Origin of the sequence: Bradyrhizobium sp. CCGB01, from assembly GCF_024199795.1 — a bacterium.
Lineage (GTDB): Bacteria > Pseudomonadota > Alphaproteobacteria > Rhizobiales > Xanthobacteraceae > Bradyrhizobium.
In genome coordinates this window covers 8085845-8540379 of sequence record NZ_JANADK010000001.1, presented here as the reverse complement: position 1 = coordinate 8540379, position 454535 = coordinate 8085845, and the positions used below count along the sequence as shown (strand labels likewise).

At 63.9% G+C, this 454535-nt stretch carries 431 protein-coding genes, 2 tRNA genes, 7 pseudogenes and 1 riboswitch (2 of these 441 running past the window's edge); of the genes and pseudogenes, 235 read left to right on the top strand and 205 right to left on the bottom strand.

The genetic code is table 11. The annotated features are described in order from the left end of the window. Positions 1 to 444 carry the final stretch of a glycoside hydrolase family 3 N-terminal domain-containing protein gene (locus NLM25_RS40210; RefSeq protein ID WP_254140583.1) on the top strand. 900 nt of this gene lie to the left of the window's left edge, so 444 of the gene's 1344 nt are visible here — the last part of the coding sequence; its start codon lies off the left edge, out of view; its stop codon occupies positions 442 to 444. A gap of 19 nt (positions 445 to 463) precedes the next feature. On the opposite strand, the gene NLM25_RS40205 is transcribed toward NLM25_RS40210, so the two are convergent. Beyond that, the gene (locus NLM25_RS40205) at positions 464 to 1345 is read right to left on the bottom strand and encodes a LysR family transcriptional regulator (protein WP_254140582.1); all 882 of its coding nucleotides are present in this window, start codon (positions 1343 to 1345) and stop codon (positions 464 to 466) included. Positions 1346 to 1443: 98 nt separating this feature from the next. Between NLM25_RS40205 and NLM25_RS40200 the strand changes: the two genes are divergently transcribed. Then, entirely contained in the window at positions 1444 to 2121 is a 678-nt protein-coding gene (locus tag NLM25_RS40200; protein WP_254140581.1) for a peroxiredoxin-like family protein, read from the top strand. A gap of 49 nt (positions 2122 to 2170) precedes the next feature. Here NLM25_RS40200 and NLM25_RS40195 read toward each other — a convergent pair whose 3' ends face one another. Further along, positions 2171 to 2779 (bottom strand): TetR/AcrR family transcriptional regulator, encoded by a 609-nt coding sequence (locus NLM25_RS40195; RefSeq protein WP_254140580.1) that lies wholly within the window; start codon positions 2777 to 2779, stop codon positions 2171 to 2173. 103 nt (positions 2780 to 2882) lie between these two features. On the opposite strand from NLM25_RS40195, the gene NLM25_RS40190 reads away from it, so the two are divergent. From NLM25_RS40190 to NLM25_RS40165, 6 genes are all read left to right on the top strand, one after another. Further along, positions 2883 to 3578, top strand: a complete 696-nt coding sequence (locus NLM25_RS40190; RefSeq protein WP_254140579.1) for a PspA/IM30 family protein — start codon at positions 2883 to 2885, stop codon at positions 3576 to 3578. Positions 3579 to 3617: 39 nt separating this feature from the next. Continuing rightward, a complete protein-coding gene (locus tag NLM25_RS40185; RefSeq protein ID WP_254123410.1) occupies positions 3618 to 3893 on the top strand; it encodes a YiaA/YiaB family inner membrane protein in 276 nt (91 codons plus the stop codon). Between the two features lie 264 nt (positions 3894 to 4157). Then, positions 4158 to 5219: an amidohydrolase family protein gene (locus tag NLM25_RS40180; protein ID WP_254140578.1), complete on the top strand. Its 1062-nt coding sequence runs from the start codon at positions 4158 to 4160 to the stop codon at positions 5217 to 5219. A 13-nt stretch (positions 5220 to 5232) separates the two neighbouring features. After that, positions 5233 to 6345, top strand: coding sequence for an amidohydrolase family protein (locus tag NLM25_RS40175; RefSeq protein ID WP_254140577.1), 1113 nt, complete (start codon positions 5233 to 5235; stop codon positions 6343 to 6345). Positions 6346 to 6356: 11 nt separating this feature from the next. Beyond that, positions 6357 to 6770, top strand: coding sequence for a Rieske (2Fe-2S) protein (locus tag NLM25_RS40170; RefSeq protein WP_254140576.1), 414 nt, complete (start codon positions 6357 to 6359; stop codon positions 6768 to 6770). Positions 6771 to 6842: 72 nt separating this feature from the next. Next, the gene (locus NLM25_RS40165; protein WP_195800657.1) at positions 6843 to 7049 is read left to right on the top strand and encodes a hypothetical protein; all 207 of its coding nucleotides are present in this window, start codon (positions 6843 to 6845) and stop codon (positions 7047 to 7049) included. 165 nt (positions 7050 to 7214) lie between these two features. On the opposite strand, the gene NLM25_RS40160 is transcribed toward NLM25_RS40165, so the two are convergent. Next, positions 7215 to 8060: an SDR family NAD(P)-dependent oxidoreductase gene (locus NLM25_RS40160; RefSeq protein ID WP_254140575.1), complete on the bottom strand. Its 846-nt coding sequence runs from the start codon at positions 8058 to 8060 to the stop codon at positions 7215 to 7217. Between the two features lie 183 nt (positions 8061 to 8243). Here NLM25_RS40160 and NLM25_RS40155 point away from each other — a divergent pair, with 183 nt between their 5' ends. The 4 genes from NLM25_RS40155 to NLM25_RS40140 all read left to right on the top strand — a co-directional run bounded on the left by NLM25_RS40155 (position 8244) and on the right by NLM25_RS40140 (position 13476). Continuing rightward, positions 8244 to 9740 carry an aldehyde dehydrogenase family protein gene (locus NLM25_RS40155; RefSeq protein ID WP_254123405.1) on the top strand — a complete coding sequence of 499 codons (1497 nt, stop codon included), beginning with the start codon at positions 8244 to 8246 and terminating at the stop codon, positions 9738 to 9740. A gap of 118 nt (positions 9741 to 9858) precedes the next feature. Continuing rightward, positions 9859 to 10986, top strand: coding sequence for an alkene reductase (locus tag NLM25_RS40150; RefSeq protein WP_254140574.1), 1128 nt, complete (start codon positions 9859 to 9861; stop codon positions 10984 to 10986). A 218-nt stretch (positions 10987 to 11204) separates the two neighbouring features. Beyond that, complete coding sequence (locus tag NLM25_RS40145; RefSeq protein ID WP_254140573.1) at positions 11205 to 11708, top strand: GFA family protein; 504 nt, start codon at positions 11205 to 11207, stop codon at positions 11706 to 11708. A gap of 106 nt (positions 11709 to 11814) precedes the next feature. Continuing rightward, on the top strand, positions 11815 to 13476 hold the full coding sequence (locus tag NLM25_RS40140) for a thiamine pyrophosphate-binding protein (RefSeq protein WP_254140572.1): 1662 nt from the start codon (positions 11815 to 11817) through the stop codon (positions 13474 to 13476). A gap of 151 nt (positions 13477 to 13627) precedes the next feature. Here NLM25_RS40140 and NLM25_RS40135 read toward each other — a convergent pair whose 3' ends face one another. Then, positions 13628 to 15007, bottom strand: coding sequence for an LLM class flavin-dependent oxidoreductase (locus NLM25_RS40135; RefSeq protein ID WP_254123401.1), 1380 nt, complete (start codon positions 15005 to 15007; stop codon positions 13628 to 13630). A 284-nt stretch (positions 15008 to 15291) separates the two neighbouring features. Here NLM25_RS40135 and NLM25_RS40130 point away from each other — a divergent pair, with 284 nt between their 5' ends. The 6 genes from NLM25_RS40130 (at position 15292) to NLM25_RS40105 (ending at position 21007) form a co-directional block, all read left to right on the top strand. Further along, on the top strand, positions 15292 to 16689 hold the full coding sequence (locus NLM25_RS40130) for a M20 family metallopeptidase (protein WP_254140571.1): 1398 nt from the start codon (positions 15292 to 15294) through the stop codon (positions 16687 to 16689). 98 nt (positions 16690 to 16787) lie between these two features. Beyond that, a complete protein-coding gene (locus NLM25_RS40125) occupies positions 16788 to 17699 on the top strand; it encodes an amino acid ABC transporter substrate-binding protein (RefSeq protein WP_254123399.1) in 912 nt (303 codons plus the stop codon). A gap of 111 nt (positions 17700 to 17810) precedes the next feature. Then, positions 17811 to 18542 (top strand): amino acid ABC transporter permease, encoded by a 732-nt coding sequence (locus tag NLM25_RS40120; protein WP_254123398.1) that lies wholly within the window; start codon positions 17811 to 17813, stop codon positions 18540 to 18542. Positions 18543 to 18545: 3 nt separating this feature from the next. Next, entirely contained in the window at positions 18546 to 19238 is a 693-nt protein-coding gene (locus tag NLM25_RS40115; protein ID WP_254140570.1) for an amino acid ABC transporter permease, read from the top strand. A 12-nt stretch (positions 19239 to 19250) separates the two neighbouring features. Further along, positions 19251 to 19982, top strand: coding sequence for an amino acid ABC transporter ATP-binding protein (locus NLM25_RS40110; RefSeq protein ID WP_254140569.1), 732 nt, complete (start codon positions 19251 to 19253; stop codon positions 19980 to 19982). 164 nt (positions 19983 to 20146) lie between these two features. After that, a complete protein-coding gene (locus NLM25_RS40105; RefSeq protein WP_254140568.1) occupies positions 20147 to 21007 on the top strand; it encodes a D-amino-acid transaminase in 861 nt (286 codons plus the stop codon). Between the two features lie 143 nt (positions 21008 to 21150). Here the strand turns inward: NLM25_RS40105 and NLM25_RS40100 are convergent, their stop codons facing one another. The 3 genes from NLM25_RS40100 to NLM25_RS40090 form a co-directional block, all read right to left on the bottom strand. Beyond that, positions 21151 to 21612 carry a carboxymuconolactone decarboxylase family protein gene (locus tag NLM25_RS40100; protein ID WP_254123394.1) on the bottom strand — a complete coding sequence of 154 codons (462 nt, stop codon included), beginning with the start codon at positions 21610 to 21612 and terminating at the stop codon, positions 21151 to 21153. Positions 21613 to 21641: 29 nt separating this feature from the next. Beyond that, positions 21642 to 23258, bottom strand: a complete 1617-nt coding sequence (locus NLM25_RS40095) for an MDR family MFS transporter (protein ID WP_254140567.1) — start codon at positions 23256 to 23258, stop codon at positions 21642 to 21644. 116 nt (positions 23259 to 23374) lie between these two features. Next, positions 23375 to 24556, bottom strand: coding sequence for an HlyD family secretion protein (locus tag NLM25_RS40090; protein ID WP_254140566.1), 1182 nt, complete (start codon positions 24554 to 24556; stop codon positions 23375 to 23377). A gap of 277 nt (positions 24557 to 24833) precedes the next feature. Between NLM25_RS40090 and NLM25_RS40085 the strand changes: the two genes are divergently transcribed. Continuing rightward, complete coding sequence (locus NLM25_RS40085; protein WP_254123391.1) at positions 24834 to 25742, top strand: LysR family transcriptional regulator; 909 nt, start codon at positions 24834 to 24836, stop codon at positions 25740 to 25742. Between the two features lie 113 nt (positions 25743 to 25855). Here the strand turns inward: NLM25_RS40085 and iaaH are convergent, their stop codons facing one another. Next, entirely contained in the window at positions 25856 to 27274 is a 1419-nt protein-coding gene (gene iaaH / locus NLM25_RS40080; protein ID WP_254141349.1) for an indoleacetamide hydrolase, read from the bottom strand. 73 nt (positions 27275 to 27347) lie between these two features. Further along, positions 27348 to 30797, bottom strand: a complete 3450-nt coding sequence (locus tag NLM25_RS40075) for an indolepyruvate ferredoxin oxidoreductase family protein (protein ID WP_254140565.1) — start codon at positions 30795 to 30797, stop codon at positions 27348 to 27350. Positions 30798 to 30951: 154 nt separating this feature from the next. Here NLM25_RS40075 and NLM25_RS40070 point away from each other — a divergent pair, with 154 nt between their 5' ends. Then, entirely contained in the window at positions 30952 to 31407 is a 456-nt protein-coding gene (locus NLM25_RS40070) for an Lrp/AsnC family transcriptional regulator (RefSeq protein WP_254140564.1), read from the top strand. A gap of 117 nt (positions 31408 to 31524) precedes the next feature. On the opposite strand, the gene NLM25_RS40065 is transcribed toward NLM25_RS40070, so the two are convergent. From NLM25_RS40065 to NLM25_RS40055, 3 genes are read right to left on the bottom strand one after another with little or no spacing between them, the layout of a single operon-like run. Next, positions 31525 to 32310 (bottom strand): fumarylacetoacetate hydrolase family protein, encoded by a 786-nt coding sequence (locus NLM25_RS40065; RefSeq protein WP_254140563.1) that lies wholly within the window; start codon positions 32308 to 32310, stop codon positions 31525 to 31527. A gap of 14 nt (positions 32311 to 32324) precedes the next feature. Continuing rightward, complete coding sequence (locus tag NLM25_RS40060; protein WP_254140562.1) at positions 32325 to 33692, bottom strand: LLM class flavin-dependent oxidoreductase; 1368 nt, start codon at positions 33690 to 33692, stop codon at positions 32325 to 32327. A 22-nt stretch (positions 33693 to 33714) separates the two neighbouring features. Then, the gene (locus tag NLM25_RS40055) at positions 33715 to 34767 is read right to left on the bottom strand and encodes an Ldh family oxidoreductase (RefSeq protein WP_254140561.1); all 1053 of its coding nucleotides are present in this window, start codon (positions 34765 to 34767) and stop codon (positions 33715 to 33717) included. 294 nt (positions 34768 to 35061) lie between these two features. Here NLM25_RS40055 and NLM25_RS40050 point away from each other — a divergent pair, with 294 nt between their 5' ends. After that, the gene (locus NLM25_RS40050; RefSeq protein WP_254140560.1) at positions 35062 to 39177 is read left to right on the top strand and encodes a GAF domain-containing protein; all 4116 of its coding nucleotides are present in this window, start codon (positions 35062 to 35064) and stop codon (positions 39175 to 39177) included. Here NLM25_RS40050 and NLM25_RS40045 read toward each other — a convergent pair. The 5 genes from NLM25_RS40045 to NLM25_RS44080 all read right to left on the bottom strand — a co-directional run bounded on the left by NLM25_RS40045 (position 39151) and on the right by NLM25_RS44080 (position 44928). Further along, the gene (locus tag NLM25_RS40045) at positions 39151 to 39492 is read right to left on the bottom strand and encodes a hypothetical protein (RefSeq protein ID WP_254140559.1); all 342 of its coding nucleotides are present in this window, start codon (positions 39490 to 39492) and stop codon (positions 39151 to 39153) included. The genes NLM25_RS40050 and NLM25_RS40045 overlap by 27 nt on opposite strands. Before the next feature lie 227 nt (positions 39493 to 39719). Further along, positions 39720 to 40712: a UDP-glucose 4-epimerase GalE gene (galE, locus tag NLM25_RS40040; RefSeq protein ID WP_254140558.1), complete on the bottom strand. Its 993-nt coding sequence runs from the start codon at positions 40710 to 40712 to the stop codon at positions 39720 to 39722. A 19-nt stretch (positions 40713 to 40731) separates the two neighbouring features. Then, positions 40732 to 41538, bottom strand: coding sequence for a WecB/TagA/CpsF family glycosyltransferase (locus NLM25_RS40035; RefSeq protein WP_254140557.1), 807 nt, complete (start codon positions 41536 to 41538; stop codon positions 40732 to 40734). Then, complete coding sequence (locus tag NLM25_RS40030; protein ID WP_254140556.1) at positions 41531 to 43897, bottom strand: exopolysaccharide transport family protein; 2367 nt, start codon at positions 43895 to 43897, stop codon at positions 41531 to 41533. The genes NLM25_RS40035 and NLM25_RS40030 overlap by 8 nt, the downstream gene beginning before the upstream one ends. Before the next feature lie 470 nt (positions 43898 to 44367). Then, a complete protein-coding gene (locus NLM25_RS44080) occupies positions 44368 to 44928 on the bottom strand; it encodes an acyltransferase (protein ID WP_309143641.1) in 561 nt (186 codons plus the stop codon). Positions 44929 to 45267: 339 nt separating this feature from the next. On the opposite strand from NLM25_RS44080, the gene NLM25_RS40020 reads away from it, so the two are divergent. Further along, positions 45268 to 46296 (top strand): glycosyltransferase family 2 protein, encoded by a 1029-nt coding sequence (locus NLM25_RS40020; RefSeq protein ID WP_254140555.1) that lies wholly within the window; start codon positions 45268 to 45270, stop codon positions 46294 to 46296. Positions 46297 to 46300: 4 nt separating this feature from the next. Here the strand turns inward: NLM25_RS40020 and NLM25_RS40015 are convergent, their stop codons facing one another. Then, the gene (locus tag NLM25_RS40015) at positions 46301 to 47287 is read right to left on the bottom strand and encodes a glycosyltransferase (RefSeq protein ID WP_254141348.1); all 987 of its coding nucleotides are present in this window, start codon (positions 47285 to 47287) and stop codon (positions 46301 to 46303) included. 240 nt (positions 47288 to 47527) lie between these two features. Between NLM25_RS40015 and NLM25_RS40010 the strand changes: the two are divergent. The 3 genes and pseudogenes from NLM25_RS40010 to NLM25_RS40000 all read left to right on the top strand — a co-directional run bounded on the left by NLM25_RS40010 (position 47528) and on the right by NLM25_RS40000 (position 51254). Then, a pseudogene (locus NLM25_RS40010) lies at positions 47528 to 48599 on the top strand (glycosyltransferase). Between the two features lie 38 nt (positions 48600 to 48637). Next, positions 48638 to 49990, top strand: a complete 1353-nt coding sequence (locus tag NLM25_RS40005) for an O-antigen ligase (protein ID WP_254140553.1) — start codon at positions 48638 to 48640, stop codon at positions 49988 to 49990. A gap of 121 nt (positions 49991 to 50111) precedes the next feature. Next, positions 50112 to 51254, top strand: coding sequence for a GNAT family N-acetyltransferase (locus tag NLM25_RS40000; RefSeq protein WP_254140552.1), 1143 nt, complete (start codon positions 50112 to 50114; stop codon positions 51252 to 51254). Positions 51255 to 51270: 16 nt separating this feature from the next. Here the strand turns inward: NLM25_RS40000 and NLM25_RS39995 are convergent, their stop codons facing one another. Then, positions 51271 to 51810 carry an alpha/beta hydrolase gene (locus tag NLM25_RS39995; protein ID WP_254140551.1) on the bottom strand — a complete coding sequence of 180 codons (540 nt, stop codon included), beginning with the start codon at positions 51808 to 51810 and terminating at the stop codon, positions 51271 to 51273. A gap of 122 nt (positions 51811 to 51932) precedes the next feature. Between NLM25_RS39995 and NLM25_RS39990 the strand changes: the two genes are divergently transcribed. Both NLM25_RS39990 and NLM25_RS39985 read left to right on the top strand, forming a co-directional pair. Beyond that, positions 51933 to 52409 (top strand): Lrp/AsnC family transcriptional regulator, encoded by a 477-nt coding sequence (locus NLM25_RS39990; RefSeq protein WP_254140550.1) that lies wholly within the window; start codon positions 51933 to 51935, stop codon positions 52407 to 52409. 111 nt (positions 52410 to 52520) lie between these two features. Continuing rightward, a complete protein-coding gene (locus tag NLM25_RS39985) occupies positions 52521 to 53405 on the top strand; it encodes a protein-L-isoaspartate O-methyltransferase (RefSeq protein ID WP_254140549.1) in 885 nt (294 codons plus the stop codon). A gap of 201 nt (positions 53406 to 53606) precedes the next feature. Here the strand turns inward: NLM25_RS39985 and wrbA are convergent, their stop codons facing one another. The 3 genes from wrbA to NLM25_RS39970 all read right to left on the bottom strand — a co-directional run bounded on the left by wrbA (position 53607) and on the right by NLM25_RS39970 (position 55831). Further along, entirely contained in the window at positions 53607 to 54206 is a 600-nt protein-coding gene (wrbA, locus tag NLM25_RS39980) for an NAD(P)H:quinone oxidoreductase (RefSeq protein WP_254140548.1), read from the bottom strand. A 138-nt stretch (positions 54207 to 54344) separates the two neighbouring features. Further along, positions 54345 to 55043, bottom strand: coding sequence for a pirin family protein (locus NLM25_RS39975; protein WP_254123372.1), 699 nt, complete (start codon positions 55041 to 55043; stop codon positions 54345 to 54347). A gap of 35 nt (positions 55044 to 55078) precedes the next feature. Continuing rightward, positions 55079 to 55831 carry an SDR family NAD(P)-dependent oxidoreductase gene (locus tag NLM25_RS39970; protein ID WP_254140547.1) on the bottom strand — a complete coding sequence of 251 codons (753 nt, stop codon included), beginning with the start codon at positions 55829 to 55831 and terminating at the stop codon, positions 55079 to 55081. 117 nt (positions 55832 to 55948) lie between these two features. On the opposite strand from NLM25_RS39970, the gene NLM25_RS39965 reads away from it, so the two are divergent. Both NLM25_RS39965 and NLM25_RS39960 read left to right on the top strand, forming a co-directional pair. Then, positions 55949 to 56884, top strand: a complete 936-nt coding sequence (locus NLM25_RS39965) for a LysR family transcriptional regulator (protein ID WP_254140546.1) — start codon at positions 55949 to 55951, stop codon at positions 56882 to 56884. Positions 56885 to 57015: 131 nt separating this feature from the next. Further along, the gene (locus NLM25_RS39960; RefSeq protein WP_254140545.1) at positions 57016 to 57537 is read left to right on the top strand and encodes a transposase; all 522 of its coding nucleotides are present in this window, start codon (positions 57016 to 57018) and stop codon (positions 57535 to 57537) included. A gap of 116 nt (positions 57538 to 57653) precedes the next feature. Here the strand turns inward: NLM25_RS39960 and NLM25_RS39955 are convergent, their stop codons facing one another. Continuing rightward, positions 57654 to 57911, bottom strand: a complete 258-nt coding sequence (locus NLM25_RS39955; protein ID WP_254140544.1) for a hypothetical protein — start codon at positions 57909 to 57911, stop codon at positions 57654 to 57656. 147 nt (positions 57912 to 58058) lie between these two features. On the opposite strand from NLM25_RS39955, the gene NLM25_RS39950 reads away from it, so the two are divergent. Next, positions 58059 to 59045: a tripartite tricarboxylate transporter substrate binding protein gene (locus tag NLM25_RS39950; protein ID WP_254141347.1), complete on the top strand. Its 987-nt coding sequence runs from the start codon at positions 58059 to 58061 to the stop codon at positions 59043 to 59045. Between the two features lie 7 nt (positions 59046 to 59052). On the opposite strand, the gene NLM25_RS39945 is transcribed toward NLM25_RS39950, so the two are convergent. Then, on the bottom strand, positions 59053 to 61671 hold the full coding sequence (locus NLM25_RS39945; RefSeq protein WP_254140543.1) for an autotransporter domain-containing protein: 2619 nt from the start codon (positions 61669 to 61671) through the stop codon (positions 59053 to 59055). A 260-nt stretch (positions 61672 to 61931) separates the two neighbouring features. Between NLM25_RS39945 and NLM25_RS39940 the strand changes: the two genes are divergently transcribed. Then, on the top strand, positions 61932 to 62903 hold the full coding sequence (locus NLM25_RS39940) for an AraC family transcriptional regulator (RefSeq protein ID WP_254141346.1): 972 nt from the start codon (positions 61932 to 61934) through the stop codon (positions 62901 to 62903). A 99-nt stretch (positions 62904 to 63002) separates the two neighbouring features. Continuing rightward, entirely contained in the window at positions 63003 to 63356 is a 354-nt protein-coding gene (locus tag NLM25_RS39935; protein ID WP_254123366.1) for a hypothetical protein, read from the top strand. Between the two features lie 58 nt (positions 63357 to 63414). On the opposite strand, the gene NLM25_RS39930 is transcribed toward NLM25_RS39935, so the two are convergent. From NLM25_RS39930 to NLM25_RS39920, 3 genes are all read right to left on the bottom strand, one after another. After that, on the bottom strand, positions 63415 to 64245 hold the full coding sequence (locus tag NLM25_RS39930; protein WP_256571106.1) for an adenylate/guanylate cyclase domain-containing protein: 831 nt from the start codon (positions 64243 to 64245) through the stop codon (positions 63415 to 63417). Between the two features lie 254 nt (positions 64246 to 64499). After that, positions 64500 to 64967, bottom strand: a complete 468-nt coding sequence (locus NLM25_RS39925; protein ID WP_254123364.1) for a YbaK/EbsC family protein — start codon at positions 64965 to 64967, stop codon at positions 64500 to 64502. A 40-nt stretch (positions 64968 to 65007) separates the two neighbouring features. Next, positions 65008 to 65739: a haloacid dehalogenase type II gene (locus tag NLM25_RS39920; protein WP_254140541.1), complete on the bottom strand. Its 732-nt coding sequence runs from the start codon at positions 65737 to 65739 to the stop codon at positions 65008 to 65010. 272 nt (positions 65740 to 66011) lie between these two features. On the opposite strand from NLM25_RS39920, the gene NLM25_RS39915 reads away from it, so the two are divergent. Further along, positions 66012 to 67712 carry an arylsulfatase gene (locus NLM25_RS39915; protein ID WP_254123362.1) on the top strand — a complete coding sequence of 567 codons (1701 nt, stop codon included), beginning with the start codon at positions 66012 to 66014 and terminating at the stop codon, positions 67710 to 67712. A 57-nt stretch (positions 67713 to 67769) separates the two neighbouring features. Here NLM25_RS39915 and NLM25_RS39910 read toward each other — a convergent pair whose 3' ends face one another. After that, a complete protein-coding gene (locus NLM25_RS39910; protein ID WP_234685498.1) occupies positions 67770 to 68654 on the bottom strand; it encodes an amidohydrolase family protein in 885 nt (294 codons plus the stop codon). 341 nt (positions 68655 to 68995) lie between these two features. Between NLM25_RS39910 and ykgO the strand changes: the two genes are divergently transcribed. The 3 genes from ykgO to NLM25_RS39895 all read left to right on the top strand — a co-directional run bounded on the left by ykgO (position 68996) and on the right by NLM25_RS39895 (position 70274). Next, entirely contained in the window at positions 68996 to 69121 is a 126-nt protein-coding gene (gene ykgO / locus NLM25_RS39905) for a type B 50S ribosomal protein L36 (RefSeq protein WP_006611362.1), read from the top strand. Positions 69122 to 69246: 125 nt separating this feature from the next. Continuing rightward, positions 69247 to 69888, top strand: coding sequence for a tetratricopeptide repeat protein (locus NLM25_RS39900; protein WP_254140540.1), 642 nt, complete (start codon positions 69247 to 69249; stop codon positions 69886 to 69888). 125 nt (positions 69889 to 70013) lie between these two features. Next, positions 70014 to 70274, top strand: coding sequence for a hypothetical protein (locus NLM25_RS39895; RefSeq protein ID WP_254123360.1), 261 nt, complete (start codon positions 70014 to 70016; stop codon positions 70272 to 70274). Between the two features lie 7 nt (positions 70275 to 70281). Here the strand turns inward: NLM25_RS39895 and NLM25_RS39890 are convergent, their stop codons facing one another. After that, entirely contained in the window at positions 70282 to 70464 is a 183-nt protein-coding gene (locus NLM25_RS39890) for a hypothetical protein (RefSeq protein WP_254123359.1), read from the bottom strand. A 327-nt stretch (positions 70465 to 70791) separates the two neighbouring features. On the opposite strand from NLM25_RS39890, the gene NLM25_RS39885 reads away from it, so the two are divergent. Continuing rightward, positions 70792 to 71748: an alpha/beta fold hydrolase gene (locus tag NLM25_RS39885; RefSeq protein WP_254140539.1), complete on the top strand. Its 957-nt coding sequence runs from the start codon at positions 70792 to 70794 to the stop codon at positions 71746 to 71748. A 119-nt stretch (positions 71749 to 71867) separates the two neighbouring features. Here NLM25_RS39885 and cycA read toward each other — a convergent pair whose 3' ends face one another. After that, positions 71868 to 72263 (bottom strand): cytochrome c-550 CycA, encoded by a 396-nt coding sequence (gene cycA, locus NLM25_RS39880; protein WP_254123357.1) that lies wholly within the window; start codon positions 72261 to 72263, stop codon positions 71868 to 71870. A gap of 267 nt (positions 72264 to 72530) precedes the next feature. Between cycA and NLM25_RS39875 the strand changes: the two genes are divergently transcribed. Continuing rightward, entirely contained in the window at positions 72531 to 74024 is a 1494-nt protein-coding gene (locus tag NLM25_RS39875) for an FAD-linked oxidase C-terminal domain-containing protein (RefSeq protein WP_254140538.1), read from the top strand. Between the two features lie 61 nt (positions 74025 to 74085). Here NLM25_RS39875 and NLM25_RS39870 read toward each other — a convergent pair whose 3' ends face one another. Then, positions 74086 to 74421 (bottom strand): putative quinol monooxygenase, encoded by a 336-nt coding sequence (locus NLM25_RS39870; protein WP_254140537.1) that lies wholly within the window; start codon positions 74419 to 74421, stop codon positions 74086 to 74088. A 377-nt stretch (positions 74422 to 74798) separates the two neighbouring features. Here NLM25_RS39870 and NLM25_RS39865 point away from each other — a divergent pair, with 377 nt between their 5' ends. From NLM25_RS39865 to NLM25_RS39850, 4 genes are all read left to right on the top strand, one after another. Then, a complete protein-coding gene (locus tag NLM25_RS39865; protein ID WP_254140536.1) occupies positions 74799 to 76037 on the top strand; it encodes an FAD-binding protein in 1239 nt (412 codons plus the stop codon). Continuing rightward, a complete protein-coding gene (gene glcF, locus NLM25_RS39860; protein ID WP_254140535.1) occupies positions 76034 to 77356 on the top strand; it encodes a glycolate oxidase subunit GlcF in 1323 nt (440 codons plus the stop codon). The genes NLM25_RS39865 and glcF overlap by 4 nt, the downstream gene beginning before the upstream one ends. Before the next feature lie 69 nt (positions 77357 to 77425). Further along, positions 77426 to 77797: a histone gene (locus NLM25_RS39855; RefSeq protein WP_254140534.1), complete on the top strand. Its 372-nt coding sequence runs from the start codon at positions 77426 to 77428 to the stop codon at positions 77795 to 77797. Between the two features lie 438 nt (positions 77798 to 78235). Beyond that, on the top strand, positions 78236 to 79246 hold the full coding sequence (locus tag NLM25_RS39850) for a TorF family putative porin (protein WP_254140533.1): 1011 nt from the start codon (positions 78236 to 78238) through the stop codon (positions 79244 to 79246). Between the two features lie 214 nt (positions 79247 to 79460). Here the strand turns inward: NLM25_RS39850 and NLM25_RS39845 are convergent, their stop codons facing one another. Next, positions 79461 to 81224: an ABC transporter ATP-binding protein/permease gene (locus NLM25_RS39845; RefSeq protein WP_254140532.1), complete on the bottom strand. Its 1764-nt coding sequence runs from the start codon at positions 81222 to 81224 to the stop codon at positions 79461 to 79463. 311 nt (positions 81225 to 81535) lie between these two features. Here NLM25_RS39845 and NLM25_RS39840 point away from each other — a divergent pair, with 311 nt between their 5' ends. The 3 genes from NLM25_RS39840 (at position 81536) to NLM25_RS39830 (ending at position 84303) form a co-directional block, all read left to right on the top strand. Next, positions 81536 to 83200, top strand: a complete 1665-nt coding sequence (locus NLM25_RS39840) for an L-lactate permease (protein WP_254123349.1) — start codon at positions 81536 to 81538, stop codon at positions 83198 to 83200. A gap of 140 nt (positions 83201 to 83340) precedes the next feature. Next, positions 83341 to 83739, top strand: a complete 399-nt coding sequence (locus NLM25_RS39835; RefSeq protein WP_254123348.1) for an META domain-containing protein — start codon at positions 83341 to 83343, stop codon at positions 83737 to 83739. Positions 83740 to 83781: 42 nt separating this feature from the next. Then, complete coding sequence (locus NLM25_RS39830) at positions 83782 to 84303, top strand: AAA family ATPase (protein ID WP_254140531.1); 522 nt, start codon at positions 83782 to 83784, stop codon at positions 84301 to 84303. An 842-nt stretch (positions 84304 to 85145) separates the two neighbouring features. Here the strand turns inward: NLM25_RS39830 and NLM25_RS39825 are convergent. The 3 genes from NLM25_RS39825 to groES form a co-directional block, all read right to left on the bottom strand. Further along, positions 85146 to 86357 carry a hypothetical protein gene (locus tag NLM25_RS39825; RefSeq protein ID WP_254140530.1) on the bottom strand — a complete coding sequence of 404 codons (1212 nt, stop codon included), beginning with the start codon at positions 86355 to 86357 and terminating at the stop codon, positions 85146 to 85148. A 145-nt stretch (positions 86358 to 86502) separates the two neighbouring features. After that, a complete protein-coding gene (gene groL / locus NLM25_RS39820) occupies positions 86503 to 88134 on the bottom strand; it encodes a chaperonin GroEL (protein ID WP_254123345.1) in 1632 nt (543 codons plus the stop codon). 146 nt (positions 88135 to 88280) lie between these two features. Beyond that, positions 88281 to 88577 carry a co-chaperone GroES gene (groES, locus tag NLM25_RS39815; RefSeq protein ID WP_254123344.1) on the bottom strand — a complete coding sequence of 99 codons (297 nt, stop codon included), beginning with the start codon at positions 88575 to 88577 and terminating at the stop codon, positions 88281 to 88283. Between the two features lie 329 nt (positions 88578 to 88906). On the opposite strand from groES, the gene NLM25_RS39810 reads away from it, so the two are divergent. Continuing rightward, the gene (locus tag NLM25_RS39810) at positions 88907 to 89428 is read left to right on the top strand and encodes a hypothetical protein (RefSeq protein WP_063687171.1); all 522 of its coding nucleotides are present in this window, start codon (positions 88907 to 88909) and stop codon (positions 89426 to 89428) included. A 162-nt stretch (positions 89429 to 89590) separates the two neighbouring features. Here the strand turns inward: NLM25_RS39810 and NLM25_RS39805 are convergent, their stop codons facing one another. Continuing rightward, on the bottom strand, positions 89591 to 90370 hold the full coding sequence (locus NLM25_RS39805; protein WP_254140529.1) for a protein phosphatase CheZ: 780 nt from the start codon (positions 90368 to 90370) through the stop codon (positions 89591 to 89593). A 315-nt stretch (positions 90371 to 90685) separates the two neighbouring features. Here NLM25_RS39805 and NLM25_RS39800 point away from each other — a divergent pair, with 315 nt between their 5' ends. Further along, on the top strand, positions 90686 to 91498 hold the full coding sequence (locus NLM25_RS39800; RefSeq protein WP_254140528.1) for a L,D-transpeptidase: 813 nt from the start codon (positions 90686 to 90688) through the stop codon (positions 91496 to 91498). 73 nt (positions 91499 to 91571) lie between these two features. Here the strand turns inward: NLM25_RS39800 and NLM25_RS39795 are convergent, their stop codons facing one another. The 6 genes from NLM25_RS39795 to NLM25_RS39770 form a co-directional block, all read right to left on the bottom strand. Next, a complete protein-coding gene (locus tag NLM25_RS39795; RefSeq protein ID WP_254140527.1) occupies positions 91572 to 92399 on the bottom strand; it encodes a DUF2076 domain-containing protein in 828 nt (275 codons plus the stop codon). Positions 92400 to 92526: 127 nt separating this feature from the next. Continuing rightward, the gene (locus tag NLM25_RS39790; protein ID WP_254140526.1) at positions 92527 to 93372 is read right to left on the bottom strand and encodes a ChbG/HpnK family deacetylase; all 846 of its coding nucleotides are present in this window, start codon (positions 93370 to 93372) and stop codon (positions 92527 to 92529) included. Beyond that, positions 93369 to 94430, bottom strand: a complete 1062-nt coding sequence (locus tag NLM25_RS39785; RefSeq protein WP_254140525.1) for a glycosyltransferase family 2 protein — start codon at positions 94428 to 94430, stop codon at positions 93369 to 93371. Before NLM25_RS39785 ends, NLM25_RS39790 begins: the two co-directional genes overlap by 4 nt. A gap of 86 nt (positions 94431 to 94516) precedes the next feature. Further along, positions 94517 to 95494 (bottom strand): ATP phosphoribosyltransferase, encoded by a 978-nt coding sequence (hisG, locus tag NLM25_RS39780; protein ID WP_254140524.1) that lies wholly within the window; start codon positions 95492 to 95494, stop codon positions 94517 to 94519. A gap of 3 nt (positions 95495 to 95497) precedes the next feature. After that, positions 95498 to 96649, bottom strand: coding sequence for an ATP phosphoribosyltransferase regulatory subunit (locus NLM25_RS39775; RefSeq protein WP_254140523.1), 1152 nt, complete (start codon positions 96647 to 96649; stop codon positions 95498 to 95500). A 130-nt stretch (positions 96650 to 96779) separates the two neighbouring features. Beyond that, positions 96780 to 97535 (bottom strand): 16S rRNA (uracil(1498)-N(3))-methyltransferase, encoded by a 756-nt coding sequence (locus NLM25_RS39770; protein WP_254140522.1) that lies wholly within the window; start codon positions 97533 to 97535, stop codon positions 96780 to 96782. A 211-nt stretch (positions 97536 to 97746) separates the two neighbouring features. Between NLM25_RS39770 and NLM25_RS39765 the strand changes: the two genes are divergently transcribed. Beyond that, positions 97747 to 98406 (top strand): hypothetical protein, encoded by a 660-nt coding sequence (locus tag NLM25_RS39765; protein WP_254140521.1) that lies wholly within the window; start codon positions 97747 to 97749, stop codon positions 98404 to 98406. Further along, on the top strand, positions 98403 to 99332 hold the full coding sequence (gene ubiA, locus NLM25_RS39760; RefSeq protein ID WP_254140520.1) for a 4-hydroxybenzoate octaprenyltransferase: 930 nt from the start codon (positions 98403 to 98405) through the stop codon (positions 99330 to 99332). Before NLM25_RS39765 ends, ubiA begins: the two co-directional genes overlap by 4 nt. A 116-nt stretch (positions 99333 to 99448) precedes the next feature. Here the strand turns inward: ubiA and NLM25_RS39755 are convergent, their stop codons facing one another. Then, positions 99449 to 99967 carry a DUF6101 family protein gene (locus tag NLM25_RS39755; RefSeq protein WP_254123333.1) on the bottom strand — a complete coding sequence of 173 codons (519 nt, stop codon included), beginning with the start codon at positions 99965 to 99967 and terminating at the stop codon, positions 99449 to 99451. A gap of 275 nt (positions 99968 to 100242) precedes the next feature. On the opposite strand from NLM25_RS39755, the gene NLM25_RS39750 reads away from it, so the two are divergent. The 7 genes from NLM25_RS39750 to NLM25_RS39720 all read left to right on the top strand — a co-directional run bounded on the left by NLM25_RS39750 (position 100243) and on the right by NLM25_RS39720 (position 106453). After that, entirely contained in the window at positions 100243 to 101634 is a 1392-nt protein-coding gene (locus tag NLM25_RS39750; protein ID WP_254140519.1) for a TldD/PmbA family protein, read from the top strand. Beyond that, a complete protein-coding gene (locus tag NLM25_RS39745; protein ID WP_254140518.1) occupies positions 101621 to 102439 on the top strand; it encodes a 3'(2'),5'-bisphosphate nucleotidase CysQ in 819 nt (272 codons plus the stop codon). Before NLM25_RS39750 ends, NLM25_RS39745 begins: the two co-directional genes overlap by 14 nt. A gap of 59 nt (positions 102440 to 102498) precedes the next feature. Beyond that, positions 102499 to 102741: a DUF4170 domain-containing protein gene (locus tag NLM25_RS39740; protein WP_254123330.1), complete on the top strand. Its 243-nt coding sequence runs from the start codon at positions 102499 to 102501 to the stop codon at positions 102739 to 102741. After that, positions 102738 to 103451, top strand: coding sequence for a lysophospholipid acyltransferase family protein (locus tag NLM25_RS39735; protein ID WP_254140517.1), 714 nt, complete (start codon positions 102738 to 102740; stop codon positions 103449 to 103451). The genes NLM25_RS39740 and NLM25_RS39735 overlap by 4 nt, the downstream gene beginning before the upstream one ends. Continuing rightward, positions 103414 to 104760, top strand: coding sequence for a 3-deoxy-D-manno-octulosonic acid transferase (locus NLM25_RS39730; protein WP_254140516.1), 1347 nt, complete (start codon positions 103414 to 103416; stop codon positions 104758 to 104760). The genes NLM25_RS39735 and NLM25_RS39730 overlap by 38 nt, the downstream gene beginning before the upstream one ends. Beyond that, positions 104753 to 105769 carry a tetraacyldisaccharide 4'-kinase gene (gene lpxK / locus NLM25_RS39725; protein ID WP_254140515.1) on the top strand — a complete coding sequence of 339 codons (1017 nt, stop codon included), beginning with the start codon at positions 104753 to 104755 and terminating at the stop codon, positions 105767 to 105769. Before NLM25_RS39730 ends, lpxK begins: the two co-directional genes overlap by 8 nt. Positions 105770 to 106117: 348 nt before the next feature. Next, a complete protein-coding gene (locus NLM25_RS39720; RefSeq protein WP_254123326.1) occupies positions 106118 to 106453 on the top strand; it encodes a GYD domain-containing protein in 336 nt (111 codons plus the stop codon). A 387-nt stretch (positions 106454 to 106840) separates the two neighbouring features. Here the strand turns inward: NLM25_RS39720 and NLM25_RS39715 are convergent, their stop codons facing one another. Continuing rightward, complete coding sequence (locus tag NLM25_RS39715) at positions 106841 to 107026, bottom strand: hypothetical protein (protein ID WP_254140514.1); 186 nt, start codon at positions 107024 to 107026, stop codon at positions 106841 to 106843. 575 nt (positions 107027 to 107601) lie between these two features. Here NLM25_RS39715 and NLM25_RS39710 point away from each other — a divergent pair. Further along, on the top strand, positions 107602 to 107916 hold the full coding sequence (locus tag NLM25_RS39710) for a hypothetical protein (protein WP_254140513.1): 315 nt from the start codon (positions 107602 to 107604) through the stop codon (positions 107914 to 107916). Positions 107917 to 108046: 130 nt separating this feature from the next. On the opposite strand, the gene NLM25_RS39705 is transcribed toward NLM25_RS39710, so the two are convergent. Further along, entirely contained in the window at positions 108047 to 108274 is a 228-nt protein-coding gene (locus NLM25_RS39705; RefSeq protein ID WP_028181257.1) for a DUF2093 domain-containing protein, read from the bottom strand. A 176-nt stretch (positions 108275 to 108450) separates the two neighbouring features. Between NLM25_RS39705 and NLM25_RS39700 the strand changes: the two genes are divergently transcribed. Together NLM25_RS39700 and NLM25_RS39695 are read left to right on the top strand one after the other, a co-directional pair. Further along, the gene (locus NLM25_RS39700) at positions 108451 to 109275 is read left to right on the top strand and encodes a dienelactone hydrolase family protein (protein ID WP_254140512.1); all 825 of its coding nucleotides are present in this window, start codon (positions 108451 to 108453) and stop codon (positions 109273 to 109275) included. A 249-nt stretch (positions 109276 to 109524) separates the two neighbouring features. Then, the gene (locus tag NLM25_RS39695; protein WP_254123322.1) at positions 109525 to 109674 is read left to right on the top strand and encodes a hypothetical protein; all 150 of its coding nucleotides are present in this window, start codon (positions 109525 to 109527) and stop codon (positions 109672 to 109674) included. 341 nt (positions 109675 to 110015) lie between these two features. On the opposite strand, the gene xseA is transcribed toward NLM25_RS39695, so the two are convergent. Next, positions 110016 to 111638, bottom strand: a complete 1623-nt coding sequence (xseA, locus tag NLM25_RS39690; RefSeq protein ID WP_254141345.1) for an exodeoxyribonuclease VII large subunit — start codon at positions 111636 to 111638, stop codon at positions 110016 to 110018. A gap of 136 nt (positions 111639 to 111774) precedes the next feature. Here xseA and NLM25_RS39685 point away from each other — a divergent pair, with 136 nt between their 5' ends. From NLM25_RS39685 to NLM25_RS39660, 6 genes are all read left to right on the top strand, one after another. After that, positions 111775 to 112785: an alpha/beta hydrolase gene (locus NLM25_RS39685; RefSeq protein ID WP_254140511.1), complete on the top strand. Its 1011-nt coding sequence runs from the start codon at positions 111775 to 111777 to the stop codon at positions 112783 to 112785. Beyond that, the gene (locus tag NLM25_RS39680; RefSeq protein WP_254140510.1) at positions 112782 to 113336 is read left to right on the top strand and encodes a hypothetical protein; all 555 of its coding nucleotides are present in this window, start codon (positions 112782 to 112784) and stop codon (positions 113334 to 113336) included. Before NLM25_RS39685 ends, NLM25_RS39680 begins: the two co-directional genes overlap by 4 nt. A 2-nt stretch (positions 113337 to 113338) precedes the next feature. Next, a complete protein-coding gene (locus NLM25_RS39675) occupies positions 113339 to 113638 on the top strand; it encodes a transcriptional regulator (protein WP_254140509.1) in 300 nt (99 codons plus the stop codon). 483 nt (positions 113639 to 114121) lie between these two features. Beyond that, a complete protein-coding gene (locus NLM25_RS39670; RefSeq protein WP_254140508.1) occupies positions 114122 to 114976 on the top strand; it encodes a ParA family protein in 855 nt (284 codons plus the stop codon). Further along, on the top strand, positions 114973 to 115350 hold the full coding sequence (locus NLM25_RS39665) for a hypothetical protein (protein WP_254140507.1): 378 nt from the start codon (positions 114973 to 114975) through the stop codon (positions 115348 to 115350). The genes NLM25_RS39670 and NLM25_RS39665 overlap by 4 nt, the downstream gene beginning before the upstream one ends. Beyond that, entirely contained in the window at positions 115350 to 116096 is a 747-nt protein-coding gene (locus NLM25_RS39660) for a hypothetical protein (protein ID WP_254140506.1), read from the top strand. Before NLM25_RS39665 ends, NLM25_RS39660 begins: the two co-directional genes overlap by 1 nt. An 87-nt stretch (positions 116097 to 116183) precedes the next feature. On the opposite strand, the gene NLM25_RS39655 is transcribed toward NLM25_RS39660, so the two are convergent. Together NLM25_RS39655 and NLM25_RS39650 are read right to left on the bottom strand one after the other, a co-directional pair. Further along, positions 116184 to 116990, bottom strand: coding sequence for a GYF domain-containing protein (locus NLM25_RS39655; protein WP_254140505.1), 807 nt, complete (start codon positions 116988 to 116990; stop codon positions 116184 to 116186). A 49-nt stretch (positions 116991 to 117039) separates the two neighbouring features. Beyond that, on the bottom strand, positions 117040 to 117777 hold the full coding sequence (locus NLM25_RS39650) for a hypothetical protein (RefSeq protein WP_254140504.1): 738 nt from the start codon (positions 117775 to 117777) through the stop codon (positions 117040 to 117042). Positions 117778 to 117938: 161 nt separating this feature from the next. Between NLM25_RS39650 and NLM25_RS39645 the strand changes: the two genes are divergently transcribed. The 4 genes from NLM25_RS39645 (at position 117939) to NLM25_RS39630 (ending at position 122661) form a co-directional block, all read left to right on the top strand. Beyond that, positions 117939 to 118646 (top strand): recombinase family protein, encoded by a 708-nt coding sequence (locus tag NLM25_RS39645; protein WP_254140503.1) that lies wholly within the window; start codon positions 117939 to 117941, stop codon positions 118644 to 118646. A gap of 398 nt (positions 118647 to 119044) precedes the next feature. Then, positions 119045 to 119437 (top strand): hypothetical protein, encoded by a 393-nt coding sequence (locus tag NLM25_RS39640; protein ID WP_254140502.1) that lies wholly within the window; start codon positions 119045 to 119047, stop codon positions 119435 to 119437. Positions 119438 to 120284: 847 nt separating this feature from the next. Continuing rightward, the gene (gene purD, locus NLM25_RS39635) at positions 120285 to 121568 is read left to right on the top strand and encodes a phosphoribosylamine--glycine ligase (protein ID WP_254140501.1); all 1284 of its coding nucleotides are present in this window, start codon (positions 120285 to 120287) and stop codon (positions 121566 to 121568) included. Positions 121569 to 121755: 187 nt separating this feature from the next. Further along, the gene (locus NLM25_RS39630) at positions 121756 to 122661 is read left to right on the top strand and encodes an alpha/beta fold hydrolase (RefSeq protein ID WP_254140500.1); all 906 of its coding nucleotides are present in this window, start codon (positions 121756 to 121758) and stop codon (positions 122659 to 122661) included. On the opposite strand, the gene NLM25_RS39625 is transcribed toward NLM25_RS39630, so the two are convergent. After that, positions 122658 to 123116: a nucleoside deaminase gene (locus tag NLM25_RS39625; RefSeq protein ID WP_254124653.1), complete on the bottom strand. Its 459-nt coding sequence runs from the start codon at positions 123114 to 123116 to the stop codon at positions 122658 to 122660. The genes NLM25_RS39630 and NLM25_RS39625 overlap by 4 nt on opposite strands. 119 nt (positions 123117 to 123235) lie before the next feature. Between NLM25_RS39625 and NLM25_RS39620 the strand changes: the two genes are divergently transcribed. After that, the gene (locus tag NLM25_RS39620; RefSeq protein ID WP_254140499.1) at positions 123236 to 125287 is read left to right on the top strand and encodes a pseudouridine synthase; all 2052 of its coding nucleotides are present in this window, start codon (positions 123236 to 123238) and stop codon (positions 125285 to 125287) included. Between the two features lie 2 nt (positions 125288 to 125289). Beyond that, a complete protein-coding gene (gene rsmD / locus NLM25_RS39615) occupies positions 125290 to 125844 on the top strand; it encodes a 16S rRNA (guanine(966)-N(2))-methyltransferase RsmD (RefSeq protein ID WP_254123312.1) in 555 nt (184 codons plus the stop codon). Between the two features lie 90 nt (positions 125845 to 125934). On the opposite strand, the gene mutL is transcribed toward rsmD, so the two are convergent. Further along, a complete protein-coding gene (mutL, locus tag NLM25_RS39610) occupies positions 125935 to 127746 on the bottom strand; it encodes a DNA mismatch repair endonuclease MutL (protein ID WP_254140498.1) in 1812 nt (603 codons plus the stop codon). Positions 127747 to 127977: 231 nt separating this feature from the next. Here mutL and NLM25_RS39605 point away from each other — a divergent pair, with 231 nt between their 5' ends. After that, positions 127978 to 128295, top strand: a complete 318-nt coding sequence (locus NLM25_RS39605; RefSeq protein ID WP_254123310.1) for a ribbon-helix-helix domain-containing protein — start codon at positions 127978 to 127980, stop codon at positions 128293 to 128295. A gap of 127 nt (positions 128296 to 128422) precedes the next feature. On the opposite strand, the gene NLM25_RS39600 is transcribed toward NLM25_RS39605, so the two are convergent. The 4 genes from NLM25_RS39600 to NLM25_RS39585 are packed head-to-tail and all read right to left on the bottom strand — an operon-like array spanning position 128423 to position 131398. Next, positions 128423 to 129991, bottom strand: a complete 1569-nt coding sequence (locus tag NLM25_RS39600; protein WP_254140497.1) for a GMC family oxidoreductase — start codon at positions 129989 to 129991, stop codon at positions 128423 to 128425. Positions 129992 to 130020: 29 nt separating this feature from the next. Beyond that, the gene (locus tag NLM25_RS39595) at positions 130021 to 130569 is read right to left on the bottom strand and encodes a gluconate 2-dehydrogenase subunit 3 family protein (protein WP_254123308.1); all 549 of its coding nucleotides are present in this window, start codon (positions 130567 to 130569) and stop codon (positions 130021 to 130023) included. A gap of 46 nt (positions 130570 to 130615) precedes the next feature. Further along, positions 130616 to 131011 (bottom strand): VOC family protein, encoded by a 396-nt coding sequence (locus NLM25_RS39590; RefSeq protein ID WP_254140496.1) that lies wholly within the window; start codon positions 131009 to 131011, stop codon positions 130616 to 130618. Further along, positions 131012 to 131398: a cytochrome c family protein gene (locus NLM25_RS39585; RefSeq protein ID WP_254123306.1), complete on the bottom strand. Its 387-nt coding sequence runs from the start codon at positions 131396 to 131398 to the stop codon at positions 131012 to 131014. A gap of 200 nt (positions 131399 to 131598) precedes the next feature. On the opposite strand from NLM25_RS39585, the gene NLM25_RS39580 reads away from it, so the two are divergent. Further along, positions 131599 to 132012 (top strand): hypothetical protein, encoded by a 414-nt coding sequence (locus tag NLM25_RS39580; RefSeq protein WP_254140495.1) that lies wholly within the window; start codon positions 131599 to 131601, stop codon positions 132010 to 132012. Positions 132013 to 132066: 54 nt separating this feature from the next. On the opposite strand, the gene arfB is transcribed toward NLM25_RS39580, so the two are convergent. The 7 genes from arfB to NLM25_RS39545 form a co-directional block, all read right to left on the bottom strand. After that, positions 132067 to 132483: an alternative ribosome rescue aminoacyl-tRNA hydrolase ArfB gene (gene arfB, locus NLM25_RS39575; protein ID WP_254123304.1), complete on the bottom strand. Its 417-nt coding sequence runs from the start codon at positions 132481 to 132483 to the stop codon at positions 132067 to 132069. 115 nt (positions 132484 to 132598) lie between these two features. Then, positions 132599 to 133966, bottom strand: coding sequence for a pitrilysin family protein (locus NLM25_RS39570; RefSeq protein ID WP_254123303.1), 1368 nt, complete (start codon positions 133964 to 133966; stop codon positions 132599 to 132601). Next, entirely contained in the window at positions 133963 to 135360 is a 1398-nt protein-coding gene (locus tag NLM25_RS39565) for a M16 family metallopeptidase (protein WP_375167867.1), read from the bottom strand. The genes NLM25_RS39570 and NLM25_RS39565 overlap by 4 nt, the downstream gene beginning before the upstream one ends. 204 nt (positions 135361 to 135564) lie before the next feature. Next, positions 135565 to 136287, bottom strand: a complete 723-nt coding sequence (locus tag NLM25_RS39560) for a hypothetical protein (protein ID WP_254140493.1) — start codon at positions 136285 to 136287, stop codon at positions 135565 to 135567. A 96-nt stretch (positions 136288 to 136383) separates the two neighbouring features. Further along, positions 136384 to 136878: a signal peptidase II gene (lspA, locus tag NLM25_RS39555; protein WP_254140492.1), complete on the bottom strand. Its 495-nt coding sequence runs from the start codon at positions 136876 to 136878 to the stop codon at positions 136384 to 136386. A 10-nt stretch (positions 136879 to 136888) separates the two neighbouring features. Continuing rightward, entirely contained in the window at positions 136889 to 139888 is a 3000-nt protein-coding gene (ileS, locus tag NLM25_RS39550) for an isoleucine--tRNA ligase (protein WP_254140491.1), read from the bottom strand. Positions 139889 to 140092: 204 nt separating this feature from the next. Continuing rightward, on the bottom strand, positions 140093 to 141064 hold the full coding sequence (locus tag NLM25_RS39545; RefSeq protein WP_254140490.1) for a bifunctional riboflavin kinase/FAD synthetase: 972 nt from the start codon (positions 141062 to 141064) through the stop codon (positions 140093 to 140095). A 231-nt stretch (positions 141065 to 141295) separates the two neighbouring features. On the opposite strand from NLM25_RS39545, the gene NLM25_RS39540 reads away from it, so the two are divergent. Beyond that, positions 141296 to 141691 (top strand): response regulator, encoded by a 396-nt coding sequence (locus NLM25_RS39540; protein WP_007596883.1) that lies wholly within the window; start codon positions 141296 to 141298, stop codon positions 141689 to 141691. A gap of 217 nt (positions 141692 to 141908) precedes the next feature. Here NLM25_RS39540 and NLM25_RS39535 read toward each other — a convergent pair whose 3' ends face one another. The 3 genes from NLM25_RS39535 to NLM25_RS39525 all read right to left on the bottom strand — a co-directional run bounded on the left by NLM25_RS39535 (position 141909) and on the right by NLM25_RS39525 (position 145971). Next, a complete protein-coding gene (locus NLM25_RS39535; protein WP_254140489.1) occupies positions 141909 to 142763 on the bottom strand; it encodes a TIGR01459 family HAD-type hydrolase in 855 nt (284 codons plus the stop codon). Positions 142764 to 142778: 15 nt separating this feature from the next. After that, positions 142779 to 144263 carry an EAL domain-containing protein gene (locus NLM25_RS39530; protein WP_254140488.1) on the bottom strand — a complete coding sequence of 495 codons (1485 nt, stop codon included), beginning with the start codon at positions 144261 to 144263 and terminating at the stop codon, positions 142779 to 142781. A 145-nt stretch (positions 144264 to 144408) separates the two neighbouring features. Next, positions 144409 to 145971 carry a winged helix-turn-helix domain-containing protein gene (locus NLM25_RS39525; RefSeq protein WP_254140487.1) on the bottom strand — a complete coding sequence of 521 codons (1563 nt, stop codon included), beginning with the start codon at positions 145969 to 145971 and terminating at the stop codon, positions 144409 to 144411. A 120-nt stretch (positions 145972 to 146091) separates the two neighbouring features. Between NLM25_RS39525 and NLM25_RS39520 the strand changes: the two genes are divergently transcribed. Beyond that, positions 146092 to 146931: a class I SAM-dependent methyltransferase gene (locus NLM25_RS39520; RefSeq protein WP_254140486.1), complete on the top strand. Its 840-nt coding sequence runs from the start codon at positions 146092 to 146094 to the stop codon at positions 146929 to 146931. A gap of 48 nt (positions 146932 to 146979) precedes the next feature. On the opposite strand, the gene NLM25_RS39515 is transcribed toward NLM25_RS39520, so the two are convergent. The 7 genes from NLM25_RS39515 to uvrC all read right to left on the bottom strand — a co-directional run bounded on the left by NLM25_RS39515 (position 146980) and on the right by uvrC (position 153261). Beyond that, positions 146980 to 148110: a YihY/virulence factor BrkB family protein gene (locus NLM25_RS39515; RefSeq protein WP_254140485.1), complete on the bottom strand. Its 1131-nt coding sequence runs from the start codon at positions 148108 to 148110 to the stop codon at positions 146980 to 146982. A gap of 1 nt (position 148111) precedes the next feature. Then, complete coding sequence (locus tag NLM25_RS39510) at positions 148112 to 148699, bottom strand: phage holin family protein (protein ID WP_254140484.1); 588 nt, start codon at positions 148697 to 148699, stop codon at positions 148112 to 148114. 90 nt (positions 148700 to 148789) lie between these two features. Next, positions 148790 to 149749 (bottom strand): 50S ribosomal protein L3 N(5)-glutamine methyltransferase, encoded by a 960-nt coding sequence (gene prmB / locus NLM25_RS39505; protein WP_254140483.1) that lies wholly within the window; start codon positions 149747 to 149749, stop codon positions 148790 to 148792. Continuing rightward, the gene (locus NLM25_RS39500; RefSeq protein WP_254140482.1) at positions 149749 to 150231 is read right to left on the bottom strand and encodes a molybdenum cofactor biosynthesis protein MoaE; all 483 of its coding nucleotides are present in this window, start codon (positions 150229 to 150231) and stop codon (positions 149749 to 149751) included. Before NLM25_RS39500 ends, prmB begins: the two co-directional genes overlap by 1 nt. Positions 150232 to 150234: 3 nt before the next feature. Next, on the bottom strand, positions 150235 to 150486 hold the full coding sequence (gene moaD, locus NLM25_RS39495) for a molybdopterin converting factor subunit 1 (protein WP_254123289.1): 252 nt from the start codon (positions 150484 to 150486) through the stop codon (positions 150235 to 150237). After that, positions 150483 to 151100: a CDP-diacylglycerol--glycerol-3-phosphate 3-phosphatidyltransferase gene (pgsA, locus tag NLM25_RS39490; RefSeq protein ID WP_254140481.1), complete on the bottom strand. Its 618-nt coding sequence runs from the start codon at positions 151098 to 151100 to the stop codon at positions 150483 to 150485. Before pgsA ends, moaD begins: the two co-directional genes overlap by 4 nt. A gap of 97 nt (positions 151101 to 151197) precedes the next feature. Beyond that, entirely contained in the window at positions 151198 to 153261 is a 2064-nt protein-coding gene (uvrC, locus tag NLM25_RS39485; RefSeq protein ID WP_254140480.1) for an excinuclease ABC subunit UvrC, read from the bottom strand. A 252-nt stretch (positions 153262 to 153513) separates the two neighbouring features. On the opposite strand from uvrC, the gene NLM25_RS39480 reads away from it, so the two are divergent. After that, positions 153514 to 154134 (top strand): outer membrane protein, encoded by a 621-nt coding sequence (locus NLM25_RS39480; RefSeq protein ID WP_254140479.1) that lies wholly within the window; start codon positions 153514 to 153516, stop codon positions 154132 to 154134. A gap of 86 nt (positions 154135 to 154220) precedes the next feature. Here the strand turns inward: NLM25_RS39480 and NLM25_RS39475 are convergent, their stop codons facing one another. From NLM25_RS39475 to NLM25_RS39460, 4 genes are all read right to left on the bottom strand, one after another. After that, positions 154221 to 154436, bottom strand: coding sequence for a cold-shock protein (locus tag NLM25_RS39475; RefSeq protein ID WP_028176631.1), 216 nt, complete (start codon positions 154434 to 154436; stop codon positions 154221 to 154223). Between the two features lie 250 nt (positions 154437 to 154686). Further along, positions 154687 to 155547: a 23S rRNA (adenine(2030)-N(6))-methyltransferase RlmJ gene (locus NLM25_RS39470; protein WP_254140478.1), complete on the bottom strand. Its 861-nt coding sequence runs from the start codon at positions 155545 to 155547 to the stop codon at positions 154687 to 154689. 159 nt (positions 155548 to 155706) lie between these two features. Continuing rightward, positions 155707 to 156402, bottom strand: a complete 696-nt coding sequence (locus NLM25_RS39465; RefSeq protein WP_254140477.1) for a ribonuclease T2 — start codon at positions 156400 to 156402, stop codon at positions 155707 to 155709. 129 nt (positions 156403 to 156531) lie between these two features. Next, entirely contained in the window at positions 156532 to 156942 is a 411-nt protein-coding gene (locus NLM25_RS39460) for a hypothetical protein (RefSeq protein WP_375166957.1), read from the bottom strand. 233 nt (positions 156943 to 157175) lie between these two features. Between NLM25_RS39460 and NLM25_RS39455 the strand changes: the two genes are divergently transcribed. After that, a complete protein-coding gene (locus NLM25_RS39455) occupies positions 157176 to 157481 on the top strand; it encodes a hypothetical protein (RefSeq protein ID WP_254123282.1) in 306 nt (101 codons plus the stop codon). A gap of 41 nt (positions 157482 to 157522) precedes the next feature. Next, entirely contained in the window at positions 157523 to 158053 is a 531-nt protein-coding gene (locus NLM25_RS39450; RefSeq protein ID WP_254140476.1) for a DUF3617 family protein, read from the top strand. 190 nt (positions 158054 to 158243) lie between these two features. Here NLM25_RS39450 and NLM25_RS39445 read toward each other — a convergent pair whose 3' ends face one another. The 3 genes from NLM25_RS39445 to NLM25_RS39435 are packed head-to-tail and all read right to left on the bottom strand — an operon-like array spanning position 158244 to position 160921. Beyond that, positions 158244 to 159632 (bottom strand): ATP-binding protein, encoded by a 1389-nt coding sequence (locus tag NLM25_RS39445; protein WP_254123280.1) that lies wholly within the window; start codon positions 159630 to 159632, stop codon positions 158244 to 158246. An 18-nt stretch (positions 159633 to 159650) separates the two neighbouring features. Next, the gene (locus tag NLM25_RS39440; protein WP_254123279.1) at positions 159651 to 160382 is read right to left on the bottom strand and encodes a response regulator; all 732 of its coding nucleotides are present in this window, start codon (positions 160380 to 160382) and stop codon (positions 159651 to 159653) included. Further along, on the bottom strand, positions 160379 to 160921 hold the full coding sequence (locus NLM25_RS39435) for a MarR family winged helix-turn-helix transcriptional regulator (protein ID WP_254123278.1): 543 nt from the start codon (positions 160919 to 160921) through the stop codon (positions 160379 to 160381). The genes NLM25_RS39440 and NLM25_RS39435 overlap by 4 nt, the downstream gene beginning before the upstream one ends. A 339-nt stretch (positions 160922 to 161260) precedes the next feature. Between NLM25_RS39435 and NLM25_RS39430 the strand changes: the two genes are divergently transcribed. From NLM25_RS39430 to NLM25_RS39410, 5 genes are all read left to right on the top strand, one after another. After that, a complete protein-coding gene (locus NLM25_RS39430) occupies positions 161261 to 162343 on the top strand; it encodes a branched-chain amino acid aminotransferase (RefSeq protein WP_254140475.1) in 1083 nt (360 codons plus the stop codon). Between the two features lie 138 nt (positions 162344 to 162481). Beyond that, positions 162482 to 163006 (top strand): YegJ family protein, encoded by a 525-nt coding sequence (locus tag NLM25_RS39425; protein WP_254141344.1) that lies wholly within the window; start codon positions 162482 to 162484, stop codon positions 163004 to 163006. A 203-nt stretch (positions 163007 to 163209) separates the two neighbouring features. Then, positions 163210 to 164730: a histidine--tRNA ligase gene (gene hisS, locus NLM25_RS39420; protein ID WP_254140474.1), complete on the top strand. Its 1521-nt coding sequence runs from the start codon at positions 163210 to 163212 to the stop codon at positions 164728 to 164730. A 55-nt stretch (positions 164731 to 164785) separates the two neighbouring features. Further along, positions 164786 to 165034 (top strand): tautomerase family protein, encoded by a 249-nt coding sequence (locus NLM25_RS39415; protein WP_256565552.1) that lies wholly within the window; start codon positions 164786 to 164788, stop codon positions 165032 to 165034. Between the two features lie 178 nt (positions 165035 to 165212). Then, entirely contained in the window at positions 165213 to 165617 is a 405-nt protein-coding gene (locus tag NLM25_RS39410; RefSeq protein WP_254123275.1) for a thioesterase family protein, read from the top strand. Positions 165618 to 165722: 105 nt separating this feature from the next. Here NLM25_RS39410 and proC read toward each other — a convergent pair whose 3' ends face one another. Then, positions 165723 to 166550, bottom strand: a complete 828-nt coding sequence (proC, locus tag NLM25_RS39405) for a pyrroline-5-carboxylate reductase (protein ID WP_254140473.1) — start codon at positions 166548 to 166550, stop codon at positions 165723 to 165725. A gap of 197 nt (positions 166551 to 166747) precedes the next feature. Further along, entirely contained in the window at positions 166748 to 167248 is a 501-nt protein-coding gene (locus tag NLM25_RS39400) for a YbjN domain-containing protein (RefSeq protein WP_254140472.1), read from the bottom strand. Between the two features lie 421 nt (positions 167249 to 167669). Beyond that, a riboswitch (FMN riboswitch) is annotated at positions 167670 to 167844 on the top strand. 74 nt (positions 167845 to 167918) lie between these two features. Between NLM25_RS39400 and NLM25_RS39395 the strand changes: the two genes are divergently transcribed. From NLM25_RS39395 to NLM25_RS39355, 9 genes are all read left to right on the top strand, one after another. Then, positions 167919 to 168488: a 6,7-dimethyl-8-ribityllumazine synthase gene (locus NLM25_RS39395; RefSeq protein WP_254140471.1), complete on the top strand. Its 570-nt coding sequence runs from the start codon at positions 167919 to 167921 to the stop codon at positions 168486 to 168488. 100 nt (positions 168489 to 168588) lie between these two features. After that, positions 168589 to 169785 (top strand): MHYT domain-containing protein, encoded by a 1197-nt coding sequence (locus NLM25_RS39390; protein ID WP_254141343.1) that lies wholly within the window; start codon positions 168589 to 168591, stop codon positions 169783 to 169785. A gap of 219 nt (positions 169786 to 170004) precedes the next feature. Continuing rightward, the gene (locus NLM25_RS39385) at positions 170005 to 170868 is read left to right on the top strand and encodes a xanthine dehydrogenase family protein subunit M (RefSeq protein ID WP_254140470.1); all 864 of its coding nucleotides are present in this window, start codon (positions 170005 to 170007) and stop codon (positions 170866 to 170868) included. Between the two features lie 13 nt (positions 170869 to 170881). Next, complete coding sequence (locus NLM25_RS39380; RefSeq protein ID WP_254140469.1) at positions 170882 to 171382, top strand: (2Fe-2S)-binding protein; 501 nt, start codon at positions 170882 to 170884, stop codon at positions 171380 to 171382. Next, positions 171379 to 173799 (top strand): aerobic carbon-monoxide dehydrogenase large subunit, encoded by a 2421-nt coding sequence (locus NLM25_RS39375; RefSeq protein ID WP_254140468.1) that lies wholly within the window; start codon positions 171379 to 171381, stop codon positions 173797 to 173799. The genes NLM25_RS39380 and NLM25_RS39375 overlap by 4 nt, the downstream gene beginning before the upstream one ends. 99 nt (positions 173800 to 173898) lie before the next feature. Next, positions 173899 to 174765, top strand: coding sequence for a MoxR family ATPase (locus NLM25_RS39370; RefSeq protein WP_254140467.1), 867 nt, complete (start codon positions 173899 to 173901; stop codon positions 174763 to 174765). Continuing rightward, on the top strand, positions 174762 to 175970 hold the full coding sequence (locus NLM25_RS39365) for a VWA domain-containing protein (protein ID WP_254140466.1): 1209 nt from the start codon (positions 174762 to 174764) through the stop codon (positions 175968 to 175970). Before NLM25_RS39370 ends, NLM25_RS39365 begins: the two co-directional genes overlap by 4 nt. Positions 175971 to 175981: 11 nt before the next feature. Continuing rightward, entirely contained in the window at positions 175982 to 176821 is an 840-nt protein-coding gene (locus NLM25_RS39360; RefSeq protein WP_254140465.1) for an XdhC family protein, read from the top strand. Between the two features lie 9 nt (positions 176822 to 176830). Beyond that, positions 176831 to 177289, top strand: coding sequence for a carbon monoxide dehydrogenase subunit G (locus NLM25_RS39355; protein WP_254140464.1), 459 nt, complete (start codon positions 176831 to 176833; stop codon positions 177287 to 177289). A gap of 60 nt (positions 177290 to 177349) precedes the next feature. Here NLM25_RS39355 and NLM25_RS39350 read toward each other — a convergent pair whose 3' ends face one another. Then, on the bottom strand, positions 177350 to 177922 hold the full coding sequence (locus NLM25_RS39350) for a DUF1700 domain-containing protein (RefSeq protein ID WP_254140463.1): 573 nt from the start codon (positions 177920 to 177922) through the stop codon (positions 177350 to 177352). Further along, positions 177919 to 178248 carry a PadR family transcriptional regulator gene (locus tag NLM25_RS39345; RefSeq protein ID WP_254123263.1) on the bottom strand — a complete coding sequence of 110 codons (330 nt, stop codon included), beginning with the start codon at positions 178246 to 178248 and terminating at the stop codon, positions 177919 to 177921. The genes NLM25_RS39350 and NLM25_RS39345 overlap by 4 nt, the downstream gene beginning before the upstream one ends. Before the next feature lie 97 nt (positions 178249 to 178345). Here NLM25_RS39345 and NLM25_RS39340 point away from each other — a divergent pair, with 97 nt between their 5' ends. Beyond that, on the top strand, positions 178346 to 179431 hold the full coding sequence (locus NLM25_RS39340; RefSeq protein WP_254140462.1) for a serine hydrolase: 1086 nt from the start codon (positions 178346 to 178348) through the stop codon (positions 179429 to 179431). 8 nt (positions 179432 to 179439) lie between these two features. Here NLM25_RS39340 and NLM25_RS39335 read toward each other — a convergent pair whose 3' ends face one another. The 8 genes from NLM25_RS39335 to NLM25_RS39300 form a co-directional block, all read right to left on the bottom strand. Then, a complete protein-coding gene (locus NLM25_RS39335; protein WP_254140461.1) occupies positions 179440 to 180474 on the bottom strand; it encodes an ATP-grasp domain-containing protein in 1035 nt (344 codons plus the stop codon). Beyond that, complete coding sequence (locus NLM25_RS39330; protein WP_254140460.1) at positions 180471 to 181499, bottom strand: putative zinc-binding metallopeptidase; 1029 nt, start codon at positions 181497 to 181499, stop codon at positions 180471 to 180473. Before NLM25_RS39330 ends, NLM25_RS39335 begins: the two co-directional genes overlap by 4 nt. A gap of 221 nt (positions 181500 to 181720) precedes the next feature. After that, complete coding sequence (locus NLM25_RS39325) at positions 181721 to 182674, bottom strand: ribose-phosphate pyrophosphokinase (protein ID WP_014492003.1); 954 nt, start codon at positions 182672 to 182674, stop codon at positions 181721 to 181723. A 204-nt stretch (positions 182675 to 182878) separates the two neighbouring features. Then, a complete protein-coding gene (locus NLM25_RS39320) occupies positions 182879 to 183481 on the bottom strand; it encodes a hypothetical protein (protein WP_254140459.1) in 603 nt (200 codons plus the stop codon). A 113-nt stretch (positions 183482 to 183594) separates the two neighbouring features. Beyond that, positions 183595 to 184362, bottom strand: coding sequence for a peptidoglycan editing factor PgeF (gene pgeF, locus NLM25_RS39315; RefSeq protein WP_254140458.1), 768 nt, complete (start codon positions 184360 to 184362; stop codon positions 183595 to 183597). Then, positions 184359 to 185477, bottom strand: a complete 1119-nt coding sequence (locus NLM25_RS39310; RefSeq protein ID WP_254140457.1) for an SAM-dependent methyltransferase — start codon at positions 185475 to 185477, stop codon at positions 184359 to 184361. The genes pgeF and NLM25_RS39310 overlap by 4 nt, the downstream gene beginning before the upstream one ends. Before the next feature lie 20 nt (positions 185478 to 185497). Beyond that, a complete protein-coding gene (gene lgt, locus NLM25_RS39305) occupies positions 185498 to 186340 on the bottom strand; it encodes a prolipoprotein diacylglyceryl transferase (RefSeq protein ID WP_254140456.1) in 843 nt (280 codons plus the stop codon). Positions 186341 to 186354: 14 nt separating this feature from the next. Further along, positions 186355 to 187086, bottom strand: coding sequence for a dienelactone hydrolase family protein (locus tag NLM25_RS39300; RefSeq protein ID WP_254140455.1), 732 nt, complete (start codon positions 187084 to 187086; stop codon positions 186355 to 186357). A gap of 167 nt (positions 187087 to 187253) precedes the next feature. Here NLM25_RS39300 and NLM25_RS39295 point away from each other — a divergent pair, with 167 nt between their 5' ends. From NLM25_RS39295 to ychF, 4 genes are all read left to right on the top strand, one after another. Then, the gene (locus NLM25_RS39295; RefSeq protein ID WP_011090176.1) at positions 187254 to 187505 is read left to right on the top strand and encodes an accessory factor UbiK family protein; all 252 of its coding nucleotides are present in this window, start codon (positions 187254 to 187256) and stop codon (positions 187503 to 187505) included. A gap of 188 nt (positions 187506 to 187693) precedes the next feature. Next, positions 187694 to 188410 carry a 50S ribosomal protein L25/general stress protein Ctc gene (locus NLM25_RS39290; protein ID WP_254140454.1) on the top strand — a complete coding sequence of 239 codons (717 nt, stop codon included), beginning with the start codon at positions 187694 to 187696 and terminating at the stop codon, positions 188408 to 188410. A gap of 61 nt (positions 188411 to 188471) precedes the next feature. After that, on the top strand, positions 188472 to 189077 hold the full coding sequence (pth, locus tag NLM25_RS39285; RefSeq protein ID WP_254123253.1) for an aminoacyl-tRNA hydrolase: 606 nt from the start codon (positions 188472 to 188474) through the stop codon (positions 189075 to 189077). A 5-nt stretch (positions 189078 to 189082) separates the two neighbouring features. Further along, complete coding sequence (gene ychF, locus NLM25_RS39280; protein ID WP_254123252.1) at positions 189083 to 190180, top strand: redox-regulated ATPase YchF; 1098 nt, start codon at positions 189083 to 189085, stop codon at positions 190178 to 190180. A gap of 121 nt (positions 190181 to 190301) precedes the next feature. Here ychF and NLM25_RS39275 read toward each other — a convergent pair whose 3' ends face one another. Continuing rightward, complete coding sequence (locus NLM25_RS39275) at positions 190302 to 190598, bottom strand: DUF4282 domain-containing protein (protein ID WP_254140453.1); 297 nt, start codon at positions 190596 to 190598, stop codon at positions 190302 to 190304. A gap of 194 nt (positions 190599 to 190792) precedes the next feature. On the opposite strand from NLM25_RS39275, the gene NLM25_RS39270 reads away from it, so the two are divergent. The 3 genes from NLM25_RS39270 to NLM25_RS39260 all read left to right on the top strand — a co-directional run bounded on the left by NLM25_RS39270 (position 190793) and on the right by NLM25_RS39260 (position 192074). After that, a complete protein-coding gene (locus NLM25_RS39270; protein ID WP_254140452.1) occupies positions 190793 to 191245 on the top strand; it encodes a MaoC family dehydratase in 453 nt (150 codons plus the stop codon). Beyond that, positions 191245 to 191727 carry a MaoC family dehydratase gene (locus NLM25_RS39265; RefSeq protein ID WP_254140451.1) on the top strand — a complete coding sequence of 161 codons (483 nt, stop codon included), beginning with the start codon at positions 191245 to 191247 and terminating at the stop codon, positions 191725 to 191727. Before NLM25_RS39270 ends, NLM25_RS39265 begins: the two co-directional genes overlap by 1 nt. Positions 191728 to 191927: 200 nt before the next feature. Further along, a complete protein-coding gene (locus NLM25_RS39260) occupies positions 191928 to 192074 on the top strand; it encodes a hypothetical protein (RefSeq protein WP_166103493.1) in 147 nt (48 codons plus the stop codon). Between the two features lie 42 nt (positions 192075 to 192116). Here the strand turns inward: NLM25_RS39260 and NLM25_RS39255 are convergent, their stop codons facing one another. The 5 genes from NLM25_RS39255 to NLM25_RS39235 form a co-directional block, all read right to left on the bottom strand. Further along, complete coding sequence (locus NLM25_RS39255; RefSeq protein ID WP_014492018.1) at positions 192117 to 192254, bottom strand: hypothetical protein; 138 nt, start codon at positions 192252 to 192254, stop codon at positions 192117 to 192119. A 183-nt stretch (positions 192255 to 192437) separates the two neighbouring features. Continuing rightward, positions 192438 to 192860 carry a hypothetical protein gene (locus tag NLM25_RS39250; protein WP_254123248.1) on the bottom strand — a complete coding sequence of 141 codons (423 nt, stop codon included), beginning with the start codon at positions 192858 to 192860 and terminating at the stop codon, positions 192438 to 192440. A gap of 336 nt (positions 192861 to 193196) precedes the next feature. Further along, entirely contained in the window at positions 193197 to 194126 is a 930-nt protein-coding gene (locus NLM25_RS39245) for a hypothetical protein (RefSeq protein WP_254124647.1), read from the bottom strand. A 269-nt stretch (positions 194127 to 194395) separates the two neighbouring features. Then, the gene (locus tag NLM25_RS39240; RefSeq protein WP_254123247.1) at positions 194396 to 194836 is read right to left on the bottom strand and encodes a nuclear transport factor 2 family protein; all 441 of its coding nucleotides are present in this window, start codon (positions 194834 to 194836) and stop codon (positions 194396 to 194398) included. Between the two features lie 218 nt (positions 194837 to 195054). Continuing rightward, a complete protein-coding gene (locus tag NLM25_RS39235; protein WP_254140450.1) occupies positions 195055 to 195507 on the bottom strand; it encodes a nuclear transport factor 2 family protein in 453 nt (150 codons plus the stop codon). Positions 195508 to 195804: 297 nt separating this feature from the next. On the opposite strand from NLM25_RS39235, the gene NLM25_RS39230 reads away from it, so the two are divergent. From NLM25_RS39230 to NLM25_RS39215, 4 genes are all read left to right on the top strand, one after another. Beyond that, positions 195805 to 196053: a hypothetical protein gene (locus NLM25_RS39230; protein WP_254140449.1), complete on the top strand. Its 249-nt coding sequence runs from the start codon at positions 195805 to 195807 to the stop codon at positions 196051 to 196053. Between the two features lie 287 nt (positions 196054 to 196340). Further along, complete coding sequence (locus NLM25_RS39225) at positions 196341 to 196727, top strand: hypothetical protein (RefSeq protein WP_254140448.1); 387 nt, start codon at positions 196341 to 196343, stop codon at positions 196725 to 196727. After that, positions 196724 to 197098 (top strand): hypothetical protein, encoded by a 375-nt coding sequence (locus tag NLM25_RS39220; protein WP_254140447.1) that lies wholly within the window; start codon positions 196724 to 196726, stop codon positions 197096 to 197098. The genes NLM25_RS39225 and NLM25_RS39220 overlap by 4 nt, the downstream gene beginning before the upstream one ends. 172 nt (positions 197099 to 197270) lie before the next feature. Further along, positions 197271 to 198272, top strand: a complete 1002-nt coding sequence (locus NLM25_RS39215) for a hypothetical protein (RefSeq protein WP_254140446.1) — start codon at positions 197271 to 197273, stop codon at positions 198270 to 198272. Between the two features lie 16 nt (positions 198273 to 198288). On the opposite strand, the gene uvrB is transcribed toward NLM25_RS39215, so the two are convergent. Then, the gene (gene uvrB, locus NLM25_RS39210; protein WP_305887588.1) at positions 198289 to 201246 is read right to left on the bottom strand and encodes an excinuclease ABC subunit UvrB; all 2958 of its coding nucleotides are present in this window, start codon (positions 201244 to 201246) and stop codon (positions 198289 to 198291) included. A 188-nt stretch (positions 201247 to 201434) separates the two neighbouring features. On the opposite strand from uvrB, the gene NLM25_RS39205 reads away from it, so the two are divergent. Next, on the top strand, positions 201435 to 203312 hold the full coding sequence (locus tag NLM25_RS39205; RefSeq protein WP_254140445.1) for a lysophospholipase: 1878 nt from the start codon (positions 201435 to 201437) through the stop codon (positions 203310 to 203312). 32 nt (positions 203313 to 203344) lie between these two features. Here NLM25_RS39205 and NLM25_RS39200 read toward each other — a convergent pair whose 3' ends face one another. The 3 genes from NLM25_RS39200 to NLM25_RS39190 form a co-directional block, all read right to left on the bottom strand. Next, entirely contained in the window at positions 203345 to 203575 is a 231-nt protein-coding gene (locus NLM25_RS39200) for a hypothetical protein (protein WP_254140444.1), read from the bottom strand. Positions 203576 to 203632: 57 nt separating this feature from the next. Next, entirely contained in the window at positions 203633 to 203860 is a 228-nt protein-coding gene (locus NLM25_RS39195; protein WP_254140443.1) for a hypothetical protein, read from the bottom strand. Between the two features lie 140 nt (positions 203861 to 204000). Beyond that, positions 204001 to 204918 carry a LysR substrate-binding domain-containing protein gene (locus NLM25_RS39190; RefSeq protein WP_254140442.1) on the bottom strand — a complete coding sequence of 306 codons (918 nt, stop codon included), beginning with the start codon at positions 204916 to 204918 and terminating at the stop codon, positions 204001 to 204003. 203 nt (positions 204919 to 205121) lie between these two features. Here NLM25_RS39190 and NLM25_RS39185 point away from each other — a divergent pair, with 203 nt between their 5' ends. The 3 genes from NLM25_RS39185 (at position 205122) to NLM25_RS39175 (ending at position 207012) form a co-directional block, all read left to right on the top strand. Then, entirely contained in the window at positions 205122 to 205901 is a 780-nt protein-coding gene (locus tag NLM25_RS39185; RefSeq protein WP_254123239.1) for a TSUP family transporter, read from the top strand. After that, positions 205898 to 206128 (top strand): hypothetical protein, encoded by a 231-nt coding sequence (locus NLM25_RS39180; RefSeq protein ID WP_254140441.1) that lies wholly within the window; start codon positions 205898 to 205900, stop codon positions 206126 to 206128. Before NLM25_RS39185 ends, NLM25_RS39180 begins: the two co-directional genes overlap by 4 nt. Before the next feature lie 185 nt (positions 206129 to 206313). Beyond that, entirely contained in the window at positions 206314 to 207012 is a 699-nt protein-coding gene (locus NLM25_RS39175) for a glutathione S-transferase family protein (RefSeq protein ID WP_254140440.1), read from the top strand. 15 nt (positions 207013 to 207027) lie between these two features. On the opposite strand, the gene NLM25_RS39170 is transcribed toward NLM25_RS39175, so the two are convergent. From NLM25_RS39170 to NLM25_RS39160, 3 genes are all read right to left on the bottom strand, one after another. Continuing rightward, entirely contained in the window at positions 207028 to 207510 is a 483-nt protein-coding gene (locus tag NLM25_RS39170) for a hypothetical protein (RefSeq protein WP_254140439.1), read from the bottom strand. Then, complete coding sequence (locus tag NLM25_RS39165) at positions 207507 to 208076, bottom strand: hypothetical protein (RefSeq protein ID WP_254140438.1); 570 nt, start codon at positions 208074 to 208076, stop codon at positions 207507 to 207509. The genes NLM25_RS39170 and NLM25_RS39165 overlap by 4 nt, the downstream gene beginning before the upstream one ends. Before the next feature lie 287 nt (positions 208077 to 208363). Beyond that, positions 208364 to 208564 carry a cysteine-rich CWC family protein gene (locus NLM25_RS39160; protein ID WP_254140437.1) on the bottom strand — a complete coding sequence of 67 codons (201 nt, stop codon included), beginning with the start codon at positions 208562 to 208564 and terminating at the stop codon, positions 208364 to 208366. 114 nt (positions 208565 to 208678) lie between these two features. On the opposite strand from NLM25_RS39160, the gene NLM25_RS39155 reads away from it, so the two are divergent. The 3 genes from NLM25_RS39155 (at position 208679) to NLM25_RS39145 (ending at position 211853) form a co-directional block, all read left to right on the top strand. Beyond that, a complete protein-coding gene (locus NLM25_RS39155; protein ID WP_254140436.1) occupies positions 208679 to 210223 on the top strand; it encodes a DUF1800 domain-containing protein in 1545 nt (514 codons plus the stop codon). A 2-nt stretch (positions 210224 to 210225) separates the two neighbouring features. After that, a complete protein-coding gene (locus tag NLM25_RS39150; RefSeq protein WP_254140435.1) occupies positions 210226 to 211443 on the top strand; it encodes a DUF1501 domain-containing protein in 1218 nt (405 codons plus the stop codon). An 86-nt stretch (positions 211444 to 211529) separates the two neighbouring features. Then, positions 211530 to 211853, top strand: a complete 324-nt coding sequence (locus NLM25_RS39145; RefSeq protein WP_254123233.1) for an antibiotic biosynthesis monooxygenase — start codon at positions 211530 to 211532, stop codon at positions 211851 to 211853. Between the two features lie 16 nt (positions 211854 to 211869). Here NLM25_RS39145 and NLM25_RS39140 read toward each other — a convergent pair whose 3' ends face one another. The 6 genes from NLM25_RS39140 to NLM25_RS39115 form a co-directional block, all read right to left on the bottom strand. Beyond that, positions 211870 to 212811 (bottom strand): aldo/keto reductase, encoded by a 942-nt coding sequence (locus NLM25_RS39140; protein WP_254140434.1) that lies wholly within the window; start codon positions 212809 to 212811, stop codon positions 211870 to 211872. 252 nt (positions 212812 to 213063) lie between these two features. Further along, on the bottom strand, positions 213064 to 213552 hold the full coding sequence (locus NLM25_RS39135; protein ID WP_254140433.1) for a GNAT family N-acetyltransferase: 489 nt from the start codon (positions 213550 to 213552) through the stop codon (positions 213064 to 213066). A gap of 31 nt (positions 213553 to 213583) precedes the next feature. After that, positions 213584 to 214396, bottom strand: a complete 813-nt coding sequence (locus tag NLM25_RS39130; protein WP_254140432.1) for a PAS-domain containing protein — start codon at positions 214394 to 214396, stop codon at positions 213584 to 213586. A 129-nt stretch (positions 214397 to 214525) separates the two neighbouring features. Then, positions 214526 to 214672: a hypothetical protein gene (locus NLM25_RS39125; RefSeq protein ID WP_254124769.1), complete on the bottom strand. Its 147-nt coding sequence runs from the start codon at positions 214670 to 214672 to the stop codon at positions 214526 to 214528. A gap of 85 nt (positions 214673 to 214757) precedes the next feature. After that, on the bottom strand, positions 214758 to 214934 hold the full coding sequence (locus tag NLM25_RS39120; RefSeq protein ID WP_254123229.1) for a hypothetical protein: 177 nt from the start codon (positions 214932 to 214934) through the stop codon (positions 214758 to 214760). 155 nt (positions 214935 to 215089) lie between these two features. Next, the gene (locus NLM25_RS39115) at positions 215090 to 215740 is read right to left on the bottom strand and encodes a glutathione S-transferase family protein (RefSeq protein ID WP_254123228.1); all 651 of its coding nucleotides are present in this window, start codon (positions 215738 to 215740) and stop codon (positions 215090 to 215092) included. Between the two features lie 585 nt (positions 215741 to 216325). Here NLM25_RS39115 and NLM25_RS39110 point away from each other — a divergent pair. The 8 genes from NLM25_RS39110 (at position 216326) to NLM25_RS39075 (ending at position 225252) form a co-directional block, all read left to right on the top strand. Further along, positions 216326 to 217528, top strand: a complete 1203-nt coding sequence (locus tag NLM25_RS39110) for a pyridoxal phosphate-dependent aminotransferase (protein WP_254123227.1) — start codon at positions 216326 to 216328, stop codon at positions 217526 to 217528. Between the two features lie 298 nt (positions 217529 to 217826). After that, entirely contained in the window at positions 217827 to 218306 is a 480-nt protein-coding gene (locus NLM25_RS39105; RefSeq protein WP_254140431.1) for a DUF992 domain-containing protein, read from the top strand. Positions 218307 to 218459: 153 nt separating this feature from the next. Continuing rightward, complete coding sequence (locus NLM25_RS39100; RefSeq protein ID WP_254140430.1) at positions 218460 to 220508, top strand: elongation factor G; 2049 nt, start codon at positions 218460 to 218462, stop codon at positions 220506 to 220508. 326 nt (positions 220509 to 220834) lie between these two features. Then, the gene (locus tag NLM25_RS39095; protein ID WP_008566993.1) at positions 220835 to 221107 is read left to right on the top strand and encodes a helix-turn-helix domain-containing protein; all 273 of its coding nucleotides are present in this window, start codon (positions 220835 to 220837) and stop codon (positions 221105 to 221107) included. A gap of 98 nt (positions 221108 to 221205) precedes the next feature. Beyond that, entirely contained in the window at positions 221206 to 222963 is a 1758-nt protein-coding gene (locus tag NLM25_RS39090; RefSeq protein ID WP_254140429.1) for a SulP family inorganic anion transporter, read from the top strand. Positions 222964 to 223016: 53 nt separating this feature from the next. Further along, entirely contained in the window at positions 223017 to 223856 is an 840-nt protein-coding gene (locus tag NLM25_RS39085) for a shikimate dehydrogenase (RefSeq protein WP_254123223.1), read from the top strand. A 66-nt stretch (positions 223857 to 223922) separates the two neighbouring features. Beyond that, positions 223923 to 224549, top strand: coding sequence for a hypothetical protein (locus tag NLM25_RS39080; RefSeq protein ID WP_254140428.1), 627 nt, complete (start codon positions 223923 to 223925; stop codon positions 224547 to 224549). A 76-nt stretch (positions 224550 to 224625) separates the two neighbouring features. After that, complete coding sequence (locus tag NLM25_RS39075; RefSeq protein ID WP_254140427.1) at positions 224626 to 225252, top strand: hypothetical protein; 627 nt, start codon at positions 224626 to 224628, stop codon at positions 225250 to 225252. Positions 225253 to 225380: 128 nt separating this feature from the next. On the opposite strand, the gene NLM25_RS39070 is transcribed toward NLM25_RS39075, so the two are convergent. After that, positions 225381 to 226517 carry an alpha-hydroxy acid oxidase gene (locus NLM25_RS39070; protein ID WP_254123220.1) on the bottom strand — a complete coding sequence of 379 codons (1137 nt, stop codon included), beginning with the start codon at positions 226515 to 226517 and terminating at the stop codon, positions 225381 to 225383. Positions 226518 to 226623: 106 nt separating this feature from the next. Between NLM25_RS39070 and NLM25_RS39065 the strand changes: the two genes are divergently transcribed. The 12 genes from NLM25_RS39065 to NLM25_RS39010 all read left to right on the top strand — a co-directional run bounded on the left by NLM25_RS39065 (position 226624) and on the right by NLM25_RS39010 (position 239686). Further along, positions 226624 to 226791, top strand: coding sequence for a hypothetical protein (locus tag NLM25_RS39065; RefSeq protein ID WP_254123219.1), 168 nt, complete (start codon positions 226624 to 226626; stop codon positions 226789 to 226791). A gap of 216 nt (positions 226792 to 227007) precedes the next feature. Then, complete coding sequence (gene glmM, locus NLM25_RS39060; protein WP_254123218.1) at positions 227008 to 228351, top strand: phosphoglucosamine mutase; 1344 nt, start codon at positions 227008 to 227010, stop codon at positions 228349 to 228351. 245 nt (positions 228352 to 228596) lie between these two features. Then, on the top strand, positions 228597 to 229847 hold the full coding sequence (locus tag NLM25_RS39055) for an MFS transporter (protein WP_305887587.1): 1251 nt from the start codon (positions 228597 to 228599) through the stop codon (positions 229845 to 229847). A gap of 238 nt (positions 229848 to 230085) precedes the next feature. Beyond that, positions 230086 to 230916 carry an outer membrane protein gene (locus tag NLM25_RS39050; RefSeq protein ID WP_254123217.1) on the top strand — a complete coding sequence of 277 codons (831 nt, stop codon included), beginning with the start codon at positions 230086 to 230088 and terminating at the stop codon, positions 230914 to 230916. A 186-nt stretch (positions 230917 to 231102) separates the two neighbouring features. Continuing rightward, positions 231103 to 231930, top strand: coding sequence for an outer membrane protein (locus NLM25_RS39045; protein ID WP_254140426.1), 828 nt, complete (start codon positions 231103 to 231105; stop codon positions 231928 to 231930). Between the two features lie 73 nt (positions 231931 to 232003). After that, positions 232004 to 232594, top strand: a complete 591-nt coding sequence (locus NLM25_RS39040; protein WP_254140425.1) for a glutathione S-transferase family protein — start codon at positions 232004 to 232006, stop codon at positions 232592 to 232594. Between the two features lie 18 nt (positions 232595 to 232612). After that, on the top strand, positions 232613 to 233077 hold the full coding sequence (locus tag NLM25_RS39035) for a GNAT family N-acetyltransferase (protein ID WP_254140424.1): 465 nt from the start codon (positions 232613 to 232615) through the stop codon (positions 233075 to 233077). Positions 233078 to 233265: 188 nt separating this feature from the next. Further along, entirely contained in the window at positions 233266 to 233457 is a 192-nt protein-coding gene (locus tag NLM25_RS39030) for a hypothetical protein (RefSeq protein ID WP_254123213.1), read from the top strand. A gap of 79 nt (positions 233458 to 233536) precedes the next feature. After that, a complete protein-coding gene (locus tag NLM25_RS39025; protein WP_254140423.1) occupies positions 233537 to 234709 on the top strand; it encodes a phosphoserine transaminase in 1173 nt (390 codons plus the stop codon). 217 nt (positions 234710 to 234926) lie between these two features. Further along, positions 234927 to 236516: a phosphoglycerate dehydrogenase gene (gene serA, locus NLM25_RS39020; protein WP_254140422.1), complete on the top strand. Its 1590-nt coding sequence runs from the start codon at positions 234927 to 234929 to the stop codon at positions 236514 to 236516. A gap of 153 nt (positions 236517 to 236669) precedes the next feature. Beyond that, complete coding sequence (locus tag NLM25_RS39015; protein ID WP_063687393.1) at positions 236670 to 237842, top strand: thiolase family protein; 1173 nt, start codon at positions 236670 to 236672, stop codon at positions 237840 to 237842. 275 nt (positions 237843 to 238117) lie between these two features. Further along, entirely contained in the window at positions 238118 to 239686 is a 1569-nt protein-coding gene (locus tag NLM25_RS39010; RefSeq protein ID WP_254140421.1) for an FAD-dependent oxidoreductase, read from the top strand. A 30-nt stretch (positions 239687 to 239716) separates the two neighbouring features. Here NLM25_RS39010 and NLM25_RS39005 read toward each other — a convergent pair whose 3' ends face one another. Continuing rightward, complete coding sequence (locus tag NLM25_RS39005; RefSeq protein WP_254140420.1) at positions 239717 to 243073, bottom strand: PAS domain-containing protein; 3357 nt, start codon at positions 243071 to 243073, stop codon at positions 239717 to 239719. A 691-nt stretch (positions 243074 to 243764) separates the two neighbouring features. On the opposite strand from NLM25_RS39005, the gene NLM25_RS39000 reads away from it, so the two are divergent. The 7 genes from NLM25_RS39000 to NLM25_RS38975 all read left to right on the top strand — a co-directional run bounded on the left by NLM25_RS39000 (position 243765) and on the right by NLM25_RS38975 (position 250829). Then, positions 243765 to 244199: a phasin gene (locus NLM25_RS39000; protein WP_254140419.1), complete on the top strand. Its 435-nt coding sequence runs from the start codon at positions 243765 to 243767 to the stop codon at positions 244197 to 244199. A 193-nt stretch (positions 244200 to 244392) separates the two neighbouring features. After that, positions 244393 to 244469: transfer RNA gene (locus tag NLM25_RS38995), tRNA-His, on the top strand. A gap of 146 nt (positions 244470 to 244615) precedes the next feature. After that, on the top strand, positions 244616 to 246178 hold the full coding sequence (locus NLM25_RS44210; protein WP_254140418.1) for a tyrosine-type recombinase/integrase: 1563 nt from the start codon (positions 244616 to 244618) through the stop codon (positions 246176 to 246178). Between the two features lie 536 nt (positions 246179 to 246714). Then, positions 246715 to 247746: an outer membrane protein gene (locus NLM25_RS44605; RefSeq protein WP_375167866.1), complete on the top strand. Its 1032-nt coding sequence runs from the start codon at positions 246715 to 246717 to the stop codon at positions 247744 to 247746. A 545-nt stretch (positions 247747 to 248291) separates the two neighbouring features. Then, positions 248292 to 248699, top strand: a complete 408-nt coding sequence (locus NLM25_RS38985) for a hypothetical protein (RefSeq protein WP_254140417.1) — start codon at positions 248292 to 248294, stop codon at positions 248697 to 248699. 253 nt (positions 248700 to 248952) lie between these two features. Then, positions 248953 to 249138 (top strand): hypothetical protein, encoded by a 186-nt coding sequence (locus tag NLM25_RS38980; protein ID WP_254140416.1) that lies wholly within the window; start codon positions 248953 to 248955, stop codon positions 249136 to 249138. Between the two features lie 35 nt (positions 249139 to 249173). Further along, entirely contained in the window at positions 249174 to 250829 is a 1656-nt protein-coding gene (locus NLM25_RS38975; protein ID WP_254140415.1) for a recombinase family protein, read from the top strand. A gap of 903 nt (positions 250830 to 251732) precedes the next feature. On the opposite strand, the gene NLM25_RS38970 is transcribed toward NLM25_RS38975, so the two are convergent. From NLM25_RS38970 to NLM25_RS38960, 3 genes are all read right to left on the bottom strand, one after another. Then, positions 251733 to 253682, bottom strand: a complete 1950-nt coding sequence (locus tag NLM25_RS38970; protein ID WP_254140414.1) for a hypothetical protein — start codon at positions 253680 to 253682, stop codon at positions 251733 to 251735. Positions 253683 to 254653: 971 nt separating this feature from the next. After that, positions 254654 to 255637: a phage tail protein gene (locus NLM25_RS38965; protein WP_254140413.1), complete on the bottom strand. Its 984-nt coding sequence runs from the start codon at positions 255635 to 255637 to the stop codon at positions 254654 to 254656. Positions 255638 to 256158: 521 nt separating this feature from the next. Next, positions 256159 to 256428, bottom strand: coding sequence for a hypothetical protein (locus NLM25_RS38960; protein ID WP_254140412.1), 270 nt, complete (start codon positions 256426 to 256428; stop codon positions 256159 to 256161). On the opposite strand from NLM25_RS38960, the gene NLM25_RS44600 reads away from it, so the two are divergent. Further along, a complete protein-coding gene (locus NLM25_RS44600; protein ID WP_375167895.1) occupies positions 256348 to 257022 on the top strand; it encodes a hypothetical protein in 675 nt (224 codons plus the stop codon). The two genes, NLM25_RS38960 and NLM25_RS44600, sit on opposite strands and share 81 nt — an antisense overlap. A gap of 171 nt (positions 257023 to 257193) precedes the next feature. On the opposite strand, the gene NLM25_RS38955 is transcribed toward NLM25_RS44600, so the two are convergent. Both NLM25_RS38955 and NLM25_RS38950 read right to left on the bottom strand, forming a co-directional pair. Then, complete coding sequence (locus NLM25_RS38955) at positions 257194 to 257649, bottom strand: hypothetical protein (RefSeq protein WP_254140411.1); 456 nt, start codon at positions 257647 to 257649, stop codon at positions 257194 to 257196. A 397-nt stretch (positions 257650 to 258046) separates the two neighbouring features. After that, entirely contained in the window at positions 258047 to 258733 is a 687-nt protein-coding gene (locus NLM25_RS38950; RefSeq protein ID WP_256570800.1) for a recombinase family protein, read from the bottom strand. Positions 258734 to 258857: 124 nt separating this feature from the next. Here NLM25_RS38950 and NLM25_RS38945 point away from each other — a divergent pair, with 124 nt between their 5' ends. The 5 genes from NLM25_RS38945 (at position 258858) to tenA (ending at position 264749) form a co-directional block, all read left to right on the top strand. Then, positions 258858 to 260243, top strand: coding sequence for an ATP-binding protein (locus tag NLM25_RS38945; RefSeq protein ID WP_254140410.1), 1386 nt, complete (start codon positions 258858 to 258860; stop codon positions 260241 to 260243). Positions 260244 to 260389: 146 nt separating this feature from the next. Next, positions 260390 to 261145: a TIR domain-containing protein gene (locus NLM25_RS38940; protein WP_254140409.1), complete on the top strand. Its 756-nt coding sequence runs from the start codon at positions 260390 to 260392 to the stop codon at positions 261143 to 261145. Between the two features lie 248 nt (positions 261146 to 261393). Continuing rightward, the gene (locus NLM25_RS38935) at positions 261394 to 263286 is read left to right on the top strand and encodes a caspase family protein (protein WP_254140408.1); all 1893 of its coding nucleotides are present in this window, start codon (positions 261394 to 261396) and stop codon (positions 263284 to 263286) included. A 140-nt stretch (positions 263287 to 263426) separates the two neighbouring features. Beyond that, entirely contained in the window at positions 263427 to 263876 is a 450-nt protein-coding gene (locus NLM25_RS38930; RefSeq protein ID WP_254140407.1) for a GNAT family N-acetyltransferase, read from the top strand. A 198-nt stretch (positions 263877 to 264074) separates the two neighbouring features. After that, complete coding sequence (gene tenA, locus NLM25_RS38925) at positions 264075 to 264749, top strand: thiaminase II (protein ID WP_254140406.1); 675 nt, start codon at positions 264075 to 264077, stop codon at positions 264747 to 264749. 23 nt (positions 264750 to 264772) lie between these two features. Here tenA and NLM25_RS38920 read toward each other — a convergent pair whose 3' ends face one another. After that, entirely contained in the window at positions 264773 to 265708 is a 936-nt protein-coding gene (locus NLM25_RS38920; RefSeq protein WP_254140405.1) for an AEC family transporter, read from the bottom strand. Between the two features lie 321 nt (positions 265709 to 266029). Between NLM25_RS38920 and NLM25_RS38915 the strand changes: the two genes are divergently transcribed. The 3 genes from NLM25_RS38915 (at position 266030) to NLM25_RS38905 (ending at position 267653) form a co-directional block, all read left to right on the top strand. Next, complete coding sequence (locus tag NLM25_RS38915) at positions 266030 to 266170, top strand: hypothetical protein (RefSeq protein ID WP_254140404.1); 141 nt, start codon at positions 266030 to 266032, stop codon at positions 266168 to 266170. 20 nt (positions 266171 to 266190) lie between these two features. Then, positions 266191 to 266565, top strand: a complete 375-nt coding sequence (locus NLM25_RS38910; RefSeq protein WP_254140403.1) for a hypothetical protein — start codon at positions 266191 to 266193, stop codon at positions 266563 to 266565. 410 nt (positions 266566 to 266975) lie between these two features. Beyond that, a complete protein-coding gene (locus NLM25_RS38905) occupies positions 266976 to 267653 on the top strand; it encodes a ParA family protein (protein ID WP_025032179.1) in 678 nt (225 codons plus the stop codon). 75 nt (positions 267654 to 267728) lie between these two features. On the opposite strand, the gene NLM25_RS38900 is transcribed toward NLM25_RS38905, so the two are convergent. The 5 genes from NLM25_RS38900 to trxB form a co-directional block, all read right to left on the bottom strand. Beyond that, on the bottom strand, positions 267729 to 267875 hold the full coding sequence (locus tag NLM25_RS38900) for a hypothetical protein (RefSeq protein ID WP_254123201.1): 147 nt from the start codon (positions 267873 to 267875) through the stop codon (positions 267729 to 267731). Positions 267876 to 268007: 132 nt separating this feature from the next. Continuing rightward, a complete protein-coding gene (locus NLM25_RS38895; protein ID WP_254140402.1) occupies positions 268008 to 268157 on the bottom strand; it encodes a hypothetical protein in 150 nt (49 codons plus the stop codon). A gap of 337 nt (positions 268158 to 268494) precedes the next feature. Next, positions 268495 to 269403 carry a 4-hydroxy-tetrahydrodipicolinate synthase gene (locus tag NLM25_RS38890; RefSeq protein WP_254140401.1) on the bottom strand — a complete coding sequence of 303 codons (909 nt, stop codon included), beginning with the start codon at positions 269401 to 269403 and terminating at the stop codon, positions 268495 to 268497. Between the two features lie 449 nt (positions 269404 to 269852). Then, positions 269853 to 270776 (bottom strand): LysR family transcriptional regulator, encoded by a 924-nt coding sequence (locus NLM25_RS38885; RefSeq protein ID WP_254123197.1) that lies wholly within the window; start codon positions 270774 to 270776, stop codon positions 269853 to 269855. 4 nt (positions 270777 to 270780) lie between these two features. After that, positions 270781 to 271746, bottom strand: coding sequence for a thioredoxin-disulfide reductase (gene trxB / locus NLM25_RS38880; protein ID WP_254140400.1), 966 nt, complete (start codon positions 271744 to 271746; stop codon positions 270781 to 270783). A 265-nt stretch (positions 271747 to 272011) separates the two neighbouring features. Here trxB and NLM25_RS38875 point away from each other — a divergent pair, with 265 nt between their 5' ends. Then, on the top strand, positions 272012 to 272491 hold the full coding sequence (locus tag NLM25_RS38875; protein WP_027547667.1) for an Lrp/AsnC family transcriptional regulator: 480 nt from the start codon (positions 272012 to 272014) through the stop codon (positions 272489 to 272491). A 134-nt stretch (positions 272492 to 272625) separates the two neighbouring features. Here the strand turns inward: NLM25_RS38875 and greA (NLM25_RS38870) are convergent, their stop codons facing one another. The 3 genes from greA (NLM25_RS38870) to NLM25_RS38860 form a co-directional block, all read right to left on the bottom strand. Then, positions 272626 to 273099: a transcription elongation factor GreA gene (gene greA / locus NLM25_RS38870; RefSeq protein WP_027547666.1), complete on the bottom strand. Its 474-nt coding sequence runs from the start codon at positions 273097 to 273099 to the stop codon at positions 272626 to 272628. 213 nt (positions 273100 to 273312) lie between these two features. Beyond that, positions 273313 to 276777, bottom strand: a complete 3465-nt coding sequence (carB, locus tag NLM25_RS38865; protein WP_254140399.1) for a carbamoyl-phosphate synthase large subunit — start codon at positions 276775 to 276777, stop codon at positions 273313 to 273315. Positions 276778 to 276918: 141 nt separating this feature from the next. Next, a complete protein-coding gene (locus NLM25_RS38860) occupies positions 276919 to 278088 on the bottom strand; it encodes an MFS transporter (protein WP_254140398.1) in 1170 nt (389 codons plus the stop codon). 113 nt (positions 278089 to 278201) lie between these two features. On the opposite strand from NLM25_RS38860, the gene NLM25_RS38855 reads away from it, so the two are divergent. Next, a complete protein-coding gene (locus NLM25_RS38855) occupies positions 278202 to 278573 on the top strand; it encodes a helix-turn-helix transcriptional regulator (RefSeq protein WP_254140397.1) in 372 nt (123 codons plus the stop codon). A gap of 246 nt (positions 278574 to 278819) precedes the next feature. Here the strand turns inward: NLM25_RS38855 and NLM25_RS38850 are convergent, their stop codons facing one another. Next, positions 278820 to 279521, bottom strand: coding sequence for a class I SAM-dependent methyltransferase (locus tag NLM25_RS38850; protein WP_254140396.1), 702 nt, complete (start codon positions 279519 to 279521; stop codon positions 278820 to 278822). Between the two features lie 113 nt (positions 279522 to 279634). Here NLM25_RS38850 and NLM25_RS38845 point away from each other — a divergent pair, with 113 nt between their 5' ends. Continuing rightward, positions 279635 to 280159 carry a Dps family protein gene (locus NLM25_RS38845; RefSeq protein WP_254123191.1) on the top strand — a complete coding sequence of 175 codons (525 nt, stop codon included), beginning with the start codon at positions 279635 to 279637 and terminating at the stop codon, positions 280157 to 280159. Between the two features lie 109 nt (positions 280160 to 280268). Here NLM25_RS38845 and NLM25_RS38840 read toward each other — a convergent pair whose 3' ends face one another. Both NLM25_RS38840 and carA read right to left on the bottom strand, forming a co-directional pair. Continuing rightward, a complete protein-coding gene (locus tag NLM25_RS38840; RefSeq protein WP_254140395.1) occupies positions 280269 to 280790 on the bottom strand; it encodes a cupin domain-containing protein in 522 nt (173 codons plus the stop codon). A 122-nt stretch (positions 280791 to 280912) separates the two neighbouring features. Further along, complete coding sequence (gene carA, locus NLM25_RS38835; protein WP_254123189.1) at positions 280913 to 282103, bottom strand: glutamine-hydrolyzing carbamoyl-phosphate synthase small subunit; 1191 nt, start codon at positions 282101 to 282103, stop codon at positions 280913 to 280915. Between the two features lie 146 nt (positions 282104 to 282249). Between carA and NLM25_RS38830 the strand changes: the two genes are divergently transcribed. The 7 genes from NLM25_RS38830 (at position 282250) to NLM25_RS38800 (ending at position 287968) form a co-directional block, all read left to right on the top strand. Next, positions 282250 to 282978: an alpha/beta fold hydrolase gene (locus tag NLM25_RS38830; RefSeq protein ID WP_254140394.1), complete on the top strand. Its 729-nt coding sequence runs from the start codon at positions 282250 to 282252 to the stop codon at positions 282976 to 282978. Between the two features lie 33 nt (positions 282979 to 283011). Further along, positions 283012 to 283467 (top strand): GatB/YqeY domain-containing protein, encoded by a 456-nt coding sequence (locus NLM25_RS38825; protein WP_254140393.1) that lies wholly within the window; start codon positions 283012 to 283014, stop codon positions 283465 to 283467. A 227-nt stretch (positions 283468 to 283694) separates the two neighbouring features. Beyond that, positions 283695 to 284834 carry an epoxide hydrolase family protein gene (locus NLM25_RS38820; RefSeq protein WP_254140392.1) on the top strand — a complete coding sequence of 380 codons (1140 nt, stop codon included), beginning with the start codon at positions 283695 to 283697 and terminating at the stop codon, positions 284832 to 284834. Positions 284835 to 284965: 131 nt separating this feature from the next. Further along, positions 284966 to 286576 carry an acyl-CoA synthetase gene (locus NLM25_RS38815; RefSeq protein WP_254140391.1) on the top strand — a complete coding sequence of 537 codons (1611 nt, stop codon included), beginning with the start codon at positions 284966 to 284968 and terminating at the stop codon, positions 286574 to 286576. Positions 286577 to 286603: 27 nt separating this feature from the next. Then, on the top strand, positions 286604 to 287071 hold the full coding sequence (locus NLM25_RS38810) for a MarR family winged helix-turn-helix transcriptional regulator (RefSeq protein WP_254123184.1): 468 nt from the start codon (positions 286604 to 286606) through the stop codon (positions 287069 to 287071). 82 nt (positions 287072 to 287153) lie between these two features. Further along, positions 287154 to 287522: a nuclear transport factor 2 family protein gene (locus NLM25_RS38805; RefSeq protein WP_254123183.1), complete on the top strand. Its 369-nt coding sequence runs from the start codon at positions 287154 to 287156 to the stop codon at positions 287520 to 287522. A gap of 2 nt (positions 287523 to 287524) precedes the next feature. Beyond that, entirely contained in the window at positions 287525 to 287968 is a 444-nt protein-coding gene (locus NLM25_RS38800) for a hypothetical protein (protein ID WP_254140390.1), read from the top strand. Positions 287969 to 287992: 24 nt separating this feature from the next. On the opposite strand, the gene NLM25_RS38795 is transcribed toward NLM25_RS38800, so the two are convergent. Next, on the bottom strand, positions 287993 to 290221 hold the full coding sequence (locus NLM25_RS38795; RefSeq protein WP_254140389.1) for an ATP-binding protein: 2229 nt from the start codon (positions 290219 to 290221) through the stop codon (positions 287993 to 287995). Positions 290222 to 290516: 295 nt separating this feature from the next. Here NLM25_RS38795 and NLM25_RS38790 point away from each other — a divergent pair, with 295 nt between their 5' ends. Next, complete coding sequence (locus tag NLM25_RS38790) at positions 290517 to 291290, top strand: DUF2189 domain-containing protein (protein ID WP_254123180.1); 774 nt, start codon at positions 290517 to 290519, stop codon at positions 291288 to 291290. 127 nt (positions 291291 to 291417) lie between these two features. On the opposite strand, the gene NLM25_RS38785 is transcribed toward NLM25_RS38790, so the two are convergent. Genes NLM25_RS38785 through NLM25_RS38775 form a run of 3 tightly spaced genes read right to left on the bottom strand, consistent with a single transcriptional unit; the run spans position 291418 to position 292704 of the window. Beyond that, positions 291418 to 291930 carry an SRPBCC family protein gene (locus NLM25_RS38785; protein ID WP_254123179.1) on the bottom strand — a complete coding sequence of 171 codons (513 nt, stop codon included), beginning with the start codon at positions 291928 to 291930 and terminating at the stop codon, positions 291418 to 291420. Then, positions 291927 to 292397, bottom strand: coding sequence for an SRPBCC family protein (locus tag NLM25_RS38780; protein ID WP_254123178.1), 471 nt, complete (start codon positions 292395 to 292397; stop codon positions 291927 to 291929). Before NLM25_RS38780 ends, NLM25_RS38785 begins: the two co-directional genes overlap by 4 nt. Further along, a complete protein-coding gene (locus NLM25_RS38775; protein WP_254123177.1) occupies positions 292390 to 292704 on the bottom strand; it encodes a helix-turn-helix transcriptional regulator in 315 nt (104 codons plus the stop codon). The genes NLM25_RS38780 and NLM25_RS38775 overlap by 8 nt, the downstream gene beginning before the upstream one ends. A 114-nt stretch (positions 292705 to 292818) precedes the next feature. On the opposite strand from NLM25_RS38775, the gene NLM25_RS38770 reads away from it, so the two are divergent. The 4 genes from NLM25_RS38770 (at position 292819) to NLM25_RS38755 (ending at position 296544) form a co-directional block, all read left to right on the top strand. Further along, on the top strand, positions 292819 to 294264 hold the full coding sequence (locus tag NLM25_RS38770; RefSeq protein WP_254123176.1) for an LVIVD repeat-containing protein: 1446 nt from the start codon (positions 292819 to 292821) through the stop codon (positions 294262 to 294264). A gap of 2 nt (positions 294265 to 294266) precedes the next feature. Then, entirely contained in the window at positions 294267 to 294809 is a 543-nt protein-coding gene (locus NLM25_RS38765; RefSeq protein WP_254123175.1) for a hypothetical protein, read from the top strand. A 46-nt stretch (positions 294810 to 294855) separates the two neighbouring features. Then, the gene (locus NLM25_RS38760; RefSeq protein WP_254123174.1) at positions 294856 to 295476 is read left to right on the top strand and encodes a LysE family translocator; all 621 of its coding nucleotides are present in this window, start codon (positions 294856 to 294858) and stop codon (positions 295474 to 295476) included. Between the two features lie 84 nt (positions 295477 to 295560). After that, on the top strand, positions 295561 to 296544 hold the full coding sequence (locus NLM25_RS38755) for a DUF3592 domain-containing protein (protein ID WP_254123173.1): 984 nt from the start codon (positions 295561 to 295563) through the stop codon (positions 296542 to 296544). Here the strand turns inward: NLM25_RS38755 and NLM25_RS38750 are convergent. After that, complete coding sequence (locus NLM25_RS38750; protein WP_254123172.1) at positions 296541 to 297347, bottom strand: N-formylglutamate amidohydrolase; 807 nt, start codon at positions 297345 to 297347, stop codon at positions 296541 to 296543. The two genes, NLM25_RS38755 and NLM25_RS38750, sit on opposite strands and share 4 nt — an antisense overlap. A gap of 207 nt (positions 297348 to 297554) precedes the next feature. On the opposite strand from NLM25_RS38750, the gene NLM25_RS38745 reads away from it, so the two are divergent. Beyond that, the gene (locus NLM25_RS38745) at positions 297555 to 297956 is read left to right on the top strand and encodes a gamma-glutamylcyclotransferase (protein WP_254140388.1); all 402 of its coding nucleotides are present in this window, start codon (positions 297555 to 297557) and stop codon (positions 297954 to 297956) included. Between the two features lie 191 nt (positions 297957 to 298147). Here NLM25_RS38745 and NLM25_RS38740 read toward each other — a convergent pair whose 3' ends face one another. Next, a complete protein-coding gene (locus tag NLM25_RS38740) occupies positions 298148 to 298711 on the bottom strand; it encodes a chlorite dismutase family protein (RefSeq protein ID WP_254123170.1) in 564 nt (187 codons plus the stop codon). A 253-nt stretch (positions 298712 to 298964) separates the two neighbouring features. Between NLM25_RS38740 and dnaG the strand changes: the two genes are divergently transcribed. Beyond that, positions 298965 to 300989: a DNA primase gene (dnaG, locus tag NLM25_RS38735; protein ID WP_254140387.1), complete on the top strand. Its 2025-nt coding sequence runs from the start codon at positions 298965 to 298967 to the stop codon at positions 300987 to 300989. Between the two features lie 375 nt (positions 300990 to 301364). Next, a complete protein-coding gene (gene rpoD / locus NLM25_RS38730; protein WP_254123168.1) occupies positions 301365 to 303527 on the top strand; it encodes an RNA polymerase sigma factor RpoD in 2163 nt (720 codons plus the stop codon). Between the two features lie 108 nt (positions 303528 to 303635). Here rpoD and NLM25_RS38725 read toward each other — a convergent pair whose 3' ends face one another. Together NLM25_RS38725 and NLM25_RS38720 are read right to left on the bottom strand one after the other, a co-directional pair. Beyond that, on the bottom strand, positions 303636 to 303872 hold the full coding sequence (locus tag NLM25_RS38725; protein WP_014492112.1) for a hypothetical protein: 237 nt from the start codon (positions 303870 to 303872) through the stop codon (positions 303636 to 303638). Positions 303873 to 304438: 566 nt separating this feature from the next. Further along, complete coding sequence (locus NLM25_RS38720) at positions 304439 to 305371, bottom strand: OmpA family protein (RefSeq protein ID WP_375167865.1); 933 nt, start codon at positions 305369 to 305371, stop codon at positions 304439 to 304441. A gap of 153 nt (positions 305372 to 305524) precedes the next feature. Here NLM25_RS38720 and NLM25_RS38715 point away from each other — a divergent pair, with 153 nt between their 5' ends. Beyond that, positions 305525 to 306331 (top strand): lytic murein transglycosylase, encoded by an 807-nt coding sequence (locus NLM25_RS38715; RefSeq protein ID WP_254140385.1) that lies wholly within the window; start codon positions 305525 to 305527, stop codon positions 306329 to 306331. A gap of 149 nt (positions 306332 to 306480) precedes the next feature. Here the strand turns inward: NLM25_RS38715 and NLM25_RS38710 are convergent, their stop codons facing one another. Beyond that, positions 306481 to 307311, bottom strand: a complete 831-nt coding sequence (locus tag NLM25_RS38710; protein ID WP_254140384.1) for an SDR family oxidoreductase — start codon at positions 307309 to 307311, stop codon at positions 306481 to 306483. A gap of 122 nt (positions 307312 to 307433) precedes the next feature. Here NLM25_RS38710 and NLM25_RS38705 point away from each other — a divergent pair, with 122 nt between their 5' ends. The 4 genes from NLM25_RS38705 to NLM25_RS38690 all read left to right on the top strand — a co-directional run bounded on the left by NLM25_RS38705 (position 307434) and on the right by NLM25_RS38690 (position 310994). Then, positions 307434 to 307808, top strand: a complete 375-nt coding sequence (locus NLM25_RS38705) for a response regulator (protein WP_254123165.1) — start codon at positions 307434 to 307436, stop codon at positions 307806 to 307808. Positions 307809 to 307863: 55 nt separating this feature from the next. Then, positions 307864 to 308475, top strand: a complete 612-nt coding sequence (locus tag NLM25_RS38700; protein ID WP_254140383.1) for a LysE family translocator — start codon at positions 307864 to 307866, stop codon at positions 308473 to 308475. A 645-nt stretch (positions 308476 to 309120) separates the two neighbouring features. Beyond that, on the top strand, positions 309121 to 310332 hold the full coding sequence (locus NLM25_RS38695) for a GGDEF domain-containing protein (RefSeq protein ID WP_254141339.1): 1212 nt from the start codon (positions 309121 to 309123) through the stop codon (positions 310330 to 310332). A 35-nt stretch (positions 310333 to 310367) separates the two neighbouring features. Continuing rightward, positions 310368 to 310994 carry an N-acetylmuramoyl-L-alanine amidase gene (locus tag NLM25_RS38690; RefSeq protein WP_254140382.1) on the top strand — a complete coding sequence of 209 codons (627 nt, stop codon included), beginning with the start codon at positions 310368 to 310370 and terminating at the stop codon, positions 310992 to 310994. Between the two features lie 55 nt (positions 310995 to 311049). On the opposite strand, the gene NLM25_RS38685 is transcribed toward NLM25_RS38690, so the two are convergent. The 3 genes from NLM25_RS38685 to NLM25_RS38675 all read right to left on the bottom strand — a co-directional run bounded on the left by NLM25_RS38685 (position 311050) and on the right by NLM25_RS38675 (position 313694). Further along, positions 311050 to 311391: a hypothetical protein gene (locus NLM25_RS38685; protein WP_254140381.1), complete on the bottom strand. Its 342-nt coding sequence runs from the start codon at positions 311389 to 311391 to the stop codon at positions 311050 to 311052. A gap of 180 nt (positions 311392 to 311571) precedes the next feature. After that, on the bottom strand, positions 311572 to 312471 hold the full coding sequence (gene rpoH, locus NLM25_RS38680; protein ID WP_254140380.1) for an RNA polymerase sigma factor RpoH: 900 nt from the start codon (positions 312469 to 312471) through the stop codon (positions 311572 to 311574). Between the two features lie 215 nt (positions 312472 to 312686). Beyond that, positions 312687 to 313694 carry an RluA family pseudouridine synthase gene (locus NLM25_RS38675; RefSeq protein WP_254140379.1) on the bottom strand — a complete coding sequence of 336 codons (1008 nt, stop codon included), beginning with the start codon at positions 313692 to 313694 and terminating at the stop codon, positions 312687 to 312689. Between NLM25_RS38675 and NLM25_RS38670 the strand changes: the two genes are divergently transcribed. Together NLM25_RS38670 and NLM25_RS38665 are read left to right on the top strand one after the other, a co-directional pair. Then, positions 313693 to 314037 carry a hypothetical protein gene (locus NLM25_RS38670; RefSeq protein ID WP_254140378.1) on the top strand — a complete coding sequence of 115 codons (345 nt, stop codon included), beginning with the start codon at positions 313693 to 313695 and terminating at the stop codon, positions 314035 to 314037. The genes NLM25_RS38675 and NLM25_RS38670 overlap by 2 nt on opposite strands. Positions 314038 to 314093: 56 nt before the next feature. Beyond that, a tRNA-Glu gene (locus NLM25_RS38665) sits at positions 314094 to 314168 on the top strand. Between the two features lie 159 nt (positions 314169 to 314327). On the opposite strand, the gene NLM25_RS38660 is transcribed toward NLM25_RS38665, so the two are convergent. Further along, positions 314328 to 314825, bottom strand: coding sequence for a YkgB family protein (locus NLM25_RS38660; RefSeq protein WP_375167894.1), 498 nt, complete (start codon positions 314823 to 314825; stop codon positions 314328 to 314330). Positions 314826 to 314875: 50 nt separating this feature from the next. Next, the gene (locus tag NLM25_RS38655) at positions 314876 to 315412 is read right to left on the bottom strand and encodes a carboxymuconolactone decarboxylase family protein (RefSeq protein WP_254140376.1); all 537 of its coding nucleotides are present in this window, start codon (positions 315410 to 315412) and stop codon (positions 314876 to 314878) included. A 132-nt stretch (positions 315413 to 315544) separates the two neighbouring features. Between NLM25_RS38655 and NLM25_RS38650 the strand changes: the two genes are divergently transcribed. From NLM25_RS38650 to NLM25_RS38640, 3 genes are all read left to right on the top strand, one after another. Beyond that, entirely contained in the window at positions 315545 to 316522 is a 978-nt protein-coding gene (locus tag NLM25_RS38650; RefSeq protein WP_254140375.1) for an AraC family transcriptional regulator, read from the top strand. A gap of 819 nt (positions 316523 to 317341) precedes the next feature. Continuing rightward, positions 317342 to 318832, top strand: coding sequence for an amidohydrolase family protein (locus tag NLM25_RS38645; protein ID WP_254140374.1), 1491 nt, complete (start codon positions 317342 to 317344; stop codon positions 318830 to 318832). A gap of 3 nt (positions 318833 to 318835) precedes the next feature. After that, the gene (locus tag NLM25_RS38640; RefSeq protein WP_254140373.1) at positions 318836 to 319759 is read left to right on the top strand and encodes a GTP-binding protein; all 924 of its coding nucleotides are present in this window, start codon (positions 318836 to 318838) and stop codon (positions 319757 to 319759) included. Positions 319760 to 319772: 13 nt separating this feature from the next. Here NLM25_RS38640 and NLM25_RS38635 read toward each other — a convergent pair whose 3' ends face one another. Beyond that, positions 319773 to 320150 carry a tautomerase family protein gene (locus tag NLM25_RS38635; RefSeq protein WP_254140372.1) on the bottom strand — a complete coding sequence of 126 codons (378 nt, stop codon included), beginning with the start codon at positions 320148 to 320150 and terminating at the stop codon, positions 319773 to 319775. Positions 320151 to 320332: 182 nt separating this feature from the next. On the opposite strand from NLM25_RS38635, the gene NLM25_RS38630 reads away from it, so the two are divergent. Then, positions 320333 to 320932 carry a TetR/AcrR family transcriptional regulator gene (locus NLM25_RS38630; protein WP_254123151.1) on the top strand — a complete coding sequence of 200 codons (600 nt, stop codon included), beginning with the start codon at positions 320333 to 320335 and terminating at the stop codon, positions 320930 to 320932. Between the two features lie 142 nt (positions 320933 to 321074). Here NLM25_RS38630 and NLM25_RS38625 read toward each other — a convergent pair whose 3' ends face one another. Both NLM25_RS38625 and NLM25_RS38620 read right to left on the bottom strand, forming a co-directional pair. Beyond that, complete coding sequence (locus NLM25_RS38625) at positions 321075 to 321548, bottom strand: hypothetical protein (RefSeq protein ID WP_254140371.1); 474 nt, start codon at positions 321546 to 321548, stop codon at positions 321075 to 321077. An 11-nt stretch (positions 321549 to 321559) separates the two neighbouring features. Then, positions 321560 to 322060 carry a hypothetical protein gene (locus NLM25_RS38620; protein WP_254140370.1) on the bottom strand — a complete coding sequence of 167 codons (501 nt, stop codon included), beginning with the start codon at positions 322058 to 322060 and terminating at the stop codon, positions 321560 to 321562. 297 nt (positions 322061 to 322357) lie between these two features. Here NLM25_RS38620 and NLM25_RS38615 point away from each other — a divergent pair, with 297 nt between their 5' ends. From NLM25_RS38615 to NLM25_RS38595, 5 genes are all read left to right on the top strand, one after another. Next, a complete protein-coding gene (locus tag NLM25_RS38615) occupies positions 322358 to 324040 on the top strand; it encodes a methyl-accepting chemotaxis protein (RefSeq protein WP_254140369.1) in 1683 nt (560 codons plus the stop codon). Between the two features lie 194 nt (positions 324041 to 324234). Then, positions 324235 to 327540 (top strand): carboxyl transferase domain-containing protein, encoded by a 3306-nt coding sequence (locus tag NLM25_RS38610; RefSeq protein ID WP_254140368.1) that lies wholly within the window; start codon positions 324235 to 324237, stop codon positions 327538 to 327540. A gap of 95 nt (positions 327541 to 327635) precedes the next feature. Beyond that, on the top strand, positions 327636 to 329486 hold the full coding sequence (locus NLM25_RS38605; RefSeq protein ID WP_254140367.1) for a sigma-54-dependent Fis family transcriptional regulator: 1851 nt from the start codon (positions 327636 to 327638) through the stop codon (positions 329484 to 329486). A gap of 123 nt (positions 329487 to 329609) precedes the next feature. Further along, positions 329610 to 330497, top strand: coding sequence for a LysR family transcriptional regulator (locus tag NLM25_RS38600; RefSeq protein ID WP_254140366.1), 888 nt, complete (start codon positions 329610 to 329612; stop codon positions 330495 to 330497). 172 nt (positions 330498 to 330669) lie between these two features. After that, the gene (locus NLM25_RS38595; protein ID WP_254140365.1) at positions 330670 to 332070 is read left to right on the top strand and encodes an FAD-binding protein; all 1401 of its coding nucleotides are present in this window, start codon (positions 330670 to 330672) and stop codon (positions 332068 to 332070) included. A gap of 1 nt (position 332071) precedes the next feature. Here NLM25_RS38595 and NLM25_RS38590 read toward each other — a convergent pair whose 3' ends face one another. After that, positions 332072 to 332626, bottom strand: a complete 555-nt coding sequence (locus NLM25_RS38590) for a flavin reductase family protein (RefSeq protein ID WP_254140364.1) — start codon at positions 332624 to 332626, stop codon at positions 332072 to 332074. Between the two features lie 57 nt (positions 332627 to 332683). Beyond that, positions 332684 to 333781: an LLM class flavin-dependent oxidoreductase gene (locus tag NLM25_RS38585; RefSeq protein ID WP_254123142.1), complete on the bottom strand. Its 1098-nt coding sequence runs from the start codon at positions 333779 to 333781 to the stop codon at positions 332684 to 332686. A gap of 240 nt (positions 333782 to 334021) precedes the next feature. Between NLM25_RS38585 and NLM25_RS38580 the strand changes: the two genes are divergently transcribed. The 6 genes from NLM25_RS38580 to NLM25_RS38555 all read left to right on the top strand — a co-directional run bounded on the left by NLM25_RS38580 (position 334022) and on the right by NLM25_RS38555 (position 340828). After that, positions 334022 to 334936 (top strand): 2-dehydro-3-deoxygalactonokinase, encoded by a 915-nt coding sequence (locus tag NLM25_RS38580; protein ID WP_254140363.1) that lies wholly within the window; start codon positions 334022 to 334024, stop codon positions 334934 to 334936. Positions 334937 to 334949: 13 nt separating this feature from the next. Beyond that, positions 334950 to 335582, top strand: a complete 633-nt coding sequence (locus NLM25_RS38575) for a 2-dehydro-3-deoxy-6-phosphogalactonate aldolase (protein ID WP_254140362.1) — start codon at positions 334950 to 334952, stop codon at positions 335580 to 335582. An 81-nt stretch (positions 335583 to 335663) separates the two neighbouring features. Continuing rightward, positions 335664 to 337400, top strand: a complete 1737-nt coding sequence (poxB, locus tag NLM25_RS38570) for a ubiquinone-dependent pyruvate dehydrogenase (RefSeq protein WP_254140361.1) — start codon at positions 335664 to 335666, stop codon at positions 337398 to 337400. Between the two features lie 196 nt (positions 337401 to 337596). Then, positions 337597 to 338826, top strand: a complete 1230-nt coding sequence (locus NLM25_RS38565; RefSeq protein WP_254140360.1) for a tyrosinase family protein — start codon at positions 337597 to 337599, stop codon at positions 338824 to 338826. Positions 338827 to 338850: 24 nt separating this feature from the next. Then, entirely contained in the window at positions 338851 to 339666 is an 816-nt protein-coding gene (locus NLM25_RS38560; protein WP_254140359.1) for a HEAT repeat domain-containing protein, read from the top strand. 1 nt (position 339667) lies between these two features. Then, positions 339668 to 340828 (top strand): SCO family protein, encoded by a 1161-nt coding sequence (locus NLM25_RS38555; RefSeq protein WP_254140358.1) that lies wholly within the window; start codon positions 339668 to 339670, stop codon positions 340826 to 340828. On the opposite strand, the gene NLM25_RS38550 is transcribed toward NLM25_RS38555, so the two are convergent. Further along, complete coding sequence (locus NLM25_RS38550; RefSeq protein WP_254123138.1) at positions 340829 to 341194, bottom strand: hypothetical protein; 366 nt, start codon at positions 341192 to 341194, stop codon at positions 340829 to 340831. A 68-nt stretch (positions 341195 to 341262) separates the two neighbouring features. After that, entirely contained in the window at positions 341263 to 342171 is a 909-nt protein-coding gene (locus NLM25_RS38545) for a PaaI family thioesterase (protein WP_254140357.1), read from the bottom strand. 126 nt (positions 342172 to 342297) lie between these two features. Here NLM25_RS38545 and NLM25_RS38540 point away from each other — a divergent pair, with 126 nt between their 5' ends. Next, positions 342298 to 342615, top strand: a complete 318-nt coding sequence (locus NLM25_RS38540) for a hypothetical protein (RefSeq protein ID WP_254123136.1) — start codon at positions 342298 to 342300, stop codon at positions 342613 to 342615. A gap of 190 nt (positions 342616 to 342805) precedes the next feature. Here the strand turns inward: NLM25_RS38540 and NLM25_RS38535 are convergent, their stop codons facing one another. Then, positions 342806 to 344275 carry an amidase gene (locus NLM25_RS38535; RefSeq protein WP_254140356.1) on the bottom strand — a complete coding sequence of 490 codons (1470 nt, stop codon included), beginning with the start codon at positions 344273 to 344275 and terminating at the stop codon, positions 342806 to 342808. A 112-nt stretch (positions 344276 to 344387) separates the two neighbouring features. Continuing rightward, positions 344388 to 345497, bottom strand: coding sequence for a ring-opening amidohydrolase (locus tag NLM25_RS38530; RefSeq protein ID WP_254140355.1), 1110 nt, complete (start codon positions 345495 to 345497; stop codon positions 344388 to 344390). Between the two features lie 246 nt (positions 345498 to 345743). Here NLM25_RS38530 and NLM25_RS38525 point away from each other — a divergent pair, with 246 nt between their 5' ends. The 4 genes from NLM25_RS38525 to NLM25_RS38510 all read left to right on the top strand — a co-directional run bounded on the left by NLM25_RS38525 (position 345744) and on the right by NLM25_RS38510 (position 350686). After that, positions 345744 to 348083 (top strand): Tex family protein, encoded by a 2340-nt coding sequence (locus NLM25_RS38525; RefSeq protein ID WP_254123132.1) that lies wholly within the window; start codon positions 345744 to 345746, stop codon positions 348081 to 348083. Between the two features lie 171 nt (positions 348084 to 348254). Continuing rightward, positions 348255 to 348830: a hypothetical protein gene (locus NLM25_RS38520; RefSeq protein ID WP_254140354.1), complete on the top strand. Its 576-nt coding sequence runs from the start codon at positions 348255 to 348257 to the stop codon at positions 348828 to 348830. Positions 348831 to 348930: 100 nt separating this feature from the next. Beyond that, a complete protein-coding gene (locus NLM25_RS38515) occupies positions 348931 to 349623 on the top strand; it encodes a response regulator transcription factor (protein WP_254140353.1) in 693 nt (230 codons plus the stop codon). Next, complete coding sequence (locus NLM25_RS38510) at positions 349610 to 350686, top strand: HAMP domain-containing sensor histidine kinase (RefSeq protein WP_254140352.1); 1077 nt, start codon at positions 349610 to 349612, stop codon at positions 350684 to 350686. The genes NLM25_RS38515 and NLM25_RS38510 overlap by 14 nt, the downstream gene beginning before the upstream one ends. 8 nt (positions 350687 to 350694) lie before the next feature. On the opposite strand, the gene NLM25_RS38505 is transcribed toward NLM25_RS38510, so the two are convergent. Together NLM25_RS38505 and NLM25_RS38500 are read right to left on the bottom strand one after the other, a co-directional pair. After that, on the bottom strand, positions 350695 to 351066 hold the full coding sequence (locus tag NLM25_RS38505; RefSeq protein WP_254140351.1) for a response regulator transcription factor: 372 nt from the start codon (positions 351064 to 351066) through the stop codon (positions 350695 to 350697). Beyond that, on the bottom strand, positions 351063 to 351929 hold the full coding sequence (locus NLM25_RS38500; RefSeq protein WP_254140350.1) for a S1C family serine protease: 867 nt from the start codon (positions 351927 to 351929) through the stop codon (positions 351063 to 351065). The genes NLM25_RS38505 and NLM25_RS38500 overlap by 4 nt, the downstream gene beginning before the upstream one ends. Positions 351930 to 352126: 197 nt before the next feature. Here NLM25_RS38500 and NLM25_RS38495 point away from each other — a divergent pair, with 197 nt between their 5' ends. The 3 genes from NLM25_RS38495 (at position 352127) to NLM25_RS38485 (ending at position 356605) form a co-directional block, all read left to right on the top strand. Beyond that, entirely contained in the window at positions 352127 to 353092 is a 966-nt protein-coding gene (locus NLM25_RS38495; protein ID WP_254140349.1) for a VOC family protein, read from the top strand. Between the two features lie 65 nt (positions 353093 to 353157). Continuing rightward, the gene (locus tag NLM25_RS38490; RefSeq protein ID WP_254140348.1) at positions 353158 to 354033 is read left to right on the top strand and encodes a dihydrodipicolinate synthase family protein; all 876 of its coding nucleotides are present in this window, start codon (positions 353158 to 353160) and stop codon (positions 354031 to 354033) included. A gap of 247 nt (positions 354034 to 354280) precedes the next feature. Further along, positions 354281 to 356605 carry a xanthine dehydrogenase family protein molybdopterin-binding subunit gene (locus NLM25_RS38485; protein ID WP_254140347.1) on the top strand — a complete coding sequence of 775 codons (2325 nt, stop codon included), beginning with the start codon at positions 354281 to 354283 and terminating at the stop codon, positions 356603 to 356605. 211 nt (positions 356606 to 356816) lie between these two features. On the opposite strand, the gene NLM25_RS38480 is transcribed toward NLM25_RS38485, so the two are convergent. Genes NLM25_RS38480 through NLM25_RS38470 form a run of 3 tightly spaced genes read right to left on the bottom strand, consistent with a single transcriptional unit; the run spans position 356817 to position 360036 of the window. After that, positions 356817 to 358013 (bottom strand): acyl-CoA dehydrogenase family protein, encoded by a 1197-nt coding sequence (locus NLM25_RS38480; RefSeq protein WP_254140346.1) that lies wholly within the window; start codon positions 358011 to 358013, stop codon positions 356817 to 356819. Positions 358014 to 358028: 15 nt separating this feature from the next. Then, positions 358029 to 359177: an acyl-CoA dehydrogenase family protein gene (locus tag NLM25_RS38475; RefSeq protein ID WP_254140345.1), complete on the bottom strand. Its 1149-nt coding sequence runs from the start codon at positions 359175 to 359177 to the stop codon at positions 358029 to 358031. A 4-nt stretch (positions 359178 to 359181) separates the two neighbouring features. Then, positions 359182 to 360036 (bottom strand): enoyl-CoA hydratase, encoded by an 855-nt coding sequence (locus tag NLM25_RS38470; protein WP_254140344.1) that lies wholly within the window; start codon positions 360034 to 360036, stop codon positions 359182 to 359184. Positions 360037 to 360195: 159 nt separating this feature from the next. On the opposite strand from NLM25_RS38470, the gene NLM25_RS38465 reads away from it, so the two are divergent. From NLM25_RS38465 to NLM25_RS38455, 3 genes are all read left to right on the top strand, one after another. Then, positions 360196 to 360804, top strand: a complete 609-nt coding sequence (locus tag NLM25_RS38465) for a LemA family protein (protein ID WP_254140343.1) — start codon at positions 360196 to 360198, stop codon at positions 360802 to 360804. A gap of 150 nt (positions 360805 to 360954) precedes the next feature. After that, positions 360955 to 361839 (top strand): YgcG family protein, encoded by an 885-nt coding sequence (locus NLM25_RS38460; RefSeq protein ID WP_254123120.1) that lies wholly within the window; start codon positions 360955 to 360957, stop codon positions 361837 to 361839. A gap of 5 nt (positions 361840 to 361844) precedes the next feature. Beyond that, positions 361845 to 362342, top strand: coding sequence for a TPM domain-containing protein (locus tag NLM25_RS38455; protein WP_254123119.1), 498 nt, complete (start codon positions 361845 to 361847; stop codon positions 362340 to 362342). 37 nt (positions 362343 to 362379) lie between these two features. On the opposite strand, the gene NLM25_RS38450 is transcribed toward NLM25_RS38455, so the two are convergent. Both NLM25_RS38450 and NLM25_RS38445 read right to left on the bottom strand, forming a co-directional pair. After that, positions 362380 to 363399, bottom strand: a complete 1020-nt coding sequence (locus tag NLM25_RS38450) for a substrate-binding domain-containing protein (protein ID WP_254123118.1) — start codon at positions 363397 to 363399, stop codon at positions 362380 to 362382. 124 nt (positions 363400 to 363523) lie between these two features. Next, entirely contained in the window at positions 363524 to 364780 is a 1257-nt protein-coding gene (locus tag NLM25_RS38445) for an ArgE/DapE family deacylase (RefSeq protein ID WP_254140342.1), read from the bottom strand. A 136-nt stretch (positions 364781 to 364916) separates the two neighbouring features. Between NLM25_RS38445 and NLM25_RS38440 the strand changes: the two genes are divergently transcribed. Genes NLM25_RS38440 through NLM25_RS38430 form a run of 3 tightly spaced genes read left to right on the top strand, consistent with a single transcriptional unit; the run spans position 364917 to position 367443 of the window. Then, entirely contained in the window at positions 364917 to 365813 is an 897-nt protein-coding gene (locus tag NLM25_RS38440; protein WP_375167864.1) for an amino acid ABC transporter permease, read from the top strand. Between the two features lie 2 nt (positions 365814 to 365815). Beyond that, the gene (locus tag NLM25_RS38435) at positions 365816 to 366580 is read left to right on the top strand and encodes an amino acid ABC transporter ATP-binding protein (protein ID WP_309143640.1); all 765 of its coding nucleotides are present in this window, start codon (positions 365816 to 365818) and stop codon (positions 366578 to 366580) included. Positions 366581 to 366615: 35 nt separating this feature from the next. Continuing rightward, entirely contained in the window at positions 366616 to 367443 is an 828-nt protein-coding gene (locus tag NLM25_RS38430) for an ABC transporter substrate-binding protein (protein ID WP_254140341.1), read from the top strand. 55 nt (positions 367444 to 367498) lie between these two features. Here NLM25_RS38430 and NLM25_RS38425 read toward each other — a convergent pair whose 3' ends face one another. After that, complete coding sequence (locus tag NLM25_RS38425; protein WP_254140340.1) at positions 367499 to 367699, bottom strand: hypothetical protein; 201 nt, start codon at positions 367697 to 367699, stop codon at positions 367499 to 367501. A 232-nt stretch (positions 367700 to 367931) separates the two neighbouring features. On the opposite strand from NLM25_RS38425, the gene NLM25_RS38420 reads away from it, so the two are divergent. The 3 genes from NLM25_RS38420 (at position 367932) to NLM25_RS38410 (ending at position 370752) form a co-directional block, all read left to right on the top strand. Next, complete coding sequence (locus tag NLM25_RS38420) at positions 367932 to 368915, top strand: hypothetical protein (protein ID WP_254140339.1); 984 nt, start codon at positions 367932 to 367934, stop codon at positions 368913 to 368915. A gap of 109 nt (positions 368916 to 369024) precedes the next feature. Continuing rightward, a complete protein-coding gene (locus NLM25_RS38415; RefSeq protein ID WP_254140338.1) occupies positions 369025 to 370560 on the top strand; it encodes a hypothetical protein in 1536 nt (511 codons plus the stop codon). 27 nt (positions 370561 to 370587) lie between these two features. Continuing rightward, the gene (locus tag NLM25_RS38410) at positions 370588 to 370752 is read left to right on the top strand and encodes a hypothetical protein (protein ID WP_200469919.1); all 165 of its coding nucleotides are present in this window, start codon (positions 370588 to 370590) and stop codon (positions 370750 to 370752) included. 124 nt (positions 370753 to 370876) lie between these two features. On the opposite strand, the gene NLM25_RS38405 is transcribed toward NLM25_RS38410, so the two are convergent. From NLM25_RS38405 to putA, 3 genes are all read right to left on the bottom strand, one after another. Beyond that, the gene (locus NLM25_RS38405; protein ID WP_254140337.1) at positions 370877 to 371524 is read right to left on the bottom strand and encodes a glutathione S-transferase family protein; all 648 of its coding nucleotides are present in this window, start codon (positions 371522 to 371524) and stop codon (positions 370877 to 370879) included. Positions 371525 to 371803: 279 nt separating this feature from the next. Further along, the gene (locus NLM25_RS38400) at positions 371804 to 373009 is read right to left on the bottom strand and encodes a CaiB/BaiF CoA-transferase family protein (RefSeq protein WP_254140336.1); all 1206 of its coding nucleotides are present in this window, start codon (positions 373007 to 373009) and stop codon (positions 371804 to 371806) included. Positions 373010 to 373122: 113 nt separating this feature from the next. Then, positions 373123 to 376122 carry a bifunctional proline dehydrogenase/L-glutamate gamma-semialdehyde dehydrogenase PutA gene (gene putA / locus NLM25_RS38395; protein WP_254140335.1) on the bottom strand — a complete coding sequence of 1000 codons (3000 nt, stop codon included), beginning with the start codon at positions 376120 to 376122 and terminating at the stop codon, positions 373123 to 373125. 114 nt (positions 376123 to 376236) lie between these two features. On the opposite strand from putA, the gene NLM25_RS38390 reads away from it, so the two are divergent. Continuing rightward, positions 376237 to 376698: an Lrp/AsnC ligand binding domain-containing protein gene (locus NLM25_RS38390; RefSeq protein WP_212484417.1), complete on the top strand. Its 462-nt coding sequence runs from the start codon at positions 376237 to 376239 to the stop codon at positions 376696 to 376698. Between the two features lie 170 nt (positions 376699 to 376868). Here the strand turns inward: NLM25_RS38390 and NLM25_RS38385 are convergent, their stop codons facing one another. From NLM25_RS38385 to NLM25_RS38370, 4 genes are all read right to left on the bottom strand, one after another. After that, complete coding sequence (locus tag NLM25_RS38385) at positions 376869 to 377069, bottom strand: cold-shock protein (RefSeq protein ID WP_008134691.1); 201 nt, start codon at positions 377067 to 377069, stop codon at positions 376869 to 376871. 208 nt (positions 377070 to 377277) lie between these two features. After that, a complete protein-coding gene (locus NLM25_RS38380; RefSeq protein ID WP_254123109.1) occupies positions 377278 to 377586 on the bottom strand; it encodes a cytochrome c in 309 nt (102 codons plus the stop codon). 12 nt (positions 377587 to 377598) lie between these two features. Further along, the gene (locus tag NLM25_RS38375; protein ID WP_254140334.1) at positions 377599 to 378798 is read right to left on the bottom strand and encodes a molybdopterin-dependent oxidoreductase; all 1200 of its coding nucleotides are present in this window, start codon (positions 378796 to 378798) and stop codon (positions 377599 to 377601) included. A gap of 208 nt (positions 378799 to 379006) precedes the next feature. Continuing rightward, positions 379007 to 380740 carry an adenylate/guanylate cyclase domain-containing protein gene (locus NLM25_RS38370; RefSeq protein ID WP_254140333.1) on the bottom strand — a complete coding sequence of 578 codons (1734 nt, stop codon included), beginning with the start codon at positions 380738 to 380740 and terminating at the stop codon, positions 379007 to 379009. A gap of 266 nt (positions 380741 to 381006) precedes the next feature. Between NLM25_RS38370 and NLM25_RS38365 the strand changes: the two genes are divergently transcribed. Then, positions 381007 to 382599: a glycosyltransferase family 39 protein gene (locus NLM25_RS38365; protein WP_375167863.1), complete on the top strand. Its 1593-nt coding sequence runs from the start codon at positions 381007 to 381009 to the stop codon at positions 382597 to 382599. A 190-nt stretch (positions 382600 to 382789) separates the two neighbouring features. Here NLM25_RS38365 and NLM25_RS38360 read toward each other — a convergent pair whose 3' ends face one another. Continuing rightward, entirely contained in the window at positions 382790 to 383818 is a 1029-nt protein-coding gene (locus tag NLM25_RS38360) for a YcjF family protein (protein WP_254140332.1), read from the bottom strand. Further along, entirely contained in the window at positions 383815 to 385284 is a 1470-nt protein-coding gene (locus tag NLM25_RS38355) for a YcjX family protein (protein WP_254140331.1), read from the bottom strand. Before NLM25_RS38355 ends, NLM25_RS38360 begins: the two co-directional genes overlap by 4 nt. A 181-nt stretch (positions 385285 to 385465) precedes the next feature. Here NLM25_RS38355 and NLM25_RS38350 point away from each other — a divergent pair, with 181 nt between their 5' ends. Continuing rightward, positions 385466 to 386161 carry a hemolysin III family protein gene (locus NLM25_RS38350; protein ID WP_254140330.1) on the top strand — a complete coding sequence of 232 codons (696 nt, stop codon included), beginning with the start codon at positions 385466 to 385468 and terminating at the stop codon, positions 386159 to 386161. A gap of 74 nt (positions 386162 to 386235) precedes the next feature. After that, positions 386236 to 387030 (top strand): SDR family oxidoreductase, encoded by a 795-nt coding sequence (locus tag NLM25_RS38345; protein WP_254140329.1) that lies wholly within the window; start codon positions 386236 to 386238, stop codon positions 387028 to 387030. Positions 387031 to 387194: 164 nt separating this feature from the next. Here NLM25_RS38345 and NLM25_RS38340 read toward each other — a convergent pair whose 3' ends face one another. Then, positions 387195 to 387656: a MarR family winged helix-turn-helix transcriptional regulator gene (locus NLM25_RS38340; protein ID WP_254140328.1), complete on the bottom strand. Its 462-nt coding sequence runs from the start codon at positions 387654 to 387656 to the stop codon at positions 387195 to 387197. 77 nt (positions 387657 to 387733) lie between these two features. Here NLM25_RS38340 and NLM25_RS38335 point away from each other — a divergent pair, with 77 nt between their 5' ends. Then, on the top strand, positions 387734 to 388510 hold the full coding sequence (locus NLM25_RS38335) for an SDR family NAD(P)-dependent oxidoreductase (protein ID WP_254140327.1): 777 nt from the start codon (positions 387734 to 387736) through the stop codon (positions 388508 to 388510). Between the two features lie 93 nt (positions 388511 to 388603). Here NLM25_RS38335 and mdlC read toward each other — a convergent pair whose 3' ends face one another. The 4 genes from mdlC to NLM25_RS38315 form a co-directional block, all read right to left on the bottom strand. Beyond that, complete coding sequence (gene mdlC, locus NLM25_RS38330; protein ID WP_254140326.1) at positions 388604 to 390226, bottom strand: benzoylformate decarboxylase; 1623 nt, start codon at positions 390224 to 390226, stop codon at positions 388604 to 388606. A gap of 164 nt (positions 390227 to 390390) precedes the next feature. Beyond that, a complete protein-coding gene (locus NLM25_RS38325) occupies positions 390391 to 391242 on the bottom strand; it encodes a MaoC family dehydratase N-terminal domain-containing protein (protein ID WP_254140325.1) in 852 nt (283 codons plus the stop codon). A 14-nt stretch (positions 391243 to 391256) separates the two neighbouring features. Then, complete coding sequence (locus tag NLM25_RS38320) at positions 391257 to 392360, bottom strand: CaiB/BaiF CoA-transferase family protein (RefSeq protein WP_254140324.1); 1104 nt, start codon at positions 392358 to 392360, stop codon at positions 391257 to 391259. Between the two features lie 10 nt (positions 392361 to 392370). Then, positions 392371 to 393540, bottom strand: coding sequence for an acyl-CoA dehydrogenase family protein (locus tag NLM25_RS38315; protein WP_254140323.1), 1170 nt, complete (start codon positions 393538 to 393540; stop codon positions 392371 to 392373). A gap of 125 nt (positions 393541 to 393665) precedes the next feature. Between NLM25_RS38315 and NLM25_RS38310 the strand changes: the two genes are divergently transcribed. Beyond that, positions 393666 to 394586, top strand: a complete 921-nt coding sequence (locus tag NLM25_RS38310; RefSeq protein WP_254140322.1) for a LysR substrate-binding domain-containing protein — start codon at positions 393666 to 393668, stop codon at positions 394584 to 394586. 292 nt (positions 394587 to 394878) lie between these two features. On the opposite strand, the gene NLM25_RS38305 is transcribed toward NLM25_RS38310, so the two are convergent. Beyond that, positions 394879 to 396153: a cytochrome P450 gene (locus NLM25_RS38305; RefSeq protein ID WP_254140321.1), complete on the bottom strand. Its 1275-nt coding sequence runs from the start codon at positions 396151 to 396153 to the stop codon at positions 394879 to 394881. 96 nt (positions 396154 to 396249) lie between these two features. Then, positions 396250 to 397515, bottom strand: a complete 1266-nt coding sequence (locus NLM25_RS38300; RefSeq protein ID WP_254140320.1) for a cytochrome P450 — start codon at positions 397513 to 397515, stop codon at positions 396250 to 396252. A 425-nt stretch (positions 397516 to 397940) separates the two neighbouring features. Between NLM25_RS38300 and NLM25_RS38295 the strand changes: the two genes are divergently transcribed. Then, positions 397941 to 399086 carry a YjgN family protein gene (locus NLM25_RS38295; RefSeq protein WP_256571093.1) on the top strand — a complete coding sequence of 382 codons (1146 nt, stop codon included), beginning with the start codon at positions 397941 to 397943 and terminating at the stop codon, positions 399084 to 399086. A gap of 3 nt (positions 399087 to 399089) precedes the next feature. Further along, entirely contained in the window at positions 399090 to 400202 is a 1113-nt protein-coding gene (locus NLM25_RS38290; RefSeq protein ID WP_254140318.1) for a M48 family metallopeptidase, read from the top strand. Positions 400203 to 400441: 239 nt separating this feature from the next. Here the strand turns inward: NLM25_RS38290 and upp are convergent, their stop codons facing one another. The 3 genes from upp to NLM25_RS38275 form a co-directional block, all read right to left on the bottom strand. Further along, complete coding sequence (gene upp / locus NLM25_RS38285; protein ID WP_254140317.1) at positions 400442 to 401071, bottom strand: uracil phosphoribosyltransferase; 630 nt, start codon at positions 401069 to 401071, stop codon at positions 400442 to 400444. Positions 401072 to 401272: 201 nt separating this feature from the next. Continuing rightward, positions 401273 to 402511, bottom strand: a complete 1239-nt coding sequence (locus NLM25_RS38280) for a URC4/urg3 family protein (RefSeq protein WP_254140316.1) — start codon at positions 402509 to 402511, stop codon at positions 401273 to 401275. 7 nt (positions 402512 to 402518) lie between these two features. Then, positions 402519 to 403775: a GTP cyclohydrolase II gene (locus NLM25_RS38275; RefSeq protein ID WP_254140315.1), complete on the bottom strand. Its 1257-nt coding sequence runs from the start codon at positions 403773 to 403775 to the stop codon at positions 402519 to 402521. A 381-nt stretch (positions 403776 to 404156) separates the two neighbouring features. Between NLM25_RS38275 and NLM25_RS38270 the strand changes: the two genes are divergently transcribed. Next, complete coding sequence (locus NLM25_RS38270; RefSeq protein ID WP_254140314.1) at positions 404157 to 405284, top strand: threonine synthase; 1128 nt, start codon at positions 404157 to 404159, stop codon at positions 405282 to 405284. 192 nt (positions 405285 to 405476) lie between these two features. Here the strand turns inward: NLM25_RS38270 and NLM25_RS38265 are convergent, their stop codons facing one another. Next, a complete protein-coding gene (locus tag NLM25_RS38265; RefSeq protein WP_254123088.1) occupies positions 405477 to 406292 on the bottom strand; it encodes a DUF2927 domain-containing protein in 816 nt (271 codons plus the stop codon). A gap of 84 nt (positions 406293 to 406376) precedes the next feature. Next, complete coding sequence (locus tag NLM25_RS38260; RefSeq protein ID WP_254140313.1) at positions 406377 to 406955, bottom strand: L,D-transpeptidase; 579 nt, start codon at positions 406953 to 406955, stop codon at positions 406377 to 406379. An 86-nt stretch (positions 406956 to 407041) separates the two neighbouring features. On the opposite strand from NLM25_RS38260, the gene NLM25_RS38255 reads away from it, so the two are divergent. The 4 genes from NLM25_RS38255 to NLM25_RS38240 all read left to right on the top strand — a co-directional run bounded on the left by NLM25_RS38255 (position 407042) and on the right by NLM25_RS38240 (position 410560). Next, the gene (locus NLM25_RS38255) at positions 407042 to 407272 is read left to right on the top strand and encodes a hypothetical protein (RefSeq protein ID WP_254140312.1); all 231 of its coding nucleotides are present in this window, start codon (positions 407042 to 407044) and stop codon (positions 407270 to 407272) included. A gap of 46 nt (positions 407273 to 407318) precedes the next feature. Further along, positions 407319 to 408866, top strand: coding sequence for an acetolactate synthase large subunit (locus tag NLM25_RS38250; RefSeq protein WP_254140311.1), 1548 nt, complete (start codon positions 407319 to 407321; stop codon positions 408864 to 408866). A 182-nt stretch (positions 408867 to 409048) separates the two neighbouring features. Further along, positions 409049 to 409567, top strand: a complete 519-nt coding sequence (locus tag NLM25_RS38245) for a hypothetical protein (protein WP_254140310.1) — start codon at positions 409049 to 409051, stop codon at positions 409565 to 409567. A 126-nt stretch (positions 409568 to 409693) separates the two neighbouring features. Further along, positions 409694 to 410560 (top strand): L,D-transpeptidase, encoded by an 867-nt coding sequence (locus NLM25_RS38240; protein ID WP_254140309.1) that lies wholly within the window; start codon positions 409694 to 409696, stop codon positions 410558 to 410560. Positions 410561 to 410730: 170 nt separating this feature from the next. Here NLM25_RS38240 and NLM25_RS38235 read toward each other — a convergent pair whose 3' ends face one another. Beyond that, complete coding sequence (locus NLM25_RS38235; RefSeq protein WP_254123083.1) at positions 410731 to 410964, bottom strand: DUF3551 domain-containing protein; 234 nt, start codon at positions 410962 to 410964, stop codon at positions 410731 to 410733. Positions 410965 to 411216: 252 nt separating this feature from the next. Here NLM25_RS38235 and NLM25_RS38230 point away from each other — a divergent pair, with 252 nt between their 5' ends. The 3 genes from NLM25_RS38230 (at position 411217) to greA (NLM25_RS38220) (ending at position 412745) form a co-directional block, all read left to right on the top strand. After that, the gene (locus NLM25_RS38230; RefSeq protein ID WP_254123082.1) at positions 411217 to 411534 is read left to right on the top strand and encodes a hypothetical protein; all 318 of its coding nucleotides are present in this window, start codon (positions 411217 to 411219) and stop codon (positions 411532 to 411534) included. Positions 411535 to 411679: 145 nt separating this feature from the next. Next, positions 411680 to 412165 (top strand): hypothetical protein, encoded by a 486-nt coding sequence (locus tag NLM25_RS38225; protein WP_254140308.1) that lies wholly within the window; start codon positions 411680 to 411682, stop codon positions 412163 to 412165. A gap of 97 nt (positions 412166 to 412262) precedes the next feature. Further along, positions 412263 to 412745, top strand: a complete 483-nt coding sequence (gene greA / locus NLM25_RS38220; RefSeq protein ID WP_254123080.1) for a transcription elongation factor GreA — start codon at positions 412263 to 412265, stop codon at positions 412743 to 412745. A 219-nt stretch (positions 412746 to 412964) separates the two neighbouring features. Here greA (NLM25_RS38220) and NLM25_RS38215 read toward each other — a convergent pair whose 3' ends face one another. Beyond that, positions 412965 to 413441, bottom strand: a complete 477-nt coding sequence (locus NLM25_RS38215; RefSeq protein ID WP_254140307.1) for a DUF3224 domain-containing protein — start codon at positions 413439 to 413441, stop codon at positions 412965 to 412967. 402 nt (positions 413442 to 413843) lie between these two features. Between NLM25_RS38215 and NLM25_RS38210 the strand changes: the two genes are divergently transcribed. Continuing rightward, the gene (locus tag NLM25_RS38210) at positions 413844 to 414521 is read left to right on the top strand and encodes a hypothetical protein (protein ID WP_254140306.1); all 678 of its coding nucleotides are present in this window, start codon (positions 413844 to 413846) and stop codon (positions 414519 to 414521) included. Positions 414522 to 414552: 31 nt separating this feature from the next. Here NLM25_RS38210 and NLM25_RS38205 read toward each other — a convergent pair whose 3' ends face one another. From NLM25_RS38205 to NLM25_RS38195, 3 genes are all read right to left on the bottom strand, one after another. Then, entirely contained in the window at positions 414553 to 414918 is a 366-nt protein-coding gene (locus NLM25_RS38205; protein WP_254140305.1) for a hypothetical protein, read from the bottom strand. Further along, on the bottom strand, positions 414915 to 415349 hold the full coding sequence (locus tag NLM25_RS38200) for a hypothetical protein (protein WP_254140304.1): 435 nt from the start codon (positions 415347 to 415349) through the stop codon (positions 414915 to 414917). Before NLM25_RS38200 ends, NLM25_RS38205 begins: the two co-directional genes overlap by 4 nt. Positions 415350 to 415411: 62 nt before the next feature. Beyond that, entirely contained in the window at positions 415412 to 416677 is a 1266-nt protein-coding gene (locus tag NLM25_RS38195) for a metallophosphoesterase (protein WP_254140303.1), read from the bottom strand. Between the two features lie 227 nt (positions 416678 to 416904). On the opposite strand from NLM25_RS38195, the gene NLM25_RS38190 reads away from it, so the two are divergent. The 3 genes from NLM25_RS38190 (at position 416905) to NLM25_RS38180 (ending at position 421087) form a co-directional block, all read left to right on the top strand. Then, on the top strand, positions 416905 to 418227 hold the full coding sequence (locus NLM25_RS38190) for a TAXI family TRAP transporter solute-binding subunit (RefSeq protein ID WP_254141335.1): 1323 nt from the start codon (positions 416905 to 416907) through the stop codon (positions 418225 to 418227). Between the two features lie 520 nt (positions 418228 to 418747). Next, on the top strand, positions 418748 to 419167 hold the full coding sequence (locus NLM25_RS38185) for a hypothetical protein (RefSeq protein WP_254140302.1): 420 nt from the start codon (positions 418748 to 418750) through the stop codon (positions 419165 to 419167). Positions 419168 to 419308: 141 nt separating this feature from the next. Next, a complete protein-coding gene (locus NLM25_RS38180) occupies positions 419309 to 421087 on the top strand; it encodes an adenylate/guanylate cyclase domain-containing protein (protein ID WP_254140301.1) in 1779 nt (592 codons plus the stop codon). A gap of 4 nt (positions 421088 to 421091) precedes the next feature. Here NLM25_RS38180 and NLM25_RS38175 read toward each other — a convergent pair whose 3' ends face one another. Then, positions 421092 to 421703: a 2-hydroxychromene-2-carboxylate isomerase gene (locus NLM25_RS38175; RefSeq protein ID WP_254140300.1), complete on the bottom strand. Its 612-nt coding sequence runs from the start codon at positions 421701 to 421703 to the stop codon at positions 421092 to 421094. An 827-nt stretch (positions 421704 to 422530) separates the two neighbouring features. Between NLM25_RS38175 and NLM25_RS38170 the strand changes: the two genes are divergently transcribed. Then, positions 422531 to 423889, top strand: coding sequence for an integrase arm-type DNA-binding domain-containing protein (locus tag NLM25_RS38170; RefSeq protein WP_254123071.1), 1359 nt, complete (start codon positions 422531 to 422533; stop codon positions 423887 to 423889). 2032 nt (positions 423890 to 425921) lie between these two features. Here the strand turns inward: NLM25_RS38170 and NLM25_RS38165 are convergent. Both NLM25_RS38165 and NLM25_RS38160 read right to left on the bottom strand, forming a co-directional pair. Further along, complete coding sequence (locus NLM25_RS38165; RefSeq protein ID WP_254124622.1) at positions 425922 to 426026, bottom strand: transposase; 105 nt, start codon at positions 426024 to 426026, stop codon at positions 425922 to 425924. A 781-nt stretch (positions 426027 to 426807) separates the two neighbouring features. Then, the gene (locus NLM25_RS38160; protein WP_254140299.1) at positions 426808 to 427041 is read right to left on the bottom strand and encodes a hypothetical protein; all 234 of its coding nucleotides are present in this window, start codon (positions 427039 to 427041) and stop codon (positions 426808 to 426810) included. A 195-nt stretch (positions 427042 to 427236) separates the two neighbouring features. Here NLM25_RS38160 and NLM25_RS38155 point away from each other — a divergent pair, with 195 nt between their 5' ends. From NLM25_RS38155 to NLM25_RS38135, 5 genes are all read left to right on the top strand, one after another. Beyond that, entirely contained in the window at positions 427237 to 428502 is a 1266-nt protein-coding gene (locus NLM25_RS38155) for a cytochrome P450 (protein WP_375167862.1), read from the top strand. 736 nt (positions 428503 to 429238) lie between these two features. Then, a complete protein-coding gene (locus NLM25_RS38150; RefSeq protein ID WP_254140298.1) occupies positions 429239 to 429583 on the top strand; it encodes a hypothetical protein in 345 nt (114 codons plus the stop codon). Then, entirely contained in the window at positions 429576 to 429839 is a 264-nt protein-coding gene (locus NLM25_RS38145) for a hypothetical protein (protein WP_254140297.1), read from the top strand. The genes NLM25_RS38150 and NLM25_RS38145 overlap by 8 nt, the downstream gene beginning before the upstream one ends. Positions 429840 to 430349: 510 nt before the next feature. After that, positions 430350 to 430694 (top strand): hypothetical protein, encoded by a 345-nt coding sequence (locus NLM25_RS38140; RefSeq protein ID WP_254123066.1) that lies wholly within the window; start codon positions 430350 to 430352, stop codon positions 430692 to 430694. 696 nt (positions 430695 to 431390) lie between these two features. Further along, positions 431391 to 431894, top strand: a complete 504-nt coding sequence (locus NLM25_RS38135) for an endonuclease domain-containing protein (RefSeq protein WP_254140296.1) — start codon at positions 431391 to 431393, stop codon at positions 431892 to 431894. Between the two features lie 241 nt (positions 431895 to 432135). On the opposite strand, the pseudogene NLM25_RS38130 reads toward NLM25_RS38135, so the two are convergent. Then, positions 432136 to 432563: pseudogene (locus NLM25_RS38130) on the bottom strand (transposase); the annotation flags it as partial. A 325-nt stretch (positions 432564 to 432888) separates the two neighbouring features. Beyond that, complete coding sequence (gene nolL, locus NLM25_RS38125) at positions 432889 to 434013, bottom strand: nodulation factor fucose acetyltransferase NolL (RefSeq protein ID WP_256565546.1); 1125 nt, start codon at positions 434011 to 434013, stop codon at positions 432889 to 432891. A gap of 818 nt (positions 434014 to 434831) precedes the next feature. Between nolL and NLM25_RS38120 the strand changes: the two are divergent. After that, a pseudogene (locus NLM25_RS38120) lies at positions 434832 to 435408 on the top strand (IS256 family transposase); the annotation flags it as partial. A gap of 422 nt (positions 435409 to 435830) precedes the next feature. On the opposite strand, the gene NLM25_RS38115 reads toward NLM25_RS38120, so the two are convergent. The 5 genes and pseudogenes from NLM25_RS38115 to NLM25_RS44595 all read right to left on the bottom strand — a co-directional run bounded on the left by NLM25_RS38115 (position 435831) and on the right by NLM25_RS44595 (position 438551). Then, complete coding sequence (locus NLM25_RS38115) at positions 435831 to 436025, bottom strand: hypothetical protein (RefSeq protein ID WP_254123063.1); 195 nt, start codon at positions 436023 to 436025, stop codon at positions 435831 to 435833. A 20-nt stretch (positions 436026 to 436045) separates the two neighbouring features. Next, positions 436046 to 436470: pseudogene (locus tag NLM25_RS38110) on the bottom strand (IS66 family transposase); the annotation flags it as partial. Positions 436471 to 436513: 43 nt separating this feature from the next. Beyond that, a pseudogene (locus NLM25_RS38105) lies at positions 436514 to 437615 on the bottom strand (AAA family ATPase). A gap of 249 nt (positions 437616 to 437864) precedes the next feature. After that, complete coding sequence (locus NLM25_RS38100) at positions 437865 to 438041, bottom strand: hypothetical protein (RefSeq protein WP_254123061.1); 177 nt, start codon at positions 438039 to 438041, stop codon at positions 437865 to 437867. Positions 438042 to 438131: 90 nt separating this feature from the next. Next, positions 438132 to 438551 carry a 4-fold beta flower protein gene (locus tag NLM25_RS44595; protein ID WP_375167893.1) on the bottom strand — a complete coding sequence of 140 codons (420 nt, stop codon included), beginning with the start codon at positions 438549 to 438551 and terminating at the stop codon, positions 438132 to 438134. A gap of 1102 nt (positions 438552 to 439653) precedes the next feature. Between NLM25_RS44595 and NLM25_RS44590 the strand changes: the two genes are divergently transcribed. Continuing rightward, positions 439654 to 439869 carry a cold-shock protein gene (locus NLM25_RS44590; RefSeq protein WP_375167861.1) on the top strand — a complete coding sequence of 72 codons (216 nt, stop codon included), beginning with the start codon at positions 439654 to 439656 and terminating at the stop codon, positions 439867 to 439869. A gap of 346 nt (positions 439870 to 440215) precedes the next feature. Here the strand turns inward: NLM25_RS44590 and NLM25_RS38095 are convergent. Then, positions 440216 to 440565, bottom strand: a pseudogene (locus NLM25_RS38095) (helix-turn-helix domain-containing protein); the annotation flags it as partial. A 113-nt stretch (positions 440566 to 440678) separates the two neighbouring features. On the opposite strand from NLM25_RS38095, the gene NLM25_RS38090 reads away from it, so the two are divergent. Continuing rightward, positions 440679 to 440885 carry a helix-turn-helix domain-containing protein gene (locus NLM25_RS38090; RefSeq protein ID WP_309143639.1) on the top strand — a complete coding sequence of 69 codons (207 nt, stop codon included), beginning with the start codon at positions 440679 to 440681 and terminating at the stop codon, positions 440883 to 440885. Between the two features lie 32 nt (positions 440886 to 440917). Here NLM25_RS38090 and NLM25_RS38085 read toward each other — a convergent pair whose 3' ends face one another. Further along, entirely contained in the window at positions 440918 to 442567 is a 1650-nt protein-coding gene (locus NLM25_RS38085; protein WP_254140295.1) for an ABC transporter ATP-binding protein, read from the bottom strand. 533 nt (positions 442568 to 443100) lie between these two features. Here NLM25_RS38085 and NLM25_RS38080 point away from each other — a divergent pair. Further along, the gene (locus tag NLM25_RS38080; RefSeq protein ID WP_254140294.1) at positions 443101 to 444687 is read left to right on the top strand and encodes a hypothetical protein; all 1587 of its coding nucleotides are present in this window, start codon (positions 443101 to 443103) and stop codon (positions 444685 to 444687) included. Between the two features lie 410 nt (positions 444688 to 445097). Here NLM25_RS38080 and NLM25_RS38075 read toward each other — a convergent pair whose 3' ends face one another. The 8 genes and pseudogenes from NLM25_RS38075 to NLM25_RS38045 form a co-directional block, all read right to left on the bottom strand. Next, positions 445098 to 445268, bottom strand: a complete 171-nt coding sequence (locus NLM25_RS38075; RefSeq protein WP_254140293.1) for a hypothetical protein — start codon at positions 445266 to 445268, stop codon at positions 445098 to 445100. Between the two features lie 237 nt (positions 445269 to 445505). Beyond that, positions 445506 to 446594, bottom strand: a complete 1089-nt coding sequence (locus tag NLM25_RS38070; RefSeq protein WP_254123057.1) for a hypothetical protein — start codon at positions 446592 to 446594, stop codon at positions 445506 to 445508. A 64-nt stretch (positions 446595 to 446658) separates the two neighbouring features. After that, on the bottom strand, positions 446659 to 447003 hold the full coding sequence (locus NLM25_RS38065; protein WP_254123056.1) for a hypothetical protein: 345 nt from the start codon (positions 447001 to 447003) through the stop codon (positions 446659 to 446661). Next, on the bottom strand, positions 447000 to 448394 hold the full coding sequence (locus tag NLM25_RS38060; protein ID WP_254140292.1) for a coproporphyrinogen-III oxidase family protein: 1395 nt from the start codon (positions 448392 to 448394) through the stop codon (positions 447000 to 447002). The genes NLM25_RS38065 and NLM25_RS38060 overlap by 4 nt, the downstream gene beginning before the upstream one ends. Before the next feature lie 23 nt (positions 448395 to 448417). Further along, the gene (locus tag NLM25_RS38055) at positions 448418 to 448744 is read right to left on the bottom strand and encodes a hypothetical protein (protein ID WP_254123054.1); all 327 of its coding nucleotides are present in this window, start codon (positions 448742 to 448744) and stop codon (positions 448418 to 448420) included. Positions 448745 to 449045: 301 nt separating this feature from the next. Further along, positions 449046 to 449807, bottom strand: a pseudogene (locus tag NLM25_RS44585) (radical SAM protein); the annotation flags it as partial. 867 nt (positions 449808 to 450674) lie between these two features. Beyond that, complete coding sequence (locus tag NLM25_RS44580) at positions 450675 to 450824, bottom strand: CopG family ribbon-helix-helix protein (RefSeq protein ID WP_375167892.1); 150 nt, start codon at positions 450822 to 450824, stop codon at positions 450675 to 450677. Between the two features lie 1502 nt (positions 450825 to 452326). After that, complete coding sequence (locus NLM25_RS38045) at positions 452327 to 453079, bottom strand: prephenate dehydrogenase (RefSeq protein WP_254123052.1); 753 nt, start codon at positions 453077 to 453079, stop codon at positions 452327 to 452329. A gap of 780 nt (positions 453080 to 453859) precedes the next feature. Between NLM25_RS38045 and NLM25_RS38040 the strand changes: the two genes are divergently transcribed. Continuing rightward, positions 453860 to 454535: the start of a pyridoxal-dependent decarboxylase gene (locus NLM25_RS38040; protein WP_254123051.1), read on the top strand. 1004 nt of this gene lie beyond the right edge of the window; 676 of the gene's 1680 nt are visible here — the first part of the coding sequence; it begins with the start codon at positions 453860 to 453862; its stop codon lies beyond the right edge, outside the window.

Here is a 454535-nt window from a genome sequence, read left to right as displayed (position 1 = left end):
GAGCTGGAGGTGACCGACTGGCTTCCGTTCCGCGAGGTGCTGTCGCATTCGCGCAGTGCGCTCATGGTTGGACACGTCACGCTCACGACCGTCGACCCCGATCGCGCGGCCTCGCATTCGAAACGCGTCGTCGAGGGGATCATCCGCGGCAAATGGGGTTATCAGGGCATGGTGATGACCGACGACCTGGTGATGGGTGCGATCTACCAGCACGACGTCTGCAAAGCCGTCGTCGAGGCGATCAACGCCGGTGTCGATGTGCTGCTGGTCGCCTATGACGGCGCGCAATTCTACCGCGTCTTCGCCTGCGCCCTGGAGGGATCGCGGCAGGGCAAGCTGGATGCGGCGATGCTGCAAGCGAGCGCGGCTCGGCTGGAGCGGGGCTTTCCGACCGAGCAGGCGCGAGCAGCTTCACGCGCCATTCGCGTCGTTGACAAGGATTAGCCCTTTGCGTCCCCGCGATCTATCTCAACTCCTCGGCCAGGAAATCGAGCAGCGCGCGGACCTTGGTCGAGGGGCGGGGGCCCGCCGGAAACACGGCGTAGACGTCGACCGGCGCGAGCTTGTAGCTCTTCAGCAGCGGGACCAGTGCGCCCGACGCGATCTCGGGGCCGGCCATCACCGGCGAGGTCATGGCAATGCCGAGCCCCGCCAGCACACTCGCGAACACGCCGGGGCCGGAATCGGTGGTGATGCGGCCGTGGACATCGACCGACGTCTCGGCGCCATTGCGGGTGAATGACCAAGTGGTGCGGCCGAACAGGCCGGGACCGAAGATGCAATCATGCGAGGCGAGATCGGCCGGCGTCTTCGGGGTGCCGCGCTCGGCGAGATAGGAGGGCGCGGCGACGAGAAAGCGCGGCAGCGTCGCAAGCTTGCGCGCGCCAAAGCCGGAGTCGCTCAGCGGGCCCAGGCGGATCGCGACGTCGGTGCCTTCCGCAACGAGGTTGTGCCGTTCGTCGGCGACGGACAGCTCGACACGCAAAATGGGATGGGCGCGTAGGAATTTCGGCAGGCGCGGGATGATGTGCCTTGTGCCGTAGACGATGGGCATCGTGATGCGCAGCGTTCCGCGCAATGAATCGACGCCGCGCGCGGCGTCCTCGGCGTCCTCGATGTCGGCCAGCACGTCGCGCGCGCGGATGAGAAGCAGTGCGCCGGCGTCCGTCACCGTGATGCGGCGCGTGGTCCGCAGCAGCAGCTTGACCCCGAGCCGGCTCTCCAGTTCGCCGATGATGCGCGACACCGAGGGCTGCGACAGGCCGAGCTCGCGCGCGGTCTTTGAAAAGCTGCCGCTTTCTGCCGCCCGGACGAAGACGGTCAATTCCTGGAGCCGATCACTCATTCGTCTTCCAAATAAATATTGTCCGTGACGGCCATATACCCCTTCATTTCCAAATGATCCAGATAGGCCGGGCCAACGACAACCGATGGAGTTTCCTCATGGCCCTGCAAGACAAACTCGACGCCTTCAAAGTCGACTTCGAAGCCGGTCGATTTCCGCTCAAGCCGAGCAAGGAGGCGCTGGACACCATGCACCGCGCCACCGCCGAACTGATCGCCAGCGGCCAGGCGCAGCGCGCGAAGAAGGCCGGCGACGTCGCGCCCGAATTCACCCTGAGGGATCCCGACGGCAAGCCCGTCTCCTCGCGCGACCTGCTCGCGAAGGGACCACTGGTCATCTCGTTCTATCGCGGTGTCTGGTGTCCCTATTGTAACCTCGAGCTGCAGGCGCTTCAGGACGCTCTGCCCGAGATCGCCGCGCGCGGTGCGAGCCTCGTTGCGATTTCGCCGCAGACCGCGCCGAACAGCCGCAAGTCGCAGCGCGACAACAAGCTCTCATTCCCGATCCTGAGCGATGTCCGGAGCGAGGTCGCCGACGCCTTCGGCATCCGCTTCGTTTTGCAGGACGATCTCGTCGCGCTCTACAAATCGTTCAAGAACGATCTGCCGACGTTCAACGACGATCCGTCCTGGGTGCTGCCGATGCCGGCGCGTTACGTCATCGGCCGCGACGGCGTCATCGCCTATGCGGAGGTCAATCCGGACTACACGCACCGCCCCGATCCGTCTGAGCTGTTGCCGGTGCTCGACCGGTTGCGGGCCGGCAAGGCGGCCTGAGCGTTAGGGGCACCGCTTCGCGTGCCGTCGCGCGCGGGGCGGTGAACCGCTAGCGCTCGCGCGCGATCAATCCGTCGATCATCGCACGCACCAGGCCGGCGATTTCCTTGCGCAGCGCGGGCAACGGCACGGCGACCAGCCTCTGCTCGAGTCCCAGCACCACCATGCCATGCACGGCCGAGAACAGGCTGCGTGCGGTGATGCCGAGCTCGTCCGCGCCTCGTTCTGGAAACAGCGTGGCGAGCGGCACGTAGATGTGGCGGAACAGCTGCATCTGGTCTTTGGCGGACCAGTCGGGGACGTCCTTGTCGGCCTCCATGCGGTGCTCGAACATCGCGCGCCAGAGTTCGAGATTTTCCGCGGCGAAATCGCAATAGGCGATCGCGATGCAGACCAGCGTCTCCTGCGGCGATGGATTGCCAGCGCGTACCGCCGCGCTGAGCGCCTCGTCGAGCCGGTGCAGCGTGCGCGACCCGACGCGCAGGACCAGCTCGTCGACATCGGCAACGAGATTGTAGACCGCACCATTGGCGCAGCCGATCTCGCGGGCCAGATCGCGGGTCTTCAGGCCGGCCAACCCACGCTGAGCGATCATCCGCTCCGCCGCGAGGATAAGGTCGGCTCGAAGTTTCTCTCGACGTTCCAAGGCTTTAGTCATCTGTCAACCAAATTCTTGAGCGTCGCTCAAATATTTATTGAACGATGTTCAAGGTCTCTGCTACAAACCATCTGTGAGCAACGCTCATAACAGGGAGCAGCAAATGTTCAAGACCGTAGTGACACTCTTCCGCGGCAGTGTTGCCGCCGCAGGCGAGGAACTGGAGGACCGGACGGCCCTTCTGATCCTCGACCAGCAGATGCGCGACGCGGCCGCCGCCGTCGAGCGCAGCAAGCGGACGCTGGCGCTGGCCATCGCCCAGGACCAGCAGGAAGGCCGCAAGCTCGAGGCGACCGTCGCCCGTATTGCCGATCTCGAAACCCGCGCCGTTGCGGCGCTCGACGGCGGCCGCGAGGATCTCGCCAAGGAGGCGGCCGAAGCCATCGCAGGCCTCGAGGCCGACCGCGATGCGGCGATGACGGCCCGCGCGTTGTTCGCGACCGAGATCGTGCGGCTGAAGCGGCATGTCGCGAGTGCGCAGGCCCGCATCACCGAGCTCGATCGTGGCCGCCGCGTCGCCCGTGCGTCCGAAGCGGTGCGCTCGCTTCGCCGCAGTGGCATCGAGGCCGCGCGTCCCTACGAATCCACGCTGCCGGAGGCGGAGAGCACCTTGAGGCGCCTGCGTGACCGGCAGATGGAAGCCCAGGCTGCCGACGATGCGCTGGTCGAACTCGATGCGGCCAGCGGCCCGCTCGCCACCGCCGAAAGATTAGCCGAGCAGGGCTTCGGCCCCCGGCTCAAGACGACCGCCGACGACGTGCTGGCGCGGTTGAAGTCCAAGCGTGCACCGACGGCCTGATCTCAACCCCCTCATCATTTGAACCGATAGGAGACCATCATGAACCAGAACGGCCAGCCCCACAGCAGCGCCTGGGTGACCTTCACTTATGCGTCCTTCGCAGCCTCCGCCTTCCTCGTCGCCATCGGCATCTTCTTCCTGCCGCTCGACCTCTGGATGAAGGGCTATCTCACCATGGGCATCGTGATGCTGATCCAGACCTGCATCACCCTGACCAAGACCGTCCGCGACAATCACGAGAGCAGTCGCCTGGTGAACCGCATCGAGGATGCCAAGGCCGAGCGCCTGCTGATGGAAGTCTCCAAGGCGGCTTGAGAGAGATTGCCTGAGCCAGGTCACGCCAAACAAGCAAACAGCGGCGGAATAACTCCGCTGCTGTTGTGCCCGGAACCGGCGACATCCTTGACGAACTGCATTCGCCGATCGCGTTCCGCGTCGGCGTATCGCGCTGCGAAATGCAACCGAGCCATGACGGATCGCGCGGGCGTGCGCTCTTGCGCGCTGAAGCGGGCAGGGGCACTCTGCGCAGGCGGCGCACAAGAACGTCGCCAATAAGCAAGATCTCGGCGAGGACGCTCCATGGCGGCGATGCGGATCGACTGCGACATCCACCCGGCCGTTGGCGGCACGCGCACGACGCTGCTTCCCTATCTCAGCGATCACTGGAAAGAGCAGGTGGTGAGCCGCGCCATCGACGGGCTCGATCTCACCTCCTATCCGCCAAGCATGCCGCTGTCGGGCCGCGCCGACTGGCGTCCGGCCAACGGCGCCAAGCCCGGCTCCGATCTTGCCATGGTGCAGAAGGGCGCGTTCGAGCAGCTGGGTGCGAGCCACGCGATCCTCAATGTGCTCTACGGTGCGCAGGCCGTGTTCGATGCCTACATGGCGGCCGACTTCTGCAAGGCCATCAACGACTGGATCGCCGCCGAATGGCTGTCGCGCGATCCGCGGCTGCGCGCCTCCATCGTGGTGCCGATGCAGGATCCGGATCTGGCGATCGAGGAGATCGAGCGCCGCGCCGGCGACAATCGCTTCGTCTCCATTCTGGTGCTGGCGCAGGGCGAGACGCTGCTGGGCCGGCGGCACTTCTGGCCGGTCTATCGGTTAGCCGAGAAATACAAGCTGCCGCTCGCGATCCATGCCGGTACGCAATATCGCCAGGCGCCGAGCTCGGCCGGCTGGCCGTCGCACCGCTACGAATATTACTTCGTCGAGGCGCAGGCGTTTCAGGCGCAGATCCTGAGCCTGATCTATGAGGGCGTGTTCGGAAAATTTCCTGCCCTCAAAGTCGTGCTGATGGAGTCGGGCGTGAGCTGGCTGCCGGCCTTCATGTGGCGCGCCAACAAGACCTGGCGCGGTGTCCGCGTCGAGGTGCCCTGGGTCGAGCGCGAGCCGGCCGCGATCATCCGCGACAATTTTCGCGTCACCATGCAGCCGTTCGACGCGCCCGGCGATGCCCGAAGCGTGGAGGAGATCATCGACCAGATCGGCTCCGAAAAGATGTTCTTGTTCGCATCCGACTATCCGCACTGGCAGTTCGACGGCGACGATCCGATCCCGCCGAACTTGCCGAAGAGCATCATCGAGAAGATGTGTGTCGACAATCCGCTGGAGACGTTCTCGCGATTGTCCCTCAATTGACTTGGAGGTTCGCATGAGTGAAGTCATCGACCGTCCGCTGCGCGACGACGAGAAGCCGGCCCCGACGCGGCTGCGCATCGTCGATTGCGACGTGCATCCGAGCCTGCACTCCTTCGACGACCTCAACGAGTTTCTGCCGAAACGCTGGCAGCAGCACTTGAGGGAGTATGGCAGCCATCTGCGCACGCCCTATCTCTTCACCACGCCCTATCCGCGCTCCTCGCCGCTGATTGCGCGCCGCGATGCCTGGCCGCCGACTGGCGGGCCGCCCGGCTCGGATCTCGCCTTCATGCAGAAGCAGCATCTCGATCCGCTCGATGTCGAGTTCGGGATCCTGCAGGTGCTCGATCTCTTCATCTTCTCGCAGCAGAACCTCGAATTCGGCGCCGCGATCCAGCGCGCCATCAACGACTGGCAGCTGGCATTCTGGTCACATCGCGATCCGCGCCTGAAGGCCTCGATCCTGGTTGGCCAGGACGGCACGGACCTTGCGATTGCCGAGATCGAGCGCTGTGCGAGAATCGGCGAATATATCCAGATCAATGTCTCGCCGCGCGCCAACGAGCCGCTCGGCCGCCGCCGCTACTGGCCGATCTATGAGCGTGCGCAAGAGCTCGACCTGCCGCTCGGCATCCATGTCGGCGGCTATGGCGGCCACGCCCCGACCGGCGGCGGCTGGCCGTCCTACTATGTCGAGGAGCACCAGTCCAACGCACACACGATCGCCGCGCAGCTTGCGAGCCTCGTCATCGAAGGCGTGCCGGAGCGGTTCCCGAAATTGAAGTTCGTCTTCATCGAGGGCGGCTTCGGCTGGATCCCGTCGGCGGTCTGGCGCATGGACCAGCATTTCGAGCGCTTCCGCAGCGAGGTGCCGCACCTCAAGCGCAAGCCGTCCGAGTATGTCCGCGAGCATTTCTGGTTCACGACACAGCCGATCGACGAACCGGACGAGGCGCGGCATCTGCGTGCGCTGATCGAATGGGTCGGCATCGACCGTCTGTTGTTCTCGTCGGACTATCCGCACTGGGATTTCGACGATCCGCGCTTTGCCTTCAAGACGCCACTGACCGAGGTCGAGCGGAAGAAGATCTTCAGCACCAATGCCCGTGCGGTCTACAAGTTCTGAGACGAAGGAATATGGCCCGTCACATCGTCGCGCGCACCTCGGAGATCCCGCCCGGCGGCAACAAGGTCGTCGATATCGCCGGCCGTGACATCGTCGTGTTCCACGTCAATGGCGAGTTCTTCGCGCTGCTGAACCGCTGCCCGCATGAGGGGGCGCCGCTGGAGAAAGCCGCGTGCGTGGCGCGGCTGACTTCGCCCGAGCCCGGCATCTATGAGCGGTCGCGCGTCGGCGAGATGCTGCGCTGTCCCTGGCACGGCTGGGAGTTCGATATGCGCAACGGGCAGTCCTGGTTCGACCCGAAACGCGTCAAGATAAGGTCATATCCGGTCGCGGTGGAACGGGGCGACGAGCTCAGGAAGGGCCCGTATGTTGCCGAGACGTTTCCGGTGCATGTCAAGGACAGCTATGTGATCGTCGAGGTGTAATCCGGCTTTGCCGATTGTGATTTTCACGCAAGTGCGATATGGCTCTCGCGCTTTCAGAGGCGGAGACGAGCTTTGTCGAAACAATCCCTGCGTGAAGAGGCCGAGCGCCTGATCCGCGAATCGATGGAAAAGAAAACCATCGTCGTGAAGCAGGGCACGACCCGCATCGAGGCCGTATGCGGCAAGTGCGGCGCGCCGAACCGGGTGCAGGCGGAAAAGGGCCAGAGCCGGGTCAAGTTCGCCTGCAAGAATTGCGGACATCAGCAAGAGACGCTGTGAGGCGGTTCGCACGAATTTGCCACACCGCGAAGACTCTAACCCCTCATCCTGAGGAGCCCGCTGAAGGCGGGCGTCTCGAAGGATCGAGGCCGGGTTGCCTCAGCCGAGCCCGCATGGTTCGAGACGCGCGCAAAGGGCGCGCTCCTCACCATGAGGGTCTGGTAGTTACTCCCCCTCCACAAACTTCTTGAACGCATCCGAATAGTCCGGATGCCAGCGCGACAGCGGCGGGCGGTTCTCGACGATGTCGCCGGCCGCCCACAGCATGCGCTTCTCGTCGAGCGCGCGGGGCACGTCATTGTCCGGGCAGAGAATATAAAAATCGCCGGCCTCCAGCCGGGCCAGCATGAAATCGACCGTCTGCTCCGGCGTCCAGGCGCCGGCGGGTTTCTCGGTGCGGCCCTTCGCGGTCAGCCCGGTGAAGACGAAGCCGGGGATCAAGAGATGCGCGGTGACGCGGCAATCCTTCGTATTGCGCAGCTCGTGCTGGAGTGCCTCGGTGAACGCCTTCACGCCAGCCTTCGAGACATTGTAGGCGGGGTCGCCCGGCGGCGTGGTGATGCCCTGCTTGGAGCCGGTGTTGATGATCAGGCCGGCCCTGCCGCGCGCGATCATGCCGGGTGCGAAGATGCGCGAGCCGTTGATGATGCCCCACATGTTGACGCCGATGATGCGCTGCCAGTTGTCGGGCTCGGCGAACAATGTGCTGCCCGGCTGGATGCCGGCATTGTTCATGAGGATATCGGTGCCGCCGAAGCGCTCGCGCACGGCGCGCTCGAGTTCCGCCACGCTCTCGGCTTTGCTGACGTCGGCGGCGAAGGTCATCACATGTGTGGCGGACGTGACGGATGACAGTTTTGTTGCGGCCTCGGCCAGCCGCGCCTGGTCCACGTCAGCGATGCACACCTTCATGCCGGCCCGCGCGAAGGCTGCGGCGGCAGCCAGTCCAATGCCGGATGCACCTCCTGTGATCACGGCGACATTGTCCTTGACGATGGCGGAATGGGGCATGGCTGGTCTCCGGGGCGGGCTTGGTCGAGATATAACATGGCACTGCCGCGACCCTGCACAAGTCGGCATGGGAGGTCTTCGTTCCGCGCCGCCTTTACGCCCATCGTGCAGCGCTGTATTCTTCCAGGCCTAACGGTCCCACCGAGATCGAACCAATCAATCACCTGAATAGGGAGTGCAGCCATGGCTGTGTCGCAGGCTATTCCGATCACGCGCCATCCGTTCGCCAACGGGTCCTACAAGCAGATGCTGATCGACGGGAAGTGGGTCGATGCTGCCTCCGGCAAGCGCTTCGAGACCCACAACCCCGCCACCGGCGAGCTGCTCGCAACCGTCGCCGAGGGCGACAAGGAAGACATCGACCGTGCGGTCGCTGCCGCCCGCCGCGCCTTCGAGGGACCCTGGAGCAAGGTGAAGCCGTTCGAGCGGCAGAACCTGCTGCTCAAGCTCGCCGACCTCGTCGAGAAGAACTTTGACGAATTGTCGCAGCTCGACACGCTCGACATGGGCGCGCCGCTCAGCCGCACCCGCGCCTATCGTCTGCGTGCCGTCGGCATGCTGCGTTATTACGCCGGCCAGACCACCGCGATCCACGGCGAGACCATCGAGAACTCGCTGCCCGGCGAGATCTTCTCCTACACGTTGAAGGAGCCGATCGGCGTCGTCGGCGCCATCATTCCCTGGAACGGCCCGCTCACCGCGACGATCTGGAAGATCGGCCCGGCGATCGCGACCGGCTGCACCGTGGTGCTCAAGCCCGCCGAAGAGGCGCCGCTGACCTCGCTGCGCATCGCTGAGCTGGCGATGGAGGCCGGCATTCCGCCCGGCGTCGTCAACGTCGTACCCGGCTATGGCGAGACCGCGGGCGCCGCGCTCGCCTCGCACCACGACGTCGACAAGGTCGCCTTCACCGGCTCGCATGTCACGGGCCAGTCGATCATCCGTGCCTCGGCCGGCAATCTGAAGCGCGTCTCGCTCGAGCTCGGCGGCAAGTCGCCGGACATCGTGTTCGCCGATGCAGATCTCGATGCCGCCGTGCCCGGTGCCGCGATGGCGGTGTTCGCCAACTCTGGCCAGATCTGCAGCGCCGGCACGCGTCTGTTCGTCGAGCAGTCGATCTACGAAGAGTTCGTCGGCCGCGTCGCCGAGTTCGGCAAGAAACTGCAGGTCGGCAACGGCCTCGATCCCAACACCCAGATCGGCCCGCTGGTCTCCGAGCAGCAGCTCGAGCGCGTCACCGGCTATCTCGACATCGGCCAGAAGGAAGGCGCGCGCGCGCTCGCCGGCGGCGGCCGCGTCACGGAAGGCGCGCTGTCGAAGGGCTTCTTCGTCTCGCCGACCGTGTTCGCGGGCGTCCAGGACAACATGCGGATCGCGCAGGAGGAGATCTTCGGTCCCGTCATCTCCGCGATCGCGTTCAAGGACATGGACGAACTGGTCAAGCGCGCCAACAACACCACGTTCGGCCTCGGCTCCGGCCTTTGGACGCGCGACGTCAGCAAGGCGCATGCGGTTGCCAAGAGCCTGCGTGCCGGCTCGGTGTGGGTGAACTGCTACCAGGCGATGGACCCGGCGGTGCCCTTCGGCGGCTACAAGATGAGCGGCTACGGCCGTGAGTCCGGCAAGCAGCATGTCGAGGAGTATCTCAACGTGAAGGCCGTCTGGATCAAGACGGCGTAAGACCTGCTCTCTTTCGCGTTCCGCGAGAGGGAATATCTTTTCGTGGGGGCGGCGCCTTTTCCGGTGGCCGCCCCTCGCTATATGATCCGTGTCCTTCCATGGAAATTTCGGGGCCCACATGAAATTCGAGGCGTTGTTTAGACCGTTGCAGGTCGGTCCGTACAAGCTCGCGCATCGCGTCGCGCTGGCGCCGCTGACGCGCATGCGCGCCGAGCGCGAGAGCTTCTCGCCGCGGTCGCTCAATGCCGAATATTACGGCCAGCGTGCGACGCAAGGCGGTCTGTTGATCGCAGAAGCATCGCCCGTGGTCTCGCACGGCCGCGGCAATCCGGCGACCCCGGGCATCTATTCGGAGGCCCAGATCGCCGGCTGGCGCAAGGTGGTCGATGCCGTGCATGCCAAGGGCGGCATCATCTTCCTCCAGCTCTGGCATGTCGGCCGCGTCTCGCATTCGTCCTATCATGGCGGTGCGCTGCCGGTGTCGGCCTCGGCGATTGCGATCAAGGCCGAAGGCATGAAGGCGATGACCGCCGACGGCAAGATCGCCGATTACGAGACGCCGCGCGCGCTGGAGACCGACGAGGTCAAGGGCGTTGTGGAAGCATTCCGTCAGGGCGCGAAGAATGCGCTCGCGGCGGGCTTCGACGGTGTCGAGATCCACGGCGCCAATGGCTATCTGCTCGAGCAGTTCCTGCAGTCGCGCAGTAACCAGCGCACCGATCAATATGGCGGCGGAATCGAGAACCGCGCACGGCTGCTGCTCGAGGTGACCCAGGCCGCGATCGACGTCTGGGGCGCGAACCGCGTCGGCGTCCGGCTGTCGCCTCACGGCATCGCCAATGATTCCGGCGAGCCCGATCCGATGCCGCTCTACACCCATGTCGTGAAGGCGCTCGACAAGCTCGGTCTCGCCTACCTGCACTTCATCGAGCCGCGCTCCAGCGGCGCCGGCCGCGCCGACGTCCACTGGGAGAACGTGCCCTCGGCGATGGTGCTGTTCCGTCCGCTCTACAGCGGCGTGCTGATGACTGCCGGCGGCTTTACCGGAGAGACCGCGAATGCGGCGATCGCCGAGGGACACGCCGACATCATCGCCTTCGGCCGCATCTTCATCTCGAACCCCGATCTGCCGCGGCGCCTCGAGCAGGATTATCCGATCACGCCGTATAACCGCGCGACGTTCTATGGCGGCGAGGAGAAGGGGTACACGGATTATCCCGTCTATGACGAGCTGACGCCGGCGTAGGTGCGCGTAGCCCGGATGAGCGAAGCGATATCCGGGACCTTCGCCTGAGCAATGGTTTTCCCGGATGTCGCTTCGCTCATCCGGGCTACGGGGCTATTGTTCTGTTCCGACCGCCGCCACAAACTCCGTCATTGCGAGCGTAGCGAAGCAATCCAGTCTTTCCGCCGAGGCAGTCTGGATTGCTTCGTTGTGCTCGCAATGACGATGGAGAGACTTCCATGGTCAAAGCCGCAGCCGCCGCAGGACTAGCCACCGGTCAATGCCTTTGCGGCAAGGTCACCTTCGAGATCGACGTTCCCGCGCGCTGGGCCTGGCATGATCATTCGGCCGCCAGCCGCCGCGCCCACGGCGCGGCTTACGCCACCTATGTCGGAAGCTGGAAGAAGCGCTTTCGCATCACTTCCGGCAAAACCGCGCTCGCCCGCTACGAGGACAAGGCCACCAAGACCGCGCGCAGCTTCTGCTCGCATTGCGGGACGCCGATCGCGTACGAGCGGCCCCGCGGCCCGCACATGGTCAACATCCCCCGGGCCCTGTTCAAAGAGCGCACCGGCCGCCAGCCGCTCTATCACATCGCCATCGAAGAGCTGCAGGAATGGGCCTATACCGGGGAGCCGCTGGTGCCGCTGAAGGGCTTTCCCGGTGTGGTCTGGCAGCGCTCGAAAAGGAAGAAGCGTGCGGGCGGCGAGGATCCGTTCGAATTGGGGCGCGAGGAGATGTAGCGCTCTTCCGCGCAACGCAGCCATGACCGCGCTTCCTTGCGCGCCTCCCAAGACTTCGGCCATCATGCGATCCGTCCTTGCGGCAACGCCCGCTCCTGGAGGAAACATGAAGAACAAGATTACCGGCCGCTCCGCCTTTCTCGCGCTGCTCAAGGACGAGGGCATCACGCATCTGTTCGGCAACCCCGGCACCACCGAGTTGCCGATCATGCATGCGCTGAAGGATCATCCTGATCTCACCTATGTCATGGCGATGCAGGAGAGCCTGGTGGTCGCGATCGCCGACGGTTATAGCCGCGCCTCGGGAAAACTCGTGGCCTGCAACGTCCACGTCGCGCCCGGCCTCGGCAACGCGATGGGCTCGCTCTACAATGCCCAATTCACCGGCACGCCGATGATCCTGACCGCCGGCCAGCAGGAGCAGGGCCATGGCCTGATGGAGCCGGTGCTTTACGGCCCGCTGGTGCGGATGGCCGAGCCACTGGTGAAATGGGCGGTCGAGGTGACGCGGCTGGAGGATCTGCCGCGCATCGTGCGCCGCGCCGCCAAGGTCGCGGTGACGCCGCCGACCGGGCCGGTGTTCATCTCCCTCCCGGGCGACATCCTCAACGCCGAGGCCGGCATCGATCTCGGCCGCTCCACCCGCATCGACGCGCGCACGAAACCGTCGGATGAGGCGCTGAAGGCGTTTGCCGCGCGGCTGCTCAAGGCCGAGCGTCCTGTCATCGTCACCATGGACGAGGTGGTGAAAAGCGACGCGCTCAAGGAAGCTGCCGAACTCGCCGAGCTGCTCGGCGCCGCCGCCTACCAGTCCTCGACGCCCTATGGCTCGCACTTCCTGTCGGAGAGCCCGAGCTTCGTCGGCACGCTGGCGCGCGTGCAGAAGGTCGCGCGCGATACGCTGGCGCCGTACGATCTGCTGATTGCGCTCGGCGGCGATCCCTTGCGGATGTCTGTCTATAGTGAGGTCGACGCGCTGCCGGACGGGCTCGGCATCGTGCAGATCGGTCTCGTCGATTGGGAGATCGCCAAGAATTACGGCGCCGAGATCGCGCTGAAGGCGGACCTGAAGGAAACACTGCGCGCGCTGATCCCGGTGCTGAAGGAGATGGGCGGCGCGTCGCTGGCGCAGCGTGCAAAACGGAGTCTCGCCGAGCTCGCGCCGAAGAATTGGACCGCGCGGCGCGCCGCGCTGGTCGAGCAGATCGGCAAGACCGCCAGCCGCTCGCCGATCGATCCCGACTATCTGGTGCTGCAAATGGTCGAGGCCATGCCCGACCACGCCATCCTCGTCGACGAAGGTCTCACCTCCAGCCGCCAGATCACGGCGCTTCGCGCGCACCGCGACCGCTTCGGCTATCATGGGCTTGCATCCGGCGGCATCGGCTGGGGCCTGCCGGCCTCCGTCGGCGCCAGCATCGCCAATCCGGATCGCCCCGTGGTGTGCTTCTCCGGCGACGGCAGCGCGATGTACTCGATCCAGTCGCTGTGGACGGCGGCGCATCACAAGCTGCCGCTCAACGTCGTCATCGCCAACAATGGCGGCTACCGCATCATCAAGCAGCGCCTGCTCGCCTTCCACGGCGATGACAATTATGTCGGCATGGACTTTGTCGATCCGCCCGTCGATTTTGCCGGCGTCGCGAAGGCGCTCGGCTGCGAGGCGATCAAGGTGAACGATCCCCGCGAACTGAAGGCGACGCTGGCGTCGGCGTTCAATCGGCCGGGGACGAAGCTGATCGAGGTGATGGTGGACGGGAAGGTGTAGCTCCGCTGTCGTCCCCGCGAACGCGGGGACCCATACCGCGTGATCCATCGATCGTGGGAGCTGCCAAACCCGAACGACCAGTCTTCGCCAAACTTTTCCCTGGGGTTATGGGTCCCCGGGTTCGCGGGGACGACAGCGGAGGGTGTGGCTGCTAACCCTTCTTCCCCACCCGATAACCCGCCGCCGGATGCGGCGCTCCTAGCCTCGCGCGGCCGTCGCCGAACAGTTTTTCCCGCAGCGTGCCCTTGGCGTATTCCGGCTTGTACCGGCCACGCCGCGTCAGTTCCGGCACCAGCATGTCGGCGATATCCTCGAAATCGCCGGGCGAGATCGCGAAGGCGACGTTGAGGCCGTCGACATCGGTTGCCTCGAACCATGCCTCGATCTTGTCCGCGACCATCTCGGGCGTGCCGACGACGACAGGACCCGCACCGCCGACGCCGACATGCTCGATGACGTCGCGCACGGTCCAGACGCGGTCGGGATCGGCACGGGTGACGTTGTCCATCGCGCTGCGGCCGGCATCGTTCTGGACGTGGCGCACCTGCTGGTCGAGGTCGTAGCCGGAGAAATCGACACCGGTCCAGCCCGACATCAGCGCCAGCGCACCCTCGGGGCTGATATGGCGGCGATAGTCGGCGTATTTCTCGTTCGCCTCGGCCTCGGTCCGTCCGAGGATGATGGTCATCATCGAGAACATCAGGATTTCCGCCGGATCGCGGCCGAGCGCTGCGGCTTCCTGGCGGATCGCTGACACGCGAGGGCCGATCACCTTGGCCGACGGTCCCGACATGAACACGCATTCGGCGTGCTTCGCCGCGAACTGCCGCCCGCGCGGCGAGGTGCCGGCCTGGTACAGCACGGGCGTGCGCTGCGGTGACGGTTCGCTGAGATGGATGGTGTTGTTGATGCGGTAATTCGCGCCCTCATGATTGACGCGATGAACCTTGGTGGGATCGGTGAAGATGCCGCGCTTGCGGTCGCGCAGCACCGCGTCGTCCTCCCAGCTGCCTTCCCAGAGCTTGTAGACGACCTCCATATATTCGTCGGCGATGTCGTAGCGGTCGTCGTGTCCGGTCTGCTTGTCCTTGCCGGCGCCGCGCGCGGCGCTGTCGAGATAGCCGGTGACGACGTTCCAGCCGATCCGCCCCTCGGTGAGATGGTCGAGTGTCGACATCCGCCGCGCGAACGGGTAGGGCGGCTCGAAGGACAGATTGCTGGTGACGCCGAAACCGAGATTCTGCGTTACCGCCGCCATCGCCGAGAGCAGCAGCAGCGGTTCGTTCGATGGTGTCTGCGCTGCATTGCGCAAGGCAGCGTCAGGGCTGTTGCCATAGACGTCGTAGACCCCGAGCACGTCGGCCAGGAACAGCCCGTCGAAACGGCCGCGTTCCAGCGTCCTGGCGAGATCGATCCAGTAGGGCAGGCGATTATATTCGGCGGTGCGGTCGCGTGGGTGGGTCCACAGCCCCGGTGATTGATGCGCGACGCAATTCATCGCGAAGGCGTTGAGCCTGATCTGCTTGGCCATGCTGGTCCCCGGCGCCCTGTACCGAGCGCTCTTCGAATGATAGACGTGCGCCCCAACTTGGCGAAGTTCTTGCATATAATTGGCCCTTTGCAAGGGCCAAGAATAGAAAGGCTTGTGTTTGGCAAGGCCAAAATCAGCGGTGCTCCCGCTCTTGGCAAGCCAATCTCAAGAGAGCAAGAACGAAATCCCAAGAGAACTCGAAGAACTATCCAAGTCCCTGCCACTTTCGAAGGGCTACCTGTCTCGGGTAGGGTCCTTCGTCTCAAAGCCTCGAAAAACCAGCCATGACCAGAGCCGACGCCATCGCCCGCGCCCGTGACGATTTCAAATCCGGCGCGTTCCTCACCGAGCTCGACCGCCGCGTCGCCTATCGGACCGAAAGCCAGAATCCGGCACGCGGCGCCGAGCTGCGTTCCTATCTGGAACAGGAGATGCAGCCGGCCTTTGCGGCGCTCGACTTTACCAGCCGCATCGTCGAATCCCCGAGCGGCAAGGCGCCGTTCCTGTTCGCCGAGCATCACGAGAGCGCGTCAGCGCCGACCGTCCTGATCTACGGCCATGGCGACGTCGTCGACGGCATGGAGGGCGAGTGGCGCGACGGCCGCGATCCCTGGCGCACGACGGTTGCGGGCACGCGGCTCTATGGCCGTGGCACCGCCGACAACAAGGGCCAGCACAGCATCAACATGGCGGCACTCCGCGCGGTGCGCGAGGCCCGTGGCGGCAAGCTCGGCTTCAATGCCAAATTCATCGTCGAGATGGGCGAGGAGATCGGCTCGCCCGATCTCGGCAAGGTCTGCGATCTCAATCGCGACGCGCTCAAGGCCGATCTGTTCATGGCCTCCGACGGGCCGCGCCTGTCCGCCGACCGGCCGACGCTCTTTCTCGGCTGCCGCGGCGGCATCCGCATTCATCTGGATGTGAACCTGCGCGATGGCGGTCACCATTCGGGCAATTGGGGCGGCGTGCTCGCCAACCCCGCGACCATCCTGGTCAACGCGATTTCCACGCTGGTCGACGGCCACGGCCGCCTTCAGCTCGACGCGCTGAAGCCGCCACGCCTCACCAACCAGATCCGCAGCTATCTTGCCGACGTGCAGGTGGTGCCGACCGAGGACGAGCCGGCGCTCGCGGAGAACTGGGGCGAGGAAGGGCTGTCGGCCGCCGAGCGGCTCTATGCCTGGAACACGCTCGAGGTGCTAGCGATGTCGTCCGGCAATATCGACAAGCCGGCCAATGCCATTCCCGGCCACGCCAATGCCGTGCTGCAACTGCGTTTCGTGGTCGGCACCCGGATCGATGGCCTGATCGAGGCTATCGGCACGCATCTGGCCCAGAAGGGCTTTCCGATGGTCGAGGTGCGGGCGGCCCAGAGCTTTGCCGCCTCGCGCACCGATTTCGACAGCCCCTGGATCAAATGGGCCGCGGATTCGGTCAAAAACACCACCGGCAAGACGCCGGCGGTGCTGCCGAATTTCGGCGGCTCGCTGCCTAATGACGTGTTTTCCGAGATTCTGGGCCTGCCGACGATCTGGGTCCCGCACTCCTATCCCGGCTGCTCCCAGCATGCGCCCAATGAGCACATCCTGCTGCCATTGACCGAAGAGGCCTTGACGGTCATGGCCGGGCTGTTCTGGGATCTCGGGGAATTGCCAAATCCGCTGGCAAGACCGGCAACCTGAGCCGTTAACCTGGGCCGCGATCCAGCCAAAAGTCACATTCTATTCCAGCCCGATTTGTGCTTGCATCCCGCCGGCATCATCCTGAAAGGGGACTAAAAGTGAAACACTTCCGTAGCATCGGCCTCGCGCTCGCCGCGACCTTCGCCGTCAGCCAGGCTGGGGCCCAGGAGCTGACCGGTACGCTGAAGAACATCAAGGACACCGGCGCCATCACGCTGGGCTTCCGCGACTCCTCGATCCCGTTCTCCTATCTCGACGACAACCAGAAGCCCGTCGGGTTCGCGATGGACATCTGCTACAAGATCGTCGACGCCGTGAAGAAGGAACTCAAGCTCGACAAGCTCGAGGTCAAGCTCAATCCGGTGACGTCGGCGACCCGCATTCCGCTGATGGCCAACGGCACGATCGACCTCGAATGCGGCTCGACCACCAACAACGCCGAGCGCCAGAAGCAGGTCGCCTTCACCAACACCCACTTCCTGACCGCCAGCCGCTACGTCTTCAAGAAGTCGAGCGGCCTCAAGTCGATCGAAGACCTCAAGGGCAAGACGGTGGTCTCGACCGCCGGCACCACCAACATCAAGCAGCTCACCGAAGCCAACGTCGCGAAGGGCCTCGGCGCCAACATCATCCCGGCCAAGGACCACGCCGAGGCCTTCCTGATGGTCGAGACCGACCGCGCGGTCGCGTTCGTCATGGACGACATCCTGCTCGCGAGCCTCGTTGCCGGCTCGAAGTCGCCGGATGACTACGTCATCTCCAAGGACGCGTTCTCCAAGCCTGAGCCTTACGGCATCATGCTGCGCAAGGACGACGCCGCCTTCAAGAAGGTGGTCGATGCTGCAACTGCCGCGGTCTACACCTCGGGCGAAGGCCAGAAGATCTATGAAAAGTGGTTCACCGCCAAGATCCCGCCGAAGGGTCTGAACCTCAACACCCCGATCTCGGCCGAGCTGAAGAACGAGTTCGCCAAGCCGAGCGACTCGCCGAACCCGGACGACTACAAGTAAGATAGACCTCGATCTTTCGATCGGGATCATGTCCGGCCACTCTTGACAGCAGGGTGGCCGGACATTTGCATAGGCGCCCTGACATCATGGGCGCGTTCGCGCGGGGGACACGTGAACTACAACTGGAACTGGGGAATCTTTTTCCAGCCGAACCCGATGGGGACCGGTACCTACCTCGACATGCTCCTGTCGGGCCTGGCGCTGACCCTCAAGACTGCCGGGCTGGCCTGGATCATCGCGCTGATCACCGGCTCGATCGTCGGCGTGATGCGCACGCTGCCGTCGAAGGGCGCCTACTGGTTCGGCTTCGCTTACGTCGAATTCTTCCGCAACATGCCGCTGCTGGTGCAGCTCTTCCTGTGGTTCTTCGTGCTGCCGGAAATCCTGCCGAAGGCCGCCGGGCTGTGGCTGAAGCAATTGCCGAACGCGCCGTTCTGGACGGCAGCGATCGGCGTCGGCCTGTTCATGTCGGCGCGCGTCGCCGTCCAGTTGCAGGCCGGCATCAGCTCGCTGCCGCGCGGGCAGAAGATGGCGGCGACCGCGCTGGGCCTGACCACCGTGCAGGGCTATCGCTACGTGTTGCTGCCGATGGCGTTCCGCATCATCCTGCCGCCGCTGACCTCCGAGTTCCTCAACACCATCAAGAATACGGCGGTCGCCATCACCATCGGCCTGCTCGAACTGACCGGACAGGCGCGCTCAATGCAGGAATTCTCGTTCCAGGTGTTCGAGGCCTTCACCGCCGCCACCATCCTCTACCTCCTCGTCAACGCCGTCGTCGTGACCGCGATGCGCTTCCTCGAGCGCTGGGTCGCGATCCCCGGCTACATCACGGGGAAATAAGCGATGCTCGGCAATTTCGATTTCGACGTCATCCGCCGCTCACTGCCCTATCTGTTCTACGAGGGCATGACGTTTACCCTGACGCTGACGGCGCTCGCGGCGCTCGGCGGCCTGGTCTTCGGCACGGCGCTCGCGCTGATGCGGCTCTCGGGATTCAAGATCCTGGGCCGCATCGCCGGCCTCTATGTCGACTTCATGCGCTCGCTGCCGCTGGTGCTGGTCATCTTCTGGTTCTACTTCCTGGTGCCCTATATCGGGCAGTGGCTGACCGGCGCCTCGCGCCCGATCAGCGTCGGCGCCTTCGCATCCTCGCTCATCACTTTCATCATGTTTGAGGCCGCGTACTTCTCCGAGATCATGCGTGCCGGCATTCAGTCGATCTCGCGCGGACAGCCGGCTGCGGCCAGCGCACTCGGGCTCAACTATGCGCAGACGATGCGCTACGTCGTGCTGCCGCAGGCATTCCGCAACATGCTGCCGGTCCTGATCACGCAGACCATCGTGCTGTTCCAGGACACCTCGCTGGTCTACGTGCTGTCGATCACCGACTTCCTCGGCGCGGCCAGCAAGGTCGCGCAGCGCGACGGGCGGCTGGTCGAAATGTATCTGTTCGCCGCCGTGGTCTACTTCACAATTTCCTGTATCGCGTCCTTCGGCGTTCGCCGCCTGCAGGCGCGCATCGCCATCATTCGATAGAGCGTATCGGTCATGATCGAAATCAGCCACGTCAACAAATGGTACAGCCCGACCTTCCAGGTGCTGACCGACTGCACCACCAGCGTCACCAAGGGCGAGGTCGTCGTGGTCTGCGGCCCGTCGGGCTCGGGCAAGTCGACGCTGATCAAATGCGTCAATGCGCTGGAGCCGTTCCAGAGCGGCGACATCTCGGTCGACGGCACCAAGGTCAACGATCCCAAGACCAATCTGCCGAAGTTGCGCTCGCGCGTCGGCATGGTGTTCCAGCACTTCGAGCTGTTTCCGCATCTGAAGATCATCGACAATCTCTGCCTCGCCCAGCAGAAGGTGCTGGGCCGGTCGCACGACAAGGCGACGACGAAGGCCATGCAGCTGCTGGAGCGCGTCGGCCTGAAGGAGCAGGCGCAAAAGTTTCCGGCGCAGCTGTCCGGTGGCCAGCAGCAGCGCGTCGCGATCGCGCGCGCGCTCGCCATGGACCCCATCGTCATGCTGTTCGACGAGCCGACCTCGGCGCTCGATCCCGAAATGGTGAGCGAGGTGCTCGACGTCATGGTCGACCTCGCCCATGAGGGCATGACCATGATGGTGGTCACCCACGAGATGGGCTTTGCCCGCAAGGTCGCCAATCGCGTCATCTTCATGGACCGCGGCGAGATCGTCGAGGACGCCCCGAAGGACGACTTCTTCGGCAAGCCGCGCAGCGACCGCGCGCAGAAGTTCCTGTCGAAGATTCTGTCGCACTGACCACCGCCGTCATTCCGGGATGGTCCGAAGGACCAGACCCGGAATCTCGAGATTCCGGGTTCATTCGCTGCGCGAATGCCCCGGAATGACGAATAGAGGGGTGATTGCTCCCCTCAATCGGCTATAACGCCCTAAATCCCCATTTTCCCGTCAGGAGACCCGCCTTGGACCCGATCGCCTACGTCAACGGCTCATTCGTCCCGCTCTCGGATGCCAAAATCTCGGTCCTCGATCGTGGCTTCCTGTTCGCCGACGGCATCTACGAGGTCTCGGCCGTGCTGGACGGCAAGCTGGTCGACAACGCCTCGCATCTGACGCGCCTGGAGCGATCGGTCGGCGAGATCAAGCTGAAGCTGCCGGAGACGGTCGAGCGCATCACCGAGCTCCAGAAGGAGCTCATTGCGCGCAACAAGGTCGAGAACGGCCTCGTCTATCTCCAGGTCACGCGTGGCGCCGACAAGGGCCGCGACTTCGCCTTCCCCAAGGCCGACGTCAAGTCGAGCCTGGTGATGTTCACCTCGGAGAAAGACATCATCAACGCCAGCTCGGCCAAGACCGGCATCAACGTAATCACCGTGCCCGACATCCGCTGGGAGCGGCGCGACATCAAGAGCGTGGCGCTGCTCGCGCAGGTGCTGGCGAAGCAGGCCGCGGCCGAAGCCGGCGCCGGCGAAGCCTGGATGCTGGAAGACGGATACGTCACCGAAGGCGGCTCGTCCTCGGCGTTCATCCTGACCAAGGACGATGTCATCGTGACCCGCAAGAACTCCAACGCGATCCTGCCGGGCTGCACCCGCAAGGCCGTGGTGGCGCTCGCCGAGGAGCGCCAGCTCCGCGTCGAGGAGCGTTCTTTCACGGTGGCCGAAGCGCTCGCCGCCAAGGAAGCCTTTGCCACCTCGGCGTCGCTGTTCGTCCAGCCGGTGGTTGCGATCGACGGCAAGAAGGTCGGCGACGGCAAGCCCGGTCCGATGGCCACGCGGCTGCGCGAGATCTACGTGGAGTTCGCCAAGGCGACGGCGGTCTGAGCCGCATATTCCACTGTCGTAGGGTGGGCAAAGGCGCGCTTGCGCCGTGCCCACCATCTTTCTCTTTTGTATCTCGATAGAAGTGGTGGGCACGCTTCGCTTTGCCTACCCTACGGGACCGCCCGTGAGGGACGGCCCGCCCTTTACGCCGCCGATGCCTTTACCTTCACCGGATGAACCGCGCGGAACGCGATCGCCAGCCTGTTCCAGGCATTGATGGCGCCGATCAGCATCGTCAGGTTCACCGTCTCCGCATCGGAGAACTGGGCGCGGACCTGCTCATAGACATCGTCGGGCGCGTGGGTCTCCGAAATCAGCGTCACCGATTCCGCCCAGGCCAGAGCGGCGCGTTCGCGGTCGGTATAGAGCGGGGATTCGCGCCAGGCGTTGAGCAGGTAGATGCGCTGTTCGGTCTCGCCGCGCTTGCGGGCGTCCTCGGTGTGCATGTTGATGCAGAAGGCACAGCCGTTGATCTGCGACGCCCGGATCTTCACGAGCTCGATCAGCGATTTCTCGAGTCCTGTGGACTGGATCTGCTCCTCCAGCGCCATCAGAGCCTTCATCGTGTCGGGGGCGGCCTGGTAGAAGTTCATGCGAGGTTTCATGGTCGTTCTCCTTGCTTGCTGGGTTGAGGTCAGTGTGCACCACCGGCCGAGGTCTGGCCGGGCTTCTTCAGGAAGAGGACGGCGGCGAGCGCCACGATCAGCGCCATGCCGAGCAGATAGAAAGTGTCGCTGAAGGCGAGGATGTAGGCCTGCTTCTGCACGATATGGCCGATCGCGACATAGGCGCGGTGCGCGGCGTCCGCCCGGTCGAGAATGCCGTGATTGACGAAATATTGGGTGAGCTGCTCCAGCCGGGTCCGCGTCGCCTGCTCGAACACCGAGACCGACTGCATCAGAACGTTGGAGTGATACTGCTCGCGCTTGGTCAGCAGGGTTTGCAGCAGCGCGATGCCGACGGCGCCGCCGAGATTGCGCATCATGTTGAACAGGCCGGAGGCCGAGCCCGCATTCTCCGCTTCGATGCCGGATGTCGCGACCGCTGACAGCGGCGCCATGACCAGCGCCTGGCCGATCGCACGAACCACGTTGGGCCAGAACAATTGATCGGCGGCATAGTTGCTCGTCATGTAGATGTTCATGAAGTTCGAGGCCGCGAACAGGACGAAGCCGATGCCGATGATGATCCGTGCGTCGAACTTCTGCATCAGTCGCGGCACCAGCGGGATCAGCACGAGCTGCGGCAGTCCGGTCCAGGCCAGTACCATGCCGATCTGCTCGGCGTTGTAGCCCTGGATGCGCGCCAGATATTGCGGCAGGATGAACACCGAGCCATAGAGCGCGACACCGAGCAGGAAGTTCGCGAGCATGCCGAAGCCGAAATTGCGGCGAACCAGCAGGCGCAAATTGAGCAGTGGCTTCTTCACCGTGAGCTCGATGACGAGGAAGACGGTCAGCGCGACGGCGGCGATGACCGACAGCTTGACGATGAAGGGCGAGCCGAACCAGTCGTCCTTGTTACCTTCTTCCAGTACGGTCTGGAGTGCCGACAGGCCGATCGCCATGGTGATGATGCCGGCCCAGTCGCCTTCCGCGAGCAGCGACAGCTTCATCGGCCTGGGCTCGAGTGCGTACCAGAGCATGCCGACCATGATCGCGCCGGGCACGAGGTTGACGTAGAAAATGTACTGCCAGCCGAAATTCTCGGTGAGATAGCCGCCGATGGTCGGGCCGATTGCCGGCGCGAACGTCGCGGACAGCGCGAACAGTGCAAGGCCCACCGGCTGCTTCGCGCGAGGCAATAGCGTGATGATGAGCGTGAAGGCCATCGGGATCAGCACGCCGCCGGTGAAACCCTGCACCGCGCGCAGCACGATCATTTGCGACAGGTCCTGCGCCAGCGCGCAGGCAGCGGACAGGATCAGGAATAGGACCGCATTGGTGAGCAGATAGATCCGGATCGAGAACACCTGCGCGAGCCAGCCGGACAGCGGAATCACCACGATCTCGGCGATCAGATAAGAGGTCGAGATCCAGCCGCCGTCATCGATGCCGGCGCCGATCGCGCCCTGGATGTCGGCGAGCGAAGCGTTGACGATCTGGATGTTCAGCACCGCCATGAAGGCGCCGAGGGTCGCGCCGATCACCGCGATCCAGGTTTTTGCGGAAACTGCCGGCGTGGCGGGCGCAGCAGGGGTGGGGATGCTGGCAGCGGAAGCGGCGTTGACGGTCGGTTGGAGCGTGCTCATGGAAGCCTCGTCTCGCTCTCGGAGACAGGATGCATCGGGCGGTTGGTTTCGATAATCGAGGGAGCGTGGGAAGGATCGTCCGGCAAGACTTGATAATCCTGCCGGTCTCCCCTGCCTCAGCCGCCGTTCGGGCGGACCGCGTTGTCGGCGAGGCGCTTGGCCGTCTCGCGCTCGGCGAGCACCGTTGCCTTGGTGTCGACCGTCGGCACCGCGGACATGCCGGGGCGCAGCAGGCCGGTCAAGCGGTGGTCGTCGAGCACGATCTTCACCGGCACGCGCTGCACGATCTTGGTGAAATTGCCGGTGGCGTTGTCGGGCGGCAGCAGTGCGAACTCCAAACCGCTCGCCGGCGACAGGCTGTCGACATGGCCGCGCAGGGTCTGGTTGCGGAAGCTGTCGACGTGGAGCTCGACCGGCTGGCCCGGACGAACGTGCGTGAGCTGCGTCTCCTTGAAGTTCGCGACCACATAGACGGCATCGAGCGGCACCACCGCCATCAATTGCGTGCCGGCCTGCACGAACTGGCCGACGCGCAAGCTCCGGGCGCCGACCGTGCCGTCAACCGGTGCGGTGATCTCGGTATAGGACAGGTTCAACGCCGCCTGCTTCGCGACGGCGCGGGCGCGGTCGAGCTGGGCCGTGGCCTGGGCGCGCTGGGTGGTGAGCACGTCGACCTTGCGCTGCGCGGCCACCAGGCCCGATTTCGCGTGCTGCAATTGCGCGTTGCTGGCGCGCAGCGCTGCATCGGTCTGCTGTGCGCGCTGGATCGTGCCGGAGCCCGACTTCATGAGGTCGTCGTAGCGGGCGCGTTCCTCCTGCGCGAACTTCAGATTGGCGTCCGCCGCGCTGACGTCGGCCGTGCTCTGCTCGATGATCGGCTGCTGCAGTTCGAGCTGGGCGTCGATGTTGCGCACCGAGGCTTCGCCCGCGGCGACATCGGCGCGGGCCTGGTCGAGCGCGGCCTTGAAGTCGCGGTCGTCGATCTTCGCCAGCGTCTGGCCCGCTCTGACCTTCTCGTTGTCGCCGACCAGTACCTTGGCGATGTAGCCGGAAACCTTGGGCGCGACGATGGTGGAATCCGCCTTCACATAGGCGTCGTCGGTCGTCTCGAGATAGCGGCCGTTGGTCCAGTAGTCGTGCCCGTAATAGATCATCGCTGCCGTGCCTGCGAGGAGCGCGAGTACCAGCGCCGCGCGCCGGACCATCTTCCGGGCCGGCGCAGGCCGCGCGGGCTGAGGATGATCTTGAGTGATTTCAGTAGCTTGCCGGAAGTTTTCGGTGCGGGGCATCTCGGACATCGCGGTCTCCTATCGGCTGGCAGCGACTATCGGTCTTTCCGGTTCGAGCGATAATCGGCGAAATGCTGGAAGGATTATCCACTCCGAGTGGATGGTCCGGGGTCGGCGCCTTGGAGTGTTTGGTCTATCGAACCAGAGGTGCGACTGCCCCAGAGCGATTGCCGCGCCTGTCGAGCGATTGCTGCCAACATGCACCATCTCGGCGGGTGAGACCGTTTGATGGATAATCCGGTCGAATTCCTTGCGATTATCGATCGAAAGCGGATAATCAGGCGGCATGGACCGATTGACCAGCCTCGAAGTCTTCAGCCGGGTGGTCGAGACCGGCGGCTTCTCTGCAGCTGCCCGCAAGCTCAACATGTCGACCACCATGGTGAGCAATCACGTTCAGGCGCTGGAAGACCGGCTTGGGGTGAGGCTGCTTCAGCGCACCACGCGCAAGGTCAACCTCACCGAGATCGGCAAGGCCTACTACGACCGCGCGATCCAGATCCTCGCCGATATCGAACAGGCCGACGATATCGCCGGCGCACTGCAATCGACGCCGCGCGGCACGCTGCGCATTCACACCGCCACCCACATGGTGCCGTTCGTCGCGCCCGTGATGGCCGAATTCCTCGCGACCTATCCGGAGGTCAAGGTCGATTTGCGCATGGGCGAGACCAATGTCGACCTGATCGAGGAGGGCTTTGATCTCGCGCTGCGCATGATCGCGCCGCCGGACTCCAGTCTGATCGTGCGGAGTCTTGCGACCTGGCGGCACGTGCTGTGCTGCTCGCACGCCTATATCGAGGCGCATGGGCGCGTCTCGAAGCTCGAGGAGCTCGCCGAGCGCAATTGCGTGCGTCACATCAACTATCCGTTCGACGAGTGGCGCTTCTTCGACCGCAAGGGCATGCCGGCCTCGGTGCGCGTATCGGGCAATCTGATCACCAACAGCGGCGAGGCGCTGCGCGAGGCCGCATTGCAAGGCCTGGGCGTCAGCCTCGCGGCCGGATTCCTGGTCGCCGACGATCTCGACGCCGGCCGGCTGGTGCGCCTCCTGCCGGAGTATCGTCCCGTCGAGATGTCGATGAACGCGGTCTATCCGCACAAGCATCATCTGTCGGCGAAGGTCAGGACCTTCATCGACATGCTCGTGCATCACAGCGCCGAGCAGCAGAAGCTGATCAATCCGTATTCGTGAGGTCAAGACGTCAGTGCCGTAGGGTGGGCAAAGGCGCAAAGCGCCGTGCCCACCATCTTTTCCAATCGGTGGAAATCGTGGGCACGCTCCGCTTTGCCCACCCTACAAGAGCGTCAGCGCGGCGCCGGCAGCCGTCCGAATACACCATCAAGCGCCATGCCGATTGCAAGCAGCCGCTCGTCGCTGCCCGCGGGACCGTCCAGCTCGAGTCCTACAGGCAATTTGCTGGTGGCGCCGAGCGCGATCGGAATCTGGATCCCGGGAATGCCGGCATTGCTGCCGGGATCGGTGTTCTGGATGAACAGGCCGAAATTTTCGAGGCTGCTGGAGTCGGGATTGGATGGGATTGCGACGCGTGGCGTGGTCGGGAAGGCGATGGCATCGAGCCGGTTATCGGCAAAGGTCCTGCCGTAGAGCGCCTGCAGGGCCGGACGCGCGGTCTTGATCGCGGCGTCGTAAATCGGCCTGGCGTCGAGCAGCGTGTCGCCGGGGCCGGGCAGCTTGCGCGGGATCACGAGGCCCTCATAGGTGCCCTTCACATCGGGGCTGGCGATGTCCTTCACCAGCGCCTCGATGCTGATCCCGGTGCCGGTGTGACTGAGATAGGCGACCATGTCGTCATAGGCTTCGTACAGCGCGACGGGAAAGCTGACCTGACCGTTGAGCTCGGCGAGTTGCGGCATCTCGATCTCGACGACCGTGATGCCCTGCGCCTTGATCTGCACGACCGCCGCCTGGAAGGCGGCTTCGGTGTCGGTGTCGAGATTGGTCAGCATCGATCTTACGACGCCGATCCGCACCTGCTTCAGATCCGCCGGCTGAATCGCGTCCCTACCGGCGATGACGCGGTCGAGCAGTTCGACGTCCGCCATGGTCGTGGCCATCGGGCCTGCGGTGTCGCGGGTGTGCGAGATCGGCGCGATGCCGGTTTGCGGGTAACGTCCGACCGTCGGGCGCAGCGAGGCGCATCCATTCAACGCGCCCGGGACCCTGACCGATCCGCCGGTGTCGGTGCCGAGCCCGCCCGCGACGATCCGCGCGCCGATCGCTGCGCCCGTGCCTGAGGAGGAACCGCCGGCGATCAGGCTGCGATCGTAGGCGTTGCGCACGCCGAACTCCGCGCCGGTCTTGAACGCGGTATTGTAGCCGGAGATGCCGAAGGCGAGCTCGTGCATGCTGGTCTTGCCGATGATGATCGCGCCCGCGGCGCGGAGCTTCGCGACCACTGGCGCGTCGGCCTTCGGGACGTAACCCTGCAGCGCCGGCGTTCCGGCGCTGCAGGGAAGCCCGGCGACCTCGATATTGTCCTTGATCGCGACGGGCACGCCGCCGAGCGGCTTGTCCTTGTCGCCGGTCGCATCGAACGCTGTCGCGGCCTTCAAGGCGCCGGCTTCGTCGAGGGTGACGAAGGCATTGAGATCGGCGCCGGCCTTGGCGCGGGTCAGCGCCTCCGTCGTGAGGGCGGTGCTCGTGACTTTTCCGGCGCGAAGGTCGGCCGCGGCCTGGGTTAGGGTCAACTGATCGAGATCCATCATGCATCACCCGGTTGCAGGGGCGCCATCAGGGAGCCCCGGGCCGGGAGGCTGAAGCCTCGCCGGCGCCGCGTCAACTCCAGGCGCGCATCTTTGCCGGCGATGATGTTGCCAATTCGGTGAGCAGGCGCTCCGCCTCGGGCTTCACCTTCGCGATCGCGGCGTCCTTCACTGGGCCGTAGCCGCGGATATCCATCGGCGCTTTTGCAATAGCGACGAGACTTGGCAGATGCGCCACGTCAAGCCCGCCGAGCATCCGTTCGATCAAGCCTTCATACCAGCCGATCAGCTCGCGCTCCGCCCGCCGCTCCTCCGCGTAGCCGAATGGATCGAGCGGCGTCCCGCGCAATCCCTTCAACCGCGCCAGCATGGCGAGCGGCATCTGGATCCACTGGCCGAAGGCACGCTTGCGCGGCCAGCCGCGGGCGTCGCGTTTGGATGACAGGAACGGCGGGGCGAGGTGATATTGGATGCTGAAACCGTCGTCGAACTCACGCTTCAATTCGTCCAGGAAGTCGGTCCGCATGTGGAGGCGCGCCACCTCGTATTCGTCCTTGTAGGCCATCAGCTTGAACAGGGAGCGGGCGACCGCCTCGGTCAGCGCCTCGCTGCCGAGGGCGATTTCGGCGTTGCGGACTCTTGCCACGATTGTCCGATAGCGCGTCGCATAGGCTTCGTCTTGATAGGCGATGAGGAAATCGGCGCGGCGGGCGATGAGCTGGTCGAGCGTCTCGGCCTCGGATGCCTCGTCAGCCTTCGGCAGGAAGTCCGGATCGGCTGCGGCGATCCGGCCCCAGGCAAAGGCCTGCTTGTTGCGCTCGACCGCGACGCCGTTGAGTTCGATCGCGCGCAGCAGCGCTTGCAGCGAGATCGGCACGAGACCGCGCTGCCAGGCAAAGCCGAGCATGATGATGTTGGCATAGACGGCATCGCCGAGCAGGCGTTCGGCCAGAGCGTTGGCGTTGATCGTGTCGAGATTGCCGTCGCCGATCACCTGGCGGATGGCGCGCAGGCGGGCGGGCGAGGCGAGATCGGCGTCGCGGAAGCGGACGACGTCGCCGGTCGGCATCTCCGCGGTGTTGACTGCGGCGCGCGTGCCGCGGCGATAGGTTCCGGACGCCTTTGGTGATGAGCTGACGACGAGGTCGCAGCCGATCAGTGCATCGGCGGCGCCCTGGTCGATGCGGACCTGGTGCAGCGCCTCGGGGCTCGCGGCAAGCCGGATATAGCTCAACACCGGCCCGAACTTCTGCGCAAAGCCCGTGAAATCGAGCACCGAGACCCCGCTTCGTTCCAGATGCGCGGCCATGCCGATCAGCGCGCCGACCGTGATCACGCCGGTGCCGCCGACGCCGGTCACCAGCAGGTCATAGGGACGGTCGAGCGTAGCGGGAGCAGGCAGGGGGAGCGTCGCCGCGCGACCGATCGCGTCGATCTGGCTCGCGCTTTTCTTCCGGCGGATTGCGCCTTCGACGGTGACGAAGCTCGGGCAAAAGCCGTTGAGGCAGGAAAAATCCTTGTTGCAGGTCGAGAGATTGATCTGGCGCTTGCGGCCGAACGGCGTCTCCTTCGGCTCGACGCTGAGGCAGTTGGACTCGACCGAGCAGTCGCCGCAGCCTTCGCAGACGAGGTCGTTGATGTAGGCGAAGCGCTTGGGATCGGCGGTCTGCCCGCGCTTGCGCCGGCGCCGCTTCTCGGTGGCGCAGGTCTGCTGATAGATCAGCACCGAGACGCCGGAGACCTCGCGCAGTTCGCGCTGTACGGCGTCCATCTCCTCGCGCGGATGGATGGTGACGCCGATCGGCAGGTCTCCCGAAGAAAACTGCGCGGGGTCATCCGACACCAGCGCGATGCGCCCAACGCCTTCGGCGCGGACGCTGTGCGCGATGGCATGCACACTGATGGGGCCGTCGACCGGCTGACCGCCGGTCATGGCGACGGCATCGTTGAACAGGATCTTGTAGGTGATGTTGGCTTTGGCTGCGATCGCCTGCCGGATCGCCATTGAGCCCGAATGATAGTAAGTGCCTTCGCCGAGATTCTGGAAGACGTGCTTGTGGCCGGTGAAGCGTGACGAGGCCGCCCAGTTCACGCCTTCGCCGCCCATCTGGATCAGCGACGATGTCTCGCGGTCCATCCAGCTTGCCATGAAGTGGCAACCGATGCCGGCCAGCGCCTTGGAGCCTTCCGGCACCTTTGTCGACGTGTTGTGCGGGCATCCCGAGCAGAAATATGGCGTACGCGTTGCGCCTGGGACATTGATCGTTCGGGCTGCCTCCGGCAGCAGCGCGGCGGCGCGCGCGGCGAGATTGAGCCCGGGAAACATCGGATCGAGCCGGCGCGCCAGCACGGACGCCAGCGCACGCGGCGACAATTCGCCAATCCAGGAGATCAGCCGAGCACCGGTCTCGTCGTGCTTGCCGACCATGCGCTCGGGCTTTGAGCCAGGATAGTCGTAGAAATATTCCTTGAACTGGCTCTCGATGATGCCGCGCTTTTCCTCGACCACGAGGATCTCGCGCTTGCCCTTCACGAAGTCCATCGCGTCATGCAGCGCCAGCGGCCAGACCATGCCGACCTTGTAGACGTCGACGCCGATGTTGCGGCAGGCCGCTTCATCAAGGCCCATCAGCCGCAGCGCCTCCATCAGGTCGAGATGCGCCTTGCCCGTGGTGACGATGCCGTAGGTGGCGTTGGGAATGTCGTAGATGTGGCGATCGATCGGATTGGCCTTCGCGAAGGCGTAGACCGCGTGTTTCTTTGCCTCCAGCCGTTCCTCGATCTGCGGGCCCGGCAGATCCGGCCAGCGATAGTGCAGGCCGCCGGGTGGCGGCGTGAAGTCGGGCGTGCGGAAGGCGCGCGGCGGGCGCAGCGCGACGGATGCGCCTGACTCGACAATCTCCGAGATCGCCTTGAAGCCGACCCACATGCCGGAGAAGCGACTCAACGCGTAGCCATATTCGCCGAATTCGAGATATTCGCTGACGCTTGCGGGGTGCAGCGTCGGCATGAACCAGCTCATGAAGGCGACATCGGATTGGTGCGGCATCGAGGAGGAGACGCAGCCATGGTCGTCGCCCGCGACGACCAGCACGCCGCCATGCGGCGAGGAACCGTAGGCGTTGCCGTGCTTGAGGGCATCGCCGGAGCGATCGACGCCGGGGCCTTTGCCGTACCAGAGCCCGAACACGCCATCGACGTCACGATCGGCCTGCGTTTCGACCTGCTGCGAGCCGAGCACCGCGGTTGCCGCGAGGTCCTCGTTCACCGCCGGCAGGAATTCGATGCGGTCCCGCTTGAGCCGCTCCTGGATGCGCCAGAGCTCGAGATCAATGCCGCCGAGCGGCGAGCCGCGATAGCCGGAGATGAAACCCGCGGTGTTGAGCCCCGCGGCACGGTCGCGCTGCACCTGGTCAAGCGCGATGCGGACGATGGCCTGCGTGCCCGTGAGGAAGACGCGCCCCTCCTCGCGGTCGTAGCGGTCGGAGAGCTCGTAGGCGTCGAATGATGGAATGGCGTCCATGGCGGACCTCGCGCGGCGTCGGTGCCGGATTGGCAAAGGGTAGGCCCGGGCGACTGGTAGGTCTTACCTATTCATTCTGATAGGGAGGAAAAATCGGTAGAATTTTTCTCGGGAGATCAATTATTGGTGTAATCTATCGAATGGAGGTGCCTTCATGATCGAAGATCAGGATACGCGGATTCTTGCCCACCTCCAGAAAGACGGCCGCGCCACCAACCAGCAACTCGCGGACGAGGTCGGCATGTCCACCTCAGCCTGCTGGCGCCGGGTGCGGGCGCTGGAAGAGGCTGGTGTCATCAAGGGTTATGCGGCGCTGGTCGTGCGAGAGCAGGCGGGTTTTGCGATGTCCGCCATTCTCCACGTCTCGCTGGAGCGGCACGACGCAAAATTCGTCGATCAGTTCGTCGCGCAGGTGACCACGCGGCGCGAGGTGCTCGAGTGCTTCGCGACCACGGGCGATGCCGACTATCATTTGCGCGTCGTCGTGCAGGACATGGCGGCCTACAACCGCTTCCTCGACGAGTTCATGTTCCGCATCCCCGGCATCCGTTACGTCAGGAGCAACGTGGTGCTGAAGGAGATCAAGACGGGGGTCGCGCTGCCGTTTTGAGAGGCTTCGCAGGATGGCCGTAGGGTGGGCAAAGGCGCATAGCGCCGTGCCCACCATCTCGCCCCGATGACGAAGGCGGTGGGCACGCTTCGCTTTGCCCACCCTACGGCACTTCCGTTACCGCTGCTCGCGCACAAAACGATTCCGCAGCGTCCCGACGCCCGTGATGTCGATCTCCACGACATCGCCGTGCTTGATGTCAGGCGAAGCGCCGTCGGTGCCCATCCAGATCACGTCACCCGGCCATAGCGTGAAATACTTGGTCAGCTCGACCAGGAACGGCACAACGCCGAAGATCATGTCGTTGGTGTAAAAGCGGTTGGTCTCCTTGCCGTTGACCCGGACGACGGTTTCCATTTTCGCCAGATTGGCCTCAGTCTCGATCCACGGCCCCATCGGCTTGAACGTGTCGGCGTTCTTCGAGCGCCACAGGCTGCGATCGGCCTTCTGCCAGCTGCGTTCGCTGACGTCGTTGCCGACGGTGTAGCCGAACACGCAATCCATCGCGTTCTGCTTGGTGAGATGCTTCACCTTCTTGCCGATGACGACGACGAGCTCGCCTTCATAGTGGATCTTGTCCGTCGCAAAGGACGGGATCACGACCTCCTCGTCATGCGCGATCAGCGCGTTCTGGGCGCGATAGCCGATCTCGGGCCGGTCGGGCACCGCCGGCACCTCGCCGCGCTTGTCGGCGGCTTCCTTCAGGTGCTTCAGGTAATTCAAGCCGACGCAATAGAAGGTGCGCGGGATCAGCGGCAGCTCGATTTTGACGTCGCCAAGCGAATGCGTGCGCGAGGTGCGCTGCCATTCGCCGAAGGGATCGCCGTCGACCGCGATGACCTGGTCGCCCTCGACGATCCCCCAGGACGTCTTGTTCGCGGCGGTGAATTTGAGCCAGCGCATGTCGGTTCCTCCGGTTATTCCGCGGCATCGCGCGGCTGTACCTTCCAGGCGCCGGCGGCGGGCCGCTTCAGCCCGAGATTTTCCCGCAGCGTCTTGCCGCGATAGTCCTTCTGGAACAGGCCGCGGCGCTGCAATTCCGGTACGATATGCCGCACGAAGTCAGCGTAGGAGCCGGGCACATAGGTCGCGGCGATGACGAACCCGTCGCAGCCGCGCTCGACGAACATCTCTTCCAGCCTGTCCGCGATCTCCTTGGGGCCGCCGACCATCGCGTCATGAACCTGGCCGCGGCCGGAGAAGGTGACGAAGTCGCGCGCGCTCGGATTGCTCTTTCCGGAGTTCTTCAGCACGCCGTCGCGGATGCCCAGAATGCCCTGCATGCTCTTCAACTCGTCCGTCGTCAGCGGCTCGTCGAGATCCTTGGACGCGAAATCGTAGTTGAGCGCTTCCGCGAGCAGCGACAGCGCGTCGATCTCGAGCGGCAGCTTGTTGATCAGCGCCATCTTGTCCTCGGCCTCAGCCTTGGTCGCGGCGCAGACCGGCGTCGTCAAATTGCAGAGGAACATCTGGTCGGGATCGCGGCCGGCTTTCGCGGCCTCGTTGCGCACGGCGGCATAGCCTTCCTTGGCGCCGGCGAGATTGCGTGCTGCCGTGAAGATCACCTCGCCCCATCGGCCGGCAAAGCGCTGGCCGCGGCCCGACGCGCCGGCCTGGATGATGACAGGATGGCCCTGGTCCGAGCGGGGTACGGTGAACGGCCCGCGCGACTTGAAGGCCGCACCCTTGTGATCGAGCCGCTTCACCTTGCTCGGATCGGCAAAGCGGCCGCTCTTTTTGTCCATGATGAGCGCGCCGTCTTCCCATGTGTCCCAATGGCCGAGCACGACCTCCATGAATTCGTCGGCCTTGTCGTAGCGCGAGTCGTGTTCGGGATGGGAGTCCCGGCCCATATTCAGCGCCTCGCCGTCATTGAGCGAGGTCACGACGTTCCAGCCCGCGCGCCCGCCGGACATCAGGTCGAGCGTCGCGTAGCGGCGGGCAACGTCGAACGGCTCGTAATAGGTGGTCGAGCAGGTTGCTCCCAGGCCGAGCTTGTCGGTGACCATGCCCATCGTGGTCAGCACGATCAGCGGATCCATCTTCACGCAGCGGATGCCGTATTCGACGGTATGGGCGTGATCGTTGCCGTAGCGATCGGGCATCGCCAGCCGATCGTCGAAGAACGCCATGTGGAACTTGCCGGCTTCGAGGATCCTGGCGATCTCCTGATAATAGTCCGCCGACATCGAATCGTCGCGCGAGTCCGGATGCCGCCACGAGCTCGGCAAATTCGTGCAGTTCTGCGCCTGGAGGAAGCCGACAAGTACCATCTGCCGCGTCATGCTGCTGTTCTCCCAAATTCCGTCAGGCCAGATCGAGGACGGTACCGAGCCGGTACTCGTCCGCCAGCGCGCGCAGCTTCTCCCAGGTCGCATCCTCGATCTCGATGCCGTCGCGCAGGCGTTGCTGCTCGCGCAACCCCTCGATCTCGCCGGGATAGAACACGCCCTTGCTGCCTTCGGAGGGCGGCGTGGATTTCAGATAGTGCGCGAATTCGGTGACCTCGCGCTTGAAATCCTTCAGCGGGCGGAACGCGGCGACGTTGAACACCGCCATGAAGCAGCCGTCATTGTGACGTCCCGTCGGTTCGACGCCGAAGCCGAGACCGGTGAGCAGGCCGCACAGCACCTCGACCATCGCGGCGAGGCCGCTGCCCTTGTAGCCCTCGGTGCCGCCGAGCGGCAGCAGCGCGCCGCCCTTGCGATATTGCGTGGGGTCGGTGGTGTGCCGTCCCTCGGCATCGATGATCCATCCCGTCGGAATCTCCTCGCCGCGGGCGACGGCGAGCTGGATCTTGCCGGCCGCAACCGCCGAGGTTGCCATGTCCAGATAGAACGGCGCGCCGAGATCGGACGGCACCGCGATCGAGATCGGGTTGGTGCCGAGCCGCGCCTCTTTGCCGCCGAACGGCGCCACGTGCTTCGGCGAGCGGCCGGAATCCGCCGTCGCAATCCCGATCATGCCTTCGCGCATCGCCATCAACGGATAGGCGGCGAGGCGGCCGACATGACTTTGCCGGAACACGGTGCAGGCGGCGACGTTCGCCGTCTTCGCCTTCTCGATCGTCAGCGCCATCGCCTTGGCGTTGACGTGGAAGCCGAACCCCCACTGGCCGTCGATCACGGTCGTGGTCGGCGATTCCTGGACGATGGACCATTTGGCGCCGGGAACGATATGGCCTGCCTTGATGCGATCGATGTAGGTCGGAACCGCGATCACGCCGTGGGAGTCATGGCCGGCGAGATTGGCGTTGACGCAGCCGACGGCCACTGCATCGGCCTCTTCCTCGGAAGCGCCGGCGGCGCGGAGCAGTGCTGCGCTGATGCGCGTGAGGCGGTCGGCCTTGACGATGGGCATGGCGTTTCCCCGGCATGTGCCCTTAACGGGCTCATTGTTGTGAGCCATCGTCTCAAAGCGCGGGAGCGATATCAATCTCCCGTAAACCAATACAGGGCTGCAAATTCGCAAAGAGAGCGCGCCTTTGGTCGAAGATTCCTCCCGCGCGGCGGCATTCCCGACAGTTTTGCGCCTGCCGTTCGCAGCTCGTTCACTTTGATCGAGGGTTTGCAGCGCGCAATAACGACCACTTAGGCGGTCGCCGTTCATAAAGCACCCGGGAGAAATAGGCAGAAATGCCCGGGAGTTGAGATCGTGCAGACGACCCTCGCGCGCACCTTTGCAGCGTTGAGCGCCATCAACGAAGCGATCCTCTACGCGAAATCGCCGGACGAGCTGTACCAGAAGGTCTGCGACGCCGGGTTTTCGAGCGGGGACTTTTTGGCCGTCGCCGTGTTCCTGATAGGACCGGATGGCCGGCGATTGCAGTTTGCGGCCGGCTGTGGCGATGACATTTCGCGGCTGCGCTCCATCGTGATTACGACGGAAGCCGGCACGCCCGAAGGGGCGGGCGTTGGCGGCGAAGCATTTCGTGATCAGAAGCTGTGCGTCAGCAACGACTATCTGAACGATCCGCGTTCTCTGGCGTGGCGCGCGGGTGCGGCAACAGCCCAGATCGGCGCTGCTGCGGCGCTTCCGCTGCTCTGCAACGGCAAGAGCGTCGGCGTGCTGTACGTGACCCGCAGGGAAGCCAACTCGCTGAGCGAGCAGATGGTGTCGCTGTTCGAGCGCATGTCGGCCAACATTTCCTATGTACTGGAGATTTTCGCGCGCGAGACTGCACGGCAGGCCGGTGAGCGGGCGATGCGCCGGCTCAACCGCATGTTCGGTGCCATCAGCGCGACCAACGAGGCGATCCTGCGCGCCAAATCCGAGCAGGAGCTGTACCAGCTCGTGTGCGACGCCTCCGTGCACGGCGGCAAGTCGCTGGCGACCATCGTCCTGCTCCGCGAACCGGACTCGCACTGGATGACTCCGGTCGCGTCCACGGGAGAGAATCTCGAACTGGTGACCCAGGCGCGCTACTCGATCGATCCGGAGAATCCTTACGGCAGGGGCATCTCCGGTGAGGTGTTCCGGACGCAGAAGGCCATCGTCGAGGACGATCTCGCCAGCCGCACCAGGGGAACGCCGTGGGAGCAGGCCAACGTCAACACCGGCGTCGCCGCCTGCGTGGTCGCGCCGCTGATCAGGCACGGCGAAAGCGTCGGCGTGCTCCTGTTCTTCATCAGCCGCTCCTGGGCCGAGGACGAGGAGATCGTCGCGCTCCTCCTGCGCATGGCGGAGAACGTCTCGTTCGCGCTCGAGAATTTCGGGCGCGAGGCCGAGAAGGCCAGGATCGCCGCGGAAGAAGAACGTCTGGCGCGCATGTATGCGGCGCTCAGCGCCACCAACGAGGCGATCCTGCGCGCGCGGTCGCGCTCCGAGCTGTTCGACCTCGTCTGCGAGGCGACGGCGAAGGGAGCCAAGTTCACCTCGGTCACCGTTGCGCTCGCCGATCATCGCGCCGAGCTGTTGCGTGTCGTCGCCTGTTACGGGCCGAATGCGGATCAGGTCCGCAACTTCAAGTTTTCCACGTCAGATGAGGTGCCCGAAGGGCGGGGACTGACGGGCACTGCGTTCCGCACCCGCCAGCCCGCGGTCAGCAACGACGTGCTCTCCGATGACCGCATTGCGCCGTGGCAGGCCAGCGCCCGCCGCAACGGCATTGCGTCCTCCGCGGCGTTGCCGCTGTTCAACGGCGACCGGGTCGAGGGCGTATTCCTGTTCAACTCGCCGGAGCGCGACACCTTCACGGACGAATTCGTCGAGTTGCTGCGCAAGCTCCAGGCCAATGTCGCCTTCGCGCTGGAGAATTTCGACCGCGCCGACGAGACCGCGAAGGCCGACAAGCAGCGCAATCGGTTGAGTGGCATGTTCGAGGCATTAAGCGCCACGAACGAAGCCATCATGCGCGCCAAGACCCGGGAGGAGCTGTTCGAGGTCGCATGCCAGGCTGCCGTGCTCGGCGACGTCTTCGCATCGGCGACAATCGGCATCATGGACGAAAGCGGCGAGCTTGTTCGCGTCGTAGCGGTCAAGGGGCGCCTCCAGGAGCGAATGTTCGGGCGTACATGCGTCGTCTCTGCCGACCATCCGGAGGGGCATGGAATTATCGGCACGTCGCTACGGACCCGACGGCCGAGCGTCATCAACGACTATCTGAACGATCCGCGGTCGGCGCATTGGCACGCCAAGGCGACCGAAGACGGCACGCGGGCCGCTGCCAGCTTCCCGCTTCTGCGGGCGGGGCTGGAACCGATCGGTATTCTGCTCTTCCTTGCACCGGAGGAGAATACGTTCACGCCCGACCTGGTCGAGTTGCTCGGACGTCTGGCCGAGAACGTCTCCTTTGCACTCGACAATTTCGATCGCGCCGAGGAGAAGGCCCGCACCGAGGCGCAGAAGGAGCGCCTGACACGCATGTTCGCGGCACTGAGCGCCACCAATGAGGCGATCATGCGGGCGAAGTCGCGCGCCGAGCTGTTCGATCTCGTCTGCCTCGCGGCATCGAACGGCGCCAAGTTCACCTCGACCACGATCGCGCTGGCCCGCGCCGGCAGCGACCAGCTCGAGATCGTGAGCGCGGCGGGGCCGTCTGCCGAGACGACGCGCAACGTCCGTCTTTCCATCGACCCGGAGCGCCCGGAGGGGCGCGGGATGAGCGGAACCGCCTTCCGCACGCGCCAGCCCTGCATCAGCAACGACTACCGCAACGACGACCGCGTCAGCGCTTTCCAAGCCATCGTTCAGGGCGACGGTGCGCGCTCCGGCGCCGCGTTCCCGCTGATCACGCACGACCAGCCCGTCGGCGTCATGATCTACATGTCGACCGAGCAGGAGACTTTCACGGCCGAGTTCGTTGAGCTGTTGCAGCGCCTCGCCGACAACGTCTCCTTTGCGATGGAGAATTTCGATCGCGCCGACGAGAAGAACGAGGCCGACGAGCGGATCGAATACCTCGCCTCGCATGACAGCCTGACCGACCTGCCGAACCGCGAGACCTTCAACGGGCTGTTGCGGGAGGCGATCGACGAAGCCCAGCGCCACGATCACCGTTTCGCGGTACTGTTCATCGATCTCGACCGCTTCAAGGTCATCAACGATTCGCTCGGCCATGAGGCCGGCGATCTGCTCCTGCTGGAAGTGGCGAACCGGCTGCGCGGTGTGCTGCGGGCAAGCGACGTGGTCGCACGCCTCGGCGGCGACGAGTTCGTGGTGATCCTCGACCAGTGCGGCGAGATCGACGACGTCCAGCGCATCGCGACCGCGCTGCTCGCGGCGCTCGCCGAGCCGATGGAGCTGGCCGGCCACGAGTGCCACACCACGGCGTCGATCGGCATCGCGATGTATCCGGCCAACGGCTCCGACGTGCAGACGCTGACCAAGAACGCCGATATGGCGATGTATCTCGCCAAGGAAGACGGCAAGAACGGCTATCGCTTCTTCTCCAAGGAGGTGAAGACGCAGTCGATCGAGCGGCTGTCGCTCGAGAGCGCACTGCGCCGGGCGCTGGAGCGCGAGCAGTTCTCGCTGAACTACCAGCCCAAGGTCGACATGGAGACCGGCCAGATCACCGGCGTGGAAGCGCTGCTGCGCTGGACGCACCCGGATCTCGGCAGCATCTCGCCGGCGCAGTTCATCCCGCTTGCGGAAGAGACCGGGCTGATCGTGCCGATCGGCCGCTGGGTGGTGAAGGAGGCCTGCGCGCAGGCCATGGCCTGGCAGCGCCGCGGCCTGTTGCCGGTATCGATGGCGGTCAATTTGTCGCCGCGCCAGTTTGTCGACGAGCATCTGTTGCAGGACGTCGACGAGGCGCTGGCCGCCAGCGGCATGTCGCCGGTGCTGCTCCAGCTTGAAGTCACCGAGAGCATGATGATGCGCAATGTCGGGCGTGCGCTGAAGGTTCTCGACGCCATCCAGAGCCGCGGCATCCGCCTCGCCATCGACGATTTCGGCACCGGCTATTCGTCGATGTCGCTGATGAAGCATTTCCCGATCGACACCATCAAGATCGACCGCTCCTTCGTGCGCGACCTGCCGCAGGACTCGGAGGATCAGGCGATCGCGCAGGCGATCATCAGCATGGGCAAGGCGCTCGGCATGACCGTGGTCGCTGAGGGCGTCGAGAATGCCGAGCAGGAGGCGTTCCTGCGCACCCATGGCTGCGACGAGATGCAGGGCTTCCTGATCTCCAAGCCGGTGCCGGCGCGCGAGATGGCCGAACTGCTGCGGCCGATGGTCTTGCCTGTCGCGCCGCCGCTCCAGCCGGAGCCGGACTATGCTGCCGAACAAGCCGCGGCGTTACGGCTGAAACGCGCTGTCATCTGACGGCTGCGGGTGCAGCTCGCGGACCTCGTGATCCCCGCCCTCGGCCTTGCTCGGAAAATCCTGCGGCCCCGTCAGCGACGTCTGCTCGACGAACAGCGCGAGGATCGTGCGCGCGCCTTCGGCGAAGCTTGTTCCTTCGCCGAGGCCGAGCTCGGCGCACCATGCGCCGCTCATCGGTTCATGGTCGTCGAACACCGCCATGGCCGGCCCCCACCACCAGGCAGGCGCGGGCGAGCGCTCGTCCGCGGGCACGATCTGCCAGCGGGCAAACTCTTCCATCACGCGCTCGAATTCCAGGCGTACAGCCTGATGCATGGGATCTTCCCTGGGGTCCGCGCCTGATGACGGGCCGACGCGCGGAACTGATCGTGGTCCTGGCACTCGGAGAAAATCGGCTCGCGCAATCGGCGGAGCCACGCAAGGCCGGCATCATCGCCGGGATGCGGGAACAAGCGGCCGCCGGACAAAGGCCGGCGCCGACAGTGAAGACCCATACTAGCCGTTCAGGCACCCGGCCGGCAAGGCGCGGGCGCGCCGATTGCTTAACGCGACCTGAGCGGATGCGCCTTCTGGTGCCAGGCCCAGGCGGTCCGGATGACCGAGGCGAGGTCGGAATGGCGCGGCACGAAGTTCAGCACTTTTCGCGCGGCGGAGGCGTCGGCGACCAGATAGGTGGGATCGCCGGCGCGGCGCGGCTTCATGGTGTGCGGCACCTCGCGCCCGGTCTCCTGCCTGATGGCGTTCAGGATCTCGCGGACCGAAAAGCCGGAGCCGGTACCGAGATTGAAGCTGCCGCCGGCATGTCCCGTTTCCAGGAGCTTGAGCGCAGCGACATGCGCCGCGGCGAGGTCGGTGACGTGGATATAGTCGCGGATCGCGGTGCCGTCGGGCGTGTCGTAATCGTCGCCGAACACGGCGAAGTCGACATGGCCCTGCAGCGCCATCATGGCGCGCGGAATGAGATGCGTTTCGTTGTCACGCAGCTCGCCGATGCCGCCGGCCGGGTCGGCGCCGCTGGCGTTGAAATAGCGCAGGCAGAACGCGCCGAACCCGTAGGCTGCGCGATAATCGGCGAGCATGCGCTCGATCATCCATTTCGACGCGCCGTAGGGATTGATCGGTGCGCAGGGGAAGTCCTCCGGCAGCTCCTTGGAATCGGCGTTGCCGTAGACGGCGCCGGTCGAGGAGAACACGATGCGATGGCAGCCCGCGTTGCGCATCGCCTGCAACAGCGACAGCGTACCCTGCACGTTGTTGATGTAGTATTTCTGCGGATCGGTCATGGACTCGCCGACGAGGCTCGCCGCCGCGAAATGCATCACCGCGGTGACCTTGTGGTCGGCGAAGGCGCGCGCCAGCGCGGCGCCGTCGAGCAGATCGCCGGTCACCAGCGGGCCGGCGACGAAGCTGCGATGACCTGTCGAGAGATTGTCATAAACGACGGGCTGATAGCCGGCGGCAGACAGTGCACGGCAGGCATGCGAGCCAATATAGCCCGCGCCTCCTGTGACGAGGACGGTCGGTCGGTCGGTCATGTCGTCTCTTACTCTTCTCTCAGCGATTTGAAGGTCGTTTGCGGCTGAAGAGAAGATAGAGCGCGCGGGGGTTGGTGGTCAAATAGCGCCAGAACAGGCGGCGCGGCTCGAGCCAGGTGCGCCAGGCCCATTCGAGTCCGATGTTCTGCATCCATTGCGGTGCGCGGGACCGGCTGCCCGATAAAAAGTTGAACAATCCGCCGGAGGTCTTGATAACGCCAACATTGGTCAGCAGCGGCGTGTATTCCTCGACGAATGCCTGCTCGTTGGGCACGCCGAGCGCAACCCAGAGATAATCCGGCGCGAGCGCGTTGATCTCCTCGACTTTGGCGCGCAGGGCGTCGCCACGCAGATAGCCGTGGCTGTAGCCGACGATCTTGAGGTTTGGGTACATCTTCCGGACGTTCTCGACCGCAGCGGCGTTCTCGGCCTCGCTGGCGCCGAACATGTAGAAGGTGCGGCCGATCGCTTCCGCCTTGCGCGCGACGACGTGGAACAGGTCCGTGGTCGCGACGCGCTCGGGCAGTGGAAACCAGGATTGCAGTTTTGAGGCCGCCACCAGTGGCTGGCCGTCGGCGTTGATCAAATCAGCGCCGCGGAACAGGCGTTCTGTCTCCGGCTCGGTCGAGCAGCGCGCCAGCACCTCGCCATTGGCCGAGGTCAGATGCAGCGGACGGCCGATGCGATGTCTGGGATCGGTGGCCTCGATCATGAAATCGGCGGTGGCTTCCAGGTCGAGCGCGGCCATGCGGAGGCCGCCGATGGTGATCCGCGGCACGTCGGCAGTTGCAGCCCGTCCGTCCAGATTGACGCGGCGCTCAAGCATATTGTCTGCCTCGCTGGCGCGCTTGGGTTGCGGGGGTGAGTTCGTCGAGCACGACGCCGACGAGCTTGCGCTCGGCGCGGCCGAGCGTGTTCAGGATTTCTTCCAGGCCGTCGTTGATGTCGAGGCTGGTCGGCAGCACGGCCACCAGCGCGTCGGCATCGTCGAGCAGCTTGCGGCCGCCTGCGTCGAGCGGCGTCACGGGGCCGTCGAGGACAACGAGGTCATAGCCGCCGGCGGAGCGCGCCTGCTCGATGGCCTTGCGCATCGCCTCGGTCGCCTTGCCGGCATCGCTTTCGGCGGCCGGCAGCACCGAGATGCCGTTGACCGTCTTGATCTCGCGCGCGGCCTTGCTGCCAATCGAGAGCCAGCCGAGCCTGCTCGGCTCGCTCTTGCCGGGGCGGCTCACCTTGTTCGAGAGCGAGTGTGCCTGATGGTCGGCATCGATCATCAGCACGCGGGCGCCATCGCGCGCGGCCGCGAGGGCGAAATTCAGCGCGGTCACGCTGCGCCCGGTGGTCTCGCCCGCGCCGACGAGCGCGATGACCGGCATCGCCTTGCCGCCCGCACGGCGGGCGACAGCGGTGCGCATGTCACGCCACGCATTGAGCAGCGTCGTCAGGGGAAAGCCGGGGCGCAGTGTCGGCCAGCCCAGCCGGGTGAGATCGACGCCGCCGCCGGTGGCGAGAATGGCGCCGAGCGTGTGAATGACGTCGGCCTCCTGGAGACGCGCGATCAGAGGCTTTCCGATCAGCGTATTTTCGTCCATCTCGGGCTGCAGCGATGGCGCGGCAAGTTCCGGCAAAACCTGCGCAACTTCCGGAGCGTGTGAAACTTGCGGGGGCGAAGCAATCTCCGGAGGCCGCGGCGGCTCTGGTGCGCGCGGAGCCTGTGCGCGCTCACGACGGGCTGGTGTCGGCGCAGCCGGCGCGGTCGCGCCGGCGGACAGCAACTCGGCCGCGACGAACCAGCTTGCCGCGGCGAGCGCGCCGAAAATGAAGCCGATCATGGCGAACATGCTCATTGCCGGCGGGAACGAGCGCCGCTGCGGCACCGTGGCTTCGCCGATGACGCGGGCCGCCGAGGTGTTCAGGGTCTCCTGCTCCTCGGTCTCGCGCGAGCGCTTGAGGAAGGACTGATAGACGTCGCGGCTGGCATCGGCCTCGCGCTCGAGCTCGCGCAGACGCACGGCGGCCTGGCTGAGCTGGACGCTCTGCCGCTTCTGCGCTTCCAGCGCCCGGTTGAGCGAGGCTTCGAAGTCGCGGGCGCGCGTCAGATCGTTCTTGGCGGACTGGGCGAAGCGGTCGATCTCTTCGTTGATGGTGCGCTTGAGGTCCTCGACCTGCTTCTCGGTCTGGCGCAGCGCCGGATGGCGCGGGCCGAGCTCGCCGGCCTGCTCCGCATATTTCTTGCGCGCGTCGGCATATTGCGCGCGCAAATTCGCGATGGTCGGCGATTGCAGCGCCTCGGGGATCGCGCCGGCATCCGCTGCGGTGCGGCGGCTCGCCTCGATCTGGTCGAGCCGCGCCTGCGCATCCATCGTCGCCGCGCGGGCGGCGGAAAGCCGCTGGTTGCTGGCGGAGAGCTGCTGGTCGCTGATCAGCGCGTCCTGGGTGCCGACGAAATTGTTCTGGGCCTTGTAGGTCGCAAGCGCGGTCTCCGCGCTACGCAGCCGCTCGCGCAGCTCCTTCAAGCGGCCAGAGAGATCGTTGGTGGCGCGCCGTGCGGCCGAAGCCTGCGAGTTGCGGGATTCTGCGAGATAGACGCTGGTCAGCGTGTTGGCGAGCATCGCCGCCTTTGCGGGATCGGTCGACCAGACCTCGATGTCGACGATGAAGCTCTTCTCGGTCTTGCGGATGGTGATGTGCCGGTTCAGCGCGTCGAGCGCCGCAAGCTGCACTTCCTTCTTCTCCGCGGCGGAGGGAACGGGAGGATGAAGGCCGATCAGGCCGAGCAGCGACGACATCAGGCTCTTGGCGTCACCGCCGCCGAATTCCGGATCCTTGTCGAGGCCGGCCTGCTGGATCACCTGGAGCAGTACGCTGTTGGAGGTGATCAGCCGCGCCTGGCTCTCCACCACCATCGCCATTCCGGAGACGTCCTGCGCGCGCGGCGTGAGCTCGCGATCGACGAGCTGAAGCTCGCGCGGGTCGACATAGAGCTGTGCCGTGGCGGTGTAGCGGGGCGTCAGGCTCTTGCCGACGGTGACGGCGAGCGTCGCACCGAGCAGGGCGGCAGCGGCGATCGCGACCTTCCGCCGCCAGAGCAGATTGACGAGCTCCAGCACATTGAAGCCGGCCTGTGTCCCCTGTCGCGGGGTCTCCGGTCCGGCCCGATCGATCGGCTGGTTATAGTCAAGCATGATCCCCAGCTTTCATTCCAACTGCCGCAGGCTGAGGGGTTACTCTTCGCTCTACGCCACGCACCCGGGATATAGGTGCCCAATCAACGCAACAGGGAAAATTAACCATACTCAGTGAGGGACTATTCACTGAAATGGCAAACAAAGCGTTTAAGCCCAGGCCGTCATTTGCCGCGTCTTCGTGCCGCTTTGGTGTCACCACGAGCCCCAGTGCTTAACGGTTCGTTACGATACTAGCCAAGCGGTGTGCGCGCCACGGGGACCTGCTGAACTTCTCTATCTGACTCTCACGGGAATTTTGAAGCACGTCGCGGCGATTCCAGATGGAGGATTCCGCGACGAAGTAAAATAGACATTAACGCGGGATTGGACTCTGGATCGTCGCAAGGCTTGTGTGGACCTGGTTGCCAAGATCGTTGAAGAGCGGATCAACTGTTTCCGCAATTCGGTTTGCCCGCGTTCGTGCCTGCCTATTCGTCGTCGCGGAACCGCTTGACGACTGCAGCAGGGTTTCCGGCGACGACCACGCGCGGGGCAACGTCCTCACGCACCACCGTTCCGGCGCCCACGACTGAGTGGTCGCCGATCGTCACCCCCTTGAGCACGATCGAGCGCGCGCCCACCCACACGTTGTGCCCGATCTTCACCGGCGCGATGGCCTGAGCAACCGCAGGCTCGTGCCGAAGCCGCGGCGGAAGATTGTGAAAGTCCGTGTCGGCAACGTCGCAGTCGCTGATCAAGCAGAACGAACCGATCTCGACCTTCTGTTCGCAGCCGATCCAGCAACCATTGAGAAAAGTGTCATTGCCGACCGTCACCTGGCCGCGCCCGGTGATGAGCACGCGCTTGCCGATCCGGCAGTTCGCACCGATCGACACCCGGACTCCGCGGCCGAGAACCAGCCGACCCTTGAACACGATCCCCGGTCCGAGCTGGAGTCGGCGCCCGTACCGCACCGTCAGCCAGGCGCGCCGGCAAGCGAACAACAGGAGCGCGCCGGCCCGCAGCGCCGGGTTCTCGATCTTGCGCACCACGTTCGTTCCTAACCCTTGCGGCGCCTCTCATGCCGTGCCGAGCCCTAGCATCCGCGCGTAAAAATGCGGTGAAGAACGACGTCGCGCCCCGGCGCGCCCGCCGTCGATGGGTGATGGACTGTAAATTGCAGTACCACGCGTGCAGGAGTTCGCAGGAAAGCGCGTGAAAGGGTTAAGCATGATAACGCGCGTCCCAGCGAGGACATTGGTGTCGCGGCGCAGTTTGGGTGCCGGAGCAGGCCGTTCATTTTGCGACGTATCTGTCCCGCGCCGGCGTGTCGTCCTGGGACAATGGACGCAAGGTTTTTTCAACATGTCTCAGCCATCTAGAAGGCCATGACGCTGATCCCGACAGATTTGTCCGCCAGGCGGATCTCGGATGCCGTGCGCGACTCCAACCGGGAGATCGCCGCGAGTTCGCGCGTCATTGATCTCTCGGTCGGAATCGTCGTCTGCATTCCCTGTTTCCGCCGCCCCGACCATCTCCGGCTGACACTGGATTCGCTTGTCGGTCAGCGCACCACGCGCTCCTTCGCGGTGGTCATGGTCGAGAACGATTCGGCAGGACGCGCGAGCGCTCCGGTCGCTGCGGAATATCTCGCCGCCGGCAAACTACAGGGTATCTGTCTGGTCGAGAAGCGGCAGGGCAATTGCCAGGCGATCAACGCCGCGTTCGAGACGGGCCAGGCGGTGTTTCCCGCCGCGACACGCTTCCTGATGATCGACGACGACGAGATCGCTTCGCCCGATTGGCTCGAGCTGATGATCCGTGCCGCGGAGGCGACCGGTGCCGACGTGGTCGGCGGACCGGTGCTGCCGGTGTTCGCCGACGACAGCCAACCCTGGCTCGCGCGTCATCCCGTCTTCTGCCCCACTTACGATTACACCGGTGCGGTGCCGGTGATCTATGGCTGCGGCAATTGCCTGATCACGCGCGCGGCGTTCGAGAGGCTCGGCAGTCCGGCTTTCGATCTTCGCTTCAATTTCCTTGGCGGCGGAGATTGCGATTTCTTCTACCGCGGCCGCCATGCCGGAATGACTTTCCACTGGACCGCGGAAGCCGTCATCACCGAGACCGTGCCGCAGAACCGCACCAGCCTCGGCTGGATTGCCAGACGGAGCCTCCGCCTCGGGGTGATCAACTATCGCGTGCGGTCCAAAGCCACGCAGGGTGTAGGCGCGCGGGCGGGCTTGTTGGCGCAGACCCTGGGACGGCTGCCACTGTCGCTGATGCGCTCGGCTCGCCTGCTGATGTCATCGAAAGCGATCGTTGCGATGCACCCGACGTTGGTGGCCGTCGGTTCTGCTCTCGCCGCATTCGGTTACGATCCGAAGCCCTATGAGGCCTCGAAGATCGTTTCCTGACGGCCTAGATCCCGAACCGTGCGAGGGCTGTCCTCGCTGCGGCGCGCGGTAGCGCCTTGAGCGAGCGCCGGCCGACCATCCCGAGATAGCCGAAGGCGTCGCGATATCGGCCGAAGCGGACTGCCTGCATCGCCGAATAGGTGACGAGATGAATCTCGGCGGCGAGACGCAGCCCGGCCGCCGTGCCCTCGGGCAGCCTCGCCAGGATCAGTCCGTCGTCGAACACCCGCGCGATCGCCGGGAAGAAGTCCTTCGGCGTCCGCACCGCCGCGTTCATGGTGTTGGCGGTGTGCAGGCGATAATCGAGCAGAAGCTTTGGCGCGAACTCGAACTCGCCGATCGCGGCGAGGCGGCACCAGCAATGCCAGTCCTCGCAATATCTGAGAGAAGTGTCGAAGCCGCCGATGGCGCGGAAAGCCTCCGCACGTGCGAGCGCGATGCCGCCATTGACGATGAAATTGCCGGCCGCGAGCCGCGCCAGCACATCGCCGGACGGCTTGCGGCGCCCCTTCAGCAGGCCCCGCCGGCCGATCTGCCGTCCCTCGTTGTCGATCGTGTTGTAGTCGCCGTAGACGAGAACCGCGCGCGGAGCCCCGCGGGCTGCGGCGAGCAGCGCGGCCACCGCGCCGGGGCGCAGGCGGTCGTCGGCATCGAGGAAAAGCAGCCACTCGCCGTTCGCATGCCGCGCGCCGAGATTGCGCGCCGCCGATACGCCGGCGGAGTCGTTGGTCATCAGGCGTAGCCGCGGGTCACGAATGGCGCGGACGATGGCCGTGGTGTTGTCGCTCGAGCCGTCGTCCACGACGATCACTTCGCTCACCTCGCCTTGCGCCAATGCACTGGCGAGGGTTTCGCCGACATAGGCCGCAACGTTCTTGGCGGGAATGACGACGGACACCGAATTGGTCGAGCTCGCCGGCAGCGGCGGGCGCACCGCCGGAACGATGCGTGTGGTGGCCGGTAAATCGAGAACGTCTTCGGCAGTGATCAGAGCCACGGCTCGCCTTTAAGGATCTGTTAACCAGGGACATCCGCCGAATTGGCAATGCGATGGATCGCGACCTTGCGAATGATACCCGCATTACAGCCAAATCGTTGCCGCGAACGTCTGCGCGACTTTGGTTTCGTCAATTAGCGTTAAGCCAGTGGCATTAAGCCTGTGGCAAATTTGGAAGAGTGCGACAGCCGGTCCCATGCGAGAATGCGGACCTGATTGCCGCGGATGGATTCAGTGCCCGCAACGACCTCCAGACACGACCCCGATGCCATCGTCCTCAACCTCTTCTACGAGGACAAGGACGATCGCTGGTTTCCCGGCGACCGGCATCTGCGACGCATGGCGCGCCGGATGCTGCTCGGCGAGCCGCGCATGAGCGGGCAGCTTCGCGTGTTCCTCAATCTCTGTGCAGGGCTCGACCGGCTCGGCATCCGCTACCGCGTCAACGACTACGGCCACATCGCGCAGCATCCCGAGGAACTGGCCTGCATCATCGGCCGCACCTTCCTGCTCGACAAGTTCGCGTGGAAGAATCCGATCCTGCTCGGCGTCGCCGCGCATAATCATCCGCTCGACGATCCTGATCTGTTCAAGCGCCTGCCGGTGAAGAAGGTCGTGGTGCCCGGCCCCTGGTATGTCGACATGTACCGGCCGTACTGGCCGGACACGGAGGCCTGGCCGATCGGCATCGACACGGATCTCTGGGCGCCGTCCGCGCCGTCGCAAAAGACCGTCGACGTGCTGATCTACGACAAGGTCCATTGGGATCGCGAGCGCTTTGCGTCGGAGCTGATCGAGCCTGTTCGCGCCCGCCTTCGCAAGGAAGGCCGCTCGTTCACGGAGCTGCGCTACGGCAGCTACAAGGAACAAGACTATCAGGCCGCGCTCGCGCATTCGCGCGCGATGATTTTCCTGTGCCAGAACGAGAGCCAGGGCATCGCCTACCAGCAGGCCCTATCTTGCGGCGTGCCGGTGTTCGCCTGGGATCCCGGCGGCCCGTGGCGGGACCCCGATTATTATCCGCACCGCGTCCAGTTCGCGCCCGTGTCGTCGGTGCCGTATTGGGACGAGCGCTGCGGCGCCAAATTCCCCGACATCGCCGGGTTCGAGGCGGGCTGGGACGATTTCTGGGGCGGGTGCGCCGGCGGTGCGTTCGATCCGCGCGGCTTCGTGCTCGACAATCTCACGCTGGAGCAGCGCGCGCTGCAATATTACGAGATCGCGCTGAGCATCATGCGAGCGGAAGGCGGTGATGTCGCAGGCCTCCGGCACGTTGGTTGACGAATGCTTAACGGGGATGGGCTAAGACCTCGGATTGCCCGGCTTCACCATCAGCCTCGAGCCATGGATCGCAGCGCCACTCACATCGCCGACGTCGAGGCCCGATCGCTCGGTCACGTTCTGCACGATGGGCTTGCCGGGCTCAATGCCGTGCGGGCGGCGCGCTGCGTCGTCGCGGTTGCGGCGCTGCTGCTGGTGATGGTCACGCTCAGTCCGTTTCCCGACTTGCGCAGCGAGGAAGTGACCATCGTCGTCGGCGGACGAATGGCGCTCGACTATGTCTCCTGGGGCCTTCTGGCTGCGGTCGCGGTGCTGTTCGTCGCCGCCACCGACGCACCCGCGCTGAAAACCCTGGTGACCCCGCTGCATCTCTGCCTCGTCGGCTGGCTGCTGATCAACATCGTCTTCTCCGAGAGCCGCGGCGTCTCGATGCAGCGCTTCGTGCTCGCGGCCAGCGTGACCTCGCTCGCCATGCTGTTGCCGCTACTGCCGCCGACGCAGCGCAGCTTCAACCGGTGTCTCGGCATCGCCGCGCTCGCGCTGTTGGTGCTGTGCTATCTCGGCGTCTTCCTCGCCCCGCAATATTCGATTCACACCGCGCTCGATGTCACCGAGCCGCAGCTCGCCGGTGACTGGCGCGGCAGCTTTGGCCACAAGAACGTCGCCTCGCCCGTGATGACCATCCTGGTCTATGTCGGAATCTACCTGTCCGCCGTCGGCTCGTTCGTGATGGGCCCGGCGATCGCCGCGCTTGCCGGCATCTTCCTGATCTTCACCGGCGGCAAGACGTCATCGGTGCTGTGCCTTGCGATCTACGCGCTCGCCTCGCTGGTCTATGTGACGAAGAGCCTGTGGCTGAAGCGGGTCATCTGCTTCGTGCCGCTGATCGTGATGAACCTGCTGACGGTCGGCAGCGTCCTGAGCCCGGCGCTCGGGGCCATGACGCGCCTGCTTCCGCTCGATCCGACCTTCACCGGCCGGTCCGACGTCTGGCAGTTGGCGCTCGCGGCCGTCGCCGAGAAGCCGGTCATCGGCCATGGCTATGCGGCCTTCTGGGACGACGCGACCGCGCGGCAAACTGCCCAGGGCGCCGAATGGGCGACGAGCGCGGCGCACAGCCACAACAGCTATCTCGAACTCGCGGTCACCATCGGCCTGCCGGGGCTGGCGCTCGTGGTCCTCGTCTTCGTGCTCGCGCCGCTGGTCAATTTCCAGTCGGCCCAGGCTCACAGTCGCAGCGGTGCGCTGGCGAAGCTGTTCCTCACCATATGGCTGTTCGGCCTTTATTACGGGACCACCGAGACCTTCCTGCTCGAACGGCAGAATGCGATCTGGTTCATGTTCGCGCTCGCGGTGGCCGGCCTGCATTTCCTGGCCAGGTTCCAATGCGTCGAACATGCGGAACCCGATCGCTGACAGCTTGTCGCAGCCGGAGCGGCGATGGTGGCATCGGCTTAACGATAAGCGGTGACGTCGCTTGTGGTCTGCGGCAAAACATAATCTATCTGGAAACATTCAGTAATCGTATGTCCCGGGGATGACGTTTCTCAGCGTCGAGCAGCCAGATGGTCTTGTGTCCAGCACGTCGGGAATCGCTGTCGATTTCGTGCGTGACTGGCGGCAGGCTGCGTCGCGCCTGAGCGCCGGCCCTCGCACCGCGTTCCAGCATGCTTACTGGTTAGGGGCCTGGTACGAGGCGTTCCACGATGTTGCGCCGCTGATTGCACTGATCTCCGATGCCGCGACCGGCAGCGACATCGCGATGGTGCCGATGATCAGTCACGTCAGGCGCGGCATCCGCATCGTCGAGTTCGCCGACCTCGGCGTTTCCGACAACAACGCACCGATTCTGGCGCTCGATGCGGCGTTGGATGCGGCGGCGACCGATGCGGTCAACAAGGCGCTGGTCGCCGCCTTGCGCGCGCTGCCCGACCGTTTCGACCTGCTGCGCCTGAAGAAGATGCCGGCCCATGTCGGCGGCAAGCCGAACCCGCTGGCGTCGCTCGGCCGGATCGGATCCTCTTCGCTCAATGGCAATCTGGTGCTGATGGGCGACGCCTACGAAGACTACCAGGCCTCGATCAAGCGCATGCAGATGCCGCGCTGCTGGCGTGTCTTCAATCGTCATGCCGGCGCGCGTTTCGAGATTGCCATGGACGTCGCGCGTGCGCATGAACTTCTGGATGTGATGGATGTCCAGCAGCAGGCGCGGATGCGAAAGCTCGGCTCGCGCTTCGTCCTCAACGACGATGCCCATGCCCGGTTTTATCGCGAGGTCGCCCGCCAGGGTATTGCGGAAGGTTATGCCGTCATCTCGGCGCTGGTGTGCGACGAGGCCGTCGTCGCCACCACGCTCGGCGTCAGGTTCGGCGCGACCTATTTCCTCCTGCGAATCAGCCACGCCGGCGATTCCTGGTCGCGCTGCTCGCCGGGGCTGCTCGTGACCGAGCGCACCATGGCGGCGCTGCATGCGGAAGGCGTGCGCCGTTTCGATCTCAGCATCGGAAACCAGGACTACAAGCGTCGCTTCGGCGCCGAGCCGGTGCCGTTGACCGATGTCAGCATTGCGCTGTCCTGGCGCGGTGCTCCCTATGCTTGGCGCGACCATGCGGCGCAGGCCCTGCGCCGCTATCCCCGGCTCGCCGCCGTTGCGACCCCGGCGATACGCAAGTTGCGCTGACAGAGGCCTCCGCCCGTCATCTCGAAAGGCCCGCACTGAACGCATCAAGCAGCGCGCGGCCCTGCGACCAGTCACTGATCCCGCTCGACGCGTTGATGTGGCCGAGCGCGCCCAGCACGATCAGACCGGACTGCCAGGCGCGTGCGCGCTGTCGCGTTATCTCGATTTCGCCATAGGGATCGTTCGTGCTGGCGATGACGAGCGAGGGGAAGCGTAGCGCATGGTCGGGTACCGGCTTGAACGCGGCGGCCTCCGCGGGAAAATTGGCGCCATCGGGATCGGGGACAGCGACCAGAAACGCGCCCGCGATTGCCGATGGGAAACGAGCGGCCCAGTGCGCGACCAGCAGGCAAGCGAGGCTATGCGCCACAAGCACAGGCGGCTTCGCGCAGCGTCCGACCGCCCGCTCCAGGGATTGCTCCCAGTCGTCGAGTTCGGGCTGGTCCCAGCTCGTCGGCTGAAATCGCGTGAAGCGCGCGTCGCTGCGTTCCCAGATCGTCTGCCAATGCGTGTCGCCGGAGCCGCCGAGGCCGGGCAAGGTGATGATGTCGTGCATGATCGTCCCGTGATATCTGAGATGGAGGCCCAGTGTGGCCGGTCCGGGCGCTGCGTCACATGGCAGATCATCGGTGGAATCGATCATCTGCCGATGATCTCAAGGCGGAATGGAGAATTTTGTTGGATCGCTTCGGAAGCATCGACGCCAAGGACCTGAAGATCCTGGAGGCTCTGCAAGCCAATGCGCGCGTGCCGCTGTCCGAGCTCGGCCGTTCCGTCGGATTGTCCCAGCCAGCGGTCTCCGAGCGCGTCAAGCGGCTGGAGGAAGCCGGGATCATCGAAGGCTACGGCGCCCGGATCAATCCGCGCGCCCTCGGGCTCGGCCTGATGGCACTGGTGCGCCTGCGCACCACGCATGAGCATATCAAGACCTGTCTCAAGCGGTTCGCGGAGATCCCCCACATCGTCGAGGTCCATCGCGTGACCGGCGATGATTGCTTCGTGCTGAAAGTGCTCGTCCCGGCGCCGGAAGATCTGGAGACGATCGTGGATCGCATCGCCGGCTTCGGTGCGGTCACGACCTCGCTGGTGCTGCGGAGCGAACCGGCGCGGCCGATCGGGCGGGACCTCGTCAAGAGGAAAACCGAGCGGAGTTGAGCGGTGGTCCGCGCGGTCTGCAAGTCATCGCACTGACACAAATGCGCGACGGCGCTGTGCTTCCAATTCTCGCTGACGTTGTGTTACGGTCGCGTCCGCTCCGGAGGCGACATGGAAGATCGTTCGGCGAAATATCGCGCGTTCTATGCGCAGTTGATCTGCGCTGCCGCCAAGACGACGGATCCCCGTATCGAGCAGGCCTTTCGCACCGTCAGGCGCGAGCCCTTCGCCGGACCCGGGCCGTGGTCGATCTCCGTCGGTGGCCATCCCTATGTCGTGACGCCCGACGATGATCCCGCCTTCCTCTATCAAAACACGCTTCTGGCGCTGGACCCGGCGCGCAACCTCAATATCGGGATGCCCGGCGCGCACGCCTATTGGCTCAGCGGCTGCGGCGTGAGGGAAGGCGAGACGGTGATCCAGATTGGTGCGGGCAGCGGATATTACACGGCCATCCTCGCCGAGCTCACGGGACGTTCGGGCCGTGTCCATGCCTATGAGATCGACGAGCGCCTGGCGGCACTCGCGCGCGAAAATCTGAAGGACGTTGCCCATGTCGATCTGAAGGATCGCTCAGGCATCGCGTCCGATTTACCCCACGCGGATGTGATCTACGTCTGCGCGGGCGCGGCCCAGCCGGCCGCGGAATGGCTCGAAGCGCTGCGGCCCGGCGGGCGGCTGGTGTTTCCGCTGGCGCCGGAGGGCATGCTCGGCGGCATGTTGATGATCACGCGCCCGGACGAAGGTCCGATCTGGCCGGCGAAATTCCTCAGCCGTGCCCAGTTCATCGGTTGCGCGGGATTGCAGGATGCCGATGCCGCCCGGCGATTGGCCGACGCATTCGCGAAAGGATGGGAGAGCGTGCAGTCGCTGCGGAGAGAAGTCGCTCCGGACGAGACGTGCTGGTTTGCCGGTGAGGGCTGGTGGCTTTCGACGGCGGCGGCACCTGCGCCGGTCATCAGCATCCCGCCGCACGCGGACATCACGCAGGCCTGACGTCAGGCGCCGCGCATCACGATCCCTTGCAGCCCGCACAGTGAAATCGGCCGCGCGAGGCGCGGAACAGGCTACGGCAATACCAGCGCCGCGCCAGGGCCTGCGCGGGCTTGCGGATCATCTGCGCGATCAGGAGGAGCTCAAAGGCCATGGCAATTAAATGGGGCGGCATCCCCGAATGAGAATGCCGCCCACATCGTATCAGCCATGCAGCTTCTTTGCGGTCTCCGCGATCTGGCGGCCCTGGTAGCGCGCGCCGGCGAGCTCGTTGGCGCTGGGCTGGCGGCTGCCGTTGCCGGCAGTGATCGTGGTCGCGCCATAGGGCGCGCCGCCCGTGACCTCTTCGACGCCCATCTGGCCCGAAAAGCCGTAGTTCAGTCCGACCACCACCATGCCGAAATGCAAGAGGTTGGTGATGATCGAGAACAGCGTCGTCTCCTGGCCGCCATGCTGGGTCGCACTCGCGGTGAAGGCTCCGCCGACCTTGCCGTTCAGCGCGCCCTTGGCCCAGAGCCCGCCGGCCTGATCGAGGAAGTTTGCCATCTGCGAGGCCATGCGGCCGAAGCGGGTGCCGGTGCCGACGATGATCGCGTCGTAATTGGCGAGGTCCTCGATCTTGGCGACGGGAGCGGCCTGATCGACCTTGTAGTACGAGGCCTTTGCGACCTCGGCCGGCACCAGCTCGGGCACGCGCTTGATGTCGACAGTCACGCCGGCCTCGCGCGCGCCCTCGGCGACGGCATTGGCCATCGCCTCGATGTGGCCGTAGGCGGAATAATAGAGGACGAGAACTTTGGTCATGGTGGTCTCCGTTGGGGGATGAGTGAAAGTTCGTGATTGCTTCCGTCGTTCCGGGGCGATGCAAAGCATCGAACCCGGAACCTCGAGATTCCGGGTCTGGCGCTTCGCGCCATCCCGGAATGACGGCGGATGACGTGCTTACGCCGCGTCGACGAGCACGAGCTCGGTATCTTCCAGCGCCGTGATCTGCAGCCTGTCCTCGTCGCGGATCGCGGCGCCGTCGCGGGCATTGACGCGCACGCCGTTGATCTCGACCGAGCCTGCCGCAGGCACGAGGTAGAGGTGCCGCGACTTCTGCGGCGCGTACTCCGCGCTCTCGCCGGCCTTCAGCGTGGTGGCGAGCACCCGCGCATCGGCGCGGATCGGCAGCGCGTCGGTATCACCTTCGATCCCGCTCGCGATGGTGACGAGCTTGCCCGAGCGGTCCGACTTGGGGAACGGCTTCGAGCCCCAGGTCGGTTGTCCGCCGCGCGCGGTCGGCTCGATCCAGATCTGGAAGATCCGCGTCTGCGTCGGTTCGAGATTGTATTCGGAGTGGCGGATGCCGCTGCCGGCGCTCATCACCTGCACGTCGCCCGCCTCGGTGCGGCCTTCGTTGCCGAGGCTGTCCTGATGGGTGATCGCGCCTTCGCGCACATAGGTGATGATTTCCATGTTGGCGTGAGGATGGGCGGGAAAGCCGGTGTTCGGCGCGATCTCGTCGTCGTTCCACACCCGCAAGGCACCGTGACCCATGTTGTTCGGGTCGTAATGGCCAGCGAAGGAGAAATGATGCCTGGCCTTGAGCCAGCCGTGATCGGCGCCGCCGAGCTTATCGAAAGGTCTGAGTTCGATCATCTGCGTAATCCTTGTTGGAGTGGTCGGCGCCTGGATCAGGCGCCGAACCCGCCGTCGACGTTGAGCACGGTGCCGGTGACGAAGGAGGCTTCCGGGCTGGCGAGGAACACGACGCCGGCGGCGACTTCCTCGGGGCGGCCGAAGCGTTGCAGCGCGTGCTGCTTGCGCTGGGTCTCGGCGAACTCGCCGCCGTCCTTCGGGTTCATGTCGGTGTCGATCGAGCCGGGCTGCACCACGTTCACCGTGATGCCGCGCGGGCCGAGGTCGCGTGCGGCGCCCTTGGTGTAACCGACCACGGCCGCCTTGGAGGCGACGTAGTCGGCAAGGCCGGGGAACGAGGCGCGGTCGGCCAGCATCGAGCCGACGGTGACGATGCGGCCGCCTTCGCCCATTAATTGCGAGGCGGCGCGGATCGCCGCGATCACGCCATGGACGTTGATCTGGTCCTGGCGGGCGAGCGCATCGGTGTCGGCATTGGCATCGTCGATCGAACCGCCATTGGCGACACCCGCATTGTTGACGAGGATGTCGAGATGGCCGAACTCCTTCGCGACGTCGTTGACGAGCTGCGTCACGTCCTTGGCCGAGGCCTGATCGGCCTTGAAGGCGCGCGCCTTGACGCCGCGGGTCTTCAGGTCTGCGACGACCGCTTCGGCCTTTTCGGGCGAGGCGACATAGCTGATGGCGACGTCCGCGCCTTCATCGGCGAGAGCGCGGGCAGAGGCCGCGCCGATGCCGCGCGAGCCGCCGGTGACGAGGGCAACCTTGCCTGAGAGCTTCTTGGTCATTGGATTTCTCCATTCCTGAATTTCTGATGACCCTTGGATAAGCCTCCGCCTGTGGTATAGAAATAGAAACTGTTGAAACGTATTGTTTCCCAAAATACTCCGATTGGATCAGCTCCCATGGCAAAACTCCCCGATTTCGAGGCGCTCGCGATTTTCGCAAAAGTCGTGGAATTACGGTCGTTTGCGGGAGCCGCGAGCGAACTCGCGATGTCCAAGGCAACGGTCTCCAAGGCGGTCACGCGGCTGGAGGAGCGGCTCGGCGCCCGGCTGTTCAACCGCACCTCACGGCGGCTGGCGCTGACCGATGCAGGGCACAAGCTCGCGGACCGCGCGACGCGTCTGCTCGTCGACGGCGAGGCGGCCGAGAACGAGGCGCTGGCGCAATCGGTGGCGCCGCGCGGCCTGGTGCGGCTCGCCGTGCCCATGACGTTCGGGATCAAGGCGGTGGCGCCGCTGCTGCCGGAATTTTTCGAGACCTATCCCGAGGTCTCGGTCGACCTGCATTTGAGCGATGCGACCGTCGATCTGATCGGCGAAGGCTTTGACATGGCGGTGCGGATCGCGCGGCTGCCGGACTCCTCGCTGATCGCGCGGCGGCTCTTCACCATGCCGCGCTTCACGGTGGCCGCGCCGTCCTACCTCAAGCGCCATGGGCGGCCGACGCATCCGATGCATCTCGCCGAGCACAAATGCTTCAGCTACGCCTATCTCTCCACGCCCAATGTCTGGCACTACACCAATTCGGCCGGCGAGCAGGCAAGCGTCCGTCCGGGCGGACAGCTTCGCGTCAACAACGGCGAAGCGGTGATGCCGGCACTGATCGCCGGCCTCGGCATCGCCGAGTTGCCCGAGTTCATCGTCGGTGAAGCGATTTCATCCGGCGAGGTCGAAGTGATCCTGAAAGACTGGAAGCAGGCCGAAGGCGCCGTCCATCTCGTCACCCCGCCCGGCGGCCCGCGCCCCGCGCGCGTCGAAGCACTCGGCGATTTTCTCGCGGCAAAACTGCCGGGCACGTGCAAGCGGCGGCCGAAGAAGGGTACGAAAGCGCCGTAACTCTTGTTGGTGGGCACGGCGCTTCGCGCCTTTGCCCACCCTACAAGATCTCGCTAGTCTGTCGTCCGCGCAACCTGACGTAGGGTGGGCAAAGCGAAGCGTGCCCACGGCTTTGCCTGAGGGGATCACAAGTGTCTCGATATCGGCGCGCACAGGGCAACACATTTTTCTTCACCGTCGTGCTCGCCGACCGTTCAAGCACTCTGCTCGTAGATCACATTGATCGCTTGAGACGCATTTACCGGACTGCTCAGCTGCGCCGCCCGTTCGAGACCGTCGCGATCTGCATCCTGCCCGACCATCTCCATGCCATTTGGTCGCTCCCGGAGAATGATTCTGATTTTTCGTCGCGGTGGAATCTGATCAAGGGCGGATTTTCGAGAGGCCTGGAGGCTCAGGAGCGCTCGGCAAGCAAGTTATTCAAGCGCGAAAAGGGCATTTGGCAGCGCCGCTATTGGGAGCACGCAATTCGCGACGACGCGGATTTGGCGCGGCACGTTGACTACATCCATTTCAATCCCGTGAAGCACGGCTTTGTTGCGCGAGTGCGCGATTGGTCTCTCAGCAGCTTCCACCGCTACGTCGACAACGGCACACTTCCCTTGGATTGGGGAGGGGATATGCGGGATATCGCGGGGCACTTTGGTGAATGATCGTGGGCACGGCGCGCGAAGAGCGCGCCTTTGCCCACCCTACGAGATCTCGCCCATCTATCCTCCGAACAAACTATCGTAGGGTGGGCAAAGCGAAGCGTGCCCACCATCTTCGACTACGACACCTTCGCACCATCCCTGACGACAACGCGGAGGTTCGGCTTCAACGTCTCTTCCAGCCGCGACTTCAATTCGTGCACCCGCGGGTCGCTCGAGCGCTTCGCGCATGCCGCGTATTGATGGACGGATTGCGCCAATGCGCGTCGCGCTTCCGGCGTTCGCGTCATTTCGGGCTTCGAAAGCCGCAGGACGATCGCGGCGAGATTCACCAGCATCTCGTCCAGGGCGACGTCGATGGTCGCTAGATTCCGCATCACTCACTCCCTCGAGAGGGCAACGGCGGGTTCACGGATGCGTTCCGGATGGGGCCGGACATGGTCAATGCTTCGTTAACGCCTTGTTCTTGCCGCGCGGCACGCTAGGCTGGCGAAACAAAAGAAAATCGGGGGTAGGAGGCCATGATGGATCGACGCGATCTCTTGCGTATCGCTGCGGCGTTGCCGTTGTTGCGGGCTGCATTGCCTGAGCCGGCCGCCGCGCAAGCCTATCCGGTACGCAACATCACCCTGATCGTGCCGTTTCCGGCCGGCGGTCAGGCTGATCTTGCCGCGCGCCCCGTGGCGATGGCGCTGGAACGGATCCTCGGCAAGCCCGTCATCGTCGACAACCGCGCCGGTGGCGGCGGCGGATCGGTCGGCAATGCCGCAGCAGCGCGCGCCGAGCCCGACGGCTACACGCTGCTGATGACGCTGTCCTCGCTCGCGGTGCTGCCCGAAGCCGACCGTCTGTTCGACCGGCCCGTCGCCTACGAAGTCTCGCAGTTCATGCCGATCGCGCGCGTGCTCGCCGATCCCACGCTGCTTGCGGTGCCGGCATCGGCGCCGTGGAAGACGGCGCAGGATTTTGTCGAGGACGCGAAGAAACGCCCGGGCCAGATCACTTACGGCTCGTCCGGGCCTTACGGGACGCTGCATGTCGCGATGGAGATGTTCGCGAGCAGCGCCGATATCAAATTGCTGCATGTGCCGTTCCGCGGCGCAGGCCCAGCGCTGACCGCGCTGCTCAGCGGCACCGTGCAGGCCATCGCGGCCGCGCCCGGCACGCTGAAGCCGCAGGTCGACGACGGCAAGCTGCGCGTGCTCGGCAATTGCGGCGCGCAGCGCATCGCGAGCTTTCCCGACGTTCCGACCTTCCAGGAGCTGGGCTACAAGGACGTCGAGATGTACATCTGGGCCGGGCTCTTTGCACAGAGCTCTCTCCCTGCGCCGATCGCGACCCGCCTGCGCGAAGCGATGGCGCAGGTGATGACGAGCCCGGACGTGCTCAGATCGTTCGAGGCCTCGGGCAGTGTTGTCGCCTATCAGGACGCGCCGGCCTTCTCGGACTTCGTCGCGACCGACAGCGCGCGGCTGATCGCAGCCGTCAAGAAGATCGGGAAGGTGGAATAGCGGTCATCTAGAATTCGCTGCGGATCAGGCCCCGCAGCGTGTGGCGGTCGTATCCCGGCGCGAACGCGCCCTCGTAGGACGCCTTGAGCGACGTCGCGGCCGTGAGATCCCAGCGGATCTCCGCGCCGGTGAGCGCGACCGTGCGGGCACGTTCGACGCCGGTGATCGCGAACGGAAGGCCCGGCGCGCCTTCGAGGGCCGCAATGGTGGTTGCCGCGCTGCCGGTAAACTCATGGCGCGCGGCAAGGGTCGCGCCGAGCTGCGCCGCCTGGCCGTTCGGCATCACCATGCGGTGACCGGCGCGCAGGCCCGCCGTGCCATAGACGACGTCGAATCTGCCGCCCCGCACCAGCTGGTTCACGCCGGGCGCGCCGGTTTCGGAAAGGCTGCCCTGATGGGTCGAATACCAGTCGGCCTTGGCGAATGGCTCGGCTGTAAAACCCCATCCGCTCTCGAACGGACGTGCGATACCGAACGAGGCGGCAAAGGTGTCGGCCCGCGAGGACGCGGTTGCCGTTTCGCCCAGGAACGAGATCGTGCGCGAGGAGTCGAGCGCCGCGAACGAATAGCTGATCGCGGATGCGAGATTGAAGCCGCCGCTCGCGCCTCGTGCATAGAAGCCGGCATGGCCGGCATTGGCGTCGATGCGGTCGGCACGTCCCGCCATGCGCAGCTGGCCGGTCGATGCACCGATCGCAAGGCCGGCGGTGAAGCCGGGCAGGTTCCAGAGATCGGCGCCGAGCGCCGCGCCGCCGACGGCCGTGTTCGTTCCGAAAGCAATATTGCTTGTCGCCACCTTGTCCCAATTGCCGTAACCGCCGAACCAGACGCTCTGCACCGGCGCAACGCGGCGGCTGCGCAGCGCCTTCCCGATCGGGTCCGCCGGCACCTCGGCATAGGCGGACGCCGACATGCGCACGCTCTCGCCGCGCGATTGCGTGCCGGCGTTCCACATGAAGCTCTGGAACATGTCGGTCTGGTCAGCGGTGAAGCGGCGCCCGTCGGCGTGGATTTGTCCGGCGAGATCGTCGAGACCGGCCTTGATGCCCGGCGTGTTGAGCGCGGCGAGCGTGTTGATCGCGGTGCCGAGCGGCCCCGATGCGCCACCGGACTGCGCCTGGTCCAGAGCGCCGGCCACCGCGGCCTGGTTCGGCGTCAGGCCAGACAGCGTACCGAGGCCGCCGATCTGTTGCAGCAGGAAGTAGACATTGTTGGTACCGTAGCTGAGCTGCCCCGAGACGAGCGGGCCGCCCGGGGTCGTGAGCGTGGCGAACGTGCCGCTGACTCCGCCGGCCGCCGTGAGGATCGTATATTGAGTGTTGGCGAGGAAGCCCGCGCCGAGCGGCACGATCTGCACCGTGCCGCCGTTGAGGGTTGCCGTTCCGGTCGCCGCGATCTTGTCGGATTGGCCGCCGGGGTTGATCTCGACCTGAAAGATCGAGCCGGCGTTGAAGGTGACGTTGCCGCTGACGTTGAGGGTCCCGATCGAATTGCCCGGCGCGACCATGCCGCCATTGTTGACGACGATGCCGCCGACCGTGCCGGTGCCGCCGAGATAGCCGCCATTGACGGTGACGATGGAGGGCAAATTGCCGTTCACGATCAGGCCGCCGGCGTCCACCGTCGTTGCGCCGTTGAAGGCGGTGGCGCCGGTCAGCGTCCAGACCGAGGTGCCGGTTTTGGACAGTTGCTCGAACTCGTCATATTGCAGGAAGGCGCCGAGATTGCCGAGGTCGAACGAGCCGCTGCCGCTGCCGGCAAGGTTCAGCGTGTCGGTGCCGCTCCCGCCGCGAACATTGCCGGTGATCGTCGAGCTGGGGGCGAGGCTGAGCACGTCATCGCCCCCGGACAGGTCGATCGCCCCGCTGCCGCCGCCCGTGATGGTCCCGGAATTGAGGATCTTGTCGGCGCCGGAAGAACCCTGGATGGCGATGAAGAAGCCGCCGGAAATCGTGCCGCCATTAAGGAGGGTGTTGCCGCCGGCGATGAACTGCACCCCGGTGTGGCCACCGCTGATCGATCCGCTGTCATAAACAAGGACGACATTGCCGGTCGACGTCCCGCTGATTCGAAGTCCCGTCGTGTTTCCGCCGGTGCCGACGGCCGTGCCGCGAATGTTGACGAGGTTGTCGTTCGAATTGTCGATAACGATCGCCGCTTCGACGTTGCCCGTCCCCTCCGCGATTCCGCCGGCCGCGATCGTCACATTGTTGTGCTTCGATCCGTTGGAGAGCAGAACGGCTCCGCTGTAGGTCGAAGCCGTGGCTTGATTGTTGACGGTGACGTGCGAAGCGATGGTGCCGTCGAAAACGATCGCGGGGATGCCGGCGCCGGGCAGGAGTGATGTCAACGTCCCGTCGCCGATGTTGACCGTGACGTTGCTGCCGCCCGTGGCGTTGATGTGGTCGGTGTTGCCGAGGCCGGTGCAGGTCGCAACGTCACCCGAATTGAGCGCGCTGATCACGCCGGTGCCGGCCACGGTGCAGGCCGCGAAGGCCGGGCCAGGCACGAGGACCGGCAGCATGACGAGCACCAGCGGCGCCAGCGCCGTGGTGACGAGCAGCCTGTTACGCAGCATGGCGGCCGTTGTGGCGTCTTGCGCACGGGCCGGCATTGCAGTCGGCATCGCCGCATTCCCCCAGTCCAGCACAATTGCTAGCGGGGAAGTGACCGCGCTTCTTGGCGTAATGCGAAATGCCCTATGGTTAAAGGCGCAAGGTGCCGGTTTGCTCCGGACTTGTTGCGGCGCCGCCACGGCGTGTTGCCCCGGCAAATGGACTAAAGCGCAAATTGACTGGGCTTACGCGCAATCGAGTCTGCGGCGTATTGCGCGCTGCAACCAACGCGATATCAGTGCTTCCGGAATGAGCCTGGAGATGCGCGTTGATGGCGACCGACGGACAATCGATTCCCGACGCGCCGCGCCTTGGCTATACCGGCGAGCCGCATGGGCCGGCCTATGAGATGTGGCGGGAGGAATTTTGCCGCCGCGTGATGGCAGCCGATCTTTCGCCTTTGTCCGACGGCTCTTTTAACTGCGATGTCAAAGCGTTGATGTTGCCGCAGGCAACGATATCCTCCTGCAACGGCACGCCGATCAGATTTATGACACTCGGCGCCAGCGACAATCTGGCGTTGCTGATTGCGCCGGATTCGCCGTTGCACGCGGTCATGGGCCGTCGCACGCTCGAAGTTGCGCCGCTGGGCATCAGTCTCATCGACGCCTCCATCAAGGGCGCATTCGTCTCGCAACTCGAGAAGGGCAGCAACAAGGCCGCTTTGTTCGACCGCAAGATGCTGCTGTCCTATTGCCCCGATGCCGAAGACAGCGTTGCGCGGCCGCTCGATCATAACCCCGCGCTCACTGCGCTGCTGCATCGATATTACGACTTCGCGCTTCAGCACGCCCCGGGGCTCGATGCGCTGGCGCAGCATGCCGTTTCGCAACATTTGATGGATTTGATGGTGCTGGTGCTCGGCGGCAGGCGCGACGCTACTGAACTGGCGAAAGAGCGCGGCCTCGCCGCGGCGCGGCTGGAAGCCGTCAAGGCTGACATTCTGGAGCGGCTCGGCGGCGGCAGCCTCACGCTCGCCGACCTCGCGCGGCGCCATCGCGCCAGCCCTCGCACCATTCAATTGCTATTCGAGCGCAGCGGCACCACGTTTTCGGAGTTCGTGCTGGAGCAGCGGCTGCTGCGGGCGGCACGGCTGCTGCGCGATCCGCTGCACTGGGCGAGCAAGATCAGCGATATCGCCCATCTCTCCGGCTTCAACGATGTGTCGTACTTCCACCGGTCGTTTCGCCGGCGCTTTGGCATGACGCCTCTGGACGCGAAAGCGCGGACGGCTGAAGGATGAACAGGTTCCAGGCGCGCTTTCACATTTTGTTGTTGGTCCAGAACCGGCTCCCGCCTCATTGATTGATGAGAATTCGTGGGATTCAGGAAGGATCGAGACATGCGATCAGAGCGGATTGCGCTGGGTGTGGCGCTCGCGGTCAGCGGCATCGTCGCGCAGGGCGCTGCGTCTGCACAGGAATATCGCGGCACCATGGAACAACAGATGGCCTGCACGCCGGATGTGTGGCGGCTGTGCAGCGACCAGATCCCGGACGTGAGCCGCATTACGGCGTGCCTGCAACAGAACACACCGCAGCTCTCGAGCGGCTGCCGCGCAGTATTCCAGTCCAATAACCAGATGCCGCCGCAGCAGCCGGTTCCGCGCAATCGCGTCGCGCCGCCCCCACGCTACAACAACGCGCCACCGCCTCAGCAGGTGCAGCCGCGGCCCTATGACAATGACGACGATTAGCGCTACCTAGAGCATGGTACGCAGCGTCAGGAGCGAAGATGCGGTCGTGCCGCCTCGTTCAACGCTGGCCCTCGCGGTCCGATTCCGGTCGATGTCCAAGCACCATCCGCAGGACGACAGCGAAGAGAATGGCTGCGACCGGCCAATGGAACCAGATCTTATGGCCAGTGAAAAGATTGATCAGAATCAGGAAGGCCGACACCGTGAGGGCCGCTGCCACCGGGCGGGGCAGCTTTGTGAGCCAATCCGAGACGACATTCGTCGACGAGGATGGCGCGCGCCTGTCTTCGATCCGCGCAGCACGCGATCTCTCTGAGGGAGCGGCGCTTTCTTCGAGCGGGAAGCTTTCCGGCGCGGCGGTTCGGCCGCCCAGCGTCAGCCGATAACTGGTCAGTGGAGCAATGTTCTTCATCGGGCGCTGGCCAAGGCAGTCGAAGCCAACGGATAATTTGTTGTGCACCTGATCGTAGACGGAGCTCGAGATCACGACGCCGCCGGGTTCAGCGAGCTCTTGCAGGCGCGATGCGATATTGACGCCGTCGCCATAGATGTCGGTGCCGTCCACCATGACGTCACCGAGGTTGATGCCGATGCGAAACTGCATCGGGTTCGCCTGAGACGCGCCCGAACCCTGATTGGAGATTTCCTGCTGAATCTCGACCGCGCATTGCACGGCCTCGACGACGCTGGTGAACTCGGCGATCACGGCATCGCCCCAGGTATTCACGATGCGGCCGTCATGGCGCTCGACCAGTCGCGCAATGGCCGTGCGGTAGCGGCGGAGCGTCTCCAGCGTTCCGGTCTCGTCTGCTTCCATGAGACGAGAATAGCCGTACACGTCAGCGCACAGCACGGTGGTCAGTCGTCGTTTCACCTTGTCGTCGGTCATGGTCCCCATGGTAGCGTCCTTGACCGGTAAATGCACCAGCCATCGCGTCTGGCGCCATCGCGGTTCAACGACCGGTCGTCCGGTGCCGAAACCGTCATAACCGTGCAACGACTTGCAGTCAGCCAAGTGCCGAAAACGACTTGGCGTGAGGTCATCCTCCGGCCATTTGCCGAACAGCACACCAGCCGTCACGACATCATCTGTCTGAGGTAATCCGGACGCTGCTCGGCGCTTGCCTCGCCCGCCTAGCCGCCTTAGGGTCTGTGCTCGCAGACATCGACCCATTCAGCCGCGGTCAGCTCCGCCATCCGCTCCGGCGTGATGCGCACCGCGCTGTGCGTCGAGCCTGCGGCCGGTACCACCACGTCGAAGGCTTTCAGCGACACATCGCAGTAGATCGGCAGTGGTGATTTCAGCCCGAACGGGCAGACGCCGCCGACCTCGTGACCCGTGATCCCGGCAACCTCCTCCAGCCCCAGCATCTTCGGCTTGCCGCCGAACTGCGCCTTCACCTTCTTGTTGTCCATGCGCGAGGTGCCGGCAGCGACGATCAGGATCACGCGCTCGCCGATCCGCAGTGACAGCGTCTTGGCGATCCGGCCGGGCTCGACGCCATAGGCCTCGGCGGCCAGCGGCACCGTGGCCGAGCTGATCGGCGATTCAATCACTGATATGTCGGGGGCTTTCTCGGCGAAGAAGGCGCGAACGGATTCCAGGCTCATTCCAGGCGGCTCATTCAGATTTGTGGGCGGGCGGCGATGCTTATGCGATCCCTGGAAGCTCGGAGAGCGCGCGGACGCGATGGTCCGGCGCAAACCCGAGCTCGTCCATCTGGGTGCGGATCGCCTTGAACATCGTCAGCGGTGCCACGAGTTCGTTCTCGACGCAAGCCAGCGCCATCGCCTCGGGCGTCACCCGTTCGATCCAGGCGACGTTCAGCCCGAACGACTTTGCGCCCGCGACGTCCCAGGGATTGGAGGAGACGAACAGCACCTCATCCGGCTTGGTGCCGAGCGCCTCGCCGATCAGCTCATAGGCTTCCGGGCTCGGTTTGAAGATCTTCTTCGCATCGACGCTGATGGTGGCGTCGAGCAGGCGGTCGAGACCGGAGTTGCGCACGAGTGCGTTCAGCATGTCCGGACTGCCATTGGAGAGGATCGCGAGCTTGCGCGGCCTCAAGGCCGCGAGTGTTGCCGCCGCATCCGGATAGAGGTCAAGGTGCAGATATTTTTCGATCACGCGCTCGAATGCCTCACCCTCATAGGCGAGGCCGAGCAGGCGCAGCGTATAGGCGAGCGAGTCGCGCGTGACGGCCGCGAAATCCTGGTAGCGCCGCATCAGCGAGCGCAACCAGGTGTATTCGAGCTGCTTGATCCGCCAGATTTGCGTGATGATCTCGCCGTAACCCGGAAACGCGTCCTCGGTAATCTCCGCGACCGACTGGATATCGTACAGCGTTCCGTAAGCGTCGAAGACGACGGCCTTGATGCTCAATTGACCGGTCCTCCGGGATCGTTGCGGGCGCACGGACTATATAAGGCGCCGCGACATCGATCCAACAAGGAAACTCGCATCGGGCGCCGTTCCGCCGGCGAGGGGGGCGCTCATGGGGCGCGGCGTCGGCTTTTGGGCTTATGCAGAAAATACCTGCGTGACCAGAGCATTGCAGGCCCTGAGCCTATTCGGACATCCCTTGATCTAGATCAAGCCGGAAGTGCGCCGCTCTGTGCCGGTTGCGAGGGCATCACGAGGCAGAGGGTCGCGTCATGAGTAATGATAAGGTTTCGAAAAACCCTGAGACCTGCATCGAGCCGGCCAAGGCAGGACTGAAACGCCGGGATCTGCTATTGAGCGGTACTTCTCTCGTCGCCGCTTCCGCGCTCACGGCTGTGGGACTGACAATCCCGGCGCAAGCGCAGCAACAACCAACTGCGCCGGCCGGCCAGCGGCCGAACATCGTCTTCATCATGGGTGATGACATTGGCTGGTTCAACATTGGTGCCTACCATCAGGGCATCATGGCGAGCCGGACGCCAAACCTCGACAAGCTCGCCGCGGAGGGAATGCGCTTCACCGACTACTACGCAGAGGCAAGCTGCACGGCGGGCCGCGCCAACTTCATCACCGGCGAGTTACCGATCCGCACGGGCCTTACCACTGTCGGCCAGGCAGGCTCCCCGATCGGCATGCCGGCGCAAGCGCCGACCATCGCGACAGCGCTGAAATCCATGGGGTACACCACGGGGCAGTTCGGCAAGAACCACCTTGGCGACCTCAACGAATTCCTGCCGACCGTGCACGGCTTCGACGAGTTCTTTGGCTACCTCTATCACCTCGATGCCATGGAGGATCCGGCCCACCGCAATTACCCGCAATCGCTGCTGGCCACCGTCGGTCCGCGCAACATGGTTCATTCATGGGCGACCAACGTCGACGATCCGACAGTGCAGACGCGCTGGGGCAAGATCGGCAAGCAAAAGATCGAGGACTCCGGACCGCTTTACCCCAAGCGGATGGAGACGGTTGACGACGAGATTCTGAAGATCACGTTCGACTTCATCGACAAGGCGAAGCGGGACAACAAGCCGTTCTTCGTCTGGCTCAACCCGACGCGCATGCACGTCGTGACCCACCTCTCGGAAAAATACGAGAACATGCGCAACTCCGAGAACGGCTGGTCTGTCTCAGAGGGCGGGTTTGCCCAGCTCGACGACATCGTCGGCGCCGTCATGAAGAAGCTCAAGGACGAGGGCTTCGACGACAACACGATCGTCGCGTTCACAACCGACAACGGCGCGGAAAACTTCACCTGGCCGGATGGCGGACAGACGCCGTTTGCGGGCGGCAAGGGAACGGCGCTGGAAGGCGGCTTCCGCGTGCCCTGCATGATCCGCTGGCCGGGCAAAGTGCCGGCGGGAAAGGTCGAGAACGGCATTATCTCCGGACTCGACTGGTTCCCGACCTTCGTCGCCGCCGCGGGCAATCCAAATATCGCCGAAGAGTTGAGGAAGGGAAAGCAGCTCGGCGACAAGACCTACAAGGTCTACCTCGACGGGTACAACCAGATGGACCTGATTACCGGGAAAGGCCCGTCTGCCCGCCACTCGGTCTTCTATTTCACTGAGGGCACACTGAGCGCGGTGCGCATCGACGACTTCAAATATCGCTTCACCGATCAGCCGAGCGGCTGGTTGGGAGGCACGGTCAAGGTTGATTGGCCGATCCTCACCAACATTCGGCTTGATCCGTTCGAGCGCACCGGCATCCCAAGTGGCGATAAGGGATCGCTGGCATACTACAACTGGTTTGTCTTCGAGTTCTGGCGATTCCAGTTCGTGCAGCAGGAGGTCGGCAAGCTCGCCCAGACGGCGATCGAGTTCCCGCCGATGCAGAAGGGGGCGAGCTTCAACCTGGAGGCGGTCAAGGAGCAGATCGAAAAGGCCATGCAGTCGCAAGCTGGCAAGTAGAATCTGCGGTGAGCGGGCGCCCCAATCGCGGGCGCCCGTCAATCCATGAGGACGCGCCTAGATCCCCAGAATCTTGCGCGCGTTGGCCTTCAGCACCTTCGGCCGGATCTCGTCGCGGATGTCGATCTTGGCGAAGTCCGACAGCCAGCGGTCCGGCGTGATCACCGGCCAGTCCGAGCCGAACAGCATCTTGTCCTGAAGGATCGAGTTGATGTAGCGCACCAGGATCGGCGGGAAATATTTCGGCGACCAGCCGGACAGGTCGATATAGACGTTCGGCTTGTGGGTCGCGACCGACAGCGCTTCTTCCTGCCATGGGAAGGAGGGATGGGCGAGGATGATCTTGAGGTCGGGGAAGTCAGCCGCGACATCGTCCATGTACATCGGGTTGGAATATTTCAGCCGCATCCCCATGCCGCCGGGCATGCCCGAGCCGACGCCGGTCTGGCCGGTGTGGAACAGCGCGATCGCGCCGCCATTGTTGATCTCTTCGTAGAGCGGATAGGCCATGCGGTCGTTGGCGTAGAAGCCCTGCATGGTCGGGTGGAATTTGAAGCCGCGCACGCCGTATTCCTCGATCAGCTTGCGCGCCTCGCGCGCGCCGAGCTTGCCCTTGTGCGGGTCGATCGAGACGAAGGGGATGAGGACGTCGAGATGGTCGGAGGCGGCCTCGATCATCTCGTAATTGTTGTAGCGGCGGAAGCCGGTCTCGCGCTCGGCGTCGACCGGGAAGATCACCGCGGCGATGTTCTTGGAGCGGTAGTAGGCCGCAGTCTCCGGCACCGTCGGCGGATGCTTGTTCGGCGACTTGAAGTATTCCGCCATCTGCGCCTGGAAATCGTCATAGCCATCGTCGGCGTGACAACCGCAGGGCTCCTCGGCGTGGGTGTGGATGTCGATGGCGACGACGTCGTCGATGTTGGGCAGCTTCAGCTTCGGCATTGGTTTCCTCCCGACGGGTTGCCAAATTGATTATATCATATAACGAATTTGGCAAGGCGTCGTTGGAGCCGAAACCGCAGCCTGCAAAAGTTCTTCGCTGTGCGTGGCCGCCCTTGGACAGATTGGGCCGATCCGGCCGCTTCTACTGTGCATGGGGTTGTTTTCAAGAATTTGCTGGGGCGGAACAGGGCAGTTAACATTGACATCCGGTCCCCCCATGCCTTAAGAACCGGCCCGTCCCGGGCGGTCGTCCGCCAGCGGGAAATATCTCATTTTGCCACATTCGCGCGTGCCGAAACGGTAGTGCCGAACACGGCCTTTCGAACGTTCAGGATTCTGCCATGAAGGTCCGTAACTCGCTGAAATCGCTGCGCGGTCGCCATCGCGCCAACCGCCTGGTCCGCCGCAAGGGCCGGGTCTACGTGATCAACAAGGTGCAGCGCCGCTTCAAGGCTCGCCAGGGCTAATCAGCTTAAAGGCTGATATCGCCCTCGCGGTCGCCTCTTCGCGCGCCCCGCAAGACCACGTTCTCACACGAGTTTGACGCCGCCTTTGCTTTGCAAGGGCGGCTTTGCGCGTTTAGACTTTGTCCATGGTAGTGAGATTCCCTTTCGCGCGCACCCTGTGTCTGGCCCTCGTTCTGGGAGCCGCCGGCCTCGGTCCGGCGCTGGCGCAGGCTGATCCGCCGGCCCCGCCCGGCAAGCAACAGAAGAAGCTTCCCGAGGCGCCGGCCAAACTGCCCAAGGTCGACCGCAGCAAGAATCTCGATTTCCTGTTCGGCGCGCTGAAGGCGGCGCCCGACGAGGCCAGTGCCAAGCATGTCGAGGCGCGGATCTGGGCGATCTGGATCCAGACCCCGAGCGATACCGCTTCGCTGCTGATGTCGCGGGCCAAGACTGCGGTCGACGCGCAGAAGATCGACATCGCGATCAAGCTGCTGGATTCGGTCATCAAGCTCAGGCCCGATTACATCGAGGCCTGGAACCGGCGCGCCACGCTCTACTACATGCAGAATGATTACGCTCGCTCGCTGGCGGACATCCGCGAGGTGCTGATCCGGGAGCCCCGCCATTTCGGCGCGCTCGCAGGTCTCGGCATGATCATGCAGGAGGTCGGCGACGAGAAGCGTGCGCTCGAGGCCTACCGCAAGGCGCTCGCCGTCAATCCGCACCTCGAGAAGATCCCCGACCAGGTCAAGGCGCTGACCGAGAAGGTCGAGGGACGCGACATCTAGCCTAGAACTCGATCAATTCTTGAGTGAATGCGGCGTCTTCGGATTAACCAAGATCGGAGACGCGGCATCTTGAGGGCTATTGTCGACGCGCGCGCAGGCCTACCTGCATGGCAGGAGCGAAAGCCATGAAGCGTTTGATCTTTGCGGGTAGCTTGCTGCTCGCGTCGGGCACGGCGAGCCTCGCCGACGGATTGTTCTGGGTGGTCGGCAATCGCGCCACCGGCAAATGCAACATCGTCACCAGCAATCCCGTGATCATCGGCGACATCTGGTTTGGCGACGGTCCCTACAGGTCCAGGGCCGATGCCAAGCTTGCCCGTTCGACCATCCGCGCCTGCCCCGCGGTCACGCCCGACGAGGAAAAGGACGAGGACGGAACGAACTAGCCTGCACCTAGTGCAGGGCGCTGCCGCCGCGCTCGATAAGGCTGCGGTCGGCGGCCGCGGCGTAGGCCTTTGCAAGCTCCGTCTCGAGATGCTCATTAATCAGGAGCAGTGCCCGCACGGCACCGCGCAGGTCACCGTTGCAGCTTGCCACGATCTCGTCGATCGCAGTGTCGTTGGATCTGAAGCTCATCGAAATTCTCCGGTTCAAATCAGGACAAATCCTGCCGGCCTTTCCCGCATCCCCTAGGGGTCGCAAGGAGGATCGGCGCCTACCTGCGCCTAGATGGCGGAACCGACCGTGGCGATTATATGGAAACCGCGATGACGACTGCATGAAGCTGGCCCGAGGCTTGCGCGCTGTCGGGAATGTAATTGATTTCATTGCGTTTTCTCTTGCGGGAATTGTGCACATATCCACAGCCCCACATTTCAGGTGGAGCGTCCGGTCTCACGGAGCGAAACTGACGCCCGCAAGTCGCGTAACTGCCAAGTGCCCTGGATCGCCCGGATTCTCCCCATGATCGTGATGTCAGTCGTGACCGCGCTGGTTCTGCTGGCGCTGGTGACGCAGGTCGGCGTTCTCGCCGTGCAACGCACCTTTCCGCCCCAGGGCCGGATGGTTGAGGTCGACGGCGCGGTGCTTCACGTCGTCGATATCGGCCCGCGTGGTTCGGGCATGCCGATCGTGATGCTGCACGGCGCGAGCTCCAATCTCGAAGCGATGCGGCGTCCGCTCGGCGACCTCCTTGCCAAGGATCATCGCGTCATCCTGATCGACCGCCCCGGCCACGGCTGGAGCACGCGGATGCGGCGGCAGGATTCGACGCCGCAGATCCAGGCCCGGATGATCGACGAGGCGCTTCAGAAGCTCGGGATCGATCGCGCGGTCTTTGTCGTGCATTCCTGGAGCGGGGCGCTCGGTGCGCGGATCGCGCTCGATCACGCGAGCCGCGTCGCCGGCCTCGTCATGCTGGCGCCAGTGACCCACCCCTGGCGCGGCGGCGTCGGCCGCTACAACGAGATCATCGCAACGCCCGTGATCGGGCCGCTGCTCGCCTACACGATCACGTTGCCGCTGGGATATTTCGTTGCCGAGGCCGGTGCGCGCAGCGTCTTCCTGCCGCAAGTCATGCCTGATGGTTTCGTGCAGGACTCGGCGACGCCGCTGCTGCTGCGTCCGCGCGAGTTCATCGCCAACGCGTATGATCTGGTGACGCTGAAGGAAGCGGTGGCCGCGCAGGTTTCGCGCTATGGCGAGATCTCGGCGCCGGTCACGATCATTGCCGGCGAGCCCGACAAGACGGTGAAGACCGACATCCACGCACGCCCGTTCGCCGCAACCGTGCCGAATGCAAAGCTGATCGTGCTGCCCGATCTCGGCCACATGGTGCAGAACGCGGTGCCGGATCTCGTGAAGACGGAGATCGAGACGATGATCGGTCAAATCGCCCCGGCGCAGGCGGCCGCCGATTAGAGCGTTTTGGAGCGAAGCGGATACCGGCTCGCGTGAAGAAAACGCGTCAAACCAGGAAGCTGGAACTTCGGTTCTGATCCAATCAGAACCGAAGCTATAGCGGCCGCGCGTTTGCGCGCTTACTGCTTGATTTTCCCGTCCTTGTCGAACTGCGAGACGTAGGACCAGAGATTGTTGATCTCGTTCTCGTTCTTGATGCCGGCGAACGCCATCTTGGTGCCGGGGATCTTGGCCTTGGGGTCCTTGATGTATTCCTTGAACGTCGCTTCGTCCCAGGTGATGCCGGAATTCTTGTTCGCATCCGTGTAGCTGTAGTCCGGAGCGGTGCCTGACTTGCGGCCGTTGAGGCCGTTGAGCTCGGGGCCGACCTTGTTCTTGGCGCCTTCGCCGATGGCGTGGCAGGCCAGGCATTTGTTGAACGACGATTTGCCGGCCGCAACATCCTGCGCCATCGCGGCGGGTGCGGCGGCAGTCACGGTGAGGATCATCAGTGCGCCAAAAGTCAGTTTTGTCATCGGGTGCTCTTCGTCTCTTCCCTGGTGGGTCTAGGCCTGGTCGGTCTCTTGCCTGGTCGGCAAACGACGGACCCGCCGGTTTTGGCAGGCCCGCCCGGCTTGGACAAGCCGCGAAACCATGACAGGTTTCATGATGTCCTACTTGTCCCAGAGCGAACTCGCCGAAGATCGCCGCTGCGACTTTCGGATGGCCTACCCAAACCACCGCGGACGTGGTTGATTTGCCGTGATAATTCGATCGTGCGGCGTGAATCGGAAGGATATGCCATGGCCATCATGATGCCTGCGAGTGACCAGGCCGTGCTCGCGCGCCGCGCCGAAATCGTGGCGGCATTGCGCGCGATCGTGCCCGGCGAGGGCGTGATCGATACGCCTGCCGAGATGCGGGCCTACGAATCCGACGGGCTGACCGCCTATCGGCAGCCGCCGATGGTCGTGGTGCTGCCGGATACCACCGAGCAGGTCTCGCTTGTCCTGAAATATTGTGCCGGGCAGGGCATCAAGGTGGTGCCGCGCGGCTCCGGGACTTCGCTGTCCGGCGGCGCGCTGCCGCTCGAGGACGGCGTGCTGCTCGGCCTCGGCAAGTTCAAGCGCATCCGCGAGATCGATTTCGACAATCGCGTCGTCATCACCGAGCCCGGCGTCACCAACCTCGCGATCAGCCAGGCGGTCGCGCATGCCGGCTTCTACTACGCTCCCGATCCGTCCTCGCAGATCGCCTGCTCGATCGGCGGCAATGTCGCGGAGAATTCCGGCGGCGTGCACTGCCTGAAATACGGCATGACCACCAACAACGTGCTCGGTTGCGAGATTGTCCTGATGAGCGGCGAGATCCTGCGCATCGGCGGCAAGTCGGCGGAAAACGCCGGCTACGACCTGATGGGCGTCATCACCGGCTCCGAAGGCCTGCTCGGCGTCATCACCGAGATCACGGTGCGCATCCTGCAGAAGCCGGAGACGGCACGCGCGCTGATGGTCGGCTTCGCGCAGGTCGAGGCCGCCGGCGAATGCGTGGCGCGCATCATCGGCGCCGGCATCATCCCGGGTGGCATGGAGATGATGGACAAGCCCGCGATCCACGCCGCGGAGGCCTTCGTTCATGCCGGCTATCCGCTCGATGTCGAGGCGCTGCTGATCATCGAGCTCGACGGTCCCAAGATCGAGGTCGACGAGCTGATCACGCGCGTCGAGACCATCGCGAACGCTTGCGGCTCGACGACGTGCCAGATCTCGACCTCGGAAGCCGAACGCAATTTGTTCTGGGCCGGCCGCAAGGCCGCGTTTCCGGCCGTTGGCCGCATCTCGCCCGACTACCTCTGCATGGACGGCACGATTCCCCGCGGCGCGCTGCCGAAGGCGCTTGCCCGCATCCGGGAACTCTCGGAAAAATACCAGCTCGGCTGCGCCAACGTGTTCCATGCCGGCGATGGCAATCTGCATCCGCTGATCCTCTACGATGCCAACAAGCCCGGCGAGATCGAGCGCGCCGAGGCCTTCGGGGCCGACATCCTGCGCGCCTGCGTCGAGTTCGGCGGCGTGCTCACAGGCGAGCACGGCGTCGGCATCGAGAAGCGCGACCTGATGCCCGACATGTTCAGCGAGATCGACCTCAACCAGCAGCAGCGGCTGAAATGCGCCTTCGATTCACAGGGCCTGCTCAACCCCGGAAAGGTGTTTCCGACCCTGCATCGCTGCGCCGAGCTCGGCCGCATGCATGTGCATGCCGGCAAGCTGGCGTTTCCGGACATCCCGCGGTTCTGACCTCAAGCGCGCGCTGAATTACCTTCTCCCCTTGAACAAGGGGAGAAGGAAGTAAGAGCTGTTACAGCAGCCCGTACTGTGCCCGCTCGCGCTTGGCCAGCAGCGGCAGCGCCTGGCCTGCGATGTAGGTCTTGAAGTGCGCGCTCTCCTGGTGGGCCTTGAAGGCGGCCTCATCACGGAACAGCTCATAGAACAGGAACTGGGCCGGATTGTCCTTGCCGCGCGAGATCAGGAACAGCTTGACGCCGTCCTCGCGCTGCGCTTCCGGCAAAAAATGGTCGAGGATTCCCGCGACCTTGTCGGCTTCTCCGGGCTTGGCTTCCCATTGCGCGACGACGAGCAGGCCGCCGCCATCGACGGCGTCGCTGATCGATTTCTGCGTTGCGTAGTGGTTCATTGTGTTTCCTCCTTGCTGCTGGGCATGAGATGACGACGCCGTCCATGGCGAGAGATAGATCGCCAGGACGGTCCCGCAGGCCCGGATCACCGATCTGCGGCTATACGTTTCGCGGACGGGTGGCCGCGCCTCTGTCGATCGCTGCATGTTTGCCTCCATCGCTTGGTTTCGATCGCGATCGGCGTCACCTTGTAGCGATGGCCCGACGGGTTCGGTTCGCCGGCGATCGAAGTGTCGATGTCGTGAACGCTTCGATTGAGATCGAAGCGTTGCGGTCGCGTCCCGTGCGGTGAGCTGCCCATCGCGAGCGCGCTGGCCGGTCGCCGGCGTCACGCCGCATTTGATTTTGGTGCCGAATTTCGCTACCGCCTTTTCCCGTGGATACGCTCAGGGTCAGAGACGCCAAAGACGTCGAAGAGGTGGTGCGCGCGGCGATTGCCAACGAGCAGCCGCTCGAGATCATCGGCCATGGCTCCAAGCGCGGCATCGGCCATGCGATGGCGACCAACGCCGTGCTCGATATCTCCGCGCTGAATGCCATCACCTCCTACGAGCCCAACGAGCTGATCGTCACGCTCCAGGCCGGCGCGCCGGTAGACGATGTGCTGTCGCTGATCGATGCCAAGAACCAGCAATTCGCCTTCGAGCCTGTCAACACCGCGCCGCTGCTCGGCACGCCCGTATCGGGAACCATCGGCGGCATGATCGCGGCCGGTCTCGCCGGTCCGCGGCGGATCAGGGCGGGCGGGGCGCGCGATCATCTGCTCGGGGCGCATGCCGTCTCCGGTTTCGGCGACAGCTTCAAGACCGGCGGCAAGGTGGTGAAGAACGTCACCGGCTACGATCTCTGCAAGCTGTTGGCGGGGTCCTGGGGCACGTTGTCGGTGATGACCGAAGTCACGCTGAAGGTGATGCCGAAGCCCGAAGCGGAGCGGACGCTGCTGCTGCGCGGGCTCGACGATGCCGTCGCCAACAAGGCGATGACCGCGGCGCTCGGCTCGCCCTTCGACGTCTCTGCCGCCGCGCATCTGCCGAAATCGGCGTTCCGGGCGAAGACCGACGGGCTTGGCGACATCGCCGGCCAGGGCGAGGCGCTGACGGTGTTGCGGCTCGAGGGCATCACGGCTTCCGCCGCGCACCGCGCCGGCTCGCTGCGGGAATTGCTGGCGCCGTTCGGAACCGCGACGCTGGTCGAGGATGCGGCCTCTGCCGCGCTGTGGGCCACGATCCGCGATGTCCTGCCGTTCGCGGCCAGCGGCGCGCTCGGGGCCTGGCCGGTGTGGCGGATTGTTTGTCCGCCAGCGTCAGGCGCTGCGCTCGGGACCCAACTGGCGCGCGAGACCGGTGGCGACGTGATCTACGATTGGGGCGGCGGCCTGATCTGGGCGGCGCTGCCGCCGAAGGGCGATGCGCATGAGCCCGCCGTGCGTCAGCGTGCGAACGCCGTCGGCGGGCATGCCACGCTGATCCGGGCGGCCGAGGAGGTCAGGCGCGGCGTCGACGTGTTCCATCCGCAAGCGCCCGGCATTGCCGCCTTGAGCGAGCGGGTGCGCGCCAGTTTCGATCCAAAAACCATTCTCAACCGGGGACGCTTGAGGCGGGGCGCTGCGGCATGAAGACCGAATTCTCACTCGCGCAACTCGCCGATCCCGACATCGCGCAAGCCGACAAGATCCTGCGCGCCTGCGTCCATTGCGGCTTCTGCACCGCAACCTGTCCGACCTATGTGCTGCTCGGCGACGAGCTCGATAGCCCGCGCGGCCGCATCTACCTGATCAAGGAGATGCTGGAGAAGGACCAGACCCCGACGGCCGAAGTGGTCAAGCATGTCGACCGCTGCCTGTCGTGCCTGGCCTGCATGACCACCTGCCCCTCGGGGGTGAACTACATGCACCTCGTCGACCAGGCCAGGGTCAGGATCGAGCAGCGCTACCAGAGGCCGCTTGCCGAACGGCTGTTGCGCCAGGTGCTGGCCTTCGTGCTGCCGGATCCGCAGCGCTTCCGCATCAGCATGTGGCTGGCGCGATTGGCCCGTCCGCTTGCCGTATTCCTGCCGACACCGCGGCCCTCGGCCACGCCCGGCCTGATTCAGCGTCTCAAGGCGATGCTGGCCCTGGCGCCGAACCGGCTGCCGGCGCCGGGAGCCCTGCCGGGCAGTGTGTTCGCAGCACTCGGCAAGAAGCGCGGCCGGGTCGCGCTGCTGCAAGGCTGCGCCCAGCAGGTGCTGGCGCCGCGCATCAACCAGGCCGCCATCAGCCTTCTCACCCGCCACGGCGTCGAGGTCGTCCTGGTCAGGGACGAGCAGTGCTGCGGTGCGCTGACCCATCACCTCGGCAACGACCAGGATGCCTTGGGACGGGCCCGAGCCAACGTCACGGCGTGGCAGAGGGAAGCCGCCGGCGAGGGGCTCGACGCCATCCTGGTGACGGCGTCCGGCTGCGGCACCGTGATCAAGGACTACGGCTATCTGCTGCGTGAGGATCAGGCTTTCGCGGCCGATGCCGCGAAGGTGTCCGCACTCGCAAAGGACATCACCGAATACATCGCCGACCTCGGACTCGAACCCACTGCGCGACAGGACAACATCGTCGTCGCCTATCACTCCGCATGTTCGTTGCAGCACGGGCAGAAAATCACGGGCCTTCCGAAAGAATTGCTTTCCAAGAATGGATTCGTGGTGAAAGATGTCCCGGAGAGCCATTTGTGTTGCGGTTCGGCGGGGACCTACAACATTCTCCAGCCCGAGCTTGCGGGCCGGTTGCGCGATCGCAAGGTCGCCAACATCGCGAGCGTCAAGCCGGACATGATTGCCGCGGGCAATATCGGCTGCATGGTGCAGATTGCCAGTGGCACGTCAGTTCCGGTCGTACACACGATTGAGCTTCTCGATTGGGCTACGGGCGGGGCACGGCCGGCATTGAATGCGTCGAGCTGAGTCTTCGTCCGGAGGTGACGGCTGAGGACGCCCGATCGACCATTGTTTGGCGGCAACAGGAGGACCACGATGGCGAAAGCGAAGAAGAAAAAAAGCAAGAAGGCCAAAAAGGCCAAGAAGGCTGTAGCGGCGAAGAAGACCGCGAAGAGGGCAGCCAAGAAGTCCGCGAAAAAGTCTGCCAAAAAATCGAAGAAGGCTGCCCCGAAGAAGGCCGCCAAGAAGGCTGCGAAGACGTCGGCCAAGAAGACCGTGAAGAAGGCTGCCAAGGCGGCTGCACCGAAGAAGGCCGCAAAGAAAGCAGCACCGAGGAAGGCGAAGGCAGCTCCTGCGCCGAAGCCGTCAGCGCCGGTGGCAGCTCCGGCTCCCGAGCCCGCTGCCGAGACAAGCTGGGCGATGCCTTCGTCTTCTGCGGAGCCGACGCCGGCCGACGGACAAGGCTAGGTCCCAAGTCAGGGCCGGAGCCAGGTCCGAGGTCGGGGCAAGGCTGGGTCCGTCCCGGCGATAACGACCGACAACAGGAAGGCCGCGGCGGTGACGCTGCGGCCTTTTTGCATCGTCACAATGGCCCCGGGCGGTTGTCGTTTCCTGCGTCAGTCTGATTCGTGGCACCGGCACCACTGCACCGGAGGCGCCCGTATTAATCCGGGCGGCTCTGTGCACTTTGGAATGCAAATAATGTGATCGAGAAGCAACACAGGCTGACAACCTTTTGTAGAATCGTCAGAACGCCTAAAAAGTCGGCAGATGCTCGTGATTTTTGCTTCACGGTTCACATCCTCCAATCCAGATTGTCGCAGTAACGAAATTTTGCAGACGGGTCGTACGCCCCGGGGGGCTTCCGGGAAACCGACTGGGTGAGAACTGGTGATGGGGATTGAAATGAAAAAAGTGGCTTTGTTGGCAACGGCGCTGGCAATGGTGACGGGTTCGGCTTTCGCGGCAGACATGCCGGTCAAGGCTCTGAAGGCCCCGCCGCCGCCCGCCTTTGACCCCTGGGATGTCGCCTTCGGCGGCGCGATCATGAGCGACTACGTCTTCCGCGGCATCACCCAGTCGAACCACAAGCCGTCGGTCACGGCCTATTTCGAGCCGCGCTACAACGTCACCAAGGACCTGCAGCTCTATGTCGGCGTGTCCGGTGAGAGCATCTCCTTCCCGAACCGCGCCGCGGCCGAAATCGACATCTACGGCGGTATCCGCCCGACCTTCGGCGCGTTCGCCTTCGATATCGGTGTCTGGGGTTACCTGTATCCGGGCGGCACCTGCTATTTCGGCGGCACCGGCATCGACAACGCCGGCGTGTTCCAGGGCGCTGACTGCGCCGAGAAGGCCCTGCTCAACACCAACGTGATCAAGAAGGACCTCAGCTTCTTCGAAGTCTACGCCAAGGGCACCTACACGGTGAACGACAACTGGTCGTTCGGCTTCACCGAATACTATACCCCGAGCTACCTGAACTCGGGCGCCTGGGGCAACTACGCTTCGGTCACCGGCAAGTACATCGCGCCCCCCACGATCTTCGGCGCCAGCGGCGTCGGCATGTACGTGTCGGGTGAGTTCGGCCGTCAGTGGCTCGGCACCTCCGACAGCTTCTATGGCGTCCCGGCCTTCCCGAACGGCATCAAGTATGCCGACTACAACACCTGGAACATCGGCATCGGCTTCACCTACAAGGTCGCCACGCTGGACCTGCGCTACTCCGACACCAACCTCTCCAAGGGTGATTGCAACGCCTTCACCAGCGACTTTGCGGCTCGCGGCAATCTCACCGCTTCGACCGGCACCTTCGTGACGCCGATCAATCCGTCGGGCGTCGGCTCCAACTGGTGCGGCGCCACCGGCATCGCCAAGCTCTCGTTCGACCTGACGGCGATGAGCAACCTGAAGTAAGTTTCTTCCCGAAGAGACTTGTTGAGGGCGGCAGGGCAACCTGCCGCCCTTTTGCTTTTCTCTACCCCGTCATGGCCGGGCTTGACCCGGCCATCCACGTGTTAGCTCCGACGCAGAAAAGGCGTGGATGCCCGGGCCTTCGCCTCGCCGAAGCGGCTTCGGCCGCGCAGGCGGGTCAAGCCCGGGCACCGAACCACCAACCTTGCTCCCCGCCTCAGCTCGCCACGCTCGGTTCTTTCTCGGCCGGTTCGCCGCCGTCACCGAGCACGTGGATCGCGCCGTCGTTGACCAGCGCCACCTTGCGGGTGTGGAAGGCGTCGAGCGTCGAGCGGTGGCCGATCGAGACGATGGTGGCCTGCGGCAGCTTCTCCGCCAGCAGCCGGTACAGCCGGGCCTCGGACGGCTCGTCCAGCGACGCCGTGGCCTCGTCCAGGAACAGGTAGTCCGGCACATGCAGCAGCGCGCGCGCAAGCCCCAGGCGCTGCTGCTCGCCGAGCGACAGCATCCGGTTCCAGTGGCCGTCCTCGTCGAGCCGCTCGGCGAGGCCGGGCAGCCCGACCGCGACCAGCGCGTCCCTGATCTGTGCGCTCTCGAACGTGCCAGGCGCTGCGGGGTAGATGACGGCATCGCGCAGCACGCCGACCGGGAAATAGGGACGCTGCGGCAGCATCATCAGCTTCGCCTTTTCGGGGATGAAGATGGTGCCGGCGCCGAATGGCCAGATGCCGGCGATGGCCCGGAACAGCGTCGACTTGCCGGCGCCGGACGGCCCGGTCACCAGCACGCGCTCCGGCGCCTGGATGGCGAAGGCGTCGGCGGCGACCAACGGCATGCCGTTGGGCAGGTTCACGCAGAGCTGGTCGAGGGCGATATTGCGACTGCCGTCCGCGGCCTTCAGCGCAATGGCGGGCTCATGCGCCGGCGGGTGTGCGGCTGAGGCGACCGACATCTCGAAGCCGTCGAGACGCGCGACGATCGCACGCCATTCCGCCAGCGACCGGTAGGCCACCACGAAGAACGACAGCGCACCCTGGACGCTCGAGAAGGCCGACGCCGTCTGCATCATGTCGCCGAGCTGGATCTTCTTGGCGAAGAAGGCCGGCGCCACCAGCACGTAGGGAAAGATCACGGCGGCCTGCTGATAGCTCGCCGAGAACGCGGTGAGGCGCTTGGTCCGGCTCATGATGGCGTACCAGTTGTTGATCACGAAGCCGAAGCGATGGAGGAGGCGACCGCGTTCGGCGCCTTCGCCCTTGAGCAGCGCGATCTGCTCGGAATTTTCCCGGACGCGGACGAGGTTGAAGCGGAAGTCGGCCTCGTAGCGCTGCTGCTCGAAATTGAGATTGACCAGCGGGGCGCCGATCCAGTGCGTCAGCGCCGTGCCGAAGATCGCGTAGATCAGCGCGCCCCAGCAAAGATAGCCGGGGATCATCAGGTCGGTGCCGAACAGGTGCAGCGGCGCGGCGTTGGACAGGCCCCAGAGGATGATCACGAACGAGAACAGCGTCACGATCGACGACAGCAGGCCGAGCCCGATGGTCAGGGTCTGCTCGACGAAGTTCTTGACGTCCTCGGTGATACGCTGGTCCGGGTTGTCGGCCGCATCGCCCTTGAGCTGCATGCGGTAGTGCGTCGAGCCGTCGAGCCATTCGCCGAGATAGTGCCGGGTCAGCCACTGCCGCCAGCGGATCTGGAGCCACTGGTTGAGGTACAGCTTGTAGACCGCCAGCGCGATCGCCGTGAAGGCGAGGGCGATGAAGATCCAGATCTGTGTGACGAAGGCGTCCCAGTCGCTGTTCTGGAGCGCGCTGTAGAACCGGTTCTGCCACTGGTTCACCAGCACGTCGATCGCGACCAGTGCCAGCTCGATCGCAATGACTGCGGCGAGCAGGCCGCGGCCGGCCCACTTGTCCTCCGATCGGAAATACGGGCCGGCGATTCGCCAGACGATCGCGAGTGTGGCGCTAATGTTCTTCACAGAGCTCTGTCTCCTGAGGGGATGTGCACAAGTGCCTGGAGCCAAGGGCTTGCGGCAATGGCGGAAATGGGCGCGCTTAGACTAAAGTCGCAAGACAGCAATTTGCGTTGGCTTGTCGCAGCTTGCAACCCTAGCATGGGTACAACGGCGCGGGGTGGGGGCCTCCGGGACTTCGCGGGCTTGTGAGCGGACGGGAACCGCCGCACTCGCGAGGAATTCGCGTCCAGCTCGGGGGTTATCGTTTCCAGCGTCAAGCAGGCTCGGCTGTCCACGCGGGCCGCCTGCCGCAACAGGCGTGGGGGAGGAAGACCATGTGGAATCAAGTCTATGATCCGCTGCACAGCCCGGTGCTGTCGACGATCGCGGCGGCGGTGCCTGTCGTCACACTGCTGGTCCTGATCGCGAGCGGCCGCGTCCAGGCTCATATTGCGGCAATCATCGCCGTGATCGTGGCCAATCTGATCACGATCTTCGTCTTCACGATGCCGGCGAACATGTCGATCCGCGCCTCCGTGCTGGGCATCGTGACCGGCTTCTTCCCCATCGGCTGGATCGTTCTCAACGTCATCTTCCTCTACCAGGTGACGGTGACCACCGGACGCTTCGAGCTGCTCAAGCGCGCGGTCGGCGGCGTCACCGAGGACCGGCGGCTGCAATTGCTGTTGATCGCGTTCTCCTTCGGCGCGTTCTTCGAGGGCGCTTCGGGCTTCGGCACCCCGGTCGCGATCACCGGCGCCGTGCTGATCGGCCTCGGCTTCTCGCCGCTTGCCGCCTCAGGCCTGTCGCTGATCGCCAACACCGCGCCGGTCGCCTATGGCGCGCTCGGCACGCCGATCCAGGGCCTTGCCTCCGTCACCGGGCTCGATCCCTACATCCTCGGCGCGATGGTCGGGCGGCAATTGCCGTTCTTCTCGCTGATCGTGCCGTTCTGGGTGGTGTGGGCGTTCGCGGGCTGGAAGGGCATGAAAGACGTCTGGCCGGCGATCCTCGTTACCGGCGTGTCATTCGCGATCCCGCAATTCGTGATCTCCAACTTCATCAATCCCTGGATCGTCGACATCGGCGCGTCGCTGATCTCGATGGGCGCGCTGATCCTGTTCCTGAAGGTCTGGCAGCCCAGGCAGCTCTGGCTGTCGCCCGCGTTGCGCGGCAATGATGAATCGGCCTCCACCATGGCCGCGGCAAAGCCGCTCGACAAGACGCCGCTGACGCAGAGCGAGATGTTCAGCGCGCTGCTGCCGTGGATCATCGTCTGCATCGTGATGCTGATCTGGGGCAACGGCGCCTTCAAGACCTGGGCGAACTCGATCTTCGTCTGGAACTATCCCGTCCCCGAGCTGCATCAGATGATCAACAAGATGCCGCCGGTCGCGCCGGCGCCGACGAAAGAGAGCGCGGTGTTCGGCTTCACCTATCTCTCGTTCACCGGCACGGGCATGCTGATCGCCGCGATCATCTCCGGCTTCCTGATGGGCGTCGGTCCCGGCCGGCTCCTGACCGAGTACGGCCGCACCATCCGGCTGTGCGCGATCTCGCTGATCACGATCTCGGCGATGCTCGCGATCGGTACGTTGACGCGGCTGTCCGGCGTCGACGCGACGCTCGGCCTCGCCTTCGCCGCAACCGGCGTGCTCTATCCCTTCTTCGGCACGCTGCTCGGCTGGTTGGGCGTGGCGCTGACGGGATCGGACACCGCCTCCAACGTGCTGTTCGGAAACCTGCAGAAGATCACCTCCGAGCAACTCGGCCTGTCGCCGGTCCTGATGGCGGCGGCGAACTCGTCCGGCGGCGTGATGGGCAAGATGATCGACGCGCAGTCGATCGTGGTCGCCTCCACAGCCACCAACTGGTACGGCCACGAGGGCACCATCCTGCGCTTCGTGTTCTGGCATTCGATCGTGCTCGCCTGCCTCGTCGGCGTGCTCGTGACGTTGCAGGCCTATGTCTGGCCGTTCACGGCGCTGGTCCTGAAGTAACGGGCAACGCTCGCTTCAACGCAGATCCCCGCAGGGCTTCGCCGCCTTGCGGGGATCTTTGTATCCAGCGTGCGCGAACCTTCTCAACGGCGCCGCCGTCTTATAGAAGGTGCCGCAAATCAGGTCGGTCGAGAGGTCTCATGGTTTCGCTCAGGCAGATGGTGTGTGTAGCGGTTGCAATGCTTGCGGTGTCCACGCTCGCGCGTGCCGAGGATGGTTTTCCGTTCGGCACCGAGATGACGCTGGAGGCGCTGCCGCAACCGGGCTCGAAGCGGATTCCGAACATCGAGATCGGCGACAATGGCGAAGTGGTGCTGGAGCTCTGGTGCAAGGGCGGCAAGGGCCAGTTCTCGGTCGCCGGCAACACCGTGATCTTCGTTCCCGGCCAGATCCAGGATCGCTCCTGCCCGCCGGCCAGGGCGCAGGCCGACGACGAACTCGTCGCAGCGCTGAGCAGTGTCGAGACCTGGAAGCGTCAGGGCGACGTGCTGACGCTCGTCGGCCCCAAGTCGCTACGCTTTCGCACGACCGGGAATTAAGCTTCTCGACAGCCGGCACCTCATGGCCATTGGACTTGAGCCATGGCAGCGTCTCGACAGCCCCTGCTGGTTGTGTTCGGCGGCCTCCCCGGGACCGGAAAGACCACCATCTCACGGGAGCTCACACGACGACTGTCAGCGACCTATCTCCGCATCGACGCGATCGAGCAGAGTTTGTACGCGGCGGGCCAGGCCGGTGGCGAGATGGGTTATGTGATTGCGAACGCGCTGGCCGCGGAAAACCTCAAGCTCGGCCGCATGGTCATCGCCGATTGCGTCAATCCGGTCGTTGCAAGCCGCAACGGGTGGCGGGAGACGGCGAGGGGAAGCGCAGCACGGATTGTCGAGATCGAAACAGTCTGCAGCGATTTGTGCATGCATCGAAGCCGATTGGAGGGCCGCTTGCCGGATATCTATGGGCATGACTTGCCCACTTGGGGCGGTGTCGTGAATAGAGTTTACGAGCCTTGGGATCGGGGGCGTCTCATTCTGGACACCGCTACCAGCTCGATTGAGCAGTTGGTTGATATCGCAGAGTCGCATGTTCGCGGAGTGACGCTGTAGTCGTATCGCCCGGACCGTGGGCTGTTCCTCGCCAAGCGCCGCCCAGCTGGCCCCCCGTTCTTTGACGGTTACGGCGTCGCAATCAATCCGTTGGCGGTGGCGACGATCCAACGACTGCCCCAGCGCACGATGGAGTCTATTCGCCCGAGTCCGGGAATAATGTCGCCGCGCGCGGCCATCCGAATGCCGTCAGGGCCTTCGAGAACAGCTGTTCCGTCCCGAACGTCAACAACCGTCCACCCGGGTATGGTTGTGGGCCTCGTTTCAGGTGCCGGCGCCAAAGGCTGCCTCATTGCTATCGCTGGCCCGGATGGGCTTGTAGTGACTTGCGAGGCCGCCAACGGGCGTGCGCCCGACGTTGCGGTCCTGGGAATGCTTCCTACAAAAGCGGGTGCGGTTGTTTGCTCGGAGGTGGATACCATCTTTCGAGCGCCTTCAATCTTGCCTCCGGATCTTGTTTCAGAAGCTCGCGGTGAGGGTGCCGCTTTCTGGGTAATTGGGCTGACGCCGAGCATGTTTGCGAACGCGGGCCAATTCAGTCCCCCGGCCCACCCCAACCCAAAGCTTGCCGCAAGTGCGATTGTAAACAGCAGAGCGGTGCGCGCTCGAAAGCCATACGGGTCTCGGAGCACCAGCACTTCTTCGCGATCGTGGCCTAGGATATCCCACAGGCTGGCCGGATGCCTTGGCAGCTGGCCGCCAACCACATTCCCGGACCGGATGTTTCCAAGGGTACTCGGCTCGTGGTCTTGCATGATGCGACCCACGTTCGACCACCCGATGATGGCCGTTTAAACTGAATCGAATCTTAACAGTCAGGCGAATGACTGCGGCAACTGGGCCTACTTCCACACCGACTTGTCGGCGTCCCAGCGCTGGCCCTTGAGTTCTTTGGTGAGCGCCTCGATCGAACCGTTGTCGTCGGGCTGATCGCCTTCCTCGTCGGCCGAAGCGTCATCCGAGAGATTGAGCTTGGCACCGCTGCTCTCATCTGCGGTGGTGGTCGAGGGGCTTCCGATCCACAGCATGAGCTTGTCGGTCGTGCCGGGCTTGTCCGGCGAGATCAGCCCCGCAACCTCGATCGTGTCGGTGAGCTCGAGCGCCGGAAAATCCTGGTTCGGCCGCTTGAAGACCAGCTTGAGCTTGCCGGTGGCCGGGTTGAAGCTGTGCGACACCGGCTTTGCCGCGAGCGTCCTGCTCAGCACGTTGGAGACGGCGGTCGAAACCTTGTCGCGGTTGATCTTGTCGCCGTCGCGCCAGTCGGCGGCCGCAAAGCGGATGGTGCGGTCCATCTCGGTCATGCCAGCGGTCCAGCCTGCCGCAGTGACACCCGGCATCGCCTTGAACTTTGCGAGCAGGGCGCCGGCGCGTTCCGGATCGACCGACATGTTGATGGTCTGCTCGCCGGCGCGCAGCGCATCGCAGCCGACCGACAGGCTCGCCAGCGTCACCTCGACCTCCTGGCCCTTCAGGCTCTTCAGGAACTCGGTCGCCGCGTCCAGCTTGACCTTGACCGCGATCGCTTCCGGCGAGACGTCGGTGAAATCCTTCGGCTGCGGCGTGATGCCGTCGTCCGAGGTCTGGTTGTCCTGAAATTCCTTCTCGCTGAGATCGGAATTGTCGGGCGAGGTGACCTCGGTCACGGTCTGGCCGATCGCGATCTGGCCGCGGAATTCGAACGTGTCGCCGGACTGTTTGCGCAGCAGCTTGACGGTGACGGGCGCCTTCTCGCCGAGGCTCTGCGTCGTGCCCGTCAGGTTCTGGCCCGCGACCTGGAGATTGACGACGAAGCGGTCCTTGCGGTCGGAATTCTTTGCGACGGGATAGCAGACGTCGAGCACGGCCGCCGTCACCGTCTTGCCCTGCCGCGTCTCCTTCAGGATCACGTCGGCATTGCCGTCCATCAGCCCGTCGATCGAGGTGAAATAGCGGATCTCGGTTCCGCCCGGGGTGGTGGCCTTCGGCGACAGCTTCATCTGGGCCGATGCGGAATGCGGCGAAACTGCAAGCAGGGCGGCCAAAGCAACTGTCGGGCAAACCAGAAGCGCGCGCATCGACGAAATCCTCGCGGAAACAGAATCGGCGCGCCACCGTAGTGGGTTTTGGCCGCCGGTTGAATCGGAAAGCGGAGGGGCAGGGTCGGCAAAAAAGAAGGCCGCCCGGAGGCGGCCTTCGCAACACTGTAACGGAACGGCAGGCTTAGAAGCCGCCCATGCCGCCGCCGGCCGGCATGGCGGGCGGAGCTTCCTTCTTCGGCAATTCGGCGACCATGGCCTCCGTGGTCACCAGCAGGCCGGCGACGGAGGAGGCGTCCTGGAGCGCGGTGCGCACCACCTTGGCGGGATCGATGATGCCCTTCTCGACCATGTCGACATAGTCCTCGTTCTGGGCGTCGAAGCCGAAGGTCTCGGACTTGTTCTCCAGAATCTTGCCGACGACGATCGAGCCTTCCACGCCCGCGTTTTCGGAGATCTGGCGGATCGGGGCTTCCAGCGCCTTCAGCACGATGTTGATGCCGGCCTGGACGTCGGCATTGGCGTTGGTGAGACGGCCCACCGCCTTCTTGGCGCGCAGCAGCGCGACGCCGCCGCCGGGGACGATGCCTTCCTGCACCGCGGCGCGGGTGGCGTTGAGCGCGTCCTCGACGCGGTCCTTCTTCTCCTTGACCTCGATCTCGGTCGCGCCGCCGACGCGGATCACCGCGACGCCGCCCGCGAGCTTGGCGAGACGCTCCTGGAGCTTCTCACGATCGTAGTCCGAGGTGGTCTCCTCGATCTGGGCCTTGATCTGGCCGACGCGGGCCTCGATCTCCGGCTTCTTGCCGGCGCCCTTGACGATCGTGGTGTTCTCCTTGTCGATCACGACCTTGCCGGCGCGACCGAGCATCTTCACCGTGACGTTCTCGAGCTTCATGCCGAGGTCTTCGGAGATGAGCTGGCCGCCGGTGAGGATCGCGAGGTCCTCCAGCATGGCCTTGCGGCGGTCGCCGAAGCCCGGCGCCTTGACGGCCGCGACCTTCAGGCCGCCACGGAGGCGGTTGACGACCAGGGTGGCCAGCGCCTCGCCCTCGACGTCCTCGGCGACGATGACGAGCGGCTTGCCCGACTGCACCACGGCTTCCAGCACCGGCAGCATGGCCTGCAGGCCGGACAGCTTCTTCTCGTGCAGGAGGATGTAGGCGTCCTCGAGCTCGGCGGTCATCTTCTCGGCGTTGGTGACGAAGTAGGGCGACAGATAGCCGCGGTCGAACTTCATGCCCTCGACGATGTCGACCTCGGTGTCGAGCGACTTGTTCTCCTCGACGGTGATGACGCCCTCGTTGCCGACCTTCTGCATCGCCTGGGCGATCATCTTGCCGATGGCGGCATCGCCGTTGGCCGAGATGGTGCCGACCTGGGCGACCTCGGAGGAGGCGGCGACCGGCTTGGCGCGCTTCTCGATGTCCTTGATGACGGCCGCAACCGCGCTGTCGATGCCGCGCTTGAGGTCCATCGGGTTCATGCCGGCGGCAACCGCCTTGGCGCCTTCGCGCACGATGGCCTGGGCCAGCACGGTCGCGGTGGTGGTGCCGTCGCCGGCGAGGTCGTTGGTCTTGGAGGCGACCTCACGCAGCATCTGGGCGCCCATGTTCTCGAACTTGTCCTCGAGCTCGATCTCCTTGGCGACGGTGACGCCGTCCTTGGTGATGCGGGGCGCGCCGAAGCTCTTCTCGATGACGACGTTGCGGCCCTTCGGACCGAGCGTCACCTTGACGGCGTTGGCGAGAATGTCGACACCGCGCAGCATGCGATCGCGCGCGTCTCCGGAAAACTTGACGTCTTTGGCAGCCATTTCTTCAATCCCTCGTGTTTCGTGATGTGTCTGCCGCTCGTCTGTCGCATCATGTCGGGGGTGCGCAATCGAACCCGGCGGAATGATGGAATGCCCGGATCGCGCGATCCGGGCATGACATTCAGCGGCTGTTCAGGCGGATGGCCTTAGGCCATTACGCCCATGATGTCCGACTCCTTCATGATCAGGAGGTCTTCGTTGTCGATCTTGACCTCGGTGCCCGACCACTTGCCGAACAGCACGCGGTCGCCGATCTTGAGGTCGATCGGGATCAGCTTGCCGGCCTCGTCACGGCCGCCGGGGCCGACGGCGACGACCTCGCCCTGGGACGGCTTTTCCTTGGCGGTGTCCGGAATGATGATGCCGCCCTTGGTCTTTTCCTCGGCGTCGATACGTTTGACCACGACACGGTCATGCAGCGGACGAAATTTGGATTTAGCCATGACGTTTCCCTTTGGAGGCTCGCTTCGGAGGTAGTGGAAGTGGGTGGGGCGGCGCTTCGTCCACCCTCTTGCCGAGGATCGAACGGCGCGCTTAGCAATCGGGCTTTCCGAGTGCTAATAGTGCGCCCGGAAATATGGCTTGGCCGCGATCCTGTCAAGCAATGGTGGTTAAGCGATTGGTGAGGCGGATATAGGATTGTGTCTACAGAAACTTATTGGTCGCGCTGGCGTATAAAGGACGTCATTGCTCCGACAGCGGTTTTGCGCTTGGCTGCAGGAGGGATACGGTCGGGGTCTCGTTTGGGGGACGGTTTGCTCGGGGGAATGTCATGATCAGTTCAGCTCACGCACGCACGGTTGCCAATCTGGCGGCCGCCTCCTGCCTGGCGCTGCTGCTTGGCGCCTGCGGCGGCGGGATGAGCCTGCCGTCCTTCTCGTCGTCTTCGCCGCCGCCCGAGGCCGAGCCCGGCACCGGTCCGGAAATGCCGGCGACCATCCGCGCCGACGAGATCGTCGGCCGCTGGGGCCTCGCCTCGTTCCAGAACCCGGCCGACCGCGCCCGCACGGAAGCCGCGGCAAGGGCGCAATGCAAGAACCCCTACGTGATCACCGCCGGTTCCTCCGGCGGCGTGATCATGCATCTCGCCGACCAGGCGACGCCGCAGGAGCTGCGGCTGAAGGGCTCGCCCAGCGGCAAGAACTATATCGGGCCGGCGGGTCCCACCCCCGGCGAGCAGGACCGCGAGATCGTCTCCTTCGACGGCCGCGTCCTGATCACCCGCTTCATCGACAAGGACGCCGCCACCCGCTACGGCAACATGGTCTACGTCCGCTGCGCGCCGAGGGCGTGATGTCCTTCTGTCGTTCCGGGGCACGCGAAGCGTGAACCCGGAACCTCGAGATTCCGGGTTCGGTCCTGTGGACCGCCCCGGAATGACGTGAGACACATTCAGCAAGACAACAAAAAACGCCGGCTTACGCCGGCGTTTTGTTTTTCCCTATTCCGCGTTCGCTCAGTCGAACAGCGCGTCGATGTCGTCCTGCGAGGCGTGGCCGACGTCGCCGGCGAGCTTGGGGCCGTTGAGCAGCTTCTCGTCCTCGCTGCGGGTGTCGGCCGGCGCGGGCACATGGGCCTTGATCGCGTCGACGCCGCCCCAGATCTCCATCATCGCATTGATGTGCTGCTCGATGAACTTCATCGTGGTCATGACCTTGCTGATGCGCTGGCCAGTCAGGTCCTGGAAGTTGCAGGCTTCGAAGATCGAGATGACGCGTTCCTGGATGTCGTCGGCCAGCCGCTTCTGCTGGTCGGCCGATTGCACCTTGGACATCGCGCTGGCCGCCTGGTCGATCGACTCGGCGGCTTCGAGGATCTGCTGGGTCGCCTGCTCGGTGCCGCCGACGACCGCGCCGAGCTCGCCATTGACCTTGGCCATCTCGCCGCCGTCGAAGCTCTTGCCGTGCAGCGTCGCGATCTCGCGCTTGGTGCGATCGATGGCGTCGTGGATGAGGTCGAGCTCGACCTTCAGCTTCTCGCACTGCTCGATCTGCGCCCGGTAGGTGTCGAGCATGGTGCGAGCTTCGGAGAGCTCGTGGGCGGTGGAGGCGTCGATCGCCGCCATGGCTGCGCTGCCGGACAAGGGCACAGTGCCCTTCGCCATCTGTGCGCGGATCGCACGCAGCTCCGCCATGATCTCGCTATGCATCGGGCCTGCCTCTTCAGTTAAATCAAGAATCGGCATCTCGCCACCGGCGATATCCTCGACACGAAAACGCTTGCGGTGAACAGCCATCAGGATACTCCCCCCACCTCATTCACGCGTCTTTGTAGGCAGAAGCGATTTAACACGAAGTTCACAGCCGGAACTGTTCTGCGGTCGCGCGCGACGGCGTGAAAACGAGCGATTAACCATGGGTGCGAGGCGTTCATCGAAAATAAACGCTGATCGCCAAATTGCCCCGTTGCTGACGACGTGGTGAATCCAAACGCTGCTTCCGTTTACCAAACAAAACGGCTTTTGCTCTTTATTGACCACGTCGCGGTCGCCGATCAGCCATCAATGCGCCACGACGCATGTGATCTAGACGAAACAGTACAGAGTACGTCGATGTTCAAGAAAATGTCTGTCGCGCTGCTCGGCAGCGCTTGCACCTTCATTGCCGGCGCGAGCAGCGCCAGCGCCTTCGACAATAGCGTGCCGAACGATCCGCCAGCGGTGCTTTACCAGCCGCAGGTGCCGACGGCGCCGGTGCGCGTCGCCTCCAACGCGAACATGGGCGGCGGCTTCATCGAGTTCCTGTTCGGCGACGGCCCCGGTCGCGGTCCGGCCTACGCGCCGCAGCAGCCGGTCTATCAGCAGCAGCCGGGCTATTACGACCCGCGCCGCCTGCCGCCGATGGGCGAGCCGCAGATGCAAGGCGGATATCAGCAAGGCGCGCTTCAGCAGGAAGCGGTCGACCCGCGTCAGCGTCCATTCGATCCGAGGTTCGAGAAACAGTCTGTTGACTATAGCGGCAAGGAAAGTGCCGGGACCATCGTGGTCGATACGCCGAACAAGTTTCTCTATCTCGTCGAGGGCAACGGACGTGCGATGCGCTACGGCATCGGCGTCGGCCGTCCCGGCTTCACCTGGTCCGGCGTGAAGTCGATCACGGCCAAGCGCGAATGGCCGGACTGGACGCCGCCGGCGGAAATGATCGCGCGCCGGCCCGATCTGCCCCGGCACATGGAAGGCGGCCCGGAAAATCCGCTCGGCGCGCGCGCGATGTATCTGGGCTCGACGCTCTACCGCATCCACGGCTCCAACGAGCCCTGGACCATCGGCACCAACGTCTCCTCCGGCTGCATCCGCATGCGCAACGAGGACGTCATCGACCTCTACGGCCGCGTCAATGTCGGCACCAAGGTCGTGGTGATGTGAGCGCCCGGAGTTTCAAAATGAAAACGGCCGCCCTCGGGGCGGCCGTTTTTGCTTGCGGCGTTATCGGGCAGCCTCACGCGTAATCGCTGCCGCCGTCGTCTCCGTCGTCGAAATCGCTGTCGTCGGCCATGTCCATATGGCCGTCGTCGTTGTTGTCGTCGTAGTTCTGGTCGTTGTTGTCCCGATCGTTCGACGCCTGGTCGGCGAAGCCCTGGCGCGAGCCGTCGCCGCGGTCGCGGTTCGAGCCGATGTCGTTGAGGCCGGCATCGCGCGCGAGCGAGCCGCCGGACTGATCGCTACCGCCCCAAGGGTTGCGGTCGCCGCCCAGGGAACTGGTGTCGCCAAAGGCCTGCTGGTGCGATCCGCCCATCATGCCGCGAATGCTGGAGAGCAGCAGCGAGCCGCCGACGACGCCGGCTGCGGCCGCCGCCGCCGTGCCGAGGAACGAGCCGCCGCCACCGCCGACCGGCGGGGCGCCATAGCCCGGAGCCTGGCCCTGACCTTGGCCGTAAGCTTGTCCGTAAGGCGGGTAGCCCGGTTGCGTCTGCTGCATCGCCTGACCGGTGTTCCAGACCGGCCGCGCATCGCGCGGCGGCACGTTCGGAACCGAGCCGCGCGACGGGCCTCCGCCGAACAGCGAATCGCGCATGGTGTCGAGGAAGCCGCCGGACTGCGCCTGCTCGGGGGCTTGCGCCGCTTCCAGCTCCTGGATGCGGTTATGGGCGCGCTTCAGCGCTTCGTCCTGCAGCAGCGTGGTCTGCACCAGCGCGTAGACTGCGCCGGGGGCCTTGCGCAGGCCATCGGAGATCGCGGCAATCGCGTCGGGATCGCGCGGTGCATTTTCCAGTTTCGAAAGCCGGTCGAAAAGCTCGTCAACGAGCTGGCGTTCCTGCGGCGTCATGGTCAGTCTCCCTCGCGCGAAAACAAGCGCAAGCGGGATGTAGGGTTCCATTGTGGCCCCAACAGTGGCGGCCGGATTAAATTTCGGTATGCGACAAGCTGCCTCCCGGGCCGGCTTTCCGCCGGTTTCACCCCAGCGTGACGCCGCTGTCCGTCAGCAGGCGCGCAAACGCATCTCCCGCCAGATACGCGTGCTCGCGTTCGCGGACGTCCGTCATCGGATCGAGGCCGGACAGGATGTCGTCGACGAAGCCGGGGTGGCACATCACGAGGCCGCCATCGGGAAGGCCGTCCAGGAATTGCCGCATCAACGCGCCGAAATCGGCCTCGCGCGTAAAATCATAGGCGCCGGCGAAGCCGGGGTTGAAGCTGAGGCCGGCCGTGCCGGCGCGGCGGCGGAACTGTGCGCTGAGGATATCGAGCACCATCGCTTTTGGTGAGGCCAGCCGCTGCAGGAGCGGCAGGTCGCGGCCGCCCTGGCGCACCCAGGCTTTTGGCGCGACTTCGGCGACCGCGTCGACAAAGCCGTCGCGCACCTGCGGATAGAGCTGCACATGCTGGTGGCCGTCGACGAAGTCAGGCACGCGCCCGAACGCTTCCGCGAACGCCGCCAGCTGCGCCTTGACCTCGTTGCGAAAGAATTCGCGGTCGAGTCGGCGTGCAAGGCCCGCGCGCAGCAGTTTTGGGAACGGCATGAACATGTCGCCGTCGAGCGGTCGGAAATGCATGGTGAGCGGCCGGAACGGCGCCGACAATGTCACGTGCAAGCCGATGGCGCAGCGCGGGCTCGCTTTCGCCGCCGTCTGGAGCGCCTCGATCTCGCTGCGCTCGATCGCGGGTCCCACCATCATCACCGAGGTGGCATTGAGGCGGCCGCGCTCGATCAGGTCGCGGATGGCACGGTTGACGCCCGGGCTGATGCCGTAATCGTCGGCGCAGAGCCAGATCCGCCGCAGGCCCGCGGCCGCGCTCATTCGGCGGCCGTCCTCTTCGAGGCGTCCTGGCTTGAAGCGGCCTGGGCCTTGTCAGTCTCGAAATGCTTCTCGCTGTGCTCGGCGACGAAGTAGATCGGGCGCGCCTTCAGCTCGGACAGGATCTTGCCGATATATTCGCCGACGATGCCGATCATGATGAGCTGCACGCCGCCGATGGTCATCAGGCCGATCACGAGCGAGGGATAGCCGGGCACCTGCTTGCCGGTGGTCCAGACCTCCCAGAGGATCGAGAGGCCGAACAGGAAGGCGCCGCCGGCGAGGATCACGCCGAGCAGGCTGGCGAAGCGCAGCGGCGCCACCGAGAACGAGGTCACCCCTTCGATCGACAGGCCGAGCAGGCGCGCGGCGCTGAAGGTCGTCACGCCGTGGGTGCGCGGCGCGGGCTCGTAGTCGACGCGGATCTGGCGGAAGCCGATCCAGCTCGCGAGGCCCTTGAAGAAGCGGTTGCGCTCCGGCAGCTGCCTGAGGGCTGCGACCGCGCGCGGCGACAGCAGGCGGAAGTCGCCGGCGTCTTCAGGGATCTTCTGGCGCGCGCCCCAATTGATCAGCGCATAGAAGCCGTGCACGGCGACGCGGCGCAGGAAGGGCTCGTTGTCGCGATGGGCCTTGGCGGTATAGACGACGTCATAGCCGTCCTCGATCCAGTGCCGCACGAGCTGCTCGACCAGGGCCGGCGGATGCTGGCCGTCGCCGTCCATGAACATCACGGCGCCGAGCCGGGCATGGTCGAGGCCGGCCATCAGCGCCGCCTCCTTGCCGAAATTGCGCGACAGCGAGACCACCTGGACGTCGATCGCGTCGGCCGGCAGCGAGCGGGCAATCGACAGCGTCGCGTCCGCGCTGCCGTCGTCGACATAGACGACCTCGCAAGCGAGGCGATAGCGCTCCTGCAAGGTCCTTGCGAGATCGCAGATGCGCTGGTGCAGGGCGGCAAGGCCCGCCGCCTCGTTGTAGACGGGGACGACAATCGACAACCCCTTCGCGGCGGCGCTGGCCGCGGTGGTCGTCATGCCGGAAACGTCAGAGCCCAGCGTCATTGATCAAGGTTCCAGAGGCGTCCAATTGTTCTGAGCAGCATATGGTAGCTGCCGTTTGCTGTCGCTACGCTGAACGGACCCGAGGCTCACCGCCGCAGAAACGCCTCGAGCTTGGCGAACAGCGGGTTCTCCCGGTCGAACACGTAGTCGAGCGAAACCACCGAGACGGTCTCGGCGCCATGCTCGCGCAGGAAGCTCGCCAGCGCATAGAGCTGGCCCGGCGGGCAGTGCAGCGTCAGCATGCCCGACGAGGTCGGTCCGCCGAACGGGGCTTCGACGCCGAAACGGCTGTGGGCTTCGCCAAGCAGGGCCGCGTCGCATTGCCGGAAGCGGGTCCGGACCTCGCGGTATTTGTTCGCCCGTGCCCTTGCTGCGATGTGATCGAGGATGACGCGGGCGGTCTCCCGCGCCTGCGGCGACCAGTCGGCGTCCCTTGAGGCGACCAGATTGGCCTGGCTGCGCAGGATCACGCCGTCGTCGAGCACCCGCAATCCGTTGGCGGCGAGCGTCGCGCCGGTCGTGGTGATATCGACGATCAGCTCGGCGCTGCCGGCCGCCGGCGCGCCTTCGGTCGCGCCTGCGCTCTCGACGATGCGGTAATCGGTGATGCCGTGGGTCTGGAAGAAGGCGCGGGTGAGGTTGATGAACTTGGTCGCGACCCGCATCCGCATGTGATGCTGCTCGCGGAAGCCGGTGGTGACGTCGTCGAGGTCGGCCATGGTGCGGACGTCGATCCACGCCTGCGGCACCGCGACGACGACGTCGGCATAGCCGAAGCCGAGCCCTTCGATCAGGGACACGCGCCTGTCGGCATCCGCGATGTTCTCGCGCACCAGGTCTTCGCCGGTAACGCCGAGATGCGCATTGCCGCGTGACAGTTGCGAAGCGATCTCGCTCGCCGACAGGTACGCGACCTCGACATTGTCGAGGCCCGCAAGCGTGCCGCGATAGTCGCGCGCGCCGCCGGCCTTCGACAGCTTGAGCCCGGCGCGGGCGAAGAACGCCTCGGTGTTTTCCTGAAGGCGGCCTTTGGAGGGAACGGCCAGGACGAATGGCGCGCTCATGGCTTAAGCTCCCACCTTGCGGCCGATCCGGGTCAGCGCGTCCACCCAGACCGAGAAGCCGACCGCGGGGATCGGCTCGGCTGAACCGAGCTGGGTCATCAGCCCGTCATAGCGGCCGCCGGCGACCAATGGCTCGGCGCCGTTGCCCCTGTGATGCAGCTCGAATTCGAAACCGGTGTAGTAGTCGAGGCCGCGCCCGAACGCGGTCGAAAAGCGGGTTTGCTTCACGTCGATGCCGCGCGCGGCCATGAAACCGACCCGGCTTTCGAACTGGTCGACGGCAGCAGTGAGATCGAGCTTCGCGTCCGTGGTGAGCGCACGCAGCTCGGCGATGGCATCGTCGGGATTGCCCGAGATGCCCAGGAAGCGCTTGAGCACGGCGATCGCCTCGCGGGGCAGTGCGCCACCCTTCAGCGTCGACTGTTCGAGGAAACGGTCGGCGATCTCGGCCGTGGTGCGGCCGCCGACATTGGTGGTCCCGGCGATCGACATCAGATCGGTGACGAAAGCCAGCGCCGCCTTGCGGTCGGAGCCGGCAAGCGCGGCCAGCACGCCCTCGTATTCGCTGCGCGTCGCGGTGGTCGCGGCCGCGAGCTTCTCCAGATCCTTTTCCAGGCTGATCTTGCGGTTGAAATCCTTGACCAGACGGCGGCGCCAGACCGGATAGAGGTCGAGCGCGTCGAGCAGGGCGTTGAACAGCGCGACGTCGCCGGTGCGGATCTCGGCGTCGCGGACGCCGAAGGCGCTGGTCGCCTCCAGCGCCAGCGCCAGCATCTCGGCATCCGCCGCGGCACGGTCCTGGCGGCCGAACGATTCGATACCGGCCTGGAGGAATTCACTGGCCTGGCCGCTGCGGTAGCGGAACACCGGACCGAGATAGCTGAACCCGGCCGGCTGGCCGGCGCGGCCGGAGGCGAGGTAGTCGCGGGCGACGGGAATGGTCAGGTCGGGCCGCAGGCAGAGTTCCTCGCCGGACAGGTCCGTCGTCAGATACAGGCTCTTGCGGATGTCCTCGCCGGAGAGGTCCAGGAACGGCTCGGCCGGCTGCAGGATCGCGGGCTCAGCCCTGACATAGCCGGCCTGCGCGAACGACAAGAGCAGCGTATCCGCCCAGGCGGCGGAGCCGGCAGCATTTGAGGTGGCAGTCGCGGTCATAAGAGGGGTCCATCGTCCCGGTGGAACCGGGCAGGGCAAGGGGAGGCGAATTGGCGCAGCCCTTAGCATGGCCCGGAAACGGTTTCGACCTCCAAAGGATCAATCGCTTAATGGCCGGGCAATGCCGGGATCAGCCGGTCCCGCCGCCCCAATCGCCCAGCACCGCCTGCACCAGCGCCAGCGCGGCCACCGCGGCGGTGTCGGCCCGCATGATGCGGGGGCCGAGCGCCAGCCGCAGGATTTTCGGCTGCCGCAGCAACAGCGCTCGCTCTTCCTCGGCAAAGCCCCCTTCGGGGCCGATCAGCACGTCGATACCTTGGCCGGGCTCGTACGCACCTTGCAGGCTTTGAACGGGGTTTTGGACCTCCGCTGCCTCATCGCAGAAGATGAGCAGGCGGCCCGCAGGGCGCTGACTGAGGTACCGCTCCAGCGGCACCGGCTCGGTCACCGCGGCGATGCTCAAAATGCCGCACTGCTCGGCTGCTTCGACGACATTGGCGCGCATTCGCTCGGTGTTGACCCGGGAGGCCTGGGTGAACCGGGTGAGGACCGGCTGAAGCGTGGCGGCGCCCATCTCGATGGCCTTCTGCACCATGTAGTCGAGCCGGGCATGCTTGAGCGGGGCGAAGACGTAAGCGAGGTCGGCCAGCTGGTCCTGGGGCCGGGTCTGCTGGAGGATGACGAGGCCGTCCGGCCGCTTGCGGCCTTCGATCGCTGCCTGCCACTCGCCGTCGCGGCCGTTGAACGCCAGAACCTCGGCACCGGCGGCAAGCCGCAGCACATTGCCGAGATAATTGCTCTGGTCGCGGTCGAGCGGGACCCTGGTGTCCTGGGCAAGGGGGGCGTCGACGAACAGGCGGGGAGCACGAAAATCGTGGGAGGGCATCGTTCAAAGGTCCGATTCGCCGCATTTATTAACCGAAAGCAGCCATTCCGGGGGTAAATATTGCCGAATCGGTGCGGCGGCGCGCCGCGCTCTTGCCCTATTCGGCGGGTTGTTAAGGGCCGGCGGGAATCGTAAAATCGCGAGCACGCTGGTTGCGCTTCAATTAGGAAGGCGCCGAACCCCGTAAGCTCCTGCCGGAGAGACTATCTTGATGATCCGTCATTTGATGGTTCCGATCACTGCCGCCATGGTCACCATGGGTGCCGCTGGCGCCTACGCGCAGGGCTTCCCTGCGCCGCTGCCCGGACAGGCCGCAACCAGTTCCGCATTTCCGCCCGTGAATGGCTCGGCCCCGACCGCCTCGGTCGGTGCGGCGCCGCAAGGGTCGTTTCCCGTGAATGGCACCGCGCCCGTCGGTGGCGCCGGTGCCTTCAGCGCGGCCCCGCCGACGCAGGGCGGTCCCGGCGAGGACTGCATGAAGGCCTTCATGCCCCTGCGCGAGGAAGCCGAGAAGCGCGGCAAGCTGATCAAGGCCGCGAGCGACCGTCACGCCCCGCCGGACGAGGCCTGCAAGCTGATCCGCAATTTCAGCCAGGCCGAGTCGAAGATGATCAAGTACATCGAGACCAACGCCGCCAAATGCGGAATCCCGCCGCAGGTCGGCGGGCAGATGAAGGAAGGCCACAAGAACACCGAGGCCATGCAGGCGAAGGTCTGCAACGTCGCGCAGCAGATGCAGAACCAGCCGCGCGGTCCGGCCGGCCCGTCCTTGAGCGAGGTGCTGGGTTCGGGCTCGGCGCCTGAGGCCAATGCCGGCAAGAAGGGCGGCAGCACCTTCGACACGCTCAACGGCAACGTTCTCACCCGATGAGCGACACATCCGCCCGCGTTGCCGATTCCACCGGCAACTGGGTCGATACGCTCGCGCCGCAATGGGCGCGGCCCTATTTGCGGCTGTCGCGCTTTGATCGTCCGATCGGCTCCTGGCTCCTGTTGATGCCGTGCTGGTGGTCGGCGGCGCTCGCCGCCGCCATGGCACATGACGTCCGCGGCCTGCCGCTCACCATCGTGCTGTTCTTCATCGGCGCCTTCGTGATGCGCGGGGCCGGCTGCACCTGGAACGACATCACCGACCGCGACCTCGACGACAAGGTCGAGCGCACCCGCTCGCGGCCGCTGCCGTCGGGGCAGGTGACCACCAGGCAGGCGCTGGTCTTCATGGTCGCGCAGGCGCTCACCGGTCTCGTGGTGCTGCTGCAGTTCAACCGCTTCGCGATTGCGACCGGCATCGCCTCGCTTTTGATCGTCGCGATCTATCCCTTCATGAAGCGCATCACCTGGTGGCCCCAGATCGTGCTGGGCCTCGCCTTCTCCTGGGGCGCCCTAATGGGATTTGCCGTCACCTTCGGCCGCATCGAATTGACCGCGCTGGTGCTCTATGCCGGATCGATTTCCTGGGTGATCGGCTATGACACGATCTACGCGCATCAGGATGCCGAGGACGACGCCCTGATCGGCATCAAGTCCACCGCGCGCCTGTTCGGCGCCCACACGCACCAGGCGCTGATCCTGTTCTTCGGCCTTGCGGTGATGCTGATCGGCGTCGCGCTGGCCTCAGGCGATGCGCGCTGGCCGGCCTGGCTCGGGCTCATGGCCTTCGCCGTGCATCTGGCCTCGCAGATCGTGCGCTTGAAGATCGACGATCCCGAACTCTGCAAGCGCCTGTTCTACTCGAACAAATATGCCGGCTTGCTGCTGTTTGCGGGACTGCTGGTCGACGCTGTGATGCGGGCGTAGCTGCCGTAGGGTGGGCAAAGGCGCTCTTGCGCCGTGCCCACCATCTTTCCAGGATTTCGATAGAGGAGGTGGGCACGCTTTCGCTTTGCCCACCCTACGGCACTTGTGATTGCCGCTCAATTCCGCGCGATGATCTCGCGTTCGGCGCGATGAACCGGCAGCTCGCGGGTCATGGCGGTGCGGCGGCGCATCAAAAATTTCGGGCGCCGGGCGCGGATCGCATTGGCGCGGCGACGGCGCGGCGTGGGCTTGCGGGCGCCTTCGTCGAGCTGCGGAAGCGCGAACAGTTCGCTCCACACGGCCCAGGCCTCGGCGAGCTCGTCGCCATCGGCGCTGACCAGCAGCGGAACGGAGAGCGAGGGATCGCGATGCACGAGCACGAGGGTCTGCGCCTCGTCATTGCCGCGCAGCGCGACGCCGGTGAAGTCGCTGACGCGCACGTTGATCGCCATCTGCATGCCGCGGACGGCACGGCGCAGCACGACACGCTCGCGATGAAGCTCGATCTGCCGGGTGTATCCGTCGGCGCGCGGATCGTGCGCATCGAAGCGGACCGGAAGGGAAAGAGGGTCGAGCCGCAAGCTGCGGCCCGACCCGTCGGGAGTGACCCCGCATGTAGCTGTTTGACGCCTCACGGCTTTAGTCTCCCCGCCGGGATTATATTCCCGGTCGATGCGAGGACCTTAGCGCGCGCCTTGCCGAAACCGCTTAAAAAGGCTGGTTAACCCAGCGTCACCGCCGCTCATGATTGACAAGACCTTGGCACGCATGATTGACGAGACGTTGCGCTGATGGTGCGAATCTGAGCCATTTGCGGGCTGAAAATGCTTGAAGTCCGCGCCAATCGGGCACATCTGGTGTTCAGGGCCGTTATCGCCCCGAAACCTCCCGTCCCAACAGGATTTCGTTTGTGAACCCTTCACCAAGCTCGACGCTTTCGCCCAAAGCCAATCGCGACCTGTTCGATCAGTCCGCGCTGTCCGATCTCGCGCAGCGGCTGGTCGAGGCGGCCAAGCGCGCCGGTGCGGATGCGGCCGATGCGGTCGCTGTGCGCGGCATCTCGCAGGGCGTCGAGGTGCGTGACGGACGCGTCGAGGAATCCGAACGGTCCGAGGGCGACGATGTCGGCCTGCGCGTGCTGGTCGGCCAGCGCCAGGCGGTGGTTTCGACCAACGACGTCAGCGGCGATGCCGTGACCAAGCTTGCCGAGCGCGCGGTTGCGATGGCGCGCGTCGCGCCCGACGACAAATATGTTGGCCTCGCCGATCCCGCGCTGCTCGCGCGCGACTTCCCCGATCTGGATCTGCTCGATCCCGACGTGCCTGCGACGAGCGAGCTCGAGCGCCGCGCGCTCGAGGCCGAGGCTGCCGCGCTCGCCGTGAAGGGCGTCACCAAATCCGGCGGCGCCTCCGCCTCGGCCGGCATAGGCGGCATGGTGCTGGTCACCAGCACCGGCTTCCACGGCTCCTATTTGCGTTCCAGCCAGGGCATCTCGGCGACCGCGATCTCGGGCGAAGGCACCGGCATGGAGCGTGACTACGACTTCACCTCGGCGCCGCACGGCGCCGATCTGTTGTCGCCGGAAATCGTCGGCCGTTCCGCCGGCGAGCGCACCGTGGCGCGTTCCAATCCGCGCAAGGTCGAGACCTGCAAGGTGCCGGTCGTATTCGACCCGCGCGTCGCGGGCTCGCTGGTCGGCCATGTCGTCGGCGCCATCAACGGCGCCTCGATCGCGCGCAAGACCAGCTTCCTCAAGGACAAGCTCGGCCAGCAGCTGTTTGCGAAAAACATCCGCATCATCGACGATCCCCTGCGCAAGCGCGGCCTGCGCTCGCAGACCTTCGATGCCGAAGGCGTCGCGGTGAAGAAGATCGCGCTGGTCGACGAGGGCGTGCTGACGACCTGGCTGCTCGACTGCGCCACCGCGCGCGAGCTCGGCCTCACCACCACCGGCCACGCCCATCGCGGCGTCTCGTCTTCGCCCTCGCCGGGGCCGTACAATCTGCATCTCGAGCCGGGCACGCCGACGCCGGCCGAGCTGATCGCCGACATCAAGCAGGGTTTTTACGTCACCGACCTGATCGGCTCGGGCGTCAACGGCGTCACCGGCGATTACAGCCGCGGCGCCTCCGGCTTCTGGATCGAGAACGGCGAGCTGACCTATCCGGTCAGCGAGGTGACGATCGCGGGCCATCTGTTCGAGATCTTCAAGTCGATGCAGCCCGCGAACAATCTGGAGTTCCGCTACGGCATCAATGCGCCGACGGTGCGCATCGAGGGTTTGACGCTTGGCGGACGCTGACGCGCATTCGACGGACGAAACCATCCTGACGCGCGACGCCGCGCTGCTGCAAGAGACGGTGCGGGAAGCAGGCCGCCTCGCGCAGTCGATGTTCCGTACCGAATTGCGGAAGTGGACCAAGGGCGCGTCCTCGCCGGTGTCGGAAGCCGACATCGCCGTCAACGATTTGCTCGAGGCGCGCCTGCGCTCGACCGCGCCGGATTACGGCTGGCTGTCGGAGGAGAGCGCCGACGATGCGACGCGGCTGTCGCGGCGGCGGACCTGGGTGGTCGATCCCATCGACGGCACCCGCAACTTCCTCAACGGCCACGACGAATGGTGCGTCAGCGTCGCGCTGGTCGAGGGGGCCTCGCCGGTGCTCGCCGCGGTGTTCGCGCCCACCAGCGACGAGTTCTTCTTCGCGGCCCGCGGGCAGGGCACGACGCTCAACGGCAGGGCCGTGCGGGCGACGTCCGGCTCGGTGCTGGACTTCTCCCGCGTCGCCGGCCCGAAGCCGATGGTCGAGCGGCTCAACATGTCGGGCGGCGACATCAAGCTGCATCCGCGAATCGGCTCGCTCGCGCTACGCCTGTGCCGGGTCGCCGACGGCGTGCTGGATGCGGCTTTTGCGGGGGGCAACAGCCATGATTGGGACCTTGCGGCGGCCGATTTGATCGTGCAGGAAGCGGATGGTAGGATGAGCGACCTCTCCGGAGATCCCATCCTCTATAACCGCCGGGAAGTCACGCACGGGGTGCTGGTGGCAGCGGGTCGCGATCGTCATGCGGGCATCGTCGCGCATTTTCGAGACCGTCCCTTGCCCTGAGTGCGTCCGCCGTGCTTCTCGAACACTGCTTTGCCGGGCAGCCCGCTAGGAAAGAACCCATGTCAGATAGTGCCCCGCAACAATTGCTGCATCTCGTCATCGGTGGCGAACTGCTCGATCTCGAGCACAACACCTTCAAGAACCTCGACGACGTCGAGATCGTCGGCCTCTATCCGAACTATGCGTCCGCACACGTCGCCTGGCGGGCCAAGGCGCAGAGCACGGTCGACAACGCGCAGATGCGCTATTTCATCGTCCACCTCCATCGGCTGCTCGACCCGAATCAAGAACCGGCGCGTTGAAAAAACTGCTTCGCAATACGCTGCGAAGCAGCTTCGTTCAGCGTGCCGTCGGGGTCCTGGCGGCCGAATATCTGCGTCTGGTCTGGCGGACCAACAAATTCACGTTCGATCCGCCCGACGTCTATGACATCGTCGAGCCGCAGATCCCCGCGATCTTCGCCTTCTGGCACGGCCAGCACTTCCTCACGCCGTTCATCAAGAACAAGGACTCCTACCGGGCCAAGGTCCTGATCTCGCGGCATCGCGACGGCGAGTTCAACGCGATCGCCGTCGAGCGGCTCGGCATCGGCCTGATCCGCGGTTCCGGTGACCACGGCGGCGCCTTCCACCGCAAGGGCGGGGTCGGGGCGTTCAGGGAAATGGTGCAGACGCTCGAGGACGGTTGTAATGTCGCGCTGACCGCCGATGTCCCCAAGCGCTCGCGCGTGGCCGGGCTCGGCATCATCATGCTGGCACGGGAATCGGGACGGCCGATCATGCCTTTCGCGATGGCGACCAGCCGCTTCATCCGGCTCAAGAACTGGGACCGCACCACCATCAACCTCCCGTTCGGGCGGGGCGCATTGGTCGGCATCAAGGAAATCCACGTTCCGCCGGATGCCGACGCCGCCACCATGGAAGCGCTGCGGCTGGAGCTGGAAGAGACCTTGAACGAGGCGACCCGCCGCGCCTATGCGCAACTCGGCCGCCCGGGGCCCCAAGATGGCTAACTCGCTGCCCAATCGGCTGCCAATGACGCTGCGGATGTACCGGCGCCTGGCGTCGGGTCTGGTGCCGCTTGCGCCCGCGTTGATCAAGCGGCGGCTGAAACAGGGCAAGGAAGATCCCGCGCGCGTCGGCGAGCGGCGGGGCCTGTCCCGGGACGTGCGTCCGCACGGCCCGCTGGTCTGGATCCACGGCGCCAGCGTCGGCGAGGTGCTCGCCGCGGCCGCGCTGATCGGGCGCCTGCGCGATCTCAATCTGCGCATCCTGCTGACCTCGGGCACCGTCACCTCGGCCGCCGTCGTCGCAAAACGCTTTCCGCCCGACGTCATCCATCAATACGTGCCGTATGATTCCCCGCGCTATGTCGCGCGCTTCCTCGATCACTGGAAGCCGTCGCTGGCGCTGTTCATCGAATCCGATTTGTGGCCCAACCTGATCCTGGCGGGCGCAACGCGGCGGGTGCCGATGGTGCTGATCAACGGGCGGATGTCGCCGCGCTCTTTCCCGCGCTGGCGGCGGATGTACGGCACCATTTCGGCGCTGCTGTCGCGGTTCGACATCTGCCTCGCGCAGTCGAAGACCGATGCGGAGCGCTTCTCGGCGCTCGGCGGCCGCGACGTCGTCACCACGGGCAACCTCAAGCTCGACGTGCCGGCCCCGCCGGCCGATGCCGCAAAGCTCGAACGGCTGATGGCGATGACGCGCGGGCGCCCGATCATCGTGGCGGCCTCGACCCATCCGGGCGAGGACGAGATGCTGGTCGCGGCGCATCGCAGCCTCGCCGGTTTCTTCCCGCAGCTTCTGACGGTGATCGTGCCGCGGCATCCGGATCGCGGCGCCTCGATCGCTGGCTTGATCACGGCATCGGGTCTGAAGCCGGCATTGCGCTCGCGCGAGGAATTGCCGACGGCCGCGACCGACGTCTATGTCGCCGACACCATGGGCGAACTCGGCCTGTTCTATCGCCTCTCGCCGATCGTGTTCATGGGCGGATCGCTGATCCGCCATGGCGGCCAGAATCCGATCGAGGCGATCAAGCTCGGCGCCGCCATCGTCCATGGTCCGCACGTCTTCAATTTCGCCGATGTCTACGAGGCGCTCGACGGCAGCGGCGGCGCGCGCCCGGCCGAGACGCAGGAGGCGCTGGTCAAGCAGCTCGGCCAGCTGCTGGCCGATCCCGCCATGCGCGACAAGATGCAGCGTGCCGGTAGCGGCGTGGTCGAGGATCTCGGCGGCGCGCTCGATCGCACCATGATCGCGCTCGAGCCCTATCTGCTGCAGCTGCGGATCGAGATGGGGGCCGCCAATGCGTGAGCCGGCCTTCTGGTACCGGCCGCGTTCCCTCGAGTCACATGCGTTACAGCCGTTGGGTCTGCTCTATGGCGCGATCACCGAACGGCGCATGCTGCGCAAGGGCTTTGACGCCGGCATCCCCGTGATCTGTGTCGGCAACTATCATGTCGGCGGCGCCGGCAAGACGCCGACCGTGCTGGCGTTGACGAAGCTGTTGCGCGAGCTCGGCGAGACGCCGGTGGTGCTCAGCCGCGGCTATGGCGGCCGCCTGACGGGCCCGGTGATGGTCGACCGGATGCGCCACACCGCTTCCGACATCGGCGACGAGCCGCTGATGATGGTGCGCGACGTTCCCGTTACGGTCGCGCGCGACCGCCTCGACGGCGTCGCGCTGGCAAAGTCGCAGGGCGCCACCGTGATCCTGATGGACGACGGTTTCCAGAACCCGCGCCTGCTCAAGGACGCCTCCCTGATCGTGATCGACAGCGAGCGCGGCCTCGGCAACGGCAAGGTTTTTCCGGCGGGTCCCCTGCGCGCGCCGCTGAAGGCGCAGCTCGCGCGCACCGACGCGCTGGTGCTGATCGGAAATGGCCATGCCGCGGACGATGTCGCGGCGGAGCTTGCGAAGCATAACAAGCCGGAGCTGCGCGCGCGCTTGCAGCCGGATGCAGCCTCGCTCGCGCAGCTGTTCGGCAAGCGCGTCTTCGCCTTCGCCGGCATCGGCGATCCCGAACGCTTCTTCCGCACCCTGCGTGCCAGCGGTATCGAGACCGTGCGCACGCGCCCGTTCGCCGATCACCACATGTTCACGGACAACGAAATCGCCGCGCTCGCAGCGGAGGCGCAGCGCGAGCAACTCACGCTGGTGACGACGGAAAAGGATCTTGCGCGCCTGCGCGGCCGCGACGGCGTGCCCGACGGCATCGTGCCGTTCGCCGTCGAGCTCGAATTCGACGATCCGGCAAAGCTGCGGCAGTTGATCAGCGATCAACTCTACAAGGCGCGCGAGCGACGATTCGTCAGGCGATGATCTCGCAGAGCAGAGCGAATTCGTCATCGCTCGAAGAGCAAAGGCGAAGACCTGCCGCGTATCCATGCCACCGTGAAGATGCGATGGAAAAATAATTCACCCAGCGTCATGCGATGTCTCACGATTGAGCGGGCGACATGTCGCGGCTGATGAATTCCCTTCCGCGCCTTCGGCAGTTGATGTAGCCTTGCAGCAGAGCCGTTACCGGGACGTGCCGAACTCCCGGAAATCATCGGCGGCGTTTATGCCCACGGCGGGCAGTACCTTCATCATTGCAGATGCAGCGGCCGTACCGATCAGTTCGGAACGGCAGGGGGAGTCATTGTCAAACCCCAGAGGAGACATGCCATGCATTTTTGCCTCGCCGGACAATACACGCCACGCGCTCTCAATGCCATTTTGGAGAATCCCACGACCGATCGCCAGGAGGCGGCGAGAAAGCTCATCGAGGCGGCCGGCGGAAAACTGATTTCGATGTATAGCGTCGCGGCCGACGGCCCGGGCGTTTTAGTGATTTTCGACGTGCCTGATCCGAGTGCGGCTCCGGCCATTTCCGGCCTGACCGTCACGGCGGGCACCCTGCAGAACGTGAAATTGACTCGGTTGTTCACGCAGGACGAGATCAAGCAGGTTCGCCAGAACGCGGCGAAGCTGCGCTCGTCGTATAGCCCACCCGGAAGCTGACATCCGGATTGAAAGCGAAGCCGCCGCTGTTTGACCAAGCGGCGGCAACGCTCACCCCTCGGCAATCATCACGTCTGCAAACCGGGGCGAGGCGAAAATCCGCCGGCGTCGATTGATGGACGATGCGGTATGGCGGGGGCTGCATCCGGTGTTATGGGTCTGACCGTACGTGTTTGCCAGCGACCTCGGCATACGGCCTGCGATCGCGGTTCAGCAATCAGTCATGCTCACCACGCGCCGACGGCCATCAATCCGGCAATGGTCAGGCACGACATGCAAGCCACCATGAAAGTATAACATTCGGGTGTATTCATTGTTGACTCCCAAACTGCTTGCCAATTGCTTGGTCACTGCTACGCGGGAGAGATCGCCGGTCCTGGGGCCGATTCAATTCGGCGCGCCGCGACCGGTCTTGCGTTGTGCGTCCGTCCTCTCATCGTCACCCTGATCCGCAGGATGATAATTCGCGTCATGAGCTTCGGAGCGTTCAGCTGCGATCAGAAGCTGTTTCCGCATTTCAGCGAGGCGGGCGCGGCAATATTCACGATAGAGCAGGTCGAATATGGTGGGCATGATCACCCCCATCGTTGACTTTCGATTTACAGATCTTCCACCGCGAATTTTCGAGGTGATCGTAGCCCGCCTGATGGCTCTTCGATATGAGCCCGTTCACAGACTGCGCCAATTCCAAAGCTCGATCGCTGTTTGGTTGACTTGATCGTCTGTGCGCTAAAAAGAAACAGGGCTAATGACCTAACATTCAGTTTAGCAGCGCTCTGTTTCAACAAGACTTCGTCAAACAACTTGAGGGCGTCGGATCGCGACGAAGAATCCAACCTCAGCGCGAAATGACTAACCACGGAGTGCAAGCGCTGTTCGATGCAACGCTGCAGCAGCCTGCCATTCAGATCATCGCAGCGCTCCGGCAACAGCGATCATCGCGACAAGGCGCGCGAGCGGCAGTTCAACAGATGGTGATCCCGGAGCTCTGGCAGGGTGGCAAAGCGCGGCGTGCCGACATGTTTGTCTGAATTCGCGGTGATGTTGTGGGCAGGGCCCTTTGCGCCTTTGCCCACCCTGCGACACCCGCCATTCAGGCGACATTCATCGCAAGACCCGTATCGATCCGAGTCGATCGGGAGAGTTCGATGAAACTGCCGTCTGCGACCGTTGCCGCCAGCCTTGTGTGTCTGATCATTGCGCCGGTGTTCGCGCAAACGCCGCCTGTCGCGGCTCCCGCTGCTCCAACCGGCACGGTGCCAGTTCCCGCGACCAAGCGCGTCACATGTCTTGCGACGACGCAAAATCTGAAGGGGCAGGACAAGCGCGACCAGATGCAGCTCTGCATGGCGCAGGCGCGGCTTGATTGCCTGAAGCAGGCGATCGATCAGAAAGTCGTCGGCGAAGCCAGGAAGAGTGCGATCAAGACTTGCGTAGGCACGGATGGTCCCGAGCAGCAATAGCCGAACGCCCTCGCGAACTCGGTGCCGTAGGGTGGGCAAAGCGACGCGTGCCCACCGTCTTCGTCGCGATCGTGGAGAGATGGTGGGCACGGCGCCTTGCGCCTTTGCCCACCCTGCGAGATCTACAAGATCACGGCTGCGGCTTCAGCGCGCCGGGAAAGTGCCGCTGCAACACGGCGACGGGCGTGGCGTAGGCTTCTTGCAGGTCCACGCTCCAGTACTTCAACTCGTCGAGCGGAATCCGCGTATCGGTGATCGCGCAGCGGACGAAGGTCCCCGGCGAGATCACGCGGAAATCGCCGTCGAGATATTGCACCTGCGCTTCGCCATGGCCCGAGGGGCCGAACTTGTTCAGCACGGTCGACAGTCTCCGTGGAAGGCCTCTCCGCGGAAAACGCCGGAGGGCACGATGTGTTGGACGGGATGTAGCATAGATAGGGCGGCTTGTCCGCCCGGTAAACCCACCGGTTTGTGATGTTTTGGCGCCGTTTCCGCGTGATAGGGCTTGGACGAAGGATCCAACGGCAGAGTCCGATGCGCCTTCGATTGACCGCCCTGTTCCTGATGTTCCTGATGCCGGCCGCTCACGCCGCGCCGGCGCCGCAGCAGGTCGAGATTCCGCTGTCGTCCGGAATCCTGCATGCGCAGCTCTACAAGCCCGAAGGCGAGGGGCCGTTTCCGACCGTGATCGCGCTGCATGATTGCGGCGGGATCAGTAGTCATTCCGAGCCGGTGCTGCCGCGCTATCGCGACTGGGCCGAGCGGCTGCTCAAGGCCGGCAACGCCGTGCTGCTGCCCGACAGCTACGGCTCGCGCGAGCTCGGGCCGCAATGCCGCGTCAAGGAGATGCACGTCAAGGCGCGGCGCGAGCGTGTTGCCGACATCGCGGCCTCGCGCGCCTGGCTGATGAAGCAGGCCTGGGTGGCGCGCGACCGTGTCAGCCTGATCGGCTGGGCCAACGGCGCCAGCGCGCTGCTCTGGGCCGTGCGTCCGCAGAGCGCGGCACGCGATCTGGGTCCGGATTTCCGCGCCGCGATCGCGTTCTATCCGGATTGCCGGATTTCTGCCGGCCTCGGCTGGAGCGCGCGGGTGCCGACCCTGGTGCTGATCGGCGCCAATGACGACGTCTCGTCGCCGCCGGCTTGCCGCCAGATGGTCGACGGTGCGCGCGGCCGCAGCGCGCTTGCGCGCATCGTGGTCTATCCCGGCGCCTATCATGATTTCGACCGCGCCAACACGCCGCTGCACGCAGCTGCCGGCAGCCCCGACGCCGCCGCCCCCGAGCACGGCCATCTCGGCACCGATGCGCAGGCGCGCGCGGAGTCGCAGAAGGACGTTGCGGAGTGGCTGGCACGGTAGGGAGGTGCCGTAGCCCGGATGAGCGAAGCGACATCCGGGACGACTATTCCCCGCATATCGCTTCGCTCATGCGGGCTACAAATCCCCCAAGCGGGGCCGCCCGAGGAACAACAGCGGACAGCCCCGCATCGACCACCGCCCTGCACGGACCATGATGGCCGACCGTGAATCTACGGATCGCGCATCAAACGGGTTTCAGCATGTGGCGGCGCCATCATTCGACCACGATGTCGATTAAACGCATCGTTCATGCGCAACCGCTTCGTCCTTTTCTCGTCCGCACTGATCGTCTTCACCGTCGCGATCTTCCTGTTCGAAGCCCACGCCGGCGCGCCGCAACTCGCGCCGGAACATTGCGGCTTCTGGACCACGATCGACGCGGGATTGTCCTGCCGGTAGGTGAGCCGGTGTCGTAGCCCGGATGAGCGAAGCGATATCCGGGGTGACTGCTCCCGCTAAGCACCGCTGCTACCCCGTCATTGCGAGCGCAGCGAAGCAATCCAGAATCTTTCCGTTGAGGGATTCTGGATTGCTTCGTCGCAAGAGCTCCTCGCAATGACGAGCTTGTGGCCCGCGCTCTCCACACACTCGCTGTCATCGCCCGGCCAGTGCGCAATTGCGCACTAGGAACGGGCGATCCAGTACGCCGGGACGTCCGTGATTCATCGGGAAGCCGCGGCGTACTGGATTCCCCGCTTTCGCGGGGAATGACACCGCGAGTGGAACGCCGCCCTCACGTCTCAGAACAAATTGCCCTGGTCCACCGGCTTGGCCACGCGCTTCGGCGCGGGTTTTGTTTCCTGCGCGGCCGGCTTCGGTTGCGACGGCGTGCGCTTGGTCGTCGGCGCAGGTCGATCCGCATCCGCGGTGGCCGCCACTCGTCCATCCGCAAACTCGATCTCGACGCGCGCGCCGGGCCCGATCGCATCCGCCGCATGCAGCGGATGTCCGGCTTCGTCGCGCACCAGCGCGAAGCCGCGCGCGAGCACGCTGCGATAGGACAGCGCGGAGAGCAGCTTGCCGCTGTTCTCGACGCGGGCATCGAGCCGGTGCAACAGCGTGACGAGCGCGCGGCCGGCGCGTTCGCTAAGACGATGCGTACGCTCGCGCTGGCGGGCGATCGCGTTGCGCTGTGCCTGTGCGTTGGAAAGTTTTGAGGCGCGCAGTCGCACCTCAAGCCCGGCAAAACGGTCGCGCCGCTGCCGCAACAGCGAGCGCGCGGAAAGGCCGAGCCGCTCGCCGCACACGGTGAGCCGGTGATCGGCCTGCGAGATCTGCCCGTGCAGCACCCGCAGCGTCAGTTTTGCACTGGCAGCGGTAAACCGGCGGAAATGCGCGTGCGTGTTGGCCTTGAGCCCGCGGGGCAGGGCAGCGCCTGCTGAATCCAGCCGCTGCCGCGGGATCGCGAGCAGATCGCCGGCCGCCGGCAGTGCGCGCGCGGCGGCGCGCAGCTCGCTGCGGCGGCTCTCATGGGCACGCTGCCAATAGGCGCGGGTGCGGCGGGCGAGATCGGCGACCTCGACGAACAATTCGCTGCGCACCGGCACCGCCATCTCGGCCGCCGCCGTCGGCGTCGGCGCGCGCTTGTCGGCGACGAAATCGATCAGCGTGATGTCGGTCTCATGCCCGACCGCCGAGATCAGCGGGATCATGCTCTCGGCCGCGGCGCGCACCACGATCTCCTCGTTGAACGACCACAGGTCCTCCAGCGAGCCGCCGCCGCGCGCGACGATCAAGACGTCGGGCCGCGGAATCTTGCCGCCCTCGGGCAGCGCGTTGAAGCCGCGGATCGCGGCTGCGACCTGCTCGGCCGATCCTTCGCCCTGCACCTTCACCGGCCACACCAGCACGCGGCGGGGAAAACGATCCTCCAGCCGATGCAGGATGTCGCGGATCACGGCGCCGGTCGGCGAGGTCACGACGCCGATCACCTCGGGCAGCCAGGGCAGGAGCTGCTTGCGCGCCTCGTCGAACAGGCCCTCGGCGGCGAGCTTCTTCTTGCGCTCCTCCATCAGCGCCATCAGCGCGCCGATGCCGGCCGGCTCCAGCGCCTCGATCACGATCTGGTACTTGGAGGAGCCCGGATAGGTGGTGAGCTTGCCGGTGGCGATCACCTCGAGCCCTTCCTGGGGCTTGAAGCGCATGCGGCCGTGCACGCCCTTCCAGATCACCGCCTCGATCTTGGCGCTCTCGTCCTTCAGCGCGAAATAGCAATGGCCGGAGGAGTGGGGGCCGCGAAAGCCCGAGATCTCGCCGCGGACCCGGACATGGCCATAGGTGTCCTCCACCGTCCGCTTCAGGGACTGCGAGAGCTCGGAAACGGTGAATTCGGGCGCGTTGTTCAGTTGTTCCGCAGGCGGCATCGGCAAACGATTCGGCATTTTGGGGTCAGACCCGACGTTAAGGATTTTCGCAGCGCGGCGCCAATCCGGGACTTGATCGTAAGAGTACTCTGCAATATAGAGTTCTCTATTGGTGGTGTGAGAGGGAGTTTGAGCCATGGCGATCCGTCTGCTGCGCGGCGTTTTGAGCGGCCTGAAATGGGCGCTGTGTGCGGTCGGCGCCGCGGCGCTGATCCTGGTCGCGATGATTGCAACGCCGCTGGAGCGGCCGCCGGAGATGCGATCGGTCTCCGAGTCCGCCAAGGGGATCGACTGGTCCACACTGCCCGCGCTCGAGCGCTTCCAGGCCCGCGACGGCACCTGGATCGGCTTTCGCCACTATGCGCCGGTTGGCGCCGCGACCGACCGGGGCGCGATCTTCATCCATGGCTCCTCCGGCTCGAGCGGAACGGTCAATCACGCGCTGACCCATGCGATCGCCGCGCGCGGGGTGGAGACCTGGGCGCTCGACATTCGCGGCCATGGCGGCTCCGGCACGCGCGGCGACATCGGCTATGTCGGCCAGCTCGAGGACGATCTCGTCGATTTCGTCGCGCATGTCCGCAAGAGCGCGCCGGACCTGCCGCTCACCCTGATCGGCCATTCCGCCGGCGCCGGCTTCTCGCTGCGCGTCGCGGCGACCCCGATCATGCAGGACATGTTCGTGCGCACCGTGCTGCTCGCGCCCTATCTCGGCTACGACGCGCCGACCAACAAGCCGAAAGCCGGCGGCTGGGCCAACGCGGACATGCCGCGCTATTTCGGTCTTGCCGCGCTGCGCAAGCTCGGCATCGACTGCTGCTCGCAGCTTCCGGTGCTCGCTCTGGCCGTGCCGCAGAATTCGGCGAAGTATCTGGTCTCCACCTATTCCGACCGCCTGATGCGCAATTTCGGCACGCGCGGCTATCGCATCGATCTTCCGGCGACGACACGCCCGATCACGGTCTTCGGCGGCGCCGAGGACGAGATGATGATCTCGGACAAATATGCGGAGACCGTGCAGGCAGTGAAGCCTTCGGTCGACGTCAAGGTCATCGACGGCATCAACCACATGGGCATCGTCACCAACCCGAAAGCGGTCAATGCGATCGCCGAGGATGTGGCAACGCGCGGGAGCGGGCAGTCATGATCGACAGCAAACAGGCGGCTGAAGCGCTCGCCGATATCGACGACATGGTCAGTCGCGTCCGTCAATCGCGGATCTACGACCTCGCCAGCCAGTTGATCATCATGTGGGGCGGACTGGTCTTCGCCGCCAATATCGCCACGTGGCTGTGGCCGCAGCAGGGATATTATTTCTGGATTACGGTCTACGTCCTCGGCATTGCCGGCTCCTTCGCCATCAGCGCCTCCAATCAACCATCGAGTGGCATTCGCAGCTTCGACGCGCGCATGCTGGCCGCTTTCCTGATGCTCGTCGGGTTCGGCTTGTTCTGCTCGTCGGTGCTCGGCCACTTCACGCCGCGCCAGCAGGGCACGTTCTGGACGATCTATTGCATGCTGTTCTACGCGCTGGCCGGCTTGTGGTTCGGCCGCGCCTTCATCGTGATCGCCGCTGCGATCACCGCGCTGACGCTGATCGGCTATTTCTTCGTGGTCGGCGACACCTTCCTGCCATGGATGGCGGTCGTGAACGGGGGCGGCCTGATCGTCGGCGGCCTCTGGATGCGGCGGAGCTAGACATGGCCGAGCTCGACGACATCATCCACCAGCCGTTGCGGCTGAAGATCATGGCGGCGCTGAATGCGCTGCCGCAGTCGGCAGGCCTGGAGTTTTCAAGGCTGAAGAAACTCACCGGCGCCACCGACGGCAATCTCGGGGCCCATATCGAGACGCTGGCCAAGGCCGGGTATGTTTCCGTAGAGAAAGCCTTTGTCGGCAAGAAGCCGCAGACCACAGTCACCGCCACCGCCGCCGGCCGCGGCGCCTTCGCACGGCATGTGGCGACGCTGCAGGAGATCATTGCGGGGAAGCAAAGCTAGGCAATCGGCAATATTGGTACAGTTGGGTGGGAACCGCGAACTGCGCCCATCAGCATTGATAAGACTAGACAATTTTCGCCGCTAGGTTCGGGTTTTGTAGCAGTCTTTTGTATTTGCGCTAGCCCCTACAGGGCCCTACGGAAGGCCGGTCGCGACGTCATCCACCACCCGTGCACTTAGCTTTCAATCACAGTCAGATTTGCCGTCGATGGTGCTTTCGTTCGCCGCAAACTCGCCCACGCTGTTTCCAGCGGCAGTGACCACCCCAGGACGAGATGACGCTTGGCTGCTTCGTGAGCGTAACCATCGTCTGCCCTCCTGCAAGTCTTGGCTTGTATCAGCGCAGGATTCCTTCACCGTTGCTCGGGATGCAGCATTCGACGTAAAGGCTGTCTAGGCATTTTGGCTAAGTCCGCTCCTTTAGGTTTACAGCTTATCGCTTGCCCTTTAGCTTCCATACAACTTGTGGGTTGAGGGGGAAGCATGTCCAAGCCAGTTAAAAAGGCTGCGCAAAAAGCTGTGCCGAAACAGCCAATCGTAGTTTCATGCGTCAATCTCAAGGGAGGGGTCGGCAAGACTGCTATCGCAGTAAATTTTGCTGCCTATTGTGGCCGGAAAGGCCTGCGCACGCTCTTGATTGATTTGGACCCGCAAACAAACGCAACGTTTTCCTGTATCTCTGTTCCGGCTTGGGAAAAACACGCTACGGCTAACGGCACGGTTGCCAACCTCCTTGGGGTCCGTCAACACACGAGTGCCGAGGGTAAAGCTAAGCCCGTGCAGGACGTGATACTCAAGGGCGTCTTCAACAACGTTGATTTGATTCCCTCTCACCTCGACCTCTTCACCATCGATCTGGACTTGAGTTCTGAAGTCGCTCGCGAAACGCGCCTCCGCAGAGCCATCAAGGATGTTCTCGGGAACTACGACGTGGTTGTGTGCGACTGTCCGCCCAACCTCACTATCCCTACTCAAAACGCTCTGGCCATCAGCACTCACTACGTCGTTCCCGTTTCCTTGGACTTCCTGTCGAGCCTTGGAATCGCGCTGTTGCTAAACCGGATCTCTAAACTCTCTCAAGATTTGGAAAACCCTTTGATTCACGCCGGGATCATCATCTCGCGCGTTGGTCGCACGTCTTATTTTCGGACACAAACGGCGCAAACCCTTCAAACGGCGTTCCAAGGCATGGTATTTTCTACCCAGATTGTTGAACGGACTTCTGTTGCAGAATCCGCAGCCAAGAACTGTTCGATTTTTGGAATGCCTGATAACAACGCTATCGGGGAATTTACCGCTCTGGGTGACGAGCTGCTCGCAAAGCTGAAGACAAAATGAAAACTCACGAAATAGCAAAGATACTCGTCAATTTGGCGGAGGCACTTCGGCTCGCTCCGAATGTAGAACTAGAGAGCATGAAACTGCGACCGCCGACGCGACCGAAGCCGAATACAGCTGACATCCCCATGGCGCTGAGCGCCTTGGTGGCGTTGTCACAATTTGACAAGGCGCAGTGGCGGACCGTGATCGAAGAGTACAAGTTTCCATTGGAGGTCAAAAATACAGAATCCACACGTGACATCGTAGGGAAGATTCTGCGGCATTTAGAGCAAGACCCCGAAGCCCGGAAAAAACTCAGAAACGCCGTCCAGCGAACCAAGTCGGATGTTAATCCCGAGCTGATGACGGCGCTCAACTTTTTGCTGAAGTAATGTCACAGCTAATCAACGAAATTGATGCCAACCATGCCGTCTTTTTCAAGGAGTGGACAGCACAAGCTGCGCAAAATTGGACGCAACTTCAAGATAACGCCGTATACCAAGAAAGCTATCGCAGGCTGAGCGCTATTCAAGCGATTAAGGCCTATTTGGTAGTTCCACACTACAGTAGTGGGAGCGCTGCGTTTTTTTTCGAAGCGCATAACGACGCTCTCGTTTCACATGTGAATGCTTCGGTTGGAGCTTGGCGCGCCGCTCTGCAGGCTTTGCGTGGCTGCATCGAAAACATTCTCTGTTCGATCTACTACAATGATCATCCGATAGAACTGGAGCTTTGGGGCTCTGGCAAGTTCATCATCGGCTTTACGGATTTAGTTAGGTATCTCGAAAAACATCCACGCTTGGGATCGTTGCCCGAAAACGTATCAGGCCTTGGGCTCCTGAAGACCGAGTACGCACTGCTATCCAAAGCTGTTCACGCATCAGCCGTTGACTTCCGTATGACTGATCCCATTTCGGACGTCCTGCTTTGGAGCGTCGATCCGATCAAGGCCTCGATGTGGTCAACGAGGGAGAAGCGCACGATAGAGGGGGTTTCGTTGCTTATGGCATCGATGCACAGCAGTGCCTTACAGGGTACAAAGTTGACACCTCTGCGTGAAGTTTTGGGACTTAGCATCAGCACGTCAAAACGGACTGCTTTGCGCCAAGCCGTGGGCGTCAACATCCGGACCCCGTAGCTCTCTCCAGCTCCGAGCGTTTTGAGCTATACAAATCGGAATCCCTGCGATTCCGCAGAGCACGTTGTATAATAACTAAACGGGCACTTAGGCGACAGCAGGCTGCACCTCTACCTGCCGTTTGAACTGCCGCGCTTTCACAATCGCGTATATGGCTACACCGATTCCGATAGCTCTCAGAATGAGGTGCAGTATCGGTGCGGTCGCATTGACCTTTGAGTACTCTTCAAAGAAGACCGCGTTGGTCGCAAACGCAACGATTTGATAGACAAGGACACAGACGCTCACCGCAACGGATTGCGTTTTCATTCCCCAAATCGTCAGACAAGTGACTACGACTGCGTCAACGGCGAATGTCGCCAGCTCTTCGTTGGGCTTCCCCATCGCAAAAAGAGTACCGTGACCGACGGCCATCCAGAGCGTATGCCCGACCAGCACACCGAGCATCCAGGCGGCGTAGTCGCGCAGCTTCAGCTTCGTGAATATCCAAATGCACAAGGCAATAAGGAGCGCTGGTAACCAGTACAGTCCGCCGAATGCTCTGCCAACGACGACGCTTACAACAATGACAGCCCAACCAGAAATCGTGCCCATCCAGTTGCGCGGCTTCTTTTCAACCTGCGCGGCGGCCTGTCGATATTCAGGCGGCAACGGCGAGTTGCGCTGTTCGAGTACTGGAGGTTTCGGCACCGACCTGACGGGGACCGGAGGCGGTCGCACGAAAACCGCCTTGAGGGCGGGAAGGGTGCCAGCTTCTACCCAGTCCGCGTAGCCCTCCTGCCAGACGAGGACATCCTGCGGCCGAGCTTTCCTTTTGAGCACCTGCCCCAGCCCATCAAAATCGACAGGCCCTACAGTCTCACTCCCCTCTGCGTAGTACCAAAGGTCCGACATTCCGGTTCCCCGCCCAAGGCGTCAAATGTCGCGCGCTCGCCTCTTGGTTTCAATCCTTTTTATCGGGCTGACTGACCGCAGCGCCAAAGTATTTCGCCCGCCATTTTTCCAGCTCGCCAATGTAATGCTCTTTGGTCTTGAGCAAGGGCAAGCCCACTTCTTTGAAGAAGGCACCGAAAACGATGCCGCTGTTGCAGGTCATCTTCACCGCCTCTTGCGTCCACGCGACGAATGATTCCGGCCGATAGAATGGCCCTATCTCGCCCAGCGCATCTTTCACGGTCATTGCGAACCCACTCGGGGTCGCATGCGTCGCATGGTGCGATATCAGGTCATAGAGCTGCTTCCGCTTTTTCTCTTTGAAGCCGTCCCTCTTATCCAAAGCCTCACGGACCGCCGCCGGTCCAAACTCATTCCGCAGAGCTTTCGCATTAGCGCTCCGCCACTCGTTTACCTTCTCTGGATTGCTCACGAGGAAATCGACAAGAAAAAACGTCTCCAGAAAATCCCGTAAAGCAGAGAAGGCGTTTTGGTAATAACCAGAGTGCGCCAATTTTATCGACGAAGCCGCCGCATTAAAAAGTCTGATCCCGAGGAACTGCATCGTCAGCTCGTCTTCATTCTTTTGGGTGTAATCGTGCGTAAATGCCCACAGCATATTCATCGCTTCACGGATCATGTGGGTGTGGTCCGTCAGCTCTTCGTTCGCAGCAGTCAGCGCGAGGTGCTCGCCTCGCAACCGTTCCTCTTCGAGGTGGAGCGTGGTCAGATTGTCTATCGGCTGCATTTGTCCACCATCGAATCCCCTCCACTGCTTGCGCCCACACTACCGCTTGCCATGCAAAACGGAATCGCTGGGATTCCAAAACGTGCGTTGGCCCTCAAAACAGCCCGCGTTACAAATTCATCTAACGTTCGTTACATCTGTTTGTGTGAAGTGAGGCTGTGATGGCTGAGGGGAAATTTGTATCGTACCTGCGGGTGTCGCGAGACAAGCAAGGGAAGAGTGGCCTTGGCCTTGAGGCGCAGCGCGCCGCCGTCGAGAGCTACCTGAATGGCGGCCGGTGGAAGGTCCTCGCTGAGTACGTTGAGGTGGAGAGCGGCAAGCGTAACGACCGCCCCAAGCTCACAGCGGCCTTAGCGCACGCCAAAGTGTCTGGCGCCAAACTCGTTTTCGCGAAGTTAGACCGGCTCACTCGTGACGTGGACCTCCTCAGAGCCTTGGCGTCGAGCACGGTTGACCTTGTGTTCTGCGACCTTCCAAGCGTTCCCCCAGGTGCGATGGGCCGCTTCCTTCTCACGCAGATGGCAGCGGTGGCTGAGTTGGAAGTAGGACTTATTGGCGAGCGCACCAAGGCGGCTCTGGCGGCTGCTAAGGCTCGTGGGGTGAAGCTAGGCAATCCCAAAGGTGCCCGCGCCCTCCGAGGGAAGCAGGTGGGCAATGACCGGGCTGTGGCGAAGCTCAAGGAGAACGCTGTTCAGCGCGCCGCTGACCTCAAGGGCATCGTGGATGACATACGCGCCGCTGGGATCGCCACCACACGAGCCATTGCGGACGAACTTCATGCGAGGGGCATCAAGGCTCCTCGGGGTGACGTGTGGCACCCCACGGCCGTGTCCCGGCTTCTCAACCGCATTGACAGCACCACCAAATGAAACCGGAGAACAAGATGCTGATGATCATCGGTGCGCAGAGAATTCGCCCGCCGTGTCTCGATTTCCGACGGGTCCCTTTTTCAGCACCGGACCCTATTTTAGGGCGATCCCAGCGCCCGACTTCAAAGCTTCTTGGGTTAAAGCCTGCGCCGCCGCCGAGCTAACTGCAGCAGCGTGCGCGCTCAACATCTCCGCTACGTCTGCTTCGCCTTCCCGTAGCCGACATCAACGCCAAGCGGGCCAAGGCTCCTTGTGACCCGACGCGGACTTCCGCTGCCTAGCTGGTGTTTCCTTTAGAGGCGATATACTCTAAGAACACAACCATGCGTAGTTCATCAAATCTGACAACGTTTCGCGCGCTTGTCGTACTAGCGAGCGCGACTATTTTCGCGGCTTCCTTGACGCAGACCGCCGTTGTAGTTGACGGCTCCGATAGAGGTCTTGAACGACTTTCTTCTTATGGCTGGGAGCTATTAGTCCTAGGCGGGTTCAGCGTGTTTGGTGATGTTCCAAGCCTGCTGATTTGGCTTGCAAACCCGATACTGGCGGTCGCGTGGGTTCTCTATCTTCTTGATCGTCGCCGGGCCGCGCTGATTTCGGCCGTAACGGCCTTCGGCCTCACATTGTGCTTTGTTTGGGTCAAGTCTGTTCTAGGTCCTGGACCTGAAGGCGTGAATGTCGCTGATTTTGAGATGCGTCCAATTATCTCTTACGGAATTGGTTATTGGCTTTGGGTCGCTAGCGCCGCAGTGCTAATAGCGGGGATAGCGGCCGGCAACAGCGTGTCGTAGATCGTGGTTGAGCCAGAAGACTGCTTTTGGCCCATAGCTGGCCTTGTTGAGCGCTCTTGGCCTCCTTGTTCTCGCAGCGGACCTATGGCGCTCGCAGGCGGCCGGCAGGTCAGGTGGTGTTCCTCGGTCCCTTGTTACACGCGAGGATCGAATGGGTCCTTCCGGCCCGACTGGACCCTATCTTGGCGCGATGGCCACACGGCACTTCAAGTCTACTTGGGTTCAAGCGCCGCCTGCCGGGCGCACCGCCTGCGGTCTCAACGCAGCCGACACGCCCCAAGGATTCCATAAGGAGTCCACCCAGGGGCTATTCGTATCCATGCTGTCTGATGGCCCCCGAGCGCTGAAAACATCATCTTGTGTGAGCGGTTGCGAGGGCGCTTTGACCTCCACCGCCCAGCGTCCATAGGACGTGGCATCGCAGATGTAGTCTGCTCGGCCAGCTAGAGGAGGTCTCTCTTCGGCTGTTTCCGCCCGAGGAAGGCCCTGTCGTAGCGTAAGGGGACTTCAGTGCGAATGTTGGCGACCGTTCCGTGTTCATAGCCAAGTCGATGAAGAAGTGGACGTACGATGATCTCTCGCACGTCTGTTTCATTCATCGTGTCGAAGTTGGGGGTCATGGCCGTTACAGATTCCTGCTTTCGGGGCGAATCATTGGGCAGCAAGATACCCGATGGTCGAACGGAATAAGCAGTCATGCAATTCAGAATCGCCATTGTCCTAGAATGCACGTTGCGCGATGTCGCGCCCCGGGTTGTCCGGGGGGCTTTTGGCCCCATCCCCCTTGAGACCCGCCGCGATTCGTGCGACCTCGGCCCCCAGCAAAACCCCTCATTCCGAGCCTTCGATGCACATTCTCCTGCTTGGTTCCGGCGGCCGCGAACATGCCCTGGCGTGGAAGATCGCAGCCTCTCCCCTGGTGACCAAATTCTGGTGTGCGCCCGGCAATGCCGGCATCGCGCGGGAGGCGGAATGCGTGGCGCTCGATGTCGCCGACCATGCCGCCGTGATCGCGTTCTGCAAGACCAACGCGGTCGAGCTCGTCGTGGTCGGCCCGGAGACGCCGCTGGCCGCCGGCATCGTCGACGACCTCACCGCCGCCGGCATCAAGGCGTTCGGCCCGAACAAGATCCCCGCCCAGCTCGAAAGCTCCAAGGGGTTCACCAAGGCGCTCTGCACCGAATTCGGCATTCCGACCGGCGCCTACAAGCGCTTCACCAACGCCAAGGATGCGCGCGACTACGTCAACAGCCAGGGCGCGCCGATCGTGGTGAAGGCGGACGGCCTTGCCGCCGGCAAGGGCGTCGTCGTCGCCAAGACCGTGCGCGAGGCCGAGGACGCCATCGCCATGATGTTCGAGGGCGCCTTTGGCGAGGCCGGCGCGGAAGTCGTGATCGAGGAGTTTCTGCCCGGCCGCGAGATCAGCTTCTTTGCGCTGTGCGACGGTGAGACCGCCATTCCGCTGGCCTCCGCGCAGGACCACAAGCGCGTGTTCGACCATGACGTCGGCCCGAACACCGGCGGCATGGGCGCCTATTCGCCGACGCCGCTGGTGACGCCTGCGATCCATGACGCGATCATGGCCAAGATCATTTTGCCGACGGTCGCCGGCATGAAGCAGCGCGGTACGCCGTTCCGCGGCGTGCTCTACGCAGGGATCATGTTGACGACGCACGGCCCGAAGCTGTTCGAGTTCAACGTCCGCTTCGGCGATCCCGAGTGCCAGGTGCTGATGATGCGCATGATGTCGGACATCGTGCCCGCGTTCCTCGCCTCATGTGACGGCCAGCTCAAGAATTTCGATCTGCGCTGGTATCCGGAATCCGCGCTCACCGTGGTGATGGCCGCGAAGGGCTATCCCGGCGACTACCAGAAGGGCACGCGCATCGAGGGGCTCGATGACGCCGCAGAGGTCGAGACCGCCGAGATCTTCCATGCGGGCACCGTCGAGAAGGACGGTGCGATCCTCGCCAATGGCGGCCGCGTGCTCAATGTCTGCGCGTTAGGGGCGACCGTGACCGAGGCGCAGGCGCGCGCCTATCAGGCCGTCGACCGCATCAATTGGCCGGAAGGCTTCTGCCGCCGCGACATCGGCTGGCAGGCGGTGGAAGCCGAGAAGGCCAAGAACTGACAAGGCCAGGAGCTGACAAGGCCAAGAGCTGACAGGGTTTTCTGCCGCCGGCGCGCAATGTCTGGCCGCGCCCGTCGGCACTGCAAAAATGCACAGGCAGGTCATGAACTTAGCTACTGTGCATGGGGTTGTTTTCGACATTCTTGTTTGAGGCACCCTCGCGACTGACCAGATAAGGATGCAGAAGATGTCCGATCTCGCCGACCTCTATCCCGGCTTTGCCTCGGAGTGGATCAACACCTCCTCCGGCCGCATCTTCGCCCGCGTCGGCGGCAAGGGGCCGCCGCTGCTGCTGCTGCACGGCTTCTCCGAGACCCACGTGATGTGGCACCGCGTGGCGCCGCAGCTTGCCGACGCCTTCACGCTGATCATCGCCGATCTGCCGGGCTATGGCTGGTCCGACATGCCCGAGAGCGACACGCTGCATATCCCCTACAGCAAGCGCGCGATGGCCAAGGCCATGGTCGAGGCGATGGAGCAGCTCGGCCACGTCCACTTCGCGCTCGCCGGCCACGACCGCGGCGGCCGGGTGTCGTATCGCCTCGCGCTCGACCATCCCGGCCGGCTGTCGAAGCTCGCCGTGCTCGATATCCTGCCGACCTATAATTACTGGGAGCGGATGAACCGCGCCTACGCGCTGAAGATCTATCACTGGACCTTCCTCGCCCAGCCCGCACCGCTGCCGGAGACGCTCATTTCGAGCAATGGCGAGTTCTTCCTGCGCTTCAAGATGGCGAGCCAGACCAAATCGAAGACGCTCGATGCCATCGATGCGCGCGCGCTCGAGCACTACATCGCCCCGTTCCGCGATCCCGCCCGCGTGCATGCGATGTGCGAAGACTACCGCGCCGGCGCCTATTTCGACTACGACCTCGACAAGGCCGATTTCGATTCCGGCAAGAAGATCACGATTCCCATGCTCGCACTCTGGGGCAACGCCGGTATCGCCCAGGCCGCCGCCACGCCGCTCGACACCTGGAAGCAATGGGCCACGAAGGTGGACGGCATGCCGGTGGATTCAGGGCACTTCCTCACCGAGGAGAACCCCGACGTGACCGCGAAAGCGCTGCGCGAGTTCTTCCTCGCGCCTTAACGCCGCTCCCGGAAAAACTCCCGCAGCAGCCGCGCCGACTCGCTCTCACCGACGCCGGAATAGACGTCCGGCGCGTGATGGCAGGTCGGCGAGGCGAAGAACCGCACGCCGGACTCGACCGCGCCGCCCTTGGGATCGGCGGCGCCGTAATAAAGTCGTCTGACCCTTGCAAAGGAGATCGCTCCCGCACACATGGTGCAGGGCTCCAGCGTCACGTAGAGGTCGCAGTCCACCAGGCGTTCGCTGCCGATCTTTTTGGCGGCCTCGCGCAGCGCGACGAGTTCGGCATGGGCGGTCGGATCATGATCGGTCAGCGTCCTGTTCGCCGCGGTGGCGATGACCTCGTAATTCCGGACCACGACGCATCCGATCGGAACTTCGCCCGCCTTTCCGGCATTTTCGGCCGTTTTGAGCGCCAAATCCATGAAAGAGGGGGCTTTCAAGCCTCGTATCATTGCCAGAAACCTGCTAGTAGCTCCGCCTTCAGCAAGAGTGAATACCGGTTTTGCCTGAGCATGCGGCTCGAAACGAGCGCGCACAATGCTCTCGCGCCACCCCCTGAGTGAGATTATTCATGCCTCGCGACAGCGACAAAGACAACGATTCCCGCGGCCGGCGTGATCGAGGCCCGGCCAAGGGCCGTTCCGGCAAGGCGCGCGGCCCCGAGAAGAAATTCGCCAAGCGCGGCTTCGAGGGCAAGGGCGATCGCGATAGCCGCCCGCCCCGCGGCGACCGCGAAGGCCGCCCCTTCCGCCGCCGCGAGGAGGGCGATGCACCCCGCCGCGACTTCAGCGACCGTCCCCGCTTCAAGCGCGACGACCGCGGCGGCGAGGATCGCGGCGAGCGCAGCTTCAAGCCGCGTGGCGACCGTCCCTTCTCCGATCGCTCCTCGCGCGACGGCGAGAAGCGGCCGTTCAAGCCGCGTGGTGACCGCCCCTCCTATGGCCGTGACGACCGTCCGCCGCGCAGCCGGGATCGCGACGACTCGCGTCCCGCCGGCAGGTCTGGCGACAAGAAGTTCGGCGACAAGCGCCCGTATTCGCCGCGCGGTGATCGTCCGGAACGCAAGTTCGACGGCGAGCGCAAGTTTTCGCGAGGCGGCCCCGACCGTGGCGACCGCCCGCGCGATCGTGGCGAGCGCAGCGATTCCAAGCCCTGGCAGAAGCGCGACGCGGGTCCGCGTGGCGATCGTCCGCCGCGCAAGGATTTCAGCAAGGGTCCGCGCAAGGATTTCGGCGGCCGCGATCGCGGCGAGGACAAGCCTTGGCAAAAGCGTGACGACCGTCGCGAAGACGGCCGCGGCGAGGACCGTCCGCGGTTCTCGCGCTCGCGCGACGATCGCGCATCGGGCGATCGTCCGTTCCGTGAGCGTCCCAAGTTTGATCGGCCCCGTCGTGATGGCGATGACGACCGCGGAGGACGCGGCGGCGACCGGCCGAAATTCAATCGGCCGCGCGAGCGTTCCGAAGGCCGCTCCGACTGGCACGAGCATCCGCGCAGCGAAAATCGCTTCGGCGATCGTCCGCGCCGCGACAATGAGGACGAGAGCCGGATCTTCGAGAAGCGTCCGGCGTTCGGCGGCCGCGGCGCCTATCGTGACCGTGATCGGGATTTCGAGGGCCGGCCGCGCCGGGACGAAGCACCGAAGCCGAAGAAGGCCGGCGAACGTATCGCCAAGGTATTGTCGCGCGCAGGCCTCGCCTCGCGCCGCGACGCCGAGGAGATGGTCACGCAGGGGCGCGTCGCCGTCAACGGACGTGTCATCAATTCGCCGGCGCTCGACATCACCCGGAGCGATGTCGTCACTGTCGACGGCAAGCCGTTGCCGGAGCGCGAGCGCACGCGGCTGTTCCTCTATCACAAGCCGCGCGGGCTGATGACGACGCATGACGATCCCGAGGGGCGTCCGACCGTGTTCGACAATCTGCCCGAGGGTTTGCCGCGGCTGATCTCGATCGGCCGGCTCGACTTCAACACCGAAGGGCTGCTGCTGCTCACCAACGACGGCGGCCTCGCGCGCACGCTCGAGCTGCCGGACACCGGCTGGCTGCGCCGCTACCGCGTCCGCGCCCATGGCGACGTTACGCAGGCCCAGCTCGACGAGCTCAAGGGTGGCATCGAGGTCGAGGGCGTCAAATACGGTCCGATCGAGGCGACACTGGAGCGTGACCAGGGCGCCAATGTCTGGCTGGTGTTTGCGATCCGCGAAGGCAAGAACCGCGAGGTGCGCAACGTCTGCGCCCATCTCGGGCTCGAGGTGAACCGGCTGATCCGCGTGTCCTATGGCCCGTTCCAGCTCGGCGAGGTGCCCGAAGGCCAGGTCGAGGAGATCAAGTCGCGCGTGCTGCGTGAGCAGCTCGGCGACAAGGTGATCGAGAAGTCGGGCGCGCAGTTCGATGTGCCCTCGAAGTCCGCCTCGCGCGTCGATGATGCCCCGCGCGAAAAGAAGCCCGCCAGCAAACGTGGCGTGATCAACGACCGCAAGGGCCGCCGCGTGCTGGTGCAGCGCACGGGCAGCGAGGAGGCGCGCGAGCGCAACGAGTCCGAGGCCAACGGCTACGGCCCGCCGCGCCGTCCCAAGCGCGGCTATCACGGCAAGCGCGACCTGACGCCGCGGGAGGACTGACGTTGCGCGTCGTCGGCGGTCGATTGAAGGGGCGCAATTTGGCCTCGCCGTCCTCGCGCGACATCCGCCCCACGGCGGACCGCCTGCGCGAGTCCGTGTTCAACATCCTCGTGCACGCCTATGACGATCCGATCGAGGGCGCGCGCGTGCTCGATCTCTTCGCCGGCACCGGCGCGCTCGGCATCGAGGCGTCGTCACGCGGGGCGAAGTTCACGCTGTTTGTCGACAACGGCGCGGAAGCGCGCGCGCTGCTCCGCAACAATGTGGAGTCGCTGGGCCTCGGCGGCACGACAAAGGTCTATCGCCGCGATGCGACCGATCTCGGCCCCGCGCATCCGGTCGAGCCGTTCTCGCTGGTGTTCCTTGATCCGCCCTACGGCAAGGGTTTTGCCGAGAAGGCGCTCGCGTCTTTGCGCGACGGCGGCTGGCTCACGCCGGGCGCGCTGCTCGTGGTGGAAGAGGCGAAGGCGGCGCAGTTTGCGACGCCGGAGGGGTACGAGGAGCTGGAGCGGAGGGCTTATGACGACACGGAGTTCGTGTTTTTGAAGAGGCCGTAGTCTGTAGGGCGGATTAGCGAAGCGTAATCCGCCATGTCCCCGCGGGCGCAAAAGCGGCGGGTTACGCTTCGCTAACCCGCCCTACGAAGATCACCTTCGCCCGAACAGCTTCTCTACATCGCTTAGCTTCAGCTCGACATAGGTCGGCCGGCCGTGATTGCACTGGCCGGAGTTCGGCGTCTCCTCCATCTCGCGGAGCAGGGCGTTCATCTCTTCCGGCCGCAGCCGGCGGCCGGCGCGCACCGAGCCGTGGCAGGCCATGGTCGCGGCGACGTGCATCAGGCGGCGCTCCAGCGGCAGCGCCTCGTCCCACTCGGCCATGTGCTCGGAGAGATCGCGCAACAGGCCGCCCGCATTGGTCTTGCCGAGCAGCGACGGCGTCTCGCGCACCGCGACCGCGCCGGGTCCGAAGGATTCGATCGCAAGGCCGAACGACGCGAGCTCCTCGCTGCGCTCGAGCAGGCGCTCCACCGTCGCCTCGTCCATCTCGACGATCTCGGGAATCAGGAGGATCTGCCGCTGCACGCCGTTGGCGGCGAGCGACGCCTTCAGCCGTTCATAGACGATGCGCTCGTGCGCGGCATGCTGGTCGACGATGATCAGGCCGTCGCGGGTCTGCGAGACGATGTAGGTCTCATGGATCTGCGTGCGCGCCGCACCGAGCGGGCGGTCGACGAGATCGCCGACCGGCTGCGCCTCGATCCGCACGTCGGCACTGGGCGCACCGACATCGAATGCGGCCTGTGCGCGCTCGGCGAAGGCGGGCGCAGCTGCGCCGTCGAAGGACGGCATCGGCGCGACCGGGGCGGATGGCGAGGCCCGCCAGTCCCAGCCTGCCGGGCGCGGCGTGAACGCGGGTCGGAATGAGGACAACGCGCTCTCGCCGCTGTTGGCCGCCGTGCGCCGGCCCTCGCGCGCGAGCCCTTCCTTCAGTCCGTGCACGATCAGCGCGCGTACGAGGCCGGCGTTGCGGAAGCGCACCTCGGTCTTGGCCGGATGCACGTTGGCGTCGACCTCGCGCGGATCGAGCGTGACGAACAGCGCCAGCACCGGATGACGGTCTCGCGGCAGATAGTCGGCATAGGCCCCGCGCACCGCGCCGAGGATCAGCTTGTCGCGCACCGGGCGGCCGTTGACGAAGAGATATTGCCCGAGCGCGTTGGCCTTGGTCAGTGCGGGTGCGGCCGCATAGCCGGCGACGACCACGCCCTCGCGCTCGGCGTGGACCTCGATGGCATGGCTGCGGAACTCCGCGCCCAGGATATCGCCGAGCCGCGTCAGGCGGCCTGCCGCGCCGGGCAGCGCCGCGGCCCAGGTCACCGGCGCGCGCTCCTCGCCCGCCAGCGTGAAGGCGATATCGGGTCGCGCCATGGCGAGGCGCCTGACCACCTCCCGGATCGCCTCCGCCTCGGTGCGGTCGGTCTTCAGGAATTTCAGCCGCGCGGGCGTTGCATAGAAGAGATCGTTGACCTCGACGCGCGTGCCATGCGCCAGCGCGGCCGGCATGATTTCGGACTTCGCGCCGCCCTCGACCGACAGCGCCCAGGCATGCGGCTCGCTCGCGTGCCGCGTGGTGATGGAGAGACGCGCCACCGAGCCGATCGAGGGTAGCGCCTCGCCGCGGAACCCGAGGGTGCGGATCTGGAGCAAATCCTCGTCGTCGAGTTTTGACGTCGCATGGCGCTCGACCGCGAGTGCGAGATCCTTCGCGGTCATGCCGCCGCCGTCGTCGGTGATGCCGATCCGCCGCCGTCCGCCGCCATCGGTGAAGACGTCGATCCGGCTCGCCCTGGCATCGATGGCGTTCTCGACGAGTTCCTTGACCACGCTCGCCGGACGCTCGACCACCTCGCCGGCGGCGATGCGGTTGACGACCTGCTCTGGCAATTGGCGGACGGGCATGGAGCTTTCGATTTGGATTCGCTGACGGCGCTATTCTAGGCCGTGTTGCGTCAAAAGCATGTGTTGGGCAACAGCTGTGTGGCGCCCTGGGGAAGAGGGATGCCTATCACATTGAAGACATTGGACGTTCGAGAAAATTCGCGCAGCCGGGATGGAGCGATCGTCCTGATTGTGGGGGCCCAAGCAGCGGTGTAGCATCGTGAAAAAATGGCAACAGGACGGGAGGACGCCATGTGCCATCTCTTCGCGCACCAGCCCCAACGCGACTACGAATCCCAGACCCGCTCTTTGCGGATCGGCGGGCACTGCACCTCGATCCGGCTGGAGATGGCGTTCTGGGATACGCTGGAGGAGATCGCGGCCAAGGAGAACATGAGCGTCGGCAAGTTCCTGACGACGCTCTACAACGAGGTGCTCGACCATCATGGTGAGGTCAATAATTTCGCCTCGCTGCTGCGCTGCTCCTGCCTGATCTATCGCTCCAAGAGCATGGTGACGGTGCCGGAGTTCAAGGCCACGGTTGCGCCGCTTCTCGACGCCGCCGAATAGAAGCGACGGCGTAGCCGCAGGCGTGTAGCCCGGATGGAGCGCAGCGCAATCCGGGGCCTTAGTGCCGGCTGATAGATTCCCGGATTACGCTTCGCTCCATCCGGGCTACGAGACCGCCTCAATTACCTCAAATCTCCTTCTTCTGCATCGCGCCGGCGATGTAATCCGCCTGCCGGATCGCGAGGGCGACGATGGTCAGCGTCGGGTTGCAGGCCGCCCCGCTGGTGAACTGGCTGCCATCGGAGACGAACAGGTTCTTGACGTCGTGGCTCTGGCCGAACTTGTTGACCACGCCGTCGCGCGGCTTCTCGCTCATCCGGTTGGTGCCGAGATTATGCGTGCTCGGATAAGGCGGCGTCGGATAGGTCACGGTGGCGCCGACGGCGTCGTAGACCGCCGCCCCCTGCTTGTAGGCGTGCGCGCGCATCGCGACGTCGTTCGGGTGATCGTCGAAATGGACGCTCGCGACCGCCTGACCGTGCTTGTCCTTCACGCTGGGGTCGAGCGTGATGCGGTTGGTCTCCTGCGGCATGTCCTCGCCGACCAGCCACATGCCGGCCATTCGTGGATAGCCGTCGAGCGCCGCGGTGAACGGACGGCCCCAGGCGCCGGGATTGAGGAACGCCGCCATGAAGGGCAGCCCGATCGACAGCGTCTCCATCTCGTAGCCGCCGACGAAGCCGCGCTTCGGGTTGTTGACGGATTCGTCACGGATGATGCCGGCCATCGTGGTGCCGCGATACATGTGCACGGACTTCTCGAACACGGCATAGACGCTGCCGGTCATGTGCCGCATGTAGTTGCGGCCGACCTGACCGCTCGAGTTGGCGAGGCCATCAGGGAACATGCTCGAAGCGCTGTTCAGGAGTAGCCGCGGGCTTTCGATCGAGTTGCCGGCGACCGCGACGATGCGTGCCTTCTGGCGCTGCATCGCGCCGGTCCCGTCGGCGTAGACGACGCCGGTCACCTTGCCGCCGGCATCATGCTCGATCTTGACCACCATGCTGCCGGGGCGGACCTCCAGATTGCCGGTCGCCTCGCCCTTGGGGATCTCGGTGTAGAGCGTCGACCATTTCGCACCGGATTTGCAGCCCTGGAAGCAGAAGCCGATCTGCTGGCAGGCGCCGCGCCCGTCGCGCGGCTGGCTGTTGATCGCCATGTTGCCGGTGTGCACGGTCTTGTAGCCGAGCTTCTTCGCACCGGCCTCGAGCACCTTGAAGTTGTTGTTGCCGGGAAGTCCGGGAATGCCGTTGGTGCGGGTCACGCCCATCTTGTTCTCGGCCTTGGCGTACCACGGCTCCATCTCGGCAAGCGTCACCGGCCAGTCCAGGAGGTTCGCGCCGGGAATGTTGCCGTAGGTGCTCTTCACCTTGAACTCGTGCTCGTCGAAGCGCAGCGACGCGCCGGCCCAATGCGTCGTCGAGCCGCCGACCGCCTTGACGATCCAGGCGGGAAGGCCCGAAAAATCCTTGGCGACGCGCCATGACCCCGACGTGGTGCGGGCATCTGTCCAGGCGAGCTGGGAAAAACTCTCCCACTCGTCGTTGACGAAGTCCTGGTTCTCGATGCGCGGACCTGCTTCGAGGATGACCACCTTGACGCCCTTCTGCGCGAGTTCGTTGCCCAGCGTGCCGCCGCCGGCACCGGAGCCGACGATCACCGCAACGCTGGAGTCGTTCAGATCGAATTTTGCCATGTGCGTTCTCCTGAACCGTTGGGTGAGCCTTAAGCCTTCGGCAGCCAGTCGATGTCGGCGAAGCCGCGGTTGATGTAGCCGCCGTGCTCGGCGGAAGAGCCCTCGTAGCCGAACCGCGGCCAGACCTCTTTCTGGTTGTAGAGCGACACGATGAGGTCGCCGCGCACCTTCTGGAAGAAGTCGCTTCCCTCGATCTCCTTCAGCAGCACCACGCGGTCGGCTTCCCAGGGCACTTCTGCGTAAGCCACCTTGTGGCGATCGCGCGCGTTCTGATCGAGCCGCGTGATGCCGTCGCTGATCAGCGACTTGACCGCGGGATCCTTCGCCGCCTTGCCGTCCCACGGCTTGATCGCGATGATGTAGTAACTGTCGCCTAGGAAGTCGTGCGGATAGATGTCGCGCGCGACCTTCAGCAGCGTCTTCATCGTCGCGGGCGTCAGCGAACTGGCATCATCGGCCCAGGCATCTTCGATGCTCACGGCGACGCTGGTCGCGACAGCCACGACCGGTACGGCCGTTGCCGCGCCCTTGAGAAAGACGCGGCGGCTGTGCTTGCTTCGACGATCGACTTCTCTCATGGCATGTCCTCCTTCGATGTTCGTGATTCTGATTTTTGTGATTTGATCAGCCGAAACGTCCGCCGCGCTGGATCACCTCGATCTTGTAGCCATCGGGATCGCTGACGAAGAAGAAGCGCGCCAGCGTCTTGCCGTCGTGCTTGAAGTCGCGCAGCGGTCCCGGTGCGAGCTTCTCGCGCTCGAAGCGGGAATGTTCGGCATCGAGATCCTCGACGACCACGGCGATATGTCCGTAGCCATCGCCGAGCTGATACGGCTCCTTCCGATCGAAATTCACCGTCAGCTCCACCTCGAAAGGTGAGGAGGGGTGACGCAGATAAATCAGCGCAAAGTCCGCGAATTTCAGATGGTCGGCGACCTCCAGGCCGAAGGCGCGCCTGTAGAAGTCGAGCGAGCGGGCCTCGTCGAGCACGCGGATCATGGAATGGACTGGCTTGGCCATTCAGTTCAGCTCCTTCAGGTAGGCGATGATGGCGGCGCGCGTCTCCGGCTTCGCCTGCCGGTAGACCATGGTCACGCCTGGAACGACGGCCGGCGGATTGGTCAGCCAGGCGTCGAGCTTCGTCTCGTCCCAGGCAAAGTCCGCTTTCGCCAGCGCCTCCGAGTATTTAAAGCCTTCGATCTTGCCGGCCGGGCGGCCAACGATCCTGACCAGCGGCGGACCCTGCCGCATCGGCTCCGACGAATTTGTCGTGTGGCACACCGCGCATTGCTGCTTGAAGAGTGTCGCGCCATCCGGCGGCTTTGCGGCCGGTAACGGCATTTGCGCATCGGCAACCCGCACCACCAGCACCATCGCGGTGCACAATCCCAGCACGATCGCGCGCATCGCCTACAGCTCGCCCATCCACATCAACCTCGGCCTGCGCAAACTCTAGGCGCCGCCAAAGATGCGGTGGTAGTAGCGGGCTGTTTCGCTGCGAGCGGGATGGCTGTGGCGTGCGGTGTTCCGCGCTGCCTTATATGCGGAGCACAATTCCGCGAAACCGCCGTCAAATCCCTAAACGATCACCACACGATGCGGATTGCATGACGACTGCGCCGCTTGATTTCTTTACGCGATGCAATGGCCCGGTGCAGGCAAGCGGCGCAGGAAACGGCCGAGCCGTTCATCGCGAAAAAATCCAGGAGAAATGGATGAAGTTGGTGAAGACCTCGATGATCGCATGCGCGCTGTCGGCTCTGGTTGCGACGCCCGTTCTCGCGCAAGGTGCACCACCCGCCAAGACAGGCGGCACCGTGCAGAGCAAACCCATGCAAGGCGGCACGATGGGCAGCGGCGATGAGGAGATGACTGCTCCGCCGGGCGCAGCCGGCGAGAAGACGGGCATGAAATCGACCAAAGGCACCAGAGGCACGGTCGGCACCACCGGCAGCGCTGCGCATAAGGGGGCCGCCGACGATTCCACCACGGGCGGTGCCGCCCCGGGTAAGCGTTACTAGCCCTGTCGGGGAAACCACAGAACTCCGGTCGCTCTGCGGCCGGAGTTTTTTGCGCTAGTCGTCGAAGCGGCCGCCGCGCTTCGACTTGACGTCGCTGCGGCGCTTCTTGCCGTCGAGCCGGCGCTGCTTGGAGGCAAAGGTCGGCCGCGTCGCCCGGCGCGGTGTCGGCCGTATCATCGCCTCGGTCAGGATATCGACGAGCCGGTCGATGGCGTCCTGCCGGTTACGCTCCTGGGTGCGGAAGCGCTGGGCGTGGATCACGATGACGCCGTCCTTGGTCATGCGCTGACCGGCAATGCGGGCGAGCCGGATCGCCGCATCCTCCGGCAAGGTCAGTTTGCGCGTGTCGAAGCGCAGCTGGGCCGAGGTCGCGACCTTGTTGACGTTCTGCCCGCCCGGGCCGGAGGCGCGGACGAAGCCGATCTCGATATCGTCCTCGTCGATGACGAGATCGCGGGATATCCGCAGCATGGGGCACCATTCGTGATGTCCGGACATATCGCGGACGTCCACGTTCGGCAATGGTGCATCGTGGAAACGCAAATGGCCGGGACGAGCCCGGCCATTTCGGAAAACGTCGGGGACGTCAGTTCGACTTCGTCGCCGGTGCTGCTGCGGGCTGCGCGGCCGCCTGCGGCGCGCGGCCGACGACGACGGTCAGAAGCCCCTGGCCCCAGAGGCGCTTGGCGGCTGCCTTGGCGTCGTCCAGGGTGACCGCATCGACGATGGCGTTGCGCTTCTCGATATAGTCGATCGGGAGCTTGTCCTGCTGATATTGCAGCAGCGCCTGCGCGAGCTTGGAGGACGTATCCAGCGCCAGCATCTGCGAGCCCTTGAGGTAGGACTTGGCCTCGTCGAGCTCCTTTTGCGTCGGGCCCTCCTCGGCGATGCGGCGCACTTCCTTGTCGATGGCGTCGATGGTGTCGCCGGCGCGGTCGGCGCGGGTGCCGGTGTTGCCGATGAAGACCGCCGAATGCTCCATCCAGAGCAGCGATTCGAACACGGAATAAGCCAGCCCGCGCTTCTCGCGGACCTCGCGATAGAGCCGCGAGGACAGTCCGCCGCCGCCCAGGATGTGGTTGACGACATAGGCCGCCATGAAGTTCGGATCGCTGCGCTTCACGCCGGGCCCGCCGAAGGTGATCACGGTCTGCGGCACGTCGAGCTGCACGAAGGCGCGCTGCGGTGGCTTTGCAGCCTCGACGTCGGCGACCGGCGTGAGCTTGGCCTTGGCGGGCAGGGCGCCAAACGTGTGATCGAGCAGCTTGCCGAGGGTCGCCGGATCGACGTCGCCGACGACCGCGATCTTCAGCCCGTCCTTTGCGAGCACGCGGCCGACATAGTCCTTCATGTCGGCGACCGTGATGGTCGGCACGCTGTCGAGGTTGCCGTTGGTCTGCCGGCCATAGGGATGATCGCCGAAGGCGACCTCCAGGAATTTGCGGCTCGCCAGCGAGGTCGGGTTGGTGGTCTCGCGGCGCAGGCCCGAGATGACCTGCGAGCGGATGCGTTCGACGTCGGCGGTGTCGAAATGCGGCGAGGTCAACGCGCTCCTGAGCAGGTCGAAGGCTTCGTCCTTGTTGTCGCGCAGCATCCGCAGGCTGCCGCGGAACGTATCGCGCGTGGCGCTGAAGGAGAGCTCGATGGCACGGCGGTCGAGCCGCTCATGGAAGGTCTTGGAGTCGAGATCGCCGGAGCCTTCGTCGAGGAGATCGCCGACCAGATTGGCGACGCCGGCCTTGTCCTTGGGATCCTGCGCCGCGCCGCCGGCAAAGGAATACTCCATGGCGATCAGCGGCACGGTCGCGTCCTGTACGAACCAGGCTTCGATGCCGCCCGGCGAGGTCAGGTGCTGGATCTTTGCCGCGGCTTGCGACGGCGAGCTCGTCGCCAGCGCGAGTGCCGCGCCGGTGACAAGGGAGAATGCAACGCGTCGAAGGAAAGGATAGGTCACGAACGCTTCTCCTCGCGCTTGGCGGTGCTGGTGGTGTCCTTGATCAGATAGCCCGTCACCGAGCGCTTCTTCTCGAGCCATTTCTGCGCAGCCGTGCGAACCTGCTCGGCGGTCACCGCGCGGATGCGGTCGGGCCAGCTTCGGATGTCCTCGATCGACAGGCCCGTGGTCAGCGCGCCGCCATACCAGCGCGCCAGCACTGCCTGGTTGTCCTGGGCGTAGATCGCCTCGGCAATGAGCTGGGTCTTGACCCGCTCGAGGTCCTCGGCGCGGATCGGGTTCTGGGCGATGTCGGCGATCACGCCGTCGACCACTTGCTCGACATCGGCAAAGCTGACGCCCGGCTTCGGCGCGGCCGAGATCGCGAACTGGGTCGGATCGAGCGAGATGCTCGAATAACTGGCGCTGGCGGAGACCGCGAGCGGCTTGTCGACCACGAGCGCGCGGTAGAGATAGGAATTGCTGCCGCTGCCCATCAGCTGCGCCAGCACGTCGAGGGCCGCGCTTTCACCGGCCGCGGCGGTCGTCGCCGAGGGCACGAGGTAGTAGCGGCGCAGGCTCGGTTGCTCGACGCGCGGATCGGCCAGCGTGACGGTGCGCGGTGCCGCCGGCTCCGGCTCCTGCGGGCGGACGCGGCGCGCCGGGATCGCGGGCTGGGCCGGAATGGAGCCGAAATTGCGCTCGACCAGCGGGCGGATGTCGGCGGCTTCGACGTCGCCGGCGATCACCAGGATCGCGTTGTTCGGCGCGTAGAAGCGGCGGTAGAAGGCGAGCGCATCCTCGCGATCGAGCTTCTCGATCTCCTGGTGCCAGCCGATCACCGGCCGGCCGTAGGGATGATTGAGATAGAGCGCGGCCATGATCTGCTCGTTGAGCCGCGCGTCCGGATTGTTGGCGACGCGCATGTTGTACTCCTCGAGCACGACGTCGCGCTCGGGCAGCACGTTCTCGTCCTTGAGGATCAGGCCGGTCATGCGATCGGCCTCGAATTCCATCATGGTCGGCAGCTGCTCTTTCGGCACGCGCTGGTAGTAGTTGGTGTAGTCGACCGAGGTCGAGGCATTCTCGTTGCCGCCGACGCGGAGCACGGTCTGGGAGAATTCGCCGACGGGATGCTTCGAAGTGCCCTTGAACATCAGGTGCTCGAGGAAGTGCGCGAGCCCGGACTTGCCCGGCGTCTCGTCGGCCGAGCCGACCTTGTACCAGATCATCTCCGTGACCACGGGCGTGCGGTGGTCCGGGATCACCACGACCTGCATGCCGTTGGCGAGCGTGAAGCTGGCGGGCGGAGCCGATGTCACCGACGTCTGGGCGAGGGCGGCGCCGGCTGAGAGGACACTCGTCGAAAGCAGCGCGGCAAGGAGGCAGGCGGCCGATCGGTAGGAGGACATCATAATCCTTATGAAAAAGGCCGAGGTCCGGATGTCCGGCTCGGAGGCACGGCATGCTACACCGTGCGGCTGAGGCTTCGCCTCACGAAGCAGAGAACTCAGCTCGAAGGCAAGTTACTGATAAGCAATTTGCAGGTCGTGTCCGGCGTGCATAAACCGCCGGCGCCAGGTGCGCGCCTGTCAGGATGTCGCGGTGGGACAGGAACGCTATTGTTCCTTGTCCTTGCCCGACATGATGTCGAAATAGGTCCGGCGCGACTTGTCCGGCCCGGCGCCATAGGCGTAGTTCGGGGACGGCGTCTGGTAGCCCGGCGGCGGCTCGACCAGCGACGAGCGCGGCGGCTCGGTGGTGAATTGCTTCTCTTCGGAGCTATTGCCGCCCTTCATCATGTTCCACAGGCCGCCGGAGAAACCGAGCTGGGCGGGGCTGAGCGACGGGTTGGCGTTGGTGCCCGGCTGAATCGGATCATTGCTGGTGCGCTCGGGTGCGGCGACCTGGCCGGCCTTCATCTCGGCGGGCGTCAGCGGTTGGGCGGCCTGCCAGTTCTCCGTCGCCTTGGTGGCCTTCTTGCGCGCGGCGATGGCTTCCTTGCGGCGCTTCTCCTCGGGGTCCTTGGGCCAGTTCGGCGCGGCCTTGGCCTGGGTCGCGGGAGGCGGCAGGTCGAGCTTGGGCGGCACCACCAGCGGCGAGCGCTCGCGGTATTCGATGCCGGGCTTTTCCATGCTTTTGGCGCCGATGCCGGACATCAGATTGTCGATGATCTTCTCTTCGAAGGTCATCCCGTCATCTTCATCGTCGTCACCGGCGCGGGCCGCGCCTGCCGACATGATGAGGCCGACGCCGAGCGCGACAGCGGATAATTTCAACGCCCGCCAGACCCCCGATTTGGGGTCTCGAACCATCGAACCGCTGGTCTTCGAGCTGCGCATCGCTGTACCTGTTCCATATTGTGGCAGACTGCCGCTTGCGCGCGGCCAAACCCTCGCAAAAGCAGGGTTCCACCTGCCGGTCCGTATCGGCCGGGATCAGGGCGCTTTTGCGGCGGGTACCCCCAGGAAGGAATCATACAATAGCGCCGCCACCCCAGCAACGATCGCCACGTCCGCGAGGTTAAACACGTACCAATTATAGGTATTTCCGCCGATCTCGATATGGAACAGGGCGAAATCGACCACCGCGCCGTAGGCGAAGCGGTCGATGCCGTTGCCGATCGCGCCGCCGATGATCAGGCCCAGCGCGACGGTCGCAAGCCAGGTGTGCGAGCGCGCCATCCAGATCGCCAGCGCGACCACGGCGACGGCCTTGACCGCCATCAGCGCGATCTGTGCCGCCTGGCTGTCGTTCTGGAGCCAGCCGAAGCTGATGCCGATATTCCAGGCCAGCACCAGGTCGAAGAACGGCATCACCTTCACCACGCCGCGGCGGGCGAGGTCGAACACGTTCAGCAGCCAGAGCTTTGAGGCCTGGTCGGCCACCACCGTGACCACGGCCGCGAGGATGCCGGCGCGAAGCGGGGTCATGGCCGTCCGATCAGACGCTCACGCCCAACGCCTTCCATTCGCGCAGCGCCTTGGCGTCGCGCGGGGTGACGTCGGGGTATTCAGGGTCTTCGCCCACCATGGGCGAGATCTTCCAGGAGCGGGCGCATTTGGTGCCGACCGCCTTCTCGACGACGACTGCGACGCCGGGCACGGCATCGAGACGGAACGCATTGGCCGGCGCCTCGCCCTCACGCACCTCGTAGTTCGAGGTGATGCAGACCTCGGCGAGATCGGTGTCGAACAGGGTCATCAGCATATCCCGATCGGCCACGTAGATCACCGGCGAGGCCTCCAGCGACGAGCCGATGTTCTTGGCAGCGCGTTCGAGCTCGAGCGCACCGGTGACGACGCGGCGGACGTTGCGGATCGTCTCCCACTTCGCGGCGAGCTTGTCGTCGCGGAGCTGCTCGATGCCTTCGGGAAACAGGGTCAAATGGACGGACGGCTGCGCCTTCGGCCGGAACATCCGCCAGGCTTCCTCGGTCGTGAAGCTCAGGATCGGCGCCAGCCATTTCAGGAGGGCATCGCACAACAGGTCGATCGTGGTGAGCGCGGCCTTGCGCGCCGGCGAGGACGGCGGGTCGCAATACAGCGTGTCCTTGCGGATATCGAAGTAGAACGCCGACAGCTCGGAGTTCATGAAGGCCGAGAGGCTTGCGACGACGGTCTTGTAGTCGAAGGCGGCATAGGCCTTGCGAACGGTTTCGGCATGGCCGGCCAGTTCGTGCAGCATCAGCCGCTCGAGCTCGGGCATCTCGGCGTACGCAACCTTCTCGCTCGGCTTGAAGTGATGCAGCGTGCCAAGCATCCAGCGGATCGAGTTGCGCAGCTTGCGATAGGTCTCGATGGTGTTCTTCAGGATCTCCGGGCCGATGCGCTGGTCGTCGGCATAGTCGGTGGCGCAGACCCACAAGCGCAGGATGTCCGCGCCCGAATCCTTGATCACCTTCTGCGGCTCGACGGTGTTGCCGAGCGACTTCGACATCTTGCGGCCGTTCTCGTCGAGCGTGAAGCCGTGGGTCAGCACGATATCGTAGGGCGCGCGGCCCCGCGTGCCCGCGCTTTCCAGCAGCGAGGAATGGAACCAGCCGCGATGCTGGTCGCTGCCTTCGAGATACATCACGGTGTCGTTGCCGCCGTCGATCTTGCGGACGATGTTGCCGAGCTGCGGGAAGTTCTGCCGGTCCTCGAGCACGAAGGCGTGCGTGGAGCCGGAGTCGAACCAGACGTCGCAGATGTCGTCGACCTTCTTCCAGTCTTCACTCGCGCGAGAGCCGAGGAAGCGCTCGCGGGCGCCGTCCATGTACCAGGCGTCGGCGCCTTCTTCCATGAAGGCTTCGCTGATGCGCTGGTTGACGATCTCGTCCTGCAGGATCTCGGCCGAGCCGTCGCTCTTCTCGCGCACGAACACGGCGATCGGCACGCCCCAGGCGCGCTGGCGCGAGATCACCCAGTCCGGGCGGTTGGCGATCATCCCGTTGATGCGGTTCTCGCCCGACGGCGGCACCCATTGCGTGACCGAGATCGCATGCAGCGCGCGGGCGCGCAGCGTGTCGCCCTTCTTCGCATGGCCATCCTCGCTGATGTCCTTGTCCATCGCGATGAACCATTGCGGCGTGTTGCGGAAGATCACCGGCTTCTTCGAGCGCCACGAATGCGGATATTGGTGCTTGAGACGGCCGCGCGCGAGCAGCTTGCCGCCCTCGATCAGCGCCTTGATCACGGCCTCGTTGGCATCGCCCTTTTCGCCCTTGTCGTTGAGCACGCGCTTGCCGGTGAAGCCGGGCGCCTGTGCGGTGTAGGCGCCGTTCTCGTCGACGGTATAGGGGATCGCGGTCGGGATGCCGCGCGCGTCAAGCTCGCGCGCATTCACCATCCAGACATCGAAGTCCTCGCGGCCATGGCCGGGGGCGGTGTGCACGAAGCCGGTGCCGGTGTCGTCGGTGACATGGTCGCCGGCGAGCAGCGGCACGATGAACTCGTAACCGCCATCGAGGCCGCGCAAGGGATGGGCGCATTCGACGGCATCCAGCGTGTCGCCGGGAATGTCGCGCACTTTCTCATAGGACGTGACGCGCGCCTGCTTGAACACCTCTGCGGCCACCGCATCGGCCAGGATCAGGAGGTCGCCGGTCTTGGCCCAATTGTCGCTGGGCGCGTCCGTCACCTTGTAGAGGCCGTAGGCGATCTTCGGCGAGAACGAGATGGCGCGGTTGCCGGGCAGCGTCCAGGGCGTGGTGGTCCAGATCACGACGCTTGCGAAGGCGAGCGCGCCATGAGCCGGCGAGGTGACCGGGAATTTCACCCACACCATGTCGGAGGTGTAGTCCTCGTACTCGACCTCGGCTTCCGCCAGCGCGGTCTTCTCGACCACGCTCCACATCACCGGCTTGGAGCCGCGATACAGCGTGCCGTTGGCCGCGAACTTCATCAGCTCGCGCGCGATCTGCGCTTCGGCGGGGTAGGTCATCGTCTGATAGGGATGGTCCCAATCGCCGATGATACCGAGCCGCTTGAATTCCTCGCGCTGCACGTCGATCCAGTGGCTCGCATAGGCGCGGCACTCTTTACGGAACGCCACCATCGCGGCGGAGTCGCGGAAATCGGGCTTCTGCTTGCCCTTCTTGCGGTAGTTCTCCTCCTCGATCTTCCATTCGATCGGCAGGCCGTGGCAGTCCCAGCCGGGCACGTAGTTGGAGTCGAAGCCGAGCATCTGCTGGCTCTTGGTCACGACATCCTTGAGGATCTTGTTCAGCGCGTGCCCGATATGGATGTTGCCGTTGGCGTAGGGCGGGCCGTCATGCAGCACGAATTTGGCGCGGCCCTCGGCCTCCTGGCGCAGCTTGTCGTAGAGGCCGATGTCGTTCCAGTATTTCAGCAGTTCCGGCTCGCGCTGCGGCAGGCCGGCGCGCATCGGGAATTCGGTCTGCGGCAAATAAAGGGTCTTGGAATAGTCTTTGGCGTCGGACTTTTGCGGCTTTTCGGACATGGGGCTGACTGGCTCGGAAGGGCGCGGGAACGGATGGCGATGCGGAATCGCGGGGTGAAACGACAAAATCCCGGTCTTGCGCCGAGCCTTTAGGCTCAGGCGGAAGCCGGGCCGCTAATCCCTATGATGCGCCGCGCAAACATGGGCACTCCATAGCAGGGGGCCAAGGGAAGCGCAAAAGGTTCGGCGGGCCGGATTTGGGCCTTAATCGATCACGCCAAGCCGCGGAAAAGCGTCCGGGGCGGCGGCCAGCATGGCGCGGGCGCGGGCGGAATCGTCGTCCATCTGGCGGATCAGGGCATCCAGGCTGTCGAATTTCAGCTCCTCGCGGATGAAACCGATGAAGGCGCAGTCGAGCGCCTGCCCGTAGAGGTCGCCTTTGAAGTCGAACAGGAAGATTTCCAGCAGCGGGGCGCCGTTGTCGAAAGTCGGGCGGCGGCCAAAGCTTGCCACCCCGTCCAGCCGCTCGGTGCCACGGCCGACCCGCACGGCGTAGATGCCGTGCTTGAGGCCGCAATTGCCATCGAGGCGGATGTTGGCGGTGGGATAGCCGAGGTCGCGGCCACGCTTCTCGCCGTGAATCACCTCGCCGGTGACGAACCACGGCGCGCCCAGCATGGTGGTGGCTTCGTCGAGCTGCCCCTCCGCGAGCGCGATCCGGATGGCGCTGGAGGAGACCGGCCGCTCGTCGATGTCGACATGCGGCTGCACGTCGACCTCGATGCCGAGCCGGGGCGCCTCATGCGTCAGGAGGCTCGGCGAGCCGACGCGGCCCTTGCCGAAATGAAAGTCGTAGCCGACCGCAATTCCGCTGACGCCGAGGCGCCCGATCAGGTCATGGTGAATGAAATCTTGCGCGCTGGTTCCGGCCCTGGCCTTGTCGAAGGTCATGACCACGGCGCCGGCCAGCCCGGTGCCGGCCAAAAGCCGCAGCTTGGCCCGCTCGTCCGTCAGGCGGAATTGCGGGGTGTTCGGGCTGAAAAACCGGCGCGGATGCGGCTCGAAGGTCAATGCCAGCGCAGGGCGGCCATGCGTCCGGCCCATTTCCAGGGCCGCTGCGATCACCGCGCGATGGCCGAGGTGAACGCCGTCGAAATTGCCCATGGCGACCACGGCGCCCCTCAAAATCGCGGAATCCGGCGTGGAGTCGCGGATAACGGTAAAATGCGGGACCATCAGGGGAATTCTCGAAGCGGCAGGACCGGTCCGGACCGTGGCTTGACCGGCCGGATGAAGTCAAGCGGCAGGGGGGCGGCCGCATTGAACATGATTTCAGTCCTTCGGAGGCGCGCCCAGTTAACGCGCTGTTTAACGCCTTGGTGCTAGTCCTTGAAATGTGGAACAGCGGGGCTGAGGTCCGGCTGGTCCGATCGTAATATTTCCTGGGTTTGCGTTGGGGGAGTCGAGATGGCGGTTGATTTGTCGATGTCGGTTCTGGTGGTTGATGACTACAGCACCATGATCCGTATCATCAGGAATCTCCTGAAGCAGCTTGGCTTCGAGAATATCGATGATGCAAGCGACGGTTCGGCGGCGCTGAACAAGATGCGTGGCAAGAAGTACGGGCTGGTGATTTCCGATTGGAACATGGAGCCGATGACGGGTTACGACCTGCTGCGCGAAGTGCGCGCGGATCCGAACCTCGCCACCACGCCCTTCATCATGATCACCGCGGAATCGAAGACCGAGAACGTGATCGCGGCCAAGAAGGCCGGCGTGAACAACTACATCGTCAAGCCGTTCAACGCGGCGACGCTGAAGACCAAGATCGAAGCGGTCTTCCCGGACATGGCGAGCGCGTAAGCGCGCTCTTCGCCGGATCAACAATCTTCCATTGGGAACGTCATGCCCGGGCTTGTCCCGGGCATCCGCGTTTGTGGATCTGCGAAGGAACTCGCGGGCGGCTAGCTCATGGGCGAGCGGGAGCGACACTGTCCTTCGGACGGCTAAAGCCCGGCCATGACGGCTGTTGGGTCTCAGCAATTGGTCTAAGCCCGCAGCACCTGCGCGAGCCGCGCCATCACCACTTCAATTCGCGCATCAGCGCCTTCGGCGGGTGACCGAACAATTCCATCACGGAATTGGGGTCGAGCTGGTCGAGCCCCTCGAACTCCTCGGCATGGATGCCGCGGGTGACGAACAGGCAGTCGATGCCGAATTCGCGCGCGCCGGTGAGGTCGGTGCGGACGGAATCGCCGATCGCCAGCACCTTCCTGCGGTCGATCTGATGGCCTTGACGCTCGCCGGCGAGCGCCATCGCGCGCTCGTAGATCGGGCGATGCGGCTTGCCGTAGAAGATCACCTCGCCGCCGAGTTCGCGATAGAGTTCCGCGATCGCGCCGGCGCAATAGATCAGCCGGTCGCCGCGCTCCACCACGATGTCAGGGTTGGCGCAGACCAGCGTCAGCTTGCGCTCGCGCGCCTTCAGCATCATGCCGCGATAGTCTTCCGCCGTCTCGGTCTCGTCGTCATAGAGGCCGGTGCAGACAATGTAGTCGGCCTCTTCCAGCGGCGCGGTCGTCGCATCGAGGCCGCGATAGATCGAGTTGTCGCGCTCGGGGCCGAGCCAGAACATCTTGCTTCCGGGATGCTCGGCGACATAGAGCCGCGTCAAATCGCCCGACGAGACGATCGCGTCATAAGTTTCGTCGGCCACACCGAGCTTGCGCAACTGCCGCTGCACGGAGTCCGCCGGGCGCGGCGCATTGGTGATCAGGATCACCGTACCGCCACGGCTGCGATAGGTGTGCAGCGCCTCGCAGGCCTCGGGGAAGGATTCCAGGCCATTGTGAACCACGCCCCAGATGTCGCTGAGCACGACGTCGACGCCGCCCACGAGTTCGCGCAGGCTTTCGGCGAAATGCAGTGTTGTCATGATGCGTGCGGCCGATCAGATGCGGCGCGCGAGCGCCGCGTTGCCGGTGGTGCGCTGGGGCGGAGGCGCTGAAGACGGCGCGCCAGATGTCGTACCTTGGCTGGGGGAAGCGGAGCCATTGGATCCCTGAATATCCTGCGCCTGGTTCGGCGAGGCCCCGCCGGTAGCAGATGCTCCATCCGGCCGCAATGGCCGGGGCGGCGCGAACAGGAACCCCTGGCCGAACCGTACGTCGTAGTCGAGCAGGTCGACCACCGCGCGCTCGCCCTCGATCCGCTCGGCGATCAGGTCGATGCCGAAGCGGCCGAGCAGGTCGGAGAGGTCGGAGGGGTGGATGTCCGAGGTCGAGGCCTGCCGGGGGTCGAGCAGCAGCGAGGCCGGCACCTTGATGAAGCGCACGCCGCGATCGGCGAGCTCGCGCGGCTCGATCCTGAGGTCCGTGACATGGTCGATCGAGAAGCGGAAACCGCGTTGGGCCAGCGCGGCGAGATTCTCGGTCTCGGCCGGGCCGAGATTGCGGAAGGTCGACTGCTTGAACTCCAGCACCAGCGATGGCGCCAGCGCCCGGTTGGCTTCGAGGAAGTCGAGGCACTGCGCGAAGCTCGTGGAATTGCCGAGCGTGGAGGCCGCGACGTTGCAGAACACGCCGACATCCTTGTTGCGCACCATCAGGCGGCGCAGCACCTGCACGCAGCGCAGCATCACCATGTTGTCGATGCGTCCGATCAGACCCGAGGCTTCGGCGATGCTGATGAACTCCTCGGCGGCGATCAGCTGGTCGCGCTCGTCGCGCAGGCGCGTCACCGCCTCGTAGAACCGCACCTTGCGCTGCGGCAGCGTCACCATCGGCTGGAGGAAGATGTCGATGCGGTTCTCGTCGATGGCGTTGCGCAGCGTTGCCAGCAACTGGGTCTGGTTGCGGCCATTGGCGGCCGTGGTCTGGAGCGCCGGTGCGGGCCGCGGCTGCGCTGCGGGGGCCGGGGGCGCTGCGGGGAGCGGCGGCGCAACCGGCCGCTCCTCGACCGTCGCCATCAGGTCGAGCGGTGCCATCGGTTCGGGCGCGGCGACCGGAGCGGGGGAGGGTGTCGGCGAAGCCCCAGCCAGGAGGTCTTCATGGGTCGAGACGGTGCTGGCCAGCTGCCTGACCAGCCCGCCGAGCTCGTTGATCTCGCCGACCACGGACTGGATGCGGTCGGAGTTGGTCGAATTCGACGAGGCGATGCGCCCCTCGATCGCAGCCAACCGGCGGCCGAACTCGGCGACCTGGCGGGCGAGGTCGGCGGTGCCGCGCGAGAGGTCGGCGATCTGGCCGCCGACGTCGCTGCGGTCGCGCAGCCGCATCGACACCGCGTTGTAGAGGATCAGGAAGGTCAGCGCGGTCAGCGCCACGATGGCGGATTCGGTTCCGCTGATGCCGGCGACCGAGTAGAGCACAAGCCCGAGCGAGGCCGCGACCAGAACCATGCAGATGGCGATGAAGATCGTCGAAATGCGAATCATGCCGCGCGTTACGCCTCAAAGAGCTGACTGCCTCACCCCGGGAAAACACGGGTCAGTGTGCGAACCCGTCACGCCTCATGCTCCCCCAAAGCAAAACGAGCTTAACACCATTGTTGATTCGAGGGGATAGCGGCCTCCGTGCGGCTCAGGTCAGGCCGGCGCGGCGAAAGCCTTCGAGGTAGTGCTCGCGGTCGGCGTCGAGCTTGATCGGCATGACCTCGGCGATCCAGGCCAGCGACACGTTCGGCTGCGCGCGATGGAGCTCCTTCAGGGCCGCGCGGGCGATCTCGGTTTGCCCGGCCATCGCGGCGGCTGCGGTCAGCACCCGATGTCCGCCGACGAAGTCGCTGCGCTGGCGCAGCGCCTCCTGTGCGAGCCGGATGGCTTCCTCGTAGTCGCTGCCCAGGAAGCGGGCGAAGGCGGCGATGCCGAAATAGACCGGCGCATAGGGGTCGCGCGGGCTGAGGCGGATTGCCCGGCGCGCGGCCTCGTCGGCGTCCCGCCAGCGGCCGCAATAGCTCAGCGCCAGGCCATAATAGCCCTGTGCCAGCGCAAAATTCGGATTGAGCCGGAGCGCGGTCTCGAATTCGGCGAGCGAGTCGTCGAACCGCCGCGCGAACAGGTCGACATGGCCGAGCGCATTATGCGCCCAGGCATCCTCGTCGTCGGCGCGGATCGCGGCCCGCGCCGCGCGCTCGGCGGCCGAGATGGCGGTGGCCATCTCCATCCAGCCCATATGCGCCGTGAACATGTAGCTGGTGCCGAGCAGGCCGAGTGCCTTGCCATAGTTCGGGTCGAGCGCGATGGCCTTCTCGAGCAGGGCCTGCGCCACGACATGATCCTGCCGCGTCACACGCCAGTAATGCGACAGCGCACGCATCAGCAGATCCCAGGCGTCCATGCTGTCCGGCGGCTTCTGCTGGGCGCGAAAGCTTTCGGCGGCGTAGAGCTGCGGCTCGATCGCGGCGACGATCGCTTCCGTGATCCCGTCCTGCACGGCGAAGACGTCGGCGAGCTCGCGGTCGTAGCGTTCGGCCCACAGATGGCTGCCGGTGGCGACGTCGTTGAGCTGCGCGGTGATGCGGACGCGGCCACCGTCCTTGCGGACGCTGCCCTCGACGACATAGCGCACGCCGAGCTCCTCGGCGATCTGCCGCAGGTGAACCGTGCGGCCCTTGTAGATGAAGGAGGAGTTGCGCGCGATGACGAAGAACCAGCGCAGCTTCGACAGCGCGGTGATGATGTCCTCGCTGATGCCGTCGGAAAAATAGTCCTGCTCGGCCTCGCCGCTCATATTGGTGAAGGGCAGGACCGCGATCGCGGGACGGTCGGGCAGCGGCAAGCCTGCCGGTGCCGGGGCGGCGCGCCGGATCGCCGCAGCCGGCGTTGCCGCCTCGGAGAATTCGGTCGTCTCGCCGACGAACCGCACGCCCTTGCGCGCGATGGTGCGGATCAGCCGCTGCTCCTCGCCATTGTCGCCAACCGCGCGCCGCGCGGCGTTGATCCGGCTGGTCAGCGTCGATTCCGAGACGACGCGGCCGTTCCAGATCGCATCGAGCAGATTGTCCCGCGTCACCACGCGCTCGCGGTTGCGGATGAGGTAGATCAGGAGATCGAACACCTGGGGCTCGAGCGCGATGAGCGTCTCCGCCCGCCGCAATTCGCGGCGCTCGGGGTCAAGCACGAAATCCTCGAACTGAAACGCCACGCCGCCCCTCGGTTACCGTTCGGAAATCAAGGTGCTCTCAGCGTAAAATAACGTCGCTCTCAAGGCCAGCGCAGCGGATGCGCCCTATCGTCCCGGCGTTTTCAACCGCAGGAGATTGCCATGTCGACATCCGCCGCGCTCAAGCCAGCCTCCGCCCAACCCGATCTTGCCGCCGTCAAGCAGCGCCAGCACGGCGCCTGGTCGTCCGGCGACTATGCGATCGTCGGCACCACCTTGCAGATCGTCGGCGAACAGCTCTGTGAGGCCCTGGATTTGCGCGCCGGCAGCAAGGTGCTGGACGTCGCCGCCGGCAACGGCAATGCGACCCTGGCCGCGGCACGGCGCTGGTGTGACGTCACATCCACCGATTACGTGCCGGCACTGCTCAAGCGCGGACAGGAGCGGGCGGCGGCGGACCACCTGACGGTCGAATTTCGCGAGGCGGACGCCGAAGCGCTGCCGTTTGCCGATGCGAGCTACGACGTCGTGCTCTCGACCTTCGGCGTGATGTTCACGCCGGACCAGGACAAGGCGGCCTCCGAGCTGGCACGGGTCTGCAAGTCCGGCGGCAAGATCGGCCTCGCCAACTGGACGCCGCAGGGTTTTATCGGCCAGCTCTTCAAGACCATCGGCAAGCATTTGCCGCCGCCGGCCGGCGTGAAATCACCCGCGCTGTGGGGCACGCAGGCACGGCTCGAGGAGATGTTCGGAGGCCAGGCTTCGGAGATCGTTGCCGAACCGCGCATGTTCGTGTTCCGCTATCGCTCGCCGGAGCACTGGCTCGACGTCTTCAAGTCCTATTACGGGCCGATGCTGAAGGCGTTCGCCGCGCTCGACGAGAGCGGCCAGGCGGCGCTGCGCCGTGATCTCATGACGCTGCTCGGCGAGTTCAACCATGCCGACGACGGCACGGTCGTCGTGCACAGCGAATATCTGGAGGCGGTGATCAGCAAGCGCTGATCCTCGTCGTGATGCGGTCAGGCCGGCGTTCGGCCTGACCGCCGTCCATCAAGATGGCGCGGCGGCGCCGACCGTGTCGGCCGAGACGGCCTCGCGGCTGCCGAGCGGCTTGGGCGGTCCGGTGGTCGTGTCGCGCAGGGTCTGCCGCTCGATTTCCGAGTTCAGCTCGGCTCCGAACATGATGACGATGGCGGACATCCACATCCACATCATCAGGCCGATCGCCGCACCGAGCGAGCCATAGGTCGCGTTGTAATTGGCGAAGGCCGAGAGATACCAGGACAACAGCGCCGAGCCGGCAATCCAGAGGATGGCGGCCGCCACCGCGCCGAGGCTCAGCCATTGCCAGCGCGGCGCATCGCGGCTGGGAGCGAAGCGGTAGAGGACCGCGAGCGCCGCGAGCAGGATCAGGAACAGGAGCGGCCATCGCGCCAGCGCCACGATCAACTTGCTCTCGGGCGCCATGCCGAGATGATCGAGCGCGAGCGGGAAGGCGACCACGGTGCCCACCATCAACAACAGCGCCGCGATGCCGCCGACCGTGAAGGCCAGCGACACCAGGTTCAGCTTGATGAAGCTGCGCTTCTCGCGCTCCTCATAGGCGACGTTGAGGGCGTCGAAGATGGATTTCACGCCGGCATTGGCGCTCCAGATCGCGAGCAGGAGGCCGGACAGGAAGGCGACACCGAGGGTCGCATTGCCGTTCGACACCACGCGCGCGACCTGGTCCTCGACGATCTGGAACGAGCCCTCGGGCAGCATCGTCGCCAGCGTCTGGAGGTTGGAGCTGATCGTCGAGGGATCGGCGAACAATCCGTAAGACGAGACCAGCGCGGTCACGGCGGGAAAGATCGCGAGCAGCCCGAAGAAGACGACGCCGCCCGCGGTCGCGAGCAGGCGATCGTCGTCGATGCGCTGATAGGTGCGCCAGAAGATATCCTTCCAGCCCGCCCAGGGAATTGTGAACGGGCTCTTTGCCCGGCGGCCATGGCCTGGCTGCACGGCTGCGCCCGCCGGGCTCGTCTCCGGTGAACTTGCTTCATTGTTGCGATGGTCTTGCGGAGGCCCCGGCCGAATGACGCCGGACTCCTGGAAGTAGCGTTCCGCAGTCAGCACGAAGACGGCCGTGGCGGCGACCAGCACCCAACTGTCGAGCTGCTCGGTGGACCGCGCACGCATTTCAGGCGTCCAATCGGTGGCCGTGCCGTCGCCGGCGCGCGGCGGTGAAGCCCAGCAGCCCGACTGCTGCGAGCATCAGGCCAAGTTGCACGGGCCGGTGAGTCCGCACCGACGGGGCGTTGCCGCCACGGCTGCGTTCGCCCGGTGCGAGCGGCACCAGCGGAATCGTCGTCGCGACCTCCTTCACGGCCTGCTTGACCGTTCCGCGCGGGATCCGCGGCGTGGCGATCGCAACGCGCATCCGGCTGGCAAGCGGCACGATCGGCTTGTCCCGACGCTTCATCTGGGCCAGAGCCAAGCCGGCGCAGCACGCGGCCAGCACCAGGAGCACGGCCGCGACGGCACCGAAGCCCCAGAATTGTCCGTAAGCGATCGCGACCCAACGATACAGGGCCATCAGGCCGACAAAGAAGGTGGCGATCAGGAACAACCCGGCGACTGCGAACAGTCCCGCGGCGACCGCATAGGACGTCATGCGTCCCGTGGCCTGATTGCTGCGGTCGCGCAGATAGGATCCGGCGGCGCGTTTGAGATGGTTGAGTTTGAGCGCCATGCCGGCGCGCAGCAATTCACCCGATGGCGCGAGCATGCGGGCATCCTCCGAGAGCGAGAAAATTCGTCGGGGGATGAACGTGGCGGAATTTGACTTGTTCCGCGCGGAGCGGGGTGCCGTGACGGATCAGCCGAGATCGGCAGCCGCGATCCAGAACACCTCGCCCTCGGACTCCTCGGTGTCCAGCCAGAGCAGCGGCAGTTCCGGGAAGGCCTCGTCGACCAGTTCGCGGCCGCGGCCGATCTCGCAGATCAGCCCGCCATCCGCCGTCAGGTGGTCGGGCGCCTCGCGCAGGATGCGGCGCACCACATCGAGGCCGTCGGCGCCGCCGTCGAAGGCAAGCTTCGGCTCGGCGCGGCACTCCGGCGGCAGCGCCGCCATACCGTCCGCATCGACGTAAGGCGGGTTGGTGATGATCAAATCGTATTTGTTGTCGCCAAGCGGAGCGAACAGATCGCCCCGGTGCAGCGCGATCCGTTCATCGAGCCCGTGCTCGGTGACATTGCGCGTGGCGACTTCCAACGCGCCCTTGGAGATATCGACGGCGTCGATCACAGCGTTCGGGAAATGATGCGCGGCGAGGATCGCCAGGCACCCCGAGCCCGTGCAGAGATCGAGCACGCGCTCGACGGCCGTGGGGTCGTCGATCAGCGAGCCGACCTCGCCGTCGCCGCCGAAATGCGAGTCCAGCAGCTCGCCGATGAAGGAGCGCGGAACGATGACGCGCTCGTCGACATAGAAGGGCAGGCCGCGCATGTAGATCTTGTTGACGAGATAGGCGGCCGGTTTGCGCGTGGTGACGCGCTGATGGATGAGGTCGAGGATGGTCTTGCCTTCCGCCGTGGTGACGCAGGCATGGGCAAAGATCTCGAACTGGTCGGGATGCAGATGCAGGGTTTCGCAGACCAGGAACACGGCTTCGGCGACGGGATCGGTCGTGCCATGGGCGAAGGCGAGCTTCGCCTCACTGAAGCGGCTCACCGCATAGCGGACGAAATCGATCAGCGTGAGCAGTTCGCCGCGGCCGACCTTCGCGAGCTTTGGCGCGGCGCGGCCACGCACGGTCTTCTTGGATGCTCTTGCCATCAGGATCGGGTCCAGCGTGCGGTGGCCTCGTCGTCACGGGCGTGGGCCTCGACCCAGCCGGTGCCGGCGGCGCTCTCTTCCTTTTTCCAGAACGGCGCGTTGGTCTTGAGATAATCCATCAGGAACTCGGCGGCCTGGAACGCCGCCTGGCGGTGCTGCGAGGCCGTCAGCACCAGCACGATGTTCTGCCCCGGCATGAACCGCCCCACACGGTGGATGATGGTGACGCCGTTCAGCGGCCAGCGCGATACAGCTTCGTCGGCATGGCGCTTGATCTCCTCTTCCGCCATGCCGGGATAATGCTCAAGCGTGAGCGCGGCGATCTTGGCGCTATCCTCGTCGCCGCGGCAGATGCCGGAAAAGCTCACGACGGCGCCGATGTCGGTGCGGCTCGCGGTCAGGACCGCGATCTCGCGCGCGATGTCGAAATCGTCTTCCTGGATGCGGATGGTGACGGGGCAGGTGGTGACAGGGGAGGTCATGGCCTAGCCGCCGGTCATCGGCGGGAAGAACGCGATCTCGCGGGCGCCCGCGATCACCGCGTCCGGTTTGACGTGGGCATGGTCGATCGCGGTGCGGATCACCTTCGGTTTCTCGAAGGCGTAGGCATAGGCCTCGCTCTGGCCGGACAGCCAGGCGATCAGCTCCTCGACGGTGCGTACGGTCGCGGGCGGCTCGATGGTCTCCTCGGCCTTGCCGACGCGCTCGCGCACCCAGGCGAAGTACTTCACCTTCATCCCTCATCCTCCTTGATGAGGTGATGGATGCCGGCGCGGAAATAGTCGTAGCCGGTGTACATGGTCAGGATGGCCGAGGCCCACAGCAGCGCCAGTCCGATCATCGAGACCAAGGGCAGCACCTCATCGCCGGCCGGGCCAGCCAGCAGGAAGCCGATGGCGATGAGCTGAACGGTCGTCTTCCACTTGGCAAGCTTGGTCACGGGCACGCTTACCCGCAACGCCGCGAGATATTCGCGCAGGCCCGAGACCAGGATCTCGCGGCACAGGATCACGATGGCGGCCCACAGCGACCAGCCGTGGATGATGCCGTCGGCGGCCAGCATCAGCAGGCACGAGGCGACCAGCAGCTTGTCGGCGATCGGATCGAGCATCCGGCCGAATGCCGATTGCTGATTCCAGATCCGCGCGTAATAGCCGTCGAGGTAGTCGGTGACCGCGGCCGCGATGAAAATGGCGACCGCGACCCAGCGCAGCCACAGCGGGCCGTCCATGATCGACTGGGCATAGATGCACCCGACCACGACCGGGATCGCGGCGATCCGGCCATAGGTCAGGATGTTCGGGAGGGACATCGCGCGGCTGGTCGTCCCTCGTGTCGTGGCGATGTTCATCCGTCCTACCAATACCGCTGGTGCCCTAAGGTCAACCGTCCCATCCCCACACATGGGGTGCGGGAGACGACGACCATATGACCCCGCCCCCTTTAGTTCATCCCGGTTGGGGATGGAAATACTCGAAAATCCTGCGGGCGCTCTCCGCACTTACCCCCGGAACCTTGCCGAGATCGGCGATCGAGGCCCGCTCGATCTCCTTCAGGGTTCCGAAATGATGCAGCAAGGCACGTTTGCGTGACGGGCCGATGCCCGGAATCTCCTGCAAACCGGCCTCGCGGATGTCCTTCTTGCGCAGCTTGCGGTGCGAGCCGATGACGAAGCGGTGGGCCTCGTCGCGCAGGCGCTGGATGAAATAGAGCACCGGATCGCGCGGCTCCAGCTTGATCGCCTCGCGCTCCGGCATGAACAGGGTTTCGCGGCCGGCATCCCGGTCCGGTCCCTTGGCGACCGACATCAGCGACACCTGGGTCAGGCCGAGATTGGTAAAGATCTCCCTGACGGCGTTGAGCTGGCCGCGGCCGCCGTCGATGATCACGAGGTCCGGCCATTGCGGGAAGTCGTCCTCCCTGGCCTTGGCCGCACTCTCCTCCGGCGGATTGATCAGGCGCTTGAAGCGGCGCTCCAGCACCTCGCGCATCATGCCGTAATCGTCGCCCGGGGTCAGCCCTTCCGACTTGATGTTGAACTTGCGGTACTGGTTCTTCACGAAGCCATCGGGGCCGGCGACGATCATGGCGCCGACCGCGTTGGTGCCCTGGATATGGCTATTGTCGTAGACCTCGATGCGCTTGGGCGCGTGGGGCAGGGCCAGCGTCGTCGCCATGGCGTCGAGCAGGCGGCTCTGGGTCGCGGTGTCCGCGAGCTTGCGGCCGAGCGCTTCGCGCGCATTGGTCAGCGCGTGGGCGACCAGCTCCTTCTTCTCGCCGCGCTTGGGCGCCGTGACCTCGATCTTGTGGCCGGCCTTGATCGACAGCGCATTGGCGAGCAGCTCGCTCTCCTCGATCTCGTGCGAGAGCAGGATGTTCTTCGGCGGAGGCTTGTCGTCGTAGAACTGGGCGAGGAAGGACCCCAGCACTTCCTCCGGCGTAAACGTCTTCTCCGCGCGCGGGAAATAGGCGCGGTTGCCCCAGTTCTGTCCGGTGCGGAAGAAGAACACTTCGACGCAGGAGAAGCCGCCCTCCTGATGGATGGCGAACACGTCGGCTTCTTCCACCGTGCGTGGATTGATGCCCTGCTGCGACTGGATCGCCGACAACGCGGCAAGGCGGTCGCGGTAGAGCGCCGCGCGCTCGAATTCGAGCTCGCCGGACGCCTTCTCCATCTCGCCGGCAAGCTCCTGCTTCACAGCATGGCTCTTGCCGGAGAGGAAGTCGGTCGCCTCGCGCACCAGCGTCGTATAGCCGGGGAAGTCGATCTCACGGGTGCATGGGCCGGCGCAGCGGCGGATCTGGTAGAGCAGGCAGGGCCGCGAGCGGCTCTCGAAGAAGGAGTCCGTGCAGGAGCGGATCAGGAACGCGCGCTGCAAGGCGGTGATGGTGCGGTTGACGGCGCCGGCGGAGGCGAACGGGCCGAAATAGCGCCCGGGCCGGGTCTGCGCGCCGCGGTGCTTCAGGATCTGCGGCGCCCAATGATCGCCGGTGATCAGGATGTAGGGAAACGACTTGTCGTCGCGGAGCTGCACGTTGAAGCGCGGCCGCAGCTGCTTGATGAGGTTGGCTTCCAGCAGCAGCGCTTCGGTCTCGGTGTTGGTCGAGACGATCTCCACGGTCACCGTGGCGGCGATCATGCGCAGGATGCGCGCCGGCTGCGGCGCGCTCTGGCGCGCATAGTTCGACAGGCGCTTTTTGATGTTCTTGGCCTTGCCGACATAGAGCACGTCGGCATTCGCATTGAGCATGCGATAGACGCCGGGCGAGGTGGGGGCAAGGCGGACCGCGCGCTCGATCGCCTCATGGCCGGTCGCCAGCGGCTCTTCGCCGACCGCGCCGCTCTCCTCCAGGATGTCAGGCAACAGTGCATCATCCTCGTCCTCGCCAGCGGTGGTGGCGGGATCGAGGTCCGGCGGCGCCAGGCTCTCCGGCGGGGCGTCGGTCGCCGTGGCGCGCGGCGGTTTGCGCGCGCGTGCGTCGTCCGGGTTGTCGGTGGAATCGTGAACCATGGTGCGAATTTAGGCGCTGGGAGCGCCGATTTGAAGTTCCGGCCGTGCCGCACACACAGGATGGCGGCGCAGTTCCCGGTAACGCTTGCTTAAGCCTGTTAACAGCGCGGTAACCCGGCTTAACAGGCCTTTAACTTAAAACTCTCGATAAATCTTACGCGAAAAAGTGGTGGTTCCGTAACCATGCGGCTTTGCCTCGCGCGGCTGCGCGGGCATCGCACGCGGTGACGGCAGTTTGCGTTGGAGAGTGGGATGAAGAGGTTCGTCGTGGGCGCAGCCGCGTTGGTTGCAGCCGGCTGGACAGCTTCGGCAGAGGCCGCCGATCTCTATGGTCAGCGGGCGCCCTATACGGTCAATCAGCCGCTCAACGCGTATAGCTGGGCCGGTCCCTATCTCGGCGGCAACATCGGCTACGAATGGGGCTCCGTCAGCAATAGTCCCGTAAAACCCTCCGGCTTCGTCGGCGGTGTGCAGGCCGGCTACAATTTCCAGAACGGGCCGTGGGTGTTCGGCGTCGAGGGCGACATCCAGGCCGCCGGTGCCGACGACACCTTTGCGCCGTGGAAGTTCTCCAATCCCTGGTTCGGCACGCTGCGCGGACGCGCCGGCTATGCCTTCAGCAACGTGCTGTTCTACGGCACCGCCGGCCTCGCCTTCGGCGAGCTGCGCGCTCAGACATTCGGCTGGACGGAGTCGCACACCACCGCTGGCTGGACCATCGGTGCCGGCGCGGAAGTCGGCTTCGCGCCGAACTGGAGCGCCAAGCTCGAATATCTCTACATCGATCTGTCGACGAGCCAGTTTGCAATTACAGGCGTGTCAAACGGCTACAGCGCCAGCGTTGTGCGCGCAGGCGTGAACTATCACTTCTGATAGCTGAAGAAGAAAATACCGGACAACAACCTCCCGGCCGCTCGCGGCCGGGATTTTTTTTCGCCAGGTGTTTTGCGTCGGGCCGGCTAGGCAAGGATGACTAAATTGACCGCCTTCGGTCCCTTGCCCTTCTTGTCGGGCTCGACTTCGAAAGTAATACGCTGTCCTTCGGCAAGATCCTTCAGTCCCGCACGCTCCACAGCAGTAATATGCACGAAGACGTCACGACCACCGTCGTCCGGCTTGATGAATCCATAGCCGCGTTCGCCGTTGAAAAATTTAACCGTTCCCGTCATGGCCATCGGGAAACTCCCCCTCATTGCTCCTCCGTCGCGACGCAGACACACGTCACGACATGACCGGGCCTTACGAAGCCCGGGAGCTGGCCATCCTTGGGCGGACCTTTCGGTCCGTTGGATCTTTCTTAGGGCCTTCACTCCGCCGCAACCATTCGCGGAAGCGGAACGTAAAGCCAGTCACGCAAACAGCATAATACGGTTCTCGGCGGATTGACTACCGCCCCTGCATATTTTTCCCAAGAATGCCGGGGTGTTACAGCCTCGGCACCTCTAATCGGAATCTGGCAGCGCCGCCCTGTCCGAGCGGTATTTCCAGCTCGGGCAGGATCGTCTTGAGCTCGCCCTGCAGCGTGTACGGCGGATTGACGATCAGCAGTCCGGTTGAGGTGAGGGCTGCACCATCGAGTTGCGGCGCCACGCTGAATTCGAGTCGCAGGCATTTTCCCGGTGGTTTTGCTGCAGCTGCGAGCCGTGCGACCGTTTGCACCAGCGTGTCGGTGGCGCGCCGGTTCTTGGCCGGATACCAGATTACATAGATACCGGTCGGCCATTTCGCGAAAGCCGTCGAGAACGCTTCGCCGAGCTTTTCGAACTCATCCTTCGCTTCGAATGGCGGATCGATCAGCACGAGGCCGCGCCGTTCCTTCGGCGGCACGAAGGCCGGCAGCGCCACCCAGCCGTCGAGATCGACCACGCGCGCCTGTTCGTCGCGGCGCAACACGTCGATCAGCGCCTTGCGCGCCTTCGGCTCGAGCTCGCAGGCAACGAGGCGATCCTGCGGCCGCAGCAGGCCGCGCGCGATCAGCGGCGAGCCCGGATAGGCCTTGAGCTCGCCCTTTGGATTGAAGGCGCGGACGATGTCGAGATAAGGCTTGGCCAGCGCCACGCTCTCGTTCGACAGGCGCGCCTGCATCAGCCGCGCAATACCGGTCAGCCATTCGCCGCTACGGCGCGCCTCGTCACTTTCGAGATCGTAGAGACCGGCGCCGGCATGGGTGTCGATGACACGGAATGCCCCCGGCTTGTCCTGGAGGTAGGTAATGATGCGCGCGAGCACGATGTGCTTGATGACATCGGTGAAGCTGCCGGCGTGGAAGGCGTGGCGGTAGTTCATGGGACAGGACTACGTTGTTTTGCGCGATCCTACCCACTTGTCATCGCGAGCGCGGCGAAGCAATCCAGAATCCATCCGCGCCAGCAGTCCGGATTGCTTCGCGGAGCCTGTCATCGGGCTGCGCTTCGCGCGGACCCGATGGCTCGCACTGACGGAAACCTATCCGCCCCTGATCGGCGGCATCGTCACCTGGTCGCGGCGGCAGGCGCGGCGCTCGATCTCCTCGCAGGCCCGGAATTGCAGGTCCTTGCTGAGGCAGATGCGGACCTCGGAGAGCCGGGTCCGGTTGCAGGTGACCGAGATGGCCGCGCTGCTCAGGCCTGCATTGGCTTTGATGAAGGCTTCCTCCACCTCGCCCGGTGCCACGGTCCTGGCCTGCGACAGTTCGAGAAATTCCGCCGGGATCTTGATCGCGGCGCGCGCCTTGCGGATCGTCTCGAAATAATTGCGGCTATCGAGCCCGGAGCAGGTGCCGTGCTTGTCCCACTCGTTGAAGATCAGGCCCGGCGCCGGCATCAGGTCGAGCATCGAGGAGACGATGTTGCGGTTCAGGCGCGGCGACGGCCGCTGGCAATATTCCGGGAAGCCATTTTCATATTGCGGCCACAGCCCGTGCACCACGAACGCGTAGGGCCGCCCGCTGCACTGCATCTGCGAGCGACCGCCGCGCTCGGACGCCTCCTCGCAGAACGAGGGCGACCATGACAGCGACAGCACATAGAAATCGAACTCGCCGGGCGCGTTCTGCCGTTTGTCCTGGGCCTTCGCGCCGCCAGCCAGCGCGGCGGCAAGAACCAGGGGGAGGATCAGTGAGATCACGAGACGGGAGAACGAATGCAATCTAAAATGAAACATGGCGACGCCCCTCAACTAGACTGTGTGACCAGCCTAGCAGGCAGAAAGAACATTTCAAGAACAAAATTCGGACGGCAACCGGTCGCCCTGATCGGTCCGAATCAGGGCTTCTCGATCAAAACGTGTCGATCAAGGCCTGGCGGCGCGGCAGGCCGGATTGTAGGCCCAGTTGCGGTCGAGCCCGACCACGCACCACTCGACGCCATTGCCGTAGCTCGCGAAGCCGCCATCCTCGATGATCGAGAAATGCACCTTGCGCACCTTGCCGTCACTGAGCATGGCCTCGCCGGTGCAATAGCGACGCGGGATATTGTCGGACTGCCAGGGCCGGAACGCGATCTCGCGAACGGCGGCGAAGCCGGTGATCTTCAACGAGGAATTCCAGAACGAGCTTTCCTTCTCCCAGAACTGGGTGGCGATCGTCGGCAGCGCCTTGTCGCAATCGACGACGGCGCCGTCATAGCGCGGCCCGTTCAGCCAGAAGTTCAGTTCCAGCGGATTGGCGGCCCTGGCCTCACCGAGCGACAACGCTCCGAACATGAGACCGAGCACGGCGGCAAAGCGGAGCGATTTCAGGGGGAGGGCGCGCATGGGCAATCCGGACAGCATGATCTGCGAGGGTCGGACGGTGCCGCGAAGGGACCGGGAGGTCAAGTGCAGCGCGGCAACACTTGGCCAAGAGTTGACCATAACGTCGCAGCTGACGGGACTTCAGTTCTTTTCACGGGCATCCCGGCACCGTAAACTGGTGCCAACCAATTGGAGTAACGGGAATGCGAATCATTGCGGCCGCGAGCCTTCTCGCCAGCCTGGTTGTCTCGGGTATGATGGCGAGCCAGCCGGCGCGCGCTGACATCCTTCCGGTGCCGCCGTTCAAGGGCAACGACACCGGCGGCATCATCGCCTATTCGATGGCGACGCAGGCCGATGCCCGTCAGGTCGCGGTCGATCATTGCGCGCGCTACGGCAAGGTCGTGAAATTCCTGGCGGTGCAGGCCTATGAGGGCGGCTACATCTCGTTCTCCTGCCGCTGGGTGCCCTATGGCGCCGCCAACCAGCCGATCCGCACGCTCTACTGAGGCGCTTTCGTAACGCCACCTCTCAGCCGGGAGCCTCTGACATGACGCGCAAACTCGCTTTGCTCGGCTCGGCCCTTTGCCTTGTCTTGTCGGCAGGGGCGGCCTGCGCCGACGATCTGCCGGTGCGCAAGGCGGGTCTTTGGGAAATGAAGATGGTCAGGACCGGCACGCCCGTGCCCGAGATGACCATGCAGCACTGCACCGACGAGACCGTCGACAAGGAGATGAGCAACAACGTCTCCCCGATGGCCAAGCAGATCTGCGCCAAGCAGGACATCAAGAAGACCGCGACCGGCTATGTCAGCGATTCCGAGTGCAACGTCGCCGGCATCAGCACGACCTCGCATGCGGAGATCACGGGCGATTTCAACTCGGCCTATACGGTGAAGACCACCTCGCACGCGCAAGGCGGCGCCGCAGGTAACGCGGGGCGCGACACGACGATGCAGCTCGAAGCCAAGTGGTTGGGAGCCTGCAAGCCGGACCAGAAGCCCGGCGACATCGTGATGCCCGGCGGCTTCAAGATGAACGTGCGCGACATCGACAAGCTGAAGGCGCTGCTGCCGAAGTAGGCGAGATCGTAGCCCGGGATGAACTTTCCCCTCTCCCCCTTGTGGGAGAGGGTGGCTCGCCGCGTAGCGGCGAGTCGGGTGAGGGGTCTGTCTCCGCGCGTGACTCGCTTATTTTTGAATTCGCTGGGGCAACCCCTCATCCGGCGCTTCGCGCCACCTTCTCCCACAAGGGGAGAAGGGAAGATTGCACCTACACCGGAATCCGGACGCTCGCCCTTAATCCCCCCATCGGGCTGTCGCCCAGGGTGATGTCGCCGCCATGCGAGCGGGCGATGTCGCGGGCGATGGCAAGACCGAGGCCCGTGCCGCCTTCGTCCTGGTTGCGGGCATTGTCCAGCCGCAGGAATGGCTTGAACACCTCTTCGCGCAGATGAGCGGGAATGCCGGGGCCATCGTCGTCGACCGTGACGGTCAAATAACGGTGATCGCGCTGCCCGCTGATCGCGATGGCCTTGCCGTAGCGCGCCGCGTTGGTGACGAGGTTGGCAAGGCAGCGCTTGAATGAGGCCGGCTTCACCGTCACCACGGGCAGGCCGTGGAACGCCACGGTCGCGATGTGGCCGTGGCGCTCGGCGTCGCTGCGCAACTCCTCGAGCGCCTGCGCCATGTCGGTCGGCTGCGACTGCTCGCCGGAATCGCCGCGGGCAAACGCAAGATAATCCTCCAGCATCATCGACATCTCGTCGACGTCCTTGCGCATGCCTTCCATCTCAGGGCTGTCGCCGATCAGCGCCAGCTCGAGCTTGAAGCGCGTCAGGATGGTGCGCAGATCGTGGCTGACGCCGGCGAGCATCGCGGTGCGCTGCTCCATCGTGCGCTCGATGCGCGATTTCATTTCAAGGAAGGCGACCGCCGCGCGCCGCACCTCGCGCGCGCCGCGCGGGCGGAAGTTCGGCGCTTCGCGGCCCTTGCCGAAGCTTTCGGCGGCATCCGCGAGGCGCAGGATCGGCCTGATCTGGTTGCGCAGGAACAGCACCGCGACGATCAGCAGGATCGAGGACGTGCCGACCATCCAGAACAGGAAGATCTCCGAGTTCGAGGCATAGGCGGCGCTGCGCTGCGCGAACACGCGCATGACGGCGTCGTCGAGCTGGATGCGGATCTCGACGAGGTTGGAGCGGCCGACGGTGTCGATCCAGAACGAGCGCCCGATCTGGCGGCCGAGTTGCACCGACAGCGTCTGGTCGAGCAGCGAGAAGAACGGCTTTGGCCCCGGCGGCGGCATGTCGCCGGCGGGCAGGAAATCGACCACGAGCCCGAGGCGCTGCTGGGCGATGCGGCGGATCTGGTCGCGGTCCTTGTCTTGCGGATAGCCCTTGTAGACGTCGATCAGCGCGGCGATGTCCTGCACCACCGCAGCCGACAGGCGGCGCGTCACGGTGTTCCAGTGCCGCTCCATGAACACGAAGGCGACGACGGATTGCAGCACCACCATCGGCACGATCATGATGAGGAGCGCGCGCGCATAGAGGCCGGTCGGCATCCAGCCCTTGAACGCGTTGCCCATCCAGCCATTGGCGGCCGAGACGCGGCCGGCGGCGCTCTTGAGCAGCGTCAGGCCGGTATCGATCGTGCTCATCGGTCGCGCTTCACTGCTTTATGGCGAGGCCACAAGGCGGTAGCCGATGCCGCGCACCGCCTGGAGGAACAGCGGATTGGCGGGATCGGTCTCGATCTTGCGCCTGAGGCGGTTGATCTGCACGTCGACGGCGCGCTCGTTGACGGTGCCATTGCCGGTCAGCGCGCTGCGCGGCACGGTCTCGCCGGGTGTTTCCGAGAGAATGCGCAGCATCTCGCGCTCGCGGTCGGTGAGGTGAATGACCTCCTCGCCCTGGCGCAGTTCGCCGCGATCGAGATGGTAGACGTAAGGTCCGAACGCGATCTTCTCCACCGTCGCGGCCTGCGGCGGCGGCGCCGCGCGCTTGAGGATGTTGTTGATGCGCAGCGCAAGCTCGCGCGGCTCGAACGGCTTTGCCACGTAGTCGTCGGCCCCGATCTGAAGTCCCTCGATGCGGGATTCCGCTTCATGCCGCGCCGTCAGCATCACGATCGGCACCGAGGAGGAGGTCCGGATGAAGCGGGCAAGGTCGAAGCCGGTCTCGCCGGGCATCATGACGTCGAGGATCAGAAGATCGAAATGCAGGCCGAGCAGCTTCGAGCGTGCGTCGCCGGCGCTGGCCGCGGTGGTGACGCGATAGCCTTCGCCGGCGAGAAAGCGCGAGAGCAGATCGCGGATGCGGCGGTCGTCGTCGACCAGCAGTAGATGTGGCGCATCGTCGGCCGGTTCTACCGGCGGACGGGCGAGCGTGGCAGCGAGTGGCACGGTCACTCCTTGCTGTCTTGATTGACGTTGGCGAAGATCGTCTCGAGCACCTTGTCCGGATCGTCGCGGTCGATCATGGCGCGCAGGAAGCGCTTGACGGTCTCGGCATCCTGCGGCGCCATCTCGGCGAGCGCCTTGGTGATGCGCGTGGTCTGGAGCCCGGCGAGCTTCTGCACCAGCGCCTCGCCCTTCGGCGTCGCGTAGAGCAGGCGCTGGCGGCGGTCATTGTCGCCGGTCTTCTGCACGATATAGCCCTCGTCCAGAAGCTGCTTGAGCACGCGGCCGAGCGACTGCTTGGTGATGCGCAGGACGTCGAGCAGGTCCGCGACCTTGAGGCCGGGGTAGCGGTAGACGAAATGCATGACCCGGTGGTGGGCCCGGCCGAAGCCAAACGCCTCCAGCTCCTGGTCGGGATCGCCGACGAAATCGCGATAAGCGAAGAACAGTAGCTCGATGATATCCCAGCGCAAATTGCCTCCATCGCCTGCGGCCGGCCGTGGCTCGGCTGCGTCTTGAGAGGGAGTCGCGAAATTTATGTCAGGCATATTGACGTATCTTGGGTTCAATGTTACAAAACGATCGACCCGCACGAAATTTTAGATCGTATCGCGTCGGGTGGCATCAAAGCAGGGCGGCCCAAAGAGAGCCGGACAGGCGGCGACGGCCGGAGCAGATCTACCGTGCCATTGTCGAGCGGCATTTCGGCAAAACATACTGGACTTCCGCCTTCCGCAAAAGCATGTCCTCGGCGACATGCTGGCCACGGAAACCGGCCGTAAAAAGGCTGGCGGCGGTCCGGCCAGAAACCACATCAAGCCAGCTGGGCCCAAAGAGGGCAGGCAGGCGCCAGAACAGCGCCGCTACCGGCAGCGGGAGGCAAGGACATGAGCATGAAATTCGACATCCAGCCCGCATCCAATCCGACACCCGAGAAGGATCGCGTCGCCAAGCTGGTGGACCCCGGCTTCGGACGGGTCTTCACCGATCACATGGCGATCGTCCGCTACAACCAGGCCAAGGGTGGCTGGTACGAGGCGCGAATCGAAGCGCGCGCCAACTTCCAGCTCGATCCGGCCGGCGCCGTCCTGCACTACGCCCAGGAAATCTTCGAAGGCCTCAAGGCCTACAAGCGCGGCGACGGCGGCGTGAACCTGTTTCGTCCCGACGCCAACGCGCGCCGCTTCAAGGACTCCGCCGATCGCATGGCGATGGCGCAGATCCCCGAAGACGTCTTCATCGAAGCGGTCGAACAGGTCGTGCGCATCGACCGCGCCTGGATGCCGGGCGGCGAGGGCAGCCTTTACCTGCGCCCCTTCATGATCGCGAGCGAGACCTTCCTCGGCGTCAAGCCGTCGTCCGAATACATTTTTGCGGTCATCGCTTCGCCGGTGGGTTCGTACTTCAAGGGCGGGCCTGCGCCGGTCTCGATCTGGGTCTCGGAGAACTACACGCGCGCCGCGGTCGGCGGCACCGGCGCCGTCAAGTGCGGCGGCAATTATGCCGCGAGCCTGCGCGCCCAGGCGGAAGCCATTCAGCACGGTTGCGATCAGGTCGTCTTCCTCGACGCAATCGAGCGCCGCTACATCGAGGAGCTCGGCGGCATGAACGTCTTCTTCGTGTTCGACGACGGTTCGCTCTCGACGCCGCCGCTCGGCACGATCCTGCCCGGCATCACCCGCGACTCCATCATCGCGCTCGCCCGCGATGCCGGAAAGACCGTGCGCGAGGAGCCGTACTCGCTCGACCAGTGGCGCAAGGACGCGGCCAGCGGCAAGCTCAAGGAAGCTTTTGCCTGCGGCACCGCTGCCGTGATCTCGCCGATCGGCAAGGTGCGCTCGGTCAGTGGCGATTTCGAGATCAGCGGCGGCGCCGCCGGCCCCGTCGCCATGGGCCTGCGCAAGCAGCTCGTCGACATCCAGTACGGCCGCACCAACGATCCGCACAACTGGATCCGCAAAGTGTTTTGATACTTGGTGAGAGCGTTTCCCCTCTCTCACGGGGGAGAGGGGAAACACGCAACGTTTGTGGCCTATTGCGCACTGAACGTGCTGCTGCCGACATGCGACAAAACCGGGAGACATCGAAGCATCCTGGACATCGCGAACATGGCAACCAAACTTTCCCAACCCATGAAGTGGGTCATTCTCGCCGCCATCACCGGCGTCTCCGTTTTCGGCATCCTGACCATCGGCCCCGTGCACGAGGTCGTAGCGCAAGACCGCTCGCCGATCGTGGACGTGCGCACCACCGATCCCGAAATGAACACCGCGATCGCGCGCGCCCGCGGTACGCTCCCTACTTTCTGGGCCTCCTATGAATCGCCCAAGCCGTCGGAAGCCGGGCATTCCCTCAAAGTGCGCTTTCATACCCACCGGGGCGGCGAGCACATCTGGATCGCCGAGGTGAAGAGACTCCCCAACGGCACCTATTCCGGGCTCTTCGCCAACCAGCCGCGCGATCTGCCCGGCAAACATGCCGGCGACGAGGTCAAGTTCAGCGAAGTCGACATTTCCGACTGGATGTTCATGCGCAACGGCAAGATCGTCGGCGGCGAAACCATCAAGCCGACGCTGAAGTCGCTGCCGAAGGCGGACGCCGATGCCCTCCGGGCCCGGATGGAGCAGCCGTAAACGGCTCTCTTCCCTTCTCCCCTTGCGGGAGAAGGTGGCGCGAAGCGCCGGATGAGGGGTTGTTTCCACGGGGGATTCTCTCGCGATTGTGCTCGCGGATAGAACCCCTCACCCGTCTCGCTTCGCGAGCCACCCTCTCCCACAGGGGGAGAGGGAAAAAGCCAGCGGTTGCCGCACCGCGCCCCGGCTGGTAAACGCCGCGGATGGCCGAGAAACCCAAAAAATCCCAGAAACTGAAGGCGCGCCTGCCGCGCGGGCTCGAGGATCGCGACCCTGCCGCGATCCGGGCGACGCGCGAGATGGTCGAGAAGATCCGCGCCGTCTACGAGCTCTACGGCTTCGAGCCCGTGGAAACGCCGGCGATGGAATACACCGACGCGCTCGGCAAGTTCCTGCCCGACCAGGATCGCCCGAACGAGGGCGTGTTCTCGTTCCAGGACGATGACGAGCAGTGGATCAGCTTGCGCTACGATCTGACCGCGCCGCTCGCCCGCTATGTCGGCGAGCGATACGGCACCGATGGCCTGGTCCTGCCCTACCGCAGCTACCGCGTCGGCTACGTGTTCCGCAACGAGAAGCCCGGCCCTGGCCGCTTCCGCCAGTTCATGCAGTTCGACGCCGACACGGTCGGCTCGGCGACGCCGGCGGCGGATGCCGAGATCTGCATGATGGCCGCGGACACGATGGAGGCGCTCGGCATTGCGCGCGGCTCCTATGTCGTGAAGGTCAACAACCGAAAAGTGCTCGACGGCGTTCTGGAAGCCATCGGGCTCGGCGGTGACGAGAACGCGGGACGCAGACTGACCGTGCTGCGCGCCATCGACAAGCTCGACAAGTTTTCCGCCGACGAAGTGCGCAAACTGCTCGGCCCCGGACGATGGGACGGCGGCGAAGAGGGCAAGGGCGACTTCACGAAGGGCGCCAATCTGAGCGCGGCCGAGGCTGACGTCGTTCTCGCCATCACCAAGCCGCGCGAGGATTGGAAAGAGGCCATCGCCGCGGCGGAGACCTACCTTGCCAAAAGCGAGGTCGGTCAGGCCGGCGTGAGCGAGCTGGAAGAGATCGCCAAGCTGGTGACGGCGTCGGGTTACGGTGCGGACCGCATCAAGATCGATCCGTCCGTCGTGCGCGGCCTCGAATATTACACCGGCCCCGTCTACGAGGTTGAGCTCCTGCTCGAGACCAAGGACGAGAAGGGCCGCCCCGTGCGGTTCGGCTCGGTCGGCGGCGGCGGGCGCTACGACGGCCTCGTCTCGCGCTTCCGCGGCGAGCCGGTGCCGGCAACCGGATTCTCGATCGGCGTGTCGCGGCTGCAGGCCGCGCTGACCCTGCTCGGCAAGCTCGACACGCGGCCCGAATTTGGCCCCGTCGTCGTCACCGTGTTCGACCGCGATCGCGTCGCCGACTATCAGAAGATGGTCGCGTCGCTGCGCACCGCCGGCATCCGTGCCGAGCTCTATCTCGGCAATCCCAAGAACATGGGCAACCAGCTCAAATACGCCGACCGCCGCAACTCACCTTGCGTGATCATCCAGGGCTCGGACGAAAAGGCGCGCGGCGAGCTGCAGATCAAGGATCTGATCGAAGGCGCCAAGGCCGCCGCCGCGATCGCCTCCAACCAGGAATGGCGCGAGACGCGGCCAGCGCAGTTCTCGTGCAGCGAAGCCGACCTCGTCGCAAGGGTGCGCGAGGTCCTGGGCCGCCATGACGTGAGCTGGGGCTAGCTATTCGCGCATCGCCTCATGCCCGGGCTTGTCCCGGGCATCCACGTCCTGTTTGATGGCGACCGTCAATGGCCGGTGTTCGGCCGCAAGGGAGAAGACGATGCCTGAGATCACCATCAGCATGGCCGAGGGCCGCACCGACGAGCAGAAAGCCGGCATGATGCGCGACATCACGCAGGCGCTGGTGAAGAATCTCGGCGTCGACGCCGATGCCGTCGTCATCCAGATCAACGAAGCCCCGCTCCGCCACAAGATGAAGGGCGGCAAGACCTTCGTGGAGCGCGCGGCGGCTGCGAAGAAGTAGGCAACTCTGTAGCGGCGAATACAACTGTCGTCCCCGCGAAAGCGGGGACCCATAACTACAGGAAGTGGTTATCTGGCGAAGTGATTACTCCGAGTCCCCGTAATCACGACGTCCTGTGGTTATGGGTCCCGGATCTGCGCTTCGCTTGTCCGGGACGACAGCGGAGTTTGAGTGCCCCATGGACGCACGCGACTTCATCAAGGTCGGCATGAGCGCCGAGCGCACGCTGGTGGTCCCGGTGGAGCGCACGGTCGGGCATTTCGTGCCTGGCATGCCGATGGTCTATGCGACGCCGATGATGATCCTGGAAATGGAGATGACGTCGGGCGATGCGATCCGCGCCGCGCTTCAGCCGGGCTGGGTCACGGTCGGTACCGAGGTCGACATCCGCCATCTCGCAGCCGCCCTTGTCGGTGCGACGGTGCGGACCACTGCGAAGGTGGTCGCAGTCGAGCGCCGGGTCATCCGCTTCGAGGTCGAGGCGTTCGAGGGCACGCGCAGGCTCGGCGAGGGCCGCCACGCGCGCGGGCTCGTCAATGTCGAGATGTTCAACAAGCGGCTGGGGGCTGGCTCGAAACCGTAGGGTGGGCAAAGGCGCAACGCGCCGTGCCCACCATCGCTTCTGAGGCCGCGATTGAAATGGTGGGCACGCTTCGCTTTGCCCACCCTACGACACCGTCTTACTTCCTTACTTCGCCAATTCCTTCGACCGCGTCGTCGCCGCCGCGATCGCGCGGATCATGAGATCGCGCAGGCCGGGCTCGCCCATCAGCACGCCGAGTGCAGCGGCCGTGGTGCCGCCGGGCGAGGTGACGTTCTGGCGCAGCGTGCTGGAAGGAAGATCCGACTGGTGCAGCAGCTCGCCCGAGCCCGCGACGGTTTCGCGCGCGAGCTTCGTCGCCAGCGCCTCGGGCAATCCGGCCTCGACGCCGGCGCGCGCGAGCTCTTCGGCCAGCAGGAACACATAGGCCGGGCCCGAGCCGGACACCGCGGTGACCGCGTCCATCAGGCTTTCGTCGTCGACCCATTCGACCGAACCGGTGGCGCGCAGCAGCGCATCGGCCACCGCGCGCTGCGTGGTGCTGACATTGTTCGCCGCGACGGCCACCGTGATGCCGCGGCCGATCGCGGCCGGCGTGTTCGGCATCGCGCGCACGACGGCGCCGCCGCAGACGTCCTGCAGCGATGCGATCGTGGTTCCCGCCATGATCGAGACCACCGAGGTCTTCTCCGAGACGAACGCTTTCAGCTTCGCGCCGGCCTCGCGGAACATCTGCGGCTTCACCGCGACGACCATGGTCTCGACAAAGCCTGCCGCCTTCACGTCGGGATTGAGCGCAACGCCCTTGGCCGCAAGCGCGGTGATCTCGGGCGAGATGAACGGATCGACCACCGCGACGCGGCGCGGGTCGAGCCCGCCGGCCAGCCATCCGGTCAGCATCGCGCCGCCCATCTTGCCGGCGCCGGCGAGCAGGATGGTGCCGGAGATGTTTTTGAGAGTGCTGTTGTCTGCCACTGTGATCACCCAAGCAAAAGGTGTCGTCCCTGCGAACGCAGGGACCCATAACCACAGGGGGTTCTAGTGGATCGAGGAGGGGGCAACAAGCCGCGTGCCACAGGCGAATACACGCGGTATGGGTCCCGGATTTGCGCTTCGCTTGCCCGGGACGACAGAGAAGGGAGTCGCGGCTCCCCCGCTATCCTCGGCGAGCCTTACGCCTCTCCCACCGTGTCGAACATCGCCGCGTCCATCGCCTGCGCGGTGGTCTTGCCCGCCCACACCACGAACTGGAACGCCGGAAAGTAGCGTTCGCAGGCGTGGATCGCGCCGGCGAGCATGGCTTCGCATTGCGCGGTCGAGGCGGTGAGGCCACCCGGCAGCACCAGGGCCTGACGGTGCATGACCATGCCGGTGTTGGTCCAGAGGTCGAAATGGCCGACCCACAATTGCTCGTTGACCGCGGCGACGAGCCGCTGCACCTCACCCCGCCGGGCCGGCGGAATCTTCATGTCGAACGCGCAGGCCAGATGCAGCGCCTCGATCTCACCCATCCAGGTGAAGGAAATCTGGTAGTCGGTCCATTGTCCCTTGGAGACAATGGTGAGTTCGTCTTCGCCGGAGCGTTCGAACGGCCAGTTGTTGCTGGCAGCGATATCCTCGACCACCGCGAGCGGATGGCTTTTGGAATCGATAGCGCCTTCGAGCAGGGACATGCCGTCTCGACCTCTTGCCTTCTTGTTGTCTTTGATACGCACGTGGTTGGGTCCGGCGCGCGCTCCCTAAAATGTCGCAACCGCGATCCTCAGAGTCGCTCTTGCGAGCCCTTCGGATCAGCGCGGGCCTGTCGCGGATCAAGTGATGTGATTTGCGGAATCTGCGCAACCGGGTCCCGAGTCCGTCCACAAGCCAGGACTCGTTCGTCCACAGCTGATCTCCGCCACAATTCTTAACGAATAGAACAAACCGGAATCGGATTCGGCGGACGCGCGCCTGCCCTTATTCCGCCGCGCGAGGGCGGACCGCCTGAGGACCTCCAGGTCGGCATGGGACCATGCGGTTTTTCATGCGGAACGCGCTTGCTGCGGCCCCGAACCGGCGTCATATTTCCTGTCAGGTCGCTCAATCCCGAGCGGCCGATGTTCTCAGGGCGGGGTGAAAGTCCCCACCGGCGGTAAGGGCCGAAAGGCCTAAGCCCGCGAGCGCCTTCCCCTAGGAATTTCCTGAAAAGGATTTTCGCCGAAGGGAAGGGTCAGCAGATTCGGTGCAACTCCGAAGCCGACGGTTAAAGTCCGGATGAAAGAGAACGGTCGGTGGCAGACGCATCGCAAGATGCGGCTGTTTGTCGTTCCGTGTGCCCTGATTCTGGTCCTTTGAAGGAAAGCCATGAATCAGATGTTGCAAGATCCCCAAGTCCAAACTTCAAAAGCCGAAACTTCCCAGACACCGCCGCCGGTTCCGCAGGATCCGGTGCCCGAGCATCCGCGCTTCGCGAAGCCGCAGCGGGTGGCCTTCGTGCAGGCTTGCTGGCACCACGACGTGGTCGAGGAGGCCCGCATCGCCTTCGTGAAGGAGGCGGCAGCGCGTCACCTCAATCATGTCGACGTGTTCGAGGTGCCGGGCTCGTTCGAGATCCCGCTGCATGCGCAGATCCTCGCCAAGACGCGGCGCTACACCGCGATCGTCGCGGCCGGCCTCGTCGTCGATGGCGGCATCTACCGCCATGAGTTCGTCGCCGACACCGTGATCAAGGCGCTGATGGACGTGCAGCTGCGTACCGAAGTGCCGGTGTTCTCCGCCGTGCTGACGCCGCAGCAATTCCACGAGACCGAGGTGCATTACGACTTCTTCCGCAGGCATTTTGCGATCAAGGGCGTCGAGGTCGCGGCAGCCTGCGCGGAGACATTGCTAGGCCTGGAGCGCCTGCGCGGCCAGGTCGCGGCGGGGATCGTGTAGCGGCACCGTCACACGCCGCTGATTGTCAATCCCGCCGCCGTCCCTATAAAGTCGGCGGCGGGAGGAGGCCGTGCCGTGGAGACGGGCGGCCGGCAAGATCATGTTCGAAGGACACGATCCCTATCTCGTCGCGCTCTCTGTGGCGATCGCGAGCCTGGGTGGCTATACCGGCTTTGCACTTGCGGCTCGCATCCGCAACACGCCGGGCGTCAATAACCGCGTATTGCTCGCGGGTGCGGCAGCATTTCTGGCCGTCGGCATCTGGACCATGCATTTCGTCGGCATGCTGGCCGCGCCGCTGCCACCAGACACGGTTTATCTGGTCCTTCCCACCATCATCTCCTTCCTGATCTGCGCGCTGGTGGTTGGCATCTCCCTGTTCTTCGTGTCGATCGGTGAACCGTCATTGAAGCGGGTGGCATCGTCGGCCGTTTTGCTCGGCGTCGGCATCGCCAGCATGCATTATGTCGGGATCCATGGCCTCGCCGGCCCCTTCGGCATCGCACACGACCGGACGATGGTGCTGCTGTCGGTCCTGGTCGCAGTCGTTACCGCCTACGGCGGCTTGCGCGCCTTCCTGGCGCAGCAGGAAGGTTTTCGCCTGATCGTGAGCTCGATCGCCTTCGGCGTCGCAGTCTCCGGCATGCATTATACGGCGATGCTCGGCATGCATTTCGAGCCGCTGACGGGGGAGGGGCATCACCATCTCGGCGGCAGTCTTGCCGCGTCGCAGCAAATTTTATCGATCGTCGTTGCCGTGCTGTGCTTTGTGATCGCCGCCGGCTTTCTGTTGTCGCTGGTGCCGGATCCGCGTCGGCAGGTGACTGCTGCGATGGTGGTCGATCCGATCTCGCCGCCCGTCGCGCCGGAGCCGATTGGTCAGGCGGCCGCTTCGCCGCGGCCGATGCCTGCACCGCTTGGCGGCCTTGGCCAGCCGCCCCGCGCGCCGGCGCCACGCCTGCCGGTCGAAAGCGCTGACGGCACGCATTTCATCGACACGGCTAATGTGCGCAGCGTTCGGGCGGATGCGCATTACACCCGGGTCCATGACGGCACCCGCGAACGGATGTGCCCGTGGTCGATCTCGGAAGCGGAGGCGCAGCTCGATCCCTCGTTGTTCCTCCGGGTGCACCGCAGCCACATCGTCGCGATCTCCCATGTCGCGCTCGTTCGCAAGGAAGGCGACGCCGCGGTGCTCGAGCTCGACGGGCCGTTGCCGCACCGGGTGCCGGTGAGTCGGGCCAAGATCGCCGAGGTGAAGGCGAGGCTCGGGTTGGCGAACAGGCGGCACGCGTAAAGTCAGAGAAACGAGCTCTGTCACTCCCTCGCCCCGCCCTTGCGGGGAGGAAGAAGAGCGCCATACGTCGCGGACCCTGACGCAATTCGTGCGTTCTGGGCCGCAACTCGTGCGAAATCCGCTGTTTTGTGCCCGAACGATTGCGGCCAGCCCCACTCGGAGAGACCGTCCCGTCGACGTCCGCGCCGTCAGCGCCAAGGACGATTGTGGGAGGAGACGATGATCCCGGGCTCATTCAACTATCACCGGCCGGCGAGCATTGCCGATGCCGTCAAACTCTTGACCGATCTCGGGGAGGATGCGCGGCCATTGGCCGGCGGGCACAGCCTGGTGCCGATGATGAAGCTTCGGCTCGCGACCCCTGCCCACCTGATCGACCTGCACGGCATTGCCGCCCTGAAAGGCATCCGCCGCGACGGCGACAATCTCGTCATCGGCGCGATGACCACCCAGCATGACCTGCTGGCCTCCGACGAGATTGCCAAATCCGCGCCGATCCTGCACGAGACGGCGCTGCTGATCGCTGACCCGCAGGTGCGCTACCGCGGCACGATCGGCGGCAACGTCGCCAATGGCGATCCCGGCAATGACATGCCGGCGCTGATGATGACGCTGGGCGCGACCTATCGCCTCGAAGGACCCGGCGGTGCTCGCGATGTGCCGGCCTCCGATTTCTACCAGGGTGCCTATTTCACCGCGCTCGAACCTGGCGAAATCCTCACCTCCATCACATTCCCCGTGCCTGCCGCGGGTCACGGCTACGCCTACGAAAAACTCAAGCGCAAGGTCGGCGACTACGCAACCGCAGCTGCTGCCGTTGTGCTGACTATGGCGGGCGGCAGGGTCGCGACCTGTGTCATCGGGCTCACCAACGTCCACGAGACGCCCTTGCTCGCCACCGATGCCGCCAAGGCGGTGATCGGCACCAGCCTCGATCCCGCCACGTTGAAGAAGGCGGCCGCTGCGGCCGAAGCGATCATGGCACCGGCCGCGGATGCCCGCGGGCCGGTCGAATACCGCAAGCATGTCGGCGGCATCATGGTGACGCGCGCGCTGCAGCGCGCCGCTGCCGTCGCGAAATAAGGGGAGGAGATCGATGGCAAAAACTCATGTGACCATGAAGGTGAACGGTGCCGAGGTCGAAGGCCTCGTCGAGCCGCGCACACTGCTGGTGCACTTCATCCGCGAAAACCTGCAGATGACCGGTACCCATATCGGCTGCGAGACCACCCATTGCGGCGCCTGCACCGTCGACATCGACGGCATGTCGGTGAAATCCTGCACGATGTTCGCGGTGCAGGCCGACGGCTCCGACATCATCACCATCGAGGGCATGGCCAACGCCGACGGCACGTTGTCGGCGCTGCAGGAAGGCTTCCGCATGATGCACGGCCTGCAATGCGGCTTCTGTACGCCCGGCATGATTGTCCGCGCGCATCGCCTTCTGAAGGAAAATCCTTCGCCGACCGAGTCAGAAATCCGCATGGGCATCTCCGGCAACATCTGCCGCTGCACCGGCTACCAGAACATCGTCAAGGCAATCCAATACGCCGCCGCCAAGATCAACGGCGTGGAATTCCAGGAGGCTGCGGAATGAATGACCTCACTCCCACGCGGGAACAACGCAGCGCCGCGCTCGAAGGCATGGGCTGCAAGCGCAAGCGCGTCGAAGACATCCGCTTCACGCAAGGCAGGGGCAACTATGTCGACGACGTCAAGTTGCCGGGCATGCTGCATGGCGACTTCGTCCGCTCGCCGCATCCGCATGCACGGGTCAAGAAGATCGACGACAGCGAGGCCTTGAAAGTGCCCGGCGTGCTCGCGGTCATCACCGCCGAGACGCTGAAGACCGTCAACCTCGCCTGGATGCCGACGCTTGCCGGCGACGTGCAGATGGTCTTGGCCGACGGCAAGGTACTGTTCCAGAACCAGGAAGTGGCCTTCGTGGTCGCGACCGACCGTTATGCCGCCGACGACGGCATCAACAAGGTCGTGGTCGAATACGAGCCGTTGCCGCCGCTGGTCGATCCCTTCAAGGCGATGGATGCCGACGCTCCGGTGCTGCGCGAGGACCTCGTTGGCAAGACAACCGGTGCGCACGGGCCGCGCAAGCACAACAACCACATTTTTGAGTGGACCGTCGGCGACAGAGAAATGACTGACGCCGCCTTCAAGAAGGCGGAGGTGTCGATCAAGGAGATGATCTCCTATCACCGCACCCATCCGTCGCCGCTGGAGACCTGCCAGTGCGTCTGCTCGTTCGATAAGGTCAAGGGCGAGCTGACGATCTACGGCACGTTCCAGGCCCCGCATGTGATCCGCACCGTAGTGTCGCTGATCGCGAAATTGCCAGAGCAGAAGATCCACGTCATCGCGCCCGATATCGGCGGCGGTTTCGGCAACAAGGTCGGCGCCTATCCCGGCTATATCTGCGCGGCGGTGGCTTCCATCGTCACAGGCAAGCCGGTGAAATGGGTCGAGGACCGCATCGAGAACCTCACCGCGACCTCGTTCGCGCGCGACTATCACATGACGACCGAGATCGCCGCGACCAAGGACGGCAAGGTCACTGGGCTTCGCGTCCACGTGCTCGCCGATCACGGCGCGTTCGACGCCTGCGCCGACCCGTCGAAATGGCCGGCGGGCTTCTTCAATATCGTCACCGGCTCCTATGACTTCCCGACCGCGCATCTGGCCGTCGATGGCGTCTACACCAACAAGGCGCCCGGTGGCGTAGCCTACCGTTGCTCATTCCGCGTCACCGAGGCGGCCTACTGCATCGAGCGCGCGATGGACATCCTGGCGCAGAAGCTCAACATGGATCCGGCAGAGCTGCGGCTGAAGAATTTCATCAAGCCGGAGCAGTTCCCGTATCACTCGGCGCTCGGCTGGGAATACGATTCCGGCGACTACCATACCGCCATGCGCAAGATGATGGAGACGACGGGCTACGCCGCGCTCCGGAAAGAACAGCAGGAGAAGCGCGCCGCGTTCGCGCGCGGCGAGACCCGCGAAATCATGGGGCTCGGTGTCTCCTTCTTCACCGAGATCGTCGGCGCAGGTCCGTCGAAGAACTGCGACATCCTCGGCATCGCCATGTTCGACTCCTGCGAGATCCGCATGCACCCGACCGGGGCCGGCATCGCGCGCATGGGCACCAAGAGCCAGGGCCAGGGTCACGAGACCACCTGGGCCCAGATCATCGCAACCGAGATCGGCATTCCCGCCGACAACATCATGGTGGAAGAGGGCAACACCGACACCGCGCCTTACGGACTCGGCACCTATGGTTCGCGCTCGACGCCGGTCGCGGGTGCCGCGATCGCCATGGCCGCGCGCAAGATCAAGTCCAAGGCGCAGATGATCGCGGCCTACAAGCTCGAGGTCCACGAGGACGATCTCGAATTCGACATCGACGGCTTCCGGGTGAAGGGCCTGCCGGAAAAATTCATGTCAATGAAGGATATCTGCTGGGCCGCGTACAATTCCGTGCCGCCGGGCATGGAGCCGGGGCTGGAGGCGGTGAGCTATTACGATCCGCCCAACATGACCTATCCGTTCGGCGCCTATCTCTGCGTGATGGACATCGACGTCGACACCGGCGTGTACAAGGTCCGGCGTTTCTATGCGCTGGACGATTGCGGCACCCGGATCAATCCGATGATCATCGAGGGGCAGGTGCATGGCGGCCTGACCGAGGCGTTTGCGATCGCGATGGGCCAGGAGATCCGTTACGACGAGGTCGGTAACGTCGTCACCGGCTCGTTCATGGATTTCTTCATGCCGACCGCGGTCGAGACGCCGCATTGGGAAACCGACTTCACCGTCACCCCGTCGCCGCATCATCCGATCGGCGCCAAAGGTGTCGGCGAGAGCCCGAATGTCGGCGGCGTGCCGGCCTTCTCCAACGCCGTCAACGATGCGTTCTCGTTCTTAGGGTCCACGCACATCCAGATGCCGCACGACTTCTGGCGCAACTGGAAGGCGGCGAAGGAATTGGGGGCGGTGGCGTAGCGAGTTGTTCGTCATTCCGGGGCGGTCCGCAGGACCGAACCCGGAATCTCGAGGTTCCGGGTTCGATGCTCCGCATCGCCCCGGAACGACGGAGGTTGTATGAAAAACCGTGACGAAATCGCGCAAGCACTGGCCGCATCGGGCTATATCGCCGATGCGGACCTGGCGACCGCGATCTCGCTGATGCAATTGTTGCGGCGTCCGCTGCTCTTGGAGGGCGAGGCGGGCGTCGGCAAGACGGAAGTGGCAAAGGCACTTGCAAAAGTGCACTCGACCGAGCTGATCCGCCTGCAATGCTACGAAGGTCTCGACCAGTCGTCCGCGCTCTACGAGTGGAACTACCAGCGGCAGTTGCTGGCGATCCAGGCGCATCGCGGGGCCGACAGCATTGAGGACCAGGTGTTCTCGGAAAAGTACCTGTTGGAGCGTCCTCTGCTCGCCGCGATCCGCCGCGCGCAGGCGCCGGTGCTGCTGATCGACGAGATCGACCGCGCCGACGACGAGTTCGAGGCGTTCCTGCTCGAGCTGTTGTCCGACTTCCAGATCTCGATTCCCGAACTCGGCACCATTTCCGCGGTCACCATTCCGCATGTGGTGCTGACCTCGAACGGCACGCGCGAGCTGTCCGATGCGCTACGCCGCCGCTGCCTCTATCACTACGTCGACTATCCCGATGTCGATCGCGAGGCCCGCATCATCCTGGCGCGGATCGCCGGTGCGAGCCCGTCGCTGTCGCTTCAGATCGCGCGCATGGTCGAAGGCGTGCGCAAGGAGGAGCTGAGAAAAGTCCCGGGCGTCGCGGAAACGCTGGACTGGGCCGCCGCGCTGGTCGGCCTCGACATCCGCGATCTCCACGACGCGCCCGAGACCGTGCATGAGACGCTGGTCTGCCTGTTGAAGACCCATGAGGACCGCGCGCGCGTCACCGGCGAGGTGACACAGCGTCTGCTGGGGAGGGTCGCATGAGCTGCTGTGGCTCCAGCCCCGGATACGATGATCTCAATGAGGTCTCCCGCCTCGTCTCCGCGAGGCTCGCCGCCTTTCTCCGTACCCTGCGCGATGCCGGCTTCCGCGTTGGACTCGCCGAGGGGCAGGATGCCGCAACGTTGATGTCCGCCGGTTATGCTGCGCGACCCGGCCTGTTGCGCGCGGCGTTCAAGCAACTGTTTTCGGCGCGCAAGTCCGATTGGGACAAGTTCGACGGGTTGTTCGATGCGTTCTGGCTGGGCAAGCGCGCGCGGTCGCGCTCCCGCACCACCGGCTCGGTGCCCGGCGCCAGCAATCCCTCGCTGAAGAGCTTGCAGGACCAGGCCGCAGAGCAGGGCGGCGGCCAATCCGTCGCCGACCAGCTTCCGTCATCGGATGACGTGCCGGAAGGCCGCTCGGGAGAGGGCCGCATGGAGGGCGCCTCGCGCGCGGAAAACCTCGCCGAGGTCGATTTCAGAAAATTCAGCGATCCCGATCAGATCGCGCAAGCCCATGAAGCCGCCGCAGAGCTCGCAAGGGTGATGCGCACGAGGCTCACGCGACGCGATCTCGCGCGCCGGCGTGGTTACAGGCTGGACCTCAGGCGCACCATTCACCGCAACATCAGCCATGGCGGCGTGCCGATCAGCCTGGTGAAACGGCAGCGCAAGGACAAGCCATTGCGGCTCGTCGTTCTCCTCGACGCGTCAGGCTCGATGAGCATGTACACCTCGGTGTTCCTGCGCTTCATCCACGGCGTGCTCGACCAGTTCCGCGAGGCCGAGGCGTTTTTGTTCCACACCCGGCTGGCCTACGTTTCCGATGCGATGAAAGAGAAGGACGCCGGCCGCGCGCTCGACCGTCTCTCGATCATGGCGCAGGGCGCGGGCGGCGGCACCAGGATCGGCGAGAGCCTGCAAACCTTCAACCGCTGGCACGCCGCACGCGTGATCCATTCGCGCAGCTGTGTGATGATCGTGTCCGACGGCTACGAGACCGGTGATGCCGCCTTGCTGGGCCGGGAAATGGCGGCGCTGGCGCGGCGCTGCCGCCGCATCGTCTGGCTCAATCCGATGATGGCGTGGGAGGGCTATTCGCCCGAAGCCAGAGGCATCAAGGCGGCACTGCCGCATGTCGATCTCTACGCGCCCGCCAATTCGCTGCGAAGCCTGCGCGCGCTCGAACCTTATCTGGCGAAGCTTTGAGGAGGCTTCCGATGACCGCTCATGTCGAAGTGCTGGATGTCGTCGCGCAGATGAAAGCCGCCGAGCGCGCCTTCGTGCTCGCGACGGTCGTGCGCACTGTCTCGGTCACCGCGGCCAAGGCTGGCGCGAAGGCGATCATCGCGGCCGACGGCACCATCCTCGCCGGCTGGATCGGTGGAGGCTGCGCCAAAGGTGCGGTGCTGAAGGCGGCGCGCGAGGCGCTCGCCGATGGCGAGCCACGCATGGTTTCGGTGCAGCCGGAAAACCTGCTTGCCGAACTCGGGGTGAGTGCGGGCGATAACCGCGACGGCATCCGCTTTGCCAGCAACATGTGCCCGAGCAAGGGTACGATGGATATTTTCGTCGAGCCGGTGCTGCCGCATCCCTCGCTGGTCATTCTCGGCGCCAGCCCGGTGGCGCTGTCGCTGGCCGCGCAGGCGCGCACGCTCGGCTATCACGTCACGCTGGCCGCACCCGCCGCCGATCTCACGTCGCCGCCGGATGCTGACACTATTGTCGATGGCTTTCAGCTCGGCGAGCTCAGCGAAGCGAAGCGCTTCGTCGTGGTCTCGACGCAGGGCAAGGGCGACGAAGCCGCCTTGCGCGCGGCGGTCGCGACCAGGGCCTGTTATCACGCCTTCGTCGGCAGCCGCCGCAAGATGGCCTCGCTGCGCGCCAAGCTCATTGCGGAAGGCGCCACCGCCGCCGTCATCGACGACGTCAAGGCGCCCGCGGGGTTCGATCTCGGCGCCATCACACCGGAGGAGATCGCAATGTCGATCCTCGCCGAGATCACGCAGGAGCGACGGCGCGGGCAGCGCGCCGCCAATCAGACAGCAAGCAGAGAGTGAGATCCAATCATGCAGATGAATGACAGCCAGCGTATCCCCGCGTCAATTGGGCAGGTGTGGGCGGCGCTGAATGATCCCGATGTGCTGAAGCAGTGCATCCCCGGCTGTCAGTCGCTCGATGTGACCGCGCCCAACGAGATGACCGCCACGGTCGTTTTCAAGGTCGGCCCGGTGAAGGCGACATTCAGCGGCGAGGTGACGCTGTCCGATCTCGATCCGCCGAACAGCTATCGCATCTCGGGCGAGGGCTCCGGCGGCGTCGCGGGCTTTGCCAAGGGCGCCGCACTGGTGCGGCTTGAATCGGAAGGTGCTGACGTGACCGTACTGCATTACGAGGTCGACGCGCAGATCGGCGGCAAGCTCGCCCAGTTAGGTGCGCGGCTGATCAACTCGACCGCGACCAAACTGGCCGGCGAGTTCTTCAAATCGTTTGCAGACGTGGTGGGCGCGAAGGCGGAGGCGGGCTAGCTGCCATAGGGTGGGCACGGCGTTGCGCCCTTCCCACCGACGAATGTATCCGTGTGGCAGTCAGACTTCATTTCGCTCCGGCTTGAGCAGCCGGTAATGCAGCCGCGCATAATTGCCGAGCCATTTGACGGCGGCGTTGAGTCCGAGCGCCAATAGCGCACCGAAGCCCGCCCCCGTGGTCACCAGCGCGACGCCTGCGAGCCCGCGCAAGATCAGATTGACGACGTGTCCGTCGCCAAAATGCTTGTAGACGCTGATCAGCAACCCGATGCCGACGATCCCCAGCACGCACATCACGAAGGCAACCACGAGCAGGATGAGCAGAACGGCAAGCAGCAGCGGCAGCAGCAGGACGATGTCGACCACGGCGAGGCCACTGAGCGCGAACAGCGCGGCTGTGGAGTTGCGGAAGGAGTGATGATTCTCCCACCGGCGCAATCCCGTCTCGGCGCGCAGCTCGCGCGCAAGTCGTCTGGGATCGCCGAGCGCGGAGGCAACCTCCTGCTCCGTTCGCCCTGAAGTGCGAGCCTCCTCGAAATGAGCGGCATAGTCGGACAGAATGTCGTCGATCTCGGCCGCGGGCAGCCCCGTGAGCCCTTCGGCGAGGATGTGCAGGAAACCGTCGCGGGTCATCTGGCGTCTCCGAGGAGGCGGTCGACTGCATCGGTAAAGCTGCGCCATTCGCGCTTCTGCGCGGTGAAGGCGGCGCGGCCGGCGGCCGTCAGGCGGTAATATTTGCGCGGCGGGCCGCTGCTGGATTCCTCCAGGCGAGTGTCGACCAGCCCGTCATCCTGCATGCGCCGCATCAGCGGATAAATCGTTCCTTCACCCATGCCGACGCCGGCCGACAGCGTGCTCGCGATCTCATAGGCATAGCTCTCGCCGCGCGCGAGCAGAGCGAGCACGCAGAGCTCCAGCGCGCCCTTCTTGAGCTGAACCTGATTCGTCGAGTCGGCCATTTCCTCCTTGACTACACCGCTTTCGAGGAGGCTTATATAGCAAGGTACTATGTATTGCAAGGTACCTGTGAATACCTAATTCCGGAGGAAATGAGCCATGGCCTATCTCAACCGTCGTCATCTGCTGGCCGGCTTTTGCGCGAGCGCGGCTCTCCCATGGACCATGCCTGCCGTTGCTGCGTCGGCCGATGTCGCCGCACGTTTCACCGGGCTCCAGCAGGCCGGAAAGTTGCCCGGTCTGCATGCGTTCCTGGTGAGCCAGGGAGGCAAGCTGGTGTTCGAGCATTACGGGGAGGGCGAAGACCAGGGCTGGGACCGGCTGCTCGGCCACGTCGTGTTCGGTCCTGATGTGCTGCACGATCTGCGCTCGGTCTCGAAGAGCGTCGTCGGTCTCGCCTATGGGGTTGCGCTTGCTGAAGGCAAGGTGCCGCCGCCGGACGCGAAGCTCTATGCGCAATTCCCTGAATATGACGATCTCGCCGCGCAGCCCGGCCGCGACAAGCTCACGATCCATCATGTGCTGTCGATGACGCTCGGCTTCGAATGGGACGAGCTCACCATTCCCTATGGCGATCCGCGTAACAGCGAGATGGCGATGGAAGCCGCGCCGGATCGTTACCGCTTCATCCTCGAGCGCCCGATCGCCGGCGAGCCCGGCGTGAAATGGACCTATTGCGGCGGCGCCACTGCGCTGCTCGGCCGCCTCATCGCCAAGGGTACCGGCGAAGCCCTGCCGGCTTATTGCCGCCGTGTGCTGTTCGATTCCCTGGGTTTCGGCCCGTCCGGCTGGAGCGTTGGCCGTGACGGTGAACCTCGCGCGGCGTCAGGCGCGCGTCTCCTGCCACGCGATCTCGTGAAGATCGGACAGCTCATGCTGGCGAATGGCGCTTGGAATGGAAAGTCCATCGTTCCGGCCGACTGGGTGAAGCGCGTGACCACGCCTGTTGTCCAGACCCGGGTTGGTCGCAATTACGGCTATCAATGGTACATGGGCGATTTCGCCACTGCGCAACCGCTGCATTGGTTCTGCGGCATCGGTTGGGGCGGCCAATATCTGTACGTGATTCCGGCGCGTGATCTCACCTTCGTGATCCACTGCGGAAATTATGGGCGATCGGGGCAGGAGCAGGCCGCCGTATTGATCGCGCTCTTGCAGGACGTCGTGTTGCCGAGCTTTGGCTGAATTCGGTCTCAACCCAGCGACACGCCCGCCTTGGCCCGGCTGATCCCGAGCATCAGGATACGCTGCAGGAGATCCGGGTACTTGAGCCCGGCATGCTGGGCCGCCGTGGCGAATTCCTGGCTCTTGGCGATCTCGGGATTGGGATTGGCTTCGATGAAATACGGCGTGCCGTCGGCAGCGAGGCGAAAATCGATGCGCGCATAGCCGTCGAGGCCAAGTGCCTGGTAGATGCGTTTCGCGGCCCGCTGGATGCGCGCAGTGACTTCGGGCGCGAGATCCTTCGCCGGCCCGTCGACGATGCCGACCTTCTCCTGATAGTCGGTGTCGTGCTTGGCCTTTTCGGTCGCGATGTGGCGTGACCTGCGACCGCCCATGCTGCCGAACTTCAATTCCCACACCGGCAGCACGCGCAGCCTGTTGTTGCCGAGCACGCCGACATAGAGCTCCCGTCCCTCGATGAATTGCTCGGCGATGGCGGCGGTCTCGCTGCGTTCGTGGATGAAGGCGACGCGCTCCGCGAGCTTTTCGTCGGCATCGACGATGGAGGCTTTGGAAATGCCGGCAGATCCATCCATGTTGAGGCTCTTGACGATCAGCGGCAGCGCAAGATGCTTCGGCCGCTTGACCTTGCGTCGCATCGGGAAAACGGCGAAGGCCGGAACTGCGATGCGGCGGTGATGCACCAGCGTCTTCGACAGATCCTTGCCGCGCGCGAGGATCAGGCCGCGCGGATTGCATCCGGTGTAAGGCACCTTCATCAGCTCGAGGTAGCTGGCGATGTGCTGGTCGTAGGCGACGTTGTTGTGGAATTCCTCCAGCAGCGTGAAGACCACGTGCGGCTTGAACTCCTCGATCGCTTCGCGGACCGGCCTGATCTCCTCCTGCGCGCCGAGCGGGCGGACCTCATGGCCGGCCGCGCGCAAGGTGCTGACGACGTCGTACTCCGTTTTCCAGTTGTTGATCTCCTGCGGTGTGTAGCCGTCGGAGGAGTCCGGAGGCAGGAAGTCCGGATGCATCAGCACGAGAATGCGGAGTCGTCTCATAGCGCGATCCATTTGCGCCGAGACGGGCCAAACAGCGCGTGCATCGTCTTGGCGGTCACGAGGACGGTGAAATCGAGAACGAGCTTCTGTTCGGGGCCGACGGCACGCAGATCGAGCTCGCGGCAGCGGGAGATCATGTCGTCGAGCACCGCATCGAGCGTGAGCTGGTTTTCGCCGGTCCATCGCGCGACCAGCTGCCTGATCTGGGCGCGGTGGCGCCGGATCAGGGCCGCGGCCGGCCTTGACCGGTGATGCCGTGGATCGGCCGAAAACAGCCGGGAGAGGTCGCGGTCGTAAGTTTTCGGTGGCGTGAACGCGTAGAATTCCTGCTTCTTCTTGTAATGGTCTTCAAGCGTCTGGCTGAGCCTGCTCAGTGGATCGACACGCTCTCGCGTCGTGATTAGCGGTCGCTCTCCCGCGATCTCACCCATGAGCTCGTCGACATATTCGAGTTTCTTCAGCGCGGGCCATCCGGCGTATCGCGTGCGCCAGTTTGAACGCGGCCGCAGCCACACCGCAAATGTCTCGGCAAAGTCTTCGTCAGGATGGCTCTGTGCGTACCAGAGCCGGAGGTGCTGGACGTAGCGCCTGCTCGCCGGATTGGGCCGGTAGTAGCGCGGGTAATGTTTCGACGACGGCCCGAACAATTGTTGCCAGCGCCGGCGCCGCTGCAACTGAAAGCCGTGCTGAATGGCATGGCCCGCCTCGTGACGAAGGATGGCCATGCACTCGCGCCAAGTTCCGCCCTCGACGTCGAACATCATCTTCTTCTCGAGCTTCATCAGGCGGGGATGGGCGAGATAGAAGGGGATGGCGATGCCGGGCACGTCTCCCGGACTGAACCACTCGCTCGAAATCCATGTATGCGGCCGCAGCCGGATGCCTCGCTCTTCCATCTCCTCGTGAAGCGTCGCGACGCAGTCCTCAAGCCAGGTGCCTTCGACCGTAACCTTCAGGCTGGAGAGACGTTGCTTGAGCAACGCATCATCTGACAGCTTTTCCCAAGCAAATTTCCGGCGTGGCATCGGGTATCCAGAGGGCAGAGATGACTCGGAATCCGAAGGATGTCATGGGCGGGAGCCCGCAACAACCCGGTGGGGCTGCGAGGCGTGCTGCAGCGCGTCAGAGCGCGCGATGGCGGGTGGGTAAAGCGCCAGCGTGCCCACCGTCTTCTTATAAAAAAGAAAGGTGGGCACGGCGCTTTGCGCCTTTGCCCACCCTACGAGACCTTCCGGGGTCGAAAAAACTAGTCGAACAGGCTCGACACCGACTCTTCCGCCGCGGTGCGCGCGATGGCGTCGGAGATCAGGCTGGCGATCGGGAGCGTGCGGATGTTCGGCGCCTTGGTCACTGCATCCGTCGGCAGGATCGAGTCGGTGATGACGAGCTCTTTCAGCTTCGAACCCGCGATGCGGGCGGCCGCGCCGCCGGAGAGCACGCCGTGGGTGATGTAGGCGTAGACGTCCTTGGCGCCCTTGGCGATCAGCGCGTCGGCCGCGTTCACCAGCGTGCCGCCGGAGTCCACGATATCGTCGATCAGGATGCAGGTGTAGCCGGCGACGTCGCCGATCACGTTCATGACCTCGGATTCGCCGGCCCGTTCGCGGCGCTTGTCGACGATCGCGAGCGGCGTGTTGATGCGCTTGGCAAGGCCACGTGCGCGCGCCACGCCGCCGACGTCAGGCGAGATCACCATCGTCTTGGAGAGGTCGAACTTGTCCTTGATGTCGCGCACCATCAGCGGCGCCGCGTAGAGATTGTCGGTCGGGATGTCGAAGAAGCCCTGGATCTGGCCGGCATGCAGGTCGAGCGTCATGACGCGGTCGACGCCGGCTTGCGTGATCAGGTTGGCGACGAGCTTGGCCGAGATCGGCGTGCGCGAACCCGATTTGCGGTCCTGCCGGGCGTAGCCGAAATAGGGCAGCACCGCGGTGATGCGGCGCGCCGAGGAGCGGCGCAGCGCGTCGGTGATGATCAGCAATTCCATCAGATGGTCGTTGGCGGGGAACGAGGTCGACTGGATGACGAAGGCATCCGAGCCGCGGACGTTCTCCTGGATCTCGACGAAGATCTCCATGTCGGCGAAGCGCCGTACCACCGCCTTGGTCAGCGGCAGGTCGAGGCCTTGCGCGATGGCCTGCGCGAGAGCCGGATTTGAGTTGCCGGCGACTAGCTTGATGGAGCCGTTCTTGGCCGACATAGACGCTTCCTCCCGCGCTTTGCTGGATACGACGTTCAACATCAGAAAATACCCACTGGAAGCACGGTTACGACGGGCGAGGAAATATCAGGCCGGAGGCCGCAATGGCAACCCGGGATGCTACGTTTTCCCTTCGAAAATCCTGAGTCGGGCCAACGGCTTGGCCGCGAGTTCTGGAATTCTGGGGCCGTGGTTTAGCGGGGGTTATCGCTCGGCATAGCCGAGCGCCGTGGCTGGCATCTCGGCCGCCGGAGCCTCCGGGATCACACTGGCAACCGCCGGTCCCCGCAAGCCGGGAACAGTGCCCGGCGTGTCCGGCGTTCCGTTGATCATGTTGGAAAGTCCGCTGAATCCGGCCTGGGCGATCTTCCGCAGCACGAGGTCGTCGGCGGCCGACCAGGGATCGCGGCCGCCCTTGGCGGCGGTCAGTTCCTCGCCAGAGAGGCGCAATGCCCGCTGCTGGTTGGCGTCGTAGACGTCCCAGACCCAGGCGATCACGGTCTTGCCGCGCACGACCTGGGCGGAGAGGTAGCTGCGCACGCGGTAGGCGGCCGAGCCCTCGCGGGAGACCACGGACAGGCTGCGCAGCTTGGATTCGCTGTCGAGCACGCCGACCATGCGGTCGAATACCTGCGGCGGCGGCCCGTCGATCGATTCAAAGGCAACCGTCGCCCCGGAGCCGGCACTTGGCGCCATCGCATAGGAGTTGGCGGCACCGCAGCCGCCAAGCGCGGTCGCCGCCGCCAGCAGCATGACCGCCAGCAGACACGAGCCCGCGCGGCGCAAGATGGATGACGCTTCCCTCATTATGGAGGGCAGCGATATCGTTAAAATGCATTAACGTCTAGGGCGGGGGCGCCACAGGCCACTGTCATCGCGTCCGGGCGTCGCCCCGGAATGAGACGACGTTGCCCGTGTGTTCACGCTTCGAGCGCGATTGCGTGAATGTGGCGGCCGTAATCCGGCTCCTTGCGATGCACCGAGCGGCGATAGCTGAAGAAGCGCTCGTCGGCGTAGGTGTCCAGACCGAGATCGTCGATCATCAGGATGCCCGCGGCTTCCAGACGCTTCCGGATGAAGCCGGCGAGGTCGAACATCGCGTGTCCTTCGCGCACCGACGGAACGAAGAACACGGCGTTGTCCGCGTCCGTCTCGATGAAACGCGCCACGAACTCGTTGCCGACCTCGTAGCTGTCCTGGCGGATCAAGGGGCCGATCGCCGCGATGATGCCGCTGCGCGTGGCGCCGAGCTGCTCCATCGCTAGAATCGTGGACTCCAGCACGCCCGAGAGCGCGCCCTTCCAGCCGGCATGTGCGCCACCGATCACGCGCGCATGGGGGTCGACGAACAGCACCGGTCCGCAATCGGCGGTGGAGACGCCGAGCGCGATGCCGGGCGTCTTCGTCACCAGCGCATCGCCCTTCGGCCGTGGCCCGCTCGGCCACGGCGCCTCGGCGACGCGCACGTCGGGCGAATGGATCTGGTGCAGGCTGAGGAAACGTTCCGGGGCGACGCCGACATGCTCGGCCATGCGGCGGCGGTTCTCCGCGACGAGGGTCTGATCGTCGTTGGAGCCGAGCCCGCCGTTCAGCGCGGAATAGATTCCGTTGGAGACGCCGCCCTCGCGGGTGAAGAAGGCATGGCGCAGGCCGGGCACGGCCGACAGCAGTGACGAAGCAAGCGTCATGAGGCGTCTCCGGCCCGTTCGAGATCGCTGAGGCCGGCAAGGCCTGACAGCCGCGGCTCGGAGATGCCGAGCACCTTGAACATCGATCCCATGCCGCTGCGTCCCGTATCCGTCAGGCGTTTGAGTGCGACCGAAATGTCGGTGGCAATCTCCGGCGTCGCCTTCTGCATCAGGGCGGCCGCGCGGGTGTCGATGCCGACGCGCTTGAGGAAATCACCCTGTGTCACCGGGCCGTGCACGCGCGCGCCGACATCTTCCGCAGCACGCGCGAGTGCCTGGAAGTCGACATGGGCGGTGACGTCGGCCTGGCCCGGCGCCTTCAGGGGATCGGTGAAGCTGTGGCGCGCGATCGCCTGGAAGGTGTCGCCGGCATCGCTGCGCAGATGGCCGTAATCGATGATCAGCGCCGCGCCGTCCTGGTCGCGCACGCGCGTCGCGAGCTTCATGATCTCGCCGTCGGGCCGCCATTCGAACACAGCGCCGACGGGCGCGGCGCGCACCAAAGGCGGCAGCAGCACGTCGAAGCGCGGCGTCGGCTCGGCGGCCGCGCCGAACTGAAGCTTGCCGTTGGGATCGATCTCGATCACGCGCTCGTGCCAGCCGTGCTCGCGCTTCACCATCTGGTGGATCGGCAGCACGTCGAAATATTCGTTGGCGAGGATGATGCTCGGACCTTCCGGCACGTCGTCGATGCTGTCGTGCCAGGCGATGTTGCGCACGGCCGACAGCGTCGCACTCTGCCGGTCGCGCAGCACCGGGTTGACCTCGACCATGTGGATCTGAAGCGCCTGATACAGCGGCGGCAGCACGCGCAGTGCGCGCAGTGCATCCGCCATCATGGTGCCGCGGCCCGGGCCGAGCTCGATCAACCGCAGGAATTGCGGCGAGCCCATCTGCTTCCACACCGAGGCGGTCCACAGGCCCAGCAGCTCGCCGAACATCTGGCTGACTTCGGGCGCGGTGGTGAAGTCGCCTTCACGCCCGAGCGGATCGCGCGAGACGTAATAGCCATAGCGCGGATGCATCAGGCACAGTTCCATGTACCGCCAGACCGGCATCGGGCCTGAGGATTTGATCAGCGCCTTGATCTCGTTGAGTAGCGTCGCGTCGGTCACGGCCTGTCTTCTCGAAAGGATTAACTGATAGCCCCGGCGGGCTTCGGCGCACCGCGCCGCACAGCCAATACAATAAGTATGAGGCCGACAAGAAGCATCGGGATCGACAACAGCATGCCCATGGTTAACCCGCCCCAGAGGTAGCCGAGCTGGACGTCCGGCTCGCGGAAATGCTCGCCGATGATCCGGGTCAGGCCGTAGATCAGGATGAAGCTGCCGAGGATGAGGCCCGGCCGCTTCAAGGCGCCGAGGCGGATCATCACGGCGAGCACGGCGAACAGCAGGAGGCCCTCCATGCCCGCTTCATAGAGCTGGCTCGGATGGCGCGGCACGTCACCGCCGGTCGGAAACACCATGGCCCAGGGCAGGCTGGGGTCGGCGGCGCGGCCCCATAATTCGCCATTGATGAAGTTGGTCAGCCGCACCAGGAAAATCCCGATCGGCGCAACGCCGCAGGTGATGTCGCCGAGCGACAGGATCGAGATGCCGTTCTTGTGCGCGAACCACATCACTGCCACGACGCAGCCGAGGAAGCCGCCGTGGAACGACATGCCACCTTCCCACAGTTTGAAGATGGCCGCCGGATGCTCGATGAAGAAGGGCAAATTGTAGAACAGCACGTAGCCGGTGCGGCCACCGAGGATGATGCCGAGCGTCACCCACAAGATGAAGTCGTCGATCTGCACCAGGCTGATCGGCGAGCTTCCGGCCCACAGCCTGTCGTTCTTGATCAGGGCGCGCGCATAGAGCCAGCCGAACGTGATCCCGCAGATGTAGCCGAGCGCGTACCAGCGGATCGCGAACGGTCCGATCTCGATCGCGATCGGACTGAACGATGGAAAATCGATGAGCAGAAAGGGCATCAGGCCTTCTATGTCTAGACGAGGTTGCGGCGGTAGAGCGCCAGCAGCCGCTCCCAATGCCGTTCGGCGGCGTCGCGGTCATAGACCGGACGCTTGGGGAAGGCGAAGCCGTGATGCGTGCCGGGATAGATCTCGACCTCGGCTTTCGCGCCGCTCATGCCCTGCTTGACCTTCTCGATGATCTCGTTAGGCGCGTAGATGTCGGTCTCGGCGCAGGCGAAGTAAAGCTCGGCCCTGGTCTTGGCTGCCGCGAGATGCGGGCTGTCGTCCTGATCCGTCGCAAGCTGCGTGCCGTAGACCGAGGCGGCGGCCTTGACGCGATCGGGGAAATGCGTGGCGGCGTTGACGGCGTAGCGGCCGCTCATGCAGTAGCCGACGGTACCGACGATTTTGGTGTTCGCAGCCGCCTGGCCTTCGGCATAGGTGAGCAGCGCCCGCGTGTCGTCCATGATCATGGGGATCGTGAGCGAGCCCATCAGGGCGAACATGCGCTTGCGCTCCGGCGCGTTCGGATCGGCCGGCAGCGCGCCGAGCTCCATCACGCCGGAGCGGTAATAGAGGTTCGGCAGCATTACGTAATAGCCCGAGGTCGCGAGCCGGCGGGCCATGTCGCGCAGTTCCTCGCGGATCGCCGGTGCATCCATGTAGAACAGGATGACCGGAAACGGCCCGCCGCGCTCGGGATGGGTGATGAAAGTGGCGGTGTGGCCGTCCTTGGTGGGAATCGCGATCTGCTGATCGATCATCTCTTGCGCCTTCTGATTCTTGTTATGCAGGGACGTTGAATACGATTGCAAGGAAACCGGGGCATGACAAGGATACCGCCGATCGGCTCTTGAACCGCTCCGCCCGGATTGCCATTGTCTTTCCGAGCGTTCGCGCAAAGTTTATCGGCCGCGGCCAGGAGACCGAAATGACCCAGACCAACAACCGGTTTTTCGACGAGATCGGCCGCCTGATGAACGACGCCGCCGGTGCCGCCCAGGGCGTCAAGCGCGAGTTCGACACCGTGATGCGCACCCAGGCCGAGAAATTCCTGCGCGACATGGACCTGGTCAAGCGCGAGGAGTTCGAGGCGGTCAAGGACATGGCCCGCCTCGCCCGTGAGGAGAACGAGGCGCTGAAGGCGCGGATCACGGCGCTGGAGGCGAAGCTCGGCGGGTAGGGCGCTTACCCTCCCCTAAAGGGGAGGGTGGGAACCGCTTCCGGCAGCCCATTCTCCTTGTCATTTCCGCATCTTCCGGGTAAAAGCCCGCCAGTTCGCGGCCCCCGCACCCCTGGAGGCTTGCTGCGAACTGCACCATGGGCCGCGCTGCGGCCCATTAACTTTTGCAAAAACAAGGACTTAACGACATGGCGACGACCGTCAAGGAATTGAAGGCGACCGCACGTCCGAAGAGCGGCAAGGGGGCCGCCCGGGCTGAGCGTCGCGCCGGGCGAGTGCCCGGAGTGATCTATGGCAACAACCAGCCCCCCGTCACGATCTCGATTGAAGATCGCGAACTGCGCCAGCGCATCCTCGCCGGCCGGTTCCTGACCACGCTGGTCGACATCGATCTCGAGGGCAAGAAGCACCGCGTGATTCCGCGCGACTACCACCTCGATCCGGTCAAGGACTTCCCGATCCATGTGGATTTCATGCGCCTCGGCGAAGGTGCCACCATCCGCATCAGCGTTCCCTTGCACGTCGTGAAGTCGGAAACCTCCCCGGGTGTGAAGCGCGGCGGTACCGTCAACATCGTCGCCCACGCGATCGAGCTCGAATGCGGCGTCGAGAGCATTCCGCAGTACATCGAGGCTGACGTCGGCTCGCTCGAAATCGGTCACTCGCTGCATCTGTCGGACGTCAAGCTCCCGACCGGCGTGAAGGCGCTGACCCGCGAGGACGCGACCCTCGTCACCATCGTGCCGCCGTCCGGCTACGCCGAAGAGCAGAAGGCCGCGGCTGCGGCTGCAGCTCCGGGCGCTGCTGCGGCTGCTCCGGCGGCTGGCGCTGCGGCTCCGGCTGCGGGTGCTGCTGCTCCGGCAGCGGCTGCCAAGGCTCCCGCCGGCGGCGACAAGAAGAAGTAATCTCTTAAAAGAGCTGGCGCGCGGTCCCTGATCGCGCGCTAGCTGAGGGGCGCGCCGCGTCATGCGACTCTTTGTTGGGCTCGGCAATCCCGGCGCGAAATACGCACGTAACCGGCACAATATCGGCTTCATGGCCGTCGACGAGATCGCGCGGCGTCATGGTTTCGCACCATGGCGCCGTCGTTTTCAGGGCGAGACCTCGGAAGGCACGCTCGGACCTGAGCGCGTGATCCTGCTCAAGCCCACGACCTACATGAACGATTCCGGCCGCGCCGTGCAGGAAGCCGCAAGCTTCTTCAAGATCGCGCCGGGCGACGTCACCGTATTCCATGACGAGCTCGAGCTGCCGCCGGGCAAGGTGCGGGTGAAGATCGGCGGCGGCATCGCCGGCCACAACGGCCTGCGCTCGATCTCGGCGCATATCGGCAACGAGTACCGCCGGGTGCGACTCGGCATCGGTCATCCCGGCGTCAAGGAGCTGGTGCATGGCCACGTGCTGTCGGACTTCGCCAAGGCCGACAATGACTGGGTGGCGACGCTGTGCGAGGCGGTGGCCGAGCATGCGGCATTGGTTGCCAAAGGCACTGACGCGACCTTCGCCAACAGGGTGCATCTCGCCATGCAGGCGAAGGGATTTTTGACCAAGGACGAGAACGGCAAGGAATAACGCTCGTGGGATTTAAATGCGGGATCGTCGGATTGCCCAATGTCGGCAAGTCGACCTTGTTCAATGCGCTGACCGAGACGGCCGCGGCGCAGGCTGCGAACTATCCGTTCTGCACCATCGAGCCGAACGTCGGCGAGGTTGCGGTGCCGGATCCGCGGCTCGACAAGCTCTCGGCGATCGCCAAATCGGCGCAGATCATTCCGACCCGGCTGACCTTCGTCGACATCGCGGGCCTCGTGCGCGGCGCCTCCAAGGGTGAAGGCCTCGGCAACCAGTTTTTGGCCAACATCCGCGAGGTCGACGCCATCGCGCATGTCGTGCGCTGCTTTGAGGACTCCGACATCACCCATGTCGAGGGCAAGATCGCGCCGCTCGCCGACATCGAAACCATCGAGACCGAGCTGATGCTCGCCGACCTCGACAGCCTCGAGAAGCGCGTCGACAATTTGTCCAAGAAGGCCAAGGGCAACGACAAGGATGCCAAGGAGCAGCTCGATCTCGTCAATCGCACGCTCGTGCTGCTGCGCGAAGGCAAGCCTGCGCGTCTCGTCGAGCGCAAGGCGGAGGAGGAGCGTGCCTTCGGGATGCTCGGCCTGCTGTCGTCCAAGCCCGTGCTCTATGTCTGCAACGTCGAGGAAGGCTCGGCCGCCACGGGCAACTCGTTCTCCAAGGCGGTGCAGGAGCAGGCCGCCAAGGAAGGCGCCGTCGCCGTCGTCATCTCCGCCAAGATCGAATCCGAGATCGCCACCATCTCGCGCGAAGAGCGCGCCGACTTCCTGGAGACGCTGGGTCTCGAAGAAGCCGGCCTCGATCGCCTGATCCGCGCCGGCTACACGCTGCTCGACCTCATCACCTATTTCACGGTGGGTCCGAAGGAAGCGCGCGCCTGGACCATCTATCGCGGCACCAAGGCGCCCGGCGCGGCCGGCGTGATCCATACCGACTTCGAGAAAGGCTTCATCCGCGCCGAGACCATCGCGTATGAGGACTACGTCGCGCTGAACGGCGAAGCCGGCGCCCGCGATGCCGGCAAGCTGCGCCTCGAAGGCAAGGAATACGTCGTCGCCGACGGCGACGTGATGCATTTCCGGTTTAATACGTAAGAAGCGGAGCTCGCTCCCGTAGGGTGGGCAAAGGCGCATCGCGCCGTGCCCACCATCTATCCAATACGACAAAAGAGGTGGGCACGCTTCGCTTTGCCCACCCTACGGCACTGCGCCTGCCTCACTTCATCCCGCCGCCCTGGTCCCTTATCGCGCCGAGATGCTCGTTGATGCGGAAGACGATCAGGATCAGCTCCGCGGCGATGCGCGAGAACACGATGCCGACGACGACGCTTGCGATCGACGACAGCAGCAGCAGGAAGCCGCCGAACGGGCTGATCGCCATGGTCGCGAGTCCTGAGAAGACGCCGGAAAGGCCGAACAGGCAGATCAGCGCGATCACCAGCCAGTAAAATGTCTTGATGATCGTCGGAGTGATAAAGCGGTCCCATTGAAACAGGTCGCTGAATGAAAACATTGCTCTCCCCAAGACAAACCAGGCCTCGCCAAACAGGGCCTTGCCAAATTGGGCCTTCGTGTGGATCTCGGCCCTCGGCTGATCCGACTCAGACCACGCCGCCGCGTCGAATGTAGCACGAGCCATGCGGGCCGGCGGGTTGAGATTGCCGCAAAGTGCGGCCACAATCTGTCATTTCAGCCAGCAAGCCCAAGATGACCCTGACCTTTGAAGACTTCCCGCCCGGCCGCTACGGAACATTCGGCCCGCGCCATGTCACCCGCGACGAGATTTTGGCCTTTGCCGCCGAGTTCGATCCGCAACCGATGCACCTCGACGAGGAGGCCGCGGCCAACAGCATGCTGCGCGGCCTGTCCGGCTCGGGCTGGCACCTCTGCTCGCTGATGATGCGGATGATGGCCGACGGTTTCATCACCCGCGCCGCGTCACTCGGCTCGCCCGGCGTCGACGAGGTGCGGTGGTTGTCTCCCTTGAGGCCCGGCGACGACCTCACGCTCGATGTCGACGTGTTGGAGGCCCGCACCTCGAAGAGCCGCCCTGATCTCGGCATCGTCAAGTTCAAATGCACCGTGCGTAACGCGGCGGGGCAGGCGCTGGGCGAGATGACCTCGCCGATCCTGATCAAGCGGCGCGAGGGAGCGGTCTGATGCCTTTTTTCGAGGAGACCGAGATCGGCCACCGCCGCGAGATCGGCGCGTACACGTTCACGGCGGAGTCCATCAAGACCTTCGCCGCAAAGTTCGACCCGCAGCGCTTTCATCTCGACGAGGAGGAAGGCAAGAACTCGCTGTTCGGCGGGCTTGCCGCTTCGGGCTGGCATGTCGGCTCGGCCTGCATGAGCCTGCTTGTCGCGGACGGCCAGCGTCTGGCGCGTGAGGCCGCTTCACGCGGCGAGGAGGTCGCGGTGTGGGGCCCGTCGCCGGGCTTTCGCGACCTGCGCTGGATCAAGCCGGTGCTCGCGGGCGACACGGTGAGTTACGTCAACGTCGTCATCGACAAGCGCACATCAGCCTCGCGTCCCGGCTGGGGCATCTTGACCGCCCGCACCACCGGCACCAACCAACGCGGCGAGGAGGTCTATTCCATCACCGCCAGCGCCTTCGTGCCGATGCGCGCGAAGGGTGATTAGATCAGTTCCAAGATGAACGGCCAAAAGAGCGCGCGAGTGTTGCCCGCGCGCTATGGACGCGATTCAGGGCGGCTGCCATAAGCCTGCTCAACGTGGTTACCCGCAAAGCAGTTAGCGGAACCATCGAGTTGCTAACCAATTATGAACCTGTCGCTGTCTAATTGAAACGAATTGGGCAGAGAACAGGGGACACGAGGACCATGGCAGACCGCGGCGCACTCAAGCTGGTCGGATTCATCTTTGCTACCGCGACGCTGGCCGTGATGCTGGTCGCCGGCATGGTGGTGAAGGGCTATGCCGATGGTGGCTACACCCTCGAAGCCTCGACGGTCGACGCCAGCCGTTAACGGCTCGTTAACTCCCCGGAGGCGGACGGCCCGCCTCCACCTTCAGCGGCTATAAACGAACGCCAGCACCGCGATCGCAACCGCCAGCAATCCCACGAAGCGCAGCATGATCGTGCCGAACTGGTTCGGCGCGGGCCGCAGCGGGATCGGGTCCGTATTGTCGGGCCGAATGCTTTCCATCTGAAATGTCCCCAGGACCGGCCGTAGCGGCACGGGCGCTTGGCATTGGTCGCCGGGACACGGGGGAGGGTTCAAAGGCGGTGTTGGCCCGGCCGGCCACATTCTCCATTGAGGATGCACCCTGAATCAAAACCGCCGCGCCCCTTTCGGAACGCGGCGGCCGATGATGCATGACGTCGGCGATCAGCTGTTGCGCAGGCCGTCGGCGGCGCGCTTCCACTGCGCGACGTTGTCGGCGATCATGCGGGTCGACTTCATCGCGGCCTGGCTGAGCTGGGCGTAGCCGGAGATCTCGCGCTGGACGCGCTGGCCTTCGGCGTGGAGCAGGTCGCGCAGGCTCTCGAGCTCGGAGATCAGATTCTCGATCTCGGCGAGTGAGGTGCCGGCGACGCGCTGGATCAGCGAATTGACGTTGGTGACGGTGGCTTCCGCGCTCGGATCGAGCGGCGGCGCGTCGGCGGTCGCCGATGCCGGACGGCGCAGATAGGCGATGTCGTTCCGGACGAAGTCACGGATGCCGGCCTCGACTTCCGTCACTGCGGCGAGGTTGTTGTCGACCGTCTCGGTCTCGGTGGATTCGGTCTTTTCCGGACGCATGGCGTTCATCGTTATTCCCCTGTTCGCGTTGAGCGCGGCGCGAGTGTCCCCCGCACGACGACATCTGTGGGGACTAGGGCGTCGGATTTTGACCGCAACTTGGCCAAGGTGCGGCAAGGGCGGACCAATTGGGGGCTTTGCCGTGGCGTATGGTTACGAGAGTCTGAACGCCGGCTGGGACCATGAACCTATCCTCATGGTGGGGAGCGCGAAGCGCGCGCAGCGGACGATGCTGCGCATCGCCGCGAGAACCACGCAGGCCCGACTGCCTCAGCGAGCCTTTATCCTTCGAGACGCGCTCCTTTGGAGCGCTCCTCAGGATGAGGGGAGAGAGCCGACGTTCGACTACCAGCTCTTCTTGAAGCCCGCCGTCAGGCTCTTGTTGATCGCGCCTTGCGAGGTCTCGCCGACCGAGCCGGAGACGGTGACGTTGTCGAACAGCTTTTGCTCGGCACCGACCTTGCGTAGCCATTTGTCGTCGGTGGTCGACAGCGACTGGCCGGCGGTGATGCTGGTGCCGGTGTCGGTGATGGTGACCTTGGCGGTCTGGTCGGTCTCGTAATTGCGGGTGATGTGGCCGCCGATGCCGGGCACTGCGGTCGTGCCCTGCTGGTTGACGCTGTAGCCGTTCTGGAGCGTCAGCGACGTATCGTTCGAGAGCGGCACCGACTTGGTCAGCGACGCCCCGATCTTGCTCTGCTCGGCGCCGGGGTCGACGCGGGCTTCCACCGCGGTCTTGTCCCAGATCGAGCCGGCGCCCGGCGCGGTCGCGGCCGCCCAGGCGCTGCCGGAGGATTGCGGCAGGCTGCCGCCATTGCCGGCTTTCTGCGCCAGCAGCTCGGACATCGTCCGCGGCTCGCTCGCCACCGTCATGTCGGCGCCGATCCGCGTGTCCCAGAACGAGAACACGGACTGCTTCACCGCCACCGACGAGGAGCCGTTGGCATTGGTGTTGGTCGACCAGTTCATGCCGTCCTTGGCGGCGGCCTGGGCGCGCTTCTTGGCGGCCGCGATGTCGTTGCCGGTGCCGGCGTCGATCGCGAGCTGGCTCCAGTCGAGCTTGTCGACGTCGATGCCCTTGAGCACGTCGGGGTCGTTGGCGTCGGGGGCCGCCGCGGTCTCCGTGGCCTCGGTCTCTGCCTCGTCGTCGGGCACTGCAGCGGGTGGGGAGAAGGGTGGAATGATCTGCGCCGACACCGTCAGCACCGAGCCCAAAATGAATACGGCCGCCAGCACCGGCAGCCTGGTCCAGCCAAAACCTGTCGAGAATTCCATCGTCCTGCCCGCGAGCCCCTGGCGCATGCTTCCCGCCACTATAATGCGGCGGTCCGTGATGACCATGCGCCAATCGGTCCGCTCAAACGATGGTGATCTATCGTTGCGAAATTGTGGCGGCTCGCCTGGAATGACGAACCAACGGGCCGCGCGAAAGGCGCGCGCCCGATGACGAGCTTTTCCACGACGGCATCCGGCGGGGCTGGAGGCCAGGACGTCGCGCCAGGCATCGTCATCGGTCCCGAAAGCGGGGCCCGTTGGCGTCCCCCTCAGCCGGCGCTCGTCATCTTCGGCAGATGAATGGCGCGGCCGAGTGCCTGTTCAACCAGATCGAAAGTGTCGACGAGCACCCGCATGCTGATCAGCCTGCCCGCCTTGAACTGGGCAAACTGCGCGACCCGCAAGCTGATCGGCTTGTCGGAATCCAGCGCCGTCAGCGAATAGCGCAGCATCGATGCGGCGGAATCGACGCCGAGCATGATGCTCTCGCGGTCGAAGCGGCGGACACGGAAATTGTCAGCAAGCTGGTGGATGACGTCGAGCACGGCGTCCTTGCCCTGGCGCGCGCCGAGGAACGGAAACATGTCGATCGGGCCGTAGATCGCCCATTCGACGTCCTCGTCGATCAGGGCCTCGATATCCTCGAAATGCCGGTCGTTCACCGCGCGGTGCAACGCGCGCGAGAAACGCCAGAGGCTGTGCTCTGTCATTTTGGGGGCGTCCTGAAACTGGCTTGCAAAAACGGAAACAACCCCGTGCACGAAAACGGTGCCGCGGGCTGCTCAACTCATTTGTGTACGAACAAATACGGGATTTCAGGCAAAACTCAAATCACGTTTTTGCAATGCACAATTGAGCGCGCTTTGTGAGATTTGCAATAGAACCCCGTAATCTCCCGGTCTCTGCTGTGGCGGGGACGACAGCGAGGCTACACCCCGTCCGTCTGCGCCCCCGCGATCAGCGGCCCGATCTCCCGCTCCAGCACCTGCTGCACCAGATCGTAGGAATCGATGATCTCGCGGATCTGCGCCACCAGCCCGCCCCGGAAGGTGTAGAACACGGCCATGTCGAACTGCACGATGCGATCGTTGCTGCGCTTCCTGAAGTAGGTGTGCAGGTAGGTCGCGACCTCGTCGCCGTCGGCGAGGACGTGCGGCGCCTTGTAGCGGATCTCCGAATAGCGCGACCACACCGTCTGCCAGAGCGCGCGCAGCTCTTCCTTGCCGTGGCGCGGCACCATGTGCGGCAGGATGTCGATCGGCGCGTGGGTGAGGAAGTCGACGTCGTCGGTGCAGCACGACAGCGCGGCCTCGAGATCGCCACGCGCGAAACTCTCCAGCAGATGCAGCACGCGTTGCCTGTTCAGCGAGTCAATCGTCATGCCTCCCGCCCTCGTCGGCCGTGGATTGCAAACGCTATCGTGCGGTTCATGGATCCATCAATCCGCAAAAACACAGGATGTCTCTCGAATATGACGCGCCGGCGCAATGCCGGGTTCATGGGGCTGCAATTTTCGGGGTTGCGCGTTTGTCCACTCGCATGAATTCGCACGGGACCGGAGTCTTGCGATGACGCCGCGCGCCTATCGGCGAGCGCGCCCTGCCATGCCGCGCGAGCGGGAACCCGGACCCATCCGCGCTCGTTGACGACGAGACATCGCATCCGGAGACATCGATCCATGAATTCCCCGCTTCTCACTGTGGCCGCCGCGCTTCTGATGCTTGGCGCGACCTCCGCCGCCAACGCCAAGGGCTGCATCAAGGGCGCCGTCGTCGGCGGCGTCGCCGGCCATTATGCCGGTCATCACGGCGTCCTCGGCGCCGCCGCCGGCTGCCTTTACGGCCGCCATCACGCCAAAGAACAGCAAATGCAGCAGGACAAGCAGCGGCAGCAGCAGAGCCAGATGAACGGGCAGGGCAAGCTGTAGTCTTCGTCATGCTCGCGCGAGTAAAGGCGGCCACCGCTCTCTCACTCCCTCCCCCCTTGCGGGGGAGGGGCGGGGAGAGGGGTAGCCACGAACTCAGACCTCTCCCAGAGCCACCCCCTTACCCTCCCCCGCAAGGGGATGCGCCGGAGTGTGCGGTTACGTTCGCGCGAACGATGAAGTTGGAATCCATCTCCCTTCGCTCGGGCCCCGAAGGCGCGTGACCCATCTCACATCACGCCCCTCCCGCCCCGATTAACGTCATCCCCATGTCATCAGGGAGACGTGCCATGGCCACCATCGCCGCCACGAGAAAGTCCCGCCTGTACAACGCGCTCGAAGGCCTCGCGCTGACCGCGATCCTGCAGAGCTTCCCGACCTTCGCCGCCGCCGCCTTCCTGCTCAAGCTGGTCGGCAACCACGACCTCGTCGGCGACCCCGGCGTCGCCATCTTCGTCGCCATCGCCTCGCTCGCCCACGCGATGCTAGCTGTGACCCTCGGCCCGAGCTTCCCCACCGTCTTCAAGACCGTCTACGAACCAAAGTTCTTCGAGGCCCATTTGTCGCTGTCCGACAAGATCACCGCATGGCGCACCCAGCCGGTCGCCTCGCTCCAGCTCATGACCATCGTGCTGCTGCTGTCGGTGATGGCCGTGGTGACGGCGAGCGTGGGGTGAGGGGGCATGCCCTTCATCACCGCGTCGAAACCGGCCCTCTCAACTGGCTCGAAGGCTTTGCGCTCACCACAATCCTTCAGGGCTTCCTGATCTTCGCCGCGGCGTCACTGATGGTGAAGTTCTTGGAAGACTCTCACGGCGGCAGCCACGTGCTCACCATCGCGCTGGCGTCGGTCTTCTACAGCATCTTCGCCGTCTCGGTCGGGTCGGCCTTCCCGAGGCACTTCAGGAACGGCTACGAAGCGCAGTTTTTCGACGCGAGTCTGTCCTTCTCGGAAAAGATCGCCCGCTGGCGTGCCAGGCCCGCGACGTCGCTGCAACTCATGGCGTCGGTGCTGCAGCTATCGCTGCTGGCGACGATCGCGGCGTGAGAGACACTTCGTCATTCCGGAGGCGCGGCAAAGCGGGGCCACGATCATTATTAGGGGCTACATGAATGCACTCTGCGGACTTTGCTTGAGGTAGAATACAGACCCGACTCAGCAAGGAGCACCCACGGTGACCTTAGTCGCAGGTTTGAGCATGGGAGGGAGGCCCGCGTTTGTGGGCGATCTCCTGACATCGTGGCGAATGCCGACGAGCGTAACTTTGCCTACCCGTCCGGAATATGCAGTTCACACCAATGCGAATGGATTCTTTGCATCGGGATTAGCCCAAAAGCTCGTAATCGTTAGGCCGTATCTAATGATCGCTTGGGCTGGGTCTGTGGAAGTAGCTCGCAATCTCGTCATATATCTCGACGAGAAATTGCCGAAGGACAGGGAGCAATTTCCAGGAAATGAAAATGTGCTTTTGTCAGCTCTCAATTCGCTCCCTAGCAGCGTAGAGGTGGTCGCGCTTCTAATCTACAAAGATACTATTCAACCGCTCTGTGTCCACGCCAAAGGATTTGAGGTCGACAAGCGGCGTATCTATCTTCTTGGAACAGGCGGAGAAGCATTTTTCAATTACATTCTGTCGGCCGCAGACGCGATGCCCATGCCTGACAACGACGAGGGGTTTGCTGCGCGGGCCGTGATGGTAAACTTCGTAGGAAATGCGATTATGGCCCAGTATTCGAGTAAGTACGGGCTATCTGACTCTTGGGGCGGCGGGTTTGAAGTTGCGTATGCTGCAGACGATGGTTTCAAAAAGGTAGAAAATATTCTAGTCCGCTGTTGGAGCCTGAATCCTGACGGTGGGCTAGGCAATATTGGAACGAGCTTCCTCGTTCACTATCAGGGTGACGCGTTGCATTTGACGACGTTTGGCGAGCATGAGCGAACAACAATTGTCCAATCGTGGCTCGATAGACCATTCATTATTCCTCCAGAAAAGACTATCGCGGCTGAATGGAGCATTGACCTCTTTTTCCGCGTGACAGATGGCGTGCGATTTTGTGCAGTTCAGAAAGAGTTTCCATGGTCTCGGCAGAGAAGCGAGTTCCATTTTAGGCAGGGCCGTCTGGCTGGTTGGGAAATGGATAAAAGCCGCGTGGACCAGATAATTGAGCGGATAGGGAAGACAGATCCGACCACTGACAGATTTAGTTTGTCTACACTTTGATCCTTATAGGTAATTCCTACCTCTTCTTCCACCCACCTCTTCGTCCCGGCGCGCCACCCGTCGACTTCGGCGCCGGCCCGAACTCCGGGCCCGACTGCCGTGAGTCCGTCGGCTGGATGATCCGGCTGGTGCTGCCGAACGGTTTTGACGGCAGCGTCTGGTTCTCGCGGTAGGGCAACGATTCCGGGCCGTGCATCTCGTCGAGATGCGGCTTGTGCACCTTCGAGCCGCTGCCGCCGCCGCTGGCTTTCAGCGCGGAGCTCACGGTCTTTTTCTTCATGGCGCTGACCGGCAAATTCGCCGCGTCGCCGTACTTCTTCGCGCCCGCATAGGCGCCGGCCTTGCCCTGCACGGTGCGCTGCTTTGCTGTGGGGTCGTCGACGACCGCAAGCTCGGTGGCGCGCAGGCGCTTGACCTCGTCGCGCAGGCGGGCGGCTTCCTCGAAGTTCAAATCGGCGGCGGCCTCGCGCATCCGGGTTTCGAGATCGGCGAGCACGGCCTCAAAATTATGGCCGATCGAGATGACGTCGTCGGTCATGTCGTGGCCGCCGACCTCGACGAGCACGTGGTCGCGCTCGTAGACGGAGTTGAGGATGTCGCCGATCTGCTTCTTCACGCTCTCCGGCGTGATGCCGTTGGCGGTGTTGTACTCGACCTGCTTCTCGCGACGGCGGTTGGTCTCGGCGATGGCGCGCTCCATCGATCCCGTCATCTGGTCGGCATAGAGGATCACCTTGCCGTCGACGTTGCGCGCGGCGCGGCCGATGGTCTGGATCAGCGAGGTCTCGCTGCGCAGAAAGCCTTCCTTGTCGGCATCGAGGATCGCGACCAGCGCGCATTCGGGAATGTCGAGGCCTTCGCGCAACAGGTTGATGCCGACCAGCGCGTCGAAGGCGCCGAGGCGGAGATCCCGGATGATCTCGATGCGCTCGATGGTGTCGATATCGCTGTGCATGTAGCGGACCCGAATGCCCTGCTCATGCAGATATTCGGTGAGATCCTCCGCCATGCGCTTGGTCAGCACGGTGATCAGCGAGCGATAGCCGGCCTGCGCGGTGGCGCGCACTTCGCCGACGAGATCGTCGACCTGGGTGCGGGCGGGGCGGATGTCGACCGGCGGATCGATCAGGCCGGTGGGGCGAATGACCTGCTCGACGAACACGCCGCCGCTCTCGTTGAGCTCCCAGCCGCTCGGCGTCGCCGACACCGCGACGGTCTGCGGCCGCATCATGTCCCACTCCTCGAAACGGAGCGGGCGGTTGTCCATGCAGGACGGCAGGCGGAAACCGTATTCGGCCAGCGTCGCCTTGCGACGGAAGTCGCCGCGGAACATCGCGCCGATCTGCGGGATGGTGACGTGGCTTTCGTCGGCGAAGATCAGCGCGTTGTCGGGCACGTATTCGAACAGCGTCGGCGGCGGCTCGCCGGGACGGCGTCCGGTGAGGTAGCGCGAATAGTTCTCGATGCCGGCGCAGCTTCCCGTCGCCTCCATCATCTCGAGGTCGAAGGTGGTGCGCTGCTCCAGCCGCTGCGCTTCCAGCAGGCGCCCCTGGTCGTGCAGCTGGTCGAGCCGCTGCTTCAACTCGAACTTGATCGACTTGATCGCCTGCACCAACGTCGGACGCGGCGTCACGTAGTGCGAATTGGCGTACATCTTGATGAATTCGAGCTCGTCCTGCTTGTGGCCGGTGAGCGGATCGAACTCCTCGATGGTCTCGATGGTGTCGCCGAACAGGTTCACGCGCCAGGCCCGGTCTTCATAGTGCGCCGGGAAGATGTCGATGACGTCGCCCCTGACACGGAAGGTGCCGCGGGTGAAGTCGGCCTGGGTGCGCTTGTACTGGAGCGCGACGAGGTCGGCGATGAGCTGGCGCTGGTCGATGCGCTCGCCTTTCTTCAGCGCAAATGTCATCGCGGTGTAGGTCTCGACCGAGCCGATACCGTAGATGCAGGACACCGACGCGACGATGATGACGTCGTCGCGTTCGAGCAGCGCGCGCGTCGCCGAATGGCGCATGCGGTCGATCTGCTCGTTGATCGAGGAGTCCTTTTCTATGTAGGTGTCGGTGCGAGGGACATACGCTTCCGGCTGGTAGTAGTCGTAATAGCTGACGAAATACTCGACCGCGTTGTCCGGAAAGAAGTTCTTGAACTCGCCATAGAGCTGGGCGGCGAGTGTCTTGTTCGGCGCCAGGATCAGGGCCGGGCGCTGCGTCGCCTCGATCACCTTGGCCATGGTGTAGGTCTTGCCGGAGCCGGTGACGCCGAGCAGCACCTGCGAGCGGTCGTTGCGGTCGATGCCCTCGACCAGCTCGGCGATCGCGGTCGGTTGATCGCCGCGCGGCTCGTAGGACGATTTGATCTCGAAGCGCACGCCGCCTTCGGACTTTTCCGGGCGGGGCGGTCGGTGCGGCGTCCACACCTTCATGGAGCCATCGTCCTTGCGGAACTCCGGACGGCCCTCGCGGATCAGCGACTCCAGCGCGTCCGCGGTGGCCTTGACGCCGAGCGCCTCCATCTTGCTGCGCGGAGGGCGTGCCAGCGCCTCGGCGTCGTCCTCTTCCGTCGGCAGCCCGAGCTGCCGCGCCAGTTCCGGATCGAGCGTCGGGATCGTAGCCGCGGTGCCGTAATTGGCCTGCGGCGCCTCGTCGAAGCCCTCGGTCGATGCACGGCCACCCGGCGGCTGCGGGTTGGGGCGCAGCGGCATCGGCCGCGCGGTGTCCTGCGGAAACTCCTTCGGCGTCGAGGCGCGCGCGCGATGCGCCGCGGCTTCGCCCCCGGAGCGGCGATCGCGTGAATTGTCCGGCGGCGGCTGCAGCCCGGTGCCCGATCCAAGCCCGGCATCGCCGCGATTGATCGCGGGATTGAGCAGCTCGGCCAGCGCCGGCCCGATCGGCTGCACGTCAGGCCGATGTGCCTTCGAGTTCGGGGCTTTGGATTTAGGGGATTTCGGGGGAGCAGGTTTCTTCGCCATGCCCCGAATATGGGACGAGTCCGCGGCTCAGAAAAGGGCGAATGCCGGTCCGGATGCAGCCTGCTGACAGCAGGTTGGCAGCAGGGCGCAGCGTCGCGTCGTCACATTGCCGGAACTGTCAATTGCAATCCAGGGTGGTCTTGCTAGCTTCCCCGATATTTCGAAACTTCAATTTTTGGCGAGTCCATATGCAACAAGCGAGATTGGAGCGGGCAGGGAAGCATCGTGAGCTGATCGTCCTGCTGCACGCATTCTGTCAAAGCCCGAAGGCCCTCAAGCCGGTGAAGGACGCGGTCCGGGACGCTTATCCGGACGCCGATATCTACGCGCCAATTTTGCCGTTTGCCGGGCCCTGGGGGTGGCTGTGCACGCACGATGCGACCGAGGTGGTCGTCGACATCATCAAGCACATCGAGAAAATCATCGAGCTGCGGAGCCAGGACCGGGCCGGCGGCGCCGGGCAGGACGATCCCGGCGAATATGAATCGATCATCCTGATCGGGCACAGCATGGGCGCCGTCATGGCGCGCAAGGTTGCGATCGTCGCGCATGGCCAGCCGGACCGCAGCGACTGTCCGACGCTCGCCGCTCCCTTCGAGCCCGCCTTCCGTGCGTATCTGCAGCCGCGTCCCTGGGCGAAGAAGATCCGCCGGATCGTGCTGATCGCCGGGATGAATCGCGGCTGGACGCCGTCGTCGGCCATGGATTGGTGGACCTCGACCAAATGGAACGTCGGCATCTGGGTCGGCGAAACCCTGTTCGGCGGATTCCCGATCATCTTCGATATCCGGCAGGGCGCGGTTTTCTCGATTCAGACCCGATTGCAGTGGCTGGCACTGATGCACTACGAGCGCGAGCGTCGCGGCAGCCGTCCGGACATCGTCGTCACGCAATTGCTCGGGACCGTGGACGATATCGTCTCGCCCGACGACAGCGTCGACTATGCCGTGGACACCTCCAACGAGGAGGAGGGCGACGGTCGCGAGAAGTCCTATTTCTATCTGGAGGTTCCGAATTCGGGCCACGCCGACATCGTCCGGCTGAAGCGGCCTCGAAATGTCGAAGCCGAGATGGATCGAGATGATTTCGTCACGGCAAGGCAGCCCGGGCAATCGGCCAAGGCATTCAAGCAGATTTGCGACGAACAGCGATACGTCGTGTTCCGCCGCGCCCTGTGCAATTCGCCGGCCAGCCTCGCTGCGGATCCTTGCACGGTGAACCGCGAACAAATGATGGATAGCCTGCCGAGGCCGCCCAATTGGGACGTGACCGACCTCGTGTTCGTCATTCACGGCATCCGCGACAAGGGGTTCTGGACGCAGAAGATCGCACGCGCGATCAAGCAGGAAGCGGCGGGCCGCAAGAAGGATTTCCGCTCGGTGACCACGAGCTACGGCTATTTCGCCATGGCGCCTTTCGTCCTGTGGTGGGTCAGAAAGCAGAAGGCGGAATGGTTGATGGACCAATATGCGGAGGCGAGAGCGCATTATCCGCGCGCAGACTTCTCCTATGTTGGACATTCCAACGGAACGTACCTCGTCGCCCGGGCCCTGCGCGACTACCCGGCCGCAAGATTCAAGCGCATCGTGCTCGCCGGCAGCGTGGTGCGCCGCGATTACCGCTGGCACGATCTGGTCGGCAAGCGGGTCGAGAAGGTGCTCAACTATGTCGCGACGGGCGATTGGGTCGTTGCGATCTTCCCGAAGGGCATGCAGCCCTTCCGCCGGTTCGATCTGGGCAGCGCCGGGCACGACGGCTTTTGCGATGCCGCCACCGGCGCTGTCGAACAGGTCAGCTACATTGCGGGCTCACATGGCGCAGGCCACGAGGAGCGCCACTGGGCGGACATCGCCAGGTTTATCGTATCGGGAGATCTGCCGAAGAAAGACGCCGAGGAGCAGAGCACCCTCATCAAGATACTGGGCCGTTGCTCGACGGGACTGCTGGTCTTCCTTGCGACCGTGATCCTGGGACTCGGGTTCCTGATCGCCCACCCTACGGCGGAACGCACATGGCTTTTGGTGCTGTATATCTGCTTCGTCTACATCGTCATCAGCCGGGTTTGACAGGGCATCAGCCATGTCAAACGGCGAGAGGCTCACGCCGCCGGCAGCGGGCCCTCGTCGTCCCCAGCCGCCCGATGCGGCTCGAGGATGTCGAGATGGATCCCGCCGCAATCGGTGCAGCGCATGGTCCAGTACTCGCATCCGGCACGGCCGCCGATCACGCGGAGCACCGCGAGATCGCCGTCGCATTCGGGGCATTTCGACAACACATTGCGGGCGTAAATCCTCGGCCGCGGCGTGTCCTCGAATTCGATGACTGACATGACCGGTTCCCCCTCTTGCGCCGCGCTGTCCCTTGCTTCGCTTGCAGTCCCGCTCGCTTATTCGTCGTCGCTGTCGTCGGCCCGCCGGCGGAAGCGATCGATGTGGTGCTTGGCATCGGCGATCGCCGCGTTCTGATCAGGCCAGGCGAAACCGACTTCCATGGCCGGAAACAGCACGCCGTCGATGGCGACGGGGCTGAGATCGGCACGGCGGATGCGGGCATGCCAGAGGCCTTTGCCGGCCTCGAAGGATTCAATGTCAAAGCCGTCGTAGAGGGTCGTCATTGCAGTCCCCAAGTGTTCCGTAAGTGAAGTGTTCCGTAAGTGTCTTGTTGGAGGGTCAGGGGACCACGTTTGCAGATTTCAGAATGTGAAGCCGTTCACAAGCGGTCGGCTTTTTTGCCCGAGGCCTTGCTGAACGGGTGTCAGTTCCGCGTGGCGGTACGGCCGATCCGCTTCACCGGCCGGGCGGCGGGCTCGGATGCCGCGCGCATGATCCAGCGGCGGAACGCGGCGAAGTCGCGCTGCTCGGTCTGAAAGCTGCGATAGAGCAGGTACCAGCGCATGCCCTTGGGCACCGAGAGATCGAACGGCGCGACCAGCCGGCCGGCGGCGAGGTCGTCGTCGATATACGGCCGGATGCCCATGGCGATGCCGAGCCCGTCGGCGGCGGCCTGGAGCGCCTGGCCGTAGAACTGGAACTCCGGTCCGCGCGCGTTGATGCGGGTGAGGTTCGCGGCCTTCAGCCAGATCGGCCAGTCCTCCGGCGAATGCGCGACGCGGATCAGGCTGGGGCCCTTGAGGTCGGCCGGACGTTTCAACGAGGCGGCGAGGCGGGGCACGCAGACCGGCGTGAGGTCGCCGGCGAACAAGGGCTCGGCGACCAGGCCCGGCCAGTCGCCGGTGCCGAGCTTGATGCCGCAGCTCCAGTCCTCGCCGAACGGCACCGACGCGCCGCCGGTGGTGAAGCGCACCTCGATGTCGGGCTCCTCGCTGCGAAACTCCGACAGGCGCGGGATCAGCCAGCGCATCGCAAAGGTGTGGCCGACGCCGATGGTGAGCACGCGCACGCTCGAGGGCGCCGTCACCTGCGCGGTGAGGCTTGCCAGCGCATCGAAGATCGGCGTCAGCCCGCCTTGATAGGCGCGCCCTGCCTGCGTCAGCACGAGCTTGTTGGCCTTGCGCTCGAACAAGGCGACGCCGAGACGTTCTTCCAGCAGATGCACCATGCGGCTGACGGCAGCCGCCGACACGCTGAGCTCGAGCCCGGCCGCGGCAAAGCTGCCGGTCCGCGCCGCCGCCTCGAATGCCTTGATGCCGTTGAGAAACAGCAGCCGCCGCAAATGCCTGACCCTCAGGAAAGCTGATGCAAGGCCAAGATAACTCAGTTTGCGAAGGCGGGGCAAGGGAGGCACAAGAATTGAGAGTCATTCCAAGTTGTGTTTCGGGGCCGCCGCCGCCCTTCGCATCTCCCCGCAGGAGCGGGGCGAGGGAGTGCAGGCAGCTTGCGTCCCTTACTTTGCCGAGCCCATAGGAGACCCCCCACGTGACGCCCATCATGATCGCTGCCCTTGGATTGCTGATGGTCGCCACCGCGTTCCTGTCGGGGCTGTTCGGCATGGCGGGCGGGCTGATCCTGATCGGCGTGCTGCTGGCGCTGATGCCGTTGCCGACCGCGATGGTGCTGCATGCGATCACCCAGATGGCGTCGAACGGCTGGCGCGCGCTGCTGTGGCGGGCGCATATCCGCTGGCGGCCGGTCGCGAATTATATGGTCGGCGCTGCCGTCGCGCTCGCGGCCTGGTCGATCACCCGTTATGTGCCCGACAAGCCGATGGCGCTGCTGCTGCTCGGCGTCACCCCGTTCATGGCGCGCCTGTTGCCCGCGAACATCAAGCCGGACCCGGATCGTCTTTGGCAGGGCACGGTCTACGGCACGATCTGCATGGGCCTGATGCTGATGACCGGCGTCTCCGGCCCGCTGCTCGATACCTTCTTTCTCGGCGGCGATTTCGGCCGGCGCGAGAAGGTGGCGACCAAGGCGATGTGCCAACTCGTCAGCCATTTCACCAAGCTGATCTATTTCGGCGGGGTGATCGACCAGGCCGCGAGCCTCGATCCCGTGCTCGCCGGCGTCGCGATCCTTGCCTCGATGCTCGGCACCACGCTCGCGCGGCGTATCCTCGAAGCCATGACCGACCAGCAATTCGTGGCGTGGTCGAACAAGCTGATCACCACCATCGCCTGCTACTACATGGCCTATGGCGGCTGGCTCCTGGTTCGTACGCCAGTGCTGGCGGCCTTCGACAAGGGAGGTTTGCAATGAGCGAGACGGCCGATCCGCTGGTGCTGGACTTCGTCGAATGGGTCGCGCGGGAGCCACGCGCCTATGCCGAGGTGATCGCGACCTGGAAGACCTCGTGCCCGCGCCTCACCATCTGGGAAGACGCCGCCGAGCGCGGCTATGTCACGCGCGAGACACTGCCGGGTGTCGGGCTGATCATCGCGGTGACGGAAGGTGGCGAAAAATTGTTGCGGACGAACGGGCGCTGACACACACCTCCGCCTCCACATGGTCATTGCGAGCGCAAGCGAAGCAATCCAGAATGGGAGATCCTCACCCTGAGGAGCGCGCATCTTGCGCGCGTCTCGAAGGGCGAGGCCGAGATCGGGCCTTCATCCTTCGAGACGCGCGTTCCGCGCTCCTCAGGATAAGGGTCTCGCAGGAGTTGCCTTGCATGTCGCTCAAACTCTTCGAACTCGTCGGCACCGACGCCGCGCGCCCCTTCAGTCCGTATTGCTGGCGCACGCGGATGGCGCTTGCGCATAAGGGACTATCCGCGGAATCGCTGCCCTGGCGCTTCACCGAGAAGAGCGCGATCGCGGCGCATGGCTCGGAGAAGGTTCCGGTGCTCCTGCATCACGACAGGCCGGTGGTCGATTCATGGGCGATCGCAAATTATCTCGAAGATAATTTCCCAGACCAGCCGTCGCTGTTCGGCGGTGAGGGCGGCCGCGCCATGGCGCGCATGCTCAATGCCTGGGGCGACATCGCCATCGTCGGCGGCATCTTTCCGCTGATCGTCGCCGACATCCCCCAAAACCTCGCCGAGGTCGATGCCGCCTATTTCCGCCAGTCGCGCGAGGCGCGTTTCGGCGGCAAGACGCTGGAGGACGTGATGGCGAGCCGCGACACCGGCGTCGTCGCCTTCCGCAAATCGCTCGAGGTGATGCGGCAGACCCTGAAGAGGCAGCCCTATATCGGCGGCAGCGCGCCGAACTATGCCGACTACATCGTGTTCGGCGGTTTCCAGTGGGCGCGCGTGACGAGCCCGTTCAGGCTGCTGGAGGCAGATGATCCCGTCTACGCGTGGCGCGAGAAGCTGCTTGATGCGTTTGATGGAATGGCCCGAAGATCGCCCGGCCATCTTGCGTGAACAGGCGCGGGCCTTCTATCTCGCGCAGGCTTTTGTCGTTACGCGCTCATTCCTGACAATGGTTTCGACCATCTTGCGGGCGACGTTGTTCAAATCAGTGAGCGTCAGATAGCCTTGCGCATATGCTTCCTGAGTCAGGCGATCAATGCGCTGGTCCTGTCCCGTCGACCATTGCTTCGCGATGTAATCGGCGCCGGGCTTGCCGAATGTTTCGGGATAGCGCTCCATCTGGTTCTGGCGCTGATAGTAATATTCGTCGAGGCCGCTGATGAACTGCTTTCGGCCCTCGCCTGTGCAACGGGCGCCATAAGGCCGTTCCAGCGCTGCAATGGCGCTCTCACGCTGCCTCACTCTACCGTCCACTGAATATTTTTCATTGGTGCCATATCCCGGGCCGTCGATCGGGGCGGCCTGCCGAGCCTTCGGCTCGGGCGCGAACGCCCACGCTGCGACCTGCCAGATGACGACCGCCCAGACGACAAACCAGATGCGGCTCATCTGCGGCTCGCCGTTGCACGTTGCCTTGGCAGGCATACGGGCGATGGATCGGACCATAGGCCCGGACCGGCGAAGGTCAGCACGGCAAGACGGATGTCCGCAGGGAAATCCTCCTGGACGACACCCTTCTGTTCAAAGGCTTCCGCGAGCGCTGCCTTGACGCGTATGTCGAGCGGCGTCGAATACGCCGCGTTGGCCTGGTCGCGCTTCCTTTCGCTGCAGAACATTCCCATGGCCGGGGTCGGGCAGTCGTAGATCTTCATATAGCCACGCGCATAGGCCGACGTGGCCGCAATGAGATTGGCTTTCATCGTGTCATCGCAAGGCGACATGGCGTAGGCCGTGCCGGCCTGCAAGGCATCCATTCGCAGTGCGTCGAGCTTTGGATCCTTGTCGCTCTGTGCGGTGTGCTCCGCCTCCCACATCTTGCGTTCATAAGCCTTGGCGCTGTTGTCGCCGAATGTCGCATTGAGCGTCGGCTTCAACTCGCCAATCGCCGAAAAGGAATAGGTGGGAAATCCACGCAACGCCCAGGAGAAGCCGACGAAGGTGGTGACGAAGGCCATGCAGGTGAAGAGAATGAACCGGCTCATGTGGACACTCGAATTGACGTCGCACAACCTAACCGTGTCTGGTTAAGAGTTGTATTAGTTCGTGAGTTCGAGGCTGAAAGGGTAAATGGGGGTCTAAGGAGATCATCTGATTTTGCGGTTCCGGCACAATCTGTCAGCGGAAAGAGTCCGGGTGACTCCGTCGAGACCGTCGCTGCCCGCTGTGGCCCCGAATCAAATGTCGGCCCTCGGGATGAGGTAACCGCCCGCAATGACGGTTCAGCGAAACGAGATGCCTCCGGTTACCTGCCAGCTCCCACGTCCGCAGCCTTCCTCAGACACTCCCGGCACAGACAGTCCTCGCCCTCGATCGGCATCGGCAGTTTTGCCGTTTCCTCCGCGCACCAGCAGGTGCCCAAGAGGTCGCAGCCGAATTCGGTGCCGCAGCGGGAGCAGGCGAGGCGGCGCGGTTCCGGCGTCGGGAATTCTTTCGGATTTGTCATGATTTACGTAAGAGCCTTGCCGTCATTTTCATGCCGGGTTCATCTGTCGCTGCGGTATATTAGGCCTCGCGCAGGGACTCGGAAAGCGGTTGGCAACGCGCGAAGGACATATCGATGGCCCGCGATTCGCAAGCCGCCCTCGTCGCGCTCAACCGTTTCGGCTTCGGAGCCCGCGGCGGGGCGTCCGGCGATCTGATCAACGCGGCCTCCGATCCGCGCGGCTTCGTGAAGGCGGAGCTTGCTCGTCCCAACGGCGTGTTGCTGGAGGCGCCCGGTCTGCAATCGACGCCGCAACTCGGGCAGGCCGTGTTCGCCTATCAGGACCAGGTCAAGCAGGCGCGCGAGGCCGCGAAGGCCGCCGCGCCCGCTGAAGCGCCGGCGCAGGCACCAGCCGACCAGAAGCCCGGCTTGCGCAGAAATCTGTCGCTGAATGCGGCCGCAACCGAGATCGCCGGCCCGATGGCCGAGGCGAAGCCGGCCGACAACGCAACGATGCAGCCGAATGCTGCCGCGCCGCCCGCCGCAAAACCCGCGCCGCAGCCGCTTAATGTCATCCAGAAAACCTTTCGCGCCGAGGCGCTGGCGCGTTTGCAGCGCGCGACGCTGGTCGAGTGCGGCTTCACCGAGCGGCTGGTGGTGTTCTGGTCCAACCATTTCTGCATCTCCGCGAGCAAGGGCGAGCTGGCGCGGATCTGGGCCGGCGCGTTCGAGCGCGAGGCGATCAGGCCACATGTGCTCGGGCGCTTCGCCGACATGCTCAAATCCGTCGAGCAGCATCCGGCGATGCTGTTCTTTCTCGACAACCAGCAATCGCTCGGTCCGGATTCGCGCGCGGGTCAGAACCGCAAGCGCGGGCTCAACGAGAATCTTGCGCGCGAGATCATGGAGCTGCATACGCTCGGCGTCGGCGGCGGCTACACGCAGAACGACGTCACCTCGCTCGCGCGCATCATCACGGGCTGGACCTTTGCCGGAAGGCAAGGGCAGCTCGGCACACCCGGCTGCTTCGTGTTCAACACCAATGCGCACCAGCCGGGTCCGCAAGTGCTGCTCGGCAAGACCTACGAGCCGACAGGGCTTGCGCAGGGCGAGGCGGCGCTCGCCGACATCGCGCGCCATCCATCCACCGCGAATTTCATCGCCACCAAATTCGTCCGCCACTTTGTCGCCGATGATCCACCGCCCGCGCTCGTTGCGCGGCTGCGCGAAACCTTCGTCAAGACCGATGGTGACCTGAAAGCGATGGCGACGGCGCTGGTCGATTCCGACGAGGCCTGGCGCGCGCCGCTGACCAAGATGCGCTCGCCTTACGATTTCCTGGTCGCGAGTGGCCGGCTGCTCGCGCGCGTGCCGGAGGATCCCGGCGGTTATCTCAACAACCTCAATCTGCTGGGCCAGCCGCTGTGGTCGCCGGCGGGACCGAATGGTTTCCCCGATACCAGTGCCGCCTGGGCTGCGCCTGAGGGCATGAAGCTGAGGCTCGACATCGCGGCGCAGATGGGGGCGCGGCTTGGGCCCAACATCGACCCGCTCGACCTGCTGGAATTCGCGGCGGCGGATGCGGCGTCCGTCGAAACGCGCAAAACCATCGAGCGCGCGGAATCGCGTCAGCAGGCGCTGGCGCTGCTGTTGATGTCGCCCGAAATGCAGAGGAGATGAAGATGATCGACTGCGTCGAGAACCGGCTCCTCACCTCGCGCCGCGGTCTTTTGCTCGGCGGCGCATCCTTCGCGGCCTGGGCCTATTTGCCGAAATTCGCGCGCGCCGCCGACGGGCGCGATCCCCGATTGATCGTCGTGATCCTGCGCGGCGCGCTCGACGGGCTCTCGACCGTCGCGCCGGTCGGCGATCCCGACTATGCCGGCCTGCACGGATCGATCGCGCTCGCCGCCGACGGCGCGCATCCCGCGATCATGCTCGATACCTTCTTCGCGCTACATCCGGCGATGCCGGAATTTTCCCGCATGTACCGCGAGACGCACGCCGCAGTGATCCATGCGGTTGCGACGCCCTATCGCGACCGCTCGCATTTCGATGGCCAGGACGTGCTCGAAAGCGGCTATGCGGGTCCCGGCCGGGTGCAGTCCGGCTGGCTCAACCGCGCGCTGGAAGCGCTGCCGCGCGGCGAGCGCGTGTCGAGCGGTCTTGCGGTCGGACCCACCACGCCGCTGGTGCTGCGCGGCAATGCGCCGACCGTCGGCTGGGCGCCGGTCGCGCTGCCGCAGGCCGACGACGATACCGCGATGCGGCTCGTCGATCTCTACCGTCACCGCGATCCCGCGCTGGCCTCGGCCTTGTCGCAGGGCCTTCAATTGGAGAAGGCCGCGAGCGGCGATGACATGAAGCGCAAGCCCGGCAATGCCGTGGCGCAGATGCGTCAGGTGGCGCGCGGCGCGGCAAAGCTGATGGCGGCCGACGACGGCCCGCGCATCGCCGCGCTCGCCTTCGACGGCTGGGACACGCATGCGAACGAAGGCGGTCCGGTGGGACGTCTCGCCTTCCTGCTCGGCGGGCTCGACGGCGCGCTCGCCGAATTCGAAAGCGGCCTGGGTGAGCGCTGGCGCGACACCGCAATCGTGGTTGCCACCGAGTTCGGCCGCACCGCGCGCATCAACGGCACCGACGGCACCGATCACGGCACCGGCACGATCGCGCTGCTCGCCGGCGGCGCGGTGAAAGGCGGCCGTGTCATCTCCGACTGGCCGGGCCTCAAGCTCGCCAACCTCCATGAAGGCCGCGACCTCAAGCCCACCACGGACTTGCGCTCCGTGATCAAGGGCGTGCTGCAGGGGCAGTTCGGTTTGTCCGATCGCGTGCTCGCGGAAACGGTGTTCCCCGACAGCGCCGCCGCGCGCCCGATGAAGGGGCTGGTGGCTTAACGGCCGCCGCCGTCATTCCGGACCCGCGCCTTGCGGCGCGTCCCGGAATGACGACATGATGAGCCGAGCATCAGGAGACCACCCGCATGTACATCGCCATGAACCGCTTCCGCGTCGCCAAGGGCTCTGAGTCCGCCTTCGAGCAGGTCTGGCTCTCGCGCGACACCCATCTGGACAAGGTGCCGGGCTTCGTCGAATTCCATCTGCTGCGCGGCCCCGAGCTCGAGGACCACACGCTGTACGCCTCGCACACGGTGTGGGCGAACCACGCGGCGTTCGAGGCCTGGACCAAGTCGGAAGCGTTCCGCGCGGCGCATCAGCGCGCCGGCGACAACAAGCCGCTTTATCTCGGCCATCCCCAGTTCGAAGGCTTTGAGGTGATGCAGACGGTGGGACGCGGCGCGAAATAACGCCGCGTCGTAAAGATCAGCCCTGCGTGATCTTGTCGATATCCGCGATCTCCTCGGCGCTGAGCTTCCACGCGATCGCCTTGACGTTCTGCTCGATCTGCTCGACGCGCGTGGCGCCGGCGATCACGCTCGACACCTGCGGGCGGCCGGCGAGCCAGGAGAACGCGAGCTCGAGCATCGAGTGACCGTGCGATGTCGCAAAGGCCTGCAGCTTCTCGACGATCACCTCGTTGCGCGGGGTGACATAGCGGTCGCGCAGCCGCGGCGTCTGGCCGAAGCGGGTGTCGCCCGGCGCGGCTTCGCCTTTTTTGTATTTGCCGGTCAGCAGTCCGCTCGCGAGCGGGAAGAACGGCAGTAATCCGAGCTTGTACTCCTGCGCGGCCGGCAGCAGATCCTTCTCGATGTCGCGCACGACGAGGGAATATTCGTCCTGACAGGAGACGAAGCGGGTGACGTTTATCGCGCGTGCGACGTATTCCGCCTCGGCGATGCGCCAGGCCGGAAAGTTCGAATTGCCGATGTAGCGGACCTTGCCCTGCCGCACGAGATCGTCGAGCGCACGCAGGCTCTCCTCGATCGGCGTCAGCGGGTCATAATCGTGCTGCTGGTAGAGATCGATGTAATCGGTCTTCAGCCGCTTCAGGCTCGCTTCCACGGCGTCCATGATATAGCGGCGCGAGGCGCCCTGCCTGGTGCCGTCCTCCGCCATGGGCTTGGAGTATTTCGTCGCCAGCACGATGTCCTTGCGGCGATCGCCCAGGACAGCGCCGAGCACGTTTTCCGAGCCGCCCATGTTCGAATAGATGTCGGCGGTGTCGAACAGCGTGATGCCGAGATCGAGCGCGCGATGGATCACCTTGCGCGAGGTCTCCAGGTCCGTGCGCTGGCCGAAATTGTTGCAGCCGAGCCCGACCGCAGACACGCGAAGGCCGGAGGCGCCGAGATTGCGAATTTCCATGGGAGATCCTGTCAGATGAGCAGCGTCGCATTGTGGCCGCGGTGCGCTGCGCCAGCAAGCCGCCCGCCGCGCTGCTGCCATGCCGACAGAGCGGACAAAAAAATGCGGCCCCTGTCAGACGCGGCGACTGACGGGGACCGCTTTGGGGCGCTTGATCGGTGACGGGGGGCCTGATCAGACGCAGGCGCAGCGTAGTCCCGCTATGTTACGCGCGGGTGACAGGCGGAGTTATCCACAGGCTGCGTGCGGGGATCAGAACAGCTTGCGGTAGACGATGAAGCCTGAGCGCTCCGCGACCTTGTCGTACAGGCGCTGCGCGGTGACGTTGGTCTCGTGGGTCTGCCAGTAGACGCGCGGCGATCCCGCGAGCTTTGCGCGCTCGTAGACGCCGTGGATCAGCGCCGAGCCGACGCCCTTGCCGCGGGCGGCCTCCGTCGTGAACAGGTCCTGCAGATAGCAGGACGGCGCGATCGCGGTGGTGCTGCGGTGGAAGAGATAGTTCGTCATGCCGAGCAGCTGGCCGTCGCTCTCGGCGACCAGCCCGTGCACTGGTTCGTAGGCGTCGAAGAAGCGCTGCCACGTCATCTCCGTGATCTCGGGCGCCAGCGCGGTCGGGCCGGAGCGGCCGTAGAAGGCGTTGTAGCCGTCCCACAACGGCAGCCATTGTTCGTAGTCCTGCTTGGCGACGGAGCGAATGGTGAGCGACACGTCAATTTCCGCGATCGATGAGGCGTCCTTCATACGGGATGACGGGCGTGTTGATCAATCGCGCCTACTCGGCGATGCGCAAATAGCGGATCAGCCTGCGGCCCGCGGGATCGCGTAGCGACCGGTAGTAGTCGGCGCTCGCGGGCGCATCGGTGTGGCGCACGAGGTCGGTCACGGGCGTGTAGCTCAGCATCCGTCCGCCATCGGGCAGCGCGGTGCAGACGAAGCGCAGCACCTCGCCGTTGCGCAAGGCGATGTTGATCGGCGTGGCATCGCCGATCCGCACCATTTCCATGCGCTGCGCGATGAAGGTGCCGAGTTCATCCTCGGGCAGCTCGAACGCGCCGGTGTCGCGGCCGTGATACATCAGCGCGATGAAAGGCGGCTTGCCGTCGGCCACTTCGTCCGGCAGCGCAAAATAGTCGCGGAATGCGCGGTTGATGAATTCGGCACGGGTCTCGGTGTCGAGCAGCACGATGCCGATATCGACCTGGTCGAGCGCGGCCGACAGCCGCGCGGCGGTGGCGTGGCTCTGGCGCTCGGCGGCGAATGTGCCAAGCAGCCGCTCGCGCATCAGGCCGGTGATGGCGGCGGTGCCGGCAGTCGTCGCGGCCAGGAGGCCGAGCCGGACCAGATCCGCGGCCGCATAACCCGGCAGGGCGCGATGGTTCAGAAAGAACAACGCCGCGCCGATCACCGCGACGGCTGCGCTCGTCATGGCGGATGCGAGACCCGACAGCGAGCCGGCGAGCGCCACGATGCAGACGAACAGGGGTGCAGGCGAGGGAGTGGGGACAAAGCGATCGAGAAGCATCGCCAGCAGCGCAATCGCTGCAGTCAGCACCGGACCGGAGATCGCACGCCATCCGAACCGCATGGGCCTGTCTCGTTCCTCCCTGAACGAGTTAAGGCCGCAACACTGGCTGATCGTTGCGCTGGTGCGGTGCGAATTCGTGCGGAACGCTTAAGGGGAGGTTGTGCCGGCGCGCCAAGCTTTCGGATGATTTTAGGCCAAATGCGCATGCCTCAGACGCTGTTGCAGCGCCGGCGCGTTCAGCGTCGACGTCCCCGGGCTCTTGCGCATGCCGGTGAAAATCAGCAGCGATGCTGCGACCAGGATGGCCGCAGTCAGTGTGATTGCAACGACTACCACAGGTGATTTCATCGAGGTCCTGTCGCGATGCCGGTCGGCGCGGGCCGCGCGGCACCTTGAAGGATGGTCCAGGATGAAACGGGGATCAGACCGGCAGGCCCATCGCCATGGTCGCCTTGGTCGACAGCACCGTCAGGGTGACGATCAGGCACAGCGAGAGCGCGGCGACGGCGAGCGAGGCCGCGACCGCGTTGGTCAGCCGGGAAGACGAAACGGAGGCGGTTGGGCCCTGAAAGCCTGCCGTACCGGACGCCCGAGTCATGGGTCTAAATCCTTCAACGTGCGAGCGAATCACCCGCGACTCGAACAATTTCCCTGTTTCAACAGGCAACATTGCGGCGGCCGTCGCGCCGAAGATGGCGAGATTGCGGCAAGGGCGCCCCTTATACCCGCTATTCGCCGGAGCGGGTCGCGCCGTCAGGCGCCCGCCGCGATGCTGGCGGGATCGTCGATGTCGGCCGGCCGCCAATCCATCGCCACGAAGCCGGGCGCAGCTTCCACGCGCTTCAGCCAGTCCCGGATCGCCGGGAAGGTCGAGAGGTCGAAGTCGCAGCGGTCGGCGAGGTGGGTGTAGCCGTAGAGCGCGATGTCGGCGACCGTGAGCTGGCGGGCGGCGAAATAGGCGTTGGTCTTGAGGTGGTTTTCCATCACCTGGAGCGCGCCATAGCCGCGCTCCATCCAGTCTTCCAGGGAGTGGGTCTGGAGATCGCGGCCGCCCTTGACCAGCGACAGCCAGAAATAGGCGGCGCCGATGTTCGGCTCGAGCGCGTGCTGCTCGAAGAACATCCATTGCAGCGCTTCGGCGCGGTCGATGCGGTTCTCCGGCGCCAGCGGCGTGCCGACCGCGACGTACCAGAGGATGGCGTTGGACTCTGCGAGATAGCGGTCGTCGCCGACTTCGAGCAGCGGCACCTGGCCCGACGGGTTCTTGGTCAGAAAGTCCGGCGTGCGGCTCTCGCCGCGCAGAATGTCCACCTCGACCGCTTCGTAAGGCACGTTCAACAGCGCCAGCGCAAGGCGGACCTTGTAGCTGTTGCCGGAGCGTTGCATCGAATAGAGCTTGTACATTCTGAGGATGATTCCGCCGGATGGGAAGGCGCGGCGCATCCTGCCATGCGTCGCGGCTAAACAATGATGCCGATGCGAATCCGCCGCAAGGGCCGCGCTATAGAAAAACTCGAAAACCCTACCGCACTGCAATGCCGCGGAAGATCATTTTCGTGCAGCGCTGCAACTCAGATCACGCTTGCGTCAACGCGCGGACGCCTTGCGCCGTGCGTTGGCGTGAACGGACGGAGCGATCGGAGTTTGGACACTAAAAGCCTCCGCATCGTCATGCCCGGCCTTCGCCTCGCCGAAGCGGCTTCGGCCGCGCGGGCGGGGACAAGCCCGGGCATCACGGCGTTCTGCGTTCACGGCGTTCTAAACGCGCAAAATTGCTCCGAGGACAAGCCTTGCCGGATATGAGGGGTTTGCGCGGCAAAGTTGCGGAAAATTGCGGGGAATCCAGCCTTGAAACGCTCCAGATCCGTAAACTTTTTCGAGATCGGGCCGAAGTTTCTTGCGGTGCAGCGGCACACGTTTTAGGGTGGCTTATTCCCACAATCGGAGTCGTGAGGCCAAAGGGTTCACGACGCTTGTCAGGAGATGACGATGTCCTTCCTTGCCGCTGCGCTCGACCGTGTGAAGCCGTCCGCGACCATCGCGGTCACGGATAAAGCACGTGCGCTGAAAGCGGCGGGCCGCAACGTCATCGGCCTAGGTGCCGGCGAGCCCGACTTCGACACGCCCGCCAACATCAAGCTGGCTGCGATCCACGCCATCGAAGCCGGCAAGACCAAGTACACCGCGGTCGACGGTATTCCCGAGTTGAAGGAAGCCATCATCGGCAAGTTTCAGCGCGAGAACGGCGTGGTCTACAAGCCGAACCAGATCATCGTCGGCACCGGCGGCAAGCAGGTGCTCTACAACGCGCTGATGGCGACCATCAATCCGGGCGACGAGGTGATCATCCCCGCGCCGTACTGGGTCAGCTATCCAGAGATGGTGGCGCTCGCCGGCGGCGAGCCGGTGCCGGTGGTCTGCACCGCCGCGACCGGCTTCAAGCTCCAGGCCGAGGCGCTCGATCGTGCGATCACGCCGAAGACCAAATGGGTGATCCTGTGCTCGCCGTCGAACCCGACCGGTGCGGCCTACACCAAGACCGAGCTGAAGGCGCTCACCGACGTTCTGGTCAAGCATCCGCATGTGTGGGTGATGACCGACGACATGTACGAGCACCTCGTCTATGACGACTTCCAGTTCACCACGGTCGCGCAGGTCGAGCCGAAACTTTATGACCGCACGCTCACCGTGAACGGCGTGTCGAAGGCCTATTGCATGACCGGCTGGCGCATTGGTTACGCCGGTGGCCCGGCGCAGCTCATCAAGGCGATGTCGACGATCCAGTCGCAGTCGACCTCGAACCCGTCGTCGATTGCACAATGGGCCGCGGTGGAAGCGCTGAACGGTCCGCAGGACTTCATCCCCGCCAACAACAAGGTGTTCAAGGAGCGCCGCGACCTCGTGGTCTCCATGCTCAACCAGGCCAAGGGTATCGAGTGCCCGCGGCCCGAGGGCGCCTTCTACGTCTATCCGTCCTGCGCCGGCACCATCGGCAAGACCGCGCCGTCGGGCAAGGTGATCGACAATGACGAGACTTTCGTCACCGAGCTGCTCGAGACCGAAGGCGTCGCCGTGGTGCAGGGTTCGGCCTTCGGCCTCGGCCCGGCGTTCCGCATCTCCTACGCGACCAAGACCTCGGACCTCGAAGACGCCTGCAAGCGCATCCAGCGCTTCTGCGGCAATCTGCGGTAAGCAGTCCTATCACAGCATGCGATGTCCCCCTCTCCCCTTGTGGGAGAGGGTGGATCGCCGCGAAGCGGCGAGACGGGTGAGGGGTTCTCTCCGCGATTCCCTCTGCCAGTCAATTTGTGGATAGATACCCCTCATCCGGCGCTTCGCGCCACCTTCTCCCACAAGGGGAGAAGGGAGGAGAGCGCACCAATTTGCCGCGTTCGATCTGGCACCCCCAAAGCTCTTGTGGCATAGACCATCGCGCGTCACGGGTAGGGCGCTCTCTCTGCTCGCATCACATTCATCGCCGGAGATATTCATGCGCCGCTCACTCCTCCTCGCCGGGCTCACTGTCGCGGGCCTCGTGGCCTCCGTCGCCAACAGCAGCGCGCAGCAGCGGATGGCGCGGGTCGGCGTGCTCGAATGCCGTGGCGGCGCCAGCGTCGGCTTCATCGTGGGCTCGGTGACCCATCTCGGCTGCGTGCTGCGCGCCGACGGCTTGCCGGACGATCGCTACGTCGCGACCATCCGCAAAGTCGGTCTCGACATCGGCATCACCCAGGAGACGGCGCTGGCGTGGGGCGTGTTCGCGCCGGTCGACCGGCTCGGCCCCGGCGACCTCTCGGGCAATTACGCGGGCGCGCAGGGCAGCGCATCGGTCGGCGTCGGCCTCGGCGGTAACGTGCTCGTCGGCGGCTCCAACAACTCGATCGCGCTTCAGCCGCTCAGCGTGCAGGGCCAGGTCGGCCTCAACGTCGCTGCCGGCCTCGAGAGCCTGGAACTCCGTCCGGGCCGTTGACAATTTCGCGTGTGCCATCGCGTCGGTCCGACGCGATCGCGGCAACGACGCACCGCAGCGACGTTTTGATGCTTGCCAAATCTCGGGGACGGGCAGAGCATCGGCGTTTGCCGACCCAATCATGGGCCGAGCTCCACACCAAGGAGGCGGCGAATGGGACAAGACGTCAGAAGTCCCCGAGGTCCACGGTGCATCGCACTGGTGGGCCCTTTCCAAAGCGGTAAAACCACACTTCTCGAAGCAATACTGGCGCGAACGGGCGCGATCCCCCGCGTCGGCAGCGTCGACGCCGGAACTTCCGTCGGCGACGCCACGCCCGAGGCCCGTCATCACAAGATGACCGTCGGGCTGACTGCCGCCACCACGAGTTTCATGGGCGACAGCTACACCTTCATCGATTGTCCCGGTTCCGTCGAGTTCGCCCACGACATGCGCGCCGCGCTGCCTGCGGTCGATGCCGCAATCGTGGTCTGCGAGGCCGACGAGAAGAAGCTGCCGCAGCTTCAGATCATCCTGCGCGAGCTGGAGGAGCTGAAGATCCCGCGTTTCCTGTTCCTCAACAAGATCGACCGCGCCAACAAGCGCATCCGCGAGACGCTCGCAATTCTGCAGCCCGCCTCGCGCGTGCCGCTGGTGCTGCGCCAGATCCCGATCTGGAAGGACGAGCTGATCGAGGGCTTCGTCGATCTCGCGCTGGAACGTGCGTTCATCTACCGCGAGCACAAGGCCTCCGAAGTGGTCGCGCTCGAAGGCGGAAATCTCGATCGCGAGAAGGAGGCCCGCTTCTCGATGCTGGAGAAGCTCGCCGATCACGACGATGCGCTGATGGAGCAACTGCTCGAGGACATCCAGCCGCCGCGCGATGCGGTGTTCGACGATCTCGCGCGCGAATTGCGCGAGGGGCAGATCTGCCCCGTGCTGCTGGGTGCCGCCGCGCGCGAAAACGGCGTGCTGCGTCTGATGAAGGCGCTGCGCCACGAGGCGCCGGGCATCGAGGAGACCGCAAAGCGTCTCGGTGTGCCAGCCGGCAAGGAGGCGCTCGGCTACGTCTTCAAGACGCTGCATTCGCAGCACGGCGGAAAGCTGTCGCTGACGCGATTGCTCGCCGGCCATCTCGACGACGGAGCCACGCTGCAATCCGCCTCCGGCGGTAGCGGCCGCATCTCCGGCATCCTCGCCGTCAACGGCGCCTACGATACCAAGCGTGCCGCGGCCGAAGCCGGCGACACGGTCGCGCTCGCCAAGGTCGACCCGATCAAGACCGGCGACACGGTCACGAGCGGCAAGTCCCCGCCGGCTGCGCTGACGGCCCCGGAGCCGACGCCGCCGGTGCTCGCGATCTCGGTTGCCGCCACCGACCGCAAGGACGACGTCAAGCTCGGCCAGGCGCTTGCCCGGCTGCACGAGGAGGATCCTTCGCTCGGCATCGTGATGAATGCCCAGACCCACGACACCGTGCTGTGGGGCCAGGGCGAGATGCACTTGCGCGTCGCGAGCGAGCGGCTGCGCGATCGCTTCGGCGTCAAGATCACCTCGCATCCGCCCGCGATCGGCTACCAGGAGACCATCCGCAAGCCGATCGTCCAGCGCGGCCGGCACAAGAAGCAGTCCGGTGGCCACGGGCAGTTCGGCGACGTCGTGCTCGACATCAAGCCGCTGCCGCGCGGCGAGGGGTTCAAGTTCGCCGAAAAGGTCGTCGGCGGCGCGGTGCCGCGCAACTATATCGGCGCGGTGGAAGAGGGCGTCGTCGACGGACTGACCCGCGGCCCGCTCGGCTTCCCCGTCACCGATGTGCAGGTGACGCTGACCGACGGCTCCTATCACAGCGTCGATTCCTCCGACCTCGCCTTCCGCACGGCGGCGCGGGTCGGGCTCAACGAGGGCCTGCCGCAATGCCAGTCGGTGCTGCTGGAGCCGATCCACGTGGTCGAGATCGTCTGCCCGACCGACGCCACCGCCAAGATCAACGCGATCCTGTCGGCGCGGCGCGGCCAGATCCTCGGCTTCGACACGCGTGACGGCTGGAGTGGCTGGGACTGCGTTCGCGCCATGATGCCGGAAGCGGAGATCGGCGAATTGATCGTCGAATTGCGCTCGGCCACGGCTGGGGCCGGCAGCTTCACCCGCCAGTTCGACCACATGGCCGAAGTCACTGGCCGCGCCGCCGACCAGATCATCGCCGCGCATCAGCACGCGGCGTGATCGGTTAGCGCATCGCGTAGTCAGGAAGGCGCCACTCTCTCACTCCCTCTCCCCGTTCTTCATGGGGAGAGGGAGGGGTGAGGGGGCGCCTTTGCACGCGCGCGGCTCTTCGTTTAGGCCGTGCTCTCACCACCCGTCATTGCGAGCGCAGCGAAGCAATCCAGAGTCTTTCCGCGGAGGGATTCTGGATTGCTTCGTCGCTGCGCTCCTCGCAATGACGGAGGAGACCAATGCGCGCCCCTCTTGCGCCTGCTCGCGAATGATGTATTTTACATCATTGTATATGCTTAGAATATCACTTATAAACTCTGATACGTGAGGGCGCGGTGATCACGTCGTTCCAGATGAGGGCAGCCCGCGCGCTGCTTGGCATTGACCAGAAAACCCTGGCCGAGCTTGCCGGCGTGTCGCTGCCGACCATCCAGCGGATGGAGGCCTCGACCGGCAACGTTCGCGGGGTGGTCGAGACCTTGATCAAGGTGGTCGAGGCGTTCGACCGGGCCGGGGTGGAGCTGATCGGCGAGCAGGCGCGCAGCGACAGCGGCGGGCGGGGCGTTCGCTTGAAGGAACCGGGGCCGCCGCGCCGCGTCGGGGCATGATCGCTGCGATGATCGTGCCCGCAAGGCAGATGAGCTAACGCACCGTCGCGTCCGATCGCGGCCGCACGATGCAGTGGAGCATTGTGGGGCAGCGGAGCATGAGCACTACCAGCGAGCGGGCAGGCGGCCTGCATCAGTTGCGTCGGCCGACCTTTACCGAACTGTATCTGCCAAAGCTCATCACCGTCTGGCGCGAAGGCTACGGCGCCGCCGACTTCCGCGCTGATATCTTCGCGGGCCTCACGGTCGCGATCGTCGCGCTGCCGCTGTCGATGGCGATCGCGATCGCATCGGGCGTGACGCCCGATCGCGGGCTCTACACCGCCGTCGTCGGCGGCTTCATCGTGTCGCTGCTCGGCGGCAGCCGGTTTCAGATCGGCGGACCCGCCGGCGCCTTCATCGTGCTGGTCGCGGTGACCGCGGAGCGGCACGGCGTCGACGGCGTCATCCTCGCCACGATGATGGCCGGCCTGGTCCTGATCGCGGCAGGCCTGCTGCGCATCGGCACCTACATCAAGTTCATTCCCTACCCCGTCACGGTCGGCTTCACCGCGGGCATCGCCGTGATCATCTTCGCCAGCCAGCTCCGCGATCTCGGCGGGATCACGCTGGCGGGGAAGGAGCCCAGCGAGTTCGTTCCGAAACTCATTGCGCTCGCCGGGGGCCTGCACACCATCAATCCGTCGGCGGTTGCCGTTGCGCTCGTCAGCATCATCATCATCGCTGCCTTGCGGATCTGGCGGCCATCCTGGCCCGGCATCCTGATCGCGGTCGTGTTCGCGGCCGTCGTGTGTGCGGTGTTCTCGTTGCCGGTGGAAACCATCGGCAGCCGATTCGGCGGCATCCCGCGCGAATTGCCCTCGCCGGCGTTGCCCGCCTTCTCGCTTGCGAAGGCGAAAGCGGTGCTGCCGGATGCGATCTCGTTCGCGCTGCTGGCCGCGATCGAATCGCTGCTGTCGGCGGTGGTGGCCGACGGCATGACCGGACGCCGTCACCGCTCCAATTGCGAGCTGGTGGCGCAAGGCGCGGCCAACATCGGTTCGGCGCTGTTCGGCGGCATCTGTGTCACCGGCCTGATCGCGCGCACTGCCACCAACATCCGCGCCGGCGCGCGGGGGCCGCTGGCGGGCATGCTGCATTCGGTGTTCCTGCTGCTGTTCATGCTGACCGCGGCGCCGCTCGCGAGCTACGTCCCGCTCGCCGCGCTCGCCTCCGTGCTCGTCGTCGTCGCCTGGACCATGGCGGAGAAGCACGAATTCGCGACGCTGCTGCGCTCGTCCTGGGGCGACGCCGTCGTGCTGCTCGCCACTTTCCTGCTCACGATCTTCCGCGACCTGACCGAGGGCATCCTGGTCGGCTTCGCGCTCGGCGCGGTGCTGTTCATCCACCGCATGTCGGAGATGACCGGCATCGAGGAGCGCACGCCGCTCGTGGCCGCCGATCGTCCCGATGACGGCAATGGCGAGCGCGTTCCTTACGATTCCGCGCTCGCGGTCGATCGCGACGTGCTGGTCTACCGCATCACGGGCGCGTTCTTCTTCGGTGCGGCCTCGGCGATCGGCGGCGTCCTGGACGGCGTCGCCGACGGGCGCAAGGCCTTCGTGGTCGATTTCGCCGCGGTCCCGTTCCTGGATTCGACGGCGGCCAACGTGCTCGGCCGCGTCGCCGCCAAGGCTCACCGCCAGGGAATCCGGCTGTTCATCACCGGGGCCTCGCCCACGGTCCGCCGCGCGCTGCTCACACACGGTGTGAGCCCGCGGCACGCGCGTTATCGGCAGACCATCGAGCGTGCGGTCGCCGATATCAAGGCGGCCCCCGCCGCGAGCGGATCCGCGGTGCTGCTCCCGCCTGCTTGACAGGACCGACGGGACGCGAAATGGATCGCCCTCGACCACGACCCGAGGGATAGATGACCGCATCCAAAGCTCCCGCAGCCTGTTTGATCGGATGGCCCGCCGCGCATTCGCGCTCGCCGCTGATCCATCATTACTGGCTGCGCACGCTCGGGATCGAGGGCGGCTATGTCATCGAGGCGGTTCCGCCGGATGACCTCAGGGACTTCGTGCTGCGGCTGTCGCTGCGCGGCTTCGTCGGCGCCAACGTCACAATCCCGCACAAGGAAGGCGTGCTGGCGCTGTCCGCCCCCGATGCGCGCGCCAGGGCCGTGGGCGCTGCTAACACGCTGTGGTTTGCTGACGGCGAGCTGCGCTCGACCAACACCGACGTCGAAGGCTTCATCGGCAATCTCGACGCCGCCGCGGCCGGTTGGGACAGGGCGGAAGAAGCCTTGGTGCTCGGGGCGGGTGGTTCCTCGCGCGCGGTCGTGTTCGGCCTGCTCGAACGCGGCATCAAGCGCATCCACCTCGCCAACCGCACCATTGCGCGCGCCGAGACGCTGGCCAGACAGTTCGGACCGAACGTGCGTCCGATCCCCTGGGACGGCATCAACGACGTGCTGCCGCGCGCAAAGCTTCTCGTGAACACGACCTCGCTCGGCATGCACGGCCAGCCGTCACTCGATGTCGACGTGGCGCGCCTGCCGGACGGGGCGGTCGTCGCCGATCTCGTCTACGTTCCGCTGGTGACGCCGCTGCTGGCGGCAGCAACGGCGCGCGGCCTGAACACCGCCGACGGCCTAGGCATGCTGCTGCACCAGGCGGTGCGCGGCTTCGAGCTGTGGTTCGGCCGGCGGCCGCAAGTCACGGCCGAGCTGCGCGCGCTGGTCGAGGCCGATCTCACAAAGACTTGAGCGAATAGTCGCGAATAGCACACCATCTCCGGAGTTCTATCCCCGTGGGGACAATCGGAGACCGTCATGGCTATTCAACGCGTAACTTTCATGCGTCCGCTCATCGCCGTCGCGATGGTGGCTGCTTCCACCCTCTATGCCGTCGCGCAGAAGGCGCCGGTGCCGACGCGCGTGCGCGGCACGATCGAGAGCGTCAATGGCGACACCATGCAGGTCAAGTCGCGCAGCGGCGAGGACGTCAAGCTCCACATCGCCCCTGACGTGAACGTGTCGGGCATTACCAAGATTTCACTCGCCGACATCAAGGTCGGCTCCTTCGTCGGAGCGACCACCGTGCCGGGGCCGGACGGCGGCCAGAACGCGGTCGAAGTGCACGTGTTTCCGGAAAGCATGCGCGGCACCGGCGAGGGCTCGCGGCCCTATGACCTCAAGCCCAACTCCAGCATGACCAACGCCACGGTGTCGGAGAGCGTGGTCGGCAATGACGGCCATACGCTGCTGGTGAAGTACAAGGACGGCGAGAAGAAAGTGTTCGTCGCCGACAACACGCCGGTCGTGACTTTCGTGCCTGGTGACAAGTCCGACCTGAAGGCCGGCGCCAAGGTGATTGCGTTCCTGAAGCAGCTGCCGGACGGCTCGTTCGAGACCAACCGCGTCAGCGTCGGCCGTGACGGCCTGACGCCGCCGATGTGAACGTTGCAGCCGGGAATAGCGGTGGTCATGCGGGGTTGCCGTATTGATCGCCGCAACCACCCTGGAGAGGACCGTCATGCCGAAGCTGAGCCATCTGATGCCACGTGTCGTCGTGGCCGCATTCGCCGCCTGCATTGCCGTCTCATCGGTCTCGGCGCAGCAGGCGCCGACGGTTCGTATCCGCGGCGCCATCGAGAGCGTCGACGGCAACACGCTGGGCATCAAGACGCGCGAAGGCAGCGATGTGAAGGTGCACATGACCGACAACGTCGCGGTCTTCGCCGTGGTGAAGACCTCGCTCGCCGAGATCAAGGAAGGATCCTATATCGGCGTGACCGGCATGCCCCAGCCCGACGGGACGCAGAAGGCGATCGCCGTGCACATCTTCCCCGAGAACCAGCGCGGCGCGGCCGAAGGCTTTCGTCCCTGGGATGCGCGCGCCAACTCAACCATGACCAACGCGACCGTGGCGCAGACGGTGGAGGGCACCGACGGCCAGAACATCACGGTCAAGTACAAGGACGGCGAGAAGAAGGTGGTGGTGCCGCCGGACACGCCGATCGTCACCTTCGTCGCCAGCGACAAATCCGAGATCAAGCCCGGCGCCAAGCTGATCATCTTCGGCGCGGCCAAGAAGGACGATGGTTCACTGGAAGCCAATCGCGTCAACGTCGGCCGTGACGGCATCACGCCGCCGATGTGAGGGATTGAGCGCTGAACTCGTAGGGTGGGCAAAGGCGCGCTTGCGCCGTGCCCACCATCCCTCAGCGAGCGAGACGGAAATGGTGGGCACGCTGACGCTTTGCCCACCCTTCGGCACCGCCGTTGTGGCTAGACCGCAATGATGTGATCGTCGATCTCGTCGATCCTGTTGACGCCGCACAGGCCCATGGTCGTGAGCAGCTCCTTGTGGATGATGTCGATCGCCTTGGCGACGCCGGCCTGGCCGCCGGCACCCAGGCCATAGGCGTAGGCGCGGCCGATCATGCAGGACTTTGCGCCGAGCGCGAGCGCGCGCATCACGTCCTGGCCGGAGCGGATGCCGCCGTCGAACATGATCTCCATCTTGTCACCGACGGCATCGACGATCTCGGGCAGCACCTCGATCGAGGACGGCGCGCCGTCGAGCTGGCGGCCGCCATGGTTGGAGACCACGATCGCCTGCGCGCCGGTCTTCGCGGCGAGCTCAGCGTCCTCGACGTCGAGAATACCCTTAAGGATCAGCTTGCCGGGCCAGATCGAGCGGATCCAGTCGATGTCGTTCCAGTTCAGCGCGGTGTCGAACTGCGAGTTGATCCAGGTCGACAGCGAGGTGATGTCGTCGCTGACCTTCAGATGACCGGCGAGATTGCCGAAGGTGCGGCGCTTGCCTTGCAGCACGCCCGACACCCAGGCCGGCTTGGTGGCAAAATCGATCAGCTTCGACAGTGACCATTCCGGCGGAACCGTCATGCCGTTCTTGATGTCCTGGTGGCGCTGTCCGATCACCTGGAGATCGACGGTCAGCACCAGCGCCGAGCATTTCGCCGCGATCGCGCGCTCGATCAGCGCCTTGATGAAGCCGCGGTCCTTCATCACGTAGAGCTGGAACCAGAACGGCTTCTCGACATTGGCGGCGATGTCCTCGATCGAGCAGATCGACATCGTCGACTGCGTGAACGGGATACCGGCGGCCTGCGCGGCGCGGCAGGCGTGGATCTCGCCGTCGCCATGCTGCATGCCCAGCAGGCCGACAGGCGCGAGCATCAGCGGCATGGTCGAGGGCTCGCCGAGGATCGTGGTCGAGGTATCGCGCTTGGAGACGTCGACCAGGATGCGCTGGCGGAACTTGATCGCCTGCATGTCCTCGCGGTTGGCGCGCAGCGTTTCCTCGGCATAGGAGCCGCGGTCGCAATAGTCGAAGAACGCCTTCGGCACGCGGCGCTGATGCAGCGTGCGAAGATCGTCGATACAGGTGATATGCTTCATGAAGGTTTCCCCGGCCCGTCTTGTACCCAAGAGTCTTGCATCGGAAGATCGAGGGGTCATCTAGCATGGTTGGATGCACAGCCAAATCGTTTGAGAGGAGGGCGTCATGACCAGGCCACGCAGCGAGCCGACGCCGGAAGAGATCAAGGAGAAGCAGGATCTCGACGAAGCGCTGGAGGAGGGCCTGGAAGAGACCTTCCCGGGCTCCGATCCGGTCAACGTCACCCAGCCGCCGCCGAGCCGCCAGGACGGCCATGTGAAGCGCTCCGGCTAGGGCGGGTTCCGCCAGGTTCCGCTATATCAGCAGGAAATATAGTGTTAACAATAAGTTACCGGGGCAGTTGTCCCCGGTTCCGTAATGATTCATCATATTTCTTGAAGCCAAGTTGGCCGCGAAGGCTTTATAAGAACTCAGCAAATCAGGGATGCGGGGCCTTTTCGGGCATCCCGTAGTTGTAAGGGGATCTCTGGTTGTTGCGTGGGGGACGATATGAGTCGCAAATATTTCGGGACTGACGGGATTCGGGGCCGCGCCAACGGACTGATCACGCCGGAGCTGGCGCTCAAGGTCGGCCAGGCCGCAGGCCTTGCGTTTCAGCGCGGTGACCACCGCCACCGGGTCGTGATCGGCAAGGACACGCGCCTGTCCGGCTACATGATCGAATACGCGATGGTCGCGGGCTTCACCTCCGTCGGCATGGACGTGCTGCTGGTCGGCCCGATGCCGACGCCGGCGGTCGCGATGCTGACCAAGTCGATGCGCGCCGATCTCGGCGTGATGATCTCGGCCTCGCACAATCTGTTCGAGGACAACGGCATCAAGCTGTTCGGCCCGCAAGGCTTCAAGCTCTCCGACGACGTCGAGAAGCAGATCGAGCAGCTGCTCGACGAATCCCTCGACAAGCGGCTGGCACAAAGTGCCAGCCTCGGCCGCGCCCGCCGTATCGACGGCGTGCATGACCGCTACATCGAATTCGCCAAGCGCACGCTGCCGCGCGATCTCTCGCTCGATGGCCTGCGCGTCGTGGTCGATTGCGCCAACGGCGCCGCCTACAGGGTGGTGCCGGAGGCGCTGTGGGAACTGGGCGCCGACGTCGTGCCGATCGGCGTCGAGCCGGACGGCTTCAACATCAACAAGGAATGCGGCTCGACCTCGCCGGAAGCGCTGTCCAAGAAGGTGCGCGAGATGCGCGCCGACATCGGCATCGCGCTCGACGGCGACGCCGATCGCGTCATCCTGGTCGACGAGCGCGGCCATCTCGTCGACGGCGACCAGCTGCTCGCGGTGATCGCGCAGAGCTGGAAGGAAGACGGGCGGCTGTCGCGCCCCGGCATCGTCGCCACCGTGATGTCCAATCTCGGGCTCGAGCGCTTCCTCAAGGGGCACGGGCTCGATCTCGTGCGCACGCCGGTCGGCGACCGCTACGTGCTCGAGCAGATGCTGAACGGCGGCTACAATCTCGGCGGCGAGCAGTCCGGCCACATCATCCTGTCCGACTACGCCACCACCGGCGATGGCTTCGTTGCCGCACTCCAGGTGCTCGCCGTGGTGCAGAAGCTGCGCCGGCCGGTGTCGGAAGTCTGCCACCGCTTCGATCCGCTGCCGCAGATCCTGAAGAACGTCCGCCACAAGGGCGGCAAGCCGCTCGACGATTCCGACGTCAAATCGGCGATCTCCGACGGCGAGAAGCGGCTCAACGGCCACGGCCGCCTCCTCATCCGCTCCTCCGGCACCGAGCCGGTGATCCGCGTCATGGGCGAGGGCGAGGACCGCCTCCTGGTCGAGGACGTCGTCGACACCATCGTCTCCGCGCTCGGACATGCGGCGGCCTGAGCTTGCGGCCATCCTTCGAGACGCCCGCTTTCGCGGGCTCCTCGGGATGAGGTCGTGCTTCTCGGCGAAATCCTAAACCCTCATGGTGAGGAGCCCGCGAAGCGGGCGTCTCGAACCATGCAGGCCGCGTTGCTTCGCGGTAAAATCGGACCCGCGCATCCCAGCCATGGGCGATTGGCGGTGGTTCCACCGCCGCTTGCATCGTAACAAACGGATGCGGCGGTTCGCCGCGCCGGATCGCCCCATTGAACAAGCCTGTCGTCGTCTCCGAGGAAACGCTGACCGAGCCCGTCGTCGTCAGCGACGTTGCGCCCGCCGCCACGGCAGCGGCAGGGCCGGCCTATGTCGTGCTTGTGGGCATCAGCTTCTCGCACTTCCTCAACGACACCATGCAGTCCCTGATCGCCTCGGTGTATCCGATCCTGAAGGACACCTACGCGCTCGACTTCACCCAGATCGGCATGATCACGCTGGCCTTCCAGTTCACGGCCTCGCTGCTCCAGCCGGTGGTCGGGCACTATACCGACAAGAAGGCGCAGCCTTACTCGCTGTCGATCGGCATGGCCTCGACCTTCTTCGGCCTGCTGCTGCTCAGCGCCGCGCACCAATATCTCGTCATCCTCGTCGCCGCCGCGCTGGTCGGGCTCGGCTCGGCGGTGTTTCACCCGGAATCGGCGCGGATCGCGCGGCTCGCCTCCGGCGGCCGCTACGGCTTTGCGCAATCGGTGTTCCAGCTCGGTGGCAGCTTCGGCACCTCGATGGGGCCGGTGCTGGCCGCGCTGATCGTGGTGCCGTTCGGGCAGGGCAGCATCGCCTGGTTCTCCTCGATCGCGTTCCTCGCGATTCTGATCCTCTGGCGCATCGGCCGCTGGTATGAGCCGCAGATCAAGGCGAAGAAGACGGCGACGGTTCAGGCCCATCCCGACGCGCCGACCTCGCGCCGCGTCGCGGTCGCGCTTGCCGTGCTGGTGGCGCTGCTGTTCTCGAAGCAGCTCTACGTCGCGAGCCTGTCGAGCTACTACATCTTCTATCTGATCGATCGTTTCGGCGTGTCGACGCAGGCGGCGCAGATCTATCTCTTCATCTTCCTCGCCGCGAATGCGGTCGGCGCATTTCTCGGTGGTCCCCTCGGCGATCGCTTCGGCCGCAAGATCGTGATCTGGATCTCGATCCTGGGCGCGCTGCCCTTCACGCTGGCGCTGCCCTATGCCGGGCTCCATGCGAGCGCGGTGCTGTCGGTCATCATCGGCCTGATCATCTCCTCGACGACGTCGTCGATCATCGTGTTCGCGCAGGAGCTGGTGCCGCACCGCTTCGGCATGATCTCCGGCGTGTTCTTCGGTGTCGCCTTCGGCATCGGGGGCCTCGGCGCCGCCGTGCTCGGCAAGCTCGCCGATCACACCTCGATCGAGTTTGTCTACCGGGTCTGCGCCTGGCTGCCGGCGATCGGCCTGCTTGCGGTGTTCCTGCCCAGGCTGCCGCGGCACGCGCGTTAACAGATCCTGCTTCGCCGCAACGCGGCTTCATACATCGTTAGCAATTGCGGGGACGGCAGAGCTCCGGGCGCTGCAATTTTGCAACGCTTGCACCGCATCCGCGTGTGTAGTCAGAAAAAATCAACCTTAAAAATTAGGGTTAAGTGGCGCTTAAGCATTTGGTGCCATCGTCCTCGCGTGAGTTTCCAGAACGTGAGGCGCTCGTATTTTGCCTCACCGGCCATAAGGACGAAGCCAAATGCGTAGCGTTAAGTCTCTCCTTGCCGCGGGTGCGGCTACCCTGATCTCGTCGATGGCGTTTGCCGCCGACATGCCGATCGCGGCTCCGCCTCCCATGTACGCGCCGCCGGCTCCGCCCGCCGACTTTGGCGGCTGGTATCTCCGCGGCGACATCGGCATGACCAACCAGAGCGCCAAGCGCATCGACAGCGCCCTGCCGGTTGGGTATTCGAAGACGACGGAGGGGATCGGCTTCGACTCTTCGCCCCTGTTCGATCTCGGCGTTGGCTACCGCTTCAACAACTGGTTCCGTACGGACGTGATCGGCCAGTACAGGGGCAAAGCCACTCTGCACGGCAGCGACAACGTCGTTGGACCCGGCTTCGTCGGCGTCAACAATTACAGCGGCAGCAAGTCCGAGTGGGTCGTGATGGCCAACGCCTATGTTGACCTCGGCACCTGGTGGTGCATCACGCCGTTCATCGGCGCCGGCGTCGGCGGCTCCTACAACAAGATCAGCGGCTTCCGCGACGATGGCGTGTCGTACAGCCCCGGTCTCAACAACAGCGTCGCCTACTTCGGCGACAACGGAAAGTGGAACTTCGCCTGGGCCGCTCACGCCGGTCTCGCCTACAAGGTCAATCCCGGGTTCACCGTCGAACTGGCCTACAGCTACATGAATCTCGGCGACGGGGCGCCCGGCAACTACCGCCTGTTCGACAACAGCGCTTCGGGCCCGACCTCGATCAGGGTCAGGGAAATCACCTCGCACGACGTCAAGCTCGGCGTGCGCTGGGATCTCAACAGCCCGCCGGCCTACATGCCGCCGCCGCTCGTCACCAAGGGCTGATCGCAAGCCTTATCGACTGACAAGCCTCATCGCTTAGGACTTCTTAACGGCGCGGGATCATCCCGCGCCGTTTTGCTTTGCGTATTTTTCATGGCGAGTGGCGACGAAAGCGGTCGGCGCAACCATTGGTTAAGGTTAACGGGCCATGATCAAGAGCGAAAAGTTCGAGTTCGATGGAGCGTCGGGATGCGTAGGCTTTTGTTGGCGGTGGCGATGCTGGGGACGGTGTCTGCCGCGCATGCGGCCGATCTCTCCGATCTTCCCATCCTGCGCGGCAGCGTGACCGACGGCTTGAGCAAATCCTACGTCAATTGGCAGGGAAGCTATATCGGCGCCCAGGCCGGCTATGGCTCGTCGGACGAGAACTTCAACGGCTCGACCAGCAACATGATGGCGGCGCTGCTGGCCGATACGTTGATCGAGAGTTCGATGGGCGTGTCTCAGTGGAATCTCGGACTCGGCAAGGCTTCGCAGCGCAGTAGCGGCTTCGGTGCCTTCGTCGGGTACAACGCGCAGTGGGACGACGTCGTGTTGGGTCTCGAAGTGAGTTGGTTGCATGGCAAGTTCGGCGGAATGTCGTCGGCCAGCGAGAGACGGGTCAGCGCCACTGCTCTGTCCGACGGTAACTTCCATGATGTCACGGCGACCTCCACGTCCTCGATCAGCATCAGCGACATGGGAACGTTCCGCGGTCGCGCCGCCTACGCCTGGGGATGCTTCCTGCCCTACATGTTCGGCGGGCTCGCGCTCGGCAACGCCGACATTGTGCGCACGGCCAATGTGCAGGATCGTGTCAGCACGACCCAGTTGGGGACTTACACGGCGCTGGTACCGTTGAGCTCGACGGATGCCCAGCACAATCACCTGATCTACGGCTACACTGCGGGCCTTGGCGTCGACATCAACCTGGTCGGTGGCGTGTTCATGCGGGCCGAGTACGAATACATCCGCTTTACCTCGGCGGTCGACACCAGCATCAACACCGTCCGCGCCGGCCTCGGCTACAAGTTCTGATCTTGTACGCCGGGGGTGATTGACAGGCCTTGTCAGTCCTGATGCTCTGTCGCTCCAAAGTGGGGCGGCGGCGATGAAGATCTACGGCGACACGAATTCCGGCAATTGCCTGAAGGTAAAGTGGGTCTGCGACAAGCTCGCGCTGCCTTACCAGTGGATCGACGTCGATACCCGCAAGGGCGAGACGCGCACGCCGCAATTCCTCAAGATGAACGGCGCCGGCCAGGTGCCCACCGTCGCATTCGACGACGGCCGCACGCTGGCGCAGTCCAACGCCATCATCCGCTATCTCGCGCGCGACAGTGCGCTCGTTCCGCACGACGCCTTCACCGCGGCCAAGATGGATGAATGGCTGTTCTGGGAACAGTACAGCCACGAGCCCTATATCGCGGTGTGCCGCTTCCAGCTCGTCTATCTCGGCAAGGACACATCCGAGCTCGACGCGGAAAAGGTCAAGCGCGGCTATGCGGCGCTCGACCGCATGGAGCAGCATCTTGCGGCGAGCCGCTTCTTCGCCGGCGAAGAGGTCTCGCTCGCCGACGTCTCGCTGCTCGCCTATACGCGTCTCGCGCATGAAGGCGGCTTCGATCTTGGCCGTCATGCAGCCGTCCGCCGCTGGATCGGCGAGGTCGAAGCCTGGCTCGGCCTTCCGCCGGCGCGCTGAGCCTGGAGTTTTCCCGACATGAACGACAAGTCCGTCTCCATCCGTCCCGCGCGCCGCGATGACGTTGCGGCGATCGTCGCCATGCTGGCCGACGATCATCTCGGTCGCGCCCGCGAGCGCATCGAGGATCCGCTGCCTGCGTCCTATTACCAGGCGTTCGAGCGGGTCGAGCGCGATCAGAATCTCACGCTCGTCGTCGCCGAGAGCGAGGGCAGGGTGGTCGGCTGCCTGCAACTTGCGATCCTGCCGGGCATCAGCTCGCAAGGCGGTATCCGCGGTCTGCTCGAAGACGTTCGCGTTGCTTCCGATTGCCGCAGCCGCGGCATCGGTGAGCAGTTGGTGCAATGGGCCGTCGCGGAAGCGAAAGCGCGCGGCTGCAATCTGGTCGAACTGCTGACGCATCAGACGCGCGTCGATGCGCAGCGCTTCTACAAGCGACTCGGATTCACATCGAGCCATGTCGGCATGACTGTCCGCTTTTGAGGCGGCGCGTTTTGAGGCAGTTCATTGCGAGCGTTGTGCGATCAGCGAAATCGGATCGCGCGTTCGTTCATCTTAAGAGCTGATAAACTACCCGTTCGTCGTTCACGTTGATTGGGGAACGAAGGGTGCTACGCAGCGTCAGGACACCGGGCTCGGTCGGTTCGGGGATTTCGATGACAAGTTATTCGATGATCAAGGTCGGCAACGATTACGTTGTGCAGGCCAACGACAAGTGCATTTTGAAGGTCGGCAGCCGTCGCCGTGCGGCGCAATTGATCAGCGATGCCACGGACTTGCTGAACGCGCTCGCTGCCGTGGAATCCCCCGATATCGTGCCGGAATTGCCTTCACTCCGCCGTGAGCCGCCGGAAGTTTCTTGACTGGTCTACCCGATTCCCGTATCAGCCGCGGCGGGACACCTCCCCCCAACGGGAGGCTTACTATCTGGAAGGGTAGATCATGACCGTAGCGAAGCCCGCTTCGCGGCCGAACGTGCCGCATTTCTCCTCCGGCCCCTGCGCCAAGCGCCCCGGCTGGAACGCCCAAAATCTCAAGGACGCAGCGCTCGGCCGTTCGCATCGCGCGAAGGTCGGCAAGACCAAGCTCAAGCTCGCGATCGATCTGACGCGTGAAGTGCTCGAGGTGCCCGCCGATTACCGCATCGGCATCGTGCCGGCGTCCGATACCGGCGCGGTCGAGATGGCGCTGTGGTCGCTGCTCGGTGCACGTCCGGTCACCACGCTCGCCTGGGAATCCTTCGGCGAGGGCTGGGTCAGCGACATCGTCAAGGAATTGAAGCTCAAGGACGTCACCAAGCTCAACGCGGCCTATGGTGAAATCCCCGACCTCTCCAAGGTCGATCCCAAGAGCGACGTCGTCTTCACCTGGAACGGCACCACCTCCGGCGTGCGCGTGCCGAACGCCGACTGGATCAGCGCGACCCGGGAAGGCTTGACCATTTGCGACGCCACTTCGGCCGCGTTCGCGCAGCCGCTCGACTGGGCCAAGCTCGACGTCGTCACCTTCTCCTGGCAGAAGGCGCTCGGCGGCGAGGCCGCGCACGGCATGCTGATCCTCTCCCCGCGCGCGGTGGAGCGGCTCGAGACCTACAAGCCGGCCTGGCCGCTGCCGAAGATCTTCCGCATGACCAAGGGCGGCAAGATCAACGAAGGCATCTTCGTCGGCGAGACCATCAACACGCCCTCGATGCTCTGCGTCGAGGATTATCTCGACGCGCTGAACTGGGCCAAGTCGATCGGCGGCCTCAAGGCGCTGATCGCGCGCGCGGACGCCAACACCAAGGTGCTCGCCGACTGGAAGGCGAAGACGCCCTGGATCGACTTCCTGGCCAAGGACGCCGCGATCCGCTCCAACACCTCGGTGTGCCTGAAGTTCTCCGATCCCGCGATCACCTCGCTCTCCGAGGACGCGCAGGCCGACTTCTCCAAGAAGCTGGTCGCGCTGATCGAGAAGGAAGGCGCGGGCTACGACTTCGCGTATTACCGCGATGCGCCGGCAGGCCTGCGCATCTGGTGCGGCGCCACCGTCGAGGCCAAGGACGTCGAGATCCTGACGCAGTGGATCGACTGGGCCTTCGCCGAGACCAAGGCCACGCTCGCCAAGGCGGCTTAGTTGTTGTCTTCGCCTCTCCCCGTTCTTACGGGGAGAGGCCGGGTCGCGCAGCGATCCGGGTGAGGGGCTCTCTCCACGAGCACCTCGCCTGTGGCTGCCCCTCACCCCAACCCTCTCCCCGTAAGAATGGGGAGAGGGAGAGCAAAGAGCTTCAGAGCACTTCTTCATTCCGGCCCGCGGGCCGATCCTCCCTTAGGGACGGCGAAGGACACATCCCATGACCAAGCCCAAAGTTCTCATTTCCGACGCGCTCTCTCCCGCTGCCGTGCAGATCTTCAAGGACCGCGGCGTCGAGGTCGATTTTCAGCCCAACCTCGGCAAGGACAAGGACAAGCTTGCCGAGATCATCGGCAATTACGACGGCCTTGCGATCCGCTCCGCGACCAAGGCGACCGCCAAGATCCTTGAGAAGGCGACCAGGCTCAAGGTGATCGGCCGCGCCGGCATCGGCGTCGACAACGTCGAGATTCCCGCCGCCACGGCGAAGGGCATCATCGTGATGAACACGCCGTTCGGCAATTCGATCACGACCGCCGAGCACGCCATCACGCTGATGCTGGCGCTCGCCCGCGAGATCCCGCAGGCCGACGCCTCGACCCAGGCCGGCAAGTGGGAGAAGAACCGCTTCATGGGCGTCGAGATCACCGGCAAGGTGCTCGGCGTCGTCGGCTGCGGCAACATCGGCTCGATCGTCGCCGATCGCGCGCTCGGCCTGCGCATGAAGGTCGTCGCCTTCGATCCGTTCCTGTCGCCGGAGCGCGCCAAGGACATCGGCGTCGAGAAGGTTGAGCTCGACGATCTGCTCAAGCGCGCCGACTTCATCACGCTGCACACCCCGCTGACCGAGAAGACCAAAAACATCATCGACGCCGGTGCGATCGCCAGGATGAAGAAGGGCGTGCGCCTGATCAACTGCGCGCGCGGCGGCCTCGTCGACGAGCAGGCCGTGGTCGACGCGCTCAACTCCAAGCACATTGCCGGCGCCGCCTTCGACGTCTTCGTCGAGGAGCCCGCCAACGCGAACGTGCTGTTCGGCCATCCCAACGTGATCTGCACGCCGCATCTCGGCGCCTCCACCAGGGAAGCGCAGGAGAACGTCGCGCTCCAGGTCGCCGAGCAGATGTCGGACTACTTGCTCTCGGGCGCGATCTCGAATGCGGTCAACTTCCCCTCGATCACGGCGGAAGAAGCGCCGAAGCTGAAGCCGTTCATCACGCTCGCCGAGAAGCTGGGCTCGTTTGCCGGCCAGCTCACCGAGACCGGTATCTCGAAGGTCACCATCACCTATGAGGGCCACGTCGCCGAGATGAAGATCAAGGCGATCACCTCCGCGGTGCTGTCGGGCCTGCTGCGGCCGATGCTGGGCGAGGTCAACGTCGTCTCCGCGCCCGTCGTGGCCAAGGAACGCGGCATGGTGGTGGACGAGATCGTGCGCGCCGCGCAGAGCGACTACGAGAGCCTGATCACCGTCACGGTGGCGACGGAGCGCCAGGAGCGCTCGGTCTCCGGCACCGTGTACCATGACGGCAAGCCGCGACTGGTCGACGTCAAGGGAATCCGCGTCGACGCCGAGTTCGGCAAGTCGATGATCTACGTCACCAACGAAGACAAGCCGGGCTTCATCGGCAAGTTCGCGAGCCTGCTGGGCGATGCCAAGATCAACATCGCGACCTTCCATCTCGGCCGCGTCGCGCCGGGCAGCGATGCCATCGCGCTGATCGAGGTCGACGGCACAGTGCCGGCGGAGCTGCTCGCCAAGGTGCAGGCCCTGCCGCAGGTCAAGCAGGTGAAAGCGCTGACGTTCTGAGATATCGGCATATTCCGACCCGCGGAACAACGCCGCCTCCCTCACCGGGGGCGGCGTTTTTATTTTTCCCGCGACCGCCGGACTTTGTGTACCAATGGCGCCCAGAACGCCTCGTACCAACGCCTCCGTACCATCGTCGAAAGGGAGAAAACAATGCGTGAAGCCGTCATCGTTTCCTATGCGCGCACGGGCCTCGCGAAATCCGGCCGCGGCGGGTTCAACATCACGCCGCCGATGTCGCTCGCGGCCCATGCCATCAAGCACGCGGTCGATCGCGCCGGTGTCGAGAAGGACTATGTCGAGGACTGCTATCTCGGCAATTGCGCCCACGGCGCGCCGAACATCGGCCGCCAGGCCGCGCTGCTCGCCGGGCTGCCGAAGACCACGGCCGGCGTCTCGGTGAACCGCTTCTGCTCCTCGGGGCTCCAGACCATCGCGATGGCCGCCAACTCGATCCGCTCCGACGGCGCCGACTGCATCGTCGCGGGCGGCGTCGAGAGCATCTCGATGCCGGGCGGCGGGACGCCGAAGGAATCGATCGATCCGGAGCTGCTCAAGGTCGCCCCTGATATCTTCATGGCGATGATCGACACCGCCGACATCGTCGCCGAGCGCTACAAGCTCAGCCGCGAATACCAGGACGAGTTCTCGCTGGAATCGCAGCGCCGCATGGCTGCCTCCCAGCAGGCGGGCAAGTACAAGGACGAGATCGTCCCGATGAAGACGAAGATGAAGGTCGTCGACAAGCAGACCAAGGCGGAATCGATCGTCGATTACGTCGTCGACCGCGACGAGTGCAACCGGCCCGAGACCACGCTGGAGGGCCTCGCCAAGCTCGAGCCGGTGAAGGGCCCCGGCAAGTTCGTCACCGCCGGCAATGCCAGCCAGCTCTCGGACGGCGCCGCCGCCGTCGTGCTGATGGAAGCCAAGGATGCCGAGAAGCGCGGCCTCAAGCCGCTCGGCCGCTTCGTCGCCTGGGCGACCGCCGGCTGCGAGCCCGACGAGATGGGCATCGGCCCGGTGTTCGCGATCCCGAAGCTGCTGAAGCGCACCGGCCTGAAGATCGACGACATCGATCTGTGGGAGCTCAACGAGGCCTTCGCCAGCCAGTGCCTCTACTCGCGCGACAAGCTCGGCATCGATCCCGCCAAGTACAACGTCAACGGCGGCTCGATCGCGATCGGCCATCCCTTCGGCATGACCGGTGCGCGTCTCACCGGTCACCTCCTCCAGGAAGGTGCGCGCCGCAAGGCCAAGTGGGGCGTCGTGACCATGTGCATCGGCGGCGGCCAGGGCGGCGCCGGCCTGTTCGAGATCTACAGCTGATCCACGCCACGTGAATGTGAAAGGCACGGCGCCACGAACGCCGTGCCTTTTTCGTTGCGCAGCAATCGTCACGCAACTATACGTCTCGTGTCGGAAAAGGCAGACTTGGTCTGGTAAGCCCAAGTCCTTTCGGTAACGAAAGCTCTGGTCATTGGCCTTGTGCACGAGATCCCCGCGACGAACGTCGGACGCCACGCAGGCGCCCAATCGTTCGTCCGTGTGATTCTCAGGCTTCAGGGAACGCTCCGGTCGAACATCGACCACAGGAGCGTCTCATGCAAACCCAATCCCCGAATCTGCAATCCTCGATTCCACACGACGTCATCATTGCCGGTGCCGGCCCCGTCGGCCTGTTTCTCGCGTGCGAACTGCGGCGCGCGGGTCTCTCGGTCCTGGTGCTGGAGCAATCACGGAATCCGCATTCGGCCCTGAAGCAACTTCCGTTCGGCCTGCGTGGCCTTTCGGTTCCCTCAGTCGAGGCCTTCTACCGGCGTGGCTTGCTGGACGAGATCGTGATCGCGCAGCGCGCAAGCTCAGGCGCGATCACGAGTGCGGCCCACTGGATGCAGCAGGCGCGCCGGCCCGCAGGTCATTTCGCCGGCATTCAGTTCTATCAGGACGACATCGATGCCGCGAAGTGGCCCTGGCGTTTGCCGACGCCGGCGGATGCCAGCATCGCGGTCGATATGGAAACCCTCGAATTCGTTCTGGCCGCGCGCGCATGCAGCTTGGGCGTCGAGATCCGGCGCGGCTTCGGCGTCAATGCCATCACCGCTTCAGACGAAGATGTGACGGCGCAGGCGGCTGGCGAGACCTTCCGCGGACGCTGGCTGGTCGGTTGCGACGGCGGCCGCAGCGCGGTGCGCAAGCTGAGCGGATTCGATTTCGTCGGCACCGATCCCGAATTCACGGGCTATTCCATCGACGTCGAACTGGCCGACCCGGACAAGCTTGTCCCGGGTCGCAACCATACGCCCACGGGCATGTACACCTACGCGCCATCAGGGACGATCGCGATGGTCGATTTCGACGGTGGTGCCTTCCATCGAACCGAGCCGATCACGCGCGAGCATGTGCAGAGCGTCTTGCGCCGCGTCTCCCGCACGGACGTCACCGTCACCGCCCTTCGGCTTGCCGCGACCTGGACGGATCGGGCGCATCAGGCAACAACGTATCGCAAGGGGCGCGTGCTGCTGGCGGGCGATGCCGCTCACGTCCATTCGCCGCTGGGCGGCCAGGGCCTCAATCTCGGTCTTGGCGATGCGATGAACCTGGGCTGGAAGTTGGCTGCTGCGAGCCGCGGCGAGGCGCCGGCGAATCTCCTCGATAGCTATTCGCGCGAGCGGCATCCTGCCGGTGCGCAGATCCTCGACTGGTCGCGCGCGCAGGTCGCGATCATGCGGCCGACGCCGAGCACGCGCGCGCTGCAGGCCATCATTCGCGATCTCATCGGGACCCGGGACGGTGCGACCTATTTCGCCGAGCGGGTGCGCGGCGTTTCGCTCCGCTACGATCTCGGCGGTCGCCATCCGCTTGTAGGCCGCAGTGTTCCCGATTTCGAGTTGTCTGACGGCACGACGGTCGGTGAACGCCTCAGGACGGCGAAAGGCATATTGCTGGACTTCGACGCGCGTGCATCGCTTCAGGCGCTTGCAAGCCGCTGGAGCGACCGGGTTAATTATGTCGCCGATGACGTCAGCGACCGGCTGGGTTTGAGCGCCGTGCTGGTGCGCCCCGACGGCTTCGTGGCCTGGGCCAGTGACGGCGCACCCGACCATGAGGAGGTCGCTCAGGCCGTGGCGCGATGGTTCGGCGAATCCACGGCGGCGCGCGGATATCCCTGAGCGCCGCCGCGCGTTGCCGCGATCGACCCCTCACGCCCCCGCCAGCGCCGGTGCGAACACCACTTCGATCAGCGTGCCGGAATTGGCCGCGCTCTTGATGTTGAACCGGGCGCGGTTGGCTTCGACCAGCGCCTTGGTCAATGACAGGCTGAGCGCCGAACTGTCCGCGGCATCGCCCGGTGGCGGCGTGCGGAACGGCTCCATCGCGGCGGCGACCTCGCGCTCGCTGAGGCCGTGGCCGGTGTCGCGGATCCGCAAGGCAATCTCGCCGCGATCGGACAGCGCGGTCGAGACGATGACCTGGCCGCCGGCGCTGGCGAGCCGGATCGAGTTCGAGATCAGGTTCACCGTGATCTGCCGCATCGCGCGCGCGTCCACGCTCACCTGCGGCAGCGCATGCGCGAGCGAGGTGCGGATGATGATGCGCTCGCGATTGGCCTGCGGCTGCATCACCGTGACACAGGCTTCGACGAGATCGTTGAGGTTGAGGTTGGCGAAGGAGAGGTCGAGCTTGCCGGTCTCGATCCGCGACAGCTCCAGCAGATCGTCGATGATGGTGATCACACGCTCGCCGGAGGCGCGGATGTCCTTCATGTATTCGCCGTAGCGCTCGTTGCCGAGCGCGCCGAAGCGTTCGGAGATCATCACCTCGGCGAAGCCGATGATGGCGTTGAGCGGCGTGCGGATCTCGTGGCTGATCCGCGCCAGCATGTCGGCCTTGGCATTCGCCGCGCCGTTCGCGAGATGGCGCGCCTGCTTCAATTCGCTCTCGCCCTGCTTGGTCTGCGAGAGATCGCGGAACACGGCGAAGAAGTTCGGGCCGTCGGGCCGCGTGCGGCCCATGATCATGGCGAGTGGAATGACGCCGCCCTTCTTCTCGCGGCCCAGCACCTCGCGGCCGTGGTCGAGCAGGCTCGATATGTCCTGGCTCTTGAGGTGTTCGAGATAGTCGGCGACGATCTGCTGGCTCTCCGGCGCGAACAGCGTCATCAGGGTCTGCTGCATCAGCGCTGCGCCGTCATAGCCGAACAGCGCCTCGGCGCTGCGGTTGCAGGCGTGGATGTTGCCTTCGGCATCGAACATGACGATGCCCTCGGCCGTGGTGTCGAGGATCGCGGCGAGATCCTCGGCGTCGGCATCGCCGGCCTCGGGCTCGACCGTGGGCGCGTAGGGAAAGGACTCCGCGACGACGGTAGATCCGGCAACGACAGGCTCGGCGACGACGGGCGGCGCAGCGACAGCGAGGACCGCCTGCGGCAGCGCGCAGATCAGCGCATGCGCGCTCTCGCCGTCCCAGTCGATCGTGTGCAGGTGCGCTTCGGTGGTCGGAAGCGGCGCTTCGCCGTTCGCCACCGTCGCGCTGATCGTGACAGGCGTGCCGGCCTGCGACGTGCTGCTCGCCGACGATACGCCCGGCTCGACATAGAGCGCATCGAGCCCGCCGGCATATTCCAGCGCGCCCAGATCGGCATAGCCCATGCGCGCGAGGAAGGCGGGGTTGGCGTAGAGCAGCCGGTCGAGCCGGTAGATCAGGATGCCCGTCGGCAACAAATCGAGCAGCGCGCGGTCGCGCACGCTGTGGCCGTGCGCGGGCGGTGCGGGCTCGGCCAGCCATTCCGGCGGCTGCGGCGCCTCGGGCTCCGGCAGCGGCGGCTCGGGCGCACTCTCCGCGGCCGGCGGCTCGGACGTGCCGGCTGCGATCGTCTCGCGCTCGCGCTCTAACCGCTCGGACAATTGCCGCGCGAGCTCGTTGAACGCGCTGTTCTCGACCGGGGTCAGCGTCGGCGATCTCTGATCACTGAGTGATCTGACATCGCCGGGTGGACGGAACGGCACGACATTGGGAGGCGTTTCCACTGGCGTTTCCGGATCGGTTGGGTGTGAATTCGCGTCGGGGGCGGGGGCGGGGGCGGGCAGGTCAGCTTCAGGCGTCGGCTCAGGCTCGGCTGCGGGCGGCTCGCCCGGTGGCGGCGGGGCCTCCGCCACGGGCTCGGGATCGGGCGCGACGATGTCGGCGGAGAGGCCGTGCTGTGCGGACGGCGCGGCGAACTGCTCGAACCGCCGGAGCGCCTCGAGCCGGTTGAGGCCATCGAGATCGCGGCAGACCCCAAAGCCCTTGAAGCCGGCAAAGCTACGCGCGTGATCGTAGACGGGCAGGCCTGCAAGCTCGACCGGCAGATGCTCGCCGCCATCGGCCGGCCAGTTCACGGTGATCCCGGCCCAGGTGTCGCGGCTGGCCAGCGCCTGCGCGACGCGGCCCTCAGGGTCGAGCGCAAATTCGTCGGCGATCTCGCGCCAGGGGCGGCCGAAGCCGGCGGCCGTGCGAGCGCCCATCAGGTGGATGAACTCGCCGGTTGCGAGCACGAAGCGGCCGTCCGCATCCATCTGCCACAGGAAGCGCAGCGGATGCTGACGCGGTGCGGGCGGCTCTGCGTGGCCCGGCGGCGGTTCGACCATGTGTGAGGTGATTGGCGCGGCCTGCGGCGACACGATGGCTTCGGCCAAGTTTTCAACCGGAGTTTTCGGCGCGATGTCGGCGGCCTGGGCGAGCGCTTCCTGCTCCGGCTCTTGCTCCGGTGCCTGTGCGGTCTCTTCGATGGGATCGGCGAAGGCGTCGAACAATGCGATCCCGGCCGGCACCGCTTCGGATGGCGGCGGCGCGCCCGGCATCGCCGCGGCGTGCGGCGCGGATTCAACCGGCGCTTCTGCTGCAGCATCCGGCGTGCTCTCGGGCGCGGCCGCAGGCTCGATCAGCGCGACCAGGCCGACATCGGCACCCACGCCGACCCGTTGCAGCACCATCTTGCCGATGCCGATCGGCGTCTCGGCGCGGCCTGTCGTCAGCGCATCGCTGCGGGTCTGGTCGAGGCCGGCATCGCCGAGATCGCGAAAGCCGAGCAGGGAATGGGCGGCTTCGCTGGCGCCGACGAACAGGCCGTCGGGCGCGAACGCCGCCATCGGCACCTTGGCGCCGTCGACGAGACGGTGCAGCCGCTCGACCAGCGGCATGGCGCGCAGCGTCGGGTCCATCGCGGTGACGAGCAGACCATGCTGGCCATCGGCAAAGTCGAGGCGGGCGCAGGCGCAGGTCATCAGCGTGCCGAGGCGGGCACCGAAGCCGCGCAGACGTTCGAGCCTGACGGCGCCGTTCGCCGGCAGCTGGCGGGCGAGCCGGGCGACCTGGCGGCGATGGCTGTCCGCCGGGCCGAAGATCCTGTCCGCGAGGGCTGTGGCATTGGCCGCGCCGAACAGTTTTGCGCCGACCGGATTGGCCCAGAGCACGCGCGTGCCGTCGATCGACCAGAGCCAGGCGGGCAGCGGCGAGGTCGCGTGCACGGCCAGCCGGGGATCGCCCACGCCTCGCAACTGGAAATCCGAACTCGTCATCCGACCGGCTTCAAGTCTCGCTTGTCAGCATCATTGTGCAAGGCCGCCGGAATGACAGCCTTAAGAAAGGGTTAGTATCGCGCGCGGGCGCGGGCAGGTCCACGGCCCCGGTCCCGGCAGCCGGCCCTAAGCCGCGATAACCTTAATCCGGCCGAACCCGCAAGCCGCACATCGATTGCATCCGCAGGATTCGCTGGCGGGGCTTGTCAAACCGGCTTGCCGAGGCGACGCGATCTGCACCCTCCCCTGGAGGGGGAGGGTCGGCTCGCATCGAGCGCAGCGAGATGCGAGACGGGGTGGGGTGACAGTCTCTCCCCGGATGCGCCGCCCGGGTGGAGGGATCACCCCACCCCGCTCGCGCTTCGCGCGATCGACCCTCCCCCTCCAGGGGAGGGTAAGACGCCAGCGAGCGCCGCCTTCACCACGTTTTCCGCACCGGCATACCTCAACCACCGGTCCCCTCGCTGAGGAACCTCATCCTCACCGGGATTAAATTTTCTCGCCGCTGCCGGGATCACATTGCGGTGCACAATGTTGACATGTTAGGCAGCGATACTCTTGGGCGCTGGACGAGCCATTCGTTTGTTTCGCGTTTCCAGTCTTCGTTCCCGCTGAATTTGAGGCCTAGGTCGGGGCCGGCGGGCAGCGCCAGAAGGCTCACTCCATTTTTCATTAGCGTGAGGGACCAACCATGACAGCTGCGACTGATCCGTTTTCTGCCTCGATCATCCCGTTCGAGGTTCCCGAGCAGATGCGTGCGTTCGCCGAGAAGGGCGTGTCGCAGGCCCGCGAGAGCTACGCCAAGTTCAAGGACGCTGCCGAGAGCCACAACGGCACCGTTGAAGCCGTGTTCACCTCGGCCAACAAGGGCGCGAGCGAGTACACCGCCAAGCTGGTGGAGTTCATGAAGGCCAACAGCAGTGCCCACCTCGACTTCGCCCAGGAGTTGTTCGGCGTGAAGTCGCCGTCGGAGGCGTTTTCGCTGTGGTCCAACCATTCCCGCAAGCAGATCGAGACCTTCCAGTCCCAGGCCAGGGAGCTGTTCGAGATCGGCCAGCGCGTCGCTGCCGAGACCGCCGAGCCGATCAAGGCCAGCGCCTCGAAGCTCTACCCGCCCGCCGCCTGATCCAGGCGCTTGGTTAAAATAAGAAACCCGGGCCGCGAGGCCCGGGTTTTGTTCTGGAATAAGGTGATTTCCGCCGGATTTTAGGTCGGTTACGGCCTTGCCAAACCGGGCCGTTGCACCTAGTTTCCGCCCCGTCCAGCCCCCTTAGGTCGACGGCCTTTTCAGGCAGCCCTTGAGGGCGGCTCGCAAGGATGCAGTTGTAGCTCAGTTGGTTAGAGCGCCTGTCTGTGGAACAGGAGGTCGGTGGTTCGAGCCCACCCAACTGTACCATGGTTGCGGAAAACGCAATCATCTCAGCATCTTCTTGATAGACCGAACGAATTTGCGCTGCCAAAATACAAAAGGCTGCACAAATGGCGTTGCGAATGGTTGCGTTAAATCGGTCCGCAGATGGTCGGTGGTTTGCTCGGAAGGGCGTGCCTGCAGACGTTCGCGAAGAGTACCAGCGGCTCTATGGCACCAAGCGCGAGGCGCATCTCAAGCTTCCGGCCGGCACCCCCAAGCACGAAGCTAAGGCTCGCCTCGGTGAGTGGGAGGCTGAGGTCGAGACGCGGATTGCCACCCTGCGAGCCCAAAGGCACGGCAAGGGCCAGCCGCTCACCAAGCTCAACGCAATCGCTCTCGCGGGCCGCTGGTACAACTGGTTCGTAAAGCAGCATGAGGCGGACCCGGGGCAGCCTAAGTATTGGCGGGACTTCGGTGACCACCTCGTCTGGAACGTCATTCGCCCAGAGGCGCCAGAAAGCTATGAGGAGGATTCGAGGTCGGACCCGCACGCAGACTGGCAGAACGACCCAGAGGTGCGGGACGCCGTAAGGCCGCAGATCGCCGAGTTAGCACGCGTCGCCACCTTTCTCGCCAGCGAGGGGAAGGCACTGAACTCGACCGCGTATGCCCTGTTCGCGGATGCTGTCAGCGACAATCTCTTGCCCGCGATCCAGCTACTAGAGAAGCGAGCCCAGGGCGACTACTCCCCAGACGAACGGCCCGACAGCTTCCCGCCTTTCACAGACGGGGCCCCACGCGCGCCGAGCGTGAGCTGCTGGGAGCTTTTCGAGGCCTTTGTTATCGCAACGAAGCCTGCGCCTAAGACGGTGACCCGATGGCGTGCCGTGTTCCTTGAGATGCAGCGGGCGTTTGCAGAGGTCGGGGCAAATGGGATCACGGAGGACGCCGCGCGTAAGTGGGTGCATGGCCTGATCACCCAGGAGCGTCAGCCGATCACCGTGCGCGAGGTTTGGTTGTCATCCTCTCGGCGAGTGTTCGGATGGGCTCGCGAGCACAAGCGCGTTTCGATGAACCCCTTCAAGGAAGTCCGGGTGGATGTGCCACGAAAGGTGCAAACCCGCGAGGAGGGCCGCAGCTTCACCGATGCGGAAGCAAGCACCATCCTCAAAGCGAGCCTAGCTGTTCAGAAGTCCACAACACCTACAGAACGGACGCGCCGTTGGGTGCCGTGGCTGTGTGCCTACTCAGGAGCGCGGCCTGGAGAGATCACGCAGCTGCGGGGCATCGACGTAGAGGACCGCAAGGGTTTGTTCGTGATGAAACTCACGCCTGACGCCGGCACAATCAAGACGGCAAAGCCTCGCACCCTGCCCATTCACGAGCACCTGCTGGCCCAAGGCTTCATCGAAATGGTGAAGCAGGTAGGGAAGGGCGCGCTGTTCTACAATGACAAGACGCCACAGCGAGTGAGTGCAGATCCCCTCAAGCCGTCGCGGTCCCGCGCGGACACTGCCCGAGCGCACCTCGGAGAGTGGGTGCGAGGCTTAGGCGTCAATGACCCCGAACTCAGCCCTAATCATGCGTGGCGGCATACCTTTAAGCGTCGTGCTGATGAGATTGGGATGCCCGAGAAGATGAACGACGCCATAACGGGACACACGCAGGCCACTGAGGGCCGCAAGTACGGCGCGCCGAAGCCGGCTGCTATGGCCGAGGCACTGAAGAAGTTTCCTCGATACAAGCTCGATTGATGGTGTTTGCCCAGAGGGACCGTCACGTGTCTCTCGCGGGAGTGTACGGCGTACACGTGGCGAGCACGACCGGCAGGGCATTGGGCAATGCCGGCATCACATGAAAGATCCCGCACTATGCCTAGCATCACCGCGAAGACCGCCACTGCCTTAGTCACGAAGGCTCTCACTGCCGGATGGGCCCTGGAACAAGCAGGGTCGCGATGGTACGCGCGACTTGAGACTCTGCCATGGGTGCCCGCCGTCGCGTGGAGGCTCTGTGCCCGCATAAGGGCCGCAGGGGAGGCTCTGGAGACCTTCGCTGGGCGCGTTGCTCCTCGGCTCGGGGTCGATATGGTCGCCGACGTGTTGGACCCCCGCATTGCGCGTGCGATCTGCGCCTAAGAGCTGGACTTAGGAAAAAGCCGTCTCTGAGGGTCTTCTAACAGAGACCTTTGGGACGGCCTTTGGGCCGCGAGTTCCGAGAACTCCGCTGTTCATGAGACCTTAGGCTGGTGCCGACGCGGCTTGTGCTTCCATTGCTGTCTTAGTTAGAAATGGAGCAGACACAACTGGGGGCTGCAATGAAAAATACTCGGAGAGTTACCGTTGCGATTGTTGGGGCATTTTCGGTCCTAGCCTGCAACGCGCACGCGGAATCACTCGAATCGAGTGCTGTACTTGAAAAGCTGGCAGCTCTCGAATCGCGGGTAGCTTCGTTGGAGCGTAAGAACCAAGAATATAAGCGCCAATTGGATCAAGCCCACAGTCAACTCCGCGCCGAGCCAGTGACAGATGTTCGTCAGGCGAATGCTGCGTTCCCGGTGAAGGGAGTCGTGTCAGCGGCTACGCCAGCCGCGCAGACCAGCTGGACAGGGGCATTCTGGGGAGGCTCCGTTGGCGGAGCTGCAACCAAGGCCAGCACTAGATCGGACGAACGAACTACGCAGGGGAACACAGCCAGCGTACCGCCCTTCGATTTGTTTGGATTCAACTCGTTGGATCTGTCCGGGACAGCGAAAAATGGTGGTGGCTTTATCGACTTGTTTGCTGGAGGTGACGTGCAAGTGTCACGGCTCGTCATTGGCGGACAGCTTGAAGCGACTGTCGCCGACTTGAACTTTAGTTCATCTGGGACGCGGAGCTTAACTTACTTCAATTCCGCAGGGCCGACCGGCGCTACGGCAACAGGCGATTACCGACCGCAGGTAACCGCACATTGGATGGCGTCTGCCTTGCTGAGAGCCGGTGTTCTTCTCGATGAGAACACGCTGCTCTACGGACTCGGCGGATGGACCTTTGCGCAGTTCGAAGCGCGAAACCTCACTGATAATCCTTTCTACCAACCCAACGAGACGTTTTGGGCGAGTGGACCGACTGGGGGCGTTGGGATTGAGCGTAGGTTGGACGCGAATTGGCGCGTTAGGGCTGAATATCGGTACACAAGTTTCGACGCCGCCAGGACTCAAGATCGGTTCAATTGGGTTTCTGGTACTGCCACGCAGACTTATGCACGGGCGACGCAATATGATCAGTCTATGCAGTCCGCGCGCATAGGATTTGCTTACGCATTCAATCCGCTCAGATGACCGCATGTGGCCGAACTCAGAAGGCTGCACCGGAGGGAAAGCCTAGATACCCTTCGGTGTCCCGCGTAAGTTCCTCCCACGGAGTTCGGCGAATGTCGCATTGATCTCTCCCCCTAGTTGAGATTGGCTGCCTCCTAGGGGGAGGATTCTAATGCGTTGGATTGCGATTATTGGGGTGTGCCTTGCCGTGGGCAGCATGTTTGCGCAGTCGTCGCTCGCAGCCTGCGGAGACAACGGTGGCCCAGGATACCGAAACCAATCCGGAAAGTGTGTGGGCTGGGAGGCCCTTGCGCGTCAGTGTGGAAACCCGCCCTCAACGAAATGCACGCCTGAACGCGTCGCTGAGGGCTCTGGAGATGCTGCGGCGAAGGGGGCAACTATCCGCTCTCTAATGGATCGCTCCCATGAAGCAAAGAAGCCACCGGCAAATCCCTAGTGCCTCAGCCGGTTAACCCTCCGCTGGGCCCGCGCTTCCGAAACTAGTGCCACCCCTTGATCTCGCGCGGCAGTTGCGTTTGGATATATCTCTCTGGGGGGAGGAAGAAATGCGTTGGCCGGGAATTGCAGTGCTCTGTGTGGCACTGGGGGGATGTTACGCAACGGGCGCAGATGTTCGCGCCAAGCTGGGACAAGACTACGTCGGAAAAAATGTGGATGCTCTTGTCGTTCGGTGGGGACCACCCGCAAGTAGTTTCAAAATGAACAGCGGCGAAACCGCTTATAGCTGGCAACTGGCGAGTGCGAGTTCATTTTCGGTCTCTCGTGACGGCCAATCGAGCGCATCCGGAAGTTCGCGCGGCTATGCTTGCAAGGTCAATGTCGTTGCAGCGCCGAGCGGAACGATCAAAAGTCTCGATACTGAAGATAAGGACAATAGCCTCTATTACGGGCCCATTCCTACTGGGGTCCAGCTTGGCAGCATTTGCGCAGAGCAACTTGGAATGAAACAGTAGAGGGGTGGCGCTTCTGATTGGCCCGATGCCAAGCTGCTTATCGATTGTTATGCGTCGAACATCGCGGCTCGTTCTCGTTGCTCTGTTTGCGTTCGTCACGCCAGCCACTGCGGCAATTGAGCCTATGGGCATCCATGTGGGCCGCTCCGCGGGCGACCTATATCAGTGGCAGAGGATCGATTTTCGATCTTCGGGACTTCCCCCGCGGAAAAGGCCGCAAATCAAGGTTGGCATCCGTACCAAGGGCCCTAGCATGCAGGGCCTCATTCGTATTCCGGGCGCACCAGCATCAAATTTTGACACAGGTAAGGGTCTGACCGTTGTGGAGCTGATCAATGTTGGAGATGAAGACAAGGGCTATCCAGAAATTGTCGCTTTGGAAATCCTGTTCACGCAGACTACCCTAGGACAATCATACCAGGTCTTTGCAGTCGACTAGTATCTGCGCTGTGGTCTTGCGTGAGGAGGCGGCGAATGAGTAATGCGCTCGTCGTTCACAAAGCTCACTTGCCGAAGGCGCTTCTCGGCGTTCGGGCCGCTCAGTACGTCCGAATGTCCACCGAGATGCAGCACTATTCTATCCAGAATCAGGCTGCCGTGATCGCCGCCTATGCGCACGCTCATAATCTCACTCTTGTCCGTACCTACAAAGACGAGGGTGAAAGTGGATTGCTCATCAAGAACAGGCCCGGTCTCCTTCAGCTAATGGAGGATGTCGAGAACGGGCAAGCCGACTTCGGCCACCTCCTAGTTTATGACGTAAGTCGATGGGGGCGCTTCCAAGATGCAGACGAGAGCGCGCATTATGAATTCATGTGCAAGCGGGCGGGCATCAAGGTCGCGTATTGCGCTGAGCAGTTCGACAATGACGGCACCATGCTCGCCAGCATCGTTAAGAACATCAAAAGAGTAATGGCGGCGGAATACAGTCGCGAGCTTTCAGTGAAGGTCTACGCCGGTCAATGCCGATTTGCTCGTCTGGGTTACAAGCCTTGTGGTATCCCCGGCTATGGTTTGGTGCGGGAGCTTGTTGACGAGAAAGAGGAATCGAAAGGTACTCTGAAGAGCGGGCAGCGAAAGTATCTGGCCACTGATCACGTCCGGGTGCGCCCCGGGGACCCGCAAGAAGTAGCTACAGTCAGGTGGATATTTCACCGCTTCCTTGAGGTGAAATGCGAAACGGTCGTGGCTTGGGAGCTGAACAAGAAGAAGGTGCCGACCCGTTCAGGGGCGCCGTGGACGCGTGTGATGGTCGGTGCCATTCTCAGGGACGAAAGCTACATCGGGAATCTGATCTTTAATCGACGATCATGGAAACTGCGCCAAACTCGCACGTACAACCCCCCTGAACAGTGGATTAGAGCCGAAGGCTGTCTTGAACCGATAGTTGCCAGAGACGTCTTCGCCAGGGCCGCCAAGTTCATCGAAGAGCGCCGTGTTGATCTCACTGAGGAGGAAATGCTTGTCCGCTTGCGCAAGACATTGCTCAAAGAGGGGCGTTTGAGCATTGGGATAATTGACCGCACGCCCGGTCTGCCTTGTGTGGCTACATGTCAAACCCACTTCGGAAGCATGCGAAACCTCTATCGCTTGCTCGGTTACACTCCGAAACGGAACTACGAGTTTTTGGAATCGCGTCCGCTTTGGTCGGACCAAAAGACAAGGCTTACGTCTCGCATTGTGGCCGCCGTTAGGAAGGCGGGGTGCCGCACGAGCACGGGAGGTTGGACAGACTCGTTGCGCGTGAACGACGCAGTCTGCGTTTCGGTTAGAGCAGCACGGTGGACGCCGGGGAAAGTGGAAACGCATTCGCCGCACTGGACCATTCAATGTGATGCGCATGTGCCGGCAGGGTGGATTGCCGCGATCCGATTGTCTGAACATAACAAGACTGTGCTGGACTACGTATTGTTGCCTACCGATGGCAAAGTGAAGCGAACCATCAGGTTCTCAGAGGCAGCACGCGAGCATCGTTCGATCACCTGCTTCAAGACCCCTGATGCTCTTGTCCAAGCGATCACCCGGAGGTTAACCAGGAAAGGCCGTGCTTCCCGAGCCATGCCAGCGCCGCAGAGCAAGCGACCGACAGCAGGCCGGCCCAAAACCAAGAGCGGCCACGTGCGGCACTAATGGAACGTAAGTAGAGAAATGCGCCGAGCAGGGGCCCGTAGTTCCTCCGGAAATCCCCATTGAGCTTGGCGATTTTAGACAGCTCGGAAGACACCTCGGTTTCATCCGCCATGATGCTGGTTCCTCTCAATGCGGTTAGATCCAGCACCTTATGAACCACTGTTTTGCCCGACGGGACAAGTAGAATTTCGGGTTTCCGAAAGTTTGACCGTGGATTTACGGGTGGCGCCCGACGCTATTTTGAGGGAGATTGCTACCTTTGATAGCGTCTCTCGGGAGAGCGGGGGGCTGTAATGCTTTCCACCCTTTTACAGCGTTGGCGCGTACGAAGGCTGGCGTTGTCCTGCCCGAACTGTTTGACGAGGGCGTCGCCCGCTAATGTTGCGCGCGGTCGCAATATTCTCAGAGGAGATTTGACCTGCGAAAATTGCCGGTATGTTGCGGACGTTGCAGGTTGGCGGCTTGCGGCACTGAAGAGGATACCAGTGGCGCCTCTACGTTCCTAAACCAAATGGCCGCACCCGAGGGATCCTGATGGAAACCTTTGGGTGCGGCCGAACTATTTTTTCTACGCCCAAGATGTCGCGACGACTATGCCCCAGTTCCCTTTTGGATTGGGACGTCGCCATTGTGGCTTGGCCATGAAGTTGAGAGCTACCAATGCATCTCGGTAGCTGGTGAATTTGCACTCTTGGCCTTTTGGGCCAACCCAGTATCCACCGGCGCGGCGGCAGGTGACTGGATCAAATGAAGTTCCATCTGAAGCGGTCGGAATTCTAATCAACGGGGCTCTCCTAATTGAGCAAGAGTTGCTCACTGCTCCCCTATAGTTAGCCGTTCACGGATTACGCGATGAATCGAGAGAAATCTTTCGGTCCTCGTCTTGCCCTGCTGCGCGAGGGCCTAAGCGGCCTTCATCAGGAAGCTCTTTGCCCCCTTGCCCTTACCCTCCGATCCATACGTGACCCCCAGGGCCTTCAGCGCCAGCGCGGTGGCATGGTTCTCATCGCGGAGTGCCTTCTGTAGGTCCTTCCGCTGGTGAGGCTTCAGGCCAAACTCGCGGCCGATTAGATTCATGTAGGTACGCCCTGGGCTTCGATTCGCCATGAAGGTCACTAACCGATCATGGGGCACCCCGCTGCGCCTGACGCGAACCTTGGGGCCGTCGAGATCCAGGGCCCAATCCTGCACCGCGATGTTCGGCAGCTCTTGACGAATGTACTGAAGGATCTCCGTGCCGCGCTCGCCTGTGGGCAGCACGATGAACACGTCGGTTGGTGCACACCGCCCCTGTTCGTCAATGACCTTCCGGAGGCGCACACGGCCCATTGCTTGGATGATGGAGGTGGCGAGGTGTCGGCGCTGTAATAGCTCTCTCACGTTCGCGTGCTCCTTCCACGATGGGTTGTCGTGCCAATCGTCATCGCGGACCCCCTGGAACGCAAAGAACACACCGGTGCCCCAGATGCGGTCCCGGAACGGAAGGCCGAAGATGACAGCTGTGTCAAAGTCCTTGTAGTCGTTGCTGCCGTCGATTGCGCCCCAATGAGCTGATGCGACCTTGCTCACCCCGAGGTCTCCTTGCGCCGGCACGAGGTGCTCAACTCGCTTATGGACGCAGAACAGCACGCTTCGGTCGGGCGATAGTCGCTCAGCCAGATTTGCCTGCAGCTGGGGAAATCGCGTTGCCGCCAACTCCTCCATCTTGGTCTTACCGATGCTTGCCGTGCGGGCCACGTGAAGAGTGACGTTGCTGTAGTCACGGACACCGGGCGGCGTTGGGATGATATCGGCCCGGTCCTCCATAAGCTGGTACATGAGGTCCACGCCTGCGGTGGCATCGAGCACCACAGGGCCCGGCAGCTCCAGGGGCACCGTGAGAGCCGCTGAATTCATCGAGTGTTGGTTGCCGGCGAGCGCCATGAACGCGTACTGGTCCAGTAGCGCCTCGGCTGCTCCGAGCACCTTGTCATAACGCTGTGCAAGGCGCTGTCGCTCCTTCTCATCTTCCTTTCCGATCTGTCTGTCGTAAGGCAGCTTGAGCATGGCCGTTCTGAGGGCACTTAGGTTCGCCGACACTGGAGCCTCACCCGCTAACCACGCCAGGGAGGTGCCAACCTCGAACCCGTCATTGATGCCCGCGTGCACAAGCATGCTCTCTCTGAGCACCTCTAAGGCTTCCACCTCGGCGGCATGGGCCCTCCGCATCTCGTGGGGTATGTGACCGATCAAGAACCCAAGATCATCCAGCTTTACTTGGCTGTGCTCCACGACGTTGGCCAATGCCTCATCCACGATGGTGAGAAGTCGCCTTCCACCTCTCCAATGAGTAAGCCTCGCCCATCGCTCAGCTTTAACACCAGACAGGGTCTTCTTTGCCCGGGTATAGGCTTCATGGGTGATGACCACGATATCGCTGCTATGGAGTTGCTCTGGGCTCGCCCTATGGTCCGCGTGGTCCGCAATGGCCACCTGACGCCCAACATAAGCGTTTATGTCAGAGACAACGTCATCAACCTGAGCCTTGAGGCGAGTGACGATCATAAGCCCCACTGGCATGACACCGTCCGCCAAAGAGGCATTAAGCTCGGCCTGGAGGCCTGAGTACACCACAGCGCCCATGGTCTTCCCTGAGCCTGTAGGTGGTTGGAGAACACGCCACCTAGATGGCTGATCTTGAGCGGTAGCGATAATGGATTGCTGATAGGTGTTAGCCATAGTGCGCCAGAGTTTCCTCAAGGGCTCACTGGCGGGCATATCGAATACTTTGGTCCAATGAAGGGTGAAGCAATCAACGAAGCTTTGCGGCGACACGAGCGCATATTGCTCGTGCAGGCCGATATGGTCTGTCATGTAGGATTCTTCGGTAAGTTTAATGGGGGTGAACCATCTAAAGAATAGTCTATTAGACGTTGGGCCCCCATTAGGGGAAAGGACGGCACATGAGGCCACCGAGGGGTGACCGTGCCGACGACTTTGTGCATCTGTGGTGTAGATGCAGCTGATCCTGCTCAAGTTCGAGCACAGATATTGTTACAAAGGTGGTGGGTGTTATCTCCCTTGAGCGTTCTCACTGGGTAGCCCATAGGCGCCTCAGGGAAGCCTCAGGATTCACTTAGGGCGCCTAGGGCGCCGTGGTGCTCTACTGCCCCCACGGCCCAAAGGCGTCTCAGCGACTCCCGCAGACAGCCTGAGGAGTCATTGGTGTACTTGAGGGGCGCGGTGTCACCCATGAGCACCACAGTGTCCCACCGGTTTCTGCGGGGGACCGTAAGCAACTTCTTAAGGCTCATTTCCGTAGCCGTTGGGCCCAAGGGCCTCCGCCCCTCGCCGAAGCATGTACTCGGTGAGCAAGCTCAATCCCTTTCTCTGTGAGGACCACTCGGTGCTCCCTGCGATCCCCGTAGATCCTCTGGACCACGGCAACGAGGCCTAAGCCAACGCCGCCTTTCCTATTGTGGCTCCCAAGTTCACTGAGGTGCCTGGACATTACAGCGCCGCTTACGGAGCGCCGTGCGGCCAGCTCTGACACGGTGAGGCCCTGTGTCGCCGCCACGCGAAGAAACGTGGCCACGTACGATATCGGCATCCGGTCTCTCAGCTGGAAGAACAGGTCTGCGACATCGAGCAGCACCGATATGCCGTACCGCTGTGTGTTTGGTGATAGCAGTTGGCTCTCGTCTTCGAGCATGTACTCCCCCGCGGCTTCCTAAGGTTCACGAGTTGAACCATAGGATCACCGAGGGGAAGCTAATGGCTTGCCAGCTGGTAGCTACTTTCCCCAGCTCTGCACTGAGGAGGCTACAGGTTGCGCCGGCTACACGTCACCCAATGCGGATGATGAAGTTCACCGTGCGGGATGGCTGCAGGTTGCTGTGCGCACCGCCGCCAGTGTTGTTGGAGGTCACCGAGCCTGAGACCGAGGCGCTGCCTGAGAAGCTACCGGAGACGCCCGCATTACCGGAGAGGCCGAAGTTGCCGCCACCGCCTACTCCGCCGCCTCCGGACGTGCCGCCAAGGATGACGTTGGAAGCACTTCCCGAGATTGAGCCCGAGGCGGGGCCTGTCATGGAGCCATTCGAGGTGATCGCCGGGATCTGCGAGGCGGTCAGCGTGGTCGTATCGGTGCCGAAGAGGCCACCGAGGGCTCCCTTGAGGCCCGAGGCGATACTCGCAAGCAACCCAGGAGACGCAGCGCCGCCCATGGTCGACTTACCGACCGGCACAGCCTCTTGCATGTTCGGTACGTTGAAGGTGGTCGAGCCGTCACCAACGCCGTAGGTCGTGCCCCAAAGAGCGAAGAGCGCAGCGCCGTTGCCATTGCGCGAGAGCGTGCCGCCGTTAGCCCAGCACCACTGCCCCACAGTCGGGAGCGTGTCACTCAGCCACATGACCATGCCGCCGATGGGCACGACACCGGCCCCTGTGAGCACTGGAGCGGACAAGGGGCCCGCAAAGGTCGCTGACTTGTCGGCCGCTATCCCCAACGCTTGCACACCACCCACGGACAGGCCGAGCTGGCCGGCACCAGGGGAGTACAGACCGGTGTTGAAGTCGCCGAGGAACGTGTAGCTCGGGAGGGCCGCGGAGCCCAAGGGCACGTTGGCGATCTTGGTGCCGGCCAGGAAGGCTGCGGCGTTGTTGAGGTCCGTGTGGGTCGCGGTGACCTGCCCGGAGACGTTCTGGAAGGTGTTCTTGAGAGTCGCCTTAATGAGGCGCAGGTGGTCGTCGGCGCCTGCAAGTGGGTCTGAGGCGGCCGGGTTGGAGATAACTAGATCAGAAATGAAAGTGGCAGATTCTAACGGCATATGTTGATGGAGATGTTTCTCAGGATAGCTTCGTTGTCGGATGATGGTTGCGGAGGGACGCCAAGGTCTCCACCGCGGCCGGATGATCGGCGCCTTTCTCGATGGCGTATCGATAGGACGCGGCCGTGGGCTGGGACTTGCCTGGAGCGGGATGGGCCCGTCGTGCGAACTCAGCGAGTTCAGCGGGCGACCACCCGGCCCTGATGAAACCACCGAGGGCTTCACGTTGCTGGATGGTGCGGAGATGGGAGCGGACTTTCTTGAAGTCGGGCGCCGCCGTTGGCCCGGTAGGAGTGGTGTCTGATGGTTCTGCGTTCACGTTTGAGGTTGATGTGAATGGGAAGGCTGAGGGGCCGCCTGTGGTGTCCATCTTAGGAACGGGGGCAGCGCTTCTCTCTCTCTAAGGGGGCGGGATTGGCCTCTAAGGCATTGGCATCGTGGCCGAAGGTGCTGGAATGGATGTGCAATAGCTGCGGACCCGAGTAGAGCGCGTTTCTCCTAAAGGGAGGGGCGCCCGCTCACTAACCTATTGAAATCTCGATACTGTCGTTGAAAGTCGTGTAAAATTCCTCAAGCATATCAATAGGGCGAACCCCCTTCGACTGGACATGACAAAACAGCGCTGATAAGCACCCACCGTGTCGAGAAAGCACCCGCTCCAGCATTCGGTTTTCCACGATGATGCCGCCGCCAGAAAGGCGCTGGAAGATTTGCGTTGGCCCGATGGGTGCCGGTGCCTGTCTTGCGCGTCCGTCAATGTCGAGAAGGTTGGCGGCATCAAGCTCACTCACCGCGACGGCCTACTGAGATGCAAAGATTGTAGGCGCCAGTTCACGGTTACGGTCGGGACGGTCTTTCATCGCTCGAAGGTGCCGCTGAGCAAGTGGCTGCTGGTAGTGCACCTTGAGAACAATGCCGGCCTCGCAAAGGACACTCAAGCAATCGCTCAGGCCGCAGAGCTGTCTCACAAGACGGTCCAGAAGATGCGGGCACGAATATATGCCGCGCTGATCACCTACAAAGGGCCAAATACGGTGTTCGGAGGCCGGCCCACCGGATACGTGTGGGACCAACGGCCCAAGAGCTACCGGAAGCCTCCCGAGTACAAGAAGAATCCTGGGCGCTATTTCGCTTGGCGCCGCCGCAATCCGCTTGGCGATACAGTTGAAGCGCTGGGCGTGTTGACTGCGTCCGCCGGTTACGCGCGGGGCGGACTCAATCGCACCGAGCGCCTGTTGCGCCTACTTGTCTCAACCGATCCCGTTAAGCTAGCCGAGACCCCCGAGCGTAGGGGTAAGGCTAATCCCTCTCACACTCGATGGCTGCCGAAGCAAGAAGAGACCAAAGGCATCGAGTTGCGTCGCGTCAGAGCATCGCGAACATAGCCGCCGCAGATCGGCGCCTTTGGGCAGAACGCCGGGGGATCGATTGCTAAGTGCTTGATGCCTTCGGAGATGCCCAACGAAATCAATGGGGCCCTGTGCAATACGAGGGCCGATGCGACCCGCGAGGAATCCCAATGCTGAACGTGGGACCCATGGTGGCCCAAAGAGGCCTCACCGCGCGGGACCTTGGAGCACGTTTTCAATCCAGGGGCCGATTTCAGGCCAGAGCTTGGTCAGCAGAAAAATCAGCGCCAGGAGGGCAGGGCCCCAAATCACCTCTGGAATCTGGAAGGAAGCGGGAGCTTCGGCCGCAGCCGCACGCGGACCCGAGGCCGACGCAGGCGATTGTGCAGTAGCACCGGAGGCGACCTTAGGGACGCTCTTCACGGGTGACGGCATGGAAGGGCGTGGCGCGGGCCGCTGCACGCTCTGAAGCTCCCGCACATCGGACTGAAGGCGGCGGATCTCGTCCTGTGCGTACTCGATTTGCCTACGGAGTACGTTCGTCTCCTTGGCCGCCTTGTCCGTCCGCTTCGAAAGCTCGTGGACAGCGCAGATGAGCAGGAAGCACGCCCAGTAAACCAGAGTTTGAAATGTCACCAACGGTGCCGCACCCTGCGCCGCCATCACGAGCCACCCGGCCCCGAGCAAAAACGCTATCCCAAAGCCCACGCACAGCCCCTACCCATGATGCGCGCACGTTACCTAGAGGCGTGCAGAGGCTCAACACAGCAGAACGGTGTAGAGCACGCACCGCAGCCGTAAGCTCCGCCGCCGCCGCCGCTTTAACCGAGAAGCTTTGAAATCGGGTGGGGCCTTGATGCCAGATTAGGATCCCTTACCGGAAAGGGGACCCAAAGTTTCGCGTGGTGTCTCGTGCGCGCCGGGCAGAGGTCTCAACCGTGGTAGATCATCGCAAGGCCGACGATAAGGAGCAAGCCGCCTGTCTTGGCTGCCTGGAGCATAGTGAGAAGCGACGAGAGCATCACCAACAGTGTTCCAAGCTGTGACATCGCGGCTCTCCTTACGCGCGCTCAAGGACGTTAGCGACGGACTGGGCGTACCATTGGCCCCCGCGAGCCGTAGGGATACCCCGAGCATTCAACGCATCGGCCAGCTGCCTGAGGGTGCTCGCGCCGGCCTTCTGGGCCTCGCGGATGATCGGCAGCACGTTCGCAGCATAGCGGTCAGCCTCGGCCTTCACGGCTTCCGCGGCGCCCTTGCGAGCCACGTGGAGCTTAGGGTTGCCCAGGGTGACACCGCGGGCCTTGGCGGCCGATAGGGCTTGCCGGGTGCGGGTGGAGATCAGCGCGCGTTCCTTCTCGGCCAGGGCGGCGAAGAGGTGCAGCACGAAGGGATCTACGTCGGGGCCAAGCTCCGCGACCAGAAAGGGCACCTTGTGGGCCATCAGACCCGAAATGAAGTGCACGTCGCGGCTGAGCCGGTCGAGCTTGGCCACGCCCACGTGACACTTGAGCTTACGTGCGGCGGCCAGGGCGGCCTTCAGCTGCGGCCTGCGGTCGAGAGCGTCTGAGCCCTTGCCCGTCTCCACCTCGACGAACTCGCGGGCCACCTCGTACCCCTCGGAGGACGCGAAGTGGGCCAGGGTCTGCCGCTGGGCCTCAATGCCCAGGCCTGAGCGGCCCTGAGCTGAAGTCGATACGCGAATGTATGTGATGAGGGGGACGATAGGCACGTAGAGGTCCTCCAAGCGCTGCTTGTAAAGAAACTATACGTCCGTTTAGGATTTAGACAACCCACGGTTTGGAATCTCTACGATTCGAAATTGCATGGCTAAGGCCGTACTCTTGATGGGTGATTCGAGAGGCTGCCCGATGTCGGCTCTGAAAGAGACCTTTGCTCTCCCGCTGGAAGAATTCGGGGAACGGCTCAACGCTGTCCTTTCGCCTGCTCACGCCATTAAGTCGCCAGAGTTTCTTCAGGGGCGCAGCACGCAGCTTACGGAAGTCAGACAATCGCTGGCCATGAAGGGCAGGCATGTGTTCATTCACGGCTTCCGAGGTGTTGGTAAAACGTCCTTGGCCTACACGGCTGCCAACCTCATCCAATCGCCGGACAAGCCCCCAATCTACGTCCAGTGCAGCCCTGATGGGACGCTTGCGAGCCTTGTCTATGACATCCTAAAACAAGCACTGCCGTCCGACCCGTTGCAGGGCAAGACGGTGACTGAAACAAGCAAGAGCGGCGGGGTAGGTCTCTGGAAGTTTAATCTTTCGGCTGGGATGCGAAGCACGGTCGAGCAGGGGAAGCTTCCCAAACCTGAATCCATCAATGATGCTGTCGAGCTGCTGTGCTTTGCTATGGAGCGTCACAGCAAACGACCGGTGATCATCATTGATGAATTCGATCATATGCCTAAGAGCGAGCACATTCACGTAGACCTGTTGATCAAGAAGCTCGCAGAGGTGGACAGTCTGCCTTTGAAGATCATCATGTGTGGCATAGGGGAAACCCTTGAGAGCCTATTTGCCGCGCACATGTCTACCTACCGCTATTTCCATACGATCAAGCTGGACAGGCTCGACCTCAGCTCTTGCGGGCTGATTGTTCTGAAGGCGCTCGACGCGCTCGACGTTAAAATTGATCCCACCACAGGGTGGCGTATTACACGGATCAGCGACGGGTTTCCTCACTTCGTGCATCTGCTCTGCGAAAAGATACTTTGGGCCATGTACAATGACCCCGACAAAGAATGGCTAGAGGATGGTTTCGCCAAGCTAGAGCACTATCGCGCAGGAACGGCCTTGGCGGTGCAATCCGCGAGCGAGGAGCTGCGGAAGGGCTACGATGACGCGGTCCGCAAATACTCGAAGAACGCTGAAGTGATCTTGTGGGCCGCTGCTGATGGGCACGAGCTGCGACGGAAATCGGGGGACATGTACGATTCCTATCGCCGCATCATGCAAGCTAATGGCCGTGAGCCGGGCACAGGTAATCTGTCCGCGAGTGATTGGCGTTGCCGCACTCTGACCGAAGCTCAATTTAGGGCCCGGGTTTATAATCTCTGCAAAGACAAATATGGCCACATTCTTTCCGGCAACGGCCGTGGATGGTACGAGTACACAGAGAAAATGATGCGTGGTTATGCGCGCCTCAAGGCAGAGGCGGAGGGCATCGAGCTATATCCCGATCATCCTTTGATACCAAAGCGTGTTAATGCGCTGGTCGAGTACATGGAGAGAGAGCGCTTCGCTGGTTAGGTGTCAGCGCTACTTCGAAGAAGGTTTTCAATGAAATGCCAAAACGGCCCACATCCGAACCGTATCGTCAGTCCGCCGAGCTAACCTATGAGCAAATCGAGCGTGCTATTCCGCGCCTACAAAAGCGAATAGAGGACCTAAAGAACTTGAACACCTCTGGAATGCACGAGCGGGGAGGGCCTGCAATCCAGGCGATCAAGGTCTCTATTGAGCAAACCTTGGAGGATGTCTTCGGTGGCACCTCATCCGAGTACAAAAGGTATCATCCCGCAGCAATTTTGTCGGGTGGGCCGATTGTGATGGGGCGGGGATCGTCGGTAGACCACCGTCCGTATTTTGAACGGAGCCGGCTGTCCTCGATTGCTCTTCTGGAGCAGGCGGTGCAAAGCCTGATTGAGCGTCGCGACGACCTTACACCCAGTTCTACGAACGTATCTGATGGCTATGAAGAAGAAGCCACGGAGCTTTCCAATAGAATATTCGTTGTCCACGGTCGCGATGGTGAACATCGCGAGACGGTGGCTCGCTTTCTGGGTTTACTGGGGCTGGAGGCCGTCATTCTCCATGAGCAACCGAACAAGGGTCGAGCGCTCATAACGAAATTCCGAGAGGTTGCCGCCGATATCGGTTTTGCAATCGTGCTCATGACGCCGGACGATGTCGGAGGCATCCGTGATGGTGAGCAGCATCTCCGCGCGCGCCAGAACGTCATATTTGAGCTTGGTTTTTTCATCGGCGCGCTAGGGCCAGACCGTGTCGCGGCTTTGGTTAGTCAAGAGGTCGAAAAGCCATCTGACTTCGAGGGCGTTGTTTACATACCGTTGGACGGTGAGTGGCGGCTTCCGTTGTGCAGGGAGCTGCGAGCGGCTGGATATGAGGTTGATCTCAATAAGGTGCTCTAAGGCTGGCGGAAGGCCTTTACGGAATACAAAAAGCAGATACAAAGGACTCTGCAGGCAGCAGAAATTCTCCAGCTTTATCAACGCTGATTGGCTCGGTTCGCGGTTCCCACCCAACTGTACCAATGATCCAAACGCCCGCATCGCTACCGGTCCTGCTGTGACTTCCATCACAGCCCGTCGGCTTGCCTTCGGGAATGTTTGGCATAGTGTGCCTTCATATTGATTTTTGATGATTTTCTGGGGCTGCGATGGGCGGGCTTCGGCTTTTCGTTCTTGTGATTCTATCGATTTGGCTCGGATGCGGGACCGCCTCTGCGGAGAGGCGGGTCGCGCTGGTCATCGGCAATTCGGCCTACAAGAATGTCGCGAAACTCGCGAACCCGACCAATGATGCCGCCCTGGTCGGTGGCATGTTCAAGACGGCCGGCTTCGACGTGGTCGACATCAAGCTCGATCTCAACGTCGTCGACATGCGCAAGGCTTTGCGTGAATTCGGCACCAAGGCGCGCGATGCCGATGTCGCGGTGATCTACTACGCCGGCCATGGCATCGAGCTCGACGGAAACAACTATCTGATCCCGACGGATGCGGCGCTCGAGACCGATACCGACGTTTTCGACGAGACGTTCCCGCTCGATCGCGTGCTGTTCGCGATCGAGCCCGCAAAGCAGTTGCGGCTCGTCATCCTTGATGCCTGCCGCGACAATCCCTTTACCCGGACGATGCGCCGCACGGTTGCGTCCCGCGCGATCGGGCGCGGGCTTGCCAAGGTCGAGCCGTCCAGCCCGAACACGATGATCGCGTTCGCGGCCAAGGCTGGTTCTACGGCGTCCGACGGCGACGCCAAGAACAGTCCGTTCTCGACTGCACTGGTCGGGCGGTTGCCGACGCCCGGCCTGGATCTCCGCAAGGCCTTTGGCTTCGTGCGCGACGATGTGCTCAAGAGCACGGGCTACAAGCAGGAGCCCTATGTGTACGGTTCGCTCGGCGGCGACGACGTGCCGCTGGTACCCGTCAAGCCGGTCGCAACGGGGCCACAGGCGAGCCCGCAGGATTCTGTGCGCCGCGACTACGAGCTGGCGCTCCAGATCGGTACGCGCGAGGTGTGGACGGCGTTCCTCGCGCAATACCCCGACGGCTTCTACGCTTCGCTCGCGCAGGGACAGTTGAAGCGGATCGGAGCCGAAGAGGCCCGCGCCGCGGCGGTCGACAAGGCTCGGCAGGCCGAGGACGAGAAAGCACGCCTTGCGACCGAGCGCGCAAAGGCGGCCGAGCAGGCGAAGGCTGCCGCGGCCGCGAAAGCTGCGGAGGATGCGCGGCTCGCCGCCGAGAAGGCCAAGCAGATCGAAGAGGCCAAGGCGGCTGCGGCCGAACAGCGGCGGAAGGATGCTGAGGCCGCCGTCGCCAAAGCGATGGCGGAGAAGCAGGCCGCGGAGAAGGCGCTCGCCGACAAGATCGCAAACGACAAGGCGGCTGCCGAGGCCAAGGCGCTCGCGGACAAGGAAGCTGCCGAAAGACGGGCGGCCGAGAAGCAAGCCCTCGACAAGCAAGCGGGTGTGGAAAGCCAGCAGAACGTTGCCGCTCTCGCGCCGGCACCGACCCAGTCCGCGCTATCGCCGCAGGACATCGCAAAGCTGGTACAACTGGAATTGCGTCGTGTCGGCTGTCTCACTGCCACTGCGGAGGGCGACTGGAGTGCGACCTCGCAGCGGGCGCTTTCGACGTTCAACAAATTCGCCGGAACGAAGCTCGACGCAAAGGTCGCGAGCCTCGATACGCTGGACGCCATCAAGGCCAGGCAAGGCCGCGTCTGTCCGCTGATTTGCGAGCGCGGATTTAAGGCGGACGGCGATCGATGCGTCAAGATTACCTGCCGCGCCGGCTTCCGCGTCAGTGACGACAATGAATGCGAGAAGTTTCCGGAGAAGAAGCCTGCGGCTGCGCGCGAGGACTCCAAGGGACGTGACGAGCAGCGCAAGCAGGTCGAATCCGCACCGGTCAAGCCACAGGCTAACGGCCAGATGTTTTGCAATGGAGCAGGGTGCAGGCCAGTGCGGTCCGGATGCAAGCTGGTCCCCGGCGGCTCTGGCGCGGCTTCCGGCGACGGCAGACCCAGGGCTATGCTGGAAATCTGCAACTGAAGCACCGCTTGATAGCCTGCTGCGTTCGTGCACAGGGCGACGATGCGCAGCTTCGCGCCGGATCGATCACGGCATCCTCGCGTGAGCATCTGGCCGCTTCCGATGGTATTCTGCAAAATCTGATCCCTGGTATCTCTTAAATGGCTGAAATCATCGTTCGCCCCGCGGTAGAACACGATCTTCCCGAGGTGGTGAACCTTTACCGACACCTTCATCCAGACGATCCTCAGCTGGACGCGGCGACCGCTGAGCGCGTCTGGTCGACATTGCTCTCATCCAGCTTCATGACCGTGATCGTGGCGCAAGCAGCGGAGCTGCTTGTATCTTCGTGCACGCTCGCGATCGTGCCCAACCTGTCGCGAGGCGGCCGATCATATGGCGTGATTGAGAATGTCGTCACCCACGCCAACTACCGTCGTCAGGGCCTCGGTCGACGCATTCTTACCTATGCGCTTGATGTTGCATGGCAAGCCGACTGCTACAAAGTCCTGTTGGCGACAGGTTCGAAGCGGGAGACCACCCTGCGCTTCTATGAGGGCGTGGGATTTCAACGTGGCGGCAAAACGTATTTCGAAGTGCGCCGTCCTTAGCCGCGTTATACGCGGTTTGCGAACTGAGAATAACCTTCGGCTTGACAGTGCACCAAACTCTCGAAGCGGGGAGGGCCCTATCCGCAACGCGGCTCAAAGCCGATTTTGTGCGCGGTCCCCGTAGCTCCCCGGTTCGCAATGCGTTATCGGTAGCGAGCCAACGACGTTCATGGAAAAGCAAGCCAGGCGAAAAAGATCGTGAGTTTCTTCGAGCGTCTCAAGACAGCAGCATCCGTTGAGTGGCGGGCTTACACCGAGCATCCCTTCACGAATGGATTGGCGGACGGCTCGCTCCCTGAAGCTGCGTTTCGTCACTACCTCGTTCAAGACTACCTGTTCTTGATCGAGTTTGCGCGCGCGTACGCGCTCGCGGTCTACAAGTCGCCCAAACTTGCCGACATGCGGGAAGCAGCGGCCGGCCTTTCGGCCATCCTTGATGTCGAGATGAACCTGCATGTGAAGCTCTGTGCCGATTGGGGTCTATCGCCGGCCGACCTCGAACAGGCTCCTCCGGCGGCCGAGATGCTGGCCTATACACGCTACGTGCTCGACGCGGGAATGCGCGGTGATCTGCTGGCACTCAAGGTGGCGCTGGCGCCTTGCGTGATCGGGTACGCGGAGATTGCAACGCGGCTTGCGGCGCGACCCGGCGCGGACGCCGCGACGAACGCCTACCGCGTCTGGATCGCCGAGTACGCCGGCGCGCCGTACCAGGAGGTCGCTGCCAAGGCGCAGGCGCATCTGGAGCATCTCGCCGATCTCTACGCCACGCCGGCCCGCGAGGCCGAACTGATTGCGATCTTCAAGGAAGCCACCCGGCTCGAGGCGGACTTCTGGGAGATGGGCTGGCGCGTGGGCCAGCGCGTCGGATAGCGGATTCGGCATCGTCAGGCGTCCTACCTCACCACCATCACCACCACCGGCAACGTCACCGCCGCCAGCAGCGTGCCCAGTGCCACAGCGCCCGACACCGGGTTCACCAGCCGCTGGTACTGCGCCGCGAAGATGTAGGCGTTTGCGCCGGTCGGCATGGCCGCGAACAGCACGATCACGCCGGCTGCGACCGGCGGCAGGCCCAGCAGCTTTGCCAGCACGAACGCGGCGGCGGGCATCGCCGCGAGCTTGAGCGCGCACATCACGAGGATGCTGAGCTTCTCGCCCTTCACCTCGAAGCGGAACAGGTTGATGCCGAGCGCGATCAGCGCGGCCGGCGATCCCGCCTGTGCGAGCAGCTCGATGGTCCGGTCGACCACCGGATTGAGGCCGAGGCCGGTGAAGCGCCAGACCACGCCAAAGCCGATCGCCAGCATCAACGGATTGCGCGCGAGGTCGGCGAGCACGGGGCGGATCACGGACAGGGGCGAGCCGGTCCGTTTTTGGCTGACCAGCTCCATCTGCAAAATGCCGCAGAGCCAGAGCAGCGGCGTGTTCACCGACAGGATCAGCGCCATCGGCCCCGCGGCCTCGTTGCCGAGCGCCGAGAGCACGAGCGGAATGCCGAGCATCACGATGTTGCCGTAGACCGAGCCGATCGCGAACACGACGCCGTCCTCGCGGTCCTCGCGCCGCGCGCGCAGCAGCACTGAGAGCGCCAGCGCCGCGATCCAGGTGAGGGCAAGCGCGCCGTAATAGCTGCCCCACATCCGCCACGGGCTGACGTCGGGGAATTCCGACACGACGATGGTGCGAAACAGCAGCGCGGGGATCGCGATGCTGAAGGCGAATTCGGAGATGCCCTTGTGCGCGGTCTCGGTGACGAAGCGAAACAGCACCGCCGCATAGCCGGCCGCGATCAGGGCGAACACCGGCGCGACGATCAACACGGTGGCCATGCGACCCTCACCTCAAGGGGAAGCTGACCACCCCACGCAATTTCGAACGATGGCATTATGCCCCTGTTTTGCCCGACGAGTCAAAACGGATTCGAAAAATCCGTAAGAGCGCCTGGAAATCCGTAGCGTTTGCCGGGACATGGCTACTGTGCATGGGGTTGTTTTCCCATTTTTGTTGGAAGGGCTGGTCTTACCCCACCCACAGCTGTCATCCCCCGCGAAAGCGGGAGATCCAGTACGCCGCGGCTTCTCGGGGGCCCACGAACGTCTCTGGGATACTGGATCACCCGCCCCAGTGCGCAATTGCGCACGAGGCGGGTGATGACGGCGCAGAGTGCCACTGGCGCCGGGCTGAGCGGCCTGGTGCCAGTCCGACCGCCTGTTGCCGAGACCGCACACGTCCGAGCTTTCGCCGCGAGCCTCGTTGCCAACGAACGCCCGTTCACCCACTATTCGCTCTGACTCGACATTTGGGGGGATCGATGCCGGCGTTTCGCTTCAAGCAATCCTTGGCCGCTGCAAGCCTCTCGCTTGCCCTTGCTCTCGGCTTGGCCGTCCTGGTCCAACCCGGCGCCGGCTTCGCCTACACGCAGGAAGAGCAGCAGGCCTGCACGCCGGATGCGATGCGGCTGTGCGGCGAGTTCGTTCCGAACGTCGATGCCATCACCGCCTGCATGATCCAGAAGAAGTCGCAGCTCTCGCCGCAGTGCCGGGCGTTCTTCCGGTCGGGACCGGAGCGGGGCGAGGTCCGCGCCGGCAAGCCGACCAGCATCAAAAGCTCCCCGGCAAAGTCTGCGAAGAAGAGCACCAAGCCGGCGCCGAAGACGGCCAGGAAGAAGAACTCTAGCGAAGGCTGAACGCGGGGCGCTGCGTTCCTCGGCCGAAACTCATGCCCGGGCAGGATGGCCCGGGCATTTGCATGTTCGGGCATCAGCCACGCGACAGCCACCGGACTCCTTTTGTTCGCCTTCCCATGCGGACATTTGCGACAATTACGGTCGCGTTCGATGGCGGAGAGCTGCGAGAGGATTTGCGCGGTGAGGTTGCATGCCGTTTTGTCCCGCATTGCCGCCTGGAAAACGCACGATTACCGGCGTGAACGGCGTTTCATTGCAGTTTGTGTCGCAGTCGCTCACGGCAGTGTGACTCAAAAGCCAACACGTCTTGTTATTTCGTGGCGGCAAGGCAACTGCCGATAAATTTTTCTTTCCCGAATCAGTGTGGTGATTCATTTTCGCGGCCTGGGGTCAATCTGGAGGCCAAGGGTATGAACGTTATTGTTTTCGCATCGCGTAAAGGCGGCTCGGGCAAGAGTACCCTCGCCGCACATCTTGCTGCGCAGATCAAGGCGAGCAAGCAGGTCATGCTGGTGGACGCGGATCCGCAGGGCTCGCTCACGCTGTGGCACAAGCTGCGCGGCACCAACGAACCGCCGATCAAGGCTGCCGTGAACTCGGTCAGCGGCATCGTCTCCGCTGCCAAGCGCGACGGTTATGAATGGGTGTTGATCGACACGCCGCCGAACCTCTCGGCCGTCGTCGACGACGCGATCAAGAACGCGACGATGGTGGTCATTCCGGCGCGGCCCGGCGTGTTCGACGTCAACGCGGTGCAGGAAACCATCCAGATGTGCCGTGCGGCGCGCAAGCCCTACGCGGTCGTGCTCAACGGTGCGCCGGCCAAGCGCGACGAGGCCGAGAGCCCGATCGTCACCATCGCCCGCGAGGCGCTGGCGAAATTCCGCGCTCCGGTGTGGGGCGGCCAGATCACCAACCGTTCTGATTTGTTGATGGCGCTCAGCCACGGCGAAGGCGCGCGCGAATATCAGGCCGAGAGCCGTGCGGCCCAGGAAATCGCAAGGCTGTGGGCGGCGATCGAGCGTTCAGTGAAGGCTATTCGCGGCACGGCGTCGGCTTCCGGCGCAATGCACAAGCAGGCGGCATAATTTTCATAATTCATTCCCCGGACGGAAAACGCGCGAATGTCGCGCGTTTTGCGTTTGTGGGGATCACTATGAAAGCTACGCCACCATCAGCATGTAGAACACGATGACCGGCGACAGGGTGAGGATCACCGACCAGATGCCGGCGGCCCAGAGAATGTCCTCGGTGGTAAAGCTCTGCTGTCCGGCGTCGTAATGCGACACCACTTCATTCTGAGTATTCACGAAACGCCCCCGCGATTTCTTCGCTTAATCACGTCAGTGATAGGCGGGATGTTTTAAGATTCCGCGTCGCGATCTCGCGCGCATTCGAACACAGGTGCTACCACGGATTAACCATCCGCGCGGGTGCGCGCGTCAGCCGACCAGCCAGACGCGAAACAGCAGCACCGGCATCAGGCCGAGCATCACCGCCCAGAACCCGAATGACGACACCACCAGAATTGCCTGCAAGAGATCGGCGGGCGCGAATTGGCTCGCGGCCGTAGGCCGGGTGCGTTGCCCCATGGTGATTCCCCCTCCGGAAGACCTTGAACGACAACGATAGGCCCGATTGCGTAAACGAGCCGTGGATGCGCCATGCGGCGGATGCGAAGGCCGTTCGCCTGCGGTTAACTACGGCGGCGTCTTACCCTCCCAAAAATTGAAACGTTGTCGAGCAGACACGACGCTGCCTTCCCTCTCCCCTTGTGGGAGAGGGTGGCTTGCCGCGTTAGCGGCGAGACGGGTGAGGGGTATCTTTCGGCGAATACGGAGCGCGTGGAGGCAGACCCCTCATCCGGCGCTTCGCGCCACCTTCTCCCGCAAGGGGAGAAGGGGCAGCGCGTGCCCGAAGAGGAAGCGGCTACGCCGCGACTTTCATCCGCCGCTCGATCTCGCGGTCGATCGTCGCCGCGAGCTCGCTGCCGATCTCGACCATCGGCAGGCGCACTTCGGGGCTGTCGATGAGGCCGCACCGCCACAGCCAGTACTTCGCCGGCGCCGGGCTCGGCTCGGTGAACAACAGCCGCGTCAGTTCGGCGACCTCGTGCCAGCGCGCCTGCGCCGCATCGTAATTGCCGCGCTTCACCTCGGCATACACCGCCGCAAACGTCGCGGTCTCGACATGCGCCGACAGCACGATGCCGCCGTCGGCGCCGTCGGTGAGTGCCTCGAAATAGTTCGCATCCTCGCCGGTGAGCACGCGAAAGCCCTTCGGCCGGTCACGCAGCAACGCGATGGATTGCTCACGGCTCGCGCCGCAGTCCTTCAGCCCGATGATGTTTGGATGCTCGGCGAGCCGCAGCATGGTCTGGTTGGTGATGTTCACCGAGGTGCGATAGGGGATGTTGTAGAGCGCGATCGGCCAGGCGGCGTGATCGGCGAGCGCCTCGAAATGCGCTGACAGGCCGCGCTGCGAGGGCCGCACATAATAGGGGCTTGCGATCAGATAACCGTCGATCGGCCAGTCCGCGGTCTCGTCGAGGCGATCCTTCAGCCGCGACGTATCCGCGCCTGACAGCCCGAGGCAGATCGGCAAGCTTCGGCGGCCCGCCGCCATCTCGTCGCGCACGATGGCGACGAGCCGCTCGAGCTCGGCCTCGCGCAGCGTCATGCCTTCGCCGGAGGTCGCCCCCAGGATGAAGCCGTCGACGGCCTGTGCGCTGTAGTGCCGTGTCAGCCGCCGCAGCGACTTCTCGTCGAGCGCGCCGCCCTGAAACGGCGTCACCAGCGGCAGCCACAGCCCGTGCAAATGTTCCTGTAGTCCGGTCATATTCCATCTCCTTCTCGGGAAAAAAACCTGAGACGGAGGGCACATGAAAAAACCCCGTCCAGGCGGCGGGGTTTTCGGGATTTGCTTGCGATGACGAAGTTGTACTAGCGCGCGCAAAAATCCGAGGCCCCGGGATGGGGGCCTTTTTTCGAGACGATTGCGCACGACTTCGTGATCATTCGTAAATGATGCGGGGTATGCGTGGAACTGTCAATACACGCGGAACGCGAAGGCCGAACAGGGCAGAAAAAAAGCCGGACCCAGAGGGCCCGGCTTAAGGTATTGGCCACGTGAGGCCGACACAATCACCTTCCAAGAGGGATTACTGAACTCCCGCGCCACTGGAGGAGGGGGACAAATGCGCAACGCGAAGGCTCAGCGTGCAAGCAGTATGAGCTTGACGAGCGGCATGCAGCAACAGCCGAGGCCGCATGTCAGACATGCGGAAATCAGGACGGCCAGCGCTGCGCCTTGCTCACCACGAAGTCGCGGAACACCTGCACGCGTGCGACCGTCTTCAACTCCTCGGGATAGACGAAATAGGTGTCGAGCTGGATCGAATCCGATTCTCCGAACAGCTGCACGAGGCGGCTCTGTTCTTCGATCAGATAATCCGGCAGCGCGGCGATGCCGAGGCCCTGCTGGCAGGCGCGGACGAGGCCGAGGATGTTGTTGACCTTGAAGTAGGCTTCGCGCGGGCCCGAGCCGTTGCGTCCCGCTTCGATCAGCCAGTTGCGGTTCTGCAAGTGCGGCGCGAAGCTGCCGTCGGAGAGCGTGATGATGCGGTGGGAGTCGAGCTCCTCGAGCGTGCGCGGCGTGCCGAAGCGCTTGATGTAATCAGGCGAGCAATAGGCGTGGAAGCCCATCGCGAATAGCTTGCGCTGAATCAGATCCGGCTGCGTCGGCTTGCGGGTGCGGATCGCGACGTCCGCCTCGCGCATCGACAGGTCGAGCTCCTCGTCGGTGACGATCAGCGAGATCCGGATCTCCGGATAGAGCGCGGTGAATTCGCCGAGCCGCGGGATCAGCCAGTTGATGCCGACGCCGGGCGTGGTCGTGATCTTGAGGTCGCCGCTCGGCCGCTCGCGGCTGTCGGTCAGCTTGGCGCGCGCCGCCTGCAGCTGCATGAACACGTCATGCGCGGTGCGGAACAGGAGGTCGCCCTGCTCGGTGAGGATCAGGCCGCGGGCGTGGCGGTGGAACAGCGAGACCGAGAGCTCCTGCTCCAGCGCCGAGACCTGGCGCGACACCGCCGATTGCGACAGGCCGAGCTGCTCGCCCGCATGCGTGAAGCTGCCCGCTTCCGCCGCCGCGTGAAACACCTTCAGCTTGTCCCAATCCATATCCGTAAATCCGTCGCGTGTTCGAGGCATGATCTTATTCCGCTGCGGCGCGCTCGCTGGCGCGCAGGGCCAGGAAACGTTCGGCTTCGAGTGCTGCCATGCAGCCGAGGCCGGCGGCCGTGACGGCCTGGCGATAGGTCTCGTCGGCGACGTCGCCGGCGGCGAACAGGCCGGGCACCGAGGTCGCGGTCGAGTTCGGTGCGACCTCGACATAGCCCGAGGGCTTGAGCTTGACTTGGCCCTTCACGAGCTCGGTCGCCGGTGCGTGTCCGATGGCGATGAAGACGCCGTCGGTCCGCACATCGGTCAAGGCACCGGTCTTGACGTTCTTCAGTCGCACATGGGTGACCTTGTTCGGGTTCTCGGTGCCGCAGATCTCGTCGACCGCCGAGTCCCAGACCACCTTGATCTTCGGGTGCTTGAACAGACGCTCCTGCAGGATGCGCTCGGCGCGGAAGTGATCGCGACGGTGCACGATGGTGACCTGCGAGGCATGGTTGGTGAGGTACAGGGCTTCCTCGACCGCCGTATTGCCGCCGCCGACCACCACGACTTCCTTGCCGCGGTAGAAGAAGCCGTCGCAGGTGGCGCAGGCCGACACGCCGCCGCCCTGGAATTTCCCTTCGGACGGCAGCCCGAGCCAGCGCGCCTGGGCGCCGGTGGCGAGGATGACGGCGTCGGCGAGATAGACGTCGCCGCTATCGCAGGTGAGGCGGAACGGCCGCTGCGTGGTATCGAGCTTGACCACCAGATCGGTCTTGATCTGGGTGCCGACGTGAAGCGCCTGCTTCTCCATCTGCTCCATCAGCCACGGGCCCTGGATCACGTCGGCGAAGCCCGGATAGTTCTCGACGTCTGTGGTGATGGTGAGCTGACCGCCCGGCTGGATGCCCTGGATCAGGATCGGCTCGAGCATCGCGCGCGCGGCGTAGATCGCCGCCGTGTAGCCGGCGGGGCCGGAGCCAATAATCACGACCTTTGCATGAACAGGAGCGGACATTTCGATGGACGCCTTTCACGGGGGATTTGCAGCGCGGGCGCGGAACGTGCCGGGAGGCCTCGCGGAGGCGCTGAAATATCAGAGCTAATCTAAGCCTTCTGGTGAGCTATGCAAGAATTGCATTCCCTGTCGGCGGATTTTTCCAACAGGGAACAAAAGTCGATTGCGCTGCACGCGCAATAAAATTGCGCAATCGCTGCGGACTGGCTATGAGGATTGCGGCAAACCCACCAATACCGCCGCAAAGGCCAGGAGTTCCAATCACGTGTCGCGGAACCTAGACGAGATCGACCTGAAGATTCTCACCGAGATCCAGGCCGACGGTCGAATCACCAATGTCGAGCTGGCCAAGCGCGTCGGCATCTCGCCGCCACCTTGCCTGCGCCGCGTCCGGGCGCTGGAGGAGGAGGGGTATATCCACGGCTATCGCGGCCTCCTGGACGCCCGCAAGCTCGGCTTCGACGTCACTGTGTTCGCCGCCGTGCACTTGTCCAGCCAGGCCGAGGCGGATTTGCGCGCCTTCGAGGAGTTCGTCCGCGCCGAGCCGCTGGTGCGGGAATGCTGGATGCTGTCGGGCGAGGTCGATTTCATCCTGAAATGCGTCGCCCCCGACATGGCGACCTTCCAGGATTTCGTCACCCACCTGACCGCCGCGCCGCATGTGCGCAACGTGCGGACCTCGCTGGTGCTGCATAACTCGAAATACGAGGCCGCGGTGCCGCTGGACGTGAAGGGGCGGCGTTAACTCGCTCCGCTCTCGGCTCCGGACGCAGCGCTGCGCTCGCAGCGACGAGAGGGGCGAGGTCAAAAGCACCCAGACACAAAAGAGGCCGCGCACCGCGCGGCCTTTTTCTAGACGTCACGCGCAGCGGCAAATCCTTACCGCCACTCCACCTTGGTGATCTCATACGCCTTGGCGCCGCCGGGGGCGTTGACCTCGACGGTCGAACCCTTCTTCTTGCCGATCAGCGCGCGCGCGAGCGGCGAGGTGATGGAGATGCGGCCCTTCTTGGCGTCGGCCTCGACCTCGCCGACGATCTGCCACACCGTCTTCTTCTCGGTGTCCTCGTCGACCAGCGTCACGGTGGCGCCGAACTTGATGGTGTCGCCGGACAGCTTGGAAATATCGATGATGTCGGCGCGCGCGAGCTTGTCCTCGAGCTCGGCGATGCGGCCTTCATTGTGGGACTGCTCTTCCTTCGCGGCATGATATTCCGCGTTCTCCGACAGGTCGCCGTGCGAACGCGCTTCCGCGATATGCTCGATGATGCGCGGACGGTCCTCGGACTGGCGCTTCTTCAATTCTTCCCCGAGCGCGGCAAATCCGGCCGAAGTCATCGGAACCTTTTCCATCTTCTCTCTCGTCCTTCGATCGTGCGCCCCAGAAAGCAGATGGGCGCCGCAACCTTGATTCGTCGGTCTTCCGGAGCCCAACGCATGGGGCCGCCGAAGCTGACAGATATGGGCTTGGCAACGGAACAGAACCGCCACAATGGCCGGACAGTTCCTGCGGCCATTGTGGCTTCATTGCCAATCACTTAGCGGAGGCTTCACCGCCGCTAGCGATCAGGTTTCCGAAAAGTAGCTCTGCAGGGTACGAACCTCAAGGTCCCCGCCCAGATAGGCGCGGATGCCCTGCGCGGCCGCCACGGCCCCGGAAAGAGTGGTGTAATACGGCACTTTATGCAAGAGGGCCGCGCGCCGCAGCGAACGGCTGTCGGCGAGCGCCTGCGGGCCTTCGGTGGTGTTGAGGACGAGCTGGACGTCGCCATTGGTGATGGCATCGACGATGTGCGGCCGCCCCTCCAGCACCTTGTTCACCTTCTCGGTCGGGATGCCCTGGTCGGTCAGGAAGCGTGCCGTACCCGATGTCGCCAGCACCTTGAAGCCGAGCGAATGCAATTCGCGAACGGCCTCGGCGATGCGCGTCTTGTCGCTCTCGCGAACCGAGACGAACACAGTGCCCTTGCGCGGCACCCGCGTGCCGCCGCCGAGCTGGCTCTTGGCGAATGCGACCGCGAAGGAGCTGTCGATGCCCATGACCTCGCCGGTCGAGCGCATCTCGGGGCCGAGCACCGTGTCGACGCCGGGGAAGCGTGCGAACGGAAACACCGATTCCTTCACGCCGACATGCTTGAAGTCCGCCTTCTTCAGCTTGAAGTCGGCGAGCTTCTCGCCGGCCATGATGCGCGCCGCGATCTTGGCGACCGGCGTGCCGACCACCTTGGCGACGAAGGGCACCGTGCGCGAGGCGCGCGGGTTGACTTCGAGCACGTAGATCTCGCCGTCCTTGATCGCGTACTGCACGTTCATCAGGCCGACGACGTCGAGCCCGAGCGCCAGCTCACGCGTCTGCCGCTCCAGCTCCTCGATCATCTCAGGCTCGAGCGAGTGCGGCGGCAGCGAGCAGGCGCTGTCGCCGGAATGGATGCCGGCTTCCTCGATGTGCTCCATGATGCCGACGATGAAGGTGTCCTTGCCGTCGCAGAGGCAATCGACGTCGATCTCGGTCGCGTCGGACAGATAGCGGTCGAACAGCAGCGGGTTCTTGCCGAGCACGGTGTTGATCTGCCCGGTCTTGTCGTTCGGATAGCGCGCCTTGACGTCGGCCGGCACCAGCTCGGGCAGCGTGCCGAGCAGATAGTCGTTGAGCTGGTTCTCCTCGCGGATGATCTGCATCGCGCGGCCGCCGAGCACGTAGGACGGTCGCACCACCAGCGGCAGGCCGAGATCGGCGGAGACGAGTCTTGCCTGCTCGACCGAATAGGCGATGCCGTTCTTCGGCTGCTTCAGCCGGAGCTTGTCGAGCACGCGCTTGAAGCGGTCGCGGTCTTCGGCAAGGTCGATGGCGTCGGGCGAGGTGCCGAGGATCGGCACTTCGGCGGCTTCCAGCGCACGCGCCAGCTTCAGCGGAGTCTGGCCGCCGAACTGCACGATCACGCCGTGCAGCGTGCCGTTCGAGCGCTCCTTCGCGATGATCTCCAGCACGTCCTCGGCGGTGAGCGGCTCGAAATAGAGCCGGTCGGCGGTGTCGTAGTCGGTCGACACCGTCTCCGGGTTGCAGTTGACCATGATGGATTCGTAGCCGGCGTCATGCAGCGCGAAGCAGGCATGGCAGCAGCAATAGTCGAACTCGATGCCCTGGCCGATACGATTGGGCCCGCCGCCGAGGATGATGACCTTCTTCTTGTCCGACGGCGAGCTCTCGTCCGCAGGTGCGCCTGCAAACAGCGCCTCATAGGTCGAATACATGTAGGCGGTGGGCGAAGCGAATTCGGCCGCGCAGGTGTCGATGCGCTTGTAGACCGGACGAACGCCGAGCGCGTGGCGCTTGGCGGTCACCTCGGCTTCCGTCGTCTCGGCGAGCACGGCGAGCCGCGCATCGGAAAAGCCCATGGCCTTGAGCGTGCGCATGCCGAAGGCGTTGCCCGGCAGGCCGTTCTTCCGGACCTTCTGCTCCATGTCGACGATGCCGCGCATCTCGCTGAGGAACCACGGATCGATCTTGCAGGAGTTGAAGATCTCCTCGTTGGTCCAGCCGAGCCGCATGGCCTGGGCGACCTGAAGGATGCGGTTCGGCGTCGGCGTGCCGAGCGCGGCGCGGATCGCGTTCTTGTCGTCGTGCTGGCCGAGACCCTCGATCTCGATCTCGTCGAGGCCGGTGAGGCCGGTTTCGAGCCCGCGCAAGGCCTTCTGAAGGCTTTCCTGGAAGGTGCGGCCGATCGCCATGACTTCGCCGACCGACTTCATGGACGTGGTCAGCGTGGTGGAAGCGCCGGGGAATTTCTCGAAGGCGAAACGCGGCACCTTGGTGACGACGTAGTCGATGGTCGGCTCAAAGGAGGCCGGCGTGGCGCCGCCGGTGATGTCGTTGGCGATTTCGTCCAGCGTGTAGCCGACCGCGAGCTTGGCGGCGACCTTTGCGATCGGAAAGCCGGTGGCCTTCGAGGCCAACGCGGAGGAGCGCGACACGCGCGGGTTCATCTCGATCACGACCATGCGGCCGTCTTCGGGATTGACGCCGAACTGCACGTTGGAGCCGCCGGTCTCGACGCCGATCTCGCGCAGCACCGCCAGCGAGGCGTCGCGCATGATCTGGTATTCCTTGTCGGTCAGCGTCAGCGCCGGCGCGACCGTGATGGAATCACCCGTGTGCACGCCCATCGGATCGAGGTTCTCGATCGAGCAGACGATGATGCAATTGTCCTTCTTGTCGCGCACGACCTCCATCTCGTACTCTTTCCAGCCGAGTACGGATTCCTCGATCAGCACTTCGTTGGTCGGAGACGCGTCCAGGCCGCGCTCGATGATGTCGAGGAACTCTTCCTTGTTGTAGGCAATGCCGCCGCCGGTGCCGCCCATCGTGAAAGAGGGGCGGATGATCGCGGGCAGGCCGATCTCGGACAGTGCCATCAGCGCCTGTCCCAGCGCATGATCCTGATAGCGCTTGCGGCGGTCGCTTTCGCCGAGCGTCCACTGCCGCTCGAGCTCTGCGAGCTCCGCACCGGACGCCTTCGCGCGCTCCGCCTGGTACTTGTCGCGGAAGGACTTCTTCAGGTCGGAGGCGTTGGCGAGCCGCGACTTCGGCGTCTCGAGCCCGATCTTGGTCATGGCCTCGCGGAACAGCTGGCGATCCTCGGCCTTGTCGATCGCGTCCGCGGTGGCGCCGATCATCTCGACGTCAAACTTCTCCAGCGTGCCCTGCCGGCGCAGCGACAGTGCGCAGTTCAGCGCGGTCTGTCCGCCCATGGTCGGCAGCAGCGCGAAGCCGCCGGGAATGACGTGACGTTCCTTCTCGATGATCTTGGCGACGATCTCGGGCGTGATCGGCTCGATATAGGTCGCATCGGCCAATTCCGGATCGGTCATGATGGTGGCCGGGTTGGAATTGACGAGGACGATGCGATAGCCCTCTTCCTTCAGCGTCTTCACCGCCTGGGTGCCCGAATAGTCGAACTCGCAGGCCTGGCCGATCACGATGGGACCGGCGCCAATGATCAGGATGGTCGAGATGTCGGTACGTTTAGGCATCACCGCTCGCGGGCTGGAATCTGGGCACAAAAAAAGGGCGCGCTTGCCGCGCGTCCCCTTGTGCGAGAGCGCGGGGTCTCCCTCGCGCGCGGGTGGGTCTTAGACCAGATTCCGGGGCGGCGAAACCCCGAAAAACGCCCATCAACCGGCAATTTTGACGGGTTTTGGCCGTGCCTGCCAGCCACGGGCGAGGTGCACCAGCAGCGAGGCCGCAACGCTCGATCCGCCGATCCAGCCAAGGTCGGTCGGCGAGAGGGTGGCCAGCACCGCGCCGCCCAGGGCCCCGCCGATGGCGAAGCCGAGATACATGGCGGAGGCGTTGAGCGAGAGCGCGATCATCGAGGCCTGCGGCTCGATCCGGATGATGCTGGCGATCTGGGCCGGATAGAACGCCCATCCCGAGATGCCCCAGAGGAAGATCGCGCCCAGCACCGCGTAATGGGCCTGTCCGGGCATCAGCTTCAGGACCAGCGAATGCAGGATCAGGGCGCTGGCCATGCCGGCGAGGCCGAGGGCGGCGGTGGCGAGCGTCCCGAGCCGGTCGGCCAGGATGCCGCCGAGCAGGTTGCCGATCGCCGCCGCGCCGCCGAACACCAGCAGCGCAAGACTGATTTGCGTCGCATCGAAGCCGAGGCCGCGCAGCGGGACCGCGAAATAGGTGAACACGGTGAAGCCGCCGAGCCCCCATAAAATCGTGATCAGAAGCGCGGTCAGGACATGGCCGTGACGCGCCACCGCCAGCCGTTCGCTGAGCGAGGCGGTGTTGCGCGGCAGACCCTTGGGCAGGCCGAGCAGAAGCCCGGCGAGCGCGACGGCGCCGATCAGGGCCACCATGGCGAAGGTTGCGCGCCAGCCGAGCAGGCTGCCGACCAGATTGCCGAGGGGAACACCGATGACGGTCGCAACCGTGAGGCCCGACGTGACCAGCGCCACCGCACGGCCGCGCCGCTCGGGCGCGGCGACGGCGACCGATACGGCGAGCGCGGTGGGCATGCACAGCCCGGAGCCCAGCGCCATCAACATGCGCGAGGCCAGCAGCAGGGCGTAGTCGGAGGCCACCATCGCGGCGAGATTTCCGGCGATGAAGGTCGAGAGCGCCAGGGCCAGCACGGTCCGGCGATCGATGTTGTTGAGCGCCACCGCCAGGATCGGCGAGCCGACCGCATAGGTGAGGGCGTAGGCGGTCACGAGTTGCCCGGCGGCCGAGACCGAAATCGTGAGGTCCGTGGCGATCGCCGGCAAAAGCCCTGCAATGACAAAGCCTTCCGTACCGATCGCAAAGGCCGCCAAGGCCAGCCAGAACACGCTCATTGGATGATATCCCTATGTTCAACGTTTATTGAACTATTGAATGCGGTGGATGTAGAGTCAATTGGTTCAAGAACTATTGAACATTGCGGCCGCTTCGCTATCATTCCCGGGTCATGAGCCGCACGCCTCTCCACCCCACCCGCGAGCAGATCGAGCTGCCGATGGTTCTGGATTGCCTGAGCGATCCGATCCGGTTGGCGATCGTCTATCAGCTCGCCCAGCAGGAACGTGTCAGCAGCGAACTCTGCTGCGGCGACTTCAACGCGCTCAGCGGCAAGTCGAATCTCGCCTATCACTTCGCCAAGCTGCGCGAATGCGGCCTGATGCTCACGCGCGTGGCGGGAACCAACCGCTTCATGCGGCTGCGCCGCGAGGATCTGGATGCACGCTTTCCGGGATTGCTCGATGCCGTGATCAGCTCTGCGGCAAAGGATGCCGAGCGGCTTCAGCTGCTCCCCGCGTGCGAAACGATGGAAATGGATTGAGCTTCTGGAGTGGACAGTCCGTCTTCGCTCTCGCGTCGCTCAAGCTACGCCGGACACGCTTCCTCCCTGCGGATCTTGCGTGGCTGCGCCACGCGTAGCCCCGCAGGAGCGAAGCGTGGAGACCCGGCCTGGATTTGAACCAGGATAAAGAGCGATGCACCGCCCTCGCGTAGACGCTTCCGCCACCGGGCCGCGCCGATCTTTACCGATCGGCAGGTAACAAGCCACCTCGGGCAATCGTTATGCTTAACGAACCAGAGGCGGCCGCGCGATGAAAGTCATGCGCCAGCGATTATGGCCGATATTGGTGTGGGCGCGCTGGACAGCGAAACCGGCCGCGGTCAGCTTGGCGACGATCTCGTCCTCGCTATAGCGCTGCAGCCCGATGCGCGTGCGCAGATGACGATAATCTGACAACGCGGTGCTGATCAGCCCGATCAGCGCGTCTTTCAGGAAGCCGTGACGCAGGCCGAAGCTGAGCAGCGCCATCACATCCCTGAACATGCCGACGTTGGGCTGCAGGATATCTCCGAGCACCAGCTTGCCGGACGGTGTCAGCAGCCGCCGGATGCTGATGAGCGCAGCATCGAGCTCCTCCGGCGCCATGTATTGCGCGACCGAGTTCATCACCACGAGGTCGATGGACTGGTCCTGCATCTTGCGGACGTCGTCGAGCGAGCGGACACGGATTTTTGTATTCGGGGCAAATCGCGCGATCAGCCGGCCGCGCACGCCGGGGGCGGGCTCGGCGAGGATCAGCTTGCCGCAGCTAGCTGCCACCTGGGTCGCCGACAGCGCCTCGCCGCAGGCATAGTCGAGCACGGTCGCCTCGGGCGACGAGATGTAGCCGATGATGTCCCGCGCGATGATCTGGAAGTGCAAATCGCGATGCAGCTTGCTGACATAGATCGTATGCGTGGAGTCGTAATAGTCGATCCAATCGTCCATGATATCCGAGGGTCCCGGCCAAACGGTTCCGTTGAAGGAACCGGCGCTGCCCGCCTGCGTTAGGGGTGCGGCGGCGCGCCGTCAATGTCCGCGTCCTAACAGGAAGGTTTCCCGTGAGCAAAGCCCCCAGCAAGGTCTCGCCCGATCTCGATACCCCCACCGATCTGTCGCCAGATGGTGTCAAGAAGGTCTCGGAGGCGCTCAACGTGCTTCTGGCCGACGCGTTCGCGCTGTATCTGAAGACCAAGAATTTCCACTGGCACATCAGCGGCCGGCATTTCCGCGACTATCATCTGCTGCTCGACGAGCAGTCCGACCAGATCTTCGCCACCACCGACCAGCTGGCCGAACGTGTCCGCAAGATCGGCGGCACCACGCTGAAGTCGATCGGTCAGGTCGCCAAACTCCAGACCATCAAGGACAACAATGAAGACTACGTCCCGCCGCGCGAGATGCTGCGCGAGCTGATGCAGGACAACAAGCACGTCGCGAGCGCGATGCGCAAGGCGCACGAGGTGTGCGACGAGGCCGGCGATGTCGCCAGCGCCAGCATCCTCGAGAACTTCATCGACGAGACCGAGCGCCGCACCTGGTTCCTGTTCGAAGCCACCCGCCAGGAAGGCGGCAACGAGGCGTAGGAAGGATGCGTAGGGTGGGTTAGCCGAAGGCGTAACCCACCACGTCTCCGCGGAAACGGAAGAGGTGGATTACGCTTCGCTAATCCACCCTACGGCACCGCGCTCTTGTCTATCGCCACAACCTCATCAGCGCCCCATCCTTGCCCGTCACCGGATCGGCCGGCGGCAGCGCGACCTCCGGAATCGTCTTCAACGCCCTGGCGTGGTTCTCCGGCGTGGCCCGCGTCACCACCATGTTCGCGCCGGGCGGGTAGGCGCCGATGATGCAGAAATCACTGCTCGCCTCGATGCACTGATGCCCTGTGCCTGCGGGCAGGATCGCAACGTCACCCGCCTTGATCTCCAGCTCCTGCCCGTGGTCGCCACCGAAGCGAACGCGGGCGCTGCCACGCGCAACGCCAAGCACCTCATGCACCGTCGCGTGATAATGCAGATAATCATAGACGCCATTGCGCCACGTGCCGCCCCAGCCGTTCGCTTCGAACAGGTTTTCGATCGTCTCTTCCGGCTGCCTGGAATCGAGCTTTACCGCACCCTGGTAGACCAGGAACGGGAGGATGTTGTTCGGCACGAGCCCATCATCCTCGAAGACGATGGCGAGCGGCTCGGCCTTGTCGCGGACGACGGACATGATGGGGCTCCTGCGTGAGCGTAGCAGGGATCAACGAGGGCCGTCAGCCGACGTTCCTCAATGACAAGAGCCCGGGACCAGGCCCGGGCTCGATGTCGTCAAGGGAGGCGCAAGAGAGCGCCTTACGCGCTCTTCTTCTGCCGCATCAGATCGGCAAAGCGCTGAAACAGGTAGTGCGAGTCGCGCGGGCCTGGCGAGGCCTCGGGGTGGTACTGCACCGAGAATACCGGCTTGCCGTCGAGCTGGATGCCGCAATTGGAGCCGTCGAACAGCGAGATGTGGGTCTGCGTCGCGCCCTGTGGCAGTGTCGCCTCGTCCACGGCAAAGCCGTGGTTCATCGAGGTGATCTCGACCTTGCCGGTGGTCTCGTCCTTCACGGGGTGATTGGCGCCGTGATGGCCCTGATGCATCTTCTTGGTCTTGGCGCCGACGGCGAGGCCGAGCATCTGGTGGCCCAGACAAATGCCGAAGGTCGGCGTGCCCGACTTGATGACGTCCCGAATGACAGGCACCGCGTATTTGCCGGTCGCGGCCGGATCGCCCGGTCCGTTCGACAAAAACACGCCGTCCGGCTTCATCGCCAGAATGTCGTCGGACGAAGTCGTCGCCGGCACCACCGTCACCTTGCAGCCGACGCCGGCGAGCAGGCGCAGGATGTTGCGCTTGATGCCGTAGTCGATGGCGACGACGTTGAACTCAGGCTTGTCCTGGCGGCCAAAGCCCTTGTCCCACAGCCAGGGGGTCTCGTCCCAGGTGAAGCGCTGGCCCGAGGTGACCATCGGCACGAGGTCCATGCCCTCGAGGCCCGGCCATTCGCGCGCTTCTTCCTTCAGGCCATGCAGGTCGAACTCGCCGTTCCTGGCGTGCGCGATCACCGCATTGGGCATGCCCTTGCTGCGGATCAGCGCGGTCAGTGCGCGGGTGTCGATGCCGGAGAGGCCGATGATGCCGCGCGTCTTCAGCCACTGGTCGAGGTGCTTGGTGGCGCGGTAATTCGAGGGATCGGTGATCGCGGTGCGCAGGATCACGCCGCGCGCGCCGGGTGTCGCGGCCATGTTCACCGTCTCGATGTCGTCCTCGTTGGTGCCGACATTGCCGATATGCGGGAAGGTGAAAGTGATGAGCTGGCCGGCATAGGAGGGATCGGTGAGGATCTCCTCATAGCCGGTCATCGCGGTGTTGAAGCAGACTTCACCGACGGCGTGGCCTTCGGCGCCGAGACCAAAGCCCTCGAGCACCGTGCCATCGGCGAGCACGAGGAGCGCGGTCGGTTTATGGTCCGGCCAGGCGGTATCGTTTTCATGTTGTGTCATGAGCGCGTTTCATAGTCGCCGCGGGCGCGTCCGTCAAAGCGGCAAAGCAGGGATTCACATGCGTTTTTGCATATTTGACAGGTCCCCTCAGGCACTTAAGCTTGGCAGAATAATTTCCGGCAATTTCCTGGGCTTGCGAGGCAATAATGGACCAGACCACCCCGCTTCTGCTGGTTCCGGGGCTGGCCTCCTCGGCCCGGATTTACGCCCCGGTCATCCCGGCGCTGTGGCGGTTCGGCCCGGTGATGGTTGCCAACCATATCCGCGACGACAGCATGGCGGCGATCGCCGCCCGCGTGCTGAGCGAGGCGCCGCCGCGCTTTGCGCTCGCCGGCCATTCCATGGGCGGCTACATCGCGCTCGAGATCATGCGCCAGGCGCCCGAGCGGGTTTCGAGGCTCGCGCTGATCAACACCCAGGCCCGGCCCGATACGCCGGAGGCGACCGCGCGTCGCCGCGGCCTGATGGAGCGTGCCAGGCGCGGCGAGTTGCAGGCGGCGCGCGAGGAGATGTTTCCCGAGCTGGTGCATCCTTCGCGCCGGGACGACGTATCGATCCGCCAGCTCGTGCATGAGCAGGGCGAGGACGTCGGCGTCGAAGGCTATCTGCGGCAGCAGACCGCGATCATCGCGCGGGTGGATTCGCGGCCGACGCTGGCGACGATCAAATGTCCGACTCTGGTGCTGACCGGTGATCAGGACAACACCATTCCCAACGCGTTCTCGACGGAGATGGCGGAGGGCATTGCCGGCGCGAAGCTGGTCGTCCTCCGCGATTGCGGACATCTGCCGCAGCCGGAGCAGCCCGAGGCAACGACGCGAGCGCTGGTCGAATGGCTGGGAACCCCGGTTGTCTCGGGGCCGCGAACGGCCTAGATCAGGCGTCGGATATTCGAAGGGATCACGATCATGCTGCGCGACGACATCAACAATGCGGTCAAGGAGGCCATGAAGGCCAAGGACGAGCGCAAGCTGTCCACGCTGCGCATGGTCAACTCGACCATCAAGAATGCGGACATCGATGCGCGCGGGCAGGGCAAACCGCCGCTGTCGGACGCGGACCTGCTCGGCGTCTTTCAGAAGATGATCAAGCAGCGCCAGGAATCGGTCGAGCTCTACGACAAGGGCGGCCGCGCCGAGCTCGCAGCCCAGGAGCGCGAGGAGATCGCGGTGATCTCGGCGTATCTGCCGAAGCAGATGTCTGAGGACGAAGTGAAAAAGGCGATCGCGGACGCGATCGCCGAGACGGGCGCTGCCGGCATGAAGGACATGGGCAAGGTGATCGCCGTGTTGCGGGCGAAGTACGCCGGCCAGATGGATTTCGGCAAGGCCAGCGGCCTGGTGAAGGCCGCGCTGTCGGGCTAGCTCTTTCTTACCCTCTCCCCTTGTGGGAGAGGGTGGCTCGCCGCGCAGCGGCGAGACGGGTGAGGGGTTTCTATCCGCGTGCTGCCCTTCTCACGACATGAGTTCGCGGAAACAACCCCTCATCCGGCGCTTCGCGCCACCTTCTCCCACAAGGGGAGAAGGGGCAGCTGTAATGCCGCATCAATCCGGTCTACTCTCTCCCGACAGAAACAATCGGGGGGCAACCGATGACCGGCGCCGTCACACCGTTTCGCATCGCCATCAGCGACGACATCCTCACCGACCTCAAGTCGCGCCTTGCCCGCACGCGCTGGCCGGAGGCGGAGCTCGTTGACGACTGGAGCCAGGGCGCACCGCTGAAATGGATCCAGGAGATCTGTGGCTATTGGGCGAACGGTTATGACTGGCGCGCCCGCGAGGCAAAGCTCAACCGCTTCGCGCAGTTCACCACCGAGATCGACGGGCTCGACATCCATTTCCTGCATGTGTGCTCGAAAGAAGCAAACGCGCTGCCGCTGATCATCACCCATGGCTGGCCCGGCTCCATCGTCGAATTCCAGAAGGTGATCGCGCCGCTGGTCGATCCTGCCGCGCATGGCGGCAATCCTGCGGATGCGTTTCATGTGGTGTGTCCCTCGCTGCCGGGTTTTGGCTTCTCGGCAAAGCCGGAGAGCACCGGCTGGGGCGTCGATCGCATCGCCGCGACCTGGGCGAAGCTGATGCATCGGCTCGGCTACGCGCGATACGGCGCGCAGGGCGGCGACTGGGGCTCTGCCGTGACGACCTCGCTCGGCGCGCAGGACGCCGAACACTGCGCCGGCATCCACATCACACTCGCCTTCAATTCGGCGCCGAAGGTCGAGGGCGAGCCGACGGCGGAAGAGAAGCGCGCACTCGCCGGCCTCAAGCATTATGTCGATCTCGATTCCGGCTATTCCAAGCAGCAATCGACGCGCCCGCAGACGCTCGGCTATGGCCTGACGGATTCACCGAGCGGGCAGGCGGCCTGGATCCTCGAAAAGTTCTGGGCCTGGACCGATTGCAATGGCCATCCCGAAAACATCTTCACCAAGGACGAGCTGCTCGACAACGTCATGCTCTATTGGGTGACGGAGACGGCGACATCCTCCGCGCGGCTCTATTGGGAAAGTTTTGGCAGGCGCCGGACGACGCCCAAGGTCACCGTGCCGACCGGCGTCGCCGTGTTCCCCAAGGAGATCATCACCCCGGTGCGGCGCTGGATGGAGCCGAACTTTCCAAATATCACGCATTGGAGCGAGATAGAGAAGGGCGGGCATTTCGCCGCGTTCGAGCAGCCGGAGCTGTTCGTGCGCGATGTCCGCAAGTTCTTCGCGTCGGTGCGGTAGCCGCGCAACTGGGCCGTCATGGCCGGGCTTGTCCCGGGCATCCACGAGCTTAGACTAGGCACAAGAAAACGAGTGCGTGGATGGCCGGAACAAGCCCGGCCATGACGCCGAGACCGTGGAAACGCCGGGCCATGCTGACCGAAGCCGCAACCTACGACGAGCTCTATCGCAACTTCCGCTGGGATGTCCCAGCGCGCTTCAACATGGCGGAGGCGTGCTGCGACCGTCATGCCGACGGCACCGGCCGCCTCGCGTTGGTTTATGTCGACGAGAACGGCTCCACCACACGCACGTCCTTCGACGAGGTCGCCGAGATGTCGCGCCGCTTCGCCAATGTGCTGAAGGCGGATGGCCTTGCGCGCGGCGACCGCGTCGCGGTGTTCCTGTCGCAGTCGCTGGAATTGCCGATCGCGCATATGGCGGCGTTCCGCTCGGGCCTGATCTCGATCCCGCTGTTCGCGCTGTTCGGCGAGGATGCGCTGGAATTCCGCCTGTCGAATTCGCAAGCGAAGGCGATCATCACCGACGAGGCGGGCTGGGAGAAGCTCACGAAGATCCGCGACCGGCTGCCCTATTTGCAGGACATCTATATCACGAGCGGCGCCGTCCACGCCGGCGCAAAACCGTTCTGGTCGGCGATCGAAACCGCATCCGAGGACTTTGCGACCGTCGACACCTCCCCCGACGATCCCGCACTGATCATCTACACCTCAGGCACGACGGGCAATCCGAAGGGCGCGCTGCATGCGCACCGCGTCGTGCTCGGGCATCTCCCCAATGTCGAGATGTGCCACAACTTCCTGCCGCGGCCCGGCGATCTGATGTGGACACCGGCGGACTGGGCGTGGATCGGCGGCCTCGTCAACGGCCTGTTCGCGTTCTGGTACCACGGCATCCCCCTGGTCGGTCACCGCGCGCGAAAATTCGAGCCGCAGGCGGCGATGCAGATGATGGCCGATCTCGGCGTCCGCAACGTCTTCCTGCCGCCGACCGCGCTGAAGCTGATGCGGCAGGCCGGCGTGAAGCATCCTGGCGTCAAGCTGCGCAGCATCTTCACCGGCGGGGAATCGCTCGGCGGCGAGCTGCTGGGCTGGGTGCGCGAAACCTTCGGCATCGACGCGCATGAAGTGTTCGGCCAGACCGAGTGCAACCTCGTGATCGGCAGCAATTCCAACCTGTTTCCGATCCGCCCGGGGTCGATGGGCAAGGCGACGCCGGGCTTCGATGTCCGCATCGTCAACGACAAGGGCGAGGAGCTGCCCTCGGGGCAGCGCGGCATCATCGGCGTGCGCCAGCCATGCCCGTGCACGATGATCGAATATTGGCGCAATCCGGAGGCGACGGCGAAGAAATATGCCGGCGAATTCCTGCTGACCGGCGATCTCGGTATCCAGGATGAGGACGGCTATTTCTGGTACGTCAGCCGCGAGGACGACGTCATCACCACCGCCGGCTATCGCGTCGGCCCCTCCGAGATCGAGCACACGCTGATGAAGCATCCGTCGGTGGCGATGGCCGCCGTGGTCGGCATTCCCGATCCGATCCGCACCGAATCGATCAAGGCCTGGATCGTGCTGCGCCCGGGCTTTGACGCAAGCGACACACTCGCCCGCGAGATCCAGGAATTCGTCAAGGTGCAGCTCGCCGCCCACGAATATCCGCGCTTCGTCGAGTTCGCGGAGACGCTGCCGATGACCGCCACGGGCAAGGTGCTGCGGCGCGAGTTGCGGGCGAGGGGTTAGGTCTTTCAATTCGGCGCAATCGGAACAATGGCAAAGACGTCTCAAGCCGCGGGGCTTCACCGCGCCTCTCTCGACAAGCTGCACGATCTCGATGCGGCCCTCGAGCTCATGTATTACGGCTGGCGCGGGATGACGCTCGAGGCCGACGACTATCTTGCGAAACAGGGCCTGTCGCGCCCGCACCATCGCATCCTCTATGTGGTGGCGCGCCGGCCCGACATCGCGATCGGCGCGCTGATCGAAGTGCTCGGCATCTCCAAGCAGGCCCTGAACCGTCCGCTCAATTTGTTGCTGGAGCGCAAGCTCCTGACGTCGAAGCGCGCACCCGAGCAGCATCGCTCCAAGCTGCTGCGCCTCACGGCTGCGGGGCAGAAGGTCGAGCAAACGGCTTCGGGACACGAGCGCAAAGTGATGCGCGAGGCGTTCGACCGCGTCGGGGCACCGGGTGCGGCGGCATGGATGGCCGTCATGGGGGCGATCGCCGACAACAGCTGACGTTTTCTTCAAGTCAACATGGTTGACATGAGGGGCGGGCTTTGCCACTTTCCCGGCCAACGAGCCGGGGGAGGGCTCCGCCATGAGCGGATGGAAGATGGATCGCGCGGCCGCCGAACGCTTTGTCGCGGCCTGGTGCGCAAGCTGGTGCCGGGTCGATATCGACGCGGTCGTCGCGCATTTTGCCGACAATGCGCAGATGCGCAGTCCTCTGGCGTTGACGTTGACCGGTTCTCCGGTCGTCACGGGCGCCGAGAACATCCGCGCCTATTGGCGAAAAGCCTATGGTCACATCGAGAGCGCCGACCTCAAGATCCTGAACTGGAGCTGGGACGAGGCGATCGCGCGGCTGACGGTGTGGTGGCAACTCGGCGACACCCGCGCCAGCGAATTCATGGACTTCGACGATGCGGGCCGTGTGGTGCGCAGCGAAGCCTTCTACGGAAAATAGTCATGCACCTTTCGGATTTCGTCCTGCTCCTCAATGCGCTCTGGTTCGGCGGCGCGTTCATCCAGTTCAGCATTGCGCAAGCCAACACGCTGAAGATACTTTTGCCGCGCGAAGAGCGCAGCAATCCGATCGCGCCGACGCTGGCGGCCAGCGTGGCGTTCCTGGGCGGGATGAATCTGCCGATCGGGCTTTTGTCGTTCTATCTTCTGGCCGCTCGTCCGCCGTTCTTCCAGCCGGTCGAGGCGCAGCTCGTGCTGTTCCTGTTCTTTGCGGCCTGCCACTTCAGCCAGTTCGCCTACAACGTTCCGGTCCTGATGCGCGGAGGGCGCGTCGGGGTGGCCTACTGGCCCGTGCTGAAGGGCCCGATGCTGAGGATCTTCGTCATCGACGCGGCTCTGTTCATCGCCAATCTTGGCGTGGCGCTTCTCCTCGCGTCGCGCTCCTGACCGGCAACGTCCCGCGGCGCGAGCCTACCGCCCCGTCCCTGACAGGGTGGCCCGCAGCATCGCGGCGAGATCCTGCCGCCGGAACGGCTTCGTCAGAATGCGCGCGTCGTCGACCCCGTCGGGCGTCTTGACGGGATGTTGGCTGTAGCCCGAGGTGAAGAGCACCTTGAGCCCGGGCCGCAAGCCGGTCGCTTGCCTCGCAAGCTCCGGCCCGAACATGCCGCCGGGCATCACGACGTCGGTGAACAGCAGGTCGATGTCGCCGGGTCGCCGCAACAATTCGAGCGCCTCGCGACCGTTCGACGCCGTGATGACGCGATAGCCGAGCGTCTTCAGCTCGCTCTCGACATAGGCCCGAACCATGTCGTCGTCCTCGACGACGAGAATGGTCTCGCTTCCGTCGCGGGCGACGATCCGTTCCGCGGGCGAGGGATGCTCGTTTGGCGCCGTCGCAAGGCGCGGAAAGAACAGCCTGACGACGCTGCCCTGTCCCGGTTCGGACTGCATCTGCACGACGCCGCCGGATTGTCGCACAAACCCGTAGACCATGCTCAGGCCGAGCCCGGTGCCCTTGCCGACCTCCTTGGTGGTGAAGAACGGCTCGAACGCCCGGGTCGCCACCTCGGCGGTCATGCCGCTGCCGGTGTCGGTCACGGCCACCATGACGTAGTCGCCCGGCCGCGGCTCGCCGTTGACGTCCAGGTCGGATTCACCGAGCGAGGCGTTGCGCACCTCGATCGTCAGCTTGCCGCCGAGCGGCATGACGTCGCGCGCGTTGAGCACGAGATTGAGCAGCGCAGTCGCCAGCTGGCCGGGATCGACGCTGCTCAGCCACACATCCGGTTCGAGGACGAAGGTGCACTCGATGTGCTCGCCCAGCGGGCGGCGCAGCAACTGCTCCATCTCGTGAATCTTCCCGGCGATGTCGATGTCTCGCGGCTGGAGCGGCTGCTTGCGGGCGAAGGCGAGCAGGCTCCGCGTCAGGTCGGAGCCGCGCTCGGCGGCGGTCGCGATGTCGCTGGCGATCCGGTGCAAGTCCTTGTTGCCCGCCAGCCTGTCGGCGAGATGCTCCGAATTGCCGAGAATGACGGTCAGGAGATTGTTGAAATCGTGCGCCACGCCGCCGGTGAGCTGGCCCATCGCTTCCATCTTCTGCGATTGGCTGAGCTTCTGGTTGAGGTCTGCGATGGCAGTGCGTTGCTGCTGGAGCGACTCGGCCGTGTCGTTGAGCAGGGTCATCAGTCCGCCCAGCTCTCCGCGCGGATGGGGCGAGGGAATTCGTGCGCTGAGGTCGCCGAGCCCGAGCTTCTTCGCCATCGTGGCGAGCCGTCCGATCTGGCGTCCGACGCTCACGGTCGCAAGGATCCAGACGGCCGCCAGCAGCAGCAGCGAGGCCACCGCGAGGATCGCCAGATCCTCGTAGAGCCGGCGATTCGCCGTCGCGACCAATCCGTCCTTGGACCGTCCGACCATGATGTAGAGGCCGGCATCGCGGGTCGAAGGCGAGCGGGCCACGGCCCAGACCTGCGTGCGGCCCTCGCGATCTGTCAATTCCTGGAACGTCTGCTGATCGGGAGCGGCAGCGAAGCGGAACAGCTCGGATCCCGCGATCGACGCGCCGACCGGCTCGGTCCAGCCTGCTCCGGAAGGGGCGACCAGAACGGTGCCTTTGCGGTCGATGAGCACGACCTCCTTTTCGGCGAGCAGCCGCTTGTGATGATCTTCTGCGAATTTACGCAGGTTGAACGAAGCGAGCAGGATCGATTTCAGCGCGCCTGCCTCCGATCGCACCGGATATGCGATCTGGAGCACCGATATTCCGGTGAGCCGGCCGAATACCGGCTCAAGCACGACGCCGCGCGAGACCAGGGCCTGCTTGAAATAGGCGCGATCTCTCAGATCGAGGGTACGGTTGGTCCGCAGCGAGTCGCAGAACAGGCTGCCGTCCGGATCGATGGTCAGGATTCCGGTGAACTGCGGGTACTCCTCGCGCACATCGGACAGGAACGCCGAGCAGGCCGCCTTGTCGCGCGTGTCGAGATCGCGGGCGCGGGCCAGACCATAGTGAAGCTGGGCAGTGCCTTGGATCTTCTCGTCCAGATCGTTGGCAATGTTGTTGGCCGACGCCGCCAGATCGGCCAGGGCCGCATTGATTTCACTGCTCCGGTTCTGCACGAAACGCAGCCCGACGAGGATCGCCGGCACCAGCATGGCCGCGATGACGAGTATCAGTAGCCGGGTACGCAAGTTCATCGATCGGGCGGTCCAATTTGGTCGTCGCGCGTGCTGCTTCGAAGATGCAATCTGCGGCACCACCCTCCGCTCAGTCCATAGGCATCGCGACGAAAAGGCCCTCGCGGGGAAAGATTTCGACTGCGCACATCGCGATGGTCCCCGGAAGGTCGCCACGAGGCCCTGTTGGGCCGGTGCCGGGGCGCTCCCCGGATACCGTCTCCCGCAATCAACGCGCGCGTGCGCGCGACGCCCGAGCGCGCTAGTATCGAGGTCGCGCGCGACGGAGATCGTGCCGGTGACGGGGAGGGAGTCGATGTCGATCTCGGGCAAAGTCGATCCGGTGGTGCGGCCCGTGGTGGCGACCGACATCGCCGAGGCGCTGGTCGAGGGATTGCGCGATTTCCAGGCGCTGCCGCTTTACGGGCTCTGCTTCGGCGCGCTCTACGCCGCCGGCGGCATCGGCATCATGCTCTGCCTCACCGCCTTCGGCATGGTCTATCTCGTCTATCCCCTTGCGGCCGGCTTTGCGTTGATCGGGCCGTTCGTGGCGATCGGCCTTTACGAAATCAGCCGTCGCCGCGAGCGCGGCGAGCCGGTCTCCTTCCGCGCCATCTGGCTGGCGATACGCGCGCGCAGCGAGATCGGCTGGATGGCCTTTGTCACGCTGTTCGTGTTCGTGATCTGGATGTACCAGGTGCGGCTCCTGATCGCGCTGCTGCTCGGCCTGCACGCCTCGTTCTCGAGTCTTCAGGAATTCATGACGGTGGTGCTGACCACGAATGAAGGCCTGTTGTTCCTCGCCATCGGCAATGCGGTCGGCGCCGCGCTGTCATTGATCCTGTTCTCGCTGACCGTGGTGTCGTTCCCGCTGTTGCTCGACCGCGAGGTCGATTTCGTCACCGCCATGGTGACGAGCGTGCGCGCGGTGGTGACCAGCCCGCTGCCGATGATCGGATGGGCCGCCGTGATCGTGATGCTGCTGATCGTCTCGGCGCTGCCGTATTTTCTCGGGCTGATCGTGACGCTGCCGGTGCTGGGGCACGCGACCTGGCATCTTTATCGGCGGCTGGTGGTTCCGGTGTCGTAGTCATATCGGCCTTCGCCGGGGCCACTCAGTGCCGTAGGGTGGGCACAGCGAAGCGTGCCCACCGGCCAGGCGTGGGCACGGCGCAAGGGCGCCTTTGCCCACCCTACGATTTCGAGCTCGCGGTAACCTACGGCGTCTTGATCCCCATCGCCTTGAGCGCATCCAGCATCCGCTGCGGCGGCCCCAGCTTGACGACGAGCGGCTTGCCCGTCTCGAGCACGCTCTTGAGACCCGACAGGATCGCAGGCCAGCCCGAGCGTCCGCCTGCAAGGATGTCATCGCTGAGCGGGCGGTCGTGGCCTTCGCTCATGGTGAGCCGGACCGCTTCGCCAACCGGTTCGATCTCGTAGGTGACGAGAGTCGGCCCTAGCTTCTCGATCAGCTCGGGCCAGTTGACGTTGAAGGTGACCGCGAGCTTTCGCGGCGGATCGTATGCGAGCACCTCGCCGCTGATATGCAGGGCGCCATCTGGTGTGCGCACGATGAACGCGCCGCCGAGGCGCGGCTCGACCTCGACGGTATTGCCGAAGAAATATTGCCGGCTGAACTCGGCCGAGGTCAGCGCCTCCCACACCTTCTCCGGCGTCGCAGCGATGTAGATGGTGTAGACCGTCAGCGGTTTGAACTGTTCGATGTTCATTTTGCGTCGAATCCCTTGTTGAGCGCGGCGCGGGGAATAACCAGCACCTTGCCTCTCTCCAGCAGGCTCTTGAGCCCGGACAGGATCGCCGGCCAGCCATTGGAGACGGCGCCGAGATATTTGCCGCCTTCGACGAAGCCGTCGTGCAACACGGTCAAACGCACGAGCGAGCCAAAGGGTTCGATGGTGAAGACGACACGCGAGATCGGCTCACCGCGCAGCTCCTCGAATTTCTGGTGCTTGAAGCTGTAGGACAGGCGGCGCGGCGGATCGGCCTCCAGGATCTCGCCGGAATCGGTGACCTCGCCGTCCAGCGTGAGCGCGAAGGGCGAGCCGATCTTCCAGTCCGACCGGACCTCGGCGCCGAACCAGTATTGCTTCGTGAACTCGCTCGACGTCAGCGCCTCCCACAGCTGCTCCGGCGTGGTCTCGATATAGCTCACATAGACGAATTGGGGCTTACTCATCGCGCTTCTCCAACTGACGTTTCAACTCGCTGAGTGCGGCGAGCTTGCCGCGCTCGAATTTCTTGATCCAGCGTTCGCCGATCTGATGGATCGGCACCGGGTTGAGATAGTGCAGCTTCTCGCGGCCATGCCTGATGGTCGTGACCAGATTGGCCTCTTCGAGAATGATAAGGTGCTTGGTCACGGCCTGGCGGGTCATCGACAGGCCTTCGCAGAGTTCGTTCAGGGTCTGGCCGTTTTTGGTGTGAAGCCTGTCCAGCAGCGAGCGTCGTGACGCGTCGGCGAGCGCTTTGAAGACCTCATCCATGGCAACGATAATAGGCAACCAAATGGTTGCATGTCAAGATGGTGTCTTTGGCGCGTGCAAGCGGCTGTGCTAGCGTTGAAGCTCAGCCAACGCAGATTGGTTCCGGGAGGGATTATGTTCCGTTGCGTCTTGACTGCTGCGTGCCTTGTCCTTTTTGCATGCAGCACATCCGCCTACGCGCAGAAGCAGACCATCGGCGCGCCGCCGGAAGCGTCCAACATGAAGCTGGTCGGCAGCAACGACCTCCAGGCGCGCAGTGCCTACCAGCCGACCATCCATCACCAGGGCGACCGCTGGATCGCCTATATCGGCCATCACGGCGGCACCGACGACGTGCCGGCTCCGGTCAACCCGATGACGGGGCAGGCCGAGCCGAACGGAACGTCCATCGTCGACGTCACCGATCCCGCGCGTCCAAAATATCTGCGGCACCTGCCGGGCCAGGAGGGAAAGTACGAGTCCGGCGGCGCACAAATGGTGCGGGTCTGCGACGGCAAGTCGTTGCCGAAGGGCGATCCCAATGCGGTCTACATGCTCCGCACCTTCGGCAGCGAGGCGCATGAGATCTGGAACGTCGCCGATCCCGCAAATCCCGTGCTGATCACGCGCATTGGCGGCCTGAAGGACACGCACAAGAGCTGGTGGGAGTGCGACACTGGCATTGCTTTTCTCGTCTCGGGCGCACCGGACTGGCGCACGCGGCGCATGACGCAGGTCTATGACCTCTCTGATCCCGCGCATCCGCAGAAGATCAGGGATTTTGGCTTGCCCGGGCAGGAGCCAGGCTCGACCGGCGCGGTGCCGACCGAATTGCACGGGCCGATCTCGACCGGGCCCCACGGCAACCGCGTCTTCTTCGGCTACGGCACCAACAAGGGCGGCATCCTCCAGATCGTCGATCGCGACAAGCTCTTGAACGGGCCGAAGGAGCCGACGCCGGACAATCTGCGCTATCCCGAGATTTCGCGCATGCCGATGTCCGCCTTCAACGGGGCGCACACGACGTTTCCGATGCTCGACATGCCCGTCGCCGAATTCGCCGAGGACAAGGACGGCAAGACCCGTGACATCGTCATGATCGTCGACGAGGCGATCTTGAACGAATGCGGCGAGGCGCGGCAGATGGTGTGGTTCGCCGACGTCACCACCGAGACGCGGCCGATGATGATCTCGAGCTACACCGTGCCGGAGGCGAGCGGCCAGTTCTGCCAGCGCGGCGGCCGCTTCGGCTCGCATTCGTCGAACGAGAGCATGGCGCCGGTCTACTACAAGAAGATGGCCTTCATCGCCTTCTTCAATGCCGGGGTGCGCGCGCTCGACATCCGCGATCCCTATCATCCCAGGGAGGTCGGATATTTCATCCCGGCGATCACGAGCGCGACGGACAAGCGCTGCATTCCCGTCGAGGGCGGCGAACGCTGCAAGGTCGCGATCCAGACCAACAATGTCGAGACCGACGAGCGCGGCTACATCTACATCGTCGACCGCGCCAATACCGGCCTGCATATCCTCGAACTGACAGGGCCCGCGCGCGCCGTCGCCGGCCTGCCGAGGAACTGACGATGCGGCGCGGCGCGGCGATCGCGATTGTGGCGATTGCGCTCGGTGGGTCCGGCGTCGGGGCCTATCAACTCGCGCCGTCGCCGGTGGAGGAGACGGCGCACTGGCGCGAGATCGCATGGCCGTTCCCGCGTGACGGCTGGCCCGCCGGCCGCGCGTTCCGTTGCGATGGGGCCTGCGCGGGCGCCGAGCTCTACGCGCGCGCCAAGCGCGGCTTCTGCAATTGCGACCGCGGCGTTGCCGATGACGACGAGGTGGATCGCGTCGCTGACATCGATCTGATCAGCCCGCGCTTCGCGGCCGTCGCGCCGGGTCAGGAAGTGGGCGTTGGCGAGATGCGCGGACGCGCGAGGCGTTATGATCTCGACATGCCGGACGGCGTCCATCGCATCGCGATCGGCGTTGCACTCGCGCGGCGGTGCGATCTTTTCGTTGCGGCGGCTCAAGGGCGTGGGAAAGCAAGCGAGATGCAGCGTGCGGCACTGGTGTTCCTGGAGACGCAGGGGATGAAGGACTGGGTGCTCGCCGCGCTGGACGGAAAGTGAGTGTCATGCATTAATGCCCCAAACCGCCCCGAGCCGAGTCCTCCCCATGATGTCCATGCAAGCCTATTTCGCCTTCGTTGCCGCCTGCATCGCGCTGGCGCTGCTGCCGGGGCCGATCGTCACCCTCGTCATCGCCAACGGGCTGCGCCACGGCACGCGCGCAGCGCTGACCAATGTCGCGGGTGCGCAGGCCGGCCTTGCCATCGTCATCGGCATCGTCGCGGTCGGCCTGACCTCGCTGATGGCGACCATGGGTTACTGGTTCGATTGGGTGCGCTTTGCCGGCGCCGCCTATCTGATCTGGCTCGGCATCAAGCTGATCTGGGCGCCGGTCGAAGGCCTCGATGTCGACGAGCCGCCGGCGCCGCCGCGCGGCGGGTTCTTCCTGCAAGGTTTTCTTGTGCTGCTGTCGAACCCGAAGGTGCTGATCTTCTTCGGCGCCTTCATTCCGCAGTTCATGGACATGAACCGCGACCACTTTCCGCAGGTCGCGCTGCTGGGCGCCACCTTCATGGTCACTGCGGCGATGACCGATGCGCTCTACGCTCTCGCCGCCGGGCGCGCGCGGAAATTCTTCTCGGCCCGACGGACGCGGCTGATGTCGCGCATCTCCGGTGGCTTCATGATCGGCGGCGGCATCTGGCTGGCGCTGACCAGGGCGAAATAACCTTCCGCAAGCCGGTTCGCGCTTGAACCCTTCGCGGCGGCGATGCGTCCAATCGGGCATTGCCGCTGACGAAGGAATTTGGTCGTGCCTGATCTGCCCTGGTTCGTCTACGCGATGCTGCTCGCACCGCTCGGGCTGTTATTGGTCGCCGCCGTTGTGAAGACCTGGCAGGTGCGCGAGGCGCGCAACTGGCCGCAGGCACCGGGCAAGGTCGTCACCTCGGTTGCAGAGGTGCGCGAGGTCAGGGTCTCCGACAGCGACCGCGAGGAAGGCTATCGCCTCGAGAAGCGCAATTTTGCGAACGTGACTTACGACTATGCGATCGGCGGCCGCAAGCTGCGCTGTAACCGCATCTCGATCGGCGAGGATCTCGGCAATTTCGAGGTCGCCGAGAAGCTCGCAAAGTATCCCTCCGGCAGCATCGTCACCGTCTATTACAATCCGCGCCATCCCGATCAGGCCGTGCTCGAGCGCGACCTGCCCAAGGGGCTGTGGGGCTGCCTCGGCATAGGCACGGCGATCGTGCTTGGCATCGTGTTCGGCTCGGCGTTCGGCCTCAACCAGACTTATGCCTGGCTTGCGCACCACATCGCCCGGCCCGATCTCGCGGGCCTCGTCGTCGGCTTCGGCGCGTTCGGCCTCGTCATCGCGCTGATGGGATGGGCCGTGCGGCGGCAGGCCTCGATGGCGTCGCGCTGGCCGGTGGTGCGGGGCACGATCAAGCTGTCGGGAATCGAGCACTATCACGAGGCCAGCGAGCCGGGCGAGCGCCGCGGCACCGAGATGGTCGGCAAACGCGTGACCTACACCTATCGCTATCAGAACGTCAGCTACACCAATGAATGCGCGCGCGTCGCGACCGGCACGCGGTCGGGGTCCGATGAGATGCTGAAGAAGCTGATGTCGCGCTACAAGGACGGCGCGACCGTCGAGGTTCGCGTCAATCCGGACAATCCGGCCGAGGCAACGCTCGATGCACGCGGCGCCGGCCGCATCGCCTTTGTGCTGTGGGGCATCGCCGCGATCTTTGCCGCGCTCGCACTGTTCGTCGCGACGCGGGGCGGCTAGTCGACCAGCCTCTCCGCCATCAGCTCGATTTCGATCTCCGCAAATATCCTTCCCAGCCGCTCGGCCCATTGCTGCTGGCCGGATTGGTCCGCGATCAGATCCTGGCGGATCTCGATGCCGGTGTTGACGAGGCCGCGGGCTTCGCCGTGGACGGGAATGGTGTAGTCGCTGAGGTCGCTCACCGCATAGGGCTCGTTGTCGCCGACGACGAGGTCGCCCTCGCTGCGCAAATGTTTCAGCAGCAGCTGCGGCAGCACGGTGTCGCGGTTGTACAATGCGCCGATGTGCCAGGGCCGCGCGACGCCGGCATAAACAGGCGTGAAGCTGTGCAGCGACACCAGCACCGTCGGCCGCTTGTCGTGCAGGCGGCGATCGATCGCGGCATCGATGCGGCGGTGATAGGGCTCGAAGATCTCGCGCCGCCGCGCCGCGCGCTCGCCCTGGGAGATGCCCTCGTTGCGCGGGATCGCGGTCGCCTCTGAAATCACGGGGATCGAGCTTGCAACGCCGGGTGAGCGGTTGCAGTCGATCACGAGCCGCGAATAGCGCTGCGCGATCAGATGCGCATCGAGCATTTGTGCAAGCCGATCGGCGACGCCGGCAATGCCGATGTCCCAGGCAATGTGCCGCGTCAGCTCGCTTTCCGCGACGCCGAGGTCGCCGAGCGCGCGCGGCAGCTCCCGTCCGTAATGATCCGAAGTGAGCAGGAAGGGCGATGCGCCCCCTGCATTCACCTCATGCACTGGCGGAATATCGCCCGCGCCGAGCAATTGATCGGTCGCGTCGGCCGTGTCCAAATCCATCCTGATTGCCTATGGAAAAAGCAGATATCGTCCAGATTGGGCAGCAATCGCTTGCGGGTCGGTCCACCCAAAATCATCGTGATCGCCGGACGATGCCGCTGCTTTCGATTCATCACAAGACCGAATCTCGCTTGCTCCCCCGGAGCTTTGCGGGATGAAGAAGATGTGCGGCTGTCGTTTCGCGCAATTGACGGCTATAGACACCCCATGACCTCCGATCGTCTTTTCGTCTACGGCACCCTGATGCACGGCTTCGACCATCCAATGGCGCGGCTGCTTGCAGGCCATGCGGATTTCCTGGGAGAGGCGACCTGTCGCGGCCGGCTCGTTCTCGTGAAGCACTATCCGGGATTGCTGCTGTCGGACGCGGCCTCCGACGTCGTCCATGGTGAGCTCTTTCAATTGCGCGTGCCCGACGAGCTCCTGCGCGAGCTCGACATGTACGAGGCCTGCGGCGAAGGCTTTCCGGAGCCGACCGAATATCTGCGCGAGCTGATCGACGTGACGCTGCCTGACGGCACCACCACGGAGAAGGCCTGGACCTACATCTACAACTGGCCCGTCACCGACCTTCCACGCATCGAGTCCGGCCGCTTTCTCGATCATTGACGAGGGCTCTCGATTTCACCTCGCCCCGCTTGCGGGGAGAGGTCGGATTGCATCAAAGATGCGATCCGGGTGAGGGGGACTCTCCGCGAGTCTAACTCTCACCGTCCTTGCGGAGACTCCCCCTCACCCCAACCCTCTCCCCGCAGGCGGGGCGAGGGAGCAGACCTTCATCGTTGCCGGCAGTTCGACCATTAAGCCGACAGCACTTCCTTCACCACGCGCACATCCACTTCGCGCTCGACATAGGTCCACTCCTCGGTCGCCCTGAGCATCGCCACCAGCTCTTCGAACAGCGATTCATCCGGCGGTGCGAACTCGAACCAGGTCAGGAAGTCGAAGGGGCCGCCGAGGTCGCGGGAATGATAGAGCTGCCGGGCGATCGCCGGCAGGAAACGCAGGCTGCTCGCGATGTGATGCGACTTGTCCTCGAAAATCCGGCGGCGCTCTTCCTGCGTCAGCTCCCACCAGGCTTGCGACTTGCGGATCGGGATCAGCGCCGCGGACGTCGCCTCGGGCCGGCCGAGCCCGGCCTGCACCGCGGTGAGCTGCTGCTTCTCGGCGCGCTCGGTGTAGCGCAGCGTGCTTGCAACGCCCACCAGCCGCCACGCATTGCGCGAGGGCACGAGCGGCAATGCGACGGCCTCGCTGTCGACCACCGACAGCGCCGGCATGAAGGGCAGGGGTTCGCCCGTCACGGGCGAAATCGAGGTGACGCGCCAACCCCCGCTATGGCCGCCTCGAAACGTCCTGAACATGGCGCTATGGAAGCGTGGAACAGGGCCGGGTTCAAGGCCCGTGTCATTCCGGGGCGCCCGAAGGGCGGGCCCGAAATCCATCGCGCCGCCGCTATGCTCGGAGAAATGGATTGCGGGCTCGGCGGAATGACGGAAAGGCCTGTGAATAGGTCGAATAACCCGGATAATCCCGAGAAACCTGGCCTTTAGCCTGATCGCACCTATATCCCTGATCCCCAGCCCGACTCACCCGGTTTCGCGTTACACATACGCCATGCGCTTCACGCCCCAGTTCCTCGACGAGCTTCGTGCCCGGCTTTCGGTCTCCGAAGTCGTGGGCAAGCGCGTCAAGCTGAAGAAGGCGGGGCGGGAGTGGAAGGGGCTATCGCCGTTCCAGCAGGAGAAGACGCCGTCCTTCTACGTCAACGACCAGAAGGGATTTTACCACGACTTCTCCTCCGGCAAGCATGGCGACATCATCACCTTCGTGATGGAGACGGACGGCCTGCCGTTCGCGGAAGCCGTCGAGCGGCTCGCCAACATGGCGGGGCTGGCGTTGCCGGCGGTGACGCCCAACGCGGCGCGCGAGGAGCAGCGGCGGCGCTCGCTCCACGACGTCATGGATCTCGCCGCCAAGTATTTCGCGGAAACGCTGGCCTCGCGGGTCGGCGCCAAGGCGCGCGGCTATCTCGCCGACCGTGCGATCTCGCCGGCGACGCAATTGCAGTTCCGCCTCGGCTATGCCTCGCCCGATCGCTTCGCGCTGAAGGAGCATCTCGGCAAGCTCGGCGTCTCCGTCGACGACATGGTCGAGACCGGGCTGCTGGTTGCCGGCAACGACATCCCCGTGCCCTACGATCGTTTCCGCGATCGCGTGATGTTTCCGATCACGGATTTGCGTGGCCGCGTCATCGCGTTCGGCGGGCGCGCGCTGGAGAAGGACGTTCCGGCAAAGTACCTGAATTCGCCGGAGACGCCGCTCTTTCACAAGGGCGACAATCTCTACAATCACCAGACCGCGCGCAAAGCCACCCATGATGGCGGCGCGCTGATCGTGGTCGAAGGCTATGTCGACGTCATCGCGATGGTGACCGCGGGCTTTGCAGGCGCGGTCGCGCCGCTCGGCACCGCGCTCACCGAGAGCCAACTCGCGTTGCTCTGGAAGATGGCGGACGAGCCGATCCTCTGCTTCGACGGCGACCGCGCGGGGCAGAAGGCCGCGTATCGTGCCGCCGACCTTGCACTGCCGTTCCTCGCACCCGGCAAGAGCCTGCGCTTTGCGCTGCTGCCGGAAGGGCAGGACCCCGACGATCTCGTGCGCGCCGGCGGCCGCGGCGCCATCGAGGAGGTGATCGCGGCGGCGAAGCCGCTCGCCGAGATGATCTGGTCGCGCGAGCTCGAAGGCGGCAATTTTGCCACGCCCGAGCGCCGAGCCGCGCTGGAAGCGCGCGTCAAAGAACTCTCCAACGGCATCCGCGACGAGGTGGTGCGGCGCTATTATCGCGACGACTTTGCCGAGCGGCTTCAGCGCGCCTTTGCCCCTGATGGCGGGCGCGGCGGCTTTGCCGGCCGGGGCAATTTCCGCCAAGGGGGCGGCGGTCGCCCGTTCCAGCCCCGCGGCGGCGGACAGCCGAATCGATTCGGTGGCCAGGGATTTGGCCAGGGATTTGGTGGAGGGCGCCGCGGCCCGCCCGGTCCCACCCCGCTACCCTCCGGCCCCTATCAGGCGGCGAGCCCCCAGCTTGCGACAAGTCCGATCATGCGGGGCCAGCGCAGCGCCATCTCCCGCCGGGAGGCCCTGATCCTGCAATGCCTGATCAACCACCCCTGGCTGCTGCATGAGCACCTTGAGGAGGTCGCCGCCCTGGAGCTGGCCCACCCCGAGGCCCATAAGCTCCGGGCCGGCATCATCGCCGCCTTCGCCAACGACCATCACCACTCGCCGGACCCCGGCGAGCAGGCCGAAAAGATGCGAAGCGACATCGAGAAGAGCGGATTTTCGCAGATTCTTCAAAGGGTTGAGAGCGGTATCACGACCGCGGCGGTGTGGGGCGCCCGCGAGGGCGCGGCGCGGGATGACGTTCTTGCCACCTGGCATCAGCTCGTCGCCTTGCATCGGCAATGGCATTCACTACTTAGAGAGCTGAAAGACGCCGAGCTGGCCTTGGGGGAGGACCCCAGCGAGGCCAATTTGGCGTGGCTGCGTGACGTCAAGGCTCGGATAGGAGAAGTCGACGGTACCGAGGCCCTGATCGAGGGTTTTGGCGAGCTGTCGGGCCGGTTCCAGAAGAGCGTGTGATGAAAGAATCATGCGGACGGTCGGGGCCGGAACCGCTAAAAGACTCGCCAAATCCAAGGTTTGGCGGCAAAAACAGGGTTAATCGAGGCTTAACGGTCTTGTAGCACTTTGGCCACCAGGCGGCCGCAGGCAGAACAGACGCGTCAGGAATGAATCCGCGCAATCGCTGTTGGCACTACACCTGCATCCGCTGCGACAAAGAGGCTCACGAAGCGTTAGGCAAATCCGGCGAGAGAAGGGTCGGGGTGGCGAGAGATAGGCGCGCCGCCCTTTCCGTGTCGAGATCTGACGAAGCGAGAGCGTCGAACAACAGGTTCAAGTGATTTCACGCAGGCGGGGCGAGCTGTCTGCATGAAGCGCGTTTAGGAGCAATGGATGGCCACCAAGGCAAAGACGCTGCAGGCGAAGGACAAGGAAAAAGACGACAAGGCAGCGGACGCGCCGGAGAAGGACTCCCAGGACGCGCCGTCGCCCTTGCTCGATCTGTCCGACGCGGCAGTCAAGAAGATGATCAAGCAGGCCAAGAAGCGCGGCTTCGTGACCTTCGATCAGCTCAACGAAGTTTTGCCGTCCGACCAGACCTCGCCCGAGCAGATCGAGGACATCATGTCCATGCTCTCGGACATGGGCATCAACGTCACCGAAGCCGACGATAGCGAAGGCGAGGAGGACAAGGACGAGGGCGGCGAGGACGAGACCGACAACGAGCTCGTCGAGGTCACGCAGAAGGCCGTCACCGAGGTCAAGAAGAGCGAGCCGGGCGAGCGCACCGACGACCCCGTGCGCATGTATCTGCGCGAGATGGGCACGGTCGAGCTGCTGTCCCGCGAAGGCGAAATCGCGATCGCCAAGCGCATCGAGGCCGGCCGCGAGGCGATGATCGCAGGGCTCTGCGAAAGCCCGCTGACCTTCCAGGCCATCATCATCTGGCGCGACGAGCTCAACGAAGGCAAGATCTTCCTTCGCGACATCATCGATCTCGAAGCGACCTATGCCGGCCCCGACGCCAAAGGCGGCATGAACACCGCCATGATCGGCGGTCCCACCGGCGAGAACGGCGAAGCATCAGCCGAAGGCGGTGAAGCCGCTGCGGTGAACGGGGCTGCGCCCGCGCATGTCGCGCCGCCCGCTGCTCCGCCGTCGCCGACCCCGTTCCGCGCCGCGCAGCCCGCCCCGGGCGGCCAGGCCGGTGAGGAGAAGGATCCGGGCGAAGCCGCCGCCGAAGCCGACATGGACGAGGACGACGAGTTCGAGAACCAGATGTCGCTCGCGGCCATCGAGGCCGAGCTCAAGCCGAAGGTCGTCGAGATCTTCGACAAGATCGCCGACAGCTACAAGAAGCTGCGCAAGCTTCAAGAGCAGGACATCCAGAACCAGCTCGAGAGCACCTCGCACGGGCCCTCGCTGTCGCCGCACCAGGAGCGCAAGTACCGCAAGCTCAAGGACGAGATCATCGTCGAGGTGAAGTCGCTGCGCCTGAACCAGGCGCGTATCGATTCACTCGTCGAGCAGCTCTACGACATCAACAAGCGCCTCGTCTCGCACGAGGGCCGCCTGATGCGCCTTGCCGACAGCCACGGCGTCGCGCGCGAGGATTTCCTGCGCAACTACACCGGCTCGGAGCTCGATCCGCGTTGGCTCAACCGCGTCTCGAAGCTCTCGGCCAAGGGCTGGAAGAATTTCGTCCATATCGAGAAGGACCGCATCAAGGACCTCCGTCACGAGGTGCACCAGCTCGCCGCGCTGACCGGCCTCGAGATCGTCGAGTTCCGCAAGATCGTGCACTCCGTGCAGAAGGGCGAGCGCGAGGCACGCCAGGCCAAGAAGGAGATGGTGGAAGCCAACCTCCGTCTCGTGATCTCGATTGCGAAGAAGTACACCAACCGCGGCCTGCAGTTCCTCGACCTGATCCAGGAAGGCAACATCGGCCTGATGAAGGCGGTCGACAAGTTCGAGTACCGCCGCGGCTACAAGTTCTCGACCTACGCCACGTGGTGGATCCGGCAGGCGATCACCCGCTCGATCGCCGACCAGGCGCGCACCATCCGCATTCCCGTGCACATGATCGAGACGATCAACAAGATCGTGCGCACCTCGCGCCAGATGCTCAACGAGATCGGCCGCGAGCCGACCCCGGAAGAGCTCGCCGAGAAGCTCGGCATGCCCTTGGAGAAGGTCCGCAAGGTCCTCAAGATCGCCAAGGAGCCCTTGTCGCTCGAAACACCCGTCGGTGACGAAGAGGATTCACACCTCGGCGATTTCATCGAGGACAAGAACGCGATCCTCCCGATCGACGCCGCGATCCAGTCGAACCTGCGCGAAACCACCACGCGCGTGCTCGCCTCGCTCACCCCGCGCGAAGAACGCGTGCTGCGCATGCGCTTCGGCATCGGCATGAACACCGACCACACGCTGGAGGAAGTCGGCCAGCAGTTCAGCGTGACGCGCGAACGTATTCGCCAGATCGAAGCGAAGGCGCTGCGCAAGCTGAAGCATCCGTCGCGGTCGAGGAAGCTGCGGAGCTTCTTGGATAACTAATTCGGATCGTCATGCCCGGGCCTGACCCGGGCATCCATCAAAACGAAAACGGCGGGCCGAAAGCCCGCCGTTTTCTTTGTGCTGATATTTTGCGCCTCTCGCAGGCGCCTACTTCTTCTTCACCCCGACCCGCTCGATCCGCTTGATCTCGAGCGCCGGGCGGCCGGACTTTTCGGCGATCTCGCGGTCCTGCTCCATGATGAAGCCGCGCGCGGGTTCGTCGCCGTCGAGGCCGCCGAGCAGTTCGGAGGGAACGCGGCGGTTGGAGCGTTGGGAATCGTCTTCATAGAAGACGTTGAAGAAGGCGAATTCGCCTTTGGGATTGGTTCCGGGTTTTTTGGCCATGGCGGCTTGTCGTCGATCAGGGGGCCGCAGTCAAATGACTTCGGCGGCTTGTCGACATCGGCGTCGAGCCGGAGGGCCGGTCTCACCAGCAATGGGGCCGCTTTGATCGCGATTGTCTGCGGGGAGCGTCGCTAGGCGACCGCTGCGCCCCTTGCTTCAATAAACGGCGGGCCGCGAAGCCCGCCGTTTATTTTGGGGTCTTCAGTGTCGCCCGGGGCTGGCAGGGCGACAACCTAGAATAGAAGACTATAACTCGCGCTGTGCGATGGCAAGGCAAATCGTTGGCGCGGTGATGTCGCAGCATACGCGTCAGATATGCGTCGATCGCGCGCGTTGCTTCAACGCGTTTTCACCGCAGATGATTTGTTTGCCAAAACACTTCGTTTACCTTCGCGGTTCTCGCAACGCAGCGAGAGGTCGTGCGCGATGTATCGAAGCGCGTAGACCTGCATCTTTTCCAAAGGACGCGCAGAGGGTCTCATTCACTGCACGTAAACGAGTTCCGCTTTGCGTCGTACATCTCAATGCGTGCGCGTGGGCTGCGCGAGTTCCAGGGTGCGCGCGGGCTACGGCGCCACCAGTTCCACGCGCCGGTTCAGCGCGCGGCCTCCGTCGGTAGCATTCGAGCCGACCGGGGCAAGCAATCCGACGCCGGCGGTGCGCAGCCGCGTCTGCGCGATGCGAAAGCTCTTCACGAGCTCGGCTGCGACCGCTTCGGCGCGGCGCTTCGAGAGATCGAGATTGTATTCGTAGGCGCCCTGGCTGTCGGTGTGGCCGACGATGATGACGTTGAGCTGCGGCTGGCTCGTCAGCAGCTTTGCGATCTGCTCCAGCGTCGGGCGGCTTTCCGCTTTGAGCACGGCCTTGTCGGTGTCGAAATAGATGCCGTAGAGCGCGATGTGGCCGGTCTCGCCCAGGCCCTTGGCCATCGCAGCCGCGTCGACCATCTTGTTTGCGATGGCGCCGAGCTCGGCGATCGTGACCTGCGCGTAGATGTCCTGGTTGTTCTGGCTGATGATGACGCTGGCATAAGTCTCGCGCCCGCCCTCGATCTTGCGGCCGGCAAAATAGCGGTAGTTGAAGCCGTCGACCCACATCTGCGGCACCGGCAGCGTGTCGATGCTTTCCGTGAAGGGAATGGCGCCGCAGGCGTCGGTGTCGCAGGCCAGCAATGTCTCGAAGCCGGCTTTCGCAAGTTGCGTCTCGAAATTGCGCGACACCTCCACGATCGACGGGCCGGGATTGGTGCGATAGGCGATACGGAACACGCGGCCCTCGAGCCGCCGCGCATCGGTCGGCTGACCGTCCTTGAAGGGCGCCGCCTGCATCCGCGCCGCGTCAAAGTCCTTGGTCACGTAGCCGGTGATGACGCTGCCCGCGAAGCGGCCGATGCCGGGATAGTCGCGGGAGCCGGCGACATCGCGCGTCTGCGCGGCGGCGGTGACGGTCTGAAGCGAGAGCAAGGCGAGGACAGCAAGCATCCGGTACGGAAGGGGCATGGCCATCTCGATCTGTTGGTGACGGGGAGCGCTGCTCCTTAGTCGCGGCCATGGCGGGATCGGTTCTGGCGAGGTTTTGCCGCTTTGACGCGAATCCGGTTCCCGGGCATGATCGCGCGCTGCTTCGCTCGCATTTTCAAAGGATTTCCCCGCATGCTGAGACACGCCTTGGCCGCCGCCGTCATCATTTGTCTCGCCGGTGGTTCGGCCGAGGCCGCGCGCTGCGGCGGCGACTTCAACAGCTTTGTCGCCAGCATGACCGCGGAGGCGCAAGGCGCCGGCGTCTCGGCGGGCGTGACCAGCGCGGCCTTCAGCGGCATCACCCAGGACGGCGCGGTGCTCGCCTTCGACCGCCGCCAGCGCTACACCTTCAACAAGAGCTTTGAGCAGTATGTCTCGACCCGCGTGGGCCCGGGCCGCATCAATGGCGGCCGCGCGCTGCTCCAGCGTCACGCCGCGCTGTTGTCGCGCATCGAGCAGCAGTTCGGCGTGCCCCGCTATATCCTGGTCGCGATCTGGGGGCTGGAGAGCGATTTCGGCAAGGGCGACATCGGCAAGCTGCCGGTGATCCGCACGCTCGCCACGCTCGCGCATGATTGCCGCCGCACCGATCTGTTCCAGGGCGAGTTGCTCGCCGCGCTCAAGATCGTGCAGCGCGGCGACCTGCCGCTGCGCGACCTCATCGGCGCCTATGCCGGCGAGATCGGCCAGACCCAGTTCCTGCCGTCGTCCTACATCAAATACGGCGTCGACTTCGACGGCGACGGCCATGTCGACCTGCGTCACAGCGTGCCCGACGTGCTCGCCTCGACCGCGAACCTGCTCCACACCAGCGGCTTCAAGATGGGCCAGCCCTACGGCGAAGGCACCGCCAATTTCGAGGCGATGCGGGAGTGGAACAGGGCGGTGGTTTACCGGAAGACGATCGGGTATTTCGCGGATCGGCTGGCGGGGCAGTGACTAAATACTCGGTGTCATCACCCGCGAAAGCGGGTGATCCAGTATTCCAGAGACGGCAGTGATTGAGCCGAGAGGCTGCGGCGTACTGGATTCCCCGCTTTCGCGGGGAATGACAGCGCGATGCGTGGTGAGGCTAGCGCGCACCCACCTCACTTCCCCTTCGCCATCTTCTCCAGCTTGCGCTGCAACGGCGCCCAGTACGTTCCGGGGCGGAAGCGCTGCAAGAGGTCCATGAAGCGGGCGTCGTTGCCGATCAGGATGCGGGGCTCGTTCTTCTCGATGCCCCTGACGATGCGCAGCGCGGCGTCCTTCGGCGTGGTCTTTGCCGCATTCTCGAACCGCTCGATCGATTGCGCCCGTCGCGCATTGTCGGTGACGCCGGCCCCGGTGCGCGAATTGCGCGCGATGGCGGTGGCGACGCCGCCGGGATGCACCACCGACAGTTTCACGGGGCTGCCCGCGACCGCAAGCTCGTGGCGCACGCTCTCGGAAAAGCCGCGCACCGCGAATTTGGCCGCCGCATAGGCCGACTGTCCGGGCGGCGCGATGATGCCGAAGATCGAGGAGAGGTTGACGATGTGCGCCTCGCTCCTCGTCTTCAGATGCGGCAGGAAGGCGCGCGTTCCGTGCACCACGCCCCAGAAATTGATGTCGAACAGCCACGCCATCTGCGCCTGGTCGATCTCCTCGAACGTCCCCATCAGCGCCACGCCGGCATTGTTGATGACGATGCCGAGGCCGGGATGCGCCGCGATCGCATCACGGGCGAACTCCGCGATGTCGCCGGGCTCGCCGACGTCGACGCGGTGCACGCTGACCTTGCGTCCGGCTCCGATCTCGGCGGCGAGCGTCTTCAATCCGGCCTCGTCGCGATCGGCGAGCGCAAGATCGCAGCCGCGGTTGCCGAGCTCGATTGCCAGCGCGCGGCCGATGCCGCTCGCCGCTCCGGTGATGGCGGCGGCGCCGCGAATCGCAGTCATGCTGTTCCTCCGTCAAGCCTCTGGTGTGGAACTATGATTTACTTTTTTTCAGAATGGAACTGAACCACAGCCGATTTGGCTCCTTAACTTGCATTACGCAAAACGAGCATAGGGAGCCGCCGATGGGTCAAGCACAACCGTTTCGCGCGACAGCGCTCATCGTTGAGGACGACGTCATGCAGCGGGAGATGCTCAGCCTTCTGCTCGAAGAAAGCGGCTACCACGTCATCCAGTGCGAAAGCGCCGAGGCTGCCGAGCGGGTGCTCGACAACAACGCCAGCGCGCTCTGTCTGATGCTGACGGACGTCCAGCTTGCCGGCCGCATGAACGGGGTCGAGCTCGCGCACGTCGCCAAGGACCGCAATCCAAAGCTCGACGTCGTCGTCACCTCCGGCCGCCCCCTGGCGCAGCCCTTGCCCGACGGCGCAAAATTCTGGGCCAAGCCATGGGCGCCGCTCGACGTGCTCCGCGAGGCCGAGCTCGCGCAGCTGTCCTGACGGCCGATCCGGGAGCTCGCTTTCGTGGCCCGAGGCACGGTGATAAGGTCTGGCCATGACCTTGTCCTTCCTGCTCACCTCGCTCATCGTCGTCGCCTCGCCCGGCACCGGCGTGCTCTACACGCTGGCTGCGGCGCTGACCCGCGGCTCGCGCGCGAGCATCGCTGCCGCCTTCGGCTGCACGCTCGGGATCGTGCCGCACATGATCGCGGCGATGCTCGGGCTTGCCGCGGTGCTGCACACCAGCGCGCTCGCCTTTGCCGCGCTGAAATGGGGCGGCGTCGCCTATCTGCTCTACATGTCCTGGCAGGCCCTGCGCGAGCGAGGTGCGCTGGCGGTCGACGGCGAGATCAAGGAGCGGTCGAGCCGCCACGTCATCGTCACCGGCTTCCTGATCAACATCCTCAATCCAAAACTGTCGATCTTCTTCCTCGCCTTCCTGCCGCAGTTCATCGCGGTGGACGAGGCCCATGTGCTGGCGCGGATGCTGGAATTGAGCGGCGCGTTCATGGCGATGACCTTTGCCGTGTTCGTCGTCTACGGCCTCTGCGCCGCCTCGGTGCGTGAGCGCGTCATCTCCCGCCCGCGTGTCATGGCCTGGCTGCGCCGGAGCTTTGCCGCGGGGTTCGCGGCACTCGGCGCCAAGCTGGCGTTCGCGGAAAGGTAGCTTTCGTTTGACCTCTCCCCGCGAAGAGCGGGGCGAGGGAGTGAGAGAGCGCAGCAAGCCAATAAAAAAGCGGGCTTCGCGCCCGCCATCTTCAACTCTCAGCCTTATCCGACGCCCGGGCGGAGCGAGGCTCCACCCGGGCAAAGAAAAAGAAGCCTCGTTACTTCTTCTTCGCCTTCTTGGCCTTCTTCGCCTTCTTCTTCGCCGCCTTCTTCGCTTTCTTAGCCATAGTATCCTCTTAGGGTTAAATGGTGGAACGCGACACGAGGGATGCTCGGCGGAGGGCCAGCCTCGCAACATCCTCGACGACAAACTCAGCAGATTCGCTGGTCTCTGCCCCGTGCTGTCACATCTGTGTCATCACGTTATCCACAGCTCAGATGCATTTTCGGGTGCTTTTTGCCCGCGAATCCGCATCGCGGTGCGCATCGACGTGACCGCGCGGAGCGGCGACGACATGCCTAACGACCCGATAACCGCCGCGCGCCGTTCATGAATCCAAAACCAAGGGCGAGCTTTCGCAGATCGCGGTGAGGTTCCGTTAAGTGCAAACCGCGCATTGTTCTCCGCAAGAACGCGGGGAAGGGTCATGGACGAACGGCTGCCAGGGACGGGGGGCGCGACGCTGTGCGTGCCGCACGCGCCATGCTGAACGTACCGACACTCTGGACGGTCTTCGTCGTCAACTTCCTGGCGCTTGGCCTGATCTGGGCCTATGTGACGCGCTCCTACCCGAAATTTGCCGCCGCGCGGTTCTGGATGGCCTCGGCGTTCGTCGGTGCCGCCGGCGCGATGACGGCGCTGGTCCGCCTGTTCGTCGCTTCTCCCCTGCCGCTTCTGCTTGGCGCTGCCGGCGTCATTGCCGCGAGCTGCCTCGCCGCCATGGGCATTCAGCGCTTCTATGACCGACCGGTCTCATGGCGCGCCATGGCCGCAACGGGCGGCTTAAGCCTCGCGGGCGTCGTGTTCTTCATGGTCGGCTTCGAGCACATGCAGCTGCGCATGCTCAGCTACACGTTCGGTCAGGCCCTGCCGCTGGTGCTGGCGCTGCGCCTGCTCCTGGTGCCGCCGGAAGGCCGCGTCAGCCCGGGTGCGCGGCTGTCCGCCATCGTCATCCTCACCATCATCGCGATCCTCGCGGTCCGAACGCTGGGCAATCTGCTCGGCCATGATTTCTCGGCGCGCGCCGGAGGTCAGGCTCATGCCGTCATGGTGCTGGGTCTGCTGTTCCTGTCGATGACGCTCAATTTCGGCTTCCTGCTGATGGCGATGGATCGGCTGCGCAACGAGGTCGCCGACCTCGCGCTGCTCGACGATCTCACCGGCGTCGCCAACCGGCGGCATCTGTTGCAGCGCCTGTCCGAGGAATGCGCCCGTTCGGAGCGCAGCGGCGAGCCGTTCTCGCTGCTGGTGATCGATCTCGACGGCTTCAAGGCCATCAACGATACCCATGGTCATGCCGCGGGCGATGCGTGCCTGCGGCACTTCACCCTGATGGCGCAGACGCGCCTCCGGCCCGGCGACATGCTGGCCCGCACCGGCGGCGACGAGTTCTGCGTCGTGCTGCCGTCCTCGTCCCTGCGCGAGGCTGCCACGATCGCCCGCCGCGTAGTCGAGGTCTGCCGCCAGGATGCCGCGGCCTGTACCGCCAAGGACATCCCGATCGCGATCTCGATCGGCGTCGCCGAATGGGACCGCGGCATCGGCCAGTTTCCGGACCGCCTCATCGCCCATGCCGACCACGCCCTCTATGCCGCCAAGAAAAACGGCAAGAACGACTTTGCCGTCTACGATCCGGCCCCGCCGCTCTCGCCCGAGCCGGCCGGCTTTGGTGAAGCCGCGCGCAAATTTGCCTGAAGCCTGCTAGGCTCGGGTCCGCTCATTGGTCGCTTTTGATGATGTCTCGCCTGTTCACGGCTCTTCTCGCCGCGCTCTGCCTGATCGCCCCAGCCACCGCAATGGACGCCGAGCTCGCAAAGCTCGCGCGCGCCTCCGGCACGCCCGACATTCCCGGCCTCAAAATCATCTGGCTCGCGCCCTGGGGGGATGTCCAGAACGCCCATCGCTGGCGCAACATCATCGTGCACCAGACCGAAGGGCCGGCGGGCTCGGCGCGCGGCGGGGCGCAGGAGCAGGCGAAGAACCCGACCCGTCGCGGCGTCACGGTGTGGGTCGAGACCGACGGCACGGTCTATTGGGCGGTGGCGGAAAATCTGGTGCCGACCCATGGCGACGGCGCCAACCGCAACGACAACAAGTACATCGACAACAGACCGACCTATCGGCAGGTCGTGCGCGACAATTCGATCGGTGTCGAGTTCGCCGGCAACTATCCCGACGTCACGGCAGGTCCCACCGAGGCGCAGGTCGCCGCGTGGAAGATCCTCGTAAAGGTCCTGCGTGCGCGCTACGATATCCCGCTCGACCACGTCTATGCGCACAACTGGATTGACTACAAGGATTCGCGCTATTGCGAAGGCTGCTGGCTCGCGACGCTGGCGAGGGTTTGGGGAGAGTAAGGTTGGCGAGTGCGGGTGCTCTTCCTTCTCGCACAAGAGGAGAGGAGAAGAGCAGCTAGACCGGCTGCAACATCCATCCGAACAACCGCCGCATCAATCCCGGTCGCCGCGACACCTCCGGCGGCCCGTCTGCGGCCAGCACGCGTTTGAGGAAGTAATCCAGAAACACCATGTCGTTCGGCTCGGTGACGGTGAATTGCTCGTCGCCGAAGAACACGCTGTAATTATAGAAGAACGGGCCCATGAGCGGGATCGTCGCGGTCGAGGCATAGTCCTTGGAGATGACGAACTCCGATGGCTCGAGCCCGTGCTCGCGCATCGCCTGCTCGACCAGCGGCAGCTTGCGCATGAACCTGGCTTCGAAGCCGCCGACGGTGGATTGCAGGATGATCGACACGGTCTGTGTCCGTTCGCTTGATGCTGATCGCGCTCATTTTGGGTCGGTTGACCGGCGAGCCTGGTTCAAGATGCCTCGCCCGCTTCCGCAAACATGCTGAGCCTCACACAACAAAAAAGCCGGCGTTGCCGCCGGCTTTTCGTCTCTTTCGATCCGCCAATTCGTGGCGCGGAAACCCGCTTAATGCGCGGCTTCCAGCGCAGCCTGTTCCGCCTGTGCGATGGTGCCCTTGACCGCCGCCTGCACCTTCTCGAAGGCGCGGACCTCGATCTGGCGGACGCGCTCGCGCGACACGCCGAACTCGGCGGCAAGGTCTTCCAGCGTCATCGGCTCATCGGCGAGGCGGCGGGCCTCGAAGATACGGCGTTCGCGCGGGTTGAGCACGCCCATGGCGCCGTTCAGCGCGTCACGGCGGTGATCATATTCCTCGTGCTCGGCCAGCATGGCTTCCTGGTTGGGCGTGTTGTCGACCAGCCAGTCCTGCCATTCGCCGGCTTCGCCGTCGTCGCGGATCGGCGCGTTGAGCGACGCGTCGCCACCGAGGCGGCGGTTCATGTCGATCACGTCCTGATCCGTGACGCCGAGGCGCTTGGCAATGATCTTCACCTGGTCGGGGCGGAGATCGCCCTCGTCCAGCGCGTTGATCTTGCTCTTCGCCTTGCGCAGGTTGAAGAACAGCTTCTTCTGGTTCGCGGTGGTGCCCATCTTCACGAGCGACCAGGAACGCAGGATGTACTCTTGAATCGACGCCTTGATCCACCACATCGCGTAGGTGGCGAGACGGAACCCCTTTTCGGGTTCGAAACGCTTCACCGCCTGCATGAGGCCGACATTGCCTTCCGAGACGACCTCGGAGATCGGCAGGCCGTAGCCGCGATAGCCCATGGCGATCTTGGCCACGAGGCGGAGATGGCTGGTGACGAGTTGATGTGCCGCGTCGCGATCGTCATGCTCACGCCAACGCTTGGCGAGCATGTATTCCTGCTGGGGTTCCAGCATCGGGAACTTGCGGATCTCGGCGAGGTAACGGGATAAGCCGGATTCTCCATTGAGGACCGGCAGAGCAGCGGTACGGGCCATTATGAAGCCCTCCAAGGTTCAGGCCCCCGATAGCGGCGGGCCAGGCAGACGACCGCTTTGTCAAAGCCGGCCGGGCTGCGATGTTCCGTTGGTCATTTCCAACGCAGGCGCAATATACCCCATGGGGGGTCGAAAAGGGAAGGATTGCTGACGTCACGTCCCCGTGTGGCAGCTATAACTTTTTGTAATGTAACGCTTTTCCAAGGCGGCCTGCGTCATTGCGCCGCTTGCAGCGCGCCCTGGAGGAGAAGCAAATCCTCCGGCAAAGGTGCTTCCCAGTGGAGTAATTCCCCGGTCCTCGGGTGCTCCAATACCAGCAAATAAGCATGCAGGGCCTGCCGTCCGAGCGCGGTCAGGACGCCCTGGGATTCTGGGCCAAGCTGGTTCGCCTTGGTCTTGAAGTGCGGTCCATAGACCGCGTCGCCCATCAGGGGATGGCCGATATGGGCGAGGTGGACGCGGATCTGGTGAGTACGTCCGGTCTCGAGCTCGCAGGCGAGCAGGGAGGCGATCGGCTTGCCGTCACGTCCCGCAAAACTCTCCAGAAGCTCCCAATGCGTCACCGCCTCGCGGCCGCCCTGGCGCACCGCCATCTTCTCGCGCGCATGCGGATGGCGGTCGATCGGCGCGTCGACGGTGCCGCGATGGCGTCCGGGCAGCCCCCAGGCGAACGCCATGTAGCCGCGGCGCATCGCGCCCGTGCGGCCGTGGTCGGCGAATTGCGCGGTGAGCGAGGCATGGGCGAGGTCGTTCTTGGCGACCACCATCAGCCCTGTCGTGTCCTTGTCGAGCCGGTGCACGATCCCGGGCCGGCGCACCCCTCCGATGCCGGACAGCGAGCCGCCGCAATGGGCGATCAGCGCATTCACCAGCGTGCCGGTCTCGTGGCCGGCCGCGGGGTGCACGACGAGGCCCTTGGGCTTGTTGAGGACCACGATGTCGTCGTCCTCGAACACGATATCGAGGGCGATATCCTCGCCCTTGGGCTCCGGCGGGGCCGCTTCCGGCACGTCGATTGTGATCGTATCGCCGGATGCGACGTGATAAGCGGGGTCGCGGACCGCGGCGGCCTTGAGGCTGACCGCGCCCGCCAGGATCAGGGCTTTCAGCCGCGATCGCGACAGGTCGGTGAGGTGCGCCGCCAGCACGCGGTCGAGCCGGACCGAGCCCTCGTCGCCGCCGACCACGACCTCCAACCTTCGCGCTGAGCCAACATTTTCCATGACGACGTCTGATACCGCTGTTCCCGAACCGAGCCCCGAGCAGGCCGCGCTGTTCGCGCGGGTGCGGCGGATGATGCTGATCGCGGGGTTGACCACGGCGCTGGCGATCTGCGCCGTGCTGATCGCGGTGGGCTACCGCCTTTTCAAGTCCGAGGGAAGGGCGGTCGAAGCCGTGGGCGACGTCACCGCCACCCTGCCCAAGGGCGCCAAAATCGTCTCCACGGGCGTCGCCGGCGACCGCCTCGCGGTGACGCTGGATGTGGGGGGCGTGATCGAGATCCGCACCTTCGACGCCCACACCCTGAAGCCGGCCGGAAAGCTGAAATTTGCCAACGAGCCGTAAAACGGCCGATCGGTCCTTGCGGCGGACAGATTTCGCGGCTATTGGCTAGCCCTCACGCTCCCTTCGTCTAGCGGTTAGGACGCGGCCCTCTCAAGGCTGAAACAGGGGTTCGATTCCCCTAGGGAGCGCCATTTGGCTCCATCGAGCGTTGATCGACTTCAGCTTTTTATCGATTTCGCCGACCTCTCGGAAGAGAGGTGACGGCTGTCCAACATGCAACCTCCGGACCTTTGGGTCCGGAGGTGCGCGTGCCTGGTCCGTGGGGCGGTGAGGGCCGCAACAGTCCAAACCTATTGCCGGATCAGCCGAACCACGTCCTGCCTCAGCAGATAGAACGACACCGCCAGCAGAACGACGTCCTTCATCAGGAAGGGCACGTTGCCGGTCATCGCGGGGAATCCTCCCGCCGCGACGTCCCAGCCCTCCGGCATGAACGGAATGATCGTGACCGTTGCGATGAAGGTGCCGGTCGAGCCGAGGGCGCCGAGAATGCCGAGCCGCTTGTCCCAGAAGCCGGCGAGCAGCAGCGTCCCGAACGTGAACTCCGAAGTGCCGAGGAAGTAGCTGGCGCCGGCGTGGCCGAAGACGGGATAGAGCCACCAGATCAGCGGGCCGTTGCTGATGAACGGCTCCAGTCGCTCGAATTCGTACGGGAACCACTTCTGGTAACTGAAGAACAGAAACATGATCACCATCGAGGCGCGGAGGGCGTGGTAGTCGAGATCCTCCGTGAGCAGGCCGGATTTCTGCAGCGCGCGGACAAACGGATTTTGCGTGGTGCTGGTCATTGCGGTCATTGTCGTGATCCTTTCAATCAAGATCTGACTGGGCGTTCGCTTCACGCGATCGCGGGGAAGTCGATCTCGGTGTCGTTGATGCGGTTGAACACGTTGGTGAAGACGGTGGTCGCGAAGGCCAGGCTGATCTCGACGAGCTGCGCGTCGGTGTAGCCGGCAGCCTTGATCGCGGCGAAATCCTCGGCGCTGACGGTGCCGCTGGACTGCGCGAGCTGGCGGACGAAGCGGATCAGCGCATCGCGCTTGTCATCGCCGGTCGGCTGATGCTCCCGGATCTGCTTCAACTGTTCGGGCCTCAGGCCCGCGAGCTTGCCAAGCAGGCTGTGCGCGGCGACGCAGTAGTCGCAGCCGGCGACTTCGGAGATGACGAGCTTGATGGTTTCCTGGTCACGCTTCGACAGCGAACCCGAAGCGAGAACGCTGTCGGCGAGCAGAATGGCCTTGAGCGCATCCGGCCCATGGGCGCCGATCGCGGCAAAGGTGTTGGGCACGCTGCCGATCGCCTTCTTGATCTGGCCATAGACAGCAGCGGTCGCGCCGGTTGCGGATTCGAGAGGGGGGACGGGAAGACGGGACATGTTGGCACTCCTTGGTTCGCTGGTGAACGATTGCGGAGTGACAATAGGAGCCTGAATTGATACTATGAATGTCAACAAATCTCGATTATATGCTCAATCGTCTCAATTGAAGGGGCTGGGAGAGGGGCTGCGATGGATTGGTTGAGCCAGCTTTTCGAGATGATGCCCGTGCGCGGGCGGCTCGACCTGCGCTGCGCCTACGGTGCGCCCTGGCGCATCGATCAGGGGCCGGGCCAGCCGAATGAAATTCCCTATCACGCCGTTCTCGCGGGCTCAGCGACACTGGACGATCCGGCAGGAGGCCCGCCGTTGCAGCTCAGGACCGGTGACATCCTGCTGCTTCCCAGCAATCCCCGACACGTCATGCATGACGGCGGCGGGGCCACGCCGCTGCCGGCGCGCAATCGCGCGGCTCTCAATTTCACGATCAGTGAAAATCCGGGCTCGGGCGAACGGCTCGATCTGCTGTGCGGACACTTTGCCATCGCATCGCCGCACGACCGCTTGCTGCGCAGCTATCTGCCGCCGCGCCTCGTCGTGCATGTCGACGCCGACGACGGAGGCGCGGCGGGGCAACTTGCCGGCCTCGTCGCCTTGATGCGCCGGGAGTCCTCAGACGATCGCCTCGGCGGCCGCGCGATGTTGAACGCGCTGTCGAGCGCGATGTTCGCGCTGGTGTTGCGGCTCGCCAGCCTCACGGACAACGCGCCACGCGGCCTGCTTGCTCTGGCCGGTCATCCGCGCCTCGCGCCGGCGGTGGCGGCTCTGTTCAACGAGCCGGCGCGTGCATGGTCGCTGCCGGAGCTGGCGCGCCTGTGCGGCATGTCGCGAGCCACGCTCGCGCGGCAATTCCAGGAGAGGCTCGGGCGCTCGGCCGCCGATCTCCTGACCGACATCCGGATGGCGCTCGCGGCGAACGAGTTGAGGACATCGTCGCTTTCGACCGGCGCCGTAGCTGAAGCCGTCGGATATCAATCCGAAGCGGCGTTCCAGCGCGCCTTCAAGAGCCACATGGGCATCACGCCGGCGCAGTGGCGGAAAATGCAGGGGCCGTCCGGCCGCGATGCCTTCGCGGGGCCTTTGGCTGATCCAGCTCGGCCGCTCCAGTGATCGGCCGGGCAAAATACCTGAAATCGGCTGTCAATACTCCATCTCCAAAATATTCCACTTTACCGAAATTCGGATTTGTCGTATGTGTCGGCTATCCCAGCCCACCAAAGGGGCGGTCGTACGTCGTCACGAACGCGGGCTGGATTGCGGTGGACGCGGGCGGCGTTAAAGGCGGGCTTGTTGCATGCAGGGCGAGATGAACCTCGTGAGCATGACGCGAACCGCGATCGACGGACGGCGCTCAATCCTGCGACGCCCTTGGGCTAAGAAGCCCTGGGGCGAAGCAGGAAGCCCGCGTACGGCGAAACCGTGTGGTCCTGGCCGTCGTTGCTACGGTCAAGCCTTGGCGAAGGCGTCACGTGCGTCAACCGGCGCGGGTCGCGTGCATTTCGCGGAGGTGACGGAGGCAAGAAGGAACTCGTCTCCGGGGAGAGCGCGGCATAGGTCGTCAAACCATCGCGCAGGGAAGGCCTGGTCTCGGCTGCCCTGTGTCTCCCCCGTGCATTGCGTGTGCATCCATTCAGCATGGGGGTTTTGTGGGTGCCAGCCGGCGCCCGGTCTTCCCTGCGCGCTTTCCCTGCGAAGGGGTGAAGCGAGAAGCATAGCTCGGGCAAATCATGCCGCGAGGACGTGAGCGCGTGTCTGCGACAATCTGAACTGACCTCCCGGACAAGCATGCTGCATCGGCATCAGCGGCGGTAGTCGGGCCCCCAAAAATCTGCACTATGCGCGCCGGGACGGCGCGCGATGCGGCCGGTCTCGTCCTCCGAAGCTGCCGGGCCTTTGGAGGTTTTGGATTCTGCTTTTTGGAGTGACGATATGAGCGGCTTGGTGATCTCTGGCGGCCGGGTGGTCGATCCCGCGAGCGGCATGGATGCCGTTGGCGATGTGGCGGTGGTGGACGGCAAGATCGCCGCGGTCGGTTCCTCGCTCGGCGGCGCCGAGCGGGTGATCGACGCGACCGGGCTCGTGGTTGCGCCCGGCTTCATCGATCTGCATGCGCATGGCCAGTCGATCCCGGCGGACCGCATGCAGGCCTTCGACGGCGTGACGACGACGCTCGATCTCGAAGCCGGCGTGCTGCCGGTCGGGTCCTGGTACGAGCGCCAGGCGAGGAAAGGCCGCGTGCTGAACTACGGCGCCGCCACCAACTGGGCCTTTGCGCGCATCGGCGCGATGACGGGCTCCAATGCCGAGAGCTCGCTGGAAGCGTTCGGCAACGCCATGCGCGATCGCCGCTGGATGGACAATGTCGCGAGCGACTCGGAAGTCGCCGGCATCCTCGAGCGCCTCACGCGCGGCCTGAACGAGGGCGGCATCGGCATCGGTATCTTGAACGCGTACGCGCCGGGCGCCGGCGTGCAGGAGCTCACCGCGGTCTGCCAGCTTGCCGCGAGGCAGGACGTGCCGACCTTCACCCATGTCGCCTACATGTCGCGCGTCGACCCCGAGAGCGCGGCGGAGGCCTATATCCGCCTGATCGGCTATGCCGGCGCCACCGGCGCGCACATGCACATCTGCCATTTCAACTCGTCGAGCAAGACCGACATCGAGCGATGCCGCGTGCTGGTCGAGAAGGCGCAGGCGCAGGGCCTGCCCATCACGGTCGAGGCCTACCCTTACGGCACCGGCTCGACCGTGCTGGCCGCCGCCTTCTTCAGCGATCCCCAGTTCGTCGAGCGCAACGGCACCGGCTACGATTCGGTGCAGCGCGTCACCGACGGCCACCGCTTTCGCGACCGCGAGGAGCTGCTCAAGGCGCAGGCCGACGAGCCGTCCTCGCTGGTGCTCTGGCACATCCTCGACACCGAGAACAATGCGCATCACCGCGATCTGCTCGACATGTCGGTGCTGTATCCCGGCGGCGCGATTGCCTCCGACGCGATGCCGTGGACGACGTCGGACGGCAAGACCTATACCGGCGATGCCTGGCCGCTGCCGGACGATGCCACCTCGCATCCGCGCTCGGCCGGCTGCTTCACGAAGTTCATCCGCGAATGGGTGCGCGAGCGCAAGACCGTGTCGCTGCTGGAAGGCGTGCGGAAATGCGCGCTGATCCCGGCGGAAATCCTGTCGCAGAGCACGCCCGCGATGCGCGCCAAGGGCAGGCTTGCGAAGGACGCCGATGCCGACATCGTCGTCTTCGACTATGAGAAGCTCAGCGACCGCGCGACCTTCACGGCAATGAACCGTCCCTCGGACGGCGTGCGGCACCTCATCGTCAGCGGCCAGCCGCTGATCGCCGACGGTGTGCTGGATGTCGCGGCGCGGCCCGGCCGCCCCGTGCGTCGTCACGTCGTCGAGGGCTGACCCATGCCGGTCCCCATTCTCCTGGTGACGGGCTTTCTGGGGGCCGGCAAGACCACCGTCGTGAACCATCTGCTGGCGCACGCGGAGGGACGGCGGATCGCCGCAATCGTCAACGATTTCGGCGCCATCAACATCGATGCGGAGCTGATCGCAGGCGCGAGCGACGGCGTGGTCAGCCTCGCCAATGGCTGCATCTGCTGTTCGCTCGAAGGCGACCTGCTCCGCACGCTCTCGACGTTGCTGCGGCCTGATCCCAGGCCCGAATATATCGTCATCGAAACCAGCGGCGTCGCCGATCCCTCCGACATCGTGCGCAATTTGATGGACCCCGTGATCCTGCGCGAGGCGCCGCTGGAGACGGTGCTCTGTGTGATGGATGTGGCGACACCGCCGGCCGCCCTGGAGGACGCGCTACACCGTTCGCAGCTCCGCGTCGCCGACATCGTGGCGCTGAGCAAGCTGGATCTGGCGGACGAGGGCGCGGGTGGACGGATGCGCGAAGCGATCCGCGCGCAGCGCGTTCCTGCCGTGGTGGTCGATGCCAAACACGGCGAGATTCCGTCTGCGCTGCTGTTCCCCGCTAGCGATCGCGCGCCGGCGCCGCGGGAGCCTGGGCCGAAACGCCCGGCAGAAGAGCGTTTTGAAACGCTGAGCTGGACCTCGGACCGGCCGCTCTCGCTGCCGCGCTTGCAGCAGGCCATCGGCAAGCTGGCGCCGAAGCTTGCGCGCGCAAAAGGCCTGTTCGAGACGGTCGAGCAACCCGGCCGCCAGATGGTGTTTCAGTTCGCCGCCGGCCGCGCGACGCTGGCGCCGGGCGATGCGCCGGCGGAAGGTGCTGCGCAGTCGCGGATCGTCTTCATCGCCGAGCTCGGCGTGCTCTCGAAGGCCGAGCTCGATGCGATCATGGACGCGTGCGTTGCGGGCTGAAGCTGTAGCTGCCTCACGCGAATTGCGCGATGCCGTGTCCGACAGACCAGTTCTCTGCGGGAGCATCGAGCACGTTGACGAATACGTCCTCGGGCCGGATGCCTGGATTTTCGCCGAGCAGATGCGCGATCCGGCGATACAGCGCCTTCTTCTGCTCAGGGGTGCGCGAGGCGAACACGGTGATCTGGATCAGCACGGCGTCGTCGCTGCGCTTGACGCCGTAGGCATTGCCGCAGCGGAAGTTCGAGGCGTCATGCTCGCTGATGGTCATGAACTCGTCGCCTTCGGGCACGTTCAGCGCCTCGCGCATGGCGCGATAGAGGCTGTCGAGGATCGCCCGTCGATAGGCTTCCGGCTTTCCAGCGCGCATCGAGATGTGAAGGAGAGGCATTCGCTGGTCCCTTTGCATGCGGGCGCGATCGGCCAGAGCGCATGCGAGCGCCGGCCGTTCGGCCCATTGACGAAACGGGCTATCAATCCCAACTGGTTTTTGACACAGTGTCTAGAAATCATGTTCTTGACGCTGTGTCAAATATCTTGGTGGTCCCGGATTGCCGGGCAGAGGAGTAAAAATTGAGGCCGCGCGAGTTCGACCATGACGACGTCCTGCGCATCGCGTTCGACCAGTTCTGGCGCAAGGGCGTGCGCGGCACCTCGTTGTCGGACATCGCGCGCGACGCCGGCGTCCAGCGCGGCAGCCTCTACAATGCCTTCGGCAGCAAGGAGGCACTGTTTCTCCAGGCCTATGAACGCTATGCGGGCGACTATCTCGTTGCCCTGCAGAAGGTGCTCGGCACGGGCTCATTGCGCAAGCGCCTCACCGCGTTCTTCGACCTGACCATCACAAACTTCCGCTCCGGCACACCGCCGCGCGGATGTCCGACCACGCGCGGCTTGATGGAGCTTGGTGCGGCTGAAGGCGAGGGGCTGGACGAAGATGCGCGCCAGGCGTTTGCTAGTCTCGTTTCGCGCATCACTGTCCTGGTTCAGGATACGTTGTCGGCGGGCGCAGCGCGCGGCGAATTCAACGGCAATCCTGCGGCCGCAGCGCTGCACATCATCACGGTGACGCGCGGCCTCGCCGTGATCGAACGTGCTTTCGGTGATGAATCCCAGCTTCGTAAAATCGCCGCCCACACGATCGATCTCGTGCTCGAGAAGAAGGGCGGCTAGGCCGAGGCACGAGAACGACGATCCCAGCGGTGGTCGCGCCGGGATCGTCTGGAGGTTTCATGGAGCGCATCGAGCACTGCGTCTCCATGGCGATCTTGATAGCGCAGGGCGGCTTCAGATGCGAGTAGAACCCATCAAAGCATCAGCATAAGGCAAGCGCGTTGACCGCTCGCGTCGCCGCATCGCCATTCCCGGAGCCGACGAACTGGCAGACGATGGATTCCAGCTCGCCCGGCTGGTTGCGGCGCGCGACCGCCAGCAGCCGCATCAATTCCGCCTCGTCCTTCGACAGGCGCCGGCACGACGGCGGCATGAAGCACAGCCCGCACGGCCGGCCGCTGCGCAGAATTCGGACGAGCGCGGCAGCGCGCGCCACCAGCAGCGGACTGTCGGCAATATCAGGCGCCTCGTCGGCGAAGCGATAGGCCGCTTCCCAGCAATCGGAGGCGCCGGTGGCATAGGCAGCTCCGATGAATCGGAACAGCGACAGCGCGACGCGGCAGAAATCATCGTAGCTCTCGACGTCAGGTCGCGTCGCGAGCGCGGCCTGGAGCGGACAGAGCCGCGACTCGCCGGTCTGTTGGGCTGACGCAGAACCGCACGTATCGTGGCGCATGAATGATCTCGTCAGTGCAATGTGGGGCTTCCGACCAGCCAGCTCTTCATCGCCATCGTCCGGTCCTGGTCGAAAGACCGAACGTGCCGGTCGGGCAGGATGAGGCCGGCCAAGCGGAAGATCGTCGCAAGTCCCCGCACGGGCGCGAGAGCCCAATCGGCGCCGACCGGCGGCAACCAGCTCTCGAACTGTTCGCGCGCGACGTCGATGCGTTCCTGCTGTGCCGCGGCGATCGCGCGCAGGATTGCGTGCTCGCTGTCGGACATCCGCGGACAAGTCGGGCAGTGCACCTCGATGGCCGTATGCGCCGTGCACGCAAAGATCTCGATGATGGCTTCCAGCGAGAGCACGGCATCGCCGACGCGAAAGTGGTCGTACACCTGCTGGATATCGGCTGCGGTCGGAACGGCGCTTCCGCTGCGTGCCTTGGCCCGAAATCCCCAGATGAAGAGCCGCTCCGCCGCGCTCAGCGCGGGAAGGTCGAGGGACCCTGTCGATGTCGATTGATGCATTGAGCCTCTGGCCTCTGGCTGCGCTCACGCCAAAGCTGGCGCTGATGATCTGCGCCGATCGTTCTGCCAGAGCCCTCTGCAAGTCAACGCGCGGAGGGGCGATATCGAGGTCTTCTAGTTTTGAAGAGCTCGCATCTTGGATGCGGCCAGCCTCGCCGGCCCCACGACGCCGTGCGCAGCATGCCGGCGGCATCCCCGCGCAATTTTGCGGGGTTTCGGGAACCCGAATGCTTAAAGCTTTGCTAAGGGGCGCGGGATAAACTGGCATATCAGCCCTTCCAATTCTTGCGAGCACCGATGTTTTTCTCCCGCATCAGTTTCAAGCTGGTCCTGATTGTCGGCGTCAGCCTCCTCGGCATGATCGCTCTGGCGCCGATCGCGCTTTCGACCCTGCGCGCGCAGATGATCGCCGACCGCCAGGCCAAGACGCAGCACATGGTCGATGTCGGCTACGGCATCCTGGCGCATCAGCAGAAGCTCGAAAGCGAAGGGAAACTGACGCGCGAACAAGCGCAGGCCGCCGCGATCGCAGAGATCAAGAGCCTGCGCTACGACAAGGTCGAGTATTTCTGGATCAACGACATGGCCCCGAAGATGGTCATGCATCCGATCAAGCCCGAGCTCGACGGCAAGGATCTCGCCGGGATGAAGGATCCTGCCGGCAACGCGCTGTTCGTCGGCTTCGTTGACGTCGTCAAGAAACAGGGTGCGGGCTTTTACAGCTACCTCTGGCCCAAGCCCGGCTTCGACCAGCCAGTCGGGAAGATCTCCTATGTGAAGGGCTTTGCGCCCTGGGGATGGATCATCGGAACCGGCATTTATCTCGACGACGTCGACGCCGTTTTTCGCCAGAACGCGATGACATTCGGCACCATATGTCTGGTCGTCCTGGTGCTGGTGCTCGCCTGCTCCTTCGTGATCGGCCGCAGCGTGACCCGGCCGCTCGCGAAAATCACCGCGCTGACCGAGCGCCTTGCCGCCGGCGACAGCGCGTTCGAGGTGCCCTACACTGGCCGCAGCGACGAGGTCGGCGGGCTCGCCAAGGCGCTTGCCGTGTTCAAGGACAATGCGTCGGCGGTCGGCCGTATGCATGCCGAGCAGCAGGAGACGAAGCAGCGGGCCGACGACGAGAAACGCAAGACGATGGCCGATCTCGCCGGCAAGTTCGAGGCGAGCGTTCAGGCCGTCGTCCGCGACGTCTTCAACGAGGCGCGCGCCATGCAGCAGGCCGCGCAAGGCATGTCGGAGACCGCGAACAAGGCGACCGACCGCGCGAGCTTCGTCGCCACCGCCTGTCAGCAGGCGTCGAGCAACGTGCAGACGGTGGCCTCCGCCGCCGGCCAGCTGTCGTCCTCGATCACCGAGATCAGCCAGCGCGTCGCGCAGGCAGCAAGCGTGGCCGACAAGGCCGCCACGGACGGTCAGCGCACCAACGACACCGTGCAGGGGCTCGCCGCCGCCGCCCACAAGATCGGCGAGGTCATCGACCTCATCAACCAGATCGCCTCGCAGACCAATCTGCTCGCGCTCAACGCCACGATCGAAGCGGCGCGCGCCGGTGAGGCCGGCAAGGGATTTGCCGTGGTCGCGAGCGAAGTGAAATCGCTGGCGAGCCAGACCGCGAAGGCGACCGACGAGATCGGTGCGCAGATCACCGCGATCCAGGCCGAGACCAGCCAGGTGGTCGGCAACATCGAGAGCATCCGCAAGACCATCATGGAGGTCAACGAGATCTCCTCGTCGATCGCCGCCGCGGTCGAGGAGCAGGGCGCCGCGACGCAGGCGATCGCCCACAGCGTGCGGGAGGCGGCTTCCGGCACGGACCAGGTCTCGCAAAACATCTCCGGCGTCACCAATGCGACGGCGGAAACCGGCCAGGCCGCTGGCCTCGTGCTGCAATCGAGCGGCCGGCTGTCGCAGAAGCTGCAATCGCTCGAGAACGAGGTCAGCGCCTTCGTTGCGGGCGTGCGGGCGGCTTGATACCGCACTGAGACCATCTGCCGTGGCATGGATTATTCGCCTTGCCGCGGCGCATTCGGGCAATTGATATTCCGGCCCGCGGGACCGGTCGTCACGACCGGCTTTCCCGCCCTTGACGGCTGCGGCTAAACTGAAGAAGCAGGACCCATCGAACCTGCCGACCCGCGCTTCGTTGCGCGGCATGGAGACGCCGCATGTCGTTCAAGAAACTCCTGATCGCCAACCGGGGCGAGATCGCCATCCGCATCGCGCGCGCAGCGGCCGATGCCGGCATCGCGACGGTTGCGATTCACCCTGCGGACGATGCGTTGTCGCTGCATGTGCGCGTTGCCGATGACGCCGTCGAAATTCCCGGCCGTGGCGCGCGGGCCTATCTCGACATCGACGCGGTGGTGAAGGCGGCGAAGAGCGCCGGCTGCGATGCCGTGCATCCCGGCTACGGCTTCCTCAGCGAGAACGCCGCGTTCGCCAAGGCCTGCGCCGATGCGGGCATCGCCTTCGCCGGGCCGAAGCCCGCCGCGCTCGAACTGTTCGGCGACAAGGTTGCGGCAAGGCAATTGGCAAAGCGCTGCGGCGTGCCTGTTATCGTCGGCACCAGCGGGCCATCGTCGCTGGAAGAGATCACGGCGTTCTTCACGTCGCTCGGCAGCAATGCGGCGATCGTGATCAAGGCGATGGCCGGTGGTGGCGGCCGCGGCATGCGCGTCGTCGAAAGCGCCGCGGATCTCGCGGAAGCCCATGCCCGCTGCCAGTCCGAGGCCAAGGCCGCGTTCGGCTTCGACGGCGTCTACGCCGAGCGCCTGATCCGCCAGGCTCGCCATATCGAGGTGCAGATCATCGGCGACAAGCACGGTGCGATCAGTCACCTTTGGGAGCGCGAATGCACCATTCAGCGCCGGCACCAGAAGCTGATCGAGGTGGCGCCAAGCCCGTCGTTGAGCGAGGCCCTGCGCGGCCGCATCATCGAGGCGGCGAGGCAACTCGCGACGGCAGCCTCCTACGACAATCTCGGCACGTTCGAGTTCCTGGTCGACGGCAGCGCCGAGGACAGCTTTGCCTTCATCGAGGCCAATCCGCGGCTCCAGGTCGAGCACACCGTCACCGAGGAGGTGCTCGGCCTCGACCTCGTCCGCGCCCAGCTCGCGGTCGCCTCCGGCGCGACGCTCGCCTCGCTCGGACTCGCGCAGGCATCCATCCCGAAGCCGCGCGGCCATGCGATGCAGCTCCGCATCAACATGGAGACGCTGGACGCAACGGGCGCGACCCATCCGACCGGCGGCGTGCTTGCGGTATTCGAGCCGCCGTCAGGGCCCGGCGTCCGGGTCGATAGCTTTGGTTATGCCGGCTACAAGACCAGTTCCGCCTTCGACTCGCTGCTGGCCAAGGTCATCGTGCATACGCCGGGCGAAGCCTGGCACGACGTGGTCGCAAAAGCCTCGCGCGCCTTGCGCGAATTCCGGATCGACGGCGTCGTCACCAACATCGCCTTCCTCCAGGCCGTGCTCGCGCATCCCGATTTCAGGACCAACCGCATCGCGACCGATTTCATCGATCGCAACATCGCCAAGCTCGTCGAGGCGGCCGATGGCGCGGCCAAGCCACTGTACTTTGCCGCGACCGAGCGAAGCGGCGGCCAGGGCGCGGAAGCTCTCGTCGCACAAGCCGTGCCCGAAGGCGCGGTGATGGTCGCAGCGCCCCTGCAAGGAACCATCGTCACCATCCAGGTGAAGGAAGGCGAGATCGTGCGCCCGGGCCAGCAGCTCGCCGTGATCGAATCCATGAAGATGGAGCATCTCGTCATGGCCGAGCAGGGCGGGCGCGTGACAAAACTCGTTGCCGGCGACGGCGTCACGCTGATGCATGGCGAGCCGATCATGTATCTGGAGCCGCTCGACGTCGCGGCAGATAGCACGGCAACGGAAGCCGATGTCGACCTCGACCACATCCGTCCCGATTTGGCCGAGCTGATCGCACGCCAGGCCAATACGCTCGATGCGAACCGGCCGGCCTCGGTCGAGCGCCGCCGCAACACTAACCAGCGTACCGCGCGCGAGAACGTCGCACAGCTCGTCGACGACGGCTCGTTCATGGAATATGGCAGCCTTGCGATTGCGGCGCAGCGCCGCCGCCGCAAGCTCGACGATCTCATCAAGAACACGCCGGCCGATGGCCTCGTGATGGGCGTTGCCACGGTCAACGCCGAGAAGTTCGGCGGAGACGCCGCCCGCTGCATCGTCGTGGCCTATGACTACACCGTGCTCGCGGGCACGCAAGGTCACATGAACCACAAGAAGATCGACCGCATGCTGACGCTTGCGGAAGACTGGCGCGTCCCCCTGGTGTTTTATGCCGAAGGCGGCGGCGGCCGGCCCGGGGACACCGACCGGCTCGGCATGACCGGCCTCGACGGCCCGTCCTTCGTCCAGTTCGCAAAGCTCTCCGGCCTCGTGCCTGTGATCGGCGTGGTCTCCGGCTACTGCTTTGCCGGCAACGCCGCGATGCTCGGCTGCTGCGACGTCATCATCGCCACCAAAAACGCCTCGATCGGCATGGGAGGCCCGGCGATGATCGAGGGCGGCGGTCTCGGCGTCTATCACCCGGCCGAGGTCGGCCCGGTCTCGTTCCAGTCCCCGAACGGCGTGATCGACATCCTCGTCGAGGACGAGGAGGAGGCAACAAAGGTCGCGCAAAAATACCTGTCCTATTTCCAGGGCACGGTCACGAAATGGGAGGCCGCCGACCAGCGCCTGCTGCGCCGCGCCATCCCCGAGAACCGGCTGCGCGTCTACGACATCCGCAGCGTGATCGATCTCGTCGCGGACAAGGATTCCGTGCTGGAGCTGCGCCGCGATTACGGCGTCGGCATGATCACCGCGCTGATCCGCATCGAGGGTAAGCCGTTCGGTCTGATCGCCAACAATCCGCGCCATCTCGGCGGCGCGATCGATGCCGACGCCGGCGACAAGGCCGCGCGCTTCCTCCAGCTTTGTGACGCCTTCGATCTGCCGATCGTCTCGCTGTGCGACACGCCCGGCTTCATGGTCGGCCCCGAGGCCGAGAAGACCGCGATCGTGCGCCACGTCTCGCGCATGTTCGTCACCGGTGCGAGCCTCACCGTGCCGCTGTTCGGCATTGTGCTGCGCAAGGGCTATGGTCTCGGCGCGCAGTCGATGATCGGCGGCGGCTTCCACGCCTCCTTCTTCACCGCAGCCTGGCCGACCGGCGAATTCGGTGGCATGGGCCTGGAGGGTTATGTCCGCCTCGGTTTCCGCAAGGAGATGGAGGCGATCGCCGATCCCGAAGAGCGCGAGACCTATTATCGCAACAAGGTCGCCGAGCTCTACGCCAACGGCAAGGCGGTCTCGATCGCGTCCGTGTTCGAGATCGACAACGTCATCGACCCCGCCGAGACGCGGCGCTGGATCATGGCGGGTCTGCGGTCGGTGCCGAAGCCGCCGGTGCGGACGGAGAAGAAGCGGCCGTGCATCGACACGTGGTGAGGGCGGTGCAGCAATAGCTGCGTCCCGGTTCCCGATTGACATCCCCGCCCGTGCTGCCAGACTTTGCACAATAATACAGGGTGGAGACGTCCGCGATGGCCAGCCTTTCGGCCTCGAACCATGTCGCCCGTGTCTTGTCCGTCGCCAATCACGTGGCCGACGTCGATGCTTCGTCGCGCATCGCCGATTCCTGGCGGCGCTGCCTGATCAGCCACAAGCTCGACCCCGCCCGCCAGGGCCCGCCGCAGACGCTGACCGAGGCGGAGGTCCGCAATGTCGCCGAGCCGATGGAGGAGACCATCAGGCTGCTCACGCCCGAGCTCGACGATCTCGCCCGCGTGCTGCGTGACGCCGGCTATTGCGTCAATCTGGCCGATGCGAACGCGACCATGCTGTTCAGCCGCCTGCCGGGCGAAGCCGACGCGCGGACATTCATGGACTGGAAGATCTACACCGGCTCGAATTTTGCGGAAGCCTTCGAAGGCACCAACGGGCTCGGCACGGCGCTCGCCGAGCAGAAACCGATCCTGGTGCATCGCGACGAGCATTTTCGCGCGCAGTGGCACATGTTCTCCTGCGCGGTGGCGCCGCTGTTCGACCAGGCCGGCCGTCTCGCCGGTGCCGTGAACATCACCTCGTGCCGCGAGGATCTCGAACGCGCCGCGCATCAGCTGGCGCTTGCGGTGACGATGGAGGCGACGCGACGGATGGAGGGCGCGATCTTCCGCAGCCATTTCCGCAACGCCTGGATCGCCACCGTGCCCGGCGATGGCGGCAGCGGCCTGCTCGCCTATGACGACGACCGCCGCATCGTCGGCGCCTGCCGTTCGGCGCGCGCGCTGCTGGGTCTCACCGACGGCCTGATCGCATCCGGCATCGACCTGTCGCGCTATATCAAGTTCGACCATCACGCGGCGCGCGGTGCGGATGATATCGTCGAGCTGCGCCGCGCCGACGGCCGCGCGTTGGGCCATGGCCATGTCGCGCCGCCGCTGCGTGCGAGGTCACCCGCGCCGCGTCGTGACGCGCCTGTCGATCGCTATGACGCGCTGCATCGTCTCGCCGGTCGCGATCCTGGCTTGATCAAAAGTGTAAAACGCCTCAGAAGCATCGGCGATCACAATCTGCCCGTGCTGCTGCATGGCGAGACCGGCGTCGGCAAGGACGTGTTCGCGCGCGCGATCCATGCGGCGAGCAACCGCGCGCGCAACAACTATGTCGCGCTGAACTGTGCGGCGATGCCGGAGAGCCTGATCGACGCCGAGCTGTTCGGCTATGAGGCCGGCGCCTTCACCGGCGCGCGTCGCGACGGCTCAAAGGGTCTGATCGTGCAGGCGGACGGCGGCACGCTGTTCCTCGACGAGATCGGCGACATGCCGATCGCGCTGCAGACCCGCCTCTTGCGCGTGCTGGAAAACCGCGAGGTCTGGCCGCTCGGCGCGCTCAAGCCGGTGCCCGTCGATATCCGCTTGATCAGCGCGACCCATCGCGAGCTCGGCCGCATGGCGGAGCAGGGCGCCTTCCGCGCCGACCTCTATTTCCGCCTGCGCGGCATGGAGGTACGGCTGCCAAGCTTGCGCGAACGCGCGGACCGCGACGTCATCATCCGTCAAATCGCGAGCGAGGAAGCGCCGAACTGCCGGCTCTCGGCCGAGGCCTGGGCGCAGCTCGCGGCCTATCCCTATCCCGGCAACATGCGCCAGCTCCGCCACGTGCTGCGGCTCGCCGGCTGCACGGCGGAAGATGGTGTCATCGCGGACACTGATCTCGATCTGCCGCCATTCGGCGGAAGGCCGGCAGAGCCTGATCTCGAAGCTGCCGAACGCGCGACGATCGTCGAGGCCCTGCGCAAGCACGGCGGTCGCGTCACTGAAGCGGCGCGCGCAATCAAGCTCAGCCGCGCCACGCTCTATCGCAAGATCAAGCAACTGAAGATCTCGTTCTAGTGAGCTCGCGGGCTGCTGTCGGAACCCGGCCGCCGCTCGGCTCTTGATCGATTCTCGTGGATCAGGCGGCAAACGCGTCGCCCCGAACATATGTCCCGAGAGTTCGAGAGAGGAGAGCGCTCGATGGAGGAGATCGAAGTCTTCCTGGCCGTCATCGAGGCCGGCAGCCAAACGGCCGCCGCGCGGCAACTGGGCCGGTCATTGCAATCGGTGAACCGCGCACTGTCCGCTCTGGAACAGAGCGTCGGCGTCGAACTGGTGCGGCGAACCACGCGGCAATCGGTGGCGACCGAAGCGGGGCTGGCGTTCTATCGCCGTGTGAGGCCGGCCTTTACGGAGATCACCGAAGCGCGTCTCGAAGCGGCAAACCGGCGCGTCGAGCCCTCTGGACTTCTGCGGATTGCCGCACCGGTCCTGTTCGGATCGACCCATGTGGTGCCCGTTGTCGCCGAATTCATGGCGCGCTTTCCGCAAATCGAGGCCGACGTCAACATGTCGGACCAGCCTGTCGATGTCGTCGGCGATGGCTTTGATCTTGCCGTCCGGATCAGGGAGTTGCCGGACTCCTCGCTGAAGACCCGGCGGTTGGGAGAGCTGCGCACGGTCGTCTACGGAGCACCTGCCTATTTCGAGTCTCACGGCCGTCCGCATCACCCTCATGATCTCACTAATCATCAATGCATCCTGCGCAGGACCGGTCGGGGCGAAGCCGACATATGGCGATTTCAGATCGACGGCAGCGCGGCGACCGTGCAGGTGAACGGCCGCTTTCACACCGACAACATGACGGCTGCACATACCGCCGCCCGTCATGGCCTCGGTGTCGGATATGGCCCGTTCTGGCAGATCCGCGATCTCGTCGATCAGGGCACATTCGAAATCGTGCTGGAGGCGTTCGAGGCGCCGCGAACGCCGGTGCGTGCCGTGTTTCCGCCAAGCGCGATACCGCCTGCCAAGACACATCTCTTCGTCGATCTCCTGGCGGAGAGGCTGAAGCACGAGCGGCTTTGACGGCAACGACGCGCGCGACGGGGACGCGCCATTCTCTCGATTAGCGGGAATGTCTATCCCGCGATGCGCCAGTTGTCGCGGCGGGCGGTCGATCGCAGATTGAGGTGCAGGGGCCCATCCGCCCGGCGAGGGCGCGGAGGACTGCACCATGACTCCCGATCGACGGACACTTTTGCACGCCGGCGTCAGCGTCACCGCGACGCTGGCTTCCGCCACCTTTGCCGGACAATCGCCGGGCTCGCCCGAGCCGCAGCCGCTCAAAACCTTGCCTTTAGACGACGCGGAATCCCGCGCAGCCGCCGCGCAGGATTTTGGCCACATCATTCAGAGGCAGCCACGGGTTGTCTGCAAACCCAGGTCGAGCGCCGAGATCGCCGACATCCTGCGCTGGGCAAGGCGACAGGAGCTGAAGGTTGCGGCGCGCGGGCAGGGGCATGCCACTTACGGCCGGGCCATGGCCGAAGACGGCATCGTAATGGACCTCAGCGCGCTCACGGCGATCCACCGGGTCGAACCGGATCGTGTCGTGGTCGATGCCGGTGCGACCTGGCACGCGGTGCTGGAGGCGACCCTGGCCAAAGGGCGCGCGCCGCCGGTGCTGACCAACTACCTTGGCCTGTCCGTCGGCGGCACGCTCGCCGTCGGCGGGATCGGCGGGTCTTCGTCTCGCCACGGTCTGCAGACCGACCAGGTTCTGGAACTCGACATTGTCACCGGCGAGGGTGTGGAGCTGACCTGCTCTCCGACCGCGCATGCCGAGCTCTTCGATGCCGTTCGGGCCGGGCTCGCGCAATGCGCCATCATCACCAGAGCAACACTTCGATTGATGCGCGCACCAGAACGCGTCAGGCGTTATCTACTGCACTATACCGATCTGGATTCACTGACCGTCGATCAGCGGCGCGCCCTGGGCGACGCGCGCTTCGATCAGTTGCAGGGCGCTGTCGTGCCCGATGGCGCGGGCAGCTGGCGCTATCAGATGGAAGCGGGCGTGTTCTATGACAGCAGCACGCCTCCCGACGACAAGGCCTTGCTGGCGGGCCTGGCCGACAAGCACGAGATCGTCTCCGACCTGACCTTCGGCGATGACGCCAATGCATTTGCCAAGCTCGAGAAGCTGCTGCGGTCAAACGGCCAATGGTTCAATCCGCATCCCTGGCTGCTGACCTATCTACGCGGCAGCAACGCGCTGGCGGTCGCCAACAAGGTCATTGCCGGGTTGAACAGTGATGATCTCGGCCCGTTCGGGCGGATCACCTACTATCCGATGTTCACGGGCAGCTGCCGTACGCCTCTGCTTAGGCTGCCCGACGAACCCGTCGTCTTCCCGTTCAATCTCATCCGCATTCCGGCATCGCCAGACAAGGCGAATGCGGACCGGCAGGTCGCGCGCAATCGTGCAGTTTACGATCGCATTCGCAGCGCCGGCGGCATGCTGTATCCGGTCAGCGCGCTTGCGATGTCGCCACCGGATTGGATGGATCATTTCGGCCCGCGATGGCCGCTGCTGCGCGAGGCAAAGCACCGTCACGACCCGGGCGGCATTCTCACGCCCGGATATGATCTGTTCTAGATCAGGAGAAGTCCGTCCAGCTCAGATGACGGGCATCGAGGTCGCCGAGCGACGCGGTCTCACGGATTTCCTGCGGGGTATGAAAATGGCCGCGCAGATAGACCAGCGGTTTCGCCGTGGCCGAATGCGACGCGCTGCGGACCTCGCCGACGAAGATCGAATGCGTTGTCGTCTCGAACTCCTGGGCCAGCACGCAGTCGAAGGCCGCGACCGCATCCGTCAGCACCGGGGCGCCGGTCACCCCGCGCGTCCATTGCCCGAACGCAAACCGGTCGTCGCCGTTGACGCCCTTCTGGCCGCTGAAGGTCAGCGCCAGCCCCGCGTGATCCTCGTGCAGGAAATTGATCGCGAAGGCGCCCTCCTCGCGGATTCGCGCATGTGCGCTGGCGTTGCGGTTGACGCAGACGATCAGCGACGGCGGATTGTCCGACAGCGAGCAGGCCGACGTCACCGTCAGCCCGGTGCGCGTGCCGTGCTCGGCGCCGACCGTCACCAGCGCGACCGCGCCGGCGCATTGGCGCATGGCCTGCTTGAAATCCTTTGCGTCGACGCTCACGCGGAAATCTCCGAAATGAATGCGGGTGCGGCAGATTCGCGCCGCACCCGCCTCGGGTCAAGCTGCCTTCTGCGCGGAGCCGAGATGCTTCAGGCGCGGCATCACCTCGTTCTTCAGGAGCGAGAGCGAGTGGTGCCAGGCTTCCGGCTTGTGCTTGTAGTCGAAGCCGAACACGCAGAGCACGCCGAAGCCGCCGACCTCGTCGTAGATCTTCTCGATCTTCTCGGCGACGGTCGCGGGCGAGCCGACGACCCAGTTCCGCTTGGCGCAATATTCGACGGTGACGTCGCTGTCGGGCACATCGGGCGCGTGCTTCAGATAGTCCTTGAAGCCGAAATGGCCGAGCAGCGGCAAGAAGTACTCACCCATCATCCGGCCCATCATGTCGCCGGTCGAGAGCTTCCAGGCCTCCTCGTCGGTGTCGGCGACGAACACCTCGCGCACCAGCCGCCAGTCCGCGCGGTTCGGCTTGCGGCCGGTCTTGGCGGCGCCGATTTCCACGGAGTCCCAATGGCTGCCGACATAGGCCGGATTGAGGTTGAGGCTCATCGGAATGAAGCCGCGCTCGCCGGCGAGCTTCAGGGTGTCCGAGTTCTTCGACAGCCCGGCAACGCCGATTGGCGGATGCGGCGCCTGCAACGGCTTGATGTGAGGCTTGAGGAAGTCGAACATCGTGTCCGGCTTGGTCACCGTCCAGAACTTGCCCTTGTAGGTGAAGGGTGCGGGATCAGACCAAAGCTTCAGGATGATCTCCAGCGCCTCGCGGGTCATGTCGCGGTTCTGCCCGCTCATGCCGTCGACGTTGAACATCGCCCAGTCGCTCGGTAGCCCCGATGCCGCAACGCCGAAATTGAGCCGGCCTTCGGAGAGATGATCGAGCATCGCGACGCGGTTGGCGAGTTCGGCCGGGTGATGGTAGGGCAGCAGGAAGCCGCCCGGTCCGATGCGCAAGCGCTTGGTCTGCATCAGTGCCTGTGCGATCAGCAGGTCCGGCGTGGGATTGGGTTCCCAGGGCGCGGTGTGGTGCTCGCCGATCCAGGCTTCCTGATAGCCGAGCTCGTCGAGCCAGCGCAGGACCTGCAGGTCCCAGTCGTGTCCTTCCTTCAGGCCGCATTCCGGCGGATGCGAAGGCATCGTGAAATAGCCGATCTCCATTGGGTTTCCTCATCTGATGTTGACGCGTCTTGTTGCGCGTTCCTGGACTTGAACAAGACGGCTTTAGCAAGCGGTGTGCCACCGCTTCGCAAGCGGTGTGCCAGCGCATCTCGCGCCTCAGACCCGCGAGAAAAGGCTGGTTTGCGGCGGCAATAGCCGATATCCCGGGGCGGATTTGAAAGGAGCCGTCTCATTGTCGCGAGACGGCGTCTTGCCGGTGAGACGAGGATACAAGTCGAGATGACCGAACCCGCCTATGTCGCGGTGGACTGGGGCACCAGCAGCTTCCGGCTCTGGCTGATCGATCGCGCCGGGAAGGTGCTGGCCGAGCGCCGCAGCAACGAGGGCATGCTGGCCGCGGCCAAGGCCGGCTTCCCCGCCGTGCTGCACTCGCATCTCACGGCTGTCGAGGCACCCGAGCATCTGCCGGTCCTCGTCTGCGGCATGGCCGGTGCCAAGACCGGCTGGGTCGAGGCCGGCTACGTCGATACGCCGGCGCCACTCTCTGCGGTCCTGAAGCAGGCCGCCCGCGTGCCGGGCGAAGTGCGCGACGTCCGCATCCTGCCGGGTATCGCGCAGCGCGACGCCAGGGCGCCGGACGTGATGCGCGGCGAGGAGACACAGCTGCTCGGCGCGCTCGGCTTTGATGCCGCCGGCGAGGCGCTGGTCTGCATGCCCGGCACGCATTCGAAATGGGTGCGCGTGAAGGATGGCACGGTCGCGCATTTTTCCACCTTCATGACGGGCGAGCTCTTCAGCGTGGTCTCGCGCGAGACGATCCTGTCGCTCGCGGTCGCCGGCGCCGACGACGCCGAGGATGTCGCGAGCTTCAAGGCGGCCGTGAAAGCCGCGTACGAAGCGCCTGCCTTTGCGGCTAATCTCCTGTTCGGCGCGCGGTCGCGGCAGCTCTTGTTCGGCGGCACGCCGGCTGCCGCGCGCGAGACACTGTCGGGCACGTTGATCGGCGTCGAGCTGGCGGCGGGGCTCTCCGGCACTGTGCCGAAAACAGGCATCACGCTGATTGCCTCGGGGCGGCTCGCGATGCTGTACCGGCTCGCTTTCGATGCGCTGTCGGTCACTGTGCAGCCGATCGATGCCGATGAAGCCGTCCGCGGCGGCCTGTCGATGGCGGCTGCAGCGATCTGGACGAAGTAGAAGGATTTTTGAGATGAGCGTTCCCTTTCCGCCGATGAAGCGGCCGCTGGTCGCGATCCTGCGCGGCGTCAAGCCGGAGGAGACCGAAGCCATCGTCGGCGTGCTGATCGAGGCCGGCATGACCGCGATCGAGATTCCCCTGAACTCGCCCGATCCGTTCCGTTCGATCGCCACCGCCGTGAAGCAGGCGTCGGCGGGCGTGCTGATCGGCGCCGGCACGGTGCTGACCGCTGCAGATGTCGACCGTCTCAATGATGCTGGCGGCAAGCTGATGGTCTCGCCGAATGTCGACACCGAGGTGCTGGCGCGCGCGCACCAGCACGGCATGGTGACGTTGCCGGGCGTGTTCTCGCCGACCGAGGCTCTGCTTGCCGCGCGCTCCGGCGCGTCGGGCCTGAAATTCTTTCCGGCGAGCGTGCTCGGCGCCTCCGGCATTGCCGCGATCCGCGCCGTGCTGCCGGCCGGCGTGATGATCGCCGCCGTCGGCGGCGTCTCCGATCAGAATTTTGCTGAGTACATCAAGGGCGGCGTGACCGCTTTCGGGCTCGGCTCCAGCCTCTACAAGCCCGGCATGTCGGCGGCCGATGTGGCTTCTCGCGCGAAATTGACGATCACGGCCTATGATCGGGCGATTGCGAAAGACTGAGCCCGCAATAAACAAGCCGTGATGGCGTCGCGGTCGTGCGTTATCCTATCTTGCTGCTACCGGTGAGATCAGGAGACCGACATGGCGATCAACAACGTGGCCGATCTGTTCGTGGCAACGCTCGAGCAGGCCGGCGTCAAGCGCATCTATGGCATCGTCGGCGACAGCCTGAACGCGATCACCGAGGCGCTGCGCCGCCGTGGCACGATCGAATGGATTCATGTCCGGCACGAGGAGGTCGCGGCGTTCGCCGCTGCCGGCGACGCCGAGATGACGGGAAGCCTCGCGGTCTGCGCGGGCTCCTGCGGTCCGGGCAATCTGCACCTGATCAACGGCCTGTTCGACGCGCATCGCAGCCGCGTCCCCGTGCTGGCGATCGCGGCGCAGATCCCCTCGGCGGAGATCGGCGGCGGCTATTTCCAGGAAACCCATCCGCAAGACCTTTTCCGCGAATGCAGCCATTATTGCGAACTGATCTCGGATGCGAGCCAGCTTCCTTTCGTGCTGGAGAACGCGATCCGTGCAGCCGTCGGAATGCGCGGTGTTGCGGTCGTCGCGATGCCCGGAGACGTCGCCTTCCGCGCCGCGCCCAAGCGCGCGCTGTCGACGACGCGCGGGCTCGCGCTGGCGGCGCCAAAAGTCGTGCCGCAGGCCGATGAACTGAAGGCGCTATCGGATCTCCTCAACGGCGCCGAGCGCATCACCCTGTTCTGCGGTCGCGGTTGTGCCGGCGCGCACGCGCCGCTGATGCAGCTTGCGGAGACCTTGAAGAGCCCGATCGTGCATGCGCTCGGCGGCAAGGAGCATGTCGAATACGATAATCCCTACGACGTCGGCATGACCGGCTTCATCGGCTTCTCCTCGGGCTACGCCGCCATGCACGCCTGCGACGCGCTCGTGATGCTCGGCACTGATTTTCCCTACAAGCAATTCTTCCCCAGCGATTGCCAGATCGCGCAGATCGACATCCGCCCGGAGAATCTGGGACGGCGGTGCAGGATCGATCTCGGCCTCGTCGGCGACGTCGGGCTCACCATCGAGGCGCTGCTGCCGCTGCTCAAGTCCAAGACGCAGCGCAAGCATCTCGACGATGCCATCGCGCACTACAAGAAGGCGCGCGAAGGGCTGGACTCGCTGGCGAAGGGCACGCCGGGAGCTAAGCCGATCCATCCGCAATATCTGGCAAAGGTCATCAGCGATCATGCCTCTGACGATGCCGTGTTCACCGCCGATGTCGGCACGCCGACGGTGTGGGCCGCGCGCTATCTCGACATGAACGGCCGTCGCCGGCTGATCGGCTCCTTCGTGCACGGCTCGATGGCCAACGCCATGCCGCAGGCGATCGGCGCGCAGGCCTCGCAGCCCGGTCGTCAGGTGATCTCGCTGTCGGGTGACGGCGGCTTCACCATGCTGATGGGCGACCTGATCACGCTGACGCAGATGAAGCTGCCGGTAAAGGTGGTGGTCTTCAACAATGGCGTGCTCGGCTTCGTCGCGCTGGAGATGAAAGCTGCGGGCTTCGTCGATACCAATGTCGATCTGGAGAACCCGGACTTCGCGGCGATGGCGCGCGCGATGGGCATCTTTGCCAGGCGCGTCGAAGATCCCGGCGAGCTCCCGGGCGCCATGAAGGAGATGCTCGCGCACAACGGGCCGGCGCTGCTCGACGTCGTCACCGCCAAGCAGGAGCTGTCGATGCCGCCGACCATCACGCCCGAGCAGATCAAGGGTTTCAGCCTCTGGGTCTTGCGTGCAGTGATGAACGGCCGCGGCGACGAGGTGCTCGACCTCGCGAAGACGAACCTGCTGCCGCGCTAGGGCGTGCACTCATACTTCGTCGCGTCCCTTTTGCTTTCGGAAGTTGACGGTGAAGCGGACGCAGCCTCTCGGCCTTGGGCCAAGAGCTGACCTGCGACGACTGATCGCCTTGCTATTCGCACAACAGGGTTGTAGTTTTATTCGTTACTCGCGGAGAATGCCGTTTAGGCCGTCCAGACTTCGGGAGGGCATAATCATGGACGTCGAACTGCAGATTAATAACAGCATCGCTCCAGAGGCACGGTTCGTTACATGGTCACCGTCTCCGTGCCGGATTCGTGTGACCAATCCCATCGGCACCAATGCGCCAACCGTCAGCGTAAGGATCGCCGGTGTATCGGCGGCAAATGGCGGCGCGGTCAGGTTCCGCAGCGGCACAACCGGAGCGTTCGCGAGCACTCTCACGCTGACCGTCCCGACAAGCGGCGCGACGGTTTCGTTCTTCACGGCCGGGAAGTTCGGCCGGCCGAGTATCCATAACGGCGACGTCAAGATCGAGGCTCGCGTGGGAAACACGCTGGTCGGAACTGTCGCGCTGATGGTGCGCATCCGCAAGAACGCCAACAATCTCACCAATGGTGAGCGCGACCGGTTCATCGCGGCGTTCGCCAAGCTCAATAATCAGGGGCTCGGGCGATTCGCAGATTTCAACAACATGCACAAGGAGCCCGGCTATTTCCAGGCGCACGCCGCGCCTGGCTTCTTGCCCTGGCATCGCGCCTATCTGCTCGACCTTGAGCGCGAGCTTCAAGCAATTGATCCGAGCGTGCCACTGCCCTACTGGCGCTTCGACCAACCCGCTCCGAACATTTTCACACGCGACTTCCTCGGGGAGTCCGACGCGAATGGCACCGTGAAATTCCGCAACGGCAACCCGCTGGAATTCTGGCAAACGGACAACACGCCAGGGGTCAAACGCAGACCGGACTTTCCCACCTCGCAGGCTCCGCCCAATCTTATGAATGAGGCGCAGACGCTGGCACTCGGCAATCAGTTTCGCGTGTTCCGGAGCATGGAAGGTGACCCGCACGGGCTCGCGCATATCAGCTTTGGCGGTTCCATCCACGACCCACCGACCGCGGCAAAAGACCCGCTGTTTTTCCTGCTTCACTGCAACGTCGATCGGTTGTGGGCAAAATGGCAACGTCAGAACGGCCGCTTCGACCCAGGAGTCGCATCATCATTCGATGATAGACCGACCAGTCGGCCGGGCCACAGACTGAACGACACCATGTGGCCCTGGAACGGCATCACCAATGCCACCGACCCCACCCGTCCATCGACGGCACCGGGCGGACCCTTGGCAACATCGCCCTACATCGCGGCGCCGGGCCTGCAACCGCGTGTTCGAGACTGTATCGATTACCACGGCGTCGTTAATGCGGCGTCCAACATGGGATTCAACTATGATGATGTACAGGTCTAGCGCGCTCTTGCGCGAGGAGACGAGATGATGGCAACGAAACGGAAAGTTGCAAGGAAGGTCTCAACCCGAAAGAAGATAGCTGGTGCCCCGGCCCTAGTTCAAGTGGCGGAAAACACCGACGATGTTCAGCGCCGACTGAAAGTTCTGTGCGACACCAGCAAGCCCATCGAGGTGCGGATGGCCGCGCTGCAATCGCTCGGCGCGGCGGCGTTCAGTGTTGCCAACTTCGAATCGGTTAATGCAGACTACATTGCTGCCCTGCGGGAAGTCTCGACGGATTCTCATGAGCAGCTGCGGCGGCGCGCGCTTGGCATTCTCACGCGCAACAAGGATGGCTTTGCGCAGAAGAAGCTTCTGAACGGTCTGAAGGATCCCGCCAAGGCGCTGCTCCCGCCCGAGAAGGCGCTTCAGCTTCTCGGCAATGATGTGCACACGGAAGCCTACTCGGTCGCACGGGCAATCGTGAAGAAGCCACCGAACCAAGAGGCGAGGCGTGAGGCGTTACGTCTGCTCGCAGCCGACGCGAAGTCGGCGCCGCTGTTCGAGAAGGTGCTCCGCGACAAGAAAGAGTTGCGCGAGAACCGGCAGCTCGCAGCCTCTGCATTGCATTCGCTGAACCCGGAAAAGCTGCAACAGCAGGCGCTCAAGATCCTGAAGGACAAATCAGATTATGCGGATATCAAGGCCACCAGCTTGGCCGCGCTGGAACAATTCGGCGACGACGCTGCGCTCGGCAAGGACAAGGCCCTGATGCAGAGCGTCAATCGCTTCAATTCATCCAAGACGCCAGCGAAATACAAGCAGACTGCGCGTCGCTTCCTCAGCAAGTACGGTCAGTAAAATGGCGTTCTCCGGCAACGCAACGCGCGCGATGTCGGAAGACGAGTTCGCCGGTCTAGTCAACGCGCTTGCCGCCGATCCGCTCCGCAGCGCGAAACTCATTGATTTGCTGCGCGAAGAACATCCCGTCTACGGCGGGCGAGGGACGGCGACCGTCGTACGCATGCGAGGTTGGATCTTGCTCGCGCTGGCGCGCTCCGGACTCTCCGATCATGCGCTGATCTTCGTGCTTGAAGAGCTCGACACGGGTATCGATGCTTACTTGGTTGCCGCGGCCGCCCGGGCATTGCGTTCCTATGCGCAACCGAATGAAAGTTTTGCGCCGTTCGTCGTGCGTGCCCTCAACCAGATTCGATACCATGACGAGCCGATGTCGTTCGAGAGCTACGGCGAGTACGCCACCTCATCCACCGGGACGAGCGCGGTATCCGAATTGCTGGCAACTCTGGCCTGGCTCGGTCCGAACGCGCGGGCAGTTCTGCCGCAGCTCGAGCGCTGGCGCGCTGAGCCCGGGCTGTCACGAAAGCGGCGAATCGATCTCGATCGGGCTCTGCAGGTCATCCATGGGCCCGCCGACGGCGTTCGATCATGCTGCGGTGGCTTGCCGGAAGGCAGAAATACCTCGATCCGAACGTCGATTGCTCGCTTTGAGTCCAAATCGATCGACGCCATCATTATGCAGGATCAAGATGGGAAATTGCTGAAGTTCGTCGAATTCTTCAGCGGCTGCCCATCCATCGTGGTCTTCTTCTATACACGGTGTGATAATCCATTGAAGTGCTCGCTCAACGTCACAAAACTTGCACGCGTCCAGGCATTGCTCGATGCGCAAGGTCTCGCCAGGCGCATCCACACGGCCGCAATCACGTACGATCCGGAGTTCGATCGGGCCGAGCGGTTACGCGTCTACGGCAAGGACCGTGCTGTACGTATGGATGAAGATCACCGGATGCTACGGGCCATCAAAGGCAATGATGCGTTGCGGGAGTATTTTGAGCTCGGCGTCAATTTCGGTGAGTCGCTGGTAAACCGTCACCGCATAGAGCTCTACATCCTTGATGCCGCGGGACGGATCGCGGTTGCTTTCGAGCGCCTCCAGTGGGACGAGGAGCAAATTGTGAGCTGCGCGGTCGAAACGTTGAATGATCGCGCCTTGCGCTAGCTAGCCGCGCTTCACCGATGGCGCGGGCAGCCGCTCGTGGCGGTGCTGGAAGCGTTGCCAGTGCAGCACGATGCCGATCAGCAGGGCGGGCACGAAGCCGAGCGCGATCAGGAAATGCGGCAGCTGCGTCGGCGAGATGAACGCAATGGCGATGTCGGAGATCAGCCAGAGCGCCGCGAACATCACGGCGAAATCGGTGCGCGGGCAGCGCAGATAGTAGAACACGGCGGTGATGACGATGGCGGGCCCGATCGCGATGCCGATCATCACCGCAGTCAGCTCCTTCGGCGTCAGTGCGTCGAGCACCATCGATGCCAGCAGCCAGAGCGCGGCGAACATGGCGATGATGTCGAGCGGATGCCGCAACCCAATACCTCTCGTGAGGGACGCGCTATCGTTGTGGCCCGGCCCCCGGCCGTCAAGGGAAAATACGTCTATTCCTCGTCGCTTCCGGGCGTTGGCCGCAGCATGAAATGGCCGAAAGCGGTGGCGATCGGCTTGTTCGCATCGTCCTGCCAGGCCCGCGCCTCGAAGGCGACGATGCGCCGGCCCTGTTTCACGATCGACACGTTGGCAACTGTGTCGAGCGCGCGGCCGGAACGTAAATAGTTAACGGTGAGCCCGATCGGCTTGGGCAGCGCGGCGATGCCGAGCTCACGCCTCACGCCGAGGATCGCGGTGGTCTCGAGGAAGGCGCCGGTCATGCCGCCATGGATCGCGGGCAGGATCGGATTGCCGATGATCTTCGGCGAGAACGGCATCGTCAGCGTGCCGTCGTCGTTGACGCGAATGCCGAGGCAGCGCGCGAACGGGCTGCTCGCGAACGGGCCGTCCGGATCATCGGGCGCCTCAAGCATCGGGATGCTGCGTGAATCCATCCTGCGGTCCGCCAGCATGTTGGTGCGGTTGGCGCCGATCATGAAGCACGCGGTCGCGGTCGCGACCGGATCGTCCTCGGATTCCTGGTAGGCGGTGGAGCGTACGAAGGCGATCGAGCGCGTGGTGCGATAGCAGACCGAATGCGCCTTGATGTCGAGGCCGGGCGTTGCCGGCTTCTGATAGTCGATGCGCAAGTCCAGCGTTGCGATGGCGCGCGTGCCGTCGAGCGCAAGTTGCACCGCCATGCCGCAGCTCTCGTCCAGCATCGCGGTGACGACGCCGCCATGCAGCACGCCGGTGTCGGTGTCGCCGACGAAGACGGGGCGGTAGGGCAGGCTGGACCAGGCCTCGGCGGGTGCGAAGCGGTCGAGCTGGAGCCCGCTGATATGGCCGTAATCGGAGCGGCGGCCCTTGATCGCCTCGGCGAGTTCCTCGAACGGGAGGGTGGTCGGAGTGTTGGACATGGCAACGTTGTAGACCAGTGTCGGGCGTCGCGCAAAACCCCGAACGGGGCCGGTTTGGCCTCGACAGGGCGGGCCGAAGCAACGATGGTGGGCGCTTCGTCCGTCGACTAGCCGTAAGGAGTGCCCATGGCCGACCCCGAAACGCCCGCGACCAATCAGGGGCCCGTCACGATTTCGAGCTCGAGCTCGGAGCGGGCGCCGATCATCTATTTCGACGGCGCATCCTGCTTCGGCCATCACAACGGTGCGATCCAGATCGAGCTCGCTGCGAACCTGCTGATGCCGGTCGGCGCCGCCGTCAGGGTCGACGTGGTCCAGACCGCGCACTTACGTTGCAGCGTGGCCGCCGCGCTGGCGCTGCGAGAGGCACTCGACAAGGCACTTGCGATGTACCGGCAGGGCCAGCAGCAGCCGACGGAGGAGATTCCGGCGATGAAGAATTGACGCCGACGGTTTGGAGGTTGGCTCGCGCGCTCGGCCTGATGGTTCGAGACGACCGCTTCGCGGTCTCCTCACCATGAGGGTCTAACATCGCGCCGCGACACCAGACCTCATCCTGAGGAGCCCGCCAAAGCGGGCGTCTCGAAGGATGGCCGCAAGGCAGTCGACGCTCATCCAAGGCGAATAGCGCAGCCTAGCCGACATGCACCTTCGGCTTCTTGCCGCCGTTCCACTTGCCGTCGATGGCGCGCTCGATCTGGGCGGCGAGCTGCAGCAAGAGGCCGTCATTGGCCTGCTTGGCGATCGCCTGGATGCCGAGCGGCAGGCCGTGCTCCTGGGTCGCCATCGGCATCGAGATCGCCGGCATGCCGCAGAGATTGGCGAGCGGCGTGAAGGCGAAGAAGCGCCAGAGATTGCCGAACCAGTCGAGCACATCCGGATTGTCGGAGATGGTGAGATATTCTTTGGTGCCGACCTTCGGCGTCGGCAGCGCCGTGATCGGCGTCAGGATCATGTCCCACTGCTCGAAGAAGGCACCGAAGCCACGCGAGGTCGTGTTGAACACGCCCTGCATCTTCGCGCGCTCGGCGAAGCTCGTGTGCCGGCCGGCTTCCCAGATGCGGATGTTCATGGGCTCGATGAGATCTTCCGGCGGCTTGTCCAGCCCGCGCGCCGCGAGCATGTTGGAGATCACCACCGCAAAATTGCTGATGTAGCAGGTCGTCTGCGCCTCGAACGCGGCGCGGAAGTCGAGCTCGGGCAGCGCGTAGTCGACGTGATGGCCGAGGCCTTCGAGGAAACGGCCCGCCTTCTCCAGCTCGGCCGCGATCTCGGGCGTCGCGGTGTAGTCGCCCCAGGTGTGCGAGAGCGCGATGCGCAGCTTTGACGGATCGCGCTTGATCATCTCGGAATAGGGCTGCGCCGTGGTCCAGAACGGCATGAACTCGCCGGGTGCCGGCCCGCGGGCATGATCGACGAAGGCCGCGGTGTCGCGCACCGAGCGCGACTGGCAGCCCTGGATCGAGACGAGGCCGGTGAGATCGGACATGTGCGGGGCGAGCGAGAACACGCCGCGCGAGACCTTCAGGCCGATATTGCCGTTGACGCCGGCGGGAATGCGGATCGAGCCGCCGCCGTCGGTCGCATGTGCGATCGGCACCACGCCGGCCGCGACCATCGCGGCGCTGCCCGCCGACGAGCCGCAGGTGGTGTAGTCGGTATTCCAGGGATTGCGCGTGACGTAGACGGCGGGGTTGTCGGCCGAGCTGCACACGCCGAATTCCGGCGTCGTGGTGCGGCCGATCAGGTTGAGGCCAGCCTGACGGAATTTACCGGTCAGGAAGGTGTCGGCGCTCGCGCGATTGCCGCGCATCAGCAACGAGCCCATTTCCTGGAGACGGCCCTTCATGGTCGGCCCGAGGTCCTTCATCAGGAAGGGCAGGCCGGCGAACGGGCCGGCGAGATTGGCGCCGTCCCCGGCCGGGTCGGCGATCACGTCCTCGAACAGCTCGACCACACCCGACAGTGCCGGATTGACCTTGGCAACGCCGGCGGCGGCCTGGCGCGCCAGTTCCTTCGCTGTCAGCTCACCCTTGCGCACGCGCGCCGCGAGGCCAACGCCGTCGTGCTGCGCCCATTCATTCCAGCTCATCGGCAACGTCATGAAATCCAAATCCCCAAAAGGTGCGGCGTCACCTTTTTCGCAAGGGCCCGCGTGAATCAACTGAGCCGGCGCGAAGGGCAGGGTTGCGCCGGGCGGAGAGGTCGCCGCGTCATTAAGACAGCCGCGCGATGACCGCAACCGGCCCGCCGCCGGCCGGGCCCTGATGCTCGGCGCCGCCGGAGACATAGACCGCGCCGGTGCCGGCAAGGCCCGCGATCAGGCCGCCGACGGCGGCGCGGGCATGACGCGTCGAGCTGATGTCGGTGTCTTCCAGCATGGTGTGGCGGAAGCCGCGCACGCTGCCATCAGGCGAAGCCTCGGCCTTGGCGAAGATGTTGACGAGCTCGCGGCCTGCGGTCGCGTGCGGCGCGACGCCAAGTCCGACACTGTCCAACGCAGATAACACCGCCGGTGCATCGATGGCGTCGTTCATCACGGCGTGCCCGATCTCGAACCCGCTCGCTGACGACGCCGAGTTGCCAAGTACGATGACGACGTTGTGCATCAGCTCGATGCCGGACGAGGTCGAGGCGACCTTCGAGAACAGATCGTAGCGGTGCAGCACGTCCTGGTCGCGAAGATCGGTAGTGATCTCGCCGAGCGCGACCGCAACGCCGAGCGCGGAAGCTCCGCGCGAATAGGCCATCGAGCTGTAGGCGCTGGTCGTGACAGTCTTGTTGCCGCGTGCGTTGGCCGCGGCGACGCGGTCGCTGGTGAGCAGCGGGCATTTGATCTGCACGAAATGGACATCAGTGGGATCGGTGATGCCGGCATCCTCCATCGCGGCTTTCACCGCCTCGGCGGTCTCCGCGATCTGTGCCGTGCGCCCGAGCTGCTCGGGGAGAAAATCCCGCGTGTGCGCCATGCCGATGCTCAGGCGCTTGCCCGACATGCCTGCCGGCCGCGCCTCGACCTCCTCGCGCGTGAAAATCGTGATGTGCGGGCTGAGCACGCCTTCGGTGCCGCCCGACATGACGAAGGCGATGCGCTGCTCGACCGCCTCTGGTGACAGGCTGAGCTGCGGTGCCAGCGCCGCACACAGCGCCGCGACGGCATACTCCCGGGTAAAATCGTTGACGCCGCCATTGCCTTCGGTCTTGCCGAGGATGGCCAAAATCGTTGTCGGGTCGATCGCGCCGGAGCCGATCATAGCCATGAGGCCGGAGACGTCGCCGGGGCCGGTGGTGGCGACCTTGACGACGCCGACCGATGCTGTGCGCATGGTAGTCCTCATATGGAGTTCGGTGGTCCGGCGGGTCAACCAGCCGTGGAACAGCCGCTTCTGTCAAGCCACTGGCGATGCGCCGACATCCCCAAGATTGTGGCGAGATCGCATCGGTTCAACAAAAAAATCCTCTGTCGACGGTTGCGCGCCGCACCTTGATGAATCAACCTCGGTTGGTCCATAAGCGGCGTCCCGCGGTCGGTGGTTCGCCCCGCGTCGCGTGCTTGGAAGAGGGATTCTCGCGTGGCAAATATCAACCAGAAAATTGCGCAGGAGCTTGGGGTACGAGCGGAGCAGGTCGAGGCGACGGTGACGCTGCTCGACGGCGGCGCCACGGTTCCCTTCATCGCGCGCTACCGCAAGGAAGCGACCGGTGCGCTCGACGACGCGCAATTGCGCACCCTGGAGGAGCGCCTGGGTTACCTGCGCGAGCTCGAAGACCGCCGCAAGGCCATCCTCGAATCGGTCCGCGAGCAGGGCAAGCTCGATGCCGCACTGGAAGCCTCCATTCTCGCCGCCGACAGCAAGGCGCGCCTCGAAGACATCTACCTGCCGTTCAAGCCGAAGCGCCGCACCAAGGCCGAGATCGCCAAGGAGGCCGGCCTCGAGCCGCTCGCCAATCAACTCATGGCGGAGTCCGGCAACGATCCGAAGGTCGTGGCCGAAGGTTACATCAATGCCGAGAAGGGCGTCGCGGATGCCGCTGCCGCGCTCGACGGCGCCCGCGCCATCCTGGTCGAACGCTTCGACGAGGACGCCGATCTGATCGGCGCGCTTCGCGAGGAGATGTGGACCAATGCGCGCATGGCCTCCAAGGTGCGCGACGGCAAGAAGACCGAGGGCGAAAAATTCGCCGACTATTTCGAGTTCTCCGAGCCGCTGACCAAGCTCCCGTCGCACCGCATCCTCGCGATGTTCCGCGGCGAGAAGGAAGAGGTCCTCGATCTCCAGATCCAGGCCGAAGCCGAAGCGCCGCCGCCGGGCGTGCCGAGCGCCTATGAACTGAAGATCATGAAGCGGTTCGGTATCGCCGACCTCAAGCGCGCCGGCGACCGCTGGCTGATCGATACCGTGCGCTGGGCCTGGCGTACCAAGATCCAGGTGCATCTCAACATCGACCTGCGCATGCGGCTGTGGAACGCGGCCGAGACCGAGGCCGTGCGCGTGTTCGCCTCCAATCTGCGCGACCTGCTGCTCGCGGCGCCCGCCGGCACCCGCGTCACCATGGGCCTCGACCCCGGCTACCGCACCGGCGTCAAGGTCGCCGTCACCGACGCGACCGGCAAGGTGGTCGATACCGCCGTGATCTATCCGCACGAGCCGCAGCGGCAGTGGAACGAGTCGCTTGCGATCCTCGGCAAGCTCGCGCTGAAGCATCGCGTCGAGCTGATCGCGATCGGCAACGGCACCGCCTCGCGCGAAACCGACAAGCTCGCAGGCGATCTCGTCAAGGGTCTGGCCGAGCTGAAGATGACCAAGATCGTGGTATCGGAAGCCGGCGCGTCGGTCTATTCGGCCTCGGCTTTTGCCTCGGAGGAGTTGCCGGGCCTCGACGTCACCCTGCGTGGTGCGGTCTCGATCGCGCGTCGCCTCCAGGATCCGCTTGCCGAGCTCGTCAAGATCGAGCCCAAGGCGATCGGCGTCGGCCAGTACCAGCACGACCTCGGCCAGGCCAAGCTCGCCAAATCGCTCGATGCCGTGGTCGAAGACTGCGTGAACGCGGTCGGCGTCGACGTCAACACCGCCTCGGCGCCGCTGCTTGCGCGCGTGTCGGGAGTCGGCTCGGGCCTTGCCCAGAGCATCGTGGCACACCGCGACGCCAACGGCCCGTTCAAGTCGCGCAAGGCGCTGAAGGAGGTGCCGCGGCTCGGGCCGAAGGCGTTCGAGCAGTGCGCCGGGTTCCTGCGCATCCTCGGCGGCGAGGACCCGCTCGATGCGTCCGGCGTGCATCCGGAAGCCTATCCGGTGGTGCGCCGCATTCTCAGCGCCACCAAGAGCGATATCAAGGCGCTGATCGGCAGCAGCGAGATCGTCCGCACATTGAAGCCGAAGGATTTCGTCGACGAGACCTTCGGCCTGCCGACCGTCACCGACATCTTGCGCGAGCTCGAAAAACCCGGCCGCGATCCGCGCCCGGCGTTCAAGGCCGCTGTGTTCAAGGAGGGCGTCGAGGAGATCAAGCATCTCCAGAAGGGCATGATCCTCGAGGGCACCGTGACCAACGTTGCCGCCTTCGGCGCCTTCGTCGATATCGGCGTGCACCAGGACGGCCTGGTTCACATCTCGGCGATGTCCAAGACCTACATCAAGGATCCGCGCGAGGTGGTGAAGCCCGGCGACATCGTCAAGGTGAAGGTGCTGGACTTCGAGGTCGCCCGCAAGCGCATCTCGCTGACCCTGCGTCTCGACGACGAGGTCGGTGCCAAGAAGGACGCGCCCGGCATGCAGCGCGACAACAGCTCGCGCAACCCCGCCCGCATGACCTCCTCGGCGCCGCGCAAGCAGGAGTCCTCCGGCGGTGGCGGTGCCCTCGCCGAAGCCATGCGTCGCGCGGCCGAAAAGAACAACGGCAAGCGGGCGTGACTTTTTAAACCTCTCCCCGCAAGAGCGGGGCGAGGGAGTGAGAGAGCGGGGCCTCCCTGACATCCGCGTCAGAATCTGGCGCGTTTGTAAGTTGAAGGTGCCCGTCCCTTCCTCTCATCTGATCCTCCTCGCGCGGCAGAAAGATCGCCGCGCAGCACGGAGGATGCTTCGATGGACAACAAGCTTCTCAAAGGCGTCACTGCGGTGACGCTCGCCGCGATGATGGCGCTCGCTTCACCTGTGCTTGCCCGTGGCGGCGGCGGTGGCGGAGGGCATGGCGGTGGCGGCTTCGGCGGTGGCGGCCACGGTGGCTTTGGCGGTGGCGGGCATTTCGGCGGTGGCGGAATGCATGCGGGCGGCTTCGGCGGTATGCGCGCGGGTGGTTTCGGCGGCATGCATGTCGGCGGGATGGGTGGCGCGCGCTTTGCTGGCGCCCCGGGCTTCGGTGGAGCACGCTTCGCCGGTTCGCCAATGGTCGCCCGTGCTGCCATGGGACCGCGCTTTGTCGGTGCACCATTGGCGACCCGCGCCGCTTTCGGCCCGCGGTTTGCTGGCCCGGGCTGGCACGGCAGGCCGTTCATTGGTCGCCATGCCTTCTTCCACCGTCACCGCTTCAACCGGTTCGCTTTCGTCGGCGCGCCGTTCTTCTATGCCAACTATGCCAATTATTACGACGATGGCTGCTGGCAAAGGAGCTGGACAGCCTATGGGTGGCAATGGGTCAATGTGTGCGGAGACTATTGGTAGTCGCATCGCGGTACCGCACCATTGTCGCGATCGCCACCGGGCGGTTCCGCTCAGCCCCGGAACGGGATAGTCTGGTGGCGATCGTCGCGCGGAGTTTTGCATGACCGGAGGTCACCGCCGCATTCTGGTCGTCGAGGACGATCCGGAAACCGCAGGCCAGCTCGTCGAGGAGCTGACGACCTCTGGTTACGAGGTCGATCTCGCAGCCAACGGGCGCGAAGCCCTGAGCCATGGTGCTGCGCGCGACTATGCCGTGATCACCATCGACCGTATGCTGCCCGACATCGACGGCATAACGATGATGCGGCAATTGCGCGACGACGGCATCGCCGCGCCCTTCCTGATCATCTCGGCGCTCGGCGAGGTCGACGACCGCGTGCGCGGCCTGCGCGCCGGCGGCGACGACTATCTCGTCAAGCCGTTCTCTTTCACTGAATTGCTGGCAAGGCTCGAGGCTCTCGGCCGCCGTAGCGAGACCATCGCCAAGGAAACGCTTCTGCGCGTCGGCGATCTCGCCATCGACCTGATCGCGCGCAGCGCGAGCCGCCGGGGCCGGAAGATTCCACTGCTGCCGCGCGAATTCCAGTTGCTGGAATACCTCGTCCGCAACGAGGGCCGCGTGGTCTCCCGGGCGATGCTGCTCCAGCATGTCTGGGACCTGCATTTCGATCCCTCCACCAACATCATCGACGTCTATGTCGGGCGGGTCCGCCGCAAGGTCGACGATGCCCAGGCCTACCCGCTGATCCACACCATCCGCGGCATCGGATATTGCCTCCGTGCTCCTGGCTAAGACTCTCCGCTCCTCGACCTTCCGTCTGGCGCTGATCGCGATCGCGGCGTTCGGGCTGATCGTCGCGGCGATCATGGCCTATGTCTATTTCGGCACGATCGCCTATGTGCAGGGCCGGGTCGGCGACGCCGGCGACCACAGCGGCTTCACCGCGATGATCGAGCTCGCGATGGTCGCGGTCGCGGTGCTGCTGGCCGTGCTGGCCGGTCTCGCCGCGGTGCTGGTCACGCGTCGCACGGTCGGGCGGATCGAGGAGATCAACGCCACCAGCCGCGCCATCATGCTGTCCGGCCTCGACCGGCGCATCCCGTTGCGCGGCAGCAACGACGAATGGGACCGCGTCGCCGAAAACCTCAACCAGATGCTCGACCGCATCGAGACATTGATGGGCGAGGTCAAGCAGGTCAGCGACAATGTCGCTCACGATCTGCGCACGCCGCTGACGCGCATGCGCGGCCGGCTGGAAAAGGCCTATCACCATGAGCGCAGCGGTGAGGCCGATGCCGTGCTGATCGGCGACACCATCGCCGATCTCGATTCCGTGCTCGGCATGTTCGCTTCCATCACGCGGATCTCGGAAATCGAGACCCGCGCCCGCCGGAGCGCGTTTCGCGCGCTGAACCTCACTGAAATTGCCGGCGAGGTTGTCGAGCTCTACGACGCCGCGGCGGAGCAGGTGGCGACCCGCCTCAGCCTTGGCGGCGACCGCGAGGTGGCGATCACGGGGGACCGCGACCTGCTGTTTGACGCCATCGCCAATCTCGTCGACAACGCGATCAAGCACGGCCGCGCAGGCGGGCAGGTCACCGTGACCTGCCGCAGCGCCGGCGGCGGGGCCGTGATTGCGATCGCCGACGATGGTCCGGGCATTCCCGCAGACCGGCGCGATCACGTGTTCAAGCGCTTCTACCGGCTCGAACAGAGCCGCTACACGCCGGGCAACGGTCTGGGCTTGAGCCTGGTCGCGGCCGTTGCGGGCCTCCATGGCGCCGAGATTGCGCTGCACGACAACGCGCCCGGCCTCACGGTCCGGCTCAGCTTTCCGGTGACGTCAGCGCACTAGGAGCTGCGTCATAGCTCGATCACGCCGCGGCGTGCCGCATGCGCGACCGCGTCGGTGCGGCCGGTGGCGTCCAGCTTGTCGAGCAGCGAGCCGACGTGGAATTTGACCGTGTGCACTGAAATGCCGAGCTGGCGCGCGATCATCTTGTTGGACCCGCCTTCCGCCATCAGCGCCAGCACGTCGAGCTCGCGCTGCGTCAGTGCGATGTCCTCAGGCATGCTGCGCGGATCTCGGGCCACGACCGTCGCCGTGGCAGCCTCGCCGGGTGCGGCGAGGCGAAGCCCGGCGATGCCGCCGAGCAGCGTCGCGAGGCGATCGGCGAGGGCGGGGTCGTCGATCTCCAGGGCGAGCACGATCTCGGCTGCGTTGTCCTCGCTCACGCCTCCGGCCTCTCGCCGATCGTGACCTTGAAGCTGATCGGCTCGCCGCCGCGGCGCACCGCGACATCGACCACCGTGCCGACGCTCGCAGGTCCCAGCGTCCGCGACAGCGCGCGCACGCCGGAGAGTTTCTGGTCGTTGACCGCGACGATCACGTCGCCCTGGCGGATGCCGGTCGCGGCGGAGGGCCCGGCCTTGTCGACATTCATCACCATCGCACCGACGCCGTCGTCGAGCCGCACCGGCTGAAGCCCGACGCCGAGATAGCCGCGCGCGATGCGGCCGCGCGTCTCGAGCTGCGCCGCGACCCGCTCGATCGTCGCCGTCGGGATCACCAGCACGCGCCGCGGCCCGAGCACGGCCATGCCGAAGGCTTCACCCGATGCATCGAGCGCAAGCCCGCCCTGCTGGGCGAAGCGCAGGCGCACGTCGAGCTCGATCCGTGCATCGATGTCGCCGCCGCGCAAGGAGCGCCAGCTCTTGCCGGACTGTGACACCATGCCGAGCGCCGCGCTCGGCGCATCGCGATCGGCGGCGACGACGACCGACAACGTGCCGAGCGGCGGGACGGTCGCGGCCAGCTTGACCGGCGCGATACCGGCATCGGTGCGCAGCAGCGCGATATCGGTCGTATGGTCGCGGCCGGCGATCGTGGCGGCGACAGTTTTACCGTCGGGGAGGCTGATCTGGACCTCGCCCTCGTCGGCCAGCGCTTCGTCGGCGGTGACGATCAGGCCGGATTTCCAGACGAATCCGGTGGCGCGGGAGCGATGCGAATGCACCGCGACGACGGATGGCGCGGTGCGCGCCACGACATCCGCGAGCGCGGACGACAATGAGGACAGGGCAGTGGGGTCGGTCATGGAAGGCTCCTGTAAATTGTCCTCAATCTGGGATGTCGCGGCCGATTGCGAAACTGGCCGGGTGGCCAGGACGGATGGGACGGACCGAGCCTCCGTAAGACCACGGCCGACGAACATGTGATTGGGAGCCGCTCACGGGAACGTGTAGCAATCCGAAAATTGCGCCACGGCCTTATGTTTCCAGCGAGCCTCGACCGATGACCATCGACCTCACCCGCCGTACCCTGCTCCAACTCGCCGGTGCGAGTTCGCTCGCGATGGCCGCCGCCGCTGCTGCGCGTGCCGAGGGCACCCCGCAAGGCGGCGGGCCGACTTATGCCAGCCGCACGCCGATGCGGGTGGGCATGGTGACGCTCCGGGTGAAGAACCTCGACAAGGTTGCCGACTATTACCGCGACGTGATCGGGCTCGCGGTGATGGAGCGCTCGGCGAGCGTCGCAAGGCTCGGCACGGCCGGCATCGCGCTGCTGGTGCTCGAGGCCCGTCCCGAAGCCGCGATCGAGCCGCGCAACGCCGCTGGCCTCTACCACACCGCCTTCCTGATGCCGACGCGCAAGGATCTGGCGCGCTGGCTGGTGCACGCGGCCTCGCATCGCGTGCCGCTGTCCGGCTTCGCCGATCATCTCGTCAGCGAGTCCGTCTATCTCGACGACCCCGAAGGTAACGGCATCGAGGTCTATGCCGACCGCGATCCCTCGCAATGGCAGTGGAGCGAGGGCAGCGTGAAGATGGCGTCCGACGAGCTCAACATCCCCGACCTGCTGTCGCTGACCAACACGCGCGTGGCAGACTACGCCAAGGCGCCGGACGGCCTGCGCATCGGTCACATGCATTTGCGCGTCGGCGATCTCGCGCAGGCGCAGAGTTTTTACCACGGCACGATTGGCCTCGACCCGACCCGCAGCCGCAATGGCGCTGCATTCCTGTCGTCGGGCCGGTATCACCATCACCTCGGCATGAATGTCTGGCAGAGCCAGGGCGCCGGCCAGCGTGACGATCAGGCGACAGGCCTCGCCTGGTTCTCGCTGGTGATGGCGAAGCAGGACATTCTTGCCGCGCAAGAAGAGCGCCTGCGCAAGGGCGGTGCGCAGGTCACGGCGCTCGCCAACGGTGTGGAGGCCGTCGATCCCTGGGGCACGCGGGTGCGCTTGATCAGGGTTTGATCGCCGCCGCCGGCATTGCTAAGACCCGTCAGGCGCTAGCCAGTTTTCTGGGGTTCACACCTGACATGTCCGATTTTCACGGCGTTTTTCCCTACCTCGTTTCGCCCGTCGATGCCGATGGCACGGTGCGCACCGAAGTCCTCGGCAAGCTCTGCGACGATTTGATCGGTGCAGGCGTGCACGGGCTGACGCCGCTGGGCTCGACCGGCGAGTTTGCCTATCTCAATGCCGCGCAACGCATGGCGGTCGTGCAGACCACGATCGAGGCCGCGAAAGGCCGCGTGCCCGTCGTGGCCGGCGTTGCCTCGACCTCGACGGCGGACGCGGTGGCGCAGGCAAAGGCGTATCAGAAGCTTGGCGCCAACGGCATTCTGGCGATCCTGGAGGCCTATTTCCCGCTCGCTGATGCCCAGGTCGAATCCTACTTCCGCAGCATCGCGGATGCCGTGGACATTCCCGTCGTCATCTACACCAATCCGCAATTCCAGCGCTCCGACCTCACCCTCGATGTCATTGCGCGCCTCGCCGAGCATCCGCGCATCGGCTACATCAAGGACGCCTCGACCAACACCGGTCGGCTGCTCTCGATTATGAACCGCTGCGGCGAGTCCCTGCGCGTGTTCTCGGCCTCCGCCCATATCCCGGCCGCGGTGATGCTGATCGGCGGCCTCGGCTGGATGGCGGGGCCGGCCTGCATCATCCCGCGCCAAAGCGTCGCGCTCTACGACCTCTGCAGGGCCGGCCGCTGGGACGAGGCCATGGCGCTCCAGCGCAGGCTGTGGCGCATCAACGAGGCCTTCGCCCGCTTCAACCTCGCCGCCTGCATCAAGGCGGGGCTCGCGATCCAGGGCTACGACGTCGGCGACCCGGTCCCGCCGCAGGCCCCGCTGACGGCCGATGCGCGCAAGGTCGTGGAAGCGGCGCTGAGGGAGCTTGATTAGCGAGCCATCATCCTCGGCATAATCAGTGCCGTAGGGGGGCAAAGCGTAGCGTGCCCACCTTCCTGATCGCGTCCGTTGGGCAATCGTGGGCACGGCGCAAGGGCGCCTTTGCCCACCCTACGGAATCACGGATTTGCGTGACGGCATGACGAAATGGCGGATATCCCGCCCAAAACCGCGGCTGGTATGCCTCTGATCGTTCCGCTAAAAGGCAGCCCGAAGTTTAAGACTTAAGGGACCCCACGGAATGAATATTCTTCCCGGCAATTTGCGTTTCGGAGCGGGCCAGCCCGTCAAGCGTTTGGAAGACCAGCGGCTGCTCACCGGGAAGGGCCAGTTCATCGACGACAAGCCGGAGGAAGGCGCGCTGTGGTTGCATGTGCTGCGTTCGCCGCATGCCCACGCGAAGATCGTCTCGATCGACACCAGCGCCGCGGCTGAGATGCCCGGCGTCACCGCGATCTACACCGGTGCGGATCTCGTCAAGGACGATATCGGCACCATCCCGACCTTGAGCATCTTCAAGCGCCCCGACGGCAAGCCGATGACGGTGCCGCCGCGCCGCCTGCTCGCCCATGAGATCGTCCGCTATGCCGGTGAGGCCGTCGCCGCTGTGGTGGCCGCCTCGCGTGCCGATGCGCAGAGCGCGGCCGAGGCCATCGTGGTCGAATACGATGTGCTGCCCGCGGTGGTCGACCCAGTCGAGGCCGTGAAGCCCGGCGCGCCCGTGGTCTGGCCCGAGGCCCCCGACAACATCGTCGGCGCGATGAGCTATGGCGATGCCGCCAAGGCCGACGAGGCGTTTGCCAGGGCCGCGCATACGGTCGAGCTCGACATCGTCAGCCAGCGTCTCGTGCCCTCGGCGATGGAGCCGCGCTCGACCATTGCCGAGATCGACAAGAAGACCGGCCGTCTGCTGTTGCACGTGCAGTCGCAGACGCCCGCCTCGACCCGCGACGTGCTGGCGGAAGCCGTGCTGAAGCGCCCCAAGGACAGCGTGCGCGTGCTGGTCGGCGATATCGGCGGCGGCTTCGGCCAGAAGACCAACCTCTATCCCGAAGACGGCATCGTCGCCTATGCCGCGACCAAGCTGAGCAAGAAGATCCGCTGGCGCGGCGATCGCACCGACGAATTCGTCGGCGGCACCCACGGCCGCGATCTCACCTCGACCGCGTCCTTCGCGCTCGACGAGAAGGGCAAGGTGCTGGCCTATCGCGTCAAGTCGATCGGTTGCACCGGCGCCTATTCCTCGGGTGCGGCGAACATCATTCCGCTGGTGCTCGGACCGTTCGTGCAGACCGGCGTCTACGATCTGCCGCTGGTGCATTTCGAGGTGCAGTCGGTGATGACCAATACCGCGCCCGTCGGCGCCTATCGCGGGGCGGGCCGGCCCGAAGCTGTCTTCATCGTGGAGCGCCTGTTCGACGCCGCCGCGCGAAAGATCGGCATGGATCCGCGCGCGATCCGGAAGGCCAACTACATCAAGCCGGCACAGCTGCCCTACACCAACGCTGCGGGGCAGGTTTACGACTCCGGTGCCTTCGCGCACATGCTCGACCGCGCCGTGAAGCTGGCTGATTGGGACGGCTTTGCCGCGCGCAAGAAGGCGGCGAAGAAGAAGGGCCTGCTCTACGGCCGCGGGCTCACCTCCTACATCGAATGGACCGGCGGCCGCGCCCACACCGAGAAGGTCAGCCTGCACGCGATCTCGCAGGGCCGCGTCGTGCTGCATTCCGGCACCATGGCGATGGGGCAGGGCTTGCAGACCACCTACACCCAGATGATCTCCGACACGCTCGGCATTGCCATGGACAAGATCGACGTCGTCCAGGGCGACACCGATCTCGCCATGGGCTTTGGCAGCGTCGGTTCGCGCTCGCTGTTCGTCGGCGGCACGGCGGTCGCGGTCTCCTCCAGCGACCTGATCCAGAAGGCGCGCGAGAAGGCGGCGAACGTGCTGGAGACCTCGGTCGAGGACATCGAATATCAGGGCGGCATGCTCACCGTGGTCGGCACCGACCGCCGCATCAGCCTGTTCGATCTCGCCGAGAAGGAAGGCGGCGCCAAGCTCAGCGTCGATTCGGAAGGTGAGGTCGACGGTCCGAGCTGGCCGAACGGCACGCATATCTGCGAGGTCGAGATCGATCCGGAGACCGGCGTCTCCAAGGTCGTGCGCTACACCACCGTCGACGACGTCGGTGTCGCCGTGAACCCGATGCTGGTGACGGGGCAGATCCATGGCGGCGTCGCGCAGGGCATCGGCCAGGCGCTGTATGAAGGCGTGTCCTACGATGCCGACGGTCAGCTCCTCACCGCGAGCTACCAGGATTACTGCATCCCGCGCGCCGACGACGTGCCGCCGATCGTGGTGACGCTCGACGATTCCGCGCCCTGCCGCACCAACCCGCTCGGCGCCAAGGGCTGCGGCGAGTCCGGCGCCATCGGCGGCCCGCCCTGCGTCACCAACGGCGTGATGGATGCGCTCGCCGAGCTCGGCATCACCCAGCTCAACACGCCCCTGACGCCGCAGAAGATCTGGAAGGCGATCAGGGATGCGAAGGTGGCGGGTTAGTGCCGAGTTATTGCGCCAGCTGCCGCCTCAAACTCAGCTCGTCGTCCCGGGGCGCGCAAAGCGCGAACCCGGGACCCATAACCACAGGGAGTGGTTTGGCGAAGATTCGTGGTGACCAGCTCGTGCCATAACCTCTCCCAGTGGTTATGGGTCCCGGATCTGCGCTTCGCTTGTCCGGGACGACAGCGAGTGTGTAGCGCCATCTCGCCTTTCAAATCCCCAGCATCATCTTCGCGATGATGTCGCGCTGGATCTCCGAGGTGCCGCCGAAGATCGTATAGGCGCGGCCGTTGAGATATTCCGGCACCACCGTCAGCATGTCCTCGGGCAGTGCCGGCGCGTGGTTGAGCTTGTAGAGCGGGCGCATTGGCTCGACCGCGAGCGCGTCGTGGCCGATGACGTCGACCCCCAGCCGCGTCACGGCTTGCCGGATCTCGCTGTTGCGCAGCTTCAGGATCGACGACACCGCGCCGGGATTTTGTCCGGTCTGCAGCGCCGAGAGCACGCGCAGCTCCGTCATCTCCAGCGCATCGATGTCGATTTCGACCTCGGAGATGCGCGTCGCGATATCGGGGCTGTCGATCGCGCGGCCCGTCAGGTCGGACTCGGCCAGCTCCGCGATCGCCTTCAAGCCCTCGCGCAGCTTCGCTGACGCAATACCGGAGCCGCGCTCGAACTCGAGCAGATATTTGCCGTAGGTCCAGCCCTTGCCTTCCTCGCCGACGCGGTTGGCGACGGGCACGCGCACGTCGTCGAAGAACACCTGGTTGACCTCGTGGTCGCCGCCGATGGTGAGAATGGGCCGTGTCGTGATGCCCGGCGTTGTCATGTCGATCAGGATGAAGCTGATGCCGTCCTGCTGCCGCGGCCCGTCGCTGGTGCGCACCAGCGCGAACATGCGGTTGGCGTGGTGCGCATGCGTGGTCCAGATTTTGGTGCCGTTGATGATGTAGTCGTCGCCGTCGCGCACCGCGCGCGTCTTCAGCGAGGAAAGGTCGGAGCCGGAGCCGGGCTCGGAATAGCCCTGGCACCAGTAATCCTCGCCCGAGAGAATGCGCGGCAAGTAGAAGTTCTTTTGCTCCGGGCTGCCGAAGCCGATGATGACGGGCCCGACCATCTTCACGCCCATCACGTTGACATTGGGCACGCCGGCCCGCGCGCTTTCGGTCTCGAAGATCCAGCGCTGCGCCGGCGTCCAGTCCGGGCCGCCATGATCGACCGGCCAACCCGGCGCGCCCCAGCCGCGGCTGTGCAGCGCGCGCTGCCAGGCCATGCCGATATCAGGATCGGAGAACACCGACGGCGTCAGCGCCGTGGCGCGCTTCATCTCCTCGGTGAGGTTCTTCGCAATGAAGCCGCGCACCTCGTCCTGGAAGGCGCGCTCCTCGGCACTGAACGACAAATCCATGATGCGCTCCTTGTGTCAGGCCGGCACGGAGGTGCGGCCAAGCCGGGCGTGGCGGGCATAGTGGTGCGCGCTGCCGCCGAACAGCGTGTCGAACGCGACGAGGCGCTTGAAGTAGGCACCGACCTCGAGCTCCTCGGTGACGCCCATGCCGCCGTGGAGCTGAATCGACTGCTCGCCGACGAAGCGCGCGGATTTGCCGATTCTTGCTTTGGCGCCAGACGCCGCCCGCGCCCGCTCGACCGGCGTGCTGTCTGCCTTCAGCGCGGCGCGCAGCGCCATCGAGCGTGACTCGTCGACCTGCATCGCCATGTCCGCGAGGCGGTGGCGGATCACCTGATTGGCCGAGAGCGGCCGGCCGAACTGTTTTCGAATTTTGGTGTATTCGAGCGTGGTGTCGAGCAGCGTCTGCATGATGCCGACAGCTTCCGCGCCCAGCGCCGCCATGGCGCGATCGACGGCCCATTCGATCGCGGGCATTGCGTCGTGTCCGTTGCCGAGCAGCGCGTCCCCCGGCAGCTCGACGCCTGACAGCTCGATGTTGCAGGCCCGTCCGCCGCCGAGGCGCTCATAGTCGCTGACGGCAACGCTCGGCGTCTTCGCTGCGACCTGGAACAAGCCGATCCGTCCCGACGGCCCCTGATGATCATGGACATGCGCGGAGACGATGATCTCGTCGGCGGCGTGGCCGTCGAGCACCGCGATCTTGTTGCCTGTCAGGCGCCAGCCTTGCGCCGTCTTGTGCGCGGTGGTCGCGACCTTGGCGAGATCGAACCGCGCCGCGCGCTCGGAATGCGCAAAGGCGAGCTTCAGTGATCCATCCGCGACTTTCGGCAGTCTTGCCTGCTTCTGCGCTGTGCTGCCGCATTTCTCGATCAGCGCAGATCCCAGCACGACCGTCGCGATGTAGGGCTCGGACACCAGCCCGCGGCCAAACGCTTCCATCAAGATGCCGATCTCCACCGCGCCGCCGCCGAGCCCGTCAAACTCTTCCGGGATCGGCAGCGCCAGCCAGCCGAGTTCGGCGAACTGCTTCCACACCGCCGGGCTGTATCCGAGCGGATCGTTCGCCATCTTGCGGCGATGATCGGCATCGTAGCTTTCCGCCACGAAGCGTTCCGCGCTCTCGCGCAGCAGCCGCTGCTCGTCACTGAGATTGAGGTCCATGGTTCTACTCCGCGGCCGCCGGCGGCTTGCGCACGGAGGGGTGCAGTCCGGATGGATCGACCACCATGCCGAACTCCTGAAGATTATGGGCGTGACAGAGCTGATGCAGCGCAAAGGCCTGGTCGATCGCGGCGGGCTGGCCCATCACGTCGACCGAGCGGTTCACCGCCTCCTTGGTCATCTTGAGCGCGAAGGACGGCTTTGATGCGATTTTGCGCGCCAGCTCCAGCACGCGCGATGACAGCTCAGCACGCGGAACGACCTGGTTGACCATGCCGAGCTGATGCGCCTCCTGCGCGCTCCAGCTGTCAGCAGTGAACAGGAGTTCCTTGGCCTTGCGCGGGCCGAGCTCCCAGGGGTGCACGAACCATTCGACGCCGCAGACGCCCATGGTGACGACGGGATCGCAGAATTGCGCATCGTCGCTGGCGACGATGAGGTCGCAGGCCCAGGCCAGCATCAGGCCGCCGGCGATGCACTTGCCGTGAACCTCGGCGATGGTCGGCTTGGCGAGGTTGCGCCAGCGCCGGGTGATCTGGAGATAGATTTCCTGCTCGCGGGCAAAGCGGCCATGGGCATTGGGTTCGGCAAAGCCGCCCCAATTTCCAACCGGCGGAAAATCGACGCCTGCGGCATTCTTGCCCCCGGGGCGCAGGTCGTGGCCGGAGGAGAAGTGCGGCCCGTTGCCGGCGAGGATGATCACCTTGACCGCATCGTCCTGCACCGCCGCGTCGAAGGCGGCGTTGAGGTCGTAGGTCATTTGCAGGTTCTGTGCGTTGCGCGCCTCGGGCCGGTTCATCACGATCCGGGTGATCGCCGGCTCCGGCCTCTCCACGAGGATGGTCTCGAACGAGGACATCGCGTTCCCCCCCTGGCGTTTCCAGTCTGCCTTATTGTTTCGTCAAGTTGACTATGTCGGCCAGGGATAGGCAAGAGGATAGGCAAGAGGCTTGCGTAAATCGGCTGCTTTTCGCGCTCAATCTGGTAGGTTGCGTCAGATTTCACCGGGAGAAATTTGATGCGCAAGATCCTCACCGTGCTGGCGGCGCTGGCTTCGCTCAGCCTGACCAATTGCGGCTACAACGCGATCCAGAGCGAGGACGAGCAGATCAAGGGCAACTGGTCCGAGGTCGTGAACCAGTATCAGCGCCGCGCCGATCTCGTGCCCAACCTCGTCAACTCGGTGAAGGGCTTTGCCCAGCAGGAGAAGGACGTGCTGCTCGGCGTCACCAACGCCCGCGCCAAGGTCGGCAGCGTCCAGGCGACGCCCGAGGTGCTGAACGATCCCGCCGCCTTCCAGAAATTCCAGGCCGCGCAGGGCGAGCTCTCCAGCGCGCTGTCGCGGCTCCTTGTGGTCACGGAAAACTATCCGCAGCTCAAGTCCGACGCGCTGTTCAAGGATCTGATGTCGCAGCTCGAAGGCACCGAGAACCGCATCACGGTGGCGCGCAACCGCTACATCAAGGCGGTGCAGGACTACAACGTCACCATCCGCTCTTTCCCGAGCAACCTCACGGCGATGATGTTCGGCTACAAGGAGAAGCCGAATTTCGCGGTCGAGAACGAGAAGGAAATCTCGACCGCGCCCAAGGTCGATTTCAACCCGGCGCCCGCGCCGTCGAAGTAATCGCGCGCTGTTTTGCGAATGCGCTTCGCCCCACCCACCGCTGTCATTCCCCGCGAAAGCGGGGAATCCAGTACGCCGCGGCTTTTCCGTATCCTGCCGGCGTCTCTGGAATACTGGATCGCCCGGTCAAGCCGGGCGATGACAGCGAGCATGTGGCGAATGATAGCCGTATTCGCGCTCTTCCTCGCCGTCGTCGTCCCCGCCTCGGCCGACGTCGCCGTCCCCCAACTCACCGGCCGCGTGGTCGATCAGACCGGCACGCTCTCCAGCAGCGACATCGCCGCGCTGTCGCAAAAGCTGCGTGATTTCGAGACGCGCAAGGGCAGCCAGGTCGCCGTCCTGATCGTGCCGACGACACAGCCGGAGACGATCGAGCAGTTCTCGATCCGCGTCGCGGACGCCTGGAAGATCGGCCGCAAGAAGGTGGACGATGGCGCGATCCTCATCGTCGCCAAGAACGACCGGCATCTCCGCATCGAGGTCGGCTACGGCCTCGAGGGTGCGCTCACCGACGTCACCTCGCGTCGGATCATCGACGAGATCATCACACCGAAATTCAGAAGCGGTGATTTCAGCGGCGGCATCTCGGACGGTGTCGATCGCATGATCCGCGTCATCGACGGCGAGCCGCTGCCGATTCCCTCGCCCACCGTCAACTTCGGCAATCTGGACGATCTCGCGCCGCTCTTCATCGTGACGCTGTTCGCATCGATCGGGGTCGGCGGGTTCTTCCGGGCGATGCTGGGGCGGCTGGTCGGATCACTGGCGACCGGCGGCATCATCGCGGCGCTGAGCTGGCTCATTCTCGGCTCTTTCGCGCTCGCCATGGCCCTCGGCGTCGTCGGCTTCATCATCGGCTTCATTGCCGATCTGTTTTCGGCAATGGCGCCGAGCACGGGGTCGTCGCGCGGCGGGTCGTGGTCGAGCGGCTCGTCGGGAGGTGGCTGGAGTAGCGGATCGAGCAGCAGCGACAGCGGCAGCTTCAGTGGCGGCGGTGGCAGTTTTGGCGGCGGCGGCGCCTCGGGGAGCTGGTAGCGGTCATGAGCATCAAGCGCATTGCCAGACATCTGATGCAGCATCATTGGCGGGCGAAGCAGATCTTTCCGCAAGCCGTGCTCGCCCGTATCGAGCAGGCGATCAGGCAGGGTGAGATCAGCCATTCCGGCCAGGTCCGCTTCGTGGTCGAAGGCGCGCTCGACGGCAGGCCGCTGTTCCGCAACCAGCCGGCCCGCGAGCGCGCGCTCGACGTGTTCTCGCACCTGCGTATCTGGGACACCGCGCACAACAACGGCGTCCTGATCTACCTCCTGCTCGCCGATCGCGACGTGGAGATCGTCGCCGATCGCGGCATCGATGCGAAGGTTGGTGCCGCGCGTTGGGAGCGGATCTGCCGCCGGATGGAGGCCCAATTCGGCTCGGGACAGTTCGAGCGTGGCGTGATCGCCGGCATCGAGGCGGTGTCGCGCGAGCTGGCGCAGCATTTTCCGCCGCAGGGGCCGCACAGCAACGAGCTGCCGGATACGCCGGTGGTGATGTAGCCCGGCCTCGTTCGGATCGAGGCCGGCACCTTGCGCGTCATCCTGATTTGGCGCCGGTTGACTGCCTGATGACGAGCCCGGTCGGTTGAATGACGATGCCAGCCGCGGCCAGTGCTTCACCTGTGATCAGGCGAACCAGCATCCGCACCGCCTCATAGCCAAGCCGGTCGAGCGGATAGGCGACCGCCGTCACGGCCGGCGTCAGCAGATCCGCAACCGGCCCGTCGTAGAAGCTCACGACGGACAAATCGTCCGGAACCTCCAATCCGAGCTCTTGCGCCGCGCGCAACGCGCCCGCGGCGACCAGATGATTGGTGGCAAAGATCGCAGTCGGACGGTCCGGCAGAGCAAGCACGGTCCGCGCGCCCGCTTCGCCACCCTCGCGGTCATAGCCGCAATTGACCACGAACCGCTTGTCGAAGCGCAGGCCGCATTGGACGAGCGTGTCCTTGAACCCGGCGAGGCGTCGCGTGCCCAGAAAGCGACGTGTGCTCCCGAGAAATCCGATCCGCTCGTGGCCGAGGCCTGCCAGGTGGCGTATCGCGAGCGCCACGCCCGCTTCGTCATCCAGCACGACATGTGGAAACCGATCGTTCAGGTGACGATTCACCAGCACGGCAGGCGCCTGGAGCTGCTGCACGGCGGCCAATTGCCGCGCCTCCTGCTTGCCTGTGGAGACGAGAAATCCGTCGACCCTGTTGCTGGAGAGAATGCGCGCAGCCAGGTTCGGATCTTCACCTTCCTCGCCGATCCCGCCGATCAGCATCGAATATCCGAGTTCGTAGGCTGCACGCTGTGCGCCCTGAATGATCGCGACGAATGCCGGGCTGTTGATCTCAGGGACGATCATCGCAAGGCTGCCCGAGCGTGCAAGGCGTAGGCCCCGCGCCTGTGGATTGGGGGTGTAGCCCAGTTCCGCAATCGCGCGGCGGACCGTCTCCTTGGTCTCTTCCCTAACGTTAAGCGTCGGGTCGTTGTTCAGGATGCGCGAGATCGCGCCGGGCGAAACGCCCGTCGCCTTCGCGACGTCGGCTATCGTCACTCTCTTGCCAGCCACCAAGCTCGCCCCTGGATTATCTCGAGTCGGACGACAGGCGTCCGTCCGGTTGCCGCATCCTATAGCATCGATCGGAGCGCAGCAGCCGGAGCGGTGCAGTTTCTCTCGGGCGGGGATGGACGAGCTATTCGCTTTCGGTCAGGTAGTCCCACGCCGACAGCGCATGGGTCTTGATAATTGTCATGAACTCCTCGACCGACACGCATTCGTCGGCCGCGGCCATGCGCGTTGGCGCTGGCCCGTAAATATAGGCAGGCACCTTGTGATAGCGCCAGAACTTGCAGTCGGTGGCGCCGAGCGAGGGAACCGCTACCGGGCGCACGCCTGATATGGCCTCGGCATTGCGTGCGAGAATGCTAACCATCGGATGGTCGTGTGCGCACGAGTTGGAAGGGTTGCTGGCAGCTTCCTGAACGGCCACGTCCGCCTGCGGATAGTCAGCGAGAATGGTATGGACGGTCTGCATGACCCGGGTAGCGTCCAGGCCGATCGGCAATCGAATATCGGCCTCGAACACGCATGAGGCGGGAATCATGTTGACCTTCAGGCCGCCCTTGATCGTGCCGATATTCAGCGTCGGTTGGGCCAGGATGTCGGCGGCGCCGGGACCCATTGCGCGATCGGCCGCCGCGCGCACGTCGGGTAACGCGAGATAGGTCCGTAACGAGGGTGGCAGGTCGGGGACGATCTCCTCAACCTGTTCAAGCCGGTTGATCAGGCTCGCGGCGATGCGCGTCGCGCTCTCGGATTTGTGCAGATGTGCGCCATGCGCACCCGCGGTTCGCACCGTGAAGGTCAGCCGCAACGTGCCTTTTTCGGCGAAACGGATGGTCTGCAGACCGCTGGGCTCAGCGTTGATCATGCAGTCGCCATGCCAGCGCGTATCGTTTTCGAGCAGCCAGCGGCTGCCCCAGCGTCCGCCAGTCTCCTCGTCGGACACCGCGGTCAGACCGAGGCTGCCCGTCAATGCGGCGCGACGGGCGTGAAGGTAGCTGAAAGCGATCACCGACGCGGCGGTACCTGCCTTCATGTCGCAGGCGCCGCGGCCATGCACGCAGCCGTCCTCCAGCGCGCCCGACCATGGATCGCGCGACCAGCCCTTGCCGTCACCCACCGGAAACACGTCGATATGGCCGTTCATCACCAGCCGCCGCCCGCTGCGCCCTCCCTCGAATTCGGCGACCACATTGGGCAGGTCCTCGCGCGGACCCACGATCGACGCCTCGATGCCACGGCTCGCGAGATAGCGCGTCACGATTTCCGCGGCCCGTCGCGTATCGCCCGGCGGATTGGGCGACGGCTCGCGGATAAACGCCTGGAGGAAGGCGATGTGGGAGCAGCGATCGCGTTCGATCGCGGCGAGCAGGTCATCTTTCGTCATAGGGTGCATTGACATTCTTCCCGGTCTTTGTAGTCTTAGGCTAGTAAATCGATTTACCAATGGCAAGCCACAAACTCTTGCGGCGCTCAACCATAGCCGGGGAAAGCGTGCGTCGCAGGACAACGAAGACAGCTGCATGGAAAGCGTATTGACCGAACGTTCCGTCATGAGTGGGGCAGATGACCTCTCGGAAGACATCTCCCAATTCGAGCATGTGAAGCGGAAGCACGTGGGCCGCTATGTCAGCGGTGCGTTGATCGTGGCGCTCGCGTTCTGGGTGGTGATGGCGTTCGCCCATGGCCGGATCGAATGGGCGTTCGTCGGGCAATACCTCACCGTGCGCAGCATCGTCGTCGGCCTCGGCAATACCGTGCTGATGACCGCATTGGCCATGCTGCTCGGGATCTCGATCGGGGTCACCGTGGCCATCATGCGGCTTTCGGCCAATCCCGTGATCAATTGGGCAGCGGCGAGCTACGTCTGGTTCTTTCGCGGCACGCCCGTGCTGTTGCAGCTGCTGCTATGGTTCAACCTTGCGCTGGTGTTCCCGAATCTCGGCATTCCCGGACTTGTCGAAGTGCCGACCGTGGAGGTGATGACGCCTTTCCTCGCTGGACTGCTGGGGTTGGGCATCAATCAGGGCGCCTATACGTCGGAGGTCGTGCGCGCCGGCCTGTTGTCCGTCGACCAGGGGCAATACGAGGCCGCCAAGGCGATCGGCATGCCGCGTCTGCAAGCGCTGCGCCGGATCATCCTGCCTCAGGCAATGCGCGTGATCGTGCCCCCGATCGGAAACGAGCTCATCGGCATGGTCAAGCTGACGTCGCTCGCGAGCGTGATCCAGTTTCCGGAAATCGTCTATAGCGCGGAAAACATCTACTACGCGAACAACCGGGTCATCGAGCTGCTGATCGTCGCGGGCATCTGGTACGTGGTCGTCGTCACGGTGCTCTCCGTCCTTCAGGGGCGGGTCGAGCGGCATTTCGCGCGCGGCGCAGGTACATCCGGCGCAAACACACGAACTGGGAAATAGCCGTGAATCCGATCGTGAAATCCGTCGGCCTGCGCAAGTCTTTCGGTGCGTTCGAAGCACTCAAGGGCATTGATCTCGAGATCGGTCGCGGCGAGGTGCTGTGCATCATCGGTCCGTCCGGCTCGGGAAAGAGTACGTTCCTGCGCTGCATCAACCAGCTCGAGGCGATTGATGGCGGAGCCTTGTGGGTCGACGGTGAACTGGTCGGCTACCGACGCGCGGGCCGTAAGCTATTCGAGCTCTCCGAACGCGAGATCGCGCGACAACGGCTCGCCACCGGCATGGTGTTTCAGCGCTTCAACCTGTTTCCGCACAAGACGGCGCTGGAAAACGTCGTCGAAGGACCGGTCCAGGTCCTCAAGCTGGAGCGCGGGCAGGCCGAGTTCGAGGCTCGCGAGTTGCTTGCCCGGGTCGGACTTGCCGACAAATGCGGTGCTTATCCGATCGAGCTGTCGGGCGGCCAGCAGCAGCGCGTCGCGATCGCGCGCGCTCTGGCGATGAAGCCGGCGCTGATGTTGTTCGACGAGCCGACCTCCGCGCTCGATCCCGAACTGGTCGGCGAGGTGCTCTCCGTCATGCGCGACCTCGCGCGGACCGGAATGACCATGATCGTCGTGACGCACGAGCTCGGCTTCGCACGCGAAGTTGCGAGCCGGGTATTGTTCATGGACCAGGGGCAGGTGGTTGAGGGCGGGCCGCCCGAGCAGGTTCTCGGCAGGCCCACTCAAATCCGCACACGCGACTTCATCTCGGCAGTGCTGAACTAGCCGATCGACACCATTGAGGCGCACAGGGGAGTATCATGTTGTCGCGAACCCGACTTTATCTCGCATTCGGCGCCCTCGTGGTTGCGTTCGGCCACGCCGCGGGCATCGCCTGCGCACAGGGGACGAAGACGATCATCAACGCGGCGACGGTGCCGAAATATCCTCCTTTCGAATTCAAGGACCCTGCGTCCGGCAAGCTGACTGGATTCGATGTCGAAATCGTCGACGCCATAGCGGCCAGGATGGGCATCAAGGTGAACTGGATCGATTCGAGCTTCGACCAGCTGATCAGCTCGATCGAGACCAGACGCGCCGACATCATCGTTGCCGGCATGGCCGACACGCCGGAGCGCCGCGCCACTGTGAGCTTCCTGAACTATCTGCATGCCAATTCGGTGTTCTTCGCGCTGCGGGTCAACGCCGCGCGCTTCCCGGATCTGGACGCGCTGTGCGGTAAACGGGTTGCCACCGCGCGTCGGACCATCTGGCCGGCGGCGATCGAGAAATGGAGCGACGAGCATTGCGTCGCAGCCGGCAAGCCCGCCGTGATCGTGGTGGGGACGGACGGATCGCCAGATACGCGGCTGCAGTTGAACCAGGGCCGCGCGGACGCAGCGGTCCAGGGTGCCGAAACGATCCCCTATCAGAACACGATCGAGGGCAACCGCTACGTCATTCTCGGCAAGCCGTTCCTCGTCCAGGACATGGGCCTCGGCTTCGCCAGGGACGACGTGCAATTCGGCCAGAAGCTCAAGCAGGCGCTTGCCGGGTTGATGGCGGACGGCAGCTATCAGGAACTGCTGCGCAAATGGGGGCTGACTGACAGTGCGATCGAGCACGCCATGGTCAATGGTGAGCCCTGAAACGCCGCCGCGGCGGCTCGAACAGCGTGATGCAGGCCGAGGTGTGGCCGGACCTCTACATCACGTTGAGGCGGAAATTGCCGAGCTTGATGATGCAGGTCTTGCTCGCGCCGCTGATCTTGGCGATCTCGGCCTCGCCATCGAGGACGACGAATAGCTCGCGGCCGGTCGAGCTTTCCTCGAAGATGACGTCATCGACACCAAACGCGTTGATGCACTTTTCTAGTACCCCCAAAGGCCTGACGGGATGGGCCATGTTAGCCGGGGACCTGTGACGGGCGACGGCCCGCGCGTTGCGCGGCCGTTCATCTTCCCCCGGTTACGATTTGTTTGACGCCCGCCACACCGGTTCCACTTTCCCGGCCAAATTCGGCCCCGGATGACTTCCTAAAATTTCGGTAAGCGGGTCCTGAGGTAAGGATTTCGCAAGCAATGAAAGTTACCAAAAGGTCAATCCAGAGTGGAGTATTTGAACTGTGAGCGAACCAATGGCTGAGCAGGCTGCCCCAGAGACCGGTGAACCGACGAGCCTCGTCGAGGCCGCCGCGACCGCGCCGCAGGCCGTCGAGGCTGCCGGGATCGAGGCCCCCTCGATCGCTCCGGACCACGAGGCGCCGCCCAAGGCTGATCCGGTCAAGGTCGAGCTACCCCGGATCGAGGTGCCGAAGTTCGAAGCCAAGGCTGAACCGAAGGCCGAGACCAAGCCCGAGCCGAAGCTCGGCAAGCTCATCGTCATGGCGCCCTCGGAGCGCTCCTGGGACCGCGAGGAATTTGCCCCGCACGTGAAGGCGGAAGAGCCGCGCGAGACCGGCGGCAAGCGCCGCCTGTCGGCGATGGCTGCGGTGGTGGCGATCGCGGCCAGCGTCGGCGCGATCAGCGGCGCGCTCGCGACCGCCGGCATGATGCACTTTGCAGCTCCGGCCCCCGCACCGGCCCAGGTCGTCGACACCAGCGCGCTGGACGCTTCTGTCGCCCGGATCGACGCCGATCTGGTCGCGCTGAAGGCCAATGTCGAGCACAGCTCCAAGACCGGCCTCAGCCAGTTCAACCGGGCCAACGACCGCCTCGACAAGCTCGAGAAGGCGCAGGCCGAGCCGATGGCCAAAATCGCAAGGCTGTCCGAGACCGTCGACAAGCTCCGCGCCACGCCGCCTGCTGCCCCTGTGCAGGCAGCCGCAGCACCTGCTCGCGAAACCACCGGCTCGATTGCGCCGACCCAGTTTGCGACCGCCGCCGCCGCCCCGGCTCCGGCGCCCGCCGCGCCCAAGACCGAGGTCAGCCGGTTGCCGACCATCGACGGCTGGGTGCTGCGCGACGTCGCCAATGGCGGTGCGTTGATCGAGGGCCGCGGAGGCCTCTACGAGGTCTATGCCGGCGACCCCATCCCCGGTGTGGGCCGCGTCGATGCGATCCGTCGCCAGGATGGCCGCTGGGTCGTCGTCACCAGCAAGGGGCTGATCGTCTCGCGCTGATCTCATCGCGCCTTGCGCGTTGCACATTCGACTTTCGAAGAGGCGCTTCACCACCATGTGAAGCGCCTTTTTGCTTGAATAGGCGTCCCCGCGCGGTGTTACCTGAGGCATGAGCCGCGTGTTGCGAATTCTCGTTGCTGTCGTCGTCCTGTTCGGCGGCACCGTTGCGCTTTTCGCAGCGGAGACCGCGCCGCTGACCCGCGGCACCGCGATCACCGATCCTGACCTGCTGCGCAAGCTCGACCAGCACGACGCACTTACGATCTCGCGCCTGCTGTGGCCGGAACGGAACGCGGATGTTCCGCTGACGACCGACCTGATGTTTTCCTCGCTGTTGCAGCTCAAGGACATTCCGCCCGCAATCGACGCGGAGTTCGACCGCTACATCGTCAGGCAAAAGGCGGCCTATCCGACCGAGACCATCGGCGTCGGCGAAGGCTTTGACGTGCAGCTGTTCGACCGGGCCAATCTGAAATCACGCGACACGCGCTTCGTGCTCGCCGGCATCGTCAACCGCATGGACCGCGCCTATGTCGCGGAAGACTCCTGCGGCGAGATCCGGCTGATCTACCGTCTGGCGCATTTCGAGACCAGGCCGGATGGCGGCAAGACCGCAACCCGGCTGCCGATGACGCTCAATCTGGTGATGAAGGCGAGGGATGCGCGCCAGACGGATGCGAGCGGAAAGCCGGTCAGTTGCGCCGAGGTCGCGCGGCGCTGGCTCGACAATGGCGACTGGCAGGGACTGATCGGCAGTTCCTTCCATCCCGACGACGCCATGCTCGATCGCATCGAGACCAACATCCAGATCTCCATCGCGCCGAAATCGGCGCTGCACGATTTCCGCTCCGACTATCTGCTCAAGGTGTTCAAGTACAACGCCGCGACGAAGACGTTCGAGGAGGGCGCACTGGAGAACCAGATCGATCGCGACCGGATCGTTGCGGACAATGATCTCCGGCGCGAGTTCAAGGACTGGCTGCTGGCGCCGCAAAATCTGCGCGAGTTCGATCGCGGCACGGTGCTGATCCCCGAGAAGTTCCTGGCCAGGGCCGCGGTGGTGCCGACGCCCGCCGGCCTCGATGCTTCGCCGTTGCAGCCGGAGTTCGGCATGATGCAAGGTGAGGGAAAGGGCGATCCTGTCTTCACCGATAACGACGTAGTCGGCGCGCTGAAGCAGGCCGCGGCGCGCGGGGACATGCAGAACATCCGCTCGGTCGCGGGCTTTCAGCGCCGTCTCAATGACGTCACCTGCTCAGGGTGCCACCAGACCCGCGGCATCGGCGGCTTCCATTTCCCGGGCGTCGACTGGCTGGCGGACAAGCCGTCCAATTCCACCATCGTGCCGGCTTCGCCGCATTTCTTCGGCGATCAGGTGCGCCGCCGCGACATCCTGACCGCGTTCGCCGCCGGCAAGCACCCTGATTTCTCACGCGGATTTGCCAGCCGGCCGCAGACCCGCGGCAGCCGGGAGCTGGCCGACACCGAATACGAAGATGGCTGGGGCGCGCATTGTTCCCTGCAAAATGCGGGATCAGGAGCGCCGGACAGGAGTTTTACGTCATGGACCTGTGCTAAAGGTCTCACCTGTCAGGCTGCCGCGGCTTCGAGCCGCATCGGCATGTGCTTCATCAAGACGCGTTAGGCCACCTCCAGCCGATTTGGATGACCCATGACGGACACGAGCGACGCCGACAAGGAGCGCAATCGCGAGATTGCGCGCAATGAGGAAGCCAAGCAGGTCACCGGCAGCATTCGCGTCAGCACCTGGGCGGTCGCCGTGGTCGTCATCATCGGCGGGATCCTGTTCACGCTCGGCTGGCTGGCGCTGAAGTAGGCGCGCTTTCCTTCGTCATGCCCGGGCTTGTCCCGGGCATCCACATTCTCGTCTCCGTGCTCAAGGTCGTGGATGGCCGGGACAAGCCCGGCCATGACGATGCTGAGGCTTCGACGCTAGCGTCTCACTTCGCGTAGTTCGTCATCCGCTTTCCCGGCAGCAGCTCATACGCAGGCTTCCAGCCGGGCAGCGCCGCCATGCGGCCGAGCCAGGCGTGGACGGCGGGATGGCTTTCCGCGAAATCGAAGCCGTGTTCGTCGCTCGGATAATGCAGATAGGCCATCATCGAGATATCGGCGACCGTCGGCCTGGTGCCGATCGCGAAGGCATTGTGCTGGAGATGGCCCTCGAGAATGCCGAGGAAGTCGTCGAGCCGCCGGCGAAAATGCTTCAGCACCTGCGGATCGTTGTTTTGCGTGAAGGCGCGCATGAAGCGGTAGGTCGCCATGTAGCCGGTGAGCTTGTGGTTGTCCCAGAACAGCCAGCGCAGCAGCTCGAATTTTTCGTCCGCCGTCTCGGCGCCGAAACGGCCGTATTGCTCGGCAAGCTTGAGCAGCAGGGGAGCGGTCTGCGTCATCTTCACGCCGTCGACCTCGAGCACGGGGATCTCGCCCATCTCGTTCACGGCCTTGCGCCATTCCGCCGTGCGCGTGACGCCGCCGCCGAAATCGGTCCAGACCGGCTCGAACGTCTCGCCGCAGAGCGTCAGCATCAGCGCCAGCTTGTAGCTGTTGCCGGATTCGGGGAAGTAGTGCAGGCGATAACTGGGCATGGAGACCTCGCGAGGCGGACGTTGCCGTAAGGTTATAGCGAGATCGTTCCACCTCGTCATTGCGAGCGCAGCGAAGCAATCCAGCAATGCATCCGCGGTGGCGAGCTATCTCCCCATCGTCGTCCCGGACAAGCGCAGCGCAGATCCGGGACCCATAACCACAGGCCGTGGTTTGGCGAAGACTCGTGGTCACGACCGCTCGTAACAAGCACTCCCTGGGGTTATGGGTCCCTGCTTTCGCAGGGACGACGGCGGAGTATGAAGCGCCAGCGCCCGCCCTTACCCCACAGCCCCCGACGACCTGAGCTGCTTGATCGCGTTCTCGTCGTATCCCGCCCCGCGCAAGATCTCGTCACTGTGCTCGCCGACGCCGGGCGGCTTGCGCGGCTGCACTTTCTTCGCGCCGTCGATCCAGATCGGGCTCGAGATGGTGAGCATGGTGTCGTTCTCGAACGGCACCAGCACCTCGTTGTCGAGCATCTGCTTGTCGTTCGGGATGTCGTCCAGGATGCCGACGACGCCGAACACGAGGCCATTGCCGTCGAGGATCTTGCGCCATTCGGCAAGGTCCCTGGTGGCAAAGGTGTCATCCAGAATCTTGATCAGCTCAACCGAGCGGGCGTGGCGGTCGGCCTTGGTGGCGAAGCGGGGATCGTCGATCAAATCCTCGCGGCCAAGGCAGCGCGCCAGCGTCGGCCACTGCTTCTCCTCGCTCAGCAGCGACAGGATCAGCCAGCGGCCGTCTTTGCACTGATAATGGTTGGCGACCGCATTGAGCGCGCGCTCGCGCGGGCGCCGCTCGCCGAACTTGGCGCCGCACAGTTTTGCCTGCGCGAGCACGCTCGCCGCCCACACCCCGTTCGCCATCAGGTTGGAGGCGACATGCGAGCCCTTGCCGGTCTTCTCGCGCTGATAGAGCGCGGTGACGATGGCGCCGTAGAACGCCATGGCGCAGGGGTGGTCGCCCATGCCGGCGACCGAGCGGGCTGGCGTCGTGTCGGTATCGGCGCGGACGAGATCCATCAGGCCGGAGCGCGCCCAATAGGCGTTACTGTCGAAGCCGGGCTTGTTGGCCTCTTCGCCCTTCTCGCCGTAGCCGGTGAAGGAGGCGTAGATCAGCCGGTCGTTGAGATGGGCGAGGTGATCATAGGTGATGCCGAGCTTGGCCCGCACCGGCGGCGGCATGTTGGTGATGAAGACGTCGGCCTCTTCCACGAGCTTGTAGAGCACGGCCTGCGCCTCCGGCCTGGAGAGGTCGAGCGCGATGCTCTTCTTGTTGCGGGCCTCCAGGAGCCAGGCGAAATTGTGCTCGCCGGTCGGATAGCCCGGCAGGTTGGGCAGATTGCGGTAGGGATCGCCGGCGCCGGGTGGCTCGATCTTGACGACGTCGGCGCCGAAATCCGACAGCACGGTCGCGGCAGCAGGCGCTGCGATGAAGCTCGCGCAGTCCAGAACCTTCAGCCCCGCAAAAATGCCCTTTTCCATCGCGGCGTTGCTCCCTCGCTCTTGTTGTTTCCCGCGCGCTGGAATTGGCGCAGGCGAAGTCAGGGGAGCCATTAGACCGATGTTTTGCCGGGATGCAACGCTCCTCGCTACGCTTACTCCTCCCCTGCGAGCAGAGCAGCGTTGCCGCCGGCTGCCGCTGTGTTGATCGTGACGGTCTGCTCGGTCGCAAAGCGCGCGAGATAGTGTGGGCCGCCCGCTTTCGGGCCGGTTCCGGACAGGCCGTTGCCGCCGAACGGCTGCACGCCGACCACGGCGCCGATCATGTTGCGGTTGACGTAGATGTTGCCGACCTGGACGCGGTCGATGATGGCCTCGATCGTGTCGTCGATGCGGGAGTGGACGCCGAGCGTGAGCCCGTAGCCGCTGCGCTCGATCGCTTGCAGGACGCGTTCGAGGTTTTCGGCACGGTAGCGCACGACGTGGAGGATCGGGCCGAACACCTCCTCGGTGAGCTGGCCGGCGCTTTTGAGCTCGAAGATGTGCGGCGCGACGAAGCAGCCATCGGGCGCGGTGCCGGCAAAGTGCAGCCGCGCCTCGCGCTTCATCCGCGCGATATGCGCATCGAGGCGCTGCTTGGCCTCGGCGTCGATCACGGGGCCGACATGGGTTGCGACGTCGGCGGGATCACCAAGCTTCAGCTCGCGCGCCGCGCCGGCGATCATCTCGATCATGCGGTCGGCGACGTCCTCCTGCACGAACAAGAGCCGCAGTGCCGAGCAGCGCTGGCCGGCGGAACGGAAGGCAGAGGTCACGACGTCGTCGGCGACCTGCTCGGGCAGCGCGGTCGCATCCGCGATCATCGCGTTGATGCCGCCGGTCTCCGCGATCAGCGGTACGATCGGGCCGTCCTTGGCGGCGAGCGTCCGGTTGATCGCCCGAGCGACCTCGGTCGAGCCGGTGAAGACGACGCCGGCGATATCAGGATGCGCGGTCAGCGCCGCGCCGATGCGGCCATCGCCGGTGACGAGATGCAGCGCGCGCCTGGGGATGCCGGCCTCGTGCAGCAGGGCGACGGCCTCGCGCGCGATGCGCGGGGTTTGCTCGGCGGGTTTTGCGACCACGCTGTTGCCGGCCATCAGCGCCGCCGTGACCTGGCCAAGGAAAATGGCCAGCGGAAAGTTCCACGGCGAGATCGCCACGAACACGCCGCGGCCGCGCATGGCGAGCGCATTGCTCTCGCCGGTCGGGCCGGGCATGGCGGCATCGGAGCCGAACAGCTTTCGCCCCTGCGCGGCATAGTAACGGCAGAAGTCGGCGGCCTCGCGAAGCTCGGAGAGCGCATCGTCGAGCGTCTTGCCGCCCTCGACTTGCAGCAGCGCGATGAAATGAGCGCTCCGGTTCTCCAGCAGATGCGCGGCCTGCTCCAGCGCCGCCGCGCGCGTGCCCGCCGGCGTCCGGCTCCAGGCCGCAAAGCCTGCGCGTGCAGCAGTCACCGCAGCGTTGGCCTGATCCGCCGTTGCATCCGCGATCTGCTTGTGGTCGGCGGCCTCGGCCTTCACGTCTGCCAGCAACCGGTCGAGCGCGGTGCGCGCGCCGAATTCGACGCCGCGCGAATTGCGCCGCTCCGGCGCGAACAGATCGCCCGGCAGCGGAATCCTGGGGTGGATCGCCTGCTGCGGCCGGACGATGGCGTCTGCCGGTCGCTGCAACAGCGCCGGCACCGGCACGCGATAATCGGCCGCCTGCGCCACGAATGACGAGTTGGCGCCGTTCTCCAGTAGCCGCCGCACCAGATAGGCGAGCAGGTCGCGATGGCTGCCGACCGGGGCATAGGTGCGGTAGGCGATGTCGGGGTGATCCTTGGCGAGCTGCTCGTAGAGCGCTTCGCCCATGCCGTGCAGGCGCTGGAATTCGAAGCCGCCGCTGCTCTGCGCAAGCTCCAGCACGGTCGCGACCGTCAGGGCGTTGTGGGTGGCGAATTGCGGAAAAATGCGCGGCCGCAAGCCGAGCAGTTTTGAGGCGCAGGCGACGTAGTTCAGATCCGTCATCGCCTTGCGCGTGAACACGGGATAGCCGTCGAGCCCGCGCTCCTGCGCGCGCTTGATCTCGGTGTCCCAATAGGCGCCCTTGACCAGCCGCACCATCAGCTTGCGGTCATGCGCGCGGGCGAGTGCGTCGACATAGTCGATCACGGCGCTCGCGCGCTTCTGATAGGCCTGGATCGCCAGGCCAAATCCGTGCCAGCCCTTCAGCGACGGATCGGCGAGCGTTGCCGCGATCACGTCGAGCGACAGCTCCAGCCGGTCGGCTTCCTCGGCATCGACAGTGAAGTTCAAATCATGGGCCTTGGCGCGCTGCGCGAGGTCCAGCAGTTGCGGCACCAGTTCAGTCATCACGCGGTCGCGGCTGATCGCCTCGAAGCGCGGATGCAGCGCCGACAGCTTGACGGAGATGCCGGGCCGGTCGGGCAGGGGATTGCTACCGGCCGCCTTGCCGATGGTTTCGATCGCACTGGCATAGGCGTCGAAATAGCGTTTCGCATCCGCAGCCGTGCGCGCGCCTTCGCCGAGCATGTCGAAGGAATAGCGCGGCTTCTGGCCCGAGCGCGGCTTACCCCGCTCCAGCGCCTGCTCGATGGTCTCGCCCAGCACGAAATGATTGCCCATCAGTCGCATCGCCTGGCGCGTGGCGGTGCGCACCGCGGGCGCGCCCAGCCGCTTCACCAGCCGGCCGATGGTGCCGTCGGGTGTTTCGCCGGGCTGGATCACTCGCGCCGAGAGGCCGAGCGCCCAGGCCGAGGCGTTGACCAGGAACGCCGTGGACTTGGTCTCGTGATGGATGAAGTCGCCCTCGCCGAGCTTGTCCTCGATGAACTGGTCGGCGGTGCGCGCGTCTGGAACGCGCAGCAGCGCCTCGGCCAGCACCATCAGTGCCAGCCCTTCCTTGGTCGAGAGTGCGAACTCCCGCAGCATGTCCTCGACCCCGCCGAGCCGGTCGTCGCGCTTGCGGATCGCCTCGATCAGCCGCGTCGCGGTGCGGTCGATCCGTGCTTCCTGCGGCGGACCAAGATGCGACGCCGGCAAGAGCCGCGCGGCGATCTCGGCATCATCGGGCGCGTAGGGAGCGGAGAAGGGAGGCGGGATGTTCGGCATGGCGTGTCCTGTGGCTGAAATCCAGGATAAGGCCCGCGTGACCGTAGTTCGATAGACAAGTTAGTCGTTTTGCCTTAGAAAGTGAAGGCAACTCCGATTTTGGCCGCATAAAATATGGAACTCGATCGAATTGACCGGAAGATCCTCGCGGTTTTGCAGCAGGATGGGCGCATAGCCAATGTCGAGCTCGCCGAACGCATCGGGCTGTCGCCGACCTCGATCGGCGAGCGGCTGAAGCGGTTGCAGCGCGAGGGCTTCGTCGAGGGCTATGGGGCGCGGCTCAATCCGCACCGGCTTGGCCTCGGTCTTCTGGTGTTCGTCGAGGTGCTGCTCGACAAGACCACGCCGGACAATTTCGAGCGCTTCGCGCGCGCGGTGAAACTCGCGCCCGAGGTGCTGGAGTGTCACATGGTTGCAGGCGGCTTCGACTATCTTGTGAAGGCGCGGCTTGCCGACATGACCGCCTATCGACGCTTCCTCGGCGAGACCTTGCTGTCGATGCCGGGCGTGCGCGAGACGCGAACCTATGCGGTGATGGAAGAGATCAAGCGCGACGCACCGTTGCCGGTGGAGTAACGAAATGCCGTCGCGATTGTCATTGCTGTGGCGTTGAACAAGCGGTCTTCGCGGGAAAATAGCTCTCCGTGTGCAGTCGCAACGCCTGTCGTCGAATGCACTGGCCGTCTTCTAAAATTTTTTTGGCCCGGCTCCCGGACAGATCCGGGAGGCAGCAAAAGCTGGCGGCCTTATACTTTGAGGTTCTCTGCGGAGGTCTTGCCCCGGTTTGCGATCTCTTCGTATTCCACCGTCTGTCCTTCGTTCAGGGACGACAGACCGGCTTTCTGCACTGCCGAGATATGCACGAACACATCCTTGCCGCCCGACGCAGGCTGGATAAATCCATAACCCTTCGTCGGGTTGAACCACTTGACCGTACCTTTAGCCATCACGTCTTCTCCGCGGGTCTTCCTCCGAGATCTCGAACCGCCAGTCCCCGCCAACCGGCCGGTTCGGTCCTAACAGGATACGCGGATTGTGGCCGGCTTGGTAGCTCAAACCACATCGGCATTTTGCCGAATTCCGCTCAACTTCGCGGCGTTTTTACCGGTTTTGCCCGTTTCGCGGTCAATTGATCCGAACGCCGCGATCCATCCGTCAATAAGTCGCAGCCAGATAATCGACGATCTTGCCGACATCGGCATCGTCGATCGGGGCACCATAGACCTTTATCATCTTGGTCACCTCGGCCTGCCAGAAGGCCTTCTTGTCCTTCATCGGTGGCTGCGTGCTGACGTAGTCGGCCGAGTGGCAGGCGCTGCAATTGCCCTGCACGACCTCGAGATTGGGGCCGGGCTTGAAGGCGGCGACCTCGTCCGGGAGCTTATAGTTGACGGGCGCTGCGGTCACGGCGCCGATGCCGGCGGCGACAGCGAGCGAGATGGCGAGGAGAACGGTGCGCTGCATGATCATTCTCCCTCAGGCCACGGTCACGCGGACGGTTTCGACGACGTTGCGTAGATAACCCGCCGGGTTCCAGCGCGGCGTATCCGGCTGGGTCTCGCCGCCATTGCCCGTGGCGCGCACCTTCAGCTCATGGGCGCCCGCCGCGAGCTTCACCGGCAGCTTCCATTCACGGAATGAGTATTTGCCGAGATCCTTGCCGAGCTTGGCGCTGACCCAGGTCTTGCCGCCGTCGGTGGAAACCTGGACCTCCTTGATGCCCTTGCCGCCGTCGAAGGCGATGCCGCGCAGCGTCGTCGCTCCCGCCTTCAGCTTGGCGCCGTCGGGAACGCTGGTGATGAAAGAGCGGATGGTGAAGCGGTTGATCGGGATCGTCGCCTTCGGCGCGGTGCCCGGCTCGATCGCATTGTTCGGGGTGTCCGGAATGCGATAGGCCGACTTCATCCAGAAACCGTCATAGACAGTGTCGATGACGGTGATCTCGTTGAGGTGCTTGACCCAGTAGGTGCCGTAATAGCCGGGCACGATCAGGCGCAGCGGGAAGCCGTTGAGGAACGGCAGGTCCTCGCCGTTCATGCCGTAGGCCAGCATCACCTCGCCGTCGGTGGCGTGATCGAGATCGAGCGCCTTGACGAAATCCGGCGTCTTGTCGCTGACCGGACCGTCCATGCCGTTGAAGGTGACCTGCTTGGCGCCGCTCTGCACGCCCGCCATCTCCAGCACCGCCTTCAGCGGTACGCCGCGCCAGCGCGCATTGCCCATGGCGCCGTTGGCGAGCTGGCCGCCGGCGACGCGCGGCTCTGAAAAGCCGCGGCTATTGCCGGAGCACTGATTGACGGCGACGATCTCCGTCGCCTTCATTTTCCGGATGTCCTTGAGCGACAGCTTGAGCGGCTTGTCGACCTTGCCCTTGACCTCGAGCGTGAACTTGTCGGGATCGAGGTTGTAGGGGAGGTCCGAGAGGTGATAGCGCACGAAGAACGCGTTATTCGGCGTGATCGGGCCGTCATTGAACACCGCGAACGGCGTCTCGAGCTGCGGCGGCCGGCTGGTCAGTCCGATCATCGGCCGCTTCTGCGGATACTTCACCAGCGGCCGCTCGCCATTGGTGAAAGGCAGGGTGACGGTGTCGAGTGCCAGCGCCTTGGTGGAATTCAGTGTGGCCGCAATAGCGGCGAGGCCCGCTCCTTTGAGCAGGTCGCGTCGATCGAACATTCTGGTCTCCTCCCGGAGCTTTTCGTTGGACCAGCGGTCATCACCGCGATCCCGCGCTCATCTGTCGCAACGATTTGGATGAAGTCAATTCGTGCTTTCGCAGCAGGCCCATGCCGTTGCGTTGCAGCAAGCCGGTGTTACGTGGCGAGCCGAGTTATTGCCGCAGTAGCGGTGCTCTTCCTCGCCCCGCCTGCGGGGAGGTGAAGACTCAAGCCGCGATGCGCGCGCTGCGATCGACGAGGGTCGACAGCTCCCTTGCATCCGCAACGACGCGCACGGCCATCGGCTCGTCGCGGCCGCGGATCGCGACCTCCTGTTGCGGCAGCGCATCCTCGGCAAGGTCGGCGGTGCGGCGGACCTCCTCCGAGACGATGGCTTCGCAGGCCAGCGTCTTGGTCATGTCCTGGAGCCGGGCGGCAACGTTGACGGCGTCGCCCAGCGCGGTGAAGACGATGTGATCGCGATAGCCGATGTCGCCGATGATGACCTCGCCGCCGTGAATCCCGATGCCGAAACGGATCGGCTCACGCAAATCATGGCTCAAGAGCTCATTTAGTTCGTCGATATGCGTGGCGATGCCGGCGGCGGCCTTCAGCGCCTGCCGGCAGGCTTCGTGCGGATCGGCTGACAGCCCGAACAGCGCCAGCATACCGTCGCCCACGAACTGGTTCGGCTGGCCGCCGTTCTCGATCACGGCCTGCGACACCGCGCCGAGGAAGCGGTTGACGATGAAGACGGTGTCGAACGGCAGCCGCTTCTCGGCCAGCTGCGTCGAGCCGCGCATGTCCACGAACAGGCTGACGAGATAGCGTTCCTGGCCGATCCTGGCCGGCATCGAGGCCTGCCCGTCCGCCGCATGCGTGTGGGGTGTGAAGAGCTGGAAGAAGGAGAGATCCGAGTCCGGCCGCAGCTGGCAGGCGAGCCGGATCGAGGGGTCAGCAGTGCCGACGCGGGCGAGCACGAAGGCCTCGCGCTGTGACGGCTCGGGCAGGGCGCCATGATCGCCGATGACGCGGATGCGGCAGGTCGAGCAGCGGGCGCGGCCGCCGCAGACGCTGGCATGCGGCACGTTGTGGCGCAGGCTCGCCTCCAGTACGGAGAGGCCCTTGGGCACGCGCACTGTCTTGCCGTTGCCGTAGGACAGCGCGATCATGCCGCCGCGCCGTTCGCGCAAGGCGCGTACCCCGCGCGCTGCCAGCGCGAGGGCGAGCAGGCCAAAATAGCCCATGACGAGGCCGCCGCTGATGCGGTCGAGCACCTTGTTTTCCGCGACCGTGCCGACCTGTTGCCTCGTATAATTCGTCTTGCGCCAGTCCGCGTCGTCGCTGTCGGCGGCAACGCTGCGTCCGCCCTGGTAGATGCCGAGCATCGCTAGCGTCGGGATCAGCACGGCGGCTGCGAGCAGATAGGGCGCGGCGCGCGTGAAGAAGGTCTTCATGCGAAGCCAGAAATAGATGCCGACGCAACCGTGCACCCAGGCGACCACGAGCAAAATCGTCATCTGCCAGAGCCGGGCGGGCGCCAGGACGAAGAACAGATAGAGCTCCTGCGGGTAAAGTTTCTCGTGCCCGTAGAGCGTCAGGCCGAGCCGTATCCCGATCACATGCGCCATGATGAGCGCAGGGATGCTCAGGCCCAGCAGGAGCTGGAGCGGCTCGACGGTCCGCCAGCGGAACTGCCGGCGCTGGTACAGCGCGTAGATGCCAAGCCCCATATGGGTGAGCGCCGCGGTGTAGAACACGATCGCAACAGGCAGGAACTGCCAGAACACGGTGTGGTAGTAGACCCCGGCCTCCATGGCATCGACAGAGATGTTGCCGAGCGCGTGGTTGAGCAGATGGCTGACCACATAGGCGAACAGGATGATGCCGCAGACCAGCCGCACCTGCCGCACGCTGGTGGCGCGGACGAGTTCGGTCATGTGGGCAGGAGCGGTGGCCATGATTCGATTGTATCAGTTCATGAAGGAGAACAGCCAGCGTAGCGGTTAATTCCCGCCGTGGACAGATTGTGAAGTCACATGCCCGACAAGGTTGCGAAATCGTAGGGTGGGCAAACGCGCGCCCTTGCGCGCCGTGCCCACCATTTCTATCCGTCAATCCCCATGGTGGGCACGCTCCGCTTTGCCCACCCTACGATCGCTTCCGCGGGGCGACAGGGGACTCCCCCGCATTGACTCCCCGTCCGAGGTTGGCGAAAAGCGCGGGCGTGACGACAGCCCCCGACATCACCGTGTTCCCCCGCAGCCTCGCCCGCCGCCCGCTCCTCGTGGCTGTGCTGGTCATCGCGGCGATGACCGTGCTGCGCATCGTCTACGCTTCCGCGATCGAGCTGCGCACGGACGAGGCCTATTACTGGACTTGGTCGAAGGAGACGGCGCTCAGCTTCCTCGATCATCCCCCCATGATCGCCTGGTTCATCCGGCTCGGTACCGCGATCTTCGGCGACACCACGTTCGGCGTGCGCATCAGTGGCATCGTCGCGATGTTCGTGACGCAGTTGCTGCTCGCCGACATCGTCCGCCGCCTCACCCATGATGTGCGCGCGGTGGTGCTCGCGGCGCTGATGCCGGAGGCCGCGCTCTATTACGGCCTGCTGATGGCCAAGGTCGCGCCCGATGTCGCCATGATCCCGTTTGCGGTGGCGATGATGTGGTCGCTGGTGCGGCTCGCGCAAAGCGGCGACGGCCGCTGGTGGCTGGCGGCGGGCCTGTTCGCCGGACTGTCGATGCTGTCGAAGTTCACCGCGATCATGTTCGCGCCGGCGGTCGCCGCGTTTCTGCTGGTGCCGGATTGGCGCTGGCGCTGGCTGCGCAGCCCTTACCCCTATCTCGCGGTGCTGATCGCGATTGCCGCATTCTCGCCGGTGCTGATCTGGAACGCGCAGCACGACTGGGCCTCGTTCCGTTTCCAGGGCGTGCGCGCCACCGCCAATTACGGCATCTCGCTGCGCACCATCGGCGATTACATCGGCCTGCAATTCGGCCTGGTCGGCTTCGTCATGCTTCCGGTGGTGCTGACGGGCCTCGTGATGACGGCGTGGCGCGGCTATCGCACGCGCGAGCCGGTCGCGATCCTGCTGTCGACCGCGGTGCTGGTGCCGTTCCTCTATTTCTTCTTCAAGTCGCTGACGCTCAGGGTCGGCGACACCTGGCCGATGTTCATGTGGCCGGTCGGTTTTGCCGCCGCCGCCGTCAACCTCGCAGCGATGACGAAAGAGGGATGGTCGGCGCGCATGCTCAGATCGTCGCTGTTCTGGGCCAGGACGGCCGTCACGACGGGCATCGCCTTCGTCGTGATCGTCTTCTTTTACTACGTCGCGGCGCCCTGGAATCTCCTCGGCAAGATCGATCCGATCGGTGCCGAGGCCGGCTACGAGCAGGTCGCGGCGCGCGCGCAGGCCGCGCTCGACGAAACAGGTGCGACCTGGATCGCGACCACGGACTATCGCACCTACGCGATGATGCGCTGGCTGTTCAGGGGCCGTGTGCCCGTGATCGAGATCAACGAACGCGGCCGCTTCCAGGATTTCCGCGATCCCGGCATGGACCGGATCAGCGGGCACGCGGGCATCTATGTTGGCCGCGAGCCGGACAACCGGTCGTCGCTGTGGCAGAACATCCCCGCCAAGCGCGAGCAGCTCGGTCAAGTCGAGCGCCGCTGGCGCCGCGTCCTGACGGATACTTATGTGATTGAAAAGCTCAGCGGCTGGACGCCAGAGCTTGCGCCGCCGAAGGACTCGCCGCTGTTTCAATGGAAAGTGCTGGCGGGGGAGATTCAATCGCTCTCGGCGTTTGCGTAGCCAAGAAGGCAGTGACCTCTTCCTTCTCCCCTTGTGGGAGAAGGTGGCGCGAAGCGCCGGATGAGGGGTCTCTATCCACATGGGTAGATCTGTATTCGTGGTGAGTTACCCCTCACCCGTCTCGCCGCTCCGCGGCGAGCCACCCTCTCCCACAAGGGGAGAGGGTGCAGCGAATGCGCGGCACGAAGGGCTACGCCTCCTCGTCCTTCTTCCGCAGCAGATCCGTCGCGAGGTCCGACAGTTTCGGCGGCGGCAGCGCCGCGAATGGCAGCGGCCTTGTGACGTCGATTGCGGCCAACCCGAGCCGCGCCGTCAATAGCCCGTTCAGCACGCCTTCACCCAGCCGCTGCGACAGCTTTGCCGCAATGCCATGCCCGAGCATCTGCTGCACCAGGCTGTCGCTTGCGGCCATGCCGCCGGTGATGGCGAGATGGGCGATGACGTGGCGGAGCAGGCGGATCATGCCGAGCGCGCCTGGGCGGCCGCCATAGAGGCGCGCAAGCTGGCGTATCAATCTCAGCGCAGCCACGAACACGAACATCACGTCGATCGCCGCGCGTGGGGAGACCGCAGTCACGATCGAGACCTTTTGCGCAGCCGACGACACCAGCCGCCGCGCCTCCGCATCCAGCGGCGACATCAGCTCGCGCTCGGCGAGCCGGATCATGTCGGCGCCGTCGATGATCTCGCCGGCGTGACTTTCCAGCGTCGCGCGGGCACGCGCGAGCTGCGGGTTCTGGTGCGCGATCTTCAGAAGATCCTGCACGATGACGCGGCTCTCCTTGCGGTCGTCATTGGCAAGCACGGCGGCGGCGCGCTGATGCAGTTTCTCGATGGTCGCGAGGCGCACCAGACCGAACGCCTCGCGCCCGATCACCACCGCGAGCGCGAGCGCGGTGACGAATGCGAGGGCGAGGCCGACGAAGCCGAGGCTTTCGCTGCGCGCAAACAGATCCTCGATCAGATGCACGACGCCGAGCCCGGTGCCGAGCAGCGTCAACCCGGCGAGGCCGGACCAGAACAGCGTGCCCCAGGGAAAACCTCGCCGCGCGGGAAGCGCGGCTTCGATCAGCACGGGCAGCGTCGCCGGGTCATGCTCCGGCGTGATCTGGATGGTGGCGCGGCCGAGCCGGCTAGTCTCGTCGGATTCGGTGACGACGACGCCGGGATCGTCGAGCCGGAACGTCGCCGGCCGCCGCTGCTGGGATCGGTCGTTCATGACAGCTTGTCTCCGATCAGGAACTGCAAGGCACGGTCGAGGCGGATGTGTGGCAGCGCCGGCTCGTCATTGCCCTCGCGTTCGAGCTTTGGCGGACGGAAGCGCAGGAAGCGAAAGTCGCTCTTTTCGGCAGCTTCCGTCGAGAGGCCGCGGAATGCGTCGGTGCCGTTGAACAGCGGCTCGGGATCCAGCGGCAAATCGCCCGGAAAGGTCGCGACCTCCGTGTTGCCGTCGAAGAACTCGCCGCCGGCGCTTTCGCCGGCCGCCGGCGTTCCCAGGATCGACGGCAATTTGTCGCGGCCATGGGCGACCTGGGCTTCGCGCGTGGCGCGCACGGCGGCGAGCGCGACCACATCGATCTCGGCTCCGGTATCTTCCGCGCGCGCCGCGGCGCGCGAGACGGCGCGGCGCAGCACGGCTTCGAGCCGGTCGTGGCTGGAGTGATGCAGATGGTCGGCCTTGGTCGCTGCGAACAGGATGCGGTCGATGCGCGGACGGAACAGGCTGGAGAGGAAGGTGCTGCGGCCGATGCGAAAGCAGTCGAGAATGCCGGCGAGTGCGGCTTCGAGATCGTGCAGCGCCTCGGGGCCGGAGTTGAACGCGGCGAGCGCATCGGCCAGCACGATCTGCCGATCGAGCCGCGCGAAATGATCGCGGAAGAACGGGCGGACCACGACGTCCTTGTAGGCCTCGAAGCGGCGGACCATCATCGCCCACAGCGAGCCCTCCGGCGCCTGGCCGCCAATGGGCACGTCGAGCGGCGCAAAGGTCAGTGCTGGTGTGTCGGCGAGATTGCCGGGCATCAGGAAGCGCCCGGGCGGCAGCAGGCTCATCGCGAAGCGCTCGTCGCGGCAGGCGCGCAAATAGCCCGTGAAGAGCTTTGCCGCGGTCAGCGTCGCCTGTTCATCCTCGTGGGCCTCGGGCTTGAGCGTTGCAAGATGCGCGTGCCAATCAGCAGCCAGATGCGCGCGCGGCGCCTCGCGTGACAGTGCGAGGCTCTCGGCCGACCATTGCTCGTAACTCTTCTGCAGCAGCGGCAGGTCGAGCAGCCACTCGCCGGGATAGTCGACGATATCGAGCGTCAGCGTACGGTCGGCGCCGTTCTGGCGCTGGTAGTCGATGACGAGGCGCAGCTCGCTGATGTCGACGGTCGAGTTCGGCCAGCGCCGCTCCTCGATCAGCGCGCGCAGATGGTTCTCATAGGCAAAGCGCGGCACGGCATCGTCAGGCTGCGGCGCCAGATGCGCCCGCGCAATCCGGCCCGAGGCATAGGCCTCGAACACCGGAAACCGGCCGCCGCGGGTGAGGCCGTGGATTAGCGCGGTGATGAATACGGTCTTACCGGCCCGTGACAGGCCGGTGACGCCGAGCCGCACCGTCGGGTTGAAGAAGTGCTCGCCATAGTCGATCAGGGCCCTCGCCGACAGGCGCGCCTCTTCGACCATATCCTGGAAACTGAATGCCATATGAACGGGGATCTCGGGCGAGGGCGAATACGCAAAAAGGACTAATCACAAAAGTGGCAACTGCTTGAAGAAAATCAAGCTTCATACTTCCACCGCCTTTGTCGGCAAATCAGCCGTTTGAACGACGCGCGGGTCCCGAAAGACCTCTAGAAGAGTGCATTGCCTCGCTTTGCGGATTGCCATGACCATCTTCACATTGAAACAACTTGCGTCCACCTCCGTCCACGCCGCAGCCGATGCGATCGGCTGGAACTACGACCGTGCCGAGCTGATCGCCGACGGCGTGATACATGCGATCGGCGTCCTTTCCGGCATCATCGCCGCGACCGTGCTGGTGGTGCTGGCCGCGGTCTATGCCGACGCGACCAACATCATCGGGGTCTCGATCTATGTTGCCGGCCTGCTCTCGATGCTGGTCCTGTCGGCGACCTATAATCTCTGGCCGGTCTCGCCGGCCAAATGGCTGCTGCGGCGGTTCGACCATTCCGCGATCTATCTGCTGATCGCGGCGACCTACACGCCGTTCATCCTCGAGGTGAAGGACAGCGTGTTCGCGCTGGTGCTGCTCGCCGGCGTCTGGTGCGTCGCGATATCAGGCATCGTGCTGAAACTCCTCTACCCCGGCCGGTACGATCGCGTCGCAGTCGGCACCTACCTCGCCATGGGCTGGAGCGGCGTGATGCTCTACGACGCCGTGGTCAGGGCATTGCCCGCGCTGGCGCTGGGCTTCCTCCTTGCAGGCGGCCTGCTCTACAGCTTTGGCGTGATCTTCCATGCCTGGCGGCGGCTGCGCTTCCAGAATGCGATCTGGCACGGCTTTGTCTTGGCTGGCGCGGCGTGCCATTATACTGCGGTGCTCGACCTCGTGTTGAGCTGAGCAGGATCCGCGACGCGGAATAAGCGACGCGGTATAAGACAAGCCAAGCGGCAAAAGACAAGAGGAGACGTCGCATGCAGGTGACCGGCAAGGTCGTGGTCGTCACGGGCGGCGCAAACGGCATCGGCAAGGCGCTGTGCGAGGCTTTTCACAAGGCGGGCGCGGCGAAGGTCGTCGTCGCTGACATGGATGCCGCCAACGCCAGGGCGGTCGCGGCCACGGTGGACGGTGCGGCCTTCAAATGCGATGTCGCGCAGGAGAAGGACATTTCGCACGTCATCGAGGAGACCGAGCGGCAGTTCGGCTCGATCGAATTGTTCTGCTCCAATGCCGGCATCGGCGGCGGTTTCGATCCAATGTCGGTCAATGCCGGTGGCGCTTCCGATGAACCCTGGCAGCGGAGCTGGGCGATCCACGTCATGGCGCATGTCTATGCGGCGCGGCATCTCATCCCCCGCATGAAGGCGCGCGGCGGCGGCTATTTCCTCAACACGATCTCGGCCGCGGGCCTGCTGTCGCAGGTCGGCAGCCCGGCTTATTCCACCACCAAGCATGCCGCGGTCGGGTTTGCCGAAAACCTCGCGATCTCGCACAAGGCGCACAACATCCGTGTCTCGATCCTCTGTCCGCAGGGCGTCGACACCAACATGCTGCGATCGATCCCGAAGGGCCCGCAATCCGGCGATGGCGACCTGACGCCGGAGCAAGTGGCAAAGGACGTCCTCGCCGGCCTCGAGCAGGAGACGTTCCTGATCCTGCCGCATCCTCAGGTGCTCGGCTACATGCGCAAGAAGACCGAGAATTACGACCGCTGGATCGGCGGCATGGCCAAGATCCAGGCGAAGATGCGGGACGATTTCGGGAAGTAGGGCAGGCGGGCACCAAACCCTCGCTGTCGTCCCCGCGAACGCGGGGACCCATAACCGCGGGGAGGTATTTGGCGAAGACTAGTAGTTATTCGGTACTGACACCCGCGCTTCATCGATAGATCACGCGGTATGGGTCCCCGCGTTCGCGGGGACGACACCGGTAGCTACGCCACCGCCTGCCCCTCATCCTCCCCCCGGCTCTGCCTGAGCGCCCGCGCGTAGAGCATCATTCCCTCGCGCACCGTGCGCTGCTCGGCTGTCGTCAGTGCCGCCAGCGCGCCGCTCACCTGCTGCCGGCCAAACGCATGTAGTGCCTCCAGCGTGCGCCGGCCCTTCGCCGTCAGCGACAGCCTCTTGCTGCGCGCGTCCGCCTCATCCTGGGTCTCCCGCAGCTCGCCGCAATCGATCAGCTTGCGCACCATGCGGCTGACGCTGGATTTCTCCAGTCGCAGGAAATCGCCGAGCTCGCCTGAAGTCATCGCACCGCGGATGCCGATCTCCAGGATGGTGTGCACGGCCGAGGGCGGATAGTCCGAGGCCGCCACCGTCGCATCCATGAAGCCGAGCTCGCGCACCATCAGGCGCGAGGCGGCGCGGATGTCGTCGATCAGCGAAAGCTCGGCCACGGCTTGACTCCAGGCATATAGTTGTACCATACAACTATATGCGCGCAGCGGCGCGCGCAAGCGTTTTGGAGTGAGCGATGAACGGAACTTTGCCAGCTGGTGAGCGGATGAAAGGCAAGGTCTGTCTCGTCACGGGCGGCGGCAGCGGGATCGGTCGCGCCACGGCCTTGCGGATGGCGGCGGAAGGCGCGGAAGCGATCATCGTCGCGGGCCGGCGGGAGGCCGAAATCGACGCCACGGCGGTCGCGTGCCGCGAGCTCGGCGCGGACGCCATCCCGTGTCAGACCGACATCACGCGCGAGGACGACGTCGTGCGGCTCGTCCGTACGGCGATTGAGCGTTGCGGCCGGCTCGACGTGGCCTTCAACAATGCGGGCTTCCAGGAACGCCGCGCGCCGCTGGAAGAGCAGGGCACTGATATCTACGACAGCGTGTTCGACACCAATGTCCGCGCGCTGTTCCTGTGCCTGCGCCATCAATTGCCGGCGATGCTGGCGCAGGGGCGCGGCAGCATCGTCGTCAACGCCTCCGTTAGCGGTGTGCGCAATCCCAATCCCGGCTTCTCGCTCTATTCCGCCTCGAAGGCCGCTGCGATCTCGCTGACACGTTCGGCCGCGATGGAGAATGCGCCGCGCGGTATCCGCATCAACGCCATCGCCCCCGGCCGTGTCGTCACCGACATGATGCTGCGCGCCGGTGTCGGCGATATCGCCACCGTCAGTGCCGGCCTGCCGCTGCGGCGGATGGGAAATCCGGAAGAGGTGGCAGAGGCGGTGGTGTGGCTGTCGTCCGACGCGTCATCCTATGTCGTCGGGCATGTGCTGGCGGCCGATGGGGGATTTCTGGCGTCGTGATGTCGTAGCCCGGATGAGCGAAGCGACATCCGGGACCTCCGCTGCACCCCGGATATCGCTGCGCTCATCCGGGCTACGGTACGACGCGCTTCGTCAATGCTTCTGCCCGTAGAGCACCGGCACCGCCGAATCCACGACGACCTCCACCAGGCTCGTCCCCTCGAACGCCATTCCGCGCTTCAGCGCCTCGCCCAGTTCCGCGGCCTTGCTGACCCGTACCGCATGGCACCCCAAGCCTTCGGCCAGTCGCACGAAATCGATCCCCGGCAGCTCCAGCCCGGGCACGTTGCGCACCTGCATCACCTGGCTGAACGAGCGCATCGCGCCGTAGCCGGAATTGTTGATGACGACGATCGTGAGCGGCAGCTTTCGCTGCACGGCGGTCCATAGCGCCTGGATCGAATACATCGCCGAGCCGTCGCCGATCAGGCACACTGTCCGTTGCTTCGGCTTGCCCAGCGCCATGCCGACCGCCGCAGGGAGCGAGTAGCCGAGACCGCCGCTCGCCATGGTGTAAAAACTGTCCTGGCCGCGCATCGGCATGAACTTCTGCATCGCCGGCCGGTGCGAGGGCACTTCCTCGACCAGCGATGCGCCATCCGGCATCGCCTGCGACAGCGAGTGCAGCAGGAATTCGACCGGGAGCGGATCGGCGGCTGGCGGCGCCGGCGGCAGCGTGCGGCCTTTTGGTGTAGCGCGCTTGCTGTCCGGCAGGAGGTCGAGCAGCATCGCGAGCGCGGGTTTCATCGTCGCGATGATGCTGGTGCCGACCGGCGTCACCGCCGCCGCGTCCGGATCGTCGGTAATCTGGAAGATCGTCGCGCCGCCATCGAAGATCGCGGCATGGCCCTCGACATGGAAGGTGAACACCGGCGCGCCGACCACGACGACGAGGTCGTGCTCGCGCAGCGCATCGGAGAGTTGCGCGGGCGAGGCATGCAGGAAGCCCGCGAATTGCGGATGCTGTTCCGGGAACGAGCAGCGCGCCGAGAACGGGCTGACCCACACGCTCGCCTTCGCTTTCTCGGCGACGCGCACCATGAGATCGACCGCGCCGGCGCGGTCGACCCCGGGGCCGACGACGAGGGCAGGGTGTTTTGCGGAGCCGAGCGCCGCGACCAGCGCCTTCATCGCCTCCGCCTCGGGACCGGCCTCGCGGCTGACCTTGCGCGCCTCGACCGGCGTGCAGGCATGCGCCCAGTCGTCGATCGGGATCGACACGAAGGTCGGCCCGCAGGGCGGCTGCATCGCGGTGTAATAGGCGCGCGCGATCGCGGCCGGCACGTCCTCGGGCCGCGCTGGCTCGACGCTGTATTTCACGTAAGGCCGCGGGAATTCCGATGCGCGCTCGGCATAGAGGAACGCCTGCAAGGGAAGGATCGAGCGCGCCTGCTGGCCCGCGGTGATCACGAGCGGCGTCTGGTTGCGATGCGCGGTGTAGATGTTGCCGAGCGCGTTGCCGACGCCGGCCGCCGAATGCAGATTGACGAAGCCGGCATTGCGCGTCGCCTGGGCGTAACCATCGGCCATGCCGACTGCCGAGGCCTCCTGCAGCGCCAACACATAGTCGATGTCATCGGGCCAGTCGCTCAGGAACGGCAGCTCGGTCGAGCCGGGATTGCCGAACACCCTGTCGATGCCGAACGAGCGCAGCAGGTCGAGCGTCGCCTGCTTGACGGTGACGGACTTGCTGCCGGTCGTGCCGTTCTTGGCCATGGTTTCCGTCCCCTTGTTATTTCCTCATCCTGAGGAGCGCGTCTTCGCGCGTCTCGAAGGATGAAGGCCCGGCTGGTGGCCTCGCCCTTCGCGACGCCGCTGCGCGGCTCCTCAGGGTGAGGGTCTAGATTGTCACGTCGCCGCTCGCAATGACGACGTCGCCGTCACCACACCGCCGTGCCCTTCATCGTCGGCTGCCCCTCCGCATTCGCGGTCCACAGCTCCATGCCATCAGCGGTCTCGTTGGCGTTGATGGAGAACTCCGTGCCCTCGAACAGCGGCTGCAGGCCGCGATAGGTGAACTTCTTCGGCGCCTTGCCGCCGTGCAGCTTTGCCGCCATCTCGATGATGAGCGCCGCCTGCAGCGGGCCGTGGAAGATCAGGCCCGGATAGCCCTCGACTTTGGTGACGTAGTCGCGGTCGTAATGGATGCGGTGGCCGTTGAAGGTCAGCGCGGAATAACGGAACAGCAGCACGGGATCGGAGACATGCGTTTCGCGGTGCTGCGCCTTCGGCGGCGGAGGCGGGGCCTTGGCGCCGGCGGGCGCGCTGCTGGTCATCTCTCGGTAGACGATGTCCTGCCGCTCGCGGATGGCTGTGCCGCGCGGCGAGGAGATGCTGTGCTCGACCGAAACGAAGCACAGCGTTCCCGTCGAGCCTGATTTCACCTGTACGTCGGCGATACGTGAGGTCCGGGTCGATTCATCGCCAACCTGCAATGGCTGCAGGAACTCAATCTCGCCGCCGGCCCACATCCGGCGCGGCAGCGGCACCGGCGGCAGGAAGCCGCCGCGGGTGGGATGGCCGTCGGGGCCGAGCATCGACATCGGAAACACCGGCTGCGCCAGACACCAGTGCACCGTGAACGGCGCGGCGTCGCCCTTTTTCGGCTCGCCGACCTCCTGGAACAGCGTCGCGCGCAGGCCCTTCACGAGCTGCGCGGTGACGATGTCGGTGGCCTCCGTGCTGCGGCCGACCCATTGCCGCAAGTGATCGATGTCGAGCTTCTCGGTCATGACGCCTCGCTCTGTTACTTCTTGGACTGGGGCTTTTCGCCGATGCCGGGCACGGCGCCGTAGGCGCGGGTCTCGCCGACGATGATCGGCGCCGGCGCGGGATAGCTGACGCGACCGTTCGGGGTGTCCACCTCGATGCGGCGCAGATGCGGATGGCTGGTGAGGTCGGCCATGGTGTTGACCTCGGCAAAGGCGATGTCGGCATCCGACAGGCGCTTGAGCAGCTCGTCGCGCGTCATCTTGCCGAAGGCATCCGCGACCGTCCTGTCGGTGAAGTCGCGGTTGCGCACGCGCTCGACCATGTTGGCAACGCGCGGATCGGCCGGCAGGTCGGGCTGATCCAGCACCTTCACGCAAAGCGTCTTCCACTCGCGCTCGCTCTGGATCGAAATCAGGATGTCCTTGCCGTCCTTCGAGGTGAACACGCCGTAGGGCGCGATCGAGGGATGGCGCAGGCCCATGCGCTTCGGCGGATTGCCGGCCTCCGAATTGAGCAACGGCACGGTGCACCAGTCCGCCATCACGTCGAACATGGAGATGCGGATGTCGGCGCCCTTGCCGGTACGTCCGCGCCCGATCAGCGCTTCTAAAATCGCCGCATGCGCGGTGGCGCCGGTCGCGACGTCGACGATCGACATGCCGACGCGCGAGGCGCCGTCGGGATTGCCGGTAATGGAAGCGAGCCCGCTCTCGGCCTGGATCAGCAAATCATAGGCCTTGCGGTGCGCGTAGGGGCCTTCGTCGCCATAGCCGGTGATCGTGCACGAGATCAGTTTTGGATAGTCCTTGAGCAAGCGCTCGCGGGAGAAGCCGAGCTTGTCCATCGAGCCCGGCTTCAGGTTCTGGATCAGCACGTCGGCGCTGGCGATCAGCTTCTCCAGCTCGGCGCAGCCTTCCTTGGTGGCAAGATCGACCACCGCCGATTGCTTGCCGCGGTTGAGCCAGACGAAGTAGCTGCTCTGGCCCTTGGCCGCCGCGTCATAGCCGCGGGCGAAATCGCCCTCGGGCCGCTCGATCTTGATCACCTCCGCGCCGGCATCCGCCAGGCGCGAGGAGCAGAACGGCGCCGCCACTGCCTGCTCGACCGCAATCACCCTGATCCCGTCAAGTGCTCCCATGATTGTTGCCTCAGTACGAGCGGGGCATGCCGAGCACGTGCTCGGCGACGAAGGAGAGCACGAGGTTGGTCGAGATCGGCGCCACCTGGTAGAGCCGCGTCTCGCGGAATTTGCGCTCGACGTCGTATTCCTCGGCGAAGCCGAAGCCGCCATGGGTCTGGATGCAGGCATTCGCCGCTTCCCATGACGCATCCGCCGCCAGCATCTTGGCCATGTTGGCTTCCGCGCCGCAGTCGAGCCCGGCCTCGTATTTGCGGGTGGCTTCCTTCACCATCAGCTCCGCCGCGCGCATTGAGGCGTAGGCCTTGGCGATCGGGAATTGAATGCCCTGGTTCTGGCCAATCGGCCGGCCGAACACCGCGCGCTCCTTGGCGTAGTTCGTCGCCTTCGCGATGAACCATTTGGCGTCGCCGACGCATTCAGCCGCGATCAGGATGCGCTCGGCATTCATGCCGGAGAGGATGTAGCGGAACCCCTTGCCTTCCTCGCCGATCAGATTCTCCGCCGGCACCTTCATGTCGGTGAAGAACACTTCGGTGGTGGCGTGGTTCATCATGGTGCGGATCGGGCGGATCTCGAGGCCATTGTTCTTGGCTTCGCGCATGTCGACGATGAACACCGACAGACCATCCGTGCGCTTCTTGGCCTGCTCCTTCGGCGTGGTGCGCGCCAGCAGCACCATCAGGTCGGAATGCTCGGCGCGGCTGGTCCAGATCTTCTGGCCGTTGACGATGTAGCTGTCGTTGCCTTCCTTGCGCGCGAAGGTCTTGAGCGAGGAGGTGTCGGTACCGCTGGTCGGCTCGGTGACGCCGAAGGCCTGCAGGCGCAATTCGCCGCTGGCGATCTTCGGCAGGTACTTTGCCTTCTGCTCTTTGTTTCCGTGCCGCAGCACGGTGCCCATCGTGTACATCTGGGCGTGGCAGCCGCCGCCGTTGCAGCCCGCGCGCTGGATCTCTTCGAGGATCGCCGCGGCAGCCGAGAGCTTCAGGCCGGCGCCGCCATATTCCTCGGGGATCAGCACCGAGAGATAGCCGGCCTCGGTCAGCGCATCGACGAAGGCCTTGGGATAGGCCATCTCGCGATCGAGCTTGCGCCAGTATTCGCCGGGAAACTGCGCGCAGAGTTTTGCGACGGCTTCGCGGATGTCGGCGTGATCTTCGGTGTGGTGTTCTTCACTCATGGCGTTTCCCGTATCTAGCGGCAGTCAAGATAACGCCGGCCGATCCTCTGGCGTTGTGAAAACATCGCCAGCCCCCTATGCTCATTTGCTATAGCGTATGGAGTAGCCTTCCAGGATTGGCAAGCATGGATTTCCGGCAGCTCAGGACCTTCAGTTGCGTGGCGGAGCTCGGCAGCCTGAGCAAGGCGTCCGACACGCTGCGCGTGGCGCAGCCGGCGCTCTCCAGGCAGATCAAGCTGCTTGAACACGAGCTGCGCACCGAATTGTTCACGCGCAACGGCCGCGGCATGGTGCTGACCGAGGCCGGGCGTCTGCTCCTGGCGCGCACCTCCGGCATCGTGCGGCAGATCGACCAGATCCGCGACGACATCCAGTCGGCCAAGGGGCCGCCGTCGGGCCAGGTCGTGCTCGGCCTGGTTCCGACCGTGAGCTGCGTGCTGTCGGCGCGCTTCGCGCGGCGCTGCGTCGAAAAGTTTCCCGGCATCTCGCTGCGCATCGTCGAGAGCTACAGCGGCCATCTGGTCGAATGGCTGCATCGCGGCGAGATGGACCTTGCCATCCTCTATGGTCGCTCCGCCGATCTGCATCTCAACGTCGAGAGCCTCGGCCGCGACAACATCGTCGCGGTCGGCCCGCGCGGATGCGGCCTCGCGCGCAAGAAGAGCGTCGACATCGGCTGGCTGCTGCGCCAGCGGCTGGTGCTGCCCAGTCATTCCCACGGCCTCCGCGCGCTGATCGAGCACGCGGCCGCCCAGCGCAAGATCAAGCTCGACGTCCAGCTCGAGGCGGATTCGTTCCGCGTGCTGACGAGCCTCGTCGAGGAGGGCCTCGGCTTCGCACTGCTGCCGCCCTCGTCGGTCCACGGCGAGGTCGCCGATGGCCGGCTGGAAACCGCGCCCGTATCCAGGCCGATGACGCGCGAGCTCATTTTCGCCTCTCCGATCGACCGCCCGGCCTCGACGGCCTCGCTCGCCATCACGACACTCTTGCGCGAGGAAGTCGCTGCCTGCCGCAAGGAAGGCCTGTGGGACATTCGCCTGGCTTGAAGCGCCGGGGCTGAATTCTCAGGAGGATTTAGGACACAAGCCCGCAGCCGGCCCTTCTCATCTTGAGCGAGCTGTCATGCCGGAATTTTATAGCTGGGCCGTGTCGCGCCTCATCCCTCCGCTGTCATCGCCCGCCTTGTGCGCACTTGCGCACTGGGGCGGGCGATCCAGTATTCCAGAGGCCGCAGTGCTTGAGCCGAGAAGCCGCGGCGTACTGGATGCCCCGCTTTCGCGGGGCATGACAGCGAGATTGGGGAGACGGGTTGCCCCAAGGGAGTCCGTAGAGCCCGGCCTACCCCGGAATCCTTACCGGCAGCGACTCATAGCCCTTGATGAAGCTCGAATAGATCCGCTTGGGCTCGCCGACCACCTCGATGCGGTCGAACCGCTTCAGCATCTCCTCCCAGACGATCCGGAGCTGCAGCTCGGCCAGGCGCATGCCGACGCAGCGGTGGATGCCGAAGCCGAAGGAGAGATGGGTGCGCGGCCGCGGGCGGTCGATGATGAACTCGTTCGGCTTCTCGAACATCTCCTCGTCGCGGTTGCCCGAGACGTACCACATCACGACGCGGTCGCCCTTCTTGATGTGCTTGCCGCCGACCTCGGTGTCCTGGAGCGCGGTGCGCCGCATGTGGGCGAGCGGGGTCTGCCAGCGGATCACCTCGGGCACCATGGAATCGATCAGCGCCGGATTGTTCCGCAGCATCTCGTACTGGTCCGGGTTCTCGTTCAGTGCCAGCACCGAGCCGGTCATGGTGTTGCGCGTGGTGTCGTTGCCGCCGACGATGAGCAGGATGATGTTGCCCATGAGGTTGTCGGGGTCCATGAAACGCGTCGCATCGTTATGCGCCATGAGCGACAAGAGATCGTTGCGTGGCGCGGAGTTGACGCGCTCGTTCCACAGCTTCGACATATAGGCGTAGCACTCGTCCATCTCGCGGCGGCGCTCCTCGGCCGAGGCGACGATGCCGCTCTTGGGCAGCGCGGTCGAGACGTCCGACCAGCGCGTCAGCTTGCGCCGCTCCTCCCAGGGGAAGTCGAACAGGGTGGCCAGCATCTGCGTCGTCAGCTCGATCGAGACGCGCTCGACGAAGTTGAAGGTCTCGTTGCGCGGCAGATTGTCGAGCACGGTCTGCGAGCGCTGGCGGATCAGTTTGGCCAGCTCGTCCAGGTGCTGAGGGGTGAACATCGGCGACACCGTCTTGCGCTGCGACGAATGACGCGGCTGATCCATCGCGATGAAGCTCGGCCAGTCATAGCCTTGCGGCACGTCGCGGATCGAGATGCCGCCGAGCGTCGAGTCCGAGGAGAAGATGCCGTGATTGGTGTCGACATGCATGATGTCGTTGTATTTCACCACCGACCAGTACGGCTCGATCGGCGCGTTGGTGCAGTAATGCACCGGCTCTTCCTTGCGCAGCCGCTCGAACCACGGCCACAAGGTGTCGTCCTGGAACAGCCTTGGCGCGCCGGGGTGGAATTGCGCCAGCGGCGTCGCATAGGCCTCCTCGCGGGCCCTGCGCATGCGTTCGGCCCTGTCCACTTTAACCGGCGCTTGGATGTTCATGGTCGTGGCTCCAGTTGGTTCTTTCCCTCGCCTCTCCCCGCCCTGTCACGCCGAAGCTTTGGCGAAGGCGGATGCGGGGCGAGGGGGCGTCTTGGCTCACGCCGCAATCTTCACGGGCAGCGTTTCCAAACCCTTTACGAAACTCGAATAGACCCGCCTGGGTTCGCCGACCACGTCGATATGATCGAAGCGCTTGAGGATCTCTTCCCAGATAATCTTGAGCTGGAGTTCGGCAAGCCGCAAGCCCACGCAGCGATGGATGCCGAAGCCGAAGGAGAGATGCGTGCGCGGGCGGGCGCGGTCGATGATGAAATCGTAGGGTTTTTCGATCGCCTCGGCGTCGCGGTTGCCCGAGACATACCACATCACGACCTTGTCACCCTTCTTGATCTGCTTGCCCCGGAACTCGAAGTCGGCAAGCGCGGTGCGGCGCATGTGCGCGAGCGGCGTCTGCCAGCGGATCACCTCCGGCACGAAACTGTCGAGCAGCGCGGGGTTCTCGCGCAGCTTGCGATACTGCTCCGGATGCTGGCTCAGCGCGTAGATCGAGCCCGACATGGTGTTGCGGGTGGTGTCGTTGCCGCCGACGATCAAAAGAACGAGATTGCCGAGGAAGTTCTTCGCGTCCATGTCGCGTGTCGCGGCGCCATGCGCCATCATCGAGAGCAGGTCGCTCTTCGGCGGCTGCTCGATGCGCTCCTTCCAGAGGCGCGCGAAATAGCCGGCGCATTCCGTCAGCTCGGCCTGCCGCTCGTCCTCGGTGGCGACGAGGCCGTCGGGGCCGGGAATGGTGGTGGCGATGTCCGACCAGCGCGTCAGCTTGCGGCGGTCTTCCCAGGGGAAGTCGAACAGCACCGCCAGCATCTGCGTAGTGAGCTCGATCGAGACGCGGTCAACCCAGTCGAACACCTCGCCGCGGGGCAAATTGTCCAGGCACTCGGCCGAGCGCGTGCGGATGTTGAGGGCGAGATTGTCCAGATGCGTCGGCGTGAACATCGGCGCCACGGTCTTGCGCTGGGCGGCGTGGCGCGGCGGATCCATCGAGATGAAACTCTCGCGGCGCAAATCCGGATCGATGTCGCGGATGGTGATGCCGCCGAGCGCGGAGGCCGAGGAGAACACCGAATGGTTGGTCTCGATCTCCATGATGTCGTTGTAGCGCGTCACCGACCAGTACGGCCCGAACATCGAGTCCTTGCAGTAGTGCACGGGATCTTCGCGGCGCAGGCGATCGAAATAGGGCCAGAACGTATCGGTCCTGAACAATTCGGGATCGCCCGGATCGAACTGTTCCAGCGGCAGTGACGTGGCGCGTGCGCGTAGCTCGTCGAGCTTCGCCTCGCTCTCGATGGTCCCATGCATGACCGCTCTCCCTGACATGAACCGCGCGTTCTCGTTGAATTCTGCGCTGCGGTATTTGATTTGCAATTACAGCCGGTTGTCTGCGTCGGAGCAAGGGAGAGTTTTGCCACATCCAACCTTTGGGCGTGGCCGGGCGCGTAGCCCGGATGGAGCGAAGCGCAATCCGGGATTCGGACCGCAACGACCACTGTCCCGGATTACGCGGAGCTTGTCATCGGGCGGCGCTTTGCGCCGACCCGTTGGCTCCATCCGGGCTGCGTGACCGTCCACCAAGGTGATCTTCCGCACGCCGTTTGTCGTGAAACCTGCGAGAAACCGGCTGGTATCGAGGTAAATCGAACCCGCCCATCTTGGGGATCGACTAATCTCTGATCTATAGTTTGACCGTACCAGGTCCGCACCCCGAGGTTGCCGCCGTGAACGACATGCAATGGGCCCCCATCGGCTCCGAACCGCTACCGCCGCCGCTGCCGCCGACGCGGGTCGATTTCACCGGCAACCGCACCGAGTTCCGCAAAATGGTCACCAAGGGTGCCATGCTGGAGCTCGTCACCTTCGGCTTCTACCGGTTCTGGCTGGTCACCGACATCCGCCGTCATTTGTGGACGAACACGGCGATCGACGGCGATGCCGCCGAATATACCGGCCGGGCCAAGGAGCTGCTGGTCGGCTTCCTGTTTGCGCTCGCCATCCTGGTGCCGATCTACCTCGCTTATTTTCTCATCGGCATCGAATTCGAGCGCTGGCAGGGCTTTGCCTCGACGCCGCTGTTCATCAGCTTCTACGCCTTCGGCCAGTTCGCGATTTTTCGTGCGCGGCGCTACCGGCTGACGCGCACGGTCTGGCGCGGCGTCCGGTTCTGGATGGACGGCTCGGGCTGGGCCTATTCGTTCCGCGCCATGGCGTGGGGCCTGCTGGTGTTCCTGACGCTTGGCCTTGCGCTGCCCTGGCGCGCGGCTGCGCTGGAGCGCTACAAGATGCAGCACACCCGTTACGGCGATTTGCGCGGCGATTTCGAAGGCGACGGCTGGACGTTCTTCAAGCGCGGCTGGTGGCTGTGGCTGCTCAGCCCGGTCGCAATCGTGATCTTCCCGCTCGCCCCGTTCTTCTATGCCGAGTTCAAGGCGCGCGAATGGCGCTGGTGGCTCGACGGCATCCGCATCGGCGGCGTCAGCCTGTCCTCGGAGTTGCCGCATGATGCGTTCTACGGCCTGTACTGGAAGGTGATCGGCTGGTGGATGCTGCTTTCGACCATCTTCGGCGCCTATCTCGGCGGCGCGACCATGCTGGTCGTCCAGCTGAGCGGCGTTCCGGCCGAGCAGGTTTTCGAGCCCGGCAATGGCGCCAGGAGCATCCCGATGCTGGTGGTGATGGTCCTCGGCTATTTCGCCGTGGCGCTTGCGGTCAACATCATCATGCGGGTCTATCTTCAGCGCGATCTCTGGACCAAGGTGCTGGAGACCGTCGAGGTGCACAACATCGCCGCCGCGGCGGATGTGCGCGGCAGCGGCGAGCTTGCCAGCGCGCTCGGCGAAGGCTTTGCCGATGGGCTTGATGTTGCGGGATTCTGATCTGTGAGTGAGTTGTCCACCGAGGCCCCGGCGCAGTCCGTCAAGCCGACGATCTTCTTCGACGGCGTGTCGAGCCGCAGGCGGCAGGTGGAGTTGACGCTCGGTGATGCGCTCGAGATCCTTGAGGAGGGCGGAGCGCCGGTTCGCTGGGCCTATGCCGACATCCGCCGCGCCGACAGCCCGGCCGGCATGTTGCGCCTGGCCTCGAATTCCGCGCCGCCCTTGGCGCGGCTTGAAATCCGCGACGCTGCGCTGGCCGCCGACGTGATCGCCCGCTGCATGCGTCTCGACGAACACCAGACCTCGCGCCGCGGTGTCGCGAAGATCGTCGGCTGGTCGGTCGCTGCCGCCGTCTCCATCGTCTGCGTCGTGCTGTTCGGCGTGCCGCTCGCTGCCGACCGGCTCGCGCCGCTGGTGCCCAAGCCGATCGAACGGCGCATCGGCGACGCATCCGAAGTCCAGGTGAAAACCATCTTCGGCCGCAACGTGTGCGAAGACCCCGCAGGCAAGGCCGCGTTCACGAAATTGGTCAACCGCCTGCGCGATGCCGCCGGCCTCGACGATGACTCCATGACGGCGAGCGTGCTGCCGACCTCGGTGCCGAATGCGTTCGCGCTGCCCGGCGGCAAGGTCTACGTGCTGAGGGGCCTGGTCGACAAGGCGGAAAACCCGGACGAACTGGCCGGCATCCTCGCGCACGAGCTCGGTCATCTCAAGCATTACGACAACATGCGCGGGCTGATCTACAACGGCGGCACCTCGTTCCTGATCGGCCTGTTGTTCGGCGACGTCACCGGCTCGTCCGCCGTGATCTTCGCCTCGCGCAGCGTGGTCGAAGCCTCCTATTCGCGCGAGGCGGAGACCGCTGCCGATACGTTCGCGATCGAGATCATGCACAAACTCGGCCGCTCGCCGAAGCCCGCGGCCGAATTGATGTTCCGCATCACCGGCAAGGAAGGCGGCTCTGGCCTGACGACCATCCTCGCCAGCCACCCGCTGACCGAGGACCGCCTTGCGCGGATGACCAGGGAAGACCGCCCCGTCAGCGGCCCGCCGCTGCTGACGGACAAGGAATGGCAGTCGCTGAAGCTGATTTGCGGCAGCGGGAAGATTTGAGCCAAGCGTGGCGGGAAGCGCGCATGCGGCCATCCTTCGAGACGCCCGCTTTGCGGGCTCCTCAGGATGAGGACTGAATGTGTGGCCGCTATTTCCGCCGGCAAAGCTGTTGCTCAGCCTCATCCTGAGGAGACCGCGAAGCGGTCGTCTCGAAGGACGAGGCGCTTGCTCCGACCCCGCCACGATCATGTTCGATGGCCCAGTCCGCGCGTGGGGGAGCGGTGAACCTTGTTCGTTGCTTACCTTGTCCCGTAAGCGCGATCGCCGGCGTCGCCGAGGCCCGGCAGGATAAAGCCGTTCTCGTCGAGGCCCTCGTCCACCGCCGCCGTCCAGATCGGTACGTCGGGATGCAAGCCGCGCAGCCGCTCTAACCCTTCCGGGGCGGCGATCAGGCAGGCGAGGCGGATGTCCTTGGCGCCGCGCTCTTTCAGCCGGTCGATTGCGGCGACTGCCGTGTTGGCGGTGGCGACCACCGGCGTCACCACGATGGCGAGGCGCTCACCGAGATCGGACGGCGATTTGAAGAAATACTCGACCGCCGCAAAACTGTACGGCTCGCGGTAGAGCCCGATATGGGCGACGCGCGCGGTCGGCACCAGATCCATCATGCCGTCGACGAAGGTGGTGCCCGCGCGCAGCATCGGCACGAACACCAGCTTCTTGCCGGCGATCTTGGCCGAGTGCATCGTCGCCAGCGGCGTCTCGATCACAGTGTCAGCGAGCGGCAAATCGCGCGTCACCTCGTAGCACAGGAGCATGCCGATCTCCTTGATCAGCTCGCGAAACGATTTGGTGGAGATGGATTTGTCCCGCACCAGCGTCAGCTTGTGCTGCACCAGCGGATGATCGACGATCGTGACGCCTTCCATGTAACGCTCCTAACGAAATGCGCGTTGGTTGAAATGCAACGAGCCGGCGATTCTTCCTTCTCCCCTTGTGGGAGAAGGTGGCGCGAAGCGCCGGATGAGGGGTTCTCTCCCGCGAACTTCACTGAGAGATGTGTCCGCGGAGACATACCCCTCACCCGGCTTCGCTCTCGCGAAGCCACCCTCTCCCACAAGGGGAGAGGGTTAGAACACGGTGCCGTCGCTGATCACCTTGAGTGGTGGCGAACCGTCGGGCCGCCGCGAAAAAGCGATGGCGCGGCCGGCGGCCCAGGTGCCACCTTCCAGAATGCTTGCGAGCGGCAATGTGTCGGGCGTGCGGCCGAGCTTTACGCGGATGCGCTCCGCCAGCCGGTCCAGCAACGCGACGGTCAGCGCGCGCCACTCCACGACGAGCAGCGAATCCACGGCATGCGCGCGCCCGGCATCGGCGGCCTCGCGCAGGCGCAGCACGTCGTGATCGACGAACAGGCCGCCATTGCGGTATTCGGCAAGCCCGGTCAGGCCGTCGATGTCGGTGACGACAAATCCGGCGCGCTGGAGCGGCTCGATCAGCGAATAGCTCAGCCATTGCGACAGCTTGTGCAGGGGGACGAGGCCAGCAGTTGCGTCGTCCGCCTTGATCGCCGGATGGCGCCAGCAATCGCCGAGCGGAACGCCGCCAAGCTCCAGACGTGACGGCCAGATCGGCCCGAGCTGGTTCAGCACGGCGGACAGGATGGCGGGCGCGGGGATGGCGCCGTCACTCGCCTGCGTTGCGATGTGATCGAACAGGCCGCCCGGCCGCGGCGTATCGCGCTGGCCGAAGACGTCCGCGCGCTCCGCCACCAGCTTGCCCAGGCGCCGCAGCAGATCAGTGCGTCCTTCAAGCCCTAGCAGCGGATTGGTCTCGCTCACCTGAAAGGCGGACGTCAGCGCGGCGAGCGGCAGTTGCGCGAGCACGTCGGCATCGGCCCTGAAGGGCGCGCTGGCATCGCGAGAGAACAGACCGCCCGCGAACATGTCGAGGCTGGCGATCGCAAGCCCCTCGGATCGGCCGATGCTTTCGCCGCTCACCGCGTCGCGATACCGCCATGCCGCGCCCGCGCCGGCATCGAGCAGCACACTGACGATGGCAAGATCGAATTCCGCCCGCGCCCGTGCGGCGCGATCGGTCCACGATCCAGCATCCGCGAACCGCGCCCAGCGATCGACGCCGCCAAGCACAAAATGCCGCCAGCGTGCATGGAAGGGGATGTCCAGCGTCGGATAGGCTATTCGCGTGACCGCGAGCACGGCCTCCGCAACACCATCCATGCGATCGAGATCGATCGTGAAGTGGCTCAATCCACCGGCAAGGCCGATCTCGAGCATCTGCCCGGCCCGCGCACGCACCGCCTTTGCGGTGAGCAGCGAGCGGGCCTCTCGTTCCAAAGCGTTCGCCATCGCGCGATCAGTATTTTTCCAGCGAACGTCCGACCACGCCGTTGACGTCCTTCTCCGGCGCGATATCGGTCGAGTAATAGCCGGCGGCCTTCTTCGCTGCGATCTCGACATAGGCGTCGGCCGGGATCAGCTCCGGCGGGATCGGCACGCGCTCGACAATGTCGATGCCCTGCGAGGTCAGCGCGTCATGCTTCATGTCGCTCATCGATAGGAAGCGGTCGATGCGCTTCAGGCCGAGCCAGTGGATCGTATCCGGCATCAATTGCTGGAAGCGCGCGTCCTGGACGCCGGCGACGCATTCGGTGCGCTCGAAATAGGCGGCGGCCGCATCGCCGTCCTCCTGGCGCTTGCGCGCATTGTAGACCAGGAATTTGGTGACCTCGCCGAGCGCGCGGCCCTCTTTCCGATTGTAGACGACCAGTCCGAGCCCGCCCTCCTGCGCGCCGCGCGCGGATTCCTCGATGCCGTGGATGAGGTACGGCCGGCAGGTGCAGATGTCGGAGCCGAACACGTCGGAGCCGTTGCACTCGTCATGCACGCGGCAGGTGATTTTGGTGCGATGGTCCGGCAGCTTGGTCACGTCGCCGAACATGTAGACCGTGGTGCCGCCGATCGGCGGCAGGAACACTTTCATGTCCGGCCGCGTCACCAGTTCGGGGAACATGCCGGCGGTTTGTTCGAACAGCGTGCGCCGCAGCTCGGTCTCGCTGGTGCCGAAGCGCTCGGCAAGGCCTGGCAGATACCACACCGGATCGATCGCGATCTTCACCACCGACACGCCGCCATTGGCATGCACGACCTCGCCGTCCGCGCGCAGCCGTTTTGCGGCCAGCGCCTCGCGGATCTCCGGCAGGTCGAGCCGCGCCCGCGTCACCGCGATGCTTGGGCGGATGTCGACGCCCTCGGCGATGTCCTTGCCGAAATTCTCCGCGACCAGATGCCCCCACGGATCGAGCGCGACGATCTTTGCAGGATCGCTCCATTGCGGGAACGGCCCGATGGTCGCGGCTGGAAACGTGTTGGTGAGGTCAGGACGCCTGATCGGATCGAGCGCGCCTGCGGACACCGCGAGCGCCCGGTACATTGCGTAGGACCCGCCATGGCTGCCGATCACGTTGCGATCCCCGGCGCGCGATACCGTGCCGATGATCGGCCCCCGTGCACGTGCATCCGCGGCGCCCCAGTGGATCGGAAAAGCGGACTTCTTGCCCGGCTCCGGATGGGAGGTAAGGCGGATGTGGTCGGTACGGTTCGCACGGCTCATGACCAAACTCCCAAAAAGCCGACGGCCCGCCGCTCGGACGGGCCTGGCTCGGCCGCGTTGCCGATGGGAACACCGGCGCCGCAAGCTCAATCCAACATAGTGTAGCGGGCAGTCGCGACAGACAAGTTAATCGTCCCGCCGGGGGTAAGGCCGTTTGCGGCCCAATTCCCGTCACCGACGCGCCGGCAGGGCCTGCCTGAACGCCGCGCCCTCGCACAGGCCAGCCTGGCCGCCCGGTCTGTGCGGTCTTTTTAAGGTGTTGAAATATATCCTGTTTTCTTATTTTCAAGGGCTGCTGCGTGGCTTGCGCGGCACGCTTCGAATCCTGGACAAACCGTGTCATCACAACAGTCGTACAGATCGCCTTCCCCGGAGAACGCCATGCCCGCCGCCAGCTACATCGATCCCCGCAACGGACAGCTCTATCCGCTGGACCAGCCGCGCTGGTGCTCGGACGAGCGCACGCCGCTGCTGGTGACGCCGGGGACGGGGATCTCGCGCGAGGAGATTGACGGCCGGACGCGCTCGCTCTGGCGCTACCGGGCGGCGCTGCCGGTCGCGATCGCACAGCCGATCACGCTCGGCGAAGGCTGCACGCCGCTAGTTCAGCAGGATTGGGGCGATCTGCGGCCGTTCTTCAAGCTCGAATGGTTCAACCCCACCGGCAGCTTCAAGGATCGCGGCTCCTCCGTGATGCTCTCGTTCCTGCGGCAGATCGGCGTCGACGCCATTCTTGAAGACAGCTCCGGCAATGGCGGCTCGTCGATGGCGGGGCTGGGTGCCGCCGGCGGCATGCGCGTGAAGATCTTGGCGCCGGCCTCCACGTCGCCGGCCAAGATCGCGCAGGTGCGCGCCTATGGCGCCACGGTGCAGCTCGTCGAGGGGCCGCGCGAGGAGTCGGAGGCCGAGGCCATCCGCCAGTCGAGCCAGACCTTTTACGCCAGCCACAACTGGCAGCCGTTCTTCCTCGAAGGCACCAAATCGCTCGCCTATGAAATCTGGGAAGACCTCGGTTTTCGCGCGCCCGACAACGTCATCGTCCCCGTCGGCGCCGGCAGCAGCCTCCTGGGCTGCGCCTTCGGCTTCCGTGAGTTGCTGAAAGCCGGCCAGATCGCAAAGCTGCCGCGCCTGTTCGCGGCGCAGCCGCAAAATTGCTCGCCGATCGATGCGAGCTTCAGGGCCGGTGTCGATACACCCGTAGCCCGCGAGGTGAGCAAGACCATCGCGGAGGGCACCGCGATCAAGTCCCCGCTGCGCCTGCGCGAGATCATCGCTGCCCTGCGCGAGAGCGGCGGCGGCACCGTTGCGCTGACCGAGGATGAGATCGTCGCCGCCCTGCGCCGTCTCGCGCGTCAGGGCCTGTTCGCCGAGCCGACCAGCGCCAGTGCGGCCGCCGCGCTGGAAAAACTCTCCGCTGCCGGGTCGATCAAGGCGAACGAGACGACGGTAGCGGTCCTCACCGGCACCGGCCTGAAGGCTGCGACAACAGTTGCCGATCTGGTGCAGTAGAGCGGCGGGGTGTTCCTTCTTCCTTCTCCCCTTGTGGGAGAAGGTGGCGCGAAGCGCCGGATGAGGGGTCTGTCTCCACGTACTCGAGAGAGAATGACTCGCGGAGAGATACCCCTCACCCGTCTCGCCGCTGCGCGGCGAGCCACCCTCTCCCACAGGGGGAGAGGGAAAGAAGCTCTGCCGCTAGAAGCCTCACTCCTTCAGATCATTCACGCGCTTCACCCACGCCCGCACATCCGCGAGCACTTGCGGCAGCACCGCTTTGACTTCCGGCACGGTCATGCCGGGCTTGATGCGGGGATCGTAGAGTAAATTGAGGATGTACTGGTCGTAGACGTCGAAATAGCCCATCGACACATTGTCGTTGAACATGGTCCACGGCACGCTCGCGGTGTCGTTGATGGGCCCGAGCGATTGCAAGAGCTCCTCATAGGCGCAGTCGAGGAAGGTGAAATCGCCGTTGTCGACGGTGAGGATCACGTCGGAATGCTCGATCTCGAAATTGTCGTTCTTGCGGAAGCCGGACAGGCATTGCGGATCGAGCGAGGTGCGGATCTCGCGCGCCTTCTCTGCGCCGTAGAAGCTGGCAATGGTGCGGAACAGGTCGCGGTCGCGCACGAGCTTCACCCGCACGTTCGCCGCCTCGCTGGTCGTGGTCATGGCGATGTCGAGATGCTGCACGCGGGCGCCGATGTCGGCCACGACTTTTGCGAGCTGCGTCTTGCGATCGGCGCGGTCACTCTCCGCGTAGACGCGCACCGGCCCGTCGAACTTGCGGATACGGTCGACGCGGCCGGCGAGGTGGTATTCGGCGCCGAACGCCGTTTTCAAGAATCCCTCGACGATCTCGCCGTCAGTGAAGCTCTTCTTCTCGGTGCGCTGGCGCGAGGCGATCGCGGGCAGTTCGCCCGCGACGGCGATGGTAGCGGTGTCAGGGGCGAACGCGAAGGTGGCGAGTGCCAGCAGGGCGATGCGAAAGCCGGATGAAGGCGGGGCCAATGCGCTCATTGCTGGCTGACGCTGCCGTATTCGGAAGCGACGCACAAGACCGCATATTCACGCGCCCTGCGGGTTCCCGCAGTTCGCCGACGGCTAGTTGTTCAGCACGACCACGGTGGTGCCGACCGAGACGCGGCTGTAGAGGTCGCTGACGTCGTCGTTGGTCATGCGGAAGCAGCCGGAGGACACCGCCTGGCCGATCGTCTCCGGCTCGTTGGAGCCGTGGATGCGGTACAGCGTCGAGCCCAGATACATCGCGCGCGCGCCGAGCGGATTCTCGATGCCGCCCTTCATGTGGCGCGGCAGGTCGGGCCGGCGCGCCAGCATCTGCGACGGCGGCGTCCAGGCCGGCCATTCCTTCTTGGCGGTGATCCTGTGTACCCCGCCCCAGCGGAAGCCGTCGCGGCCGACGCCGATGCCGTAGCGCAGCGCCTGGCCGTTCTGGAGCACCAGATAAAGGCGGCGCTCGCTGGTGTTCACCACGATCGTGCCGGGGGCATAGTTGCCGTTGTACAAGACGGTGGTGCGGGGGATCGGGCTGGAGCCGCCGCGGAAGAAGTTCGGGCCGCCACCCATGATGTCGCGCGAGTCGAACTCTTCGGCGAGCGCGCCGCCTGCCATGGCCGACAGCAATGCAATGGCGGCAATCGGCGCGGCAAAAAACCGGATCATTGTTTCCCCCAGCAAAAAATCGATTCAACTGAAGTTACAGGCCATATTTGCGGGCTTTTCGCAAGCCACGGCCCCGTGAAGGCGCCATGCTTAACGATTGGCGTTACCAAATCGGCAACCCCGCCCATTTGCCGGAAGGCATTGGAGCGTTTTCAAGCGAAGTGGATACCGGTTCGCATGAAGAAAAAGCGTCAAAACATGAATCTAATGCCCCGTTCCGATTCTATCGGAACGGAGCATTAGCCAAGCCGGCGCATCGCCGCGCGGGGCAGGGCCGCGATGGGCGCTATTGCTTTGACGGGGGCGGCGAACAATGATTGATCGGGCTGATATCTGAACATTGCCGGTTGTGGGAGCTGAAGAATGAACGGTGCGGAAAGCCTGGTGCGGACGATGGTCAAGGGTGGGGTGGACGTCTGCTTCACCAACCCAGGCACCTCCGAGATGCATTTTGTCGCGGCGCTCGACCGCGTACCGGGCATGCGCTGTGTGCTCGGCCTGTTCGAAGGCGTGGTGACCGGTGCCGCCGACGGCTATTTCCGCATGAAGGGAACGCCAGCCTCGACGCTGCTGCATCTCGGCCCCGGCCTCGCCAACGGCCTTGCCAATCTGCACAACGCCAAGAAGGCGAACTCCGGCATCGTCAACATCGTCGGCCAGCATGCCGTCTACCACATCGGCTACAACGCGCCGCTGACCTCCGACATCGAGGGCCTGGCCCGGCCGATGTCGTCCTGGGTCCGCACCTCGCCGGATTCCAAGTCGGTCGCCGCCGACGGTGCCGCGGCGATCGCCGCCGCCAAGAGCGCGCCGCCGCAGATCGCGACCCTGATCCTGCCCGCCGACACCGCCTGGAACGAGGCCGACGGCATCGCCGAGGTGCCGGCCGAGCAGCAGCGCGCGAGCTATTCGCCGCAGGCGGTCGAGCAGGCCGCAAAGATCCTGCACGGCGACGGCGAGGGCACGCTGCTGCTGATGACCGGCAGCGCGCTGAGCGAGCAGGGCCTGGCCCTGGCCGAGCGTATCGCCGGCAAGACCGGCTGCACCGTGATGGGCCCGACCTTCCGCCCGAAGATGGCGCGCGGCCGCGGCCGCTTCTCGATCGACCGCATCCACTACGTGATCGAGAACGCGCTGCCGATGCTGGCGAAGTTCCGTCACATCGTGCTGGTCGAGTCCGACGATCCGGTGGCGTTCTTCGCCTATCCGAACAAGCCGAGTGTGCTGCGGCCCGAAGGCTGCGACGTCCATCGCATGACCTCCTGGGGCGAGAATTCGGTCGCGGCCCTCGAGGCGCTCGCCGGCGCCGTGAAGGCCAGTGCGAAGGACGTCAAGCCGCAGGCGTTGCAGGAACTGGTCAAGCCGACCGGCGCGCTCACCTTCGCCACGATCGCGCAGGCGATCGCCTGTGCGATTCCCGAGAACGCGATCATGGTCGACGAGTCCCTGACCACCGGCCGCGGCTTCTTCCCGCCGACGGCGGCCGCGGCGCCGCATGACTGGCTCCAGAACATGGGCGGCTCGATCGGCTTCTCGACGCCGCTGTCGATCGGCGCCGCGATCGCCTGTCCGGACCGCAAGGTGATCACCATGGTCGGCGACGGCAGCGCGATGTACACGATCCAGTCGCTGTGGACGCAGGCGAGGGAGAACCTCAACATCGTCACCATCGTGTTCGCCAACCGCATCTACCAGATCCTGCGCGGCGAGTTCGACAATGTCGGCGCCGGCGAGCCCGGCCAGCGCGCCAACGACATGCTCCGGCTCGACCGTCCGACGCTGGACTTCGTGGCGCTGGCGAAGGGCATGGGCGTGCCCGGCCGCGCCGTCACCAACGCGGACGAGTTCAACAAGGCGCTGGCCGAGGCCGTCGCCGAGCCCGGGCCGCGGCTGATCGAAGTTCAGATGTAAGTCTGGCGGGCTGCGCCGCGAATTCCAGCCCTCATCCTGAGGAGCCCGCGTAAGCGGGCGTCTCGAAGGATGCTTACAGGTGGGATAGGGGCCTCTATGGTTCGAGACGCGCGTTCCGCGCTCCTCACCATGAGGGTCTGATAGCGGCGCGACTGAGTGCGCGTGATGGGCCGGGGGGCAAGATGCAGACCGAGCTGAACAAGGTGATCGCGGCGCTCCGGGACTTCTACGCTCACGAAGCATTTCTGTTCGAGAAGGACGTCGGCGAGCGGGCGATCACGCACCGCTTCGCCGTCTATCTGGAACGGCAATTCTCCGGCTGGTCGGTCGATTGCAACTACGACCGCCTCGGCGAGCGCACGCTGCATCTGCCGCACGGCACGATCATCTCCACCGACGACCATCTGGGAAAGTCGATCTATCCCGATGTCGTCGTGCATCAGCGCGAGATCCCGAACAATCTGCTCACCGTGGAGATCCGCAAGGCGAGCAACCACACCTCGCTCGAGCACGACCAGCACAAGCTGATGGCGCTGACCGACGCGCATGTCTGGTTCGCCTACTGGATCGGCGTGCTGCTTGTGCTGGACAGGCACCATGTCACGACATCGGAAGTCTATGTCGGCGGCGTCGTCGATCAGCCGCTGTCGCTCTGGTTCGCGGCGCGGCTCCTGGAGAGCGGACCAGGGGCCACGCGTTAGGGCGCGTCCCGAACAAGAGTCCGGCGTTAACCATCGCGAACGGTTCCAGCCTGAGCGAAATCGCTTCGAAGTTTCTTAAATGTTGCTGGGTACCTCTCCTGGGCATGGTGACCTGGGGAAAGAGATATGGGTAAGCGGGCCAAACGCGGAAAGGCAGAGGCGTTCGCACTCCCAATGGCCGCGAGAGTTGCAGTGGGCGCCGTGGCCGTCGCCGCATTGGGGTATGGTTTCCTGTCTCGCCCGGCGAGCGTGCAACCGGTACGGAAGCCGTCCGCACAGCAAGCCCAGGCGTCGTCAACGCCGGTTTACGTGGCAACTCCAGTTCAAGCAGCCGCGCCGGCTCCAGCTCCGGCTCCGGTTCCGGCCCCGGCGCCTCTGATCGAGCCACCAAAGGCCGCTGACGGTCCCGGAGCATTTGTTCGGCAGGTGGTTGACTACGCCAGCCGCCAGGCGCCGGGCACCGTGATCATCGATACCGGAAACACATTCCTCTATTTCGTCCTGAACGACAGGCAGGCGATGCGCTACGGCATCGGTGTCGGCCGCGAAGGTTTCACCTGGTCGGGCGAGCAGACCGTGGCCCGCAAAGCAGAATGGCCGGATTGGCATCCGCCTGTAGAGATGATCGGGCGTCAGCCTTATCTGCCGCGGTTCATGGCCGGCGGTCCCGGCAACCCGCTCGGCGCCCGGGCGATGTATCTCGGCGAGACCGAATATCGCATTCACGGCACCAACAATCCCGACACGATCGGGAAGCGGGTTTCGTCCGGCTGTATCCGGCTGACCAATGACGACGTGATGGACCTTTATGAGCGGGTGAAGATTGGAGCGAAGGTGATCGTGCTTCCGACAACCGCTGCCCGTCGTCCATCCCAGGGAACGCCGGCCGACGCCGCTTTCCGATTGCCGGACCCGGCATCGCCGTCGAAGCGGCCCTTGGCGGCCAACGCGCAGATGCTGCCGTCTGGATCGAAGATCGCCGAGGCCCGGTAGTTCAGACTTCCGTAACGCAAGCGGCCTTGGCGACAACGACCGTCACCCGCTCAGTGCAGCGGATCACCCCCGCCGCCGCGCAAGTCAATTCGCCGGACTGCCGGCGAGGTGGATCGTCTTCACGCAAAAAAATGTGGCGGCGCGCGCATCATGCGCGCGCCGCGATGTCGTCAGTAGGCGCGCTGCTGCGAGAACGCGTAGCGCGGATTGATGCCGCAATAGGCCGACGTGCCGGAAGCGCTGGCGAGGCACTGCTGATAGCTCGCGAACTGGCAGTTGCCGGGATAGCCCCACATGCGCCCCTGCAGGCAATATCGATCGTTTGCAGGATGTGCCTGGGCGGCCGGGGATGCTACGGCGATCAGCGCGGCGAACGATGCGAGAGTGAGGATGATGCGACGCATTTCAATCTCCTTCGAGAGTGGGATGGGGAACGTCAGCGAGCTTGGCTCGTCTGATATATGGTCATGCCTGTCTTGGTGTCGGCGGAATGCCTTGCGTTCGCGTCGAGGCACATCATGTCGCAGCCGGCGGCCGGCAATGTGATCTCGGCCACAGTTCGCGTTGGGGTTCCGGCCTTTCGTGAGCAGACTTGCACGCGTCGATTCCGGAGAACTACGCTTGTCTCGTTCGGATCAGGTATTTTGGAGGTTCTAATGCAAAGGTCATATTTGCTGGCTGCGACAGCAGCGCTGGCGCTTCTCATGCAAACATCGCTCGCGCCGGCGCAGAGCGCGCCGGCCGCCGACGGAACCGCAGCGCCTGCGGCGACAACCACCGCGCCGGGCGCGACCAGCGACACCTCCAGCCAGCCGACCGACTCCAAGAAGAGCGCATCGAAGAAGCCCGCGAAGAAGAAGATGACGCGGCAGCAGGAGATCGATCATTCGGTCGACAGCGGCACTGTGCCTGCGCGCTACCGCAGTTCGGTGCCCAAGCAGTACCAGCAATATATTCCGTTCGATAAGCAGTGACGGATCGCACGGCGGCGCGACGCGACCCACGCGTCGGGCCGCCGGTGCCTTCGCGTGACGGTCCTGACCAGGCGAATCCGGCTATACATCCCCGGTGGCGGTCCGCGAGAGCGGTGCTAGAGTAGGCCATAGCCCGGGGGGAGTAATGAGCGACGACGTGAAGGATGCTGGCCTTGTGGCCATGATCAGCAGCATCCTGGGAGGCAACAAGCGCGCAGACAGCGCTGCTCCGCCGCCGCTCGCCGAGGTTCCGCCGACAGCGCCGACGAACGGATTTGATCCGGTCGAGCCGTCCACCCCCGATCCCGCACCGGCCGAACCCGACGATGCGCCCGATGCCGTGCCTATTGCCGCGAAGCCGGTCGAGCCGCCGGCGAAAATCACCACGACGCCGGACGGCAAGCGGTTGCTGCCTGCCGAGGCGATCGCCGATCTCGTGCTCGGCGAGTTGCGCAAGCTGGAGAATTTTCCGGCGACCGGCGCCTCCGTCACGGTCTACGGCTATAAGCACTGGAACGCGATGATCACCTTCGCGCCGTTCTCGACCACGTTCCAGAACGCAACGCGGTTCCGCCAGGCCATGCCGGACCTCGTCTTCAAGCTCCGTCGTTTCGTCGAACTTGAGATATAGTCCGGGACAATCACCGGCCGCGGCCCAGCACGCGATTCCCTGTTGAGGGGGCGCGAGGCGCGAGCGGTTACCCGAAACGGTTCGACAGGATCTTGAATTGAGCGTCGCCTTTACCAAGGAAGAAAGCGCCGAAACCGCGTCCGAGACGCTGTTGCCGGATCGCCCGATCTCGCCGCATCCAAATTTCGTGACGGAAGCAGGCCTGCAGGCGTTGCAGTCGCAGCTTCAGGAAGCGCGCGAGGCCTATGAAGCCGCACAAGCCATCGAGGACGTCAACGAGAAGCGCCGGCAATCGGCGGTGCCCTTGCGCGACGCCCGCTACCTCACCGAAAGGCTGCGCACGGCGCAGGTCATTCCCACCCCGGCGTCGACCGATGTCGTCGCCTTCGGCAGCACCGTGACCTTCAGCCGCACCGATGGCCGCGTGCAAACCTATCGCATCGTCGGTGAGGACGAAGCGGATCCGAAGGCCGGGTCGATCTCGTTCGTCGCGCCGGTTGCGAAGTCGCTGATCGGGAAGGCGGTCGGCGATGTCGTTGGTTCAGGCGCGCAGGAGATCGAGATTCTCTCGATCGCGTAGGAATGCAGCAGCATCGCGATGCGCTGGGCGGAGGTCACACTGGGCCTGTGACTGACTGCGCTGTTCTGGTCAGCGAGCGTTTCAATGCTGCGAATGATTGCTCGCGACCCCGGTCGGGCGCTTCAGCAAATCACCCGGCCGGCAATGCGCAAGCCGGCCGGGCAACACGCCACGCAAGGGATCAACTTCCTTCGTGCAGGGCCCGTGGACACTGTGCTGTCACGAGCCGGACGTTCTGACGACGAGTTTTATGTTCAGCAGGTTGACGCCCTTGAACGGGTTCGGCGCGCTTTCGATTGTTCCCGTACCGGTGGCGTTCGCATAGGCACCCGTGCCCGACAGGATCGTGTATTCGCCGGTTGATTTGCCGTCCTTGGCCGTACCGGTGTAGCGCGCCGTAATCGAGCCTTCCTCGAACGTGTAGGTGCTATAGCCGAAGAAGGGACCCGATCCTTTCAGCAGGTCCGAACTGTTGACGAACTCCTTCACTCCGATGCGGCCATCGTTGAAGACGGCGACGCCGAAGAATTTGCCGGCCACAACCGTCTGTCCTTCGACGTTTGCGGCCTCGATGACCTTGAGGTCGAGCGGCTTCGTGACGAGCTTGAACTCAAGCACCCGCTCACCGGCTACAGCGGTCGACGCCGCGGCGGCCAATGCCACGCCAGAAAGGAAAAAGGTGAGGGACTTCCGCATAGGCTCCTCCTGCGCTTGTTGAACTCAAGTCAAGAAGTGCCGGCGAGCTGAACATCGTGCCCGCAGCTGTTCGCGGCGGCACGAAGAGAGCCCTCGGCGACGCCCCGGCGGCGGCTGAAGCTCTCTGTACCCCAAGGCGCGAAGCCGGGACGCAAGTATAAGTCCAAGCGACGGGAGAAAAGTTCAGGTTTCCGCAAGGGTATAATTGTATGCTGCCACTTGTGCGGGATTCTCGGCGAATCGAAACAGGCAATCGATTGCGCAGGAGCGCGCAGGGCGAGGTGAGAATTGCTATCGACAGGGGCAACCTCATTCGCCTAAAGCTTGAGCCATGCGTTTCGGTCGTCTTGTGCTGATCTCGAAGGTCTCCGCCGTGTCCGCGAAACAAAGCCCGATGGTTGGATGAGACGGTTTCTGTCGGGAGCGTTGCCGTTTTACGCGCTGGCCGGATTGGCCATGTGCATGTACCTCGTCCTGTACAAGACTGACCTCTTCGACTTGAACGCCATCGTCCACGGTGCGACCGGTTCACCATGGTTTCCGGTCTTCATGTTCGCCTGCGTGCTCCTGGAGTCGGTCTTCCCGTATTTTGGCTATTTTCCCGGAACCGCCCTCATCCTGATGTCCGTGGCGCTCAATCCGAAGCCTGCGGATGCCTCCGTTTTCATCGTGGCGTGGCTGGCCATCATCGTGGGCGCCGTTCTGAGTTACGGACAGGCTCGTTTTTTCAGGGCGTTCTTGCAGCGGGTTGCCTCAAAGGCGGCAATGAACCGATGTGAGTCTCTGTTCGACTCCTACGGTCCCTACGCGCGCGTGGCCTTGTTCGTTCATCCCAACGCATGCGCGATGTATTTTACGGCACTCGGACTTCTCGGCCGCAACCTGACGCGAGAACTCGCCTATCTCAGCGTGGGCGCAGCGGCCTCGGTGGGTATTCTGTTCGTCATCGTAACCAGACTGGTGTCGTCCGTGGGCGCCACCGACGATGGGGAGTTGCAGGTGCTGCTCGCGGCCGGGCTGGTCGCCATCGGCACCCTCGTCGGTCTCTACGCGGCCTGGCGGCCGGCTCGCACGGCCTAAGGCTTGAATCCGGAAGGAAGTCGCACCCAGGTCAGAGCCTGAACCAGGGCAGGGTGAGATAGACGCAAGCGATCATCGAGAGGATGGGAATGACCCACACCCATCCCGGCCAAACGTATCGCGTCAAGCGTTCGGCGTACGGCACAGCAACGAGGGCGACGATCAGTGCCCCGAGCGCGGCCGTCGCGGCCCATCCGTACCAGTACATCGCTGGAGCCAGAAATCCCATCGCAGGGGCAGCAACGTCTCGCGAATGATGCGTGCCCGCCAGCACGATGCCGAGCGACGGGAAAACGGTGAAAAGAGCAAGGTCCTTTGCGAGTGCGACCACGTAGAGGAAGCCAAATGCTGTCCCGAACGCGAATGCAAAGCGGCGGAACGCAGCCGATGGCGTCATGCGCCGAAACCCCTGATGTTGTTTACGACGTGGCCGGTCAGGAAGCCCCACCAGATGACAAAGGCGAGGATCGAGGTGAGCATCGTGCGCGTCTGAGTAGGCTCGTCGGCACGCGGCTGTCGCCAGCAAACCCAATAGGCTGGTAGCAACGCAAAGCCGATAGCGGCGAAATGCTCCTTGAGGTCGAAGAAGCCCAGGGCTGGCCAATGACCGGCGCGCTCCAACTCCGGCCTGATCTCGACGCGAAAATACAGATAGATGATCCCACCGAGCAGGATGGAGATGGCATACAGGACGACGACGGCGTCGGCGAACCGGGCCGATGGCACGGAGCGAAAGCGGCCGAAAAACGAACGGGGGCGCGTTCCCGCAGTCGCCCACGTCGCCAAAGTCTGGTGCGTGATCGCGCCAAGCAGTGCAACGGCGACCAAGCCGTGAACAATCAGGAGTACTATCGTCAGAACCTTACCCCCGGCCTATTGCCCGCTCGCTGTCACGTGAAGAGTTCTTCGGTTCCGAATGGCTCTGCTGACCATGGCCGGAAGCGATTGAGGGTGAATTTCGTCTTCTGGCCGGGGTCAACGTCCACCAGCACGTAGTTGTACTCCTCTTGCGGAGGCTGGCCCTTCCAGTAAAGGTCCTGCGGATAGTCGGCGGGCACCTTGATGCTGGTTCGCCCCGGCAGGATTGGGTCTTGCTCGGCGCCGCCACCGCCCAACATCAGATACTTAACCCCATCTACGTCGTAGATTTCCGTGGTGTGGACGTGCCCGTTCAACACGACCACCTCCATGTCCTTCGCATACGACGCAATCACCTTGTGCGGATTATCGGGAGCCGGGATCGGGCCCAAGCCCGACCGCGCAAACACGGGATAGTGGAAGACGATGAACGCCTTCCGAATGCCATTGGCCTTCGCCTCGTCCATCCATTTTTGAAGCTGGGTCATCTGCTCGGCATATTTTGGCCGATCGGCGTCCCACTGTGAGGGCGACCGGTAGTCGTACTTGCCACTCCAGAGATAGATGAAGCGGGCGCCCTTGAAGTCGAATTTGTAGATGAGGTTTTCCGGCGTGACGCCGAATTTTTTCAGATACGGCACCGCCGAAAGTACGCCCTCAATCTTCGGGTCGGCCCACACCTCATGATTACCCACACTCATGAAAAAGCGCCCATCCAGACCGGCTGCGCGCATCTCGTCATCTGGCGCGGGTAGCTTCTTCAACATTGTTTCGTTCACGCGCTTCCAGTATGGGCTGTCACTCACGGTCAAGCCCTGATTGCCCCACCACACGGCGTCACCGCTATTGACCACGAATTTGGCGCGACCGGACTGGACGTCCTTGACGATCTCGCGCGTCACCCATTCGCCGCCCTGAAGCCGGAACATGGTTCGATGCACTCCGGGAAGCAGTTTCACGTCTTCAACGGATGCCTCGGTGACCCAACCCTTGTCTACCGTCAGGGTCATCACTTCCGTCTTGGATGCGAACGGCATGACGACCTTGATCAGGTCCTTTGTGACCGGATCGAAGATCATCTTCACATCCTTCGCGACGACGGCCTCGGCGACCTTTTCCGGCATGACCAACCCGAACATCTCGACGAAGAACTTGCTGAGGTCCGGTTGTCCCTCCTTCAATGGGAGGTACATCATCGGTCGGGTATCGCCGACCGCCGCGAATGAAAAGCCGCCCCCGGTGGAAGCGGGTGCTTGCGCGGTTGTTGTTTGGGCCTGCGCATTGGCAACGACCGGCATCGAGAATGTCGGGAGCGCCGCAAGCGCGCCTAGAACCAGGCGACGACTGGGTTCGTTAGGCCAAGAGGATTTCATCATGATCACCCCTGATCGAGGAGAGGGAATGAGCCGCCGCATACGGCGCGCGAACAGCCTGATTTGCCAGCCGTGTCCGCTAGACCTTCAGCGGCGGGTAGGCTTGATATAGATCAACGTCTGCATCGGCCGACGCGTCTGGAGTGGCGAGCATGATGTCGATAAAATTGCCGCTGTGGCTTCGCTTTTTCCTGCTTGTCGGCGTCGTCATCTTTGCGGCAGGCGCAGGTCTCCTTGCCTATCGGTACTACAGCCGCCCGGTAACGCTGACCGTGGCGGTCGGCTCGCTCGACGGCGAGGCAGCGAAGGCAATGTCAGCGATGGCAGGCGAGTTCGTATCAGCGAACGCGCCGGTCCGGCTCAAGGTCATCGACAGCGGCACCGCGCTTGAGGCCGCTGCCGCTTTCTCCGCGGGCAAGGTCGATCTCGCTGTGGTTCGCGGCGATGTCGGCGACCTGTCGAAGGCGCAAGCCGTCGTCGTCGTCAGCCATATGGCCGTCCTGATCATCGCGCCGCCGGGATCGACCATCGACAGCATGGACAGCCTGAAGGGACGCACGGTCGGCGTGGTCGGCGGCGTAACGAACGCCAAAATTGTCGATGCGTTGACCAAGGAATACGATCTGGCGCGCGCAAAAGTTGTATTCAAGAACCTTGCTTTGACGGATGTCCGACAAGCCATTCAGTCAAAGCAGGTCAATGCCCTGCTTGTCGTGATCCCGCTCGCCGAGAAATACCTCTCGCTCGTTCGCGGATTCTTTCAGCTCGACCATAAGAAGGTCCCGGTACTGATCCCGATCGATTCCGCGGGGGCAATCACAGAGGTTCAGCGCGCCTTTGAAAGCTTCGACGTCCCGAAGGGCACGCTGCGGGGATCGCCGCCGGTCCCGGAAGATGATGTGACAACGCTGAGGACCTCGCTCTATCTGGTTGCGCAAAAGAAGCTCGGCACTGATCTGGTAACCGGCCTCACGGAGGCGATCATGAGCGCGCGCAGGAATCTTCTGCGCGAGCAGCCGATTTTCGCACAGATCACCGCGCCCAGCACCGACCAGGATGCCTACCTTCCGCTGCACCCCGGCGCGGCAGCCGTTTACAACAGCACCACGCAAAGCTTCATGGATGAATACGGCAACTGGATCTATTTGACGCCGATGGTCCTGGGTGGCGCTGCCACCATGCTTGCGGCGGCGTGGAAATTCCTGGGCGTCGGCAGCCGCCCGGCCGAAGGGCCGCTCGATTCTCTCTATGCCCTGGCGCGCCGGATTCGGAAGGTCGATACCGAGGCTGAACTTTCGGATATCGAAGACGACATCGACGGCATCCTGAAGGCGGAGCGCGCCAAATCCGCTGCTGGAGACGAAAGCGCGGTGGATGATGCCACATTGAACGTGGCAGCCCACCGGCTGGAGAACTTGATTCACGACCGACGCACATTGATCGCCAAGGGACACGCAGTTGCCTCCGCGGCGTAGGCGACACAGCGCCAGGTCGCGACATGCCGCGGTACCGCGATTGTCGGAACCACAGCCACGACGCATCAGGATGCCCCGTCAAAGCTACGCGGCCGAGACCAGGGTTGCGCTCAGGCGAAGGAGCTTGAAGCTGCGGCCTGGAACTGGATGACCAGCAGAGAGACGGCCGCTGCCTTACGACACATTGGTGAATCATGAATGCAATCGCGCTATCGTGCACCACGTTTCTATGCATCTCGGGCGGTGCCCTGCTCGGGATGTTCCTTCCTGGGCATCACCTGAGCACGGATGACAAGGATGTGGTCAGGCTGGGCACGGGCCTCATCGGGACGATAGCCGCGCTTGTCCTCGGCCTGCTGATCGCCTCGGCGAAGGGCTCCTACGACACGCAGACCACTCAAGTCACACAGATGACGAGTCAAGTTGTCCTGCTCGACAATCTGCTGGCGCAGTACGGAGCGGAGACGAACGACGTACGAAATCTGTTGCGGCGCGGCATCGTTGTTTTAGCCGATCGAATGTGGCGCGAGAAAAATTCCGAGGTTGCAAAGGCGAACCCCTTCGAGGCGACCGCCGCAAGCGACGCATTCTTTGCGAAGCTTCAGAAGCTTTCGCCGCAGAACGATTCCCAGCGCTCCCTGCAAGCCAGGACCATACAGCCACCGACATTGCGCAAATCCGCCTGCTGCTGTTCGCGCAGACAAACAACTCGATCCCTATGCCGTTCCTGGTGGTGCTTATTTTCTGGCTTACCATCATCTTTGGAAGCTTCGGCCTGTTTGCCAAGCCCAGCGCAACCGTTTTCGGCTCGCTGTTCGTTTTTGCACTGTCGGCCGCCGGGGCAATCTACCTGGTTCTGGAACTGGGTCAGCCATTTGCGGGCTTGATGCAAATTTCCAGCGCGCCACTGCGCAACGCCCTCACGCCGCTCAGCCCCTGACGTTCGCACGCCTCGCTGACGATGCTGCCGGGTTGGTCGCCATCGGAACCCTCGTCGGTCTCTACGCGGCCATTGGCGGCCGGACAATGCGCTGCCAAATTGCTATACTGTCTGTTCAATCTCCCGAGCCGGGAGGAACCTGTGAGCAGCGAGCGCGTGGAGCGGCGCCTGGCGGCTGTGTTAGCGGCGGATGTCGCCGGCTATAGCCGTTTGATGGGCCGCGAAGAGGAAGGCACGCTGGCGCAGCTCAAGTCGTTCCGGAAAGCACTCATCGATCCCGCTATCGCCGAGCATCGTGGCCGCATTGTAAAGACGACCGGTGACGGCATGCTGGTCGAGTTCGCCAGTGCCGTGGACGCAGGTCGCTGCGCCGTTGAAGTCCAGCGCAGCATGGCAGAGCGGAATGCCGCCGTACCACAGGATCAAAGGATAGAGTTTCGGGTCGGGATTCATGTCGGCGATATTATCATCGACGAGAACGACATCTTTGGCGATGCCGTCAACATAGCCGCGCGTCTGGAGGGGATTGCAGAGCCGGGAGGCGTATGCATTTCCGATGACGCCCAACGCCAACTCCGCGGCAAGCTTGATATTTGCTTTGACGATCTGGGTTTGCAGGCACTGAAGAATATCGCCGAGCCGATGCGCGTCTGGCGAATGCAACTGGGTAAGGTCTCGGCTTCGGCGGTTTCAAAGGCTGTTCCTGCCGCGCCGAGCCAACTTCTCGCGCTCCCTGACAAGCCCTCGATTGCCGCGCTTCCGTTCCGAAACATGAGCGGCGAGCTGGAGCAGGACTACTTCACGGACGGCATCACCGAAGACATCATCACGGCGTTGTCGAAGTGGCGCTGGTTCTTCGTGATTGCTCGCAATTCGAGCTTTTCCTACAAGGGCCGCCAGGTTGACGTGAGAGACGTTGGTCGGCAATTGGGCGTACATTACCTCCTTGAGGGAAGCGTTCGACGGGCTGGCAGCCGGGTTCGCGTGACGGCGCAGCTTGTAGAAGCCGCCACGGGCACCAGCATATGGGCCGACAGGTATGACCGTGATCTGACCGATGGGTTTGTGATTCAGGATGAAGTGGCGCAAGATGTTGCCACTGCGATAGAACCAGCGGTCTCAAAAGCCGAAATCGAACGCGCCCGGCGTAAGACGCCGGAACAAATGGTCGCGAGAGACCACTATTTCCGTGGGATGTGGCACTTCCACCAGTTCAGCAAGGAGGATGCACACAAGGCCATTGCCTGTTTCAATCGCGCAATCGAGCTGGATAGCACGCTGGCCGACGCCTACGTGGGGATTGCGCGGACGTTATTCAGCACGCGTGCCTACCGGCTCGGCTCAGGGGGCGATGTCAATGCTCAAATTGCTTCGGCCGCAAAAAGTGCTCTTGCACTCGACCCTAACAGCGCTTCCGCCTGCTACATATTAGCGCTCAATCTCGCGCATAACGACGATTGCGACACTGCGGTCAAATTCGCTCGGCGAGCCATCGAGCTGAATGATAATTTTGCTCTCGGCTATTTTGCCCTGGCGGTGGCAAGCAATTTTCTCGGTCACCCCCAGGAAGCCCTCGCGGCAATCGATCGGGCGCAACGGCTCAGTCCCAATGATCCGCAAATCTTCGCCTGGCTCGCCCAACGGGCTTCGACCTTGTATCTGCTCAGGCGTTACGCCGAAGCCGCTGAGACGGCGCGGCAGAGCCTTGGACAACGCTGGTTTCACACTGCGTGCCGCGTACTGGCGGCGAGCTACGCGCAGCTCGACATGATCGAGCCCGCAAAAGCGGCGTTGGGTGATCTCCTGGCAAGCGAGCACTCCGAGAAGACGATTGCGGAAGTGATTCGCCCATTCAAACGTGAGGATGATCGCAACAATTACAGTGAAGGGTTGCGCAAGGCAGGAATGCCGCAACAATAACCTGTCAGCCATATTGGACGCGGCCAGAACGACACCAGCTAATGGCATCGTTCAGCCGGTCGTCGCCCCAGAACAGTTCACGATCCACGACGAACGTCGGTGATCCGAAGATGCCCAGATCTCGCGCCGCGCTCGTCTCCGCTTCAAGTGCAGCCTTCGTGGTCTCTGCCTCAGCCAATGTAAGCACACGCTCCGGGTCTTGCCCGATGTCCCGTAGACTTCCCGATACATTGGGCTCGGCGCCGGTTTCCTGGCTCAGCGTGAACCAGCGGCGGTAGGCTGCGCGAACAAATTCCGGCCCCCAGCCTTCGCGCATGCCCACGGTTGCGATGAGATTTGCGACGATTGATTGCTTGGCCGGGTAGGGCGCAGGAAGGTTTGCTGGAAAGCCGTACATCGCGGCGCGCCGCTCGATGTCACGCCACATGTAAGTCAGTTTGGCTGGCTTATCGGCGAACGGCACGTGCTTCATTTCCTGCAAGATGGTGAGCAGGTGAAAGGGGCGCCAATGGAAGGAAATCCCGGTGGATCGCTCCACATCGGAGAGTCTCGACACGCTCAAATATGAATGCGTGCTGCCCATGGTAAACCAGAAATCAATCTGCGATGGAGCCATCTGGATCTCCCGTCGTCAGGTTTGACACCTTTATTGTCGGTCATCGCAACGCGCGCTTCAAGAGAGGGGTAACGCGTTCCGCAATCGCAACAAGCCGGGACTTCCGCTTCTGGGTCCTTCGCAGACCATTTCGGCCCGCGGCCTGAATTCTGTCTGAGCCGTCGTTTGCGCGCGCCCCGCAAGGAAGCATTCTCAGCGACTCTGATCGAGATTGAATGGCGGGCACACTTGGGATCGAACCTCTCGCGTGTGAAGCGAACGGTCTTCCGTTGGGCGATGCGCCCTTCAACCGATCATGTGGGTGGTGCGGCCCGTGGTTTGGTGGCGCGAGCCTGTCTTCGGGATGATGACATCGTAGCCCTGTTTTGCCCGACGGGTCATTTTTATTTCGGAAAAGACGTAACCCATTGATCCGGCTCGCGTCGGCTACTGTGCATGGGGTTGTTTTCGACATTTTTGATTTGGACGGTCCCCGAACGCCGCAAGGCGTCGACGATGGTCCGCAATCAATATGGTTCAGGAGGATGAATGGTGGGCGCACAAGGGATCGAACCTTGGACCTCTCCCGTGTGAACCACAATCAGTAGACCATGGTCGACCTAATCCAGCCATAGTGCAGTTGCAAAAATGGTTGCAGCGCAGGGATTTGAGACCATATTTATCCACAGTAGACCATAGCTGGACTTGCTATATTTTGTATGCCCACGCTGTGCCCCTTGTGAGTTTTCCCGTGGGGCACAAGGAGCTGGGACGTGGAGGGAACGGTTTGTGCTTCTTTTCTTGGGACACATCTCGACCCATTCCTACAAGCCGCAAGGGCATAAACGATGCAAAAGGGCGAAAAAGATCTCAAAGCTGAAGAGACGACGAGCTACCTGAGGCTCAGCGACTCGGTGGTTCGTGCGGCCGTGCTGCCGCCGGGCAAGTCGCAGCACTATCTGCACGACACAGAACAGCCAGGACTTGCCATCAGGATGCGCGCGACTGGTGGGCGGACCTGGGTCTTCCTGTTTACCAGTCCTGGGGCGAGAGGCACCCAGCGCAAGACGTTGGGCGCATGGCCTAAATTCAACGAGAAGGCAGCGCGTAAGGCCGCCACCGTCGTCGCCGCTGAGGTGGTCATTGGGGTCGATCCGAACGAGGCCAAACGAGAGGCGAAGCGGCAACAGTTGGCCGAGAAGCAATGTACCACGTTGGTCGCCCTGATCATTGATGGGGGGCCTTACGAGGCGTCTCTGATGGAACGGCAAGTCGTCAACTGGAAACCGGCAATGTCCGCGCTGCGACGCGGTCTTAAGGATCATTTCGGTCTGGCCGTCGCCGAGCTGACACGACGGCAAATCATGTCGGCGGTGGACAAGATTGCTAAGTCCGGCAAGCGCGGTGCAGCTAAGGACCTCCGCAAGCACACCCACACCTTCCTTGAATGGTGCGTCGGTGAAGGTTACGTCGAGCACAATGTGCTTGCTGGCTATCGCGCGCCCAAGGAAACCCGTGCGCAGAGGGTCGGGCGCCGAACGAAGGGGCGCGCGCTGATCGATGAGGAGATCATCAAGTTCTGGCACGCATCCGGCAAGCTCGGGGCTTTTGGGCTATTGGCACGCTTGTGCCTGCTTGGTGGCCCGCGCCGCAGCGAGCCAACCATGATCGAGTGGCGAAAGCACATCATGGAGGACCGCATCACCTTCGAGGAGGCATGGACGAAGATGGGCCTACACCACGACGTGCCGCGCACTCACCTTGTCGACGAGGTGCTCGCGGCCTCAAAGCATTTCCAGCGCGCGACGTCGGATTATGTCTTCCCCTCACCGAAGACTGGCGGCCAGATGTCGGGCTTCACCAAGATGGTCAACCGCCTGGTCAAGGAAGCGGGTGTCGCTAACTTCACCATGCATGACTTAAGGCGCAGCTTGCGAACCATCATGTCCCGCTGCGGATACGACAATGAAATCCAACGGCTGTGTGTCGGGCAGAAACCCCGCGGAATCGATCAGGTCTACAATCACGACGAACAGTGGATCATACGCAAGATGGCGTTCGAAGCGGCCCACGACTATATCGCGGAATTGGTCGGCGCGAAACGGGTCGGTAAGGTCGCGCGCCTGCAAAGGACGAATCCACTAGACCCCATCAAAGCCGAGCTTCTCGGCCGTCTCCGGGAGCATTATGCGGCTGGAAGCGCTTAGGGGCTTTATCGCATCTGATCAAATAGTCGCGTACCGCATCGACGCGATAGAGCGGGCGTCCATCGACGTAGCGCCATTTCAGCGGGTGGTTCGGTTTGCGCCGCCACTGCTCAAGAGCTCCGGGTGTGCGCCGGATGACCGCAGCTGCCTCTAATGCCGTTAAATTAGAGCTACCCGGTAGCGTATCGATATCGAATGTCGCGGGCGGCGGCACGCCGCGGTTCTTGCGAAGGCGCTTCGCGGCATGCGGCGTTTGCCTGCAATCTGGCGCTCCAAATGCCTCAATCTGTGTCTTCTCATCTTTGCCGCGCACGCCTACGCCCCGAACCCATGATCGGCCCAGCACAATAAAATATTAAACTGCTCCAACAAGATAGAAGTCAGGTGCGCTGGACGGCTCCTGGGTAGCTCTGGCGTATAAATAGGACGAACCGGTTCCGATGGACCGCGAACGCGCTCAGCTGGCTAAGCAAGCGCCAGAAGGGCAAGGTCCTCAGCATCTATAGCAGTGCGACATACTGGGCTAAGACAGCCTGCATCCCGCGGCCGGCGTACCTTCGCACAGCAAACATCAAGCGGCCAATTTGTCGCGGGTAAGCCGCAAAAAAGCTCGCGGACAGGTTGTAAATCTGAAATCGCAACGCTGGTGCCACACGGTTGTCAGCTTTGCGTCCATTGGCGTCGACTCGATGCTCACCATCACTGTGGGAACAGCATTTTCGGTCCGGCACGTCCGGTTGCTCTGTTTCTCGGCACAATTGCCCACCAGCGCTCGGACTGGTTTGCGGATTCGTTGTCCGCGCTTTCGGGACTTTGAGCAATTCGGGTTTGTAAGACCGAGCGCAGCCGTGGGCACGAAAACCCAGGGGATCACGAACCATTCCTCATCGACCAACGTGTCTTCCGTCAGCGTCGAGCCTTGCAACCGTTTTACGAGCGCGCGCGATTTCGTCGCACCATGAGTAGAAAATGGCTGTTGCAAACGCTCAGGTTGTATGCAACCTTGGCTTGGGTCTCAGGAACCCAAGATAGCATCAGGGCCATCAGCGTTCTAACAGCCCCGTTCAGCGGGGACGGTGCGCCCATGTCCAAGGGGCACCCAAAAGCACATTGGCCGTTCACGATTACGGTTTCTGAGCCCGGCAGCCAGTCCGCTACCGGCAGAGCTAAAAGCAAAATCCATGAACCATCAGCGAATCTCGCGCCGCGCCGTGGCGATCGCTAGCGTCTGCAGCCTCGAGGTGTTGCACGACAACGAAACATCTCAGCAGAGAGCCGACCGGTTGCTGGCGCCGCAGGAGCGGCGCAACCGTTCTCTGTCACAAATGATTTGAAGCAATTACGCGGCTCGAAGGGAGGGGCTGGCTCCTCAGGGGTTAGAGTTTTAGCGGCCTCCACTTGTGCTGCGAGCGACGGTTTGCATTTCATCGGCGTCATCCTACTCGAGCAGAGCCCAAAGTTTGGCACCCCGCCAAAGCGCCTTCCGAGCTGCAAGGCGTTTGCCCCAGCGAAAAGCTTCCTTTAAGCAGGTTTCGGGTAACTAAGAGCATTGCGCGGGTTGAGGGCAATACCTTGTCGCGAGGGTGCCTGTGCACGAGGCGATCGAGGATAGATGCTCGTTGGGGAGCTGGCTTGTCACCACGGTCGAGCCGCGGCCATGGCCGATCCTCCACAGGTCGCGTTGCTGCTCAGCCGTCGGGCAAGTCCCCAGTCCTCGAGGACCAGAAGCTCGACTGCGAATGGTCGGTTCAAGCTCTTCGGCGTAGTCAGCCGCGCCTGGAGGCGGACGCGAACTCGACCATCTACACGGCCCGCGACGGGCGTCTTTTAGGATGGCGATGGCGTTCTTACGCCGCCGCCCTCCATCGGAATTCGGTTGCATCGACCCACATTCGATGAGGGACGACAGCCATCTTTCTGGCCAGCGCGACCTTCGCACCCTTGCTTCCTTCGGTGCCAGTGTGCAACACGCACCGCCTAAGCCTTCATCGAAGTCCATCGGGTTAATGGCCTGAGAACGACGTTGGCAGCTTCAAACAGGGCGGTGCGCTCCATCTCCGACTTGTGTGATCCATCCTACGCGATCAATCTCGCCAGATTGGTATCGCCGGGGCGTCAACCCGAGATAAGCGCCCACGGATTCGGAATGCAGGAATTGCCTGAAATCGTCCACGGTGGAGCGAAGGTCAACGCAGAGACCGGGCCGATCCCCGGCATCGTCATCAAAGCCGACATGCCGAGTCGCTGCGCACGGCCTTCGGAATTAGACGATGTAGTCGCGCACACTCCCGCATCAGCGCTTCGCGTCCGGCGAGGAGCAGATTCATGATCCGACTCCAGCATGGCGTCATCTCCGACTAACTCACGAACTCGCGTGGCGAACCGAATCCGCGAGACGATTCCAGCTTTGAGACCCAGCGGACGCAGAAGTACTCGGATGACTCCTCCGCGGCAGCGATGGATCGAACGATATGCTTGCGAGCAGCCGCCAACGTCCGCGCCCTTCTGCCAATGCTTACGTGAACAGGCTTGAACCCTCCCATTCTCACTACCTGCGCGATCTCCCACGGGCGTCGTTCCGATCGGTCTTTAGCTGCATGGCTGAAAGTGCCGCCTTAACCTGGCGGGCTTCTCGACTGACGGGCGGCAGCCCCATTTCATTAAATTCGCGGTCAGCCATTCTGAGGTCGGTCCTCTCTCAAGGCCCACCCGCTCAACTTGATTAGCCCATGGTTCGAGGTGCTGCACAATCGATAGCGCGTCCGCCAACGTCGTTTTTTAAGCTTTCCGGTCTCGTCCACCGCACATATCGCAACGAAATCTACCCGAAACATCGAGGCCGACGTAGATCATGATTTTCCTCCTCGAATGGAATTGGCCCGTCATCGTTAGTCAAAACGTGCCGCGCGGCAAGTAGATCAGGTAATCGGAACCGAATACCCCATCTCTTCCGAAAAGCGGCTGCGCTTCATCCTCTGGTCTTTGTCGTGGCCAGAGCGAACTTCAACCTGGATTAAATCCGTGGGCAAGCTCACGCTGTTGAGCGATGAGCTAATAGTCAGCCTTCCGGCGATCACCAGCTGACCTGCCTGGCGCTTGCCGGTGAGCGCGGCGCCCGTCGCCAGTTGCACCACGCTAAGGGGCACGATCAATAGTGATTGCTTTCAGGCGCATCGATGCCCGCATCAGCAGAATGCGCAGACTCGTTGGAAAGTCAATGGCAGTCCTTACTGCCGGAAACGGTAGGGGTGACTGCCCGCCCATTAGGATACTCTGTGAAGCGACGACCTGTAACCGTAAGGGTACCCGGAACCATGGACGCGAGCTGTGCACCCGTAAGCTCTCGAGTGAACAAAATCTGCGGAGACGATCTGAAACGGCCATTGGCAAACGTTAGGGTCGATGATGCCTCGAGTATTCCGCTGGCCAATCTGGATGTAAGCGAAACCAAGCGCTTTCAAGATGATAGCATATGGGGGTGCTTCGAGCGCTTGCGAAGGGAAGATCCGGTTCACTACTGCCAAGATAGCCGCTACGGACCATATTGGGCCGTCACGAAATACCACGATATTGTAGCAGTAGATACAAACCACAAGACATTCACGTCGGAGCAAGGTGTCACGATCGTCGACGTGCCCGACGAGCACTGGACTCCGAGTTTCATCAAGATGGGGCCTCCCAAACATGCTGATCAGCGCAATACCGTAAGTCCGATCGTTGCACCGGAAAACCTGACGAGGCTCGAAAGCCTGATCCGCTCTCGGGCCAGGGCAATCTTGCAGGGCTTGCCGCGCAATGATGCCTTCAATTGGGTGGACATGGTTTCCATCGAGTTGACGACACAGATGCTCGCCACACTCTTTGACTTTCCTTTTGACGACCGGCGGCTCTTGACCTATTGGTCGGACGTAGCTGTCACACCTCCGAGAGCAGGGCATGCGATCGACAGCTGGGATAAGCGCAGCGCAATCTTGTCGGAGTGCCAGGAGTATTTCACCCGACTTTGGAACGAGCGCATTAATCGCGAGCCGCGCCTCGACCTGATTTCCTTGATGGCGCACTCGCCCGCCACGCGTCATATGAAGCCGGACGAGTTTCTCGGGAATCTGATTCTGCTGATCGTGGGAGGCAATGACACGACCCGCAACTCGATTACCGGCGGTGTTCTGTTCATGAATCAGAACCCCTGTGAGCTGCGAAAACTACACGAGAATCCGGGGCTGATGTCGAGCGCCGTGTCCGAGATTATTCGATATCAGACGCCAATCGTACACATGCGCCGCAACGCCGCGGCAGATTGCGTGGTGGGTGGAAAAAAAATCAGGAAAGGCGACAAGGTCGTCATGTGGTACATCTCTGGCAACCGGGACGAAGAGGTGATCGATAACGCCGACAGCTTCCTCATCGACCGTAAGAACGTACGGCAGCATCTCTCGTTTGGATTCGGCATTCATCGGTGCGTTGGCCGACATCTTGCGCAACTGCAGTTGAAGGTCCTCTGGGAAGAGATTTTGAATGCGCGTCTGGAGGTCAAGGTTGTCGGCGAACCTGAGCGAATTGCTTCAAACTTCGTGCACGGCTATTCCGCACTCCCTGTGCAGATTGCAGCCTAGGTCTTGATCGCTTGAGGCTGACAACCGGCACGCCGGTGTGGCTTGCTTCGTCTTGAAGTTTTCAGCTTTGCTATGTTTGGCGGTAAGCCGTCGCTTTTCGCATATGCAATCATCCCGATTGCAATGCTGCGATCGCATTATTGCTCGACCGGTGGAACTCGAAAGATGGGCGACTGAAGGCTCGCAGATGTAATCGGTAGTGCTTGCGGCCCGCCGATGAGATTCAGGTCGTCCAGAAGGACCGCACGCGGACGGGTCGCCGAAAGTTCGCGGGCGGCCTGGTATCGCGGAGGCGTACCGCAGGTTCGGTGTTCGACATTCTCAAGGCAAACGCGGCGTTCCTTCACGCCTTGCGCGGGAGGTCGCAACCGGCGCTTTTAAAACTCGCAATCGACATTTCAACCACGAAGAAATCCATCAGGAAAGATCTTGCCGACTGGATCACCGCGATTCGACTCCGCAGGACAGATCGACCGATCTTTGCAGAAGACGCTCGCGTGTCCGTGTTGCTCCGCATCGCGCAACTGGTTCTTCGCGCCCCTGCCCGGAACCGCGAAGAGGTTGCAGAGTCGTGGCAGGCGTTGCAAAGGAGGTTGCGCAGGCGGCGTCCACGCATCCCGAACTCGAGATGTCTGCGATCGGAAAGCCCTCAGTGATACGTCACTGTCGGCCCTCCCGCCCGAGTGGGTCGGGCTTATTCCGCGGTTCGATGCGCTCTCCGGGAAAGGTTTGAATTTTGGATCGGTTGATCAACCGATCGGGCATAAAAGCGCCCACAGTCTGCGGGATATTGTTTCTATTGCCGGCTTTTGGAATTGACAGCGTCCTTGAACTCAAAGCTTTGTTTGACCGCCTCGACAGCCTTTCTGCCGAACAGCGCTCTGCGCTTTTAGTGAACGTGGCCGAGTTGCCAAGCGATTTCTCGGTCATTTGTCAATCACGCGTGGTTAGCGGAAATCCCGGCAGAGCATCGACTTCGAAAGGCGCGCGCAGCTATATCTTGCAATGGCGGCGCAGGCGCTTCGCTGGGGTCTTCGTCAATTGCGTTGCGCTGCTACATTGCCCCATGCGTCATGCTTGACGAGTATGCAGTCAATCCGGAGGGAGCTCTGAAAGCACTGGATGAGGCCGAGCAACAACTTGGCGCCGATCCTGCCCTGTCGAGGCGCGTGCCAAGGCCGATTACCGTTGGGAAGATCATGCTGCCCGCCCTGGCTCTCTTGCGGGACACCGCTGACAAAGCAGCCCGAAATGATTTCGTTGAACACGCGTTTATGTTCAGGGAGGCCGGGATAAGCGCAGCCGAGACGGGCGATTGGGAGGACGCGGAGCGCTAGTTCAAATGCGGCCCAGGCCGCGGAATCGAAACTTGCAGCCGGCGGTATGGCGATGATGACGCTTGGTCTCGTTGCAGACGGGATAGCCGAGTTCCAGGCAGGGCCTTACTGAAGCAGTTGCGTCTTGGCGAAGGGTGTCGGATATGAGTGACATGCCGCTCGGGCATATCATTATTGCTTGGTATTTGCTCGCGGAAGCCGAGCTTGCCGGGGATGCCGGGTCGTCCATTGCTGCCTCGATGCGAAGCCGTCTTGGCGGCAACGCTTTTCCTCGATGCAAACCAACCTTCGGGCGGCGCGGGTCGAGGCATTGATCAAGCGCTCGGACGTTCACAGCTTCCTGGCCTGCGTAAAGAGCTGGGTTGAAGGTCTCTTCTACATTCAGAGGCTCGGCCAGAGCTTTAGAGATGTTTCACCGCTCGATCGAACTGCGGTGAAATCGAACCTGCCTCGCCGGAAAGATTGGCAGGTTTCGGGATCGCCACGAGCTTGCAGGGGAGGCCTGAAGCCTTGCGGGCGCTGTATGACGCGATGCCCAAACAGCACTATTCCCCCGATCTCACTCAGCTCGCAGGTGTGATGGCTGGTGAGCTGGAGCCCAATGCCACGAACGAAGCGGTCAAAAGCGCGATCAATCAGGTCGCAACACGGACGCCGGACTTTCAGCCGGATGACGTCTTTGTAGCAGCCCTGAGTATGATCCAGTTCATTGCGCACTCCACGTTGAATATGGCATTGGCGCCCCTTCTCGCGCATTGGCTGCGCGAGCGGTCGTGCATGCGGTCGAGCAACAAACCTTCCTCTTGGGGAAGCCGGCAACAAACATCCCTGCGATCAGACAGGTCATCGGCATGAAAGGAAGACACGCTGCAATACTGTAGCAGCTTCGGGTCTTGGCCTCAAAGGTAACGCTCCCTCGCGCGAGGATGAGTTGCTGAAACGCCCGACACTAAAGTGACGGTCGCTGCCGAGTATACGGGTTACGAATAGATGCGTCCGTCGCACCGAGCACGCCTGCGCCGCGTTGACCTCGGCGTTTGCGTTGCTCGCTGCTGACGGTGACAAGCGGCGAACGTAATTTCTTGCGAGCTTGTCGAGTTCATCGAGCGACATCTGAGGAGCGCGTTGCTCGAGCGATTTCAGTTCTGCGTTTTTCATTGGCTTATTCCTTTTCGGATAAGTAACCGGGCTGGTTGCCGACGAAATTAGCATTTCCTGAGCCGCAAACTCGTCCTCGGAAATAATGAAATAAGTAATGGAAAATATTGAATAAGTAGTTTTTGGCTCTGCCGCTCGCGCACGAAAGGCGCTGCATCCCGGGTTTCGGCTCCCCTTAAAGGTGCCCCACAAAAATCGCATCGCAACTTCGCGACCCTTGCGTTTGCTACCCCCCGGGGCAGCGGCGCTGCCCATTCGGCGAGCAAGGATGACTCGGCGATGCCCGATGCGGCGCCCGACGGCGCCCACGTTAGAATCATCCACCTTCTATCTCACTTCTACCGAGAGGAGTGCTTATGTCCTCCTGCATCTTGTTCACCTCGGACAGAAGTCGTGAGCTTGGTTCTTTGGAAGAAGCTTCCGCGCGGACTGCTGAAAAAGCGGTTCAAAGCGAGGGACCGGCTTGGCCCCGACGTCAAGCGTCTGGTCGTGAAGCTTGCCGAGGAGCAGAAATTGAAATGCGTTCACTGTCCACGCGAGCGAAATCTCATCATCGAGCATGATCACGATCCGATATTCGGCACCGGCGATAAGTTGACCGCGTTCAATATCCGGGGGCTCGTCTGTCAGCGGTGCAACTGGCACCTCATGATCTACGAGAAGGATCTCAACGGCGAATATCGCGGACTCGACGACGTCTCCAATTACATTTCCAACAGCGAATGGGAGACCTACATCTATGCCCACGACACCCTGGTTGCCATGCTATACGAAAGCCAACTCGAAGAGCGGATGGGCACCCTCAAATACCTCAAGCGGCGGATTTTTCTCGACAAGTTCGATGATTGGAAGGAGTGGGGCCCCGCAAGCAGACGAATCCCGGCATTGGGGTTTTGACGAAATCAAGCAACGGCGGCGCAATATCATCCGGACGCCTGAGCAGTTCTTCAAGGTGTGGCGGCTCGAGTACATAAAGAACCCGAGTTCAAAAGACACGGGCTGGAGGCCGCCAGAGGAGATGATGCCCATGCTCGGGCGGATCGTTGGGTTCGTGGAGGAGCTTTGGCCTGCAATTGAGGAGCGCTACAAGGCGCTGCAAGCAGCACGGAGCGAAGCAGTGCAGCCTTCGTCGGTGGTGCACGGTGGTATCGACCGTGACCCGCTTGAGGTCCTGGCTGCACAACGCGCCGGCTTCGTGCGCTACCCTCAGGCTCTCGGCCAGCAACAGCTCCAGCTTGTCGCAGAGCCGAGCGCTCCTGCGGGAACGCGTGTTGGAAGAACTCTTCGCCGGTGAAGCACTGGAAATACGGGTAGTGGACCCAACGCTCGCACACCCCTCATCGGACAGGCCGTAAATGTGCTTGAGCAGGAGCAGTCCGATCACGAAGCGGGTTGCGATGCCCGGCCGCCGTTCTCGCTATAGAGCGGCGCGATCTCGCCGTCGATCCAGTCCCAAACGACCTTGCCGGCGAGCTGAACCAGCTCGTGCTTCATGTTGATGATCTGGTCCAGCCTGGCCCGGAACAGATCGCCCGATCCCCTCGTCCTGTGCTTCTTCGGTCGCATCGCCACCTCCGATGCGACCACGAAATCATGACTGGCGATTCGACGGAATCCTGAAAATGAAATCGCAAGCTTCCAATGCCCGAAGCATCAAAACCTTGCAATCCCAAAACAGGCTACAAAGATAAATGCGATTCTGGCTCAGTCGCTTAGCCCACCTGCACGGACGACGATGGATACCTGCCCGATGGCGCGCACGCCTTGTCGATGCGATCCACTGTAACATCGGTTTGGCCCTGTGATCCAGGCCGCAGGAGGAGTGGAATACTCAATCGGCGATCATAGCGTTTGTTCCAGCGCGGACGTGAGGTTTGAAAAACTCAGAGAACTAGTTATTGAGCGTTGAGCAGAGCGAGCGGGGTGGCGCTCCGAGAACAATCCGAGATACCCATCCAAGATCGCGCACAACCCGCCGAATCGTCGTGCCGATGACAACAATCCCCAATCCAAGCGTGGCGGCCACGGCGACTCTGGTCAAGAAATCCCAAGGCTCTCCTAAAGGGACCAAATCCATGAGACGAAAAACGGTACCCTGGATCAGATAAAGTAGCAGAGTGCTCTGGCCAAGCTCCACCGCAACGAGGCGAGCCAATCGATTTGTCCCCCCAAAACTCCAGGACTGCAGCACTAACTGCATCACGATTGCAGAGGCAGCTGCAGAGCCCAGGAACATAAGCAACACTTGCTTAGCCGACGCTGTATCATGAACTAGAACAAGATTGTTGTAGACATAAGTCTCTTTGCCCCAGCTAAGATAGCACGCACACGTAATTGCAAGGAGTGAGAACATCAAGAGAGATTTGCTGCTCGACATTATGTACGTTCGCCATTCGCTTGACTGAGCAAACAAGAAGCCCAGGCAGAAGAACGGATATGTATATCTTACCAACGGGGCTATCGAAAATGTCACCGGAACGAGTGCAACAAAAATTGCCGAAATGCATATGATCCACATCGATACGCGACCGCAGACCGCCAGAAGAAGCCTCATGGCAACAAATGAAGAAAACGTTGCCCATACGAACCAATATGAGCCAATGAGATCGTTCACAGAGTCCGACAGTCCACCAGCCACGTTGGTTAAACGAGAGGCCCCGGCCAACTCAAAGGCGGCAAACTTGGCAGTCTCCATAAACGTGCACCAAAAAAGCGTCGGCAACAATAATTGCATTACACGCTCCCTGACGCTGCGAGCGAGCGATTTTCGCAGGAGAGCTCCCGAAGACAAGTATCCGCTTATCGCCATGAAGAGAGGCATATGAAACATGTAGATCGCCTTGAAGTACGGCGAATACCAATAGTCGCTATCTCCGTAGATCACGTACTGTATCAGATGTCCGATAATCACCAAGATGATGAGCATCCCTTTGGCAAAATCGCACCTCAGGTCTCGGCAGTCTGCTTGGGCTGACTGCGGCCGCTGCCAAGTCGTTGGTGTGGCGTGATAATGCAATGAAACCTCACATGCGGTTGCGCGCCTGCGCCGTTGGCGGACCATCCGATTTTGCGCAAGGTGATCGTGCTGTCCGGGAGAAATGCGCGAAGTGGTAGGGCACGTCGGGGCTCCTCGTCAATACAGGACGCTCGCTTCTCGATTCGCTAACTTATGGAGTTTCGAGCGGCTCTCGGTTTGTAGGGGCGTGTTCCTGAGAGAATGGACAGGCCTGAGAAGACGACGAACAAGTTTTTACCCTAGAACACCGTGCTCCGAGCACTATTGTTGCGGCGCTCAAACGCTGGCCAAGCCGTTCTCCGCGGGAGTTCTCAACCAGTGGAGCGTCCGTCCAACTGGCCTAATGCCGGCCGCAGCACCATCTCGCGGCCCGTCCGCCAAGGCGGGTGGGCCTAGTGGCCTCAAACTTTCGATGGCAGAAGACGTGCGGGCGCTTCGCGCTATGCCAAGGGACCTCTCCCCTGGCATTCTTTTTCCGGTCGATGCGATGATCGGGGTGAGGCAAGGAGCAGCTTTGGGAGTTCCGCTAATGAGATGAGCCGGCTTTTTCTACTTAGCTAGCATGGATTGCGAAGCCTACCCCACAGAATCTTGGTAATCCTGAGAGCTGCCAGATCGCAAAGGATGGCGCGGCTCAATCCTGGTGTCCACGAAAAATGGATATCGCTCCGTAAGCGGATCGAAGCCGCTGACGGCGAAATCGTTCAGTCGGTCAGAAGGGGGATGTCCCGGGTTCTGTTGAATTTCTGAAGAGGTCGGCGTTGCCCACCTTCAGCCGGTAGGCTCGGGGTGCTGATTCCACAAAGGAGAGCAAGGCCATGACGAGAGATATCACACCAGCTGGTTGGCCGGCGACCGGGGCTGTGGACGAAGCGTTTGCAGAAGTGCGGGCGAGCTTCGATCGGTTCTGCCTTGCGGCAGGGATCGAGGCGCTCGGCATGATGATGGAGGCGGACGTCACGGCGGTCTGCGGGCCGCGCCACGGTCGCGACGCGGCGCGGCGGGCGCACCGTTGGGGCCGAACGCGGGGACGGATCGGCTTCCATGGCGGCAAGATCGAGGTCGAGCGTCCGCGGGCGGGGTGGACGGCCGCGAGGTCACGATCCCGAGCTGGGAAACGGCGGAGGAGGATTGGCTCGGTCGCTGGGCGATGAACCTGATGCTGATCAATGTGTCGACGCGCCGGTTCGGCCGCGCTGTCCGGCTGCCGACGTGCCGGCACCGCTCGGATCGGGAGTTTCGAAGTCGGCGGCCTCGCGGAGGTTCGTAGCGCTGTCGGCGGCGCGGCTGGCCGACTTCATGGCTGCCGACCTGTCCGCGCTTGACTTTCTGGTGGTCCAAATCGATGGGCTGCATCTCGGCGACGATCTCGTGCTGGTCGCCGCGATCGGGGTAGCCGTTCAATGAACTTCAAAGCCCGCTTCGGCGGGCTTTCTTCTATCCCGCTATCCGGGCGGAAGAGCAGTGTATGTCATTGGCGAGAACACCGGGCGCGGATTCTACATTCGCAACTCGAAACTAGTGGAGCTACTGGCAGCCGAGGTAGGGCTGCGCCCCGAAAACTCGTTCAAGAGACCTCTGCCCGCCAATCGGAGATATCTCCCTCCGCCGTCGGGCGGTGAGATGGGCCTAGACGGGCGAATGCGATCCGAGATCATTGTACAACTCAGGAAGCCCGTAGCCACTCACGTGTAGCGCTTTGCGAGCTCGTCAAAGATCGCCCGGCTGTGGAAGCGTTGCTTTGAGCTCTTCTTGTTTCGTGGATCGAGGAGACGGAGGCGACAAAACCGCGGATCGTCCTCAAGGGGCTTACGCAGCTAGTGAAATCGCTCGTTCTCTTTGAAGTCGGGCGTCTTCCACAACACCTTGAGCGTGTGGTAATCCCAAGGGTAGCGCTTCGACATGTCCTCCTCGCTCAACGTCACCCGAATGGCATTGGGGGCGTTGGGAGAGATAATGACCGGCATGGCTTGCGCGTTGGCGTTCCGGACGAACTTCAGCTCGACCTCCACGCTGAGTTGAAAGGCCTTGCAACCTTCTGCTTGCCGGCATGCTCAGCCAGCTCATCCGGCTCAATGACAGTTTCGATCCGATACAGATGGGGCGCAAAGCCCTTGCGCCGACGAGGTGCACGCTCGCCGTCGGCTTGCTCATGGCCCTTGATGACCTGGGACTTGATCGCAGCGGTGCCCGCATCAATTCCCCCGAAGACGAAGGCCTGCTGATCGTCGTCGTCGTCCGCAGAGCCGAGCTTTTCCGATCGTTGGTCGAATCGGGCGCGGTCGAAGGCCTTCAGGATCTGCGTCAGCGGCTCGATGCGCGCATCGGCATTGCGGGCCTTGAGATCGGCGACCTCGCTCTCCAGAGCATCGGCGCGGGCCGCCTTCCCAGCCATGGAAAGCACCATGGCACTCAGGTCTCTACGTCATTCGGGAGGTTGAGATGGAGCGGCGTCATTGGCCGGGAGCTGAGTACGATCTGAGCGATAGCTTCGCTTGGACTACACGGTCTCCCTCAGTGCGTCGACGGCAATCACACTCCGATCGGGGTCGACGAGCGCCTCGGCCGCCATCATCATCTTATAGTGCCCACAGTGACCCGTCTTCTCGAAGATCCGGCGGAATACGTCGTTATATCGGGCCACAACGCTATGATCGGCCGCGACGTAGAGATCGTCGTGGGCGCTGTGCGATCCGTCGTTTACCCAAGAGAAGAGTGAGGCGCAGACCAGCTGGTCTTTGCCTTCAAATTTCGCAATGATATCATCTGTGTCGACATTGCCGAGGATCCTGAAATAGTACTCGATGATGCGCCTAAGCGTGTTCTGGATGGCCATATTCGAGCGGTTCGGGTTCCGCACTTCCGCCCAGAGTAGTTCATACGACGTTTTAATGGGGGTTGAATTTGTAGCCGACGATCTTTGAGATGCCTTCGACCTTGCGGACAATCCAGAACGTCTCGTGAGCTCTGCATTCCGCTCCCCGGCTCGGATCCAACGAAACCTCCTTGTGAAAGTAGATATTGTAATTCAGCAGGAAGACCTGCTTGATCTGGCCAGTGCCCTCGCAAGCCTCCTTGAGCACGCGCTTGATCAGGGTGCTAACAATGAACAGCACATCGCTGTCTAGACTGGATACCGGATCGTCGAACACGACGATACGGCCGGAGCTGATATCCTACTCCGACGCGCTGCCGCGGAGTAGATGATAAAAATAGAGAAAGTAGACGAAACTTTTCTCGCCCTCACTAGGCGTCGCCGCCGCATTGTCGCCGCTGTCCCGAACGATTTCATATAGATGGTCACGCGCGCCCGTCGTGCTCAACTTGAAGCCGGAGAAGCCAAGCGACATCAACAAAGTGTTGATCGCGCTCACCGTCGGTTGAACGCTAGTGACCCGTTTTTCAAACTCGCGCAGCTGCGTCTTAGCTGCGATCAGTTGATGCTCCTTCGCTTTGTTTCCAGCCGCCAGTCCCTGCACGGCCTTGTCCAGGGCCTCCTTCTCCGCCTGGTACTTCCTAAAGGTCGGGCTATTCTCTTCGAGCAGGTACTTCCAGATCTGGCCGATGAGCTGGCGGCGTTCGACTGCGAGGGTGTTTACCAGCTCATGATGGGCGGCAATTGAGGTATTTGCGGCCCCGATCCTGGTGATAACTGGCTCGCAGGTTTCGCAAAAGGCTCTAGCGTTACGGGCGCGCTTGGCTCGCGCTTCTTGGCTTCGAGCAGGCGCTTATTCAGCTCGATGCGGGCGGTGAGCCGATCGATACGTGCCCGCAGAAGTTCCCCATCGAGATGATGGCTATCGTGCGCGACAATCTCTTTGAGCCTCTTCGAAGTCTTCTCGGCGACGACTTCATAAAGGCTCGAGGGTCGCGGCGACGGCTGCCATGTCGTTCAGATAGGTTTCATCGAAGTAGGCGTTCAGCCGCGCCGCAAAGTCGAACTCGACCTCCTGCTGACAGAACGGACACTGAGAGCCGTGGTCGAGATAAGGCTTAGTCCTCAGCGCCGAGCGAGAAGCCAATGGCATGGGGCCTCGAACCTCTTGGGCAATACGAGGGCAAGTTGTGCATAAAAGACTCAGATCTCGCAATGCGTGTTGGGGGGGGGGGCAGTATTTTTACGGATGACGCGCGGCGACCGGCACCGTGCGCGCGGAGAAGATCACACTGGCGTCAGCTCCGTTGAGGCCCGCCGAGCGAAAATGAGGTGAGCACGATGTCGGGAGCCCAATCCATGAAAGAGTCGGTCTAGCCGGAATGGGCGGATTGAGGGTATCGCTCGAATTGGCGGAATGGTCGGGATGCTCTTTATCGACGGTATTGATCGCATCGGCGGAAGGGGCCGCCCGATGCATCATCCGTGAATGCAATTGCATTTCCACCTGAGTCGCGGATCCAACCGTTGTGCAGCCGTCATTCGTGTAGACACTCTCTCCTTTCACAAAGCCAACAGTCTGGCCAAAGCACGTATACATGGTCCCGTCGTCATCAATGTAATGGCTTGCGCGGCCACTGCGATCGTAAAGGTCTTTGGCTATGCCTTTAACCTTCCACGTCGCGCAGGTCAGCGCCGTAGCTGCGCTCTTCCCGGATTTCCGGCGGCTTTGCAGGACGGCTTAGTCAAGTCCGTCGGCATCATGCGCGCGGTGACCAGCACGGATAGCCGCTTCTTCCGAAGCAAGCTGAGTGGGGTGCTTTGAGACGGTCTTGCCGTTGTGAACTACGACGTGACGCTCACTCCGCGAGTCTCGCGCCATCAGTTCCTTTCCCCGTAGCCGCCCGGATTGTCAATTCTTGAACACGGTGTTCTGCTGGAGGAACACCGGTGGAGGGATTTCATACTTAAACGGTTTTTTCGATAGATTCCGGTGGCGAGGCCGCGGGACTGCATTGTCTCGCGGCCTCATTCGTTTTCGCAGTTGCAAGCCACTACGAGCCGAAGTCGACCTCTCTCCCCATCGATTATCAGCGCATCCACCGAGGCTTCGCATTCAGGCGCGTTTACTCGGCGCATTGGTTGGTCATTTCTGCGCGTTAGGCCGGCCCTGTTGTCGCAATCCGTTCGAAGGAACGGGGTAGAGAATTCGACAAGCGACCGGAATCCCACCATTGGTCCGTAGTCAGCCAGGGCTAGGAAGCGTAGGACAATGTTGGCATCCATGTCAGCTTCCTGACCAATGTCGACAACTTGATCATACGGCGCCGCTACGAAGCGCCTGCAGAACCTGCGGGTCTCGATTTCGGCACGGCCTTTGCTTGGTTTGGGGCAGCATCACTTATTACTCCAGATGCGGTGATGTTAGGGACGGACTCGGCGCCGCGTCGCCGCTAGCGTCTGGTCCGTCCCGCTGGTGCTGTGAGGCGATATGAAGCAGAATCTTCGACCGGCGACTGGATTCCGTCACGCTCGTCGCTGCTGTGTCCTACGCAGGCACGAACACGTAGGGGGAACAACTGCCGAATCAGTGTCTCCCTAAACCGCGGGAGACGAGACCGTCATGTCCGCGAGATCTTTGCTCCGCCCAGGTTAGGAAAGTGTACCCGCGGCTCGAAGGCAGCCGCGCAGGCATAGCTCGCGACTCGATATCGTCGTGTAAACATCAAAGTGCGATTTTCCGATCTCGAAAAGCTAGAGCAAATATGCACACTGGAACGGTAGTTTCGTACAGTGTCGAAAAGGGCTGGGGCTTCATAAGGCCTGATGGTCGCAACGGCGAGGATCTGTTCGTGCACATCTCCGAACTACGCAACTGCACAGGTACCGATCTGATGCCGGGCGCGCGTGTGAGGTTCAATCTCCACTTCAACAAACGGCGCTCAAGGTGCAGAGCTGCCGAGGTCAGGCTGATCGATTGAAGTGCCGCGTATCCTGGAGCAGGTGTTCAAGATTGTTCAAGCAGCGCAAAGATGGCGAGTTCGGCCCTGGCGGGCGTTTATGCCGGGTGATGCAAGCGCAGCAGACGTTTTCCGAACGCAGCACTCGAGTATAAATCTGTCTACTCGGTGGAGCACAGATTTCACTCGGGTACTTACTGGAATGCAACAGAAACTCTTTTACGTTGGCTTCTGTAGGGAGATATGAGAGCAGACGCCAAGCGAACAACCGTCGCTACGTTGTGCCGGCCGCATGTCATTCCACCCGGGCCACACTCTCTGCAATGATAGGAGCTTTCGAACCTGGAGGCGCCCTCCCATTAGTGTCGGCCAGCAGCGTCAGCGTCCAGCGTTTGCAGCCATCGGGCGGCTTGGCGCATGCGGTCGCCACCAGCAGGGCTTCCTCCTTGCCGGTCAGCTTGCGCTCAGCGCCCGGACGCGGCTCCTCGCTCAACGCCGGCTCCAGATTGCCTTCCACGAAGCGGCGCCTGGTCCGGCCGACGGTGGAGAGGCTGACACTCACGGTCCGGGCAATCTCCTCGTCGCGGCAGCCTCCATCGGCCGCCAGCAAAATCTGTGCCCGCTTAAGCTTGCGGGCGGCGTGCTTGCCGCCGCCGAGCATCCCGTCAGTTCGTCGCGCTCGGCTTGGCTCAATTCGACCCGATAACGTACATTCATGCTTTGCCTCCTTGTCGGAGGCCGGGACGAATCCAACGATGAGTTAAAAATCAGGCGCGCGCCTCACCGAGAAGCAGGCTTATTACCTGGCCTTCATCCACACCTACGCCCACATGTTCGGACGTCCACCCGCCGAAGCCGACATCCAGCGCCACTTCCGCGTCAGCCCGCCTTCGGTCCACCAGATGATCGCCACCCTCGAACGAAATGGCTTCATCCGACGTCAACTCGGCGTCCCCAGAAGCATCGAAATCCTCGTTCCGCCGGAAAGCTTGCCGATCCTCGAATGGCTCGGTATCAAAACGTCGAAATCACTGTGATGAACCACTAGGTAGTTTTTCAGGTCGGTCGTCTAAGTAGCTGACAAGCCGCAGTCGGTCAGATCGACCACGACGTCGCTCGAAGAGATGACACCTCTCCGATGAGTGATCGCTAGCACAGTCACATCCTCCGCTAGGGTGCGTATATGGTCCATAATGTCCCGCTCGGTTCGTTCGTCGAGCGCGGAGCTAGCCTCGTCGAGAAGAAGGATCGCCGGCTGGCCATAGAGCGCGCGGGCAATAGCAACGCGCTGTCGCTCCCCGCCGGAAAGCTTCAGGCCGCGTTCTCCAACGGTTGTTTCAAATCCTTCTGGTAGCGCCTCGATCAACGGGAGAATAGCGGCCTCTTTCGACGCACGGCGAAGGCGTACCTCATCGCGGGGCCGACCTAGCAAAATGTTGTTAGCTAGCGACTCATTGAGCAACATCACGTCCTGCGGCACGACAGCAACTGCGGCATACCAATCCGCGCGATCGACGCTCGCTATATCGGCTCCATCGACGAGAATTCGCCCGTAGTCGGGCTCAATCGATTTCAGGGCAAGCTTAAAGATCGTGGACTTCCCCGATCCGGTTTCACCGACAAGAAAAGTAATCCCGCCGCGCCCGGCCTTAAACGAGACGTTGGTAACGCCGCGACCGTTGTCGTAGGCATAACCAATGCTCTCGAAAGAGAGCTGGCCAGCGGAGGGCTTGAAATCGTGAGCATGAGATGCTTGCCGCTCTTCTGGTGCGGCCCACAGTCTGCCTAGAGGGATGAGGTCGGCTCGCGACCGCGCCACGTCAGAGATCGCCCTCGCGACCGTCTCAAAGGGCATATTGAGCTGAAGTAGAAGCGTACTGAATAGCACCATATCGCCGATGGTGACCGCGCCGGCGTGGTATTCAGGTATAAGAAAGAGAAGCGTGACCGCAAATTGTAGCGCGACGGCGAAGCCGAGCACGGCGATGTAGAGCAGTCGTTGCAACACGTAGACTCGCCAGTTATCACGTACCTCCCGCGCCCTTATCATGAAGCGTTCGTTCATCCAGGAGTGACTGCCGAAATGGCGCAACGTGTCCATCGCGTTCAGGACGTTGCCGACGAACCGAGCATTCTCCTGTCCGGCTTCGACCGCCGCATCCAGGAACGCGCGGGCCTGACGCGTGGAAATCCACGTCAATGCAATCGCGATTGCTCCATAGATGGCGACGATTGCAGCGATCTGGATATTGAGGAGCGCGCCGAGGGTAACGAGCGTAAGCAGAAGCTGCATTGAAGCAGGGACGAAGACGACAATCCCAAGCTGGACCAACGTCGTTAATGCGCTGCGCCCGCGAGCAGCCGCACTCTGTATCTCCGCCGGATTGCACTCAAGAAAAACGGCAGCGGTTTTCCTCAGGATGCGATCGAAGAAGCGAGTTGCAGCAATGAAGCCCAGGTTCTCGGCTGCCATGAAGGAGAGATACTGCAGCATGCGCTGCAATGCAGAGGCTACGCCCACCAAAACCGCGTATCCAGCGAAACCCCAAGCAACCGCCGACATGTCTTCGCTGCGCGGAAGACGATCAATGAGACACGAAAATACATAGGGGCCTGCGACGCTGCTGGCGCTGGAGATCAGCGCCACCGCCCCAATGATGAGAAGCAAGCGCCGGTCGGATCGCCAGTACGCATGCAGAATTTCGGAAGCCGGCGACAATACGCTATCGTCGACCTGATCTGCAGCGGATCCAGGGAATAGGGCTTTGCTTGCTCTGAGAGAGCTGACATGGCCTTGCCATCTGAATTCCATACGATCTCACGTAAAGATGCGGCTCAGCGGAATTTGCTGCCGTTTACCGTTACTAGACACCAATCCAATTCTGTCCAGCACCGTCAGCCAACTGCCGACATTGGTAGGTTGTCGCCCGCCTTCTCCCATGAGAGACCTTCTATTGTGGCTCGGCACGGTGCCGCGCCACTCTCTCTGGCTTTTACTGAAGCCTAGATTGACGACGAGAAGCCCGATCACCCGGAGATTGACATGAAGAGCGCAACTGCAGACGCGCCTAAGCGGCCATCGCGGCCCGATACAACTGACCTCCCCTTACCGGTGCTGCCACCTCCTACTACTTCGTATCCGAAGGGCCCCTTCCCTAGCGACAGCGCTAACGAAGGTTACCTTTAAGATCATTCTTCACTCTGTTACCGCCTCTCACACGAGAGGCGGTAACGTTTTAAGTCGAGGAACAAATGCTCAAGGCCACTCTAAAAATAGCCGACCTGGAAAACTTCGATCCTGTTGTCCAAGGCTGTTCGATAGAGTTTGGTGAAAGCTGCATCTGGCCATTCCAACATAAGAGTCTTGAGAGCTCGTTAGTGAAGAGCACTGAGCAATGGTTCTTCGTCATACGTGAGCGTCAAGTAGCGGCGGACGGGGCTGGCGTTCATGCGGTCGTAATAGACCATGCGTCTACAGATCAGTTTCGTCAGCACTACCAGAAATGCATGCACTGGCCGCTCGATTTTATCGTGATCGAGGCGGCTCGCCGGGGCCCTCGGTTGCGTGTACGAGCAGGCCATATAGCCAGCCTCCCAATTTACTTCCACGTGGAGGAGCGCACTCGTACGGTTACGCTCTCCTGGGATTTCATGGATCTTTTGGATAAATCGGGAACGATCGATGCAGAAATCATAGCCCATCATCTGTCTATGAGAACGTTCTACTCTGCGCGACAGGCCTGCGTTGGCGTTAATCTGCTGACTGCTGGCGCCACCTTGTACGTCGACAGATCGCTAACGTCATTTGAGTACGGCGCGACAACTTCATCAGCCCCCGAGCTCACTGGACGAGAGGGGAGCAATTATGTCCTTGAGTTTTCTGATACTCTTCAGGCGGTTGTTCGTTTGCGGCCGACGGCGTTCTGCGCAAACGCTGTGGAGCTGAGCGGAGGAATGGACTCCGCTTCCGTCGCAGTTGCTGTTAGCGAGAGTGTAGCATCGCTAGCATGTGGCGGGATACTATTGGGCGACGGGAGTAGCCCCAAGCAGATTGACCGCCGAGCGAGCATTTTGAGCGCACTGGATTGCCGCGATCACAAAGTTGACATGCACGCCCACATGCCGGCGATTGATCTAGATCTTGACCTGAAAGGACGCCTGCCACTCATTTCAGAGTATTACCTTGAGGCGTTTGGGTCACTCTGGGATCGGTTCCGCGGTGATGGCTGCGAAATAATCTGGACCGGCATAGGAGGAGACGAGCTTTGCGCTCGCTTCAGCAGCGACGAGGAGCAACCCAGATCTCCGTCTTCACCCCACCTGGATATCGCGCTTGGGCTTGCAGAAGACCTATTGACGAAACGCGGGCTTGACGCCGCTCGTTCATCCTTCCTTTTTAGCGCCCCCATCAGCGCCACTCTATCCACAACTCTGCTCGCAAGTCTTTGTCATGCTCGCCCACTCGCGACGCGAGGACTTTGGCCCGTCCGCCCATTCGGCGATCCGAGCTTGATCAATTTTGGAGCGAAGCTTCCGTTTGCACTTCGCTCGGGCAAGGAGCTCCTCCGTTCTTACTTGCGTGAGCGCTTGGGCTCTGACGTATTTCCACGCGGTTACGCAAAGGAGACTTTCGCGCTTGTACTGCCAAAGGCGATTGCGGCTCGTGCGGACATAATTTCATCACAGCTTGCTTCTTGCGCCTTGGCCGACTTCGGCTTGGTTTCGCAAGAGGCTGTCATGGCACTCTTGAACAGGGTGATAACAACACACGAATTTTCCGCAACGAGCACCTTGGCACGTTTTTTATGGGCGGAACGTTTCGTTCGGCAACTCTGTTGATTGCGCCATTATCAGCGATGGGACATTCCCGGGCAAGGCCCGGGTCATTGCAGCGACCGCTTCAGACCAGTTTTCAAGGATGCTTCCGGCGATATCAGCGTGGAGCTGTTTGGCACCGGACGCGCCGGTACCGCGACTGCGAACTGGGAGTACGATTGTCGCGCCAACACAACGCCGAAGTGGCCGAATAGCGTTAACCAGATCCCAACACTGGTTGGCACTGTGATCAGAGCAAAGCCGCACGATGGTGGGGCTGCCGGCGTTGTCGCGTCATTCATTGCGATCAAACACTAAACTGAGCAGCCCGCCCGATCAATCGGCCTAGATTTTGGCAAGGGCGCACCGCGATCGCAATGTCTCCGACAATCAGAAGAATAGCCGACGATGTCTAGAGCAGGCTGTTGAAGAACTCAACCGCGTTCGCAAACGAAGGCTGACTCGTCAATACGGTTGATTCCTGCGGTGTTGGAAACCACCGCCGGCCGCTGGCTATTGCGCCAACCTTTAAGAAAACGTTGTTTATTTTCACCCTTAGACAATTCACCTGCACTCCCCCGATAGAATTCCTTTGCATACGTCATGAAAACGCTTCGTATCACGCTGCTGCTGAAGACCAGAAACAGAGCTACCGACTATTTGCCCATACCCCACTGCGACGTGTTGATTTCATGCCCAGGAAAATAGATGCGGCACGAAGTTTAGCACCTTGACGCAATGGGAAGCAAAGACCCGCCGAAAACTTGCTTCAAGAGTCTCAACATTTCGAAGAATGGCTGTGTCTTCAACGAGACTATCGACAATAAGGTGGTGGCCGACGATCATGAGATGTAGTCGGTGAATGCGTTAAGCCTGCGAAAGGTTCTAGCAGCAAGAGAGGTATGTCTGTTCCGTTCAAAAAAGGCTGTTTGGGGCAGAAGCGGCCGGAAATTGTTGATGAGGGCTTCCGCGGCTGCGACAGCCAATTTCGCTCCAGGGCACACGTTAGCACCAATACCGAAACTTTTGTTAGGCTGACGCCCCCCTCCAAAAGCTGCTCCGATATGGATGCGGATTCTTCGGCCCCTTGGTAGATGAAAGTCTCCCCACCTCAGATCTTCAGTGGTCTCGCGGAGAACGCTCTGGATCGGGAAATCAAAATCTGCAGCGGCACGAACCGCTTTCTGCGTGGTGAGATCAGGCGTCCTTTTCAGCATCAGGCACGCTGTTGCGATCAAATATGCTGAGCTTTCATGCGCTGCGATCAGAAACATCGTTCGGTTTGGGATGTCGGCACGTAGCGCTGCCGGCAGTAAGTCATTGCAATCCTCAGAAGAAAGTTTGTCGGCGACCGCTTTGACGCCAGCTGCGGCACGCAGTGCATCTGCACGCGTGTTCACTCTGCCGTCCATGTAGTCAACCATGGCGGCGATCGGCCTTTCGTATGCTTGCGTGAAGTCGCTGTGAACGCCAGCCACGAGACATGCAATATCTGCGATGTAGGATCTGGCGATTTGCATGAAGTCATAGAGGGTGCGCGGCGGTATCTTGCGCAGATGCTTTCGAGCGATTTGATCCAAGGCGTCCGCGTTGCAGAGCTCGGAGAGCCAAGCGAACCATTCGGACGCAGTGCCATTGCGGTTTCCAAAGATTGACCGCGCGAGGAGCTGGTCGACGACTTCTGTCGTCATCGCGAGCTGCCTCCGCTCAGCGTCATCGAGCGGCAAAGTGGCCAAATTCTTTTCGAACGACAGCATCGGACGCGTCACGGCGTCGTGTTTCAAGAGCCAGGTGCAAAGATCCGGTGTTCCGCACACGAACTCGCCGCGATCCTCATACACAGGAGCCTCACGGGTAAGATCCGCCAGCGCTGCGTAATAGGCCTTGCATTCAGTTCCGTGCATGCGCAGGATAAACTCAAGATCGCGCATTCGACCAGCACACTGCATAACTCGTGCTAAATAGGAGAGGATTGGAAGCGGCCATATGCACCTCTTAGGCCTCTTCGATCGTAGAAAATCCGAGTCTTGGGGCCCCTGGAGACAGGCTAGCCCAGTGTTCCTTGAGAACGATGCGGCCTGCCGATGACAGCTCGACCGTGCTTTCAAATACCCCTAGAAACGGTTGCTGCTGCCTGTTCAAATAAATCCAGTGCCCCGATAAGGTGCCGTCTTCTGTCATCGCTCCAAGAAGGACACCGTATTCGATCAGTTGTCCCTCGAACGTTGCGGTCACGATCGCTTTCCTTTGGGAAAAGGTAAATATGACGGTCTCATCGAAATCTCCGACGTCGTAATTCTCTCTTCCCCGGAATATCTTGTCGTTCAGGTCTACCTTCATGCATCTAACCTGAGATGCTCGTTTTCCAACGCTGCCCGCTTGTCTTTCCTTGCGCTTGATACTTGAACGTCGATCATCTCCTTTTCATGCTGCGGCAGCAGGAAATACATGCAGTTCGTGTACCAAATCCATCCGAGGCGCGTGATACGGAACGTTTGACCGATATCTTCGACCATCCCATGACGGATGAGCGCAAGAAGGCTTTGAAGCGTCTCTGGATATACGTTCAGGAAGTCAATTGCCGCCTTTTCAACGGAGCCAAAATAAGGAAGGCGAAAAATTAAGGGACGGCTTTCCCTTGAGTACGCATCCGAACGACCGAGAGCTCCGCATGGGACGCCGTGCTCGAGAACGTCATGCATGTATTGATGAAGCAGGCCTGTGTTCTGCAGCGAAATACCTTGGATGCTCGATATCGCGTTCGCGCCAAACCCCAGGATTTCATAGTTCTTATAGCCGTAGACATTCTCGTGATAGTCGAAGTGGTAGGCGTCCGTGGTCGGATACCCGCTGGTTCTAGTGCGAATAAACCCGTGCCCGTTGTGCGGAAAGTATCCGGCATTGGCTAGCATATCGGTGGCGGTGAGACGATACTCGTGGCGAGTGCGAGCCGTGGCCGGACGAAGACCCAACTGCCCGGCACGTTTATGGAATCGAGTTTGGGAAGCGACCGGATTAAGGGGGTAAAGCTCGATCAGCGGCACACCCGTATTTATGATCTCTTTGATGTCGGCCTCCAAATCCCGCTGCCTCTGGCCGTCGTAGGCATAGAGCATGTCTGCCGACACAAGATCGAAATGGGCGAGCATGAGCTCAAGCGCAGATTTGGCGTCCCTGGCGGGGGCGGTAAGGTCGAGGAGGTTTCTTGCTTGATCCTGAAGGGTTTGGACGCCCAGGCGCACGTTTGTCACGCCGACCGTCTTTAGAGCCTTAAGTTTTTCGGCGGTGACACTCTTCACCTCCACCTCGAAGGAAAATTCCTGAATTTCGGACAAATCAAAGGATGATTGGAGTATTTCTCCAAGCTGATTGATCTGGAGGGCGGATAATAGCGACGGCGTTCCGCCCCCGATAAAGATTGCGTTAATTTTGTTATCGCTCAGCTTCGACTTAGTCCTTATCTCAGTGAGAAGAACTGAAAAATACGCGTCTATCAAATCGTTTTCAGCGGCCGATTTGCGGACAAAGGGACAAAAGGAGCAAATCGTGTCGCAAAAGGGGATGTGAAGATAAAGGGCGCGACGCACAGTTGGATCGGCCCGGGTCATGTCAAGAAACTGTCGGACGCCCGTCGGCGACAGTGCTAGTGTCTCGACCGCGAGCGGATAATACCAATTATGAATCGGCACATCTCGGTCGAAGGGATGCTCGCGGTCTTGTTCGAGCTTCATGACAAGCTTCTTGTCTGGCAGACTCACCACACGACGGCGACAGCGCTTACGCGACCTTCGGCTTTATCCAATAAATTGTGAAGGTCCCTCAGCCACACGTCCGGCTTATCGTTGGCGCCTGAGTTCGCTTTCGCAATCCGGTTGTATTCAGAGGCCAGCTCCGTCCCTATCGCCTCTTTTGCAGAGGCTCTGAGGAGAGTCTCCGCTGTTTCTCGAGAACGCACAAAAATGGGCTCCGATGGATCGAGTTTGAGTGCCTCGTTGATAGCAGCAAGGCCTCCCGCTACATCACCTTTCTCAATACTTACTCTACCGGTAATGAAGGATTTCCACGCATCAAGATTTGCCATGCTAACTCCCTAGGGTTGATATCCGGAGCTGCAATGAATATCACTGATCCATAACTCGGAATTACTACCGAAACTGGTAGGCTTCCCTGGCGGGCGTCCGCGGCGCCCGGACGGAAAGGTTGTACGGATACTGTAGTCTGCATCCCCTGATCCGCAAGAAGATCGAGGCTGAGGCCACACGCATCTTCTGATGCCGAGCCGTACGCCGCTTTTGCTCATCCACGACATGCTTGAAAGCGGGGATAGAGAAGGCTGTCAAAGGGAAGACGTACCGCGATTACCGGCGTTCATGGCTCCTAACCTAGGAAGTTGCCTGAAGAGGAAACCTAGTTCGCGAGCTTGCGGCGAGCCCATTCGATCGCCGGCCTACTACGCATGAAGGAAGGTTCAGGTCGGCGCACAAAGGTGCCGCGCTCGCTTCAATATTCTTACCTTCAAACACCTTCCAAACCTCTTCGTTTTCGTCAAAGTCTATCTGTTTCAGTGTGAAGGGATAGTTTGCAGGCGCCCCCTCGAACACGCGTTCATCCATTTTGCCAGCTTGGTCAGCGTACCAGATTTCCCCAATGTCCGCGTTGGTTTGAGCGAGCTTGATTATTTCGAGGTACTCCTCAACTGGTACGTTTGGTAGAAATGGGCGCAGTGCCAGCACGCTAATAAGTCCGTTTGCTTTGAAGCGGCCCAATTGCGCAATGCTTTCATATGGAGATGCGATAGGACGCGGTTCAAGGTGCGGATGATGAAGCTGTGCAACACTCACGTAGGCGAAGACTCGCCGGCCTCTCGATCTGCAGGAGTCATTTATGTCCTCTAGCTCGCGCAGATGATCGTCGTTGAGGAGGGCCCGTGTCGTAAAGAGGAGATCGACACCGAATTGGAGAAGAGCGCGAAGCAAGGCGAGTCCCCTCTCTGTCCGTGGAGGGCCAAACGAGTCGGTGTCGCCACTTACGAAGATAATATCGTACGGTTCACGAACCGACTTGATGCATTCAAGGATTTCGGGGATCTCCAAGGCAGCGTATTTCAGGAAGCCGGCCTGGACATAGCAAAATGGGCACCGATAAGCACAATATCGACGTGCGTTAGCGGACCCAACGAAACCATTACCCGTCGGTCACGCACGTCAATGGCCGTTCAGGCGGCGCTGTAACATGTCACACATCCAGTCGATGTTCGGAGCTAAGCGCCGTAGCCGACTTCCGTCACCTGCAAGATCAGTCTAGTTAAGCTAGGCAACTACAAGACATCTCGATCGGGCTCATGCAGCCGATGGCGGAGTGATGACGCTTTCGATTGTACAACACGGTTTAGGAACGCCCACAGGACCGTTTTTCGCGAGGTACTTTATCGGCATCATGTTTGAAAATGTCGGACATGAGGCAACGGCTTACAGTCGCGATGCTCCAGAAGGTCGAGGCTTGACAGAGCAGTTGCGGACGAACAGGAAATCGAAGTCCGGACATGGTGAGTTTATGGAATGACTCCCGGCACTTCTTTGCCGGTGCAGCTGCATTTGAAGATTAAGCGCGCGATGTAGAGATCGCCGATCTGCGTCTGGCAGGCCGAGCCAACCTTATAGAGCGCGCTGAAGCAGCGCGCGGCCTTTTAAACGCCGCATTCCCTGTGGTAGGCAGCGCGAGCGTATGGCCGCGCAACTTGAGACGAGAGGAGGTTCTGATGTTCGAGGCTAAAGCTATCGCGTGTGTTGCCACCATTTCGTCACCCCGGCCAACCGCGCAGTCTACCCGGCGCAGGAGCCCTTACTAACCTACTCTGAGGCCCTTCGGCACGTGCAGGCCGAGCAGTCCAAGGGCTATATGGTGGCCTGGGTCATCGCCCGCGCCGGAGCAGGCGCCACCAAATGTGATTGGTGATTCTAACGCGAAGCGTTCCCGCCGAGCCTTGCTATGCATTGCTGCGCGAAACTGGCTCAACTACATGGACCGTGCGGGAAATAGCGACGCAGCGCTTCCCGGACGAGTTCAGAACGAGACCGATGTTCCTCCTGCTGAACCCTTTCAAGCTCGACCGCAATTTCTTGTGGAAGGGAGATTGTGAAAGCAACTCTTGTTCGGGCCATGGATTGATTGTCTTCCAAAGACTGCCCCATGCACGATGTGAAGAATTGCGGAATTGGCAAAGAGACGCTGTTATGACCAAGTAATACCAGCTGGGAGTCGTCGACGACGTTCGAACTTCACGGGGCACATTTGCCAAGCTGGCAAAAGAGATATCGCAATATTCGAAGACCGAAGAAGGTCAGCATACATTTGACTGTATCAGGGCTGTTTTGAATCAGGGCGTGGAAGCGATGGAGAGGCTGGCTCCCCTTCGTCGGTATGCAAAGGTCGGCCGAGGAGTTGGTAGAGCGTGAGGAGACGGCGGGTCATTTCAGCTGCCTCGGGCCGGGTGATTTCTTCACCGTACGCTTCTTTGTAGATCGCTCTGAACTCTTCGAGGCGCTCGGGTGAGACTTCATGGCCTGCTGGGAGCATGCCCTGAATCATACGGGTGCCGTTTGCGAGCCATAGACCCGGGGTTATGCCTGGGGAGGAGCTCCCTCTCAACCTTGGCTACAAAGCCGGCGTTAGGCAGCCAGCTTACTGTGAATCCCGAGATCAACTAACTAGACGTAAACCGTACAAGGTTGCCGTTCCGAGCGTCGCGGACGCCAGCCTACGGGAGCCTACCAGTTTCGGTACTTACTCCGATTAAGGACCGGTGATATTCATTGTACCGGGCAAACCTCCGGCAACGCTCTGTCCGCAGGCCGATTGGAGCGGAGAAGCTGAACACGTTCGGACCTGGCCCGCGGGGCTGGCTTGGTAAGTATTGCGAATGGTCGACGGTGCGGGACGGTGACGGCAATCTCATCTGCGTCGATTTTTGCCTGCGAGAGCCCTGATTATTGGAATAAGCTATGGCGCATCGGACAATGGCTGAGACCAACAGACCAACCATCGCGGCGCCGACGATGGATCGAGCGCCAAGCATTCTGCCATAGCGCGAATGCCCGACCCATGCTCGTTTTTGAAACCGCCTGCCGATAGAGGAAGTCCCTGCGTCCATAGCGACCAAGCGACTACATTGCTTGTCCTCGCGTGGTGCAACCGTGTTTGCTCACTCGACGGACCTTCCCTTCAGTTGATCGGTGCCGTAGGCACGAGGTCTGTGCGATGGAGAGCAACTCGGCTCGGCCGCCAAGCCCACTCCAAATTGCGTCGGTTAGTGTCGCCTAAACAGACCTGCGCGGCAGCTACCAGCATTGGTTGGCCTCCGGCATGGGTCGGTCCATCAGGATCCATTCGCCGTAGGGCCGCGTTTTCGCTCGATCGCAGATCGCAGTACGGCGGCGACAACTCTCAACGTTCGTCTCGATGATGGTGCCGTGGTGGACGAGATGACCCGCTTCGCAAAATCGTGCCGTTATGAAGGTGGTATAAGACTCACCGGAGACCCCAACAAACCCTCTGGTCGGCAGCGCCTTTGGCGCCGCGGTCCCGTGCTGTCTGCATTCAGTCGGCCAGAAAAACTGCACATCATCACAACGTGGCGTCGATAGTATGAAGAATGCGGGTTAGTTCAGTCGTGCTGATCCAACATCGCGCGCGTCGCTTCCGCGAGTGAAAAAAAGCGTTCTCGAATTCCGGCGGCGTAGGGATTCTCGCGCTCGATTGCGAGAAATACGCTTGGGGCGTCGTGTCTGACCATTTCTGTGGCTTGGATCAGATGATCGAAGCTCGCCGTCGTCAATCGCCTCGGCAGAGGCTCCATGCGCACGAGGACCTTGGCGACAAGATGCGTGATCCCCTGGACAATCGCGGCTTCCCGATCGTGCTCCTCCGGCGACACAATGTGCACAGTGAGCCCGAGCATGCATCGCAGGAAAGCCCCAATTCTGAGGACCGAGCGGCCCCGCACAGGGCACAGCGCGATCTTAAGTCCGGCAATTCCATCGCGGGCACTTCCTGGCCCGAACAGAGGGTGCGTTCCAACGATCTCAACGAACGACGGTAGCTCAGCCCTCATCACCTCGACAGGGCGCATCTTTACTGAGCCGACATCGACTACAATGGCGCCCGGACGAAGGTGTGGACGAAGTTCTTTGATTGCGGCTGCCAAATTGGCAACAGGGACTGCAAGGATTACGAGGTCGCAGCGTCCCACATCCGCGATACTGCCGCGCTGTACACAATCGAGGCCATGGACTTCCGCAGACAGCTCAGGATCGTAGGCAATCAGCGAAAAATACGGATGCAGATGTATCGCAACGAGACGACCAAATGCGCCAAAGCCGAGTATGCCGACTAACTTGACATCCAACTTGAGCGACATCCGACGGCTCCGTTAGCTGCACAACGGTAGTAGCCCGACCGCTTTGCTTGCATTCGCTTTAGACGACAAGCGTCGTCAATCCCCAAGCAGTTTTGCCCCACATCGGGTCGCACAGAATGCTTTCACAATCCTTTGCTTTTGGCGTTCCCCGTGGCAGAGATATTGCGCAAGGCTTGGATCAGCACTTGGAAGAGGCGCGTCGCGCATGTGCATAGTCTATCTTGAGGGCTATCCGATAGATAGCTCCGCCGAGTGACATCACGTCAAGCGGGGTTAGGTGAGCCGGCCACAGCGGTGGAATCGGCCGTGCCGATCTTAGATGTGCGGGACTTTTTGACGATAAGCTTGATCTGCTGCACATCGGTCAGTCTCTGAGAAGATAATTCTGGAGGGGACGAGCCTGCCGCGCTACAGGTTGCCGCACTGCCAGCGGAAGCAAGCGTAAAGCCAAGAACTATACAAGCGCGCCTTGCCCTGGTCGAAAAGCCACCGCCGCTCTTCCCACTCTCCCTCCGCAGCGGATCGGTAGCCTGAAACAGGTCTTCTGCCCCCGGCTCCCCAAGCTCTGATCAATTCTACGGATCCGATTGATCTCGTCTACCTGCATATTCTTGTAGTTGATCGGCACTATGACTGGTGCGAAATGACTGTCGCACCTCGTGCTACTCTGCCTCGAAGGCCATGCGGTAGTCGTAGGAGCGAACGCGCGCCCCTGAGGTCGGCTAGGCGAAGCGCGCCTTTGATGATTTTCAGCCATTCCGTGGACAGATTGTCGAAGCCATGAGTCAGCTTGATTGGGACGCCTTTTGCAGGTCGGAATTCCTACTTCCGAACGAGGCCAACTTTCCCAAATTGGAAGATAAACTCCGGTTCCTGATTGCGCGTCTCAGAGCCACTGCAGGTGGAAGGAGTGGGCGCAGGCCTGTCGCCCCCACAGGAATGTACAAGGAGGAGAACGTTGGCTTCGAGATCCCTGGTGGTACTTCGTCCTTCGAGGAGGCGATGTCGGACACGTGTCAGTACTTCGATGGTTGTATCCGGTGGCACGACCCGCGCGCCCTTTTCAACATTACGCCGTCGCCGTTGCTCGACACTGTCGCCCTCGCCGCGATCACGAGCTTGTACAATCCCAACGGCCTCTGGGATCACACCTCAGGTAAGCTGCTGTTAGCTGAACGGCGTGTTGTTTCGGCGCTAGCGGGACTCGCCAGATGGGACGCGAGGTTGGCCGGCGGTGTCTTCACGTCTGGCGGCAAGGCAACTCTTATGTACGGCATCAAGGCCGGCCTGAATAAGACTGAACCAGAGGGAGTCGCCAAGGGGTATCGCACCCGCCACCGCGTGCTAGCGAGCGCCACCGCGCACTTTTCCCTTGAGAGCATTTGCAATTTCCTTGGTCTCGGTAAGGAAGCGACCATTAGGGTGCAGACCGATGCTCGCGGGGGCATGGATCTAG

Coding starts and splice junctions, on each gene's coding strand:
- NLM25_RS40205 (WP_254140582.1), bottom strand. CDS start 1,345: ATGAGTGATCGGCTCCAGGAATTGACCGTCTTCGTCCGGGCGGCAGAA.
- NLM25_RS40200 (WP_254140581.1), top strand. CDS start 1,444: ATGGCCCTGCAAGACAAACTCGACGCCTTCAAAGTCGACTTCGAAGCC.
- NLM25_RS40195 (WP_254140580.1), bottom strand. CDS start 2,779: ATGACTAAAGCCTTGGAACGTCGAGAGAAACTTCGAGCCGACCTTATC.
- NLM25_RS40190 (WP_254140579.1), top strand. CDS start 2,883: ATGTTCAAGACCGTAGTGACACTCTTCCGCGGCAGTGTTGCCGCCGCA.
- NLM25_RS40185 (WP_254123410.1), top strand. CDS start 3,618: ATGAACCAGAACGGCCAGCCCCACAGCAGCGCCTGGGTGACCTTCACT.
- NLM25_RS40180 (WP_254140578.1), top strand. CDS start 4,158: ATGGCGGCGATGCGGATCGACTGCGACATCCACCCGGCCGTTGGCGGC.
- NLM25_RS40175 (WP_254140577.1), top strand. CDS start 5,233: ATGAGTGAAGTCATCGACCGTCCGCTGCGCGACGACGAGAAGCCGGCC.
- NLM25_RS40170 (WP_254140576.1), top strand. CDS start 6,357: ATGGCCCGTCACATCGTCGCGCGCACCTCGGAGATCCCGCCCGGCGGC.
- NLM25_RS40160 (WP_254140575.1), bottom strand. CDS start 8,060: ATGCCCCATTCCGCCATCGTCAAGGACAATGTCGCCGTGATCACAGGA.
- NLM25_RS40155 (WP_254123405.1), top strand. CDS start 8,244: ATGGCTGTGTCGCAGGCTATTCCGATCACGCGCCATCCGTTCGCCAAC.
- NLM25_RS40150 (WP_254140574.1), top strand. CDS start 9,859: ATGAAATTCGAGGCGTTGTTTAGACCGTTGCAGGTCGGTCCGTACAAG.
- NLM25_RS40145 (WP_254140573.1), top strand. CDS start 11,205: ATGGTCAAAGCCGCAGCCGCCGCAGGACTAGCCACCGGTCAATGCCTT.
- NLM25_RS40140 (WP_254140572.1), top strand. CDS start 11,815: ATGAAGAACAAGATTACCGGCCGCTCCGCCTTTCTCGCGCTGCTCAAG.
- NLM25_RS40135 (WP_254123401.1), bottom strand. CDS start 15,007: ATGGCCAAGCAGATCAGGCTCAACGCCTTCGCGATGAATTGCGTCGCG.
- NLM25_RS40130 (WP_254140571.1), top strand. CDS start 15,292: ATGACCAGAGCCGACGCCATCGCCCGCGCCCGTGACGATTTCAAATCC.
- NLM25_RS40115 (WP_254140570.1), top strand. CDS start 18,546: ATGCTCGGCAATTTCGATTTCGACGTCATCCGCCGCTCACTGCCCTAT.
- NLM25_RS40110 (WP_254140569.1), top strand. CDS start 19,251: ATGATCGAAATCAGCCACGTCAACAAATGGTACAGCCCGACCTTCCAG.
- NLM25_RS40100 (WP_254123394.1), bottom strand. CDS start 21,612: ATGAAACCTCGCATGAACTTCTACCAGGCCGCCCCCGACACGATGAAG.
- NLM25_RS40095 (WP_254140567.1), bottom strand. CDS start 23,258: ATGAGCACGCTCCAACCGACCGTCAACGCCGCTTCCGCTGCCAGCATC.
- NLM25_RS40090 (WP_254140566.1), bottom strand. CDS start 24,556: ATGTCCGAGATGCCCCGCACCGAAAACTTCCGGCAAGCTACTGAAATC.
- NLM25_RS40085 (WP_254123391.1), top strand. CDS start 24,834: ATGGACCGATTGACCAGCCTCGAAGTCTTCAGCCGGGTGGTCGAGACC.
- iaaH (WP_254141349.1), bottom strand. CDS start 27,274: ATGGATCTCGATCAGTTGACCCTAACCCAGGCCGCGGCCGACCTTCGC.
- NLM25_RS40075 (WP_254140565.1), bottom strand. CDS start 30,797: ATGGACGCCATTCCATCATTCGACGCCTACGAGCTCTCCGACCGCTAC.
- NLM25_RS40070 (WP_254140564.1), top strand. CDS start 30,952: ATGATCGAAGATCAGGATACGCGGATTCTTGCCCACCTCCAGAAAGAC.
- NLM25_RS40065 (WP_254140563.1), bottom strand. CDS start 32,310: ATGCGCTGGCTCAAATTCACCGCCGCGAACAAGACGTCCTGGGGGATC.
- NLM25_RS40060 (WP_254140562.1), bottom strand. CDS start 33,692: ATGACGCGGCAGATGGTACTTGTCGGCTTCCTCCAGGCGCAGAACTGC.
- NLM25_RS40055 (WP_254140561.1), bottom strand. CDS start 34,767: ATGCCCATCGTCAAGGCCGACCGCCTCACGCGCATCAGCGCAGCACTG.
- NLM25_RS40045 (WP_254140559.1), bottom strand. CDS start 39,492: ATGCATCAGGCTGTACGCCTGGAATTCGAGCGCGTGATGGAAGAGTTT.
- galE (WP_254140558.1), bottom strand. CDS start 40,712: ATGACCGACCGACCGACCGTCCTCGTCACAGGAGGCGCGGGCTATATT.
- NLM25_RS40035 (WP_254140557.1), bottom strand. CDS start 41,538: ATGCTTGAGCGCCGCGTCAATCTGGACGGACGGGCTGCAACTGCCGAC.
- NLM25_RS40030 (WP_254140556.1), bottom strand. CDS start 43,897: ATGCTTGACTATAACCAGCCGATCGATCGGGCCGGACCGGAGACCCCG.
- NLM25_RS40020 (WP_254140555.1), top strand. CDS start 45,268: ATGACGCTGATCCCGACAGATTTGTCCGCCAGGCGGATCTCGGATGCC.
- NLM25_RS40005 (WP_254140553.1), top strand. CDS start 48,638: ATGGATCGCAGCGCCACTCACATCGCCGACGTCGAGGCCCGATCGCTC.
- NLM25_RS40000 (WP_254140552.1), top strand. CDS start 50,112: ATGACGTTTCTCAGCGTCGAGCAGCCAGATGGTCTTGTGTCCAGCACG.
- NLM25_RS39995 (WP_254140551.1), bottom strand. CDS start 51,810: ATGCACGACATCATCACCTTGCCCGGCCTCGGCGGCTCCGGCGACACG.
- NLM25_RS39985 (WP_254140549.1), top strand. CDS start 52,521: ATGGAAGATCGTTCGGCGAAATATCGCGCGTTCTATGCGCAGTTGATC.
- wrbA (WP_254140548.1), bottom strand. CDS start 54,206: ATGACCAAAGTTCTCGTCCTCTATTATTCCGCCTACGGCCACATCGAG.
- NLM25_RS39975 (WP_254123372.1), bottom strand. CDS start 55,043: ATGATCGAACTCAGACCTTTCGATAAGCTCGGCGGCGCCGATCACGGC.
- NLM25_RS39970 (WP_254140547.1), bottom strand. CDS start 55,831: ATGACCAAGAAGCTCTCAGGCAAGGTTGCCCTCGTCACCGGCGGCTCG.
- NLM25_RS39965 (WP_254140546.1), top strand. CDS start 55,949: ATGGCAAAACTCCCCGATTTCGAGGCGCTCGCGATTTTCGCAAAAGTC.
- NLM25_RS39955 (WP_254140544.1), bottom strand. CDS start 57,911: ATGCGGAATCTAGCGACCATCGACGTCGCCCTGGACGAGATGCTGGTG.
- NLM25_RS39950 (WP_254141347.1), top strand. CDS start 58,059: ATGGATCGACGCGATCTCTTGCGTATCGCTGCGGCGTTGCCGTTGTTG.
- NLM25_RS39945 (WP_254140543.1), bottom strand. CDS start 61,671: ATGCCGACTGCAATGCCGGCCCGTGCGCAAGACGCCACAACGGCCGCC.
- NLM25_RS39940 (WP_254141346.1), top strand. CDS start 61,932: ATGGCGACCGACGGACAATCGATTCCCGACGCGCCGCGCCTTGGCTAT.
- NLM25_RS39935 (WP_254123366.1), top strand. CDS start 63,003: ATGCGATCAGAGCGGATTGCGCTGGGTGTGGCGCTCGCGGTCAGCGGC.
- NLM25_RS39930 (WP_256571106.1), bottom strand. CDS start 64,245: ATGACCGACGACAAGGTGAAACGACGACTGACCACCGTGCTGTGCGCT.
- NLM25_RS39925 (WP_254123364.1), bottom strand. CDS start 64,967: ATGAGCCTGGAATCCGTTCGCGCCTTCTTCGCCGAGAAAGCCCCCGAC.
- NLM25_RS39915 (WP_254123362.1), top strand. CDS start 66,012: ATGAGTAATGATAAGGTTTCGAAAAACCCTGAGACCTGCATCGAGCCG.
- NLM25_RS39910 (WP_234685498.1), bottom strand. CDS start 68,654: ATGCCGAAGCTGAAGCTGCCCAACATCGACGACGTCGTCGCCATCGAC.
- ykgO (WP_006611362.1), top strand. CDS start 68,996: ATGAAGGTCCGTAACTCGCTGAAATCGCTGCGCGGTCGCCATCGCGCC.
- NLM25_RS39900 (WP_254140540.1), top strand. CDS start 69,247: ATGGTAGTGAGATTCCCTTTCGCGCGCACCCTGTGTCTGGCCCTCGTT.
- NLM25_RS39895 (WP_254123360.1), top strand. CDS start 70,014: ATGAAGCGTTTGATCTTTGCGGGTAGCTTGCTGCTCGCGTCGGGCACG.
- NLM25_RS39890 (WP_254123359.1), bottom strand. CDS start 70,464: ATGAGCTTCAGATCCAACGACACTGCGATCGACGAGATCGTGGCAAGC.
- NLM25_RS39885 (WP_254140539.1), top strand. CDS start 70,792: ATGATCGTGATGTCAGTCGTGACCGCGCTGGTTCTGCTGGCGCTGGTG.
- cycA (WP_254123357.1), bottom strand. CDS start 72,263: ATGACAAAACTGACTTTTGGCGCACTGATGATCCTCACCGTGACTGCC.
- NLM25_RS39875 (WP_254140538.1), top strand. CDS start 72,531: ATGGCCATCATGATGCCTGCGAGTGACCAGGCCGTGCTCGCGCGCCGC.
- NLM25_RS39870 (WP_254140537.1), bottom strand. CDS start 74,421: ATGAACCACTACGCAACGCAGAAATCGATCAGCGACGCCGTCGATGGC.
- glcF (WP_254140535.1), top strand. CDS start 76,034: ATGAAGACCGAATTCTCACTCGCGCAACTCGCCGATCCCGACATCGCG.
- NLM25_RS39855 (WP_254140534.1), top strand. CDS start 77,426: ATGGCGAAAGCGAAGAAGAAAAAAAGCAAGAAGGCCAAAAAGGCCAAG.
- NLM25_RS39850 (WP_254140533.1), top strand. CDS start 78,236: ATGAAAAAAGTGGCTTTGTTGGCAACGGCGCTGGCAATGGTGACGGGT.
- NLM25_RS39840 (WP_254123349.1), top strand. CDS start 81,536: ATGTGGAATCAAGTCTATGATCCGCTGCACAGCCCGGTGCTGTCGACG.
- NLM25_RS39835 (WP_254123348.1), top strand. CDS start 83,341: ATGGTTTCGCTCAGGCAGATGGTGTGTGTAGCGGTTGCAATGCTTGCG.
- NLM25_RS39830 (WP_254140531.1), top strand. CDS start 83,782: ATGGCAGCGTCTCGACAGCCCCTGCTGGTTGTGTTCGGCGGCCTCCCC.
- NLM25_RS39825 (WP_254140530.1), bottom strand. CDS start 86,357: ATGCGCGCGCTTCTGGTTTGCCCGACAGTTGCTTTGGCCGCCCTGCTT.
- groL (WP_254123345.1), bottom strand. CDS start 88,134: ATGGCTGCCAAAGACGTCAAGTTTTCCGGAGACGCGCGCGATCGCATG.
- groES (WP_254123344.1), bottom strand. CDS start 88,577: ATGGCTAAATCCAAATTTCGTCCGCTGCATGACCGTGTCGTGGTCAAA.
- NLM25_RS39810 (WP_063687171.1), top strand. CDS start 88,907: ATGATCAGTTCAGCTCACGCACGCACGGTTGCCAATCTGGCGGCCGCC.
- NLM25_RS39805 (WP_254140529.1), bottom strand. CDS start 90,370: ATGGCTGTTCACCGCAAGCGTTTTCGTGTCGAGGATATCGCCGGTGGC.
- NLM25_RS39800 (WP_254140528.1), top strand. CDS start 90,686: ATGTTCAAGAAAATGTCTGTCGCGCTGCTCGGCAGCGCTTGCACCTTC.
- NLM25_RS39795 (WP_254140527.1), bottom strand. CDS start 92,399: ATGACGCCGCAGGAACGCCAGCTCGTTGACGAGCTTTTCGACCGGCTT.
- NLM25_RS39790 (WP_254140526.1), bottom strand. CDS start 93,372: ATGAGCGCGGCCGCGGGCCTGCGGCGGATCTGGCTCTGCGCCGACGAT.
- NLM25_RS39785 (WP_254140525.1), bottom strand. CDS start 94,430: ATGACGCTGGGCTCTGACGTTTCCGGCATGACGACCACCGCGGCCAGC.
- hisG (WP_254140524.1), bottom strand. CDS start 95,494: ATGAGCGCGCCATTCGTCCTGGCCGTTCCCTCCAAAGGCCGCCTTCAG.
- NLM25_RS39775 (WP_254140523.1), bottom strand. CDS start 96,649: ATGACCGCGACTGCCACCTCAAATGCTGCCGGCTCCGCCGCCTGGGCG.
- NLM25_RS39770 (WP_254140522.1), bottom strand. CDS start 97,535: ATGCCCTCCCACGATTTTCGTGCTCCCCGCCTGTTCGTCGACGCCCCC.
- NLM25_RS39765 (WP_254140521.1), top strand. CDS start 97,747: ATGATCCGTCATTTGATGGTTCCGATCACTGCCGCCATGGTCACCATG.
- ubiA (WP_254140520.1), top strand. CDS start 98,403: ATGAGCGACACATCCGCCCGCGTTGCCGATTCCACCGGCAACTGGGTC.
- NLM25_RS39740 (WP_254123330.1), top strand. CDS start 102,499: ATGTCAGATAGTGCCCCGCAACAATTGCTGCATCTCGTCATCGGTGGC.
- NLM25_RS39730 (WP_254140516.1), top strand. CDS start 103,414: ATGCGCAACTCGGCCGCCCGGGGCCCCAAGATGGCTAACTCGCTGCCC.
- lpxK (WP_254140515.1), top strand. CDS start 104,753: ATGCGTGAGCCGGCCTTCTGGTACCGGCCGCGTTCCCTCGAGTCACAT.
- NLM25_RS39720 (WP_254123326.1), top strand. CDS start 106,118: ATGCATTTTTGCCTCGCCGGACAATACACGCCACGCGCTCTCAATGCC.
- NLM25_RS39715 (WP_254140514.1), bottom strand. CDS start 107,026: ATGCCCACCATATTCGACCTGCTCTATCGTGAATATTGCCGCGCCCGC.
- NLM25_RS39710 (WP_254140513.1), top strand. CDS start 107,602: ATGAAACTGCCGTCTGCGACCGTTGCCGCCAGCCTTGTGTGTCTGATC.
- NLM25_RS39700 (WP_254140512.1), top strand. CDS start 108,451: ATGCGCCTTCGATTGACCGCCCTGTTCCTGATGTTCCTGATGCCGGCC.
- NLM25_RS39695 (WP_254123322.1), top strand. CDS start 109,525: ATGCGCAACCGCTTCGTCCTTTTCTCGTCCGCACTGATCGTCTTCACC.
- xseA (WP_254141345.1), bottom strand. CDS start 111,638: ATGCCGCCTGCGGAACAACTGAACAACGCGCCCGAATTCACCGTTTCC.
- NLM25_RS39685 (WP_254140511.1), top strand. CDS start 111,775: ATGGCGATCCGTCTGCTGCGCGGCGTTTTGAGCGGCCTGAAATGGGCG.
- NLM25_RS39680 (WP_254140510.1), top strand. CDS start 112,782: ATGATCGACAGCAAACAGGCGGCTGAAGCGCTCGCCGATATCGACGAC.
- NLM25_RS39675 (WP_254140509.1), top strand. CDS start 113,339: ATGGCCGAGCTCGACGACATCATCCACCAGCCGTTGCGGCTGAAGATC.
- NLM25_RS39670 (WP_254140508.1), top strand. CDS start 114,122: ATGTCCAAGCCAGTTAAAAAGGCTGCGCAAAAAGCTGTGCCGAAACAG.
- NLM25_RS39665 (WP_254140507.1), top strand. CDS start 114,973: ATGAAAACTCACGAAATAGCAAAGATACTCGTCAATTTGGCGGAGGCA.
- NLM25_RS39660 (WP_254140506.1), top strand. CDS start 115,350: ATGTCACAGCTAATCAACGAAATTGATGCCAACCATGCCGTCTTTTTC.
- NLM25_RS39655 (WP_254140505.1), bottom strand. CDS start 116,990: ATGTCGGACCTTTGGTACTACGCAGAGGGGAGTGAGACTGTAGGGCCT.
- NLM25_RS39650 (WP_254140504.1), bottom strand. CDS start 117,777: ATGCAGCCGATAGACAATCTGACCACGCTCCACCTCGAAGAGGAACGG.
- NLM25_RS39645 (WP_254140503.1), top strand. CDS start 117,939: ATGGCTGAGGGGAAATTTGTATCGTACCTGCGGGTGTCGCGAGACAAG.
- purD (WP_254140501.1), top strand. CDS start 120,285: ATGCACATTCTCCTGCTTGGTTCCGGCGGCCGCGAACATGCCCTGGCG.
- NLM25_RS39630 (WP_254140500.1), top strand. CDS start 121,756: ATGTCCGATCTCGCCGACCTCTATCCCGGCTTTGCCTCGGAGTGGATC.
- NLM25_RS39625 (WP_254124653.1), bottom strand. CDS start 123,116: ATGATACGAGGCTTGAAAGCCCCCTCTTTCATGGATTTGGCGCTCAAA.
- NLM25_RS39620 (WP_254140499.1), top strand. CDS start 123,236: ATGCCTCGCGACAGCGACAAAGACAACGATTCCCGCGGCCGGCGTGAT.
- mutL (WP_254140498.1), bottom strand. CDS start 127,746: ATGCCCGTCCGCCAATTGCCAGAGCAGGTCGTCAACCGCATCGCCGCC.
- NLM25_RS39605 (WP_254123310.1), top strand. CDS start 127,978: ATGTGCCATCTCTTCGCGCACCAGCCCCAACGCGACTACGAATCCCAG.
- NLM25_RS39600 (WP_254140497.1), bottom strand. CDS start 129,991: ATGGCAAAATTCGATCTGAACGACTCCAGCGTTGCGGTGATCGTCGGC.
- NLM25_RS39595 (WP_254123308.1), bottom strand. CDS start 130,569: ATGAGAGAAGTCGATCGTCGAAGCAAGCACAGCCGCCGCGTCTTTCTC.
- NLM25_RS39590 (WP_254140496.1), bottom strand. CDS start 131,011: ATGGCCAAGCCAGTCCATTCCATGATCCGCGTGCTCGACGAGGCCCGC.
- NLM25_RS39585 (WP_254123306.1), bottom strand. CDS start 131,398: ATGCGCGCGATCGTGCTGGGATTGTGCACCGCGATGGTGCTGGTGGTG.
- NLM25_RS39580 (WP_254140495.1), top strand. CDS start 131,599: ATGACGACTGCGCCGCTTGATTTCTTTACGCGATGCAATGGCCCGGTG.
- arfB (WP_254123304.1), bottom strand. CDS start 132,483: ATGCTGCGGATATCCCGCGATCTCGTCATCGACGAGGACGATATCGAG.
- NLM25_RS39565 (WP_375167867.1), bottom strand. CDS start 135,360: ATGATGTCCTCCTACCGATCGGCCGCCTGCCTCCTTGCCGCGCTGCTT.
- NLM25_RS39560 (WP_254140493.1), bottom strand. CDS start 136,287: ATGCGCAGCTCGAAGACCAGCGGTTCGATGGTTCGAGACCCCAAATCG.
- lspA (WP_254140492.1), bottom strand. CDS start 136,878: ATGACCCCGCTTCGCGCCGGCATCCTCGCGGCCGTGGTCACGGTGGTG.
- ileS (WP_254140491.1), bottom strand. CDS start 139,888: ATGTCCGAAAAGCCGCAAAAGTCCGACGCCAAAGACTATTCCAAGACC.
- NLM25_RS39545 (WP_254140490.1), bottom strand. CDS start 141,064: ATGGTCCCGCATTTTACCGTTATCCGCGACTCCACGCCGGATTCCGCG.
- NLM25_RS39540 (WP_007596883.1), top strand. CDS start 141,296: ATGGCGGTTGATTTGTCGATGTCGGTTCTGGTGGTTGATGACTACAGC.
- NLM25_RS39535 (WP_254140489.1), bottom strand. CDS start 142,763: ATGACAACACTGCATTTCGCCGAAAGCCTGCGCGAACTCGTGGGCGGC.
- NLM25_RS39530 (WP_254140488.1), bottom strand. CDS start 144,263: ATGATTCGCATTTCGACGATCTTCATCGCCATCTGCATGGTTCTGGTC.
- NLM25_RS39520 (WP_254140486.1), top strand. CDS start 146,092: ATGTCGACATCCGCCGCGCTCAAGCCAGCCTCCGCCCAACCCGATCTT.
- NLM25_RS39515 (WP_254140485.1), bottom strand. CDS start 148,110: ATGCGTGCGCGGTCCACCGAGCAGCTCGACAGTTGGGTGCTGGTCGCC.
- NLM25_RS39510 (WP_254140484.1), bottom strand. CDS start 148,699: ATGCTCGCGCCATCGGGTGAATTGCTGCGCGCCGGCATGGCGCTCAAA.
- prmB (WP_254140483.1), bottom strand. CDS start 149,749: ATGGCAAGAGCATCCAAGAAGACCGTGCGTGGCCGCGCCGCGCCAAAG.
- NLM25_RS39500 (WP_254140482.1), bottom strand. CDS start 150,231: ATGACCTCCCCTGTCACCACCTGCCCCGTCACCATCCGCATCCAGGAA.
- moaD (WP_254123289.1), bottom strand. CDS start 150,486: ATGAAGGTGAAGTACTTCGCCTGGGTGCGCGAGCGCGTCGGCAAGGCC.
- pgsA (WP_254140481.1), bottom strand. CDS start 151,100: ATGAACATCGCCACGACACGAGGGACGACCAGCCGCGCGATGTCCCTC.
- uvrC (WP_254140480.1), bottom strand. CDS start 153,261: ATGGTTCACGATTCCACCGACAACCCGGACGACGCACGCGCGCGCAAA.
- NLM25_RS39480 (WP_254140479.1), top strand. CDS start 153,514: ATGAAGAGGTTCGTCGTGGGCGCAGCCGCGTTGGTTGCAGCCGGCTGG.
- NLM25_RS39475 (WP_028176631.1), bottom strand. CDS start 154,436: ATGGCCATGACGGGAACGGTTAAATTTTTCAACGGCGAACGCGGCTAT.
- NLM25_RS39470 (WP_254140478.1), bottom strand. CDS start 155,547: ATGAACTACCGCCACGCCTTCCACGCCGGCAGCTTCACCGATGTCATC.
- NLM25_RS39465 (WP_254140477.1), bottom strand. CDS start 156,402: ATGTTTCATTTTAGATTGCATTCGTTCTCCCGTCTCGTGATCTCACTG.
- NLM25_RS39460 (WP_375166957.1), bottom strand. CDS start 156,942: ATGTTCGGAGCGTTGTCGCTCGGTGAGGCCAGGGCCGCCAATCCGCTG.
- NLM25_RS39455 (WP_254123282.1), top strand. CDS start 157,176: ATGCGAATCATTGCGGCCGCGAGCCTTCTCGCCAGCCTGGTTGTCTCG.
- NLM25_RS39450 (WP_254140476.1), top strand. CDS start 157,523: ATGACGCGCAAACTCGCTTTGCTCGGCTCGGCCCTTTGCCTTGTCTTG.
- NLM25_RS39445 (WP_254123280.1), bottom strand. CDS start 159,632: ATGAGCACGATCGATACCGGCCTGACGCTGCTCAAGAGCGCCGCCGGC.
- NLM25_RS39435 (WP_254123278.1), bottom strand. CDS start 160,921: ATGCCTGACATAAATTTCGCGACTCCCTCTCAAGACGCAGCCGAGCCA.
- NLM25_RS39430 (WP_254140475.1), top strand. CDS start 161,261: ATGAGCATGAAATTCGACATCCAGCCCGCATCCAATCCGACACCCGAG.
- NLM25_RS39425 (WP_254141344.1), top strand. CDS start 162,482: ATGGCAACCAAACTTTCCCAACCCATGAAGTGGGTCATTCTCGCCGCC.
- hisS (WP_254140474.1), top strand. CDS start 163,210: ATGGCCGAGAAACCCAAAAAATCCCAGAAACTGAAGGCGCGCCTGCCG.
- NLM25_RS39415 (WP_256565552.1), top strand. CDS start 164,786: ATGGCGACCGTCAATGGCCGGTGTTCGGCCGCAAGGGAGAAGACGATG.
- NLM25_RS39410 (WP_254123275.1), top strand. CDS start 165,213: ATGGACGCACGCGACTTCATCAAGGTCGGCATGAGCGCCGAGCGCACG.
- NLM25_RS39400 (WP_254140472.1), bottom strand. CDS start 167,248: ATGTCCCTGCTCGAAGGCGCTATCGATTCCAAAAGCCATCCGCTCGCG.
- NLM25_RS39395 (WP_254140471.1), top strand. CDS start 167,919: ATGAATCAGATGTTGCAAGATCCCCAAGTCCAAACTTCAAAAGCCGAA.
- NLM25_RS39390 (WP_254141343.1), top strand. CDS start 168,589: ATGTTCGAAGGACACGATCCCTATCTCGTCGCGCTCTCTGTGGCGATC.
- NLM25_RS39385 (WP_254140470.1), top strand. CDS start 170,005: ATGATCCCGGGCTCATTCAACTATCACCGGCCGGCGAGCATTGCCGAT.
- NLM25_RS39380 (WP_254140469.1), top strand. CDS start 170,882: ATGGCAAAAACTCATGTGACCATGAAGGTGAACGGTGCCGAGGTCGAA.
- NLM25_RS39375 (WP_254140468.1), top strand. CDS start 171,379: ATGAATGACCTCACTCCCACGCGGGAACAACGCAGCGCCGCGCTCGAA.
- NLM25_RS39370 (WP_254140467.1), top strand. CDS start 173,899: ATGAAAAACCGTGACGAAATCGCGCAAGCACTGGCCGCATCGGGCTAT.
- NLM25_RS39365 (WP_254140466.1), top strand. CDS start 174,762: ATGAGCTGCTGTGGCTCCAGCCCCGGATACGATGATCTCAATGAGGTC.
- NLM25_RS39360 (WP_254140465.1), top strand. CDS start 175,982: ATGACCGCTCATGTCGAAGTGCTGGATGTCGTCGCGCAGATGAAAGCC.
- NLM25_RS39355 (WP_254140464.1), top strand. CDS start 176,831: ATGCAGATGAATGACAGCCAGCGTATCCCCGCGTCAATTGGGCAGGTG.
- NLM25_RS39350 (WP_254140463.1), bottom strand. CDS start 177,922: ATGACCCGCGACGGTTTCCTGCACATCCTCGCCGAAGGGCTCACGGGG.
- NLM25_RS39345 (WP_254123263.1), bottom strand. CDS start 178,248: ATGGCCGACTCGACGAATCAGGTTCAGCTCAAGAAGGGCGCGCTGGAG.
- NLM25_RS39340 (WP_254140462.1), top strand. CDS start 178,346: ATGGCCTATCTCAACCGTCGTCATCTGCTGGCCGGCTTTTGCGCGAGC.
- NLM25_RS39335 (WP_254140461.1), bottom strand. CDS start 180,474: ATGAGACGACTCCGCATTCTCGTGCTGATGCATCCGGACTTCCTGCCT.
- NLM25_RS39330 (WP_254140460.1), bottom strand. CDS start 181,499: ATGCCACGCCGGAAATTTGCTTGGGAAAAGCTGTCAGATGATGCGTTG.
- NLM25_RS39325 (WP_014492003.1), bottom strand. CDS start 182,674: ATGTCGGCCAAGAACGGCTCCATCAAGCTAGTCGCCGGCAACTCAAAT.
- NLM25_RS39320 (WP_254140459.1), bottom strand. CDS start 183,481: ATGAGGGAAGCGTCATCCATCTTGCGCCGCGCGGGCTCGTGTCTGCTG.
- pgeF (WP_254140458.1), bottom strand. CDS start 184,362: ATGACGCTTGCTTCGTCACTGCTGTCGGCCGTGCCCGGCCTGCGCCAT.
- lgt (WP_254140456.1), bottom strand. CDS start 186,340: ATGCCCTTTCTGCTCATCGATTTTCCATCGTTCAGTCCGATCGCGATC.
- NLM25_RS39300 (WP_254140455.1), bottom strand. CDS start 187,086: ATGATCGATCAGCAGATCGCGATTCCCACCAAGGACGGCCACACCGCC.
- NLM25_RS39295 (WP_011090176.1), top strand. CDS start 187,254: ATGACCCAGACCAACAACCGGTTTTTCGACGAGATCGGCCGCCTGATG.
- NLM25_RS39290 (WP_254140454.1), top strand. CDS start 187,694: ATGGCGACGACCGTCAAGGAATTGAAGGCGACCGCACGTCCGAAGAGC.
- pth (WP_254123253.1), top strand. CDS start 188,472: ATGCGACTCTTTGTTGGGCTCGGCAATCCCGGCGCGAAATACGCACGT.
- NLM25_RS39275 (WP_254140453.1), bottom strand. CDS start 190,598: ATGTTTTCATTCAGCGACCTGTTTCAATGGGACCGCTTTATCACTCCG.
- NLM25_RS39270 (WP_254140452.1), top strand. CDS start 190,793: ATGACCCTGACCTTTGAAGACTTCCCGCCCGGCCGCTACGGAACATTC.
- NLM25_RS39265 (WP_254140451.1), top strand. CDS start 191,245: ATGCCTTTTTTCGAGGAGACCGAGATCGGCCACCGCCGCGAGATCGGC.
- NLM25_RS39260 (WP_166103493.1), top strand. CDS start 191,928: ATGGCAGACCGCGGCGCACTCAAGCTGGTCGGATTCATCTTTGCTACC.
- NLM25_RS39255 (WP_014492018.1), bottom strand. CDS start 192,254: ATGGAAAGCATTCGGCCCGACAATACGGACCCGATCCCGCTGCGGCCC.
- NLM25_RS39250 (WP_254123248.1), bottom strand. CDS start 192,860: ATGAACGCCATGCGTCCGGAAAAGACCGAATCCACCGAGACCGAGACG.
- NLM25_RS39245 (WP_254124647.1), bottom strand. CDS start 194,126: ATGGAATTCTCGACAGGTTTTGGCTGGACCAGGCTGCCGGTGCTGGCG.
- NLM25_RS39240 (WP_254123247.1), bottom strand. CDS start 194,836: ATGACAGAGCACAGCCTCTGGCGTTTCTCGCGCGCGTTGCACCGCGCG.
- NLM25_RS39235 (WP_254140450.1), bottom strand. CDS start 195,507: ATGACGATTGACTCGCTGAACAGGCAACGCGTGCTGCATCTGCTGGAG.
- NLM25_RS39230 (WP_254140449.1), top strand. CDS start 195,805: ATGAATTCCCCGCTTCTCACTGTGGCCGCCGCGCTTCTGATGCTTGGC.
- NLM25_RS39225 (WP_254140448.1), top strand. CDS start 196,341: ATGGCCACCATCGCCGCCACGAGAAAGTCCCGCCTGTACAACGCGCTC.
- uvrB (WP_305887588.1), bottom strand. CDS start 201,246: ATGGCGAAGAAACCTGCTCCCCCGAAATCCCCTAAATCCAAAGCCCCG.
- NLM25_RS39205 (WP_254140445.1), top strand. CDS start 201,435: ATGCAACAAGCGAGATTGGAGCGGGCAGGGAAGCATCGTGAGCTGATC.
- NLM25_RS39200 (WP_254140444.1), bottom strand. CDS start 203,575: ATGTCAGTCATCGAATTCGAGGACACGCCGCGGCCGAGGATTTACGCC.
- NLM25_RS39195 (WP_254140443.1), bottom strand. CDS start 203,860: ATGACGACCCTCTACGACGGCTTTGACATTGAATCCTTCGAGGCCGGC.
- NLM25_RS39180 (WP_254140441.1), top strand. CDS start 205,898: ATGAGCGAGACGGCCGATCCGCTGGTGCTGGACTTCGTCGAATGGGTC.
- NLM25_RS39175 (WP_254140440.1), top strand. CDS start 206,314: ATGTCGCTCAAACTCTTCGAACTCGTCGGCACCGACGCCGCGCGCCCC.
- NLM25_RS39170 (WP_254140439.1), bottom strand. CDS start 207,510: ATGAGCCGCATCTGGTTTGTCGTCTGGGCGGTCGTCATCTGGCAGGTC.
- NLM25_RS39165 (WP_254140438.1), bottom strand. CDS start 208,076: ATGGCCTTCGTCACCACCTTCGTCGGCTTCTCCTGGGCGTTGCGTGGA.
- NLM25_RS39160 (WP_254140437.1), bottom strand. CDS start 208,564: ATGACAAATCCGAAAGAATTCCCGACGCCGGAACCGCGCCGCCTCGCC.
- NLM25_RS39155 (WP_254140436.1), top strand. CDS start 208,679: ATGGCCCGCGATTCGCAAGCCGCCCTCGTCGCGCTCAACCGTTTCGGC.
- NLM25_RS39150 (WP_254140435.1), top strand. CDS start 210,226: ATGATCGACTGCGTCGAGAACCGGCTCCTCACCTCGCGCCGCGGTCTT.
- NLM25_RS39145 (WP_254123233.1), top strand. CDS start 211,530: ATGTACATCGCCATGAACCGCTTCCGCGTCGCCAAGGGCTCTGAGTCC.
- NLM25_RS39140 (WP_254140434.1), bottom strand. CDS start 212,811: ATGGAAATTCGCAATCTCGGCGCCTCCGGCCTTCGCGTGTCTGCGGTC.
- NLM25_RS39135 (WP_254140433.1), bottom strand. CDS start 213,552: ATGAAGGACGCCTCATCGATCGCGGAAATTGACGTGTCGCTCACCATT.
- NLM25_RS39130 (WP_254140432.1), bottom strand. CDS start 214,396: ATGCGGTTCGGATGGCGTGCGATCTCCGGTCCGGTGCTGACTGCAGCG.
- NLM25_RS39120 (WP_254123229.1), bottom strand. CDS start 214,934: ATGACTCGGGCGTCCGGTACGGCAGGCTTTCAGGGCCCAACCGCCTCC.
- NLM25_RS39115 (WP_254123228.1), bottom strand. CDS start 215,740: ATGTACAAGCTCTATTCGATGCAACGCTCCGGCAACAGCTACAAGGTC.
- NLM25_RS39110 (WP_254123227.1), top strand. CDS start 216,326: ATGTCCTTCCTTGCCGCTGCGCTCGACCGTGTGAAGCCGTCCGCGACC.
- NLM25_RS39105 (WP_254140431.1), top strand. CDS start 217,827: ATGCGCCGCTCACTCCTCCTCGCCGGGCTCACTGTCGCGGGCCTCGTG.
- NLM25_RS39100 (WP_254140430.1), top strand. CDS start 218,460: ATGGGACAAGACGTCAGAAGTCCCCGAGGTCCACGGTGCATCGCACTG.
- NLM25_RS39090 (WP_254140429.1), top strand. CDS start 221,206: ATGAGCACTACCAGCGAGCGGGCAGGCGGCCTGCATCAGTTGCGTCGG.
- NLM25_RS39085 (WP_254123223.1), top strand. CDS start 223,017: ATGACCGCATCCAAAGCTCCCGCAGCCTGTTTGATCGGATGGCCCGCC.
- NLM25_RS39080 (WP_254140428.1), top strand. CDS start 223,923: ATGGCTATTCAACGCGTAACTTTCATGCGTCCGCTCATCGCCGTCGCG.
- NLM25_RS39075 (WP_254140427.1), top strand. CDS start 224,626: ATGCCGAAGCTGAGCCATCTGATGCCACGTGTCGTCGTGGCCGCATTC.
- NLM25_RS39070 (WP_254123220.1), bottom strand. CDS start 226,517: ATGAAGCATATCACCTGTATCGACGATCTTCGCACGCTGCATCAGCGC.
- NLM25_RS39065 (WP_254123219.1), top strand. CDS start 226,624: ATGACCAGGCCACGCAGCGAGCCGACGCCGGAAGAGATCAAGGAGAAG.
- glmM (WP_254123218.1), top strand. CDS start 227,008: ATGAGTCGCAAATATTTCGGGACTGACGGGATTCGGGGCCGCGCCAAC.
- NLM25_RS39050 (WP_254123217.1), top strand. CDS start 230,086: ATGCGTAGCGTTAAGTCTCTCCTTGCCGCGGGTGCGGCTACCCTGATC.
- NLM25_RS39045 (WP_254140426.1), top strand. CDS start 231,103: ATGCGTAGGCTTTTGTTGGCGGTGGCGATGCTGGGGACGGTGTCTGCC.
- NLM25_RS39040 (WP_254140425.1), top strand. CDS start 232,004: ATGAAGATCTACGGCGACACGAATTCCGGCAATTGCCTGAAGGTAAAG.
- NLM25_RS39035 (WP_254140424.1), top strand. CDS start 232,613: ATGAACGACAAGTCCGTCTCCATCCGTCCCGCGCGCCGCGATGACGTT.
- NLM25_RS39030 (WP_254123213.1), top strand. CDS start 233,266: ATGATCAAGGTCGGCAACGATTACGTTGTGCAGGCCAACGACAAGTGC.
- NLM25_RS39025 (WP_254140423.1), top strand. CDS start 233,537: ATGACCGTAGCGAAGCCCGCTTCGCGGCCGAACGTGCCGCATTTCTCC.
- serA (WP_254140422.1), top strand. CDS start 234,927: ATGACCAAGCCCAAAGTTCTCATTTCCGACGCGCTCTCTCCCGCTGCC.
- NLM25_RS39015 (WP_063687393.1), top strand. CDS start 236,670: ATGCGTGAAGCCGTCATCGTTTCCTATGCGCGCACGGGCCTCGCGAAA.
- NLM25_RS39010 (WP_254140421.1), top strand. CDS start 238,118: ATGCAAACCCAATCCCCGAATCTGCAATCCTCGATTCCACACGACGTC.
- NLM25_RS39005 (WP_254140420.1), bottom strand. CDS start 243,073: ATGACGAGTTCGGATTTCCAGTTGCGAGGCGTGGGCGATCCCCGGCTG.
- NLM25_RS39000 (WP_254140419.1), top strand. CDS start 243,765: ATGACAGCTGCGACTGATCCGTTTTCTGCCTCGATCATCCCGTTCGAG.
- NLM25_RS44605 (WP_375167866.1), top strand. CDS start 246,715: ATGGAGCAGACACAACTGGGGGCTGCAATGAAAAATACTCGGAGAGTT.
- NLM25_RS38985 (WP_254140417.1), top strand. CDS start 248,292: ATGCGTTGGCCGGGAATTGCAGTGCTCTGTGTGGCACTGGGGGGATGT.
- NLM25_RS38980 (WP_254140416.1), top strand. CDS start 248,953: ATGCAGGGCCTCATTCGTATTCCGGGCGCACCAGCATCAAATTTTGAC.
- NLM25_RS38975 (WP_254140415.1), top strand. CDS start 249,174: ATGAGTAATGCGCTCGTCGTTCACAAAGCTCACTTGCCGAAGGCGCTT.
- NLM25_RS38970 (WP_254140414.1), bottom strand. CDS start 253,682: ATGACAGACCATATCGGCCTGCACGAGCAATATGCGCTCGTGTCGCCG.
- NLM25_RS38965 (WP_254140413.1), bottom strand. CDS start 255,637: ATGCCGTTAGAATCTGCCACTTTCATTTCTGATCTAGTTATCTCCAAC.
- NLM25_RS38955 (WP_254140411.1), bottom strand. CDS start 257,649: ATGGCGGCGCAGGGTGCGGCACCGTTGGTGACATTTCAAACTCTGGTT.
- NLM25_RS38945 (WP_254140410.1), top strand. CDS start 258,858: ATGTCGGCTCTGAAAGAGACCTTTGCTCTCCCGCTGGAAGAATTCGGG.
- NLM25_RS38935 (WP_254140408.1), top strand. CDS start 261,394: ATGGGCGGGCTTCGGCTTTTCGTTCTTGTGATTCTATCGATTTGGCTC.
- NLM25_RS38930 (WP_254140407.1), top strand. CDS start 263,427: ATGGCTGAAATCATCGTTCGCCCCGCGGTAGAACACGATCTTCCCGAG.
- NLM25_RS38920 (WP_254140405.1), bottom strand. CDS start 265,708: ATGGCCACCGTGTTGATCGTCGCGCCGGTGTTCGCCCTGATCGCGGCC.
- NLM25_RS38915 (WP_254140404.1), top strand. CDS start 266,030: ATGACGGCGCAGAGTGCCACTGGCGCCGGGCTGAGCGGCCTGGTGCCA.
- NLM25_RS38910 (WP_254140403.1), top strand. CDS start 266,191: ATGCCGGCGTTTCGCTTCAAGCAATCCTTGGCCGCTGCAAGCCTCTCG.
- NLM25_RS38905 (WP_025032179.1), top strand. CDS start 266,976: ATGAACGTTATTGTTTTCGCATCGCGTAAAGGCGGCTCGGGCAAGAGT.
- NLM25_RS38895 (WP_254140402.1), bottom strand. CDS start 268,157: ATGGGGCAACGCACCCGGCCTACGGCCGCGAGCCAATTCGCGCCCGCC.
- NLM25_RS38890 (WP_254140401.1), bottom strand. CDS start 269,403: ATGACCGGACTACAGGAACATTTGCACGGGCTGTGGCTGCCGCTGGTG.
- NLM25_RS38885 (WP_254123197.1), bottom strand. CDS start 270,776: ATGCCTCGAACACGCGACGGATTTACGGATATGGATTGGGACAAGCTG.
- trxB (WP_254140400.1), bottom strand. CDS start 271,746: ATGTCCGCTCCTGTTCATGCAAAGGTCGTGATTATTGGCTCCGGCCCC.
- greA (WP_027547666.1), bottom strand. CDS start 273,099: ATGGAAAAGGTTCCGATGACTTCGGCCGGATTTGCCGCGCTCGGGGAA.
- carB (WP_254140399.1), bottom strand. CDS start 276,777: ATGCCTAAACGTACCGACATCTCGACCATCCTGATCATTGGCGCCGGT.
- NLM25_RS38860 (WP_254140398.1), bottom strand. CDS start 278,088: ATGAGCGTGTTCTGGCTGGCCTTGGCGGCCTTTGCGATCGGTACGGAA.
- NLM25_RS38855 (WP_254140397.1), top strand. CDS start 278,202: ATGAGCCGCACGCCTCTCCACCCCACCCGCGAGCAGATCGAGCTGCCG.
- NLM25_RS38850 (WP_254140396.1), bottom strand. CDS start 279,521: ATGGACGATTGGATCGACTATTACGACTCCACGCATACGATCTATGTC.
- NLM25_RS38840 (WP_254140395.1), bottom strand. CDS start 280,790: ATGTCCGTCGTCCGCGACAAGGCCGAGCCGCTCGCCATCGTCTTCGAG.
- carA (WP_254123189.1), bottom strand. CDS start 282,103: ATGACACAACATGAAAACGATACCGCCTGGCCGGACCATAAACCGACC.
- NLM25_RS38830 (WP_254140394.1), top strand. CDS start 282,250: ATGGACCAGACCACCCCGCTTCTGCTGGTTCCGGGGCTGGCCTCCTCG.
- NLM25_RS38825 (WP_254140393.1), top strand. CDS start 283,012: ATGCTGCGCGACGACATCAACAATGCGGTCAAGGAGGCCATGAAGGCC.
- NLM25_RS38820 (WP_254140392.1), top strand. CDS start 283,695: ATGACCGGCGCCGTCACACCGTTTCGCATCGCCATCAGCGACGACATC.
- NLM25_RS38815 (WP_254140391.1), top strand. CDS start 284,966: ATGCTGACCGAAGCCGCAACCTACGACGAGCTCTATCGCAACTTCCGC.
- NLM25_RS38810 (WP_254123184.1), top strand. CDS start 286,604: ATGGCAAAGACGTCTCAAGCCGCGGGGCTTCACCGCGCCTCTCTCGAC.
- NLM25_RS38805 (WP_254123183.1), top strand. CDS start 287,154: ATGAGCGGATGGAAGATGGATCGCGCGGCCGCCGAACGCTTTGTCGCG.
- NLM25_RS38800 (WP_254140390.1), top strand. CDS start 287,525: ATGCACCTTTCGGATTTCGTCCTGCTCCTCAATGCGCTCTGGTTCGGC.
- NLM25_RS38795 (WP_254140389.1), bottom strand. CDS start 290,221: ATGAACTTGCGTACCCGGCTACTGATACTCGTCATCGCGGCCATGCTG.
- NLM25_RS38790 (WP_254123180.1), top strand. CDS start 290,517: ATGTCGATCTCGGGCAAAGTCGATCCGGTGGTGCGGCCCGTGGTGGCG.
- NLM25_RS38785 (WP_254123179.1), bottom strand. CDS start 291,930: ATGAACATCGAACAGTTCAAACCGCTGACGGTCTACACCATCTACATC.
- NLM25_RS38780 (WP_254123178.1), bottom strand. CDS start 292,397: ATGAGTAAGCCCCAATTCGTCTATGTGAGCTATATCGAGACCACGCCG.
- NLM25_RS38775 (WP_254123177.1), bottom strand. CDS start 292,704: ATGGATGAGGTCTTCAAAGCGCTCGCCGACGCGTCACGACGCTCGCTG.
- NLM25_RS38770 (WP_254123176.1), top strand. CDS start 292,819: ATGTTCCGTTGCGTCTTGACTGCTGCGTGCCTTGTCCTTTTTGCATGC.
- NLM25_RS38765 (WP_254123175.1), top strand. CDS start 294,267: ATGCGGCGCGGCGCGGCGATCGCGATTGTGGCGATTGCGCTCGGTGGG.
- NLM25_RS38760 (WP_254123174.1), top strand. CDS start 294,856: ATGATGTCCATGCAAGCCTATTTCGCCTTCGTTGCCGCCTGCATCGCG.
- NLM25_RS38750 (WP_254123172.1), bottom strand. CDS start 297,347: ATGGATTTGGACACGGCCGACGCGACCGATCAATTGCTCGGCGCGGGC.
- NLM25_RS38745 (WP_254140388.1), top strand. CDS start 297,555: ATGACCTCCGATCGTCTTTTCGTCTACGGCACCCTGATGCACGGCTTC.
- NLM25_RS38740 (WP_254123170.1), bottom strand. CDS start 298,711: ATGTTCAGGACGTTTCGAGGCGGCCATAGCGGGGGTTGGCGCGTCACC.
- dnaG (WP_254140387.1), top strand. CDS start 298,965: ATGCGCTTCACGCCCCAGTTCCTCGACGAGCTTCGTGCCCGGCTTTCG.
- rpoD (WP_254123168.1), top strand. CDS start 301,365: ATGGCCACCAAGGCAAAGACGCTGCAGGCGAAGGACAAGGAAAAAGAC.
- NLM25_RS38725 (WP_014492112.1), bottom strand. CDS start 303,872: ATGGCCAAAAAACCCGGAACCAATCCCAAAGGCGAATTCGCCTTCTTC.
- NLM25_RS38720 (WP_375167865.1), bottom strand. CDS start 305,371: ATGCCCCTTCCGTACCGGATGCTTGCTGTCCTCGCCTTGCTCTCGCTT.
- NLM25_RS38715 (WP_254140385.1), top strand. CDS start 305,525: ATGCTGAGACACGCCTTGGCCGCCGCCGTCATCATTTGTCTCGCCGGT.
- NLM25_RS38710 (WP_254140384.1), bottom strand. CDS start 307,311: ATGACTGCGATTCGCGGCGCCGCCGCCATCACCGGAGCGGCGAGCGGC.
- NLM25_RS38705 (WP_254123165.1), top strand. CDS start 307,434: ATGGGTCAAGCACAACCGTTTCGCGCGACAGCGCTCATCGTTGAGGAC.
- NLM25_RS38700 (WP_254140383.1), top strand. CDS start 307,864: ATGACCTTGTCCTTCCTGCTCACCTCGCTCATCGTCGTCGCCTCGCCC.
- NLM25_RS38695 (WP_254141339.1), top strand. CDS start 309,121: ATGCTGAACGTACCGACACTCTGGACGGTCTTCGTCGTCAACTTCCTG.
- rpoH (WP_254140380.1), bottom strand. CDS start 312,471: ATGGCCCGTACCGCTGCTCTGCCGGTCCTCAATGGAGAATCCGGCTTA.
- NLM25_RS38670 (WP_254140378.1), top strand. CDS start 313,693: ATGACGACGTCTGATACCGCTGTTCCCGAACCGAGCCCCGAGCAGGCC.
- NLM25_RS38675 (WP_254140379.1), bottom strand. CDS start 313,694: ATGGAAAATGTTGGCTCAGCGCGAAGGTTGGAGGTCGTGGTCGGCGGC.
- NLM25_RS38660 (WP_375167894.1), bottom strand. CDS start 314,825: ATGACCAGCACCACGCAAAATCCGTTTGTCCGCGCGCTGCAGAAATCC.
- NLM25_RS38655 (WP_254140376.1), bottom strand. CDS start 315,412: ATGTCCCGTCTTCCCGTCCCCCCTCTCGAATCCGCAACCGGCGCGACC.
- NLM25_RS38650 (WP_254140375.1), top strand. CDS start 315,545: ATGGATTGGTTGAGCCAGCTTTTCGAGATGATGCCCGTGCGCGGGCGG.
- NLM25_RS38645 (WP_254140374.1), top strand. CDS start 317,342: ATGAGCGGCTTGGTGATCTCTGGCGGCCGGGTGGTCGATCCCGCGAGC.
- NLM25_RS38640 (WP_254140373.1), top strand. CDS start 318,836: ATGCCGGTCCCCATTCTCCTGGTGACGGGCTTTCTGGGGGCCGGCAAG.
- NLM25_RS38635 (WP_254140372.1), bottom strand. CDS start 320,150: ATGCCTCTCCTTCACATCTCGATGCGCGCTGGAAAGCCGGAAGCCTAT.
- NLM25_RS38625 (WP_254140371.1), bottom strand. CDS start 321,548: ATGCGCCACGATACGTGCGGTTCTGCGTCAGCCCAACAGACCGGCGAG.
- NLM25_RS38620 (WP_254140370.1), bottom strand. CDS start 322,060: ATGCATCAATCGACATCGACAGGGTCCCTCGACCTTCCCGCGCTGAGC.
- NLM25_RS38615 (WP_254140369.1), top strand. CDS start 322,358: ATGTTTTTCTCCCGCATCAGTTTCAAGCTGGTCCTGATTGTCGGCGTC.
- NLM25_RS38610 (WP_254140368.1), top strand. CDS start 324,235: ATGTCGTTCAAGAAACTCCTGATCGCCAACCGGGGCGAGATCGCCATC.
- NLM25_RS38605 (WP_254140367.1), top strand. CDS start 327,636: ATGGCCAGCCTTTCGGCCTCGAACCATGTCGCCCGTGTCTTGTCCGTC.
- NLM25_RS38600 (WP_254140366.1), top strand. CDS start 329,610: ATGGAGGAGATCGAAGTCTTCCTGGCCGTCATCGAGGCCGGCAGCCAA.
- NLM25_RS38585 (WP_254123142.1), bottom strand. CDS start 333,781: ATGGAGATCGGCTATTTCACGATGCCTTCGCATCCGCCGGAATGCGGC.
- NLM25_RS38580 (WP_254140363.1), top strand. CDS start 334,022: ATGACCGAACCCGCCTATGTCGCGGTGGACTGGGGCACCAGCAGCTTC.
- NLM25_RS38575 (WP_254140362.1), top strand. CDS start 334,950: ATGAGCGTTCCCTTTCCGCCGATGAAGCGGCCGCTGGTCGCGATCCTG.
- poxB (WP_254140361.1), top strand. CDS start 335,664: ATGGCGATCAACAACGTGGCCGATCTGTTCGTGGCAACGCTCGAGCAG.
- NLM25_RS38565 (WP_254140360.1), top strand. CDS start 337,597: ATGGACGTCGAACTGCAGATTAATAACAGCATCGCTCCAGAGGCACGG.
- NLM25_RS38560 (WP_254140359.1), top strand. CDS start 338,851: ATGATGGCAACGAAACGGAAAGTTGCAAGGAAGGTCTCAACCCGAAAG.
- NLM25_RS38555 (WP_254140358.1), top strand. CDS start 339,668: ATGGCGTTCTCCGGCAACGCAACGCGCGCGATGTCGGAAGACGAGTTC.
- NLM25_RS38545 (WP_254140357.1), bottom strand. CDS start 342,171: ATGTCCAACACTCCGACCACCCTCCCGTTCGAGGAACTCGCCGAGGCG.
- NLM25_RS38540 (WP_254123136.1), top strand. CDS start 342,298: ATGGCCGACCCCGAAACGCCCGCGACCAATCAGGGGCCCGTCACGATT.
- NLM25_RS38535 (WP_254140356.1), bottom strand. CDS start 344,275: ATGACGTTGCCGATGAGCTGGAATGAATGGGCGCAGCACGACGGCGTT.
- NLM25_RS38530 (WP_254140355.1), bottom strand. CDS start 345,497: ATGCGCACAGCATCGGTCGGCGTCGTCAAGGTCGCCACCACCGGCCCC.
- NLM25_RS38520 (WP_254140354.1), top strand. CDS start 348,255: ATGGACAACAAGCTTCTCAAAGGCGTCACTGCGGTGACGCTCGCCGCG.
- NLM25_RS38515 (WP_254140353.1), top strand. CDS start 348,931: ATGACCGGAGGTCACCGCCGCATTCTGGTCGTCGAGGACGATCCGGAA.
- NLM25_RS38500 (WP_254140350.1), bottom strand. CDS start 351,929: ATGACCGACCCCACTGCCCTGTCCTCATTGTCGTCCGCGCTCGCGGAT.
- NLM25_RS38495 (WP_254140349.1), top strand. CDS start 352,127: ATGACCATCGACCTCACCCGCCGTACCCTGCTCCAACTCGCCGGTGCG.
- NLM25_RS38490 (WP_254140348.1), top strand. CDS start 353,158: ATGTCCGATTTTCACGGCGTTTTTCCCTACCTCGTTTCGCCCGTCGAT.
- NLM25_RS38485 (WP_254140347.1), top strand. CDS start 354,281: ATGAATATTCTTCCCGGCAATTTGCGTTTCGGAGCGGGCCAGCCCGTC.
- NLM25_RS38480 (WP_254140346.1), bottom strand. CDS start 358,013: ATGGATTTGTCGTTCAGTGCCGAGGAGCGCGCCTTCCAGGACGAGGTG.
- NLM25_RS38475 (WP_254140345.1), bottom strand. CDS start 359,177: ATGGACCTCAATCTCAGTGACGAGCAGCGGCTGCTGCGCGAGAGCGCG.
- NLM25_RS38470 (WP_254140344.1), bottom strand. CDS start 360,036: ATGTCCTCGTTCGAGACCATCCTCGTGGAGAGGCCGGAGCCGGCGATC.
- NLM25_RS38465 (WP_254140343.1), top strand. CDS start 360,196: ATGCGCAAGATCCTCACCGTGCTGGCGGCGCTGGCTTCGCTCAGCCTG.
- NLM25_RS38460 (WP_254123120.1), top strand. CDS start 360,955: ATGTGGCGAATGATAGCCGTATTCGCGCTCTTCCTCGCCGTCGTCGTC.
- NLM25_RS38455 (WP_254123119.1), top strand. CDS start 361,845: ATGAGCATCAAGCGCATTGCCAGACATCTGATGCAGCATCATTGGCGG.
- NLM25_RS38445 (WP_254140342.1), bottom strand. CDS start 364,780: ATGACGAAAGATGACCTGCTCGCCGCGATCGAACGCGATCGCTGCTCC.
- NLM25_RS38440 (WP_375167864.1), top strand. CDS start 364,917: ATGGAAAGCGTATTGACCGAACGTTCCGTCATGAGTGGGGCAGATGAC.
- NLM25_RS38430 (WP_254140341.1), top strand. CDS start 366,616: ATGTTGTCGCGAACCCGACTTTATCTCGCATTCGGCGCCCTCGTGGTT.
- NLM25_RS38425 (WP_254140340.1), bottom strand. CDS start 367,699: ATGGCCCATCCCGTCAGGCCTTTGGGGGTACTAGAAAAGTGCATCAAC.
- NLM25_RS38420 (WP_254140339.1), top strand. CDS start 367,932: ATGGCTGAGCAGGCTGCCCCAGAGACCGGTGAACCGACGAGCCTCGTC.
- NLM25_RS38415 (WP_254140338.1), top strand. CDS start 369,025: ATGAGCCGCGTGTTGCGAATTCTCGTTGCTGTCGTCGTCCTGTTCGGC.
- NLM25_RS38410 (WP_200469919.1), top strand. CDS start 370,588: ATGACGGACACGAGCGACGCCGACAAGGAGCGCAATCGCGAGATTGCG.
- NLM25_RS38405 (WP_254140337.1), bottom strand. CDS start 371,524: ATGCCCAGTTATCGCCTGCACTACTTCCCCGAATCCGGCAACAGCTAC.
- NLM25_RS38400 (WP_254140336.1), bottom strand. CDS start 373,009: ATGGAAAAGGGCATTTTTGCGGGGCTGAAGGTTCTGGACTGCGCGAGC.
- putA (WP_254140335.1), bottom strand. CDS start 376,122: ATGCCGAACATCCCGCCTCCCTTCTCCGCTCCCTACGCGCCCGATGAT.
- NLM25_RS38390 (WP_212484417.1), top strand. CDS start 376,237: ATGGAACTCGATCGAATTGACCGGAAGATCCTCGCGGTTTTGCAGCAG.
- NLM25_RS38385 (WP_008134691.1), bottom strand. CDS start 377,069: ATGGCTAAAGGTACGGTCAAGTGGTTCAACCCGACGAAGGGTTATGGA.
- NLM25_RS38380 (WP_254123109.1), bottom strand. CDS start 377,586: ATGCAGCGCACCGTTCTCCTCGCCATCTCGCTCGCTGTCGCCGCCGGC.
- NLM25_RS38375 (WP_254140334.1), bottom strand. CDS start 378,798: ATGTTCGATCGACGCGACCTGCTCAAAGGAGCGGGCCTCGCCGCTATT.
- NLM25_RS38370 (WP_254140333.1), bottom strand. CDS start 380,740: ATGGCCACCGCTCCTGCCCACATGACCGAACTCGTCCGCGCCACCAGC.
- NLM25_RS38360 (WP_254140332.1), bottom strand. CDS start 383,818: ATGAACGACCGATCCCAGCAGCGGCGGCCGGCGACGTTCCGGCTCGAC.
- NLM25_RS38355 (WP_254140331.1), bottom strand. CDS start 385,284: ATGGCATTCAGTTTCCAGGATATGGTCGAAGAGGCGCGCCTGTCGGCG.
- NLM25_RS38350 (WP_254140330.1), top strand. CDS start 385,466: ATGACCATCTTCACATTGAAACAACTTGCGTCCACCTCCGTCCACGCC.
- NLM25_RS38345 (WP_254140329.1), top strand. CDS start 386,236: ATGCAGGTGACCGGCAAGGTCGTGGTCGTCACGGGCGGCGCAAACGGC.
- NLM25_RS38335 (WP_254140327.1), top strand. CDS start 387,734: ATGAACGGAACTTTGCCAGCTGGTGAGCGGATGAAAGGCAAGGTCTGT.
- mdlC (WP_254140326.1), bottom strand. CDS start 390,226: ATGGCCAAGAACGGCACGACCGGCAGCAAGTCCGTCACCGTCAAGCAG.
- NLM25_RS38325 (WP_254140325.1), bottom strand. CDS start 391,242: ATGACCGAGAAGCTCGACATCGATCACTTGCGGCAATGGGTCGGCCGC.
- NLM25_RS38320 (WP_254140324.1), bottom strand. CDS start 392,360: ATGGGAGCACTTGACGGGATCAGGGTGATTGCGGTCGAGCAGGCAGTG.
- NLM25_RS38315 (WP_254140323.1), bottom strand. CDS start 393,540: ATGAGTGAAGAACACCACACCGAAGATCACGCCGACATCCGCGAAGCC.
- NLM25_RS38310 (WP_254140322.1), top strand. CDS start 393,666: ATGGATTTCCGGCAGCTCAGGACCTTCAGTTGCGTGGCGGAGCTCGGC.
- NLM25_RS38305 (WP_254140321.1), bottom strand. CDS start 396,153: ATGAACATCCAAGCGCCGGTTAAAGTGGACAGGGCCGAACGCATGCGC.
- NLM25_RS38300 (WP_254140320.1), bottom strand. CDS start 397,515: ATGCATGGGACCATCGAGAGCGAGGCGAAGCTCGACGAGCTACGCGCA.
- NLM25_RS38295 (WP_256571093.1), top strand. CDS start 397,941: ATGCAATGGGCCCCCATCGGCTCCGAACCGCTACCGCCGCCGCTGCCG.
- upp (WP_254140317.1), bottom strand. CDS start 401,071: ATGGAAGGCGTCACGATCGTCGATCATCCGCTGGTGCAGCACAAGCTG.
- NLM25_RS38280 (WP_254140316.1), bottom strand. CDS start 402,511: ATGGCGAACGCTTTGGAACGAGAGGCCCGCTCGCTGCTCACCGCAAAG.
- NLM25_RS38275 (WP_254140315.1), bottom strand. CDS start 403,775: ATGAGCCGTGCGAACCGTACCGACCACATCCGCCTTACCTCCCATCCG.
- NLM25_RS38270 (WP_254140314.1), top strand. CDS start 404,157: ATGCCCGCCGCCAGCTACATCGATCCCCGCAACGGACAGCTCTATCCG.
- NLM25_RS38265 (WP_254123088.1), bottom strand. CDS start 406,292: ATGAGCGCATTGGCCCCGCCTTCATCCGGCTTTCGCATCGCCCTGCTG.
- NLM25_RS38260 (WP_254140313.1), bottom strand. CDS start 406,955: ATGATCCGGTTTTTTGCCGCGCCGATTGCCGCCATTGCATTGCTGTCG.
- NLM25_RS38255 (WP_254140312.1), top strand. CDS start 407,042: ATGCTTAACGATTGGCGTTACCAAATCGGCAACCCCGCCCATTTGCCG.
- NLM25_RS38250 (WP_254140311.1), top strand. CDS start 407,319: ATGAACGGTGCGGAAAGCCTGGTGCGGACGATGGTCAAGGGTGGGGTG.
- NLM25_RS38245 (WP_254140310.1), top strand. CDS start 409,049: ATGCAGACCGAGCTGAACAAGGTGATCGCGGCGCTCCGGGACTTCTAC.
- NLM25_RS38240 (WP_254140309.1), top strand. CDS start 409,694: ATGGGTAAGCGGGCCAAACGCGGAAAGGCAGAGGCGTTCGCACTCCCA.
- NLM25_RS38235 (WP_254123083.1), bottom strand. CDS start 410,964: ATGCGTCGCATCATCCTCACTCTCGCATCGTTCGCCGCGCTGATCGCC.
- NLM25_RS38230 (WP_254123082.1), top strand. CDS start 411,217: ATGCAAAGGTCATATTTGCTGGCTGCGACAGCAGCGCTGGCGCTTCTC.
- NLM25_RS38225 (WP_254140308.1), top strand. CDS start 411,680: ATGAGCGACGACGTGAAGGATGCTGGCCTTGTGGCCATGATCAGCAGC.
- NLM25_RS38215 (WP_254140307.1), bottom strand. CDS start 413,441: ATGCGGAAGTCCCTCACCTTTTTCCTTTCTGGCGTGGCATTGGCCGCC.
- NLM25_RS38210 (WP_254140306.1), top strand. CDS start 413,844: ATGAGACGGTTTCTGTCGGGAGCGTTGCCGTTTTACGCGCTGGCCGGA.
- NLM25_RS38205 (WP_254140305.1), bottom strand. CDS start 414,918: ATGACGCCATCGGCTGCGTTCCGCCGCTTTGCATTCGCGTTCGGGACA.
- NLM25_RS38195 (WP_254140303.1), bottom strand. CDS start 416,677: ATGCCGGTCGTTGCCAATGCGCAGGCCCAAACAACAACCGCGCAAGCA.
- NLM25_RS38190 (WP_254141335.1), top strand. CDS start 416,905: ATGATGTCGATAAAATTGCCGCTGTGGCTTCGCTTTTTCCTGCTTGTC.
- NLM25_RS38175 (WP_254140300.1), bottom strand. CDS start 421,703: ATGGCTCCATCGCAGATTGATTTCTGGTTTACCATGGGCAGCACGCAT.
- NLM25_RS38170 (WP_254123071.1), top strand. CDS start 422,531: ATGCAAAAGGGCGAAAAAGATCTCAAAGCTGAAGAGACGACGAGCTAC.
- NLM25_RS38145 (WP_254140297.1), top strand. CDS start 429,576: ATGCTTGACGAGTATGCAGTCAATCCGGAGGGAGCTCTGAAAGCACTG.
- NLM25_RS38100 (WP_254123061.1), bottom strand. CDS start 438,041: ATGCCATTGGCTTCTCGCTCGGCGCTGAGGACTAAGCCTTATCTCGAC.
- NLM25_RS44590 (WP_375167861.1), top strand. CDS start 439,654: ATGCACACTGGAACGGTAGTTTCGTACAGTGTCGAAAAGGGCTGGGGC.
- NLM25_RS38090 (WP_309143639.1), top strand. CDS start 440,679: ATGTTCGGACGTCCACCCGCCGAAGCCGACATCCAGCGCCACTTCCGC.
- NLM25_RS38080 (WP_254140294.1), top strand. CDS start 443,101: ATGCTCAAGGCCACTCTAAAAATAGCCGACCTGGAAAACTTCGATCCT.
- NLM25_RS38075 (WP_254140293.1), bottom strand. CDS start 445,268: ATGACGTATGCAAAGGAATTCTATCGGGGGAGTGCAGGTGAATTGTCT.
- NLM25_RS38070 (WP_254123057.1), bottom strand. CDS start 446,594: ATGCGCGATCTTGAGTTTATCCTGCGCATGCACGGAACTGAATGCAAG.
- NLM25_RS38065 (WP_254123056.1), bottom strand. CDS start 447,003: ATGAAGGTAGACCTGAACGACAAGATATTCCGGGGAAGAGAGAATTAC.
- NLM25_RS38060 (WP_254140292.1), bottom strand. CDS start 448,394: ATGAAGCTCGAACAAGACCGCGAGCATCCCTTCGACCGAGATGTGCCG.
- NLM25_RS38055 (WP_254123054.1), bottom strand. CDS start 448,744: ATGGCAAATCTTGATGCGTGGAAATCCTTCATTACCGGTAGAGTAAGT.
- NLM25_RS44580 (WP_375167892.1), bottom strand. CDS start 450,824: ATGGCCCGAACAAGAGTTGCTTTCACAATCTCCCTTCCACAAGAAATT.
- NLM25_RS38045 (WP_254123052.1), bottom strand. CDS start 453,079: ATGTCGCTCAAGTTGGATGTCAAGTTAGTCGGCATACTCGGCTTTGGC.